Annotated in this window: 414 protein-coding genes, 9 tRNA genes, 8 pseudogenes, 1 riboswitch and 1 other annotated feature (2 of these 433 cut by a window edge); of the genes and pseudogenes, 267 read left to right on the forward strand and 164 right to left on the reverse strand. The window is 55.4% G+C overall.

All coding sequences use genetic code 11. The features are described 5' to 3' along the window. The 3 genes in view from ACWKXN_RS06555 to ACWKXN_RS06565 are tightly spaced (at most 26 nt apart) and all read left to right on the forward strand, a layout consistent with a single transcriptional unit that may run on beyond the window. On the forward strand, positions 1-129 hold the 3' portion of the coding sequence (locus ACWKXN_RS06555; protein WP_454543522.1) for a fimbrial biogenesis chaperone. The gene continues 540 nt to the left of window position 1, outside the view; 129 of the gene's 669 nt are visible here — the last part of the coding sequence; the start codon falls outside the window, past its left edge; its stop codon occupies positions 127-129. Positions 130-155: 26 nt separating this feature from the next. After that, the gene (locus ACWKXN_RS06560; RefSeq protein ID WP_454543523.1) at positions 156-2,645 is read left to right on the forward strand and encodes a fimbria/pilus outer membrane usher protein; all 2,490 of its coding nucleotides are present in this window, start codon (positions 156-158) and stop codon (positions 2,643-2,645) included. Positions 2,646-2,651: 6 nt separating this feature from the next. Beyond that, positions 2,652-3,659 (forward strand): fimbrial protein, encoded by a 1,008-nt coding sequence (locus tag ACWKXN_RS06565; RefSeq protein WP_454543524.1) that lies wholly within the window; start codon positions 2,652-2,654, stop codon positions 3,657-3,659. 42 nt (positions 3,660-3,701) lie between these two features. Here the strand turns inward: ACWKXN_RS06565 and ACWKXN_RS06570 are convergent. From ACWKXN_RS06570 to ACWKXN_RS06585, 4 genes and pseudogenes are all read right to left on the reverse strand, one after another. Continuing rightward, a pseudogene (locus ACWKXN_RS06570) lies at positions 3,702-4,675 on the reverse strand (IS4 family transposase); the annotation flags it as partial. A gap of 388 nt (positions 4,676-5,063) precedes the next feature. Next, entirely contained in the window at positions 5,064-6,254 is a 1,191-nt protein-coding gene (locus ACWKXN_RS06575) for a tyrosine-type recombinase/integrase (RefSeq protein WP_454543525.1), read from the reverse strand. A 176-nt stretch (positions 6,255-6,430) separates the two neighbouring features. Beyond that, a tRNA-Arg gene (locus ACWKXN_RS06580) sits at positions 6,431-6,505 on the reverse strand. A 75-nt stretch (positions 6,506-6,580) separates the two neighbouring features. Continuing rightward, positions 6,581-7,510, reverse strand: a complete 930-nt coding sequence (locus ACWKXN_RS06585; protein WP_029740160.1) for a formate/nitrite transporter family protein — start codon at positions 7,508-7,510, stop codon at positions 6,581-6,583. A gap of 315 nt (positions 7,511-7,825) precedes the next feature. Here ACWKXN_RS06585 and mlaA point away from each other — a divergent pair, with 315 nt between their 5' ends. Then, a complete protein-coding gene (mlaA, locus tag ACWKXN_RS06590; RefSeq protein WP_023312585.1) occupies positions 7,826-8,578 on the forward strand; it encodes a phospholipid-binding lipoprotein MlaA in 753 nt (250 codons plus the stop codon). 44 nt (positions 8,579-8,622) lie between these two features. Here mlaA and fadL read toward each other — a convergent pair whose 3' ends face one another. Next, a complete protein-coding gene (gene fadL, locus ACWKXN_RS06595; RefSeq protein ID WP_033146109.1) occupies positions 8,623-9,906 on the reverse strand; it encodes a long-chain fatty acid transporter FadL in 1,284 nt (427 codons plus the stop codon). Positions 9,907-10,278: 372 nt separating this feature from the next. On the opposite strand from fadL, the gene ACWKXN_RS06600 reads away from it, so the two are divergent. The 4 genes from ACWKXN_RS06600 (at position 10,279) to sixA (ending at position 14,953) form a co-directional block, all read left to right on the forward strand. Then, positions 10,279-10,563 (forward strand): YfcZ/YiiS family protein, encoded by a 285-nt coding sequence (locus tag ACWKXN_RS06600; protein WP_045888684.1) that lies wholly within the window; start codon positions 10,279-10,281, stop codon positions 10,561-10,563. A gap of 237 nt (positions 10,564-10,800) precedes the next feature. Then, positions 10,801-12,111 carry an acetyl-CoA C-acyltransferase FadI gene (fadI, locus tag ACWKXN_RS06605; protein ID WP_033146108.1) on the forward strand — a complete coding sequence of 437 codons (1,311 nt, stop codon included), beginning with the start codon at positions 10,801-10,803 and terminating at the stop codon, positions 12,109-12,111. After that, positions 12,111-14,258: a fatty acid oxidation complex subunit alpha FadJ gene (fadJ, locus tag ACWKXN_RS06610; RefSeq protein ID WP_454543526.1), complete on the forward strand. Its 2,148-nt coding sequence runs from the start codon at positions 12,111-12,113 to the stop codon at positions 14,256-14,258. Before fadI ends, fadJ begins: the two co-directional genes overlap by 1 nt. 209 nt (positions 14,259-14,467) lie before the next feature. After that, the gene (sixA, locus tag ACWKXN_RS06615) at positions 14,468-14,953 is read left to right on the forward strand and encodes a phosphohistidine phosphatase SixA (RefSeq protein ID WP_032659231.1); all 486 of its coding nucleotides are present in this window, start codon (positions 14,468-14,470) and stop codon (positions 14,951-14,953) included. A 46-nt stretch (positions 14,954-14,999) separates the two neighbouring features. On the opposite strand, the gene smrB is transcribed toward sixA, so the two are convergent. Then, positions 15,000-15,551 (reverse strand): endonuclease SmrB, encoded by a 552-nt coding sequence (gene smrB, locus ACWKXN_RS06620; RefSeq protein ID WP_033146105.1) that lies wholly within the window; start codon positions 15,549-15,551, stop codon positions 15,000-15,002. A 145-nt stretch (positions 15,552-15,696) separates the two neighbouring features. Between smrB and prmB the strand changes: the two genes are divergently transcribed. Genes prmB through ACWKXN_RS06650 form a run of 6 tightly spaced genes read left to right on the forward strand, consistent with a single transcriptional unit; the run spans position 15,697 to position 20,245 of the window. Then, complete coding sequence (gene prmB, locus ACWKXN_RS06625; RefSeq protein WP_039023972.1) at positions 15,697-16,629, forward strand: 50S ribosomal protein L3 N(5)-glutamine methyltransferase; 933 nt, start codon at positions 15,697-15,699, stop codon at positions 16,627-16,629. A gap of 60 nt (positions 16,630-16,689) precedes the next feature. Then, positions 16,690-17,775: a chorismate synthase gene (gene aroC, locus ACWKXN_RS06630; protein WP_029742149.1), complete on the forward strand. Its 1,086-nt coding sequence runs from the start codon at positions 16,690-16,692 to the stop codon at positions 17,773-17,775. Between the two features lie 2 nt (positions 17,776-17,777). Further along, positions 17,778-18,602 carry a penicillin-insensitive murein endopeptidase gene (gene mepA, locus ACWKXN_RS06635; RefSeq protein ID WP_454543527.1) on the forward strand — a complete coding sequence of 275 codons (825 nt, stop codon included), beginning with the start codon at positions 17,778-17,780 and terminating at the stop codon, positions 18,600-18,602. Beyond that, a complete protein-coding gene (locus ACWKXN_RS06640; protein ID WP_033146102.1) occupies positions 18,602-19,411 on the forward strand; it encodes a sulfite exporter TauE/SafE family protein in 810 nt (269 codons plus the stop codon). The genes mepA and ACWKXN_RS06640 overlap by 1 nt, the downstream gene beginning before the upstream one ends. Further along, positions 19,411-19,956, forward strand: a complete 546-nt coding sequence (locus tag ACWKXN_RS06645; RefSeq protein ID WP_033146101.1) for an elongation factor P hydroxylase — start codon at positions 19,411-19,413, stop codon at positions 19,954-19,956. The genes ACWKXN_RS06640 and ACWKXN_RS06645 overlap by 1 nt, the downstream gene beginning before the upstream one ends. A gap of 13 nt (positions 19,957-19,969) precedes the next feature. Beyond that, positions 19,970-20,245 carry a YfcL family protein gene (locus ACWKXN_RS06650; protein ID WP_033146100.1) on the forward strand — a complete coding sequence of 92 codons (276 nt, stop codon included), beginning with the start codon at positions 19,970-19,972 and terminating at the stop codon, positions 20,243-20,245. A 97-nt stretch (positions 20,246-20,342) separates the two neighbouring features. On the opposite strand, the gene mnmC is transcribed toward ACWKXN_RS06650, so the two are convergent. Next, positions 20,343-22,340, reverse strand: coding sequence for a bifunctional tRNA (5-methylaminomethyl-2-thiouridine)(34)-methyltransferase MnmD/FAD-dependent 5-carboxymethylaminomethyl-2-thiouridine(34) oxidoreductase MnmC (gene mnmC / locus ACWKXN_RS06655; protein WP_454543528.1), 1,998 nt, complete (start codon positions 22,338-22,340; stop codon positions 20,343-20,345). A 158-nt stretch (positions 22,341-22,498) separates the two neighbouring features. Between mnmC and fabB the strand changes: the two genes are divergently transcribed. Further along, the gene (fabB, locus tag ACWKXN_RS06660) at positions 22,499-23,716 is read left to right on the forward strand and encodes a beta-ketoacyl-ACP synthase I (protein WP_023336433.1); all 1,218 of its coding nucleotides are present in this window, start codon (positions 22,499-22,501) and stop codon (positions 23,714-23,716) included. A gap of 208 nt (positions 23,717-23,924) precedes the next feature. Beyond that, positions 23,925-25,140, forward strand: a pseudogene (locus ACWKXN_RS06665) (arabinose transporter). A 90-nt stretch (positions 25,141-25,230) separates the two neighbouring features. Here ACWKXN_RS06665 and flk read toward each other — a convergent pair. Beyond that, a complete protein-coding gene (flk, locus tag ACWKXN_RS06670) occupies positions 25,231-26,235 on the reverse strand; it encodes a flagella biosynthesis regulator Flk (protein ID WP_029740201.1) in 1,005 nt (334 codons plus the stop codon). Between the two features lie 113 nt (positions 26,236-26,348). On the opposite strand from flk, the gene pdxB reads away from it, so the two are divergent. From pdxB to hisP, 15 genes are all read left to right on the forward strand, one after another. Then, a complete protein-coding gene (gene pdxB, locus ACWKXN_RS06675) occupies positions 26,349-27,485 on the forward strand; it encodes a 4-phosphoerythronate dehydrogenase PdxB (RefSeq protein WP_048980060.1) in 1,137 nt (378 codons plus the stop codon). A 67-nt stretch (positions 27,486-27,552) separates the two neighbouring features. Further along, a complete protein-coding gene (locus ACWKXN_RS06680; RefSeq protein ID WP_039263237.1) occupies positions 27,553-28,566 on the forward strand; it encodes an aspartate-semialdehyde dehydrogenase in 1,014 nt (337 codons plus the stop codon). After that, positions 28,566-29,378, forward strand: coding sequence for a tRNA pseudouridine(38-40) synthase TruA (truA, locus tag ACWKXN_RS06685; protein WP_023312566.1), 813 nt, complete (start codon positions 28,566-28,568; stop codon positions 29,376-29,378). Before ACWKXN_RS06680 ends, truA begins: the two co-directional genes overlap by 1 nt. A gap of 28 nt (positions 29,379-29,406) precedes the next feature. Next, positions 29,407-30,066, forward strand: coding sequence for a DedA family protein (locus tag ACWKXN_RS06690; RefSeq protein ID WP_039263236.1), 660 nt, complete (start codon positions 29,407-29,409; stop codon positions 30,064-30,066). A gap of 154 nt (positions 30,067-30,220) precedes the next feature. Beyond that, a complete protein-coding gene (accD, locus tag ACWKXN_RS06695; protein WP_003861408.1) occupies positions 30,221-31,126 on the forward strand; it encodes an acetyl-CoA carboxylase, carboxyltransferase subunit beta in 906 nt (301 codons plus the stop codon). A gap of 70 nt (positions 31,127-31,196) precedes the next feature. Beyond that, complete coding sequence (gene folC / locus ACWKXN_RS06700) at positions 31,197-32,465, forward strand: bifunctional tetrahydrofolate synthase/dihydrofolate synthase (RefSeq protein WP_454543529.1); 1,269 nt, start codon at positions 31,197-31,199, stop codon at positions 32,463-32,465. After that, entirely contained in the window at positions 32,455-33,141 is a 687-nt protein-coding gene (gene dedD, locus ACWKXN_RS06705) for a cell division protein DedD (protein WP_039263233.1), read from the forward strand. Before folC ends, dedD begins: the two co-directional genes overlap by 11 nt. A gap of 228 nt (positions 33,142-33,369) precedes the next feature. Then, entirely contained in the window at positions 33,370-33,858 is a 489-nt protein-coding gene (gene cvpA / locus ACWKXN_RS06710; RefSeq protein WP_000262116.1) for a colicin V production protein, read from the forward strand. A 33-nt stretch (positions 33,859-33,891) separates the two neighbouring features. Beyond that, positions 33,892-35,409 carry an amidophosphoribosyltransferase gene (purF, locus tag ACWKXN_RS06715; RefSeq protein ID WP_454543530.1) on the forward strand — a complete coding sequence of 506 codons (1,518 nt, stop codon included), beginning with the start codon at positions 33,892-33,894 and terminating at the stop codon, positions 35,407-35,409. Positions 35,410-35,498: 89 nt separating this feature from the next. Beyond that, the gene (locus ACWKXN_RS06720; protein WP_029740194.1) at positions 35,499-36,068 is read left to right on the forward strand and encodes a UbiX family flavin prenyltransferase; all 570 of its coding nucleotides are present in this window, start codon (positions 35,499-35,501) and stop codon (positions 36,066-36,068) included. 291 nt (positions 36,069-36,359) lie between these two features. Beyond that, a complete protein-coding gene (argT, locus tag ACWKXN_RS06725) occupies positions 36,360-37,142 on the forward strand; it encodes a lysine/arginine/ornithine ABC transporter substrate-binding protein ArgT (protein WP_023312560.1) in 783 nt (260 codons plus the stop codon). Between the two features lie 226 nt (positions 37,143-37,368). Beyond that, positions 37,369-38,151 carry a histidine ABC transporter substrate-binding protein HisJ gene (hisJ, locus tag ACWKXN_RS06730; protein WP_023336423.1) on the forward strand — a complete coding sequence of 261 codons (783 nt, stop codon included), beginning with the start codon at positions 37,369-37,371 and terminating at the stop codon, positions 38,149-38,151. A gap of 88 nt (positions 38,152-38,239) precedes the next feature. Then, positions 38,240-38,926 carry a histidine ABC transporter permease HisQ gene (locus ACWKXN_RS06735; protein WP_023336422.1) on the forward strand — a complete coding sequence of 229 codons (687 nt, stop codon included), beginning with the start codon at positions 38,240-38,242 and terminating at the stop codon, positions 38,924-38,926. Next, positions 38,923-39,639 (forward strand): ABC transporter permease, encoded by a 717-nt coding sequence (locus ACWKXN_RS06740; RefSeq protein WP_008502590.1) that lies wholly within the window; start codon positions 38,923-38,925, stop codon positions 39,637-39,639. Before ACWKXN_RS06735 ends, ACWKXN_RS06740 begins: the two co-directional genes overlap by 4 nt. 8 nt (positions 39,640-39,647) lie before the next feature. Next, positions 39,648-40,421 carry a histidine ABC transporter ATP-binding protein HisP gene (gene hisP, locus ACWKXN_RS06745; RefSeq protein WP_454543655.1) on the forward strand — a complete coding sequence of 258 codons (774 nt, stop codon included), beginning with the start codon at positions 39,648-39,650 and terminating at the stop codon, positions 40,419-40,421. 150 nt (positions 40,422-40,571) lie between these two features. Here the strand turns inward: hisP and ACWKXN_RS06750 are convergent, their stop codons facing one another. From ACWKXN_RS06750 to yfcG, 4 genes are all read right to left on the reverse strand, one after another. Further along, entirely contained in the window at positions 40,572-41,081 is a 510-nt protein-coding gene (locus tag ACWKXN_RS06750) for a GNAT family N-acetyltransferase (RefSeq protein WP_454543531.1), read from the reverse strand. A gap of 44 nt (positions 41,082-41,125) precedes the next feature. Next, complete coding sequence (locus ACWKXN_RS06755) at positions 41,126-42,019, reverse strand: TIGR01777 family oxidoreductase (protein ID WP_033146089.1); 894 nt, start codon at positions 42,017-42,019, stop codon at positions 41,126-41,128. Between the two features lie 13 nt (positions 42,020-42,032). Then, the gene (gene folX, locus ACWKXN_RS06760; protein ID WP_023312555.1) at positions 42,033-42,401 is read right to left on the reverse strand and encodes a dihydroneopterin triphosphate 2'-epimerase; all 369 of its coding nucleotides are present in this window, start codon (positions 42,399-42,401) and stop codon (positions 42,033-42,035) included. Between the two features lie 75 nt (positions 42,402-42,476). After that, positions 42,477-43,106: a GSH-dependent disulfide bond oxidoreductase gene (yfcG, locus tag ACWKXN_RS06765; protein ID WP_033146088.1), complete on the reverse strand. Its 630-nt coding sequence runs from the start codon at positions 43,104-43,106 to the stop codon at positions 42,477-42,479. 141 nt (positions 43,107-43,247) lie between these two features. On the opposite strand from yfcG, the gene yfcF reads away from it, so the two are divergent. Genes yfcF through yfcD form a run of 3 tightly spaced genes read left to right on the forward strand, consistent with a single transcriptional unit; the run spans position 43,248 to position 45,110 of the window. Continuing rightward, positions 43,248-43,892 (forward strand): glutathione transferase, encoded by a 645-nt coding sequence (gene yfcF, locus ACWKXN_RS06770; protein ID WP_454543532.1) that lies wholly within the window; start codon positions 43,248-43,250, stop codon positions 43,890-43,892. Positions 43,893-43,948: 56 nt separating this feature from the next. Further along, positions 43,949-44,500, forward strand: a complete 552-nt coding sequence (gene yfcE / locus ACWKXN_RS06775) for a phosphodiesterase (RefSeq protein WP_032659187.1) — start codon at positions 43,949-43,951, stop codon at positions 44,498-44,500. Between the two features lie 55 nt (positions 44,501-44,555). Next, the gene (gene yfcD / locus ACWKXN_RS06780) at positions 44,556-45,110 is read left to right on the forward strand and encodes an NUDIX hydrolase YfcD (protein ID WP_023312551.1); all 555 of its coding nucleotides are present in this window, start codon (positions 44,556-44,558) and stop codon (positions 45,108-45,110) included. A 3-nt stretch (positions 45,111-45,113) separates the two neighbouring features. Here yfcD and ACWKXN_RS06785 read toward each other — a convergent pair whose 3' ends face one another. Then, the gene (locus ACWKXN_RS06785; RefSeq protein ID WP_029741925.1) at positions 45,114-46,133 is read right to left on the reverse strand and encodes a LacI family DNA-binding transcriptional regulator; all 1,020 of its coding nucleotides are present in this window, start codon (positions 46,131-46,133) and stop codon (positions 45,114-45,116) included. Between the two features lie 234 nt (positions 46,134-46,367). Here ACWKXN_RS06785 and ACWKXN_RS06790 point away from each other — a divergent pair, with 234 nt between their 5' ends. The 5 genes from ACWKXN_RS06790 to ACWKXN_RS06810 all read left to right on the forward strand — a co-directional run bounded on the left by ACWKXN_RS06790 (position 46,368) and on the right by ACWKXN_RS06810 (position 50,350). After that, positions 46,368-46,811 carry a PTS sugar transporter subunit IIA gene (locus ACWKXN_RS06790; protein ID WP_058841559.1) on the forward strand — a complete coding sequence of 148 codons (444 nt, stop codon included), beginning with the start codon at positions 46,368-46,370 and terminating at the stop codon, positions 46,809-46,811. Between the two features lie 80 nt (positions 46,812-46,891). Beyond that, positions 46,892-47,164: a PTS sugar transporter subunit IIB gene (locus tag ACWKXN_RS06795; protein ID WP_003861447.1), complete on the forward strand. Its 273-nt coding sequence runs from the start codon at positions 46,892-46,894 to the stop codon at positions 47,162-47,164. A gap of 21 nt (positions 47,165-47,185) precedes the next feature. Beyond that, positions 47,186-48,577: a PTS ascorbate transporter subunit IIC gene (locus ACWKXN_RS06800; RefSeq protein WP_023312548.1), complete on the forward strand. Its 1,392-nt coding sequence runs from the start codon at positions 47,186-47,188 to the stop codon at positions 48,575-48,577. After that, positions 48,574-49,404, forward strand: coding sequence for a transketolase (locus ACWKXN_RS06805; RefSeq protein WP_454543533.1), 831 nt, complete (start codon positions 48,574-48,576; stop codon positions 49,402-49,404). The genes ACWKXN_RS06800 and ACWKXN_RS06805 overlap by 4 nt, the downstream gene beginning before the upstream one ends. Beyond that, a complete protein-coding gene (locus ACWKXN_RS06810; RefSeq protein WP_454543534.1) occupies positions 49,397-50,350 on the forward strand; it encodes a transketolase family protein in 954 nt (317 codons plus the stop codon). Before ACWKXN_RS06805 ends, ACWKXN_RS06810 begins: the two co-directional genes overlap by 8 nt. Positions 50,351-50,424: 74 nt before the next feature. Here the strand turns inward: ACWKXN_RS06810 and pta are convergent, their stop codons facing one another. Next, the gene (gene pta, locus ACWKXN_RS06815; RefSeq protein WP_023312545.1) at positions 50,425-52,566 is read right to left on the reverse strand and encodes a phosphate acetyltransferase; all 2,142 of its coding nucleotides are present in this window, start codon (positions 52,564-52,566) and stop codon (positions 50,425-50,427) included. A 76-nt stretch (positions 52,567-52,642) separates the two neighbouring features. Continuing rightward, the gene (gene ackA / locus ACWKXN_RS06820; RefSeq protein WP_033146081.1) at positions 52,643-53,845 is read right to left on the reverse strand and encodes an acetate kinase; all 1,203 of its coding nucleotides are present in this window, start codon (positions 53,843-53,845) and stop codon (positions 52,643-52,645) included. Positions 53,846-54,182: 337 nt separating this feature from the next. Between ackA and yfbV the strand changes: the two genes are divergently transcribed. The 4 genes from yfbV to ACWKXN_RS06840 all read left to right on the forward strand — a co-directional run bounded on the left by yfbV (position 54,183) and on the right by ACWKXN_RS06840 (position 57,804). Continuing rightward, a complete protein-coding gene (gene yfbV, locus ACWKXN_RS06825; protein ID WP_454543535.1) occupies positions 54,183-54,638 on the forward strand; it encodes a terminus macrodomain insulation protein YfbV in 456 nt (151 codons plus the stop codon). A 92-nt stretch (positions 54,639-54,730) separates the two neighbouring features. Beyond that, entirely contained in the window at positions 54,731-55,225 is a 495-nt protein-coding gene (locus ACWKXN_RS06830; RefSeq protein ID WP_008502874.1) for a YfbU family protein, read from the forward strand. Positions 55,226-55,236: 11 nt separating this feature from the next. After that, a complete protein-coding gene (locus ACWKXN_RS06835) occupies positions 55,237-55,896 on the forward strand; it encodes a sugar phosphatase (RefSeq protein ID WP_454543536.1) in 660 nt (219 codons plus the stop codon). A 75-nt stretch (positions 55,897-55,971) separates the two neighbouring features. Further along, positions 55,972-57,804 (forward strand): SLC13 family permease, encoded by a 1,833-nt coding sequence (locus ACWKXN_RS06840; protein ID WP_047060609.1) that lies wholly within the window; start codon positions 55,972-55,974, stop codon positions 57,802-57,804. Positions 57,805-57,884: 80 nt separating this feature from the next. On the opposite strand, the gene yfbR is transcribed toward ACWKXN_RS06840, so the two are convergent. After that, complete coding sequence (gene yfbR / locus ACWKXN_RS06845) at positions 57,885-58,484, reverse strand: 5'-deoxynucleotidase (RefSeq protein ID WP_182931011.1); 600 nt, start codon at positions 58,482-58,484, stop codon at positions 57,885-57,887. A 94-nt stretch (positions 58,485-58,578) separates the two neighbouring features. Continuing rightward, positions 58,579-59,793 (reverse strand): alanine transaminase AlaA, encoded by a 1,215-nt coding sequence (gene alaA / locus ACWKXN_RS06850; RefSeq protein ID WP_008500204.1) that lies wholly within the window; start codon positions 59,791-59,793, stop codon positions 58,579-58,581. Between the two features lie 937 nt (positions 59,794-60,730). On the opposite strand from alaA, the gene lrhA reads away from it, so the two are divergent. From lrhA to nuoN, 14 genes are all read left to right on the forward strand, one after another. Then, positions 60,731-61,669: a transcriptional regulator LrhA gene (gene lrhA, locus ACWKXN_RS06855; protein WP_029741933.1), complete on the forward strand. Its 939-nt coding sequence runs from the start codon at positions 60,731-60,733 to the stop codon at positions 61,667-61,669. Positions 61,670-62,300: 631 nt separating this feature from the next. Beyond that, complete coding sequence (gene nuoA / locus ACWKXN_RS06860; protein ID WP_014171000.1) at positions 62,301-62,741, forward strand: NADH-quinone oxidoreductase subunit NuoA; 441 nt, start codon at positions 62,301-62,303, stop codon at positions 62,739-62,741. A 15-nt stretch (positions 62,742-62,756) separates the two neighbouring features. After that, on the forward strand, positions 62,757-63,431 hold the full coding sequence (gene nuoB, locus ACWKXN_RS06865; protein WP_003861482.1) for an NADH-quinone oxidoreductase subunit NuoB: 675 nt from the start codon (positions 62,757-62,759) through the stop codon (positions 63,429-63,431). Between the two features lie 89 nt (positions 63,432-63,520). Then, the gene (nuoC, locus tag ACWKXN_RS06870) at positions 63,521-65,323 is read left to right on the forward strand and encodes an NADH-quinone oxidoreductase subunit C/D (RefSeq protein ID WP_023312537.1); all 1,803 of its coding nucleotides are present in this window, start codon (positions 63,521-63,523) and stop codon (positions 65,321-65,323) included. Between the two features lie 2 nt (positions 65,324-65,325). Further along, positions 65,326-65,826, forward strand: coding sequence for an NADH-quinone oxidoreductase subunit NuoE (nuoE, locus tag ACWKXN_RS06875; protein WP_006176513.1), 501 nt, complete (start codon positions 65,326-65,328; stop codon positions 65,824-65,826). Continuing rightward, a complete protein-coding gene (gene nuoF / locus ACWKXN_RS06880; protein WP_023312536.1) occupies positions 65,823-67,160 on the forward strand; it encodes an NADH-quinone oxidoreductase subunit NuoF in 1,338 nt (445 codons plus the stop codon). The genes nuoE and nuoF overlap by 4 nt, the downstream gene beginning before the upstream one ends. Before the next feature lie 55 nt (positions 67,161-67,215). Beyond that, on the forward strand, positions 67,216-69,939 hold the full coding sequence (gene nuoG, locus ACWKXN_RS06885; protein ID WP_126327509.1) for an NADH-quinone oxidoreductase subunit NuoG: 2,724 nt from the start codon (positions 67,216-67,218) through the stop codon (positions 69,937-69,939). Beyond that, positions 69,936-70,913 (forward strand): NADH-quinone oxidoreductase subunit NuoH, encoded by a 978-nt coding sequence (nuoH, locus tag ACWKXN_RS06890; RefSeq protein WP_008500211.1) that lies wholly within the window; start codon positions 69,936-69,938, stop codon positions 70,911-70,913. The genes nuoG and nuoH overlap by 4 nt, the downstream gene beginning before the upstream one ends. A 13-nt stretch (positions 70,914-70,926) precedes the next feature. Continuing rightward, positions 70,927-71,469 carry an NADH-quinone oxidoreductase subunit NuoI gene (gene nuoI, locus ACWKXN_RS06895; RefSeq protein ID WP_003861491.1) on the forward strand — a complete coding sequence of 181 codons (543 nt, stop codon included), beginning with the start codon at positions 70,927-70,929 and terminating at the stop codon, positions 71,467-71,469. 10 nt (positions 71,470-71,479) lie between these two features. Further along, on the forward strand, positions 71,480-72,034 hold the full coding sequence (gene nuoJ / locus ACWKXN_RS06900) for an NADH-quinone oxidoreductase subunit J (protein ID WP_023312534.1): 555 nt from the start codon (positions 71,480-71,482) through the stop codon (positions 72,032-72,034). After that, complete coding sequence (gene nuoK, locus ACWKXN_RS06905; RefSeq protein ID WP_003861496.1) at positions 72,031-72,333, forward strand: NADH-quinone oxidoreductase subunit NuoK; 303 nt, start codon at positions 72,031-72,033, stop codon at positions 72,331-72,333. Before nuoJ ends, nuoK begins: the two co-directional genes overlap by 4 nt. Then, positions 72,330-74,171: an NADH-quinone oxidoreductase subunit L gene (gene nuoL / locus ACWKXN_RS06910; RefSeq protein WP_014884634.1), complete on the forward strand. Its 1,842-nt coding sequence runs from the start codon at positions 72,330-72,332 to the stop codon at positions 74,169-74,171. Before nuoK ends, nuoL begins: the two co-directional genes overlap by 4 nt. A gap of 76 nt (positions 74,172-74,247) precedes the next feature. Then, positions 74,248-75,777, forward strand: coding sequence for an NADH-quinone oxidoreductase subunit M (gene nuoM / locus ACWKXN_RS06915; RefSeq protein WP_023312532.1), 1,530 nt, complete (start codon positions 74,248-74,250; stop codon positions 75,775-75,777). Positions 75,778-75,783: 6 nt separating this feature from the next. Further along, complete coding sequence (gene nuoN, locus ACWKXN_RS06920) at positions 75,784-77,241, forward strand: NADH-quinone oxidoreductase subunit NuoN (protein WP_023312531.1); 1,458 nt, start codon at positions 75,784-75,786, stop codon at positions 77,239-77,241. Between the two features lie 92 nt (positions 77,242-77,333). Here nuoN and ACWKXN_RS06925 read toward each other — a convergent pair whose 3' ends face one another. Then, positions 77,334-78,338, reverse strand: a complete 1,005-nt coding sequence (locus ACWKXN_RS06925; RefSeq protein ID WP_033146077.1) for a chemotaxis protein — start codon at positions 78,336-78,338, stop codon at positions 77,334-77,336. A gap of 64 nt (positions 78,339-78,402) precedes the next feature. Then, positions 78,403-79,320, reverse strand: coding sequence for a ribonuclease BN (rbn, locus tag ACWKXN_RS06930; RefSeq protein ID WP_454543537.1), 918 nt, complete (start codon positions 79,318-79,320; stop codon positions 78,403-78,405). 71 nt (positions 79,321-79,391) lie between these two features. Between rbn and ACWKXN_RS06935 the strand changes: the two genes are divergently transcribed. From ACWKXN_RS06935 to ACWKXN_RS06980, 10 genes are all read left to right on the forward strand, one after another. Next, complete coding sequence (locus tag ACWKXN_RS06935; protein ID WP_033146075.1) at positions 79,392-79,853, forward strand: GNAT family N-acetyltransferase; 462 nt, start codon at positions 79,392-79,394, stop codon at positions 79,851-79,853. Positions 79,854-79,906: 53 nt separating this feature from the next. Then, positions 79,907-80,212: a stress response protein ElaB gene (elaB, locus tag ACWKXN_RS06940; RefSeq protein WP_008500219.1), complete on the forward strand. Its 306-nt coding sequence runs from the start codon at positions 79,907-79,909 to the stop codon at positions 80,210-80,212. Positions 80,213-80,298: 86 nt separating this feature from the next. Further along, complete coding sequence (gene menF, locus ACWKXN_RS06945) at positions 80,299-81,594, forward strand: isochorismate synthase MenF (protein ID WP_454543538.1); 1,296 nt, start codon at positions 80,299-80,301, stop codon at positions 81,592-81,594. Between the two features lie 88 nt (positions 81,595-81,682). Further along, the gene (menD, locus tag ACWKXN_RS06950; RefSeq protein WP_454543539.1) at positions 81,683-83,353 is read left to right on the forward strand and encodes a 2-succinyl-5-enolpyruvyl-6-hydroxy-3-cyclohexene-1-carboxylic-acid synthase; all 1,671 of its coding nucleotides are present in this window, start codon (positions 81,683-81,685) and stop codon (positions 83,351-83,353) included. Further along, the gene (gene menH, locus ACWKXN_RS06955; protein ID WP_240608590.1) at positions 83,350-84,126 is read left to right on the forward strand and encodes a 2-succinyl-6-hydroxy-2,4-cyclohexadiene-1-carboxylate synthase; all 777 of its coding nucleotides are present in this window, start codon (positions 83,350-83,352) and stop codon (positions 84,124-84,126) included. The genes menD and menH overlap by 4 nt, the downstream gene beginning before the upstream one ends. After that, positions 84,123-84,980, forward strand: a complete 858-nt coding sequence (gene menB, locus ACWKXN_RS06960; RefSeq protein ID WP_454543540.1) for a 1,4-dihydroxy-2-naphthoyl-CoA synthase — start codon at positions 84,123-84,125, stop codon at positions 84,978-84,980. Before menH ends, menB begins: the two co-directional genes overlap by 4 nt. Then, positions 84,980-85,945: an o-succinylbenzoate synthase gene (gene menC, locus ACWKXN_RS06965; RefSeq protein WP_454543541.1), complete on the forward strand. Its 966-nt coding sequence runs from the start codon at positions 84,980-84,982 to the stop codon at positions 85,943-85,945. The genes menB and menC overlap by 1 nt, the downstream gene beginning before the upstream one ends. Continuing rightward, positions 85,942-87,303 carry an o-succinylbenzoate--CoA ligase gene (gene menE, locus ACWKXN_RS06970; protein ID WP_048980032.1) on the forward strand — a complete coding sequence of 454 codons (1,362 nt, stop codon included), beginning with the start codon at positions 85,942-85,944 and terminating at the stop codon, positions 87,301-87,303. The genes menC and menE overlap by 4 nt, the downstream gene beginning before the upstream one ends. A 124-nt stretch (positions 87,304-87,427) precedes the next feature. Continuing rightward, positions 87,428-87,967 (forward strand): YfaZ family outer membrane protein, encoded by a 540-nt coding sequence (locus ACWKXN_RS06975; protein ID WP_045354282.1) that lies wholly within the window; start codon positions 87,428-87,430, stop codon positions 87,965-87,967. A gap of 93 nt (positions 87,968-88,060) precedes the next feature. After that, a complete protein-coding gene (locus tag ACWKXN_RS06980) occupies positions 88,061-89,260 on the forward strand; it encodes a nicotinamide mononucleotide deamidase-related protein YfaY (RefSeq protein ID WP_454543542.1) in 1,200 nt (399 codons plus the stop codon). 33 nt (positions 89,261-89,293) lie between these two features. On the opposite strand, the gene glpC is transcribed toward ACWKXN_RS06980, so the two are convergent. From glpC to glpA, 3 genes are read right to left on the reverse strand one after another with little or no spacing between them, the layout of a single operon-like run. Beyond that, positions 89,294-90,484, reverse strand: coding sequence for an anaerobic glycerol-3-phosphate dehydrogenase subunit GlpC (gene glpC / locus ACWKXN_RS06985; RefSeq protein WP_211438291.1), 1,191 nt, complete (start codon positions 90,482-90,484; stop codon positions 89,294-89,296). Next, a complete protein-coding gene (gene glpB, locus ACWKXN_RS06990) occupies positions 90,481-91,698 on the reverse strand; it encodes a glycerol-3-phosphate dehydrogenase subunit GlpB (RefSeq protein WP_182071317.1) in 1,218 nt (405 codons plus the stop codon). Before glpB ends, glpC begins: the two co-directional genes overlap by 4 nt. Further along, a complete protein-coding gene (glpA, locus tag ACWKXN_RS06995) occupies positions 91,688-93,316 on the reverse strand; it encodes an anaerobic glycerol-3-phosphate dehydrogenase subunit A (RefSeq protein WP_048980028.1) in 1,629 nt (542 codons plus the stop codon). Before glpA ends, glpB begins: the two co-directional genes overlap by 11 nt. A gap of 251 nt (positions 93,317-93,567) precedes the next feature. Here glpA and glpT point away from each other — a divergent pair, with 251 nt between their 5' ends. Together glpT and glpQ are read left to right on the forward strand one after the other, a co-directional pair. After that, on the forward strand, positions 93,568-94,920 hold the full coding sequence (glpT, locus tag ACWKXN_RS07000; RefSeq protein ID WP_045888627.1) for a glycerol-3-phosphate transporter: 1,353 nt from the start codon (positions 93,568-93,570) through the stop codon (positions 94,918-94,920). 11 nt (positions 94,921-94,931) lie between these two features. After that, a complete protein-coding gene (gene glpQ / locus ACWKXN_RS07005; protein WP_439204826.1) occupies positions 94,932-95,990 on the forward strand; it encodes a glycerophosphodiester phosphodiesterase in 1,059 nt (352 codons plus the stop codon). 105 nt (positions 95,991-96,095) lie between these two features. Here glpQ and yfaE read toward each other — a convergent pair whose 3' ends face one another. The 4 genes from yfaE to ubiG form a co-directional block, all read right to left on the reverse strand. Then, a complete protein-coding gene (gene yfaE, locus ACWKXN_RS07010; RefSeq protein WP_023294104.1) occupies positions 96,096-96,350 on the reverse strand; it encodes a class I ribonucleotide reductase maintenance protein YfaE in 255 nt (84 codons plus the stop codon). After that, positions 96,350-97,480: a class Ia ribonucleoside-diphosphate reductase subunit beta gene (gene nrdB, locus ACWKXN_RS07015; RefSeq protein WP_023312514.1), complete on the reverse strand. Its 1,131-nt coding sequence runs from the start codon at positions 97,478-97,480 to the stop codon at positions 96,350-96,352. The genes yfaE and nrdB overlap by 1 nt, the downstream gene beginning before the upstream one ends. A 49-nt stretch (positions 97,481-97,529) precedes the next feature. Continuing rightward, positions 97,530-99,815, reverse strand: a complete 2,286-nt coding sequence (nrdA, locus tag ACWKXN_RS07020) for a class 1a ribonucleoside-diphosphate reductase subunit alpha (protein WP_023312513.1) — start codon at positions 99,813-99,815, stop codon at positions 97,530-97,532. Positions 99,816-100,163: 348 nt separating this feature from the next. Next, a complete protein-coding gene (gene ubiG / locus ACWKXN_RS07025) occupies positions 100,164-100,892 on the reverse strand; it encodes a bifunctional 2-polyprenyl-6-hydroxyphenol methylase/3-demethylubiquinol 3-O-methyltransferase UbiG (RefSeq protein ID WP_454543543.1) in 729 nt (242 codons plus the stop codon). A 146-nt stretch (positions 100,893-101,038) separates the two neighbouring features. On the opposite strand from ubiG, the gene gyrA reads away from it, so the two are divergent. Beyond that, the gene (gene gyrA, locus ACWKXN_RS07030) at positions 101,039-103,675 is read left to right on the forward strand and encodes a DNA topoisomerase (ATP-hydrolyzing) subunit A (protein WP_039263204.1); all 2,637 of its coding nucleotides are present in this window, start codon (positions 101,039-101,041) and stop codon (positions 103,673-103,675) included. Positions 103,676-103,809: 134 nt separating this feature from the next. Beyond that, on the forward strand, positions 103,810-106,656 hold the full coding sequence (gene rcsC / locus ACWKXN_RS07035) for a two-component system sensor histidine kinase RcsC (RefSeq protein WP_454543544.1): 2,847 nt from the start codon (positions 103,810-103,812) through the stop codon (positions 106,654-106,656). A 90-nt stretch (positions 106,657-106,746) separates the two neighbouring features. Here rcsC and rcsB read toward each other — a convergent pair whose 3' ends face one another. Both rcsB and rcsD read right to left on the reverse strand, forming a co-directional pair. Continuing rightward, entirely contained in the window at positions 106,747-107,397 is a 651-nt protein-coding gene (gene rcsB / locus ACWKXN_RS07040) for a response regulator transcription factor RcsB (protein ID WP_003859405.1), read from the reverse strand. Positions 107,398-107,413: 16 nt separating this feature from the next. Further along, complete coding sequence (gene rcsD / locus ACWKXN_RS07045) at positions 107,414-110,086, reverse strand: phosphotransferase RcsD (protein ID WP_039263201.1); 2,673 nt, start codon at positions 110,084-110,086, stop codon at positions 107,414-107,416. Positions 110,087-110,829: 743 nt separating this feature from the next. Between rcsD and ACWKXN_RS07050 the strand changes: the two genes are divergently transcribed. The 6 genes from ACWKXN_RS07050 (at position 110,830) to mgtE (ending at position 118,197) form a co-directional block, all read left to right on the forward strand. Then, entirely contained in the window at positions 110,830-111,942 is a 1,113-nt protein-coding gene (locus ACWKXN_RS07050) for a porin OmpC (protein ID WP_047060579.1), read from the forward strand. Positions 111,943-112,056: 114 nt separating this feature from the next. Then, positions 112,057-113,112, forward strand: a complete 1,056-nt coding sequence (gene apbE / locus ACWKXN_RS07055; protein ID WP_047060576.1) for an FAD:protein FMN transferase ApbE — start codon at positions 112,057-112,059, stop codon at positions 113,110-113,112. A gap of 72 nt (positions 113,113-113,184) precedes the next feature. Then, positions 113,185-114,243, forward strand: coding sequence for a bifunctional DNA-binding transcriptional regulator/O6-methylguanine-DNA methyltransferase Ada (ada, locus tag ACWKXN_RS07060; protein WP_454543545.1), 1,059 nt, complete (start codon positions 113,185-113,187; stop codon positions 114,241-114,243). Next, positions 114,243-114,899: a DNA oxidative demethylase AlkB gene (gene alkB, locus ACWKXN_RS07065; RefSeq protein ID WP_454543546.1), complete on the forward strand. Its 657-nt coding sequence runs from the start codon at positions 114,243-114,245 to the stop codon at positions 114,897-114,899. Before ada ends, alkB begins: the two co-directional genes overlap by 1 nt. 69 nt (positions 114,900-114,968) lie before the next feature. Continuing rightward, a complete protein-coding gene (locus ACWKXN_RS07070) occupies positions 114,969-116,612 on the forward strand; it encodes a multidrug ABC transporter permease/ATP-binding protein (protein WP_454543547.1) in 1,644 nt (547 codons plus the stop codon). 148 nt (positions 116,613-116,760) lie between these two features. Beyond that, a complete protein-coding gene (mgtE, locus tag ACWKXN_RS07075) occupies positions 116,761-118,197 on the forward strand; it encodes a magnesium transporter (protein ID WP_454543548.1) in 1,437 nt (478 codons plus the stop codon). On the opposite strand, the gene ACWKXN_RS07080 is transcribed toward mgtE, so the two are convergent. Next, positions 118,160-119,449, reverse strand: coding sequence for a SulP family inorganic anion transporter (locus ACWKXN_RS07080; RefSeq protein WP_454543549.1), 1,290 nt, complete (start codon positions 119,447-119,449; stop codon positions 118,160-118,162). The two genes, mgtE and ACWKXN_RS07080, sit on opposite strands and share 38 nt — an antisense overlap. 187 nt (positions 119,450-119,636) lie before the next feature. Between ACWKXN_RS07080 and mqo the strand changes: the two genes are divergently transcribed. Next, the gene (gene mqo / locus ACWKXN_RS07085) at positions 119,637-121,286 is read left to right on the forward strand and encodes a malate dehydrogenase (quinone) (RefSeq protein WP_032646585.1); all 1,650 of its coding nucleotides are present in this window, start codon (positions 119,637-119,639) and stop codon (positions 121,284-121,286) included. Positions 121,287-121,421: 135 nt separating this feature from the next. Here the strand turns inward: mqo and eco are convergent, their stop codons facing one another. After that, the gene (eco, locus tag ACWKXN_RS07090) at positions 121,422-121,925 is read right to left on the reverse strand and encodes a serine protease inhibitor ecotin (protein WP_454543550.1); all 504 of its coding nucleotides are present in this window, start codon (positions 121,923-121,925) and stop codon (positions 121,422-121,424) included. A 209-nt stretch (positions 121,926-122,134) separates the two neighbouring features. On the opposite strand from eco, the gene ACWKXN_RS07095 reads away from it, so the two are divergent. Both ACWKXN_RS07095 and ACWKXN_RS07100 read left to right on the forward strand, forming a co-directional pair. After that, positions 122,135-122,395, forward strand: a complete 261-nt coding sequence (locus ACWKXN_RS07095; protein WP_008500962.1) for a DUF2534 family protein — start codon at positions 122,135-122,137, stop codon at positions 122,393-122,395. 138 nt (positions 122,396-122,533) lie between these two features. Continuing rightward, positions 122,534-123,721 carry an MFS transporter gene (locus ACWKXN_RS07100; RefSeq protein ID WP_454543551.1) on the forward strand — a complete coding sequence of 396 codons (1,188 nt, stop codon included), beginning with the start codon at positions 122,534-122,536 and terminating at the stop codon, positions 123,719-123,721. Positions 123,722-123,757: 36 nt separating this feature from the next. Here the strand turns inward: ACWKXN_RS07100 and ACWKXN_RS07105 are convergent. From ACWKXN_RS07105 to ACWKXN_RS07115, 3 genes are all read right to left on the reverse strand, one after another. Further along, positions 123,758-123,834 (reverse strand) — tRNA-Pro (locus tag ACWKXN_RS07105). Positions 123,835-123,906: 72 nt separating this feature from the next. Continuing rightward, positions 123,907-125,667 (reverse strand): LPS biosynthesis-modulating metalloenzyme YejM, encoded by a 1,761-nt coding sequence (gene yejM, locus ACWKXN_RS07110; RefSeq protein WP_454543552.1) that lies wholly within the window; start codon positions 125,665-125,667, stop codon positions 123,907-123,909. Positions 125,668-125,686: 19 nt separating this feature from the next. After that, a complete protein-coding gene (locus ACWKXN_RS07115; protein WP_008500958.1) occupies positions 125,687-125,914 on the reverse strand; it encodes a YejL family protein in 228 nt (75 codons plus the stop codon). Positions 125,915-126,048: 134 nt separating this feature from the next. On the opposite strand from ACWKXN_RS07115, the gene yejK reads away from it, so the two are divergent. Further along, entirely contained in the window at positions 126,049-127,056 is a 1,008-nt protein-coding gene (gene yejK / locus ACWKXN_RS07120; RefSeq protein ID WP_008500957.1) for a nucleoid-associated protein YejK, read from the forward strand. Positions 127,057-127,107: 51 nt separating this feature from the next. Here the strand turns inward: yejK and rplY are convergent, their stop codons facing one another. Both rplY and ACWKXN_RS07130 read right to left on the reverse strand, forming a co-directional pair. Further along, the gene (rplY, locus tag ACWKXN_RS07125) at positions 127,108-127,392 is read right to left on the reverse strand and encodes a 50S ribosomal protein L25 (protein ID WP_023312497.1); all 285 of its coding nucleotides are present in this window, start codon (positions 127,390-127,392) and stop codon (positions 127,108-127,110) included. A 125-nt stretch (positions 127,393-127,517) separates the two neighbouring features. Further along, positions 127,518-129,278, reverse strand: coding sequence for a DEAD/DEAH box helicase (locus tag ACWKXN_RS07130; RefSeq protein ID WP_454543553.1), 1,761 nt, complete (start codon positions 129,276-129,278; stop codon positions 127,518-127,520). Positions 129,279-129,559: 281 nt separating this feature from the next. Between ACWKXN_RS07130 and rsuA the strand changes: the two genes are divergently transcribed. The 3 genes from rsuA (at position 129,560) to ACWKXN_RS07145 (ending at position 132,103) form a co-directional block, all read left to right on the forward strand. Then, on the forward strand, positions 129,560-130,267 hold the full coding sequence (gene rsuA / locus ACWKXN_RS07135; RefSeq protein WP_045354252.1) for a 16S rRNA pseudouridine(516) synthase RsuA: 708 nt from the start codon (positions 129,560-129,562) through the stop codon (positions 130,265-130,267). A gap of 15 nt (positions 130,268-130,282) precedes the next feature. Beyond that, positions 130,283-131,479, forward strand: a complete 1,197-nt coding sequence (locus tag ACWKXN_RS07140) for a Bcr/CflA family multidrug efflux MFS transporter (RefSeq protein WP_454543554.1) — start codon at positions 130,283-130,285, stop codon at positions 131,477-131,479. Positions 131,480-131,758: 279 nt separating this feature from the next. Beyond that, entirely contained in the window at positions 131,759-132,103 is a 345-nt protein-coding gene (locus tag ACWKXN_RS07145) for a YejG family protein (protein WP_454543555.1), read from the forward strand. 3 nt (positions 132,104-132,106) lie between these two features. Here the strand turns inward: ACWKXN_RS07145 and yejF are convergent, their stop codons facing one another. From yejF to ACWKXN_RS07190, 9 genes are all read right to left on the reverse strand, one after another. Continuing rightward, positions 132,107-133,696, reverse strand: a complete 1,590-nt coding sequence (yejF, locus tag ACWKXN_RS07150; RefSeq protein ID WP_454543556.1) for a microcin C ABC transporter ATP-binding protein YejF — start codon at positions 133,694-133,696, stop codon at positions 132,107-132,109. A 1-nt stretch (position 133,697) separates the two neighbouring features. Then, a complete protein-coding gene (locus ACWKXN_RS07155) occupies positions 133,698-134,723 on the reverse strand; it encodes an ABC transporter permease (RefSeq protein WP_454543557.1) in 1,026 nt (341 codons plus the stop codon). Further along, entirely contained in the window at positions 134,723-135,817 is a 1,095-nt protein-coding gene (locus tag ACWKXN_RS07160; RefSeq protein ID WP_024908182.1) for a microcin C ABC transporter permease YejB, read from the reverse strand. Before ACWKXN_RS07160 ends, ACWKXN_RS07155 begins: the two co-directional genes overlap by 1 nt. Positions 135,818-135,826: 9 nt before the next feature. After that, on the reverse strand, positions 135,827-137,632 hold the full coding sequence (locus ACWKXN_RS07165) for an extracellular solute-binding protein (RefSeq protein WP_039263176.1): 1,806 nt from the start codon (positions 137,630-137,632) through the stop codon (positions 135,827-135,829). 74 nt (positions 137,633-137,706) lie between these two features. Then, on the reverse strand, positions 137,707-139,263 hold the full coding sequence (locus tag ACWKXN_RS07170; RefSeq protein ID WP_047060558.1) for a cyclic di-GMP phosphodiesterase: 1,557 nt from the start codon (positions 139,261-139,263) through the stop codon (positions 137,707-137,709). Positions 139,264-139,389: 126 nt separating this feature from the next. Further along, positions 139,390-139,959 (reverse strand): bifunctional murein DD-endopeptidase/murein LD-carboxypeptidase, encoded by a 570-nt coding sequence (mepS, locus tag ACWKXN_RS07175; RefSeq protein ID WP_008500946.1) that lies wholly within the window; start codon positions 139,957-139,959, stop codon positions 139,390-139,392. Between the two features lie 415 nt (positions 139,960-140,374). After that, entirely contained in the window at positions 140,375-141,088 is a 714-nt protein-coding gene (locus ACWKXN_RS07180; protein WP_166670502.1) for a phosphatase PAP2 family protein, read from the reverse strand. Positions 141,089-141,121: 33 nt separating this feature from the next. Next, complete coding sequence (locus tag ACWKXN_RS07185) at positions 141,122-142,114, reverse strand: CobW family GTP-binding protein (protein WP_454543558.1); 993 nt, start codon at positions 142,112-142,114, stop codon at positions 141,122-141,124. A 124-nt stretch (positions 142,115-142,238) separates the two neighbouring features. Then, positions 142,239-143,705, reverse strand: a complete 1,467-nt coding sequence (locus ACWKXN_RS07190; protein WP_454543559.1) for a mannitol dehydrogenase family protein — start codon at positions 143,703-143,705, stop codon at positions 142,239-142,241. Positions 143,706-143,910: 205 nt separating this feature from the next. Between ACWKXN_RS07190 and uxuA the strand changes: the two genes are divergently transcribed. Continuing rightward, complete coding sequence (gene uxuA, locus ACWKXN_RS07195) at positions 143,911-145,101, forward strand: mannonate dehydratase (protein WP_454543560.1); 1,191 nt, start codon at positions 143,911-143,913, stop codon at positions 145,099-145,101. A gap of 117 nt (positions 145,102-145,218) precedes the next feature. Here uxuA and yeiP read toward each other — a convergent pair whose 3' ends face one another. Then, the gene (gene yeiP / locus ACWKXN_RS07200) at positions 145,219-145,791 is read right to left on the reverse strand and encodes an elongation factor P-like protein YeiP (protein WP_008500940.1); all 573 of its coding nucleotides are present in this window, start codon (positions 145,789-145,791) and stop codon (positions 145,219-145,221) included. 164 nt (positions 145,792-145,955) lie between these two features. Between yeiP and ACWKXN_RS07205 the strand changes: the two genes are divergently transcribed. Beyond that, entirely contained in the window at positions 145,956-146,210 is a 255-nt protein-coding gene (locus ACWKXN_RS07205) for a YkgJ family cysteine cluster protein (RefSeq protein ID WP_023312483.1), read from the forward strand. On the opposite strand, the gene setB is transcribed toward ACWKXN_RS07205, so the two are convergent. Next, positions 146,207-147,388 (reverse strand): sugar efflux transporter SetB, encoded by a 1,182-nt coding sequence (gene setB, locus ACWKXN_RS07210; protein WP_454543561.1) that lies wholly within the window; start codon positions 147,386-147,388, stop codon positions 146,207-146,209. The genes ACWKXN_RS07205 and setB overlap by 4 nt on opposite strands. Positions 147,389-147,749: 361 nt before the next feature. On the opposite strand from setB, the gene fruB reads away from it, so the two are divergent. From fruB to fruA, 3 genes are read left to right on the forward strand one after another with little or no spacing between them, the layout of a single operon-like run. After that, a complete protein-coding gene (gene fruB / locus ACWKXN_RS07215) occupies positions 147,750-148,880 on the forward strand; it encodes a fused PTS fructose transporter subunit IIA/HPr protein (protein WP_454543562.1) in 1,131 nt (376 codons plus the stop codon). Next, positions 148,880-149,818, forward strand: coding sequence for a 1-phosphofructokinase (gene fruK, locus ACWKXN_RS07220; RefSeq protein WP_014170919.1), 939 nt, complete (start codon positions 148,880-148,882; stop codon positions 149,816-149,818). The genes fruB and fruK overlap by 1 nt, the downstream gene beginning before the upstream one ends. Positions 149,819-149,834: 16 nt before the next feature. Then, positions 149,835-151,520: a PTS fructose transporter subunit IIBC gene (fruA, locus tag ACWKXN_RS07225; RefSeq protein WP_087823036.1), complete on the forward strand. Its 1,686-nt coding sequence runs from the start codon at positions 149,835-149,837 to the stop codon at positions 151,518-151,520. Positions 151,521-151,567: 47 nt separating this feature from the next. Here the strand turns inward: fruA and nfo are convergent, their stop codons facing one another. Both nfo and ACWKXN_RS07235 read right to left on the reverse strand, forming a co-directional pair. Further along, a complete protein-coding gene (gene nfo / locus ACWKXN_RS07230) occupies positions 151,568-152,425 on the reverse strand; it encodes a deoxyribonuclease IV (RefSeq protein WP_033146036.1) in 858 nt (285 codons plus the stop codon). Between the two features lie 64 nt (positions 152,426-152,489). Continuing rightward, the gene (locus ACWKXN_RS07235; protein WP_096150816.1) at positions 152,490-153,536 is read right to left on the reverse strand and encodes a YeiH family protein; all 1,047 of its coding nucleotides are present in this window, start codon (positions 153,534-153,536) and stop codon (positions 152,490-152,492) included. Between the two features lie 97 nt (positions 153,537-153,633). Here ACWKXN_RS07235 and yieE point away from each other — a divergent pair, with 97 nt between their 5' ends. The 3 genes from yieE to cirA all read left to right on the forward strand — a co-directional run bounded on the left by yieE (position 153,634) and on the right by cirA (position 158,345). Then, complete coding sequence (gene yieE / locus ACWKXN_RS07240) at positions 153,634-154,500, forward strand: DNA-binding transcriptional regulator YeiE (RefSeq protein ID WP_023312476.1); 867 nt, start codon at positions 153,634-153,636, stop codon at positions 154,498-154,500. A gap of 180 nt (positions 154,501-154,680) precedes the next feature. Continuing rightward, complete coding sequence (locus tag ACWKXN_RS07245) at positions 154,681-156,150, forward strand: amino acid permease (RefSeq protein WP_023336352.1); 1,470 nt, start codon at positions 154,681-154,683, stop codon at positions 156,148-156,150. A 224-nt stretch (positions 156,151-156,374) separates the two neighbouring features. Next, on the forward strand, positions 156,375-158,345 hold the full coding sequence (gene cirA, locus ACWKXN_RS07250) for a catecholate siderophore receptor CirA (protein ID WP_048979998.1): 1,971 nt from the start codon (positions 156,375-156,377) through the stop codon (positions 158,343-158,345). 111 nt (positions 158,346-158,456) lie between these two features. On the opposite strand, the gene fghA is transcribed toward cirA, so the two are convergent. Then, positions 158,457-159,284 carry an S-formylglutathione hydrolase gene (fghA, locus tag ACWKXN_RS07255; protein WP_182071296.1) on the reverse strand — a complete coding sequence of 276 codons (828 nt, stop codon included), beginning with the start codon at positions 159,282-159,284 and terminating at the stop codon, positions 158,457-158,459. A gap of 138 nt (positions 159,285-159,422) precedes the next feature. Between fghA and ACWKXN_RS07260 the strand changes: the two genes are divergently transcribed. The 7 genes from ACWKXN_RS07260 to mglC all read left to right on the forward strand — a co-directional run bounded on the left by ACWKXN_RS07260 (position 159,423) and on the right by mglC (position 167,617). Continuing rightward, positions 159,423-160,571 carry a YbfB/YjiJ family MFS transporter gene (locus ACWKXN_RS07260; RefSeq protein ID WP_064672841.1) on the forward strand — a complete coding sequence of 383 codons (1,149 nt, stop codon included), beginning with the start codon at positions 159,423-159,425 and terminating at the stop codon, positions 160,569-160,571. A 102-nt stretch (positions 160,572-160,673) separates the two neighbouring features. Continuing rightward, entirely contained in the window at positions 160,674-161,342 is a 669-nt protein-coding gene (gene folE / locus ACWKXN_RS07265; RefSeq protein WP_023312471.1) for a GTP cyclohydrolase I FolE, read from the forward strand. 19 nt (positions 161,343-161,361) lie between these two features. Continuing rightward, a complete protein-coding gene (yeiB, locus tag ACWKXN_RS07270) occupies positions 161,362-162,519 on the forward strand; it encodes a DUF418 domain-containing protein YeiB (protein WP_454543563.1) in 1,158 nt (385 codons plus the stop codon). 155 nt (positions 162,520-162,674) lie between these two features. After that, positions 162,675-163,697, forward strand: coding sequence for an HTH-type transcriptional regulator GalS (galS, locus tag ACWKXN_RS07275; protein ID WP_033146029.1), 1,023 nt, complete (start codon positions 162,675-162,677; stop codon positions 163,695-163,697). A gap of 295 nt (positions 163,698-163,992) precedes the next feature. Then, positions 163,993-164,991: a galactose/glucose ABC transporter substrate-binding protein MglB gene (gene mglB, locus ACWKXN_RS07280; RefSeq protein ID WP_023312468.1), complete on the forward strand. Its 999-nt coding sequence runs from the start codon at positions 163,993-163,995 to the stop codon at positions 164,989-164,991. A gap of 79 nt (positions 164,992-165,070) precedes the next feature. Then, a complete protein-coding gene (mglA, locus tag ACWKXN_RS07285; RefSeq protein ID WP_023312467.1) occupies positions 165,071-166,591 on the forward strand; it encodes a galactose/methyl galactoside ABC transporter ATP-binding protein MglA in 1,521 nt (506 codons plus the stop codon). Between the two features lie 15 nt (positions 166,592-166,606). Continuing rightward, positions 166,607-167,617: a galactose/methyl galactoside ABC transporter permease MglC gene (gene mglC / locus ACWKXN_RS07290; protein WP_008500921.1), complete on the forward strand. Its 1,011-nt coding sequence runs from the start codon at positions 166,607-166,609 to the stop codon at positions 167,615-167,617. 49 nt (positions 167,618-167,666) lie between these two features. Here the strand turns inward: mglC and ACWKXN_RS07295 are convergent, their stop codons facing one another. From ACWKXN_RS07295 to ACWKXN_RS07320, 6 genes are all read right to left on the reverse strand, one after another. Further along, positions 167,667-169,055, reverse strand: a complete 1,389-nt coding sequence (locus tag ACWKXN_RS07295; RefSeq protein WP_454543656.1) for a glutamine synthetase family protein — start codon at positions 169,053-169,055, stop codon at positions 167,667-167,669. Between the two features lie 124 nt (positions 169,056-169,179). After that, on the reverse strand, positions 169,180-169,896 hold the full coding sequence (gene sanA / locus ACWKXN_RS07300; RefSeq protein WP_008500918.1) for an outer membrane permeability protein SanA: 717 nt from the start codon (positions 169,894-169,896) through the stop codon (positions 169,180-169,182). 126 nt (positions 169,897-170,022) lie between these two features. Further along, positions 170,023-170,907 (reverse strand): cytidine deaminase, encoded by an 885-nt coding sequence (gene cdd / locus ACWKXN_RS07305; RefSeq protein ID WP_029740399.1) that lies wholly within the window; start codon positions 170,905-170,907, stop codon positions 170,023-170,025. A 129-nt stretch (positions 170,908-171,036) separates the two neighbouring features. Then, positions 171,037-171,732: a CidB/LrgB family autolysis modulator gene (locus ACWKXN_RS07310; RefSeq protein ID WP_029740398.1), complete on the reverse strand. Its 696-nt coding sequence runs from the start codon at positions 171,730-171,732 to the stop codon at positions 171,037-171,039. Beyond that, positions 171,729-172,124: a CidA/LrgA family protein gene (locus tag ACWKXN_RS07315; protein WP_023312463.1), complete on the reverse strand. Its 396-nt coding sequence runs from the start codon at positions 172,122-172,124 to the stop codon at positions 171,729-171,731. Before ACWKXN_RS07315 ends, ACWKXN_RS07310 begins: the two co-directional genes overlap by 4 nt. A gap of 216 nt (positions 172,125-172,340) precedes the next feature. Next, complete coding sequence (locus ACWKXN_RS07320) at positions 172,341-173,051, reverse strand: type 1 glutamine amidotransferase (RefSeq protein WP_454543564.1); 711 nt, start codon at positions 173,049-173,051, stop codon at positions 172,341-172,343. A gap of 59 nt (positions 173,052-173,110) precedes the next feature. Between ACWKXN_RS07320 and ACWKXN_RS07325 the strand changes: the two genes are divergently transcribed. The 6 genes and pseudogenes from ACWKXN_RS07325 (at position 173,111) to ACWKXN_RS07350 (ending at position 180,918) form a co-directional block, all read left to right on the forward strand. Continuing rightward, a complete protein-coding gene (locus tag ACWKXN_RS07325) occupies positions 173,111-173,908 on the forward strand; it encodes an AraC family transcriptional regulator (protein ID WP_048979988.1) in 798 nt (265 codons plus the stop codon). A 41-nt stretch (positions 173,909-173,949) separates the two neighbouring features. After that, positions 173,950-174,882, forward strand: a complete 933-nt coding sequence (gene dusC, locus ACWKXN_RS07330; protein WP_063143788.1) for a tRNA dihydrouridine(16) synthase DusC — start codon at positions 173,950-173,952, stop codon at positions 174,880-174,882. A 302-nt stretch (positions 174,883-175,184) separates the two neighbouring features. Continuing rightward, the gene (locus ACWKXN_RS07335; RefSeq protein ID WP_454543565.1) at positions 175,185-176,531 is read left to right on the forward strand and encodes a carbohydrate porin; all 1,347 of its coding nucleotides are present in this window, start codon (positions 175,185-175,187) and stop codon (positions 176,529-176,531) included. A 155-nt stretch (positions 176,532-176,686) separates the two neighbouring features. Further along, complete coding sequence (licT, locus tag ACWKXN_RS07340; protein WP_454543566.1) at positions 176,687-177,520, forward strand: BglG family transcription antiterminator LicT; 834 nt, start codon at positions 176,687-176,689, stop codon at positions 177,518-177,520. Between the two features lie 24 nt (positions 177,521-177,544). Next, a pseudogene (gene bglF / locus ACWKXN_RS07345) lies at positions 177,545-179,511 on the forward strand (PTS beta-glucoside transporter subunit IIABC). A gap of 12 nt (positions 179,512-179,523) precedes the next feature. After that, positions 179,524-180,918 (forward strand): glycoside hydrolase family 1 protein, encoded by a 1,395-nt coding sequence (locus tag ACWKXN_RS07350; protein ID WP_454543567.1) that lies wholly within the window; start codon positions 179,524-179,526, stop codon positions 180,916-180,918. Between the two features lie 39 nt (positions 180,919-180,957). Here the strand turns inward: ACWKXN_RS07350 and yohP are convergent, their stop codons facing one another. Then, complete coding sequence (yohP, locus tag ACWKXN_RS07355; RefSeq protein WP_015572324.1) at positions 180,958-181,041, reverse strand: small membrane protein YohP; 84 nt, start codon at positions 181,039-181,041, stop codon at positions 180,958-180,960. 203 nt (positions 181,042-181,244) lie between these two features. On the opposite strand from yohP, the gene mdtQ reads away from it, so the two are divergent. Continuing rightward, complete coding sequence (gene mdtQ, locus ACWKXN_RS07360) at positions 181,245-182,663, forward strand: multidrug resistance outer membrane protein MdtQ (RefSeq protein WP_454543568.1); 1,419 nt, start codon at positions 181,245-181,247, stop codon at positions 182,661-182,663. 50 nt (positions 182,664-182,713) lie between these two features. Beyond that, a complete protein-coding gene (locus tag ACWKXN_RS07365; RefSeq protein ID WP_454543569.1) occupies positions 182,714-183,478 on the forward strand; it encodes an SDR family oxidoreductase in 765 nt (254 codons plus the stop codon). Positions 183,479-183,572: 94 nt separating this feature from the next. Here ACWKXN_RS07365 and ACWKXN_RS07370 read toward each other — a convergent pair whose 3' ends face one another. Then, positions 183,573-184,145, reverse strand: a complete 573-nt coding sequence (locus ACWKXN_RS07370) for a DedA family protein (protein ID WP_219939936.1) — start codon at positions 184,143-184,145, stop codon at positions 183,573-183,575. 157 nt (positions 184,146-184,302) lie between these two features. On the opposite strand from ACWKXN_RS07370, the gene ACWKXN_RS07375 reads away from it, so the two are divergent. Together ACWKXN_RS07375 and pbpG are read left to right on the forward strand one after the other, a co-directional pair. Continuing rightward, a complete protein-coding gene (locus ACWKXN_RS07375; protein ID WP_033146018.1) occupies positions 184,303-184,890 on the forward strand; it encodes a Yip1 family protein in 588 nt (195 codons plus the stop codon). A 167-nt stretch (positions 184,891-185,057) separates the two neighbouring features. Further along, positions 185,058-185,981 carry a D-alanyl-D-alanine endopeptidase gene (gene pbpG, locus ACWKXN_RS07380; RefSeq protein ID WP_023312453.1) on the forward strand — a complete coding sequence of 308 codons (924 nt, stop codon included), beginning with the start codon at positions 185,058-185,060 and terminating at the stop codon, positions 185,979-185,981. 94 nt (positions 185,982-186,075) lie between these two features. Here the strand turns inward: pbpG and ACWKXN_RS07385 are convergent, their stop codons facing one another. Both ACWKXN_RS07385 and dld read right to left on the reverse strand, forming a co-directional pair. Continuing rightward, positions 186,076-186,630 (reverse strand): N-acetyltransferase family protein, encoded by a 555-nt coding sequence (locus tag ACWKXN_RS07385; RefSeq protein ID WP_454543570.1) that lies wholly within the window; start codon positions 186,628-186,630, stop codon positions 186,076-186,078. Positions 186,631-186,742: 112 nt separating this feature from the next. Continuing rightward, positions 186,743-188,491 carry a D-lactate dehydrogenase gene (gene dld / locus ACWKXN_RS07390; RefSeq protein ID WP_454543571.1) on the reverse strand — a complete coding sequence of 583 codons (1,749 nt, stop codon included), beginning with the start codon at positions 188,489-188,491 and terminating at the stop codon, positions 186,743-186,745. Between the two features lie 189 nt (positions 188,492-188,680). On the opposite strand from dld, the gene bglX reads away from it, so the two are divergent. The 5 genes from bglX to ACWKXN_RS07415 all read left to right on the forward strand — a co-directional run bounded on the left by bglX (position 188,681) and on the right by ACWKXN_RS07415 (position 194,875). Beyond that, complete coding sequence (gene bglX / locus ACWKXN_RS07395; RefSeq protein ID WP_048975772.1) at positions 188,681-190,978, forward strand: beta-glucosidase BglX; 2,298 nt, start codon at positions 188,681-188,683, stop codon at positions 190,976-190,978. A gap of 145 nt (positions 190,979-191,123) precedes the next feature. Further along, a complete protein-coding gene (gene osmF, locus ACWKXN_RS07400) occupies positions 191,124-192,041 on the forward strand; it encodes a glycine betaine ABC transporter substrate-binding protein OsmF (RefSeq protein WP_236903146.1) in 918 nt (305 codons plus the stop codon). Positions 192,042-192,053: 12 nt separating this feature from the next. Beyond that, on the forward strand, positions 192,054-193,211 hold the full coding sequence (locus tag ACWKXN_RS07405) for an ABC transporter permease (RefSeq protein ID WP_454543572.1): 1,158 nt from the start codon (positions 192,054-192,056) through the stop codon (positions 193,209-193,211). Beyond that, positions 193,204-194,154, forward strand: coding sequence for an ABC transporter ATP-binding protein (locus tag ACWKXN_RS07410; protein ID WP_454543573.1), 951 nt, complete (start codon positions 193,204-193,206; stop codon positions 194,152-194,154). The genes ACWKXN_RS07405 and ACWKXN_RS07410 overlap by 8 nt, the downstream gene beginning before the upstream one ends. After that, a complete protein-coding gene (locus ACWKXN_RS07415; protein WP_033146011.1) occupies positions 194,138-194,875 on the forward strand; it encodes an ABC transporter permease in 738 nt (245 codons plus the stop codon). The genes ACWKXN_RS07410 and ACWKXN_RS07415 overlap by 17 nt, the downstream gene beginning before the upstream one ends. Here the strand turns inward: ACWKXN_RS07415 and ACWKXN_RS07420 are convergent. Continuing rightward, positions 194,850-194,963, reverse strand: a complete 114-nt coding sequence (locus ACWKXN_RS07420; RefSeq protein ID WP_008500895.1) for a protein YohO — start codon at positions 194,961-194,963, stop codon at positions 194,850-194,852. The two genes, ACWKXN_RS07415 and ACWKXN_RS07420, sit on opposite strands and share 26 nt — an antisense overlap. Before the next feature lie 69 nt (positions 194,964-195,032). Beyond that, positions 195,033-195,773, reverse strand: a complete 741-nt coding sequence (gene mlrA, locus ACWKXN_RS07425; protein ID WP_033146010.1) for an HTH-type transcriptional regulator MlrA — start codon at positions 195,771-195,773, stop codon at positions 195,033-195,035. 217 nt (positions 195,774-195,990) lie between these two features. On the opposite strand from mlrA, the gene ACWKXN_RS07430 reads away from it, so the two are divergent. The 3 genes from ACWKXN_RS07430 to ACWKXN_RS07440 are packed head-to-tail and all read left to right on the forward strand — an operon-like array spanning position 195,991 to position 198,906. Beyond that, positions 195,991-197,676 carry a sensor histidine kinase gene (locus ACWKXN_RS07430; RefSeq protein WP_023312444.1) on the forward strand — a complete coding sequence of 562 codons (1,686 nt, stop codon included), beginning with the start codon at positions 195,991-195,993 and terminating at the stop codon, positions 197,674-197,676. Further along, positions 197,670-198,389 (forward strand): two-component system response regulator BtsR, encoded by a 720-nt coding sequence (btsR, locus tag ACWKXN_RS07435; RefSeq protein ID WP_182930965.1) that lies wholly within the window; start codon positions 197,670-197,672, stop codon positions 198,387-198,389. The genes ACWKXN_RS07430 and btsR overlap by 7 nt, the downstream gene beginning before the upstream one ends. A gap of 46 nt (positions 198,390-198,435) precedes the next feature. Then, positions 198,436-198,906, forward strand: coding sequence for a YehS family protein (locus ACWKXN_RS07440; protein WP_045888720.1), 471 nt, complete (start codon positions 198,436-198,438; stop codon positions 198,904-198,906). A gap of 31 nt (positions 198,907-198,937) precedes the next feature. Here the strand turns inward: ACWKXN_RS07440 and metG are convergent, their stop codons facing one another. Continuing rightward, a complete protein-coding gene (gene metG, locus ACWKXN_RS07445) occupies positions 198,938-200,971 on the reverse strand; it encodes a methionine--tRNA ligase (protein ID WP_454543574.1) in 2,034 nt (677 codons plus the stop codon). A gap of 137 nt (positions 200,972-201,108) precedes the next feature. Here metG and apbC point away from each other — a divergent pair, with 137 nt between their 5' ends. Beyond that, positions 201,109-202,218: an iron-sulfur cluster carrier protein ApbC gene (gene apbC / locus ACWKXN_RS07450; RefSeq protein WP_029740176.1), complete on the forward strand. Its 1,110-nt coding sequence runs from the start codon at positions 201,109-201,111 to the stop codon at positions 202,216-202,218. A 93-nt stretch (positions 202,219-202,311) separates the two neighbouring features. Here the strand turns inward: apbC and ACWKXN_RS07455 are convergent, their stop codons facing one another. Continuing rightward, positions 202,312-202,767, reverse strand: a complete 456-nt coding sequence (locus ACWKXN_RS07455; protein ID WP_232056980.1) for a GNAT family N-acetyltransferase — start codon at positions 202,765-202,767, stop codon at positions 202,312-202,314. Further along, positions 202,742-203,074: an RcnB family protein gene (locus ACWKXN_RS07460; protein ID WP_023336316.1), complete on the reverse strand. Its 333-nt coding sequence runs from the start codon at positions 203,072-203,074 to the stop codon at positions 202,742-202,744. Before ACWKXN_RS07460 ends, ACWKXN_RS07455 begins: the two co-directional genes overlap by 26 nt. Positions 203,075-203,560: 486 nt before the next feature. On the opposite strand from ACWKXN_RS07460, the gene ACWKXN_RS07465 reads away from it, so the two are divergent. The 4 genes from ACWKXN_RS07465 (at position 203,561) to ACWKXN_RS07480 (ending at position 207,921) form a co-directional block, all read left to right on the forward strand. After that, the gene (locus tag ACWKXN_RS07465; protein ID WP_182072658.1) at positions 203,561-204,700 is read left to right on the forward strand and encodes a polysaccharide export protein; all 1,140 of its coding nucleotides are present in this window, start codon (positions 203,561-203,563) and stop codon (positions 204,698-204,700) included. Next, the gene (locus ACWKXN_RS07470) at positions 204,700-205,134 is read left to right on the forward strand and encodes an arsenate reductase/protein-tyrosine-phosphatase family protein (protein ID WP_096151270.1); all 435 of its coding nucleotides are present in this window, start codon (positions 204,700-204,702) and stop codon (positions 205,132-205,134) included. The genes ACWKXN_RS07465 and ACWKXN_RS07470 overlap by 1 nt, the downstream gene beginning before the upstream one ends. Before the next feature lie 14 nt (positions 205,135-205,148). Further along, positions 205,149-207,329, forward strand: a complete 2,181-nt coding sequence (locus tag ACWKXN_RS07475; RefSeq protein ID WP_454543575.1) for a polysaccharide biosynthesis tyrosine autokinase — start codon at positions 205,149-205,151, stop codon at positions 207,327-207,329. Positions 207,330-207,405: 76 nt separating this feature from the next. Next, positions 207,406-207,921 (forward strand): protein disulfide oxidoreductase, encoded by a 516-nt coding sequence (locus ACWKXN_RS07480; protein ID WP_048979972.1) that lies wholly within the window; start codon positions 207,406-207,408, stop codon positions 207,919-207,921. Positions 207,922-207,957: 36 nt separating this feature from the next. Here ACWKXN_RS07480 and ACWKXN_RS07485 read toward each other — a convergent pair whose 3' ends face one another. From ACWKXN_RS07485 to ACWKXN_RS07500, 4 genes are all read right to left on the reverse strand, one after another. Then, entirely contained in the window at positions 207,958-209,424 is a 1,467-nt protein-coding gene (locus ACWKXN_RS07485) for a pyridoxal phosphate-dependent decarboxylase family protein (protein WP_023312433.1), read from the reverse strand. An 18-nt stretch (positions 209,425-209,442) separates the two neighbouring features. Continuing rightward, the gene (locus ACWKXN_RS07490) at positions 209,443-210,819 is read right to left on the reverse strand and encodes a diaminobutyrate--2-oxoglutarate transaminase (protein WP_014884533.1); all 1,377 of its coding nucleotides are present in this window, start codon (positions 210,817-210,819) and stop codon (positions 209,443-209,445) included. Between the two features lie 313 nt (positions 210,820-211,132). Continuing rightward, positions 211,133-211,567, reverse strand: a complete 435-nt coding sequence (locus ACWKXN_RS07495; RefSeq protein WP_454543576.1) for a hypothetical protein — start codon at positions 211,565-211,567, stop codon at positions 211,133-211,135. Positions 211,568-211,777: 210 nt separating this feature from the next. Then, positions 211,778-212,662: a YadA C-terminal domain-containing protein gene (locus ACWKXN_RS07500; RefSeq protein WP_454543577.1), complete on the reverse strand. Its 885-nt coding sequence runs from the start codon at positions 212,660-212,662 to the stop codon at positions 211,778-211,780. A gap of 795 nt (positions 212,663-213,457) precedes the next feature. Between ACWKXN_RS07500 and ACWKXN_RS07505 the strand changes: the two genes are divergently transcribed. The 3 genes from ACWKXN_RS07505 to ACWKXN_RS07515 all read left to right on the forward strand — a co-directional run bounded on the left by ACWKXN_RS07505 (position 213,458) and on the right by ACWKXN_RS07515 (position 215,652). Then, a complete protein-coding gene (locus ACWKXN_RS07505) occupies positions 213,458-214,813 on the forward strand; it encodes an integrase (protein WP_454543578.1) in 1,356 nt (451 codons plus the stop codon). Positions 214,814-214,930: 117 nt separating this feature from the next. Then, positions 214,931-215,188 (forward strand): hypothetical protein, encoded by a 258-nt coding sequence (locus ACWKXN_RS07510; protein WP_016247354.1) that lies wholly within the window; start codon positions 214,931-214,933, stop codon positions 215,186-215,188. A 32-nt stretch (positions 215,189-215,220) separates the two neighbouring features. After that, entirely contained in the window at positions 215,221-215,652 is a 432-nt protein-coding gene (locus tag ACWKXN_RS07515) for a hypothetical protein (RefSeq protein WP_236917614.1), read from the forward strand. Positions 215,653-215,660: 8 nt separating this feature from the next. Here ACWKXN_RS07515 and ACWKXN_RS07520 read toward each other — a convergent pair whose 3' ends face one another. Then, positions 215,661-215,870, reverse strand: coding sequence for a hypothetical protein (locus ACWKXN_RS07520; RefSeq protein WP_454543579.1), 210 nt, complete (start codon positions 215,868-215,870; stop codon positions 215,661-215,663). A 180-nt stretch (positions 215,871-216,050) separates the two neighbouring features. Between ACWKXN_RS07520 and ACWKXN_RS07525 the strand changes: the two genes are divergently transcribed. Further along, positions 216,051-216,803, forward strand: coding sequence for an OB-fold protein (locus ACWKXN_RS07525; protein WP_454543580.1), 753 nt, complete (start codon positions 216,051-216,053; stop codon positions 216,801-216,803). A gap of 1,006 nt (positions 216,804-217,809) precedes the next feature. On the opposite strand, the gene ACWKXN_RS07530 is transcribed toward ACWKXN_RS07525, so the two are convergent. Next, positions 217,810-218,181, reverse strand: a complete 372-nt coding sequence (locus ACWKXN_RS07530; RefSeq protein ID WP_454543581.1) for a hypothetical protein — start codon at positions 218,179-218,181, stop codon at positions 217,810-217,812. Between the two features lie 808 nt (positions 218,182-218,989). Here ACWKXN_RS07530 and ACWKXN_RS07535 point away from each other — a divergent pair. From ACWKXN_RS07535 to ACWKXN_RS07575, 9 genes are all read left to right on the forward strand, one after another. After that, positions 218,990-219,418: a hypothetical protein gene (locus tag ACWKXN_RS07535; RefSeq protein WP_023300778.1), complete on the forward strand. Its 429-nt coding sequence runs from the start codon at positions 218,990-218,992 to the stop codon at positions 219,416-219,418. Between the two features lie 129 nt (positions 219,419-219,547). Next, entirely contained in the window at positions 219,548-219,724 is a 177-nt protein-coding gene (locus tag ACWKXN_RS07540; protein ID WP_156369706.1) for a hypothetical protein, read from the forward strand. Next, entirely contained in the window at positions 219,699-220,400 is a 702-nt protein-coding gene (locus ACWKXN_RS07545; RefSeq protein WP_454543582.1) for a hypothetical protein, read from the forward strand. The genes ACWKXN_RS07540 and ACWKXN_RS07545 overlap by 26 nt, the downstream gene beginning before the upstream one ends. After that, complete coding sequence (locus tag ACWKXN_RS07550) at positions 220,385-220,861, forward strand: hypothetical protein (protein ID WP_454543583.1); 477 nt, start codon at positions 220,385-220,387, stop codon at positions 220,859-220,861. The genes ACWKXN_RS07545 and ACWKXN_RS07550 overlap by 16 nt, the downstream gene beginning before the upstream one ends. Before the next feature lie 114 nt (positions 220,862-220,975). Further along, positions 220,976-221,359 carry a hypothetical protein gene (locus ACWKXN_RS07555; protein WP_454543584.1) on the forward strand — a complete coding sequence of 128 codons (384 nt, stop codon included), beginning with the start codon at positions 220,976-220,978 and terminating at the stop codon, positions 221,357-221,359. Then, on the forward strand, positions 221,356-223,506 hold the full coding sequence (locus ACWKXN_RS07560; protein WP_454543585.1) for a chemotaxis protein: 2,151 nt from the start codon (positions 221,356-221,358) through the stop codon (positions 223,504-223,506). Before ACWKXN_RS07555 ends, ACWKXN_RS07560 begins: the two co-directional genes overlap by 4 nt. Positions 223,507-224,173: 667 nt before the next feature. Then, positions 224,174-224,515: a hypothetical protein gene (locus ACWKXN_RS07565; protein ID WP_048971108.1), complete on the forward strand. Its 342-nt coding sequence runs from the start codon at positions 224,174-224,176 to the stop codon at positions 224,513-224,515. An 18-nt stretch (positions 224,516-224,533) separates the two neighbouring features. Beyond that, positions 224,534-225,568, forward strand: a complete 1,035-nt coding sequence (locus ACWKXN_RS07570) for a major capsid protein (protein WP_248165206.1) — start codon at positions 224,534-224,536, stop codon at positions 225,566-225,568. A gap of 68 nt (positions 225,569-225,636) precedes the next feature. After that, complete coding sequence (locus ACWKXN_RS07575; protein WP_000761602.1) at positions 225,637-225,849, forward strand: hypothetical protein; 213 nt, start codon at positions 225,637-225,639, stop codon at positions 225,847-225,849. Positions 225,850-225,873: 24 nt separating this feature from the next. Here ACWKXN_RS07575 and ACWKXN_RS07580 read toward each other — a convergent pair whose 3' ends face one another. Next, positions 225,874-226,122 (reverse strand): hypothetical protein, encoded by a 249-nt coding sequence (locus tag ACWKXN_RS07580; RefSeq protein WP_248165205.1) that lies wholly within the window; start codon positions 226,120-226,122, stop codon positions 225,874-225,876. 234 nt (positions 226,123-226,356) lie between these two features. Between ACWKXN_RS07580 and ACWKXN_RS07585 the strand changes: the two genes are divergently transcribed. The 4 genes from ACWKXN_RS07585 (at position 226,357) to ACWKXN_RS07600 (ending at position 229,223) form a co-directional block, all read left to right on the forward strand. Then, on the forward strand, positions 226,357-226,533 hold the full coding sequence (locus ACWKXN_RS07585; RefSeq protein ID WP_071579603.1) for a DUF3606 domain-containing protein: 177 nt from the start codon (positions 226,357-226,359) through the stop codon (positions 226,531-226,533). A 201-nt stretch (positions 226,534-226,734) separates the two neighbouring features. Then, positions 226,735-226,831: riboswitch (TPP riboswitch) on the forward strand. A gap of 35 nt (positions 226,832-226,866) precedes the next feature. Beyond that, positions 226,867-227,637: a hydroxyethylthiazole kinase gene (gene thiM, locus ACWKXN_RS07590; protein ID WP_048976176.1), complete on the forward strand. Its 771-nt coding sequence runs from the start codon at positions 226,867-226,869 to the stop codon at positions 227,635-227,637. Then, on the forward strand, positions 227,634-228,434 hold the full coding sequence (gene thiD / locus ACWKXN_RS07595; protein ID WP_039263125.1) for a bifunctional hydroxymethylpyrimidine kinase/phosphomethylpyrimidine kinase: 801 nt from the start codon (positions 227,634-227,636) through the stop codon (positions 228,432-228,434). The genes thiM and thiD overlap by 4 nt, the downstream gene beginning before the upstream one ends. 42 nt (positions 228,435-228,476) lie before the next feature. Beyond that, positions 228,477-229,223, forward strand: a complete 747-nt coding sequence (locus ACWKXN_RS07600) for a GntR family transcriptional regulator (protein WP_033146000.1) — start codon at positions 228,477-228,479, stop codon at positions 229,221-229,223. On the opposite strand, the gene ACWKXN_RS07605 is transcribed toward ACWKXN_RS07600, so the two are convergent. Genes ACWKXN_RS07605 through ACWKXN_RS07615 form a run of 3 tightly spaced genes read right to left on the reverse strand, consistent with a single transcriptional unit; the run spans position 229,197 to position 232,425 of the window. Continuing rightward, on the reverse strand, positions 229,197-230,150 hold the full coding sequence (locus ACWKXN_RS07605; RefSeq protein WP_033145999.1) for a PfkB family carbohydrate kinase: 954 nt from the start codon (positions 230,148-230,150) through the stop codon (positions 229,197-229,199). The genes ACWKXN_RS07600 and ACWKXN_RS07605 overlap by 27 nt on opposite strands. Further along, a complete protein-coding gene (locus tag ACWKXN_RS07610; RefSeq protein ID WP_454543586.1) occupies positions 230,147-231,151 on the reverse strand; it encodes an ADP-ribosylglycohydrolase family protein in 1,005 nt (334 codons plus the stop codon). Before ACWKXN_RS07610 ends, ACWKXN_RS07605 begins: the two co-directional genes overlap by 4 nt. Then, the gene (locus ACWKXN_RS07615; RefSeq protein ID WP_033145997.1) at positions 231,148-232,425 is read right to left on the reverse strand and encodes a nucleoside permease; all 1,278 of its coding nucleotides are present in this window, start codon (positions 232,423-232,425) and stop codon (positions 231,148-231,150) included. The genes ACWKXN_RS07610 and ACWKXN_RS07615 overlap by 4 nt, the downstream gene beginning before the upstream one ends. A gap of 250 nt (positions 232,426-232,675) precedes the next feature. Here ACWKXN_RS07615 and fbaB point away from each other — a divergent pair, with 250 nt between their 5' ends. Beyond that, the gene (fbaB, locus tag ACWKXN_RS07620; RefSeq protein WP_023312424.1) at positions 232,676-233,728 is read left to right on the forward strand and encodes a class I fructose-bisphosphate aldolase; all 1,053 of its coding nucleotides are present in this window, start codon (positions 232,676-232,678) and stop codon (positions 233,726-233,728) included. A 68-nt stretch (positions 233,729-233,796) separates the two neighbouring features. Here fbaB and yegS read toward each other — a convergent pair whose 3' ends face one another. Beyond that, positions 233,797-234,696 carry a lipid kinase YegS gene (gene yegS, locus ACWKXN_RS07625; protein ID WP_454543587.1) on the reverse strand — a complete coding sequence of 300 codons (900 nt, stop codon included), beginning with the start codon at positions 234,694-234,696 and terminating at the stop codon, positions 233,797-233,799. A gap of 141 nt (positions 234,697-234,837) precedes the next feature. Here yegS and ACWKXN_RS07630 point away from each other — a divergent pair, with 141 nt between their 5' ends. Beyond that, positions 234,838-235,338, forward strand: a complete 501-nt coding sequence (locus ACWKXN_RS07630) for a DUF523 domain-containing protein (protein WP_454543588.1) — start codon at positions 234,838-234,840, stop codon at positions 235,336-235,338. A gap of 161 nt (positions 235,339-235,499) precedes the next feature. Here ACWKXN_RS07630 and trhP read toward each other — a convergent pair whose 3' ends face one another. From trhP to yegD, 11 genes and pseudogenes are all read right to left on the reverse strand, one after another. Next, positions 235,500-236,861: a prephenate-dependent tRNA uridine(34) hydroxylase TrhP gene (gene trhP / locus ACWKXN_RS07635; protein WP_023312421.1), complete on the reverse strand. Its 1,362-nt coding sequence runs from the start codon at positions 236,859-236,861 to the stop codon at positions 235,500-235,502. A gap of 167 nt (positions 236,862-237,028) precedes the next feature. Next, positions 237,029-237,565, reverse strand: coding sequence for a hypothetical protein (locus ACWKXN_RS07640; RefSeq protein WP_454543589.1), 537 nt, complete (start codon positions 237,563-237,565; stop codon positions 237,029-237,031). A 34-nt stretch (positions 237,566-237,599) separates the two neighbouring features. Next, entirely contained in the window at positions 237,600-237,782 is a 183-nt protein-coding gene (locus tag ACWKXN_RS07645; protein ID WP_454543590.1) for a hypothetical protein, read from the reverse strand. Further along, on the reverse strand, positions 237,776-238,216 hold the full coding sequence (locus ACWKXN_RS07650; protein ID WP_096179264.1) for a RusA family crossover junction endodeoxyribonuclease: 441 nt from the start codon (positions 238,214-238,216) through the stop codon (positions 237,776-237,778). The genes ACWKXN_RS07645 and ACWKXN_RS07650 overlap by 7 nt, the downstream gene beginning before the upstream one ends. Before the next feature lie 95 nt (positions 238,217-238,311). Further along, the gene (gene baeR, locus ACWKXN_RS07655; protein ID WP_023312418.1) at positions 238,312-239,034 is read right to left on the reverse strand and encodes an envelope stress response regulator BaeR; all 723 of its coding nucleotides are present in this window, start codon (positions 239,032-239,034) and stop codon (positions 238,312-238,314) included. Further along, a complete protein-coding gene (gene baeS, locus ACWKXN_RS07660; protein ID WP_023312417.1) occupies positions 239,031-240,434 on the reverse strand; it encodes an envelope stress sensor histidine kinase BaeS in 1,404 nt (467 codons plus the stop codon). The genes baeR and baeS overlap by 4 nt, the downstream gene beginning before the upstream one ends. Beyond that, positions 240,431-241,839 (reverse strand): annotated as a pseudogene (mdtD, locus tag ACWKXN_RS07665) (multidrug transporter subunit MdtD). Before mdtD ends, baeS begins: the two are co-directional and overlap by 4 nt. Then, positions 241,840-244,917, reverse strand: a complete 3,078-nt coding sequence (gene mdtC / locus ACWKXN_RS07670) for a multidrug efflux RND transporter permease subunit MdtC (protein WP_213787858.1) — start codon at positions 244,915-244,917, stop codon at positions 241,840-241,842. It lies immediately after the preceding pseudogene. Then, positions 244,918-248,040: an MdtB/MuxB family multidrug efflux RND transporter permease subunit gene (locus tag ACWKXN_RS07675; RefSeq protein ID WP_047060482.1), complete on the reverse strand. Its 3,123-nt coding sequence runs from the start codon at positions 248,038-248,040 to the stop codon at positions 244,918-244,920. It lies immediately after the preceding gene. Further along, positions 248,040-249,242, reverse strand: a complete 1,203-nt coding sequence (locus tag ACWKXN_RS07680) for an MdtA/MuxA family multidrug efflux RND transporter periplasmic adaptor subunit (protein ID WP_096150660.1) — start codon at positions 249,240-249,242, stop codon at positions 248,040-248,042. The genes ACWKXN_RS07675 and ACWKXN_RS07680 overlap by 1 nt, the downstream gene beginning before the upstream one ends. 212 nt (positions 249,243-249,454) lie before the next feature. Beyond that, on the reverse strand, positions 249,455-250,807 hold the full coding sequence (yegD, locus tag ACWKXN_RS07685; RefSeq protein WP_454543591.1) for a molecular chaperone: 1,353 nt from the start codon (positions 250,805-250,807) through the stop codon (positions 249,455-249,457). Positions 250,808-250,937: 130 nt separating this feature from the next. Here yegD and alkA point away from each other — a divergent pair, with 130 nt between their 5' ends. Beyond that, the gene (gene alkA, locus ACWKXN_RS07690) at positions 250,938-251,810 is read left to right on the forward strand and encodes a DNA-3-methyladenine glycosylase 2 (protein ID WP_301524390.1); all 873 of its coding nucleotides are present in this window, start codon (positions 250,938-250,940) and stop codon (positions 251,808-251,810) included. On the opposite strand, the gene ACWKXN_RS07695 is transcribed toward alkA, so the two are convergent. Beyond that, positions 251,775-255,104, reverse strand: coding sequence for a diguanylate cyclase (locus tag ACWKXN_RS07695; protein WP_454543592.1), 3,330 nt, complete (start codon positions 255,102-255,104; stop codon positions 251,775-251,777). The genes alkA and ACWKXN_RS07695 overlap by 36 nt on opposite strands. A 343-nt stretch (positions 255,105-255,447) precedes the next feature. Here ACWKXN_RS07695 and udk point away from each other — a divergent pair, with 343 nt between their 5' ends. From udk to asmA, 3 genes are all read left to right on the forward strand, one after another. Continuing rightward, positions 255,448-256,089, forward strand: a complete 642-nt coding sequence (gene udk / locus ACWKXN_RS07700; protein WP_008500855.1) for a uridine kinase — start codon at positions 255,448-255,450, stop codon at positions 256,087-256,089. 91 nt (positions 256,090-256,180) lie between these two features. Beyond that, a complete protein-coding gene (dcd, locus tag ACWKXN_RS07705; protein ID WP_023312408.1) occupies positions 256,181-256,762 on the forward strand; it encodes a dCTP deaminase in 582 nt (193 codons plus the stop codon). A 22-nt stretch (positions 256,763-256,784) separates the two neighbouring features. After that, positions 256,785-258,635: an outer membrane assembly protein AsmA gene (gene asmA / locus ACWKXN_RS07710; RefSeq protein ID WP_454543593.1), complete on the forward strand. Its 1,851-nt coding sequence runs from the start codon at positions 256,785-256,787 to the stop codon at positions 258,633-258,635. Between the two features lie 109 nt (positions 258,636-258,744). Here the strand turns inward: asmA and ACWKXN_RS07715 are convergent, their stop codons facing one another. Further along, positions 258,745-260,328, reverse strand: coding sequence for a TerC family protein (locus tag ACWKXN_RS07715; protein WP_045887866.1), 1,584 nt, complete (start codon positions 260,326-260,328; stop codon positions 258,745-258,747). A 692-nt stretch (positions 260,329-261,020) separates the two neighbouring features. Here ACWKXN_RS07715 and ACWKXN_RS07720 point away from each other — a divergent pair. From ACWKXN_RS07720 to ugd, 37 genes and pseudogenes are all read left to right on the forward strand, one after another. Next, positions 261,021-262,160 (forward strand): polysaccharide export protein, encoded by a 1,140-nt coding sequence (locus ACWKXN_RS07720; RefSeq protein ID WP_014170829.1) that lies wholly within the window; start codon positions 261,021-261,023, stop codon positions 262,158-262,160. A 6-nt stretch (positions 262,161-262,166) separates the two neighbouring features. Then, positions 262,167-262,610, forward strand: coding sequence for a low molecular weight protein-tyrosine-phosphatase Wzb (wzb, locus tag ACWKXN_RS07725; RefSeq protein ID WP_335253778.1), 444 nt, complete (start codon positions 262,167-262,169; stop codon positions 262,608-262,610). A 2-nt stretch (positions 262,611-262,612) separates the two neighbouring features. Next, entirely contained in the window at positions 262,613-264,775 is a 2,163-nt protein-coding gene (gene wzc / locus ACWKXN_RS07730) for a tyrosine-protein kinase Wzc (protein WP_064672803.1), read from the forward strand. Between the two features lie 151 nt (positions 264,776-264,926). Then, on the forward strand, positions 264,927-265,769 hold the full coding sequence (wcaA, locus tag ACWKXN_RS07735) for a colanic acid biosynthesis glycosyltransferase WcaA (RefSeq protein WP_023312403.1): 843 nt from the start codon (positions 264,927-264,929) through the stop codon (positions 265,767-265,769). Beyond that, a complete protein-coding gene (wcaB, locus tag ACWKXN_RS07740) occupies positions 265,769-266,260 on the forward strand; it encodes a colanic acid biosynthesis acetyltransferase WcaB (RefSeq protein ID WP_032642828.1) in 492 nt (163 codons plus the stop codon). The genes wcaA and wcaB overlap by 1 nt, the downstream gene beginning before the upstream one ends. Then, positions 266,257-267,474 carry a colanic acid biosynthesis glycosyltransferase WcaC gene (gene wcaC, locus ACWKXN_RS07745; RefSeq protein ID WP_048980166.1) on the forward strand — a complete coding sequence of 406 codons (1,218 nt, stop codon included), beginning with the start codon at positions 266,257-266,259 and terminating at the stop codon, positions 267,472-267,474. Before wcaB ends, wcaC begins: the two co-directional genes overlap by 4 nt. Beyond that, a complete protein-coding gene (gene wcaD / locus ACWKXN_RS07750) occupies positions 267,449-268,669 on the forward strand; it encodes a colanic acid polymerase WcaD (protein WP_029742034.1) in 1,221 nt (406 codons plus the stop codon). The genes wcaC and wcaD overlap by 26 nt, the downstream gene beginning before the upstream one ends. Before the next feature lie 16 nt (positions 268,670-268,685). Continuing rightward, positions 268,686-269,432: a colanic acid biosynthesis glycosyltransferase WcaE gene (wcaE, locus tag ACWKXN_RS07755; protein ID WP_023312400.1), complete on the forward strand. Its 747-nt coding sequence runs from the start codon at positions 268,686-268,688 to the stop codon at positions 269,430-269,432. A gap of 15 nt (positions 269,433-269,447) precedes the next feature. Then, on the forward strand, positions 269,448-270,008 hold the full coding sequence (gene wcaF / locus ACWKXN_RS07760) for a colanic acid biosynthesis acetyltransferase WcaF (protein ID WP_033145979.1): 561 nt from the start codon (positions 269,448-269,450) through the stop codon (positions 270,006-270,008). A gap of 155 nt (positions 270,009-270,163) precedes the next feature. Further along, a complete protein-coding gene (gmd, locus tag ACWKXN_RS07765; protein ID WP_014884502.1) occupies positions 270,164-271,285 on the forward strand; it encodes a GDP-mannose 4,6-dehydratase in 1,122 nt (373 codons plus the stop codon). A 2-nt stretch (positions 271,286-271,287) separates the two neighbouring features. Then, the gene (gene fcl, locus ACWKXN_RS07770; protein WP_013097874.1) at positions 271,288-272,253 is read left to right on the forward strand and encodes a GDP-L-fucose synthase; all 966 of its coding nucleotides are present in this window, start codon (positions 271,288-271,290) and stop codon (positions 272,251-272,253) included. A gap of 2 nt (positions 272,254-272,255) precedes the next feature. Next, positions 272,256-272,735, forward strand: a complete 480-nt coding sequence (locus ACWKXN_RS07775) for a GDP-mannose mannosyl hydrolase (protein WP_454543594.1) — start codon at positions 272,256-272,258, stop codon at positions 272,733-272,735. Then, positions 272,732-273,955 carry a colanic acid biosynthesis fucosyltransferase WcaI gene (gene wcaI, locus ACWKXN_RS07780; RefSeq protein WP_182930942.1) on the forward strand — a complete coding sequence of 408 codons (1,224 nt, stop codon included), beginning with the start codon at positions 272,732-272,734 and terminating at the stop codon, positions 273,953-273,955. Before ACWKXN_RS07775 ends, wcaI begins: the two co-directional genes overlap by 4 nt. A gap of 3 nt (positions 273,956-273,958) precedes the next feature. Further along, positions 273,959-275,395 carry a mannose-1-phosphate guanyltransferase gene (gene cpsB / locus ACWKXN_RS07785; protein WP_033145975.1) on the forward strand — a complete coding sequence of 479 codons (1,437 nt, stop codon included), beginning with the start codon at positions 273,959-273,961 and terminating at the stop codon, positions 275,393-275,395. Between the two features lie 111 nt (positions 275,396-275,506). Continuing rightward, positions 275,507-276,877: a colanic acid biosynthesis phosphomannomutase CpsG gene (gene cpsG, locus ACWKXN_RS07790; protein ID WP_023312395.1), complete on the forward strand. Its 1,371-nt coding sequence runs from the start codon at positions 275,507-275,509 to the stop codon at positions 276,875-276,877. A 46-nt stretch (positions 276,878-276,923) separates the two neighbouring features. Further along, positions 276,924-278,318, forward strand: coding sequence for an undecaprenyl-phosphate glucose phosphotransferase (wcaJ, locus tag ACWKXN_RS07795; protein ID WP_033145973.1), 1,395 nt, complete (start codon positions 276,924-276,926; stop codon positions 278,316-278,318). A gap of 1 nt (position 278,319) precedes the next feature. After that, positions 278,320-279,798 carry a colanic acid undecaprenyl disphosphate flippase WzxC gene (wzxC, locus tag ACWKXN_RS07800; RefSeq protein ID WP_454543595.1) on the forward strand — a complete coding sequence of 493 codons (1,479 nt, stop codon included), beginning with the start codon at positions 278,320-278,322 and terminating at the stop codon, positions 279,796-279,798. Between the two features lie 17 nt (positions 279,799-279,815). Beyond that, positions 279,816-281,096 carry a colanic acid biosynthesis pyruvyl transferase WcaK gene (wcaK, locus tag ACWKXN_RS07805; RefSeq protein WP_033145972.1) on the forward strand — a complete coding sequence of 427 codons (1,281 nt, stop codon included), beginning with the start codon at positions 279,816-279,818 and terminating at the stop codon, positions 281,094-281,096. Next, on the forward strand, positions 281,093-282,313 hold the full coding sequence (gene wcaL / locus ACWKXN_RS07810) for a colanic acid biosynthesis glycosyltransferase WcaL (RefSeq protein ID WP_033145971.1): 1,221 nt from the start codon (positions 281,093-281,095) through the stop codon (positions 282,311-282,313). Before wcaK ends, wcaL begins: the two co-directional genes overlap by 4 nt. A 12-nt stretch (positions 282,314-282,325) precedes the next feature. Next, entirely contained in the window at positions 282,326-283,717 is a 1,392-nt protein-coding gene (gene wcaM / locus ACWKXN_RS07815; RefSeq protein WP_143346767.1) for a colanic acid biosynthesis protein WcaM, read from the forward strand. Positions 283,718-283,893: 176 nt separating this feature from the next. Beyond that, entirely contained in the window at positions 283,894-284,790 is an 897-nt protein-coding gene (gene galF / locus ACWKXN_RS07820; RefSeq protein ID WP_454543596.1) for a GalU regulator GalF, read from the forward strand. Positions 284,791-285,141: 351 nt separating this feature from the next. Continuing rightward, positions 285,142-286,224, forward strand: coding sequence for a dTDP-glucose 4,6-dehydratase (gene rfbB, locus ACWKXN_RS07825; RefSeq protein WP_454543597.1), 1,083 nt, complete (start codon positions 285,142-285,144; stop codon positions 286,222-286,224). 2 nt (positions 286,225-286,226) lie between these two features. Further along, a complete protein-coding gene (gene rfbD, locus ACWKXN_RS07830; protein ID WP_111965774.1) occupies positions 286,227-287,126 on the forward strand; it encodes a dTDP-4-dehydrorhamnose reductase in 900 nt (299 codons plus the stop codon). Positions 287,127-287,176: 50 nt separating this feature from the next. Then, positions 287,177-288,052: a glucose-1-phosphate thymidylyltransferase RfbA gene (rfbA, locus tag ACWKXN_RS07835; RefSeq protein ID WP_217071536.1), complete on the forward strand. Its 876-nt coding sequence runs from the start codon at positions 287,177-287,179 to the stop codon at positions 288,050-288,052. Between the two features lie 17 nt (positions 288,053-288,069). After that, positions 288,070-288,480 carry a sugar 3,4-ketoisomerase gene (locus ACWKXN_RS07840; protein WP_111965773.1) on the forward strand — a complete coding sequence of 137 codons (411 nt, stop codon included), beginning with the start codon at positions 288,070-288,072 and terminating at the stop codon, positions 288,478-288,480. Further along, positions 288,467-288,691: pseudogene (locus ACWKXN_RS07845) on the forward strand (DapH/DapD/GlmU-related protein); the annotation flags it as partial. The gene ACWKXN_RS07840 and the pseudogene ACWKXN_RS07845, both read left to right, overlap by 14 nt. 60 nt (positions 288,692-288,751) lie before the next feature. Then, positions 288,752-288,910, forward strand: a pseudogene (locus ACWKXN_RS07850) (DapH/DapD/GlmU-related protein); the annotation flags it as partial. A gap of 16 nt (positions 288,911-288,926) precedes the next feature. Next, the gene (locus ACWKXN_RS07855; RefSeq protein ID WP_111965771.1) at positions 288,927-290,033 is read left to right on the forward strand and encodes a DegT/DnrJ/EryC1/StrS family aminotransferase; all 1,107 of its coding nucleotides are present in this window, start codon (positions 288,927-288,929) and stop codon (positions 290,031-290,033) included. Further along, on the forward strand, positions 290,033-291,301 hold the full coding sequence (locus tag ACWKXN_RS07860) for an O-antigen translocase (protein WP_133294768.1): 1,269 nt from the start codon (positions 290,033-290,035) through the stop codon (positions 291,299-291,301). The genes ACWKXN_RS07855 and ACWKXN_RS07860 overlap by 1 nt, the downstream gene beginning before the upstream one ends. Before the next feature lie 10 nt (positions 291,302-291,311). Further along, a complete protein-coding gene (locus ACWKXN_RS07865) occupies positions 291,312-292,361 on the forward strand; it encodes a glycosyltransferase family 4 protein (RefSeq protein WP_217071533.1) in 1,050 nt (349 codons plus the stop codon). A gap of 25 nt (positions 292,362-292,386) precedes the next feature. After that, positions 292,387-292,944, forward strand: a complete 558-nt coding sequence (gene rfbC / locus ACWKXN_RS07870; RefSeq protein WP_217071532.1) for a dTDP-4-dehydrorhamnose 3,5-epimerase — start codon at positions 292,387-292,389, stop codon at positions 292,942-292,944. A 66-nt stretch (positions 292,945-293,010) separates the two neighbouring features. After that, a complete protein-coding gene (locus ACWKXN_RS07875) occupies positions 293,011-293,976 on the forward strand; it encodes an EpsG family protein (protein ID WP_454543598.1) in 966 nt (321 codons plus the stop codon). Next, complete coding sequence (locus ACWKXN_RS07880; protein WP_217071530.1) at positions 293,969-294,856, forward strand: glycosyltransferase family 2 protein; 888 nt, start codon at positions 293,969-293,971, stop codon at positions 294,854-294,856. The genes ACWKXN_RS07875 and ACWKXN_RS07880 overlap by 8 nt, the downstream gene beginning before the upstream one ends. Positions 294,857-294,901: 45 nt before the next feature. Beyond that, on the forward strand, positions 294,902-295,963 hold the full coding sequence (locus ACWKXN_RS07885) for a DUF1972 domain-containing protein (RefSeq protein ID WP_407057552.1): 1,062 nt from the start codon (positions 294,902-294,904) through the stop codon (positions 295,961-295,963). Positions 295,964-296,008: 45 nt separating this feature from the next. Then, positions 296,009-297,640 carry an LTA synthase family protein gene (locus ACWKXN_RS07890; RefSeq protein ID WP_454543599.1) on the forward strand — a complete coding sequence of 544 codons (1,632 nt, stop codon included), beginning with the start codon at positions 296,009-296,011 and terminating at the stop codon, positions 297,638-297,640. A 188-nt stretch (positions 297,641-297,828) separates the two neighbouring features. Beyond that, positions 297,829-299,235, forward strand: a complete 1,407-nt coding sequence (gene gndA / locus ACWKXN_RS07895) for an NADP-dependent phosphogluconate dehydrogenase (protein ID WP_028013772.1) — start codon at positions 297,829-297,831, stop codon at positions 299,233-299,235. Between the two features lie 226 nt (positions 299,236-299,461). Further along, positions 299,462-300,628 carry a UDP-glucose 6-dehydrogenase gene (ugd, locus tag ACWKXN_RS07900; protein WP_033145958.1) on the forward strand — a complete coding sequence of 389 codons (1,167 nt, stop codon included), beginning with the start codon at positions 299,462-299,464 and terminating at the stop codon, positions 300,626-300,628. 49 nt (positions 300,629-300,677) lie between these two features. Here the strand turns inward: ugd and ACWKXN_RS07905 are convergent, their stop codons facing one another. Continuing rightward, entirely contained in the window at positions 300,678-301,682 is a 1,005-nt protein-coding gene (locus tag ACWKXN_RS07905; protein WP_454543600.1) for an NAD-dependent epimerase, read from the reverse strand. A 192-nt stretch (positions 301,683-301,874) separates the two neighbouring features. Between ACWKXN_RS07905 and wzzB the strand changes: the two genes are divergently transcribed. Beyond that, the gene (gene wzzB, locus ACWKXN_RS07910; RefSeq protein WP_454543601.1) at positions 301,875-302,855 is read left to right on the forward strand and encodes an LPS O-antigen chain length determinant protein WzzB; all 981 of its coding nucleotides are present in this window, start codon (positions 301,875-301,877) and stop codon (positions 302,853-302,855) included. A gap of 40 nt (positions 302,856-302,895) precedes the next feature. Here the strand turns inward: wzzB and hisIE are convergent, their stop codons facing one another. The 9 genes from hisIE to hisL form a co-directional block, all read right to left on the reverse strand. Continuing rightward, complete coding sequence (gene hisIE / locus ACWKXN_RS07915) at positions 302,896-303,507, reverse strand: bifunctional phosphoribosyl-AMP cyclohydrolase/phosphoribosyl-ATP diphosphatase HisIE (RefSeq protein ID WP_039263829.1); 612 nt, start codon at positions 303,505-303,507, stop codon at positions 302,896-302,898. Continuing rightward, positions 303,501-304,277, reverse strand: a complete 777-nt coding sequence (gene hisF, locus ACWKXN_RS07920) for an imidazole glycerol phosphate synthase subunit HisF (protein WP_023330862.1) — start codon at positions 304,275-304,277, stop codon at positions 303,501-303,503. The genes hisIE and hisF overlap by 7 nt, the downstream gene beginning before the upstream one ends. After that, a complete protein-coding gene (gene hisA / locus ACWKXN_RS07925; RefSeq protein WP_033145952.1) occupies positions 304,259-304,996 on the reverse strand; it encodes a 1-(5-phosphoribosyl)-5-[(5-phosphoribosylamino)methylideneamino]imidazole-4-carboxamide isomerase in 738 nt (245 codons plus the stop codon). The genes hisF and hisA overlap by 19 nt, the downstream gene beginning before the upstream one ends. Further along, complete coding sequence (gene hisH, locus ACWKXN_RS07930; protein ID WP_032636077.1) at positions 304,996-305,586, reverse strand: imidazole glycerol phosphate synthase subunit HisH; 591 nt, start codon at positions 305,584-305,586, stop codon at positions 304,996-304,998. The genes hisA and hisH overlap by 1 nt, the downstream gene beginning before the upstream one ends. Then, a complete protein-coding gene (gene hisB, locus ACWKXN_RS07935) occupies positions 305,586-306,653 on the reverse strand; it encodes a bifunctional histidinol-phosphatase/imidazoleglycerol-phosphate dehydratase HisB (protein ID WP_454543602.1) in 1,068 nt (355 codons plus the stop codon). The genes hisH and hisB overlap by 1 nt, the downstream gene beginning before the upstream one ends. Beyond that, complete coding sequence (hisC, locus tag ACWKXN_RS07940; RefSeq protein ID WP_045356756.1) at positions 306,650-307,711, reverse strand: histidinol-phosphate transaminase; 1,062 nt, start codon at positions 307,709-307,711, stop codon at positions 306,650-306,652. Before hisC ends, hisB begins: the two co-directional genes overlap by 4 nt. Next, complete coding sequence (hisD, locus tag ACWKXN_RS07945) at positions 307,708-309,012, reverse strand: histidinol dehydrogenase (protein WP_331395218.1); 1,305 nt, start codon at positions 309,010-309,012, stop codon at positions 307,708-307,710. Before hisD ends, hisC begins: the two co-directional genes overlap by 4 nt. Positions 309,013-309,017: 5 nt before the next feature. Next, entirely contained in the window at positions 309,018-309,917 is a 900-nt protein-coding gene (gene hisG, locus ACWKXN_RS07950; RefSeq protein ID WP_028018500.1) for an ATP phosphoribosyltransferase, read from the reverse strand. Positions 309,918-309,962: 45 nt separating this feature from the next. Continuing rightward, positions 309,963-310,086 (reverse strand) — a sequence feature (His leader region). Beyond that, entirely contained in the window at positions 310,062-310,112 is a 51-nt protein-coding gene (hisL, locus tag ACWKXN_RS07955; RefSeq protein WP_001364200.1) for a his operon leader peptide, read from the reverse strand. (Overlaps the previous feature by 25 nt.) Before the next feature lie 175 nt (positions 310,113-310,287). Here hisL and ACWKXN_RS07960 point away from each other — a divergent pair, with 175 nt between their 5' ends. The 4 genes from ACWKXN_RS07960 to plaP all read left to right on the forward strand — a co-directional run bounded on the left by ACWKXN_RS07960 (position 310,288) and on the right by plaP (position 313,713). After that, positions 310,288-311,112, forward strand: coding sequence for an SDR family oxidoreductase (locus ACWKXN_RS07960; protein WP_024908072.1), 825 nt, complete (start codon positions 310,288-310,290; stop codon positions 311,110-311,112). Between the two features lie 41 nt (positions 311,113-311,153). Beyond that, on the forward strand, positions 311,154-312,083 hold the full coding sequence (locus ACWKXN_RS07965; protein ID WP_096151385.1) for a LysR substrate-binding domain-containing protein: 930 nt from the start codon (positions 311,154-311,156) through the stop codon (positions 312,081-312,083). A 219-nt stretch (positions 312,084-312,302) separates the two neighbouring features. Next, positions 312,303-312,365, forward strand: coding sequence for a membrane protein YoeI (yoeI, locus tag ACWKXN_RS07970; protein WP_099458931.1), 63 nt, complete (start codon positions 312,303-312,305; stop codon positions 312,363-312,365). Next, entirely contained in the window at positions 312,355-313,713 is a 1,359-nt protein-coding gene (plaP, locus tag ACWKXN_RS07975; RefSeq protein ID WP_023312362.1) for a putrescine/proton symporter PlaP, read from the forward strand. The genes yoeI and plaP overlap by 11 nt, the downstream gene beginning before the upstream one ends. Positions 313,714-313,825: 112 nt before the next feature. Here plaP and sbcB read toward each other — a convergent pair whose 3' ends face one another. Continuing rightward, a complete protein-coding gene (gene sbcB / locus ACWKXN_RS07980) occupies positions 313,826-315,262 on the reverse strand; it encodes an exodeoxyribonuclease I (RefSeq protein WP_454543657.1) in 1,437 nt (478 codons plus the stop codon). A gap of 198 nt (positions 315,263-315,460) precedes the next feature. Here sbcB and dacD point away from each other — a divergent pair, with 198 nt between their 5' ends. The 4 genes from dacD (at position 315,461) to ACWKXN_RS08000 (ending at position 318,865) form a co-directional block, all read left to right on the forward strand. Then, positions 315,461-316,627 carry a serine-type D-Ala-D-Ala carboxypeptidase DacD gene (gene dacD / locus ACWKXN_RS07985; protein WP_032658759.1) on the forward strand — a complete coding sequence of 389 codons (1,167 nt, stop codon included), beginning with the start codon at positions 315,461-315,463 and terminating at the stop codon, positions 316,625-316,627. A gap of 119 nt (positions 316,628-316,746) precedes the next feature. Continuing rightward, positions 316,747-317,220: a DNA gyrase inhibitor SbmC gene (gene sbmC / locus ACWKXN_RS07990; protein WP_048980206.1), complete on the forward strand. Its 474-nt coding sequence runs from the start codon at positions 316,747-316,749 to the stop codon at positions 317,218-317,220. Positions 317,221-317,312: 92 nt separating this feature from the next. Further along, the gene (locus ACWKXN_RS07995; RefSeq protein WP_454543603.1) at positions 317,313-318,371 is read left to right on the forward strand and encodes an FUSC family protein; all 1,059 of its coding nucleotides are present in this window, start codon (positions 317,313-317,315) and stop codon (positions 318,369-318,371) included. A gap of 158 nt (positions 318,372-318,529) precedes the next feature. Then, positions 318,530-318,865 carry a DUF496 family protein gene (locus tag ACWKXN_RS08000; RefSeq protein ID WP_008499467.1) on the forward strand — a complete coding sequence of 112 codons (336 nt, stop codon included), beginning with the start codon at positions 318,530-318,532 and terminating at the stop codon, positions 318,863-318,865. Between the two features lie 47 nt (positions 318,866-318,912). Here ACWKXN_RS08000 and ACWKXN_RS08005 read toward each other — a convergent pair whose 3' ends face one another. Both ACWKXN_RS08005 and ACWKXN_RS08010 read right to left on the reverse strand, forming a co-directional pair. Next, positions 318,913-319,248: a gamma-glutamylcyclotransferase family protein gene (locus ACWKXN_RS08005; protein WP_454543604.1), complete on the reverse strand. Its 336-nt coding sequence runs from the start codon at positions 319,246-319,248 to the stop codon at positions 318,913-318,915. A gap of 53 nt (positions 319,249-319,301) precedes the next feature. Beyond that, positions 319,302-319,377: transfer RNA gene (locus tag ACWKXN_RS08010), tRNA-Asn, on the reverse strand. Positions 319,378-319,538: 161 nt separating this feature from the next. On the opposite strand from ACWKXN_RS08010, the gene emmdR reads away from it, so the two are divergent. Together emmdR and ACWKXN_RS08020 are read left to right on the forward strand one after the other, a co-directional pair. Then, positions 319,539-320,993, forward strand: coding sequence for a multidrug efflux MATE transporter EmmdR (emmdR, locus tag ACWKXN_RS08015; protein WP_123282383.1), 1,455 nt, complete (start codon positions 319,539-319,541; stop codon positions 320,991-320,993). 103 nt (positions 320,994-321,096) lie between these two features. Beyond that, a tRNA-Asn gene (locus ACWKXN_RS08020) sits at positions 321,097-321,172 on the forward strand. Between the two features lie 144 nt (positions 321,173-321,316). Here the strand turns inward: ACWKXN_RS08020 and ACWKXN_RS08025 are convergent. The 3 genes from ACWKXN_RS08025 to shiA form a co-directional block, all read right to left on the reverse strand. Next, positions 321,317-323,089 carry an aminopeptidase P family protein gene (locus ACWKXN_RS08025; protein WP_221702115.1) on the reverse strand — a complete coding sequence of 591 codons (1,773 nt, stop codon included), beginning with the start codon at positions 323,087-323,089 and terminating at the stop codon, positions 321,317-321,319. An 18-nt stretch (positions 323,090-323,107) separates the two neighbouring features. Then, complete coding sequence (locus ACWKXN_RS08030; protein WP_023312354.1) at positions 323,108-324,562, reverse strand: AMP nucleosidase; 1,455 nt, start codon at positions 324,560-324,562, stop codon at positions 323,108-323,110. Between the two features lie 73 nt (positions 324,563-324,635). Next, positions 324,636-325,952: a shikimate transporter gene (gene shiA / locus ACWKXN_RS08035; RefSeq protein ID WP_454543605.1), complete on the reverse strand. Its 1,317-nt coding sequence runs from the start codon at positions 325,950-325,952 to the stop codon at positions 324,636-324,638. 255 nt (positions 325,953-326,207) lie between these two features. Here shiA and pagP point away from each other — a divergent pair, with 255 nt between their 5' ends. Next, positions 326,208-326,783, forward strand: a complete 576-nt coding sequence (pagP, locus tag ACWKXN_RS08040) for a lipid IV(A) palmitoyltransferase PagP (protein ID WP_224979140.1) — start codon at positions 326,208-326,210, stop codon at positions 326,781-326,783. Here the strand turns inward: pagP and ACWKXN_RS08045 are convergent. From ACWKXN_RS08045 to ACWKXN_RS08055, 3 genes are read right to left on the reverse strand one after another with little or no spacing between them, the layout of a single operon-like run. Next, positions 326,780-327,745, reverse strand: coding sequence for an acyltransferase (locus tag ACWKXN_RS08045; protein WP_167819429.1), 966 nt, complete (start codon positions 327,743-327,745; stop codon positions 326,780-326,782). The genes pagP and ACWKXN_RS08045 overlap by 4 nt on opposite strands. Beyond that, positions 327,742-330,804 (reverse strand): efflux RND transporter permease subunit, encoded by a 3,063-nt coding sequence (locus ACWKXN_RS08050; RefSeq protein ID WP_454543606.1) that lies wholly within the window; start codon positions 330,802-330,804, stop codon positions 327,742-327,744. The genes ACWKXN_RS08045 and ACWKXN_RS08050 overlap by 4 nt, the downstream gene beginning before the upstream one ends. Then, positions 330,804-331,889 (reverse strand): efflux RND transporter periplasmic adaptor subunit, encoded by a 1,086-nt coding sequence (locus tag ACWKXN_RS08055; RefSeq protein ID WP_048979811.1) that lies wholly within the window; start codon positions 331,887-331,889, stop codon positions 330,804-330,806. The genes ACWKXN_RS08050 and ACWKXN_RS08055 overlap by 1 nt, the downstream gene beginning before the upstream one ends. A gap of 396 nt (positions 331,890-332,285) precedes the next feature. Here ACWKXN_RS08055 and ACWKXN_RS08060 point away from each other — a divergent pair, with 396 nt between their 5' ends. The 3 genes from ACWKXN_RS08060 to ldtA all read left to right on the forward strand — a co-directional run bounded on the left by ACWKXN_RS08060 (position 332,286) and on the right by ldtA (position 336,416). Continuing rightward, complete coding sequence (locus ACWKXN_RS08060; RefSeq protein ID WP_023312348.1) at positions 332,286-332,717, forward strand: universal stress protein; 432 nt, start codon at positions 332,286-332,288, stop codon at positions 332,715-332,717. Between the two features lie 47 nt (positions 332,718-332,764). Continuing rightward, positions 332,765-335,458, forward strand: coding sequence for a cation-transporting P-type ATPase (locus ACWKXN_RS08065; protein ID WP_454543607.1), 2,694 nt, complete (start codon positions 332,765-332,767; stop codon positions 335,456-335,458). Between the two features lie 61 nt (positions 335,459-335,519). Continuing rightward, on the forward strand, positions 335,520-336,416 hold the full coding sequence (gene ldtA / locus ACWKXN_RS08070; RefSeq protein ID WP_454543608.1) for a L,D-transpeptidase: 897 nt from the start codon (positions 335,520-335,522) through the stop codon (positions 336,414-336,416). Between the two features lie 145 nt (positions 336,417-336,561). On the opposite strand, the gene ACWKXN_RS08075 is transcribed toward ldtA, so the two are convergent. After that, positions 336,562-336,637 (reverse strand) — tRNA-Asn (locus ACWKXN_RS08075). Positions 336,638-336,957: 320 nt separating this feature from the next. Between ACWKXN_RS08075 and nac the strand changes: the two genes are divergently transcribed. Continuing rightward, positions 336,958-337,875 (forward strand): nitrogen assimilation transcriptional regulator NAC, encoded by a 918-nt coding sequence (nac, locus tag ACWKXN_RS08080; protein WP_033145933.1) that lies wholly within the window; start codon positions 336,958-336,960, stop codon positions 337,873-337,875. 96 nt (positions 337,876-337,971) lie between these two features. Further along, positions 337,972-338,922 carry an HTH-type transcriptional regulator Cbl gene (cbl, locus tag ACWKXN_RS08085; protein WP_023336219.1) on the forward strand — a complete coding sequence of 317 codons (951 nt, stop codon included), beginning with the start codon at positions 337,972-337,974 and terminating at the stop codon, positions 338,920-338,922. Between the two features lie 43 nt (positions 338,923-338,965). On the opposite strand, the gene ACWKXN_RS08090 is transcribed toward cbl, so the two are convergent. After that, a complete protein-coding gene (locus ACWKXN_RS08090; protein ID WP_454543658.1) occupies positions 338,966-339,571 on the reverse strand; it encodes a glutathione S-transferase family protein in 606 nt (201 codons plus the stop codon). 173 nt (positions 339,572-339,744) lie between these two features. Here ACWKXN_RS08090 and ACWKXN_RS08095 point away from each other — a divergent pair, with 173 nt between their 5' ends. The 3 genes from ACWKXN_RS08095 to ACWKXN_RS08105 all read left to right on the forward strand — a co-directional run bounded on the left by ACWKXN_RS08095 (position 339,745) and on the right by ACWKXN_RS08105 (position 341,476). Then, entirely contained in the window at positions 339,745-340,638 is an 894-nt protein-coding gene (locus ACWKXN_RS08095; RefSeq protein WP_112778177.1) for a LysR substrate-binding domain-containing protein, read from the forward strand. A 177-nt stretch (positions 340,639-340,815) separates the two neighbouring features. After that, the gene (locus tag ACWKXN_RS08100) at positions 340,816-341,169 is read left to right on the forward strand and encodes a type II toxin-antitoxin system RelE/ParE family toxin (RefSeq protein ID WP_454543609.1); all 354 of its coding nucleotides are present in this window, start codon (positions 340,816-340,818) and stop codon (positions 341,167-341,169) included. A 4-nt stretch (positions 341,170-341,173) separates the two neighbouring features. Continuing rightward, the gene (locus ACWKXN_RS08105) at positions 341,174-341,476 is read left to right on the forward strand and encodes a helix-turn-helix domain-containing protein (protein WP_029741460.1); all 303 of its coding nucleotides are present in this window, start codon (positions 341,174-341,176) and stop codon (positions 341,474-341,476) included. A 75-nt stretch (positions 341,477-341,551) separates the two neighbouring features. On the opposite strand, the gene ACWKXN_RS08110 is transcribed toward ACWKXN_RS08105, so the two are convergent. Further along, positions 341,552-342,472, reverse strand: coding sequence for a LysR substrate-binding domain-containing protein (locus tag ACWKXN_RS08110; protein ID WP_454543610.1), 921 nt, complete (start codon positions 342,470-342,472; stop codon positions 341,552-341,554). Positions 342,473-342,613: 141 nt separating this feature from the next. Here ACWKXN_RS08110 and ACWKXN_RS08115 point away from each other — a divergent pair, with 141 nt between their 5' ends. The 3 genes from ACWKXN_RS08115 (at position 342,614) to ACWKXN_RS08125 (ending at position 343,885) form a co-directional block, all read left to right on the forward strand. After that, positions 342,614-343,003: a RidA family protein gene (locus tag ACWKXN_RS08115; protein WP_126787516.1), complete on the forward strand. Its 390-nt coding sequence runs from the start codon at positions 342,614-342,616 to the stop codon at positions 343,001-343,003. 291 nt (positions 343,004-343,294) lie between these two features. Continuing rightward, on the forward strand, positions 343,295-343,552 hold the full coding sequence (locus tag ACWKXN_RS08120; RefSeq protein ID WP_454543611.1) for an AbrB/MazE/SpoVT family DNA-binding domain-containing protein: 258 nt from the start codon (positions 343,295-343,297) through the stop codon (positions 343,550-343,552). Then, positions 343,553-343,885, forward strand: a complete 333-nt coding sequence (locus ACWKXN_RS08125) for a type II toxin-antitoxin system PemK/MazF family toxin (RefSeq protein ID WP_032658722.1) — start codon at positions 343,553-343,555, stop codon at positions 343,883-343,885. A gap of 54 nt (positions 343,886-343,939) precedes the next feature. On the opposite strand, the gene ACWKXN_RS08130 is transcribed toward ACWKXN_RS08125, so the two are convergent. From ACWKXN_RS08130 to ACWKXN_RS08155, 6 genes are all read right to left on the reverse strand, one after another. Further along, positions 343,940-344,015, reverse strand: a tRNA-Asn gene (locus ACWKXN_RS08130). 164 nt (positions 344,016-344,179) lie between these two features. After that, positions 344,180-346,369 (reverse strand): TonB-dependent siderophore receptor, encoded by a 2,190-nt coding sequence (locus tag ACWKXN_RS08135; RefSeq protein ID WP_454543612.1) that lies wholly within the window; start codon positions 346,367-346,369, stop codon positions 344,180-344,182. Positions 346,370-346,395: 26 nt separating this feature from the next. Beyond that, entirely contained in the window at positions 346,396-347,721 is a 1,326-nt protein-coding gene (locus tag ACWKXN_RS08140; RefSeq protein ID WP_454543613.1) for a lysine N(6)-hydroxylase/L-ornithine N(5)-oxygenase family protein, read from the reverse strand. After that, the gene (gene iucC, locus ACWKXN_RS08145) at positions 347,718-349,460 is read right to left on the reverse strand and encodes an aerobactin synthase IucC (protein WP_454543614.1); all 1,743 of its coding nucleotides are present in this window, start codon (positions 349,458-349,460) and stop codon (positions 347,718-347,720) included. The genes ACWKXN_RS08140 and iucC overlap by 4 nt, the downstream gene beginning before the upstream one ends. After that, on the reverse strand, positions 349,457-350,404 hold the full coding sequence (locus tag ACWKXN_RS08150) for a GNAT family N-acetyltransferase (RefSeq protein ID WP_454543615.1): 948 nt from the start codon (positions 350,402-350,404) through the stop codon (positions 349,457-349,459). The genes iucC and ACWKXN_RS08150 overlap by 4 nt, the downstream gene beginning before the upstream one ends. Then, a complete protein-coding gene (locus ACWKXN_RS08155; protein ID WP_454543616.1) occupies positions 350,404-352,146 on the reverse strand; it encodes an IucA/IucC family protein in 1,743 nt (580 codons plus the stop codon). The genes ACWKXN_RS08150 and ACWKXN_RS08155 overlap by 1 nt, the downstream gene beginning before the upstream one ends. A 138-nt stretch (positions 352,147-352,284) precedes the next feature. On the opposite strand from ACWKXN_RS08155, the gene ACWKXN_RS08160 reads away from it, so the two are divergent. After that, on the forward strand, positions 352,285-353,496 hold the full coding sequence (locus tag ACWKXN_RS08160; protein WP_454543617.1) for an MFS transporter: 1,212 nt from the start codon (positions 352,285-352,287) through the stop codon (positions 353,494-353,496). Here ACWKXN_RS08160 and mtfA read toward each other — a convergent pair. Next, a complete protein-coding gene (mtfA, locus tag ACWKXN_RS08165; protein ID WP_058841444.1) occupies positions 353,493-354,290 on the reverse strand; it encodes a DgsA anti-repressor MtfA in 798 nt (265 codons plus the stop codon). The genes ACWKXN_RS08160 and mtfA overlap by 4 nt on opposite strands. Positions 354,291-354,505: 215 nt before the next feature. On the opposite strand from mtfA, the gene ACWKXN_RS08170 reads away from it, so the two are divergent. The 3 genes from ACWKXN_RS08170 (at position 354,506) to ACWKXN_RS08180 (ending at position 357,170) form a co-directional block, all read left to right on the forward strand. Next, the gene (locus ACWKXN_RS08170) at positions 354,506-354,652 is read left to right on the forward strand and encodes a DUF2256 domain-containing protein (protein ID WP_071891562.1); all 147 of its coding nucleotides are present in this window, start codon (positions 354,506-354,508) and stop codon (positions 354,650-354,652) included. After that, positions 354,649-356,178: a cryptochrome/photolyase family protein gene (locus tag ACWKXN_RS08175; protein WP_192831597.1), complete on the forward strand. Its 1,530-nt coding sequence runs from the start codon at positions 354,649-354,651 to the stop codon at positions 356,176-356,178. Before ACWKXN_RS08170 ends, ACWKXN_RS08175 begins: the two co-directional genes overlap by 4 nt. A gap of 92 nt (positions 356,179-356,270) precedes the next feature. After that, positions 356,271-357,170 (forward strand): LysR family transcriptional regulator, encoded by a 900-nt coding sequence (locus ACWKXN_RS08180; protein ID WP_454543618.1) that lies wholly within the window; start codon positions 356,271-356,273, stop codon positions 357,168-357,170. Here the strand turns inward: ACWKXN_RS08180 and ACWKXN_RS08185 are convergent. From ACWKXN_RS08185 to ACWKXN_RS08200, 4 genes are all read right to left on the reverse strand, one after another. Continuing rightward, positions 357,145-357,933, reverse strand: a complete 789-nt coding sequence (locus ACWKXN_RS08185; RefSeq protein WP_454543619.1) for a substrate-binding domain-containing protein — start codon at positions 357,931-357,933, stop codon at positions 357,145-357,147. The genes ACWKXN_RS08180 and ACWKXN_RS08185 overlap by 26 nt on opposite strands. Beyond that, positions 357,930-359,243 carry an MFS transporter gene (gene tcuC, locus ACWKXN_RS08190; RefSeq protein WP_029741700.1) on the reverse strand — a complete coding sequence of 438 codons (1,314 nt, stop codon included), beginning with the start codon at positions 359,241-359,243 and terminating at the stop codon, positions 357,930-357,932. Before tcuC ends, ACWKXN_RS08185 begins: the two co-directional genes overlap by 4 nt. Positions 359,244-359,525: 282 nt before the next feature. After that, the gene (gene fumA, locus ACWKXN_RS08195) at positions 359,526-361,175 is read right to left on the reverse strand and encodes a class I fumarate hydratase FumA (protein WP_454543620.1); all 1,650 of its coding nucleotides are present in this window, start codon (positions 361,173-361,175) and stop codon (positions 359,526-359,528) included. Between the two features lie 55 nt (positions 361,176-361,230). Further along, the gene (locus tag ACWKXN_RS08200; protein ID WP_072196639.1) at positions 361,231-362,739 is read right to left on the reverse strand and encodes an anion permease; all 1,509 of its coding nucleotides are present in this window, start codon (positions 362,737-362,739) and stop codon (positions 361,231-361,233) included. Positions 362,740-363,343: 604 nt separating this feature from the next. Here ACWKXN_RS08200 and ACWKXN_RS08205 point away from each other — a divergent pair. After that, the gene (locus ACWKXN_RS08205; protein ID WP_454543621.1) at positions 363,344-366,124 is read left to right on the forward strand and encodes a flavocytochrome c; all 2,781 of its coding nucleotides are present in this window, start codon (positions 363,344-363,346) and stop codon (positions 366,122-366,124) included. Between the two features lie 94 nt (positions 366,125-366,218). Then, positions 366,219-367,181 (forward strand): FAD:protein FMN transferase, encoded by a 963-nt coding sequence (locus ACWKXN_RS08210; protein ID WP_454543622.1) that lies wholly within the window; start codon positions 366,219-366,221, stop codon positions 367,179-367,181. Here ACWKXN_RS08210 and dcuR read toward each other — a convergent pair. Together dcuR and ACWKXN_RS08220 are read right to left on the reverse strand one after the other, a co-directional pair. Next, a complete protein-coding gene (gene dcuR, locus ACWKXN_RS08215) occupies positions 367,162-367,881 on the reverse strand; it encodes a two-component system response regulator DcuR (RefSeq protein WP_045887823.1) in 720 nt (239 codons plus the stop codon). The genes ACWKXN_RS08210 and dcuR overlap by 20 nt on opposite strands. Continuing rightward, positions 367,878-369,494, reverse strand: coding sequence for a sensor histidine kinase (locus ACWKXN_RS08220; protein ID WP_454543623.1), 1,617 nt, complete (start codon positions 369,492-369,494; stop codon positions 367,878-367,880). The genes dcuR and ACWKXN_RS08220 overlap by 4 nt, the downstream gene beginning before the upstream one ends. A gap of 164 nt (positions 369,495-369,658) precedes the next feature. Here ACWKXN_RS08220 and ACWKXN_RS08225 point away from each other — a divergent pair, with 164 nt between their 5' ends. Continuing rightward, positions 369,659-370,522 (forward strand): N-acetylmuramic acid 6-phosphate etherase, encoded by an 864-nt coding sequence (locus ACWKXN_RS08225; protein ID WP_236903569.1) that lies wholly within the window; start codon positions 369,659-369,661, stop codon positions 370,520-370,522. A 52-nt stretch (positions 370,523-370,574) separates the two neighbouring features. Here the strand turns inward: ACWKXN_RS08225 and ompC are convergent, their stop codons facing one another. Continuing rightward, positions 370,575-371,741, reverse strand: coding sequence for a porin OmpC (ompC, locus tag ACWKXN_RS08230; RefSeq protein WP_454543624.1), 1,167 nt, complete (start codon positions 371,739-371,741; stop codon positions 370,575-370,577). 284 nt (positions 371,742-372,025) lie between these two features. Between ompC and ACWKXN_RS08235 the strand changes: the two genes are divergently transcribed. From ACWKXN_RS08235 to ACWKXN_RS08245, 3 genes are all read left to right on the forward strand, one after another. Then, complete coding sequence (locus ACWKXN_RS08235) at positions 372,026-372,727, forward strand: phosphohydrolase (RefSeq protein ID WP_048980988.1); 702 nt, start codon at positions 372,026-372,028, stop codon at positions 372,725-372,727. Between the two features lie 61 nt (positions 372,728-372,788). Continuing rightward, positions 372,789-374,204: a DNA cytosine methyltransferase gene (locus ACWKXN_RS08240; RefSeq protein ID WP_454543625.1), complete on the forward strand. Its 1,416-nt coding sequence runs from the start codon at positions 372,789-372,791 to the stop codon at positions 374,202-374,204. After that, positions 374,185-374,676, forward strand: coding sequence for a very short patch repair endonuclease (locus ACWKXN_RS08245; protein ID WP_039263787.1), 492 nt, complete (start codon positions 374,185-374,187; stop codon positions 374,674-374,676). Before ACWKXN_RS08240 ends, ACWKXN_RS08245 begins: the two co-directional genes overlap by 20 nt. Here the strand turns inward: ACWKXN_RS08245 and yedA are convergent. Further along, positions 374,648-375,562 (reverse strand): drug/metabolite exporter YedA, encoded by a 915-nt coding sequence (gene yedA, locus ACWKXN_RS08250; protein WP_039263786.1) that lies wholly within the window; start codon positions 375,560-375,562, stop codon positions 374,648-374,650. The two genes, ACWKXN_RS08245 and yedA, sit on opposite strands and share 29 nt — an antisense overlap. A 178-nt stretch (positions 375,563-375,740) precedes the next feature. Between yedA and ACWKXN_RS08255 the strand changes: the two genes are divergently transcribed. From ACWKXN_RS08255 to dgcQ, 3 genes are all read left to right on the forward strand, one after another. Continuing rightward, positions 375,741-376,652, forward strand: coding sequence for a DUF808 domain-containing protein (locus ACWKXN_RS08255; protein WP_032658668.1), 912 nt, complete (start codon positions 375,741-375,743; stop codon positions 376,650-376,652). 78 nt (positions 376,653-376,730) lie between these two features. Continuing rightward, positions 376,731-376,913 carry a YodC family protein gene (locus tag ACWKXN_RS08260; RefSeq protein WP_023312315.1) on the forward strand — a complete coding sequence of 61 codons (183 nt, stop codon included), beginning with the start codon at positions 376,731-376,733 and terminating at the stop codon, positions 376,911-376,913. Between the two features lie 73 nt (positions 376,914-376,986). Next, complete coding sequence (gene dgcQ, locus ACWKXN_RS08265) at positions 376,987-378,675, forward strand: cellulose biosynthesis regulator diguanylate cyclase DgcQ (protein WP_454543626.1); 1,689 nt, start codon at positions 376,987-376,989, stop codon at positions 378,673-378,675. On the opposite strand, the gene ACWKXN_RS08270 is transcribed toward dgcQ, so the two are convergent. Together ACWKXN_RS08270 and yodD are read right to left on the reverse strand one after the other, a co-directional pair. Beyond that, complete coding sequence (locus ACWKXN_RS08270) at positions 378,672-379,472, reverse strand: mannosyl-3-phosphoglycerate phosphatase-related protein (protein WP_454543627.1); 801 nt, start codon at positions 379,470-379,472, stop codon at positions 378,672-378,674. The two genes, dgcQ and ACWKXN_RS08270, sit on opposite strands and share 4 nt — an antisense overlap. 301 nt (positions 379,473-379,773) lie before the next feature. Then, complete coding sequence (gene yodD / locus ACWKXN_RS08275; RefSeq protein WP_008500310.1) at positions 379,774-380,001, reverse strand: YodD family peroxide/acid resistance protein; 228 nt, start codon at positions 379,999-380,001, stop codon at positions 379,774-379,776. Positions 380,002-380,130: 129 nt separating this feature from the next. Here yodD and dsrB point away from each other — a divergent pair, with 129 nt between their 5' ends. Continuing rightward, positions 380,131-380,319, forward strand: a complete 189-nt coding sequence (gene dsrB / locus ACWKXN_RS08280) for a protein DsrB (protein ID WP_013097741.1) — start codon at positions 380,131-380,133, stop codon at positions 380,317-380,319. Positions 380,320-380,420: 101 nt separating this feature from the next. Here dsrB and rcsA read toward each other — a convergent pair whose 3' ends face one another. The 14 genes and pseudogenes from rcsA to fliF form a co-directional block, all read right to left on the reverse strand. Beyond that, complete coding sequence (gene rcsA, locus ACWKXN_RS08285; protein WP_008500313.1) at positions 380,421-381,044, reverse strand: transcriptional regulator RcsA; 624 nt, start codon at positions 381,042-381,044, stop codon at positions 380,421-380,423. Positions 381,045-381,331: 287 nt separating this feature from the next. After that, a pseudogene (fliR, locus tag ACWKXN_RS08290) lies at positions 381,332-382,124 on the reverse strand (flagellar biosynthetic protein FliR); the annotation flags it as partial. 7 nt (positions 382,125-382,131) lie between these two features. Then, positions 382,132-382,401, reverse strand: a complete 270-nt coding sequence (gene fliQ / locus ACWKXN_RS08295) for a flagellar biosynthesis protein FliQ (RefSeq protein ID WP_008500315.1) — start codon at positions 382,399-382,401, stop codon at positions 382,132-382,134. Positions 382,402-382,410: 9 nt separating this feature from the next. Continuing rightward, a complete protein-coding gene (gene fliP / locus ACWKXN_RS08300) occupies positions 382,411-383,148 on the reverse strand; it encodes a flagellar type III secretion system pore protein FliP (RefSeq protein WP_033145903.1) in 738 nt (245 codons plus the stop codon). Beyond that, entirely contained in the window at positions 383,148-383,522 is a 375-nt protein-coding gene (gene fliO / locus ACWKXN_RS08305) for a flagellar biosynthetic protein FliO (RefSeq protein WP_023312309.1), read from the reverse strand. The genes fliP and fliO overlap by 1 nt, the downstream gene beginning before the upstream one ends. A gap of 2 nt (positions 383,523-383,524) precedes the next feature. Beyond that, complete coding sequence (gene fliN / locus ACWKXN_RS08310; protein ID WP_023312308.1) at positions 383,525-383,938, reverse strand: flagellar motor switch protein FliN; 414 nt, start codon at positions 383,936-383,938, stop codon at positions 383,525-383,527. Beyond that, positions 383,935-384,939, reverse strand: a complete 1,005-nt coding sequence (gene fliM / locus ACWKXN_RS08315; protein ID WP_023336184.1) for a flagellar motor switch protein FliM — start codon at positions 384,937-384,939, stop codon at positions 383,935-383,937. The genes fliN and fliM overlap by 4 nt, the downstream gene beginning before the upstream one ends. A gap of 4 nt (positions 384,940-384,943) precedes the next feature. Next, positions 384,944-385,414, reverse strand: a complete 471-nt coding sequence (gene fliL / locus ACWKXN_RS08320) for a flagellar basal body-associated protein FliL (protein WP_023312306.1) — start codon at positions 385,412-385,414, stop codon at positions 384,944-384,946. 106 nt (positions 385,415-385,520) lie between these two features. After that, positions 385,521-386,753: a flagellar hook length control protein FliK gene (gene fliK, locus ACWKXN_RS08325; RefSeq protein ID WP_048980994.1), complete on the reverse strand. Its 1,233-nt coding sequence runs from the start codon at positions 386,751-386,753 to the stop codon at positions 385,521-385,523. Further along, positions 386,750-387,193 (reverse strand): flagellar export protein FliJ, encoded by a 444-nt coding sequence (gene fliJ / locus ACWKXN_RS08330; protein ID WP_023312304.1) that lies wholly within the window; start codon positions 387,191-387,193, stop codon positions 386,750-386,752. Before fliJ ends, fliK begins: the two co-directional genes overlap by 4 nt. A gap of 21 nt (positions 387,194-387,214) precedes the next feature. Beyond that, positions 387,215-388,585, reverse strand: coding sequence for a flagellar protein export ATPase FliI (fliI, locus tag ACWKXN_RS08335; protein WP_023336182.1), 1,371 nt, complete (start codon positions 388,583-388,585; stop codon positions 387,215-387,217). After that, positions 388,585-389,292 carry a flagellar assembly protein FliH gene (gene fliH / locus ACWKXN_RS08340; RefSeq protein ID WP_023312302.1) on the reverse strand — a complete coding sequence of 236 codons (708 nt, stop codon included), beginning with the start codon at positions 389,290-389,292 and terminating at the stop codon, positions 388,585-388,587. The genes fliI and fliH overlap by 1 nt, the downstream gene beginning before the upstream one ends. Then, on the reverse strand, positions 389,285-390,283 hold the full coding sequence (fliG, locus tag ACWKXN_RS08345; RefSeq protein WP_023312301.1) for a flagellar motor switch protein FliG: 999 nt from the start codon (positions 390,281-390,283) through the stop codon (positions 389,285-389,287). The genes fliH and fliG overlap by 8 nt, the downstream gene beginning before the upstream one ends. Then, a complete protein-coding gene (fliF, locus tag ACWKXN_RS08350) occupies positions 390,276-391,955 on the reverse strand; it encodes a flagellar basal-body MS-ring/collar protein FliF (RefSeq protein WP_058841430.1) in 1,680 nt (559 codons plus the stop codon). The genes fliG and fliF overlap by 8 nt, the downstream gene beginning before the upstream one ends. A 228-nt stretch (positions 391,956-392,183) precedes the next feature. Between fliF and fliE the strand changes: the two genes are divergently transcribed. Together fliE and yedD are read left to right on the forward strand one after the other, a co-directional pair. Continuing rightward, positions 392,184-392,498 carry a flagellar hook-basal body complex protein FliE gene (gene fliE / locus ACWKXN_RS08355; protein ID WP_008500329.1) on the forward strand — a complete coding sequence of 105 codons (315 nt, stop codon included), beginning with the start codon at positions 392,184-392,186 and terminating at the stop codon, positions 392,496-392,498. A gap of 74 nt (positions 392,499-392,572) precedes the next feature. After that, a complete protein-coding gene (yedD, locus tag ACWKXN_RS08360; protein ID WP_096151456.1) occupies positions 392,573-392,986 on the forward strand; it encodes a lipoprotein YedD in 414 nt (137 codons plus the stop codon). Between the two features lie 102 nt (positions 392,987-393,088). Here the strand turns inward: yedD and amyA are convergent, their stop codons facing one another. From amyA to fliD, 4 genes are read right to left on the reverse strand one after another with little or no spacing between them, the layout of a single operon-like run. Further along, complete coding sequence (gene amyA, locus ACWKXN_RS08365; RefSeq protein WP_454543659.1) at positions 393,089-394,576, reverse strand: alpha-amylase; 1,488 nt, start codon at positions 394,574-394,576, stop codon at positions 393,089-393,091. Positions 394,577-394,627: 51 nt separating this feature from the next. Then, a complete protein-coding gene (gene fliT / locus ACWKXN_RS08370) occupies positions 394,628-395,002 on the reverse strand; it encodes a flagella biosynthesis regulatory protein FliT (protein WP_033145899.1) in 375 nt (124 codons plus the stop codon). 5 nt (positions 395,003-395,007) lie between these two features. After that, a complete protein-coding gene (gene fliS, locus ACWKXN_RS08375) occupies positions 395,008-395,412 on the reverse strand; it encodes a flagellar export chaperone FliS (protein ID WP_033145898.1) in 405 nt (134 codons plus the stop codon). Positions 395,413-395,433: 21 nt separating this feature from the next. Beyond that, entirely contained in the window at positions 395,434-396,858 is a 1,425-nt protein-coding gene (gene fliD, locus ACWKXN_RS08380; protein WP_033145897.1) for a flagellar filament capping protein FliD, read from the reverse strand. Between the two features lie 401 nt (positions 396,859-397,259). On the opposite strand from fliD, the gene ACWKXN_RS08385 reads away from it, so the two are divergent. From ACWKXN_RS08385 to sdiA, 9 genes are all read left to right on the forward strand, one after another. Beyond that, on the forward strand, positions 397,260-398,084 hold the full coding sequence (locus ACWKXN_RS08385) for a flagellin N-terminal helical domain-containing protein (RefSeq protein ID WP_454543628.1): 825 nt from the start codon (positions 397,260-397,262) through the stop codon (positions 398,082-398,084). A gap of 62 nt (positions 398,085-398,146) precedes the next feature. Then, on the forward strand, positions 398,147-399,352 hold the full coding sequence (gene fliB, locus ACWKXN_RS08390; protein WP_454543629.1) for a flagellin lysine-N-methylase: 1,206 nt from the start codon (positions 398,147-398,149) through the stop codon (positions 399,350-399,352). 129 nt (positions 399,353-399,481) lie between these two features. Further along, positions 399,482-400,201, forward strand: coding sequence for an RNA polymerase sigma factor FliA (locus tag ACWKXN_RS08395; RefSeq protein ID WP_039263779.1), 720 nt, complete (start codon positions 399,482-399,484; stop codon positions 400,199-400,201). A 54-nt stretch (positions 400,202-400,255) separates the two neighbouring features. After that, entirely contained in the window at positions 400,256-400,807 is a 552-nt protein-coding gene (fliZ, locus tag ACWKXN_RS08400; RefSeq protein ID WP_008500339.1) for a flagella biosynthesis regulatory protein FliZ, read from the forward strand. Between the two features lie 86 nt (positions 400,808-400,893). Beyond that, entirely contained in the window at positions 400,894-401,694 is an 801-nt protein-coding gene (gene tcyJ, locus ACWKXN_RS08405; protein ID WP_033145894.1) for a cystine ABC transporter substrate-binding protein, read from the forward strand. 106 nt (positions 401,695-401,800) lie between these two features. Continuing rightward, on the forward strand, positions 401,801-402,787 hold the full coding sequence (gene dcyD, locus ACWKXN_RS08410; protein WP_318592084.1) for a D-cysteine desulfhydrase: 987 nt from the start codon (positions 401,801-401,803) through the stop codon (positions 402,785-402,787). A gap of 21 nt (positions 402,788-402,808) precedes the next feature. Continuing rightward, the gene (tcyL, locus tag ACWKXN_RS08415) at positions 402,809-403,477 is read left to right on the forward strand and encodes a cystine ABC transporter permease (RefSeq protein ID WP_454543630.1); all 669 of its coding nucleotides are present in this window, start codon (positions 402,809-402,811) and stop codon (positions 403,475-403,477) included. Further along, positions 403,474-404,226 (forward strand): L-cystine ABC transporter ATP-binding protein TcyN, encoded by a 753-nt coding sequence (gene tcyN / locus ACWKXN_RS08420; RefSeq protein ID WP_047061118.1) that lies wholly within the window; start codon positions 403,474-403,476, stop codon positions 404,224-404,226. The genes tcyL and tcyN overlap by 4 nt, the downstream gene beginning before the upstream one ends. A gap of 221 nt (positions 404,227-404,447) precedes the next feature. Beyond that, the gene (sdiA, locus tag ACWKXN_RS08425; protein ID WP_033145891.1) at positions 404,448-405,170 is read left to right on the forward strand and encodes a transcriptional regulator SdiA; all 723 of its coding nucleotides are present in this window, start codon (positions 404,448-404,450) and stop codon (positions 405,168-405,170) included. A gap of 66 nt (positions 405,171-405,236) precedes the next feature. On the opposite strand, the gene ACWKXN_RS08430 is transcribed toward sdiA, so the two are convergent. Both ACWKXN_RS08430 and ACWKXN_RS08435 read right to left on the reverse strand, forming a co-directional pair. Then, positions 405,237-405,461: a DUF2594 family protein gene (locus ACWKXN_RS08430; RefSeq protein ID WP_008500345.1), complete on the reverse strand. Its 225-nt coding sequence runs from the start codon at positions 405,459-405,461 to the stop codon at positions 405,237-405,239. Positions 405,462-405,486: 25 nt separating this feature from the next. Next, a pseudogene (locus ACWKXN_RS08435) lies at positions 405,487-405,555 on the reverse strand (hypothetical protein); the annotation flags it as partial. 372 nt (positions 405,556-405,927) lie between these two features. On the opposite strand from ACWKXN_RS08435, the gene uvrY reads away from it, so the two are divergent. The 6 genes from uvrY to ACWKXN_RS08465 all read left to right on the forward strand — a co-directional run bounded on the left by uvrY (position 405,928) and on the right by ACWKXN_RS08465 (position 409,464). Then, positions 405,928-406,584: a UvrY/SirA/GacA family response regulator transcription factor gene (gene uvrY, locus ACWKXN_RS08440; RefSeq protein ID WP_013096026.1), complete on the forward strand. Its 657-nt coding sequence runs from the start codon at positions 405,928-405,930 to the stop codon at positions 406,582-406,584. Further along, a complete protein-coding gene (gene uvrC, locus ACWKXN_RS08445) occupies positions 406,581-408,413 on the forward strand; it encodes an excinuclease ABC subunit UvrC (RefSeq protein ID WP_032658637.1) in 1,833 nt (610 codons plus the stop codon). The genes uvrY and uvrC overlap by 4 nt, the downstream gene beginning before the upstream one ends. Positions 408,414-408,469: 56 nt before the next feature. Continuing rightward, on the forward strand, positions 408,470-409,018 hold the full coding sequence (gene pgsA / locus ACWKXN_RS08450; RefSeq protein ID WP_454543631.1) for a CDP-diacylglycerol--glycerol-3-phosphate 3-phosphatidyltransferase: 549 nt from the start codon (positions 408,470-408,472) through the stop codon (positions 409,016-409,018). 152 nt (positions 409,019-409,170) lie between these two features. Further along, positions 409,171-409,246: transfer RNA gene (locus ACWKXN_RS08455), tRNA-Gly, on the forward strand. A 46-nt stretch (positions 409,247-409,292) separates the two neighbouring features. After that, positions 409,293-409,366, forward strand: a tRNA-Cys gene (locus ACWKXN_RS08460). Positions 409,367-409,377: 11 nt separating this feature from the next. Next, a tRNA-Leu gene (locus ACWKXN_RS08465) sits at positions 409,378-409,464 on the forward strand. Positions 409,465-409,546: 82 nt separating this feature from the next. Here the strand turns inward: ACWKXN_RS08465 and ACWKXN_RS08470 are convergent. The 5 genes from ACWKXN_RS08470 to ACWKXN_RS08490 form a co-directional block, all read right to left on the reverse strand. Next, entirely contained in the window at positions 409,547-410,263 is a 717-nt protein-coding gene (locus tag ACWKXN_RS08470; protein WP_033145889.1) for an ABC transporter ATP-binding protein, read from the reverse strand. Continuing rightward, positions 410,260-411,135, reverse strand: coding sequence for an ATP-binding cassette domain-containing protein (locus ACWKXN_RS08475; RefSeq protein WP_039263773.1), 876 nt, complete (start codon positions 411,133-411,135; stop codon positions 410,260-410,262). The genes ACWKXN_RS08470 and ACWKXN_RS08475 overlap by 4 nt, the downstream gene beginning before the upstream one ends. Next, entirely contained in the window at positions 411,132-412,406 is a 1,275-nt protein-coding gene (gene livM, locus ACWKXN_RS08480) for a high-affinity branched-chain amino acid ABC transporter permease LivM (RefSeq protein ID WP_096151451.1), read from the reverse strand. Before livM ends, ACWKXN_RS08475 begins: the two co-directional genes overlap by 4 nt. 11 nt (positions 412,407-412,417) lie before the next feature. After that, the gene (locus tag ACWKXN_RS08485) at positions 412,418-413,332 is read right to left on the reverse strand and encodes an ABC transporter permease subunit (protein ID WP_023336149.1); all 915 of its coding nucleotides are present in this window, start codon (positions 413,330-413,332) and stop codon (positions 412,418-412,420) included. 99 nt (positions 413,333-413,431) lie between these two features. Continuing rightward, entirely contained in the window at positions 413,432-414,553 is a 1,122-nt protein-coding gene (locus ACWKXN_RS08490) for a branched-chain amino acid ABC transporter substrate-binding protein (protein WP_033145885.1), read from the reverse strand. Positions 414,554-414,976: 423 nt separating this feature from the next. On the opposite strand from ACWKXN_RS08490, the gene ACWKXN_RS08495 reads away from it, so the two are divergent. Further along, entirely contained in the window at positions 414,977-415,645 is a 669-nt protein-coding gene (locus ACWKXN_RS08495; RefSeq protein ID WP_029741940.1) for a YecA/YgfB family protein, read from the forward strand. Positions 415,646-415,679: 34 nt separating this feature from the next. Here ACWKXN_RS08495 and tyrP read toward each other — a convergent pair whose 3' ends face one another. Beyond that, a complete protein-coding gene (gene tyrP, locus ACWKXN_RS08500) occupies positions 415,680-416,891 on the reverse strand; it encodes a tyrosine transporter TyrP (RefSeq protein WP_454543632.1) in 1,212 nt (403 codons plus the stop codon). A gap of 229 nt (positions 416,892-417,120) precedes the next feature. Here tyrP and ACWKXN_RS08505 point away from each other — a divergent pair, with 229 nt between their 5' ends. Then, complete coding sequence (locus tag ACWKXN_RS08505; protein ID WP_039263769.1) at positions 417,121-417,462, forward strand: hypothetical protein; 342 nt, start codon at positions 417,121-417,123, stop codon at positions 417,460-417,462. A 36-nt stretch (positions 417,463-417,498) separates the two neighbouring features. Here ACWKXN_RS08505 and ftnA read toward each other — a convergent pair whose 3' ends face one another. Further along, positions 417,499-417,996 (reverse strand): non-heme ferritin, encoded by a 498-nt coding sequence (gene ftnA, locus ACWKXN_RS08510; RefSeq protein WP_023336146.1) that lies wholly within the window; start codon positions 417,994-417,996, stop codon positions 417,499-417,501. A 204-nt stretch (positions 417,997-418,200) separates the two neighbouring features. After that, the gene (gene yecR / locus ACWKXN_RS08515) at positions 418,201-418,539 is read right to left on the reverse strand and encodes a YecR family lipoprotein (RefSeq protein ID WP_023336145.1); all 339 of its coding nucleotides are present in this window, start codon (positions 418,537-418,539) and stop codon (positions 418,201-418,203) included. 234 nt (positions 418,540-418,773) lie between these two features. On the opposite strand from yecR, the gene azuC reads away from it, so the two are divergent. Then, entirely contained in the window at positions 418,774-418,857 is an 84-nt protein-coding gene (gene azuC / locus ACWKXN_RS08520; protein ID WP_014884364.1) for a stress response protein AzuC, read from the forward strand. A gap of 108 nt (positions 418,858-418,965) precedes the next feature. Further along, the gene (locus tag ACWKXN_RS08525) at positions 418,966-419,217 is read left to right on the forward strand and encodes a DUF2766 family protein (RefSeq protein ID WP_008500405.1); all 252 of its coding nucleotides are present in this window, start codon (positions 418,966-418,968) and stop codon (positions 419,215-419,217) included. Between the two features lie 42 nt (positions 419,218-419,259). Here the strand turns inward: ACWKXN_RS08525 and ACWKXN_RS08530 are convergent, their stop codons facing one another. Next, positions 419,260-420,603, reverse strand: a complete 1,344-nt coding sequence (locus ACWKXN_RS08530) for an anaerobic C4-dicarboxylate transporter (RefSeq protein WP_023312271.1) — start codon at positions 420,601-420,603, stop codon at positions 419,260-419,262. Positions 420,604-420,758: 155 nt separating this feature from the next. After that, complete coding sequence (locus ACWKXN_RS08535) at positions 420,759-421,262, reverse strand: non-heme ferritin-like protein (RefSeq protein WP_023312270.1); 504 nt, start codon at positions 421,260-421,262, stop codon at positions 420,759-420,761. A gap of 787 nt (positions 421,263-422,049) precedes the next feature. Here ACWKXN_RS08535 and araF point away from each other — a divergent pair. The 5 genes from araF (at position 422,050) to otsA (ending at position 428,005) form a co-directional block, all read left to right on the forward strand. Beyond that, positions 422,050-423,039, forward strand: coding sequence for an arabinose ABC transporter substrate-binding protein AraF (gene araF / locus ACWKXN_RS08540; protein ID WP_003859687.1), 990 nt, complete (start codon positions 422,050-422,052; stop codon positions 423,037-423,039). Positions 423,040-423,110: 71 nt separating this feature from the next. Beyond that, entirely contained in the window at positions 423,111-424,625 is a 1,515-nt protein-coding gene (araG, locus tag ACWKXN_RS08545; RefSeq protein WP_240608717.1) for an L-arabinose ABC transporter ATP-binding protein AraG, read from the forward strand. A gap of 14 nt (positions 424,626-424,639) precedes the next feature. Next, positions 424,640-425,626, forward strand: a complete 987-nt coding sequence (gene araH, locus ACWKXN_RS08550) for an L-arabinose ABC transporter permease AraH (RefSeq protein WP_029742191.1) — start codon at positions 424,640-424,642, stop codon at positions 425,624-425,626. 176 nt (positions 425,627-425,802) lie between these two features. Continuing rightward, entirely contained in the window at positions 425,803-426,606 is an 804-nt protein-coding gene (gene otsB, locus ACWKXN_RS08555) for a trehalose-phosphatase (RefSeq protein WP_033145880.1), read from the forward strand. Beyond that, on the forward strand, positions 426,581-428,005 hold the full coding sequence (otsA, locus tag ACWKXN_RS08560) for an alpha,alpha-trehalose-phosphate synthase (RefSeq protein ID WP_454543633.1): 1,425 nt from the start codon (positions 426,581-426,583) through the stop codon (positions 428,003-428,005). Before otsB ends, otsA begins: the two co-directional genes overlap by 26 nt. 15 nt (positions 428,006-428,020) lie before the next feature. On the opposite strand, the gene uspC is transcribed toward otsA, so the two are convergent. Beyond that, complete coding sequence (gene uspC, locus ACWKXN_RS08565) at positions 428,021-428,449, reverse strand: universal stress protein UspC (RefSeq protein ID WP_033145878.1); 429 nt, start codon at positions 428,447-428,449, stop codon at positions 428,021-428,023. 794 nt (positions 428,450-429,243) lie between these two features. Between uspC and flhD the strand changes: the two genes are divergently transcribed. The 6 genes from flhD (at position 429,244) to cheW (ending at position 434,676) form a co-directional block, all read left to right on the forward strand. Then, a complete protein-coding gene (flhD, locus tag ACWKXN_RS08570) occupies positions 429,244-429,594 on the forward strand; it encodes a flagellar transcriptional regulator FlhD (protein ID WP_008500415.1) in 351 nt (116 codons plus the stop codon). 2 nt (positions 429,595-429,596) lie between these two features. Next, on the forward strand, positions 429,597-430,175 hold the full coding sequence (gene flhC, locus ACWKXN_RS08575) for a flagellar transcriptional regulator FlhC (RefSeq protein WP_013096051.1): 579 nt from the start codon (positions 429,597-429,599) through the stop codon (positions 430,173-430,175). A 123-nt stretch (positions 430,176-430,298) separates the two neighbouring features. Further along, positions 430,299-431,186, forward strand: a complete 888-nt coding sequence (gene motA / locus ACWKXN_RS08580; protein WP_008500417.1) for a flagellar motor stator protein MotA — start codon at positions 430,299-430,301, stop codon at positions 431,184-431,186. Continuing rightward, entirely contained in the window at positions 431,183-432,112 is a 930-nt protein-coding gene (gene motB / locus ACWKXN_RS08585; RefSeq protein ID WP_032658606.1) for a flagellar motor protein MotB, read from the forward strand. Before motA ends, motB begins: the two co-directional genes overlap by 4 nt. 4 nt (positions 432,113-432,116) lie before the next feature. Continuing rightward, on the forward strand, positions 432,117-434,153 hold the full coding sequence (cheA, locus tag ACWKXN_RS08590; protein ID WP_454543634.1) for a chemotaxis protein CheA: 2,037 nt from the start codon (positions 432,117-432,119) through the stop codon (positions 434,151-434,153). 19 nt (positions 434,154-434,172) lie between these two features. Beyond that, positions 434,173-434,676, forward strand: coding sequence for a chemotaxis protein CheW (cheW, locus tag ACWKXN_RS08595; protein ID WP_023312262.1), 504 nt, complete (start codon positions 434,173-434,175; stop codon positions 434,674-434,676). Positions 434,677-434,780: 104 nt separating this feature from the next. On the opposite strand, the gene ACWKXN_RS08600 is transcribed toward cheW, so the two are convergent. Continuing rightward, positions 434,781-436,046, reverse strand: a complete 1,266-nt coding sequence (locus ACWKXN_RS08600; RefSeq protein ID WP_454543635.1) for a dicarboxylate/amino acid:cation symporter — start codon at positions 436,044-436,046, stop codon at positions 434,781-434,783. 428 nt (positions 436,047-436,474) lie between these two features. Here ACWKXN_RS08600 and ACWKXN_RS08605 point away from each other — a divergent pair, with 428 nt between their 5' ends. From ACWKXN_RS08605 to cheZ, 11 genes are all read left to right on the forward strand, one after another. Next, entirely contained in the window at positions 436,475-437,047 is a 573-nt protein-coding gene (locus ACWKXN_RS08605) for a Csu type fimbrial protein (protein WP_454543636.1), read from the forward strand. 12 nt (positions 437,048-437,059) lie between these two features. After that, complete coding sequence (locus ACWKXN_RS08610; RefSeq protein WP_033145874.1) at positions 437,060-437,608, forward strand: Csu type fimbrial protein; 549 nt, start codon at positions 437,060-437,062, stop codon at positions 437,606-437,608. Positions 437,609-437,624: 16 nt separating this feature from the next. Then, positions 437,625-438,380, forward strand: a complete 756-nt coding sequence (locus ACWKXN_RS08615; protein WP_033145873.1) for a fimbrial biogenesis chaperone — start codon at positions 437,625-437,627, stop codon at positions 438,378-438,380. After that, a complete protein-coding gene (locus ACWKXN_RS08620) occupies positions 438,356-440,740 on the forward strand; it encodes a fimbria/pilus outer membrane usher protein (RefSeq protein ID WP_033145872.1) in 2,385 nt (794 codons plus the stop codon). Before ACWKXN_RS08615 ends, ACWKXN_RS08620 begins: the two co-directional genes overlap by 25 nt. Then, positions 440,737-441,699: a Csu type fimbrial protein gene (locus ACWKXN_RS08625; RefSeq protein ID WP_033145871.1), complete on the forward strand. Its 963-nt coding sequence runs from the start codon at positions 440,737-440,739 to the stop codon at positions 441,697-441,699. Before ACWKXN_RS08620 ends, ACWKXN_RS08625 begins: the two co-directional genes overlap by 4 nt. 84 nt (positions 441,700-441,783) lie before the next feature. Then, positions 441,784-443,451, forward strand: a complete 1,668-nt coding sequence (gene tar, locus ACWKXN_RS08630; RefSeq protein WP_045888837.1) for a methyl-accepting chemotaxis protein II — start codon at positions 441,784-441,786, stop codon at positions 443,449-443,451. A 44-nt stretch (positions 443,452-443,495) separates the two neighbouring features. After that, the gene (gene tap / locus ACWKXN_RS08635; protein WP_454543637.1) at positions 443,496-445,076 is read left to right on the forward strand and encodes a methyl-accepting chemotaxis protein IV; all 1,581 of its coding nucleotides are present in this window, start codon (positions 443,496-443,498) and stop codon (positions 445,074-445,076) included. A gap of 40 nt (positions 445,077-445,116) precedes the next feature. Next, a complete protein-coding gene (gene cheR, locus ACWKXN_RS08640; protein ID WP_454543638.1) occupies positions 445,117-445,983 on the forward strand; it encodes a protein-glutamate O-methyltransferase CheR in 867 nt (288 codons plus the stop codon). After that, complete coding sequence (locus ACWKXN_RS08645; protein ID WP_029741783.1) at positions 445,980-447,029, forward strand: protein-glutamate methylesterase/protein-glutamine glutaminase; 1,050 nt, start codon at positions 445,980-445,982, stop codon at positions 447,027-447,029. The genes cheR and ACWKXN_RS08645 overlap by 4 nt, the downstream gene beginning before the upstream one ends. Before the next feature lie 17 nt (positions 447,030-447,046). Next, entirely contained in the window at positions 447,047-447,436 is a 390-nt protein-coding gene (cheY, locus tag ACWKXN_RS08650) for a chemotaxis response regulator CheY (protein ID WP_008500431.1), read from the forward strand. 10 nt (positions 447,437-447,446) lie between these two features. Continuing rightward, positions 447,447-448,091, forward strand: coding sequence for a protein phosphatase CheZ (gene cheZ, locus ACWKXN_RS08655; RefSeq protein WP_023312251.1), 645 nt, complete (start codon positions 447,447-447,449; stop codon positions 448,089-448,091). Positions 448,092-448,139: 48 nt separating this feature from the next. Here cheZ and ACWKXN_RS08660 read toward each other — a convergent pair whose 3' ends face one another. The 4 genes from ACWKXN_RS08660 to ACWKXN_RS08675 all read right to left on the reverse strand — a co-directional run bounded on the left by ACWKXN_RS08660 (position 448,140) and on the right by ACWKXN_RS08675 (position 453,258). Further along, positions 448,140-449,306, reverse strand: coding sequence for a fimbrial protein (locus tag ACWKXN_RS08660; protein WP_048979941.1), 1,167 nt, complete (start codon positions 449,304-449,306; stop codon positions 448,140-448,142). Positions 449,307-449,310: 4 nt separating this feature from the next. After that, positions 449,311-451,830: a fimbria/pilus outer membrane usher protein gene (locus ACWKXN_RS08665; RefSeq protein WP_454543639.1), complete on the reverse strand. Its 2,520-nt coding sequence runs from the start codon at positions 451,828-451,830 to the stop codon at positions 449,311-449,313. Between the two features lie 30 nt (positions 451,831-451,860). Continuing rightward, positions 451,861-452,553 carry a fimbrial biogenesis chaperone gene (locus tag ACWKXN_RS08670; RefSeq protein ID WP_048979937.1) on the reverse strand — a complete coding sequence of 231 codons (693 nt, stop codon included), beginning with the start codon at positions 452,551-452,553 and terminating at the stop codon, positions 451,861-451,863. 129 nt (positions 452,554-452,682) lie between these two features. Then, positions 452,683-453,258, reverse strand: a complete 576-nt coding sequence (locus ACWKXN_RS08675; protein WP_096150288.1) for a fimbrial protein — start codon at positions 453,256-453,258, stop codon at positions 452,683-452,685. Positions 453,259-453,760: 502 nt separating this feature from the next. Between ACWKXN_RS08675 and flhB the strand changes: the two genes are divergently transcribed. The 5 genes from flhB (at position 453,761) to bglB (ending at position 460,360) form a co-directional block, all read left to right on the forward strand. Next, complete coding sequence (flhB, locus tag ACWKXN_RS08680; RefSeq protein ID WP_033145863.1) at positions 453,761-454,909, forward strand: flagellar biosynthesis protein FlhB; 1,149 nt, start codon at positions 453,761-453,763, stop codon at positions 454,907-454,909. Next, the gene (gene flhA, locus ACWKXN_RS08685; RefSeq protein WP_033145862.1) at positions 454,902-456,980 is read left to right on the forward strand and encodes a flagellar biosynthesis protein FlhA; all 2,079 of its coding nucleotides are present in this window, start codon (positions 454,902-454,904) and stop codon (positions 456,978-456,980) included. The genes flhB and flhA overlap by 8 nt, the downstream gene beginning before the upstream one ends. Further along, positions 456,980-457,372, forward strand: a complete 393-nt coding sequence (gene flhE, locus ACWKXN_RS08690) for a flagellar protein FlhE (protein WP_033145861.1) — start codon at positions 456,980-456,982, stop codon at positions 457,370-457,372. The genes flhA and flhE overlap by 1 nt, the downstream gene beginning before the upstream one ends. Before the next feature lie 260 nt (positions 457,373-457,632). Beyond that, entirely contained in the window at positions 457,633-459,216 is a 1,584-nt protein-coding gene (locus ACWKXN_RS08695) for an MFS transporter (protein WP_240608925.1), read from the forward strand. Between the two features lie 4 nt (positions 459,217-459,220). Next, positions 459,221-460,360: a beta-galactosidase BglB gene (gene bglB / locus ACWKXN_RS08700; RefSeq protein WP_454543660.1), complete on the forward strand. Its 1,140-nt coding sequence runs from the start codon at positions 459,221-459,223 to the stop codon at positions 460,358-460,360. 76 nt (positions 460,361-460,436) lie between these two features. Here the strand turns inward: bglB and argS are convergent, their stop codons facing one another. Then, on the reverse strand, positions 460,437-461,373 hold the 3' portion of the coding sequence (argS, locus tag ACWKXN_RS08705) for an arginine--tRNA ligase (RefSeq protein WP_262770477.1). It continues 797 nt past the right edge of the window; the window shows 937 of its 1,734 coding nt (coding positions 798-1,734); its start codon lies beyond the right edge, outside the window; its stop codon occupies positions 460,437-460,439.

Raw genomic sequence — 461,373 nt, forward strand, 5'->3', positions numbered from 1 at the left:
AACACGCCGGGCTATATCGCTCCTTTCGCTACCCATACAATTCCGCATAGCCAGCGTCATGGTCAGCTTGAGATACAAGCAATCAATGATTACGGCGGCTTAACCCCCGCTGTAACGCTTAACTTCTAAGCATCTGCAGAATATGGACATTGAAGATGAGAGTAAAAAAGTTGGCATTCTTGCTTATCTGGAGTTATGCACCTCTGGCCGCGCATGCCGATCTATATTTTGATACCAATGCCTTAGATTTGTCTGATGAGCAAAAAAAACAGCTTAATCTTAAGTCATTCAGCGATGCTACGACCGCATCGCCGGATATCTTAAATGTCGACGTGCAGGTTAACGGCGTTTCAGTGGGCCAGCGTAGTATCGCCTTTGATGTTTGCGAGAAGACACTATGCGCGGTCTATTCGCCACGGCTACTCGCTGAACTTGGCGTGCGCATCGAGCAGTTTCCGTCACTGGCGGCGCTGGGAGCTGACCAGACACTGAGCAGTATCGATAAATATATTCCTCAAGCGACGAGCCTGTTTGACCCGGCAAAACAACAGTTGCTGATCTCGATGCCTCAGTTAGCGTTGAAACCGCAGGTACGAGGAGACGTCTCCCCCTCACTCTGGGACGACGGGCTGCCAATGCTGTTTACCAGCTACAACTTGAATGGTATGGAGTCGCGCTACAGCGAAGGTAAAGAAAGTTCGCAATATCTTAACTTGCGAAGCGGTGCCAATCTGGGAGCATGGCGTGTGCGTAACTACAGCTATTACAACCACGATAGCAATGAAGAAGATCGATGGCATAGTATGCAAACATGGATTGAGCGCGACATTCGCGCTCTGCGCTCCCACCTTAAAATTGGCGAAAGCGCGACGACGAAGTTGGTGTTCGACAGCTTTAATTTTAGCGGGCTAATGCTGGCTTCTGATGACGGTATGCTGCCGCAAAGTCAGCAGGGCTTTGCGCCAATTATCCGTGGCATCGCCATTAGCCACGCGCAGGTCGAGGTGCGCCAGAAGAATAATATTATCTATCAGTCTTGGGTTCCGCCCGGAGCGTTTGAGATAACTGATCTCTTCCCCACCTCTTCAAGTGGCGATCTTGAGGTTCTTATTCGCGAAGAGGACGGCAGCGTGCGCTCTTTTATTCAGCCGTTTTCATCCGCTCCGGAGATGGTTCGCGAAGGGCAGATGAAATATGCATTTAGTAGCGGCAAGTACCGTAGTGATAACGTGGATGCGACGCAGCAGAAATTTGTCCAAGGCGAGATCATTTACGGCCTGCTAAATTCTACAACGCTGTACGGCGGCATTATGGGCGCGGAACATTATGCTGCGACAGCGATTGGTATTGGGCAAGGGCTGGGCGAACTAGGGGCGGTTTCTGTCGACTTTACTCACGCCGAAAGTTACTTCTATGACCGCGATGTGACGAAGGGTAACTCTGTGCAGTTCCGCTACAACAAAAATATTACTGCCACCGATACAACCATGACGCTCGCAGGGTATCGCTATTCGACTTCTGGCTATTACAGCTTTGAAGAGGCCAGCGAAGCTTGGCGTGACAACGATTCGCGTCATTACGGTCAGCCGAAGCAGCGTATGCAGCTTATTCTCAACCAGAGCCTTAGCGATTGGGGCGGTCTTACGTTCTCAGCATATCAACAAAACTATTGGCAGGGCAAAGGCGGTAAAACCCGTTCAATGACATTGGGCTACAACTTTAACTTCGCCGGAGTGGGTGTATCGCTTAACTATAGCGATAACCAGACACAAGGGCGAGACGGTAATGATAGAATCGCCTCGTTGAACCTATCATTACCCTTGAGCCGTTGGTTGAGCCCAAATAATACGGCGCTGGTGAATTTCAGCCAGACGCATTCTCAAAACGGGCGTAGCCAGAGTCAGGCGACGTTTACAGGTACTGCTTTAAGCGATCATAACCTTAACTATTCCCTTTCTCAAAGCTACAGCCGCGATGAGCGGTCAGAATCTAGCAGCGGCAGTGCGGCCAGTCTCCGCTATACCGGTAGTAAAGGCGTCGCATCGGCGGGCTACTCTACAGAATACGGTGAAAATCAACGCGTTAATTACGGCCTTCAGGGGTCCGTAGTGCTGCATCCCTATGGTCTAACGTTGGCTCAGGAGCTGCCGGAAGGTGGTGCTAGCGCGCTAGTCCATGCGCCGGATGGCGGCAGCCTCAAAGTAAAAAACACCACCGGCGTCGCGATCGACAGCGTGGGCAATGCGATTGTGCCGTGGCTGACCGTCTACCAGGAAAACATCATAGCGATTGACGCACAAAGCGCGGAGGACGATGTGGAGATCGACAATACCCAGCAGCGTGTCGTGCCGAGTCGCGGCGCGCTGGTGTTGGCGGAGTTCAAACCGCAGCGCGGAAATCGCCTATACGCCCGGCTACGCTGGCAGGGTAAAAATGTCCCCTACGGCGCCATGGTCAACACTGGTGACGGGCATAGTGGGATCGTTAATGAACGCGGCGAGGTCTATCTGAGCGGGCTCAACCAACATGCGGTGCTCAGCGTCTCGTGGGGAATCGGCAAACATTGCTTAGCGTCGGTTGACTTTAGCAACGTGAAAAAGATTAATGGTATCGCCCTTATGGACGTTGAGTGCCGGGCTAATTAAGGAGTGATGATGAAACGATATGTTGTATTTGGGGCCCTGGCTACACTGTCCGTTAGCATGACAAGTGCGCTGGCCACCTGCACGCTGCAAAATGGGGCTAAAGCTGGAAGCGTCTCAATCTCTTTTAACACCGATACGTTGGATCCGGGCGTCAGCGCCGGTACGCAGAGACAGACGCAGGCAATTAGTGCTACCACCATGGCGGCTGCGATGGGCATTAGCTCATCGCAGCGTATAGCCGCATGCACCGCGGACGAGAGTTTTATGATGACGGATAGTTCCTATCCGCTACGGGCAGGGGATTCACCGGGAAATACGGGATATATTGAAACTGGTATCCCAAATCTTTATATGTATATCGTGTATACTCCCGGTACGGCAACAGGCATTCTATTTCCAACAACCGCGGGTGGCGATTACACGCGCGCAGCAAGCACCATTAACTTCGGCTTAGGACGTTGGTTGGATATTGGCAATGCCACCATCTTTTTGTACCAAGCGGGTAAAATATCGCAAGGTGGCGTCGTACCTGCGGGCATTTTAACGCGTTGGCGCACCTCAGATGGAGTAAATATGGTCGATATCATCCTCAACAGTTTTGTCGTCAACGTTAAAAGCTGCCAGTTAACCAATAACACTCCGACAGTTTCTTTAGGTGATGTACATGTTTCACATTTTAACGGTATCGGCAGCAGCGCCGGTAACACAGGTTTCACACTAGGAATGAACTGTGACTCTAGCATTAAACCAACGATTACGTTTACAGGGGTATCAACAAACCACGGAACCGTTTTGCCGTTAAACAATCTTGATGCTTTTACCACCGCTAGCGGCGTGGGCCTAGAATTACTCTACGGACAGAACAAAGTAACGTTTGGCGAGGCTCTGTCGTTGGGCGCCACCACTAATGGGCTCAATAACTACACTTTTACGGCCCGCTATGTGCAAACGGAAAGTAGCATCAAGGCCGGTGAAGCTAACGCAACGGCAAACTTTACGATCAATTATGAGTGATTATGCTGGGAAAAACACGGTCCCATCAGAAATGCCAGTTAGTTAAGCAACTGACTGGTTCTTTTTCTGGGCTTTGGGTATTTACAGTCCCGCTCCTTTCTTCCCCTCGGGAAGCCCCTTTGCCTTCTTGTCGGTAACTTTACAGGCTGTACCATACCTTTATTATCGCATACCAACTCCGGACCCGCCCCGGAGGAGCGTCCTTAAATGTTATCAACATTCACATTACCATTCCGCATGATTCTGATAAAATACGTTGGTTTTGTCAGTTTCCTTTCAGATGGTAAGTTGTTTTAATTTTATGATACATAATAGGATTGTAGCGAGTAAGCAGCCCAAAAGTTCCTGTTCAATAAGTTCCGGCTTTTTACTTACCATCGTCAGTTTGCTAAGTCGTATCGTCTGTTTTATCTCCTGTATCCCAGCATTATTTCCCTGCGATGACTGTACAGGTCTGCCATTTCTCCTCTGTAATAAATCATCGTGTCAGTCATCGACGTCAGCTGATGGCTGATTTTCCATTTACACGTAATGGTCAGCAAGCGGGCAGTCATATCATCTTCCGGAGCCGGCTTTGTCCGTACATATGGAATGTTTTTCAGCGTCACTAGATAGTTGCCTTTACCCAGATTTCTAACCTCTTCTTATGACGCTACCTTCCTGATTGGGGTAACCTAATGCTGGTGCACTCCCGCCCGGCTCAACGCATTCAGCGGTCCCTGTGAGTAATAAACTTTATTAATTAACGTCAGGGGTTATCGCCTGTTTGCTCTGTGAGTTGCTCAGTAAGTTCGTTTAAGCTGTTTTATAATTTTATCGAAAGCCGCGGCCGTCAGCAGCTTGCTGGTCAGCACCATCTGACAGTCCATTTTTACCTATGGGTAGAGAGCCTGATTTCCGCCATTTCTGGAGGGGGAACGTCTTATTGTTTTCTGGTGTGTCCAGCGCTCGTCAGAACGCACCATCACACGACCAGCAGGATCAGATCGCACCAGTGTGGGGGGCGTGGAGTTATGTCAGAACTGTACTGTTTGTGTGAATCAAAGAACTACTGGCCGTTGCCCAGAAGCCATGGCCACATATATCTACTTTCGTGTCGTAGCTTATTTGCCGCAGTGCATTATTCACCGAATTTTTCACTCATAGGCTCTCAGGGATTGTGGTCGACAGTGAAAATCAGCTCATGCTCTCCACTGATCACCAGTATTTCTTTGAGAAGTTCGACGGGCTACCAGGAAAGACTAACAATGTGCATTGGGTAAGTTTTTGAGCCCCGCAGTGAATGTTTTCCTTTTAGAACGCCTCATGCTTATATTCATTCTGTGTGATAAATATGCCAGATGGCCATAGAACAAAAAAAAAAAGAATGACATTCCCCGCTCCTTCAGGAACGGAGAACTAACACTAACTGTTTGCCGATGAACTGAGAAGCTTGTCAATATAATCAGCGTACCACTGCATCATTTCTCGTCTTCCTTCCAGATACTGTGCATGGTTGTATGTGCCGCGAATACTATTTTTATCCACGTGAGCGAGCTGCATTTCGATCCAAGCTGTATTAAACCCCTGCTCATGCAGAATGGTACTCATGGTGTGGCGAAAACCATGCCCAGTCGCTCTCTTATCGTAGCCAACCCTTTTTATAACCATATTGACGCTTGCTTCACTCATCGCTTTGTTAACATCGTTTCGTCCTGCAAAAATAAGCTGGTAGCTTCCTGTTAGTTCTTTCAATTGACGAAGAGCGCCCAAGGATTGAGCCGATAACGGGACAACATGAGGACGTTTCATTTTCATTCTAGTTTTGGGGATTTCCCAGATACGATTATCGAAGTCAATTTCACTCCATTCAGCCAGACGTAACTCTACTGTTCTCAAGCCTGTTAGCATGAGCAATCGGGTTGCGAGAAGAGTAATAATACTTCCGGAGTAGCTTGATAACTTTTGCAAAAAATCAGGCAGTTCGGTGGCGGTAAGAAATGGATAGTGCTGTTTCTCATGGCCTTGCAAAGCGCTACCAAGATCAGCTGCAGGGTTGTAATCGGCACGACCTGTAACAATCGCGTAGCGAAAAACTTCACTACAACGTTGGCGTACTTTGTTTGCAAGCTCAGGTGCTCCGCGCTTTTCCATTCGTTGTAATACGGACAAAAGCTGCAGTGGCTTTATTTCATTCACTGGCTTAGAGCCTAGATAGGGGAAGACATTATTTTTAAAAGCTCGCTTGACGTAATCAGCATAACTTTTCGACCAACCAGAAACTTTCGCACTGTACCATTCGAGGGCAATTGCTTCAAATGTGTTGGTAACTGAGAGTTTTTTGGCTAGCTGAGCGGCTTTTTTGACCTCTCCGGGATCCTTATCATTCGACAATACCTTTCTTGATTCATCTCGTTTAGTGCGAGCTTCCGCAAGTGAAATGTTCGGGTAGGTTCCGAAAGAGAGCTTTTTTTCTTTCCCAGCAAATCTATACTTCATGCGCCAGTACTTTGAACCATTAGTATTCACTAAGAGATAGAGACCTCCGCCATCAGCGAGCTTATAGGCTTTGTCTTTAGGTTTTGCAGTCTCGACTTGACGCGCATTTAAGGACATTTTTGGGGGCCTTATTTTTATTGAACAGGATAAGCCCCCACTAAGGCCCCCAAGCGTTTATTGATACACGTTGAAATGGGGAGACATCAGTTGACGTTGCATAGCCAGAATGGAGGGTTTTTAACTGATTATAAAGGGATTTTATTGAATTTGGTAGATGTCAGAAGAGGTGTGTATGGTGTCCCCTGCAGGAATCGAACCTGCAACTAGCCCTTAGGAGGGGCTCGTTATATCCATTTAACTAAGGGGACGAGGCGGCACGAGTATAGCCTTATTTACACTTTGCGTTAAGCGCATCGCCGCCTGACTGCTCAAAGAGTCACCATTCAGGTCGATTTTTTTGTCGATTTATCATCATTTTCCCGTGCCTTGAGCTCAGCTTTGCGTTTGTTCGACATGTCGTTACGAATTTGGGCATGGCTTAACAGCGCGAAGATAAACGTTCCGCCGCAAATGTTTCCCGCCAGCGTCGGAAGGGCAAACGGCCAGAAGAAATCGCTCCAGTGAAGCGTACCGTTAAAGACCAGATAGAGGATTTCAACGGTACCGACCACAATATGCGTGGTGTCCGCCAGCGCAATCAGCCAGGTCATCAATATGATCACCACAATTTTGGCGCTTCCCGCTGAAGGAAACATCCAGACCATCGTGGCGATAATCCAGCCTGAGATGATGGCGTTTGAGAACATCTCGACCGGCGTGTTTTTCATTACGTCCATGCCGATTTTCACAAACGCATCCCGGGTGGGTTCATCAAAGATCGGCATATATTCAAACGCCCATGCCGCGATGCCCGTGCCGATGATATTACCCAGCAGAACCACGCTCCAGAGCCGCATCAATAAACCGAAATTACCAAGTGTGGGGTTTTGCATCACCGGCAGAACGGCGGTCACCGTGTTTTCGGTAAACAGCTGCTGGCGGGCCATGATGACAATAATAAAGCCGAAGGTATAGCCGAGGTTTTCCAGTAAAAATCCACCGGGTACGCCTTCCAGCTGCACATGAAATATCCCTTTTGCAAGCAGAGATGCGCCCATTGATAGCCCGGCAGCGATGGCTGACCAGAAGAGGGCCATCGCGTCGCGCTCCATCTCTTTTTCACCATCCTGGCGTATATGCTCGTGGATGGCCATTGCGCGGGAGGGGAGGCGATCTTCATCAATTTCTATCTTCTCGCCGCGCGCTTTCTCCTCGCTTTCAATTTCAAGCTCCTCAGTGCTCTCGCCAATTTTTTCTTCGCCTACATCTTTCATATCTGCTCCCGGAGGTTGATCTTTCTGTTAAGCGTAGCGGCTTTTATCGGGATGCCTGTGGGGATGCTCTTAAATTGGCGGCAATGACAACAAAGGTGATACATCTCTTTCAAAGTCATTATAAAATTGCCAGCGAAACGAATTCCAAAAGCCAGGCTATGCTGAGATCAGAGTCACGGTGGTTACTGCCCGTAATTGTGCTCATAGACATCGGTAAACGTGCTGTTACAATCGCTTGCACGTTTACAGACGGAGCGTCAACGGCTCCGTTACGGATGGCAATCAACGATAGCCATACTGAACAGGGAGATATTTATGAAACTTCGGCTGTCGGCGCTTGCGCTTGGCGCGACGATGCTTGTGGGCTGCGCCAGCTCCGGTGAGCAAACGGGACGCTCCGATCCTCTCGAAGGATTTAACCGCTCAATGTATAGCTTCAACTACAACGTACTGGACCCGTATGTGGTTCGTCCGGTGGCAGTAGCATGGCGCGATTATGTTCCACAACCCGCGCGTAACGGGTTAAGTAACTTTACCAGCAACCTCGAAGAGCCTGCGGTAATGGTGAACTACTTCCTGCAGGGCGACCCGTATCAGGGGATGGTCCACTTTACCCGCTTCTTCCTGAACTCCATTCTGGGTATGGGTGGCTTTATTGATGTTGCAGGTATGGCTAACCAGAAACTGCAGCGTGAACAGCCGCACCGTTTCGGCAGCACGATGGGACACTATGGCGTCGGGTATGGTCCGTACGTGCATTTACCGTTCTATGGTAGCTTCACCCTCCGTGATGATGGCGGCGATATGGTGGATACGCTGTATCCGGTCCTTTCGTGGCTGACCTGGCCGCTGTCGGTGGGTAAATGGACGGTGGAAGGGATTGAAACACGCGCGCAACTGCTCGACTCTGATGGTCTGCTGCGCCAGTCTTCTGACCCGTACATTATGGTGCGTGAAGCGTACTTCCAGAATCATGACTTTATTGCCAACGGCGGCAAGCTGAAGCCGGAAGAGAATCCAAACGCGAAGGCGATCGAAAACGAACTAAAAGATATCGATTCGGAGTAAATAAAAAAGGTGAGCAATGCTCACCTTTTTTGATTCCAGCGCGATTAGAACGCGTAGTTGAAGTTCGTACCGAACAGCCAGGCTTTACCTTCAGAGGTAAACTCGTACGGACCTTCCTTGAACGTTACTTTCTGACCGTGCATATAAGATACGCCCGCATCGATGGATGCATTCTCGTTCAACGCATAGGTCGCACCAGCACTTAACCAGAAGCGGTCCTGATCCGGAATGGAAATGGAACGTTTGTCTGCCGGAACCGGGCTGTCGTCAAATGCGATACCGGAGCGGAAAGTCCAGTTTTTATCGTAGTAGTAGGTGGTACCCAACGCTATACGATAGGCATCATGGAAGCTTTCGTCCTTATAGAACAGCGTTTGACCATTGGTTCCGGTCGCTTTCAGCTCCTGGAACTGGCTCCAGCTGGTATAGGCCAGGCTATAGTGAATAGCCCATTGTGGTGCAACGCGGTTGTAACCGGAGACTTCCCACATTTCTGGCAAATGCAGCGACAGTGAACCCGGAACGGTCTGGTTGGACGTTCCCCAAGGAATGGTAGTGCCCGCACCTGGAACCAGATTGTTCACAGGCTTCAGGATGCCGCTCTTGTAATCGCCGTCGAAGTCAATTTTCACTTCGGAACGATAGGTCAGGCCCCAACGGTTGTTTTTGTCCAGCTCGTACAGGATACCGGCGTTCCAGCCATAGCCCCACTCATCACCTTCAAGACTGGCAATTTTATTGCTGTTTTTAGGCAGGCGAGCAGTCTGTTCCCCGGAATAACGTTCAATCTTGGCGTCGGCGTAGACGGCATCAAAGCCCAGGCCAAAACTCCAGTTATCGTTCAGGCGATACGCACCGCTCAGGTTGAGGTTCAGCGTAGTAAGATCGGTTTTACCGCCGTATTCACCAGCCGGGTAGTTGTTATTGAACTCGGTAGCCAGGCCGTAGTTAGACGTTACGGATGCACCCCAGCCAAACTGTTCGTTGATAGGCGCAACGAAGTGCAGGTTTGGGATCCATGCTGTTGGGGCAATATTGTCTGCTTTAAGGCTCGCACCCGTGTAAGGCGACTTACCAGAAACGTTGACATCAGGATCGATATAAACCGCACCGGCAGAAAAAGTCGGACGATCGAACATCATGATCAACGCGGGGTTACGACTCGCGTTACCCGCATCATCAGCGATAGCGCCTTCCCCGGAATACGCACGGCCAAGGCCAGAGGAAGAAAATTCGTTTAACTGAAAGCCCGCTGACCAGGCGGAAGTGGAGACGAGTGCCACTGCGACTGCCAGCGCAGTCTTGTTGAACAGGGTTTTCTGGCTCATGACCATAACCTCATTGAGTTATTTTTATTCAATAATTGTTACATACCGTAACAGGAGCGCGAAGTGTAGGGTCTGAGGTATGACAGACAAATCAGACCAGTGGCCAGAGTATAGGTCTGACCAGCCGGAATGTTGCAAGTTTGTTTATTAATATTTTCAAGCATGTTTCGTGAAACGAGATCTGGTTGGCAAAATTGTGACCATCACGACTCACCCAAAAGGGTGGTTTTTGTTTTAGATCATTTTTTAGTGTGATATTGGTCACTTCTCCGATTTTGCGCCATTAACGGCTGGAGAGCGCCCGCTCCGGGGCGTAAAATATCAGCATCGTGTCTATCTCGCGCGCTGCGCGAATACAGAGGAAATTGAGCTATGAGTAAATGCAGTGCTGATGAAACCCCGGTTTGCTGCTGTATGGATGTTGGGACCATCATGGACAACACCGATTGCACCGCCTCTTACAGCCGTGTATTCACCAACCGTGCCGAAGCGGAAGAGACCCTGACCGCGCTGAGCAAGCGTGCGCGTGACGTTGAATCCGATCCGTGTGAAATCAAGTCTACCTTTACCGAAGTGGAAGGCGGCGTGAAGCTGGACATCGACTTTATCTTCGCCTGCGAAGCAGAAACGCTGATTTTCCAGCTGGGCCTGCGTTAATCTCTGCGGCCTGATGCCCTCACCCCCAGCCCTCTCCCACGGGAGAGGGTGCAAACACTAAAAACGGTAACCTGTGGGTTACCGTTTTGCTTTTTCCTTGGGGGCATTTTCTTTTTCTTCTCTGTGTTTTAGCTCGCACTTTTTCGTTTCCCCGATTGGCTGAATGTAAAAAATGGTTAAGACTATTATCAGGTCAGACCACTTTATGTTTGCGAAAATTTTTTACAGGGGAGTGTTATGAGTCAGGCATTACCGCTTATTACCCGTCAGGGCGATCGCATTGCCATAGTCAGTGGATTGCGCACGCCATTTGCGCGTCAGGCAACGGCGTTTCATGGCATACCGGCCGTCGACCTGGGGAAAATGGTAGTGGGGGAGATGCTGGCTCGCAGCGAAATTCCGCCTGAGGTCATCGAACAGCTGGTATTCGGTCAGGTCGTGCAGATGCCTGAAGCCCCCAATATTGCGCGGGAAATCGTCCTCGGTACCGGGATGAACGTGCATACCGATGCCTACAGCGTCAGCCGCGCCTGCGCAACCAGCTTCCAGGCCGTGGCTAACGTCGCTGAAAGCCTGATGGCGGGCACGATTCGCGCCGGGATTGCGGGTGGAGCGGACTCCTCTTCGGTGCTGCCAATTGGGGTCAGTAAAAAGCTGGCGCGCATCCTGGTGGATGCCAATAAAGCCCGCACGACGGGTCAGAAACTCAAACTCTTCTCGCGTTTACGCCTGCGCGACCTCATGCCTGTACCACCTGCCGTCGCGGAATACTCCACCGGCCTGCGCATGGGCGATACCGCCGAGCAGATGGCGAAAACGTACGGCATTACGCGTGAACAGCAGGATGCTCTGGCGCATCGCTCGCATCAGCTTGCGGCAAAAGCCTGGTCGGAAGGCAAGCTAACCGACGAGGTCATGACCGCCTATATTCCCCCCTACCGTGAACCGCTTGTGGAAGATAACAATATTCGCGGCACCTCAACGCTGGCGGATTACGCCAAACTGCGCCCGGCGTTTGACCGCAAACACGGCTCGGTGACGGCGGCGAACAGTACGCCGCTGACGGATGGCGCCGCCGCCGTGATCCTGATGACCGAATCCCGCGCGAAGGAGCTGGGCATCACTCCCCTGGGCTATTTACGCAGCTATGCCTTCACCGCCATTGATGTCTGGCAGGACATGCTGTTAGGTCCGGCGTGGTCCACGCCGCTGGCGCTGGAGCGCGCGGGGCTGACGCTGGCTGATTTAACCCTGATTGATATGCACGAAGCGTTTGCCGCGCAAACCCTGGCAAACGTACAGCTGCTGGCAAGCGAGCGTTTCGCGCGCGATGTGCTGGGCCGCGCCCATGCCACGGGCGAAGTGGATCAGAGTAAATTCAACGTGCTGGGCGGCTCTATCGCCTACGGTCATCCGTTTGCCGCCACAGGGGCGAGGATGATCACGCAAACATTACATGAACTCCGTCGCCGCGGCGGCGGGTTTGGCCTCGTTACCGCCTGTGCGGCGGGTGGCCTTGGCGCAGCAATGGTTCTGGAGGCTGAATAATGGATATGCCATCTGCATTTAATCTGACGGTTCGCCTCGATAACGTGGCCGTTATCACTATTGATGTGCCTGATGAAAAGATGAATACCCTGAAGGCCGAATTTGGTGTTCAGGTGCGCGCGATGCTAAAGCAGATCCGCGACAACAAAGCCATTCGTGGTCTGGTGTTTATCTCTGCCAAGCCGGATAACTTTATCGCCGGCGCGGATATCAACATGATCGCCCGGGCGCAAAGCGCTCTGGAAGCCGAAGAGCTGGCGCGTCAGGGCCAGCAGGTCATGGCGGAGATCAACGGTCTGCCGATCCCGGTCATTGCCGCGATCCACGGTGCCTGCCTGGGCGGCGGGCTTGAGCTGGCGCTGGCCTGTCACAGCCGGATTTGCACCGACGATGCGAAAACGATTCTGGGTCTGCCGGAAGTGCAGCTGGGCCTGCTGCCTGGCTCCGGCGGAACGCAACGACTGCCGCGCCTGGTGGGCGTAAGCACGGCGCTGGAGATGATCTTAACCGGTAAACAGCTGCGTGCCCGCCAGGCGCTGAAAGCCGGTCTGGTCGATGACGTCGTGCCGCAGTCCATTTTGCTGGAGGCCGCCGTTGAGCTTGCGCTGAAAGGGCGTCAGGCAAAACGTCCTCTGCCGGTACGTGAGCGCGTGCTGGCCGGCCCGTTGGGAAGAACGCTCCTGTTCAACATGGTGGGCAAAAAGACCGAACAAAAAACCAAAGGCAATTACCCGGCGGCAAAGCGGAGCCTCGAAGTGATCGAGACCGGGCTGTCGCAGGGAAGCAGCAGCGGCTATGCCGCGGAGGCCAAAGCCTTTGGCGAACTGGCGATGACGCCGCAGTCGCAGGCGCTGCGCAGCATCTTCTTCGCCAGCACGGAAGTGAAAAAAGATCCGGGCAGCGAGGCGCAGCCCGCTCCGCTGCGTGCGATTGGCGTACTGGGTGGGGGGCTCATGGGTGGCGGAATTTCTTTTGTTACCGCCAGCAAAGGCAAATTGCCTGTACGAATCAAAGACATTAATCCTAAGGGGATCAATCACGCGCTACAGTACAGCTGGCAGAACCTTGATCAAAAGGTCAAGCGCCGCCATATCAAGGCAAGCGAGCGCGACAAAACCCTGGCGATGATATCCGGTACGACGGATTACAGCGGTTTTGCGCACCGCGATCTGGTGATTGAAGCCGTGTTTGAAGATCTGGCGCTTAAACAGCAGATGGTGGCAGACGTTGAGCAACATTGCGCCCCGCATACCATTTTTGCCTCCAATACGTCGTCATTACCGATTGGCGATATCGCAGCGAAAGCCGCGCGCCCGGAGCAGGTGATTGGGCTGCATTTCTTTAGCCCGGTCGAAAAAATGCCGCTGGTGGAAGTTATTCCGCACGCGACTACCAGTCCGCAAACTGTTGCCACCGTGGTGAAGCTGGCGAAAAAACAGGGCAAAACCCCGATTGTGGTAGCGGACAAAGCTGGCTTCTACGTCAACCGCATTCTGGCTCCCTACATTAATGAAGCAATGCGGTTGCTGACGGAAGGGGAGAAGATTGAGCACGTCGACGAGGCGCTGGTAAAGTTTGGTTTCCCCGTTGGCCCAATCCAACTTTTGGATGAGGTGGGAATAGACACCGGCACTAAAATTATACCAGTGCTGGAAGCTGCATATGGCGATCGTTTTAGCCCACCTGCAAACATTGTTTCTGCGATTTTGAAGGACGATCGCAAAGGCAGAAAAAATGAACGCGGTTTCTATCTTTACGGCGCGAAAGGGCGTAAAAGCAGGAAACAGGTCGACCCTTCGGTATATGGACTCATTTCGACCACAGGTCAGGGAAAACTGTCCGCCGTTCAGTGCGCTGAGCGCTGCGTGATGATGATGCTCAATGAAGCGGCGCGCTGCTTTGATGAGCAGGTGATTAAGAGTGCACGCGATGGTGACATCGGCGCGGTATTTGGCATTGGTTTCCCGCCGTTCCTTGGCGGCCCGTTCCGTTACATGGATACGCTCGGCGCGGGTGAAGTGGTTGCTATCTTGCAACGTCTGGCTTCGCAATATGGTCCACGCTTTACACCGTGTGACCAATTATTGCAGATGGCGGAACGCGGCCAGACATTTTGGCCTGCAAGGGAAACTGTCCTCGTAAGCTGAGGTCAAAGAAGGGTAAATCCTGAAGTGAATGGATCTGTTCTGGCGATTTTGTAAACAGAGATTGACTATACTTACGCCATTGAGGTAAAAAACAGCGTTTCATTCACCGAATGGATCAGGCACAATGCCCGGCCATCGGGTTTTCTACCTCTTAGCATTTATCGCGGGTAGTTAACGCCGGTGATTCTGGTTAACAAAAGCGGTGCAATATGCAAGTTTTTATCATGCGTCACGGCGACGCGGCACTCGATGCCGCCAGTGACTCAGTACGTCCTTTGACCGTCTGTGGCTGCGACGAATCTCGTCTGATGGCGACCTGGCTTAACGGTCAAAAAGTGGACATCGAACGCGTTCTGGTGAGTCCGTTCCTGCGTGCAGAACAGACGCTGGATGTGGTAGGGGAGTGTATGAACCTGCCGACCAGTGTGGATGTTCTGCCTGAACTCACCCCGTGTGGCGATGTAGGCCTTGTCAGCGCTTATCTTCAGGCGCTGTGCAATGAAGGTGTCGCTTCCGCGCTGGTCATTTCCCACCTGCCACTGGTTGGCTATCTGGTATCTGAGCTGTGCCCGGGCGAAACCCCGCCGATGTTCACGACATCCGCCATTGCCAATGTTTCTCTCGACGAAACGGGCAAAGGTGTCTTCAACTGGCAAATGAGTCCGTGCAACCTGAAGATGGCAAAAGCTATCTGACGTGACGTGCGATATGGCGGGGCGCAATGTGCTTCCCGCCATTCTGTCAGGGCAACTCTGGCGGCTGCCACTCTTCCACTTCAATCAACACCAGCAACGCGGCATCTCCGCCGTACTCTTTCGGTGCCTGATGAAAAGCCATTACGTGTGGGTGCTGAGCCAGCCACAGCGGCGTTTGTTGCTTGAGGATATGTTTACCGTGGCCGTGCATCACGCAGGCGCAAAAAACATGTTCACGGCGACAGGCGGCGATCAACGCCCCCAGCTCTTGTTTCGCCTGCATCTGCGTTAAACCGTGCAGATCGAGAAACAGCTCCGGCGAATAATCCCCGCGGCGTAATTTTTTCAGCTCAAAATGGCTGACGTCTTCGCGTACGTACTTCACAGCCCCTTGCGTGTTGAGCAGCGGCTGAAATTCATCTGAAAAATAGTGGCTGTTATCGGCCTGCTCCTGCAGAAGACGCTTGACCGGTACTTCGCTGATTTTTTTACGCAGCGGGCGATGGACGATGGTGTCCTGCGTGATTTTACGCGTCCCGGTCATCAGCTGACGGAAGAGCGCCTGATCCTCCTCGCTGAGCGATGTTTTCTTTTTCATTCGTCATTCTCATCTCGTATTTCCGACAGTGTACCCGACTAAACGCATTTTTTAACCTCAAGCACGACGCGTCATTGCTGATTTATCGCCGTCTTCATGGCAAACTAGCCGCCGAAAATTATGCGAGCATGCCCTGGAGGAAAGAGTGGATAAAATATTTGTCGATGAAGCAGTAAACGAGCTGCATACCATACAGGACATGTTGCGCTGGTCGGTTAGCCGCTTCAGCGCCGCCAATATCTGGTACGGTCACGGTACCGATAATCCGTGGGATGAAGCCGTACAGCTGGTGCTGCCGTCTCTCTACCTGCCGCTGGACATTCCGGAAGACATGCGCACCGCGCGCCTGACTTCCAGCGAAAAACACCGCATCGTTGAGCGCGTGATCCGCCGCGTGAACGAGCGCATTCCGGTCGCCTATCTGACCAACAAAGCCTGGTTCTGCGGCCACGAGTTCTATGTCGATGAACGCGTGCTGGTGCCGCGCTCGCCGATTGGCGAGCTGATCAATAACCACTTTGACGGTCTGATTGGCCATCAGCCGCAGCACATTCTGGATATGTGTACCGGCAGCGGCTGCATCGCCATCGCCTGCGCGTACGCCTTCCCGGAAGCGGAAGTGGACGCGGTAGATATCTCTACCGACGCGCTGGCCGTGACCGAGCACAACATTGAAGAGCATGGGCTCATCCATCACGTTACGCCAATTCGCTCCGACCTGTTCCGCGATCTGCCGACGCTGCAGTACGATCTGATCGTCACCAACCCGCCGTACGTCGATGCTGAAGACATGTCCGATCTGCCGAACGAATACCGTCACGAGCCGGAGCTGGGTCTGGCGTCAGGCTCTGATGGCCTGAAGCTGACCCGCCGCATTCTGGCCTGCGCGCCGGATTACCTGACCGACGACGGCGTTCTGATTTGTGAAGTGGGCAACAGCATGGTACATCTGATAGAGCAGTACCCGGATGTGCCGTTCACCTGGCTTGAGTTCGACAACGGCGGTGACGGCGTCTTTATGCTGACCAAAGCGCAGCTGCTCGACGCGCGCGAACACTTCAGCATCTATAAAGATTAATCCAGCGGGCTTCGGCCCGTTTCACAACGCTCAAACACAAACTACAACATCGGAGCCGTGATGGCAGGAAACAGTATTGGACAGTTATTCCGCGTGACCACCTTTGGCGAGTCGCACGGGCTGGCGCTGGGCTGTATCGTTGATGGCGTACCGCCAGGCATCGAACTGACCGAAGCCGATTTACAGCACGACCTCGACCGTCGTCGCCCGGGCACCTCTCGCTACACCACGCAGCGTCGCGAGCCGGACCAGGTCAAAATTCTCTCCGGCGTCTTTGAAGGGCGCACTACCGGGACCAGCATTGGCCTGCTGATCGAAAACACCGATCAGCGCTCCCAGGACTACGGCGCCATCAAAGACGTCTTCCGTCCGGGCCACGCCGACTACACCTACGAACAAAAGTACGGCTTCCGCGACTATCGCGGCGGCGGACGTTCTTCCGCGCGTGAAACCGCGATGCGCGTGGCGGCAGGGGCGATTGCTAAGAAATACCTGCAGCAGAAATTTGGCATCGTTATCCGCGGCTGTCTGACCCAGATGGGCGACATTCCGCTGGCGATCAAAGACTGGGATCAGGTTGAACAAAACCCGTTCTTCTGCGCCGATGCCGACAAGCTTGAGGCGCTGGATGAACTGATGCGTGGCCTGAAAAAAGAGGGCGACTCCATTGGCGCGAAAGTGACCGTGGTAGCTGACGGTGTCCCGGCTGGCTGGGGCGAGCCGGTATTCGACCGTCTCGACGCCGACATTGCCCATGCGCTGATGAGCATCAACGCAGTGAAGGGCGTTGAGATTGGCGACGGCTTTGACGTGGTTCAGCTTCGCGGCAGCCAGAACCGCGATGAGATTACGAAAGCGGGCTTCCAGAGCAACCATGCGGGCGGCATCCTGGGCGGTATCAGCAGCGGGCAGCAGATTGTTGCCAACATCGCGCTGAAGCCAACTTCCAGCATCACCGTGCCGGGCCACACGATTAACCGCGATGGCGAAGAAGTTGAGATGATCACCAAAGGACGTCACGATCCGTGCGTGGGGATCCGCGCGGTGCCGATCGCAGAAGCGATGCTGGCGATCGTGCTGATGGATCACTTCCTGCGCCAGCGCGCGCAGAATGCGGATGTGACGACCACCATTCCACGCTGGTAAACATGAAAAAAACCGCAATTGCTCTGCTGGCGCTGCTTGCCAGTGGAGCCAGTCTGGCCGCGACGCCATGGCAAAAAATCACCCACCCGGTGACGGGGAGCGCGCAGTCCATTGGCGCCTTTTCCAACGGCTGTATCGTCGGTGCCCAGGAGCTTCCTCTCCAGTCTGATACCTATCAGGTGATGCGCACCGATCAGCGGCGTTATTTCGGCCACCCGGACCTGGTGCTGTTCATCCAGCGTCTGGGCAATCAGGTACATAATCTGGGGCTGGGCACGATGCTGATTGGCGATATGGGGATGCCTGCCGGCGGGCGTTTTAACGGTGGACACGCCAGCCACCAGACCGGACTGGATGTCGATATCTTCCTGCAGCTGCCGAAAACGCGCTGGACCTCCGCCCAACTGCTGAAACCGCAGGCGCTGGACCTGGTGGCGAGCGACGGTAAGCGCGTTGTGCCGTCCCTGTGGACGCGGGATGTATCCAGCATGATCAAGCTGGCGGCAGAAGATAACGACGTCACGCGGATTTTCGTTAACCCGGCCATCAAGCAGCAGCTCTGCCTGGATGCAGGAACCGATCGCGACTGGCTGCGCAAAGTGCGCCCGTGGTTCCAGCATCGTGCGCATATGCACGTTCGTCTGCGCTGCCCGGCGAATAGCCTGGAATGTGAAGATCAGCCGCTACCTCCGCCAGGCGATGGCTGCGGTGCGGAACTGCAAAGCTGGTTTGAGCCGGCAAAACCTGGAACCTCTAAGCCTGAGAAGAAGACACCGCCTCCGTTGCCGCCTTCCTGCCAGGCGCTACTGGATGAGCATGTACTTTAATGGATAATTTCGTCGATCTGTTTATGGTGTCGCCGCTGCTGCTGGTGGTGTTGTTCTTTGTGGCCATGCTGGCCGGTTTTATCGACGCGCTCGCGGGCGGCGGCGGGTTGTTAACCGTGCCCGCGCTGCTGGCGGCGGGCATGAGCCCGGCGCAGGCGCTTGCCACCAACAAGCTGCAGGCCTGCGGCGGTTCGCTCTCGGCGTCGCTCTATTTTATCCGCCGCAAGGTGGTGAGCCTTGCCGATCAGAAGCTCAATATCCTGATGACCTTTATCGGCTCCACGTCGGGCGCGCTGCTGGTTCAGCACGTGCAGTCCGATATTTTGCGCCAGATCCTGCCGATTCTGGTCATCTGCATCGGGCTTTACTTCCTGCTGATGCCAAAGCTCGGTGAAGAAGATCGCCAGCGTCGCCTGTTCGGCCTGCCGTTTGCCCTGATTGCCGGGGGCAGCGTGGGTTTTTACGACGGTTTCTTCGGGCCGGGGGCGGGTTCATTTTATGCGCTGGCGTTCGTGACGCTGGCCGGGTTTAACCTCGCCAAATCCACCGCCCATGCCAAAGTGCTCAACGCGACCTCAAACGTCGGCGGCCTGCTGCTGTTTATCATCGGCGGTAAGGTTATCTGGGCAACCGGATTTGTGATGATGGCAGGGCAGTTCCTGGGCGCGCGCGCGGGCTCGCGTCTGGTATTAAGCAAAGGGCAAAAACTTATTCGCCCGATGATCGTCATCGTCTCGGCCGTAATGAGCGCCAAACTTCTTTATGACAGCCATGGACAGGAGATCCTCACCTGGTTGGGGATGCACTAATGAACAGTACGCATAAATACGAACAGCTGATTGAGATTTTCGACGGCTGTTTTGCTGACGATTTTAATACCCGTCTGATTAAAGGCGACGACGAACCGATCTATCTTCCTGCTGATGCGGAGGTTCCGTATAACCGCATCGTCTTTGCCCACGGCTTTTATGCCAGCGGCTTGCACGAGATTTCGCACTGGTGCATTGCGGGGAAAGCGCGGCGCGAGCTGGTGGACTTCGGTTACTGGTACTGCCCGGACGGACGTGATGCCGCCACTCAGGGCCAGTTTGAAGATGTGGAAGTGAAGCCGCAGGCGCTGGAATGGCTATTCTGCGTCGCGGCGGGTTTCCCGTTCAACGTCAGCTGTGACAACCTCGAAGGCGACTTCGAGCCAGACCGTATCGTCTTCCAGCGCCGCGTTCACGCGCAGGTGATGGAATATCTTGAGAAAGGCATCCCGGAACGTCCGGCACGCCTGATCGAGGCCTTACAGAATTATTACCACACGCCGGTTATCACGGCGGAATGCTTCCCTTGGCCGGAAGATCTTTAACAGAGGAAAGAAGATGATCGCAGAATTTGAATCACGCATTCTGGCGTTAATTGATGACATGGTGGAACACGCCAGTGATGATGAGCTGTTCGCCAGCGGTTATCTGCGTGGTCACCTGACGCTCGCGGTAGCCGAGCTGGAAGCGGGGGACGATCACTCTGCCGACGCCGTTCACGCTGAAGTCACTCGCAGCCTGGAAAAAGCCATTCTGGCCGGGGAGCTCTCGCCGCGCGACCAGTCTCTGGTGTTAGGCATGTGGGACACTTTATTCCAGCAGGCTAAACGCTAAGTCATCGTATTTCACCCGGTGGCGCTGCGCTTACCGGGCCTGTGAATATCCCCTCTCCTTGTGGGAGAGGGTTAGGGTGAGGGCACCAGACCGCACCCTACTTGACCTTCTTCCCCTTCAGCAGTTTCCGTACCCACAATCGATTCGGATTCAGCCCTGCAAGCGTAACCCTGTCCAGCGGCATCGGCTCGCCGCTCATTTGTGCGGCTAACACTTCTGCCAGTAGCGGTGCGGAACAGAGCCCGCGAGATCCTAATCCACCCAGCATAAACAGCTCCGGATACACCGGCGAGGCCGCCGCCGTTTCCTTGCGTTCAGCCAGATCCTGATAGGCCTCAAGCGTAGCATCGTAGTCCGGCACATTTCCCGCCATTGGCAGATGATCGCGGGTGGCGCAGCGCACGCCGCAGCGCGCGTCACCCTCGCTGACGTCAACCTCTTTCGCCCACGCCGCATCCGGGAAACAGTCAATCAGGCGCTGGCGGTTCTGGGCCTGATCCGCTTCGCTGTAGCGCATATCCGTTTCGCCACGATGATAGCTGGCCCCGATGCAGTGGTGGCCGTTAGACGGATTTTGCGGCGTCAGATAGCCGTCATAGCACAGCACCTGACGCAGTTTGTTCACTTCGGGCGCGGAAGGAATATGGCTTACCTGGCCGCCGACCGGATAAACCGGCAATGACTCTGTCTGGATAAACTGGCTGATGTTATGTCCGTTTGCCAGCACAACGCTGGCATGGCTTGCCTCTTTGCCATCAGCAAAACGCAGATTCCAGCGTTCTGTCCGGCTCAACGATTCAACCTTGTGAGCATAATGCGCCGTCAGCCCGCGCGACTGCGCCAGCGCAATGACCGCCGAGGTCAGTTCAGCCGGGCACAGCCAGCCGCCGAGCGGATACTGAATGCCCCCACACCCGGTTTCCACGCCAGCGGTGTCTGCCACCTCTTGCGCACTTACCGCGCGTGCAATCTCGTCAGGCAGGCCCAGCGACAGCATCTGCGTGATTTTTTGCTGGCTCTTTTCATCCCAGCCGAGCTGCGTCACGCCGCACCAGTCATGCTCGAACGCCACCGGCAGGGCGTCATACAGGCGACGAGCGAAGGTAAACGCCGCCGGGAAAAACTGGAACAGGGCCGGGTCGTGCGCGCTTAAAAGCGGATAGAGCGCACCCTGACGGTTGCCGGATGCGCCGCTTGCTGGCGCGTCGTCGGCACAGTAGAGCGTGACCTGCCAGCCGCGGTGGAGAAGCGCGAGAGACAGCAGAGCGCTGGCGATCCCCCCGCCGACTATCGCCACCTCGCGGGATGCGCTGGCGCCGCGTGCAAACCAGGGGGTACTTGCGGGGATGTCCAGCGTCTGCTCCATTCTGCCGACCAGCATGTCGCGCTTGCGGCCAAAACCTTTGGTTTTCTGCATGGTAAAGCCCGCCTCCTGCAGCCCGCGGCGGACAAAGCCTGCCGAGGTGAAGGTGGCAAGCGTTGCGCCCGGGCGCGCCAGCCGCGCCATCGCGCTAAACAGATGCTGGCTCCACATGTCCGGGTTTTTGGCGGGGGCAAAGCCGTCAAGGAACCACGCGTCCACCGTCTGATTCATCGAGTCATCGAGCGTATCGGTCAGGTCATTGATGTCGCCAAGCCATAAATCCAGCGTCACGCGTCCGCCGTCCAGAATCAGACGGTGACAGCCGCCAATGTGGGGTGGCCACTGCGCCTGAAGCTGCTCCGCCCAGGCTGCAAGCTCTGGCCAGCGCTGATGAGCGAGCCGCAGATCGTGCGCGGTGAGCGGGAATTTTTCGAAACTGATGAAATGTAATCTTTGTAGCGTAGCCTCAGGGTGGGCAGCGTGAAACTGGTCAAACGCCTGCCAGAGGGTCAGAAAATTGAGCCCGGTACCGAATCCGCTTTCCGCTACAACGAACAGGCTCCGCGGATGCTCCGGGAAGCGGGTGCTGAGCTGGTTTCCGTCGAGGAAAACATAGCGAGTTTCTTCGAGTCCGTTATCATTAGAAAAATAGACGTCATCAAAATCTCGGGAAACAGGTGTACCCTCAGCGTTGAATTCGAGGTTGGCGGGTTGTATAGCGTTTTGTTTCACGTAAGTTACTCGTCTGACAGGCAGTGGCACGATCTTAACGATGTGAGTCCATCGGTGCAAATTTCCGCAGAAAATGTCTGATCGGACTTGTTCGGCGTACAAGTGTACGCTATTGTGCGACTCGAAACTTACTATAGTGCGACTTACAGAGGTATTGAATGAAACGTGCAGTGATTACTGGCCTGGGCATTGTTTCCAGCATCGGTAATAACCAGCAGGAAGTCCTGGCATCTCTGCGTGAAGGACGCTCCGGGATCACTTTCTCTGAAGAGTTTAAAGATTCAGGTATGCGTAGCCACGTATGGGGTAACGTCAAACTGGACACCACCGGTTTGATTGACCGCAAAGTGGTTCGTTTCATGAACGATGCCTCTATTTATGCTTATCTCTCCATGCAGGAAGCGATCAAAGATTCCGGCCTGAGTGAAGAGGTTTATCAGAACAACCCGCGCGTGGGTCTGATCGCCGGTTCCGGCGGCTCATCAAAAGCGCAGGTATTCGGCGCTGACGCAATGCGTAGCCCGCGTGGTCTGAAAGCTGTAGGTCCGTACGTGGTCACCAAAGCTATGGGTTCTGCGGTTTCCGCGTGCCTGGCGACCCCATTCAAAATCCACGGTGTGAACTACTCCATCAGCTCCGCGTGTGCGACTTCCGCGCACTGCATCGGTAATGCTGTTGAGCAGATCCAGCTGGGTAAACAGGACATCGTATTTGCTGGCGGCGGCGAAGAGCTGGGCTGGGAAATGGCCTGTGAATTCGACGCGATGGGCGCACTGTCCACCAAGTACAATGAAACCCCGGATAAAGCCTCCCGTACCTATGATGCGCACCGTGACGGTTTCGTTATCGCTGGCGGCGGCGGTATGGTTGTGGTTGAAGAGCTGGAGCATGCCCTGGCACGTGGCGCGCACATCTACGCTGAAATCGTGGGCTACGGTGCAACGTCTGACGGCGCCGACATGGTTGCGCCATCCGGCGAAGGCGCTGTGCGCTGCATGAAGATGGCGATGCACGGCGTTGACACCCCAATCGACTACCTGAACTCCCACGGTACCTCTACTCCGGTAGGCGACGTGAAAGAGCTGGGTGCGATCCGTGAAGTCTTCGGCGACAACAGCCCGGCAATCTCCGCGACCAAAGCCATGACCGGTCACTCTCTGGGGGCGGCTGGCGTGCAGGAAGCGATCTACTCTCTGCTGATGCTGGAAAACGGCTTTATCGCGCCAAGCATCAACATCGATGAGATGGACGAGCAGGCTGCTGGCCTGAACATCGTGACCAAACCAACGGAAGCGACGCTGACCACCGTCATGTCAAACAGCTTCGGCTTCGGTGGCACCAACGCCACGCTGGTTATGCGTAAGCTGAAAGCATAAGTTTTACGTTTGATTCCGGAAGGGAGCCATAAGGCTCCCTTTTTTTATGCATTGACAAGCGGCTGATCTCACAGGCAAACTTCACCCCTCAACATTATCCTCACGATAATGCGTAAGCGTTTAACGTCAACCAACGCACCTTAATCCTGATAATCAGGTAGAGGGGGCGTGGCATTTCCCCGCCTTACTCTTCATTTCGGAGTAAAGCATGACTGCAGTAACTCAAACAGAAACAACCCCTTCAGCGAACGTCTCGCTGTTCCGTATCGCTTTTGCGGTATTTCTGACCTATATGACCGTCGGCCTGCCGCTGCCGGTGATCCCGCTGTTCGTTCATCAGGAGCTGGGCTATGGCAACACCATGGTCGGCATTGCCGTGGGCATTCAGTTTTTAGCCACGGTATTGACCCGCGGTTACGCCGGACGGCTGGCGGATCAGCACGGTGCAAAACGCTCGGCGCTACAGGGGATGTTTGCCTGTGGGCTGGCGGGCGGCGCTACAGGGGATGTTTGCCTGTGGGCTGGCGGGCGGCGCATGGCTGCTGGCTGCTCTCTTGCCCGTAGAAGCGGCGTATAAATTTGCGCTGCTGGTGCTGGGCCGCTTAATCCTGGGCTTTGGTGAAAGCCAGCTGCTGACCGGCACCCTGACCTGGGGAATGGGTCTGGTGGGGCCGGCACGCTCCGGCAAGGTGATGTCCTGGAACGGTATGGCCATCTATGGCGCGCTGGCCGCAGGCGCACCGCTTGGGCTGCTGATCAATAGCCAGTTTGGATTTGCGGTGCTGGCTGCCACCACCATGGTTTTACCCCTGCTGGCGTGGGCGTTTAACGGCTCGGTGCGTAAGGTGCCCGCGCACAAAGGCGAGCGTCCTTCCCTGTGGAGCGTGGTCGGCCAAATCTGGCAGCCGGGTCTTGGCCTGGCGCTGCAGGGCGTGGGTTTTGCGGTGATCGGTACCTTCGTCTCGCTCTATTTTATGAGCCGCGGCTGGGCGATGGCCGGTTTTACGCTCACCGCGTTTGGCGGCGCGTTTGTGCTGATGCGCGTGCTTTTCGGCTGGATGCCGGATCGCTTTGGCGGCGTGAAGGTGGCGGTGGCGTCGCTGGTGATTGAAACCATCGGTCTGCTGCTGCTGTGGAATGCACCCGTTGCATCCGTTGCGCTGCTTGGCGCGGCGCTGACCGGCTGCGGCTGTTCACTGATCTTCCCGGCGCTGGGCGTTGAAGTGGTGAAGCGCGTGGCCCCGCAGGTGCGCGGTACGGCGCTGGGCGGCTATGCGGCCTTTCAGGATATCTCATACGGGGTAACCGGACCGCTGGCCGGGGTGTTAGCCACCTCGTTTGGTTATCCGTCCGTCTTTCTGGCCGGTGCGGTTTCCGCAGTGGTGGGGATCGTGGTGACGCTGGTGGCGTTTCGCAGGACTTGAGCCGTTATTGCCGGGTGGCGGCTGTGCCTTACCCGGCCTACGGTTCGAGCCGCTTTAGGCCCGGTAAGCGCAGCGCCACCGGGCAAAATATCAGGCAACCAGCCAGAAAATCGCCAGCGCAATCAGTAGCGCAATAAACATCAACCCCGGACGCGCAGAGAGCGTTCTGAACGTCTCGACGACCGGCGCAAACAGCGGGCTGTAGATCGGCTGAATGTTTCTCACCTCCGGCACGCCGCCTTCGCGCTCGGCGCGGCGAACGAAGATTTGATTGAGCAGATCCTGCACCTGCGCGGTGGTCAGAACCGTTTGCGGCGTGGCCTGCCAGTTTTGCTGGGCGTAATCCCGAATGACTTCAAACTCGTGCGGCTCAAGCGGCTGCTTCAGTGCCGCCTGGACGGTATGCAGGGTAGGGGCATTCTGTGTGCTGAGCGTCTGGCGCGCCTGGAGCCAGGTCACCAGATGCGTAAACTGTTTGGCCGGGATCAGCTCACCCGCTTTCACGCCGGACAGCTCCAGCATGGATTGCCAGATAAGCTTCGTCGGTTCGCCGGTGGCCGCAGCCAGCTTCGTCACCATCTGCTTGAGCGTGTTGTGCTCGGCAGGCAGCAGCGGACGCTCGGTCGCCGGGCGCACCTGAGGCTGCGGGATAGACAGCTCGTTGTTCTGCAGCAGGGTCAGCACGGTTTTGAGCTGGTCGGGCGTCAGCTGGCCCAGCGCGGTCTGACCATACTGCTGGCGAATAAAATCGCTCACCGCCTGCCGGTTATTACCCTGGCCCAGCAGCTCCGTCAGCTGAGCGACAATCTGGCGCGTGGTGTGGTTCTGCTGCGCGGTATTAATACGCTGGTTCAGGTTTTGCTCGGCCGCAGGGAAATGGCGCGACTGCAGCGGTGCGTCGTTCCTCACGCCTAAATCATGCTTTACCCCGGCCCAGACTTCCGCGTTTTGCTGTGAAGTCAGCGCAATCAGGCGCGTGATCAGTCGCTCCAGCACGGTGCGCTGTTGCGTGGATAGCGGTTGTTCACCGGCAACGTTTGGCGTGACGGGGCCTTCACCCGGAGGGCGTGGCGGCGTACCTGAAATGGGCTGCATCGTCAAAAATCCTTAAAGTCAAAACTCAGCGTAAACCAGGCATACATATATGCCTGGCGGCGAGATTATGGCACACTTGGCAGGTTTTCTTCCTCTCAAACAGGTACTCAGACGTGAAAATCCTCGTTGATGAAAATATGCCTTACGCCCGTGAGCTGTTTAGCCGCCTGGGTAACGTTAAGGCTGTCCCTGGTCGCCCGATCCCGGTCAACGAACTGGATGACGCAGACGCGCTGATGGTGCGCTCGGTGACCAAAGTAAATGAGGCGTTGCTCGCCGGTAAAGCGATTAAGTTTGTCGGAACCGCAACGGCAGGGACCGATCATGTGGATGATAAATGGCTGAAGCAGGCCGGAATCGGTTTTTCCGCCGCGCCGGGCTGTAACGCCATTGCCGTTGTGGAATACGTTTTCTCCTCCCTGCTGATGCTGGCCGAGCGCGACGGGTTTGCGCTGAAGGACCGCACCGTGGGGATTGTCGGCGTGGGTAACGTCGGCGGGCGCCTGCAAAAGCGCCTTGAAGCGTTAGGGATCCGCACGCTGCTGTGCGATCCGCCGCGTAAAGATAACGGCGATGACGAGGATTTCCGCTCGCTGGATGAGCTGGTTGAACAGTGTGACGTGCTGACGTTTCACACGCCGCTGTTTAAAGAGGGGCCGTATAAGTCGCTGCATCTTGCTGACGAGGCGCTGATCCGCCGTCTGAAGGCTGGCACTATTCTGATAAATGCCTGCCGTGGTCCGGTCGTAGATAACGCCGCGCTGCTGACATGCCTGAACGAAGGACAAGACCTCAGCGTGGTGCTGGACGTCTGGGAGCCGGAGCCGGATCTCAACGTTGAGCTGCTTAACAAGGTGGACGTGGGCACGGCGCATATCGCCGGTTATACCCTCGAGGGGAAAGCGCGCGGCACGACGCAGGTCTTCGAAGCCTACAGCGCTTTTATCGGCCATCCGCAGCAGGTGGCGCTGGATACCTTACTCCCCGCGCCTGAATTTGGCCGCATTACCCTGCACGGTCCGCTCGATCAGGCAACGCTGAAAAGGCTGGTGCATTTGGTGTATGATGTGCGCCGCGATGATGCGCTGCTGCGTAAAGTGGCGGGGATCCCGGGTGAATTTGATAAGCTGCGCAAGAACTACGTTGAGCGGCGCGAGTGGTCTTCCCTGTATGTAATATGCGACGACGCCCCGGCGGCGACGCTGCTGCATAAGCTGGGGTTTAACGCCGTTCATCACCCGGCGCATTAATGTCTTCTTAATGCTCCCTGTCGGATACTCCGGCAGGGACGCTTTTTTATTTCTGGAGTAAACCACCATGTCTGAAGGCTGGAACATTGCCATTTTAGGTGCCACGGGTGCCGTGGGCGAAGCCCTGCTCGAAACCCTTGCTGAGCGTCAGTTCCCGGTGGGCGATATCTATGCGCTGGCCCGTACCGACAGCGCAGGTGAGCATCTGCGTTTTAACGGTAAATCCGTCATGGTCCAGGACGCGGCCGCGTTCGACTGGACGCAGGCGCAGCTGGCGTTTTTCGCCGCGGGCGCTGAAGCGACGGCTGCGTACGTTGAAGAGGCGACTAACGCAGGCTGCCTGGTGATCGACCTGAGCGGTCTGTTCTCAATGGAGCCGGATGTGCCGCTGGTGGTGCCGGACGTGAACCCGTTTGTGCTGGCTGACTACCGCAACCGTAACGTCATTGCGGTCCCGAACAGCCTCACCAGCCAGCTGCTGACCGCCCTGAAACCGCTGATCGACGACGGTGGCCTGTCGCGCATTACCGTCACCAGCCTGCTGTCCGCGTCCGCGAACGGCAAAAAGGCCGTTGACGCGCTGGCCGGGCAGAGCGCGAAGCTGCTGAACGGTATCCCGATTGACGAAGACGATTTCTTTGGGCGCCAGCTGGCGTTCAACATGCTGCCGCTGCTGCCGGACCGCGAGGGCTCCGTGCGCGAAGAGCGCCGTATCGTCGATGAAGTGCGTAAAATTCTGCAGGACGATGGCCTGATGATTTCCGCGAACGTCGTGCAGTCTCCAGTCTTCTACGGCCACGCGCAGATGGTTGGCTTTGAAGCCCTGCGTCCGCTGGCGGCAGAAGAGGCGCGCGACGCGTTTGGCCGCGGTGAAGACATCGTGCTCTCCGAAGAGAGCGAGTTCCCGACGCAGGTTGGCGATGCCACCGGCAGCGCGCATCTTTCCGTTGGCTGCGTGCGTAACGATTACGGCATGCCGGAACAGGTTCAGTTCTGGTCCGTTGCCGATAACGTTCGCTTCGGCGGCGCGCTGATGGCGGTCAAAATCGCTGAAAAACTGGTGCAGGAGTACCTGTACTGATGTCAGACGTGGAACAAAAGCCGGTCCATAGAATTGCCCTCGGAATTGAGTACGACGGCAGTAAATATTATGGCTGGCAGCGTCAGAACGAGGTGCGCAGTGTCCAGGAGAAGCTGGAGAAAGCGCTCTCTCAGGTGGCAAACGAGCCGATTAACGTCCTGTGCGCGGGACGTACGGACGCGGGAGTTCACGGCACGGGGCAGGTGGTGCACTTTGAAACCACCGCCGTGCGTAAGGATGCCGCCTGGACGCTGGGTGTAAATGCGAATTTGCCTGGTGACATTGCGGTGCGTTGGGTAAAAGCTGTGCCGGATGATTTTCACGCGCGCTTCAGCGCCACGGCGCGTCGCTACCGTTATGTCATCTACAACCAGCGCCTGCGTCCGGCGGTGTTAAGCCAGGGCGTGACGCATTTTTATGAACCGCTTGATGCGGAACGTATGCATCGCGCGGCGCAGTGTCTGATTGGTGAAAATGACTTTACGTCGTTTCGTGCGGTGCAGTGTCAGTCCCGCACGCCGTGGCGCAACGTCATGCACATAAACGTCAGCCGTTTTGGCGCGTATGTGGTGGTGGATATTAAAGCCAATGCCTTTGTACATCATATGGTTCGGAATATTGTAGGCAGCCTGATGGAAGTGGGTGCCGGACACCAGCCGGAGAGCTGGATTGCAGACCTGCTGGCAGCGAAGGACAGAACGCTTGCGGCAGCCACGGCGAAAGCGGAAGGATTGTATCTGGTCTCAGTAGACTATCCGGATCGATTTGACCTGCCGAAACCGCCAATGGGCCCGCTATTTTTAGCGGACTAAACAAAGGTGCAATTAGGGCTTAGACAATATGGACGTAATACGTTTTCTGATTGATTTCATCCTGCATATTGATGTTCACCTGGCGGAGCTGGTCGCGCAGTATGGCGTCTGGGTCTACGCTATTCTGTTCCTCATTCTGTTTTGTGAAACCGGACTGGTCGTTACCCCATTCCTGCCAGGGGATTCACTGCTGTTCGTTGCCGGGGCGCTCTCGGCGTTACCCACTAACGATCTGAACGTGCATCTTATGGTTGTGCTGATGGTGATTGCCGCCATTGTCGGTGATGCGGTCAACTATACGATTGGACGGGTGTTCGGTGAGCGGCTTTTCAGCAATCCTGATTCGAAAATTTTCCGTCGCAGCTATTTAGATAAAACCCATGCGTTTTATGAACGCCATGGCGGGAAAACCATTATCCTTGCGCGTTTTGTGCCTATTGTGCGCACATTTGCACCGTTTGTGGCGGGAATGGGGCATATGTCCTATCGTCATTTTGCGGCATACAACGTGGTTGGCGCGCTGCTGTGGGTACTGCTGTTTACCTACGCAGGCTATCTGTTTGGCGATCTCCCGGTGGTGCAGGAAAACCTTAAGTTACTGATTGTAGCGATTATTGTGCTTTCCGTACTGCCTGGCGTTATCGAAATCATTCGTCACAAACGTGCGGCGGCAAAACAAGCGAAGTAAATGCACACTGGCGGTTCGACCACTTTTTTATCCAAAGTTTCGGGCTGTTATGTTTTAATGTGCAACATTCATGGTCTGTTGGAGGCAAAAATGGCATTATTCGCCTCTTATAGCAAAACTGGCATACGACCAGGTTCAGGCAGAAAGGTTATCAATGAGCTGGATTGAACGAATTAAAAGCAACATTACCCCAACGCGCAAAGCGAGCATTCCTGAAGGGGTATGGACGAAGTGTGATAGCTGCGGTCAGGTTCTGTATCGCGCAGAGCTGGAGCGCAACCTTGAGGTGTGTCCGAAGTGTGACCACCATATGCGTATGTCGGCGCGCAACCGCCTGCATAGCCTGCTGGACGAAGGCTCTCTGGTAGAGCTGGGTAGCGAACTTGAGCCAAAAGACGTGCTGAAGTTCCGCGATTCCAAAAAATACAAAGATCGTCTGGCCTCTGCACAAAAAGAGACCGGCGAGAAAGACGCGCTGATCGTCATGAAAGGCACCCTGCATGAGATGCCGGTTGTCGCCGCTGCTTTTGAGTTCTCCTTTATGGGCGGCTCAATGGGCTCCGTGGTCGGTGCGCGCTTCGTGCGTGCCGTTGAGCAGGCGCTGGAAGACAACTGTCCGCTGATCTGCTTCTCAGCCTCCGGCGGTGCGCGTATGCAGGAAGCGCTGATGTCGCTGATGCAGATGGCGAAAACCTCTGCTGCGCTGGCGAAAATGCAGGAGCGCGGTCTTCCGTACATCTCCGTGCTGACCGACCCAACCATGGGCGGCGTCTCCGCGAGCTTCGCGATGCTGGGCGACCTGAACATCGCTGAGCCAAAAGCGCTGATCGGCTTTGCGGGTCCTCGCGTTATCGAGCAAACCGTTCGTGAAAAACTGCCGCCGGGCTTCCAGCGCAGTGAGTTCCTCATTGAGAAAGGCGCTATCGATATGATCGTCCGCCGTCCGGAAATGCGCCTGAAGCTGGCGAGCATTCTGGCGAAGCTGATGAATCTGCCAGCGCCGAACCCGGATGAGCCGCGCGAAGGTGTGGTGGTACCGGATCAGGAACCCGAGGCCTGATAACTGAAAAGGGCAGGGCCGGTTGGCGCTGCCCTTTTGCTTTCTAATCTGTTAATGACAACCGGGCATTATGGAAAATAAAAGCATTCCCCAAGCCACGTCGCCCCTGGCCGCGTGGCTTTCTTATCTGGAAAACCTGCACAGTAAAACCATCGATATGGGGCTTGAGCGCGTAAGCCAGGTCGCCGCGCGTCTTGATGTGCTCAAACCGGCACCTTTCGTGTTCACCGTCGCGGGCACCAACGGTAAAGGCACTACCTGCCGCACGCTGGAATCTGTCCTGATGGCCGCAGGTTACAAAGTTGGCGTGTACAGCTCTCCACACCTGGTCCGCTACACCGAGCGCGTTCGCGTGCAGAACAGCGAGCTGCCGGAATCGGCGCATACGGCGTCGTTCGCGGAAATTGAAGCCGCGCGCGGTGAGATCTCATTAACCTATTTTGAATACGGCACCCTGTCGGCTCTGTGGCTGTTCAAACAGGCGCAGCTGGATGTGGTGATTCTTGAGGTTGGCCTCGGCGGACGTCTTGATGCGACCAATATGGTGGATGCGGACGTGGCGGTGGTCACCAGCATCGCGCTGGACCATATCGACTGGCTAGGACCGGATCGTGAAAGCATTGGCCGCGAGAAGGCCGGTATTTTCCGGGCGAGTAAACCCGCCGTGGTCGGCGAGCCGGACATGCCGCACACCATTGCTGACGTGGCAAACGAGAAGGGCGCGCGTCTGCTGCGCCGCGGCGTTGACTGGCAGTATGAGGTTCAGGATAACGGCTGGCGCTTCAGCGATGCCCAGGGCGCGCTGGACAATCTGCCGCTGCCGCAGGTGCCGCAGCCGAACGCGGCCACCGCGCTGGCGGCACTGCGCGCCAGCGGATTAGCGGTCAGCGAGCAGGCAATTCGCGACGGCATTCAGAGCGCAATTCTGCCCGGGCGTTTCCAGATTGTCAGCGAGTCACCGCGCCTGATTCTGGACGTGGCGCATAACCCGCATGCGGCGGCGTATCTCGCGGGACGTCTCAAATCGTTACCAAAAACCGGGCGCGTGCTGGCGGTTATCGGTATGCTTCATGATAAAGATATCGGCGGGACGCTGGCCTGCATGGAGACTGTGGTCGATAGCTGGTATTGTGCTCCTCTGGAGGGGCCGCGCGGCGCGACGGCTGAGCAATTGATGGAACATCTCGGCAAAGGCGCAATCTATAGTAGCGTGGCTCAGGCCTGGCATGCCGCGATGGCGGATGCTAAACCAGAAGATACCGTGCTGGTGTGTGGTTCATTCCACACGGTGGCACATGTCATGGAAGTGATGGACGCGGGGAGAACCGGTGGCGAGTAAGTTTCAGAACCGTTTAACAGGAACCATTGTGCTGGTCGCGCTCGGGGTGATTATTCTCCCGGGTCTGCTCGACGGGCAGAAAAAGCATTATCAGGACGAGTTTGCCGCTATTCCGCTGGTGCCGAAACCGGGTGACCGCGATGAGCCGGATATGCTGCCAGCGGCGACGCAGGCGCTGCCTGCTCAGCCGCCGGAAGGCGCGGCGGAAGAGGTGCGTGCAGGCGATGCCGCCGCACCGTCGCTCGATCCGTCTCGTCTGGCGGCAGCGAGCAGCAGCGATATCGATCCGGTGCCGGTAGAGCAGCCTAAACCCGTTGAAAAACCGAAGCCGGTTGAGAAACCGCAGCCGAAACCGCAGCGGGATAAAGCCGCAGAGCAGCTGGCTGCCGCATCAGAAACCCCACCGCCGGCAAAACAAGACGCGGCACCGACCGGAAAAGCGTACGTTGTGCAGCTCGGCGCGCTGAAAAACGCCGACAAAGTTAACGAGGTCGTGAGCAAACTGCGCAGTGCGGGATATCGTGTTTACACTTCACCTTCCACGCCGGTGCAGGGTAAAATTACCCGTATCCTCGTGGGGCCAGAAGCGTCCAAAGATAAGCTTAAAGGTTCGCTCGGTGAGCTGAAGCAGATCTCCGGCCTGAGCGGCGTGGTGATGGGCTACAGCGCGAACTGATAAGATCTTACCCAACCTCGGAGTGGTTTGCTCCCTCTCCCTTGAGGGAGAGGGCCGGGGTGAGGGGGAGCAGACGTCCACAGAGACGTCAAATGGACCGTGGCGTTGAACATTTTTTCAGCGCCTTTTTTATTTACGCGCGGGAAGGAAATCCCTACGCAAACGTTTTCTTTTTCTGTTAGAATTCGCCCCGAACTGGATGACAGGGCGTTAAATCGTGGGACACATATGGTCTGGATTGATTACGCCATCATTGCGGTGATTGGTTTTTCCTGTCTGGTTAGCCTGATCCGTGGCTTTGTTCGTGAAGCGTTATCGCTGGTAACCTGGGGTTGTGCTTTCTTTGTTGCCAGTCATTACTACACTTACCTGTCTGTCTGGTTCACGGGCTTTGAAGATGAACTGGTCCGAAACGGAATTGCCATCGCGGTGCTGTTTATCGCAACGCTGATTGTCGGCGCTATCGTGAATTACGTGATAGGTCAGCTGGTCGAGAAAACCGGTCTGTCAGGAACGGACAGGGTGCTCGGGATCTGTTTCGGGGCGTTACGAGGCGTGCTGATTGTAGCCGCGATCCTGTTCTTCCTGGATACCTTCACCGGGTTCTCCAAAAGCGAAGACTGGCAGAAATCGCAGCTCATTCCAGAGTTCAGCTTCATCATCAGATGGTTCTTTGACTATCTGCAAAGCTCGTCGAGTTTTTTGCCCAGGGCATAAACCCTGAGATGTGGCTTAACGAGGAAAAGACGAATGTGCGGTATTGTCGGTATCGCCGGTTTCATGCCGGTAAACCAGTCGATTTATGACGCGTTAACGGTGCTTCAGCACCGTGGGCAGGATGCTGCGGGTATCATCACCATTGATGCAAACAACTGCTTCCGTTTACGCAAGGCGAATGGCCTGGTAAACGATGTGTTTGAAGCCCGCCATATGCAGCGTCTGCAAGGTAATATGGGGATCGGTCACGTTCGTTATCCTACTGCTGGCAGTTCCAGCGCCTCCGAGGCACAGCCTTTCTACGTCAACTCACCGTATGGCATCACCCTTGCTCATAACGGCAACCTGACCAACGCGCATGAGCTGCGTAAAAAGCTGTTCGAAGAGAAACGTCGCCACATTAACACCACCTCTGATTCTGAAATCCTGCTCAATGTGTTCGCCAGCGAGCTGGATAACTTCCGTCACTACCCGCTGGAAGCAGACAACATCTTTGCTGCGATTGCCGCGACCAACCGCCAGATCCGCGGCGCGTACGCCTGCGTAGCGATGATTATCGGTCACGGCATGGTCGCCTTCCGCGATCCAAACGGCATTCGTCCCCTGGTACTCGGCAAGCGCGACCTTGGCGATGGCCGTACCGAATATATGGTTGCCTCTGAGAGCGTGGCGCTGGATACCCTGGGCTTTGAATTCCTGCGTGACGTTGCGCCGGGCGAAGCGGTCTATATCACCGAGAAGGGCCAGCTGTTTACCCGCCAGTGTGCCGATAACCCGGTCAGCAACCCGTGCCTGTTTGAATACGTTTACTTCGCCCGCCCGGATTCCTTCATCGACAAGATTTCCGTCTACAGCGCGCGCGTCAACATGGGCACCAAGCTGGGCGAGAAGATTGCCCGCGAGTGGGACGATCTCGACATCGACGTGGTTATTCCTATTCCGGAAACCTCCTGCGATATCGCGCTGGAGATCGCCCGCATTCTGGACAAGCCATACCGTCAGGGCTTCGTGAAGAACCGCTACGTTGGCCGCACCTTTATCATGCCGGGCCAGCACCTGCGCCGTAAGTCCGTGCGCCGCAAGCTGAACGCCAACCGCGCGGAATTCCGCGACAAGAACGTTCTGCTGGTGGATGACTCCATCGTTCGCGGCACCACCTCTGAGCAGATTATCGAGATGGCGCGCGAAGCGGGTGCGAAGAAAGTGTACCTGGCCTCTGCCGCGCCAGAGATTCGCTTCCCGAACGTGTACGGCATCGATATGCCAACCGCCAACGAGCTGATCGCTCACGGCCGTGAAGTGGATGAAATTCGCCAGATCATCGGTGCCGACGGCCTGATTTTCCAGGATCTGAACGATCTCATCGACGCGGTGCGTGCCGAGAACCCGGAAATTCAGCAGTTTGAATGCTCCGTGTTCAACGGTATTTACGTGACCAAAGACGTTGACCAGCAGTACCTCGACTATCTTGATTCTCTGCGCAACGACGATTCGAAAGCCGTCCAGATGCAGAACGATCTTGAAAGCTTAGAGATGCACAACGAAGGTTGATGGTCCGGCAGGTGAGGGCTTATGCCCTCACTTGCAACTCCCCGCAAAATCCTGCACAGTCTGCCCTGAAATCAGTAAGGGCGAAAATCATGAAACGACTCATTGTTGGGCTCAGCGGCGCCAGCGGCGCGATTTACGGCGTACGTCTGTTACAGGTTCTGCGTAACGTGGCGGAAGTCGAGACCCATCTGGTGATGAGCCAGGCGGCGCGGCAAACCCTCTCTCTGGAAACCGATCTCTCCCTGCGCGATGTTCAGGCACTGGCGGACGTGGTTCACGATGCCCGTGATATCGCCGCCAGCATCTCCTCAGGCTCGTTTAAAACGGCCGGCATGGTTATCCTGCCCTGTTCAATTAAAACGCTCTCCGGCATTGTGAACAGCTATACCGACACCCTGGTGACGCGCGCGGCGGATGTGGTGCTGAAGGAGCGTCGTCCTCTTGTGCTCTGCGTGCGGGAAACGCCGTTGCATCTCGGTCATCTGCGTTTAATGACCCAGGCCGCCGAACTTGGCGCCATCATCATGCCACCGGTTCCGGCGTTTTATCATCGCCCGACCTCGCTGGATGACGTGATTAATCAGACCGTTAACCGCGTGCTGGATCAGTTTGACATCGACCTGCCCGAAGATCTCTTCACCCGCTGGCAAGGGGCCTGATTCTGTGCACAAACAGAGTGCATGAAAAGAGACGTTGCCCTGTTTCAGGGCAATTATGCAACGGCGATCATATCCTCGACATTTAATTCGTTTTTTCCCTTTTTCTCTTTCCGGTTCGTTCGGCAGACCTGCTATCTTTCACCATTAAGGCAATATCGCAACGTTTTATTAACATATTTAACGTCGAAGTTTTGACCAGACGGCAATGTGGCATAAGACCTGCAAGATGAAGTCTGCAACACAACACACAACACAATACATAATAAAATCACGGTACTTGAGGGTAAATGTATGAAGAAGACGGTTCTGGCTCTGTCTTTGCTCGTGGGGTTAAGTGCGGCAGCAGGTAGCTACGCAGCGCTTCCACAGACGGTTCGTATCGGTACAGACGCAACCTACGCGCCATTCTCTTCCAAGGATGCGAAAGGCGATTTCGTGGGGTTTGATATCGATCTGGGAAATGAAATGTGCAAACGCATTGCGGTGAAATGCACATGGGTGGGCAGCGACTTTGACGCGTTAATCCCGTCGCTGAAAGCCAAGAAAATCGACGCCATTATCTCTTCTCTTTCCATCACCGAAAAACGCCAGCAGGAGATTGCCTTCTCTGACAAGCTTTACGCCGCGGATTCCCGCCTGATTGCGCCAAAAGGCTCCCCGATTAAGCCCACCATCGACTCGCTGAAAGGCAAGCATGTTGGCGTGCTTCAGGGTTCGACGCAGGAAGGTTATGCCAATGCGACCTGGCGTGAGAAGGGCGTAGACGTGGTGGCTTACCAGAACCAGGATCTGATTTACTCTGACCTGGCCGCAGGCCGTCTGGATGCGGCATTCCAGGATGAAGTCGCCGCGAGCGAAGGCTTCCTGAAACAGCCTGCGGGTAAAGACTATGCGTTTGCGGGCCCGTCGGTCAAAGACAAAAAATACTTTGGTGACGGCACCGGTATTGGCCTGCGTAAGGATGATACCGAGCTGAAAGCCGCCTTCGACAAAGCCTTTGCAGAGCTGCGTAAAGACGGTACTTACGACAAACTGGCGAAGAAATACTTCGACTTCAACGTATACGGTGAATAATGCCTGACGCTAACGCACCGCAAAGGTGCGTTGCGGGAGCGGTTGACCCAATACGGTGCATTTGTTGCACCGTATTGGAACGCTTTGTGCATACTTACGCATTTATAATGCAAAAATTCCCGCCTGAAGGGCATTAGTCTTTGCCTGAAAGAGGGGATTAATGGCACATTAGCACCACCCCGTCGTCGTAAAAATCCCGTATGAAGACAGTTTGTTGAGGACAAATATGAAAAAACTCGTGTTGTCACTATCTCTGGTGCTGGCCTTTTCCAGCGCCACCGCGGCATTCGCAGCCATTCCGCAGAAAATTCGGATTGGTACCGATCCAACCTATGCGCCGTTCGAATCGAAGAATTCAAAGGGTGAACTGGTCGGTTTTGACATCGATCTGGCCAATGAGCTGTGCAAACGCATCAAAGCACAGTGTACCTACGTTGAGAACCCGCTGGATGCGCTGATCCCGTCCCTGAAAGCGAAAAAAATCGACGTAATCATGTCCTCGCTCTCCATCACCGAAAAACGCCAGCAGGAGATTGCCTTCACCGACAAACTCTACGCGGCCGATTCTCGTCTGGTGGTGGCTAAAGCTTCTGACATTCAGCCAACGCTGGAGTCCCTGAAAGGCAAACGCGTCGGCGTGCTGCAGGGCACCACGCAGGAAACCTACGGCAACGAACACTGGGCGCCGAAGGGGATTGAAATCGTCTCCTATCAGGGCCAGGAAAATATCTACGCTGACCTGACGGCAGGCCGAATTGATGCGGCATTCCAGGATGAAGTCGCGGCAAGCGAAGGCTTCCTGAAAACGCCGGTGGGTAAAGATTACAAGTTTGGCGGCCCGTCCATTAAGGACGTGAAGTTGTTTGGTGTGGGCACCGGCATGGGCCTGCGCAAAGAAGACAATGAGCTGCGTGAGGCGCTGAACAAAGCGTTTGCTGAAATGCGCGCTGACGGCACCTACGACAAGCTGGCGAAAAAGTATTTTGATTTTAATGTTTACGGCGGCTAATCGCCCCGTCAAATAACGTGCGGCCCCTCCCGATGTGGGAGGGGAAAAGACACGGTTCCACCACTCACGATACGACAGGGCTCGCGGTATGCTGTACGGATTTTCTGGCGTTATTTTACAGGGCGCGCTTGTCACCCTTGAGCTGGCTATCAGCTCCGTGGTGCTGGCGGTGCTGATAGGTCTGGCGGGCGCAGGAGCGAAGCTTTCGGCTAACAAACCGCTGGCGCTCATATTTGAAGGCTACACCACGCTTATTCGCGGCGTTCCCGATCTGGTGCTGATGCTGCTTATCTTTTACGGTCTGCAGATTGCGTTGAACAGCGTAACGGACGCGATGGGCATGGGACAAATTGATATCGACCCGATGGTGGCCGGTATTATTACCCTCGGTTTTATCTACGGTGCCTACTTCACCGAAACCTTCCGCGGTGCCTACATGGCCGTGCCGAAAGGCCACATTGAGGCGGCAACCGCATTTGGTTTTACCTCTTCACAAACGTTTCGTCGGATTATGTTCCCGGCCATGATGCGCTATGCGCTGCCGGGTATCGGCAACAACTGGCAGGTTATCCTCAAAGCGACAGCGCTGGTCTCGCTGCTCGGTCTGGAAGACGTCGTGAAAGCGACTCAGCTGGCGGGCAAGAGCACCTGGGAGCCGTTCTACTTTGCGGTGGTCTGCGGCGTGATTTATCTGGTCTTTACGACCGCCTCCAATGGTGTGCTGCTTCTGCTCGAGCGTCGCTACTCCGTGGGTGTGAAGAGGGCTGACCTGTGATTGAGATTATTCAGGAATACTGGAAATCGCTGCTGTGGACGGATGGCTACCGCTTTACCGGCGTGGCGATTACGCTCTGGCTGCTGATCTCCTCCGTGGTGATGGGCGGCATTCTGGCGGTGTTTCTTGCTATTGGCCGCGTGTCGAACAATAAATTTATCCAGTTCCCGATCTGGCTGTTTACCTACGTGTTTCGCGGTACGCCGCTGTACGTGCAGCTGCTGGTGTTCTATTCGGGGATGTATACGCTTGAGATCGTAAAAGGCACTGAGATGCTGAATGCGTTCTTCCGCAGCGGTCTGAACTGTACGGTGCTGGCGTTGACGCTCAACACCTGCGCCTACACCACCGAGATTTTCGCCGGGGCAATTCGCTCTGTCCCTTACGGTGAGATTGAAGCGGCGCGCGCATACGGCTTTTCCTCGGTGAAGCTTTATCGCTGCATTATTCTGCCGTCGGCACTGCGTATCGCGTTACCGGCGTACAGTAACGAAGTGATTTTGATGCTGCACTCCACCGCGCTCGCCTTTACCGCGACGGTGCCGGATCTGCTCAAAATCGCGCGCGATATTAACTCCGCGACCTATCAGCCGTTTACCGCGTTTGGCATTGCGGCGGTGCTCTATTTAATTATCTCTTATGTTCTGATTAGCCTGTTCCGTAAGGCTGAAAAACGCTGGTTGCAGCATATAAAACCTTCTTCGACGCACTGAGAAAGATGATGGCTGAGAACAAATTAAACGTTATTGATTTGCACAAACGCTACGGCGAACATGAAGTGCTGAAAGGGGTGTCGCTGCAGGCGAATGCGGGCGACGTGATCAGTATTATCGGCTCATCCGGCTCGGGTAAAAGTACCTTCCTGCGCTGCATTAACTTCCTCGAAAAGCCGAGCGAAGGCTCGATTGTGGTGAGCGGGCAGAATATTAACCTGGTCCGTGATAAAGACGGCCAGCTGAAGGTCGCGGATAAGCACCAGCTGCGACTGCTGCGTACGCGCCTGACGATGGTGTTCCAGCACTTCAACCTCTGGAGCCACATGACGGTGCTGGAGAACGTGATGGAAGCACCGATTCAGGTGCTGAGCCTGAGCAAGCAGGAAGCCCGCGAGCGCGCGGTGAAATACCTGGCGAAAGTGGGTATCGACGAGCGCCAGCAGATGAAATACCCGGTGCATCTCTCCGGCGGTCAGCAGCAGCGCGTCTCCATCGCGCGCGCGCTGGCGATGGAGCCCGAAGTGCTGCTGTTTGACGAACCGACTTCCGCGCTGGACCCTGAACTCGTTGGCGAAGTGCTGCGCATCATGCAGAAGCTGGCCGAAGAGGGCAAAACGATGGTGGTGGTGACGCACGAGATGGGCTTCGCCCGTAACGTCTCGAACCACGTTATCTTCCTGCATCAGGGGAAAATTGAAGAGCAGGGCCACCCGGACGAGGTGCTGGCGAACCCGCAAAGCCCGCGTCTGCAGCAGTTCCTGAAAGGGTCGTTGAAGTAGGTTTTGCCTTTCCCCCTCTCCCTGTGGGAGAGGGGCGGGGTGAGGGCATCAGACCGCAGTGCAGCCCAATCGCCCGGTGGCGCTTCGCTTACCGGGCCTACGGACTGGGTGTTCTCCCTCTCCCTGTGGGAGAGGGTTGGGGTGAGGGCATCAAGCCGCACCGCACTCCAACCGATACACCCAGTCGTCATAGCGCACGCCGTCAATTTCATACGCCTTTTCCAGCACCTGCGTACGCACAAACCCGGCTTTCTCCAGCACCCGCACCGAACCGCCGTTATCTGCCAGCACGTACGCGTTAATCGCTTTCACGCGGGTCTGGTTAAACGCGTAATCACACACCGCGCGCAGCGCCTCGCTGGCAATCCCTTTTCCCTGCGCGGCAGGCACAACCGTATAGCCAATATCGGCCTCTTCACGATTCTCAGGGCTGATTTGCAGGCCGATATCGCCCAGCGGCGTATCGTCCTCCAGAGAGCGGATCACGAAGACATGCTCCGCCATCAGGCGTGCGGCAAACACGCGGCGGGTCTCTTTTTCCGGCGCGATGGCGGCCATGTAGCGCATGATGTGGCGATCTTCACGCAGCGAGCGGAAGAAGGCCCAGTCAGTGGGTTCGAAAGGAGTGAGGTGAAGCCGGGGTGTGGTGATCGTTGCCATTGTTACGCCATATCTTCGGAACATGGCCTGTCACTGTAACATATTCACCGCACCACATCCCCCAGCGCCTCTTCTAACTCATACCAGCGAAACGCAAACCCGGCCGCTTCCAGCCGTTTTGGCAGCGCCCGCTGCCCGCCTAATACCAGCACAGACGCTTCACCCATCATCAGGCGAATCACCGTCGCAGGCACGCGCAATATCGCCGGACGGTGCAGGGCATGACCCAGCGCGTGGGCGAACTGTTCGTTACGCACCGGATACGGCGCAACCATGTTAAACGGCCCGCGCAGATCGTTATCCAGCAGCCAGAGAATACCGTTGACCATATCGTCGATATGGATCCAGGCCAGATACTGACGGCCATTACCGATGGGCCCACCGAGTCCAAGCCGGAAAGGGGGAAGCATCTTCGCCAGAATGCCGCCCTTCGGCGCAAGCACGACGCCGGTCCGCAGCAGGCAGACGCGGGTACGATCGCTCTGCGCCGCGCAGGCGATACGCTCCCACTGGGCGCAGAGCTTATGGGTAAACTCGTTATGCGGCGGCTCTTCCTCGGTCACCACCACCTCGCCGAGATCGCCGTAATAGCCCACGGCTGAACCTGAAATCAGCACCGAAGGCGGCGTGTGGCTATTGCGGATCAGCTCGACCAGCTTTTCGGTGATGTTCCACCGGCTGCTGCATAACAGCTGTTTTTGCTCTTCCGTCCAGCGCTTATCGGCGATGGGTTCCCCCGCGAGGTTAATGACGGCGTCGAAGCCGTCCAGATTTTGCTGCTCGGCCAGATTTTTCCAGATATCGATACCCGCCCCGAGCACCTGGCGCGCTTTCTCCGGGCTGCGCGTGACCACGGTAATGTCGTGATGCAAGGCCTGCAGACGCGCAATGAGGTGACGACCAATAAGGCCCGTGCCGCCGGTCAGCAAAATCTTCATACAACCTCCAGGATTACGCCTGGCGTCGCCAGCTTAGCGTCATGGAGACGGAATCGGCGTAGCGCAGGGCGTGAAGTTTATCGATCTCAACTTCAGCATAAGTGACCCAGTGATGTTCGCGTGCGATATCGAGCACATCCTGAGTTAATTTTTCCAGCAGAGAGAAGCGGTTATTCTCCACGTACTGAATGATGTTTTTGGTAATTGTGCGGTAGTTCAGCGCGTCGTTGATGTCTTCGCTGGCCCGCGCTTTGTCTGCGGGATAGTGAATTACCACGTTAATGACAATATCCTGACGGTTGGCGATCTCTTCCTCTTTGATGCCGATGAAGGTGCGCAAGCGTAAATTTTTTATGCGAATAATAGCGTCTGGCTGTGACATTGCAGGTCTTCTCCGTGTCAGTATTTCCTGCTCATCATACATGAGAGGCTCGCGGGCACCCAGCCTCATAGAGGGTTAAATCTGCTGGATTTTTTGCATCGCTCGCTCGGTGGCCGGGCGGGTTCGTATGCGCTCAAACCAGTTGTTCACCGCCGGGTAAGCGGCCAGGTCAATTCGGTGTTTTTCATGCGTATTCACCCACGGCCAGCAGGCGATGTCGGCAATACTGTAATGATCGCCCCCGAGCCACGGCGTTTTCTCCAGCCGACGGTTCAGAACGTCATAGAGCCGTTGAGTCTCAACCTGATAGCGTTCTATTGCATAAGGAATGGGCTGCGGGGCGTAAGCGGTAAAATGATGATTTTGCCCCAGCATGGGCCCCAGTCCGCTAGCCTGCCAGAAGAGCCATTGCAGGGTATGGTGACGCTCGCGCAGTTCGCCGCTCAGCAGTTTGCCGGTTTTCTCCGCCAGATAGAGCAAAATCTCACCGGACTCAAACAGGCTCAGCGGCCTGCCCCCGTCTGCCGGGTGGTTATCAATAATGGCCGGGATTTTATTATTCGGCGAGATAGCCAGAAATAGAGGGCTGAACTGATCGCCTTTGCTGATATCCACGCGAATGATTCTGTAATCCAGCTCGGCTTCTTCAAGAAAAAGGGTGATCTTATGGCCGTTTGGGGTAGGGGCGTAATAAAGGTCGATCATTCTCAACTCCTGTCCATGCGAATAGTGGTGCCATGACAAATGAGTATAGGTGGTTGTTGTAAATCGTGAGTTTTCATCAAGTGACAGCGGGGCAAAGAGATTATATGTTGAGTAAAAAACCGATCAGCCGATGAGGATGTTATGAACCAGCCCGTAATCACGTTGTGGTCCGATGCGAATTTCTTTTCTCCCTATGTCATGAGCGTATACGTTGCGCTGGCCGAAAAAGGGCTCACTTTTACGCTGAAGACCGTTGATCTTGACGGCGGTGAACATCTCAAACCGCAGTGGCAGGGCTACGACCTGACCCGACGCGTGCCGGTGCTGGAGATCGACGGTTTTGCCCTGAGCGAATCGTCGGCGATCGATGAATATCTGGAAGATCGGTTCGCGCCGCCTGAGTGGGAGCGCATTTATCCTCACGATCTGCAAAAACGCGCGCGGGCGCGGCAGATCCAGGCGTGGCTGCGGAGCGATCTGGTGCCGATTCGCGTGGAACGCTCAACTGATGTCGTGTTTGCCGGGGGCAAAAAGCCAGCGCTCAGCGCTGAAGGCCGTGAAAGCGCGCAAAAACTGATTGAAACCGCCACCTCGCTCCTCGCACACGGCAACCCGAACCTGTTCGGCGAGTGGTGCATCGCCGACGCCGATCTGGCGTTGATGCTAAACCGCCTGATCCTCAACGGCGATGAGGTGCCGCAGCTGCTGGGGGATTATGCCGCGTTTCAGTGGCAGCGCGCCTCCGTGCAGCGCTATGTGGCACTATCTGCCAGGCGCGCGGGCTGATAAGCCCTGACGCTTCAGGTATGATGGGGGCAGTCTGTTTTCCCGAGGAGTGACTGATGAAACTGATGTTTGCGTCGGATATCCATGGATCGCTGCCCGCTACCGAGCGTGTTCTTTCCCTGTTTGCACAAAGCGGCGCGCAGTGGCTGATTATTCTGGGGGATGTCCTCAACCACGGCCCGCGCAACGCGCTGCCGGAGGGCTACGCTCCGGCGCAGGTCGCGGAAAAGCTCAACCCGTACGCCTCGCGCATCATTGCCGTTCGCGGCAACTGCGACAGCGAAGTGGACCAGATGCTGCTGCATTTTCCCCTTACCGCGCCATGGCAACAGGTGCTGCTGGAACAAAGCCGCCTGTTCCTGACGCACGGGCATCTTTTTAGCCCGGATAATCTCCCGGCGCTCGCGGCTGGCGATGTCCTGGTTTACGGTCATACTCATATTCCGGTTGCTGAAAAGCGCGGTGAGATTTATCACTTCAATCCGGGTTCGGTCAGCATACCGAAAGGCGGTTATCCTGCGAGCTATGGCATGCTGGATGGAAATACCCTGAGCGTTATCGCACTTAATGATCAGCAAGTTATTGCGCAGGTAGCGATTAATCCGTAAGTTACACCTCAACTGCAAACGCGCCGAAAGAGCGCTTAGAAGAGAAGGTTTCCCGATGGTGGAGCAGAGTCATTTGGCAAGTACAGAGTGGGTTGACATTGTCAGCGAAGAGAATGAAGTGATCGCGCAGGCCAGCCGCGAACAAATGCGTGCGGAGCGTCTGCGCCACCGCGCAACGTACATCGTTGTGCACGACGGGATGGGCAAAATTCTGGTCCAGCGCCGCACGGACACCAAAGATTTTCTCCCGGGTATGCTGGATGCCACCGCAGGTGGGGTTGTCCAGGCAGATGAAGTGCTGCTGGATTCCGCACGTCGCGAAGCAGAAGAAGAGTTAGGTATCGCCGGTGTGCCGTTTGCCGAGCACGGTCAGTTCTATTTCGAAGACGAAAACTGCCGCGTCTGGGGCGGGCTGTTTAGCTGCGTCTCCCACGGTCCGTTCGCTCTCCAGGAAGAAGAGGTGAGTGAAGTCAGCTGGATGACGCCGGAAGAGATCACCGCGCGCTGCGACGAGTTCACGCCGGATTCGTTAAAAGCGCTGGCGCTGTGGATGACCCGCAACGCCAAAAACGAATCGACCAAATCAGAGAAAGAGGAAGAGGCTGAGTAAGCGTCAGCAACTCTCTCTCAGACACAGACTGGACGCGATGGGCTTTTGATCGCGCCAGTCCCCGTCATTCAGACGCTCCAGTAGCGCTTTCCCGGCTTCAATTCCAATCTTACGATGCGGCACCGCCATCGTCGTCAGCGGCGGCTGACAGACGCGGCTCACGTCGCTATCGCCAAAGCCGACCACCGCCAGATCGTCCGGCACCTTGATTCGTCTGCGCTGACACTCGTACAGCGCCCCGCAGGCCAGCTCGTCAGAGACGCATACCAGCGCATCCAGCTCCGGCCACGCCAGCAGGAATTCTGGCAGCTGTGCCGCGCCGGTCGAGAAGCTCGGCGGCATTGCCGCGTTAATGACCCGGTTCGGCGACATATGGTGGCGAAGCATGGCTTTGTACCAGCCCTGCAAATGCTGCTGGAAAATCCACTGCTCCTGGTTGGCGCACAGCAGGCCAATATTTTGATAGCCGCGCTTAATCACCATTTCCGTGAGTTCATACATGGCCGCTACGTTATCAATCCCGATATTCATATCAATCGGGTCGGCGCGCATGGCCCCCATCTCCATCACCGGAATGGAGGCGTTTTTCAGCCAGTGGCGAACGGTGTCGGTATGTTCAACGCTGAGCAGGATTGCGGCGGCAATATTCGACGCCAGCAGCGTCTCCAGCAATTTCTCCTCCTGCTCCAGGCGATGCTGGGATTCAGCCAGCATGATCTGATACCCGGCAGGCTGTAGCACCTGCTGTAGTCCGGCGAACATCTCCGAGCATCCGGCTTCGGAGAGGTTAGGCACCACCATGGCTATCGTCCATGACGACGCCGAGGCCAGCGCGCTGGCGGCAAGATTAGGCATATAGCCCAGCTCCTGCACGGCAGCTTCAATTTTTTCTCGTAGTTTATCGGAAACCTGTTCGGGCGTGCGGAGTGCACGGGACACGGTCATCGTGCCCACACCGGCAAGCTGTGCGACATCGGCGAGTGTCACTTTACCGGTACTGCGCCGTTTTCGGGTTAGAGACATACACCTTCCTGCTGACCAGACGCGTTCTTCATTTCCTTCGCTTTACGTGACAGGCAGTATACGCCTTAAATCCCTTTTTTTGCTGTGATTTAGCGCCGTGATTGCAATTTGATAGCGCTATCACATTTCTGCATGTTAACGATTGGTAGCGCTATCTTTGTGATCGCGATCGCAGTCATCCAGCGATGTGTTGAATAAAGTTTGCTCATCTTTAGCGTGTAGCGGGAGTGAAAAGTGCTCAAAAAATGGATATATGATACAACCATCACGCTGCAGGATAGCGTGGAAAACTGGCCGCAGGCGCTGGAGCTGTGCGCGAAGCCGCTTCTGGATATGCAGGTGATTGAGCCTGAATACGTCACGGCCATCATCCAGCAGCACCACACGTTAGGACCCTATTATGTGCTGGCACCAGGGCTGGCGATGCCGCATGCGCGGCCGGAGGAAGGCGCCAAAGGACTGGGGTTGTCTTTATTAAAACTAAAACAGGGCGTCTCGTTTGGTGCCGGTGAGTTTGACCCTGTCGATGTGATTATTATGCTCGCGGCACCGGATAAACATAGCCATATCGAAATGATATCCGCACTCGCAGAATTATTTTCCAGCGACGAGGATATGGAAAAACTGCATCAGGCGAATACCCTGGAGGAAATTAAAACGATTATTGACCGCTTCTGATTTAATTCTTTAATCCGATTATTCACAACATTACGCGACAGCGTGATGGGGCGTGCTCTACTCAAAATAAGGGGACAACAATGAAAATCATGGCTATTTGCGGCTCCGGCCTGGGCAGCAGTTTTATGGTCGAAATGAATATTAAAAAGGTGCTTAAAAAACTGGAGATTGAGGCTGAGGTTGAACATTCCGATCTCTCCTCGGCCACGCCGGGCGCAGCCGATCTGTTCGTGATGGCAAAAGACATTGCGGCCAGCGCCAGCGTGCCGGAAAGCCAGCTGGTGGTGATTAACAACATCATCGACATCAACGAACTTGAAGCGCAGCTGCGCGCCTGGTTCGAAAGACAATAACCCTGATAAGGCGAGGTGGATATGTTTATCCTTGAAACGCTGAATTTCGTTGTTGATATTTTAAAAGTCCCTTCGGTGCTGGTCGGCTTAATTGCGCTTATTGGTCTGGTTGCGCAGAAAAAAGCGTTTTCGGACGTGGTGAAAGGGACGATTAAAACCATTCTTGGCTTTATTGTGCTGGGCGGCGGTGCCACGGTGCTGGTGGGGTCATTAAATCCGTTGGGCGGTATGTTTGAGCACGCCTTTACGATTCAGGGCATTATTCCAAACAATGAAGCGATTGTGTCAATTGCGCTGGAAAAATACGGTGCAGCGACCGCGCTGATTATGGCCTTCGGCATGGTGGCGAATATTATCGTCGCGCGCTTTACCCGCCTGAAGTACATCTTCCTGACCGGACACCACACGTTTTACATGGCGTGCATGATTGGCGTGATCCTGACGGTAGCGGGCTTTGAGGGCGTGGGGCTGGTGTTTACCGGCTCGCTGATCCTCGGCCTGATCATGGCCTTCTTCCCGGCGATTGCCCAGCGCTACATGAAGCGCATTACCGGCAACGATGAGATTGCCTTCGGGCACTTCGGCACGCTGGGCTACGTGCTGTCCGGCTGGATTGGCAGCAAGGTTGGCAAAGGCTCCCGCTCAACCGAAGAGATGAACCTGCCGAAGAACCTGAGCTTCCTGCGCGACAGCTCGATCTCCATCTCCCTGACCATGATGATTATCTACCTGATCATGGCGGTGAGCGCCGGACGTGAGTACGTGGAGGCTACCTTCAGCGGCGGTCAGAACTACCTGGTCTACGCCATCATCATGGCGATCACCTTCGCGGCGGGCGTGTTCATCATCCTGCAGGGCGTACGCCTGATTCTGGCGGAAATCGTTCCGGCCTTTACCGGCTTCTCGGAAAAACTGGTGCCGAACGCGCGTCCTGCGCTGGACTGCCCGGTGGTGTATCCCTATGCGCCAAACGCGGTGCTGATTGGCTTCCTGTTCAGCTTCCTCGGCGGGATTGTAGGGTTGTTCATCTGCGGTCAGTTTAGCTGGGTGCTGATCCTCCCGGGCGTCGTGCCGCACTTCTTCACCGGCGCAACGGCGGGCGTGTTCGGTAACGCCACCGGCGGACGCCGCGGGGCAATGATTGGCGCCTTTGCTAACGGCCTGCTGATCACCTTCCTGCCGGTTCTGCTGCTGCCGGTGCTGGGCGCCATTGGCTTTGCCAACACTACCTTCTCGGACGCCGACTTCGGCGCGGTCGGAATTGTCCTCGGCAACCTGGCGCGCTTCCTGTCGCCGCTTGCCATCACCGGACTGGTTGTGGCGTTGTTCGCGCTGCTGGTGGCGTACAACGTCTTCGCGAAAAACAAACCTGCGGGCGGTAACGCGCAGGAAAACACCGGAGCCAAATCATGAATGAGAAAGAGATAACCGAACTCGCGCGTCAGATCCGTCTTGAGACGCTGAAATCCCTGACGCAGCTGGGATTTGGCCACTACGGCGGTAGCATGTCGGTGGTTGAAACCCTGGCCGTGCTGTACGGCGCGGTGATGAAAATCGACCCGGCGGACCCGGACTGGCCGGAGCGAGACTACTTTGTGCTGTCAAAAGGCCATGCGGGCCCGGCGCTCTACAGCACGCTGGCGATCAAGGGCTACTTCCCGGTGGAAGAGCTGATCACCCTGAACCAGAACGGCACGCGCCTGCCAAGCCACCCGGACCGTCTGAAAACGCGCGGCGTGGACGCCACCACCGGTTCGCTGGGGCAGGGGATCTCAATTGCCGGCGGTATGGCGCTCTCGCACAGGCTGGCGGGGCGACCGAACCGCGTCTTCTGCATCGTCGGTGACGGCGAGCTGAACGAGGGGCAGTGCTGGGAAGCCTTCCAGTTTATCGCTCATCATCGCCTTAACAACCTGACGGTGTTCGTGGACTGGAACAAACAGCAGCTCGACGGCGAGCTGGACGAAATCATCAGCGCGTTTGACCTGGAGGGGAAATTCCGCGCCTTTGGCTTTGACGTGGTGACGGTCAAGGGGGACGACATTCCGGCGCTGCTGGAGGTAACGTCCCGGGTGCCTGCCGCGGACGCTCGCCCGCGGGTGGTGATCCTTGACAGCATCAAAGGCCAGGGGGTGCCGTATCTGGAGCAGCTCAGCAACTCGCATCACCTGCGATTGACCGCGGAGAGTAAAGCGGCCCTCAACGAGACGATTCGCCAACTGGAGGCTTCACATGATTAAGGTTGCACCGGCAGGACAGAAAGACGCCGTTGAGATGCGTAAAGTTTACGCGGGCTTTGTGGCAAAGCAGATTGAGGCGGGAAGCGAGATTATCGCCCTGGAAGCGGATCTGATGAGCTCGATGGCGATGGACGGCGTGGCGCGCGATTATCCGCAGCACGTGATTAACTGCGGCATTATGGAGGCCAACGTCATTGGCACTGCGGCGGGGCTGTCGCTTACCGGGCGTATACCGTTCGTTCATACCTTCACCGCGTTTGCCAGCCGTCGCTGCTTCGACCAGCTGTTTATGTCCCTGGACTATCAGCGCAACAACGTGAAGGTAATTGCCTCGGATGCGGGCGTGACGGCCTGTCACAACGGCGGGACGCATATGTCGTTTGAGGATATGGGCATCGTACGCGGTCTGGCGCATTCGGTGGTGCTGGAGGTGACCGACGCGGTGATGTTTGAGGACGTGCTGCGCCAGCTTATCGACCTCGAAGGCTTCTACTGGGTACGCACCATCCGTAAGCAGGCGCCGAGCGTATATGCCCCGGGCTCAACCTTCACTATTGGCAAAGGCAACGTGCTGCGCGAAGGAACCGATATAACTCTGATTGCCAACGGCATCATGGTGGCGGAAGCGCTGGAGGCGGCGCGCCAGCTTGAGCAGGAGGGGGTCAGCGCGGCGGTCATCGACATGTTTACCCTGAAGCCCATCGACCGGATGCTGGTGAAAAACTACGCCGACAAAACCGGTCGCATCGTCACCTGTGAAAACCACAGCATTCACAACGGGCTGGGATCGGCGGTGGCGGAAGTCCTAGTGGAAACCTGCCCGGTACCGATGCGGCGGGTGGGCGTCAAGGAGCGTTACGGCCAGGTGGGGACACAGGATTTCCTGCAGAAGGAGTATGGCCTGACGGCACATGACGTTGTATCGGCGGCGCGAGAGCTGCTGTAAATAAAAAAGGCGACCCGTTAAGTGGTCGCCTTTTTGTTGCCCGGTAAGCGCTAGCGCCACCGGGCTTTTTAACATTACTGCTGCTGTGAAGACTGGATCGCGGTCAGCGCGATGGTGTAGACGATATCGTCAACCAGCGCGCCACGAGACAGGTCGTTCACAGGTTTGCGCATGCCCTGCAGCATTGGCCCGATGGAGATCAGGTCTGCTGAACGCTGCACCGCTTTATAGGTGGTGTTACCGGTGTTCAGATCCGGGAAGATGAACACGGTAGCGCGACCTGCAACCGGCGAGTTCGGCGCTTTGGATTTCGCAACGTCGGCCATTACGGCGGCGTCGTACTGCAGCGGGCCGTCGATCATCAGGTCAGGACGTTTTTCCTGCGCCAGACGGGTCGCTTCACGTACTTTCTCTACGTCGCTACCAGCACCAGAGGTACCGGTGGAGTAGGAGAGCATTGCTACGCGCGGTTCGATACCGAAGGCAATCGCGGAGTCCGCGGACTGGATAGCGATTTCTGCCAGCTGCTCTGCGGTTGGATCCGGGTTGATCGCGCAGTCGCCGTAAACGTAAACCTGTTCAGGCAGCAGCATGAAGAACACGGAAGAAACCAGAGAGCTGCCTGGCGCGGTTTTGATCAGCTGCAGCGGTGGACGGATGGTGTTCGCCGTGGTGTGAACCGCACCGGAAACCAGACCGTCAACTTCGTCCTGCTCAAGCATCAGCGTGCCCAGCACCACGTTGTCTTCCAGCTGTTCGCGCGCAACGGCTTCGGTCATACCCTTGCTCTTACGCAGCTCAACCAGACGGGCAACGTAGCTTTCGCGAACCACTTCAGGGTCAACGATTTCGATGCCAGCGCCCAGCTCAACGCCCTGAGACGCCGCAACGCGGGTGATCTCATCCGGGTTACCCAGCAGCACGCAGGTCGCGATGCCGCGCTCTGCACAGATAGCAGCTGCTTTAACGGTACGTGGTTCGTCGCCTTCTGGCAGAACAACGCGTTTGCCCGCTTTACGCGCCAGCTCGGTCAGCTGGTAACGGAATGCTGGAGGAGACAGGCGGCGGCTGCGCTCGGAGGTTGCAGTCAGGGATTCGATCCAGTCTGCGTTGATGTAGCCCGCAACGTATTCCTGAACTTTCTCGATACGCTCGTGGTCATCAACCGGCACTTCCAGGTTGAAGCTCTGCAGGCTCAGGGAGGTCTGCCAGGTGTTGGTATTCACCATGAAGACCGGCAGGCCGGTCGCAAACGCGCGTTCGCACAGCTTGCTGACGCGTGGGTCCATCTCGTAGGCACCGGTCAGCAGGATCGCACCGATTTCCACGCCGTTCATCGCGGCCAGGCAGGCGGCAACCAGCACGTCAGGACGATCTGCGGAGGTCACCAGCAGGGAACCTGCGCGGAAGTGTTCCAGCATGTGCGGAATGCTGCGCGCACAGAAGGTCACGGACTTCACGCGGCGGGTGTTGATGTCGCCTTCGTTAACGATGGTAGCGTTCAGGTGACGCGCCATATCGATTGCACGGGTTGCAATCAGATCGAAGCTCCATGGCACCGCGCCCAGTACTGGCAGAGGGCTGGATTCCTGCAGCTTAGCCGGGTCAACTTTGATGACTTTCGCTTTGGAAGAGTCGTCGAAAATCTCGGACAGGTCAGGGCGAGTACGTCCCTGCTCATCCACCGGTGCGTTCAGCTTGTTCACGATCACGCCGGTGATGTTGGTATTTTTCGCGCCGCCGAAGCTGCTGCGCGTCAGTTCGATACGCTCGTTCAGCTGCTCTGGGGTGTCGGTGCCCTGAGACATCACGAAAACGATCTCTGCGTTCAGGGTTTTCGCGATTTCAAAGTTAAGAGACTGGGCAAACTGGTGTTTGCGCGTCGGGACCAGGCCTTCAACCAGCACCACTTCCGCGTCTTGCGCGTTAGCATGGTAGTTAGCGATGATCTCTTCCATCAGCACGTCTTTCTGGTTGCTGGACAGCAGAGACTCAACGTGGCTCATCTTCAGCGGTTCAGCCGCTGGCAGATTGGAGTTCTTGCGAACGATAGTGGTGGTCTGGTCTGGCGCATCGCCACCAGCACGTGGCTGGGCGATTGGCTTAAAGACGCTCAGACGAACGCCTTTGCGTTCCATAGCACGGATAACGCCAAGGCTGACGCTGGTCAGGCCGACGCTGGTTCCGGTAGGGATCAGCATAATAGTACGGGACACGGTTTATCCTCTTTCGTTACCGCCGCAATTGGGCGGGTTACAAAACAGCACCGCCAGCATTGCTGGCGGTGTGGAATCAGGCAGTCAGGCGGTGCGCGTCTTGCGCAATGACCAGTTCTTCGTTAGTTGGGATAACGAGAGCAGGGCGGGTGCCTTCTTTGTTGATGAAGCCAGACTTGCCGAAGCGGGCAGCCAGGTTACGCTCGTGATCAACGTCGAAGCCCAGAACGCCCAGTTTGCCCAGGGACAGTTCACGAACCATTGCCGCGTTCTCACCGATACCACCGGTGAAGATAACTGCGTCCAGACGGCCGTCCATCAGCGCAGTGTAAGAGCCGATGTACTTCGCCAGACGGTGGCAGTAAACGTCCATTGCACGTTTAGCGTCTTCTTTCTCTGCGTAGTTGTCTTCAACGTAACGGCAGTCGCTGGTGACTTCGGTCAGACCCAGCAGGCCAGACTCTTTGGTCAGCATTTTGTTGATCTGGTCAACGCTCATGCCCAGGGTGTCGTGCAGGTGGAAGATGATCGCCGGGTCGATGTCACCGGAACGGGTACCCATCACCAGACCTTCCAGCGGGGTCAGACCCATGGAGGTATCAACACATTTACCGTTGCGGATAGCAGAAACAGAACCACCGTTGCCCAGGTGGCAGGTGATGATGTTCAGTTCTTCAACCGGCTTGTTCAGAACTTTTGCGGCTTCCTGAGTCACATAGAAGTGGCTGGTGCCGTGCGCGCCGTAGCGACGTACGCCGTGTTCTTTGTACAGGCTGTATGGCAGGGCATAGAGGTAAGACTCTTCCGGCATGGTCTGATGGAACGCGGTGTCGAATACGGCCACGTTTTTGTCTTTCAGATTCGGGAAGGATTTCAGCGCTTCAGCGATACCGATAAGGTGAGCCGGGTTGTGCAGCGGTGCGAAGGACGCAGAGTCCTTGATGCCCTGGATCACAGATTCGTCGATCACGACGGAGCTGGTGTATTTTTCGCCGCCGTGGACGATACGGTGACCAATCGCAGTCAGCTGAGCAGACAGTTCTGGTTTTTGTGCCAGAATAGTGTTAACGATAAAGTTCAGCGCTTCACTGTGAGCGGCGCCTGCACCTAAAGCCGCTTCTTGTTTGCTGCCGTCCATCTTCCACTTGATACGTGCTTCAGGCAGATGGAAACATTCGGCCAAACCAGAGAGGTATTCGTCACCGTTGAGCGCATCGATGATGGCGAATTTCAGTGAGGAGCTACCGCAGTTCAGAACCAGTACTAACTTACTCGACATGGAAGTACCTATTATTGATACGTGGCTAAAAAAACGTCAGTGAGTCTAACAGCGTAACGCATGAGGACTCAGACATTTATGATTAACATCATGCCAAACGAACATTGTGGCATGATGGAAGAAATAACTATGATTTTATGCCATTTTGCACAATTTTCAGCCAATGGCATAATATGCAATAATTTGACGAGTTAATGATTCTCGTCTAAGGCCCTATCAGGCTGGCACAGGATACCCGATACGGGGTAGAGATGACAAAATATTTTGAACGTTGTCATAGCTTGTTGTGGTTTTGCACGAAAATTTTAATTTTTATATGTGAAGTTGAGGTACAGCCATGTCGACATCAGAGAACCCGTCCGTAAATTTCTTTAGTCTGTTTCGTCGGGGACAGCATTACGCAAAGACGTGGCCGATGGAAAAGCGCCTTGCGCCGATGTTCATTGAGAATCGCACCATTCGCGCCACGCGCTATGCGATTCGCTTTATGCCGCCTGTCGCTGTTTTTACGCTGTGCTGGCAGATTGCGTTGGGCGGGCAGCTTGGTCCTTCAGTCGCGACGGCGCTCTTCGCCTTAAGCCTGCCGATGCAGGGCCTGTGGTGGTTAGGTAAACGGTCCATCACTCCGCTTCCCCCTTCTATTTTACACTGGTTTTATGAAGTGCGCGGAAAACTGGAGGAGGCCGGACAGGCGCTCGCCCCGGTCGAAGGCAAGCCGGACTACCAGGCGCTGGCGGACACGTTAAAGCGCGCTTTTAAGCAACTGGATAAAACATTCCTCGATGATTTGTGATTGATCATCGAAACGACGACGAAAAGAAGGCACAGTAACAATCAGTTACCGTGTCTTTTTTTTAAAGTGCAATGCGCTACAGGAGTCGAAAGATGGAAATGACCCATGCTCAACGTCTGATTTTGTCCAACCAGTACAAGATGATGACTATGCTTGATCCCGATAACGCTGCGCGCTACAGCCGCCTGCAAACCATCGTTGAACGCGGTTTTGGTTTGCAAATGCGCGAACTGGACCGCGAGTTTGGCGAGCTGAAAGAAGAAACCTGTCGCATCGTGATCGACATTATGGAGATGTATCACGCCCTGCACGTGTCCTGGACGAATCTCAAAGATCAGCAGTCCATCGACGAGCGCCGCGTGACCTTCTTAGGCTTTGATGCCGCAACGGAAGCGCGTTATCTGAGCTATGTTCGCTTTATGGTGAATACAGAAGGGCGCTATACCCATTTTGATGCGGGCACCCACGGCTTCAACGCGCAGACCCCAATGTGGGATAAGTATCAGCGAATGCTAAGCGCGTGGCACGCCTGCCCGCGCCAGTACCATTTAAGCAGCAACGAAATTCAACAAATCATTAATGCCTGACGGAGGTGCGTGTGCAGTGTAGAGGTTTTCTGTTTGATCTGGACGGTACGCTGGTGGATTCGCTGCCGGTTGTGGAGCGTTCCTGGTGCCATTGGGCTGACAGACATGGCATCGACCATCAGGACGTGCTGAATTTTATCCATGGCAAACAGGCCATCACCTCGCTACGGCACTTCCTGGCCGGACGCTCTGAGGACGAAATTCAGGCGGAGTTCAAATACCTGGAACATATTGAAGCCACGGATACGGACGGCATCACAGCCTTACCGGGCGCGCGCGAGCTGCTTGAGCATCTGAACGAAGCGCAGATCCCGTGGGCTATCGTTACCTCAGGCTCCATTCCCGTCGCCCACGCCCGTCACAAGGCGGCAGCTCTGCCGACGCCAGAAGTGTTTATCACGGCGGAGCGCGTAAAGCGCGGTAAACCGGAGCCCGACGCGTTTTTACTGGGCGCTGAACTGCTGGGCCTCGAGCCTGAAGAGTGCGTGGTGGTGGAAGACGCGGCCGCTGGCGTACTGGCCGGGCTGAACGCCGGAAGCCACGTTATCGCGGTGAATGTTCCGGCGGGATCTCCCCGCCTGGAGGAGGCAGACTTTGTGCTGGATTCACTGACGGCGCTGGCTGTTTCGAAAGCCTCTGACGGGGTTGTAACCGTCTCGCTAAAAATGTAATCACATGATATAGCCCCACATTGCTGGGGCTTTTTTATGGCAAAATTCCTCATCTCCCACTGACAAGGACATGTTGTGAACGGTGAACTGATTTGGGTCCTGAGCCTGCTTTTAATCGCCATCCTTCTTTTTGCAACGGGCAAGGTACGCATGGACGCCGTCGCCTTGTTTGTCATCGTCGCGTTTGTGCTGAGCGGTACGCTCACGCTGCCGGAAGCCTTCTCCGGGTTTAGCGATCCCAACGTTATCCTGATTGCCGCCCTGTTTATTATTGGTGATGGGCTGGTGCGTACCGGCGTGGCGACCATCATGGGGTCGTGGCTGGTGAAGGTGGCGGGCAGCAGCGAAACCAAAATGCTGATCTACCTGATGGTGACCGTCGCCGGGCTGGGAGCGTTTATGAGCTCAACGGGCGTGGTCGCCATCTTTATCCCGGTGGTGCTGAGCGTCTCCATGCGGATGCAGATCTCGCCGTCGCGCCTGATGATGCCCCTGAGTTTTGCCGGTTTGATCAGCGGCATGATGACGCTGGTGGCAACGCCGCCGAACCTGGTCGTCAACAGTGAGCTGATCCGGGAAGGATTCCAGGGCTTCAGTTTTTTCAGCGTCACCCCGCTTGGGCTGGTCATTCTGGTGTTGGGCGTGGTCTACATGCTGCTGACCCGGTTTGCCCTGAAAGGTGAAAAACAGGACAAAAATAAAGAAGGGTGGAAGCGACGCACCTTCCGCGATCTGATTAAAGAGTACCGTCTCACCGGGCGCGCGCGCCGTCTGGCTATTCGCCCCGGCTCGCCGATGGTGGGACAGCGTCTTGACGACCTGAAGCTGCGTGAGCGCTATGGCGCAAACGTGATTGGCGTAGAGCGCTGGCGTCGTTTTCGCCGGGTTATTGTCAACGTCAACGGGGTGTCGGAATTCCGCGCGCGTGATGTCCTGCTGATTGATATGTCGACCGCGGACGTGGATCTGCGCGAGTTTTGCAGCGAGCAGCTGCTGGAACCGATGGTGCTGCGCGGGGAGTATTTCTCCGATCAGGCACTGGATGTCGGCATGGCCGAAGTATCGCTGATCCCGGAATCGGAACTGCTGGGCAAAACCGTGCGGGAAATGGGGTTCCGAACCCGCTATGGCCTGAATGTCGTGGGGCTGAAGCGCGATGGCGTAGCGATGGAAGGGGCGGTGGTGGATGAGCCGATCCTGCTGGGCGATATCTTCCTTGTTGTTGGTAACTGGAAGCTAATTAGCCAGCTTGGGCAAAAAGGGCGCGATTTTGTGGTGCTCAACATGCCTGTCGAGGAGAGCGACGCCTCCCCGGCTCACAGCCAGGCGCCCCACGCGATTTTTTGTCTGGTGCTGATGGTGGCGCTGATGCTGACCGATGAAATTCCCAATCCGGTCGCGGCTATTATCGCCTGCCTTCTGATGGGCAAATTCCGCTGCATTGACGCCGAAAGCGCCTATAAAGCCATTCACTGGCCGAGCATTATCCTCATTGTCGGGATGATGCCTTTTGCCCTGGCGCTGCAAAAAACCGGCGGGGTGGATCTGATTGTTAAAGGCTTAATGGACGTTGGCGGCGGGTATGGGCCGTACATGATGCTGGTCTGTCTGTTCATCATGTGCGCCACCATCGGTCTGTTTATCTCCAATACCGCGACGGCGGTACTGATGGCGCCGATTGCGCTGGCGATGGCCAAATCCATGGGCGTGTCGCCGTATCCCTTTGCGATGATGGTCGCAATGGCGGCCTCCGCGGCATTTATGACGCCAGTCTCTTCACCGGTGAATACGCTGGTGCTGGGGCCCGGGAATTATAAGTTCAGTGATTTCGTGAAGCTGGGCGTGCCGTTCACCGTGCTGGTAATGGTAGTGTGCGTGGTGTTGATACCGGTCCTGTTCCCGTTCTGATAATTTTGCCGGGCGGCGGCTGCGCCTTACCCGGCCTGTAACCCGCAGGCCCCGCAAACGCAGCGCTGCTGGGCAACAGATTACAAAGGTGAATCCTGGCTAATCTCATCCAGCGACAGATGGAAGCTCGGCACAAACACCTGCATAAAATAGTCCATCTCTTCGCTGCGGCGAGATTCCAGCGTTTTTTCCAGACGCGTTTTCGCCAGTAGAAATTCGTTATTCCCCGCAGACAGCTCTTCCAGACACTTCAGATAGGCGCAGAGCGCGTCGGCCTGCTTGACCAGCGACTTTTCATCTTCCGTGTACTGAAGCTCATCGATGAGCGGCTCAAAAATGTCGCGCAACTCATCCGGCACCATGTCAATCAGCTTCTGCTGGGCAATTTTCTCGATGGCCTTATATTCCTGCGCAATTTGCGAGTTGAAATATTTCACCGGCGTGGGCAGGTCGCCGGTCAGCACTTCTGACGCATCGTGGTACATCGCCAGCAGGGCGATGCGCTCTGGATTGACCTGGCCGTTGAATTTGCGGTTTTTAATGGCGGCCAGCGCATGAGCAACCATGGCAACCTGCAGGCTGTGCTCTGACACGTTCTCAGTGCGCACGTTACGCATCAGCGGCCAGCGGTTGATGAGTTTCAGGCGGGAGAGGTGGGCAAAGAAATGACTCTGACTCATAGGTTACCTTTTGTCTTCACTGCGACAGGCGTTCATTGTGCGGGGAGGGGAGGGAAGATGCAAATCAGGCTACCGAAGTAGCCTGATTTTAAGATTACTGATGGTATCCGGAGAGGAAGCGCCCGAAGCGGCTGATGGCCATTTCGAGGTCATCTTCGCGCGGCAACGTCACGATGCGCACGTGATCCGGCCACGGCCAGTTAAACGCCGTCCCCTGAACCAGCAGCACTTTTTCCTGAAGCAGGAAATCGAGCACCATTTTCTGGTCGTCGTGAATATTAAAGCGCTTCGCGTCAATTTTCGGGAACATATAGAGCGCGCCATTCGGCTTCACGCAGGAGACGCCCGGGATATCGTTGATCAGCTCCCACGCGCGGTTGCGCTGTTCATACAGGCGACCACCGGGAACGATGAACTCGCTAATGCTCTGATAGCCGCCGAGCGCCGTCTGGATCGCGTGCTGCGCCGGCACGTTGGCACATAAACGCATGGAGGCCAGCATCTCCAGTCCTTCGATATAGCCTTTGGCGTGCTTTTTCGGACCGTTTAATACCATCCAGCCCTGACGGAAACCGGCCACGCGGTAGGTTTTAGACAGGCCGTTAAAGGTGACGGTCAGCAGATCCGGTGCCAGCGCAGCGATTGAGTGGTGCTGTGCCGCGTCGTACAGGATCTTGTCGTAAATTTCGTCGGCAAAGATGATCAGGTTGTGCTGGCGGGCGAGCTCGACGATCTCCATCAGCAGCTCTTTTGAGTACACTGCACCCGTCGGGTTGTTCGGGTTAATGATCACGATGCCGCGCGTGCGGGGCGTGATTTTTGCGCGAATATCATCGAGGTCCGGGAACCAGTCGGAGGACTCGTCGCACAGATAGTGCACGGCTTTCCCGCTCGACAGTGATACGGCAGCCGTCCACAGCGGATAGTCCGGCGCGGGCACCAGCATTTCGTCCCCGCTGTTCAGCAGCGCCTGCATCGCCTGCACGATCAGTTCGGAAACGCCGTTGCCGATATAGATATCTTCAACGGTAACATCACGCATACCGCGCGCCTGGTAGTGCTGCATGATGGCTTTACGTGCGGAGTAAAGTCCTTTTGAATCGCAATAGCCTTGTGCAGTTGGAAGGTTGCGGATCACATCAACCAGAATTTCATCCGGCGCTTCAAAACCAAATGGCGCAGGGTTACCAATGTTGAGTTTCAGAACCTTGTTGCCTTCCTCTTCAAGGCGTTTTGCCTCTTTCAGAACCGGGCCGCGGATGTCATAACAGACGTTATCTAGCTTGCTGGATTTTTCGATAGGGGACATGAACCTTTAACCTTTTCGCTATTATTGCCGCTCCCTGCCGTGGAAGTCAGCACGGAATAATGTACTCCCCCCTCGCTTCGTTTTGAAGGGTGTGCAGTAGAAGATTTTGTGCCGGGAGCAAAATTTTGATAAATCTTTTTCGCTGTGCGTTAGCTTTTTTACTGTCTTAAAGTTGTGCGCATGGCACGATGATAGGTTAAATGTGCTATTCATTTGTCAGAATTCTGTATATTGTGCTGGTGAAAATAAGTGGTGAACCTGACAACGGTAGCAATCACCCTGCGTGACTTTTCGTAAAACCTGAATGCTTGATACATGTTCCTGTAAAAGCATAATGTGGCTAAAAGTTACTCATGTGAAATTAATGTTAAGTGCCATTAATGAATGGTCTTAATCTAAATTAAAATTTATTTATTATTAACCTATAAAATGCAACTTTAGTTAATTTTAATAAAATTAGTTTAGAAGCTTAACATTCTTCTTTAATCCTCAATATTGCAATAAGACTTATAAATAAAGTGGATTTGGGTTAAGATGTCTTTCAGGAAAGCAGAGGACAGATGCAAAAATTTTGTATATCTGGCACTGACTTTTCGAATTAATTGATTGTTATTGTTGGAGTTATCTCTGGCTGGAATGTGTCGCACATCTCCTGCTACGTTGACAGCGCTGCGATAAAGATGGCAGAAAAGGTGTTATACCTTTAATGTAATTTACATAAACCTGCGAACATCTAAATATCCTGAACGTTTAAGAGAATAAAAATAACGTCATGAAACGTGCTTTCTGACTGTTGATATAAAGCAGCACAATAACTATCTGTCAGGCAGTCTGCCGGGCCGGGATGCGAGGGAAAACCTTCAGAGGGAATTGCTTAACTGTTACACACAGCTTCAACCCGGGCAGCTCCGCACGAGCAACCTGAAAGTGAATAGATATGATAAATGCAAATCGTCCGATAATGAATCTCGACCTCGATCTGCTGAGAACGTTTGTTGCGGTCGCCGATCTCAACACTTTTGCAGCAGCTGCTGCCGCCGTTTGCCGAACTCAGTCCGCCGTTAGCCAGCAAATGCAGCGGCTGGAGCAACTGGTTGGTAAAGAGCTTTTTGCACGTCACGGGCGTAATAAGCTCTTAACGGAACACGGTATTCAGCTACTGGGTTATGCCAGGAAAATTCTTCGCTTTAATGATGAAGCATGTATGTCATTAATGTTTAGCAACCTTCAAGGGGTGTTAACGTTAGGCGCATCTGATGAGTCAGCGGATACTATATTGCCGTTTCTTCTCAACCGTATTAGTTCGGTTTATCCGAAGCTTGCGCTGGACGTTAGCGTAAAACGTAATGCCTTTATGGTTGAGATGTTAAATGAGCATAAAGTCGACCTTGTGGTGACGACGCATCGTCCCGGGCAGTTTGATTGCCTGACGCTGCGCACATCACCTACGCACTGGTATTGCGCAGCCGAGTACGTGCTGCAAAAAGGGGAGCCGGTTCCGCTGGTCTTGCTGGATGACCCGAGCCCGTTCCGCGATATGGTGCTCACGGCGCTGAATGAGGCCAACATTCCGTGGCGTCTGGCGTATGTGGCTTCCACGCTGCCAGCGGTTCGTGCCGCCGTGAAGGCCGGTCTGGGCGTAACGGCCCGTCCGGTAGAGATGATGAGCCCCGATCTGCGCGTCCTGGGGAAATCCGACGGTCTTCCTGCGCTGCCGGATACGGAGTATCTGCTCTGCCACAATTCGTCCAGCCATAATGAGTTGGCCAAAGTGGTGTTCGAGGCGATGGAAAACTACCATAACCCGTGGCAGTTCGAGCGCGTTACCTCCGAAGGGGGGGATGACTCCCTGATCGTTGAAGGGGATTTTGAGTGATCGATAGCTCAATATTCTGGTAACAAAATGTAAGTGTAAAAAACAGCCACTCGTGTGATTTTCACATGCAGTGGCTTTTTTTACGCAATAACACCCGCTTATGGCGCAAGGGTTTTCAGGATACTCTCTTATTTATCAATAAGCTGAATACTTTTGCTTAAAACTTGTCCGTTTTCCATTCTAACTTCGCCCATATCCCTCTCATGTTAAAAAAACAGGAAATATGTTGCCGTTTTCCATGTTGAATTAACAAAAGCGTGTCGCAGATCAAGAAAATACTCCTATTTGGGGGGAGGAATCGTTGGCAAATCCTGTCAAAATAGGAGGGTTATTTTTTTTACTTCCGAAACGGACACGATTCAACAACATACATTTGACGGAAAGTCATGCACCCACCAGGGTTAAAGGGCATCAAATGTTAATGAGAATCGCTCGATGTAATTTAATGTGAAGAAACCTTTGTTAAAGTTGACAATAGGTTATAGAAAGGAGTAAAAAACCCCATCATTTTGCTGTCTACGTCTCATTTCTGACAGTTAGTGTAAGGTTATTTGTTCCTCCCCATGAATCGATGTGATGCCCATCTGCCATTAAGAGCAGTGTCGTTGGTATCACTTTTGATGAGTAAGCAATGAGTATGTCAACATCCACAGAAGTCATCGCTCATCACTGGGCATTCGCAATCTTTCTTATTGTAGCCATTGGCCTGTGCTGCCTGATGTTAGTCGGCGGCTGGTTCCTGGGCGGTCGCGCCCGTGCAAGGCACAAAAACACACCTTTCGAATCAGGTATTGATTCAGTAGGTTCCGCTCGCTTACGCCTGTCTGCCAAGTTCTATCTGGTAGCCATGTTCTTCGTCATCTTCGACGTGGAAGCGCTTTACCTTTTCGCATGGTCAACGTCCATCCGCGAAAGTGGTTGGGTGGGCTTTGTCGAGGCCGCAATTTTCATTTTAGTGCTACTGGCCGGTCTGGTTTATCTGGTGCGTATTGGCGCGCTTGACTGGACGCCTGCGCGTTCACGTCGTGAACACATCAACCCGGAAAACAGTATCTCTAATCGTCAGCAGTAACAGCGAGGCAATAAGATGGATTATACGCTCACCCGCATAGATCCTAACGGTGAGAATGACCGTTACCCCCTGCAAAAACAGGAGATCGTAACCGACCCCCTGGAGCAAGAAGTCAATAAAAGCGTGTACATGGGCAAGCTCGAACATGCCATGCACGATATGGTCAACTGGGGTCGTAAGAACTCCATCTGGCCTTACAACTTTGGTCTTTCTTGCTGCTACGTTGAAATGGTGACGTCATTCACTGCGGTGCATGACGTTGCGCGTTTTGGGGCCGAGGTACTCCGTGCTTCCCCGCGTCAGGCTGACCTGATGGTGGTTGCCGGAACGTGCTTTACCAAGATGGCACCTGTTATTCAGCGTCTGTATGACCAGATGCTGGAGCCAAAATGGGTTATCTCCATGGGCGCATGTGCAAACTCTGGCGGTATGTACGACATTTATTCCGTCGTGCAGGGCGTAGATAAATTTATCCCAGTGGATGTGTACATCCCGGGTTGTCCGCCACGTCCGGAAGCCTACATGCAGGCGCTGATGCTGCTGCAGGAATCTATTGGTAAAGAACGTCGCCCACTGTCGTGGGTTGTTGGCGATCAGGGTGTGTATCGCGCGAACATGCAGTCTGAGCGCGAGCGTAAACGTGGTGAACGTATTGCCGTCACCAATCTGCGTACGCCTGACGAAATTTAATTTGCGCCTGTAGGCCTGGAGAACACCTTCGCATATCACTACTCAAATAGCGCGAAGCCAGGCTCAACAGTCACCACGGACCATTTGCAATGGTGAACAATATGACCGACTTAACCGCGCAAGAAGCCGCCTGGCAGACCCGGGATCATCTGGATGACCCAGTCATTGGCGAACTGCGCAACCGTTTTGGGCCGGATGCCTTTACTGTTCAGGCTACCCGCACCGGGGTACCCGTTGTTTGGGTGAAGCGTGAGCAATTGCTGGAAGTTGTCGATTTCCTTAAGAAATTGCCAAAACCGTACGTCATGCTGTTTGACTTACACGGCATGGATGAACGTCTGCGTACCCACCGCCAGGGTCTCCCTGCTGCGGATTTTTCCGTTTTCTACCACCTGATCTCAATAGACCGTAATACGGATATCATGCTCAAGGTGGCATTGTCTGAAAACGACATGCATCTGCCGACGATCACCAAACTTTTCCCGAACGCGAACTGGTATGAGCGTGAAACCTGGGAAATGTTCGGCATGACCTTCGACGGCCACCCGCATCTGACGCGCATCATGATGCCGCAGACCTGGACCGGCCACCCGCTGCGTAAAGACTACCCTGCGCGTGCAACCGAATTCGATCCGTTTGAGCTGACCAAAGCCAAGCAGGATCTGGAGATGGAAGCGCTGACCTTCAAGCCGGAAGACTGGGGCATGAAGCGCGGTACCGACAACGAGGACTTCATGTTCCTCAACCTCGGTCCAAACCACCCGTCTGCGCACGGTGCATTCCGTATTATCCTTCAGCTTGATGGCGAAGAGATTGTCGACTGCGTTCCGGACATCGGCTACCACCACCGTGGCGCTGAAAAGATGGGCGAGCGTCAGTCCTGGCACAGCTACATTCCGTATACCGACCGTATCGAGTACCTCGGCGGCTGCGTCAACGAAATGCCATACGTGCTGGCCGTTGAGAAACTGGCGGGTATCGTTACGCCGGATCGCGTTAACGTGATTCGCGTTATGCTGTCAGAACTGTTCCGTATCAACAGCCACCTGCTGTACATCTCCACGTTCATTCAGGACGTCGGCGCGATGACCCCGGTCTTCTTCGCCTTTACCGACCGTCAGAAAATCTACGATCTGGTGGAAGCGATTACCGGTTTCCGTATGCACCCGGCATGGTTCCGTATCGGCGGCGTGGCACACGATCTGCCGCGCGGCTGGGACCGTCTGCTGCGTGAATTCCTCGACTGGATGCCAAAACGTCTGGCGTCATACGAGAAAGCCGCGCTGCGTAACACCATCCTGAAAGGCCGTTCCCAGGGCGTTGCTGCCTACGGCGCGAAAGAAGCGCTGGAGTGGGGTACGACAGGTGCAGGCCTGCGTGCGACCGGTATTGATTTCGACGTGCGTAAAGCCCGTCCTTACTCTGGCTACGAGAACTTCGACTTTGAAGTCCCGGTGGGCGGCGGTGTTTCCGACTGCTACACCCGCGTGATGCTGAAAGTGGAAGAGCTGCGCCAGAGTCTGCGCATCCTTGAGCAGTGCCTCAACAACATGCCGGAAGGCCCGTTCAAGGCGGATCACCCGCTGACGACGCCGCCACCGAAAGAGCGCACGCTGCAGCATATCGAAACCCTGATCACCCACTTCCTGCAGGTTTCCTGGGGTCCGGTCATGCCGGCGCAAGAATCCTTCCAGATGATTGAAGCGACCAAGGGTATTAACAGTTACTACCTGACCAGTGACGGCAGCACCATGAGCTACCGTACCCGCGTGCGTACGCCGAGCTTTGCGCACCTGCAGCAGATCCCGTCCGCCATCCGCGGCAGTCTGGTCTCCGACCTGATTGTGTATCTGGGTAGTATCGATTTTGTTATGTCAGATGTGGACCGCTAATTATGCACGAGAATCAACAACCACAAACCGAGGCTTTTGAGCTGAGTGAAGCAGAACGTGCCGCGATTGAGCACGAGATGCACCACTACGAAGACCCGCGTGCGGCGTCCATTGAAGCGCTGAAAATCGTACAGAAACAGCGTGGTTGGGTGCCGGATGGGGCGATCTATGAGATCGCGAAAGTGCTGGGTATTCCGGCAAGTGACGTAGAGGGCGTAGCCACGTTCTACAGCCAGATCTTCCGTCAGCCGGTAGGCCGCCATGTGATCCGCTACTGTGACAGCGTTGTCTGCCACATCACCGGTTATCAGGGCATTCAGGCTGCGATTGAGAAAAAGCTCAATATCAAGCCGGGCCAGACCACGTTCGATGGACGCTTTACCCTGCTGCCAACCTGCTGCCTGGGTAACTGCGACAAGGGGCCGACCATGATGATTGATGAGGACACTCACAGCCATCTGACGCCGGAAGCGATTCCTGACCTGCTGGAGCAGTACAAATGAAAACTGTAATTCGTACTGCTGAGACGCATCCGCTGACCTGGCGTCTGCGCGATGACAAACAGCCGGTATGGCTCGACGAATACCAGAGCAAAAACGGCTATGCCGGCGCGCGTAAAGCCCTTGGCGGCATGGCGCCGGACGACATTGTTAACGCGGTGAAAGACTCCGGCCTGAAAGGGCGCGGCGGTGCGGGCTTCTCCACCGGTTTGAAGTGGAGCCTGATGCCGAAAGACGAATCCATGAACATCCGTTACCTGCTGTGTAACGCCGATGAAATGGAGCCGGGCACCTATAAAGACCGCCTGCTGATGGAACAGCTGCCGCACCTGCTGGTGGAAGGCATGCTGATCTCCGCGTTTGCGCTGAAAGCCTACCGCGGCTACATCTTCCTGCGCGGTGAGTACATCGAAGCGGCGGAAAACCTGCGCCGCGCGATTGCCGAAGCCACCGAAGCGGGCCTGCTGGGTAAAAACATCCTGGGTACCGGCTTTGACTTTGAACTGTTCGTGCACACCGGCGCAGGGCGTTATATCTGCGGTGAAGAAACCGCGCTGATTAACTCCCTGGAAGGCCGCCGCGCGAACCCGCGTTCCAAGCCACCGTTCCCGGCAAGCTCCGGCGTATGGGGTAAACCGACCTGCGTAAACAACGTTGAAACCCTGTGTAACGTTCCGGCTATCCTCGCCAACGGCGTGGAGTGGTATCAGGGCATCTCCTCAAGCAAAGATGCCGGTACCAAGCTGATGGGCTTCTCTGGTCGCGTTAAAAATCCTGGCGTTTGGGAACTGCCGTTCGGTACCACCGCACGTGAAATTCTTGAAGACTACGCTGGCGGCATGCGCGATGGCCTGAAATTCAAAGCCTGGCAGCCGGGTGGGGCAGGGACAGACTTCCTGACCGAAGCCCATCTTGACCTGCCAATGGAATTCGAAAGCATTGGTAAAGCAGGCAGCCGTCTGGGTACGGCGCTGGCGATGGCCGTCGACCACGAGATCGGCATGGTCTCGCTGGTGCGTAACCTGGAAGAGTTCTTCGCCCGCGAGTCCTGCGGCTGGTGTACACCGTGCCGTGATGGTCTGCCGTGGAGCGTGAAGATCCTGCGTGCAATCGAACGTGGCGAAGGCCAGCCTGGGGATATCGAGACGCTTGAGCAACTGTGTCGATTCTTAGGCCCGGGTAAAACCTTCTGTGCCCACGCACCGGGTGCCGTCGAACCTCTGCAGAGCGCGATCAAGTATTTCCGCGACGAGTTCGAAGCAGGCATCAAGCAGCCGTTCAGCAATACCCATGCCATCAATGGGATTCAGCCGAACCTGCTTAAAGCGCGCTGGTAACGACAAGAATTTTGATTAACGCTCGGTTTCGACCGAGCCAACTGGAAGCATGCTAATGGCTACGATTCATGTAGACGGCAAAGAATACGAAGTCAACGGGGCGGACAACCTGCTGGAAGCTTGTCTGTCTCTTGGCCTCGATATTCCGTACTTTTGCTGGCATCCGGCGCTGGGCAGCGTCGGTGCTTGCCGCCAGTGTGCGGTGAAGCAATATCAAAACGCGGAAGACACGCGTGGTCGCCTGGTGATGTCCTGTATGACGCCAGCCACCGAAGGCACCTTTATTTCGATTGATGACGAAGAAGCGAAACAGTTCCGCGAAAGCGTTGTGGAATGGTTGATGACCAACCACCCGCACGACTGTCCGGTCTGTGAAGAGGGCGGTAACTGCCACCTTCAGGATATGACCGTGATGACCGGCCACAGCTTCCGTCGCTATCGCTTTACCAAGCGTACCCACCGTAACCAGGACCTGGGGCCGTTCATCTCTCACGAAATGAACCGCTGCATCGCCTGCTACCGCTGCGTGCGTTACTACAAAGACTACGCAGACGGTCAGGATCTGGGCGTATATGGCGCGCACGATAACGTCTACTTCGGTCGTCCGGAAGACGGTACGCTTGAAAGCGAATTCTCCGGTAACCTGGTAGAAATCTGCCCGACCGGCGTATTCACGGATAAAACCCATTCCGAGCGTTACAACCGCAAATGGGACATGCAGTTTGCGCCAAGCATCTGCCAGCAGTGTTCCCTCGGCTGTAACACCAGCCCGGGTGAGCGTTACGGCGAGCTGCGTCGTATCGAAAACCGTTACAACGGCACCGTTAACCACTACTTCCTCTGCGACCGCGGTCGTTTCGGCTATGGCTATGTGAACCTGAAAGACCGTCCGCGTCAGCCGGTTCAGCGCCGTGGCGACGACTTCATTACCCTGAACGCTGAGCAGGCGATGCAGGGCGCGGCAGATATTCTGCGCCAGTCGAAGAAAGTGATCGGTATCGGCTCCCCGCGTGCCAGCATCGAAAGCAACTTCGCGCTGCGCGAGCTGGTTGGCGCGGAAAACTTCTATACCGGTATCGCCCAGGGCGAACAGGAACGTCTGCAGCTGGTACTGAAAGTGCTGCGTGAAGGCGGTATTCATACCCCTGCGCTGCGCGAAATCGAATCTTATGATGCGGTCCTGGTGCTGGGTGAAGACCTGACGCAGACGGGCGCACGCGCGGCTCTGGCGGTTCGTCAGGCGGTGAAGGGGAAAGCACGTGAAATGGCAGCGGCGCAGAAAGTGGCTGACTGGCAGATTGCGGCGATCCTGAACATCGGCCAGCGCGCGAAGCATCCTCTGTTTGTGACCAACGTCGACAACACCCGTCTGGACGATATCGCGGCGTGGACCTACTGCGCGCCGGTTGAAGATCAGGCGCGCCTCGGCTTTGCGATTGCCCACGCGCTGGACAGCAGCTCGCCGGCCGTTGAACTGGATCGCGACCTGCAGAACAAGGTCGACGTGATTGTTCAGGCCCTGGCAGGTGCGAAAAAACCGCTGATTATTTCCGGTACCAACGCCGGCAGCGCGGAGATCATTCAGGCGGCAGCCAACGTTGCTAAAGCCCTGAAAGGCCGCGGTGCGGACGTCGGTGTGACCATGATTGCCCGTGCGGTGAACAGCATTGGTCTGGGCATGATCGGCGGCGGCTCGCTGGAAGCAGCGTTAAGCGAACTGGAGTCCGGTGCCGCTGACGCCGTTGTGGTGCTGGAAAACGATCTGCATCGCCACGCCTCTGCCGCTCGCGTTGACGCCGCGCTCTCCAAAGCGCCGCTGGTAATGGTCATTGACCATCAGCGCACCGCGATCATGGACAAAGCGCACCTGGTGCTCTCTGCGGCAAGCTTCGCAGAAAGCGACGGTACCGTTATCAACAACGAAGGTCGCGCCCAGCGTTTCTTCCAGGTTTACGATCCGGCGTACTACGACAGCAACACCGTGATGCTGGAAAGCTGGCGCTGGCTGCACTCCCTGCACAGCACCGTGCAGAGCCGTGAAGTGGACTGGACGCAGCTCGACCACGTTATCGACGCGGTAGTGGAAAAACTGCCTCAGCTGGCAGGCATTAAAGATGCCGCACCTGAAGCAAGCTTCCGCATTCGCGGCCAGAAACTGGCGCGTGAACCGCACCGTTACAGCGGCCGTACCGCGATGCGCGCCAATATCAGCGTGCACGAACCGCGCCAGCCGCAGGATAAAGACACCATGTTCGCCTTCTCTATGGAAGGGAACAACCAGCCGTCTGCGCCGCGTTCGCAAATCCCATTCGCATGGGCGCCGGGCTGGAACTCCCCGCAGGCATGGAACAAGTTCCAGGCTGAAGTGGGTGGCTCCCTGCGTCACGGCGATCCGGGCGTGCGTCTGATTGAAGCCTCCGAAACCGGTCTGGACTTCTTCACCGCCGTACCGGCGAGCTTCCAGGCGCAGGATGGCAGCTGGCGTATCGCGCCGTACTACCATCTGTTCGGTAGCGACGAGCTGTCCCAGCGTTCACCGGTCTTCCAGACCCGCATGCCGCAGCCTTACATCAAGCTTAACCCGGCGGATGCCGCGAAGCTTGGCGTAAACGCGGGCGCAAACATTGCCTTTAGCTATGACGGCCAGACAATCAGCCTGCCGCTGATTATCTCCGAAGGTCTGACAGCAGGGCAGGTGGGTCTGCCGATGGGTATGCCTGGCATCGCGCCGGTTCTGGCGGGTGCGCGTCTTGATAATCTGCAGGAGGCAAAAGCATGAGTTGGTTAACGCCGGATCTTATCGACATCCTGCTGAGCATTCTGAAAGCGATTGTTATTCTGCTGGTGGTGGTCACCTGCGGCGCGTTCATGAGCTTTGGTGAACGTCGTCTGCTCGGTCTGTTCCAGAACCGTTACGGACCGAACCGCGTGGGCTGGGGTGGTTCACTCCAGCTGGTCGCGGACATGATCAAGATGTTCTTTAAAGAGGACTGGATCCCGCGCTTCTCTGACCGCGTGATCTTTACTCTGGCACCGATGATCGCCTTCACCTCGCTGCTGCTGGCGTTTGCTATCGTTCCGGTCAGCCCGACCTGGGTAGTCGCTGACCTGAACATCGGCATTCTGTTCTTCCTGATGATGGCAGGCCTCGCGGTGTACGCGGTGCTGTTCGCAGGCTGGTCCAGTAACAACAAATACTCGCTGCTGGGTGCGATGCGTGCTTCCGCGCAGACGCTGAGCTACGAAGTGTTCCTGGGGCTCTCCCTGATGGGCGTGGTGGCGCAGGCCGGTTCATTCAACATGACCGACATCGTCAACAACCAGGCCGACATCTGGAACGTTATCCCGCAGTTCTTTGGGTTTATTACCTTTGCTATCGCGGGCGTGGCGGTGTGTCACCGTCACCCGTTTGACCAGCCAGAAGCCGAACAGGAACTGGCCGACGGTTACCACATCGAATATTCCGGTATGAAATTCGGTCTGTTCTTCGTGGGCGAGTACATCGGTATCGTCACCATTTCCGCGTTGATGGTAACGCTGTTCTTCGGTGGCTGGCATGGCCCGTTCTTACCGCCGTTCATCTGGTTCGCGCTGAAAACCGCGTTCTTCATGATGATGTTCATTTTGATTCGCGCAGCGTTACCGCGTCCGCGTTATGACCAGGTAATGTCCTTCGGCTGGAAAGTGTGCTTGCCGCTGACGCTCGTCAACTTGTTGGTAACGGCGGCTGTCATTCTCTGGCAGCAGCCATAAGGGGCTATAGACCATGACCTTAAAAGAATTACTGGTAGGCTTTGGTACCCAGGTACGCAGTATCTGGATGATCGGCCTGCACGCGTTTGCCAAACGCGAAACCCGGATGTACCCGGAAGAGCCGGTATATCTGCCGCCGCGCTACCGTGGCCGTATCGTGCTGACGCGCGACCCGGACGGTTCCGAGCGCTGCGTTGCCTGTAACCTGTGTGCGGTAGCGTGTCCGGTAGGCTGTATCTCTCTGCAGAAAGCAGAGACGGTAGACGGCCGCTGGTACCCTGAGTTCTTCCGCATCAACTTCTCACGCTGCATTTTCTGCGGTCTGTGTGAAGAAGCGTGCCCAACCACGGCGATTCAGCTGACTCCAGACTTCGAGCTGGGTGAGTACAAGCGTCAGGACCTGGTGTACGAGAAAGAGGATCTGCTGATTTCCGGTCCGGGCAAATACCCGGAATATAACTTCTACCGGATGGCGGGTATGGCAATCGACGGCAAAGATAAGGGCGAAGCAGAGAACGAAGCTAAGCCTATCGACGTCAAGAGCCTGTTACCGTAAGGAGAGGGCAATGGAATTCGCTTTTTATATCTGTGGCCTTATCGCCATCCTGGCTACGCTGCGAGTGATTACGCACACCAATCCGGTGCATGCGCTGCTGTACTTAATCATCTCGCTGCTGGCCATTTCCGGGGTGTTCTTCGCACTGGGCGCGCACTTCGCCGGTGCGCTGGAAATCATCGTCTACGCCGGGGCCATCATGGTGCTGTTCGTGTTCGTGGTGATGATGCTGAACCTGGGCGGCTCTGAGATTGAGCAGGAACGTCAGTGGTTAAAACCGCAGGTGTGGATTGGTCCGGCAATTTTGTCGGCCATCATGCTGGCGGTGATTGTTTACGCCATTCTGGGCGTCAACGATCAGGGCATCGACGGCACGCCGATCGGCGCGAAAGAGGTCGGTATTACCCTCTTTGGCCCATACGTTCTGGCGGTTGAACTGGCCTCAATGCTGCTGCTGGCAGGTCTGGTTGTTGCTTTCCACGTTGGCCGCGAAGAGCGTGCTGGCGAGGTGCTGAGCAACCGCACTGACGACCGCGCGAAAAGAAAAACGGAGGAGCGCGCATGATCCCCTTAACACATGGACTGATCCTCGCTGCGATTTTATTCGTTCTGGGTCTGACCGGTCTGGTTATCCGCCGCAATCTGCTGTTTATGCTGATCGGTCTGGAAATCATGATTAACGCCTCCGCGCTGGCCTTCGTGGTCGCAGGAAGCTACTGGGGCCAGACCGATGGTCAGGTGATGTACATTCTCGCCATCAGCCTTGCGGCTGCCGAAGCGAGTATTGGCCTGGCGCTGTTGCTGCAGCTCCATCGTCGCCGCCAGAACCTGAACATCGATTCAGTAAGTGAGTTGCGTGGATGAACATGCTTGCCTTAACCATTATTTTTCCGCTGATTGGCTTCGTGCTGCTGGCGTTTTCTCGCGGCCGCTGGTCTGAGAATCTGTCTGCGACCGTGGGCATTGGCTCCATCGGTCTGGCTGCGCTGGTGACGGCGTATGCGGGTATCGACTTCTTTAACAACGGGCGTCAGCCTTTCAGCGTGCCGCTGTGGACCTGGATGTCGGTCGGTGATTTCAACATCGGCTTCAACCTGGTGCTGGACGGCCTCTCGCTGACCATGCTCTCCGTGGTCACCGGCGTGGGCTTCCTGATCCACATGTTCGCCTCCTGGTATATGCGCGGTGAAGAGGGTTACTCCCGCTTCTTCGCCTACACCAACCTGTTTATCGCCAGCATGGTTGTTCTGGTGCTGGCCGATAACCTGCTGCTGATGTATCTGGGCTGGGAAGGCGTAGGTCTGTGTTCTTACCTGCTGATCGGTTTCTACTACACCGATCCGAAGAATGGCGCAGCGGCCATGAAAGCGTTCGTCGTGACCCGCGTGGGTGACGTCTTCCTCGCTTTCGCGCTGTTCATTCTTTACAACGAACTGGGCACGCTGAACTTCCGCGAAATGGTGGAACTGGCGCCGGCGCACTTCGCTGCTGGCAACAACATGCTGTGGTGGGCAACGCTGATGCTGCTGGGTGGCGCCGTGGGTAAATCCGCGCAGCTGCCGTTGCAGACCTGGCTGGCCGACGCGATGGCGGGTCCAACCCCTGTCTCCGCGCTGATCCACGCCGCGACCATGGTAACCGCCGGTGTCTACCTGATTGCGCGTACCCATGGCCTGTTCCTGATGACCCCGGAAATTCTGCATCTGGTGGGTATCGTCGGTGCGGTCACGCTGGTGCTGGCAGGCTTTGCCGCGCTGGTGCAGACCGACATCAAACGTGTTCTCGCGTATTCCACCATGAGCCAGATTGGTTACATGTTCCTGGCGCTGGGCGTTCAGGCGTGGGACGCAGCCATTTTCCACCTGATGACGCACGCGTTCTTTAAAGCGCTGCTGTTCCTCTCATCCGGTTCCGTGATCCTGGCCTGCCATCACGAGCAGAATATCTTCAAGATGGGCGGACTGCGTAAGTCCATTCCGCTGGTTTATGTCTGCTTCCTGGTGGGCGGCGCGGCGCTGGCGGCACTGCCGCTGATCACTGCGGGCTTCTTCAGTAAAGACGAAATCCTTGCGGGTGCCATGGCGAATGGTCATATCAATCTGATGGTTGCGGGTCTGGTCGGTGCGTTCATGACCTCCCTGTATACCTTCCGTATGATTTTCATCGTATTCCACGGTAAAGAACAAATTCACGCTCACGCAGGGAAGGGGATCACCCACCACCTGCCGCTGATTGTGCTGCTGGTACTGTCCACCTTCGTTGGCGCGATGATTGTGCCACCGCTGCAGGGCGTACTGCCAGACACCACCGAGCTTGAGCACGGTCGCGTTCTGACGCTTGAAATCACCTCCGGTGTGGTCGCTATCGCGGGCATCCTGATCGCTGCATGGCTGTGGCTGGGCAAACGTACGCTGGTGACTGCCGTTGCCAACAGTGCGCCGGGCCGTCTGCTGGGCACCTGGTGGTACAACGCGTGGGGCTTCGACTGGCTGTACGACATGATCTTCGTTAAGCCGTTCCTGGGCATTGCGTGGCTGCTGAAGCGCGACCCGCTGAACAGCCTGATGAATATCCCGGCGATCCTTTCCCGCTTTGCAGGTAAAGGCCTGCTGTACAGCGAGAACGGTTACCTGCGCTGGTATGTGGCGTCCATGAGCATCGGTGCGGTTGTCGTGCTGGCGCTGCTGATGGTGTTGCGTTGATCGTTAAGTGAATTTTATTCGAATTCGTTGAAAATCAGGCCCCTGCTGGGGGCCTTAAAAAGGAATGTAAATCGCCATGTTACTACCCTGGCTAATATTAATTCCCTTCATCGGCGGCTTCCTGTGCTGGCAGACTGAACGCTTTGGCGTGAAGATGCCGCGCTGGATCGCGCTGATCACCATGGGATTGACGCTCGCGCTTGGCCTGCAACTGTGGTTGCAGGGCGGTTACTCACTGACCCAGTCTGCGGGCATTCCGCAGTGGCAGTCTGAGTTCATCCTGCCGTGGATCCCGCGTTTCGGCATTACGATCCACCTGGCGATTGACGGTCTGTCGCTGCTGATGGTGGTGCTGACCGGTCTGCTCGGCGTTCTGGCGGTACTTTGCTCCTGGCGAGAAATCGAAAAATACCAGGGCTTCTTCCACCTGAACCTGATGTGGATCCTGGGCGGCGTGATCGGCGTGTTCCTTGCCATCGACATGTTCCTGTTCTTCTTCTTCTGGGAGATGATGCTGGTGCCGATGTACTTCCTGATCGCGCTGTGGGGCCACAAGGCGTCCGACGGTAAAACGCGTATCACGGCGGCAACCAAGTTCTTCATCTATACCCAGGCGAGTGGTCTGGTGATGTTGATTGCTATTCTGGCGCTGGTGTTTGTTCACCACAACGCGACCGGAACCTGGACCTTCAACTACGAAGATCTGCTGAAAACGCCAATGTCCCACGGCGTTGAATACCTGCTGATGCTGGGCTTCTTCATCGCGTTCGCGGTGAAAATGCCGGTCGTTCCGCTGCACGGCTGGCTGCCAGACGCGCACTCTCAGGCACCAACGGCGGGTTCCGTTGACCTGGCGGGCATCTTGCTGAAAACGGCGGCCTACGGTCTGCTGCGTTTCGCACTGCCGCTGTTCCCGAATGCCTCCGCTGAGTTCGCACCGATTGCCATGTGGCTGGGTGTGATCGGTATCTTCTACGGTGCCTGGATGGCCTTCACGCAGTACGACATTAAGCGTCTGATTGCCTACACATCCGTTTCCCACATGGGCTTCGTGCTGATTGCTATCTACACTGGCAGCCAGCTGGCGTACCAGGGCGCGGTGATCCAGATGATTGCGCACGGTCTGTCCGCAGCCGGCCTCTTCATCCTGTGCGGTCAGCTGTACGAACGTCTGCATACCCGCGACATGCGCATGATGGGCGGCCTGTGGAGCAAAATTAAATGGCTGCCAGCGCTGTCCATGTTCTTCGCGGTGGCTACCCTGGGGATGCCGGGTACCGGTAACTTCGTCGGCGAATTTATGATTCTGTTCGGCAGCTTCAAAGTGGTACCGGTGATTACCGTGATCTCCACCTTTGGTCTGGTGTTCGCTTCCGTGTACTCGCTGGCGATGCTGCACCGCGCTTACTTCGGTAAAGCGAAGAGCGAAATTGCTGCACAAGAACTGCCGGGGATGTCGCTGCGTGAGCTGTTCATCATCCTGCTGCTGGTCGTACTGCTGGTGCTGCTGGGCTTCTTCCCGCAGCCGATTCTGGATACCTCGCATAGCGCGATGGGTAACATCCAGCAGTGGTTTGTTAATTCTGCTTCTACTACAAGGCCGTAATTCGCCATGACAATAACTCCACAACAACTGATCGCGCTGCTACCGCTGCTGATCGTCGGATTGACGGTGGTGGTTGTGATGCTCTCCATTGCGTGGCGACGCAATCACTTCCTGAATGCCACGCTGTCGGTCATCGGCCTGAACGCCGCGTTAGTCTCTCTCTGGTTTGTTGGCCAGGGTGGGGCGATGGACGTCACCCCGCTGATGCGCGTTGACGGTTACGCCATGCTGTATACCGGTCTGGTGCTGCTGGCGAGCCTGGCAACCTGTACCTTTGCGTACCCGTGGCTCGAAGGCTACAACGACAACAAAGAAGAGTTTTACCTGCTGGTTCTGATTGCCGCGCTGGGCGGCATTCTGCTGGCGAATGCGAACCACCTGGCCGCGCTGTTCCTCGGTATTGAGCTGATCTCTCTGCCGCTGTTCGGCCTGATTGGTTACGCCTTCCGTCAGAAGCGTTCCCTGGAAGCAAGCATCAAGTACACCATTCTGTCTGCTGCTGCGTCCTCGTTCCTGCTGTTTGGTATTGCGCTGCTGTACGCACAGTCCGGTAACCTCTCTTTCATGGCGCTCGGCAAGAGCCTCGGTGACGGCATGCTGCATGAGCCGCTGCTGCTGGCGGGTCTGGGCATGATGATTGTTGGCCTCGGCTTCAAACTCTCTCTGGTGCCTTTCCACCTGTGGACGCCAGACGTATACCAGGGTGCCCCGGCTCCGGTGTCGACCTTCCTGGCGACGGCGAGCAAGATCGCTATCTTCGGTGTGGTCATGCGTCTGTTCCTGTACGCGCCGGTGGGTGACAGCGAAGCGGTTCGCGTGGTGCTGGGCATTATCGCGTTCGTCTCCATCATCTTCGGTAACCTGATGGCGCTGAGCCAGACCAACATCAAGCGTCTGCTGGGCTACTCGTCTATCTCTCATCTGGGCTACCTGATGGTGGCGCTGATTGCGCTGCAGAGCGGCGAGATGTCAATGGAAACCGTGGGCGTGTATCTGGCCGGTTACCTGTTCAGCAGTCTCGGCGCCTTCGGCGTGGTGAGCCTGATGTCCAGCCCGTACCGTGGCCCGGATGCCGATTCACTGTTCTCCTACCGTGGTCTGTTCTGGCACCGTCCGATCCTGTCCGCGGTAATGACCGTGATGATGCTCTCTCTGGCAGGTATCCCGATGACGCTTGGCTTTATCGGTAAGTTCTACGTGCTGGCCGTCGGTGTGCAGGCGCACCTGTGGTGGCTGACCGCGGGCGTGGTTATTGGCTCCGCGATTGGCCTCTACTACTACCTGCGTGTTGCCGTGAGTCTGTACCTGAGCGCGCCTCAGCAGCTCAACCGTGATGCCCCAACCAACTGGCAGTACAGCGCCGGTGGTATCGTCGTGCTTATCTCCGCACTGCTGGTGCTGATCTTCGGTATCTATCCGCAGCCGCTGATTGATATCGTGCAGCGAGCGATGCCGCTGATGTAAAAACAAAAAACCCGCCGAGGCGGGTTTTTTTATGATTTGTACCCTCGCCCTAAGGGAGAGGGCCAGGGTGAAGGCACCTGCCCGCACCGGACTTAAGCCAGCTGCTTCCGGCTAATCAACGGCCCGTCAATCTTCTTCATCGAGCGGTCCAGCACTTCCTCAATCACCGACGACAGCTCGTTCAGCTCAAACTTCGCGACGTACCCGTCCGCCTTCACCTTGCGAATATGATCTTCGTTGGCGTTGCCGGACAGGGAAGAGTGGATGACCACCGGAATGTCCTTCAATATCGGGTCGGTTTTGATTTTGCGCGTCAGCGTAAAACCGTCCATCTCCGGCATTTCGAGGTCGGTCAGCACCAGAGCGATCTTATCGGTGATGGGAACTCCTTCAGCCTGCGCCTGTGCGGCCAGCACGCCAATTTTCTCCCACGCGTCTTTGCCGGTGATATGCAGCTGCGCGGGGATCTCCATGGCCTGCAGACCTTTCTCCAGCATCGATCGCGCCACCTTGGAATCTTCCGCGACGATGGCGACAGCGCCCGGCTTGATATGGAATTTGGTGGTCTTCAGGTTCGTGGCGTGCAGATCGTGATTGGCCGGGGTGATGTCATACAGGATCTGCTCAACGTCCAGCACCATCGCCAGATCGTTGGTATCGGTCTTCTCGTCAAGACACGCAATGCTGGTGATGTAGCGACCGCTGACGGCGGTTTCCGCCGCATGCACCTGCTTCCAGTCCAGACGCATGATGTTCTCAACCGATTCCACGGCAAACGCCTGCACGCTGCGCGCATACTCGGTGATCAGCAGGATGTTCAGCCCGGTGGTTGGCTTACAGCCCGCCACGGCGGCCAGGTCAATCACCGGGATCACCTGATCGCGAATATTCACCATTCCCATCAGAGGTGACTTCATCCCGGCGGGTTTCGTGAACTCCGGCATCGGCACAATTTCACGCAGCTTAAAGACGTTAATGCCAAACAGCTCGGATTTATTTTCGTTCAGAGAGGTGCCAAGACGGAACAGCAACAGTTCAAAACGGTTCGACAGGGTCAGATTCGCCCTGTCATCAATATCTTTCTGGAAATTATCCATTCTACCCTCGAGAGAAATGCTGACCTTTTAATCGTTATCGGCATCCTGAGGGAAAAATGAAGGACTAAACGCTAACCTGAGCGAAATCTTCGGCCAGCTCACATTCCGGGAACAGCGCGTGACACTCTGCCAGCAGCTTTTCGCAGCCCCGCGCGTCGTAGCGCGAGCTGACGTGGGTGACGATGAGCCGCCCGACGCCCGCGTCGCGGGCAAGCTGTGCCGCCTGACGCGTGGAGCTATGGCCCCGGCTGTTGGCTTTCTCTTCCATCGCCGTTTCAAGCGTCGCTTCATGCACCATGACGTCCACGCCCTGGGCCAGCGTGAGCGCCGCCGGGCACGGGGCCGTATCGCCAAAAATCGCCAGTTTTTTGCCGGGCTGCGGTGCGGCGAGATAATCCTGGCCGTTGATGACGCGTCCGTCATCCAGCGTGACGGTCTCTCCGTGCTTCAGACGCTGGAACAGCGGCCCGGGTTTTACGCCGTCGGCCATCAGCGCGGCGGCATCCAGCGCGCCGGGTTTGTCATGCGCCTCAATGCGGTAGCCATAGCACTCCACAGGATGATTGAGCGGTTGAGCGGTAACCCGATAATCCCCGTCGTCGAATACCAGCCCTTCGGTAATCTCAACGACCTCCAGCGGATAATCTGTCCATGACCCGCTCAGGCGCAGCGTAGTTTCGACAAATTCACGAATACCCGCTGGCCCGTAAATCGTCAGCGGGTTGGCGTTACCGGCCATCGAGCGGCTGCACAGAAGGCCGGGAAGGCCAAACAGGTGGTCGCCATGCAGATGGGTGATAAAAATTTTATCCAGCTTGCCGGGGTGGTAAGCGGTGTGTAACAGCTGATGCTGCGTCCCTTCACCGCAGTCAAACAGCCACAGCCCGCCGCGGGTGGGATGCTTAAGATCCAGCAGGATCGCCGTCACGTTTCGTGAGCGGGTTGGCACGCCAGCGGACGTACCCAGAAAAATCAGTTCCATAACGCAATCAGCCCTATGCCGAACGGGGAGGGGTTTAGTATAACGTGATGAACCCCAGGAAGGAGACTGACATGATCCAGTGGCAAGATTTACATCATAGCGACCTCACCGTTCATTCACTTTACGCCCTGCTGAAGCTGCGCTGTGAAGTGTTTGTTGTGGAACAGACCTGCCCGTATCAGGACATCGATGGTGATGACCTTGTCGGTGAGAACCGCCATATCCTCGGCTGGCGGGATAACGAGCTGGTGGCGTATGCGAGGATTCTGAAAAGCGAAGACGATTTTGAGCCCGTCGTCATTGGCCGCGTCATCATTAGCGGCAAAGCGCGAGGGGAAAAACTGGGCTATCAGCTGATGGAAAAAACGCTGGAGGCGTGCCGGAAACAGTGGCCGGACAAGGCGTTATACCTCGGCGCGCAGGCGCATCTTCAATCCTTTTACGGGCACTTTGGCTTTGCGCCAGTGACGGAGGTATACGATGAAGATGGCATTCCGCACGTCGGCATGGCGCGAGAAGTGAAACAGGCGTAATGGCATCTCGTTGGCTATAGTTAGCGGACTGGTGTACTAACATGGAGAAAAATATGTCATTTCAATCCTGGGATACCCGTATCGACGACGACCTGGCCTTGCTGAGCGAAACGCTGGAAGAGGTGTTACGTTCCTCCGGCGACCCTGCCGATCAGAAATATATTGAGCTAAAAGCCCGTGCCGAGCAGGCGCTGCATGAAGTGAAAAACCGCGTCAGCCATGCGTCAGATACTTACTACTACCGTGCCAAAAAAGCGGTGTATCGTGCCGATGATTACGTGCATGAAAAACCGTGGCAGGGTATTGGGGTGGGTGCTGCCGTAGGGCTGGTGCTGGGGCTGCTGTTAGCCCGTCGTTAAGCCGCTTAACCACTCCCTATACGTGGGTACTGCTATTTATGGTCAGTACCCCGTATAATATGAGGTTTTAACAGGGAGAGGTTCGCGTGAATTCGATTTTCCTCGCGCTGGAGCAACTGCGTACCCAGCTATCGCAAGCGTTACCCGCAGCACCCGGTATACGTCATTTCGACGTCTCTTTCCCGTTAAACGACGCCTTCGATCCCCTCGCCTGGCTGGGCGAGCAGCAGTGTTATCCGCAGTTTTACTGGCAGCAGCGTAACGGCGATGAAGAGCTGGCCGCGCTGGGGGCGGTCAACCAATTTTCCTCTCTGGCATTAGCCTCGCAGTTTTTGCGCGAGCAAAATGCGGCGCAAGATACTCGCATCTGCGGCCTGAACGCCTTTAATCCCGAACAGGGGAGCCTCTTTTTACCGCGACTGCTCTGGCGACGTACCGCCGGCAACGCCACGCTGCGCCTGCTGCTCTGGAGCGACCGCTCGCTTGTGGAGGATGCCCGCGTCGCGCAGGATTTTTTACAGCGGCTTCGTCCTGCCAAATCTATCCGTCCGCTCTCCGTGCAGGTTGAGCACGAAACCCATCAGCCGCAGCAGGCCGAATGGCTGAAACTTATCCGCAGGGCGACGGAGACCATCGCGCGCGGTGAGTTTGAAAAAGTGGTGCTCGCCAGGGCAACCGATCTGCAGTTCACGCAGCGTGTTAACCCTGTCGCGCTGATGGCCGCCAGCCGCGCCCTGAATTTACATTGCTATCATTTCTGCATGGTATTCGACGCCAGCAACGCGTTTCTCGGCTCTACGCCCGAGCGTCTCTGGCGGCGGCGCGGCAAGCTGCTGCGCACGGAAGCGCTCGCTGGCACCGTCGCCAGCCATACCGATGATAGCCAGGCGCAGCGTCTCGGCGAGTGGCTGCTGAACGATGATAAAAACCAGCGCGAAAATATGCTGGTGGTGGAAGATATCTGCCAGCGTCTTCAGCACTCTACGCAGACCCTTGAGGTACTGCCCCCCCAGGTGGTACGCCTGCGTAAGGTGCAGCATTTACGCCGCTGTATCTGGACCGAGCTCAAACAGGCCGACGACGAGCAGTGTCTGCTGATGTTACAGCCGACCGCGGCCGTTGCCGGATTACCCCGACAGCCCGCGCGCGAGTTCATCCAGAAGGTTGAACCCTTTAACCGCGAGTGGTATGCCGGTTCGGCCGGGTACTTATCCCCCGAACAGAGTGAGTTCTGCGTGGCGCTGCGCTCCGCGCGCGTTCAGGAGGACTCCCTGCGGCTCTACGCCGGTGCCGGTATTGTCAGCGGGTCTGACCCGGAGCAGGAGTGGCAGGAGATTGAAAATAAAGCCGCCGGATTGCGCTCTCTGCTCCTAAGGGATTAATACAGATTCGCGCAATCCCGATTCATATCAAAATTCCAATTTTTTCTATTATTTATACTGTGTCGCATTCTTGATACCGGACAATCTCATGTCAGTAAGTTCTTTTAACCGACGCTGGGCGGCGGTGATCCTTGAAGCCCTGACGCGCCACGGCGTCAGGCACGTGTGTATTGCACCGGGTTCTCGCTCAACGCCGCTGACGCTGGCGGCCGCAGAAAACCGGGCGTTGATTCACCACACCCACTTTGATGAACGCGGCCTCGGGCATCTGGCGCTGGGTCTGGCGAAAGTCAGCAAAGAACCTGTGGCGGTGATCGTCACCTCCGGTACCGCCGTGGCGAACCTCTATCCGGCCCTGATAGAAGCCGGGTTAACGGGTGAAAGACTGATCTTACTGACGGCCGATCGTCCCCCTGAGCTTATCGACTGCGGCGCCAATCAGGCCATTCGCCAGCCGGGGCTCTTTTCTTCGCATCCTTCGCAGACGATTTCGTTACCGCGTCCCACCCAGGATATTCCGGCAAGCTGGCTGGTCTCCACTGTCGATCACGCCATGGAGACGTTGCGCGGCGGGGCGTTGCATATCAACTGCCCGTTTGCCGAGCCGCTCTACGGCGAGCTGGACGACACCGGTCTTGACTGGCAGCAGTCACTCGGCGACTGGTGGCAGAGTGAAAAACCGTGGCTGCGCGAGCAGACGCATCTTGAGAGCGCGAAGCAGCGCGACTGGTTCTTCTGGCGGCAGAAGCGCGGCGTGGTGATTGCCGGGCGCATGAGCGCCGCCGAAGGCAAGCTGGTCGCTGAATGGGCGCAAGCCCTTGGCTGGCCGCTGATTGGCGATGTGCTTTCCCAGACCGGCCAGCCGCTGCCGTGCGCCGACCTCTGGCTAGGGAATGCCAAAGCGGTCACCGAACTGGCGCAGGCGCAGATTGTGCTCCAGCTTGGATCGAGTTTGACCGGCAAACGGTTACTGCAGTGGCAGGCCACCTGCACGCCGGAAGAGTACTGGCTGGTGGATTCGCTGGAAGGACGGCTTGACCCGGCGCACCACCGCGGCCGTCGTCTGGTCAGCAGTATTGACGCCTGGCTGACGCTTCATCCGGCTGAGAAACGCAAGCCCTGGGCGGTGGCTATACCGGACCTTTCGCGCCAGGCGTGGGAACTGACCAAAGCGCACTGCGAAGCGTTTAGCGAAGCCGGGCTGGCGCACCGCATTCGCCAGTACCTGCCAGAACAGGGGCAATTGTTTGTCGGCAACAGCCTGGTCGTGCGGCTGATTGACGCGTTTTCGAAGCTGCCCGCGGGCTACCCGGTGTACAGCAACCGCGGTGCCAGCGGCATCGACGGGCTGATCTCTACGGCGGCGGGCGTGCAGCGCGCCAGCGCGAAATCGACGCTGGCGATCGTGGGCGATCTCTCCGCGCTCTACGATCTCAACGCGCTGGCGCTGCTGCGTCAGGCGTCAGCCCCGTTTGTGCTGATTGTGGTCAACAACAACGGCGGGCAGATTTTCTCCCTGTTGCCAACGCCGCAGAGCGAGCGCGAGCGCTTCTATCTGATGCCGCAGAACGTGCAGTTCGAACACGCCGCGGCGATGTTTAGCCTGAAATACCATCGCCCGGAAAGCTGGGAACAGCTGGACGCGGCGTTAAGCAGCGCCTGGAAACAGCCGGGCGCGACGCTGATTGAGCTGGTGGTGAACGAGGCTGACGGTGCGCAGGCCCTGCAAAGCCTGTTGGCGCAGGTGAGCCAGCTGTGATCCTCTCTGGCATGCAGCAGGCTGGCAAACCGGGCTATCCCTGGCTGGTCTTTTTGCACGGTTTTTCGGGCGACCGCCGCGAGTGGCAGAGGGTCGGTGAAGGGCTCAGCGATTATCCCCGGCTGTATCTGGATCTGCCGGGGCACGGCGGATCCCGGAATCTGGGCGTGATGGGGTTTGACGAGATGAGCACGTTGCTCACCCGAACCCTTCTTAGTTACAACATACTTAAATTCTGGCTCATCGGGTACTCCCTCGGCGGCCGCATTGCGATGTTTCATGCCTGCCAGCAGCCGAAGGGGCTGCTCGGGGTGATTGTTGAAGGTGGACATCCGGGCCTGCAGGATGCCGATGCGCGAAATGCGCGGCTGGCGTCCGACCGCCGCTGGGCAACGCGTTTTCGCACCGAACCGCTGGAGAAGGTGTTCGCTGACTGGTACCAACAGCCCGTGTTCGCCTCCCTCACGGACGCCCAGCGCGATGCGCTTATTACCCTGCGAAGCCAGAACAACGGCGCGACGCTGGCGATGATGCTTGAGACGACCTCGCTGGCCGTGCAGCCGGATTTGCGTGCCGCGCTTAGCGCACGCGATTTCTCTTTTGACTATCTCTATGGCGAACGGGATGAGAAGTTCGCGGCCCTTGCCGCGGAAGTGAACGCCGTTCGCCATGCCATTCCAGACGCCGGACACAACGCCCACCGGGAAAACCCCGATGCGGTTATCGCGAGTCTGGCTCAGATACTGCGTTATCGAATAAAGGACACTCTATGATCTACCCTGATGAAAACATGCTTTACGCCCCGGTTGAATGGCAGGACTGCTCCGAAGGCTACACCGACATTCGCTACCACAAATCCACCGACGGCATTGCCAAAATCACCATCAACCGCCCGCAGGTGCGTAACGCCTTCCGTCCGCTGACCGTGAAAGAGATGATTCAGGCTCTGGCGGATGCGCGCTACGACGATAACATCGGCGTGATTGTCCTGACCGGCGAAGGCGATAAAGCGTTCTGCTCCGGCGGCGATCAGAAAGTGCGCGGCGACTACGGCGGATACCAGGACGATGCGGGTACCCACCACCTGAACGTCCTCGATTTCCAGCGTCAGATCCGCACCTGTCCGAAACCGGTAGTGGCGATGGTAGCGGGCTACTCCATCGGTGGCGGTCACGTGCTGCACATGATGTGCGATCTGACCATCGCCGCAGAAAATGCCATCTTCGGCCAGACCGGTCCGAAAGTGGGATCCTTCGACGGCGGCTGGGGCGCCTCGTACATGGCGCGCATCGTCGGGCAGAAAAAAGCCCGCGAAATCTGGTTCCTGTGCCGTCAGTACAACGCCCAGGAAGCGCTGGATATGGGCCTGGTGAATACCGTGGTACCGATTGCCGATCTCGAAAAAGAGACCGTTCGCTGGTGCCGTGAAATGCTGCAAAACAGCCCGTTGGCGCTGCGCTGCCTGAAGGCCGCTCTCAACGCCGACTGTGACGGTCAGGCGGGTCTGCAGGAGCTGGCTGGCAACGCCACCATGCTGTTCTACATGACCGAAGAGGGTCAGGAAGGGCGCAACGCGTTTAACGAAAAACGCCAGCCGGACTTCAGCAAATACAAACGGAACCCGTAATGCGTCGTGCGCAGGTTTACCGCTGGCAGATACCGATGGACGCGGGCGTGGTGCTGCGTGAACGGCGGTTAAAAACCCGTGACGGCTTCTTCGTGCATCTGCAGCAGGACGAGCGGGAAGGCTGGGGCGAGATTTCGCCGCTGCCGGGCTTTAGCCTGGAGTCGCTGGATGACGCGCAGTCTGTATTGCTGGCGTGGTCGGACGCGTGGCGTGAGGGCGCGGATCCGGCGCTGCCGGACGTGCCTTCCGCGGCTTTTGGCATCAGCTGCGCGCTGGCGGAGCTGGACGGTAGCCTGCCTGAAGAGGCTAACTACCGTGCGGCACCGCTCTGTACGGGCGACCCTGACGAGCTGTTCGCGCTGCTCACCGCCATGCCGGGCGAGAAAGTGGCGAAAATTAAAGTCGGTCTTTACGAAGCGGTGCGCGACGGCATGGTCGCCAACCTGCTGCTGGAGGCGATCCCCGACCTTCATCTGCGTCTTGACGCTAACCGCGCCTGGACGCCGCTCAAGGCGCAGCAGTTTGCAAAGTACGTCAACCCGGCGTACCGCAGCCGCATTGCCTTCCTCGAAGAACCGTGCAAAACCCGCGACGATTCGCGCGCGTTCGCCCGCGAAACGGGGATTGCCATCGCCTGGGATGAAAGCCTGCGCGAGGACGATTTTGAATTTGTCGCCGAGCCCGGCGTCAGCGCGGTAGTGATTAAACCAACGCTGACCGGCAGCCTGGTGAGGGTGCGAGAGCAGGTCGCGGCAGCGCATGCCTCAGGGCTGACGGCGGTCATCAGCTCGTCGATTGAGTCCAGCCTTGGGCTGACCCAGCTGGCGCGCATTGCCGCCTGGCTAACGCCGGATACGATCCCTGGCCTCGACACGCTGAACCTGATGCAGGCTCAGCTTATCCGCAGGTGGCCGGACAGCGCGCTGCCGTGCCTCAACGTCGCGGCGCTGGAGCCGTTGTTATGAGTTTTACCGACTGGCCGTGGCGGCACTGGCGCGCGCAGTTTGCTGATAAACCGGCCCTCAGGCTGAACGACGAGGTGCTCAGCTGGCAACAGCTGTGCGCCCGCGTCGACCGTCTTGCGGCAGAGTTTCACCTGCAGGGCGTGGAGGAGGGCGACGGCGTGCTGCTGCTGGCCCATAATCATCCGCAAACCCTTCTGGCGTGGCTGGCGCTGCTCCAGTGCGGGGCGCGCATTCTTCCCGTCAATCCGCAGCTGCCTCGCCCGCTGCTGGACGTGTTGCTCCCGCAGATGACGCTGCGCTTTGCGCTGGCGCTGGACGGTACCTGTGACGGTCTTCCTGCCCTGAGCATGCGCGAGCGCGCCGGGGAATATCGCGTTGCGTGGCAGCCGGCGCGGCTGGCGTCGATGACGCTGACCTCCGGCTCTACCGGGCTGCCGAAAGCAGCGGTGCATACCTGCGACGCCCATCTCGCCAGCGCGCGCGGCGTGCTGGCGCTGATGCCCTACGGCGAAGACGACGACTGGCTGCTTTCGCTGCCGCTGTTTCACGTTTCCGGCCAGGGGATTTTATGGCGCTGGCTGCAGGCCGGCGCGCGGTTAACCGTGCGCGAGAAACAGCCGCTGGCGCAGGCGCTGCGCGGCTGTACGCACGCCTCGCTGGTGCCGACCCAGCTCTGGCGTCTGCTTAATACCCACCAGCCTGTTGCACTGAAAGCGGTGCTGCTGGGCGGGGCCGCCATTCCTGTGGAATTGACGCAGCAGGCGCGCGAGCAGGGTATTCACACCTTCTGCGGCTACGGCCTGACCGAGTTTGCCTCTACCGTCTGCGCGAAAGCGGCGGACGGCGAGCCGGACGTAGGCTATGCGCTGCCGGGCAGAGAGGTGCAGGTGGTTAACGGTGAGGTCTGGATCCGGGCAGAGAGTATGGCCTCAGGCTACTGGCGGGACGGTGAATTGGTTCCGCTGACCAACGCGCAGGGATGGTTCGCTACCCGCGATCGCGGTGAATGGCATGACGGCCGCCTGACGATCCTGGGCCGCATGGACAACCTCTTTTTTAGCGGCGGAGAAGGGATCCAGCCGGAAAGCCTTGAGCGCGTTATCGCCCGCCATCCGCAGATTAACCAGGTGTTTATCGTCCCGCTGGACGACGCCGAGTTTGGACAGCGTCCGGTGGCGGTGGTGGAGTGCGAGCCGGGAACGGATATCACCTGTTTACCTGACTGGGTCAGGGATAAGGTGGCGCGTTTTGAACAACCCGTCCGCTGGCTGCTGTTGCCGACCGAACTCAAAAATGGCGGCATTAAAGTTTCGCGCCGCGCGTTGCAGCAGTGGGTGAACGCTTCGCTGAAGGGATAATAGCCGTTTCAAATAATTACAATCTACTGACCTGCCGCACGCAGAGTGCTTGATCCCCGGGAGACTCCGGTTAAAATCTCGCGGTTTTGGGACTTCTTTATAATAATTGTGTGGGATCACGACAATGAAAAAAGTGGCATTCGTGGGCTTCGGCCTGATGGTTGTATCTGCGGCGGCTAACGCCATCAGCATTAACGGCTCGGCGGGTCAGGATTATACCCACCTGGGCTTTGGCATGGGTACCGAGACTTCCGGTCTGGCGATGACCGGCGGCTGGACGCATAACGATGACGACGGCGACGCGGCGAGCCTCGGCCTGGGTCTGAACGTTCCTCTTGGCCCGTTCCTGGCCACCGTCGGCGGTAAAGGTATCTACACCAACCCAAATGACGGTGACGAAGGGTACGCGGCGGCAGTGGGCGGCGGCCTGCAGTGGAAAATTGGCGACAGCTTCGGCCTGTTTGGTGAGTACTACTATTCGCCGGACTCCCTCTCAAGCGGTATCGAAAGCTATGAAGAGGCCAACGCCGGCGCGCGCTGGACCATCATGCGTCCGATTACCATCGAAGCGGGCTATCGCTATCTGAACCTGGCCGGCAAAGACGGCAACCGCGACAACGCGCTGGCCGACGGCCCGTACGTGGGCGTCAGCGCAGGCTTCTAATCACTCCGGCGCGGCGTTCTGTCGCGCCAGTTTCTCTCTTCTCCACCCCGCGTTTGCGCTATAGTGTTTTGACCAAATAAGCGGGAGAACATAATGATTAACGTGGAGATGTTATCCACCGGCGACGAAGTGCTGCATGGACAAATTATTGATACCAATGCCGCCTGGCTTGCCGATCTTTTCTTTGAGCAAGGATTACCGTTAACGCGCCGCAATACGGTGGGCGACAATCTTGAGTCGCTGGTCGCTATTCTGCGCGAGCGCAGCGAACACTGCGACGTGCTGATTGTGAATGGCGGACTCGGCCCCACCGGTGACGATCTCAGCGCGCTGGCCGCCGCGACCGCAAAAGGCGAAGGGCTGGTGCTGCACGAGGCGTGGCTTTCGCAGATGGAGCGCTTTTTCTCTGAACGTGGCCGCGTCATGGCCCCCAGCAACCGCAAACAGGCTGAAATTCCCGCCAGCGCCGAGCTGGTCGATAACCCGGTGGGTACCGCGTGCGGGTTTGCCATGCAGCTGAACCGCTGCCTGATGTTCTTCACGCCGGGCGTGCCCTCAGAATTTAAAGTGATGGTCGAGCAGCAGATCCTGCCGCGCCTTCGCGATCGTTTTACCCTGCCTGAACCGCCGCTGTGCCTGCGTCTGGCCACCTTTGGCCGCTCGGAAAGCGATCTGGCCCAGAGCCTTGACCCTCTCCCGCTGCCGCCGGGCGTCTCCATGGGCTACCGCTCCTCCATGCCGATCATTGAGCTTAAGCTGACAGGTCCGGCCGAACAGAAACAGGCGATGCTGGCCCTGTGGCCCGAGGTGCAGCGCGTGGCGGGCGAAAGCCTGATCTTTGAAGGGACGGAAGGGCTGCCCGCGCAGATTGCGACGCATCTGCAGTCGCGTCAGCTGAGCGTGACCTTAAGCGAGCAGTTCACCGGTGGCCTGCTGGCGCTGCAGCTGTCGCGCGTCAACGCGCCGCTGCTGGCCAGCGAAGTGGTGCCGTTCCAGCAGGAGTCCCTGGCGCAAACCGCCCGCTGGGCTTCCGAGAGAAGGGTGAAGCATTTTGCCGGTCTGGCGCTGTTTGTCGGGGGGCTGGACGAGGAACACCTTAACTTCGCGCTGGCGACGCCGGAAGGCACCTGGGCCCTGCGGGTAAAAATGAGCATTACCCGCCACAGCCTGGCGGTGCGTCAGGAGGTTTGCGCCATGATGGCGTTGAACATGCTGCGCCGCTGGCTGAATGGCAAAGAGGTTGCCAGCGAGCACGGCTGGATTAACGTTGTCGAGTCGCTGTTCATCGAGTAAAACCTGTGCCGGGGCGTTTCGCCCCGGCACTGTTTAGCCCAGCGCCTTCGCCAGCAGGGTGACTGGATGTTCGCAGCGCTTGCTGGTTGACATCTCAATCTGCCACCTGCAGGTTTCGCAGTCCGTTACCACGATATCCGCGCCGCTCTCTTCAATCTGACGGAACAGCGGGGCGCCAATCGCCTGTGACGTTCCGTAGTTTTCACGCTTAAAGCCGTAGGTTCCCGCAATCCCGCAGCAGCGCGAATCCAGCACCGTCAGCTCCAGGTCCGGAATTAACCGCAGCAGCTCAAGCGTATAGAGCGACCAGCCCATTTTCTCCATATGACACGGCGTGTGATACACCACTTTCAGGGGCAATTTCCCCAGCGGCAACGTCTGCCCGCTATCGAGCTTGCGCCACAGGAAGCGTGTCGCCAGCTCGATGTGCTCGCGCAGGCCGGTATTATCCACGTCCAGCAGATGCGGGTACTCATCGCGCAGGGTGAAGGTACAGGTGGACGAGGTCGCCAGCACCGGAATACCTTTATCGACAATCGCTTCGCGCAGTGACGTGACATTGCTCTGAGCCTGCCTGCGCGCTTTATCGGTAAACCCGTTGGCGATCAGCGGTACGCCGCAGCACTTCTCTTTGTTCAGCAGCTGAACGCCCGTTCCCATGGCGTTAAGCACCTTCAGCAGATCTTTGCCCAGCTGCGGGTGGTTGTAGTTCACATAGCAGCCGTGGAAAAAAGCCACCTGGTCGGCGTACTGCGCCTGCTCCGCCGCGACGGATTTGTACCAGCGGCGGAAGGTGCCGTGAGAATATTTCGGCAGGCTGCGGTGATGGTCTATCTTCAGCGTGGCATCCAGCAGCTGACGCACCGGTTTGAGGGAGGTCGCGGCATTCACCAGCGGGGCAAACGGCGTCGAGACGCTGCCCATCAGATCGGTATGGCTCAGAATAGCGTCCCGCAGCGTCGGCTTTTGCGTGCTGTAGCGCGCCCGGGCGCGCTGGATGATATCGCCGATTTTCACATCCGACGGGCAGGCGACTTCGCAGCGTTTGCAGTTAATGCAGTATTTCAGCGCCTCGTCGTACAGCTTGCCGTCCTTCAGCCGCAGACGCTCGCCGTCCGGCCCGGCCTGCTTTGGTCCGGGATAGCGTGGGTTCACGCCGCTCACCGGGCAGACGGTGGTACACACCGTGCATTTAATGCAGCTTTCAAAACGGGTGTCGTTCATTGTTCAGCCTCCGTGCGCTGGCTAATCTGCTCTGCCACATACAGCGCCGTGACGGCGCAGACCCCGCCACCGCATCCCTGGGCAATCGGATCGTACCCGCCCAGCAGCGAGCCGATGGCAAAAAGATTACTGACGGGCTTACCTGAAAGTTGCGGATGTAGCTGGTTATCGACAATCACGCCGAACTGCTGCCAGGGCTGCGGCGAGAAGAAATCACTTTGATACCAGTCCGCGCGGGAGGCACGCTGGCGAACATCCAGCCCCATAATGGCTTCCCGGATGCCCTCCCGGCTGCTCAGCAGCCCGTTGCTGAAGAAGCTGCCGCTTGCCAGCACCGTAAAGCGCGCGCGAAGCGGAATATCGTCGTGGTTGCGCGTCCAGATTTCGCTCACCGCGCCGTCGGTCAGGGTGATTTTTTTCACCTCATCACCCGCCATCCACACGCCGCCCTGCGCGACAAACTGGCGCTGGAGCTGGGTATGCAGGCGAATGCCTGGGACGGAAGGGGGCAGAGTTGGCAGCAGGCCGAGCGAGCAGGGCAGACGATCCGAGAGCCAGCGCCAGAGCCGGTTGTCGCGTAAACCAAAGCAGGCGGGCATCAGCAGGGCGTCACAGCTGTCGCTGAGCGGTCTGAGTGCGTCATACAGCAGCGGCCATTTGTCCTCGTTATCCAGAAAACGGGCGATATTCACCGCGCGAAATTCGCTCGGGTTGTCGCGCAGGACATCAAGCTCAGGCAGCTCTATCTCTGCCGTTTCGGCATTGACGCCCTGGCGACAAAGTGACGCCGCCGCGAGATGGGGCTGAAAATCCAGAAAGCCGCTAATGCCCACGACCCGCACGCGCGCGGCGTTGAAGGGAGCAACGGGCACTTCTTCCGGGCTGAGCCAGGCAGAGCGCAGGGTGCCGAGCGGCGTGACGCGCTGGTGATTGAGCCGGGCGCTTCCCTTCAGACGCGCGCCGCAGTCTGCCAGCAGCGCTTCGGTTTCCAGCGCAAAGCGGTCAATATGCTGGGCGCCAATCAGGTGATACGGGTGCTCCGGCGGCAGCTTATCGCGGTACGCTTCGTCCACCAGATCCAGCGAGCCCGACGAGAAGTGCAGGGCGCTCTGGCCCCGGGTGATAATGGCGCAGCGCAGCCCCTGCTTCGTGAGCTTGATGCCGCAGAGCAGGCCTGCCAGCCCGCCGCCGACGATTACGGTATCAAATTTCATCGCGTTGCTCCTTCTCAAGACCGCAAAGCCCCTGGTAGACCCAGCGGGTAAATTCGCTTTCGCGCAGGGCATCGCCCCAGGCGACAGGCTGAATGCCTTTCCATCGCTCGTTTAAAAACGCGCTGAGCTGATCGAGCGACTGGGTGGCGGTAGTGGTGTGAAAACGCTGCAGCAGCCCGGCGGCACGACAGGCGCACAGCTCGCCCTGACAGGTACCCATTCCCACGCGGGTGCGGCGACGAAGATCGAGCAGGCTTGTGACCGTCAGGCTCTCCACCGCATACTGCACCTCACCGGCGGTGACGGCTTCGCACTCGCATACCAGGCTGCGGCTCAGGCGTCCTTCACCGAGCCACTGCGGCGTTCTGTCGCCGTGGCGGTAGATAGCGGATCCGCGCAGCGGCGCGGGCAGGGAGATAATTTTTTGCAGCGTTTTTTCGGTGGACTGACGCGAGCCGGGCAGTGGCTGCTCTGCCGTCACGCACCGTTCGGTATTGCCCAGCTTGCGGCAGACGGCATCGGTCGCCCACTCGGCCATCAGGCGGTAGGTCATCAGCTTGCCGCCGGTGATGGTGATAAACCCGTCCATGCCGTCGCGCTCGGCGTGATCGAGCAGCACGATGCCCCGGCTGACGTTACGCCCGCTCGGATCGTTATCGCTGGCGACCAGCGGACGCACGCCCGCGTAGGCGCGCAGAATACGCGTCTGCGCCATCACCGGGGCCAGTTTTTCCCCTTCGCGCAGCAGGACGTCGACCTCTTCGGCGGTCACGCGGTTGTAGTCAATCTCGCTGTAGTCGACGTGGGTTGAGGTGGTACCGATTAACGAAATGGTGTCGCCCGGGACGAGGATATCGGCGTCGGACGGTTTGCGGCAGCGGTTGATCACGTGGTTATTGATGCGGTGGTCGAGGATCAGCAGCGAGCCTTTCGCCGGGAACATGCGTACCGACAGGTCCGCGTATTCCGCGATGCGCTGCCCCCAGATCCCCGCCGCGTTAACCACCACGGCGGCATACAGCTCGCTGTGTTCGTTATATTGCGTATCAAGGATCCGCACGCCGCAGATACGATGACCTTCACGGATAAGCCCGGTCACTTCGTGCCCGGTCAGAATGTTCGCGCCATGCTCGCGGGCGTCCAGCATATTGGCGGCGGTCAGGCGGAAGGGGTCAACGGTGCCGTCAGGCACTTTCACCGCGCCGATAAGCGCCGGGTTAACCGACGGTTCCAGCCGCCGCGCCAGCGCCGGGTCCATGGCCTCAGCCTGAATGCCCGCCGCAGTGCAGGCGGTAATAAAGGTGTCCTGAAAGGCGAGGTCATCTTCGGGAAGAGTAATAAAGAGGCCGTCGGTCGGCTCAATGCAGTGGCGGGCGATACGCTTGAGGATCTGGTTTTCAGCAATACATTCGCGTGCGGATTCACCGTCAGTAACCGCATACCGCGCGCCGCTGTGCAGCAGGCCATGGTTACGCCCGGTTGCGCCCGTTGCGATGTCGTGGCGCTCCAGCAGCGTAACGCTTAAGCCGCGAAGGGCGCAGTCGCGTGCGATCCCGGCACCGGTTGCGCCACCGCCAATGATTATCACATCGCTGTAGCGAGGATCGTGAATGGTCATTGTTTACCCTCTATGTTCGTTTTTTATCATTTAGCCATATCAATAGTGTGGTTTGTTTGATTTCGAACATAAACGCGCGAAATTCGAAAGTGGAACGTGATTTCATGTGCTTTTTTGCGCATTCTGTCATATTTCTGTAACAATCTGTGCGTTGATTCACAGTAACAATCACCGTGATTTCTTAACATCCCCGCCTCTGGAATTCAGGTGCGAGCCACCTGCCCATTCAATTCAAGGCCACGGAGGCTGTTATGCTCAGTATCTTCAAACCTGCGCCGCACAGGGCGCGTCTGCCAGAGGCAGAAATTGATCCGCTATACCGCCGTCTGCGCTGGCAAATTTTCCTGGGGATCTTCTTCGGGTACGCGGCGTACTACCTTGTACGTAAAAACTTCGCGCTCGCCATGCCGTATCTGGTGGAGCAGGGCTTCTCCCGCGGCGATCTGGGGTTCGCGCTGTCGGGGATCTCAATCGCCTACGGTTTTTCCAAATTCATCATGGGGTCGGTATCGGATCGCTCGAATCCGCGCGTGTTCCTGCCCGCCGGCCTGATCCTGGCGGCTGCGGTCATGCTGTTCATGGGCTTTGTGCCGTGGGCAACCTCCAGCATCGCCGTCATGTTCGTGCTGCTGTTCCTCTGCGGCTGGTTCCAGGGGATGGGATGGCCGCCGTGCGGACGCACCATGGTGCACTGGTGGTCGCAGAAGGAACGCGGCGGCATCGTGTCGGTGTGGAACTGCGCGCATAACGTGGGTGGCGGTATTCCGCCGCTGCTGTTCCTGCTGGGGATGGCCTGGTTCAACGACTGGCACGCTGCGCTCTATATGCCTGCCTTTGGCGCCATCGTCGTGGCGATTATCGCTTTCGCGCTGATGCGCGATACGCCTCAGTCCTGCGGCCTGCCGCCGATTGAAGAGTACAAAAACGACTATCCGGATGATTACAGCAAGGAGCACGAAGAAGAGCTGACCGCAAAACAGATCTTCATGAAGTACGTCCTGCCGAACAAGCTGCTGTGGTACATCGCGGTGGCGAACGTGTTCGTTTACCTGCTGCGCTACGGCATTCTGGACTGGTCCCCGACCTACCTGAAAGAGGTGAAGCACTTCGCGCTGGATAAGTCCTCCTGGGCCTATTTCCTGTATGAATATGCCGGGATCCCGGGCACGCTGCTTTGCGGCTGGATGTCGGACAAGGTGTTTAAAGGCAACCGCGGCGCGACGGGCGTGTTCTTTATGACCCTGGTCACCATCGCGACCGTCGTTTACTGGCTCAACCCGCCGGGCAACCCATCAGTAGACATGGCCTGCATGATCGTCATCGGCTTCCTGATTTACGGTCCGGTGATGCTGATCGGTCTGCACGCGCTGGAGCTGGCGCCGAAAAAAGCGGCAGGCACGGCGGCAGGCTTTACCGGTCTGTTCGGCTACCTGGGCGGTTCGGTCGCGGCGAGCGCCATCGTGGGCTACACCGTTGACTTCTTCGGCTGGGACGGCGGCTTTATGGTGATGATCGGCGGCAGCGTGCTGGCGGTACTGCTGCTCATTGTGGTCATGATCGGTGAGAAACGTCACCACGCGGAAGTGCTGGCGCGTCGTCAATAAGGAGCATTGCGATGAAATTGTCTTACGTAACAACCGGCCTGCTGCTTGCGGGCCTGATGACAGGCTCGGCGCTGGCGGCGGATAAAATCGTTATCGCCCACCGCGGCGCCAGCGGCTATCTGCCGGAGCATACGCTCCCGGCGAAAGCGATGGCCTATGCCCAGGGCGCGGATTATCTGGAGCAGGATCTGGTTATGACGAAGGACGACCAGCTGGTCGTCCTGCATGACCACTATCTTGACCGCGTGACGGACGTGGCGGATCGATACCCGGACCGCGCGCGCAAAGATGGCCGCTACTACGCCATTGATTTCACCCTGGCGGAGATCCGTTCCCTGAAGTTTACCGAAGGCTTCGAGATCGAAAACGGCAAGAAGGTTCAGGTCTATCCGGGACGTTTCCCGATGGGCAAATCTGACTTCCGGATCCATACCTTCCAGGAAGAGATTGAGTTTGTTCAGGGGCTGAACCACTCAACCGGTAAAAATATCGGCATCTACCCGGAGATCAAAGCGCCGTGGTTCCACCATCAGGAAGGCAAAGACATTGCCGCGAAGACGCTGGAGGTGCTGAAACAGTACGGCTACACCAGCAAGAAGGACAAAGTCTACCTGCAGTGTTTTGACGCCGCCGAGCTGAAGCGCATCAAAACCGAGCTGGAGCCGAAGATGGGGATGAACCTCAATCTGGTTCAGCTGATTGCCTATACCGACTGGAATGAAACCCAGGAGAAGCAGCCGGACGGCAAGTGGGTGAACTACAGCTACGACTGGATGTTTAAGCCGGGCGCGATGAAGCAGATTGCGCAGTACGCCGACGGCATCGGGCCGGATTACCACATGCTGGTGGCGGAAGGCTCAGCGCCGGGCCACGTGAAGCTGACGGCGATGGTGAAAGAGGCGCACGCCAGCAGGATGCAGGTGCATCCGTATACCGTTCGTGCAGACCAGCTGCCGCCGTATGCCACGGACGTGAATCAGCTTTATGAGGTGTTGTATAACCAGGCGGGCGTGGACGGACTGTTTACGGATTTCCCGGATAAAGCGGTCGAATTCATTCACCGGAAGTAGGTTTGGCAGGTCGGGTAAGGCGAAGCCGCCACCCGACAATCAGGCTCTGCGGCCTGATACCCTCACCCTAACCCTCTCCCACCGGGAGAGGGGATACGGACAACATCACATCTCGATCTCTATATCGCCTTTTGCCCGGCAGCAGCAGGGCAAAATTTCCCCTTCGTTGATAAAGGCCAGCGGCTCGGTCAGCCAGTCCACCTGGCCGGCGACCAGACGGCAGCGGCAGGAGCCGCAGTAGCCGGAACGACACTGGTACTCTACTTCTACCTGATGCGCCTCAAGCGCCACCAGCAGAGAAGGGTGCTCCTCCCGACACAGTACCTCAGTGCCGGAAAGACGTAGCGTGACGCGTGACATCAGAGCTGGAAGTTGCTCAGGTCGTCGGTGTTGACTTCAGAATCAATCTGACCGACCAGATAAGAGCTGACTTCCACTTCCTGCGGCGCAACCTGCACGTTATCGGACACCAGCCAGGTGTTGATCCACGGAATCGGGTTAGAACGTGTCTGAAACGGCAGGTCAAGGCCGACGGCCTGCATGCGGATGTTGGTGATGTACTCAACGTACTGGCACAGGATGTCTTTGTTCAGGCCAATCATGGAGCCGTCGCGGAACAGGTAGTCTGCCCACTCTTTCTCCTGCTGAGCCGCCAGCACGAACAGGTCGTAGCACTCCTGCTTGCACTCTTCGGCGATTTCCGCCATCTCCGGATCGTCCGTACCGCTGCGCAGCAGGTTCAGCATGTGCTGGGTACCGGTCAGGTGCAGGGCTTCATCGCGGGCGATCAGACGAATGATTTTGGCGTTGCCTTCCATCAGCTTGCGCTCTGCAAAGGCGAAGGAGCAGGCGAAGCTCACGTAGAAGCGGATCGCTTCCAGCGCGTTGACGCTCATCAGGCACAGGTACAGCTGTTTTTTCAGCGCGCGCAGGTTAACGGTGATGGTTTTACCGTTCACGTTGTGCGTACCTTCGCCCAGCAAATGCCAGTAGCTGGTCATCTCGATCAGCTCGTCGTAGTAATGGGCAATGCCTTCCGCGCGCTTCTGGATCTGCTCGTTGGTGACGATATCGTCAAACACCACCGCCGGATCGTTCACGATGTTGCGGATGATGTGGGTGTAAGAGCGGGAGTGGATCGTCTCGGAAAACGCCCAGGTTTCCACCCAGGTTTCCAGCTCAGGAATGGAGATCAGCGGCAGCAGCGCCACGTTCGGGCTACGACCCTGAATGGAGTCCAGCAGCGTCTGGTACTTCAGGTTGCTGATGAAGATATGTTTTTCGTGATCCGGCAGCGACTGGTAGTCAATACGGTCGCGGGAGACGTCCACTTCTTCCGGGCGCCAGAAGAAGGAGAGTTGCTTTTCAATCAGCTTTTCGAAGATGTCATATTTTTGCTGATCGTAGCGTGCCACGTTGACCGGCTGGCCGAAGAACATCGGCTCTTTGAGCTGGTCGTTTTTCGTCTGTGAAAAGGTGGTATATGCCATGAGTGTGTCCTGTCTTACGAAATAAAGGCGGGGATATCCCCGCCCTTCATTAGATCTTACATGCGCCGCTTTCGCAGCCATCGTCCTGAATTGACGGTACCATGTCGTCCTGCGCGTCTTCCGCACCGTCACGGGTGTTGTGATAGTACAGCGTTTTCACGCCAAATTTGTAGGCGGTGAGCAGGTCTTTCAGCAGCTGCTGCATCGGTACCTTGCCGGACGGGAAGCGCGTCGGGTCATAGTTGGTATTGGCAGAGATCGACTGGTCAATAAACTTCTGCATGATACCCACCAGCTGCAGGTAGCCGTCGTTGTTTGGCATTTCCCACAGCAGCTCGTAGTTATTACCCAGCGTTTCGTAATCCGGTACCACCTGACGCAGCACGCCGTCTTTCGACGCTTTGATGCTGACGTGGCCGCGCGGCGGTTCAATACCGTTGGTGGCGTTAGAGATCTGCGAAGAGGTCTCGGACGGCATCAGGGCAGAGAGCGTTGAGTTACGCAGGCCATGGGTCTTGATGGACTCGCGCAGACCCTCCCAGTCGAGATGCAGCGGTTCGCTGACGATCGCATCCAGGTCTTTCTTGTAGGTGTCGATTGGCAGAATGCCTTTCGCGTAGGTGGTTTCGTTGAACCACGGGCACGCGCCTTGCTCTTTCGCCAGCTCGTTAGAGGCTTTCATCAGGTAGTACTGAATCGCTTCGAACGTCTGGTGCGTCAGGTTGTTAGCGCTGCCGTCGGAGTAACGCTTGCCGTTTTTCGCCAGCCAGTAGGCGAAGTTGATCACGCCGATACCCAGGGTACGGCGGCCCATCGCACCGCGTTTAGCGGCCGGGATTGGGTAATCCTGGTAGTCCAGCAGAGCGTCGAGCGCGCGAACCGCCAGCACCGCCAGCTCTTCCAGCTCGTCCAGGCTCTTAATTGCGCCCAGGTTGAACGCGGACAGCGTACACAGCGCGATTTCGCCGTTTTCGTCGTTCACGTCTTCCAGCGGTTTGGTCGGCAGGGCGATCTCCAGGCACAGGTTAGACTGGCGCACTGGCGCAACTACTGGATCAAACGGGCTGTGGGTATTGCAGTGGTCCACGTTCTGGATGTAGATACGGCCGGTAGAGGCACGTTCCTGCATCATCAGGGAGAACAGGTCTACCGCCTTCACGCGCTGCTTGCGGATGCTGTCGTCTTTTTCGTATTTGGTGTACAGACGCTCGAACTCGTCCTGATCGGCAAAGAACGCGTCATACAGGCCCGGAACGTCGGACGGGCTGAACAGGGTGATGTCTTCGCCTTTCAGCAGACGGGTGTACATCAGCTTGTTGATCTGCACGCCGTAGTCCATGTGACGCACGCGGTTGCCTTCCACGCCGCGGTTGTTTTTCAGAACCAGCAGACTTTCCACTTCCAGATGCCACATCGGGTAGAACAGGGTCGCAGCACCGCCGCGCACGCCGCCCTGAGAGCAGGATTTTACTGCCGTCTGGAAGTGTTTATAGAACGGGATACAGCCGGTGTGGAACGCTTCACCGCCGCGAATCGGGCTGCCCAGCGCACGAATGCGACCGGCGTTGATGCCGATACCGGCACGCTGGGAAACGTATTTCACGATGGCGCTGGAGGTAGCGTTGATGGAGTCCAGGCTGTCACCACACTCGATCAGTACGCAGGAGCTGAACTGACGGGTTGGAGTACGCACGCCAGACATGATTGGCGTCGGCAGAGAAATCTTGAATGTGGATACCGCATCGTAGAAACGCTTCACGTATTCCAGACGGGTGTCACGCGGGTAGTTAGAGAACAGGCAGGCGGCCACCAGAATATAGAGGAACTGGGCGCTTTCGTAGATCTCACCGGTTACACGGTTCTGAACCAGGTATTTGCCTTCGAGCTGCTTCACCGCCGCGTAGGAGAAGTTCATGTCGCGCCAGTGATCGATAAACCCGTTCATCTGCTCGAACTCTTCTTCCGTATAGTCTTCCAGCAGATGCGTGTCGTATTTGCCCAGCTCAACCATTTTCACGACGTGATCGTAAAGCTTCGGCGGCTCAAACTGGCCGTAGGCTTTTTTACGCAGGTGGAAAATCGCCAGACGTGCAGCGAGGTACTGATAATCCGGTGCTTCGCGGGAGATGAGGTCTGCCGCTGCTTTAATGATAGTTTCGTGGATATCAGACGTTTTGATGCCGTCGTAGAACTGAATGTGGGAACGCAGTTCAACCTGGGAGATAGATACGTTGTTCAGTCCTTCTGCTGCCCAGTCGAGAACTCGATGGATTTTGTCCAGATTGATACGCTCGGTAGTACCGTCGCGCTTTGTCACCAGCAGACTCTGATTCATGTGGGTTTTACCTGTCCGTGAAATAAAAAAATATCCCCCGCTTATCCACAGATCCGTCTTGTGACTAACTCTGTGGATAAATACTACATGTAGGGGGTTTGCGATAAGAAAAACGCTATATGGTGAGTATTCTAGTATCGAATCTTTTCAGCACAAGGGTTGATTTTGGCGTTAAATTGAGGTTGTGAAAGGGTAAAAAAGGCTAAGTCCTCGTACCGTAAGGCCTGGAAGACATGTCAATAATTAAGAAAAAAAATTCAAAATTTGATCGAGTGCTGATTTCTTCAACGGGAGGTCAGAATTGCGCAACATGATGTCGCGCAATCTTTATAAGAATAACGAATGACGTTAGTCGTTTTTGGCGGTGGTATGCAACATATAGTTAACATCTACGCCCGGTGCGAGCTTGAATTTATCGGTCAACGGATTGTAGTGCAGGCCGGTGATGTGCTGCTCTTTGAGCCACGTCTGGTCAACCCAGCTTAACAACTCCGCAGGCTTGATGAATTTCTTCACGTCGTGCGTCCCTTTCGGCACCATGCGCAGCACATACTCCGCGCCGACAACGGCCATCAGCCAGGCTTTACCGTTGCGGTTGATGGTTGAGAAGAAGACCTGGCCGCCCGGTTTCACCAGTTTTGCACAGGCGTGCACCACCGACTGCGGATCGGGAACGTGCTCCAGCATCTCCATGCAGGTCACCACATCGTACTGATGGGCGTGTTTTGCCGCATGCTCTTCCACGGTTTCCTGCACGTATTCCACCTGTATGCCGGACTCCAGCGCGTGAAGGCGGGCCACCTGCAGCGGTTCAAAGCCCATATCCAGGCCAGTAACATTCGCCCCTTCGCGCGCCATGCTCTCAGCCAGGATGCCGCCGCCGCAGCCGACGTCGAGCACTTTCTTACCGAACAGACCGCCGGAACGCTCCGCGATATAGCCCAGACGCAGCGGGTTAATGCGATGCAGCGGTTTGAACTCACCTTCGAGATCCCACCAGCGGGACGCCACCGCTTCAAATTTGGCAATCTCTTTGTGGTCAACGTTGTGAACCACCGGGGATTTTTCGGCATTCATGGGCGCTTTTACTCCTTATTTAGCAAGACAAAGGAGTATATCAGGCAATCCCCGTGAATAAAGCGTATAGGTTTACCTCAATCACCTCGGCTGTGTTATAATTTGCGACCTTTGAATCCGGGATACAGTAGAGGGATAGCGGTTAGATGAGCGACCTTGCGAGAGAAATTACACCGGTTAACATCGAGGAAGAGCTGAAGAGCTCCTATCTGGACTATGCGATGTCGGTCATTGTTGGCCGTGCGCTGCCGGACGTCCGCGATGGCCTTAAGCCGGTACACCGTCGCGTACTATACGCCATGAACGTATTGGGCAATGACTGGAATAAAGCCTATAAAAAATCTGCCCGCGTCGTCGGTGACGTCATCGGTAAATATCACCCGCATGGTGATACCGCCGTGTATGACACCATCGTTCGTATGGCGCAGCCATTCTCCTTGCGTTACATGCTGGTAGATGGTCAGGGTAACTTTGGTTCAGTCGACGGCGACTCCGCTGCGGCGATGCGTTATACGGAAATCCGTATGTCGAAAATCGCTCATGAGCTGATGGCCGACCTGGAAAAAGAGACCGTTGATTTCGTCGATAACTACGACGGCACCGAGCGCATCCCAGATGTGATGCCAACCAAGATCCCGAACCTGCTGGTTAACGGTTCGTCCGGTATCGCGGTCGGTATGGCAACCAACATTCCGCCGCACAATATCACCGAAGTGATCAACGGCTGCCTGGCCTATATCGACGATGAAGACATCAGCATTGAAGGGCTGATGGAACACATCCCGGGCCCGGACTTCCCGACGGCGGCGATTATCAACGGTCGTCGCGGTATTGAAGAAGCGTACCGCACCGGCCGCGGCAAGATTTACATCCGTGCCCGCGCCGAAGTTGAAGCGGACGCTAAAACCGGCCGTGAAACCATCATTGTTCACGAGATCCCGTATCAGGTGAACAAAGCGCGTCTGATTGAAAAAATCGCCGAGCTGGTAAAAGAAAAACGCGTTGAAGGCATCAGCGCGCTGCGTGACGAGTCTGACAAAGACGGTATGCGCATTGTGATTGAGATCAAACGCGACGCGGTGGGTGAGGTTGTGCTGAACAACCTGTACTCCCAGACTCAGCTTCAGGTTTCCTTCGGTATCAACATGGTTGCGCTGCACCATGGTCAGCCGAAGATCATGAACCTGAAAGAGATCCTGAGCGCGTTCGTGCGTCACCGCCGTGAAGTGGTGACCCGTCGTACCATCTTCGAACTGCGCAAAGCGCGCGACCGTGCGCACATCCTTGAAGCGCTGGCGGTTGCGCTGGCCAACATCGACCCGATCATCGAACTGATCCGTCGTGCGCCAACCCCGGCGGAGGCGAAAGCCGCCCTGATTTCCCGTCCGTGGGATCTGGGTAACGTCGCCGCGATGCTGGAACGTGCGGGCGATGACGCAGCGCGTCCTGAGTGGCTGGAACCTGAGTTCGGCGTGCGTGACGGTCAGTATTACCTGACTGAACAGCAGGCTCAGGCGATTCTGGATCTGCGTCTGCAGAAACTGACCGGCCTTGAGCACGAGAAACTGCTCGACGAATACAAAGAGCTGCTGGAACAGATTGCTGAACTGCTGCATATCCTGGGCAGCGCAGAGCGTCTGATGGAAGTGATCCGTGAAGAGCTGGAGCTGGTCCGCGATCAGTTCGGCGATGCGCGCCGCACCGAAATCACCGCGAACAGCTCTGATATCAACATTGAAGATCTGATCAACCGCGAAGACGTGGTGGTCACCCTGTCTCACCAGGGCTATGTGAAGTATCAGCCGCTGACCGACTACGAAGCACAGCGTCGTGGCGGTAAAGGTAAATCTGCGGCACGCATTAAAGAAGAAGACTTTATTGACCGCCTGCTGGTGGCGAACACCCATGACACGATCCTCTGCTTCTCCAGCCGCGGTCGTCTGTACTGGATGAAAGTCTATCAGCTGCCGGAAGCGAGCCGTGGCGCGCGTGGCCGTCCAATCGTTAACCTGCTGCCGCTGGAAGCGAATGAACGTATCACCGCCATCCTGCCGGTACGCGAGTACGAAGAGGGTGTGAACGTCTTTATGGCGACCGCCAGCGGTACCGTGAAGAAAACCGCGCTGACCGAGTTCAGCCGCCCACGTTCCGCCGGGATCATCGCGGTGAACCTGAACGAAGGCGACGAGCTGATCGGTGTGGATCTGACCTCCGGTTCTGATGAGGTGATGCTGTTCTCTGCGGCCGGTAAAGTGGTGCGCTTTAAAGAGAACGCCGTTCGTGCAATGGGTCGTACCGCTACGGGCGTTCGTGGTATCAAACTGGCTGGCGAAGACAGCGTTGTTTCTCTGATTATTCCGCGCGGTGAAGGGGCTATCCTGACCGTGACGCAGAATGGTTACGGTAAACGTACGGCGGAAGGGGAATACCCAACCAAGTCTCGCGGCACGCAGGGCGTTATCTCTATCAAAGTGACCGAGCGCAACGGTTCCGTTGTGGGCGCAGTGCAGGTAGACGATGCCGATCAGATCATGATGATCACCGATGCCGGTACGCTGGTGCGTACCCGCGTCTCTGAGATCAGCGTGGTGGGGCGTAACACCCAGGGCGTGATCCTCATCCGTACAGCGGAAGATGAAAACGTGGTGGGTCTGCAGCGCGTTGCTGAGCCGGTGGATGACGAAGAGCTCGATTCCATCGACGGTAGCGTTGCGGAAGGCGATGATGATATCGCGCCGGAAGCCGACACCGACGATGACGTAGCGGATGACGCTGACGAGTAATGTCTCCTGATGCAAAAAGGGCCGGATTCCGGCCCTTTTCTTTTGCACAAGCAGATAAGTCAACGTTGCGACCTGGCGCGTTTACCGCTACCTTAACCACATTCTTTTGACCCCGACGGCGGAGCCTCGCCCCCTTGAAATACCTCGTCTCCTTTCGTACTACGCTGAAAGTTTCTCGCTATCTGTTTCGGGCGCTGGCGCTCTTGCTTTGGCTGCTGGTGGCCTTGTGCTCGGTGTTTTACATCGTTAACGCGCTACACCAGAAAGAAGCGGAGATCCGCCAGGAGTTTAACTTAAGCTCCGACCAGGCCCAGCGCTACATTCAGCGAACGTCTGACGTGATGAAGGAGCTGAAGTATATTGCCGAAAATCGTCTGACGGCGGAAAACGGCATCCTTGCGCTTCGCGGGCGTAACGACAAAACCGAAGTCCCGGACTTCCAGCCGCTGTTCCCGGATTCCGATTGCTCCACCATGAGCAATACCTGGCGCGGGTCGCTGGAATCCCTTGCCTGGTTTATGCGCTACTGGCGCGACAATTTCTCCGCCGCCTATGACCTGAACCGCGTATTCCTGATTGGCAGTGAAAATCTCTGCATGGCTGACTTTGGCCTGCGCGACGTGCCCGTTGAGCGTGACGATGCGCTGAAAAGCCTGCATGAACGTATTGTGAAATACCGCAATGCGCCGCAGGACGAGCGCGGGAATAACATCTTCTGGGTTAGCCAGGGCCCGCGCCCGGGCGTGGGCTATTTCTACGCCCTGACGCCGGTGTATCTGGGCAATCGCCTGCAGGCGCTGCTGGGGATTGAGCAGACCATTCGTATGGAAAACTTTTTCACTCCGGGCAGCCTGCCTATGGGGGTGACCATTCTGGATGAAAACGGCCATCAGCTGATCTCACTCGCCGGGCCGGATAACCGGTTAAACGTTGAACCTCACTGGATGCAGGAGCGGTCGTGGTTTGGCTATACCTCTGGCTTCCGCGAGCTGGTGCTGAAGAAGAGCCTGCCGCCTTCGTCGCTGAGTATTGTCTATTCGCTGCCGGTGGATATGGTGCTTGAGCGGATACGTATTCTCATCATGAATGCGATTCTGCTGAACCTGATCGCGGGCGGGGCGCTGTTTACCCTGGCGCGCATGTATGAGCGGAAAATCTTTATTCCGGCCGAAAGCGACGCCCAGCGGCTGGAGGAACACGAGCAGTTTAACCGGAAGATTGTCGCGTCGGCGCCGGTGGGGATCTGCATTCTGCGTACCCAGGACGGAACCAACATCCTGAGTAACGAGCTGGCGCATAACTACCTGAACATGCTGACGCACGAGGACCGCCAGAGGCTGACGCAAATTATCTGCGGTCAGCAGGTTAACTTTGTCGACGTGCTCACCAGCACGCACACCAACCTGCAGATCAGCTTTGTGCATTCCCGCTATCGCAATGAAAACGTGGCGATTTGCGTGCTGGTGGATGTCTCCGCGCGCGTGAAGATGGAAGAGTCGTTGCAGGAGATGGCGCAGGCCGCGGAGCAGGCCAGCCAGTCGAAATCCATGTTCCTTGCCACCGTCAGCCACGAGCTGCGAACGCCGCTGTACGGGATCATCGGTAACCTCGACCTGCTGCAGACCAAAGAGTTGCCGAAAGGGGTCGACAGGCTGGTGACGGCAATGAACAACTCCTCCAGCCTGCTGCTGAAAATCATCAGCGATATTCTCGACTTCTCTAAAATTGAGTCTGAGCAGCTGAAAATCGAACCGCGGGAGTTCTCGCCGCGCGAGGTGATGAACCACATCAGCGCCAACTATCTGCCGCTGGTGGTGCGTAAACAGCTGGGGCTCTACTGCTTTATTGAACCTGACGTGCCGCTGACGCTGCACGGCGATCCGATGCGCCTGCAGCAGGTCATTTCTAACCTGCTCAGCAACGCCATCAAATTCACCGACGTTGGCTGTATCGTGTTGCACGTCTGCCGGGCGGGGGATTACCTGAGCATTCGCGTGCGCGACACGGGTGTCGGCATCCCGGCGAAGGAAGTGGTTCGCCTGTTCGACCCGTTCTTCCAGGTCGGGACCGGCGTACAGCGTAACTTCCAGGGCACCGGACTGGGGCTGGCGATTTGTGAGAAGCTCGTCAGCATGATGGACGGCGATATCTCTGTGGATACCGAGCCCGGCATGGGCAGCCAGTTCACCATCCGTATTCCGCTCTATTCGGCGCAGTATCCGGCAAAAGCGACGGTGGACGGGCTGAGCGACAAGCGCTGCTGGCTGGCGGTGCATAACGCCTCGCTGAATGACTACCTGACGGCACTGCTTGCCCACAGCGGCGTGAGGGTGTGTCTCTATGAAGGTCAAACGCCGGATGTGGACGATGTGCTGATCGCCGACGAGATGCCGGAGCAGCCGTGGCAGGGGAGAGGGTCGGTGCTCTTCTGCCGTCGCCACATCGGCATTCCTGTCGAGCGTGCGCCCGGGGAATGGGTACACAGTGTTGCAACGCCGCACGAACTGTTGAGCCTGCTGGCGCGCATCTACAAAGTGGAGCTGGAAGAGCGCGACGGCGCGGGCGGATTGCCGTCACCGGAGTCTCTGGCGTCGGTGAATGACGATATGATGATTCTGGTGGTGGATGACCATCCGATTAACCGTCGCCTGCTGGCTGACCAGCTTGGATCGCTGGGCTACCAGTGCAAAACCGCCAATGACGGCGTGGATGCGCTGAATGTGCTGAGTAAAAATCATATTGATATCGTGCTTAGCGACGTCAACATGCCAAACATGGACGGCTACCGTCTGACGCAGCGCATCCGACAGCTTGGCCTGACGCTGCCGGTAGTGGGCGTAACGGCGAACGCGCTGGCGGAAGAGAAACAGCGTTGTCTGGAGTCAGGCATGGACAGCTGTCTGTCGAAACCGGTGACGCTGGACGTGCTGAAGCAGACGTTGTCGATTTACGCGGATCGCGTGAGAAAAACCAGAATATAAAAAAGGCCCGTAAGGGCCTTTTCGTTTTTTCACCCTCTCCCCGTGGGAGAGGGACGGGGTGAGGGCATCAGGCCGCACACCCGTCCGGGATCAATCCTTGTCCGTTGCGCTCAGCGTAACGGAGGAGAGATAGTTCAGCAGAGCAATATCGTTGTCCACGCCCAGCTTCATCATCGCTGATTTCTTCTGGCTGCTGATGGTTTTAATGCTGCGGTTCAGCTTCTTGGCAATCTCGGTTACCAGGAAACCTTCTGCGAACAGGCGCAGAACTTCACTCTCTTTCGGGGACAGGCGTTTGTCACCGTAGCCACCCGCGCTGATTTTTTCCAGCAGACGAGAGACGCTCTCAGGCGTGAACTTCTTGCCTTTCTGCAGCGCAGCGAGCGCTTTTGGCAGATCGGTCGGGGCGCCCTGTTTCAGCACAATCCCTTCGATGTCCAGATCCAACACCGCGCTCAGGATCGCCGGGTTGTTGTTCATGGTCAGAACAATGATCGAGATATCCGGGAAGTGACGCTTAATGTATTTGATGAGCGTGATCCCATCACCGTATTTGTCCCCAGGCATGGAGAGATCGGTAATGAGCACGTGCGCATCAAGCTTTGGGAGGTTATTGATCAGTGCTGTAGAGTCTTCAAATTCACCGACTACATTCACCCACTCGATCTGTTCAAGTGATTTGCGAATACCGAACAGTACAATCGGATGGTCATCGGCAATAATTACGTTCATATTGTTCATGTATAAGGCTACCTTGCTACAGCAAGCTTTTGACGTAGGCGTCAATGTCGCTGATGTATTTTTCAATGCCAGAGGCATCTTTCTCACGAATTAGATGTTCCAGCGTTTCACATAACTGCTTGCCGGGAACCAGATTAAGCATGGCAAACACCCCTTTAAGCCGGTGTGCTGTCTGTGCCAGCGCTGCAAAATCATTCGCAGCGGACTCAGTATACAACCGCTTAACATCATCTGGTACTGTATCAACAAAGAGTGAATAGTATCCGCTGGCGTGAAGCTCGGCATTTTCATTGCCGCCTAACGGTGACTCCGTTATCTCTTCCTGCGCCAGCTGCTCTTCTATTAGTTGTAGTACAGCTTCCTGCATCGCATTGCTTATATTAAAGTTGACGCGCAGCTGGCCAGGGCCGATTTTCCGCACGCCTGACTCATCATCGCTTAAAAGCAAGCCGGAGGCAGTAAGATTAGACGGATTATCAGTTAAAAACAGATCAAATTCTTGACTTGCAAGTCTTTCATCCGGCGTGATGCAGGCCGCTCCCCAGTTTTCTAACTGACGAACGACAATATTGCGGATCTCGTTCGAGGTCACGTCGACCATCACCACGACATCATCCAGCAGACGTTCCTCATCTTCTTCCTGCGGATTGGCCGCCATTTTCACGTGCAGAGAATAGCGGGTGCCGAGGGATTCACGTGCTTTGATGTTCAGGTGGCCGCCGAGCTTACGCGCCAGCTGATCGCACAGCCAGAAGGTCAGGGCATTGGCCTTGCCGTAGCGATCGCTCTGCGTGTCATTCAGGAACGGGAAGTGCAGATTATCAATTTCACTCGTTGTGACGCCTTCCCCGGTGTCCAGGATGCGGAACGTCAGACGGTCTTCTGCTGACTCCTCGGTGCTGACTTCAAGGGTGATCTTGCCGATCTGCGTGGTGGTCACGGCGTACTGAATAATCATCAGCAGAATGCGGCGCAGCGCTTCGCGATCGCCGTGGCGTTCGTCATTCGCAGGGAGATTGTTATTGATCAGCAGCTGCAGCCCTTTGCGCTTGATGACGGGCAGCACTTCCGGCACCACTTCATCGATCAAATCCTGAATGGAGAAGAGGGCTGGCGTTCCCTTCCAGAAATCATTCTCCAGCATGTTCGCCAGCTGGATCTCATCAACCATTCTGACCAGCGAATCGGCCTGGCAGGCAAGCTGGTGGCTTTCAGAGGTGTTTAACGCCGCCGCCTGGGTCGCCAGCGTTTTTAACGGCTGCTTGAAGGCATCGCCAATGTTCTGCATAAATGCGGCGCGCCCCTGCTGGTTTTTCTCATACAGCCTTTGCGCCTGCTTGAGCTTCTTATTGACCAGCACTTCGCGATCCTGGTCGCGAATAATGAAGATTTGCGTGCGGGGAGCCACCTGGCTGCGGAACTGACGGATCTCGTACAGTTCATTGTTGATGGTTGCCTGAATCACCCCCTGGTGTTGATCCGCCATGGTGGTGATGTTCTGCAGGTTAAGATGCGGCAGCAGATGGTCGGCAATTTTGTTGCTCATCACCGTACGATTCGCCTCCTGGTCGTGAACCAGGACCCCAAGCGGCAGCACGGAAACAATCTCTTCATTCAGTGCACGCAATACGCGCAGCTCATTGCTGGTGCCGGCCGGAACCGCAGAGGCGTCGCTCTGACGACCCGTCTGGAAACGGAAGGTGCTGTAGCCAAACAGGGCCAGCGCCAGCAGACCGATATTCAGCAGCAGAGGCAGCAGGATATTTTGCAGGGTGTCGAGCAACAGCGTGCCAAACGGTACCTGCCACACCAGGCGCATACCGGTCGAGTTCAGCGATGAGGCAATTTCGATTTTCGAGCCGTTAAAGGAGATCGATACGCTCTCTGCGGCCTCTTTGTCAGACGCCGCACGCATGTTCTGGGTGCTGGTGTCTGGCTCCAGGCGGAAGCTGTCGAGCGGCATGTCCGGCGGGATTAAATCATTAATCGGTAAATCGAAGGCCACTACCGTCGCCAGATGTCCGGGCTGGTTGAACGTGGTACGCAGGGTAAAATAATGGCCGTTTTGCCAGGCCAGACGACGCAGGGAAGAGAAACTCTCACGTTCATCAAGGGCGTTCGCCTGCTGCAGCATCTCTGCCCGGCGGGAATCGACGATGCTGCCCACGGTTGTCTCTTTAAAGCCGGACGAGAGATCTTTTAACGGCAGCGTTGAGATCAGGATCATGCTGTTATCCTGACCGTTCAGATAATACATCGACCACGGTACCGTTTCGGCACCCCAGAGGGTATCCAGGTAGGTCGAAATACGCTGCGTCATCTCAAGCGTCGCGCTGTCGTGAGAACCGAAAATAAGAGCCTCGGTCTTACGCTGCGGTTTTTCGAGATAATAGACATCCTGCTTAAGCCGCGTCTCCTGAAGTCCATCCCCGGATGAGGAGGTCGGGGCAGCCGCGATATTGTCGTAAATCTGCCAGGTGGCGTAGCGCCAGGTGTCTATGCGCTTGTGCACGGCGTGGGTGATATCAACGACCTGATAGCTCTTATCCTTCAGCCAGGCGTTAACCGCGCTTTGTACCATCACCCCCATGGTGACTAACAGCACAACGATCAAAAGAAGAAAGAAACGGGTGATGCTCCCTGGGAGGAGGGAGAATTTGCTCGGGGCGGTAGTTTCAGTCTGACTCATTGATATCTTTAACCCGTTATGGTCGTGCTCTGTGGCGATAGGGCAGTATAAAGGGTAATAACTGAATTTCCAGCGCGACTGTCCGGGAAGAGGCGACTTTTTCTCCGGACAATATCGGCGGCGGGGAGTGCAGAAAACATGTACAAACTCGCCATGCGCGTACAAATAATCGACCCACGCCGTCAATAAATAGCACGAATTAACAAGAAATTAAGTTTTGCACCAATTTATGGACTTCGGAGAATACCCGACGAGAATTTAGTTAATAGTCGTTACAATTACGGTGCGGTAGCACAAAAAAAGAGAAGTTACGTAAAGAAAGGTAAAAAAAAACCGAATGCGAAGCATCCGGTTCAATTAGGGATAAACAGACATTCAAAACTGAATGACGGTAATAAATAAAGTTAATGATGATAGCGAGAGTTATTTTAGAGATTAGCTGCGATCTTGTTTTGTCATTCAGTGCTGTAACGGATTTTATTGTAACTTACTGATGTTTATGGGGTGATTTTTTCGTTTGATTATAAGTGCTAATTTTCTAAGCTATTTGTGCTTTGTAAAAGTTCCTTGATATTTACATTTTGAAACATGTTGATAGATAAATGAAACATCTTCAAGGTTTTCGTATCATATTCGCATTGGATTATTCTGTAATTTTGAGGAGAATGAAATTGCCGACTGGTTAATGAGGGTTAACCAGTAAGCAGTGGCAATTATAAGGCATATAACAGAGGGTTAATAAAATGAAAGTTAAAGTACTGTCCCTCCTGGTACCAGCACTCCTGGTGGCAGGCGCAGCAAATGCGGCCGAAATTTATAACAAAGATGGCAACAAATTAGATCTGTACGGCAAGGTCGATGGTCTGCACTATTTCTCTGACGACAAGGGTGCTGACGGCGACCAGACCTACATGCGTCTTGGCTTCAAAGGCGAAACTCAGGTTAACGATCAGCTGACCGGTTACGGCCAGTGGGAATACCAGATCCAGGGCAACACCTCCGAAAGCGAAAACGATGCCTGGACGCGTGTGGCGTTCGCGGGTCTGAAATTCGGTGACGCGGGTTCTTTCGATTACGGTCGTAACTACGGCGTAATCTACGACGTAACCTCCTGGACTGACGTTCTGCCAGAATTTGGCGGCGATACCTACGGCGCAGACAACTTCCTGCAGTCCCGTGCTAACGGCGTAGCGACCTACCGTAACCAGGACTTCTTCGGTCTGGTGGATGGTCTGAACTTTGCCCTGCAGTATCAGGGTAAAAACGGCAGCGTAAGCGGTGAAAACGTAGGTGGCCGTAGCCTGCTGAAACAGAACGGCGACGGCTACGGTGCATCCGTGACCTATAACCTGGGTGAAGGTTTCAGCGTGGGCGGCGCAATGTCCTCCTCCAAACGTACCGCCGATCAGAACGGCGCAAGCGTTTACGGTCATGGCGATAACGCAGAAGTCTATTCTGGCGGCCTGAAATACGATGCCAACAACATCTATCTGGCAGCGCAGTACTCCCAGACCTACAACGCAACCCGTTTCGGTACCTCTAACGGCAGCAGCCCGACTACCGCTTACGGCTTCGCTAACAAAGCGCAGAACTTCGAAGTGGTTGCTCAGTACCAGTTCGACTTCGGCCTGCGTCCATCCGTGGCTTACCTGCAGTCTAAAGGGAAAGACATCGAAGGTTACGGCGATCAGGATCTGCTGAAATATGTTGATGTTGGTGCGACTTACTACTTCAACAAAAACATGTCCACCTACGTGGATTACAAAATCAACCTGGTTGATGAAAATGAATTCACCCGTCAGGCGGGTATCGGTACTGACGATATCGTCGCGCTGGGCCTGGTTTACCAGTTCTAATCGCTTCATCGTGTGACGTAAGGGGCCTGATGGCCCCTTTTTTGTGCTTCCCGGATTCTCACAACTCACCCGTTTTGGTGTACTCTTGCCGCCCTGGCATGAGGATAATAATGAATGGACATGACTTTTTTACGCGCCAGCTTTCTGGCTATGCTTTTTTTCCTGACCGCGTGTAACGATCCCACTCCCGTGGCGAAAACCGACGCACCCGCCGCGACGGTGCTCGAAGGCAAAACGATGGGCACCTTCTGGCGCGTCAGCGTGATGAACCTCGATAAAACGCGCACAGATGAACTTCGCGGCAAAATCCAGTCTCAGCTGGATGCCGACGATCAGCTGCTCTCAACCTATAAAAATGATTCGGCGTTGATGCGCTTTAATCTCTCCACCAGTACCTCCCTGTGGCCGGTGAGCGAAGCGATGGCCGATATCGTGACCGAGTCCATACGCGTGGGTTACAAAACCAACGGGGCGATGGATGTGACCGTCGGACCTCTGGTGAACCTCTGGGGATTTGGCCCTAACAAACAGCCGGTGACCACGCCTGAACAGGCGGCCATTGATGACGCCCGCGCCCGGACAGGGCTGCAGCATCTGACGGTGATCAATCAGTACGGGCAACAGTACCTGCAAAAAGATATCCCCGATCTGTTTGTCGATCTGTCGACGGTTGGGGAAGGCTATGCGGCGGATCATCTTGCTGCGCTGATGGCCCAGGAAGGCATTTCCCGCTATCTGGTCTCCGTGGGCGGCGCGTTAGTCAGCCGGGGGATGAACGCCAGCGATAAGCCGTGGCGCGTAGCGATTCAAAAACCGACCGATCGGCAAAATGCCGTGCAGGCGATAGTGGATATCAACGGTCACGGCATCAGTACTTCCGGAAGCTACCGTAACTATTACGAGCTTGACGGGAAGCGTATTTCGCATGTTATCGATCCGCAGACCGGCCGTCCCATCACGCATAATCTGGTCTCGGTGACGGTCATTGCCCCCACCGCGCTGGAAGCGGATGCCTGGGATACCGGATTAATGGTTCTCGGCCCGGAAAAAGCCAAAGAGGTGGTTCGCCAGGAAGGACTGGCGGTTTATATGATCACCAAAGAGGGCGACGGGTTCAAAACCTGGAGCTCGCCGCAGTTCAAGAGTTTCCTGGTGCACGACAAAAATTAAAAAGCAAGGTTGCGGGTTTTTTATCACTGGCGCTCAGGCACGCTCTATGTATGCTTACATGAGGAGCCGATAATGAGAAACCCGACCTTTATTACCGATGAGGATCGCTGGCAGGCCGTGCTGGCCCGCGATCCGCGCGCTGACGAGCGGTTTGTCTTCGCCGTGCAGACGACGGGAATTTTCTGCCGTCCGTCATGCCGCGCCCGCCACGCGCTGCGTAAAAACGTCCGCTTTTATCCCGATGCCCACCATGCCGTACAGGCAGGGTTTCGCCCGTGCAAGCGCTGCATGCCGGACAAACGCGATCCGCAGGAGCAGAAGCTGGCAAAAGTGGAACACGCCTGTCGTCTTCTGGAGCAGGATCCCACGCTAACCCTTGAGGGGCTGGCGCAGCAGGTCGCCATGAGTCCTTTCCATTTCCACCGTCTGTTTAAGTCCGTGACCGGCATGACGCCAAAAGCCTGGCAGCAGGCGGCGCGAGGCCAGCGCCTGCGCACCGCGCTTGCACAGGGTGACAAAATTACCGACGCCGTGCTGGCGGCGGGGTTTCCCGACAGCAGCAGCTATTATCGTAAAGCCAACGATGCGCTGGGCATGACGGCAAAGCAGTACCGCAAAGGGGATATGGCGGTGCGTTATGCCATCAGCGACTGTTCGTTAGGACGCTGTCTGGTGGCAGAAAGCGAGCGGGGGATCTGCGCGATCCTGCTGGGTGACAGCGATGAAGAATTAGCCGAAGAACTTGCCGCGCAATTTCCAAAAGCAGCACATGCGCCGCTGGAAGAGGATTTCGCGCAGCGGGTCCAGCAGGTGATTGCCAGTATTGATAATCGCGACGTACCGCTTGCGCTGCCGCTGGATATTCGCGGAACCGCGTTCCAGCAGCGCGTCTGGCAGGCCCTTCGCAACATTCCCTGCGGCGAAACGGCAAGTTACCGGCAGGTGGCGCAGGCGATTGGCCAGCCCAGTGCGGTACGCGCCGTTGCCGGAGCCTGTGCGGCAAACACGCTGGCGATTGTGATCCCCTGTCATCGCGTGGTTCGTAACGACGGCGCGCTGTCGGGTTACCGTTGGGGGATGGCGCGAAAAGCGCTATTACTGAAACGCGAGGCGAAACGCCAGGAGGGATAATGCTCGATCTTTTTGCGGATGCTGAACCCTGGCAGGAGCCGCTTGCGCCGGGAGCTGTGATCCTGCGCCGCTTTGCGCTCTCCCGTGCGGCGGCGCTGCTGGCCGGTATCGACGAGGTGACGGCGGTTTCGGCGTTTCGCCATATGGTGACGCCGGGCGGCTACACCATGTCGGTAGCCATGGCCAACTGCGGGGAACTGGGCTGGGCGACGAACGAGCGGGGCTATCTGTATGCCCCTAACGATCCCGCTACCGGCCAGCCGTGGCCCCCGATGCCCGCGGTTTTTCAGGCTCTCTGCCACGAGGCCGCCGTAGCAGCGCAGTATCCTGACTTCCGGCCGGATGCCTGCCTGATCAACCGCTACGCCGTTGGCGCGAAGCTCTCGCTGCATCAGGACAAGGATGAACCCGATCTGCGCGCGCCTATCGTCTCGGTATCGTTAGGTTTGCCTGCCGTCTTCCAGTTTGGGGGATTACGCCGCAACGACCCGCTCAAGCGCATCATGCTGGAACATGGCGATGTGGTGGTATGGGGCAGGGAGTCGCGGCTGTATTATCACGGCATTCAGCCGCTGAAACCCGGGGTTCACCCGCTCACGGGCGAGTACCGTTATAACCTGACCTTTCGTCAGGCGGGGCACAGTAAACTAAAATAAGAATTATTCTTGATGTACACGCAGGGCAGTTTACACTGCTGGCTGATTTTTATTGTCCGGATTGCCTGAATGCAACTACTTCTCCTCGTCTGGCGTCAGTATCGCTGGCCCTTCATCGCAGTAATGGCGTTAAGCCTCGCCAGCGCCGCGCTGGGTATTGGCCTGATCGCGTTTATTAACGTGCGGTTGATTGAAATGGTCGATACCTCGCTCTCCGTTCTGCCGGAGTTTCTCGGCCTGCTGCTCCTGTTGATGGCGGTTACGCTCGGTTCCCAGCTGGCGCTGACCGCGCTCGGGCACCATTTCGTATTCCGTTTGCGCAGTGAGTTTATCAAGCGGATCCTCGATACTCAGGTTGAGCGCGTTGAGCAGCTCGGCAGCGCATCCTTGCTGGCGGGGCTGACCAGCGACGTGCGCGCCATCACCATCGCGTTCGTTCGGCTGCCGGAGCTGGTGCAGGGGATCGTTCTGACCTTTGGCTCGGCTGCCTATCTCGCCTGGCTCTCCAGCAAAATGCTGGCGGTGACCGCCCTGTGGATTGCCATTACAATCTGGGGCGGCTTTATGCTGGTGTCGCGCGTCTATAAACACATGGCGGTGCTGCGCGAAACCGAAGATAAGCTCTACAACGATTACCAGACGGTGCTGGAAGGGCGCAAAGAGCTCACCCTGAACCGCGAGCGCGCCGAGCATATCTTTAATCATCTCTATATCCCGGACGCGCGCGAATACCGTCATCATATTATTCGCGCCGATACCTTCCACCTGAGCGCGGTGAACTGGTCAAACATCATGATGCTGGGTGCCATTGGCCTGGTATTCTGGATGGCGAACGGCCTGGGCTGGGCTGACACCAACGTAGCGGCAACCTACTCGCTGACGCTGCTGTTTTTACGCACGCCGCTGCTCTCGGCGGTCGGTGCGCTGCCAACCTTGCTGAGTGCGCAGGTGGCCTTTAATAAGCTCAAAAAATTCGATCTCGCGCCGTTTAAAGCCGAATTCCCGCGCCCGCAGGCCTTCCCTAACTGGCAGACGCTGGAGCTGCGTAACGTCACGTTCCGCTATCAGGACAGCGCCTTCTCCGTGGGGCCGGTCAACCTGACGATCCGCCGCGGTGAACTGCTGTTCCTCATCGGCGGCAACGGCAGCGGTAAATCTACGCTGGCGATGTTGCTGACTGGACTCTATCAGCCGCAGTCGGGCGAGATTTTGCTGGATGGCAGGGCGCTGAGCGCGGAGAAGCCCGAGGATTACCGCAAGCTTTTCTCGGCGGTGTTCACCGACGTCTGGCTGTTTGACCAACTGCTGGGGCCGGAAGGGCAACCGGCCAATCCTGCGCTGGTGGAAAAATGGCTGGCGCAGCTGCAGATGTCGCACAAGCTGGAGTTACAGGACGGGAAGATCCTCAACCTGAAGCTTTCCAAAGGGCAGAAAAAGCGCGTGGCGCTGCTGCTGGCGCTGGCGGAAGAGCGTGACATCATCCTGCTGGACGAGTGGGCTGCGGATCAGGACCCGCATTTCCGCCGCGAGTTTTATCAGGTGCTGTTGCCGCTGATGCAGGAGATGGGCAAAACCATTTTCGCCATCAGCCACGACGATCACTACTTCATTCATGCTGACCGCCTGCTGGAGATGCGTGACGGCAAGCTGAGCGAGCTGACCGGTGAAGAGCGCGATGCGGCATCGCGTGACGCGGTAGCGCGCACGGCCTGATGCCCTTACCCTGGCCCTCTCCCACAGGGAGAGGGGATAAATCGTGGCCGCGATGCCGCTTTTTTCTCCATCCCGCCGCGTTGTTTATTCTTATTTACATATCCCCGCGCTATGCTTAACCCCAACTCATTTAATGGATTTATGATTGATGTCGGTATTAAAGAAAAACAGCGCCAGACAGCGTGACCAGGAGCGCGCGCGACTCATCTGGCTTCTCACGACCGATAAAGCGGTCACTTCTACGCTTTTAGGCAAACTCACCCTGGCTGAGCAATATGATGTCGGCACCCTGGCCGACGATATTGCTGAGGTAGGTGCGCTGGTTGCTCATTTACCCCCGCCGGATCTGGCGGATACCCTTGAAGCGCTTCCCTCGGAAGAACGTCACGCCCTGTGGCGTCTGGTGCAGGATCACGAGCGCGGGCAGGTGCTGCTTGAGGCCTCCGAAAACGTCTGGGACGACCTGATCGACGAGATGAGCGACCGGGATATTCTCGACGCTCTGCAAACCCTGGATATCGACGAGCAGATTTACCTCGTTCAGCACCTGCCGCGAAACCTGACCGGCCGCCTGCTGGCGTCGCTGCCTGCCGATGAACGCGCGCGCGTGCGCCAGGTGATGCACTACGAGAAAAACAGCGTCGGCGCGATCATGGAGTTCGGCGTTATCACGGTGCGACCGGACGTGACGCTCGGTACCGTGCAGCGCTATCTGCGTCGCCTGGGCAGGATGCCGGACAACACCGATAAACTGTTTGTTACTTCCCGGGATAAAACCCTGCTTGGCGAGCTGGAGCTGAAAACCATCCTGCTCAACAGCACCCAGCGGAAGGTGAGCGAGGTGATGGAAAACGAGCCGATGGTCTTCTCCCCGGAAGACGACGCGGAGAAAGCGGCGCGTACCTTCGAGCGTGACGACCTGGTGAGTGCCGCCGTCGTGGATTCAGTCGGCAAACTGATGGGGCGTCTGACCATCGATGAGATCGTTGATGTGGTCTATGAAGAAACCGACAACGACCTGCGCGCGCTCGGGGGGATCAGCGCCGAAGATGACGTCCATGCCTCCGTCGGCAAGGCGGTGAAAACGCGCTGGGCGTGGCTGGCCATTAACCTGTGTACCGCGTTTATCGCCTCCCGCGTGATCGACGGTTTTGAACACACCATTTCTCAGCTGGTGGCGCTGGCCTCGCTGATGCCGATTGTGGCCGGAATCGGCGGCAACACCGGAAACCAGACCATCACCATGATCGTCCGCGCCCTGGCGCTGGAAAACATTCAGCCCGGTAACTTCGCCTTTCTGATCTTCAGGGAGATGGGCGTGGCGCTGATCAACGGCCTGGTGTGGGGCGGGATTATGGGCGGCATCACCTGGTGGCTGTACGACGATATGGCCCTGGGCGGCGTGATGATGCTGGCGATGGTGCTGAACCTGCTGGTGGCATCAATGATGGGGGTCATTATCCCGCTGACGATGACCAAACTGGGGCGCGACCCCGCGGTGGGGTCGAGCGTGATGATCACCGCCATCACCGATACCGGCGGTTTCTTTATTTTTCTTGGGCTGGCGACGTTTTTTCTTCTGTAGCCCGACGCTTAATGCGGGCGGGGAAGAGTGCCATGACGATAATCCCGCCCAGCACGCCAATCGCCAGATTGCCGGTTGATACCGTGGCGGCAACGGTGACCAGCATGACGACCGTTTCTGCTATCGGGGCCGTTTTCACCGTGGCTGGCTGAAGGCTGTGCCAGCTGAAGGTTTTGACGGCGACAATCGCCATAATACCTGCCAGCACCGCCATCGGGATGTTGGCCATCACGTCGCTGAGCGCCGTCACCAGGATCAGCAGCACAATGCCCGCCGCAAAGGTTGAAATGCGGCTTCGACCTTTCCCCATCTCCACGTTGACGATGGTTTGACCGATCATCGCGCAGCCTGCAATCCCGCCATAAAATCCGGCCAGAATATTGCCGACGCCTAGTCCAATGCTTTCGCGGCGTTTACCTGACGGTGTCGAGGTCAGCTCATCCACCAGCTTTGCCGTCAGCAGGGATTCCAGCAGGCCGACAAACGCGATGCTCAGCGCGCACGGCCAGATAATGCTCAGCGTCTGCACATTGAGCGGGACCAGCAGCTCGGTAAGACCCGGCAAACCGCCGCTCATGGAGCCTTCATCGCCCACGGTCGGCAGGGTTTGACCGGTTGAAACGGTGAACAAGGTAAGCACAACAATCGCAATCAGCGGGGAAGGGATGCTTTTGATATAGCGCGGCACCCACAGCACAATCAGTAGCGTCAGGACGAACAGGCCCACAATCAGCGGGCTTCGGCTCCAGAAATGCGGCACCTGAGCGAAGAAGATCAAAATGCCCAGGGCGTTAACAAATCCGGTCATGACCGACTGGGGTATAAAGCGCATCAGCCTTGCCATGCCCAGCACGCCAAACAGAATCTGAATCACGCCCGCCATCAGCACGGCGGGAAGAATGTACTGTACGCCGTGCTGATGCACCATCGGGCCAATGACCAGCGCCACGGACCCGGCCGCTGCCGTGACCATCGCCGGACGGCCCCCGAGTACAGACAGGGCAAGACACAGCACCACGGAGGCGATCAGGCTGACCTTCGGGTCAACACCCGCCACCACCGAAAATGAGATAACCTCGGGGATCAGCGCCAGGGCGGTAATCACGCCTGCCAGCGTTTCACGCGTCAGCCGCTTTGGGGAACGCAGCACGTTGGCTACGCGGTCTTCGGGGGATACAGCAGAATTGGGTAGGGACATAACAGTTCGCTGGTTAGGGCAGGCTTCCGTGCGCGCGATCGCAAAACGCAACATACTATCCAGTAAAACCGCGCTTTACCAGACGCATCGATAATTCCTCACAAACAATCCATCATTAAATTTCACAATTACAATAATTTCGTAACCTTTAAACAATATTTAAAAGTTGTTACCGTGCCCCCGCAGCTTTTTTCACCTGCAATTTCCACGCATCAAGCACTTTTACACTAAGGCATAAATTATGAAAAAAATGACTGCCATGCTCTTTTCTCTGGCCGTGGGGCTTAACACCGTCTCCATGGCGGCGAAAGCTGACGCACCAAAAGAGCAGGAAACGGACGTCCTTTTAATTGGTGGCGGTATCATGAGCGCCACGCTGGGAACCTATCTGCAAGAACTGCAGCCGGACTGGTCTATGACCATGGTCGAGCGCCTTGATGGCGTGGCGCAGGAGAGTTCAAACGGATGGAATAACGCCGGTACCGGCCATTCGGCACTCATGGAACTGAACTATACGCCGCAGAAAAAGGACGGTTCCATTAGTATCGAGAAGGCGGTAGAGATCAACGAAGCATTCCAGGTTTCTCGCCAGTTCTGGTCTCATCAGGTCAACAGCGGCGTGATGCACGACCCGCACTCCTTCATCAACACCGTGCCGCACATGAGCTTTGTGTGGGGTGAGCAGAACGTTAACTTCCTGCGCGCGCGCTACGCCGCTCTGCAGCAGAGCACGCTGTTCCGCGGGATGAAATACTCTGAAGACCACGCGCAGATTAAAGAGTGGGCTCCGCTGGTCATGGAAGGTCGTGACCCGAACCAGAAAGTGGCGGCAACCCGTACCGAAATTGGTACCGACGTTAACTACGGCGAAATTACCCGTCAGCTGGTGACGTCTCTGAAGAAAAAAGAGAACTTCAACCTGCAGCTCAGCACCGAAGTGCGCGGTTTCAAGCGCAACGCGGATAACAGCTGGAGCGTGACCGTCGCCGATCTGAAAAACAACGAAGCCGAGCACGTCATCAAGGCGAAGTTTGTCTTTATCGGTGCGGGCGGCGCGGCGCTGAAGCTGCTGCAGGAGTCCGGTATTCCGGAAGCGGACGACTACGCGGGCTTCCCGGTGGGCGGCCAGTTCCTGGTGTCCGATAACCCGGAAGTGGTGAATCGTCATCTGGCAAAAGTGTACGGCCAGGCTTCTGTTGGCGCACCGCCGATGTCTGTTCCGCATATCGACACCCGTATGCTTGACGGCAAACGCGTGGTGCTGTTTGGGCCGTTCGCGACCTTCTCCACCAAGTTCCTGAAAAATGGCTCCCTGTGGGATCTGCTCAGCGCCACGACCACCTCTAACGTCAAGCCGATGATGGACGTGGGTCTGGATAACTTCGACCTGGTGAAATACCTGATTAGCCAGGTGATGCTCTCTGACGACGACCGTTTCGAGGCGCTGAAAGAGTACTATCCGCAGGCGAAAAAAGAAGACTGGCGTCTGTGGCAGGCGGGTCAGCGCGTACAGATCATCAAGCGCGATCCGAAAGAGGGTGGCGTGCTGCGTCTGGGTACCGAAGTGGTAAGCGATAAGGATGGCACCATCGCCGCGCTGCTGGGTGCGTCGCCGGGCGCGTCTACCGCTGCGCCAATCATGCTGCACCTGATGGAAAAAGTGTTTAAAGACAAAGTCGCCAGCCCGGAATGGCAGGCGAAGCTGAAAACCATTATTCCATCCTACGGCACGAAGCTGAACGGCAACGTGAGCGCGACGGAGCAGGAGCTGGAATACACCAGCCGCGTACTGCAGCTGCAGTACATCAAGCCACAGGCTGCGGATGCGGCGCCAAAAGCGGAGCTGAAGCCTCAGCCGGAAAACAAACCGGTTGCGGATATCGCGCTGTAAGATAAAAGCAAAACGGTAACATCCGTTACCGTTTTTAGTGTTTTCTCCCTCTCCCAGTGGGAGAGGGGTGGGGTGAGGGCGCCAGAGCGCACCCTTTCCGGGTCGGGTAAGGCGAAGCCGCCACCCGACTTATTTTTAACGTACTACGGCTTGTCCGATGTTCTCATCAGCCTTCCAGATGCGATACTTCACTTCCACGTTTTCAGGCGTATAGACCACGATCGGCAGCTTGCTGTTGTAGCGCAACAGACTGTTGTCGCCCAGATACGCCGTTACAAATTTCTTCTCTTTCTTGCCGTCCGGGCAGGCCATCATGGTGGAAACCGGAGAGGTCACTTTGTCAAAGACGTAATAGTCGTAACCCCAGCCTTCCAGGGTTTTGCTTTCCAGCTGACCGCCCAGACGGTGCTGGTTGCAGTCCACTTCCAGCGTCTTGCCAATTAACAGCTCCACTTTAAAGTTCGCTTCATCCTGCTGAACCGGCAGCTGAATCACCTGACGCTTCATCCCTTTGTCTGACTGCGGGTACGGAGCCACTTTTTCCAGCGGCTGCTGTTTTGGGGTTTCGCTGGCGAAAGCGCTGCTGCTGACGCACGCGGCGGCGATGAGGGCGATGGCAAATTTAGGTGCGTTTTTCATTGTCATTCCTTTATGTCAAAACGATCTTGCGCAGGTTAACATAACAACGATGAATGATTGGTGTTATTTACTTACATTTTCACTATGGGTAGCGTTATGCGCTTTTAATTTACCTGTTTAGTGGTTGTTTATGCTGGTGTGGAGTCAGGTGCCAGTTCGTGTTATTTTAGACCCTATATATTGTTATTCATCTGTAAAAGGGAAGAGAGATGGTTCGTGCAAAACTGAAAACGCCTGAAGGCCGCAAGTTCCTCCTGGCGCTGCTGGTCGTATTTATGATTGCCGCCGCGTGCGTGGGGCGGGCAACCATTGTTGGCGTTATCGAACAATACAATATCCCCCTCTCAGCCTGGACAACTAGCATGTATGTCCTGCAGTCGGCGATGATCTTCGTCTACAGCCTCGTGTTCACCGTTCTGCTGGCCATCCCGCTGGGCATTTTCTTCCTGGGCGGACGTGAGAAGCATTAAGCGTCGACCTGCGATAACTAAGCCATCCTGCCGGATGGCTTTTTTTATGGTCTCATCCCACTCTCCTCAGGTTTTTTTAATCCGCGATATCCTATCCTGTAAGCATTCAGGCAACTGTTTTTAAAGCAGGAGCGGTAGATGCGTTCCAGATTTCCAGTGCTCAGCCAGATCCCCAAAGGCGTCTGGGTTGTAGGAGGCGTCAGTATGTTGATGGATATCTCGTCAGAGAGTATTCACAGCCTGCTGCCACTTTTTATGATGACCACCCTCGGTACGAGCGTGCTGTTTATCGGCCTGATTGAAGGGCTGGCGGAGGCCACCGCGCTTTTTATTAAGGTCTTTTCGGGGGCGATAAGCGACTACCTGGGTCAACGTAAGGGGCTGGCCCTGCTAGGGTATGGCCTGGGGGCGTTAAGCAAACCCCTTTTCGCATTAGCGTCCTCTTCCGGGATGGTTTTAGGCGCACGTCTGATAGATCGTACGGGGAAGGGGATACGGGGCGCACCGCGGGATGCACTGGTTGCAGACGTCACGCCGCCGGAAATGCGTGGTGCGGCATATGGTCTGCGTCAGTCAATGGATACCACAGGCGCATTTCTTGGCCCATTACTGGCCGTAAGCTTAATGCTATTGCTGGACAACGACTTTCGCACTGTTTTCTGGATAGCCCTTATCCCCGGTCTGCTTTCAGTTGCCTTGCTCTATTTTGGCCTTCAGGAGCCGAAAACTCCCCTCGAACATAAACGTACTAATCCCATTAAACGAGAGAATTTAAGGCGGCTGGGTAAAGCGTGCTGGTGGGTGATTGGCCTTGGTGCAGTGTTCACGCTTGCCCGGTTTAGCGAGGCTTTTCTCGTCCTTCGTGCGCAGCAGTCGGGCGTTCCTCTGGCCCTTATTCCGCTGGTGATGGTGGTCATGAACGTACTCTATTCCCTTTCCGCATACCCTTTTGGCAAACTTTCTGATGGCATGAGCCACACCCGGCTTCTGCAGTGGGGGCTAATGGTGCTGATTGGTGCAGATGTTGTTCTGGCGCTGAGCAGCCACTGGATGGGGGTCATTTTAGGCGTCGCGCTTTGGGGAATACATATGGGTATGACCCAGGGACTACTGGCGGCAATGATCGCTAAAACCGCACCGCCCGATCTGCGCGGTACGGCTTTCGGTATTTTTAGTCTGGTCAGCGGCTTAGGATTGTTAATCGCCAGCGTGGGAGCCGGCGCGATATGGGAAACGTTTGGCGCGGAATATACGTTTTATGCCGGAGCGGTGATTTGTCTGACTACGCTTGTGTATCTGCGCAAAACGCCGGACGAGGCGAAATAAAAAAACCAGCCATCAGGCTGGTTTTCAATATGTTTTTGGTCGGCACGAGAGGATTTGAACCTCCGACCCCCGACACCCCATGACGGTGCGCTACCAGGCTGCGCTACGTGCCGACGCATAAAAAGAATACTACTCGATTCCGTTTTGAATGCAAGGGAATCTGTCGCTAACTGGTTTATTATTAATCAGTTAGCGATGAAGCGCTTCTCATCCGTCAGGACCTGCAGCAGCAGGCTCAGCTGCGGTTTCTGGTTTTTCAACCGTTCGCCCTGCAGATTATACGTCTGATAATTCCCGTTGCTGTTCAGCACCAGCGTCAGCTTCGGCGTGGTCACCACCAGCGTATTATTCCCCGCCGCCGTCACCCAGCTGTGGCGGCGCGCGGCGCTGAAGAGATCCTGCCCCTGCGAATACTCGTTTGCTGGCGTGCTGACGTGCAGCAGGCGTTGCATCAGGGTGGTCATCACATCTTTATGCTCGGTGAGCATATTGATGCGCTGCGCCGGGGTGCCTGGCCAGTGGATCACCAGCGGAACCTGCAGATTCGGGCGAGACCAGCTCATACTCTTCGTCTCGTCACCTAGCGGGATGCCATGGCCCGCGGTCACGATCACCACGGTATTGTCCAGCTTGCCCGACTCGCGAAGCGCGTCAAGCACGCGGCCTATCTGCGCATCAACATCGCCAGCCGCGCGACCGTAGCGGCGCGCAAAGTCACTCTTATTGCTGTTGGCAAGCGTTGTGCCGTTAAAGGCAACCCATGAGAACCAGCGGTTATCTTCCTGGGCGTAGCGCTGCAGCCAGTTTATCCACTGGCTGGCGGTCTGCGCGTCGGACTGATTTTGTGCCGTCGGCAGTGAGAAATCGGACAGCAGCGCCTGGCGGTAGAGCGGGCTGTTAAAGCTATCGGAGGAGAACAACCCTAGCTGATAGCCTTGCTGATTCAGCCCGGTGATCAGCGCCGCAGGCGTGCGGGTAGACAGTACGCCGTCCATGTAGCCGGCTGAAATGCCATAGAAGAGGCCAAAGATGCCCGCATCGGTTGTGTTACCGGAGCTCATATGCTGAGTAAACGAGACGTTCTGACTCGCGAAAGCGGCCAGCGCAGGCATCTGCTTCTCGAAACGAGAATAGTTCAGGCCATCGACGGTGATCAGCAGGACGTTTTGCCCGCGCCCCATATCGCGGTAGTTCAGGTCGCTCAGAGGATACTGAACGCTGACAGCTTCCGGGTTGCCCTGCTCGATAAGACGGCGCTGGTACTCTTGCGCATCAAGCAGACCGTGTTTCTCGAGGAAGCGACGGGCCGTCATCGGGTACGAGAGCGGCAGGTTCGCGCGCTGCATGGTAATCGGGCGATAGAAGTTCGCATCCGCCCAGATATACATGATGTGCGAACTGATAAAGGAGACGAAAAAGAGCGCGGCGACGGGCTTCGCATAATGGCGTCGCCGGGTCAGACTGCGGAGCTTTTGCCAGCTCCAGGTGGCGAACAGCATCTCAATCAGCAGGATCACCGGGACGCTGATAAACATCAGCTGCCAGTCACGGGCCGTTTCGTTCTGGTCGGGGTTAATCACCAGTTCCCAGACGATGGGGTTGAGGTGCAGGTGGAAGCGGGTGAACACTTCACTGTCGATAAGCAGCAGCGTCATCCCCACCGTCGCAAGGATGGCGGACAAGAACCGCATCAGACGCTGCGACATGACGATAAACGTCAGGGGGAACAGGATCAGCAGATAGGTGGCGAAAACCAAAAAGCTAAAGTGACCGACAACGCTTATCCAGGAGTAGATACGCCCGGTTAGCGTTGTTGGCCAGTCTGCGACAAACAGATAACGACAGCCAATGACCGTCGCCAGCAGAATGTTGAACAGGGCAAACCAGTGCCCCCAGCTGACCATCTGGGAGACTTTTTCACGGTAGCGCTGACGATTCGTCACCATAAACTGTTGTTCGTATCCCTTAATGGGCCGGGTCGTTGCTGACGGACGACTGTAAAGCCTGGGCGAACGATTTTGCGATCGCCTGACGCTGAGCCGGAGCAACGCTGGTGTTAATCAGGTTGGTGACCATATTTCCCAAAACCATCAGGGAGAGATCGGTCGGCGTTTTATGTTTTTCCAGTACGTTGACCAGCTCACTGAGCAGTTGTTCAACGTGTTCATCACTGTAGCGGGAATGTTGTGGCATAAATCAAAATCAGTTTGTTGATGAAAGGGCAACATATTACCGTAGCAACAGCTTTTTTTCCCCTTTTTTATCTGTTGTTGCACACATGTCCTGGTGGTGGTTGAATACCGCCCGGTCTAAAAGGAGAGTTTATCATGAGTCTGGAAATCAACCAGATTGCCTTGCACCAGCTTATCAAGCGTGATGAGCAAACCCTTGAAGTGGTGCTGCGCGATTCGTTACTGGAACCCACGGCGACCGTGGTGGAGATGATGGCAGAGCTGCATCGCGTCTACAGTGCCAAAAATAAAGCCTATGGCCTGTTCAGCGAAGAGAGTGAACTGGCCGATAGCCTGCGCCTGCAGCGTCAGGGCGAAGAGGATTTCCTGGCGTTTAGCCGCGCCGCAACAGGGCGTCTGCGCGACGAGCTGGCGAAATATCCGTTCGCCGACGGCGGGATCGTGCTGTTCTGCCACTATCGCTACCTGGCGGTCGAGTATCTGCTGGTTACCGTGCTGAATAACTTAAGCAGCATGCGCGTGAACGAGCAGCTGGATATCAGCTCAACGCATTATCTGGATATCAACCATGCGGATATCGTGGCGCGTATTGATTTGACCGAATGGGAAACCAACCCGGAGTCGACCCGCTACCTGACTTTCCTGAAAGGGCGCGTGGGCCGCAAAGTGGCGGATTTCTTTATGGATTTCCTCGGTGCCAGCGAAGGTCTTAACGCCAAAGCGCAGAACAAAGGGCTGCTCCAGGCGGTTGACGACTTCACGGCTGAAGCGCAGCTCGATAAATCTGAGCGCCAGACCGTGCGCCAGCAGGTTTACAGCTACTGCAACGAACAGCTGCAGGCAGGGGAGGAGATCGAGCTGGAGTCGCTGTCAAAAGAGCTGGCGGGCGTCAGCGAAGTCAGCTTCCAGGAATTCACCGCGGAAAAAGGCTATGAGCTTGAAGAGAGCTTCCCGGCGGATCGCAGTACGCTGCGTCAGTTAACCAAGTTTGCCGGCAGCGGCGGTGGGTTAACCATCAACTTTGACGCGATGTTGCTGGGTGAACGCATCTTCTGGGATCCGGCCACCGATACGCTGACCATTAAAGGTACGCCGCCGAACCTGCGCGATCAGCTTCAGCGCCGCACCTCGGGTGGGAAATAACAGCCATAAAAAAACCCCGCAGAAGCGGGGTTTTTTTCGACGAGTTTGCGATTACGCGCGAACGAAGTCGATGTGAGTCAGTTTTGGCTTGAACGCGTGACGCTGAACAGCCTGAACTTTCACTTTTTCTTCTTTACCGCCAACAACGATGGTCAGAACTTCGCTGTAGAATTCAGCTTTGGTCTGCAGGTTCCACAGTTTGTCGTGATCCAGTTCGATTGCAACTGGAGCAGCTTCGCCACCGTAAACGATAGCCGGGAACTTGTTAGCGTTACGCAGGCGGCGGCTCGCACCCTTACCCTGCACGTTACGTACTTCTGCTTCGATAGTGAACATTGATTTCTCTCTGTATTTAAAACCCTACTACAGGCGACCCAGCAGCAGGTGAGTGTTCTGCCTCACGGATGTGAAGCGGGCGGCATTTTATACTCAAATGCCCCTCACATCAATGAAAAGTCCCGCTAACCGCGCAATTCGTTGGCGCGACGGAAGCGACCTTCGTAGTCAAAGAGCTTCTCGCGCACCTGCCAGAACTGGCCTTTCTTACGGGCGACGACAAAATCCGGATGGCGCAATAACACCTGCTGACGCACGATATCTGCTACGGTTATCCAGCGCAGGGGCACGCCCGGCGTGCGGGTATGCGGGCGGATAAACAGCTGTTCGAAGGCCATTCGCTGGGCAGGCGTCTGGACGCGGAAGCGCTCGCTGACGTCCGCCCCGTCTTCGTCGTAATAGGTGATTTTCAGCCACTCGCCTTTTTCATCGGCGCCGGGCTGCAGTGCCATGCCGGAACAGCGCAGCACCAGGGCATCTTTCAGCTTTAGCGCCGCTTTCAGCATGTCGTCCGGGTCAACCAGCACCGTGTCGCATTCCCGGCAGCGGCGGGCGGCAATATCGTTTTCGGCGTTGCACTGCGGGCAGTTTTTGAACCGGAAGCGGAAATCGCACTGCTCGCGATGCCCGTCATCATCTTCAAACCAGCCCTGACAGCGGCGGCCAAAGTGTTCGAGCAGCGTACCGTCGGCGGTGGTTTTTCCCCAGAAGGTGTTGGCAAACCCGCAGGCAGGGCAAAAGACCTGCACGGGCACGTTGTCGCTTTTCCCTTTTGGCGCGCCGACCTCAGGCGTATAGAGATCGTGCGGGTTACCGGCATAATCCAGAATCAGGCAGTCGGTTTTTCCCGGGGCCAGGCGCAGGCCGCGGCCAACAATTTGCTGATACAGACTGACCGATTCGGTCGGGCGCAAAATGGCGATCAGGTCGACGTGCGGGGCGTCAAAGCCGGTGGTCAGTACCGACACGTTTACCAGATAGTGGAACTGCTGGGCTTTAAAGGCGTCAATCAGGCCGTCGCGCTCCGGGCCGGGGGTCTCGCCGGTGATTAACGCCGCGTCGCCGGCGGGCAGTAACCCGGTGATCTCTCGCGCGTGCTCAACCGTAGCGGCAAAGATCATTACCCCTTTGCGCGTCGCGGCGAACTCCTCAATCTGGCTGATGATATGCGGCGTAATACGCTTCTGCTTTTTCAGCTCCTGGTTGAGATCCGCTTCGCTGAATAAGCCGTTGCTCTGCGCCTGCAAACGGCTGAAATCGTACTGCACCACCGGCATATCCAGCCGTTCAGGCGGCGTCAGGTAGCCGTGTTTAATCATGTAGCGCAGCGGAAGTTCGTAGATGCAGTCGCTAAACAGGGCCTTCTCATCGCCGCGCACCATGCCGTGATAATGGTAGCGATAGATCCAGCCTTTCCCCAGGCGAAACGGGGTCGCCGTCAGGCCCAGCAGGCGCAGGTGAGGGTTCACCGCTTTCAGGTGAGCCAGGATTTGCTGATACTGGCTGTCGTCGTCATCGCTGATGCGGTGACACTCGTCAACAATCAGCAGCGAAAATTCGCTGCGAAATAGCTCCAGATTGCGCGCCACCGACTGCACGCTGCCGAAGACCACTTTGCCGTGGCTCTCTTTGCGCTTTAGCCCGGCGGCGAAAATATCGGCTTCCAGCCCAAGCGCACAATACTTGGCATGGTTTTGCGCGACGAGCTCTTTGACGTGTGCCAGCACCAGCACGCGACCACGGGCCAGACGCGCCAGTTCGGCGATGACCAGGCTTTTGCCTGCGCCGGTCGGGAGCACAATCGCCGCCGGCTCGCGGTGTTTACGGAACCAGGCGAGGGTGGCGTCAACGGCTTCCTGCTGATAGGGACGAAGTGTAAAAGTCATGGGGTCTCGGTTTCGTTATTCCGCACATATACCCGTCATACTTCAAGTTGCCTGTGCGTTGGCTGCACTCGTTCACCCCGGTCACTTACTTATGTAAGCTCCCGGGGATTCACTCCTTTGCCGCCTTCATGCAACTCGAATTATTTAGGGTATAGATAGTATGCCACGAAACTTTTTCCCTTGAGTGGCGCAACCAGACCATTATACTGAACCGTTCCAGACTGCTTCTTTTTTCGGACCTGTTGTCCGACTTCCAGCACCATTAAGGCTAAAAAGATTTCATGCGACTTGATAAGTTTATCGCTCAGCAACTCGGCGTAAGCCGCGCTATTGCCGGGCGCGAAATTCGCGCCAGCCGCGTTACCGTGGATGGCGACATTGTGAGAGACAGCGCGTTCAAACTGCAACCTGACCATCAGGTGGAGTATGACGGCAATCCGCTGACCCAGCAGCACGGTCCGCGCTACTTCATGCTCAATAAGCCGGAAGGCTACGTCTGCTCAACGGACGATCCCGATCACCCGACGGTGCTCTATTTCCTCGACGAACCGGTGGCGCACAAGCTGCACGCCGCAGGCCGCCTCGACATCGACACCACGGGTCTGGTGCTGATGACCGACGACGGGCAGTGGTCGCATCGCATTACTTCCCCGCGTCACCACTGCGAGAAAACCTATCTGGTCACGCTGGAGTCGCCGGTGTCGGATGACACGGCAGAGCAATTCACGAAAGGCGTTCAGCTGCATAATGAAAAAGATCTGACCAAACCCGCCGTGCTTGAGGTGATCGCGCCGACGGAGGTCCGTCTGACCATCAGCGAAGGGCGCTACCATCAGGTGAAACGTATGTTTGCCGCAGTGGGGAACCACGTTGTTGGCCTGCATCGTGAGCGGATTGGTGCGATCGAACTCGATCCCGACCTGGCGCCAGGCGAATATCGCCCGTTAACGGAAGAAGAGATCGCCAGCGTCGGTCTGCCTTCGCACTAATTTCAGGAGAGCTCTGTGACCACCAGGCCACACTCGTCGTTCAAAATCGTCTTCATTCTTGGCCTGCTGGCCATGCTGATGCCGCTGTCTATTGATATGTACCTGCCTGCGCTGCCGGTGATTTCCGCGCAGTTTGGCGTTCCGGCGGGCAGCGCGCAGATGACGCTCAGCACCTATATTCTCGGCTTTGCCCTCGGCCAGCTGTTTTATGGCCCGATGGCGGACAGTCTTGGACGCAAGCCCGTTATTCTGGGCGGGACGCTGGTCTTTTCAGCCGCAGCGGTGGCCTGTGCGCTGGCGCAGACCATCGATCATCTGATTATCATGCGCTTCTTCCACGGTCTGGCGGCGGCTGCGGCAAGCGTGGTGATTAACGCCCTGATGCGCGATATTTACCCGAAAGAAGAGTTCTCCCGCATGATGTCGTTCGTGATGCTGGTGACGACGATTGCGCCGCTGGTGGCCCCGATGGCCGGTGGCGCGGTGCTGGTGTGGTTTAGCTGGCATGTGATTTTCTGGATCCTGGCCCTGGCCGCGCTGCTGGCCTCGGCGATGATCTTCTTCTTTATTGATGAAACGCTTCCCGTCGAGCGCCGTCAGAAATTCCACATCCGAACCACAATAGGCAACTTTGCCTCGCTGTTTCGCCACAAGCGCGTGCTCAGCTACATGCTGGCAAGCGGGTTCAGCTTCGCCGGGATGTTCTCCTTCCTGAGCGCCGGGCCGTTTGTCTACATCGAGCTGAACCACGTTTCGCCGCAGCACTTCGGCTACTATTTCGCGCTTAACATCGTCTTCCTGTTCATCATGACCATCATCAACAGCCGTTTTGTCCGGCGGGTGGGGGCGCTGAACATGTTCCGCGCCGGGCTGTGGATCCAGTTTGTGATGGCTATCTGGCTGGTGGTGAGCGCGTTTCTGGGCGTGGGCTTCTGGGCGCTGGTGGTCGGCGTAGCGGCCTTTGTCGGCTGCGTGTCGATGGTGTCATCTAATGCGATGGCGGTGATCCTGGATGAGTTTCCGCATATGGCGGGTACCGCCTCTTCCCTGGCGGGGACGTTCCGCTTCGGTATTGGCGCTATCGTTGGGGCGTTGCTTTCAATGGCCACCTTTACGACAGCATGGCCCATGCTGTGGGCGATGGCTTTTTGCGCAACCAGCTCGATACTCTTCTATCTTTACGCCAGTCGACCGCGAAAAGCGGCCCACTAAAATACAGAGAAGGCCCGACAGGGCCTTTTTTGTTGATGCATATCAACCAAACCCCCGTTCGTTTATTCCGTGTTTGTTTATTTTATGTAAAATCTATTTGTGTAAAAAGTCACATCATTGTATTCAAAAAGGTTGAGTTAGATCGCAGAAACGGGTACATATAGCGCCGACGCGAGCCTGGATATCGATAAAAAAGCGCTGAATAGTGCAGGCTGGCGATGATGTGTTACTATAAATGTAAATAAATTGTGAAGTAAATTTTGCTTCCGGGGAACGAACGTGAATACATTACAACTCTCCATTGTCCATCGCTTGCCCCAGAGCTATCGCTGGTCGGCGGGTTTTGCAGGTTCGAAAGTTGAACCGATTCCGCAAAGCGTCGCGGGCTGTGAAAACTGCCTGGTGGCACTCAAGCTGCTGAGCCCGGGCGACGAAAATGCATGGCGGGTGATGGAGCGTCTCAGTCAGGCCCTGACGGATATCGAAGTGGACAGCTCCGTGCTGGAGTGTGAAGGTGAGCCGTGCCTGTTCGTGAAGAGCCAGGACGAGTTTGCCGCCACCTGCCGTCTGAAGAATTTTGGCGTTGCCATCGCGGAGCCTTTCTCCGGCCAGTACCCGTTCTGACCGCTAGTCTGCCGACAACAGCTGGCGCGTGTAGCGCTGCGTTGGCGCGCTAAATACGCGCTGGCACTCTCCCTGCTCGACCACTTCTCCCTGTCGCAACACAATCACCTGATGGCATAGCGCCCGCACCACCTGTAGATCGTGGCTGATAAAGATATAGGCCAGCCGGTGTTTTTCCTGAAGCCCTTTCAGCAGCGCCAGGATCTGCGCCTGAACGGTTCTGTCCAGCGACGACGTCGGTTCATCCAGAATAATCAGCTCCGGCTTCAGGATCAGCGCGCGGGCAATGGCGATACGCTGGCGCTGCCCGCCGGAGAATTCAGCCGGATAGCGGTGGCGCGTCCCGGCATCTAAGCCCACTTCGGCCATCACCCGCATAACTTCCTGCTCTCGCTGCTGAGCGCTCAGGCCGGGCTGATGCACGCGCAGACCCTCCTCGATAATCTGTAACACGCTGAGCCGCGGGTTAAGCGAGGAGTTGGGATCCTGAAACACCACCTGCATGCGGGGCCGCACGGGCAGCATCTGACGGCGGTTCCAGCGGTGCAGCGGCATATCGTCAAAGAGGATCTCGCCCTGCGAGGCAATTAAGCGCAGCAGCGCCAGACCGGTGGTGCTTTTGCCCGAACCGGATTCGCCCACCAGCCCCAGGGATTCTCCCGGGCGCAGCGAGAAGCGGATGTTTTTCAGCACCGGATTCTGGTCGACGATGCGCCGCAGAATACCTTTGCGGATCGGGAACGAGACGGACAAATCCTCAACGCGCAGCAGCGGTGTGCTGTCCGTCTTGAGGGGAACCGGGTCTCCGGAGGGTTCGCTGTCGAGCAAACGCTGCGTATAGGGGTGCTGCGGCGCGCTCAGCAGCGTGGACGCGCTATTCTGTTCAACGCATCGTCCGTTTTGCATCACCGCGACGCAGTCGGCCAGCTTTCTCACAATACTCAGGTTGTGCGTGATAAACAGCAGGCTCATGTTCAGCTCGTCACGCAGTTCCCGCAGCAGCGTCAATATTTGCGCCTGTACCGTCACGTCCAGCGCCGTTGTGGGCTCGTCGGCAATCAACAGCTCGGGTCGCGTGAGCAGGGCCATAGCGATCATCACGCGCTGGCGTTCGCCGCCGGAGAGCTGATGCGGAAAATCATTCAGCCGTTTGGCCGCGTTGCGTATGCCCGTTCGTTCCAGACAATCCAGAATTTCTCCCCGCGCGGCCTCTTTGCGCATCCCCCGGTGCAGGGAGAGCACTTCATAGAGCTGTTTCTCGAGGCTGTGCAGCGGGTTGAGGGAAACCATCGGCTCCTGGAAGATCATCGCGATTTTGTTGCCGCGAATACCGCGCAGGGTATGTTCGTCGGCATGCAGCAGCGAGCTGCCGTGAAACAGAATATCCCCTTGCGGGTAGCTCACCGGCGGAGAAGGCAGCAGCCGCAGGATGGAGAGTGCTGAGACGCTCTTGCCTGAACCCGACTCGCCCACCAGGGCCAGCGTTTCACCGGGCTGGATCTGCAGCGACAGGTCGGTGACCACGGTGCGCGTCTCGTCCTGCTTAGAAAAAGCAATCGACAGGTTATCAATACTGAGAAGAGGCTGGGTCATTTTATACCGCCTTGTTCGGATCGAAGGCATCGCGCACGGCTTCGCCAATAAAAATCAGCAGCGACAGCAGCACGGCCACGGAAAGAAAGGCGGCGATGCCTAACCACGGCGCCTGCAGGTTGTTTTTGCCCTGCAGCAGCAGTTCGCCGAGCGACGGGGAACCCAGCGGTAGCCCGAAACCAAGAAAATCCAGCGAGGTGAGGGTGGTGATCGAGCTGCACAGAATAAACGGCAGGAAGGTGAGCGTTGCCACGACCGCGTTGGGCAGCATGTGGCGGAAGATGATCCCCCGGTCGCTCACGCCAAGCGCCTGCGCGGCGCGAATGTAGTCGAAATTGCGGGTGCGCAGGAACTCCGCGCGCACCACGCCCACCAGCGCCATCCAGCCGAACAGGACGGTGATGCCCAACAGCCACCAGAAGCCAGGCTGCACCACGCTGGAAAGCAGGATGATCAGAAACAGCGTTGGCATGCCTGACCAGACTTCAATAACCCGCTGACCCCACAGGTCAATTTTCCCGCCGTAGTAGCCCTGAACGGCGCCCGCCACGACGCCCATTACGCTGGAGAAGATCGTCAGCATCAGCCCAAAGAGAAGAGAAATTCGCGTGCCATTCAGGATGCGCGCCAGCACGTCCCCGCCGTTAGCATCCGTTCCCAGCCAGTTTTGCGCGGAGGGCGGGGAAGGGAAGGGCGTCGTGGTGGCGAAGTTAATGCTGTTTGCGCCAAAGCGTACCGGCGCCCAGAGCGCCCAGCCGTGCTGCTCAATCTGCTGGCGAAGCCACGGATCCTGATACTCCGCCGGTGTTGCAAACGGGCCGCCAAAGTCGCTTTCGCTGTAACTGGCGATAACCGGCACGTACCAGCGGTCGTTAAAATGCACCAGCAGCGGCTTGTCGTTGGCGATCAGCTCCGAACACATGCTTAAGGCAAACAGCACGGCAAAAATCCACAGCGACCAGTAGCCGCGGCGGTTGTGGCGAAAGCGGGCCCAGCGGGCCTGGTTGACGGGGCTTAAACGCGGCATCAGCGGCCCTCAAAATCGATTCGGGGATCGACCAGCGTATAGCTGATATCACTGATGATATTCAGCAGCAGGCCAATCAGGGTGAAAATATAGAGTGTGCCAAACATCACCGGATAATCGCGCGACACGGTAGCCTCATAGCCCAGCAGCCCCAGGCCGTTGAGCGAGAACATCACCTCTATCAGCAGCGAGCCGGTAAAAAACATGCCGATGAACGTGGCCGGAAATCCGGCGATCACCAGCAGCATGGCGTTGCGGAACACGTGTTTCCACATGATCTGTTTCTCGCTCACGCCCTTGGCGCGGGCCGTGACAACGTACTGCTTACGAATTTCATCGAGAAAGGCGTTTTTGGTCAACATGGTCAGGGCCGCAAACCCGCCAATGACCGTGGCCAGCACCGGCAGCGTGATATGCCAGAGATAGTCGGTGATTTTCTGATACCACGGCAGGGAGCTAAAATCGGCGGAGACCAGCCCCCGCAGCGGGAAGAGGTCGAAATAGCTTCCCCCGGCAAAAAAGACAATCAGCAGGACGGCAAACAGAAACGCCGGGATGGCGTAGCCGATGATGATGAACGTGCTGCTCCAGATATCAAACCGGCTGCCGTTATACACCGCTTTGCGGATCCCGAGCGGTATAGAGACCAGATAGATAATCAGCGTTCCCCACAGCCCCAGCGTTATCGACACCGGCAGGCTTTGCTTGATCAACGTTAACACTGACGCACTGCGAAACAGGCTGTCGCCAAAATCAAAGCGGATATAATCCCAGAGCATCTTGAAATAGCGCTCGTGAATCGGTTTGTCAAAGCCGTAGCGGTGGGTGATCTCGGCGATCACTTCCGGATCCAGCCCGCGTCCGCCGCGATAATGGCTTTCGCTGATATTCCCTACGCCGGTTCGCGCATGGCTCGCACCCATCCCTTCACCGCCGCCGCCGGGCATGCCGCCGCTGTTGCCAAATTCAATGGCGGCAATCGCCTGATCGACCGGGCCGCCGGGGGCGATTTGCACGATAAAAAAGTTAATCGTGATGATGGCCCACAGGGTGGGGATGACCAGCAGGAGACGACGGAGAAGATAGGCACCCATGATGATTCCTTATCGCCGCTCAGCGGGAAGTCTGGCGGCTTTGTTAACGTCATACCACCAGGTATCAAAGCCCAGGGAGTAGACAGGGCGCACGGCAGGCACGGAGAACTTGTCCCAGCGCGCCAGGCGATCTTCGCCCATATACCACATCGGCAGCATGTAGTAGTTCCAGGTTAAGACCCTGTCGAGGGCGCGCCCGAGCGGCAGGAGCTTTTCTTTATCCCCCTGCGCCGCCACTATTTTCGCAATCAGCGCGTCAATCGCCGGGCTTTTTACACCTGGCGCATTGTATGAGGAGTCAATGTAGCTGGAGGCCCAGGAGATTTGCAGGTCGGAGCTGGGCCACGGCTGCGCGGGCCACAGACGCTGCATCATGTCGTAATCACGGCTGCGCATGCGGCTGGTGATCTGCGCGTTATCGACCTGGCGAATGTTCATGGTCACGCCCAGCCGCTCAAGGTTGTGCTTAAACGGCAGTACCCACTGATCGTTGCCCCCGGACGAGAGCAGCAGCTCAAAGCTGAGAGGCTTACCCGTTTTGGCATCGACACGCTTTTGATTTTTCAGGTGCCAGCCCGCGTCATCCAGCAGTTTGCTGGCTTTCAGCAGGTTGTCGCGGTCGTAACCGTCACCGTTCGACGCGGGCGGCTGAAACACGGTGGTGAACACCTGCGGCGGCAGCTCCGCTTTCAGCGGCGCCAGCAGTGCCAGCTCGTCGGCTTTCGGGTAATCGCGCGCGGCGTATTCCGTGTTCTGGAAATAGCTGTTGGCACGGCTATAAGCCCCGTAAAACAGCGCTTTGTTCATCCACTCAAAATCAAAGGCCAGGGAAATGGCTTCGCGCACCCGGCGGTCATTGAATACCGGACGCTGAATATTAAACGCCAGCCAGCGGGTGTCCTGGGCAGACTCATTTTTGTGCTCGTCTTTGACGATGTAGCCTTTGGCGAAATTTTTGCCGATATAGCGGGTCGCCCAGTTTTTAGCGCTGCTTTCTACACGTAAATCGAAGGCGCCGGCTTTGAACGCTTCAAACGCCACGTTATCGTCGAGATAGTAATCATAGCGAAGGGTGTCGAAATTCCAGCGCCCGCGGTTTACCGGCAGGTCTGCTGCCCAGTAGTCTTTCACGCGAGAGTAAACGACATATTGCCCCATGCGCCAGTCGGTGATGCGGTATGGGCCGCCTGCCAGCGGCGGCGTGGAAAGCGGGTCGCTTAGCTTATGATTTTTCCAGAACGATTCAGGCATCACCGGCAGCGAGAACAGGCTGAGCATATTCTCTTTGTTCGGTTCGCTCAGCTCGATGCGCACGGTGAGTGGCGCGATGGCTCTGACGGAAGCCCCTTTATACACGATGCGGAACTGGGGGACGCCTTCGGTCATGAATTTATGGAAGGTGAACGCCACGTCGCTGGCCTTCACCGGCGTACCGTCGTGAAAACGCGCTCGCGGATTCAGCGAAATTTCCGCCCAGGCGAAGTTATCGGCGTAACGCACGTTCTCGGCAATCAGCGGATAATAGCTGCCGGGCTCATCATCCGAGGTGACGAAGAGCGTATCGTAAAGCGATTCCGTCCGAGCGGCCGCCACGCCGCGCAGGGCGAAGCGGTTGAAGTTGTCGAATGTTCCCGTGGCGGAAAGCGTGACCTTTCCGCCCTTCGGCGCGGCAGGGTTAACGTAATCGAAGTGCGTAAAATTGACCGCATATTTCGGCTCGCCAATCACCGCGAAGGCGATATTTTCTTTGATGGCCTGCGCCTGGCTGGACAGGCTCGTTAGTGCCAACATCAGCAACATGAAGCGCATAAGCATCTCGCGGCGGCTCCCTCTTTTACAGACCGGCTCGGTTAAGCTGAATAATAAGTGACGTCACGGGCAATGTGAAATTAATCGCCCTCGGGCGAAATATCAGGCCGCCATTCGCGGAACTGCGCCAGCGGCATCGGGCGGCTAATCCAGTATCCCTGCAGGAAATTAACGCCGTGTTCGCGCAGCCAGGCGGCCTGTTCCGGCGTTTCCACCCCTTCGGCGACGGTCGACATATTCAGTCGTCTTGCCAGCGTCAGGACGGCATCCAGCACCGGCGACGTCACGGTCTCGGTGCCAATCGCATTAACAAAACCGCGGTCAATCTTGAGGTAGTCCATGGTGAAATGCTCAAGATAAATCAGCGCGCTGTGGCCGGTGCCAAAATCATCAATAGCTATCTCAAACCCTTCGTTGTGCAGCCATTCGAAAAGGCTATTGGCTTCCCGATGATTGAGCATGTCGCGCTCGGTAATTTCCAGCACGATCTGGAAGTAATCCTGCGGCAGTAGCGCTTTGAAGGTGCGCATATCGTCTTTGAAGCTTTCCGCATGCAGATGCCCCGGCGCAATGTTGATGCCCACTTTTGCTCCCGGAGGTAACAGGGTTTGTAACACGGGGGCATCGTGAATGATAAGGTCAAACAGATGCAGCGTCAGCGGGACAATCAGCTTCTGCGCTTCGGCAAAATTGATAAACGCGTCCGGCGGAATTTCCCCCATCGTCGGGTGTTTCCAGCGCATCAGCACTTCAAGCCCGGTCATCTGGAGCGATTTAGCATCGACGACGGGCTGATAAACCACATAAAACTGACCGCGCTTAATCGCGCTTAAAATCTCTTTACCCGGGTTGAGGCGAATGCTGAGGATATAGTAGTTGAGCGATCCGGCACAAATGCCGCATACCAGCCCGAAGAACAGGGCGTAGAGAATTTCATCGCTGGTCCATGCGTCAGCATACAGGTTGATGGTCAGGGGGACGTCTTTCAGCGTCGCGGTACGGGCCGGCGTTTCATGTAAATCATGCGCAAGCACCAGCTTGCTGGACCGCGTTGACAGCGCATGGTCGCCAATAATGATGGCAATACCGGCAAATTCGTCCTGGCGCGCGGTGTAGAGCAGGTAAGGCGTCAGATTGAGATTCACCGAGGTAAACACGCCGCCGTCCTTCACTAGCGGGTTACGGTACCAGATGGCAATCGCGGGCTTGTTGGGCAACATCGGGGTGCCGGGAAGTAATGCCATATCAATCTGTTTGTCGATGTGCAGCTCGGGGATTAGCTCCTCCATGGGGACATTCATCGGCCCCGTGGCAGAAGAGCAGAACGCCATTTTGTCTCTGACCAGCAGGAATGCGCGAACGTTAACGCTAAAGGCAGCGCGCGAGGTAAGTTCCTGATTGACGTCGTGGCAGTTGTTTAACGTGAGCGGCTGGAGCACATCGATAGAATTTTTTAACTCATCGAAGTAGCTCTCCATATAGATGCTCACATCGTGGATCAGGGTGTCGAATTTGACTTCCCGCTTGTGGTAGCTCCAGAAAAATTGCAACGAACCCAGGAGCAGGGCGGCGATCAGGCCTGTGATGATGCTGAGGATCAGTATTTTGCGATTGCTGGAGAAATAGCGGGTGAACATAGACGTCGTGATTCCTGAAATGCCGCTGGATGTATTCAGTGTAACGGGCAAAAAAAACACTGCCGAAGCAGTGCTTTTTTTCATCATATCGCCAGCCAAGGGATAACCAACGATACGATAGTCATATTAACTGCGGGTCAGTACGCGGCGTGCTTCGTTGTAGCGCTTCTTCCAGTACGGTTCATTCATGCTGGAAATGGTCACACCGCTGCTGGTGGAGGCATGTACAAACTGGTCATTACCAATGTAGATGCCAACATGTCGACCTGTAGAACCGGCACGGAACAGGACTAAATCACCGGTGCGCAGTTTGGTACGTGAAATCGACTTGCCCATCTCCTGCTGTTCATAGGTTGAACGCGGAAGATCTAACCCAAATTGCTCACGGAACGTACGCTGTACAAAACCGGAACAATCAATACCTGTTTTTGTGCTGCCGCCAAGGCGATAGCGCACGCCTTTCCAGTCAGCATACTGGTCCATAATGCGGGACTTCACGTCCAGATTACGTACCATATTTTCAAATTCATCCTGAGAGGCTTGCAGTGACGAGGAATCTTCCATTCCCACAACACGCGTCTCAGGATGCATATTCTTTGCGGTGTTCGATGTACTACATGCAGACAACAGTACCGCGACTGCTATCGCCGGGATCCCCCGTAAGATATATCTCAGAAACGGTTGAGATTTGACCATTTTGTTTATTATCCCTTGAAGTCCTTAACGACAAATATCGTTATAAAAATGCCAAACGTGACGAGACTAATTATCTGTTCACATTGAGACAATTCTTTCTGGTCACATTTGTGGCACAGCGCACAAAATTATTCGCCAGTGAAATAATTATCTCTATGGGGCAAAACGAGTTCGAGATTAACCGATTGCCTGGGGTATTGCGAGAAAAAAAAGCCTTTTTTTTATAAGAAAATGTGATACAGAAAGTAAAAACATAGAATTGCTCAAAATAGCGACGGATCCGCTGCGCCAGTATGCAATTGCTTCATTTTTATCATGAATATGATGACGAGAATATGACAGTGGGGAAAGATCGCGGCGAGAACGCTATCAGGGATCATGTCGATCCCTGATAGCTCACGTTAATTTAGGTTAGTTATTTGTTTAATTGTTGTTGCGCTCTTCCGGGAAGATAGCGATCGAACAGCGCTATTATCCTGTCGCTCAGTGGGGTCATCAAACACCACGGCAGCGCAATCAGCGCCACGGAGAGCGAACCGACGGCAATATCGGTAAACCAGTGAGCGCCAATCATTACGCGCGGGAAGGCAAAAACCACAAAAATAATCAGGGCTATGGCAAAGGCTTTTCTGCCGAAATAGCGAAGCATAATTGCGGAAAAAATAAGCAGCATCATGCCGTGATCGCCGGGGAAACTGTCCTTCGACGCATCTTTTGTTGGAATATGCAGCAGTTCGCTGACGCGATAAATATCGGTGAAGAATAGCGTTGGGCTTGAACGCTTAACCGGAATAATCGCAGTTGCCAGCTGGTTAATGACAACGGCAAACAGCAGCATCACCAGACCGATAATGAGAATACGCCGACGCCCGGCTTTATCCTCTTTCAGCCAGAAAGAGAGCATCAGGCAGCCCATGGCCAGCAGCGAGAAGCCGTCGAAGGCGCGGTTGTTGGTAATTGCCACCAGCCACAGGAACGCGCTGCTCTTCACCAGCTCCTGGTTGAAGAAGTGAAAAATGGCAGAATCCAGCGGGAACCAGAAACCATGATCCGCCGGGATATACCAGGAGAAAAAAAGCGCCAGACCGGCGACATTAAGCAGTAATATCAGGGGAAATCGAGTTGTCATAACGTTCTGCATAGAGTGAAAACTGGGGCAACGTTAGCCGCCCGAACTTAAACGAATCCTCAACAGGCTGGACTGGAGGGCATTCCAGTCGGCGTTAACCGCACTAATTAACTCTATTCGGCTGTCAGGCGGCGCCACATTTTGCGTTTCAATAAAGAAATCGTCACCCTGACGGTTGATCCGCACCAGCCCGTCTGGGGTGCGCATGATCCCTTTCACGCGATCGACGGGAGCAAGTCGGGCCCACTCCAGGATCCCGATGGTGTCGAAAACGGTTTCAGCATCAAATATCCATCCGCAGGCCTGATATCCCTGGCCGCTGTTCAGGTTACGACGCCAGCGCTGATGTTCCGGCAGGCTGAGAGCGGCTAAACCCTGTTTCACCGGATGATGATGTTGATGTTGATGTTCCGCACTGGCCGGAAGTTCAGCCATGTTCAGACGAGGAAGGTCAAGCAGGGCGCTATCAATATTCCCCTGGGTGGTCTGCACCCGCGTGCGGTTGCCGCCGAAATGTTGCCACCACGCGTCCAGCGCGGCCTGGCTTTCAGCCGTGGCGCGATCTGCTTTATTCGCGACAATAACGTCAGCCGAGGCGAGCTGATCGCGGAAGTTCTCATTGGCCACCGCTTTGTCATCCAGAAGCTGACGCGGATCGAGCAGACACAGGGTGGCGCGCAGGTCGATCCACGGCTCGTAAACCGGGGCGGTCAGTAAATCGAGGATCTGCTTCGGATGGCCCAGCCCGGTGGGCTCAATCAGCAGGCGGTCGGGGTTGCCCTGACGCAGCAGCGTATTGAGCCCGACCTGCATCGGCAGGCCATTGACGCAGCACATGCACCCGCCGGGGATCTCTTTAATCATCGCGCCGCTGGATGACAGCAAGGCGCCGTCAATGCCCACTTCGCCAAATTCATTGACCAGCACGGCCCATTTCTCGGCAGGATCTTTATTCGCCAGCAGGTGGAGAATTGAGGTGGTTTTACCGCTGCCGAGAAAACCGGTGATGAGGTTGGTTTTGGTCACGTGCGCTCCAGATGAGGATTGTGATGCTATAACACTAATCTCTCTATCCTGGCGAAAAACGTGACCGGTGAGAAGGGGGAGGGCGAACGGAGGCTTCATCCGTTCGCGTTAAGCGCAATAATCGTTAAATATTTAACGTCTCGATAACAGCCTGACGCGCGCCGTGGCGGGTGATGCGCTGGTATGCCTGGCTGACAGCCTCCACAAACGCGCTGTTTTGCGCGAGATCGTGACCAAAGACCTCGCTCAGCCCCAGCAGGGCGTTAACGCGGTCGGCGTCGCTGCTGGCATTGACCATCGTGCTAATTTTATCGCTGAGGGGATCGCGAACATCAATCGCATTGCCACGGTCGTCGGTACCGCTGACGTAGCGTATCCAGCCGGCCACGCTCAGAGCCAGCAGCGACCACGGTGTTTTTCGCTCGATATGAACGCGGATCCCGTCCAGCATTCTTTGCGGAAGCTTCTGGCTACCGTCCATCGCGATTTGCCAGGTCCGATGCTGGAGTGCCGGGTTGGCAAAGCGCTCGAGCAGGCTATCGGCGTAGGCGGTGAGGTCGACATCCTTAATGCGTAATGTGGGCGCCTGCTCGTCCAGCATCAGCCGACGGGCGGCTTCGCGGAACGCAGCGTCCTCCATGCATTCATTAATATGGGCATAGCCCGCGAGGTACCCCAGATATGCCAGGAAAGAGTGGCTGCCGTTGAGCATGCGCAATTTCATCTGCTCCCACGGCAGAACATCCTGCACCATCTGAACGCCCGCGACTTCCCATTCCGGACGGCCGGCAACAAAATTATCTTCCACCACCCACTGAATAAACGGCTCGCAGCTGATGGCGCACGGATCTTCAACGCCGAGCGCGTCGGTGATTTCAGCCAGTGAGGCGTCCGTCGCGGCGGGAACAATTCTGTCAACCATCGTCCCCGGGAAGCTCACGTGGCTGTCAATCCATTCAGACAGCGCTGCGGAACGCTTTTGCGCCATGCCCAGCACCGCGTTTTTCACCACGTGCCCGTTATCAGGGATATTGTCGCAGGAGAGCACGGTAAACGCAGGCAAGCCGCGCTCGTGGCGGCGGTGAAGCGCTTCGACCAGGATCCCGGGTGCGGAATGTGGCTCTGAGGGGTTTTCAAGGTCATGGATTATTCGGGCGTTGTGCAGATCGAGTTTCCCGGTCGCGGGATCTATGCAATAGCCTTTCTCCGTGATGGTGAGCGACACAATTGCGACCTGAGGCTCGCAAAATTTCTCAATAATGGCGGGCAGAGAGTCCAGCTTTGCGTTAAGGCATTCATGGACGGCACCGACGATAATCGCCTCATTGCCTTCTGCCCCTTTCTCCAGCACGGTGAACAGGTGATCCTGCGCGCGCAGCTGGCTCATCAGCACGTCGCCGCTGAAAAGGCTAATCTCACAAATACCCCAGTCGCCGCCTTTTTCATTAAGCACCCGGTTTGTTAACAATGCCTGGTGCGCACGGTGAAACGCGCCAAAGCCAAAATGGACGATGCGGGAGCGCAGTTGCTGACGATCGTAGCGCGGCTGCTGAACCTGGGCAGGAAGGGCGGTGGAGGCAATTGTCTTCATGAGATACACACCTGATTAACCATTAATTAACAATGCCAGTGTAAAGTTATATGACAGCAAATAAAATTGGTGAGCCGTAAATATCCCCGTTCTGTGAGTTTGATCAATCAATGTGTGGCGGTATGTTGACCCTTAGCGGTAAACATGTATGGTAGTCGTCATTGCAGTAACGCATATTGGTATAACAACTTAAGAGGGTGAGGCAATGGAACAAACCTGGCGTTGGTACGGGCCGAACGATCCGGTTTCTCTTGATGATGTGCGCCAGGCAGGCGCAACGGGTGTCGTCACGGCGCTGCATCATATTCCTAACGGTCAGGTATGGCCGGCTGAAGAAATTCAACAGCGTCAGGCGCTGCTGGCGGAGAAGGGGTTAACCTGGTCTGTAGTAGAGAGCATCCCGGTTCACGAAGACATCAAAACCCATTCCGGGGACTACCAGACCTGGATTGCTAACTATCAGCAGAGCATTCGCAACCTGGCGGCCTGCGGCATTGATACGGTTTGCTATAACTTCATGCCTATCCTCGACTGGACGCGTACCGACCTTGAATATCAGATGCCGGACGGCTCGAAAGCCCTGCGTTTCGACCAGATCGCCTTCGCGGCGTTTGAGCTGCACATTCTGAAACGCCCCGGCGCCGAAGCGGATTACACCGCGGAAGAGCAGCAGCAGGCGCTTGCGTGGTTTAACGCCGCCAGTGATGCAGACATCGAAAAGCTGACCCGTAATATCATTGCGGGCCTGCCGGGCGCGGAAGAGGGGTATACCCTGGATCAGTTCCGCGCGCGCCTGGCGGAATATGGCGATATTGATAAGCAGCAGCTGCGTGAAAACATGGCGTACTTCCTGCGCGCTATCGTGCCGGTTGCTGAAGAAGCTGGTGTGCGTCTGGCGGTGCACCCGGACGATCCACCGCGTCCTATCCTCGGCCTCCCGCGCATTGTTTCCACTATTGAAGATATGCAGTGGCTGAAAGAGACGGTAAACAGCATCTATAACGGCTTCACCATGTGTACCGGCTCCTACGGCGTGCGTGCGGATAACGACCTGGTGCGGATGATTGAAACCTTTGGCGATCGCATTCACTTTACGCACTTGCGTGCGACCTGCCGCGAAGAGAACCCAAAAACCTTCCACGAGGCGGCGCACCTGGGCGGCGATGTGAACATGGTAGCGGTGGTAGACGCCATTCTGGCGGAAGAGGCGCGTCGCAAGCAGGCGGGCGATGTGCGTCCTATTCCGTTCCGTCCGGATCACGGCCACCAGATGCTGGACGATCTGCGTAAGAAAACCAACCCGGGCTATTCGGCGATTGGCCGTCTTAAAGGGATGGCGGAAGTGCGCGGCGTCGAGCTGGCGCTGAAGATGACGAAGTATCCGGAGCTTCTGTAAGCGCTGTTGCCCGGTGGCGCTACGCTTACCGGGCCTACAAAAAAACCGGCCTGAGAGCCGGTTTTTGTGTTTTTGTCGGTCGGGTAAGGCGAAGCCGCCACCCGACAAACGCCGCAATCAGTCAGCGCGACCCATATAGCGTTTTTCTTCGATATGGATGCGGATCTTCTCGCCAGCGGAGAGGTATTCCGGCACCTGCACAACCAGGCCGGTGGTCAGGGTAGCCGGTTTGTTGCGCGCGCTTGCGGATGCGCCTTTGATGCCAGGTGCGGTTTCCACGATTTCAAGATCGACGGTCTGGGGCAGTTCCAGCGCCAGCAGCACGCCGTCCCAGGTCAGGACCTGCATGTCAGGCATGCCGCCTTCAGGGATGAACAGCAGCTCTTCTTCAATCTGATCTTTGGTGAAGATGTACGGGGTGTAATCTTCTTTGTCCATGAACACGTATTCGTTGCCGTCGATGTAGGAGAAATCAACGTAGCGACGGGTCAGGGTCACGGTATCGACGATATCGTCACCTTTAAAGCGCTCTTCCACCTTCAGGCCGGTACGCACATCGGCGAAACGCATTTTATACAGCGTTGCTGCACCACGGGCGCTAGGTGCCTGAATATCGATATCTTTCACAATCAGCAGTTTGCCGTTGTAATTCAGCACCATACCTTTCTTAATTTCGTTCGCTCTTGGCATTGCAGTAATCCTGTTTACGGGAGGTAAAAAATATCGCGCCAAATTACTCGCGCGCGGCCTTTCAGGCAAGAGGAATTCGTGGCTTTTGCTATCAATACGCAAAAGGTGTTACTGTGCGCGCGATGCCCGACTGCGCGGGCGATCGTCAGCGAAAGAGAGCATTTATGGATTGCCGTCCCGATTGTGGCGCGTGCTGTACTGCACCGTCCATTTCAAGCCCCATTCCAGGAATGCCGGAGGGCAAGCCTGCCAATACCCGCTGCGTTCAGCTCTCGGAAACGAACCTGTGCATGATCTTTGGCTCACCGCTGCGCCCGAAAGTCTGCTCCGGGCTTCAGCCCACGGCAGAAATGTGTGGCAGCACGCGAGGGCAGGCGATGACGTACCTTCTTGAGCTGGAAGCGCTCACCGCGCCCTAAACGTCTTTAATCCTCGCCAGACAGCCGATCGTCAGCGTGCACATCACCAGCGCAATCCAGAACACCGTGTGATAGTTCCAGATTTCTGCAACGACACCGGCCATTGAGCCCGCGATAATCCAGCCCACGCGGGTGGTATTAGTATAAAGGGTGGTGGCAGAGCCTGCCTGGCCCGGCATCAGATCCTGGAAATAGAGCATGCCTATCCCGGCGAGAATGCCTATATAAATGGCGTTCAGCAGCTGTAAAACCAGCAACAGCCCCGGCGTATGTACCGTCAGCATACCGATATAAAACAGCAGACCGGCGATGGCGGCGATGCGCATTAAAAAACGCTTTCCGAAGCGCTTTGCGTAATAGCCCGCAATGAGCATCGTCGGGATCTCAAGCCCGGCCGCGGTGCCCATCATGATGCCCGCCAGCTTCTCCGACAGGTGCAGTTCATCAATAATAAACAGCGGCATATTGATGATATACAGGCTGTTGGTGCCCCACATCAGCGTACAGATAACAAACAGGAGCAGGGCATCGCGGCGGTTGCGGCGCGGCGCTTCCAGCACGCCCGTTGTCACTTTCGGCTCTTTGCGCATGGACGGCAGGAAGAACCACACCAGCGCGCCGCACACCACAAACGCGACGGCCGCGCTCAGGTACATCACCGTAAAGCCAAAACCCATCGCCAGCGCGTAGGCCAGCGGCGGGCCAATCACCCATGCCAGCGACACCTGAGCACGCAGGACAGAGCTGAACATCACCGCTTCACGTCCGGTATGGTCGGCGTGTTCGCGGGCAAGGGCGAACATCTGAGGGTTCGCCGTTGAGCCAAAGCTGCTCAGGAATACCCCGACGAAGAGCAGAATGAAATAGTTGCGGTTCAATGCAAACAGAACGCAGGCCATGACCCCGAGCAGACAGCAGAAAACGATCAGGCTTTTGCGATCGCCTTTTCTGTCGGAGCGTCCCGCCAGAAACTGGCTGACCAGGATGCCGATGATGGCGCTTCCGGTAAAAAAGAAGCCGACCATTGCCGGGCGGACGTGAACCTCATTTGTCAGAAATAGGCTCAATGTTGGCGTCTGTAACGCACCGGCAATGCCCGTGAAGAAGGCAACAACCAGGAACGCCGCGGAGGTCAAATCAAAGGGCTTCGGCGAGACGGCCGCAGGGGTGTTATGCATGTTTTATAATTAGCGAGTAGCAGAGAGGGGCGGAGTTTACGCCGTCAGCTAAAAAATAAACAGTGGGTGCGGTCAATGATGCCACGAAAAATCAAAATGGCATTTCAACTTCCGTCCCACCCGGCTGACCTTAGCTGAAACTGTCTTGCTGAACTTCAGCAAAATTCAGCTGAACGAAGAAGAAATGTGCTGTATCTCTAAATTCTGATATCGCAAATACGAGTTTACTTGCAAGACATTGCAGAAAGCGCAAGACTTTTTGAAACGTTTCAGCGCTATCTTGTTTTAACAAACGGAGCAGGCTAGCGCATTTTTTCTCATTAAAGCTGAAACGATTCAAGTTCAGCAGGAGTGGAGAACCATGTTCCAGTTATCTGTTCAGGATATCCACCCGGGCGCTCAGGCCGGGGATAAAGAAGAGGCTATTCGCCAGGTTGCCGCTGCGCTTGTGCAGGCGGGTAACGTCGCGGACGGCTATGTAAACGGCATGCTGGCCCGCGAGCAGCAGACCTCAACCTTCCTCGGCAATGGCATTGCCATTCCGCACGGCACAACCGACACCCGCGATCAGGTGCTGAAAACCGGCGTTCAGGTTTATCAGTTCCCGCAGGGCGTGCTCTGGGGCAACGGTCAGGTGGCGTATGTGGCTATCGGTATCGCGGCCAGCAGCGACGAACACTTAGGCCTGCTGCGTCAGCTGACGCATGTCCTGAGCGATGACGATGTGGCTGAACAGCTGAAGTCCGCGACCACAGCTGAAGAGCTGCGCGCCTTGCTGATGGGCGAAAAACAGAGCGAAGCGCTGAAGCTGGATAACGAAACGCTGACGCTGGACGTGGTTGCCTCCGATCTGGTGACGCTGCAGGCGCTGAACGCGGGTCGTCTGAAAGAAGCCGGCGCGGCGGATGCCACGTTTGTGACGCGCGTGATTAACGATAAGCCGTTGAATCTGGGTCAGGGTATCTGGCTGAATGACAGTGCTGAAGGCAACCTGCGCAGCGCTATCGCCGTGAGCCGCGCGGCTAATGCGTTTGACGTAGAAGGCGAGCGCGCGGCCATGCTGGTGACCGTGGCAATGAACGATGAGCAGCCGGTTTCCGTGCTGAAGCGTCTTGGCGATCTGCTGCTGAACAACAAAGCTGAAAAACTGCTGAACGCTGATGCCTCCACCGTGCTGGCACTGCTGACCAGTGATGATGCGCCGACCGAAGACGTGCAGACCGCGGAGTTCGTGGTACGCAACGAGCACGGCCTGCATGCCCGTCCGGGCACCATGCTGGTGAATACCATTAAACAATTCGAGAGTGAGATCACCGTGGCGAATCTTGATGGCACGGGCAAACCGGCCAACGGCCGTAGTCTGATGAAAGTGGTCGCGCTGGGCGTGAAGAAAGGCCACCGTCTGCGTTTCACCGCGCAGGGTGCTGATGCTGAACAGGCGCTGAAAGCGATTGGCGACGCCATCGCGGCAGGTCTGGGGGAGGGCGCATAATGAGCAGACGTGTTGCGACTATTACGCTGAACCCGGCTTATGACCTGGTAGGATTTTGCCCGGAAATTGAGCGCGGCGAAGTCAACCTCGTGCGTACCACTGGCCTGCATGCTGCGGGCAAAGGGATTAACGTCGCGAAAGTGCTCAAGGATCTCGGTATCGACGTCACCGTGGGTGGATTCCTCGGTAAAGATAACCAGGATGGTTTCCAGCAGCTGTTCAGCGAGCTGGGCATTGCCAACCGTTTTCAGGTTGTTCAGGGCCGCACCCGAATCAACGTCAAGCTGACGGAGAAAGACGGTGAAGTGACCGATCTGAACTTCTCTGGCTTCGAAGTGACGCCGTCTGACTGGGAGCGTTTTGTTAACGACTCTCTGACCTGGCTTGGTCAGTTTGACATGGTCTGCGTCAGCGGCAGCCTGCCGTCCGGCGTGAGCCCGGAAGCGTTTACCGACTGGATGACGCGTCTGCGCAGCCAGTGCCCGTGCATTATTTTTGACAGCAGCCGCGACGCGCTGGTTGCCGGTCTGAAAGCTTCGCCGTGGCTGGTGAAGCCGAATCGCCGCGAGCTGGAGATCTGGGCGGGTCGTAAGCTGCCGGAATTAAAAGATGTGATTGACGCTGCCCATGCGCTGCGCGAGCAGGGTATCGCTCACGTGGTTATCTCGCTTGGTGCAGAAGGAGCGTTGTGGGTTAACGCTTCTGGCGAATGGATCGCCAAACCGCCGTCGGTTGACGTTGTCAGCACCGTTGGCGCAGGGGATTCGATGGTTGGCGGCCTGATTTATGGTCTGCTGATGCGTGAATCCAGTGAACATACTTTACGTCTTGCCACTGCCGTTGCTGCCCTGGCCGTAAGCCAGAGCAATGTCGGTATTACCGATCGTACCCAGTTAGCCGCGATGATGGCGCGCGTTGACTTAAAACCTTTTAACTAACAGCAGGAGAGGAATAATGAAAACGCTGCTGATCATTGACTCCGGTCTCGGACAGGCTCGCGCCTATATGGCGAAGACCTTGCTGGGAGCGGCGGCGAACAAAGCACATCTCGAGATCATTGATAACCCGGGCGATGCCGAACTGGTCATTGTCCTGGGCGACAACATCCCGGCTGACAGTGCGCTGAACGGCAAAAAAGTGTGGCTGGGCGATATTAATCGCGCGGTGGCACATCCGGAACTGTTCCTGAGCGAAGCGAAAGGGCACGCGTCTGTCTACAGCGCGCCTGTCGCGACGGCACCGGCTGCGGCCACGGGTCCGAAACGCGTTGTTGCGGTGACGGCCTGCCCGACGGGCGTAGCTCACACCTTCATGGCGGCTGAGGCCATTGAAACCGAAGCGAAAAAACGCGGCTGGTGGGTTAAAGTTGAAACGCGCGGCTCCGTCGGTGCCGGCAACGCTATCACCCCTGAAGAAGTGGCTGAGGCCGATCTGGTGATTGTGGCGGCGGATATCGAAGTGGACCTGGCGAAATTTGCCGGTAAGCCAATGTACCGCACGTCTACCGGCCTGGCGCTGAAAAAGACCGCGCAGGAGTTTGATAAAGCGCTGGTGGAAGCGAAGCCGTATCAGGCAACCGGCGCGCGTCAAACCGCGACGGAAGGTAAGAAAGAGTCTGCAGGCGCCTATCGCCATCTGTTGACCGGTGTGTCTTACATGCTGCCGATGGTAGTTGCAGGTGGTCTGTGTATCGCCCTCTCGTTCGCATTTGGTATTACCGCGTTTAAAGAGCAAGGCACGCTGGCCGCTGCGTTAATGCAGATTGGCGGCGGTTCCGCGTTCGCACTGATGGTTCCCGTTCTGGCAGGCTTTATTGCCTTCTCCATCGCTGACCGTCCAGGCCTGACGCCGGGGCTTATCGGCGGTATGCTGGCCGTGAGCACCGGTTCTGGCTTTATCGGCGGGATTATCGCGGGCTTCCTGGCCGGTTACGTCGCGAAGCTCATCAGCTCGAAGCTCAAGCTGCCGCAGAGTATGGAAGCGCTGAAGCCGATTCTGATCATCCCGCTGATTTCCAGCCTGGTGGTCGGTCTGGCGATGATTTACCTGATTGGTAAGCCGGTTGCGGGCATCCTGGCGGGTCTGACCCACTGGCTGCAAACCATGGGCACCGCGAACGCGGTTCTGCTGGGCGCAATCCTCGGCGGCATGATGTGTACCGACATGGGTGGTCCGGTGAACAAAGCGGCGTACGCCTTTGGTGTTGGCCTGCTGAGTACCCAGACCTACGCACCGATGGCAGCGATCATGGCGGCAGGTATGGTGCCTCCTCTGGCGCTCGGCCTGGCGACGATTATTGCCCGTCGTAAGTTCGATAAAGCGCAGCAGGAAGGCGGTAAAGCCGCGCTGGTGCTGGGTCTGTGCTTCATCACCGAAGGTGCGATTCCGTTCGCGGCCCGTGACCCAATGCGTGTACTGCCGTGCTGTATCGCGGGTGGTGCAGTGACCGGGGCGATCTCCATGGCGATTGGCGCAAAACTGATGGCACCACACGGCGGTCTGTTCGTGCTGCTTATCCCTGGCGCCATCACGCCGGTGCTGGGCTACCTGCTGGCCATCGTTGCCGGTACGCTGGTGGCGGGTCTGTCATACGCGGTGCTGAAACGTCCTGAAGCGGAAGTCGTGGCGAAAGCAGCGTAAGCGATAAACCACAAAAAAGCCGGGTTGCATTATGCACCCGGCTTTTTTTATGCCGCCTGCTCAGCGGTTTGCTGTGCCTTCAGCCAGGCAATCTCTTCAGCCCAGATGTCCGGATTAATGGTTTCCAGCACCATCGGAATACCGTCGAAGCGGGCGTCCTGCATAATGAAGCGGAACGCATCGTGGCCAATGTTGCCTTCACCCAGGCTGTGGTGGCGGTCAACGCGGCTGCCAAAGGCGCTTTTCGCATCGTTTAAGTGCATTCCGCGCAGGTACTTAAAGCCAACAATGCGCTCGAACTCATCGAACGTGTTTTTCGTTGCCTCGGTGGTGCGCAGGTCATAGCCGGCGGCAAACGCGTGGCAGGTATCAATGCACACGCCAACGCGGGATTTATCCTCCACGCCGTGGATGATCGCCGCCAGATGTTCAAACTTAAAGCCGAGGTTGCTGCCCTGACCGGCGGTATTCTCTATTACCGCGGTGACGCCTTTGGTCTTGTCCAGCGTGATGTTGATGGATTCGGCAATGCGCGCCAGGCAGGCATCTTCATCGATTTGCATCAGATGGCTTCCCGGATGGAAGTTCAGCAGCGTCAGCCCAAGCTGTTCGCAGCGCTGAACTTCATCAAGGAACGCCTCGCGGGATTTTTCCAGCGCCTCTTCAACCGGGTGACCGAGGTTGATCAGGTAGCTGTCGTGGGGAAGGATCTGGCCTGGCCCGTAGTGATACTTTTCACAGGCGGCTTTGAAATCATCAATCACGTCAGCGGTGAGCGGCGCGGCGCGCCACTGGCGCTGGTTTTTGGTGAACAGGGCGAAAGCGGTCGCCTCGATTTCGGCGGCGCGAATGGCGGCATTCGCAAGGCCACCTGCAGCGCTGACGTGCGCTCCAACATATTTCATAAAAAAACTCCTGCTAACCCGAAACGCTTATGATAGCGGGTTAGCAGGAGAAGGACGAGATGGTTTATGCCATCAGGCTATGGACCGCGAGGTTAATCGCACCGCCCCCGACAATTAGCCAGATGAAGAGCACCAGTGCCATCAGCAGCGGTTTCGCACCGGCTTTTTTCAGCGCGCTGACGTGTGTGGTGACCCCCAGTGCCGCCATGGCCATCGCCAGCAGCACGGTATCCAGCGTCACCAGCATATCCACCACCGCTTTCGGCAGCAGGTGGAAGGAGTTAAAGATAGCGACCACGATGAACAGGATCGCAAACCACGGAATGGTGATTTTGCTTTTCTCGCTGCCGCCTGCCGGTGCCAGCTGCTTAACCCGCGCCGCGAGGAAAATCAGGAACGGCGCCAGCATCATTACGCGCAGCATTTTGGCAATCACCGCCGCGTTTTCGGCTTCCGGGTTAATGGCATGTCCTGCCGCCACCACCTGAGCTACTTCGTGCATGGTCGAGCCGATATAGATGCCGTAGGTTTCAGGGCTGAACCAGTGGGCCACCAGCGGATACATGGCCGGGTAGAGGAAGATCGCCAGCGTACCGAAGATCACCACCGTCGCCACCGCCACGGTTACCTTGCTGGCTTCGGCTTTAACAACGGGCTCTGTTGCCAGCACCGCCGCGGCCCCGCAGATACTGCTCCCGGCACCGATCAGCCAGCTGGTTTGCTTATCCAGGCCGAATATTTTCTGGCCAATAAAGCAGGCCAGTAAAAAGGTGCTGGTCAGGGTCAGGACGTCGATGGCAATTCCGCTCACGCCCACGTCCGCAATCTGCGAAAAGGTGAGACGGAAGCCGTAAAGGATGATCCCGAGACGCAGCAGGTGCTGTTTGGCAAAGATCACGCCGCCGTCGCAGGATTTCCAGATATGTGGGTAAACCGTATTTCCCACGACCATGCCCAGCAAAATGGCCAGCGTCAACGCGCTAAAACCTGCGCCTGCGATAGCCGGGATGCTGCCGCCCCATAGCGCTACGGCGGTCACTGCTGCGCTAAGCGCGAGGCCCGGCACGAAGTGCCACACTGTACGATGATGTTGTAGGGTGATTTCTGACATAACCTTCTCCTTTGTCTGGCTAAAGGTTACGGCGCTCTGGCTTAAAAATAAAATTGATTATATACTTATAATCAATCTATATAAGTGGTAAGTAACCATGCACATTACATTGCGTCAGCTGGAAGTGTTTGCCGAGGTGCTAAAAAGCGGCTCGACGACCCAGGCGTCACAAATGCTGGCGCTCTCGCAGTCTGCGGTCAGCGCGGCGCTGACCGATCTTGAAGGACAGCTGGGCGTGCAGCTGTTCGACAGGGTAGGGAAGCGACTGGTAGTCAACGAGCACGGCCGTCTTCTTTATCCACGCGCGCTGGCGCTGCTGGAGCAGGCTATCGAAATCGAACAGCTGTTCCGCGAAGACAACGGTGCGATCCGCGTCTACGCCAGCAGCACCATTGGGAACTACATTCTGCCGGAAGTGATTGCCCGCTACCGCCGGGATTTCCCAACCCTGCCGCTGGAGATGAGCGTGGGTAACAGCCAGGACGTTATCAACGCGGTGATCGATTTCCGCGTGGATATCGGCCTCATCGAAGGACCCTGCCATAACGTCGATATCATTGCCGAGCCCTGGCTGGAGGATGAGCTGGTGGTGTTTGCGTCCCCGGCCTCGTCGTTATTGCAGGGCGAGGTGACGCTGGAGCGCCTGGCGCAGGCGCAGTGGATCCTGCGCGAGCAGGGCTCCGGCACGCGTGAAATTGTCGATTATCTGCTGCTTTCCCATCTGCCGCATTTCCAGTTAGGGATGGAGCTTGGGAACTCTGAGGCTATCAAGCACGCGGTGCGTCATGGCCTGGGGATCAGCTGTCTTTCCCGGCGCGTCATTGCCGAACAGCTTGAGACGGGGTCGCTGGTTGAAATCCCGGTTCCGTTGCCGAAACTGGTGCGTACCCTGTGGTGCATCCATCATCGTCAGAAACACCTTTCCAGCTCTCTGCAGCGTTTTCTGCGCTACTGCGCCATTTAACGTTTCCCGGTGGCGCTTCGCTTACCGGGGCTACGCGCGCCTGTCACCCTACATTTTTATGCTTTACTTATAATCCTGGCCGAGTCATGAAGCTCTCTTATAACTGAGTATTTCTGCCGGAAGGAACGCGGATCGTCTGCTACAATCGCGCCTCATTTATTGAATGGACAGCATTTTCATATGGTTTCAGAAATTAAAACCACAGAAGCGCCCACGCTACGTCGTGAACTCAAGGCGCGTCACCTGACGATGATCGCCATTGGCGGCTCAATCGGTACAGGTCTTTTCGTTGCCTCTGGCGCAACGATTTCGGCAGCCGGCCCGGGTGGGGCACTCTTCTCTTATATCCTGATTGGCCTGATGGTGTACTTCCTGATGACCAGTCTCGGCGAACTGGCCGCGTACATGCCGGTATCCGGTTCGTTCTCGACCTACGGTCAAAAATACGTTGAAGAAGGCTTCGGCTTCGCGCTGGGCTGGAACTACTGGTACAACTGGGCGGTCACTATCGCCGTTGACCTTGTCGCCGCACAGCTGGTGATGAACTGGTGGTTCCCGGATACGCCGGGCTGGATCTGGAGCGCCCTGTTCCTCGCCGTCATCTTCCTGCTGAACTACATCTCCGTGCGCGGTTTCGGCGAAGCGGAATACTGGTTCTCTTTGATCAAAGTGGCAACCGTCATCATCTTTATCGTCGTCGGTGTGGCGATGATCGTTGGTATTTTCAAAGGCGCAGAACCTGCGGGCTGGAGTAACTGGGCGATAGGCGATGCGCCGTTTGCCGGTGGCCTTTCGGCGATGATTGGCGTGGCGATGATTGTCGGCTTCTCGTTCCAGGGTACCGAGCTGATTGGTATCGCCGCCGGTGAGTCAGAGAATCCGGAGAAAAATATTCCGCGTGCGGTCCGTCAGGTATTCTGGCGTATCCTGCTGTTCTATGTGTTCGCGATCCTGATTATCAGCCTGATCATCCCGTACACCGATCCAAGCCTGCTGCGTAATGACGTAAAAGACATTAGCGTCAGCCCGTTCACGCTGGTCTTCCAGCACGCCGGTCTGCTTTCAGCTGCGGCAGTGATGAACGCCGTTATCCTGACCGCTGTGCTTTCAGCCGGTAACTCCGGGATGTACGCGTCCACCCGTATGCTCTACACGCTGGCATGCGACGGTAAGGCGCCGCGTATCTTCGCGAAGCTGTCCCGTGGCGGTGTACCGCGTAACGCGCTTTACGCAACAACGGTGATTGCCGGTCTGTGCTTCCTGACCTCCATGTTTGGCAACCAGACGGTGTACCTGTGGCTGCTTAACACGTCCGGGATGACGGGCTTTATTGCCTGGCTGGGGATTGCTATTAGCCACTACCGTTTCCGCCGCGGTTTCGTCAAGCAGGGTCACGATATTAACTCGCTGCCGTATCGCTCCGGCTTCTTCCCACTGGGTCCTATTTTCGCCTTCATTCTGTGCCTGATCATTACGCTGGGACAGAACTATGAAGCGTTCCTGGCGGACACCATTGACTGGGGCGCCGTGACGGCGACCTACATTGGTATTCCGCTGTTCCTCGTCATCTGGTTTGGCTACAAGCTGACGAAAGGAACAAAATTCGTTCGCTACAGTGAAATGGAATTCCCGGAACGATTTAAACAATAACCGCACTTCCTCTCTTTTAACCCGCTCAATCGAGCGGGTTTTTTTATTCCCGCATTCTGATACAAAGATATATTTCTTAACAATTTAATTGATAATAATTATCGTTTGCTTTATCGTTATCAAAAATAAGCGTGTCACCGACCCACCGCAGATGTGGGCGGCAAGGAAGACGCTGTGAGCAATGATGATTTGATTTAGTTGTATTTACCTCATGGAGATATGGAATGTTTAGGTTGAATCCCTTCGTCAGGGGAGGACTTTGTGCGTCCGCAATGTCCCTGGCCCTGCCTGTTATCGCAGCGGAATCCGGCGACACAATGGTTGTAACGGCCTCCGCGACCGAGCAAAACCTGAAAGACGCCCCGGCAAGCATCAGCGTGATTACCCAGGAAGATTTGCAGCGCAAACCCGTTCAGAATCTGAAAGATGTGTTACGGGAGGTGCCGGGCGTTCAGCTCACGAGCGAAGGGGACAACCGTAAAGGGGTAAGTATTCGTGGACTGGACAGCAGTTACACGCTGATCCTGATCGACGGCAAGCGCGTTAACTCGCGTAACGCGGTTTTCCGCCATAATGATTTCGACCTCAACTGGGTTCCGGTTGACGCCATCGAACGAATCGAAGTGGTGCGCGGACCGATGTCTTCTCTGTACGGTTCCGATGCGCTGGGCGGCGTGGTGAACATTATCACCAAAAAAATCGGCCAGAAGTGGACGGGCACCCTGAGCGCCGATTCCACAATTCAGGAGCACCGCGACCGTGGAGACACCTACAACGGTCAGTTCTATACCAGCGGTCCGCTGGTGGACGGCCTGCTGGGGCTGAAAGCCTACGGTAGCCTCGCGAAGCGTGAGAAAGACGGTCAGCAGAAGTCCTCTACCACGGCGAGCGGTGAAACGCCGCGCATTGAGGGCTTCACCAGCCGCGATGCGAATGTGGAGTTCGCCTGGACACCGTCTGAAAACCACGACTTTACGGCGGGCTACGGCTTCGACCGTCAGGATCGCGACTCGGATTCCCTCGACAAAAACCGCCTTGAACGTCAGAACTACTCTCTCAGCCACAACGGCCGTTGGGGCGTCGGCAACAGCGAGCTGAAGGTTTACGGCGAAAAGGTGGATAACAAAAACCCGGGTAACAGCAATCCGATCACCTCCGAGAGCAACGCGGTGGACGGAAAATACGTGCTGCCGCTGGGTGAAATCAACCAGCTGCTGACCTTCGGTGGGGAATGGCGTCACGATAAGCTGAAAGATCCGGTCAACCTGACGGGCGGTTCCAGCAGCAGTACCTCGACAAGCCAGTATGCCCTGTTCCTTGAAGATGAGTGGCGTCTCTTTGAACCTCTGGCGCTGACCACCGGCATCCGTATGGATGACCATGATACCTACGGTGACCACTGGAGCCCGCGAGCCTATCTGGTTTACAACGCGACCGATACCGTAACGGTGAAAGGGGGCTGGGCTACCGCGTTTAAAGCGCCGTCACTGCTCCAGCTGAGCCCGGACTGGGTCACCGGCTCGTGTCGCGGTGCCTGTGAGATTGTCGGTAACCCGGATCTGAAACCGGAAACCAGCGAAAGCTTCGAATTCGGTCTGTACTACAGCGGGGAAGAGGGCTGGTTAGAGGGCGTGCAGGCCAGCGTCACAACCTTCCAGAATAACGTGGATGACCGCATCAGCATCAGCCGTACGGCCAATGCAAAACAGGCCCAGGGTTACCCTAACTACGTTGGCCTGAATGCGGACGGTGAGCCGATTTTCCGCTACTACAACGTTAACAAGGCGCGCATCCGCGGGGTGGAGACCGAGCTGAAACTCCCGCTGGCGGACGACTGGAAACTGACCCTGAACTACACCTACAACGATGGTCGCGATATCAGCAACGGCGGCAACAAGCCGTTGTCCGATCTGCCGTTCCACACCGCCAACGGTACCGTTGACTGGAAGGCGACGCAGGACTGGTCGTTCTACGTTCAGGGCAACTACACCGGTGAGAAACGCGCGCTGACCAGCAGTGCAGCAACGCCGGGTGGCTATGTCATCTGGAATACCGGCGCCGCCTGGCAGGCGACGAAAAGCGTGAAGCTACGCGCGGGCGTGCAGAACCTGCTGGATAAAGATCTGAGCCGCGACGATTACAGCTATACGGAAGATGGCCGTCGCTACTTTGTCGGTGTGGATTACAAGTTCTGATGCGGCCAGGGTAAAAGCAAAACGGCAACGTAAGTTGCCGTTTTTAGTATTTGTTCCCTCTCCCTGTGGGAGAGGGCCAGGGTGAGGGCATCAGAGCGCACACACTCGCACTTACCCAAACAAATGCTCCGCATGGAAGCGGAGATGATCCTCAATAAATGACGCGATGAAGTAATAGCTGTGGTCATACCCCGGCTGAATGCGCAGCGTCAGCGGCCAGTCCTTCTGGCGGGCCGCTTCTGCCAGCACCGCAGGCTGTAGCTGCCCGGCGAGGAACTGATCCGCATCGCCCTGATCGACAAGCACCGGGATCGCATTTGCCGAGCTGCTGGCCAGCATCAGCGCACAGCTGTCCCATTCCTGCCATTTTGCTTCATCTTCACCCAGATAGTTCGTGAAGGCTTTCTGCCCCCACGGCACCTGCATTGGGTTCACAATTGGCGCAAATGCCGACACGCTGACGTATTTTCCCGGATTTTTTAACGCCATGATCAGCGCCCCGTGACCGCCCATAGAATGTCCGCTGATGGCGCAGCGGTCGCTTACCGCAAACCCGGACTGAATCAGCGCGGGCAGCTCGTCGCGAATGTAGTCATACATGCGGTAGTGGCCTGCCCACGGCTGCTCGGTCGCATTGAGATAAAACCCGGCGCCTTTACCCAGGTCGTATCCTGCATCGTCGGCCACATCATCGCCACGCGGGCTGGTATCAGGCATCACCAGCGCAATACCCAGCTCGGCGGCAAGTCGCTGTGCGCCCGCTTTGGTGGTGAAGTTTTCGTCGTTGCAGGTCAGGCCCGAAAGCCAGAACAGAACCGGCGGATTTTCCGTCGGCGGCAGGAAAATGCTGAACGTCATCGCACAGTTCAGGACGGTGGAATCATGCCGCCAGCGCTGCTGTCGACCTTCAAAACAACGGTGCTCTTCGAGCAGTTCCATGCAGGGCTCCTTAATGAGAATGCGTATTCATAAAAACCATAATACAGCCTTTTCATTGACCTGTGAGTAACTTTCACTTTCGCCAGACGGCGAGATGCTGCATCATAAATTTACTTTTCTTTAACAATTGGAGCGGTCATGGCGCTGCGTATTGCGCTCAGTGGATTTGTCGTTCTGGTGGTGGCGATGGGGATAGGGCGCTTTGCCTTTACGCCTCAGGTGCCGCTCATGATTGCTGCCGGGCAGCTTACGCTGACCAGCGCGGGTCTGGTGGCGGCGATGAATTATCTGGGCTATCTGGTGGGCGCATGGGATGCCATGCGCGCGCACCGCTTTGTGGAAACGCGCCTCTGGCTTGGCATCACCGGCGCGGTTGCGCTGACGCTGCTCTCCGCGGCGGCGGATAACGCCGTCGTGCACGGCATGCTGCGCTTCGTGATTGGCTGCATGAGCGGCTGGTCGATGGTACTCATTGCCGCCTGGACCAACGAACGGCTGGGGCAGCTGGGTAAACCGGGCCTGAGCGCCGCCGTGTTTGCCGGGCCAGGGGCGGGCATTGCCCTGAGCGGGCTGCTCGCCGTCTATATCCAGGCGAAATCCCTTTCGGCCGGGGCGGCATGGCAAATCTACGGCGTGCTGGCGCTGGTGCTGATTGCGCTGGTGGCGCGCTACCTGCCGCGATCCGGGCAGCTCCATCGCCCCGGCACCGCGCCGGAGCCCCTGGTGCTGACGGCGGATTTAAAGCGCCTGGTCTGGAGCTACAGCCTGGCCGGGTTTGGCTATATCCTCCCGGCGACATTTCTGTCGCAAATGGCTGCGGTGCGTTTTCCCGGCAGCCTGTTCGCCCAGTTTGTCTGGCCGTTTTTTGGTATCGCCGCCGTGGTGGGCATTGCGCTCAGTATTCTTTTACGCCACACCTCAACGGCGAACCGCAGGCTGGCTATCGTGCTGTGGTTACAGGGGGCTGGCGTGCTGGCGGCCTGGCTGCTGCCGGGGATTGGCGGTTTGCTGACGGGCGGGCTGCTGGTGGGCGGCGGTTTTTTGTGTGCCGTGCAGCTCTCTCTTTTATACGGCCGCGAGCTGGCGCCAAACCATACGCGTTATATGGCAGGCCTGCTCACCACCGGGTATGCGATTGGTCAATTGATTGGCCCGATGACCTCGGCGTTATCAACCTGGCTTACCCACCGGCTGGAGCCCGCGCTGGGGCTGGCGGGCGTTGCGCTGTTCGTCGGCGGAGCGCTGGTCTGGAATCGTCACGCTGAAAGGCAACAGCAATTGCAATAATTATCGTCGTGAATACTGGATTATGTGCGCCGCCTCACGCACAATGAGCGCATACTTTTGCCACAACGAGGGCAAAAGACGCCACACCTGCAGGAGAACAAAATGTCATCACTCAGTAAAGAAGCTGCCCTGGTCCACGAAGCCCTGGTTGCGCGCGGTCTTGAAACGCCACTGCGTCCGCCCGTACAGGATTTGGACAATGAAACCCGCAAGCGTCTGATTGCCGGTCATATGACCGAGATCATGGAGCTGCTGAATCTCGATCTGAGTGACGACAGTCTGATGGAGACGCCGCACCGCATCGCGAAAATGTACGTCGACGAAATTTTTTCCGGGCTGGATTACGCCAACTTCCCGAAAATCACCGTCATTGAAAACAAGATGAAAGTGGATGAAATGGTGACGGTACGCGATATCACGCTGACCAGCACCTGCGAACACCACTTCGTGACCATCGACGGTAAAGCGACCGTGGCGTATATCCCAAAAGATACGGTGATTGGCCTGTCGAAAATCAACCGCATCGTGCAGTTCTTTGCTCAGCGTCCGCAGGTGCAGGAGCGTCTGACGCAGCAGATCCTGACCGCGCTGCAAACGCTGCTGGGCACCAATAACGTGGCCGTCTCTATCGACGCGGTTCACTACTGCGTGAAGGCGCGCGGCGTGCGTGATGCGACCAGTGCAACGACCACCACGTCGCTGGGCGGCCTGTTTAAATCGAGCCAGAATACCCGCCAGGAGTTCCTGCGCGCCGTACGTCACCACAACTAAGTCTTACAGGGCAGGAACCATGGAGCGAAACGTCACGCTCGATTTTGTTCGCGGCGTCGCCATTCTCGGTATCCTGCTGCTTAATATCAGCGCCTTCGGCCTGCCGAAGGCGGCTTATCTCAATCCTGCCTGGTATGGCGACATCACGCGCAGTGATGCCTGGACTTGGGCTGTCCTCGATCTCTTCGCGCAGGTTAAATTCCTCACGCTGTTTGCCCTGCTGTTTGGTGCAGGCCTGCAACTCCTCCTCAAACGCGGTACGCGCTGGATCCAGTCGCGCCTGACGCTGCTGGTTCTCCTCGGCTTTATCCATGGCCTGTTCTTCTGGGACGGCGATATTCTTCTCGCGTATGGGTTAGTCGGGCTCATCTGCTGGCGTCTGATTCGCGATGCGCACAGCGTAAAAAGCCTGTTTAACACCGGCGTGATGCTCTATGTCATGGGGCTTGGGGTCCTGCTGCTGCTGGGGATGATCTCCGGCGAGGCGACGAACCGTTCCTGGATCCCGGATGCCGCTAACCTGCAGTACGAACAGTACTGGAAGCTGAAAGGCGGTACGGAAGCGATAAGCAACCGCGCGGATATGCTGGGGGATAACCTCCTTGCGCTGGGCGCGCAATACGGCTGGCAGCTGGCGGGCATGATGCTGATGGGCGCGTCACTGATGCGCACCGGCTGGCTGAAAGGGGAGTTCAGCCTGCGTCACTATCGGCGAACGGGGGTCGGGCTGGTGCTGATCGGCGTGCTGATTAACCTCCCAGCGATAATCACGCAGTGGCACATCCACTGGGATTACCGCTGGTGCGCGTTCCTGCTCCAGGTGCCGCGCGAACTGAGCGCGCCGTTCCAGACCGTCGGCTACGCGGCGCTGATCTATGGCTTCTGGCCAACGCTTTCCCGCCTGTGGATCGTCAGCGCTATCGCCTGCGTGGGCCGCATGGCGCTGAGCAATTACCTCCTGCAAACGCTTCTCTGCACCACGCTTTTCTATCGATTTGGCCTGTTTATGAAATTCGACCGCCTCACGCTGCTGGCGTTTGTTATTCCGGTCTGGGTGATTAACCTGGCGTTTTCTGTTCTCTGGCTACGCTATTTCCGCCAGGGACCGCTGGAGTGGGTGTGGCGTCAGTTAACCGCACATGCTTCAGGGGTATCATTGAGGAACACATCCAGATAACGATCTGGATCACAATCATTAACAAAACGGATGTAAGCGTTTTCATGAGTGTGAGCTTCTTCACGTAGTCCCCTTTCTCTCGCTGCCAAAATAGCCACCTTGCTAAACACAGGGGGTGTCTGTGAGTTGCTGCAATCCTTTGAAGGATGGTGAATATGATCACCATTCGTGACGTCGCCCGTCAGGCGGGCGTTTCTGTGGCTACCGTCTCACGCGTGCTGAACAATAGCGCGCTGGTCAGCCCTGAAACCCGTGAAACCGTAATGAAAGCCGTGACCCAGCTCGGGTACCGGCCAAATGCCAATGCCCAGGCGCTTGCGACGCAGGTCAGCGACACCATCGGCGTGGTGGTGATGGATGTATCGGATGCCTTTTTCGGCGCGCTGGTTAAAGCGGTCGACGTGGTCGCCCAGCAGCATCAGAAATATGTCCTGATCGGCAATAGCTATCATGAGGCGGAAAAGGAGCGCCATGCCATCGAAGTGCTGATCCGCCAGCGCTGTAACGCCTTGATTGTCCACTCAAAAGCCTTGAGCGATGAAGAGCTAACCGGCTTTATGGATCAGATCCCGGGCATGGTGTTGATCAACCGCATCGTTCCCGGCTATGCCCATCGCTGCGTCGGGCTGGATAACGTCAGCGGCGCCATGATGGCGACGAAAATGCTCATCAACAACGGGCATCAGCGGATCGGTTATCTGGCCTCCAGCCATCATATTGAAGATGACGACCTGCGGCGCGAGGGGTGGCAAAGCGCTCTGAAAGAGCACGGCATTACGCCGTCAGAAAGCTGGACGGGCACCGGTACGCCGGACATGCAGGGCGGCGAGGCGGCAATGGTGGAGCTGCTGGGCCGCAACCTGCAGCTTACTGCGGTGTTTGCCTATAACGACAGCATGGCGGCAGGCGCCCTGACGGCGCTGAAGGATAACGGCATTGCGGTGCCACAGCATTTATCACTCATTGGTTTTGATGATATCCCGATTGCCCGTTACACCGACCCGCAGCTGACAACGGTGCGTTACCCCATTGCTTCTATGGCGAAACTGGCGACTGAGCTGGCGTTACAGGGGGCTGCAGGGCTGCTGGATCCGGGCGCAACGCACTGTTTCATGCCGACTTTAGTGCGTCGGCACTCCGTCGCGGCCCGGCAAATTGTGGTTCCGATCACTAACTGATTACTTGAGGTGATGTAACCGTTTTCAATCTGTGAGTAAATTCACAGTATCTTAACAAGGCGCTGACTATGATGTCAGCGTTTTAGGGGCTGAAACGCTATGTAACGGTGATTATTCACTTTCACTATAGCCAATGTGCCGCAAACAACGAATAAAACGCATTTCTGGAGCGTTACCGAACACGGAAGATAGAAATTTTATAAGTGAACTTCGGCTGTCAGTAACGTTTTATTAACACCTGCCCGCCGATCGTTATTCACAAGAACTACCCTGCATAAAAAAAACCGGAGATACCATGAATAAGAAGGTGTTGACCCTGTCTGCCGTAATGGCAAGCATGCTTTTTGGTGCAGCAGCGCACGCTGCGGATACCCGTATTGGTGTGACCATCTATAAATACGACGACAACTTCATGTCTGTTGTACGTAAAGCGATTGAGAAAGATGCGAAAGCAGCGCCAGACGTTCAGCTGCTGATGAACGACTCCCAGAACGACCAGTCCAAACAGAACGACCAGATCGACGTTCTGCTGGCGAAAGGCGTGAAAGCCCTGGCCATCAACCTGGTTGACCCGGCTGCAGCAGGCACGGTTATTGAAAAAGCGCGCGGCCAGAACGTGCCAATCGTCTTCTTCAACAAAGAACCTTCCCGTAAAGCGCTGGATAGCTACGACAAAGCGTATTACGTCGGTACCGACTCCAAAGAGTCCGGTATTATTCAGGGCGATCTGATCGCGAAACACTGGGCGGCGAACCCGAACTGGGACCTGAACAAAGACGGTCAGATTCAGTTCGTGCTGCTGAAAGGCGAACCCGGCCACCCGGATGCTGAAGCCCGTACCACCTACGTTATCAAAGAGCTGAACGACAAGGGTCTGAAAACCCAGCAGCTGGCGTTAGATACCGCGATGTGGGATACCGCTCAGGCGAAAGATAAAATGGACGCGTGGCTGTCCGGCCCTAACGCAAACAAAATCGAAGTGGTTATCGCCAACAACGATGCGATGGCAATGGGTGCGGTAGAAGCGCTGAAAGCACACAACAAATCCTCCATTCCTGTGTTCGGCGTAGATGCACTGCCAGAAGCGCTGGCGCTGGTTAAATCCGGTGCGATGGCCGGTACCGTTCTGAACGATGCCAACAACCAGGCGAAAGCGACCTTCGATTTGGCGAAAAACCTGGCCGATGGCAAAGGCGCGGCAGATGGCACCAGCTGGAAAATTGAAAACAAAATCGTTCGCGTACCTTACGTGGGCGTAGACCAGTCCAACCTGGCTGAGTTTATCGGTAAATAAGTTAGCGGTACTGTCTCCACTGGGCGCAATTCGTTGCGCCCTTTTATAACGCGATATGCGAGGCCAACAAGGTATAATTATGGTCAGCACAAATACTCAGTCATCCGGTGAATACCTGTTGGAAATGAGCGGTATCAACAAGTCATTTCCCGGCGTTAAGGCACTCGATAATGTTAATTTAAAAGTTCGTCCTCACTCTATTCATGCCCTGATGGGGGAGAACGGTGCGGGTAAATCAACATTATTAAAATGTCTTTTTGGGATCTATCAAAAAGATTCTGGCAGCATTCTTTTTCAGGGGAAAGAGATCGATTTCCATTCAGCGAAAGAAGCACTGGAAAACGGTATCTCGATGGTTCACCAGGAATTAAACCTGGTGCTGCAGCGTTCAGTCATGGATAACATGTGGTTGGGGCGTTATCCAACCAAGGGTGTCTTTGTCGATCAGGACAAAATGTATCGCGACACCAAAGCGATTTTTGATGAGCTGGATATTGATATCGATCCGCGCGCCCGCGTGGGAACATTATCCGTCTCCCAGATGCAGATGATCGAAATCGCCAAAGCGTTCTCCTATGATGCGAAAATCGTCATCATGGACGAACCGACATCGTCATTAACGGAAAAAGAGGTTAATCACCTTTTTACCATTATTCGTAAGCTAAAAGATCGCGGCTGCGGCATTGTGTATATCTCCCACAAAATGGAAGAGATCTTCCAGCTGTGCGATGAGATTACCATTCTGCGCGACGGTCAGTGGATTGCCACGCAGCCGCTGGAAGGGCTGGACATGGACAAGATCATCGCCATGATGGTCGGCCGTTCCCTTAACCAGCGCTTCCCGGACAAAGAAAACAAGCCGGGCGAAGTGATCCTGGAAGTGCGCAATCTGACCTCGTTGCGTCAGCCGTCTATTCGCGACGTCTCCTTCGACCTGCATAAGGGCGAAATCCTGGGGATTGCCGGTCTGGTCGGGGCAAAACGTACCGATATCGTGGAAACCCTGTTCGGTATCCGTGAGAAAGCCGAAGGCACTATTACGCTGCACGGTAAGAAAATTAACAACCACAACGCCAACGAAGCCATTAATAATGGTTTTGCGCTGGTGACGGAAGAGCGTCGTTCGACCGGTATTTATGCCTATCTGGATATTAACTTTAACTCGTTAATTTCTAACATTCGCAATTACAAAAACAAAGTCGGACTGCTGGATAACTCCCGCATGAAGAGCGATACCCAATGGGTTATTGACTCCATGCGCGTGAAAACGCCAGGACACCGCACCCAAATTGGTTCTCTGTCAGGCGGTAACCAGCAGAAAGTCATTATCGGACGTTGGTTATTAACCCAGCCAGAAATTCTGATGCTGGATGAACCGACCCGCGGTATTGACGTCGGCGCGAAGTTTGAAATTTATCAGCTGATTGCCGAGCTGGCGAAAAAGAATAAAGGGATCATTATTATTTCTTCCGAAATGCCGGAATTGTTAGGGATCACGGATCGTATTCTGGTTATGAGCAATGGTCTCGTTGCCGGTATTGTTGACACCAAAACGACAACGCAAAACGAAATTTTGCGTCTTGCGTCTTTGCACCTTTAAGATCAGGGGCTCCTCATGAGTGCGTTAAATAAAAAAAGTTTTCTCACTTACCTGAAAGAAGGCGGTATTTACGTTGTTCTTTTAGTACTGCTGGCTATCATCATTTTCCAGGACCCTACGTTCTTAAGCCTGCTGAACCTGAGTAACATTCTGACCCAGTCCTCCGTGCGTATTATCATTGCGCTGGGCGTGGCGGGCCTGATCGTGACCCAGGGGACGGACCTTTCTGCCGGTCGTCAGGTGGGTCTGGCGGCGGTTATCGCGGCAACCCTGCTGCAGTCGATGGAAAATGCCAACAAGGTCTTCCCGGAAATGGCCACCATGCCTATTTTCGTGGTGATCCTGATTGTCTGCGCCATCGGTGCGGTGATTGGTCTGATCAACGGTATCATCATCGCCTACCTGAACGTGACGCCGTTTATCACCACGCTGGGTACGATGATCATCGTTTACGGTATCAACTCCCTGTACTACGACTTTGTCGGTGCTTCCCCCATCTCGGGTTTTGACAGCGGCTTCTCGACCTTTACGCAAGGGTTCATCGCGCTGGGCAGCTTCCGCCTGTCGTATATCACCTTCTATGCGCTGATTGCGGTGGCCTTCGTCTGGATCCTGTGGAACAAAACGCGCTTTGGTAAAAACATCTTCGCTATCGGCGGTAACCCGGAAGCGGCGAAAGTCTCCGGCGTGAACGTTGCCCTGAACCTGCTCATCATTTATGCCCTGTCCGGCGTGTTCTACGCCTTCGGCGGGATGCTGGAAGCGGGCCGTATCGGCTCTGCAACCAACAACCTTGGCTTCATGTACGAGCTGGATGCAATCGCAGCCTGCGTGGTGGGCGGCGTCTCCTTCAGCGGCGGCGTGGGTACGGTACTGGGCGTGGTGACCGGTGTGATTATCTTCACCGTCATCAACTACGGCTTGACCTATATCGGCGTGAACCCGTACTGGCAGTACATCATCAAAGGCGCCATCATTATCTTCGCGGTTGCGCTGGATTCACTGAAGTACGCGCGTAAGAAGTAATTGCTCCTCGCGTTATCCGGCCCGCTCATCGAGCGGGCTTTTTTATGCCCTACGCCAGATGCGACTCCTCTCGGGTCACGATGCGCTCAAACCAGTCGAGTTCAGAAAACTTGCAGGCGACCCATTGTTCGGAAAAAGCGTCGCCCAGGCTGTCGGTGAGGTACTGACAGCGGGCAAAGGTCTCAATCGCCTCCTGCTGAAACAGCGGCAGCGCGGGTTCATCATGCTGCGGTTCGGGCAAATCCTCGTCGTCGGTGTTTTCCAGCCCGTACAGCATGCCGGTCAGGATAGTGGCCGCCACCAGATAGGGATTGGCATCGGCCCCGGCCAGCCGGTACTCGATACGACGGTTGTGGTCATCCGAGCAGGGAATACGCAGGGCGGCGGAGCGGGTGTTATAGCCCCAGGAGTTAAATACGGGCTCCGTCAGGTTTTTACGCAGGCGACGAAACGCGTTAACGCCCGGCGCAAGAATGGCGACAGAGGCGGGCATCAGCGCCAGCTGCCCCGCGATGCACAAACGCATCATGCTGTTAAGCGCGTTCACCGGGGAAGCAAAAACGTTTTCGCCGTGACGATTGTTCAGGCTGAAATGGAAGTGCAAACCGCTGCCGGACAGCTGGCTGAAAGGCTTCGCCATAAAGTTGGCCTGCAGGCCGTGCTTTTCGGCAACGTAACGGGTCAGGTGACGAAGCGCCAGCACGTTATCGCAGACCTCAACGACGCGATGGCTGTGCTTCAGGTTTAATTCGTACTGACCGGACTCGGCTTCCGCCACGATCCCGGACAGCGGGATGCGCTGCAGGTGCGCCAGCTGTTCCAGCTCGTCAAACAGTGCCGCATGGGCCGTCGTAGTATCCATATGAAAACAGCCCTGATTTTGCGGATCCCGATTGTCATGTCCCGTCAGATAGAACTCGATTTCCGGGGCAATCACCGGGAAGAGGCCGTGCTGGTGGAAGCGGGCCAGCACGTTCTGCAGTATCACGCGCGGCTCAAGCGGGCAGGGGGTGTCGTCGCTGTCTTTCATCGTCAGCAGGATCTGCGCGTTGTGCTGCGGATCTTGCGGGCAGGGGCGCAGGGAGCCGGCGACAGGAACGCAGAGTCGGTCCGGCTCATCATGCAGCGGGGCGGCGATTTTTCCTTTCTGATCCATCGAGTAGACCGAAAGGGGAAAATAACAGCCTTTTTCCAGGCTCAGCATGCTCTCCACCGACAGACGCTTGCCGCGCATCGTGCCGTTGATATCGTTCAGGTAAACGTCAATGTGTTTCGTCTGGGGGTAGCGTTCCAGATAATCTGCCACTTCCACTGAAATGTTGTGCTGCAGGGCGTCAATTTTTTCATCAAGCCAGAGACCGGAATTGAGTGCGCCAGGAAGTGATAAACCGGGAAAGTTAAAATACGGGCGGAGACTTTTGAGGAAAAACGCATTCATTATTGAGTTCATAGTCATTCTTCAATGAAGCCGTAGCGGCAGTGAACTCAGCTTAAAAGAGCCGACGTAAAGGGGGGATAAAAAGCGTCAGGCCCGGCGTAAAGAAAGTATAAAGGCGGTCCTGTTATTTCTCCTTTTTCTGCATATCCAGCAGCTGCTCGGGCGTGACGGCCGGGTAACCCTGCGCGTCTTCCGGCACTTCGTGCATCGCCGGAATCGGAACCAGCGGGCCTAAAAAGCGCGGTTCGCGTTTGAAGATATACAGATCGGCCAGGGCGCCAAAACGGGCGCCGAACTCGCGCACGCGCACGCTCAGCATATCTTTTGGCGACGGCACCGCGTAACACTGCGCCTGAATGCCCATATGCAGCGCGATAAACAGCGCGCGCTCGCAGTGGAAGCGCTGGGTAATGATGATGAAGTCGTTGGTATCGAAGACTTTACGCGTGCGCACGATGGAGTCCAGGGTGCGGAATCCGGCGTAGTCGAGCACGATATCGGCAGGGTCCACGCCCGCGGCAATCAGGTCCTTACGCATCGTCACCGGTTCATTGTAGCTTTGCAGCGCGTTATCGCCGCTCAGCAGCAGGTAGTTCACCTTGCCGCTGTTGTAGGCGTTCAGCGCGCCCTGAATGCGGTAACGGTAATACTGGTTGATCACGCCGGTGCGGTAATACTTGGCGGTGCCGAGCACCACGCCAACCTGACGATAGGGCAGGTCCTGCAGGTCATCAAAGATGTAGGGGGCGGTTTTCCAGCTCATCCAGCGGTCGAGACCCAGCACGATCAACAGCAGTATGCCGACCAGGACAGACAGGCTGTAAAAAACGCGCTTTAACATGGAGATGGCTCGTTCGTGGATGAAATTTAACTCAGGCTACTTTACCCGCCTGGTTAGCGCAAGAAACAGCGACTCAACTGAGGGGTTTTTCAGCAAACTGGCGGGCATTTCTGCCCGCCGGAAGGATTACGCAAGCAGTACGCGGTCAATCGTCGTGCAGCCCAGCGCTTTAAGCGTCGCGGCGGTCGCATCCCACTGAATCAGCGGCGCATCGGCAATTTCTGCCAGAATAGCGCGCTGAATGTCCGGATAGTCATAGCCGTTCAGGCTCAGCAGGTTAAGCGCGCCCTGCAGCGGAGGCAGGGTTGGGTTAAACGCGGCGTTTTCTGCATAGCTGCCGCTAAAGATCCGGCCATCGCGGCACTGCAGCGCCACGCCGCTCGGAGACTTGCTGTACGGCGTGTGGCTTTTGTTGGCCGCGCGAATGGCCGCCTGGCTCAGATCATCGCCGGACAGGGCGTAACCGTGGTCCTGCTCGTCCATCAGCAGCGTTTTGATCTCCAGATCTTTCGGGCCAAACGCGTCAGGCAGATAATCTCCCAGCGTATGCGGCGCGCGGCCCGGCAGGTTGATGCGCAGCTGCAGCCCGCTGTTCAGCTCGTTCATAAACTGACGGCAGTGGCCGCAGGGGGTATAGTTAACGGTAATGGCGCTCAGGGCTTTTTCACCGCGCAGCCAGGCGTGGCTGATGGCGCTCTGCTCGGCGTGAACCGTTTGCTGCATGGTCGCGCCCAGGAACTCCATATTGCCACCGAAGTACCAGGTTCCGCTGACGCCGCGCGCAATGGCCCCGACGTTAAAGTGGGAGAGATCGGCCCGCGCGCAGGCGGCAGCCAGGGGAAGCAGTGCGAAAGCCAGCGCGTCTTCGTCCAGTCCCGTTGCCTGTTTCAGCATCGTGACCTGCTCAGCGGTCAGCAGGGCGGGGAAGTGTGCATCTGCCAGAACGGGAGCCAGGGCTGACTGCAAATTCTCTGCAAGCTGGGCGAAAGCAGCTTGAAAACGTGGGTGCATGGCGTTTGCCTCATAAAGGTTAATGGATCGGTAGTTTACGGAGCCGTCAGGGCTTTATATGTGATCCACTTCTCATTATGTATGCAACTTATGAAATCAAAATGAAATTTGCGCGACGCATCGCAAATTTTAGCCCATCACCGCCAGAATCAGCGGGAAAATGAACGGGGCCAGCAGGGAGGTGATAATCCCGCAGATCACCAGCGCCAGGGAGCTAAACGCCCCTTCCTGATAATCCAGCTCCGCACAGCGGGCAGTGCCCAGGGCGTGGGAAGCTGTTCCCATCGACAGTCCCCGTGCCGCTTTAGTGTGAATACGCATCCCGTTCAGCAGGGTGTGACCAAACACCGCCCCGAGAATACCGACGAAAATGACGCACATCGCGCTGATGGCCGGGATCCCGCCGAGGCTGCCGCCGACCGCCATCGCGATAGGCGTGGTCACCGATTTAGGCAGGATCGATGCCGCAATCTGCGGAGAGGCCCCCATCAACAGCGCTACCGACGTGCCGGTGATCATCGCCACCAGGCTGCCCACAAAACAGATGGTAATGATGGATTTCCAGCGGGCGCGGATCTGATGGAGCTGCTCGTATAAAGGAAAGGCGAGCGCCACAACGGCAGGCTGCAGCAGGTCGTTTAAAATTTTGCTGCCGGCAAAGTAGCGTTCGTAGGGAATGCCGGTGAGAAGCAGGAACGGAATAATTACCACCATCGCCACCAGTAGCGGGTTCAGCAATGGCATTTTGAAGCGTGCGGCAAGCTTGCGCGCGGCGAAGAACACCGCCAGGGTTAACGGCAGCGACCACCAGATATTGGCCATCATTTTTTTGTTTTCTCCCCGACCACGTTACGTTCGCCATGCACCAGATGCGAACTCCAGCTCACCACAAGGAAAACCACCAGCGTACTGACCGCGCAGGAGACCACAATCGGGCCGAACTGGGCCTTGAGCAAATCAAAATACTGCATGACCCCGACGCCGATAGGCACGAAAAGCAGCGCCATATAGCGAATAAGGACGAAGCAGCCGGGATTGACCCATTTTGCGGGCAGGATTTGCAGCGCCAGCAAAACAAAGAGGATCAGCATACCGATAATGCTGCCGGGAATGACGATCGGCAGCAGCGACGCGATGAAAATCCCGGCGTACAGGCAGGCGTAAATCAGGACGAATGCGCGCAGATATTGCCAGATAATGTTCAATGATTTGCTCATGGTGATAGTCCTTGCTGAAACGCATTCATCATACAATTAAACCCAAAAATGTGCCACGGATCACATCATGAAATTTGAGCATACCAGACATTCCAGAATGGAACGTCTGGTATCACCGCACAGGGGCAGGCTACAGTTTAGAGGAAAGGGCGTGCGGTCAGGCTACAGTTTAGAGGAAAGGGCGTGCGGTGGCGAAGTGACGAGCCAGAGAATGCATCAGCGCGAGGCGGTCAGTTTATCCAGAAAAGAAAACAGCACCTGATTCATTTCGCGATAATCATGCGAGCGAAGTTTTTCCGCCGTTTCGACAAAACGAAATTCAGCCGCGCGGCGGAGATCGTTCTGCGAATGTTCAATCAGCAGCTCAACCACCTCCGGCGTCAGTTCCATATGACACTGAAAACCGTAAACCCGTTCTCCATATTGCACGATCTGACGGGGGCAGCCCTCGCTGTAAGCCAGCACGTTAGCCTGCGGCGTCAACCCTGGCATGTCGTTATGCCAGTGACCGACGTTCAGCTCGTGGCCAAAATCCTCAAACAACGGGTTCGCCTTGCCTGCCTCTGTGAGCCTGACGGGAAATTTGCCGATCTCTTTTTCCGGGCTATGGCAAAACGCTGCGCCCAGCGCTTCACCGATAAGCTGCGAGCCCAGACAAACGCCAATCACCGTTTTACCTGCCTCAATTGCGCGGCTGATGAGCCGCATTTCCGTCTGCGCGTCAAACCAGGGGCACTCCTTAAGCGTGGTGGCAGGTGACTGCGGGCCTCCCATGATGATAAGCAAGTCCGTGCTCAGCAGATCCTCAGGTAACGGATCGCCCTGATAAACTCTGGAGTAGCTCATACTACAGCCGCGATTTTTCCCCCAGGTTTCATATGCTCCTGGCGCTTCGAAATGTTCATGAATGATAAAATGAATGTGCATTGCGTCTCTCTCCGGTTACGTGTACAAGCAGCATCATAAGAGGAAGGGAGGAATGTGAAATGCCAACCGTTATCGATAAAACGCCAATTCACGACGATGCCATCGGTTGGTCCCGAGGGGCAATTAGCTATACGCGCGGCGAAGTGGATCCCCCTCACCGGCATTCACAGGGGCAGCTTTTGTTTGCCATCAAAGGGGTGATGCTGGTCGAAACCGGCAATAAGCGTTGGGTCATACCGCCACAGCGCGCGCTGTGGATCCCTCCCTTTCAGGAACACACCTACAGCGTGTTATCCGCAACGGAGCTTCGCGCGGTCTGGTTTAGCCCCGCGCTGATATCGCAATGCGGATCTTTTAAACGGAAAGAAGAGGTTCACGTGATTATGGCGACAGCGCTGTTCAAAGAGCTGATTGCCGGGCTGTTCAGTGCGCAATACCGGCCAGCCAGCCAGCGCAGCATGGCCGTTTTGCTGCTCGAAATCCTCAGCGAGGCGCAGCAGATTTCGGCGGAATTACCGATGCCCGTGGATGAGCGGTTACATCGGGTTGCCTGTGACATCATTGCCAGCAATCTCTGGGATGTTTCGATGGACAGGCTGGCGGAACAGGCCGCGATGTCTGAACGCACATTCTCACGCGCGTTTATCAAAGATACCGGGTTTAGCTTCCGGGCCTGGCGTCAGCGTGCAAGGATTTGTGCCTCGCTGGACCTGCTCGCCAACGGATACCCGGTTAAGCAGGTGGCCTGGATGCTGGGGTTTTCCGGGCAGGCGGCATTTGCGGCGGCGTTTCGCGCCATTGTGGGGGCAACGCCGGCTGACTTTCTCCCTGAACAGAAGCGCTTCCCAGCGATATAGAGAGCGGCTACTATAGCGCGTCTTTTTTCACAGGTACTGTTATGCGTGTTTTACTGGCCCCAATGGAAGGCGTGCTCGACTCCCTCGTGCGCGAGCTTCTGACCGAGGTGAACGATTACGATCTCTGCGTGACGGAGTTTCTGCGCGTGGTCGATATGCTGTTGCCGGTAAAATCTTTCTTCCGCCTGTGCCCCGAGCTGCACAACCAGAGCCGGACCTCTTCCGGCACGCTGGTGCGTATTCAGCTGCTCGGCCAGTACCCCGAATGGCTGGCGGAAAACGCCGCCCGCGCGGTTGAGCTGGGCTCTTACGGGGTGGATCTCAACTGCGGCTGCCCGTCGAAGCTGGTGAACGGCAGCGGCGGCGGGGCGACGTTGCTGAAAGATCCTGAGCTGATTTACCGCGGCGCGAAGGCCATGCGTGAGGCCGTGCCTTCGCATCTGCCGGTGACGGTGAAGGTGCGCCTGGGGTGGGACAGCGACGCGCGGCAGTTTGAAATCGCCGATGCGGTGCAGCAGGCCGGGGCCACCGAGCTGGTGGTGCATGGCCGCACCAAAGAAGATGGCTACAAGGCCGAGCGCATTAACTGGCAGGCGATCGGCGAGATCCGCAAGCGCCTCACCATTCCGGTCATCGCCAACGGTGAAATCTGGGATTACGAGAGCGCGCAGGCCTGTCTGAACGCCACCGGCTGCGATGCGGTGATGATCGGTCGCGGTGCCCTGAATGTGCCCAACCTTAGCCGGGTGGTGAAATATAACGAGCCGCGAATGCCGTGGGCAGACGTCGTCACGCTGCTGCAAAAATACAGCCGACTGGAAAAGCAGGGCGACACCGGTTTGTATCACGTCGCGCGAATTAAACAGTGGCTGAGCTATTTACGCAAAGAGTACGATGAAGCGCTGGGATTATTTCAGGAAATTCGTACATTGCAGACTTCATCTGATATTGCCCGGGTGATTCAGTCAAAATAATAAGCGTTAAATTGCTCACACTTTTTTAAATCAGAAAACCGTTCTGGTTTTCAACGTGGCGCGACGGTGTTAAGGTGCCACTGTTTTCAACGCAGGATTGTTACTGGTTAACAGGCAAAACCTAAGCGTTTCACAGCATTTTCGCTGTGGAGCGCTTAGGTTTTTTTTTGCCTCTCGTTTACGCAGGAGAGAAATTTGGCTTAGCGCTTTTTACTGATTTTAAAAAAATGAAATATCGACAGGAAATAGAAAAATTTCCTGCGGCCGGTTACGCACAAAATACTCAATCACAGGTTGTTATCATGGCATATAAAAATAAACTTTATGCACTCGCCTTATTAGCGATATCCCCGCTGTCGGTGGCGCAGGACTGGAACGGAACGGTATTAGGTTTTGAAGCTCCGCCGGAGCCTGTTCTGGGCGAAATGCTCGGCATACGTAAAATCCTCAACCATAACGGTTTTACCTATAACCTCGGATATCTGAATGAAATTGGCTGGAACGGCGGTGGCGGATATAACCACGACTCCCACGTGGCCTATATCGACCAGTTTGCGCTGACCTTCAGCCAGGAACTGGAGCGCTGGACCGGTATCCCGGATGCGCGTATCGAAGGGAACATCGTCAACCGTAACCACAATGACGACCTCACCACCAAACGCGTGCAGGACCCGCGCGTTAACTTTAACGACCTGACCCAGGAGAGCTGGGGCGGGCAGTCGATTACCCGTCTGGGCTGGCTGACCTTTGCCCGCAGCTTTGACGACCGGCGTCTGACCTGGCGCATCGGGATGATGAACAAGGTGCAGACCTTCGATCAAATCATCCCCTGTGATTTCCAGCTCCTGTCGCAGTGCGGCGGGAAGTCAGCCAACTCGCTGACGTGGAACAACTGGAACGTTCACACCTGGGGCACCACGCTTGCGTATAAATTAACGCCGACGCTGACCTTAAAAGGTGGCGTGATGGAGCAAAATCCCGAGGCCTCCAGCCGCAGCCACGCGTGGAGCTGGTCGACGAAGGGCAGCAAAGGGGTCTTACTGCCGGTTGAAATCGAAGCGCGTCCGCTGATTAACGGCCTGCCGGGCGCGTACAACCTGGGCGTGGTGTTTACCAACGCGCCGCAAACCGATCTCTTTCGCGGCAAATCCGGCGGTGCGGGCGCGACGGACCCGAACGGCTTTGATACCCACAGCCGGACCTGGTTCATGTACGCCGGGCTGAACCAGCAGCTTACGCAGCATCAGGATGACCCGAATCGCGGGTTGAGCACCTCTTTCAGCATGAGCCTTGCGGATCAGAGTACCAACTACATGCACCAGGTTTACGCCGCCTCGCTGCGCTACCGCGGGCTGTTTGACGCGCGGCCGGAAGACTGGATTGGCTTCGGGCTAACCTGGATTGATATGAGCAGTCAGTACGCCCGCAACCAGCACTATATGAACAGCCTGAGCGGCGTGTCGGACTATAACGATCCGGCGTATCACCCGGAGCCAGGCCACTCCCTGAACGGTGAGTTTTATTATCGCTTCCGTCCGGTGTCGTGGCTGGAGCTGCAGCCGGGCATTCAGTACTGGCACCATCCCGGCGGCGTATCCCGGACGCAGGATGCCTGGGTGACGGAGCTGAAAACTGTCGTGACGTTCTAGCAATGTCGATCCGCGTCACGTTTCTGACGCGTGACGCATTGAGGCTATGAATGAAACTGATAGAGTGCCAGAACTGGATTGTTACTGCTTAGGCAGGCAAAACCTGATTTTCTGGCATCTGCCGGAAGTCAGGTTTTTTTGTTTCTGGGGTTCAGATGAAAATCGCCAAGATACTCAATAATAACGTGGTGGTTGTTCAGGATGAGCGCGGGCGCGAACAGGTGGTGATGGGCCGCGGGCTGGCCTTTCAGAAGCGCGTCGGCGAAGCGCTGGATACCGCGTTGGTTGAAAAGGTGTTTGCGTTACAAAGCGATGAACTGGTGCGTCGACTCGGAGAGCTGTTGAGTCAAATTCCGCTGGAGGTGATGACCACCTGCGACCGCATCATCGGGCTGGCGGCGCAGCGGCTGGGCAAGCTGCAGGAGAGTTTGTATATCACCCTCACCGACCACTGCTACTTTGCGATTGAGCGGCAGAAGAACGGGCTGGCCATCAAAAACGTGCTGCTGTGGGATATTAAACGGCTGTATCCGAAGGAGTTCGAATTAGGGCAGGAGGCGCGGGCCATTATCGCCAGACGCCTGAACGTCGAGCTGGAGGAGGATGAGGCCGGGTTTATCGCGCTGCATCTGGTCACCGCGCAGCTGAACAGCGAAATGCCGGAAGTGATGCACGTGACGCGGGTGATGCAGGAGATCCTGCAGCTGGTGAAGTATCAGCTGCAGCTTGAGTACGATGAAGACTCGCTCAGCTATCAGCGTTTTGTCACGCATCTGAAGTTTTTTGCCCAGCGGATGCTGACCCGCACCGTGGTGGAAGATGACGATGTCTCGCTGCATACGGCAGTAAAAGACAACTACGCGAAAGCGTGGATATGCGCCGAGAAAATCGCCCAGCACCTGAACAAAAGCTATCAGCGTGAGCTGATGACCGAAGAAATTATGTTCCTCGCCATTCATATCGAGCGGGTGAGAAAAGAGGGGCGCTAAGCCTCAAAACAGGATTGTTACTGCATCACGCAGGCAAAACCTGAGCGCGGCCTTCGTCAGAAGGTCGTTCTCGGGTTTTTTTATTTTTTGTACTCAGTCAACAGGTGCCTGCAGGCATCGGATGTAAGGAAATCGAGATGGAATACCAGGCTTTAGCGAAGGATATTCTCGGCCACGTTGGCGGAAAAGAGAACATCGTCAGTCTTGTACACTGCGCGACCCGGCTTCGCTTCAAACTGAAAGAGAATCAACGGGCGGATGCGGAAGGGCTGAAGAAAAACCCGGGCGTCATCATGGTGGTCGAAAGCGGCGGCCAGTTTCAGGTAGTGATTGGCAACCACGTCCACGACGTCTGGCAGGCGGTGCGCCATGAGGCAGGCCTTACCGATGACGCGCCCGTCGTGGAAGAGAGGGGCGAAAAAGGGAATCTGCTGGGCCGCCTGATTGACATTGTCTCCGGGATCTTTACCCCGTTTATCGGCATTCTGGCCGCGTCCGGTATTCTGAAAGGGCTGCTGGCGCTGGCGGTGGTGTGCGGCTGGCTCAGCACCGAGAGCGGCACCTATAAAATCTGGTTCGCCGCCAGCGACGCGCTGTTCTTCTTCTTCCCGCTGGTGCTGGGCTACACCGCCGGGAAAAAATTCGGCGGCAACCCGTTTATTACCATGGTCATCGGCGGGGCGCTCACCCATCCGATGATGATTGCAGCGTTTAACGCCAGCCAGCAGCCGGGCGCGGTATCGGACGCTTTTTTGGGCATTCCTGTCACCTGGTTTAACTACAGCTCGTCGGTGATCCCGATTATTCTCGCCGCGTGGGTCAGCTGCTGGCTGGAAAAGCAGAGCACCAGGCTGCTGCCATCCTCGATGAAAAACTTCTTCGCGCCGCTGATCTGTCTGGGCGTGACCGTGCCGCTGACTTTCCTCGTTATCGGGCCGCTGGCGACCTGGCTGAGCCAGATGCTGGCGAACGGCTATCAGAGCATTTACGTTCTGGCACCGTGGCTGGCGGGCGCGGCGATGGGCGCGCTGTGGCAGGTCTGCGTTATTTTTGGCCTGCACTGGGGGCTAGTGCCGCTGATGATCAACAACCTGGCGGTGCTGGGGCATGACTCCATGCTGCCAATGCTGTTGCCCGCGGTGTTTGGCCAGGTGGGGGCGGCGCTGGGGATCTTCCTGCGTACCCGCGATGCCCGTCAGAAGATGCTGGCGGGTTCATCGGTAACGGCCGGGATATTTGGTATTACCGAACCGGCCGTTTATGGCGTAAACCTGCCGCTGCGCCGCCCGTTTATCTTTGGCTGCGTGGCGGGGGCAATCGGCGGGGCGATTGTCGGCTTCAGCGATACCCACGTTTACTCCTTCGGCTTCGCCAATATCTTTACCATCGCCCAGATGATTCCGCCGGGTGGGGTAAACGCCACGCTGTGGGGCGGCGTGATCGGCACCGCGGTAGCGCTGGTGCTGAGCTGCGGCATGACGCTGGTGGCGGGCATGCCGGGACGCTCAGCGCCCGAGGCGGTTGCGCCAGCGGGTGAAAACGATGTGCTGGCACCGATGACCGGGACCGTTCTGGCGCTCGACCAGGTGCCGGATACCACGTTTGCCAGCGGCCTGCTGGGCAGCGGCGCCGCCATTATTCCCTCGGATAACAAAGTGGTGGCCCCGTTTGCCGGCGTGGTGGCCTCGCTGTTTCAGACCAAACACGCCATCGGCCTGCTCAGCAACAGCGGGATTGAAGTGTTGATTCACGTGGGGATCGACACCGTGAAGCTCGACGGCAGGCCGTTTACCGCCCACGTGAAGGTGGGCGACAGGGTGCAGCCCGGCGATCTGCTGCTGGAGTTTGACCGACAGGCGATTATCGATGCCGGATACGACCTGGCGACCCCGATCATTATCAGTAACAGCGATGAGTATCGTGACGTGGTGACCGTGGCGGCAACGTCCGTCAGCGCCGGTGCGCCGTTACTCAGCGTAAGCCATCAATAACAGGAGAACGTGATGAAAACTTTCCCGGACGATTTTTTATGGGGCGGCGCGGTTGCCGCGAATCAGGTAGAAGGCGCGTATCTGGAGGAGGGGAAAGGGCTATCCACCTCGGACGTTCAGCCGCAGGGTGTCTTCGGCCCGGTGGTTGAGCGCGTGGCGGGCGACAGCGGCATCAAGGACGTCGCCATCGACTTCTATCACCGCTACCCGGAAGACATCAGACTGTTCGCTGAGATGGGCTTTAGCTGCCTGCGCGTCTCCATTGCCTGGACCCGCATTTTTCCGAACGGCGACGAGCAGCAGCCTAACGAGGCGGGGCTGGCGTTTTACGACCGGCTGTTTGACGAGCTGGCCGCGCACAGCATTACCCCGCTGGTGACGCTCTCGCATTACGAAATGCCGTGGGGGCTGGTGAAGCAGTACGGCGGGTGGGGCAGCCGCCAGACCATTGGGTTCTTCGAGCGCTACGCCCGTACCGTGTTTGCGCGCTACAAGGAGAAGGTGAAGCTCTGGCTGACCTTCAACGAGATCAATATGTCTCTGCACGCGCCGATGACCGGCGTGGGCCTGCCAGAAACCAGCAGCAAAGGTGAGGTGTACCAGGCGATCCACCACCAGCTGGTGGCCAGCGCGCTGGCCGTGAAGGCCTGCCACGAGATTATCCCGGATGCCAGAATCGGCAACATGCTGCTGGGCGGCCTGATGTACCCGCTGACCTGCAAGCCGGAAGATGTTCTGGAGACGCTGCAGGAAAACCGCGCGTGGCAATTCTTTGGCGACGTGCAGTGCCGTGGCGCCTACCCGGGCTATATGCAGCGCTTCTTCCGCGACAGCGGGATTCAGCTTGAGGTAACGGATGACGACCGCGAGGCGCTGAAATCGACCGTCGATTTTATCTCGTTCAGCTACTACATGACGGGCTGCGTCACCGCGGATGAGGCCCTCAACCAGCAGGCGCGCGGCAATATCCTGAGCATGGTGCCAAACCCGCATCTGGCAAGTTCCGAATGGGGCTGGCAGATTGACCCCATCGGCCTGCGTACCCTGCTAAACGTGCTCTGGGATCGCTATCAGAAGCCGTTGTTTATCGTGGAAAATGGCCTCGGGGCGAAGGATAAACCGGATGCGGACGGCGTAGTGCAGGATGATTATCGCATCAGCTACCTTAACGACCACCTGGTGCAGGTGCGTGAAGCCATTGACGACGGCGTTGAGGTGATGGGGTATACCAGCTGGGGGCCAATCGACCTGGTGAGCGCGTCTAAAGCTGAACTCTCCAAGCGCTACGGCTTTATTTACGTCGATCGCGATGACGGCGGTAACGGCACGCTGGCGCGCAGCCGTAAGAAAAGTTTCTACTGGTATAAAGAGGTGATTGCCACGAAAGGGGCTTCGCTGAAAGCCTGATATTAATGACGTTGCCCGGCTCTGAGCCGGGCAAATAGATCAGAAAATCATCTTGAATACGCCGGTAACCACTAAGAGCCCTATCAGAAATATAATTAAAATAACCCACAGTAATATTTTCATTCCTTTCTCCCGCTCATGTATGTCCTGAATAAGTGTAGCAGCGTATTTATATTTGGCGTGAATGCATTGAATTTAATCATTCTCTTTGGGAATAAATTTCCGGGTATTAAAATGTATGACAATTTGCGGATTGCCACGCGTTACTAAAAAAATGAACGATATCGAGCGTAACGTGCGCCTTTATTTTTTCAGTGTATGGCGTCATGAAACGTTCTCTTATTTTATCTCTGAGCGCACCCTTCGCTTTTATTCTGGCAGCCTGTGCGCCTGAACATGCCACGGTGTCTCCCGTTAAAACGCAAACCGCTGCGGCGTCGGTGAATACGGTTCTGAATCATCAGGACTGGCCGAAGAATGAGTGGTGGAAAGCGTATAACGATCCCCAGCTTAACGGGCTGATTGCGAAAGCGTTGAGCGATGCGCCGGATATGCAGATTGCCCGTCAGCGCATTACGCTTGCCGAAGCCCAGGCCAAAGCCGCAATGGCCGCTGACGGTCCGCAGATTGATTTTTCCGCCGATGCGGAACGCCAGAAAATGTCCGCCGAAGGGCTGATGGGGCCTTTCGCCCTTACCGACCCGGCTGCTGGCACCACCGGGCCGTGGTACACCAACGGCACCTTTGGGCTGACCGCAGGCTGGGATCTCGATCTGTGGGGAAAAAATCGCGCCCGGGTCGAGGCCCGGATTGGCAAAGTGAATGCGCAAAAAGCGGAGCTGGAGCAGACCCGCCAGCTGCTGGCCAGCAGCGTGGCGCGGCTCTACTGGGAGTGGCAAACTCAGGCCGCCGCGGGTGAGGTTCTCGCGCAGATCAAACATGAGCAGGACAATATTATCGGCGCCGACCGCGAACTGTATCAGCACGGGATCACCTCCTCCGTTGAAGGGGTGGAAACCGATATCGACGCCAACAAAACCGAAGAACAGCTGGCAGAAGTCAACGGGAAGATGAAAGCCGTTGAGGCGCGTCTGGTCGCGCTGACGAATTCTTCCTCCGTAACGCTTACGCAGCATGCGCTGCCGACGGTTGACGCCGCGTTACCGCCGACGCTCGGTTATGAGCTGCTGGCACGCCGTCCGGATCTTCAGGAGGCGCACTGGTATATCGAAGCCTCCATGAGCGAGGTGCAGGCCGCCAGAGCGGCTTTCTATCCTGACGTGAACCTGATGGCGTTCTTACAACAGGATGCCCTCCATCTGAGCGATCTGTTTCGCGCTTCAGCGCAGCAGATGGGCGTGACCGCCGGGCTGACGCTGCCGATCTTCGACAGCGGCAGGCTGAACGCCAGCCTGGATATCGCCCAGGCGCAGAACAATCTCTCGGTCGCGAACTACAACAAAGCGGTGGTCGAAGCGGTCAATCAGGTGGCGCGCACGGCCAGCGAAGTCGAAACGCTGACGGCGAAGAACCGCCATCAGCAGCAGGTCGAAAAAGATGCGGCGCGGGTTGTGGCGCTGGCGCAGGCGCGCTTCAGCGCGGGGATTGTTGCGGGCTCGCGGGTCAGTGAAGCCAAGATCCCGGCCCTCAGGGAAGACCTCGCCGGATTGTTGCTGAAAGGCCAGTATGTCGACGCCACGCTGCAGCTGACGTCGGCGCTGGGCGGCGGCTATCATCATGGCTAAAAATGGTCATTATCTATACTTACCTCTTTGCAGTTTTTCAGGAGGTGAGTATGACCAGAGTAGCGATAGTGACCGCATCGGATTCCGGGATTGGTAAAACCACGGCGCTGATGCTCGCAGAGCGCGGGTTTGATATTGGCGTCACCTGGCACTCGGATGAAAAAGGGGCGCTGGAAACCTGCCGCGAAGTCGAAGCGCAGGGGCAGCGCGCAGAGGCTATCCATCTTGATTTAAGCGCGCTGCCGGAAGGCGCAAAGGCTATTGAAACGCTGATTGCGCGTTTTGGTCGGCTGGACGTGCTGGTTAACAATGCCGGAGCGATGACCAAAGCGCCGTTCCTTGAGATGCTGTTTGACGACTGGCGGACTATTTTCACCGTCGACGTGGACGGCGCGTTTCTCTGTTCGCAGATTGCCGCCCGGCAGATGGTGAAGCAGGGGGAAGGGGGGCGGATTGTGAATATCACCTCAGTACACGAGCACACGCCGTTGCCGGAGGCCAGCGCCTACACGGCGGCAAAACACGCGCTCGGCGGGTTAACCAAATCCATGGCGATGGAACTGGTTAAGCACAACATTCTGGTGAACGCCGTCGCGCCGGGCGCCATTGCCACACCGATGAACGACATGGACGACAGCGAAGTGAAGGAAGGCTCAATGCCGGAAATCCCGCTGGCAAGACCGGGCCACACCAGAGAGATTGCCAGCCTGGTGGCATGGCTGTGCGACAGCGACGCCAGCTACACGACGGGGCAATCGTTTATTGTCGACGGGGGCTTTATGCTGGCGAACCCGCAGTTTAAGCCGGAGGGGTAGTTTTCCCTCACCCTAACCCTCTCCCAAAGGGAGAGGGAACTAAAAACACCCTCTCCCTTTGGAAGAGGGCCGGGGTGAGGGGAGGAGACCGCACTCACTCCTTATCCCGCGTCTTATCCCGGTGCTTCAGCCACAGCCTGACCCCGATCACCGCCGCAACCACCAGAATCAACCACGCCCAGTGCTTCAGGTGCTGGTCGAGATTATGCAGCCACGGGCCAATCACTTCGCCCCCGACGTAGCCGAGCGTCGTAAAGATCAGCGCCCAGGCAATCGCCCCAAGAACATTGAGCGGCAGGAAAATTTTTGGCGGCAGATGGCTGGCGCCAATCAGTATCGGCCCGATAATGCGAAAGCCGTACATAAAGCGCGTGCCGATGACGAACAGATAGGGATGACGTTGAATGAGCCGTTGAGCGCGGCGGATTTTCTTCTGATGCTTTGCGAAACGCTTAAGCAGCGTTGGCCCGAAGCGCAGCCCGAGAAAGTAGAGCAGCTGATCGCCAATCATTCCGCCGAGCGCGACCGCTGCGACGACCAGCGGGAATTTCAGCAATCCCTGATGCGCGGCGACGCCGCCTAACAGCGTGATGGTTTCACCTTCTGCCACGCTACCGACGACCAGCGCGGCATATCCATATTGTTCAATAAGTGCGTTAATATCCATTACGTAAATGTTATCTCCCTCAGCGTACCTCGTTTAATCATATACCCCATGAATCAACAGCGGGGAAATCAACGGAAATTTCCCACTGTACATAAAATAATCTAAAGCCTGCATTATACTTAAGGTATCGCTGACGGGCCGACAACAAGGGGGCGCTATGAACCATGTCTGGGGACTTTTCTCCCATCCCGATCGTGAGATGCATGTCATTAAAAGTGAGAACGAAACGGTCTCGCATCATTACACGCACCACGTGCTGCTGATGGCTGCGGTGCCGGTAATATGCGCTTTTATCGGAACAACACAAATCGGCTGGAACTTCGGTGACGGCACCGTGGTTCAGCTTTCCTGGTTTACCGGACTCTATCTGGCCATTGTTTTTTATGGCCTGATGCTGGCGGGTGTGGCGATAATGGGGCGCGTCATTCACTGGATGGCGCGTAACTACCCGCAACGTCCATCGCTGGCGCACTGTATGGTCTTTGCCGGATATGTCGCGACCCCGCTGTTCTTAAGCGGTATTGTTGCGCTCTATCCACTGGTCTGGCTGTGCGCGCTGATCGGTACCATTGCCCTCTTTTACACCGGGTATCTGCTGTATCTGGGGGTTCCAACCTTCCTGAATATCAATAAAGAAGAAGGCCTGAGTTTTTCCAGTTCAACACTCGCCATCGGGGTGCTGGTGCTGGAGGCGCTACTGGCGCTGACGGTTATTCTTTGGGGTTACGGATACCGTCTCTTCTGAGTTCACTGCATTGCTGGCGTAAATGCCAGCAATGCAGCATCTGTTCACGATTATCCGCTGGCGACAACGCCCGGTGACCGCTATGATGCCGAAGCCAGCCTGTGTTTATCCGTTGATACAGGCGGTGTACGTCATGACGTGCGTGAATAATTATCAGAAGTCTCACCATGCTGAAATTCCGAGTCTCTTTACTTAGCCTGGCGCTGCTGCTGGGCGCGTCCGCTGCCGTGCCGGCCGTCGCTAAAACGCCCGCGGTGACCGCTGCTGCTGCTCAGCCGCAAATTGCGTCCGGCAGCGCGATGATTGTCGATCTCAACACCAATAAGGTGATCTACGCCAGCCATCCGGACCTGGTGCGCCCGATCGCCTCGATTACCAAATTAATGACCGCGATGGTGGTGCTTGATGCACATCTGCCGCTGGACGAAAAATTGAAAGTGGATATCAGCCACACGCCGGAGATGAAGGGGATCTACTCTCGCGTGCGGCTGAACAGTGAAATCAGCCGTAAAAATATGCTGCTGCTGGCGCTGATGTCGTCTGAAAACCGTGCGGCGGCGAGCCTGGCGCACCACTATCCGGGCGGCTATGACGCCTTTATCCGCGCGATGAACGCGAAAGCCAAAGCGCTGGGGATGACCAATACGCATTATGTTGAACCGACCGGACTGTCGATCAACAACGTCTCCACGGCCCGCGATCTGACGAAACTGCTGATTGCCAGCAAACAGTATCCGCTGATTGGTCAGCTCAGCACCACCCGTGAAGAGATGGCGACCTTTGCGAACCCGGCCTATACGCTGCCGTTCCGCAACACTAACCATCTGGTATACCGCGATAACTGGAATATTCAGTTAACCAAAACCGGCTTTACCAACGCGGCAGGACACTGTCTGGTGATGCGCACCGTGTTTAACGGTAAGCCGGTGGCGCTGGTGGTGATGGATGCCTTCGGCAAATATACCCACTTCGCGGACGCGAGCCGCCTGCGTACCTGGATTGAAACCGGGAAAGTGCAGCCCGTTCCGGCCGCAGCATTGACGTATAAAAAGCAGAAAGCGGAACAGATGGCGACGGCGCAGAACGACTGAGTCGTTTGTACGCGCTGATGCCCTTACCCCGCCCCTCTCCCGCAGGGAGAGGGAAAAAACACTAAAAACGGTAACCCAGGTTACCGTTTTGCGTTTATTCCGGCAGCGTCCAGTCCCCATCGTTGAGCGGGCGCTGCATAATCACCGTATCCCGCCAGTCGCCTTTCTTATACCCCACGCTGCGCAGCTGACCGACAATATCGAAGCCGTGCTTTTTATGCAGCCGCAGCGAGCCGGCATTATTGTTGCCATCGCCTACAACGGCAATCATCTGCCGCCACGGGCCTTGCTCGCAGCGGGCGATCAGCGCATCCATTAATGCCGAACCAAAACCGCGCCCGGTAATGCTGGCATCCACGTAAATCGACTCTTCCAGGGTATAGCGGTAGGCGTGTCGCGGGCGGTAAGGCGTGGCGTAGCAGTAGCCCACCACGATGCCGCGATACAGCGCGATAAGCCACGGTAAACCGCTCTCAGCCACGCTTTTCATACGCTGACGCATTTCGTCGATGGTAGGGGGGACTTCTTCAAATGACGCGCGCCCGTGCAGCACATGCCATGCATAGATGGCGGCGATGGCATGCACATCATCGGGAAGGGCATCGCGCACTTCCAGTTCGGTCTCGGATAAAACATCAACAGCCGACATGATGTGCCTGCTCCTCGTTATAGAAAGCCGGAGAATCGTTCCTCCGGCGTCAGACGGTTACTCTATTACGATTAAGGCGCGCTAAACAATCTCTCAAATTTGGCTATAGGAATTAATCAGACGCTTGCGTTACGCGCTGCTCCGCGTCCGCGCTCTCTTTCCAGTATTTCTTCCGCGTTGTTTTACCAATGCCGGGATTCATGCTGTTTGTAGGGTCATTCTCGCGATAAAACTGCTTAAGTGCGTCAGGGGCTTTATAAAGATGCCCGACGTTATGTTCCGCAGGATATTGTGCGCCGCGTTCACGCAGCAGGGCGAGCATCTGCTCCTTCAGTTCATGCGCATCGACCCCTTTTTTGACGATGTAATCCTGATGGAAGACATAACACATAAAGTGGCCGTAATAGAGCTTATGCACCAGCTTGCTGTCGATTTCCGGCGGGAGGTGCTCAAACCACTCGGTGTCGTTACGTCGCAGGGCGATATCCAGCGCCAGAATATCTTCCACCTCTTCCGAATGCACCGCCTGATAACGGATGGCGGCGCCTGCGGCGGCAAAACGGTGCAGGAACGCTTTGCTGCCCTCTTCAGGCGTACAGGCAAAGAAATCCCCTTCGGCGGTTTTGAAGAATTCGGTCAGCCAGGACTGCGCTTCGGCAATTCCGTCTCCGGCCATTTTCAGCAGCAGGTGGTGCTCGTACTTATCGCGCCAGGTTTTCATTCGCTCCGGTAAGTGCGCCGGGAAAACGTTGCCCAGCTTCTGCATAAAGCGGTCGGTGAAGTGGGGTTTGAACAGCGACACTTTCTCCAGCATCGCGTCGGTGCGTCCCTTCATGGTGAAGAAGAACGGCATTTTGTCGGTGCCGAGCTTGTCGATCATCAGGAACGTATCTTTGCCGTAACGCTCGGCGATGTCGTAAATGTCCCGGTGCATGTACTCGCCCGCCACCGGCAGATGGGTGAATTCGCCCAGAATATGACGACGAATTTCGGTCAGAACCTCAGGCTGATTGGTACCAATGTAAAACACCTGCTGCTTTTTCTCCGCCGGGAAGGTATCCAGACGTACGGCAAACACGGCGAGCTTCCCGGCGCAGCCGGAGGATTCAAACAGGCGGTCCGGGTCGGCGTTGTAGCGCGCCGGCGTATCGGCGTCGATATCCCGCACGCGGGTCACGTAGTCGTGATCGTGCGCATGACGACCGTCGTGCTGAACGTCTTCGTCCTTCACGCGATCGTCGTCGAGCTTGCTGAGGATTTGTTCCGGCGTCGCGCCGAGATCGATTCCCAGATGGTTCACCAGCGTCAGCTTGCCGTTTTCGTCAATACGGGCAAACAGCGACATCTCGGTGTAGGCCGGGCCGCGCTGCACCAGGGAACCGCCGGAGTTGTTGCAGATCCCACCGACCACCGAGGCGCCAATGCAGGAGGAGCCAATCACCGAGTGCGGCTCACGGCCCAGCGGCTTAAGCGCTTTTTCCAGGGAGTAGAGCGTCGTGCCGGGGAACGCGAGCACCTGCTCGCCTTTGTCCAGCAGGTGCAGCTTGTCGAGGCGCAGGGTGCTGATAATCACGATGTCGCGATCGTAATCGTTGCCGTTCGGCGTGGAGCCTTCGGTCAGGCCGGTATTGGCGGCCTGCATTAAAATAATCTTGTCGGCGACGACGCAGGCGCTCAGCACGCGCCACAGCTCCAGCAGCGTGCCGGGGAAGACCACCGCCAGCGCTTCGCCCTGACCGGAGCGGAAACCTTTACGGTAGCGGGCGGTTTTGGCCGGGTCGGTAAGCAGGTGAGAGGAGCCAACCAGGCGCGACAGTTCGTTAATAAAAGTCGTGTTATCGTTTGTTCGAACAGAAGTCATCTTCCACTCCTTGTGGTGGGGCAAATTTCTCGCTGTAAAGCATAGCGCGATTAACTGTTAAGCGGTCGAGTATTCACGAGAAAAATCAGAGAATAACCCTGCAACGTTTCGAGGGTTTGTGGCACACTGCGCTTTTCGCACGGTATGGCCGAGATCGTCCGGCGGTTATTGATGAGAGAGTAAAACGACATGAAATGGCTATGTTCTGTAGGTGTCGCCGTCAGCCTGGCGCTGCAACCTGCGCTGGCAGAGGATTTGTTTGGTAATCACCCGCTCACGCCTGAAGCACGGGATGCGTTTGTCACGGAATTGCTCAAGAAAATGACGGTTGATGAGAAAATCGGCCAGCTGCGTCTTATCAGCGTCGGTCCGGATAACCCGAAAGAGGCCATCCGCGAGATGATCAAAGACGGGCAGGTAGGGGCCATCTTTAATACCGTCACCCGCGAGGATATCCGCAAGATGCAGGATCAGGTGATGGATCTCAGCCGCCTGAAAATTCCGCTGTTCTTCGCCTATGACGTGGTGCACGGCCAGCGTACCGTCTTCCCGATTAGCCTCGGTTTAGCCTCTTCCTTTAACCTCGACGCGGTGAAAACCGTCGGGCGCGTGTCGGCTTATGAAGCGGCGGACGACGGCCTGAACATGACCTGGGCGCCAATGGTGGACGTCTCGCGCGATCCGCGCTGGGGCCGCGGCTCGGAAGGCTTTGGTGAAGACACCTATTTAACCTCCACGATGGGGAAAACCATGGTGGAAGCGATGCAGGGCAAAAGCCCGGCGGATCGCTACTCGGTGATGACCAGCGTCAAACACTTCGCGGCCTATGGCGCGGTTGAAGGCGGGAAAGAGTACAACACCGTCGACATGAGCCCGCAGCGCCTGTTCAACGACTACATGCCGCCGTACAAGGCAGGGCTGGATGCGGGCAGCGGCGCGGTGATGGTAGCGCTGAACTCACTGAACGGTACGCCTGCGACGTCCGATTCATGGCTGCTGAAAGACGTCCTGCGCGACCAGTGGGGCTTTAAGGGCATCACCGTTTCCGACCACGGCGCGATTAAAGAGCTGATTAAGCACGGTACCGCCTCCGATCCGGAAGACGCGGTGCGCGTGGCGCTCAAGTCGGGCATCAACATGAGCATGAGCGACGAGTACTACAGCAAATACCTGCCGGGGCTGGTGAAGAGCGGCAAGGTCACGATGGCGGAGCTGGACGATGCCGCGCGCCACGTGCTGAACGTGAAATACGACATGGGGCTGTTTAACGATCCGTACAGCCATCTGGGGCCGAAGGATTCTGACCCGGCAGATACCAACGCCGAAAGCCGTCTGCACCGCAAAGAAGCGCGTGACGTGGCGCGCGAAAGCCTGGTGCTGCTGAAAAACCGCCTCGACACGCTGCCGCTGAAAAAATCCGGCACCATTGCCGTAGTGGGCCCGCTGGCCGACAGCAAGCGCGACGTGATGGGCAGCTGGTCTGCCGCAGGCGTAGCCGACCAGTCCGTGACCGTGCTGACCGGGATTAAGAGTGCCGTGGGTGATAACGCGAAAGTGGTGTACGCCAAAGGGGCGAACGTCACCAACGACAAAGACATCGTCACCTTCCTCAACCAGTACGAGGAAGCGGTGAAGGTCGATCCGCGCACGCCGAAGGAGATGATCGACGAGGCGGTGAATACCGCGAAACAGTCTGACGTGGTTGTCGCGGTCGTGGGCGAAGCGCAGGGTATGGCGCACGAGGCCTCCAGCCGTACCGACATCACCATTCCGCAGAGCCAGCGCGATCTGATCGCCGCCCTGAAAGCCACCGGCAAGCCGCTGGTGCTGGTGCTGATGAACGGTCGTCCGCTGGCGCTGGTGAAAGAGGACCAGCAGGCTGACGCCATTCTGGAAACCTGGTTCGCCGGTACCGAAGGCGGTAACGCCATCGCCGACGTGCTGTTTGGTGATTACAACCCGTCGGGCAAGCTGCCGATGTCCTTCCCGCGCTCCGTTGGGCAGATCCCGGTCTACTACAGTCACCTCAACACCGGTCGTCCGTACAATGCCGACAAGCCGAACAAGTACACGTCCCGTTACTTCGACGAAGCTAACGGCCCGCTGTATCCGTTTGGTTACGGTCTGAGCTACACCAGCTTCAAGGTTTCTGACGTGAAAATGTCGGCGCCGACCCTGAAGCGTGACGGCAAAGTTACCGCCAGCGTCGAGGTGACCAACACCGGCAAGCGCGAAGGGGCAACGGTGATTCAGATGTACGTTCAGGATGTCACCGCCTCGATGAGCCGTCCTGTTAAGCAGCTGCGCGGCTTCGAGAAGGTCAATCTGAAGCCTGGCGAAACCCAAACCATCAGCTTCCCGATTGACGTGGACGCGCTGAAGTTCTGGAACCAGCAGATGAAATACGATGCGGAACCGGGCAAGTTTAACGTCTTTATCGGGGTGGATTCTGCCCGCGTGAATAAAGGCGAGTTCGAGCTGCTGTAACCTTCCCTTCTTTGCATCCCCCGGCTTCCGGGGGATGCGTCTTACGTTATGCTAAAAAGGCATTTTGCCGGGTAAATCCGCTGTTTTAAGCTACGCTTTTCTCTCAAGCCTCTGAAAAAGGCGATAAAAAAATGAGGATAGCGGAATGACGATTGCAAAGGGGATGTTGGGATCTGCGGTGCTGCTGGCGGCGCTAAGCCTGCCGTTACAGGCGGCGGAGCCGGTAAAAGTGGGCTCAAAGATCGATACCGAAGGCGCGCTGCTCGGCAATATTATTTTGCAGGTGCTGGAAAGCCACGGCGTGAAAACCGTCAATAAAGTTCAGCTGGGCACCACGCCCGTCGTGCGCGGGGCGATCACCTCCGGCGAGCTGGATATCTATCCGGAATACACCGGCAACGGGGCATTCTTCTTCAAAGATGAAAACGATCCGGCATGGAAAAACGCCAAAGCCGGGTATGAGAAAGTCAAAAAACTCGACGCGGAACAGAACAAGCTGGTCTGGCTGACGCCGGCCCCGGCCAACAACACCTGGACTATCGCCGTGCGCAAGGACGTGGCGGAGAAAGGCAAGCTGACTACGCTTACGGATCTCAGTCGCTATCTGAAAGAGAAGGGCGACTTTAAGCTGGCAGCGTCCGCGGAGTTTATCGAGCGTCCTGACGCGCTCCCGGCGTTCGAAAAAGCCTACGACTTCAAGCTCGACCAGGCGCAGCTGCTCTCGCTGGCGGGTGGGGATACGGCGGTAACCATCAAGGCGGCGGCGCAGCAAACTTCCGGCGTTAACGCGGCAATGGCCTACGGCACCGACGGCCCGGTGGCGGCGCTCGGTCTGCAAACCCTGACCGATCCAAAAGGCGTACAGCCGATTTACGCCCCGACCCCGGTCGTGCGGGAGGCGGTGCTGAAAGCCTATCCGGATATTGCAGAATGGCTCAAGCCGGTCTTCGAAAAACTGGATGAAAAAACGCTGCAACAGCTGAATGCCAGCATTGCCGTCGAGGGGCTGGATGCCAAAAAAGTGGCCGCCGACTTCCTGAAACAACAAGGGCTTGTGAAGTAACGGGAAAGGGCTGTGCCAATAAAATGTCATAACCGCGTACTGCTGCTGTTGGCCTGCGTGGCCATCGCGGCAGTCGCGCTGCCGTTTGTGAATGTCGCCCCTAACCGCCTGATGTCAGGGGAGGGGCGCTCTCTCTGGGACGTCTGGTCCTTTACGCCGTGGTGGCTGACGGCGGCGCTGGCCGCGTGGGTTACTCTTTCATTCTGGCAAGGGCGCACGGCGCAGTGGCTGACGCTGCTCCTCGCTGAAGGGCTGTTTATCATCCTGTTCTGGGGGGCCGGGCAGGCGGCGACGCATATGGCGTCAGCGGAAAGTCCGCTGGCGAGAACCACGGTGGGCAGCGGCCTCTGGCTGTGGCTGGCGCTGTGTCTGCTGGCCAGCAGCGACGCCATTCGTCGACTCATCTCCAGCGCCGTCTGGCGCTGGGTGCTCAACGCGCAGATATGGTGCATTCCCTTGTTCCTGCTGTTCAGCGGTGAGCTGAACAATCTCTCGCTGCTGAAAGAGTACGCCAACCGTCAGGAGGTGTTTGATGATGCCCTGGCGCAACACCTGACGATCCTTTTTGGCACGCTGATCCCGGCTCTGCTGATCGGGATACCGCTCGGCATGTGGTGCTATCGTCATCCTTCACGCCAGGGTGGGGTCTTTGCCGTGCTCAACGTGATCCAGACCATACCTTCCGTCGCGCTGTTTGGCCTGCTGATTGCCCCGCTGGCGGGGCTGGTGAAGTCATTTCCCGTACTGGGTACGCTCGGCATAGCCGGAACGGGGTTAACGCCCGCGCTTATTGCGCTGGTGCTGTATGCGCTGCTGCCGCTGGTGCGCGGCGTTGTCGCGGGGCTGGGTCAGGTCGCGCCGGATGTGCTTGAAAGCGCCCATGCGATGGGGATGAGCGCGCGGCAGTGTTTCTGGAAAATTCAGCTGCCGCTGGCGCTGCCCCTGCTGCTGCGCAGCCTGCGGGTGGTGGCGGTACAAACCGTCGGCATGGCGGTGATTGCGGCGCTGATTGGGGCTGGAGGCTTTGGCGCGCTGGTGTTCCAGGGGCTGCTCAGCAGTGCCCTCGATCTGGTGTTACTGGGCGTGGTGCCTACGATTGCGCTGGCGGTTGTCGTCGACGCGCTGTTTGCCTTATGGCTCGCGCTGCTCAGGAGAAGAGCCAATGATTGAATTTCATGATGTCAGTAAAACCTTTGCCGATCGCCCGGCGGCGAGCCACCTGAACCTGAACTTTGCCGAGGGGGCATTTTCCGTGCTGATTGGCACCTCGGGCTCGGGAAAATCCACCACCCTGAAGATGATCAACCGCCTGGTTGAGCACGACAGCGGGCTGATCCGCTTTGCCGGGGAAGAGATCCGCAGCCTGCCGGTGCTGGAGCTGCGCCGCCGGATGGGCTATGCCATTCAGTCTATCGGCCTGTTTCCGCACTGGACGGTGGCGCAGAACATCGCCACCGTGCTGCAGCTGGAGAAATGGTCGCGGGCAAAAATCGCTGACCGGGTGGATGAACTCATGTCGCTCCTGGGGCTGGAGCCCGCGCTGCGCGATCGTTATCCGCACCAGCTTTCCGGAGGCCAGCAGCAGCGCGTGGGCGTGGCGCGCGCGCTGGCGGCTAACCCGCAGGTGCTGCTGATGGATGAACCCTTCGGCGCGCTGGATCCGGTCACGCGCGGGGCGCTGCAGGCGGAGATGACCCGCATTCACCGCATTCTCGGACGCACGATCGTTCTCGTGACGCACGATATTGATGAAGCTCTGCGCCTGGCCGACCATCTGGTGCTGATGGATCATGGCGAAGTGGTGCAGCAGGGCTCGCCGCTTGAGCTATTAACATGGCCGAGGAACGACTTTGTGCGCGAGTTTTTTGGCCGCAGCGAGCTGGGCGTGAGGCTGCTCTCCCTGCGGACGGTCAGCGACTATATGCGTCGGGAGGAGGTACCGGTGAGCGGCGAACCGCTGCAGGCGCAGATGAGCCTGCGGGATGCTCTCTCGGCGTTTGTCGCGCGCCAGTGCGAGGTATTGCCCGTCTCGGACTCGCGCGGTACGCCGTGCGGAACCTTACATTTTCGCGATCTGCTGGCCGGGGAGGTGACGCGTGAAGGCACTGCGTGATCCGCTCCTCTGGCTGGTAGCGCTCTTTGTCGCCTTACTGTTTCTGATGCCCCACAGCGCGGCGCTGTTTAACGCTCTTTTCCCGGGGCTGCCGCGGCCGGTTTATCAGCAGGAGAGCTTTATTAATCTCGCCCTGGCGCATCTCTGGCTGGTGGCGCTCTCAAGCGCCATCGCGGTTGTATTGGGGGTTGGGGCAGGCATCGCGGTCACGCGGCCTGCGGGCAAAGAATTTCGTCCGCTGGTGGAGACGATAGCGGCGATTGGCCAGACGTTTCCCCCGGTGGCGGTGCTGGCGATAGCGGTTCCGGTGATGGGCTTTGGTCAGCAGCCCGCCATTATTGCGCTGATTTTATACGGCGTATTGCCAGTGCTGCAGGGCACGCTGGCGGGCCTCGCGGCGGTACCGGCGTCAGTGCTGAGCGTGGCAGAAGGGATGGGGATGAGTCGCGGCCAGCGGCTGCGCAAGGTTGAACTGCCGCTTGCGGCACCGGTGATTATTGCCGGGATCCGTACCTCGGTGATTATTAACATCGGGACGGCGACCATTGCGTCAACGGTCGGTGCCAATACGCTGGGAACGCCGATAATTATCGGCCTGAGCGGGTTTAATACGGCTTATATCGTGCAGGGGGCGGTGCTGGTCGCGCTGGCGGCAATCGTCGTCGATCGCCTTTTTGAGCGGCTGGCGCTGTACCTCAGCCGACACCGCCGCGAACAATAAACGAGTATCCTGCCAGCATCACGCCGCCGATACCGCTCACGGCCATCAGGACAAAAAGGGTAATAATGGCCAGTTTGGTTGCCTTCATCATGTGCTCCTGTTGTTAACGGAACAATTATACGGTGAAGCGCAGCTGTTAATGAACCATTAAATGCCGTTATGGCTCATCCGGGCCAAGGGAATAAACCGGGTAACCATTCTCTCGCCATTCCGTCAGCAGCTGCTGCTGCGTGGCGGACGGCACTTCTCCACACCAGACCAGCAGGGTCTGACCGTCGAAAAACTCGGGCTTAAGCTGCGCCAGCGAGTGCGCCAGGACATCCACGCGCCAGCCCTTCTGGGTCGCAATCCACGCTTCCAGCCACAGGCGGGTGGTATCGTGCACGTTCCAGCCGACCACCAGCGCATCTTTTCCGGCCTTGTTCTTCGCTGAGGCAAGGCAGACGGCAATATAGTTGATCAGTACCCCGTCGAGCATGCTCAGCAGCGCCTGCAGGGTGGACTGCTGGCATTGCAGACGTCGACGGAGCGGAATGAAAAGATGGCTGATCAGCGTCTGTGCCGGATAGTCGCGGCCCTGCTCTTTTATCCATGCGCGCAGGCGCTGAAGATTCCCCGCCTGCAGAAGCCGCAGCAGGGTTTCCTGTTGTTCGCGCCAGAGGTGTTGCGTGTCCGGGTCATCATGGCTCAGCAGGGACTTCACTTTGCCGACCTGCACTCCGTTGTCGATCCAGCTTTTAATTTCGCGGATGCGGTCGATATCGGCCTCATTGAAAAGGCGATGCCCACCGTCGGTCCTCTGCGGTTTAAGCAATCCATACCGTCGCTGCCACGCCCGTAGGGTAACGGGATTGATATCACAAAGGAGTGCCACTTCACCTATCGTGTAAAGCGCCATATTCGCCCCCTGGCTTACGCGTTCCCAGCTTAACTGTAGACCCACTTTGGCGAACCAGGAAGGATTGATTGATTTTTGAACAAACAATGCGAAGCATGCGCGATATTCAGAAAAAGGTGTGATAACGGACACGATTTTGCGCTTTTTTGGGATGCTTCAAAGAAAGTAAACCCGCATCAGTGTATGTTACGCGTTTTTAGCGTGTGCGGTTTTGAGTATGTACGAGTTTAATCTGGTGCTGCTGTTGCTTCAGCAGATGTGCGTGTTTCTTGTCATTGCCTGGCTGATGAGCAAAACGCGCCTGTTTATCCCGCTGATGCAGGTTACCGTACGCCTGCCGCATAAGCTGCTCTGCTACGTTACCTTCTCTATTTTCTGCATTATGGGGACCTATTTTGGCCTCCATATCGAAGATTCTATTGCCAACACGCGCGCTATCGGCGCGGTGATGGGCGGGCTGCTGGGCGGTCCCGTCGTCGGTGGGCTTGTCGGCTTAACCGGGGGGCTGCATCGCTATTCCATGGGCGGAATGACGGCGCTGAGCTGTATGATCTCAACGATCGTGGAAGGGCTGCTCGGCGGCCTGGTGCACAGCTACATGATCAAACGCGGCCGCCCGGATAAAGTCTTTAGCCCGCTTACCGCCGGTGCCATTACCTTTGTGGCCGAAGTGGCGCAGATGGCGATCATTCTGCTCATTGCCCGTCCGTTTGAAGATGCGCTGCACCTGGTCAGCAGTATTGCCGCTCCGATGATGGTCACCAACACCGTGGGTGCGGCGCTGTTTATGCGCATTCTGCTCGACAAGCGCGCCATGTTTGAGAAGTACACCTCGGCTTTTTCCGCCACGGCGCTGAAGGTCGCCGCCTCGACCGAAGGGATCCTGCGCCAGGGGTTTAACGAAGAGAACAGCATGAAGGTCGCGCAGGTGCTCTACAAGGAGCTGGATATCGGCGCGGTGGCCATAACCGACCGCGAGCGGCTGCTGGCCTTTACCGGCACCGGGGACGATCACCATCTGCCGGGTAAACCGATCTCCTCAGCCTATACGCTGCGCGCCATTGAAACCGGTGAGGTGGTGTATGCCGACGGTAACGAAGTGCCTTACCGCTGTTCGCTGCATCCGCAGTGCAAGTTGGGCTCCACGCTGGTGATTCCGCTGCGCGGGGAAAATCAGCGGGTGATGGGGACCATCAAGCTGTATGAGGCCAAAAACCGTCTGTTCAGCTCCATCAACCGCACGCTGGGGGAGGGGATAGCCCAGCTGCTGTCCGCGCAAATCCTCGCCGGGCAGTATGAGCGGCAGAAAGCCCTGCTGACGCAGTCTGAAATTAAGCTGCTGCATGCTCAGGTCAACCCGCATTTCCTGTTTAATGCCCTCAACACGCTCAAAGCGGTGATCCGCCGCGACAGCGATCAGGCCGCGCAGCTGGTGCAGTTTCTGTCGACCTTTTTCCGTAAGAACCTGAAACGGCCGTCTGAGATCGTGACCCTCGCCGATGAGATTGAGCACGTGAATGCCTATCTGCAGATCGAGCAGGCGCGTTTCCAGTCGCGCCTGCAGGTGTCGCTCTCCGTTCCGGACGAGCTGGCGTATCAGCATCTCCCGGCCTTTACCCTGCAGCCTATTGTCGAAAACGCCATTAAACACGGCACGTCACAGCTTCTGGGAACGGGGGAGATCACCATTGCCGCCAGCCGTTTCAACCACCATCTGGTGCTGGATATTGAAGATAATGCCGGGCTTTATCAGCCTTCCGCCTCGGGCGGTTTAGGGATGAGCCTGGTGGATAAACGCCTGCGCGCTCATTTTGGCGACGACTGCGGCATTACCGTCGCCTGTGAGCCAGACCGATTTACCCGTATTACCGTACGACTGCCGCTGGAGGAAAACGCATGTTAAGAGTGCTGATTGTGGATGACGAGCCGCTGGCACGAGAAAACCTGCGCGTTCTGCTGCAGGAGCAGCCTGATATTGAGATTGTGGGGGAGTGCGCGAACGCCATTGAGGCCATCGGCGCGGTGCACAAGCTGCGCCCGGACGTGCTGTTCCTCGACATTCAAATGCCCCGCATCAGCGGGCTTGAGATGGTCGGCATGCTCGACCCGGCGCATCGCCCCTACATCGTGTTCCTGACGGCGTTCGACGAATATGCCGTTAAGGCCTTTGAGGAGCACGCGTTTGACTATTTACTCAAGCCGATTGAAGAGAAGCGTCTGGAAAAAACGCTCACCCGTTTACGCCAGGAGCGAACCGTACAGGACGTCACGCTGCTGCCGGAAAATCAGCAGCCGCTGAAGTTTATCCCCTGCACCGGGCACAGCCGGATTTATCTTCTGCAGATGGATGATGTGTCGTTCGTCAGCAGCCGCCTGAGCGGGGTGTTTGTCACCAGCGCCGAAGGGAACGAAGGGTTCACCGAGCTGACCCTGCGCACGCTGGAGAGCCGCACGCCACTGATCCGCTGCCACCGCCAGTATCTGGTGAACATGGCGCACCTGAAGGAGATCCGCCTGGAAGATAACGGCCAGGCCGAGCTGGTGCTGCGTGCCGGGCAAACGGTACCCGTCAGCCGTCGCTATCTCAAGAGTTTGAAAGAGGCGATTGGCCTGTAAAACTGGTACACTGCGCGCCATTGCATCATCGACATTCGAAGGCTCTATGCTAAGTAACGACATTCTTCGTAGCCTGCGCTACACCCTGAAAGCAAACAACAACGACATGGTGCGCATTCTTGCGCTGTCGGACATGGAATCCACGTCTGCCGGTTTCGATACCTGGATGACCAAAGAAGATGAAGAGGGCTTCGTTCGCTGTCCGGACATTATTCTGTCGGGTTTCCTGAACGGCCTGATTTACGATAAGCGTGGCAAGGATCCGGCCGCGCCGGAGCTGGCGCTGGAGCGTCGCGTGAACAACAATACGGTGCTGAAAAAGCTGCGCATCGCGTTCTCGCTGAAAACGGACGATATCGTGGCGATCATGACAGAGCAAAAATACCGCGTATCCGTGCCGGAAGTGACCGCCATGATGCGCGCGCCGGATCATAAAAACTACCGCGAGTGCGGCGATCAGTTTCTGCGTAATTTCCTGCGCGGGCTGACCCACCGGGTGCATCACCCTAAACCATAAAAAAAGCCGGAGATTATCTCCGGCTTTTTTGTTATTTCACCTGCTGGCCAGGCTTCGCGCCTTCATCAGGGCTTAACAGGAAGATATCTTTCCCGCCAGGGCCTGCGGCCATCACCATCCCTTCAGAGATGCCGAAGCGCATTTTGCGCGGCGCCAGGTTCGCCACCATCACGGTCTGACGACCGATCAGCACCTGCGGGTCCGGGTAGGCTGAACGGATGCCGGAGAAGACGTTACGCTTCTCGCCGCCCAGATCCAGCGTCAGGCGCAGCAGCTTGTCAGAACCTTCCACGAATTCCGCGTTTTCGATCAGCGCCACGCGCAGGTCAACTTTGGCGAAATCGTCAAAGGTAATGGTCTCCTGAATCGGATCGTCTGCCAGCGGGCCGGTCACCGGTGCCGCAGCCGCTTTAACCTCTTCTTTAGACGCTTCCACCAGGGCTTCAACCTGCTTCATCTCGATGCGGTTATACAGCGCCTTGAAGGTGTTGACCTTGTGGCCGAGCAGCGGCTGCGCCATGGCATCCCAGGTCAGTTCGGTGTTCAGGAACGCTTCAGCGCGGGATGCCAGCTGCGGCAGAACCGGCTTCAGGTAGGTCATCAGCACGCGGAAAAGGTTGATGCCCATGGAGCAGATGGCCTGCAGATCGGCATCGCGACCTTCCTGTTTCGCGACAACCCACGGTGCCTGTTCGTCCACATAGCGGTTTGCCAGGTCGGCCAGAGCCATGATTTCGCGCACGGCTTTACCGAACTCACGGGTTTCCCAGGCTTCGCCAATGGTGGCTGCCGCGTCGGTAAAGGTTTTGTACAGGGCAGGGTCGGCCAGTTCAGCCGCCATCACGCCGTCAAAACGCTTGGCGATAAAGCCCGCGTTACGGGAGGCCAGGTTTACGACCTTGTTGACGATGTCCGCGTTCACGCGCTGCACGAAATCTTCCAGGTTCAGGTCGATATCGTCGATGCGGGAAGAGAGCTTCGCGGTGTAGTAGTAGCGCAGGCTGTCCGCGTCGAAGTGGTTCAGCCAGGTGCTGGCCTTAATGAACGTCCCGCGAGACTTGGACATCTTCGCGCCGTTCACCGTCACGTAGCCGTGAACGAACAGGTTGGTTGGCTTGCGGAAGTTGCTGCCTTCCAGCATCGCCGGCCAGAACAGGCTGTGGAAATAAACGATGTCTTTACCGATGAAGTGATACAGCTCGGCCGCGGAATCTTTCTTCCAGTATTCGTCGAAGCTGACGGTGTCGCCACGCTTGTCGCACAGGTTTTTGAAGGAGCCCATGTAGCCGATTGGCGCGTCCAGCCAGACGTAGAAGTATTTGCCCGGCGCGTTCGGGATTTCAAAGCCGAAGTACGGCGCATCGCGGGAGATATCCCACTGCTGCAGGCCGGATTCGAACCACTCCTGCATTTTGTTCGCCACCTGCTCCTGCAGCGCGCCGCTGCGGGTCCACGCCTGCAGCATTTCGCTGAAGGACGGCAGGTCGAAGAAGAAGTGCTCGGAGTCACGCATGACGGGCGTGGCGCCGGAAACCACGGATTTCGGCTCGATAAGCTCGGTCGGGCTGTAGGTTGCGCCGCACACTTCGCAGTTATCGCCGTACTGGTCCGGGGATTTACATTTCGGGCAGGTGCCTTTGACGAAACGGTCTGGCAGGAACATGCCTTTTTCCGGATCGTACAGCTGAGAGATAGTGCGGTTTTTGATAAAACCGTTCTCTTTCAGACGGGTGTAGATCAGCTCCGACAGCTCGCGGTTTTCGTCGCTGTGCGTGGAGTGATAGTTGTCATAGCTGATGTCAAAGCCAGCAAAATCAGTCTGATGCTCCTGACTCATTTCGGCAATCATCTGCTCCGGGGAGATCCCCAGCTGCTGCGCTTTCAGCATGATCGGCGTGCCGTGAGCATCGTCCGCACAGATGAAGTTAACCTCGTGGCCGCGCATTCGCTGGTAACGGACCCAGACATCAGCCTGGATATGCTCCAGCATGTGCCCGAGGTGGATTGAGCCGTTGGCGTACGGCAGTGCGCACGTTACCAGAATTTTCTTCGCGACTTGAGTCATAGTAGGCATTACTTCTTTTAACTGTGAAAAGGGTTTTCGATATTACCAAAAGGGGCATTATTAAGTAAGCACAAACCACGGCCTTTCAGGTAAACTTGTTCATCTAAGGTCTTATTCACAAGAACAAAGGAGTCGGGATGAGTTCTCAATCCCAGGCCAAATCACCGGAAGCCTTACGAGCAATGGTCGCCGGGACGCTGGCTAACTTTCAGCATCCAACCCTGAAGCACAATCTCACTACGCTGAAAGCGTTACACCACGTTGCCTGGCTGGACGATACCCTGCACATTGAGCTGCAGATGCCGTTCGTCTGGACCAGCGCCTTTGACGCGCTGAAAGAGCAGACCAGCTCTGAGCTGCTGCGTATTACCGGTGCGAAGGCGATCGACTGGAAGCTGAGCCACAGCATCGCCACGCTGAAGCGCGTGAAAAACCAGCCTGGCGTGAACGGCGTGAAAAATATCATTGCCGTCAGTTCGGGCAAGGGCGGAGTAGGGAAATCCTCTACCGCCGTTAACCTGGCGCTCGCGCTGGCAGCGGAAGGGGCAAAGGTCGGTATTCTGGATGCGGATATCTACGGTCCGTCTATTCCTAACATGCTGGGCGCGGAAAACCAGCGCCCCACCTCGCCGGACGGGACCCACATGGCGCCAATTATGGCGCACGGTCTGGCGACCAACTCCATCGGTTACCTGGTGACTGACGATAACGCCATGGTCTGGCGCGGCCCGATGGCCAGCAAAGCGCTGCTGCAGATGCTGCAGGAGACGATGTGGCCTGATCTGGATTATCTGGTGCTGGACATGCCGCCGGGCACCGGTGACATTCAGCTGACGCTGGCGCAGAACATTCCGGTCACGGGGGCGGTCGTCGTGACTACGCCGCAGGATATCGCGCTGATCGACGCCAAAAAAGGCATTGTGATGTTCGAGAAGGTGGAAGTGCCGGTGCTCGGTATCGTCGAGAACATGAGCATGCACATCTGCAGCAACTGCGGTCACCACGAACCTATCTTCGGTACGGGTGGTGCAGAAAAACTGGCCGCGAAGTATCACACCCAGCTGCTGGGACAGATGCCGCTGCACATTACCCTGCGTGAAGATCTGGACAGCGGAAAGCCAACGGTGGTCAGCCGTCCGGACAGCGAATTTGCAGAAATGTATCGCCAACTGGCGGGACGCGTTGCGGCGCAGCTCTACTGGCAGGGTGAAATCATTCCAGGGGAAATCGCGTTCCGCGCGGTGTAATTCCTCAGCTCCTAATTGCCGGGTGGCTTCGCTTACCCGGCCTACAAATGGCGCCATCACGTAGGTCGGGTAAGGCGAAGCCGCCACCCGACTTTAACCCAACCGATAGTGCATCAAATAATACTCTCCGTCCGGAGAATTACCCGTCGCCTCTATGTGCCAGCCGTGTCGCTGGTAAAACGCAATAGCCCGCGCATTCTTCACCAGACACTTAAGCGAACCCGTACTGGTAAACGTCTTCTGAACGTGTTCTAGCAACTCATGCCCGACGCCCTGGCTCTGATACTGCGGATCGACAAACAGATTGTGCAGGAAATTATCGTTCGTCCAGACGGAGGCAAAACCCAGGCGATGACCGTTCTTAACAGCAACCCAAATCACTTCGTCACGGGTTGCCGCGTCAAAGTCTTCAAGCTGCCAGTCCGCGCTGTCCAGCCATGGCCAGGCTTCACGCCGGGCGTGAAGGTAGAGCGTGCGCAGGAAAGGGCGATCGCTTTCCTGCCAGGGGCGAATCAGAATTGCGTTAGCGGTGATAGAAAATATCTCCATTGTAGGCTTTGTAGATCTTGCCATCAGCATCGCCGATCAGCACGTAGTTCTCACCCATATAGGTCCAGTGGGTTCCGGCATCCGGAGCTGGCAGGTTACGCAGCTGATACTGTTTGATGGTGTACTCCGGCGTTTGGTACTGCGCCGGCGCCGTGTCGCCAATCTTGAATTTCGTAAAGTCAGCGATGAACTCTTGTTCTTCATAGGCCTTGATGCCCGATGGCGCAGCGGCCGTTTGCGGGGCAGCGAATGCGGATCCCGCCAGAGACAGTAATACACCCAGAAGCAGCAATTTACGCTTAGCCATTTTTTCTCCAGTGATATCGTTACAGATACTTTTCGTCTGCAGGTCGTGCAAAGCGGAGCAGACAGTCCATTTTAAGTATCAACGCAGGGTATGTTTGAGAAAAAATGTAACAAAAGTGGACGGTTTTGTGTAGTCGAACTGGATGATGTTTATCATTGTGGTGAATGTTATATGTGTTATGTATTTTTAATATTTATCATTTCATTGAGCAATTCTAAAAATAAATTTCCACGTCAAAATTGGACTTCTATATAGATGCTTTCTCACTGAACAACATTTAATATTGACTTCGGGTGAGGCGTGCTCACTTTCGTTTTTATAAGGCTGAGTATTCTCATTGTTTTTACTAGAAATGGGATGGATTGCATTTTATTATGCTATAACTGCATGTTTCTGAAATAAAAAAATTAAATTTCAATGGCTTAGCTTATATTTTTTTGCAAAATTAACAATGAACGCAACGGTAAAAAACCAATATTTATATAAATGAAAAATACAACTGCATTTTCTCTGTTATTTCTTACTGTTAGTCAGTTGACGGGGTGTGTTTTTTCCCCAGGTCAGAACTTAAGTGTGTCCGGGAAGAAAGTCGTTTCTGTGGAAGAGGTCAATTATCAGCTTGATAAGCGCGTGGAGATTTTTCCACTGACGCCGGGATTAATTGAAAAGCTACTTCCGACCGTGTCGAAATCTCAGGCAAATCCTAATCTGGATGAACAGATCAAAAACTGGGAATACCGTATTGGTACAGGCGACATCCTGACGGTCACCGTCTGGGATCACCCTGAATTAACGACGCCCGCAGGACAATATCGTAGTGCGAGCGATGCCGGCAATTGGGTCAATGCCGATGGTACGCTCTTTTATCCCTACGTCGGTAAGCTGCGGGTGGCGGGAAAAACGGTTTCACAGGTACGTGAAGAGATTACAACTCGACTGGATAAAGTCATTGAGACCCCGCAGGTGGACGTCAGCATTGCCGCCTTCCGTTCCCAAAAAGCCTATGTCACTGGAGAGGTCGAAAAATCAGGCCAGCAACCCATAACCAATATTCCGCTGACGGTGATGGATGCGGTTAACGCCGCTGGCGGTCTTTCTGCTGATGCAGACTGGCGCAACGTCGTGCTGACGCATGATGGTAAGGACTCCCGCCTTTCGCTCTATGCGCTTATGCAGCATGGCGATTTGACCCAAAATAAACTGCTTTATCCGGGCGATATCCTTTTTATTCCCCGGAACGACTCGCTGAAAGTGTTCGTGATGGGCGAAGTCGTCAAGCAGAGTACGCTTAAGATGGATCGTAGCGGCATGACGCTGGCCGAAGCCCTGGGCAATGCCGGGGGGCTTAACCAAAATATGGCCGATGCAACCGGCATTTTTGTTATCAGGCAGGTAACGAAAAAAGGCGACACGGACAAAATTGCCAATATCTATCAACTGAATGCCGAAGACGCGTCAGCCATGGTGTTGGGTACGGAATTCCAGCTGGAACCGTATGACATTGTCTACGTCACCACGGCACCGCTATCACGCTGGAATCGCGTGATCACCCAGCTTGTGCCTACCATCAGTGGCGTCCATGACCTGACCGAAACCGTTCGTTACATCAGATCGTGGCCGCAGTAATGTTTCAGTCAATCTTAGTAGTCTGTACCGGCAATATTTGCCGTTCACCGATTGGTGAGCGGCTGTTGCGTCAGCAATTACCCGGCAAGCAGGTAACCTCGGCAGGTATTTTTGGACTTGAAGGCCGCCCGGCGGATGCGGCTGCGCAGGCTGTCGCCTGGCGTCATGGCGTTTCGCTGGAAGGGCATGTTGCCCGCAAGGTGACGCGCAGCCTGTTGCAAAAATCCGATTTGATTCTGGTAATGGAGCCGGAACACCTCCGTTTCATTGCCACAATGGCCCCGGAGAACAGGGGAAAATCGCTGCTCTTTGGACAATGGCTGGAAGCCAGGGACATTCCCGACCCGTACCACAAAAGTCGTGAAGCCTATGAATATGTTTTTGAGCAATTGGGAAAAGCCAGTCAGGAATGGGCTCGCCGTTTGAGTCAATAAGGAATGAAGCTGTAATGTCGTCTTCTAAATCAGATAAATATAGTGCTGCGACACCGCAGAATAATGAAATCGATCTTCTTCAGTTGCTTGCTGAGATGTTTGATCATCGGGTAACGATCGCATGTATCACACTCCTGCTCACGGTATGTGCGGGGATATATGCGTTCAACGTCACGCCAGTTTACCAGGCTGATGCCCTGGTACAGGTTGAATCGAAGCAGAAAAACTCGCTGCTCAAGAACTTGACCTCGTTTGAGGCCGATCTCTCTCCAGATGTCGCGCCAGAACTTTTACTCCTTAAATCACGGATGATCCTGGGGGAGACCGTCGATCAGTTAGGGTTGACGTACAACGTCAAGCGGCGTCTGTTCCCGGTCATCGGGTCTTTATGGGAACACGTGCGGGGACGTAAATCCGATAAAATAACGATTGGCACGCTGACTATTCCTCTTCTGGAAGGTAAGCCACAAACGCTTTTACTCACCGTACAGGAGCAAGGGCGGTATCGTCTTGAGGGAAAAATGCTTGTAGCAGACGGCGTTGTGGGAAAAACGCTTGTTAAAGACGGCATATCGATTCTGGTGACATCGCTCAGCGCGGAACCTGGCACCCAGTTTACCCTCGAAACCGTCACAAGGCTTGACGCGATCAACGCTATGCAGAAGAGACTTACGGTTGTGGAGTCGGCTAAACAGAGCGGTATGATCGCATTAACGTTAACGGGTGAAGACTCCGGCAAGATCGCCATGGTGCTTAATACCATTGCTGAAAATTTTCTCAGTCAGAATATTGCGCGCCAGGAAGCGAAAGATTCCCGCAGCCTCACGTTCTTACAGGATCAATTACCTAAGATCAGCCGGGAACTGGATGAAGCCGAAGCGCGACTGAATGCCTACAGAGAGCAACGCGATTCTGTCGACTTATCTCTGGAGGCGAAGTCAGTCCTCGATCAGGTAGTTAACGTGGAAAACCAGCTTAACGAGCTGACGTTCCGCGAAGCAGAGGTTTCCCAGCTTTTCAAAAAGGACCATCCCACCTACCGTGCTTTGCGGGAGAAGAAACAAACACTTGAGCGAGAGCGCGCGCGCCTGAATAACCGCGTCTCATCCATGCCTTCCACGCAGCAGGAAATCTTACGCCTGAGTCGTGACGTTGAATCCGGGCGTACCATATACCTGCAGTTGCTGACTCGTCAGCAAGAGTTGAGTATCTCGCGCTCCAGCGCTATCGGGAACGTGCGGATCATTGACCCGGCCGTGACGCAGCCAGATCCAATCAAACCGCGCAAAGCGTTCATTATTGTACTGGGTATGCTGATGGGGTTGATGCTCTCTACAGGAACGGTTTTAGTGCGTTCAGCCTTTAAGCGGGGCATTACCTCGTCTGAACAACTGGAAGTGCAGGGGATACCGCTTCTGGCGACGCTTCCACGCTCGACGTGGCTCTGGAAAAAAACGCACCTGCGCAGAAGAAATCTGTGTGCTTCCCGATGGAAGCACAGGACGTCGAATATACCTTTTCTTCCCGTTGACCGTCCGGCAGATATGTTTGTCGAGGCGGTGCGCGGCCTGCGCACCAGTCTGCATTTTACCATGATGGATGCCAAAAACCGGATCGTCGTGGTGTCTGGCCCCACGCAGGACTGCGGAAAGACCCTGGTCAGTACTTCACTGGCATCGATTGCCGCTCAGGCCGGACAGCGAGTGCTGTTTATTGATGCGGATATGCGCAAGGGATATGTCCATAATGTTTTCAAACTGAGCAATCATCGGGGATTATCCTGCGTGCTTGGAGGAACCGTTGAGTGGCAGGAAGCAATTCAACGCGTTGAGAAAGGCGGTTTTGATGTATTGACCTGCGGACCCCAACCTCCACATCCCGTTGAGCTGCTCATGAGTGAACGCTTCCAGGCCGTAATGTCGCAGATAGACAAACTGTATGACATCGTGATTGTCGATACCCCACCCGTGCTTGCCGTAACGGATGCCTTGCTGATAGCCAGAGCAGCGGCTACCACGCTTCTGGTCGCCCGCTTTGGTAAAACCAGCGTCAAGGAGATCGAGAACTGCCTGAAGCGTCTGCAGCAAATGGGTGTGCAGGTGAATGGCGCGATCCTCAATGATATCGTGAAATCGGCTGCGCTCTATTACAACTCGGGATATAGCCATTACGACTACGGCTATACACAGGAGTAAACCTGGCGCGACACTTCTTTACAGCGTGATGGCGTTTTGCCCGTTAAGATGACCTTCGTTGAAACATGAGGTCACAATGGATAACCGCAAAATCAGTCGACTGCGCCGCTGGGCGCGGGAAGGGATCATATTCGTTCTGCTGACGCTGGCCGTAGTGTGGGGTGTTGATCGGTATCGAAAACCGACACTCCCCGCCAGTTTTAGTGCAACACCGATGCAGAGCATCGACGGCAATATTCACGATATCGCGGCACTGAGCCAGGAACGGCCGCTGCTGATTTACGTCTGGGCCACCTGGTGCAGTATATGCCGTTACACGACGCCTTCGGTCAATAAACTGGCGAAAGAGGGGGGCAACGTCGTAAGCATTGCCATGCGTTCCGGCGATAACGCAAAGCTTGCGCGCTGGGTTGAAAAGAAACAGCTGAAAATGCCGGTGATCAACGATGAAAACGCTGCGTTGTCGCAGCAGTGGCAGGTGAGCGTCACGCCGACGCTGGTCATTGTGTCGAAGGGTAATGTGGTCAGCACCACGACGGGCTGGACGAGTTACTGGGGATTAAAATTAAGGATGTGGTGGGTAGGCGTATAAAAATAACCCCTCTCCCGGCGGAAGAGAGGTGTTGTATTACTTAGCCAGAACTTCCTGCGCGGTGCGCTCAACCAGAGACAGCAGGATTTTAATATCTTCCAGCGTCACGGTTGGGTTCAGCAGCGTCAGCTTCAGGCAGGTGACGCCGTTGTGCTCGGTCACACCAACGTTCGCACGGCCGGATTCCAGCAGCGCATCACCAATTTTCTGGTTCAGCAGGGCGATGCCCGCGTCATCCATCTGCACCTGTCCGCGGAAGCGGAACAGAACGCTTGCCAGCTGTGGCTGCATAACCAGTTCCAGAGCAGGCTGCTCTTTCACGTAGGCCGCAACCTGCTGCGCCAGGGTCACGCCGTGATCGATGATCGCCGCGTATTGCTCCTGCCCCAGCGCTTCCAGGCTCATCCACAGCTTCAGCGCGTCAAAACGACGGGTGGTCTGCAGAGATTTGGACACCAGGTTAGGCACGCCCGCTTCTTCATCGAACTCAGAGTTCAGGTACGCCGCCTGATAGCGCATCAGCTCATAGTGGCGCGCTTCTTTCAGCAGGAACGCGCCGCAGCTGATGGTCTGGAAGAACTGCTTGTGGAAGTCCAGGGTGACGGAATCCACCAGCTCGATGCCGTCCAGGTAGTGACGATACTGCTCAGACATCAGCAGCGCGCCGCCCCAGGCCGCATCAACATGTACCCAGATGTTCTGCTTCGCGGCCAGCTCTGCAATCGCACGCAGCGGGTCGATAGCACCGGCATCGGTGGTACCTGCCGTTGCGACGATCGCCAGAATCTGCTCGCCGTTCGCGTTGCACTGTTCGATTTTCGCCGCCAGATCGGTCAGATCCATGCGGGAGAATTCGTCCGTTTTCACCTGCACGACGGACTGGTAGCCCAGACCCATCAGCGCCATGTTTTTCTGCACGGAGAAGTGTGCGTTTTCAGAGCACAGTACGCGAATTTTGCGCAAATCGCCGACCAGGCCGTCCTGCTGAACGGAGTGACCCTGACGCGCAAAGAACGCATCGCGAGCCAGCATCAGGCCCATCAGGTTGCTCTGGGTGCCGCCGCTGGTGAAGACACCGGCGTCGCCGGCCTGATAACCCACGCGGGTACGCAGCCACTCGATCAGTTTAATCTCGATAATGGTTGCGGACGGGCTTTGATCCCAGGAGTCCATACTCTGGTTAGTGGCGTTGATCAGCACTTCCGCCGCCTGGCTTACGACCAGGCTTGGGCAGTGCAGGTGCGCCACACACTGCGGGTGATGAACGGACAAGCTGTCTTTCAGGAAGAACTCCACGGCGCGTTCAATCGCCGCTTCGTTGCCCAGCCCTTTCGGGTTGAAATCCAGCTTAATACGGTCGCGCAGTTCCGCGACCGTTTTGCCCTGGTACATCTCAGGCTGTTTCAGCCACTGCATCACAGCCTGAGTGCTTTGTTCGATCGCCTGCTGGTAAGCTTCAATGCTCTGCGCAGAGGAGAACAAAATTGGGTTTGAATCAGACATCGTAATCAATAACTCCGGTTACGCCGGGCGAACGCCCGCAGCAAGCAGTGCCTGCTCAAATTTATCCAGGAAGATTTTCAGCTCTTCGTCGCTGATCAGCAGAGACGGCAGCAGACGCAGAACGATACCGTTACGGCCACCGCGCTCCAGAATCAGACCGGCTTCGAAGCACTTCTTCTGAATCAGAGCAGACAGCTCGCCGTCGCCCGGGAAGCAGCCCATGTGGTCAGCGGCTTCGTGTGGCTTAACGATCTCAATACCGATCATCATGCCCAGACCGCGCACGTGGCCGATAACAGGATAGCGTTTCGCCATCTCTTTCAGCTGGCCTTTCAGCCATTCGCCCTGAGCGGCAACTTTGCCCGCGATGTTCTGATCTTTCAGGATTTTCAGCGTCGTCAGACCGGTTGCCATCGCCAGCTGGTTACCGCGGAAGGTACCGGTGTGGTGGCCTGGCGCCCATGCGTCGAACTGCTTTTTGATACCGAGCACGGCCAGCGGCAGACCGCCACCTACGGCTTTAGACATCACGATAATGTCTGGCTCAATGCCCGCGTGTTCGAAGGCGAAGAATTTACCGGTACGGGCAAAGCCAGCCTGAACTTCGTCGAGGATCAGCAGAATGCCGTGTTCCTGAGTCACTTTACGGATGCGCTGCAGCCACTCAGCCGGAGCCGGGTTCACGCCGCCTTCGCCCTGAACGGCTTCCAGAATCACCGCAGCAGGTTTACGCACGCCGCTTTCAACGTCGTTGATCAGGTTATCGAAGTAGTACGTCAGCGCTTTCACGCCCGCTTCACCACCGATACCCAGCGGGCAACGGTACTCGTGCGGGTAAGGCATGAACTGCACTTCTGGCATCATACCGTCAACCGCTTCTTTCGGAGACAGGTTGCCGGTCACGGACAGCGCGCCGTGGGTCATACCGTGGTAACCACCAGAGAAGCTGATGATACCGCTACGACCGGTCACTTTTTTCGCCAGCTTCAGCGCCGCTTCAACGGCGTCAGCACCGGATGGACCGGTGAACTGCAGGCAGTACTCTTTGCCCTGACCAGGCAGCAGAGAGAGCAGGTATTCAGAAAACGCGTCTTTCAGAGGCGTAGTCAGATCCAGGGTATGTAACGGCAAGCCGCTGGTAATGACATTTTGGATGCTTTTCAGCACATCAGGATGGTTATGGCCAAGCGCAAGGGTCCCCGCGCCTGCTAAACAGTCAAGGTATTCTTTATTATCTGCATCGGTGATCCACACGCCTTCTGCTTTAGTGATGGCTAAAGGCAGTTTGCGCGGATAACTCCTGACGTTAGATTCAAACTCGGCCTGACGGGCCAGATAGGTTTCGTTGCTTTTGTGGGCATCTACGGTGTCAATACGGACTTTATCCGTCATCATATCACTCCTACAACCGCCGCTTCGTTATGAGCCACGATTGAATAAAAAGTTAAAAAACAGATGGGGGCCTGAAAAAAACGCCGCCAATATAGAGCCTTTTGCCACGGGGCTCAATGGTTAATTTGTTTACTGTTTTGTGACATGGCGCTCAGGGGAGGGGATATCCCCTTTTTAAGAAAGAAAATTGCACTTTATGGTAAAGAAAAACAGACTGTTACGTGTGTTCTGCCCTGACTGTAAATTCATAAAAAAGAGTGTGACAAATCGTGCCATTCGCTGACCGAAAAGGAGGCAGACTGCCTCCTTGTTCGCTTTATTTCTGCGACACCTGCAAAATGCCGTGGTTACGCCCCGTCGTCTTATTCCAGGACGCCGCCGTAATGCCGTTCTCATCAAGGCTTAGCGATATAACAAAACCATTACCGTGAATCTCATAGAAATGAGCATTCAGACGCTGAACGGTGGCCTTTTTGCCGTTAATGGTGGCGTTAAAAAAGCCATTTGAAATCGTGGCGTTAACCGCATCCGATGTAAAAGTGGCTTCACGCAAAGGGTCGTGGCCCGCAGCTGTTGAGTGCTGCGCCGCATTTTGGGCTTTTGTTTTGTGGATATCACAAGAGCCGTCATTCGCGTTCATCTCAGTACATCCTGAACGTTCTAATTGAGCACGATAGTGCGCGTTAATCGCGTGAGCCGGTGTTGTCGCTACCGTTAACATCAGTGCAATCCATATTAATTGAGTTTTCATGGCTAAACTTTTGTTCACCTTATAAAACGCACAGATAATAGGAGACGTACATCATGCCGATCCAAATACCGACGCCAATGAGCATCAGATACAGGGTCGCTGAAATAATGATATGTCTGAGCATGTTTTTTCTGTCATCGCTATTCTTGCCGGAGGCAAGCAGGTTATTAACTTAATGGCGTAAGTTAATAATGCTTAAGTTGTATTTCGTTAAAAGCCCATTCCGACGCCAACTGACGCTCCCATATTATTGGCGGTATCATCAGAGAAGCTCACTTTCGCGATCACATGTGAACTAAAGTTAACGGATGCCCCAACGGCAAGGGCGCTTTCACTATTGTATGTGGCTCCGCCAGCAGAGAACATAACATGCTGATTCGTTTGTACCTGCGGTAATCCTGCCATCGCCATGGCACCTGAAATGCCGGCGTTGGCTTGCTTCTTATTATTCTCTACTTCATCGTGCAGTGATTTAAATTGCTGGTTGGTATTATTATTCATTGCCTGTAACGTCTGTTTCGTTGCCAGCAGATCCTGTGCGGTGGCGGTAACTGCCTGGGTATTATTAGCCACTTTAGTTTGTGTTGCTGCGTCTACCTGCATGTGCGTCACGGTGGTCGTCACGCCATCTTTACCATCTTTGCCATCTACGCCGTTAGTGGGTTTAGGGGCATTTTCCAGGCTATCAAGACGGTTATCTTGCACTTTGTTAACGTTTTCCATATTGATAATTTCTGTGCCGTTCGTCATAACGCCCTGTAAAGCCGCATCGCTTTTTTGATTGGCGGTATCTGCAAGCGCGCCAGCAAGCAAGGCTTTTTGGTAAGCGTCATTTGTGGCTTGCTCAATAACCAAAACACCTAATTTAGTGGATTGAAGGTCGCTATCCACCTGCGTTAAGCGATTTTCAGTTGAGAGATCGCGAGCAATACTATCAACCCTGTTTTGCGTAATTTGGTCTTGATGGTCATTCACAATATCTGTGATTGATGCGTCATCCCAAACGGCAGCAGCAGCGTTGGTAATATTCATGGCGCTACCGGCGACCACCCCAAATATAAAAACAGAAATAACAGATTTATTGAAAAATTTCATTCGAAGGACTCACATCATTAACGTATTAAAAAAACAAAATTAAGCAGAACAGTTTTGGCTTTAGTGGTATGTGGATATCTGTATTTCCATATCTCAATACAGGATATTCAATGCTCGGACCTTTTTTAGTGGCGTGAATAAACTATCGATTAAACCCAAATTGATGATTTTGATCTAAATCATAAATGATATGAATAAATGAAAGGGCAGGGTGCGGTATCGAGGAGGTTTATTTAATGTATACATTAACTTATGGATTATGCGATAAATCAAGGGAAGCGTTAAGCTATTGATCAAAGTACAAATGTTTAATAGAGTTAAATAAATTAATACTTTCTTATTCTTTCATGCGAAAGAAGTTTATCTATCTTATAAAAGCGGAATGAGCGTGTAATAAAAAATAAAAATAATAGTCTCAGCAAAAGTACGTAATAAAGTTTTTCAATAACGTATTAACAATTACTGAACCAGAATTAACTAAAGCGTAATAAATATAGGTAAATGACGGGAAAGAGCGCCTGGAGATTTCCGCGGTGACAACGGCGTGATAAATCGAAACTCCTTGCGCCTGGCCTGGGGCCACGGTTACACTACATAACGTTAATGAGTTTCATAACTCAATGTTTTAAAAGTATTTTGACTCGGGGTGCCCTTCCTTGTGAAGGCTGAGAAATACCCGTATTACCTGATCTGGATAATGCCAGCGTAGTCCTGGCGATTATTCAAGATAAAATCAAAGACTTATCTGCGATTTTCGAACCGTTTTGTTTAGCCGATCACATCGAGGCTCACGAAATGGGACACCAGACCATACGCCACACCATTAAACGTAACGGGGTTTATTACGTTCGTTTTCGCCTGCCTGATAATAAGTTTTTCCGTAAGTCGCTGGAGACTGACAGCCACACCCAGGCGCAGTTGCTCATGTCTTTTGCTTCTCCTGTAATTCCTCTGGTTCAACGTGGAACCATCCAACCAGATCACTTCGGTAAGCGTCTTTCTGAGTATGGCAATAGCCTGAAGCAGCAGAACGAACAATGGCTGGCGCACCAATTTCTGAATGATGTGCGGCGCCATATTCAGCCAATGGTTGTTCAGGAATACCGCGAGGTTGTCACACCTTCGGGAGATGAGGAAGAACACACTGAAGCACAACCAGAGCACGTGTTAACATTGGCTGGCGCGTGGAATATGTACAAAAAGGAGAAAGCCCAAAACTGGACGAAGGCAATTTCACAGGCCAATGAACGCTTTATGGAAGTCATGTTCATTGTCCTTGGTGCATCAACAGATGTAATGACGATCACCAAGCAGGACATCAAGCAGGTGATGGAAGTTGTTGAAAACTTGCCTAAGCGTGTGGTGCAGCCTTATCGGTCAATGACGGTTCAGCAATTGATCGAGTGTGATGATGTGCCACCTGAAGATTTGGTTGGCGCTGAGTCTATCCACAAGCATTTAAAGATTTACAAATCATTGTTCAAAACCTTCCTGACTGACAATAAAGATATTTTGGAGAAGTCTCCGACTGATGGAGTAGTCGCCGCACCGTCGAAAGCGAGGTTTGGAGCATACAGTGCAGCAGAAATGAGAAAGTTTGTGGGATGGGCGCTCAAGCAGCCTGACGGGTGGCAGAAGTGGATCACCTTGCTGTTGGCGTACACGGGAGCCAGACGAGGGGAGATTGCCAAGCTAGAGAAATCACACATCAAATTTGATGAGGACAGCCAGCGACACTATCTCCTGATCGCGGAAGGAGGGCAGGGTAAAACTGAGAACGCTACAAGGCAGGTAGTGATCCATCCCAAACTGATCGAGTGGGGGTTCCTCGATTTTGTAAACCGCCAATGGAAAGAGAAGATTTTCTCACCTGTGTCGGGTAAGAATATGCCGAAGATCGGCAAAGTGTTAGCCGATGTCCGCGATCAGCTTGGTATTCCGTACCTTGATGATTATGGGCAGCGGCGGTTAGTTCACAGTTTCCGGCATACCATGATTTCAACCTGTTTAGCTGGTTGGGTTGGTAACCTGGCACACTTGCAACAGGTGGTAGGTCATGAGAAAAGCGGCTCTGGGATCACTAGGCGCTATCTTCATACGTTCCCGCTTTCTACAGTTTGTTATGTGATTGATGGCTTGGGTTGGTTGTAGAAGCAGAGTGATGGTTAAGTGTGAAGTGTATCAAAAAATCAGTAAGATTCGTCTTGAAAGTACATTTTGGATAACCATATAAAGCTTAAGTTAATTCCAACCAGATGAGGATGAGTAATGGCAAGATGTACAGATCAGCACCGCTATTGGGATTTTTTCGAACACTTACCCGACGACCAAGGTGGTATTGGCAGACATAAATGTTGCGGTTGTGCTTACGAAAAAGGTTATCAAGCAGGATTAATACGATCCGAAATTTTGAACATTGATCTTGATTCCTTACATGAAAGCCAAGCAGGCACTGTCCGTCATAAGAGTCCACATGCAGCCTATGCTCAAGGATATTTAGATGGTATTACAGCATCTTATCGGTAATAGCCGCCTAAAAGACAGGAGATACGCTATTTATGTCTGGAATGTTAGCAAGCACAGCGGCCGCTGTAGGAATAATTGATAAAGCTGTAGGAATTGCAAAGAAACTTGCTGATGATGGCGGTGAACTCGATAAGGCGACGCTTAAACTTGAGCTTGCAAACCTCATGACAGAGCTTGCCAGTGTTAAAATGGAAGTTATCACCACCCAGGCGCTACTTTTTGAAGCGGAACAGAAGAACAAGCAACTTGAAAACCAGTTGAAAGATAAGGAATCATTTGTTTTCAATGCCCCTCTTTATTGGAAAAATGGTGACCAAGTTCCGTTTTGCCCAAAATGTTATGAGGGTGAAGATAAGAAAGTTCATTTACGCTTAATTGTTCACAATGGTACACCGCAACTAGGACTTCCTCCTGAAAACAAATGGGCGTGTATGCATTGTCGTTTTTCGCACTCGAACATTTAGTAAATCAATCATTTTTCGTTTTCAGAAGAGTTAAACGCCTTAGAATAGGGGCAGGATTGAGAGCGAGTCATCAGGGTAAACAGGTAAACGCTGTTTTCGTAAGTGCAAAGCCTCTTCCCGCCCTGCAACTCCTGTTCGTCGGGGTTGCTCATGGTGATTTTGCTTGCCGCAGCATTAAAAGCCAGCAACATACCGCAAATCAACAGAATACCTCTCATATCTCCCCCTTGAATGAACTGCCCTCTTCAATGCTAAATTGCATCCATCGTTCAACGATTATAGTAACAAGGTTGATCAATTTTACCGATCTATTTCGTAATTTCGATCGATTAAAATAATTAAAAATGTTAAGGCACATGTCGATGGTGTACTTAATCTATTCATCTATGGAGGCTGTTTTGAAAAAGATTCTTGCATTACCTCTTATGTTCTTTTCCTTCTCGTCCTTCTCTGAAGGCGTTTCGTCTACAAATGTACAACCATACCCTGAGTACCTGGCGGCCTATGTAAAAACGTTGATTACTGCTGGATGTGAAGAAACATTGAAAGGCGGTTCTGAGGACGTATTGATCAAACGGGCAACGGAGGGAATGAAGAAGGGCACGACGGGTTACGATAATGTACACAATGCTATCGTGTTGGGGGCTGGTTTCGGTAATGGACTGAAGGAAAAAGGAAAACTTATCACAAAAGAAAAAATCGCGATTGATAGTTGTGGTGGTGCAGCGGCCTATACCATGATGCAAAAAGAATTTATAAAAACGGTCGTTGCTAGTATGACTAATCCGGAACAATCGCAGGTTGCCGATAGTAAACCCAAAGTGCCAGCTTCTGATGATGCAATTTACCGTACAAAAGCACTAGCTCTGGCTGAACTTTATAAAGCTAACGAGGTTGCAGCCGATGACAAAATTGGTGGTCGTAAGGTGGAAGTAACCGGAACTGTACATGACATAACAAAAAATTTCACGGATGATGTAGTTCTTAAACTTGAAAGCGGTAATCGCTTCATGCCAGTCAGTCTGAGTATGTCTGATTCAGAAAAGGCGAAGGCGTCGAAATTGAAAAAGGGCCAGAAGATCACCGTGACTTGCGAAAAGATGCAGTTTTTCATCGGTGCACCGTCTGGCGGAAACTGCACCTTTAACTAATCTGTCATACGGTCTGCCGGGTAAAATTCCCGGCAACTCATCCACCCACCTCATGGATGTCCCTGCTATTTGACGATCCAGCTTACATGCTCTTGCTGAAAATATCTTACGGCTCTCTGGGCCAGGTGCCTGACGTGACAGACGATCCCTCAATAATTTCTTATCTTCTTGCTGAAATATCGCAGAGCCGACAGGCCCAGTAACGTATTTCACCACTTCATCCCGTAGAGCATCACAGCAGGGAAAACTTGCCGCAATAGGGCATTCTACTGTTCGTTTTCTGGTCTATTTAACATAATGGTTCTTATAAGTACTTGACTGGAATGGTGAGGTATTGCTTTTCGGAGAGTTGATGCGAAGCGGGGTACACGATAGCGATTTCATCAACAGAAGGAAAGCATTCGGGATGATTTGAGGTTAGTTATCTTGTTCAAGGTTTTTGGATGATTTTGTCTGGTCATCCCACACCTTCAGGTTTCAGGCCTTTGATTCTGCCAGCGTATCAAACGCCATAAAAGCACATTTTTCTGTTTACCAGCAGACGCAAAGCCACTACTGCGACGTTACCACAATGGGTTGAAGGTTTGCCATCACCTAGCGAAATTCTCTCGTCCCAGCGGCCAAAGCAGCGTACCTTTTTCCACACCAGCGTATGCATTCTCACCAATCCCTTCTACGCTTCACCAGAAGCGCTACAGCGCGTCATCTCCACACAATTGTAAACTGACAGACCCATAGCACAGCGGCCCGCTGAGATGCTCTCACAGGCCCAGGAATAGAGGGTTTTCAGTTGTTTTTTCGAAGAAAATTTATTTTTTCGGTATTGAAGGGCGGATCGGTAAACTGGTTTGACACGCATTTGGTTGACGGATTTAACGCATTCAGCACTGGCGCGGCTTCGTTGTGTATCCGATACCATAACGATCATCACACCCTACAGGCGAGCCTGTGACAACAGACAGGATTTTCTATCAATTAACCGCAATTAACGGGTATTTAAACCCTATTATTTCCCGCCGAAAATCCAACCGATGATGGCACCGATTACCGCAGAGCGGGTCTCACCTGCTGCTCCTTTGAGAACGTTAATAACTGCATCGCCTGCACCAGGTGCCTGCTGTTGAAGTAAATTCAAACCACGAGGTGTTAACTTGGCGGCGGTATCCATGTCGGTTGAAGAGATTATCTCCGTGTAACCCATATCGCTGAGAGCTTGGAGTGTGTTGCAAAGCAGGTCAATCTGAGTTCTGTCTCCTCTGGGCTTCCAGCCGAAGTCTGAAAATTCGAAAGAAGAGTAAGCCGGATAGTCCGCAAACAGTTTCACCAGGATTCCGGTTGCCATCTCGTTAAAGCTGCCTTTGCCTTGGACGAATTCCATAATGTTTCCTTTTGTTCACTGATTGAACGAGGTTACTCAGTTACGGCGGGAAGTACCAGCAAGGAGATATGACGCTATGCTGTTAACCCCCGGATAAGCGGTGTCTTCTGCCAGAGGGGAGGCCATTGGTAAAGAATCTTAACTAACGTTAGTAAAGATCCTTAACCAGCCATTAGTAAAGAATCTTAACTAACCATTGGTAAAGATACTTAACCGTACTGTATCACTTACTAGATCATCTCTAGATCACTACCTATATCAGTAAAAACATTAAGGTCAAAAGCAGGAATAGACATGCGTCTATTTTGTTGGTGGGGTTGATGTTAAGTGAACGGCTCCGCCTGTTTACACTATGTGTGGAAGACAAGCCGCGAGGCGCGTCAAGTAGATGTGGATCGAGCACGGCGCAGAGGAGCTTTAAACGCGACGTAACACCCCCCTTGGGGGCGCGCTCCCCCCTCAATCTCGCAAGGCGATAACGGTCCTCTGATTCTGTGGCGATGCCATGATGCACAGCGGTCCTGTAACGCTCCCTGTCGCGTTCAGAGCGTCTTTCTCCTGTTGCTGGTGAATTTGTACCGCTTCGCTTAGGGCGTTGAATCTTAAGCGTCTGAGATCGTTTTGTAGTTATGGGGCTTGACAAAGAAAAGGTATATGTATAGAGTTGCGGGGTGTTGACATAAAACACATTCATACTATTATTTATTAAGTGAGAAATTGGTTGACAAAGAAACTAATTTATTATAAACTGTATATTATCAACTGAGATGATTTTATGACTAAACAATAACTTAAATAGGAGAGATACATGGGGAAACCTGTTCTGTTCGATTTCTCGAACGCCACTGCCTCAGAGATTGTCGCTGCAATCGATGCAAAAATTACCACAGCTCAAAACCTTCACGCCTTCCGTACTCGTATGGGTGGAGCCAAGAAAGCCGATAAGCTCTATCCAGCTACTCGCGAAGCACTGAACATCATCAAACGCCTGCGTCAGCAAGCGAAAGACGCAAAAATCATCCGGGATATTCTTAAACCATACTCAGCAGAGTTGGCAAAAGGCCGTGATGTTATGGAAATCATTGAACCAGTGCTCTCTGCCTGGCGTGTCTATTACGCCTCTCATGGCATCGGTCTGATGAATGAACAGATCCTTCTGCTTAAGATGATTGAGTCTGGCGGTGAACTCGAAGGCATTACCGGAAAACCCATTCCAGAACTGACCACAACCGAATAACCATTCTCTGCTTTACTCCGTTGGCAGCAACGCCACCAAACGAAATCGCCGCAAACACGGCCTTACCCCTGATCGCCACCATGATCGCAGGGGCGTATTTTTACATCTGACGGACAGGAGACAGGATGCATGAATATTTCATTCCCAGATGAGACCTACCGCGCATTGCTTAAAGAAGCGAACCGCCGCGACATGCCAATGGCAAAATTATGTAGTGAACTGCTGCAAACAGCGGCAAAAATCATTGAAAAGAATAAAACAGATAACCAGCGAGGATACAATGACAACCGAGACAGTAGAAACTAATCAGCCAGACGAACAGGACGGCACTTTTGATCGCACTTATACCGATTTTAAGCGACTGACTATCTTAATTTCTAAGAATGGGGTGGAAAAGGTGGGCAAGGGTAAGGATTCCAAACTTGTGCCTGTGCCTGATGGGACCGAGATAATGTTAACTCCGAGCATGAAAGACGTTTACAGCTACCTCTATACCTTCCAGACGAACAAAGACCGCAGAAACTACCCTGAGCCAATTTATCCTAATATGGAAATAATCGCGTGGGAAAATGGCATTACTAAACCCACGGCGCAAAAGGCTGTGGATGATTTGATGCGGGCGGGGGTGTTGATTAAGGACCAAATTCAGGTTGGGAGCGGGTTTAAGTCCAACAATTACGTTGTGTTGAAACCCTCGAAAGTGGTGGCGCGTGGCGTCACTCCACCGCATCCAAATGCTTCTAAATATTCAACTGCCGAGGAGAGCGGTAAGAATGAACAAAAACGTGCTGTGGTGGAACCTGCCGCGCCTGTTGCTGGAAAACCAGACGGCATACCTGTTGTGGATATTCCTGTCGATGCTGATGTACCTGCCAATGATGATGCGGTGATCGGAGACTTTAGTGATCCTTACCTTGATGCTGTAGTAAAAGAATGGCAGAAACAAAAACATAGTGGAGGATTGAATTGTGTGAACACGTAAGCGGTGAACTGACCGCAGATGAAGAACAAAAGCTATCTCGCCTTTTCTCCGTCCTGGAGAACCCGACATACAAATCCCGGTCCAAACCTTCCGACCAGGAAACTCAACGCAAAGCTCGTTTGCTATTGAATAGCGGTTTTTCACCGCAGGTTGTTGCAAATACCCTAGATCTGCCGTTCGCTGAAGTCTGGCGGCTCGCACGTCAAAAACAAGCGGTGACCTGGGCGATGATGTCACCGACAACCCGGACAGAATTTGTCCGTGAAATGTGGTCACATCGGATGCATCCGGAACAGATTCGCAAGCGTTGCGATGGTCTGTCATACGTCAGCCTTCGATATTACCTGCATAACGCCGGGATCACTGACGCTGAAATGTTGGGTTACTACCCTGACGTGTTCGCGAATATCTGCAAGCTGCCGACAGTGAAGAAGAAGCGCCCTAAGCGCAAATCCAAATAATCCCACATCGGGAGCCAATGAACTTTGAAGCAATCTTTTCTTACCTGCCCGTTGTCTGGCTGGCGTATCGCTGCGTCCGTGATGGGCTGATCCTACTTTGGAGACACCATAAAAATGACATTGAACAGCATTAAAAATGCTCTATTTGCCGCTATGCACGGCATGACACCGGAGGAATACGAACTCCAAAAAGCGCGGGACAATCTGAAGAGCGTCACCGATAACTTTCTGGATCAACATCCGGAGTTGCTCAAATCAGCCCCGGCTGAAACACCCACGGATAAACGGGGCGAAGCCCTCTCGCCAATGCGAGACACCTTTGGTGCTGAACAACGGATTAAAAAATCGTTGGGTGCTGATAGCCGTCTGGTTGTCTCACATACCGCTGACCATATCGATCCTGAAATGCTGGCGAAAGCTAAAGCAGCGGCTGCTGCACTCGCAAAATCCGATCCTGGTCGTTACGGCAATATCATCAAGCAGCAGGGGGTGCAATGAGTAGTGGAGCAACCAACAAGATAGTGACGAGCACCGTCAATATCGTAAGCTGGGAAATTTCCCGCTCTAGTTACGAAGCAGCGAAGAAGAAAATTCTGTCACTTCAGCAATTAACTACCAAACCCGCTAAAGCGCTGGAGCAAGCTCAGAAGCGAACCGCCCAGAGTGAGGGTAAATCGGCTCTTGAAGCAGCCCGTGCTCAAACACAGCGCCTTAAAATGGCTCAAAAGCTCTCGCTAGAGCAACAACGCCAGGCCCAAGCCCAAGCAAAGATCGCCAAACAGGAAGAAGCTCACGCCCGGAAAATGCAGGCTCTTAACGCCAGAGGGCAGGCTCAACAATTGGCAGATAGTGAACAGATCCGGAGACAAAACGCCCGTTTAGCCAATATATCCGCAAAAGTGCAGGCCGCAGCCAGATCACGAGCGATGACCTACAACCCCAACATGCCTGGAGTTCACTACGACCCATCTCTGGTGGCACGTCAGACTGAAGCAATGAACCGTGGTCACGGTGCTGTTGCTGCTGACATTGCAGCACAAAAGCGCGCGCTTGCCCTTGAAGAAAAGAAAGAAGCAGCACTCAAACGTGAAGTAACCTACTACAACAGCTTGAGAAAGTCGGCTCTGACTCTGGCAAACGTGAACGGCGCTGACGTTGCAACCAGGTACAAAGCCATCAGTGCAGCAAAAGAGGCACTTAAAGCCCAGAAAGAAGAGCGCTATACGGTTGAAGAAACCCGCTTCGAAATGGCTCGTATCACCACAGAATTACGCAAGCAGGCTCGTCTGCAACAGCGTATTACCCGTGAGCAGAAAGCTGCAGGTGTTCGTGCTGGTCGTGTACGCACAGATGGTCGTGGTGGGGGGGCAGGTCTTGCAGCCGCTGGTGTTATCGGTGGTGCGTCGTTAGTGGGTAGTATGGGCGTTTCTCGTGTCGGTCAGACCCTCCAGGGAAGCCTTGAGCGTTCTCGCGATGTGAAAAAACTTCGGCAGTACGGGATCAGCAAACTTGAGTTCGCTGCACTTCAGGATCTCTCGATGAGCCGTGTTGGTTACTCACTGAGTGCTGACAAGCTGGCTGACCTCAACAAGGACACAACCGAAAAGGCCGGGGAATTGTTGAACACCGGCTCTTTCAAACGTAACAAGAAAACTGGACAGGTGAATTTCAGCGGCGGTGGCGAGTTCGCAGATATCATCAATAATGTGCTGACCTCCACCAACGGCAACCAGAAGGTAGCACAGAAGGTGATCGGAGAACTGCAAAAGCTGGATTTTCCGACCTTCATCACTTACCTGAAACAGTTGCAGAAAACTTTCAAATGGACGGACAACCAGACTCGGCACCTGGCTGAGGCTGTGAATGATGGTTCGGTCTTCCTCGAAGTGTTCAATGATGAGGGGCAGGGAATTATCCAGCGTATGCATCAACTCGCTTCTGAAGGGTGGACGCTATCTGATGTACAGCAGGCCAACCTTGATAAGCTGGCAGCTTTGGGTGCTGAGTACAACCGAGTACAAACCAGCCTTGCGGATCACTTCTCAGCCTCGTTTGTTGAAGGCCTGGGGCAGTACGCTGCCAATACTGACACTCTACGTCAGAATATGACTGGACTGATCCCAATTTCCGATGCCCTCGGCGTTGCCCTTGGTGAGCTAACCACCAACATTCTCTCCTTCGCTGGTCGAGTTGGTGAAGAACTCAAGAAAGGCGCGACATTGCCGGATGCGGTTTATGCGAGCGTGGTAGATGACTCCGCAAACGGTGCTGCCGATTGGATTAAGGAAAAGACAGGCTTTGATCCACGTAGCATCGGTCAGACGCTTAAGCAGATTTACCCGTGGCTGGATAGTTCCGCTCCGAGCAATATCGGCTCAGGCACGGCGTATTACGATCCAGCGCTAGCGTTGAATGTTCCTGGCCTGAACTATCTGACACCCCAGAAACCAACATTCACGGTTCCGACAATTGATAGCATGACGCAGCGACAACCGATCCCTGTCAGTGTGACCGGACAGGCTGAGATTAAACTCTCACCGCTTGATGTTAACGTTAATGATGGTGCGATTAATGGTCTGATTGATACAAAGCTGAGGAGCTATGAGCAGGCACAGAACAACATGATCCTTGGTATTGCTCAATGATGAAACAGAGGGCGGCGAATTCGTCGCCCCTATCTCAACACCGCAATGCGCATGTATCAAATTTAGCGACAAATCAAATACTTCCCGTGAAATTTGTTGCAAATGATAATCGTTCGTGTTAAAATAATTGCATTGGGTGATGATTTAAATTGTATGTGCGTACAACAGCCGTTGTCATTCCTTCTCCTTACGAAATATAAAGCAGGCTCTGTGACAACGTTCAGAGCCTCTTTTCTAAAGTACATCCAATGACCTGCACTCTCACAGAAAGGCTACGCCATAGCCGCTGGGTGTACTCCAGAAAAGAAAGATTCGTCTTTAGTACCTGTGGACGGGTTTAAAACTTTGTTTTAAATCGCGCTGCGATGTCATAGGGCGTACAAAGTCTAGGCCTCCGGTCTGGATTTGCCATTAAATCCGGCTCTCCTCCGGTCATCAGCCATGATGCAAACTGGCTCAGGTGTTCAGCGTTTGAGGCTCCTTACCTCTTGGATGGCGCTGATCACCTCCTCATTCCTACCAGTGAAATTCACACCGGGCCTCTCTCCGTCCGGTTTTCTTTTTCATCGGAACAATTCGAAAGGCTGGCCCTGTCGCCGTTTACGGCTCAAGCAGGCGCTGGCCTTTTGTTTACATAGCTATGTGAAATTTAACGGGAGTTAATTATATGAAAATGGGAACAACTGAACGTTCTTACAATGACGTGATCGCGTATGCAGCCGATCCGAATTTTGACCGCAAGACTATTACTGTCGATCTGGCTGTAGAAGTCCAGCCGGGTAGTTGCATTACCAGCGCTGGGGCTGCTTATGTCTCTGGTGATGACTGCCTGCTGGTCCTGAGCCACCACAGGGCAGAAGATGCTGCTCATATCATCGTTGCTGATCGCGGTATTTACATCAAACAAGACACCATCATCGCTGTTATGGGCGCTACCGCTGGCGCTAATGCTATTGCCGCACTCACCAAAACGGGCGCTATCCGTACAAGCGCACCGGACGCAGAATAATAATAAGGAGAAGACAACATGGGACTATCAACCAATTTCAGTTACGCGGATTACACCAATACTTTTGTTAACATGGATGCAAAGAACACTTTGCTGTCCACGCTTAATGTTTTCAATGATCGACAGACTTCGGCTAGTCCAAAGGTGAGCCTTGATATCATTGATGAAGTCGCCCAGAAGGTGGCAAGCTCTGTAAACCGTTACGGCTCAGAGTGGTCCAGCATTCCTAAGCGTAGCGCCAGCAATCACCTGATTGAAGCTCCGCTTTATGCTTTTCAGGACCGGATTACAGCGGCAGACGTGCAACCATATCGCAAACCAGGCTCCGACCTGCAAATGTCTGTTATGGATGCGGTCACTTCTTCTGCTGTCGCAATGCACGATAAGTACATGCGTACCCGTGAGCGGATTTTTGCTGATGCGCTTTTTCGTAATACTGTCGAAGCGACCTACACCCAGCAGCCGATCATTTCCTGGGAAGATGAATTTGGATACCAACAGGCAACCGGAACGATTAAAACCAGCGTTAGCTCTGGTGACCCACTTCGCAGCCTCGATGATGCTGTAACCGCTGCTAAAGTGCGCATGGGTGGCCTTGCTGGTCAGCTTGACGGCTTTATCCTGTTTGCAGGTAGCAATGTTTATCGCGGCATTAAGTATCACCCTGATGTTCGTCAGAATGTTCAGTTCGGTGTGCTTGATCGGGATGTTCTGTTTAACAAAGAAGTGCTTCCGGCATTCTCAACATTCATTATTGAAAATGTTCGCGTGGTAGAGGTCACGGATCAGGCACTTTACGGAATTGGTCCGGATGAATCCTTCCTAGTTCCACGTTTCAGCCGCCCACTGTCCTCTGATATTGCTCTACCTTTCGGTTATGTAGCAACGGCTACCAGCCGTAATCTTGATCTGGCATTTGCTGATCCGGTTGATTTCCGTATCTGGAGCGTACAGGACAAGTTTAAGAACGTGGAGCTATTCGCGGAAAGCTCAATCTTGCCTGTGGTGTACCGTCCAGACTTTGTGACCAAACTGGCGAACGACGCAGCTTAACGATCAGTAAGCAGTTATTGGGGACGCATTGTCCCCGCTGCTGTCGAGGCAAAGAAGAGGTGATTACTATGAAATTAGCTTTGATCGGTACTGGCAACATGCCGCTGATGCAGTGGATTCTGGACGGTAAAGGCGATGATGCGATCATCAACATGTCAGCCTTAGCACGCAGGCTTGAGTGTAGTCGTTCCAGCCTTCTTGACCGCATCCATACGCATGGATTCGACAGCGCTATCAGGTACTACTTGAGCGAACAGCGACAACGAAAACTGAAAACATGAGAGCCGGGTTAATCCCGGCTTTTTTTAGCGCTTTTTATTCGATTGGGAAACAACCGAACCAGCTAAGGTTTTAGTAACCTCGCTTGAGCGTGGGTTTTTCAATGCTGCTGATGCTTTGGCTTCCATGTTTGCGCCAGTCTGATTTTTTGTTCCTGCTTGTGATAGCACCGAACCCGCTAAACTTTTCTGAATCGCGGAGGCGTTTGAGTTGTTTAGAGTCTCTGCTGCCAGATGTGCTACATCTTTCGAGGATTGCTTAACATTGTTCGCCATTTCAACACCTATTCACGGGATGGATTTTTGGATATATTGTATTTGCTATATCAATAAACACAATATGTAGTGGTTATGATAGAAACGAAGCGGCAAGCTTAGCAAGCTCGGAAAAAAGTTTTTACTGGTTTTATGACCAGTGTCAATTGTTTGATAACTGACCGTTTACGAAGCGGTAGAGAAGTCATATAGGTAGTGTGCAGGCATAAGCTTGTAATACTCAGGACAAACCAAATGGCAGATAACTTACAGCGTCGGCAGCCAGAAGATAAACGTTTCATCAGCTTGAGTGAATCTTGGGAAGTAGCATATTGGACCCAAGCGTTGGGTGTTACTGAATCTCAGCTTAGGGCTGCTGTTAGAGCTGTTGGTAATGGCACCGCTAAGGTAAGAGCACATCTAGGTAAATAGGTTTGTGAAGGCATCTTCAACTGTGCTGTTGAGGCTGGGGAAACCCGGCCTTTTTTGTGTTCGGTGTTTGGTACTGTGAGCCACAACTTGAGACACAAGCTGGGACACAGAGCATTTTTTAGGGTTGAGTCTTTGGCTTCCCGCTGGCATGATCCAGAACAGGGATTAACGGGACGTTAATCGCAAGCTTTTGATTTTATAGTACATGACTCGGGGTGCCCTTCCTTGTGAAGGCTGAGAAATACCCGTATTACCTGATCTGGATAATGCCAGCGTAGGGAAGTCAGATGCCTTCCCGGTCATCGCTTCTTCACGCAAGGCAGGAGCGAACCCATGCAGCCTGACCTGCTCGATTTACACGTTTTACACCACTTCCGAACCCGTTCTCCGCTGACCCACTGTATGACCAACGATGTCGTACAGACCTTCACGGCCAACGTTTTGCTGGCGCTTGGCGCCTCACCCGCGATGGTAATTGAGGCCGAAGAGGCTGAACAGTTTGCCGCGATTGCCGATGCGCTGCTGATTAACGTTGGCACGCTGACCTCGCCGCGCGCCCAGTCGATGCGTCGGGCAATAGAAAGTGCGGTGGCGGCAGGCAAGCCCTGGACGCTGGACCCGGTTGCTGCGGGCGCCCTGACGTTCCGCACCCGTTTTTGCCATCAAATCCTTGCTCTGAAACCGGCCGCCATTCGCGGCAATGCCTCCGAGATTCTGGCCCTTGCCGGAATGAGCGCGGGCGGGCGCGGCGTCGATACAACCGATACCGCAGCCAGCGCGGTGCCTGCTGCGCAGGCGCTGGCTCGCCAGACCAATGCCGTTGTGGTCGTCACCGGCGAGGTGGATTACATCACCGACGGACAACGCACACGCACGATAACGGGCGGCGATCCGTTGATGACGCGCGTAGTGGGAACCGGATGCGCGCTTTCTGCCGTTGTGGCGGCGAGCTGTTCGCTGCCGGGCGACCGGATGGATAACGTCGCTGCCGCCTGCGGATGGATGAAGCGGGCCGGAACGGTGGCCGTTGCGCAGTCACGCGGGCCAGGCAGTTTTGCCAGCGCGTTCCTGGATGCGCTCTATACGCTGGAGGAACAGGCATGAAGCGGATTAACGCCCTGACCATTGCCGGCACCGATCCCAGCGGCGGCGCGGGTATCCAGGCCGATCTCAAAACCTTCTCGGCCCTTGGCGCGTACGGCTGCTCGGTCATTACCGCGCTGGTGGCGCAAAACACGCGCGGCGTTCAGTCGGTCTACCGTATCGAGCCGGATTTTGTTGCCGCGCAGCTGGATTCAGTGTTCAGCGATGTGCGCATCGATACCACCAAGATCGGCATGCTGGCGGAGACGGATATTGTGGAGGCGGTGGCCGAGCGGCTTAAACGCTATCAGGTGCAAAACGTGGTGCTGGATACCGTCATGCTGGCAAAAAGCGGCGACCCGCTGCTCTCCACCTCCGCCGTGGAGACGCTGCGTACAAAGCTACTGCCGCAGGTGGCGCTTATCACGCCCAATCTGCCGGAAGCCGCCGCGCTGTTAGGCACATCGCATGCGCAAACTGAACGCGAGATGAAAGCGCAGGGAAACGCGCTGCTGGCGATGGGCTGCGGGGCGGTGCTGATGAAGGGCGGTCATCTGGATGACGCTGAAAGCCCGGACTGGCTCTTTACCCGCGACGGCGAAGTACGCTTTACCGCGCCGCGCGTGCAGACCAAAAACACCCACGGCACGGGCTGCACGCTCTCCGCCGCGCTGGCGGCGCTGCGCCCGCGGCATGAAGGCTGGGCCGATACGGTGCGCGAAGCGAAAACCTGGCTCTCGGCGGCGCTGGCAAAAGCCGATACTCTGGAAGTGGGTCACGGTATTGGGCCGGTTCATCATTTTCATGCATGGTGGTAACCCAGTATACTGGCAGGAAACACCACGCCTGAGAAAACAGAGATGGAACAAGCGCATACCCGGTTAATCGCTCAACTGAATGAACGGATCGCCGCGCCTGACAACACGCCGCTGTACCTGAAATTTGCCGAAACGGTAAAAAACGCGGTGCGCAGCGGGGTGCTGGAGCACGGGAATATTTTGCCCGGCGAGCGCGATCTGAGCCAGTTAACCGGGGTGTCGCGCATCACCGTGCGAAAGGCGATGCAGGCGCTGGAGGAAGAGGGCGTTGTCACCCGCTCCCGTGGCTATGGCACGCAAATCAACAACATCTTCGAATATTCGCTGAAAGAGGCGCGCGGTTTTTCCCAGCAGGTAGTGCTGCGCGGCCAAAAGCCTAATACGCTGTGGGTCAACAAGCGGGTGGTGAAATGCCCGGAAGAGGTCGCAAACCATCTGTCGGTCCCTCCGGACAGCGAGGTCTTTTTGCTCAAGCGCATTCGCTATGTGGATGACGATGCGGTGTCGATTGAAGAGTCCTGGGTGCCGGTTGGCCTCATTCCCGATCCCGATGCGATTGGCATTTCGCTGTACGATTACTTCCGCAGTCAGAATATTTTCCCGCAGCGCACCCGTTCACGGGTTAGCGCCCGCATGCCGGACAGCGAGTTTCAGGCGCACATTAAGATGGACGAAAAAATACCGGTGCTGGTGATCAAGCAGGTCGCGCTTGACCAACAGCACCGGCCGATTGAGTACAGCATCAGCTACTGTCGCAGCGATCTATACGTCTTTGTGTGCGAGGAGTAGCGCCTCGCGAGTCGGGGCGCAGTCCCCGCCGCGGTGGCTGACTACCCAGGACGCCACGGCATTCCCCAGCAGAACGGCGTCTGCCAGTGGCCATCCCGCCGCCAGCCCGGCAAGCGTGCCGCCCGCGTGGCTGTCGCCAGCGCCAATGGTGTCCACAACCGTCGCCGGGAACGCCGGAACAACGCCCGCATCGTCGCCGTCATACCACGCGGCACCGTCTTTATCATGACGCACAATCAGCGCGGCGCCGAAGCGCTGCTGCCACTCCGCACCCAGGTTGTCAGCCGCTACGCCCAGTCGTTCGGCTGCGATCTCTGCTTCCTGACGATTAAGCGACACGATCGGCCTGCAGGCCATAATCCGCGCCATCAGAGCGTCGGGAATATCCGCGATGCGGGGGCCGAAATCGATAAAGGCCGTCACGTCCTGTAATCCCTCCAGCCAGCGTGTCAGCAGTTCGCCGCACGGCGAGGCGAGCTGATAGCCGGATAAATAGACCAGGCTGTTCGACGGGATGTTAAGCACATCAAGCCAGCGCTGCTGCCACTGGTTCTCCACGCCGCTAAAGGACATAAAGGTGCGCTCGCCGTCTGGCTCCACCAGCGCCAGGCACCAGCCGTTGTCGCCGGTTTCGGCCTCAATGGCGCTGTGCAGATCCTGCTTCGCCATCGCGTTGCGGATAATATCCGCCCAGACGCCGTGGCCGACGGGCAGGGCGTTTTGCGACGCAATGCCGAGCCGTTTCAGGGCGATGGCAATGTTCAGCGCGCAGCCGCCGATATTCACGCCCTGCTGTTTGAGTTCGATATCGCACCCGCGCCAGGGCAGGGCGTAGGCGTCGGCGATGACGTCAATCACCGCCGCGCCCAGCACCGTCACCGGCCGCGCGGCGTGCAGAGTGTCGAGACGTTGGGCAAACGAATTCATACGCCCTCCCTTTGCTCCCGGTAGTGCAGCAGTTTCGCGCAATAGTGGCCGAAATCGAGCCGGTTAACGGCGTCGAGCTCGGCCTTCAGCGCCGGGTCAATGGCCTGGACGCCGTGGAGCGCGCCGCAGATGGCCGTCGCCATTGCGCCAATGGTGTCGGTATCGCCGCCCAGATTGGCGCATAAAATGGCGCAGCGGTTTGGGTCGGTTCCCGCCAGTTCGACCATCGCAATAGCCGCCGGAACGGACTCAATGGTGCTGGTTCCGGCCCCCACGAGCTGGTACACCTGCTCGCTGGCGGACTCAACCCCGTTGGCTTCCCGCACGGTCTTAAGCGCCAGCTCAATACGTGCCGCCAGCGATGCGCTGAACGTGGTGGTTTTCGCCTCCTGCGCATAGCGGGCGATACCCGGCAGCGCATCGACGATGTTCTGCCAGCTTTCGCCGTCGATAGCGCGGGAAACCGCCCAGGCAATCACCACCGCGCCGGCAATGGCAAGGTCCGATTTATGGGTCGGGCTGGAGGCCAGCGCCACCTGCTCAACAAAGTGTTCCAGACGCGTGGCCGGGAGCAGGCAGCCCAGCGGGGATACGCGCATCGCCGCCCCGTTGGTTACGCCGTTGTTGTCCAGTTCCCTAACCGGCTTGCCGTCGCGAATCGCGTTAAGCGCGATTTTTGAGGTCGGGCCGAGCACGTTCTTATTAAACGCGTCGAAATCGAGCGCCCAGCGCAGAATATGCTTGCCGATAACGTCCGCGTTAATCTCCCCGTCGCACTCGATGAGCGCGTCCGCCAGGCACAGCGCCATTGAGGTATCGTCGGTGAACTCTGCCTGTTTGAAATAGCAGGCCGCATTATTCTCTGCCGGGCCGGGTAAAAAGCGGTCGATCCAGCCGAAATGCGCCTTGACGCGCTTTCTCGGCCACAGCTCCGACGGCATACCCATCGCATCCCCTAACGCCTGCCCGTAAAGGGCACCGAGAACACGTTCTTGTTTCATTTAACTTCCCCTTGTGTCAGCGCGGCATCGCCATCAACCACCGCAATTGCAGCGATCTCTTTATCCGATTCGCGGAAAAACAGCATAAACAGCACGGCAATCACGGCAATCATGATCGCACCAAACGTCCACATTCCGGCCCAGTTGAAGGTCAGCCCATTCACCGGCTCTTTGTATGCGAACATTTTTTCCATCATCACGCCGCCCAGGCGGTAACCCAGCAGGCTCCCAAAGCCCTGACAGCACAGCGTAATCAGGCCCTGCGCGGCGGTGCGCATGTGCACCGGCGCTTTTTTGTCCACGTAGATGTACGCGGTGACGTAATAGAAGTCGTAGCTCACGCCGTGCAGCAGAATGCCGAGGAACAGCAGGGCGTAGGTGAAGTACTGTTCCGCTCCGCCGTAAACAAAGAACCCGTAGCGGATGGCGGCGGTAATCAGGCCCAGCAGTAAGACCTTCTTAATACCAAAGCGTTTGGTAAAGAACGGCAGGGCGAGCATAAAGAAGATTTCGGAGAACTGGCCGAGCGTCATCCAGCCGGTGGCGTTTTTCATCCCCACTTCGGTGAGATAGCCGTTGGCAAAGATGTAATAGAAGGCCAGCGGCATGGCGAACAGGAACGAGCAGAAGAAGAACACCAGGAAGTTTCTGTCGCGCAGCAGGATTAACGCGTCCAGCCCGAGCATCACTTTGAAATCCAGCTTGCCGGTACTTTTCGGCGGCGTATTCGGCAGGAACAGGGCAAAGACGCCGAGCAGGGCGGAGCTGGCTGCCGTCATCAGCAGCGGGATATTGGTATCGGAAATATCGCTGTAGCCCAGCATCTGCGGCAGGAAACCGCACGCCAGCCCGGAGGCGATCCAGCCGATGGTACCCATCACGCGGATGCGCGGGAAATCGGCCTCAACGTCGTCCACGTTGGCAAAGGCGATACTGTTGGTCAGCGCGATGGTCGGCATATAGGTCAGGGAGTAAACCAGCAGCAGCGGGAAGAAGGTGCTGAACTGGGTTTGCTGCGCGGCGAAGTACATCAGAATGGCTCCGGCGAACATCAGCACTGACAGCACTTTCTGCGCGGCGAAGAAGCGGTCCGTCAGCGAGCCGACCAGAATCGGGGAGAGGATCGCGGCAATAGCGGTACAGGCGTAAGACCAGCCGATTTCCCCGGCGGTAAAACCGCTTTTGCTCAGCCACAGCCACAGCGGCACAAACCACGCGCCCCAGATAAACCATTCAACAAACATCATGAATGACAGTTGGACTTTCGTTTTCATTTTTTAATCCTGCATGTCAGAGAGGGTACGCCTTTAACATACCACTCAATAATACCTTTTAAATACCTTTGTGGCGATTGTTTGATCAATGTAACAGTTTTGTTGTACACGAATCGAGCCAGCAGATTGTGCTGAAAAAAAAAGCAAAGAGTGGAAAATCTGTTAAGTCGGTACCAGGCTTAGTCTGCCCATAAAAGATGGGACTGGATAAACACACACCGACACGACGTCGGACTTACGGGAGTATCACATGACTGATATTGCGCAGTTGCTTGGCAAAGACGCCGACAGCCTTTTACAGCATCGTTGTATGACCATTCCAGCCGACCAGCTGTATCTGCCTGGTCACGACTACGTTGACCGCGTGATGATCGATAACAACCGTCCGCCTGCGGTCCTGCGAAATATGCAGACGCTTTACAACACCGGGCGGCTCGGCGGCACCGGGTATCTCTCTATTCTGCCGGTGGACCAGGGCGTAGAGCACTCTGCGGGCGCCTCTTTTGCGGCGAACCCGCTCTACTTCGATCCGAAGAACATTGTTGAGCTGGCGATTGAAGCGGGCTGTAACTGCGTGGCCTCTACCTACGGCGTGCTGGCCTCGGTTTCGCGTCGCTATGCCCACCGCATTCCGTTCCTTGTGAAGCTGAACCACAACGAAACCCTTAGCTATCCAACCGAATATGACCAGACCCTCTACGCCAGCGTCGAGCAGGCGTTCAACATGGGCGCGGTGGCGGTAGGGGCGACGATTTACTTCGGCTCTGAACAGTCCCGCCGTCAGATTGAAGAGATCTCCGCGGCGTTTGAGCGCGCGCACGAGCTGGGCATGGTCACCGTACTGTGGGCATATCTGCGCAACAACGCGTTCAAGAAAGACGGCGTGGATTACCACGTGTCGGCCGACCTGACCGGGCAGGCGAACCACCTGGCGGCAACCATCGGCGCGGATATCGTGAAGCAGAAAATGGCCGAGAATAACGGCGGCTACAAAGCGGTGAACTTTGGCTACACCGACGACCGCGTTTACAGCAAGCTGACCAGCGATAACCCGATCGACCTGGTGCGCTACCAGCTGGCGAACTGCTACATGGGCCGTGCGGGGCTGATCAACTCCGGCGGCGCGGCGGGCGGTGATACCGATCTGTCAGATGCGGTGCGTACGGCGGTGATCAACAAACGCGCGGGCGGCATGGGGCTGATCCTTGGCCGCAAGGCGTTTAAGAAATCGATGGCCGACGGCGTGAAGCTGATCAATGCGGTTCAGGACGTCTATCTGGACAGCAAAGTCACGATTGCCTGACGGCTCCATCTCCCTCTCCCCGGTGGGAGAGGGTTGGGTGAGGGCATCATTGCTCACCGTGTGATACATCAGCGCAAAAGCACGCAGTCCGGCGGTAGCCGGCACTGCAGCGCGCCGGGCAACACCTCAATGCGGAACTGCGTCCCGTTCAGCGGCTCTCCGTCGAGGTTAAAGGTCATCCCGTGCGGCGCATTCACTTCAAACCACGCCGATTTCCCGGCGATGATATTTGGACTCTCTTCCGGCTGCGTCAGCGTGGTAAACAGCGCGGGCAGCAGGCCGTCGCCCGTGAAAATACGCAGCTGGAGCTGACCGTCATTAATCAGCGCCTCCGGGCAGAGCTGCTGTCCGCCGCCCGCCTGACGCCCGTTGCCAATCCCAATCACCAGCGCATCACCCTGCCACTGAAAATCCTCGCCGCGAATTTCGCAGCGGTCAGGCTTGAGTGTGTCCATGCGCATCAGGCCGTGGATCAGGTACGACACGCCGCCCAGCGCCGCCTTCAGCTTCTCCGGCGTTTCGCTGGTGATGCGCGTGCCAAACCCGCCCGTCGCCATATTGATAAAGCAGGTTTTATCATTCACCTGCGCAATATCCACAGCGGTGGCCTTGCCGAGGATCGCCAGCTGGAGCGCTTTCTCCAGCTCCTCCGGGATCCCTGCGCTGGTGGCAAAATCATTGGCGGTGCCGAGCGGTAAAATACCCATCACCGGCCGGTTTGCCGGGGACAGGTCGATAAGCGCTGACGCAATCTCATTGATGGTGCCATCGCCGCCGCCGGAAATGATGGTACTGACGCCAAGCCCGAGGGCTTCATTGATATAGCGTGCCGCGTCGCCTTTTTCCCACGTCACCCTGACGTGAATGCGCGCGCCGTCTTCACGCAAACCCTGAATTGCCTGACGCAACGGATCGTTGCCTGCGCTTTTGCCATTGAGAATCAATAAACTGTCTGAATAGGTTGCCATCCGCGCTGCTCCCTTTTTTAGCGTTAGTAAGAGTGTATAGCAGAGAGGAAAAAAGCGGGTAAGAACAGGATGAAAGGAACAAAATATGCCCGAAAGCGCGTTACACTCCAGCGATGGTAGTAACGTAATCACAGGAAAGTGATGATGAATAAAATTTTGGTAAGCGCGTGCCTGATGGGCTTTAAGGTTCGTTATAACGGAAGTGAAAAAGCGCGAATGAACGAGCTGCTCGCTCGCTGGCAGCAGGAACAACGTCTGGTTATCCACTGTCCTGAGCTTGCGGCGGGGATGCCTGTCCCTCGTCCTCCGGCAGAGATTATGTCCGCTGATGGCAAAGACGTAATGCGCGGGCAAGCCAGAATTACTGAAAATACAGGGCAGGATGTGACTGAGCAGTATCAGCTTGCAGCCTGGCTCGCGCTACGCGCTGCTCAGGAGTCGGGGTGTAGCGCAGCGCTATTAACCGATGGCAGCCCCACGTGCGGCAGTCAGTTTATTTATGACGGATCTTTTCGCGGGATCCATAAAGCGGGGAGGGGTGTGGCAGCATCGTTGCTCGCAGAGCATGGTATAGCCGTGTTCTCTGAGGGGCAAATCGACGAGCTTATTGCCTGGATTGAGGAGAGAGAAGGCAAAAAATAAGCCCGCGTAAGGGAGATTACGCAGGCTAAGGAGGTGGTTCCTGGTACAGCTAGCATTTATGGGTTATGTTTTTCAGCGGGGGGATAATACCCGTATTGAACGAAGCGGTATGTGATCCGATTCTAAGAATTATCCCAGCGCGAAAAAATTTCCCTGATTAACTATTTGCCGTGTGGGTTTCGGGTGCTTTCACCGTTGAAGTTACGCATCAGCAGCGCAAACTTCAGCTCCACCTCTTCCGGAACCGGCAGCCATACGGTATGCCCGTCGCCCGGCGCCACGTCAATCGCCTCGCCTTTGCCGTTTTCCAGATGCTCCAGCGTAAAGTTCATGTTGCCCTGCGGGGTCATCAGCTCCAGGCTGTCGCCTTTGGTGAATTTGTTTTTCACCGCGACGGCCGCCAGCGCGCCTTTGCGCTCGCCGGTAAAATCACCGACAAACTGCTGGCGCTCGGAAACGGAGTAGCCGTGCTCGTAGTTCTGGTAGTCATCGTGAGTATGACGACGCAGGAAGCCCTCGGTGTAGCCGCGGTGCGCCAGGCCTTCCAGGGTTTCCAGCAGGCTGGTATCGAACGGTTTACCGGCCGCCGCATCGTCGATGGCTTTGCGGTACACCTGCGCGGTACGCGCGCAGTAGTAATAGGATTTGGTGCGGCCTTCGATCTTCAGAGAGTGCACGCCCATCTGCGTCAGACGCTCAACGTGGGCGATGGCGCGCAGATCTTTCGAGTTCATGATGTAGGTGCCGTGCTCGTCTTCAAAGGCGGTCATGTACTCGCCCGGACGTTTGGCTTCTTCAATCATAAACACGCTGTCGGTTGGCGCGCCAATGCCCAGCGTCGGCTCAACGTTGGTCACCGGGATAGGCTCGTGCTTGTGCACGATATTACCGACGTCATCCTCTTTGCCTTCCTGGACGTTATATTCCCAGCGGCAGGCGTTGGTGCAGGTGCCCTGGTTCGGGTCGCGCTTGTTGATATAGCCGGAGAGCAGGCAGCGGCCGGAGTAGGCCATGCACAGCGCGCCGTGAACGAAGATTTCGATTTCCATATCCGGCACCTGGGTGCGGATCTCTTCGATCTCTTCCAGAGACAGTTCGCGGGACAGGATGACGCGGGTCAGCCCCATCTGCTTCCAGAACTTCACCGTCGCCCAGTTGACGGCGTTAGCCTGGACGGAGAGGTGAATATCCATCTCCGGGAAGTTCTCCCGAACCAGCATGATTAAACCCGGGTCCGACATGATCAGCGCGTCCGGCCCCATATCCACCACCGGCTTCAGGTCACGGATGAACGTTTTCAGCTTGGCGTTGTGCGGCGCGATGTTCACGACCACGTAGAATTTTTTGCCCAGGGCATGCGCTTCGTTGATGCCGAGTTGCAGGTTCTCGTGGTTGAATTCGTTGTTGCGCACGCGCAGCGAGTAGCGCGGCTGGCCCGCATAAACGGCGTCGGCACCATAGGCGAAAGCGTAACGCATATTTTGCAGCGTTCCCGCCGGGGAAAGGAGTTCCGGTTTAAACATGTTTATTCTCGTTCTGATGACAGGTCAGATCCGCGTGCACCAGGTGCAGCGGTAAGGGGAGATCCCCCACTTTAAGGGCGGGCATTGTAGCGCTGCGGGGCAGGGAGGTAAAGATTGAATTATTATTTATTTTAGCCGTAAAGTTAATTACGGCTAAATTTGCATTGTTATTTATTTTTTTCTGATGTAATTATTATTTTGAGTTGCTGCTGTAGGTATTTTAGATGCCATCTCATTTCTCTGGCTTCAAGTTCTGATACTTTATTTCCTTCGATAACACTTAGCACAATTGAATATAGTGTGTAAAGGTCTCTCACTTCTGCATTAATTTGTTCCAGAGGATGTATTTCAAATTCGTAAAGTATCAGGTTAAGATAATCAAGGGTTGAATTCTTGTTTCGATGATGATTGTTTTGTGTTCTGTGAAAAGAGATCATGGAACGAATCATTCTTGCTATATAAATCCAGTCTCTAATAAATGAATTGGTTGCAGTGCTTTCATTATTAAGATAAAGTGGTGGTATTCTTTCGGAAAGAATAATAGCTATATTATTCTCAGAAAATTTCTCTTGGATCTTAGCGTTTGTTTCCGATTGCTCACTCTCTCGATTATCAATATATCTAAAGTCAACCAATATTTGAGCATCTTTATCAACATTAAAATAGTGATGTAAAAAAGGATGGGTGGTTAATTCTTCCATCATTCTTATACGCTTATGGTAATGGTCACCGTGACGCTTATTTACTATTTCTATGATTATAATTTCTTTTTTTGTCTTTGCTAATTGCAACTAAATCAAATAGAAAATTTTTATATGAAGGTGTTCTTGGTAAGTCTTCATAAACAATATACTCTTTTAAAGTATATTCTGTTTTAATTAATTCAACCTGGTAATGGTAATAATCATAGTAGTTTACCATAGCTTGCCTCCATTGCATTTATATTTTTCAAGTTTAATTAAGGTCATATATTCTGCAGGTGAGTTGTTTTCTCTTATTTCTAATATTTTAGCAATTGAGGGAGCTAGGGATAATGGAACGACAAGGGATTTCCCAGGCTCCTTCACGAATCGCTCAGCAATAATGCGCGTTATTTGCCTGTCATTCTCCATGACTACCGGAGCTAGGGCATCAATGGTAAATTTAAGTCCATTGTCTACGTCTGAATAAGAGTTGTTATGTGGGAAATAAAATATTTTAAAAGTTGTCTTATACTTAACCTGCATGCCAGTATATTCTGCGCTTGCAGAATTAAAAACTTTCGATTGCCAGATTGCCTTCAAAGATTTAGGGCCTTTCCTGTTAACCGTGGCTGGTCGGCCAAAGACGATCATTTCCAAAAGATTATCTGCCATGATATTTCCTTAAAGAAAAAAATAGAACCAGACTTCTTTTCTGTATTGTTTAAAAATATGTGACTGTACTATACATAGCTGTAAATCATCGTTAATCACATTATCCTGCACGCATCCGCTTCCCAGCGATACCCCACGCCGTACACCGCGCGGATAAACGACTGCTCGGCGTCCAGCGCCTCCAGCTTGCGGCGCAGGTTTTTGATATGGCTGTCGATGGTGCGGTCGGTCACGACGCGGTAATCGTCATACAGGTGGTTCAGCAGCTGTTCGCGGGAGAACACTTTTCCCGGCTCGTGGGAGAGGGTTTTCAGCAGGCGGAACTCCGCAGGCGTCAGGTCCAGCAGCTTGCTGCGCCAGCTCGCCTGAAAGCGACTTTCGTCGACAATCAGCGGGCTTTCGGCATCGAGCACCTGAAGCTCGCGCTGCGGCCTGCAGCGGCGCAGAATGGTTTTCACGCGGGCGACCACTTCACGCGGGCTGTAGGGCTTGCAGATGTAATCGTCCGCGCCAATTTCGAGCCCCAGCAGGCGGTCAATCTCTTCAATTTTGGCGGTGACCATGACGATCGGCACGTCGGAGAAGCGACGAATTTCCCGGCACAGGGTCAGACCGTCAACGCCCGGCAGCATCAAATCCAGCAGGATCAGATCCGGCGGGGTCTGGCGCACGTATGGCAGCACCTGGTCGCCGTGGCTTATCAGCGATGGAGCGTAGCTGGCCGCACGTAAATAGTCGATCAGCAGCTGCCCAAGCTTCGGCTCGTCTTCCACAATCAAAATGCGCGGCGTGTTTTCGTCAATCGGTAACTCGGTCATACTTCTCTCGATAAATCCCGTTCCAGAGGTAACTCTACTGTAATGCTAACCCCGCCAAAAGGCGAATGGGCGGCGCGGATCGTGCCATTATGCGCCTCGACGATGTTAACGCAAATCGCCAGCCCCAGTCCGGAACCGCCGCTGGCGCGGTTACGGGAGCCTTCGGTACGGTAGAAACGTTCAAACAGTTTTTCCAGCTGCGCGTCCTGCACGCCGGGGGCGGAGTCCGCGAAGGTGAGGGCAAAGCGCCCGTTTTCCTGCCTGCCGGAGATGTGCAGCCCGCCGCCGCTGTCGGTGTAGCGCAGGCTGTTTTCCAGCAGGTTATTGAACAGCTGCATCAGCCGGTCTTTGTCGCCAAACACCACCGCGCTGTCCGGCAGGGAAAGGTCGATTTTCAGGTTGCGGCTGGCAAACCGCTCGCGGAAGGCGCCGCTGATCACTTCCAGAATGTTAATCACGTCCACCGGCGCTTTCTGGTAGGCCAGCGCGCCTTCGTCGGACATGGAGAGCTGGTGGAGATCGTCCACCAGCTTGGTGAGCGTGCCCACCTCCGCCTGCAGAGAGGCCACCGATTCAGGCGTAAACTGGCGCACGCCGTCCTGGATGGCCTCCAGCTCGCCGCGCAGCACCGCCAGCGGCGTGCGCAGCTCGTGGGAGATATCGGCCATAAAGTCGCGGCGCATCTGCTGGTTCTTCTCCAGCGTGCTGGCGAGCTGGTTAAAATCCTGCGCCAGCTTGCCCAGTTCGTCCTGGCTGCGGGTATCGACGCGGGTGGTGAAATCCCCGGCGGCCAGCTTGTGCGTGCCTTCCACCAGCCGTTTCACCGGGGCGAGCAGACCGCGCGCCAGCGGGAAGGTGGCGAGCGCGGCGAGCAGGGTGGAGAGGGCGACAATCAGCCAGCTTGTCCGGCGCTGCTGGCGGTCAAAGTTGATGTCGGTGTTGCGCGTCAGACGCTCCACCGGGGAGGCGATAACCCAGCCGACCGTCGCATTGTTGACTTTGATTGCACGACGGGTGCCGTCCGGCGGGATCGGCGCACGCGGACCCACCAGCGTGCGCATGTCCTGGTCAATCACCCAGAACTGGGTGCGCCAGCCGTGCGGCGGCATGCCCGGCCCCGGGCGATCGTCACCGGTATCGTGCTCCAGCGAGCGCAGGATCTGGAAAATAAAGCGGTCGTTATTGCGCAGAAAACGCCAGTTGCCGTGCTGGGCGTACTGTTCACTCAGCGCATCGCTTAAGCCCTGTAAACGCTGTTCATTGCCATGCTTGATGTAATCAATAAAACCGCGCTCGAAGCTAATCCGCACCGCCCAGTGCATGGTGATCAGCAGGACGATACAGGTGGCAAATATCGCCACGAAGAGCTTGCCGGTAATGCCCGGACGCCAGAATTTCATGAGCCACTCCTTTTGCCGCGCCTAATCACGACGTTCTTGCTGGTATCATCCGGCACTCTGGCGAAGATGAAAGCGGGCAGGGCGATGATGACCGCCATGCTGAGATAGGTATACAAAAAGACCTGATGCGCCACCGGCGTGTCGACGCTGAGATGGTGCTGGCCGTACATGCCGAGCAGTAAACCCGCGATGGTCACCCCGACGCTCATTGAGAGCTGCATGATCATCGACAGCAGGCTATTGCCGCTGCTCGCCAGATCGTCCGGCAGATCCTTCAGCGTCAGGGTATTCATCGACGAGAAGCGCATGGAGTTGACGATCCCCTGGCAGAACAGCACCAGCGGCAGAACGTAGTACCAGCCCATCAGCGCCACGGCCATAAACAGCAGGCTCACCAGCGCAAGCCCCAGCGTGGCGGTCACCAGCACGTGACGATAGCCAAAGCGGTTCACCACCTGCACCACGATGCGCTTCATTCCCATGCTGCCGAGCACCATCGGGATCATCATCAGGCCCGCGTGGAACGGCGAAAATCCCATTCCGATTTGCAGGAAAACGGGCGTCATAAACGGCAGCATGCCGCTGCCGACGCGCCCGGCGAAGCTGCCAAACAGGCCAAGGCGATAGGTGGGGTTTTTCTCAGGTTGAACAGCGCCTTATCGTTACCTCTGGCATGCCGCAGATACCACAGAATGGCGGTGATGCCGATAACGACCAGCATCCCCAGCGTCAGGGGCGAAATGCCGAGCCCCTTTTGCCCGTCGAGCGCCAGGGTCAGCGTGGCCATGCCCGCCGCCAGCATGATAAAGCCGAAGAAATCAAAGCGCCGCGTCTGCATTTTGTAGTTCGGCATCAGCGTCAGGGTGGCGATGGCGCCGATGATGCCAACAGGAAGATTGATTAAGAAGATCCAGTGCCAGGAGGCGTACTCCACCAGAATGCCGCCGAGCGCCGGGCCCAGCAGCGGACCCACCTGACCGGGCAGGGTCACAAAGGTCATCGCCGCCATGTACTGCTCGCGCGGCACGATCTTCATCACCGTTAGCCGCCCGACGGGCACCATCATCGCCCCGCCGACGCCCTGCAGCACGCGTGCCATCACCAGCTGGTCGAGGGTGTTGGCCTGGGCGCAAAACAGCGAGCCGGTGGTAAACAGCACGATGGCGGTAAAGAAGATATTGCGCACGCCCACTTTGTCCGCCAGCCAGCCGCTGGCTGGCAGCATGACGGCCACCGTCAGCACGTAGGAGACAATCACCATATGCATATGCAGCGGGCTCTCCCCCAGGCTTTTCGCCATGGAGGGGAGGGCGGTGTTGACGATGGTCGTATCCAGCGACTGCATAAAGAAGCCGAAAGCGACTATCCAAAGCTGCCAGCGAACGTTAGCGGGAAGATCGGTCATTTACTCGGTCACCGTGGTTCTGTTTTTACGCGAAAAGCGCAGCCGCAGGCGGTCGAAGAACAGATAGACCACCGGCGTGGTGTACAGCGTCAGCAGCTGACTCATGACCAGGCCGCCGACGATGGTGATCCCCAGCGGCTGGCGCAGCTCTGAGCCGTCTCCGCCCGAGATAACCAGCGGCAGTGCGCCAAACAGCGCCGCCAGGGTGGTCATCATGATCGGACGAAAACGCAGCAGGCAGGCCTGGAAGATGGCCTCTTCCGGCGACAGATTGCCGTTGCGCTGGGCGTCCAGGGCGAAATCCACCATCATGATCGCGTTTTTCTTCACGATGCCGATCAACAGCATGATCCCAATGAGCGCGATCAGGCTGAACGGCGCGCCGAACAGCTCCAGCGCCAGCAGCGCCCCAACGCCCGCCGAGGGCAGCGTCGAGAGAATGGTCAGCGGGTGAACGTAGCTCTCGTACAGCACGCCCAGCACAATATAGACCGTGGCGATGGCGGCCAGAATCAAGATCACCTGCGAGTTCATCGTCTCCTGGAACACCTGCGCGGTGCCGGCAAAGCTGCCGCGCACGGTGGACGGCACGCCGAGCTGCGTCATCGCGCGGTTGATTGCGTCGCTGGCTTCTGAAAGCGACGAACCGGCGGGCAGGTTAAAGGAGATGGTCGACGCCGCCGAAAGGCCCTGATGGTTCACCGACAGCGGCGCGTTGGCAGGCTGCCAGCTGGCAAAGTAGGAGAGCGGAATCGCCTTGCCGTCGTTGTTAATCACAAACATTTTGTCCAGAGCGCTGATGTCCTGGGTGTAGCGCGGATCAACTTCCATCACCACCTTGTACTGGTTCATCGGCTGGTAGATGGTGGAGATCTCGCGCTGGCCGAAGGCGTTGTTCAGCAGGCTGTTGGCGGCTTCAACGTTAATGCCCAGCCGCGACATGGTTTCGCGGTCGTAGGTCAGGGCCATCTCGGCGCCGTTGTCCTGTTGATCGGAGTTGACGTCCGCCAGCTCCGGCAGGGCGGCCAGCGCCTTGCGGATCTTCGGCTCCCACTCGCGCAGGGCGGCTAAATCGTCCGAGAGCAACGTGTACTGATAGCTGGCGTTCGCCTGACGGCCGCCGACGCGGATATCCTGAACGGCCATCAAAAACAGGTTTGCCCCCGGCTCTTTGGCGAGCTTCACCCGCAGACGGTCAATCACCTGCTGGGCGGTTTCGTTGCGCTCGCCGCGCGGTTTCAGGGTAATAAACATCATCCCGCTGTTAACGCGTGACCCGCCGGTAAAGCCGGTGACGTTATCCACGGCTTTGTCTTCACGAATGATCTTCATAAAGTCCTGCAGCTTGCCGCGCATCGCCTGGAACGAAATGCTCTGGTCCGCCTGAATCCCTCCCATCAGCACGCCGGTGTCCTGCTCCGGGAAGAAGGTTTTCGGGATGGTGATGTACATCCAGACGTTCAGCCCAATGGTGGCGATAAGCACCAGGCCGACCAGCCGGGTATGGTTCAGCACCCACTTCAGCGATTTGCCGTAGCCTTCCTGCATCGCCATCAGGAGGCGACCAAAGCCTTTGCGGCGCGGCTGCGAATGGGGCTTGCTGCGCTTGAGCATCCAGCCGCACATCATTGGCGTCAGCGTAAGGGAGATAACCAGCGAAATCCCGATGGCGACGGAGAGGGTGACGGCGAACTCGCGCAGCAGCCGGCCCGGCAGCCCGCCCATCAGCAGCAGCGGCAGGAATACCGCCACCAGCGACAGGCTCATGGAGAGCACCGTAAAGCCCACCTCGCGCGTGCCCTGCAGCGCGGCCTGGAGCGGCTTCACGCCCGCTTCCAGGTGGCGGGAAATGTTTTCCAGCACCACGATGGCGTCATCCACCACGAAGCCCGTCGCTATCGTCAGGGCCATCAGCGACAGGTTGTTGAGGCTAAACCCGCACAGGTACATGGCGGCAAAGGTACCGATCAGCGAGACCGGCACGGCCACCGCCGGGATAAGCGTCGCGCGACCGGATCGCAGGAACAGGAAGACCACCAGGATCACCAGCGCGACGGAGATAATCAGCGTTTGCTCCACCTCTTCAAGCGAGGCGCGAATGGTCGGGGAGCGATCCTGGGCAATTTGCAGATCGATTGCTGCCGGGATGGTCTCCTGCAGGTCCGGAAGACGGGCGCGAATGCTGTTCACCGTCTCAATAATGTTCGCTTCCGGCAGCTTGCGGATCATCAGCAGAATGGCCGGCTTCGCGTTGGTCATCCCGGCGTTACGCACGTCCTGCACCGAGTCGGTGACGCTGGCAACGTCGCTTAAGCGCACCGCCGCGCCGTTGTTGTAGTGAATAATGAGCGGCTGATATTCCGCGGCGGTTTTCAGCTCGTCGTTGGTGTGGATCTGCCAGCGGTGGCTGCCGTCCTCAATCGCCCCTTGCGGCTTGCGGACGTTGGCCGTGCTGATGGCGGAGCGCACGTCATCCAGCGACACGCCCTGGTTGAACAGCGCCTGCGGGTTTAGGCCTACGCGCACGGCGGGCAGGGAGCTCCCGCCGACGCTCACGTCACCGACGCCGTTAATTTGTGAGATGGTCTGCGCCAGCTGGGTAGACGCAAAGTCGTAAAGCTGCCCCTGCGAGTACGTATCGGAGGTCAGCGTCAGGATCATGATCGGCGCATCGGACGGGTTGGCCTTGCGGTAGGTTGGGCGGCTCGGCATCCCGCTCGGCAGCAGGCTTTGTGCGGCGTTGATGGCCGCCTGCACGTCGCGCGCCGCACCGTTAATATCCCGGTCGAAGCTGAACTCCAGAATGATGCGCGTGCTGCCCAGCGAGCTGCTGGAGGTCATCTCGTTGACCCCCGCAATCCGCCCGAGCGAGCGCTCCAGCGGCGTGGCAACCGACGAGGCCATGGTCTCCGGTGACGCGCCCGGCAGCGAGGCGCTGACCATGATCACCGGAAAATCCACCTGCGGCAGCGGCGCCACCGGCAGCAGCCGGAAGCCCAGCACGCCGCAGAGAGTAATGGCGAGCGAGATTAAAATCGTCGCCACCGGGCGATAAATGAAGAGGGCGAAAAACTTCACTTATGCCTCCTCTTCACGTTTCGGGAAGCGGCTTTTGGTCCACAGCGCCAGGCGATCAAACAGCAGGTAGATAACCGGCGTAGTGAAGAGCGTTAGCACCTGGCTTACCAGCAGACCGCCGACCATGCCGATACCCAGCGGACGGCGCAGCTCCGCGCCGACGCCGGTGCTGAGCATCAGCGGCAGCGCGCCCAGCAGGGCGGCCAGCGTGGTCATCAGGATCGGACGGAAACGCAGCAGACAGGCCTGGAAGATGGCGTCGCGCGGCGACATGCCCTGCTCGCGCTCGGCGGCCAGGGCAAAGTCGATCATCATGATGGCGTTCTTCTTCACGATCCCGATAAGCAAGATAATGCCGATGATGGCAATGACGTCCAGCTCGCTGCCCGCCAGCATCAGTGCAAGCAGCGCCCCCACGCCCGCCGTCGGCAGGGTAGAGAGGATGGTGATCGGGTGGATAAAGCTTTCGTACAGCACGCCGAGCACGATGTACATCGCCACGACCGCCGCGACGATAAGCCAGATGGTGTTACCCAGCGCGGCCTGAAACGCCAGCGTGCTGCCCTGGAACTGGGTCTGAATATCGGACGGGAAGCTGAGCTCTTTTTCAGCAGCCTGAATGGCCTCCACCGCTTCGCCGAGAGAATAATTGTCCGGCACGTTGAAGGAGATGGTGGTGGACGGGAACTGATCCAGATGGTTAATCGACAGCGGGGTATAGCGTTCTTCCACCGTGGCGATAGCGCTCAGCGGCACAATGCCGCCGTCTTTGCTGGTCAGGCGCACCGAGTCCAGCCCCGCCAGTCCTGGCGTGTTCTCTGTGTTGTGCTCCAGCACCACGCGATACTGGTTGGCCTGGGTGTAGATGGTGGAGATCAGGCGCTGACCGAAGGCGTTGTATAGGGCGTTGTCCACATCCGACATGGTAATGCCCAGACGGCTGGCGGTATCGCGGTTGACGTTCACGTATGCCGCCAGCCCTTTGTCCTGCCAGTCGCTGCTGACGTCGGCGAGCTGCGGCAGGGTGTTTAGCTTATTCACCAGCTGCGGTACCCAGGTGCTGAGCGCGTCCAGCGAGGTGGCCTGCAGCGTGAACTGGTACTGCGTGCGGCTGACCTGGGTATCAATGGTCAAATCCTGAATCGGCTGCAGGTAAAGCTCAACGCCCGGCACGCGCGCGACGGCGTTTTGCAGACGCTCAATGACGGCGTTGACGCGATCGTCGCGTTCATCCAGCGGCTTGAGGTTGATCTGCAGACGCGCGCTGTTGAGCGACGGGTTGGTGCCGTCGACGCCCACGTAGGAGGTCAGACTCTCGACCGCCGGATCCTTCATGATGATTTCGGACACCTGCTGCTGGCGCTGGGCCATACTGGCGAAGGAGACCGACTGCGGGGCCTGAAGCGTGCCCTGAATAATGCCGTTGTCCTGGATCGGGAAGAAACCTTTCGGAATGAAAATCCACAGCATCACGCTGAGCGCCAGGGTTCCCAGCGCCACGCCGAGCGTGGCCCACGGATGGTTAAGGACTTTCGCCAGCAGGCGACCGTAGGCGGCAATAATCCGCTCGAACATGCGCTCGGAGGCGCGCGAGAAGCGGTTTTGCTTGCGCAGGGACTCGTGGCTCAGCATGCGGGCGCACATCATCGGCGTCAGAGTCAGCGACACCACGGCGGAGATCAAAATGGCGACCGCCAGCGTCACGGCAAACTCGCGGAACAGCCGCCCGACGATATCGCCCATAAACAGCAGCGGGATCAGCACCGCAATCAGCGAGAAGGTCAGCGAGATAATGGTAAAGCCGATTTCGCCCGCGCCCTTCAGCGCGGCCGCCAGCGGTTTTTCACCTTTCTCGATATAGCGCGAAATGTTCTCGATAACGACGATGGCGTCATCCACCACGAACCCGGTGGCGATGGTGAGCGCCATCAGCGTCAGGTTGTTAATCGAAAAATCGAGGAACACCATCACCGCAAAGGTCCCGACCAGCGAGAGCGGCACGGCGACGGCGGGAATAATGGTGGCCGGAACGTTACGCAGGAACAGATAGATGATCATGACCACCAGCGCAATCGCCAGCATCAGCTCAAACTGGGTGTCGGTGACCGACGCGCGAATGTTGGTGGTACGGTCGGAAAGCACCTTCACGCTGACCGACTTCGGCAGGCTTTCGATCAGCTGCGGCAGCATGGTGCGGATGCTGTCGGCGGTTTCGATGATGTTAGCGCCCGGCTGGCGCTGCACGTTCATCACGATCGCCTGCTGCCTGTTGGCCCAGGCGCCGAGCCAGCTGTTTTCGGCACCTTGCTCCACGGTCGCCACGTCGCCCAGACGCACCGGGGCGCCGTTCTGGTAAGCAATAATCAGCTGACGGTATTCATCGGCGGATTGCATCTGATCGTTGGCAGAGAGCGTCACGGCGCGGGTGGGACCGTCCAGCGAGCCTTTTGCCGAGTTAACGTTGGCGCTGCTGATGGCGGTGCGGATGGTTTCGCTGGTCAGCCCCAGCGCGGCAATCGCCTGCGCGTTAAGCTTCACGCGCACGGCGGGGCGCTGGCCGCCCGCCAGCGTGACGAGGCCGACGCCGGAGACCTGAGAAATTTTCTGCGCCACGCGCGTTTCGACCATGTCTTCGACCTGGGTCATCGGCATGGCGGAGGAGGTGACGGCCAGCGTCATGATCGGCGGATCCGCCGGGTTCACCTTGCTGTAGACCGGCGGGTTAGGCAGGTCGGACGGCAGCAGGTTGGTGGCGGCGTTGATGGCGGCCTGCACCTCCTGCTCGGCGACGTCCAGCGACAGCGTCAGCTGGAACTGCAGCGTCACGACGGATGCCCCGCCGGAACTCTGGGAGGACATCTGTTTTAGTCCGGACATCTGGCCGAACTGGCGCTCCAGCGGCGCGGTAATGGCGGACGTCACCACGTCCGGGCTGGCCCCTGGATAGAGTGTGACAACCTGAATCGTTGGGTAATCCACCTCCGGCAGCGCCGACACGGGCAGGAAGCGATAGCCGATAATCCCGGCGAGCAGGATCGCCACCATCAGCAGCGTGGTGGCGACAGGGCGGAGGATAAACAGGCGTGACGGCCCGCCTGTAGAGCCTGGAGGCATCACCTGCATCAGGATTTCGCTCCCTGTTTCGCAGGTTCAACCACTTCCACTTTGGCCCCTTCGGTCAGACGGTCAATGCCGTCGGTGACCACGCGGTCGCCTGCGGAAAGGCCGGCGGCGATGACCACCGTCTGGCTGTCCTGGATACCGGTTTTCACCAAGTGCTTGCTGACCTTATTGTCGCTGTTAAGTACCCAGACGAAGTTACCTTCGTTACCCATCTGCAGCGCAGCGGTAGGGATCACCACCGCGTTCTCTTCGGTGGCGACCAGCATGCGCGCGTTGACGAACTGGTTCGGGAAGAGGGCATCGTCCTGATTGTTAAAGCGCGCCTTCAGCTTGATGGTGCCGGTGGTGGTGTCGATCTGGTTATCCAGGCTGAGCAGGGAGCCTTCGCTCAATTTCTGCCTGTTGCTGCGGTCCCAGGCTTCCACCACCAGCCCCTTTCCGGCTTTTTGCGCCTGCACCACGGTCGCGATTTCGCTTTCCGGCAGGGTAAAGACTAAATCAATCGGGTGAGTCTGGGTGATCACCACGATGCCCGTGGTGTCGCCGCTGGAGATCTGGTTGCCGATATCGACCTGCTTCAGGCCCACGCGCCCGTCAATCGGCGCGGTGATGCGGCTCCAGTCCAGCTGCAGCTGTGCGCTGGCCACGGCGGCCTCGTCGGCTTTGATGGTGCCCTGCGTTTCGCTGACCAGCGACTGCTGGGTGTCCAGCTCCTGACGAGACACGAGGTTGGTTTTCACCAGCTGCTGGTAGCGGGCCAAATCGCGACGAGCGTTGGCGAGCGTGGCTTTGTCTTTCGCGAGCTGCCCCTGCGCCTGGGCGAGGGCGACCTTAAACTGGCTTGGGTCGATTTCCGCCAGCAGATCGCCAGCTTTGACCTGCTGACCTTCCTGGAAGTGAATGGCCATCAGCTGACCGTCGACGCGGCTGCGCACCGTCACGGTGTTGGCGGCGGTAATGGTCCCAAGGCCCGTTAGATAGCGAGGAACGGCTTTATTCACTGCCGTCGCCGCCTGTACCGGCGCCAGCGCGCCGCCGCGCATGCCGTGACGCCCTCCGCCTGCCGGGCGCTGTGCCTGACTATTGGCACCGGCGGGGGCTGCGGTGTTCGCGGATTGACTGTGCCAGTACCAGGCGGCGGCAAGGACCACCACAATGATGCCAGCGGCGATTGCCCAGCGGGATTTGTTACTGCCTTTCATCGTTATACGTTCTCATCCTGAAGACTTCGGGGAATGATACTAGTTTAGTCAGCTAACACAGCGGAAAAATGGAGGAAATATGGAAGACTGTCAGGAATGGTCTGAATGGAGGTAAACGCAAAACGGCAACATCCGTTGCCGTTTTTTGTGTTTTCTCCCTCTCCCTGTGGGAGAGGGCCGGGGTGAGGGCACCAGAACGCACCGCAACAATGCTAGCTAAACATCACCTGCGCCCAGCGCGCCAGCCCGGCGGTGACGGAGCCAAAGTCATCCCCACCGGCAATCGGAATGCCCGGCAGCTGTTCCGCCAGCGCTTTCTTGATCAGCGGCGAACGGGCGCTACCCCCGGTCAGGTAAATCACGTCCGGCTTCTCTTTGCCGTTCTCCAGCGCCAGCTGCACCTGCTCCAGAATACGCTGCAGCGGCTGCGCGAGCGCCGCCTCCAGCCCGTCCTGCGAAATCGCGGTGGCCAGTTCGTCGCAGATAAACGGCAAGGAGACCGCATGCTCAGCGCAGTCGGAAAGGGCAATTTTGCTCTCTTCGGCAGTCCGCACCACGCGATAGCTCAGGCGCTGACGCCACACTTTATACAGCAGGGCGACTTTTTCGGCGTCCTGCGCGTCGCGCACCAGATCGTTAAGGAAGCGGCCGTTCGCGGTGCTGTAAAAATCACTTTGCGCAGGCACATCGTTGATGGCAATCGCGTTCCACCACGGCAGGATCGGCAGGGCGATGCCTTTTTCGGTTTGCCCGCCCATGCCGAGCAGCGGCATCAGGCTTTTGAATGCCAGCGCGATATCGAGATCGTTACCGCCTACGCGGCAGCCGCTGTGCCCCAGCAGGCTATTTTCACGGTCGCGACGGTTATGCCACTGCGGCCCCATCAGCAGCAGCGAGCAGTCCGTTGTGCCCCCGCCGATATCCACGACTAACACGCGCTTCTCTTCCGTCAGCGTGGCTTCAAAATCCAGCCCCGCGGCAACCGGCTCGTACTGAAACACCACGTCGCGGAAGCCTGCCCGGTGCGCCGCGCGTTCAAGGATCCCCTGCGCCTGCTGGTTGGCCTCGTCGCCGCCCAGCCCCTGGAAGTTGATCGGGCGGCCAATGACCGCCTGGGTAATCGCATCGGAGACCTGCGTCTGTGCCTGATTGCGAATATGCAGCATCATCGCGCACACCAGGTCTTCGAACATCGCCACCTGCTGCGGCTTCAGTCCGCTGGCGCCGAGGAAGGATTTTGGCGACTTAACGAAGTAAACCTCTTCAGGATCTTCAATATAGTGCCCGAGCGAAGAGAGGCCGAACTGCACGCTGGACGGCGTAACGTCGATGTCTTCCTCGCGGTTAAAGCTGACCGCCCGGCGCAGCAGCGCCTGGGTCTCCGCCGCCGTGGCCGGAACCTGATGGTGGCGGAACAGCCATTCGCTTACCGCTTCACGCGTCGGCGCGCAGAGCATTGAGGGCAGCAGCGTGCTCTCTTTTTCCATTTTCAGGAGCTGTGGCTGCCCGTTTTGCATAATCGCAACCGAGCAGTTTGCCGTACCGTAGTCGAATCCAATAAACACGATAAATCCCCATGCCAGTGAGAAGGGGCGAGACTTTAACGAAATGTCTTCATGGCGACAACAGGAATATGAAAGCAAGGCGAAACAGGACCTTTCCGTTTATGCTGTGGAGAACCCAAAAGGAGAGACGATGTACACCCTGAACTGGCAACCCCCTTACGACTGGCAGTGGATGTTTGGCTTTCTCGGCGCGCGTGCGGTGACGGGCATTGAAACCGTCACCCACGACTACTACGAGCGCAGTTTTGCCTGCGAAGGGCATCAGGGGATATTTCGCGTAACGCCGTATATCGCCACCCATACGCTGACCGTGACGCTCAGTCCGGGATTAGTTCCGGTTGCGCAGACGTGCCTTGAACGCATCGAGCGCCTGTTCGATCTCGCGTGCAACCCGCAGCACATCGCGGATACGCTGGGGGATCTCGGTGCTGCCCGGCCGGGCTTGCGTCTGCCGGGGGCGATGGACGCGTACGAGCAGGGCGTCCGGGCGATCCTCGGGCAGCTGGTGAGCGTGGCGATGGCGGCGAAACTGACGTCGCGCGTGGTGGCGCTGTGCGGTGAGCCGATCGCGGATTGTCCGGGCTATCTCTGTTTCCCCACGCCTGACGCGCTGGCGGCAGCGGACCCGCTGGCGCTGAAAGCGTTGGGCATGCCGGTAAAACGCGCGGAGTCGTTAATTCACCTGGCGCAGTCGGTCATCGACGGGACGTTTCCGCTTTTCCCACCCGAGAATATTGAGGCCGGGATGAAGGCGCTACAGCAGCGGCCGGGGATAGGGCGCTGGACGGCAAACTACCTGGCCCTGCGCGGCTGGCAGGCGAAAGATGTCTTTCTGCCAGATGATTATCTGATTAAGCAACGCTTTGCCGGGATGACGCCCGCGCAGATTCGGCGTTATGCCGAACGCTGGCAGCCGTGGCGCTCTTACGCGCTGCTGCATATCTGGTATACCGACGGCTGGACGCCGTCAGTTGATGGCGAAATAGCTGGTGTTGAGCAGTAGATCCAGCGGCTGCGGCTCGGCGATGGTGTCGCCATAGATGAAATCAATGCCGATGCCGGAGAGCGTATCCATCATGATGGGCTGATTGCACGGGCCCGCGATGGTTTTCATCCCCAGACGCTGGGCGTGGCCCTGAACAATGGTCACCATCATCTCATCCATCAGGTTGCCATACACGTTGCTTACCACCTCTGCGTCCAGCATCAGATAGTCGGCCATATTGGCGGTCAGGTGGGTGAAGACGTTCATGTCGCGGCCCACCTGGCTGAAGATCACGCGGCAACCCGCCTGGCGAAGCTTTTGCAGACTCCGCTGCAGGTTTTTATCCGGGCTACACACCACGTCGGCAGAGATAACCAGATGCAGGAGACGACCCGGCATCGGGCTTTTATCCAGCAGGTCGAGAAGCTCATCGACCAGCGTTACGCTGGCTAAACCGGCCTCAGAAAGCGGCAGCGCCACCCCCATGCCTTTACTGGCGACCTGTGCGGCAGAGGCGCGGAAAAACTCATTAAAAATACGCCTGTCGAGGGCGTGCAAAAGCTCAGGCTCGGCCAGACCCGAGCGGAAGGCATGCTCTTCCTGGACTTCGCCCTGGCTGGTCCACAGGCGTAACGAGAGCAGCCAGAAATTACTGCTTTCCGGGATGCGCGGGGAGGCGACGCTGCGGGCAATCATCATTAGGTGATTGTCTTTAATCATGTGCCACTGTTCATCAAGCGACATCATGCTGCGCGTGTTGTGATCCCGCTCCTGCTGGGGTTCGTAAACCGTCACCATGCCGCGCCCGCTGTTTTTCGAGGCATAACAGGCTATATCCGCCTGCGACATCACCTCCGACGCCTGATGGTTATTTTCATCAATCAGCGTGATGCCTGCGCTGGCGCCGATCCGGTGCAGGCGACCTTCCCACATAAAGTGATAGTCATTGATCGTGTGGATCAGGCGCCCGGCGATATAGCGCGCGCTTTCAATATTGCAGTCCGGCAGCAGTAACCCGAACTCATCTCCGCCCAGACGCGCCAGCACGTCGCTGGAGCGGAGCATGGTCAACATCAGGGAAGAGAGTTCCCGCAGCAGGGCATCGCCCGCCGCATGGCCTGCCGTATCGTTGACGGCTTTGAAGCGATCGAGATCGATAAAGACCAGGGCATGACGCTGGCGCGTTTCGCGAACGGTCTGCAGGAGCCGTTTAAGATGATTTTCGAAGCTGACCCGGTTTGCCAGATGGGTCAGGGCATCGTGGGAGGCGCTATAGCTCAGCTGACGCAGCATTTTGCGCGACTCGGTCACGTCCTGAATCACGATAACCGAGCCAATATTCTGCCCGTCCAGCGTGCTGAGCGGCGTAATGCTGTAGTGAATATCAAAATTCCCGCCGGTCCGGCAGTTCAGCACCACGTCCTGATCGATATCGGAACGGGACATATCGCCGCTGTGAATATTCTCCATCAGCGGCCCTTTTTCACCAAAGGTGATGTGCAACACCTTGAGGATCGGCTGGCCGATAGCCTCGGTCTGCAGCCAGCCGCTCATTTTCTCGGCCACCGGGTTCATGAAGGTGACGTTCATGTTGATATCGGTGCACAGCACCGCTTCACCGATAGAATCGAGGGTGATGTGCAGACGCTCTTTTTCCTGGAAGAGGGCCTCGTTGAGCTGCTTCACCTCGGTCATGTCCATGTTGATCCCGAGCAGCCGTTCGACTTCACCCTGCTTATTGAGCACCCGGTTCGCCAGGGAGCGAATGTGGCGCACGCCTTCCTTCACGCGGATGCGGAATTCCAGCTTAAACGGCAGACGGGAAATCAGCGAGTCCCGCAGCACCTGCTCAGCGTGGGCACGATCTTCCGGCAGCATCGTGTCGTACCAGAGCTGCCAGGTAGGCTTGATGTGCGGCGGGATTTCATACAGCTCAAACATCCGCTTGTCCCAGCTGATAATATCTGGCTCCAGATCCCATTCCCATATGCCGATGCCGCCCGCTTCGTTAGCCAGCGTAATGCGCTCCATCAGGCGTTTGTTGACCCACTCGGTCTGCTTCAGGTCGTTAATGTCTTCAATCTGGGCGATAAAATAGAGCGGCGAGCCGTCGGCATGGCGCACGACGGAGACGGCAAGGAGCGCCCAGACCACTTCCCCGTCGCGGGTGTAATAGCGCTTCTCAAGGGTATAGGTATTGATGTCGCCGTTGACCAGCTGTTCGAGCTGTTCCAGGTCGGTGTGCAGATCTTCCGGCCAGGTGAGCTGCTGGAAGGTCAGCGACTGGAGCTCCGTCTGGCTGTAACCGAGGAAATTGCACAGCGCCTTGTTAGCCTGCAGCCATTTGCCCTCAATGCTGACCAGCGCCATACCGATGGCGGAATACTCCATCGCATTGCGGAAACGCTCCTCGCTTTCGGTGATGTGTTTGCGCTCGGCGCGGAAGGCATACATCACCATGGTCATCACGTTGGCAGGCAGGAGCAGCATCAGGAACGGCAGCCAGGGGGCGTTCAGCATCGCCCCGACGTGCTGGGTTGTCAGCGCCACAGGATTTCGGGCAATCATCAGCGACACAACCATCACGGTGACCAGAAACACCAGGAACGCTTCCATTCGCGGCAAGCGCACGGCGCTCCACATAAGCAAAACGATAACGCAGGTGAAAGGCCACGGCAGCCAGGTGATGGCTGCCCAGCTGAGGGCCAGCGTTACGGCCAGCGTGGTCAGGGTTTCCAGCAGCAGTCTCGGGTCACGGTGGCGCAGCAGATAATGCGGTTTAAACAACAGACCCAACGGTACCACCGCCAGCGCGCCAATGGCTTCGGACAGCACCCAGACGAAGAAATTACGCAGGGGTTCAGGGCCGGGAGCCAGCAGGGATACCAGCAAGCCGCCCACCAGCGGCGGGATCACCGCGCTGCCGATGGCCACGCGGATCCAGTCATTCAGATTCTGCAGCGGGTTGTACCACGGGAGCAATTTGCGCAGCAATAGCGCGCCGGTAAAGGCTTCAACCACGTTAATCGAGGTATAGGTGAGGCTTATCGATCCCCACGAAAAGAGCATCCAGGTGGCCAGAATATTGCCGAACGAACAGGCCAGGGCGATTCCCGGCCACATTTTTCCTGCATGGCGGTAAAACGCCACCATCATAATGGCGGTGGGGAACCAGAGCGGGGCCAGCAGGGTGCCGAACCGGGTAAGCTCCAGGGAAAATAAGGTAAAGATAAAGGTGACCAGGCCCAGACAGACAAGTCGTATTAAAGGATGTGGGGTGGTAACCAAAACCCGCTGGTATTGTTTATTCATTACCGCTTTATCCAGAGACGCCATGCCGTCAGGGAAGATGTCCGAACGCGTGAATTTGATAATTTGGTTTATGCTAGTACAAACAATTTACAATTCATATGGTGACCGCTCAGAATTTGACACCACAGACTTATTAAATAGAGGCTCTGTGAGAAAAAACGGTTAAACGCTGAAAAAACGTTCATTTAAATTTCACTCAGGGAATAAGACGTCACTTTTCGGCCAGTCTCGCAGAACCTGTGCTTTCGACTGGTATCACGCCCGCGAAATCCCTATAATTGCCGCGTTTGACGCTCCGGCGTCGTCCTTCCTTAACATCCAGGTTAATCAGGTCGCTAAATTTATGACTGATAAGTCTCATCAATGCGTCATTATAGGCATCGCCGGCGCATCGGCTTCAGGTAAAAGTCTAATTGCCAGTACGCTTTATCGCGAACTGCGTGAACAAGTAGGTGATGAGCATATCGGCGTCATTCCCGAAGACAGCTATTACAAAGATCAATCCCATCTGTCGATGGAAGAGCGCGTCAAAACCAACTATGACCACCCAAATGCAATGGATCACAGCTTGCTGTTCCAGCATTTAGAAGCGCTTAAGAGCGGCCAGGCCATTGAACTGCCCGTTTACAGTTACGTAGAACACACCCGCACGCAGGAAACCATCCGCATCGAGCCGAAAAAGGTCATTATCCTTGAAGGGATCCTGCTGCTGACCGACGCCCGCCTGCGTGAATCCATGAACTTCTCGATTTTCGTCGATACCCCGCTGGATATCTGCCTGATGCGCCGCATCAAGCGTGACGTGAATGAACGCGGCCGTTCGATGGACTCCGTCATGGCGCAATATCAGAAAACGGTCCGCCCGATGTTCCTGCAGTTTATTGAGCCATCCAAACAATACGCCGATATCATCGTGCCGCGCGGGGGTAAAAACCGCATTGCTATTGATATCTTAAAAGCGAAAATCAGCCAGTTTTTTGAATAACCCGCGTGAATTGTGTACCGTTCAGAGATAACCTGGTTTTACCCTGAGCGCTTACCGCCTCAGGGTACGATGCATGAAAGGAGAAAGTGGCATGCGTCTTTGCGATCGCGATATAGAAGCCTGGCTGGATGAAGGCCGTTTGTCTATTACCCCGCGCCCACCCGTTGAGCGTATCAATGGCGTGACCGTTGACGTCCGCCTGGGGAATAAATTCCGCACCTTTAGTGGCCACACTGCGCCGTTCATTGACCTCAGCGGGCCGAAGGACGAAGTCAGCGCCGCGCTCGATCGCGTGATGAGTGACGAAATCGTAATTGATGAAGGCGAAGCTTTTTATCTGCATCCGGGTGAACTGGCCCTGGCGGTGACGTTTGAATCCGTCACCCTGCCTCCGGACCTTGTCGGCTGGCTTGATGGCCGTTCTTCGCTGGCGCGACTGGGGCTGATGGTTCACGTGACCGCGCACCGTATCGATCCAGGCTGGTCGGGGCGTATCGTGCTGGAATTCTTCAATGCCGGTAAATTGCCGCTGGCGCTGCGCCCGGGCATGATGATCGGCGCGTTGAGCTTTGAACCGCTGTCAGGCCCGGCAGATCGTCCTTATAACCGTCGGCAGGACGCAAAATATCGCGACCAGCAGGGCGCGGTTGCCAGCCGTATTGATAAAGACTGATCGTTAGTCCATTGAGGATGCCATGAGAAGAGTTCTGACGACGCTGATGATTTTGCTGGTGGTGCTGGTGGCTGGCCTTTCGGCGTTGGTTCTGCTGGTTAACCCCAACGATTTCCGCGCTTACATGGTGCGGCAGGTCGAGGCGCGCAGTGGTTATCAACTGAAGCTTGACGGGCCGCTGCGCTGGCACGTCTGGCCGCAGCTCAGCATTCTCTCTGGCCGCATGTCGCTCACGGCACCGGGGGCGTCCCAGCCGCTGGTGTCCGCAGACAACATGCGCCTCGATGTGGCGCTGATCCCGCTCATTTCCCACCAGCTGCAGGTTAAGCAGGTGATGCTGAAAGGCGCGGTGATTCAGCTCACCCCGCAAACCGAAGCCGTGCGTGATGCCAGTGCGCCGGTTGCGCCGCGCGAAAATACTCTGCCCGATGAACCGTCCGATACCGGCTGGTCCTTTGATATCGGAAAGCTGAAAGTTGCCGACAGCGTGTTGGTTTTCCAGCATGAGCACCAGGAGCAGGTGACCATTCGCAACATTAACCTGCAGATGGAACAGGATGCTCACCATCTTGCGTCGCTGGAATTTAGCGGGCGCGTGAACCGCGATCAGCGCGATTTGACCCTGTCGCTGAATGCTAATGTGAACGCCTCGGACTACCCGCATCAGCTCACGGCCGACATCCAGCAGCTGAACTGGCAGCTGACGGGTGCCGATCTCCCCACCCAGGGAATAACCGGGCAGGGAACGCTGCAGGCCGTGTGGCGCGAAGAGCAAAAGCAGCTCGAGCTGGATAATCTCAACCTGCAGGCAAATGACAGTAGCCTGAAGGGGCAGGCGAGCGTCACGCTCGAAGAGAAGCCGAAGTGGGTGCTGAATCTGCAGTTTGACAAGCTCAATCTGGAAAACCTGCTGCCGCCTCTGCCGGCCAGCGCCACGGACAACGATGCCACCCAGACGGGGCAAAGCCAGGCACCGGCATCACGTCCGGTTATCTCGTCTAATCTCGATCAGCCTGACTATAACGCTCTGCGCGGATTCACGGCGGATATTCTGCTGAAAGCCAATAGTCTGCGCTGGCGCGGCATTGATTTTACCGACGTGAGCAGCCAGATGTTTAACCATAACGGTTTGCTGGTGATCTCCGAACTGAGCGGGAAGATGGGCGCAGGAAACCTCTCGCTGCCCGGCACGCTGGACGTCCGTAAAGACGTTGCCAGCGCCGAATTCCAGCCGCGTCTCGATAACGTTGAGATAGGCACTATCCTGAACGCGTTCAACTATCCGATATCCCTGACGGGGCAGTTGACGCTCGCGGGTGACTTCTCAGGCACGAAAATTGATGCCGATGCTTTCCGCCGCGAGTGGCAGGGGCAGGCGCATCTTGAACTGAAGAATTCCCGTATGGAAGGGCTTAACTTCCAGCAGCTGGTGCAGCAGGCGGTTGAGCGCAGCAGCGATGTGAAGGCTCAGGATAACTACGACAGTGCCACGCGCCTCGACAGCTTCACCACGGACCTGACGCTGGACAACGGACAACTCACTCTCGACGGGATGCAGGGCGCCTCTTCACTGTTATCAATGACCGGTGAAGGTAAGCTGGATCTGGTGAAAGAGACGGCGGACACGCGCTTTAACGTGCGGGTACTTTCCGGCTGGCAGGGTGAAAGCAAGCTCATCGACTTCCTGAAAGAGACGCCGGTCCCGCTGACCGTATACGGCAAATGGCAGGCCCTGAATTACAGCCTGCAGGTGGATCAGATCCTGCGCAAGCATCTGCAGGATGAAGCGAAACGTCGGCTTAGCGGCTGGGCGGATCGTAATAAAGATTCACAGGACGGTAAGGATGTGAAGAAGCTGCTGGATAAGCTTTGATGTCCGTTGCGCCGGGTGGCGTTGCGGCCTGATGCCCTCACCCCGGCCCTCTCCCACGGGAGAGGGCGCAAACACTAAAAACGGCAACCGGGTTGCCGTTTTGTTTTACCTAAACCTCAAAATCCAGCTCTTCCTCATCCCGCAGCGGAATGAGCTGAACCTTCTGCACGCGATGGTTTTCAATCTGCAGCGTTTTGAGCAGATAGTCGCCCACCTGAACCTCTTCTCCCGGCTGCGGGATACGCTGCAAATACTCCATCAGCAGGCCGGCAATGGTGTGATATTCCCGTTTTTCATCCAGCGGCAGCGGCACGTATTGCACCAGGTCTTCCAGCGGCATGTGGCCGTTAGCCGTCCAAGACCCGTCTGCGTTTTTCTGAATGTCATGGCGGGCGTCAATCTCATCCACCTCGTTAGGCAGATTACCGGCAATGGTTTCCATGACGTCGCTGAGCGTGACCAGCCCTTCCACCGAACCAAACTCATCCACCACAAAGGCAAAGTGCGTGCGCGCGTTACGGAATTGCTCAAGGGCGGAAAGCAGCGGTAGCCCCTCAGGGAAGACCAGCGGCTGGCGCACCAGAACGCGCAGGTTGAGCGCCTCGCCGTGAAGCTGCTGCTGGAGCAGGTCAATAACGTGCACCACGCCCAGCAGCTCCTCTTCCTCTTCACCGCCGGTCACCACCACGCGGGTGTGCTGGTTTTTATCCAGCAGGGCGCGAATGTGCTCTTCTGGTGCCGTCAGGTCGATATGCTCAATGTCGTGCCGCGAGGTCATGATGCTGCTGACCGTCCGCTGATTCAGATTAAGCACCCGCTCGATCATCCGTCGTTCCTGCGGGTCGAAGATCGGCCCGTCGCTGCGATCGGCCAGCATGGCGGAGGATTCTGCATCCAGCTCCGCATCCTCTTTCTTACCGCTTAGCAGGCGCATAACCGTGTCGGCCGTGCGCTGACGCAGGGTCTGATTCGCGGACAGGAAGCGGCGGCGGTTAAATATCGCCAGCTGGTTGAGCGCTTCAATCATGACGGAGAAGCCGATGGCGGCGTACAGGTAGCCTTTCGGAATATGGAAGCCAAAACCGTCAGCCACCAGGCTAAAGCCAATCATCAGCAGGAAGCTCAGGCAGAGGATCACGATAGTCGGGTGACTGTTCACAAAGCGGGTCAGCGCCTTGCTGGCCATCACCATCAGCGTTATGGCAATGATCACCGCGGCCATCATCACCGCAAGGTGGTCGACCATCCCGACGGCGGTGATCACCGAGTCGAGGGAGAAGACCGCATCCAGCACCACGATTTGCGCCACTACCGGCCAGAATTTCGCTCCGCGGCGCTGGGTTGGGTTCTCGCTGTCTTTACCCTCCAGCCGCTCGTTGAGCTCCACCGTGGCTTTGAACAGCAGGAACAACCCGCCGAAGAGCATGATCAGATCGCGGGCGCTGAAACTCAGGCCGTGAATGGAGAACAGAGGCTGAGTGAGCGTCACCAGCCAGGAGATAGAGGCCAGCAGCAGTAAACGCATCACCATCGCCAGCAGCAGACCCGTCACGCGCGCGCGGTCGCGCTGGGAAGGGGGCAGTTTTTCAGCGAGGATGGCGATAAAGACCAGATTATCAATCCCGAGCACCAGCTCGATGACGACCAGCGTAACCAGCCCGGCCCAGATTGAGGGATCGGCAATCCATTCCATAGTAATAGCAATACCTTCTGTTATATGACGAATGTCACACTTCGATCATGGATAAAGCTGGGGGAAATTGCAATGCCGGGCTGAGATTTCTCTTAATACGACGGGTAAAAAAGAGAGCATTCTCAATAGGGTGTAAATAAGCGAAATACGTATATTTAATTACAAGGAATGCATTTTAGGATATATCGCAGGTGATGATTTTTACTCTCATTTTGTCAATATAAAGAAATTCCTAAAAGGTCAAAAATTTGCTCTTAATATTAATCTTAAAAACCGATATTAGGACAGTTGTCTCCTTGCCTGCTATTAGGTTAGCTGCAACAATTCTCCCAGCATCAAATGTTAAATCTCGGTGTTGCTATTAATGTTCGGTCTTCAGGGATGGTTATTCATTATCCGTCGGGTTTCTCAAGCGACTGATATATTTCCAGAAGACCTTACTCAAGAGGGTGTCTATCCATAACACATTGTTTAGTCAGTGGATTGGTAACTGAAAGCCAAGGGCGGTAGCGTGCCTGAAAGCGTGTGAATCAGCCTCGATTATTCTGTCAATAGCCAATGGATGAATAAGCTTTTTTTAGGACTGATGCCAGTTATATTTCTATTTGATTAACTGCATGCTGAAACCCAATACGACTCGAGCTTATTTAAATTGCACAGGATAATTACTCTGCCAAAGTGATAAATAATCAATGATGAAATCCAAAATGAAATTGATGCCATTATTGGTGTCTGTGACCTTGATGAGTGGTTGCACGGTCTTTCCCGGCAGCAATATGTCAACAATGGGTAAGGATGTGATCAAGCAACAGGATGCCGATTTTGATCTCGACAAAATGGTGAATGTTTATCCACTTACGCCTCGTCTGGTCGAACAATTACGTCCACGTCCGAATGTTGCCCAGCCGAATATGTCGCTGGACCAGGAAATTGCGTCCTACCAGTACCGCGTGGGGCCGGGTGACGTGATCAACGTGACCGTCTGGGACCACCCTGAACTGACCACGCCAGCGGGCCAGTACCGTAGCTCAAGCGACACCGGTAACTGGGTGCAGTCAGATGGCACCATGTTCTATCCCTACATTGGTAAAGTCCATGTTGCAGGCAAAACGCTTGCCGAGATCCGTAGTGATATTACCGGCCGCTTAGCGCAGTACATCGCCGATCCGCAGGTGGACGTTAATATCGCCGCATTCCGCTCGCAAAAAGCCTATATCTCCGGCCAGGTGAACAAATCCGGCCAGCAGGCCATCACCAACGTTCCTCTGACCGTCCTGGATGCCATCAACGCCGCAGGCGGGTTAACCGACGGCGCCGACTGGCGCAACGTGGTGCTCACCCACAACGGGAAGGAGCAGCGTATTTCGCTGCAGGCGCTGATGCAAAACGGCGATCTGACCCAGAACCGCCTGCTCTATCCGGGCGACATTCTCTACGTGCCGCGCAATGACGATCTGAAAGTCTTCGTGATGGGTGAAGTGAAGAAACAGAGCACCCTCAAAATGGACTTCAGCGGTATGACGCTGACCGAAGCGCTGGGCAATGCTGAGGGTATCGATCTGACGACCTCTAACGCGACCGGTATCTTCGTTATTCGTCCGCTGAAAGGTGAGGGCAGTGCGAAAGGCAAGATTGCCAACATCTACCAGCTGGATATGTCCGATGCGACCTCTCTGGTGATGGCAACGGAGTTCCGTCTCCAGCCATATGATGTGGTGTATGTCACCACCGCGCCGGTTGCCCGCTGGAACCGTCTGATCAACCAGTTGCTGCCAACCATCAGTGGCGTTCGCTACATGACGGATACGGCGCGCGACATTCATACCTGGTAATCCGCGATGTTTAACAAAATTCTGGTGGTATGCGTGGGGAACATTTGCCGTTCCCCTACGGCTGAACGGTTGTTGAAACACTACCAGCCCGAACTGACCGTTGCTTCGGCAGGGCTGGGTGCACTGGTCGGTAAGGGTGCCGATGAGCGCGCAACGAGCGTGGCGCGGGATCATCACCTCTCTCTCGAGGGCCACGTGGCCCGCCAGGTCACTGGTCGCATGTGCCGGGAGTATGACCTGATCCTGACGATGGAAAAACGCCATATTCATGCGCTGTGCGATATCGCTCCGGAGATGCGCGGCAAGGTGATGCTGTTTGGTCACTGGGACAATGAACGTGAAATCCCCGATCCGTATCGCAAAAGCCATGAGGCCTTTGAGGCGGTTTACACCTTACTTGACCAGTCTGCCCAACAGTGGGCGCAGGCACTGAAAGTTCAGCAGGGATAACAATGACAGAAAAAACAAGACCTTCTGCCGCCCCGACTTCGGGCAGTGATGAAATTGATATTGGGCGCCTGGTCGGCACTGTTGTAGAGGCAAAGTGGTGGGTGCTGGGCATTACCGCCGTGTTCGCCGCGGCGGCCGTCGTCTATACGCTGTTCGCCACCCCTATCTACAGCGCCGATGCGCTGGTGCAGATCGAGCAGAATACCGGCAACTCGCTGGTGCAGGACATTGGTTCCGCGCTGGCGAACAAGCCGCCGGCATCCGACGCCGAAATTCAGCTCATCCAGTCACGCCTGGTGCTGGGTAAAACGGTTCACGACCTCGGGCTCGATATCTCCGTCACCAAAAATACCTTCCCAGTCTTTGGTGCCGGCTGGGATCGGCTGATGGGGCGCAACAACGACACGGTGAAAGTCACTGACTTCGTGCTGCCAAAAGGGGCAGGCGATCAGACGTTTACCCTGACGGTGCTAGGCCCTAAACAGTATCAGCTAACCAGTGACGCAGGTTTTAGCGCCCGCGGCGAAGTGGGGCAGATGCTGACCAAAGACGGCGTCAGCATGATGGTCAGCGCGATTAACGCCCAGGAGGGCGGCGAATTCACCGTCACCAAATTCTCCACCCTGGGGATGATCAACAATCTGCAAAACAACCTGACCGTCACCGAAAACGGTAAGGACACCGGCGTGCTGAGCATGACCTTTACCGGTGAAGATAAGGATCAAATCCGCGACATCCTGAACAGCATTACCCGCAACTACCTTGAGCAGAACGTTGAGCGTAAGTCGGCGGAAGCGGCGAAAAGCCTGGCCTTCCTCGCTAAACAGCTCCCGGAAGTGCGCGCTCATCTGGATGATGCCGAGAACAAGCTGAACGCCTATCGTCAGGATAAAGACTCCGTTGACCTGCCGCTGGAAGCGAAATCGGTCCTCGATTCGATGGTCAACATTGATGCGCAGCTCAACGAGCTGACCTTCAAAGAGGCGGAGATTTCCAAGCTTTATACCAAACGTCACCCGGCCTACCGCACGCTGCTGGAGAAACGCCGTACCCTGGAAGAGGAGAAGGCGAAGCTCAATGACCGCGTGACCGCGATGCCGAAAACGCAGCAGGAGATCGTGCGTCTGACCCGCGACGTGGAGTCAGGACAGCAGGTTTACATGCAGCTGCTGAACAAGCAGCAGGAGCTGAAAATCACCGAAGCCAGTACCGTCGGTGATGTGCGCATCGTCGACCCGGCCATTACCCAGCCTGGCGTGCTGAAGCCGAAGAAAGCGCTGATTATTCTCGGCAGCATTATTCTCGGCCTGATGCTCTCCATCGTGGGCGTGCTGCTGCGTTCGCTGTTCAACCGCGGTATCGAAAGCCCGCAGGTGCTGGAAGAGAGCGGTATCAACGTCTATGCCAGCATTCCGCTGTCCGAGTGGCAAAAATCCCGCGACAGCGTCAAAACCATCAAGGGCGTCAAGCGTTACAAACAGAGCCAGCTTCTGGCGGTGGGTAACCCGACCGACCTCGCCATCGAAGCGATCCGTAGCCTGCGTACCAGTCTGCACTTCGCCATGATGCAGGCCAAAAACAACGTCCTGATGTTAACCGGCGTGAGTCCGTCAATCGGTAAAACCTTCGTCTGCGCCAACCTGGCGGCGGTGGTCAGCCAGACCAACAAGCGCGTTCTGCTGATCGACTGCGATATGCGTAAGGGCTACACCCACGAGCTGCTGGGCACCAATAACGTGAATGGTCTGTCGGAAATCCTGCTCGGCAAAGGTGAAATCAGCCAGAGCGCGAAACCTACAACGGTGCCGAAATTTGACCTGATCCCACGCGGTCAGGTGCCGCCTAACCCGTCCGAGCTGCTGATGAGCGAACGCTTTACCGAGCTGGTGGAGTGGGCGAGCAAAAATTACGACCTGGTGCTGATCGATACGCCGCCAATTCTGGCCGTGACCGACGCCGCCGTTGTTGGCCGCCACGCTGGCACCACGCTGATGGTGGCGCGTTACGCGGTCAACACCCTGAAAGAGGTGGAAACCAGCCTGAGCCGCTTCGAGCAGAACGGGATTGAGGTGAAAGGGGTGATCCTGAACTCCATCTTCCGCCGCGCGACCGGGTACCAGGATTACGGCTATTACGAGTACGAATATAAGTCTGACAGTAAATAACAAAACACACCCCACACCCCTCACCCTAACCCTCTCCCCAAAGGGGAGAGGGGACTGTTCGGTGCTGGATGTGGGGGACGAACGTAATGATAACCACTGGCTGCCTTTCACCCTCTCCCCTTTGGGGAGAGGGCCGGGGTGAGGGGAAAAGATGACCACACAACGCCCTTTAGTTTCAATCTATATGCCGACATGGAATCGTCAGCAGCTGGCGATCCGCGCAATCAAATCCGTCCTGCGACAGGATTACGATAACTGGGAGCTGATCATCGTTGATGACTGCTCTTCCTCGTATGAACAGCTGCAAAAGTTTGTGACTGACCTCAACGACCCGCGGGTGGTCTATACGCATAACGCCATTAACTCCGGCGCGTGCGCGGTGCGTAATCAGGCGATTATGCAGGCCAAAGGGCAGTATCTGACCGGGATCGACGACGATGACGAATGGACGCCGAACCGCCTGTCTATCTTCCTGTCGCATAAAGAACAGCTGGTCACGCACGCTTTCCTGTATGCCAACGACTATGTCTGTCAGGGCGAGGTTTACTCGCAGCCCGCGAGTCTGCCGCTGTACCCGAAATCGCCGTATTCTCGCCGCCTGTTCTACAAGCGCAACATTATTGGTAACCAGGTCTTCACCTGGGCGTGGCGCTTCAAAGAGTGCCTGTTCGATACCGAACTCAAGGCCGCGCAGGATTACGATATCTTCCTGCGCATGGTGGTGGAATACGGCGAGCCGTGGAAAGTGGAAGAGGCCACCCAGATCCTGCACATCAACCACGGGGAGATGCAAATCACCTCCTCGCCGAAGAAGTTCTCCGGCTACTTCCATTTTTACCGCAAGCACAAGGACAAGTTTGACCGTGCCAGCCGTAAATATCAGCTCTTTACCCTCTATCAGATCCGCAATAAGCGCATGAACTGGCGCACGCTGCTGACGCTGCTGTCCGTGCGTAACGGCAAGCGCCTGGCTGATGGACTTCGGGGGAAATAATGTTTCTGGAAGATTGCCGCGCTAACAGCTGGAGCCTGCGTCCGTGCTGCATGGTTCTGGCGTACCGCATCGCGCATTTTTGCTCGGTGTGGCGTAAGAAAAACGTGCTGAACAATATCTGGGCGGCGCCCGTGCTGGTGCTGTACCGCATCATCACCGAATGCTTTTTTGGCTATGAAATTCAGGCCGCTGCGACCATTGGCCGCCGCTTTACCATCCATCACGGCTATGCGGTGGTGATCAACAAGTTTGTGGTCGCCGGCGATGATTTCACCATTCGTCATGCGGTCACCATTGGCAACCGCGGGCCTGACAGCCTGGCCTGCCCGGTCATCGGCAATAACGTCGAGCTGGGGGCGAACGTGGTGATCGTCGGTGACATTACGATTGGTAATAACGTCACGATTGGTGCTGGCAGCGTGGTGCTGGACAGCATTCCGGATAACGCGCTGGTGGTGGGAGAAAAAGCCCGCGTGAAGGTGATTAAATGAACATTCTGCAATTTAACGTACGCCTCGCAGAAGGCGGAGCGGCAGGCGTGGCCCTGGATCTGCACCAGCGCGCGCTGCAAAAAGGACTTCAGTCTCGGTTTATTTACGGCTACGGCAAAGGCGGCAAGAAAAGCGTCAGCCACGATAATTTCCCGCAGGTGCACAAGCACACGCCGCGTCTGACCTCGATTGCCAACATTGCGCTGTTCCGTCTGTTTAACCGCGATCTGTTTGGCAACCTGAACAATCTTTATCGCACGGTTACCCGCACCGCGGGCCCGGTTGTGCTGCATTTTCACGTTCTGCACAGCTACTGGCTGAATCTGGAAGAGGTAGTGGCGTTTTGCCAGAAGGTGCAGGCCCACAAGCCGGACACTCGCTTTGTGTGGACGCTGCACGATCACTGGAGCGTGACCGGACGCTGCGCGTTTACCGACGGCTGCGAAGGCTGGAAAGATAACTGCCAGAAGTGCCCGACGTTAAGCAACTACCCGCCGGTGAAGGTGGATCGCGCGCATCAGCTGGTGGCCGGAAAGCGTCAGCTGTTCCGCGACATGCTCTCGCTCGGCTGTACGTTTATCTCCCCGAGCCAGCACGTGGCCGATGCCTTCAACAGCCTGTACGGGGCAGGGCGCTGTCAGATTATCAACAACGGCATCGACGTGGCGACGGAAGCCATTCTTGCCGAGCTAACCCCGGTGGCGGAAACCGCGGGCAAACCGAAAATCGCTATCGTTGCGCATGACCTGCGTTACGACGGTAAAACCAACCAGCAGCTGGTGCGCGACATGATGGCGCTGGGTGACAAGATAGAGCTTCACACCTTCGGCAAGTTTTCGCCGTTCGAAGGGGCCAACGTGGTGAACCACGGGTTTGAAACCGACAAGCGCAAGCTGATGAGCGCGCTGAATGAAATGGACGCGCTGGTGTTCAGCTCCCGCGTGGATAACTACCCGCTGATCCTCTGCGAGGCGCTCTCTATCGGCGTGCCGGTGATCGCCACCCACAGCGATGCGGCGCGCGAAGTGCTGGAAAAGTCCGGCGGGAAAACCTTCACGGAGCAGGAGGTCCTGCCGCTGGTACAGCTGCCGAAGGCGCAGATTGCTGAGATCGTTTTTGGCACGGACCTGGAATCGTTCCGCAACCGCAGCCGCAAGGCCTACAGTGGACAACAGATGCTGGAGGAATATGTCTCGTTCTATCAGAATCTGTAGTTATCTGCTGCTGCCGCTGATCTACCTGCTGGTCAACGTCAAAATTGCCCAGCTCGGCGAAAGCTTCCCGATAACCATCGTAACCTTCCTGCCCGTTCTGCTTCTGCTGTATGTCGATAAAATCAACCTCAAGAAGCTGATGATTGCCCTAGGGCTGGGCACGGGCCTGACGCTGTTTAACTACATCTTTGGCCAGTCGCTGGATGCGAGTAAATACGTCACGTCGACCATGCTGTTTGTTTATATTGTCATTATTATCGGTATGGTCTGGAGTATTCGGTTTAAAACTATTTCTCCGCACAATTATCGGAAAATCCTTAGGTTCTTTTATATTGCCGTTGCGTTAATTGTTATGCTTGCCGCACTGGAGATGGCGCAAATTATTCTCACCGGCGGCAGCAGCCTGATGGAGATAATTTCGAAATATCTCATTTACAGTAACAGCTATGTATTGAACTTCATCAAGTTTGGCGGGAAGCGTACTACAGCCCTCTATTTTGAACCGGCGTTTTTCGCTCTGGCGTTAATCTCAATTTGGCTCAGCATCAAACAGTTTGGTATCAAAACGCCTAAGACCGATGCTATGATTCTTGCAGGAATTGTTCTGTCTGGATCGTTCTCAGGGGTAATGACATTTATCCTGTTTTACCTGCTGGAGTGGGCGTTCCAGTACCTGAACAAAGATGCGATTAAGAAAAAACTGCCGCTGGCGATTATCTCCCTGACGGTATTTATGGTAGGCGTGATATTTGCCTTCCCGTACATCTCAGAACGTCTGGGAGATTTGGGAACGGAAGGGTCTTCGTCCTATTATCGCATCATTGGGCCACTGGTTATGGTGGGTTATTCCTTAACCCATATTGATGGGGTAGTAAGATTCGGCTCACTTTACGAATATGTTGCATCATTCGGAATCTTTAACGGTGCGGATGTCGGTAAAACCATAGACAATGGTCTGTATCTGTTAATTATTTATTTTTCGTGGTTCGCCGTACTGTTGACCCTGTGGTATCTGTTTAAAGTTTTCAAAATGATGATTAACGCGTTTGGTGATAACCAGAACTTTCGCGTTCAGCTTTATCTGTTTACTCCGGTGTCGCTGTTTTTTACCGGGTCAATATTTAGCCCGGAATATGCTTTCTTGATTGTCTGTCCGTTTATTCTGCGCAAGGCGCTTAATATTACGAACGTATGACGAAATGAGGTGATTTATGTTTCTTAGCGTCATTACTGTCGCTTTTCGTAATTACGAAGGGGTGGTAAAAACCTGGCGCTCGCTGCGCAACCTGGCGCGCGATCCAAGCCTCACCTTTGAGTGGATTGTGGTCGACGGCGGCTCGAACGATGGCACGGCGGAGTTTCTGGAAAAACTCAACGGTGAGTTCAACTTACGCTACATCAGCGAGAAAGATAAAGGCATCTACGATGCGATGAATAAAGGCATCAGCATGGCGCAAGGCCGTTATGCCATCTTCCTGAACTCGGGCGATATTTTCCATGAAGACGTGGCGCTGTTTGCCCGTCAACTGGCTCGCCAGAAAGAGGACGCCATGTATATTGGCGATGCGCTGCTCGATTTTGGCGACGGACATAAAGTGTGCCGCAGCGCGAAGCCAGGCTGGTATATCTATCACAGCCTGCCGGCCAGCCATCAGGCCATTTTCTTCCCGGTAAAAGGTCTGAAAAAACAGCCTTACGATTTGCAGTATAAAGTGTCTTCCGATTATGCGCTGGCAGCCAGCCTGTATAAATCAGGTTACCCGTTCCGTCGAATTAAAGGGCTGGTGTCTGAATTCTCCATGGGCGGCGTGTCAACGTCTAATAATCTGGAATTGTGCCAGGATGCCAAAAACGTGCAGCGTAAAATATTACGCGTGCCGGGGTTCTGGGCGGAATTGTCATATTTATTACGCCTGCGTACCACAGGCAAAACGAAAACCTTATATAACAAAGCCTGAATATAAGGAAACGCAATGCAGGATTTAAAAGGTTTCTCCGTGCCGAAAGGTTTTCGGGGCGGGAACGGTATTAAGGTACAGCTGTGGTGGGCCGTTCAGGCAACATTATTTGCCTGGTCGCCGCAAATAATGTACCGCTGGCGAGCCTTTTTATTGCGCCTGTTTGGCGCAAAAATCGGAAAAAACGTAGTCATCCGACCTTCTGTGAAAATTACCTATCCGTGGAAATTAACGCTGGGAGATTACGCATGGGTTGGGGATGACGCGGTGTTATATACCCTGGGCGAAATTACGATTGGCGCAAATTCGGTGGTTTCACAGAAATGTTATTTGTGCACCGGCAGCCACGATTTTATGAGTCAGCATTTTGATATTACCGCTTCGCCTGTTGTGATTGGCGAAAAATGCTGGCTGGCAACGGATGTTTTTGTTGCACCGGGTGTTTCTGTTGGCGATGGCACGGTAGTCGGTGCCCGCAGCAGCGTTTTTAAATCGCTACCGGCAAATAAAATTTGCCGTGGCAACCCCGCAGTGGTGATACGCGAACGCGTTGAAACGAAGAGCCTTGTTAAGTAGGCGTAATCGTTGCAGGCAGTTTGAACGCGGACTGCGCGGAGAAACCGGAACGTACTTAGGTACGTGAGGATTTCGAGCACAGCCCACGTTCAAAATGACAAAAAAGATAGCCTACTTAACGGCTCTGATTAAATTCATAAGTAGAGGAATAAAACATGTCTAAAGTCGCTCTCATCACCGGCGTTACCGGGCAGGATGGTTCTTACCTGGCAGAGTTCCTGCTGGAAAAAGGGTATGAAGTACACGGTATTAAACGTCGTGCGTCTTCTTTCAACACCGAACGTGTGGATCATATTTATCAGGATCCTCACGCGGCGAACCCGAAATTCCATCTGCACTACGGCGACCTGACCGATACCTCCAACCTGACCCGTATCCTGCAGGAAGTACAGCCGGATGAAGTCTACAACCTGGGCGCGATGAGCCACGTAGCGGTCTCCTTCGAATCCCCGGAATACACAGCCGACGTTGATGCCATGGGTACGCTGCGTCTGCTGGAAGCAATCCGCTTCCTCGGCCTTGAGAAGAAAACTCGCTTCTACCAGGCATCCACCTCCGAGCTGTACGGCCTGGTGCAGGAAATCCCACAGAAAGAGACCACGCCGTTCTACCCGCGCTCTCCGTATGCGGTAGCAAAACTGTACGCCTACTGGATCACCGTGAACTACCGTGAATCCTACGGCATGTACGCCTGTAACGGCATCCTGTTCAACCACGAATCTCCGCGTCGCGGCGAAACCTTCGTGACCCGCAAAATCACCCGCGCTATCGCCAACATCGCGCAGGGTCTGGAGTCTTGCCTGCACCTCGGCAACATGGATTCCCTGCGTGACTGGGGCCATGCCAAAGACTACGTGAAAATGCAGTGGATGATGCTGCAGCAGGAACAGCCAGAAGACTTCGTGATTGCGACCGGCGTGCAGTACTCCGTACGTCAGTTCGTTGAAATGGCCGCGGCACAGCTGGGCATCAAGCTGCGCTTCGAAGGTACCGGCGTGGAAGAGAAAGGTATCGTGGTTTCCGTAACCGGCCACGACGCTCCGGGCGTGAAGCCAGGCGACGTGATTGTCCAGGTTGACCCGCGCTACTTCCGTCCTGCTGAAGTGGAAACCCTGCTGGGCGACCCAACCAAAGCGCACGAGAAGCTGGGCTGGAAACCAGAAATCACTCTGCAGGAAATGGTTTCCGAGATGGTAGCCAAAGATCTTGAAGCAGCGAAAAAACACTCCCTGCTCAAGTCTCATGGCTACGAGGTTGCCATCGCGCTGGAGTCCTGAGAATGACAAAACAACGTATTTTTGTCGCCGGTCATCGCGGAATGGTGGGTTCCGCGATTGTTCGCCAGCTGGAGCAGCGCGGTGACGTGGAAGTGGTTGTCCGCACGCGCGACGAGCTGAACCTGCTCGACAGCCGCGCGGTACAGGACTTCTTTGCTAACGAACGCATTGACCAGGTGTATCTGGCGGCGGCGAAGGTGGGCGGCATTGTCGCTAACAACACCTACCCGGCGGATTTCATCTACGAAAACATGATGATCGAGAGCAACATCATTCACGCGGCGCATCTGCACAACGTGAATAAGCTGCTGTTCCTCGGATCGTCCTGTATTTACCCGAAAATGGCGAAACAGCCGATCGCCGAGAGCGAACTGCTGCAGGGCACGCTTGAAGCGACCAACGAGCCGTACGCGATTGCCAAGATTGCCGGGATCAAGCTGTGCGAGTCCTACAACCGTCAGTACAACCGCGACTATCGCTCGGTGATGCCGACCAACCTGTACGGACCGCACGACAACTTCCACCCGAGCAACTCGCACGTGATCCCGGCGCTGCTGCGCCGCTTCCACGAGGCGACCGCCGAGAACGCGCCGGACGTGGTGGTGTGGGGCAGCGGTACGCCGATGCGTGAATTCCTGCACGTGGACGACATGGCTGCCGCCAGCATTCACGTGATGGAACTGGATCGCGAGGTGTGGCAGGAGAACACCGAGCCGATGCTGTCGCACATCAACGTTGGTACCGGCGTGGACTGCACCATTCGCGAGCTGGCGCAAACCATCGCGCAGGTAGTGGGCTACAAAGGCCGCGTGGTGTTTGACGCGACGAAACCGGACGGCACGCCGCGCAAGCTGCTGGACGTGACCCGTCTGCATCAGCTGGGCTGGTATCACGAGGTGTCACTGGAGCAGGGGCTGGCCAGTACCTACCAGTGGTTCCTGGAAAACCAGCACCGCTTCCGGGGGTAACGATGTTTTTAAGTCAGGAAGATTTTGCCACGGTAGTGCGTTCGACTCCGCTCATCTCAATTGATTTGATCGTGGAGAACGAACGCGGCGAGTTCTTGCTGGGGAAACGAACCAACCGTCCTGCACAGGGCTTCTGGTTCGTGCCCGGCGGGCGCGTGCAGAAGGATGAGCGGCTCAGCGATGCGTTTGAGCGTCTCACTCTGGCGGAACTGGGCCTGCAGCTGCCGTTGGCTGCGGGCCAGTTTTACGGGGTCTGGCAGCACTTCTATGACGATAACTTTTCAGGCACCGGGTTCACCACGCACTACATCGTGCTGGGGTTCCGCCTGAAGGTGAGTGAGGCAGACCTGCGTCTGCCTGATTCTCAGCATGACGACTACCGCTGGCAGACGCCAGAGGCGCTGCTTGCCAGCGACAATGTGCATGACAACAGTCGTGCCTATTTCCTGGCCGATCGTCAGTCCGGAGTGCCGGGCTTATGAAAATTTTAGTGTACGGAATCAACTACTCGCCGGAGCTAACCGGCATCGGGAAATACACCGGCGAGATGGTCGAGTGGATGGCGAGCCAGGGACATGACGTGCGGGTCATTACCGCGCCGCCGTACTACCCGGAGTGGAAAGTCGGGGAGCGCTACTCAAGCTGGCGCTACCGTCGCGAAGAGGGCGCAGCGACCGTCTGGCGCTGCCCGCTGTATGTGCCTAAGCAGCCCTCGACGCTGAAGCGGTTAATTCATCTGGGCAGCTTTGCCCTGAGCAGTTTCTTCCCGCTGATGGCGCAGCGTCGCTGGAAGCCGGATCGCATCATCGGCGTTGTGCCAACGCTGTTTTGCACGCCGGGCATGCGCCTGCTGGGCAAACTCTCCGGCGCGCGCACTCTGCTGCACATTCAGGATTATGAAGTTGACGCCATGCTGGGCCTGGGGATGGCAGGCAAAAGCAAGGGCGGCAAGGTGGCGAAGCTTGCCAGCGCGTTTGAGCGCAGCGGCCTGCACAACGTGGATTACGTCTCGACTATCTCGCGCTCGATGATGAATAAGGCGCAGGAGAAGGGCGTTCCGGCAGAGAAGGTGATCTTCTTCCCGAACTGGTCCGAAGTGGCGCGTTTTCGCGATGTAACTGAGCAAGACGCTCAGGCCCTGCGCGCGCAGCTCGGTTTGCCTGAAGATCAAAAAATCATTCTTTACTCAGGCAACATCGGCGAAAAGCAGGGGCTGGAAAGCGTGATTGAAGCGGCCCAGCTGCTGAGTGAACATCCGTGGACGTTTGTGATTGTCGGGCAGGGCGGTGGAAAGGCGCGGCTGGAAAAAATGGCCGGGGAACGTGGCCTGACCAACGTGAAATTTTTCCCGCTTCAGTCTTACGAGGCATTGCCTGCGCTGCTGAAGATGGGCGACTGCCATCTGGTGGTCCAAAAACGCGGCGCCGCGGACGCGGTGCTGCCGTCCAAGCTGACCAATATTCTGGCAGTGGGCGGTAACGCGGTGATCACGGCAGAAGCCGAAACAGAATTAGGCCAGCTGTGCGACAGCTATCCGGGTATTGCCGTGTGCGTGGAGCCGGAATCGGTCCCGGCGCTGGTAACCGGAATTGAGAAGGCACTTGCCATGCCAAAAGAGAACACGGTGGCACGTGAATATGCCGAACGCACGCTCGAGAAAGAGAACGTGCTGAGCCAATTTATTGCAGATATACGGGGATAAATCATGAGTCAAACCACTTTGTATCCGGTTGTGATGGCTGGTGGCTCTGGTAGCCGGTTGTGGCCGCTGTCCCGCGTGCTCTATCCAAAACAGTTCCTCTGCCTGAAAGGGGATCTCACCATGCTGCAGACGACGGTAAACCGTCTGCACGGCGTGGAGTGTGAAAGCCCGGTGGTGATTTGTAACGAACAGCACCGCTTTATTGTTGCCGAGCAGCTGCGCCAGCTGAATAAGCTCACCGAAAACATCATCCTGGAGCCTGCCGGACGCAATACCGCGCCCGCGATCGCCCTGGCGGCGCTGGCGGCAAAACGCAGCAGCCCGGACTGTGACCCGCTGATGCTGGTCCTGGCGGCAGACCACGTTATCCAGCAGGAAGACGCGTTCCGCGACGCGGTGCGTGCGGCGATCCCTTACGCCGAGAGCGGCAAGCTGGTGACCTTCGGCATCGTGCCGGATCTGCCGGAAACCGGCTATGGCTATATTCGTCGCGGCAGCGTGACGCCGGGTGAAGGCGACAGCGTGGCGTTTGACGTGGCGCAGTTTGTTGAAAAACCGAATCTGGAAACCGCGCAGGCGTATGTCGCCAGCGGTGAATATTACTGGAACAGCGGGATGTTCCTGTTCCGTGCCGGACGCTACCTTGAAGAGCTGCGTAAATACCGCCCGGATATTCTTGACGCCTGCGAGAAAGCCATGGCGGTGGTGGACCCGGATCTCGACTTCATCCGCGTGGATGAAGAGGCGTTCCTCGCCTGCCCGGAAGAGTCCATTGACTATGCGGTGATGGAACGTACGGCGGACGCCGTCGTGGTACCGATGGATGCGGGCTGGAGCGATGTCGGCTCCTGGTCCTCCCTGTGGGAGATCAGCGCCCATACCCCGGAGGGTAACGTCCACCACGGCGATGTTATTAGCCACAAAACGGAAAACAGCTACGTCTACGCCGAATCCGGCCTGGTGACCACGGTCGGGGTGAAGGATCTGGTGGTTGTCCAGACCAAGGACGCCGTGCTGATTGCCGACCGTAACGCCGTGCAGGACGTTAAAAAAGTGGTGGAGCAGATCAAGGCCGATGGCCGTCACGAGCACCATATTCACCGCGAAGTCTACCGTCCGTGGGGGAAATATGACTCCATTGACTCCGGTGACCGCTATCAGGTGAAACGCATCACCGTGAAGCCGGGCGAGGGGCTGTCGGTGCAGATGCACCATCACCGCGCCGAGCACTGGGTGGTGGTTGCGGGTACCGCTAAAGTCACCATCGACGGTGAAGTCAAACTGCTCGGTGAAAACGAGTCCATTTATATTCCGCTGGGGGCGACGCACTGTCTGGAGAACCCGGGGAAAATTCCTCTCGACTTAATTGAGGTGCGCTCCGGCTCGTATCTGGAAGAGGACGATATCGTGCGCTTCCAGGACCGCTACGGGCGGGTGTAGCACTCTGCATTATGCCCGGTGGCGCTGTGCTTACCGGGCCTTCGAATGACAAAAAAATCAATTTGGCCATTACGTGGTCAGGGCCGACTGTTGCCTGAAAAAGGGGTCATCATGGAAAAATTAACCTGTTTTAAAGCCTACGATATTCGCGGCAAGCTGGGCGAAGAGCTGAATGAAGACATCGCGTGGCGCATTGGCCGCGCGTACGGCGAATATTTAAAACCGCAGACCATCGTGCTGGGCGGCGATGTGCGTCTGACCAGCGAATCCCTCAAGCTGGCCCTGGCGAAAGGGCTGCAGGACGCGGGCGTGGACGTGCTGGATATCGGCCTTTCCGGGACCGAGGAAATTTACTTTGCCACCTTCCACCTGGGCGTGGACGGCGGTATCGAAGTGACGGCCAGCCACAACCCGATGGACTACAACGGGATGAAGCTGGTGCGCAAGGGCGCCCGTCCTATCAGCGGCGACACCGGCCTGCGCGACGTGCAGCGCCTGGCGGAAGCCAACGACTTCCCGCCGGTGAACGACGCGAAGCGCGGCAGCTACAAAAAAATCAACCTGCAGAAAGAGTACATCGACCACCTGCTGGGCTACATCAACGTGGCGAACCTCAAGCCGCTGAAGCTGGTCATCAACTCCGGTAACGGCGCGGCCGGCCCGGTGGTGGATGCGCTGGAAGCCCGCTTTAAGGCGCTGAACGTGCCGGTGACCTTCGTCAAGGTGCACAACACCCCGGACGGCAATTTCCCGAACGGTATTCCTAACCCGCTGCTGCCGGAGTGCCGCGACGACACCCGCAACGCGGTGATTGAGCACGGCGCGGATATGGGAATCGCCTTTGACGGCGACTTCGACCGCTGCTTCCTGTTCGACGAGAAAGGGCAGTTCATCGAGGGCTACTACATTGTCGGCCTGCTGGCGGAAGCGTTCCTTGAGAAAAACCCGGGCGCGAAAATCATTCATGACCCGCGCCTTTCCTGGAACACCGTCGACGTGGTGTCAGCGGCGGGCGGCACGCCGGTGATGTCCAAAACCGGCCACGCCTTCATCAAAGAGCGTATGCGCGAAGAAGACGCCATCTACGGCGGCGAGATGAGCGCCCACCACTACTTCCGCGATTTTGCCTACTGCGACAGCGGGATGATCCCGTGGCTGCTGGTGACCGAGCTGCTGTGCCTGAAGGGGCAGACGCTGGGCGAGCTGGTGCGCGACCGCATGGCGGCGTTCCCGGCGAGCGGGGAGATCAACAGCAAGCTGGCGCAGCCGGCCGAGGCCATTGCCCGCGTGGAGCAGCACTTTGCGATCCACGCGCTGGAAATTGACCGTACGGACGGGATCAGCATGGCGTTCCCGCAGTGGCGCTTTAACCTGCGCTCGTCCAACACCGAGCCGGTGGTGCGCCTGAACGTGGAGTCCCGTGCTGACACGGCGCTGATGGAAGCCCGAACGAAGGACATTCTGGCGCTGTTGAATCAGTAACAATTGCCCCTCCCGGCGGGAGGGGGAACCGAATACAGGAACAACGATGACGAATCTAAAAAAACGCGAACGAGCGAGAACGAATGCATCGTTAATCTCTATGGTGCAGCGTTTTTCTGATATCACCATCATGGTCGGTGGATTGTGGGCGGTGTGTCGGATCGGCGGGCTGCCGTTCTTATATATGCATCTGCTGATGGCACTCATTGCGCTGGTCGTGTTTCAGATGATTGGCGGGATGACCGATTTCTACCGCTCGTGGCGCGGCGTGAAAATGACCACCGAACTGATGCTGTTGCTGCAGAACTGGACCCTGAGCCTGATCTTCAGCGCAGGCCTGGTGGCCTTCAGCCATGATTTTGATAATCGCCTCGTCACCTATCTCTGCTGGTATTTGATCACCAGCGTCGGCATGGTGGTGTGCCGTTCCCTGATCCGCTTCGGCGCGGGCTGGCTGCGTAACCGCGGTTATAACCGTCGCTTCGTTGCGGTAGCGGGCGATCTGCCGGTTGGTAAGGTTCTGCTCGACAGCTTCCGCAAAGAGCCGTGGTTAGGGTTTGAAGTGGTCGGGATTTATCACGACGCGAAGCCGGGCGGCGTGCCGTCGGACTGGGCGGGCAATTACGAACAGCTTATTGAAGACGCGAAAGCCGGTAAAATTCACAACGTCTACATCGCCATGCAGATGAGAGACGAATCCCGCATTAAGCAACTGATGCGCGAGCTGGCGGACACCACCTGTTCGGTGATCCTGATCCCGGACGTCTTTACCTTCAACATCCTCCATTCACGCATTGAAGAAGTGAACGGCGTACCGGTGGTACCGCTGTACGACACCCCGCTGTCGGGCATTAACCGCGTGCTGAAGCGCGCGGAAGATATCGTGCTCTCTTCGCTGATTTTACTGCTCATCTCCCCGGTGCTGTGCTGCATTGCCCTCGCGGTGAAGCTGAGCTCTCCCGGCCCGGTTATCTTCCGCCAGACCCGCTACGGTATGGACGGTAAGCCGATTATGGTGTGGAAATTCCGCTCCATGAAGGTGATGGAAAACGACAAGGTGGTGACCCAGGCAACGCAGAACGATCCGCGCGTCACCCGCGTGGGGAACTTCCTGCGCCGCACCTCGCTGGATGAACTCCCGCAGTTTATCAACGTCTTCACCGGCGGCATGTCGATTGTTGGCCCGCGTCCACACGCGGTGGCGCACAACGAGCAGTACCGCTCGCTGATTGAAGGCTACATGCTGCGCCATAAGGTCAAGCCGGGCATTACCGGCTGGGCGCAGATCAACGGCTGGCGCGGCGAAACCGACACGCTGGAAAAAATGGAAAAACGTATCGAATTCGATCTGGAGTACATCCGTGAATGGAGTATCTGGTTCGATATCAAGATTGTTTTTCTGACCATCTTCAAAGGTTTCGTGAACAAAGCGGCGTACTAAGATGAGCTTACGTGAAAAAACCATCAGCGGGGCGAAGTGGTCAGCGATGGCGACCATCGTCATCATTGGCCTCGGTCTGGTGCAGATGACCGTGCTGGCGCGCATTATTGATAATCACCAGTTCGGCCTGCTGACCGTCTCGCTGGTGATTATCGCGCTGGCCGATACGCTGTCTGATTTTGGTATCGCCAACTCGATTATCCAGCGCAAAGAGATCAGCCATCTTGAGCTGACTACGCTCTACTGGCTGAACGTGGGGCTGGGAATTTTCGTGTTCGTGCTGGTGTTCCTGCTGAGCGACACCATCGCCAGCGTGCTGCACAACCCGGATCTGGCTCCGCTGATGCGCACGCTGTCGTTTGCTTTCGTGGTGATCCCGCACGGGCAGCAGTTCCGCGCGCTGATGCAGAAAGAGCTGGAGTTCAACAAGATCGGCATGATCGAGACCAGTGCCGTGCTGGCGGGCTTTACCTTCACCGTGGTGAGTGCCCTTTTCTGGCCGCTGGCGATGACCGCTATCCTCGGATACCTGGTTAACTCAGCCGTGCGCACGCTGCTGTTCGGCTACTTTGGCCGCAAGATTTACCGTCCCGGACTGCATTTCTCTCTCGCGTCAGTTTCGTCCAACCTGCGCTTTGGCGCGTGGCTGACGGCGGACAGCATCATCAACTATGTGAATACCAACCTGTCGACGCTGGTGCTGGCGCGTATTCTTGGCGCGAGCGTGGCGGGGGGCTACAACCTGGCCTACAACGTCGCGGTGGTGCCGCCGATGAAGCTGAACCCGATCATCACCCGCGTCCTGTTCCCGGCGTTCGCCAAGATTCAGGACGACACCGAGAAGCTGCGCGTTAACTTCTACAAGCTGCTTTCCGTGGTGGGGATCATCAACTTCCCGGTGCTGCTTGGGCTGATGGTGGTTTCCAGCAACTTCGTGCCGCTGGTGTTTGGCGAGAAGTGGAACGGCATCATCCCGATCCTGCAGCTGCTGTGCGTGGTGGGGCTTCTGCGCTCCGTGGGGAATCCGATTGGTTCCCTGCTGATGGCAAAAGCGCGCGTCGACATTAGCTTTAAGTTCAACGTGTTCAAAACTTTCCTGTTTATTCCGGCGATTATCGTCGGCGGGCATATGGCAGGCGCCATCGGCGTCACGCTGGGCTTCCTGCTGGTGCAGATAATCAATACCGTTCTGAGCTACTTCATCATGATCAAGCCGGTGCTGGGCTCCAGCTACCGTCAGTACATCCTGAGCCTGTGGCTGCCGTTCTATCTCTCGTTGCCGACCCTGGCGGTGAGCTACGGCCTGGGCATCATCCTCAGCGGTCACCTGCCGCTGGCCGCGCTGCTGGCGGTAAAGGTTGCCGCGGGCGCGCTGGCATTTGGCGTGATGATTGTGCTGTCACGCAATGCGCTGGTGGTGGAGATGAAGCGCCAGTTTTGCCGTAACGAAAAAATGAAAACGCTGCTTCGCGCAGGCTAGTTATTTAAGAGGCCATTATGAAATTATTAATTCTTGGCAACCATACCTGCGGCAACCGTGGCGACAGCGCCATCCTGCGCGGTTTACTGGATGCAATTAACACCCTTAAGCCTGAGACTGAAGTGGACGTGATGAGCCGTTATCCGGTCAGCTCATCCTGGTTACTGAACCGCCCGGTGATGGGCGACCCGCTCTACAGCCAGATGAAACAGCATAACAACGCCGCGGGCGTGATGGGGCGGGTGAAGAAAGTGCTGCGTCGTCGCTACCAGCACCAGGTGCTGCTTTCCCGCGTGACCGATACCGGCAAGCTGCGCAATATTGCTATCGCGCAGGGCTTTACCGATTTTGTCCGTCTGCTGTCCGGCTACGACGCCATTATCCAGGTCGGCGGTTCGTTCTTCGTCGATCTCTACGGCGTGCCGCAGTTTGAGCATGCGCTCTGCACCTTTATGGCGAAAAAGCCGCTGTTTATGATTGGCCACAGCGTCGGGCCATTCCAGGATCCGCAGTTTAACCAGCTTGCAAACTACGTGTTCGGCCACTGCGACGCGCTGATCCTGCGCGAGTCGGTCAGCCTCGATATGATGAAGCGCAGCGAAATTGACACCTCAAAAGTTGAGCACGGCGTGGACACCGCGTGGCTGGTGGATCACCAGGACGACAGCTTCCAGCCGAGCTACGCGGTGCAGCACTGGCTCGACGTGGCGGCGAAACAGAAAACCGTCGCGATTACCCTGCGCGAGCTGGCGCCCTTCGATAAGCGTTTAGGTACGACCCAGGCGGCGTATGAGAAAGCCTTCGCCGACGTGGTGAACCGCGTGCTGGACAGCGGGTACCAGGTGCTGGCGCTCTCAACCTGCACCGGCATCGACAGCTACAACAAAGACGACCGTATGGTGGCGCTGAACCTGCGCAGCCTGGTGAACGATCCGTCCCGCTATCACGTGGTGATGGACGAACTGAACGATCTGGAGATGGGCAAGCTGCTCTCCGCCTGCGACCTGACCGTCGGCACGCGCCTGCACTCCGCCATTATCTCCATGAACTTTGGCACGCCGGCCATTGCCATCAACTACGAACACAAATCAGCAGGCATCATGCAGCAGCTCGGTATGCCGGAAATGGCCGTGGATATCCGTCATCTGCTCGATGGTTCGCTCGGTGCGATGGTGGGCGACACGCTCGGCCAGCTGCCTGCGATCAATGAACGCCTGGCGGTGGCGGTGAAAGCCGAGCGCGAGAAGGGCATTGGGATGGTGAAATCGGTACTTGACCGCGTACGGGAGGGGAAATGAAGGTTGGTTTCTTCTTACTGAAATTTCCGCTGTCGTCTGAAACGTTTGTCCTGAACCAAATCACCGCGTTTATCGATATGGGATATGACGTGGAGATTATCGCCCTGCAAAAGGGCGATACCAAAAATACCCATGCGGCGTATACCCAGTATGGGCTGGAGGCGAAAACCCGCTGGCTGCAGGATGAGCCGTCCGGGAGACTGAGCAAGCTGCGGCACCGGGCCAGCCAGACCTTGCGCGGGATCCACCGCGCGTCGACCTGGCGGGCGCTGAATGTTTCCCGCTATGGGTCCGAATCCCGCAATCTGATCCTGTCGGCCATCTGCGGGCAAACCGCGCAGCCGTATCGTGCCGACGTGTTTATCGCCCACTTTGGCCCGGCGGGCGTCACCGCCGCGAAGCTGCGCGAGCTGGGCGTGATTGACGGCAAAATTGCGACCATCTTCCACGGTATCGATATCTCCAGCCGCGAAGTGCTGAACCACTACACGCCGGAGTATCAGCAGCTGTTCAGGCGCGGCGACATGATGCTGCCTATCAGCGACCTGTGGGCCGGACGCCTGAAAAACATGGGCTGCCCGGGAGAGAAAATTGCCGTTTCGCGTATGGGCGTGGACTTAACGCGCTTCACTCGCCGTCCTGTCAAGGTGCCGGGAAAACCGCTGCAGATCATCTCCGTTGCTCGCCTGACCGAGAAGAAAGGCCTGCATGTGGCCATTGAAGCCTGCCGCCAGCTGAAAGCGCGCGGGGTGGATTTCCACTATCGCATTCTCGGCATTGGGCCGTGGGAGCGTCGTCTGCGCACGCTTATCGAACAGTATCAGCTGGAAGATGTCGTAGAGATGCCAGGGTTCAAGCCGAGCCACGAGGTCAAGGCCATGCTCGACGAGGCTGATGTCTTTCTGCTGCCTTCCGTAACGGGCGCAGATGGCGATATGGAAGGCATTCCGGTGGCGCTGATGGAGGCGATGGCCGTAGGTATTCCGGTGGTATCAACCCTGCACAGCGGGATCCCGGAGCTGATTAAGTCTGACCACTCCGGCTGGCTGGTGCCGGAGAATAACGCGATGGCCCTTGCGGACCGATTAGCAGCCTTCAGCGATATTGACCAGCAGGCGCTGGAGCCCGTGCTCCAGAACGCCCGACAAAAAGTGGAAACCGATTTTAACCAGCAGGTGATTAACCGCCAGTTAGCGAGCCTGCTGCAAACGTTGTAACGCCGAGGATGTATGCTGAAAAAGATTACCCGACGCACCTTTGTCTCTTCTCTCTCCGTTCTGGCGGCCACGCCGCTGCTGTCGTCACGCATCGCGCGGGCGGCAAGCGGCAGAACGGTCTCTGTTAATCAGTACAATAACAACGACTGGATCGCCGCTTTTAAGCAGGCGTTTAATGACGGCGACACCGTCGTGGTCCCGGCCGGGCTCACCTGCGAAAACATCAATACCGGTATTTTCATTCCCGACGGTAAAACCTTGCTGATCCGCGGGGCGTTAACCGGCAACGGGCGCGGCCGCTTTGTTTTGCAGGAAGGCAGCAAAGTGATAGGCGAAGGTGCTGGCCGCACGGAGAACATTACGCTCGACGTTCGCGGCTCTGACTGCGTTATCAAAGGGCTGGCCATGAGCGGTTTTGGCCCGGTGACGCAGATCTACATCGGCGGCAAGAAACCGAGCGTGATGCGCAACCTGCTGATTGATAACATCAGCGTAAGCCAGGCCAACTACGCCATCCTGCGCCAGGGTTTCCACAACCAGGTTGACGGTGCCCGCATCACCAACAGCAAATTTAGCCATCTCCAGGGGGATGCGATCGAGTGGAACGTCGCCATCAACGATCGCAATATCCTGATCTCTGACCATGTCATCGACAACATCAACTGCACCAACGGCAAGATCAACTGGGGCATCGGCATTGGCCTCGCCGGCAGCACCTACGATAACGACTATCCGGAGAAGCAAACCGTCAAGAACTTCGTGGTGGCAAACATCACCGGCAGCAACTGTCGCCAGCTGGTGCACGTTGAAAACGGTAAACATTTTGTTATTCGCAATATCAAGGCCAAAAATATTACCCCCGATTTCAGTAAAAAGGCGGGTATAGACAACGCCACGGTGGCCATTTATGGCTGCGATAATTTCATTATTGATAATGTCGAGATGGTGAACAGTGCCGGAATGTTAATCGGCTATGGGGTGATAAAAGGCGATTATTTGTCCATCCCGCAGAACTTCAAGCTCAACAATATTCATCTCGATAATCGTCAGCTTGCGTATAAATTGCGCGGAATACAGATTTCATCCGGTAACGCCACCTCGTTTGTGGCGATAACCAACGTGGAGATGCAGCGGGCGACGCTGGAACTGCACAACAAGCCGCAGCATCTTTTCTTACGCAACATCAATGTGATGCAGGAAGCCGCTGTGGGGCCCGCCCTGAAGATTAACTTCGACCTGCGCAAGGATGTGCGGGGCAAGTTCATGGCGAAAGACGAGACGTTGCTGTCGCTGGCGAACATAAAAGCAGTGAATGAGAAGGGGCAAAGCTCGGTCGATATTGACCGGGTCGACCAGCAGGTGGTGAATGTGGAAAGGCTTAACTTTGCGCTTCCGCACAGATAATCGACAATCATCAGTTTTGAGACTATTCCTGGCATAAAAGCGCGATCTAATCAGATTACAACTACAGAAATTTGTGATGCTAAGGCGTAACATTGCCCAAGGATTACGGCAAATCATGCTGGCGAAAACAGGTTTAAGAGCTATAATTCGTCAACCATTTTAAGGTGGAAGAAATAATGATTAATTTGAAAGCAGTCATTCCGGTAGCAGGCCTGGGCATGCATATGCTGCCGGCCACAAAAGCCATTCCAAAAGATATGCTGCCGATCGTCGACAAGCCAATGATTCAGTACATTATCGACGAGATTGTTGCTGCAGGGATCAAAGAAATCGTCCTGGTTACTCACTCGTCCAAGAACGCGGTAGAAAACCACTTCGACACCTCTTACGAACTTGAAGCGCTGCTTGAGCAGCGCGTCAAACGCCAGCTGCTGGCGGAAGTGCAGTCTATTTGTCCGCCGGGTGTGACCATCATGAACGTCCGTCAGGCGCAGCCGCTGGGTCTGGGGCATTCTATCCTGTGTGCCCGTCCGGTTGTGGGTGATAACCCATTCATTGTTGTTCTTCCGGACATCATCATCGATACCGCTTCTGCCGATCCGTTGCGTTACAACCTGGCGGCAATGGTGGCGCGTTTCAATGAAACCGGCCGTAGCCAGGTGCTGGCGAAACGCATGAAGGGCGATCTCTCCGAGTACTCCGTTATCCAGACTAAAGAACCGCTGGAAACGGAAGGGCAGGTGAGCCGCATCGTTGAGTTCATCGAAAAACCGGATCAGCCACAGACGCTGGATTCGGACCTGATGGCGGTAGGTCGTTACGTTCTGAACGCCGATATCTGGGCGGAACTGGAGAAAACCGAGCCAGGCGCCTGGGATCGTATTCAACTGACCGACGCGATTGCCGAACTGGCGAAGAAGCAGTCTGTTGACGCGATGCTGATGACCGGCGACAGCTATGACTGCGGTAAGAAAATGGGGTATATGCAGGCATTCGTGAACTATGGGCTGCGTAACCTGAAGGAAGGGGCGAAGTTCAGAACCCGTATTGAGAAGTTGCTCGCAAACGACTGATATTCCTGCAACGTCTTGAACAAGCGGCAGTCATTATTTTGGTGTATTGAAATATAGCCAAAATGATGACTGCCGTTTTTTATTATTAATCCTATGATTACATAGAGTTACAGGGTCTAAATCTGGATCGCTTTGTAGCGATTTGTGCTTGTTTCTGACGTCGTTTAGGACGACAATTAACGCCAGTTTTTTGTCTGGATCCAGACAAAAAAATCATTTAATCGGAGATCGCTCAGTGCACTGGTAGCTGTTAAGCCAGGGGCGGTAGCGTGCTCAATTTCTGAAACCGTCAAAACCGATCGGATTCAGAGCGTAAATATCCAGACATTTCCAACAGACGGAACAGATAACGTGAAAATTCTTGTGACGGGCGGAGCCGGCTTTATCGGCTCAGCGGTTGTACGACATATTATTAAAAATACCCAGGACGACGTCGTCAATGTGGATAAGCTGACCTATGCCGGCAACCTTGAGTCGCTTAGTGAAGTCAGCGACAGCGATCGATATGTTTTTGAGCATGCGGATATTTGTGACAAAAATGCAATGGATCGTATCTTCGCAGAACATAAGCCTGATGCGGTTATGCACCTGGCTGCTGAAAGTCACGTCGATCGCTCTATTACCGGCCCGGCTGCGTTTATCGAAACCAATATCGTCGGCACTTATGTGCTGCTGGAAGCCGCACGAGCATATTGGTCAACGTTGGATGAGCAGGCGAAGAAAGCGTTTCGTTTCCATCATATCTCTACCGACGAAGTGTATGGTGATTTGCCACATCCTGATGAGCATCCAGCATCAGCGGATCTGCCGCTCTTCACCGAAACCACGGCTTATGCGCCCAGCAGCCCGTATTCAGCATCAAAAGCCTCAAGCGACCATCTTGTTCGTGCCTGGCTGCGTACCTATGGTTTCCCAACTATTGTCACCAACTGTTCGAATAACTACGGTCCGTACCACTTCCCGGAAAAGTTGATCCCGCTGGTAATTCTGAATGCGCTGGATGGTAAAGCGCTGCCGATTTACGGCAAAGGCGACCAAATCCGTGACTGGCTGTATGTAGAAGATCATGCGCGTGCACTCTATACCGTTGTCACTCAGGGGAAACCGGGTGAAACGTACAACATTGGCGGTCATAACGAGAAGCAGAACCTGGACGTGGTACATACGATTTGCGATCTGTTAGATGAGATTGTGCCGAAAGAGGGGTCATATCGCGATCAGATTACTTATGTGGCTGACCGACCAGGTCATGACCGTCGCTATGCGATTGATGCGCATAAAATTGGCGTTGAACTGGGCTGGAAGCCTGAGGAGACGTTCGAAAGCGGAATTCGTAAGACGGTGGAATGGTATTTGAGCAATCAGAATTGGGTTAGCAACGTTAAAAGTGGTGCTTATAAAAGTTGGATCGAGCAGAACTACGGGGAACGTTAATAATGAATATTCTTCTGTTCGGTAAAACAGGGCAGGTGGGGTGGGAACTCCAGCGTGCGCTTGCTCCATTAGGTAATTTGATAGCGGTCGATGTGCATTCTAAGGAGTATTGCGGGGACTTTAGCAATCCGGAAGGGATCGCTGAAACCGTTCGTGCCATTAAACCCGATGTCATTGTTAATGCGGCGGCACATACAGCTGTCGATAAGGCTGAATCTGAGCCGGATTTTGCCAGACTCCTCAATGCAACAAGCGTTGAAGCGATAGCCAAAGAAGCCGCTAAAATAGATGCATGGGTTGTTCACTATTCTACCGACTACGTTTTTCCTGGTGATGGCGAAACGGCATGGCGTGAAACGGATTCGACAGCACCGTTGAATGTATACGGTGAGACAAAGCTTGAAGGTGAAAAGGCATTACAGGCGCATTGTCCTAAGCATCTTATTTTCCGCACCAGTTGGGTATATGCGGGGAAGGGCAATAATTTCGCTAAGACGATGTTGCGGCTCGCAAAAGAGCGTCAGGAACTCTCCGTAATCAACGATCAATTTGGTGCCCCAACGGGCGCTGAGTTGTTAGCAGACTGTACAGCGCATGCTATTCGTGTCGCAATGATTAAGCCTGAAGTTGCTGGTCTCTACCATCTGGTCGCGTCAAATACGACCACCTGGTATGACTATGCGGCACTGGTATTTGATGAGGCCAGAAAAGCGGGTGTTGAGTTGGCTATTGAAAAACTCAATGCAGTTCCAACATCGGCTTACCCGACTCCTGCCCGTCGACCGCATAATTCACGCTTGAACACAGAGAAATTTCAGGCGAATTTTGGTCTTGTACTGCCTTCCTGGGATATTGGCGTAAAACGGATGCTCACTGAGCTTTTTACGACTCAATCAATTTAATGATTAAATGAATGCTTGAACAAAGGCATTTAAATTATAGAGAAATTATAATGGCTAAGCGTAAAGGTATTATTCTGGCTGGGGGTTCTGGCACTCGTCTTTATCCTGTAACTATGGCGGTAAGTAAGCAGCTGCTTCCCATTTATGACAAGCCAATGATCTATTATCCACTCTCCACGCTGATGTTGGCAGGGATCAGAGACATTCTCATTATCAGTACACCACAAGATACGCCGCGTTTTGAACAATTATTGGGTGACGGTAGCCAGTGGGGACTGAATCTACAATATAAAGTACAACCAAGTCCAGATGGCCTTGCACAGGCATTCATCATCGGAGAAGAGTTTATCGGCGATGACAACTGCGCTTTAGTGTTGGGAGACAATATTTTCTACGGACATGATCTGCCGAAGCAACTTGAAGCTGCAGTAAATAAAGAAGATGGTGCTACGGTGTTTGCTTACCATGTTAACGACCCCGAGCGTTATGGTGTTGTAGAGTTTGATAAAACAGGTACTGCTATTAGTCTGGAAGAGAAACCACTCCAGCCAAAAAGTAATTATGCTGTGACGGGGCTTTACTTTTATGATAACTCCGTTGTAGACATGGCAAAAAAACTAAAACCATCAGCACGTGGCGAGTTGGAAATTACCGACATTAACCGACTTTATATGGAAGAGGGGCGCATGTCCGTTGCTATGATGGGGCGTGGCTATGCCTGGCTGGATACTGGAACTCACCAGAGTCTTATCGAAGCCAGTAATTTTATCGCCACTATCGAAGAGCGACAGGGGCTGAAAGTATCTTGCCCTGAAGAAATTGCATATCGCAAAGGCTTTATTACTGCTGAGCAAGTTAAGAAATTAGCTGCGCCACTTGCTAAAAATCAATATGGTCAATACTTGCTGAAAATGATTAGCGAATAGCATCTGGGGGCTCAGTAATGGATATTCAATTAATCCCTTTGCAAAAACATGGGGATGAACGTGGCGCACTTTTTGCTCTTGAAGAACAAAGGAATATACCGTTCGAAGTCAAGCGTATTTATTATATTCTCGATACACTCACGGGCGTGAGACGAGGCTTTCATGCACATAAGGCAACGCGCCAGTTAGCCGTTGTAGCAAGAGGTTCTTGCAAATTCCATATGGATGACGGCAAGGAAACGAAGCAGGTTGAACTTAACGACCCTGCAACAGCTTTGTTGATAGAACCTTATATCTGGCATGAAATGTATGATTTTAGCGATGATTGTGTACTGATTGTTATTGCTGATGATTACTATAAAGAATCTGATTATATCCGCAAATACGATGATTTTATCAGAAGAGTAAACTCCGGTGAAAATTCATAGATTAAGTGATGTCCAGACAACCTCGATTGGCGACGGTACAACTATATGGCAATTTGTCGTTATACTCAGAAATGCGGCAATTGGTAGTAATTGTAATATTTGTGCAAATTCTCTAATAGAAAATGATGTTGTCATTGGAAATAATGTAACCATTAAAAGTGGTGTCTATATTTGGGATGGTGTCCGAATAGAGGATGACGTCTTTATAGGCCCTTGTGTAGCATTTACGAATGACAAATATCCTCGCTCAAAAGAATATCCAGAAGAATTTTTGCAAACAACTATACGCAAGGGGGCATCGATAGGTGCTAATGCAACAATCCTTCCCGGTGTTGAGATTGGTGAAAGAGCAATTATTGGTGCAGGTAGTGTCGTGACCAAAGATGTTCCGCCTTACGCAGTCGTAGTAGGTAACCCGGCGCAATTCATTAAATGGGTAGAGAAAAATGAAAAAAATTAGCTTTCTGGATCTTAATGCAATTAACCAGCGCCAACATAATGAATTGGTCTCTGCTTTTAGTAGAGTGCTAGATTCTGGCTGGTACATTATGGGAAAAGAGCTTGAACAATTCGAGCGTGAATTTGCAGAATATTGTGAAGTAGAACATTGCATTGGTGTGGCAAATGGTCTTGATGCATTGATACTCGTGTTGCGTGCATGGAAAGAACTGGGCTATCTGCAAGATGGAGATGAAGTATTGGTTCCATCAAATACTTATATTGCTTCTATTCTTGCCATAACAGAAAATAATCTTGTCCCTATCCTAGTTGAACCCGATATTGATACTTACAATATCAATCCAGCAGAACTTGAACGTCATATTACGGAAAAGACTAAAGCAATTTTACCCGTTCATTTGTACGGCTTACTTTGCAACATGCCTGAAATTTGTGCAATTGCGAAAAAATACAGTTTATTAGTTCTTGAGGATTGTGCTCAGGCACATGGCGCAATGCGTGATGGCCGGAAAGCGGGAGCATGGGGTGATGCAGCCGGATTTAGTTTCTATCCAGGGAAAAATTTGGGCGCTTTGGGTGATGCGGGGGCGATTACTACAAATAATACAGAGCTAGCTAATACTTTAAAAGCTCTACGTAATTATGGGTCACATAAAAAATATGAAAACCTTTATCAGGGATTAAATAGCCGCCTGGATGAATTACAGGCGGCTTTATTACGTGTTAAAATGTCCACATTGGCAGAAGATACTGCGATTCGTCAAAATATAGCGGAACAGTATATTCATGGAATTAAAAATCCAGCAATCACATTACCAGTAGTTGATAATAAAGAAGAACACGTCTGGCACTTGTTTGTGATCAGAACGACTAATCGTGAAAAGCTTCAGGCATATTTATTAGAGAACGGTATTCAAACTTTAATTCATTACCCACTGCCACCTCATAAGCAACAAGCATATCAGGAAATGTCAGGGCTTAATCTACCGATTTCAGAGAAAATTCATGCTGAAGTACTTTCTTTACCAATGAGTCCAGTGATGAGTGAAGAAGAAGTGAATTATGTAATTGATATAGTTAATAATTACAAATAATGAAACGATTTTTCCAGGTAACAATATTATCTGCAATTTATACATTCATCAAAATGATTGCAGGTTTTATCATCGGTAAGGTAGTAGCCATCTATACTGGCCCTACGGGAGTTGCGATGCTTGGACAGGTGCAAAGCCTGATGACCATCGTTACTGGTGTAACCACTGCTCCTGTAAGTACCGGCCTTGTTCGATATACTGCGGAAAATTGGCAAGAAGGAAAAGAGGCTTGTGCGCCATGGTGGCGTGCATGCCTCAAGATTACCTTGTTATTGTTCTTGCTGATTGTTCCTGTTTTCATACTGTTTTCCAAAAGTTTAAGTGGTTTACTCTTCAACGATAACCAGTATGCATGGTTAATTATTTTTGCATGCTGTGTATTGCCATTTACAGTTTTAAATACATTGATTGCTTCGGTTTTAAACGGTCAACAAAACTATAAGCAATATATATTGCTCGGAATGTTATCTGTATTCGTTTCCACCATATTCATGGCTTTTCTGGTTATTTCATTTGATCTTAAAGGTGCATTAATCGCTACGGCATTAAACAGTGCTATTGCAGGCGCTGTATTAATTCTGTTTTGCATCAATAAATCCTGGTTTAGGTTAAAATATTGGTGGGGTGAAACAGATAGAGACAAAGTTAGAAGTATTTTTAAATATACACTTATGGCTTTGGTTTCTGTTGCTTCAATGCCCGTTGCTTTATTGTGTGTTAGAAAAGTATTGATTGCAAATACCGGCTGGGAAGATGCTGGTCAATGGCAGGCAGTCTGGAAAATATCAGAGGTTTATCTTGGTGTAGTAACAATTGCTTTATCAACATATTTTTTACCAAGGTTAGCAATTTTAAAGTCAAGTTTACTCATAAAAAAAGAAGTAAACAGTACTATATTATATGTACTGTCAATAACGATATTCATGGCATTGAGTATCTATTTATTCCGTGACCTTATTATAACTATTTTGTTTACTGATGAATTTAGGTCTGCCCGTGAATTATTTTTTTTCCAACTAATGGGAGATGTAATAAAAATTGCCGGATTCCTTTATGCATATACACTTCAGGCTCAGGGGCATACTAAAGTTTTCATTACCTCTGAAGTGCTTTTTTCGGCCTTATTTGTCATTGCTTCTTCTTTCTTTGTCGTAATTTATGGGGTACAGGGAGCAAACATAAGTTATGTCTTAACATATGGCTTATACTTCGTGTTTGCTTTTGTTTTTACAAACTATATTAATGTACGAAAAGATAATCAAAATTAGAGGCTAAAGTTTGAAAATAATTATTCCTGTTCTAGGATTTGGAAGAGCTGGTGGTGAGAGGGTTCTTTCTAAGTTGGCAACAGAACTGATGAGTTGTGGTCATGATGTAAGTTTTATTGCTCCCGATAATAAAAACGAACCATATTATGAGACTACAGCAAGTATTATTAGAAGTGAAGTTAGGAAAAGTCGCTTTAAACTTATTAGAATCATTAGTCTATATTATAATCTTTGGCGTAAATGTATAGAATCAAAACCCGATGTGGCAATTGCAAGCTTTCATTTAATTGCTTACCTCGTGGCGATGTTACCTATTAAACGTAGTGGTAAGTTCTATTATATTCAGGCGTATGAAGTCAACTTTTCGGAGAGTAAATTAGGAAGGCTAATAGCATATTTAACCTATCATTTACCGCTCAAGAAAATACTAAATAGCCCTGGCTTATTACCTCATAAAATTGATAACTCAATAGGCATAGTTCCTGCTGGATTAGATTTGAACGTTTTTCGCCCAAAGCCAGTTGATTGTGCCAAAAATAGCCATGTTTCGATTGGCGTTATCGGTAGAAAAGAAAAGCATAAAGGTACAAGTGAGGTTGTTTCCGTATTATGCTCGTTAGGAAATAAAGAAAAGATTATAGTTAATATAGCTGTCTTTTTGGACGAGGTTGACCGAGATCGGCTAATTTCTGCTGGTTTCAAAGTTAATTTTGTTCCTATAACCTCCGATTTAGAATTGGCATCTTTTTATCGAAGCAATGATGTAATGATTGCAGTTGGATTGGTCGAAGATGGTGCTTTCCATTATCCGTGTGCTGAATCAATGGCCTGTGGATGCCTGGTCATTTCAAATTATGCACCTCTGGCTGAGACAAATAGTTCACTCAAATTAAAAAAATTTGAAGCTAACACGCTTTATGATGCGATAAATCATTGTTTAAAATTTAGTGACGAAGAGAAAAAACGAGAAATCCAGACTAATATTTCAGTGTTGGAAAAGTATGATTGGAAAATTGTAGGTGAAACTTTCAATTTTTTATTGTTAGGCATAAATAAATAAATGCCATAAGATAATGGAAAAAAGTATGAATGTTATTAAAACTGATATTCCAGATCTGATCGTTCTTGAACCAAAAGTTTTTGGTGATGAACGAGGCTTTTTTATGGAAAGTTTCAATCAAAATGCTTTTGAAAAGGCAATAGGTAAGAAAGTAGATTTTGTTCAGGACAATCATTCAAAATCGAGTAAAGGAGTTCTACGTGGATTGCATTATCAATTAGCTCCACATGCACAAGCAAAACTGGTTCGCTGTGTTGTTGGCGAGGTTTTTGATGTTGCTGTTGATCTCAGGAGAGATTCACCAACCTTCAAAAAATGGTTCGGCATAACTCTCTCAGCAGAAAATAAATGCCAATTATGGATCCCTGAAGGGTTTGCTCATGGCTTCATGGTCACTAGCGATGAAGCTGAATTTCTTTATAAAACCACGAGCTACTACGCTCCTGAACATCAAAAAGCAATCATTTATAATGATCCTACTTTAGGTATTAATTGGCCACACTGTGATGCTGCTCTTTCACTTTCGTCGAAAGATCAAGAAGCACATCTTTTTTCAGCGCTAACGGACAGTGACCTGTTCTAGTGAGTGGGCCACCTTGTCTTTATGCAAGAAAGGTGGCTATTTTATTCTTGAGTATGTTTATATATCATGATGGAAATAAATACTGAAAATAAATATAAAAAAAATCAAATAGGTTTTATTTATCTTTTTTTTATAGCAACTCTTCTTATGGGGTTTGTCTTAGCCAATAGCCAGTTTTTAGGGATTAGCAGAGACTATGATAATTACATACAAATTTTTTCAGGGGATGAGAGTGGGGGCGTCCTTGAGTTATTTTATCGTGGCTTGATGCTATTCACCGCAAATTATCTGATCATCATATTTATTATTTTATCCTGTTCTTTTTTTTTAAAAGCAAAATTTCTTGCAAAATATTCATGTAATTTATCTGGGTTGACACTATTTCTTATTTATTACGCTTGCGTTGCTCTTTGGGTTTTAGATTATACTCAATTTAGAAATGGTTTGTGTATTTCAATTTTGATGTTTTCTGTCTATTATTTGTATACAAAAAATCCAGCCTGCTTTTACTTGTCTGTTTTCTGTGCAATTGCAACACATTGGTCTGCACTTCCTTTTCTTCTATTATATCCGTTTGTTTATTCTAAAAGGATTAGATTACTCGGGTATCTGTGCATTAGTGCTCTTGTTATGGTTGCTGTGTCGGGTTATGCGGATGAGTTTATATATTTTATCAGATCATATGGCATTGGACAAAAAATAGGAAATGATGCCGGTGTTAATATAATAAATTCATTATCTCTTACCGCTTTTTCCTGGTTTGTTTTAAGCTTTGTATCGATTGATAAAAGTGAAAAAGATTTTTTAAGACTGTTTTTTAGTTATGGTGTAATGCAATATATAGTTTTTTCTCTTTTTTCACTTCCTGTTATGGCTTTCCGTATTTTGGAAATGTATTTCTTCCTCATGCTTGCCATTGGGGTTTTTATCAGACAAAAAAAATATCAGTATTTTGGCAGTGTCGTAAAAATTCTTATTCTTATATATCTAACTTATTATTATCATGTGATTTTTGGAGTGATTAATGTGTAAGGCTAAAGTATTGGCAGTAATTGTTACTTACAATCCTGAAATCGTTCGCCTGAAGGAATGTATTAATTCTTTAGCTTCACAGGTTGAGAGAATAGTTCTTGTAGATAACGGTTCAAAGGATAGTGAATCTTTAAAAGATATTTCAGTTGACAATCTTGATATCATTTTACTCACTGAGAATAAAGGGATTGCTTTTGCTCAAAACTATGGAGTTCAAAAGGGACTTGAAACGAGTGAAATCGATTTTTTATTTTTCTCCGATCAAGATACTTGTTTCCCTGGTGATGTAATCGAAAAGCTCGAAATTGCATTCGAACACAATCAAAAGCAGGGTAAAAAAGTTGCCTGCGCTTCCCCTTTCTTTAAAGATCATCGTTCAAATTATACACACCCATCCGTGAGTTTGAACCTTTTCACAAGTAATAAAGTCGTATGTAGTGAAGGTGACAATGACCTTTATCCCTCTCATGTCATTGCATCGGGGATGCTGATCTCTCGGGAGGCGTGGGATGTTGTAGGGCCATTTGATGAAAAGCTATTCATAGATTGGGTTGATACAGAGTGGTGCTGGAGAGCACTTACGAAAGATATGGTAATTGTTCAGACACCTTCAGTCATGATTTCTCATGAATTGGGCTATGGGCAGAAAAATTTTGCAGGTCGTTCTGTAACGATACATAACTCTTTCAGGAACTATTATAAAATCCGCAACGCAATATATTTAATGTTTTATTCGGATTATAATTTTAAATATCGATATCATGTTTTTTTCCACGCAGCTAAAAATATTGTCTTCGAAGTTTTATATTCAAAAACTAAACTTAATTCAGTTAAAGTTTGCATTAAAGCTGTGCGTGATGGAATGTTCAATAAATTTTAATAGACAAAGATTTTAGTATTAGGTATTCAAATGGATGCAAGTAAAATGAAGAAGGTCGCTGTTGTTGGCACAGTAGGTGTACCCGCATGTTATGGTGGGTTCGAGTCGCTGGTACAAAATTTAGTAGATTATCAGTCAGACAAAGTACAATATCAGATCTTCTGTTCCTCAAAAAAATATCATGATAAATTAAGTCATTATAAAAATGCTGAATTAATCTATTTGCCTGTTAATGCCAATGGAGCTTCCAGCATAATATATGATGTATTATGCTTGATCGTCTGTCTAGTAAAAAAACCGGATGTTACATTAATATTAGGCGTTTCAGGTTGTTTATTTTTACCAGTCTATAAAGTCTTCTCAAAATCGAAAATCATTGTGAATATAGATGGGTTGGAATGGAGAAGGAATAAATGGAGTAAATTCGCTAAGAAATTTCTAAAAAAATCTGAGCAAGTCTCAGTCAACATAGCTGATGTGGTTATTTCTGATAACCAAGCCATTGCTAATTATGTAGAAAATGAGTACAACAAAAAGAGTGAAGTCATTGCGTACGGTGGTGACCATGCGGTTAATTTGAGTACACCAATAAATAAAGAGATACAATCAGAAAATTACTATTTGGGGCTTTGTAGGATAGAGCCTGAAAATAATATAGAAATGATTCTTAACGCCTTTATAAACACATCTCTAGTTCTTAAGTTTATGGGGAACTGGGATAACAGTGATTACGGACGCAAACTTAAGGCGCAATACGCTGCCTATTCAAATATAATACTTCTTGATCCCAACTATAATATTAATGAGCTTTATAAGTTGAGAAAGAATTGTCTTGCATACATTCACGGACACTCGGCTGGAGGAACAAATCCTTCATTAGTTGAAGCGATGCATTTCTCAATTCCAGTATTTGCCTATGATTGTGATTTTAATCGCTATACAACTAATGAGTTAGCACACTATTTTCGTAATTCTGAGCAACTTAGCACATTAACAGAAAAACTGCATTCTGGGGAGCTTGCCTGTCGCGTCAATGATTTAAAAAAATATGCTGATGATATGTATCACTGGGAACATATCGCTTCTATGTATGAGGCTCTTTATTAAATCGCTCCCTTATAAAATCACATTAATTATTCCTGGTGAAAGAAATTGCCTAAGTTTAATCGTAAAAATTTTTTTACTATCTTCGTTAGTATTATGTTACTGCAATCAACTGTTATGTATTTATGTGAGAGAGCAGACCTGATACTAAGTTTTTTACTTGAATTTGTTATAGTTTTATTTACTCTCTTTTTTTTATCACAGTATTTATTGAGAAGATTTATCTGGGTTTTGTATTTTTGTATTTTAGGTATTCAAACAGCATCACTATTCTCAACAGGGCAATATCTTGTTCCCTTGGCTTTATCAAACGCTGCAGAGTTCGCAGCGTTGGGGATGACTTCATTCATTAAAACCGCTACTATTTTTATATTTTATGTGTTGCTATCGTTCTTAGTTTTTCCTGGGAGAACAGTTCCAGTAAAAAATAATAAACAGGTAGTAATATTTTTCATTGGCATTATTTTGTTATTTTTTACTCGTGGACCATTACATGAGCTTTATGTAACAAGCAAGCTTTTTTATATGCAAGCCACCTTTAAACCAAATATCAAAATTGCTGACTCAGGGAAGGAATTTCTAAAGAATACTATTTACAATAATGAAAGTAACGGTGATTTTGATTTTAAGAAGCGTAATGTTATTGTCATTTTTACTGAGGGTATGTCTCAGGAAATAATTGGTCGTGAAAATGGCCGAGATTTCTCAGTTACACCTAATATTGACAATTATATAAAGGAAGGGACTTCATTTATTAACTATTATAATCACACGGCTGCGACATTTCGTGGTCTGCGTGGGCAACTTACTTCAGGATATCAATATCGCGATGGCGTTACAAATGAAGGTACTGGTATCGACCAGTTATCTTCTCATGATATAAATGATATATATCTCAATCGTCAAGTTACGCTACCTGAAATACTTAGGGCGGAGGGCTATAAAAATTATTTTATTGCATCTACGCATAAAGATAGCCCGTTGAATACAATGCTTAAAACATTAAATTTTGATAATGTTATGGGTATGGGGAATTTCGTTGGTTATCAGCATGACCGCATGACGGATAAACAAACATTTAATGCACTTCGTGACTTTTTGAACGCCACTCCACAAGGCGAACAACCTTTCTTCATTGGAGTTTACCCATCAGGAACACATCATGGGCAGGATAGTCCAAATGTAAAATATGGCGATGGGACTAATCCATATTATAACAAATTCTATAATTTTGATCAGCAGTTGGGCCATTTTGTTGAGTATTTCAAAAAAAGTAAATACTATAAAAATAGTATTTTAATTATAACAGCCGATCATGCAACATATCCATCGCCAGAATATAAAAAAAGTTTTAACAGCAAGGCTACTTATTTCGTAAATAAAATTCCATTTATACTTATTGGTAAGGGTGTTAAGCATCAGGTAATAAATGCCCATGGAATGAATTCACTCAGTCTCGCACCGACAATATTGCAAATGCTCGGGGTGAAGTATTCGATGAATTATTTTCTGGGTTGTTCGTTAATTGATAAAGGATGTAGTAGCCCATTATCAAAATCCTCAGCAATTGGAGATGACTATTTTATTACTGGTGACGGTAATGGGGTTACTTTATTGCCCTTAACGGATGTCGGACCTGTCAAATCAGAAATAAAAAGATTCTACAACATTAGCGGGTAACATAATTATGCAGTTTTGATTGTTTCTTAAACGGTCGGCCTAAAGTATAACCGTTACGTATGCAAAACGTGTCATAATTAAATTCAGAATTATGAATTACTATTCATCAGCGCTAACCTGAGTTAACATCAAAGTCACATTTCAAGCCGCGCATAAGCCGTGGTGACCACACCTGACAGGAGTATGTAATGTCCAAGCAACAGATCGGCGTTGTCGGTATGGCAGTGATGGGGCGCAACCTGGCGCTCAACATCGAAAGCCGTGGTTATACCGTCTCCGTTTTCAACCGCTCCCGTGATAAGACCGAAGAAGTGATTGCCGAGAACCCAGGCAAGAAACTGGTTCCTTTCTATACGGTGAAAGAGTTCGTTGAATCTCTGGAAACGCCTCGTCGTATCCTGTTAATGGTGAAAGCAGGCGCAGGTACCGATGCAGCTATCGACTCCCTGAAGCCTTACCTCGAAAAAGGTGACATCATCATTGATGGCGGTAACACCTTCTTCCAGGACACCATTCGTCGTAACCGTGAGCTGTCTGCTGAAGGCTTTAACTTCATCGGTACCGGTGTATCTGGTGGTGAAGAGGGCGCACTGAAGGGCCCATCCATCATGCCTGGTGGCCAGAAAGAAGCATACGAACTGGTTGCTCCTATTCTGACTAAAATCGCTGCCGTTGCCGAAGATGGCGAGCCGTGTGTGACCTACATCGGTCCGGACGGTGCAGGTCACTATGTGAAGATGGTTCATAACGGCATCGAATACGGCGACATGCAGCTGATTGCTGAGGCTTATTCCCTGCTGAAAGGCGGTCTGAACCTTTCCAATGAAGAACTCGCGGAAACTTTCACCGAGTGGAACAAAGGCGAGCTGAACAGCTATCTGATCGACATCACCAAAGATATCTTCACGAAGAAAGATGAAGAGGGTAAATACCTGGTTGATGTGATTCTGGATGAAGCTGCGAACAAAGGTACCGGTAAATGGACCAGCCAGAGCTCTCTGGATCTGGGCGAACCGCTGTCTCTGATCACCGAATCCGTCTTCGCGCGTTACATCTCTTCCCTGAAAGAGCAGCGCGTCGCGGCATCTAAAGTGCTGTCTGGTCCGCAGGCTAAACCAGCGGGTGATAAAGCCGAATTCGTTGAAAAAGTGCGTCGTGCACTGTACCTGGGTAAAATCGTTTCTTACGCCCAGGGCTTCTCTCAGCTGCGTGCGGCGTCAGACGAGAACAACTGGGATCTGAACTACGGTGAGATCGCGAAGATCTTCCGCGCGGGTTGCATCATTCGTGCGCAGTTCCTGCAGAAAATCACCGATGCCTATGCTGAAAACGCCGGTATCGCCAACCTGCTGCTGGCACCGTACTTCAAGAAAATTGCGGATGAATATCAGCAGGCGCTGCGTGACGTGGTTGCCTACGCTGTCCAGAACGGTATCCCGGTTCCGACCTTCTCTGCTGCAGTAGCCTACTATGACAGCTACCGTGCTGCTGTGCTGCCAGCTAACCTGATTCAGGCACAGCGTGACTACTTCGGTGCGCATACTTACAAACGTACCGATAAAGAAGGCGTGTTCCATACCGAATGGATGGAATAAGTTAACTTACTCGCTGTAATCAAAACCCGGAGCATGTCTCCGGGTTTTTTTATGCAAAAAGTGTCGCCTGTTATTCGAAGTAGTCTGAATCTCGCCCCGCTCGTAGTGATTACTCCTGGTTTGCCTTGACAGTTCAGTTTGCCAGGAGGTACAAAGCCCAACAGTTATGTTTATCGCGATGGTCTGGCGGCCATCAGTACAGTTAACTCACAGAAGTCATTAGCGAATGAAAATAACAATCTCCGGAACAGGGTATGTCGGTCTTTCTAACGGCATTCTGATTGCCCAGAATCATGAAGTGGTTGCGCTGGATATCGTGCAGGCCAAAGTGGATATGCTCAATCAGAAAAAATCGCCGATTGTGGATAAAGAAATTCAGGACTATCTCAGCAATAAATCGCTGAATTTCCGCGCCACGACAGATAAAGAAGATGCATACCGCGATGCTGATTACGTCATCATTGCGACGCCTACTGACTACGATCCTAAAACCAATTACTTCAACACCTCAACTGTAGAGGCGGTGATCAAGGACGTTATCGCGATCAACCCTGATGCGGTGATGGTTATTAAATCGACCATTCCTGTTGGGTTTACCAAATCTATTAAAGAAAAGTTCGGTATTGATAATATCTTCTTCTCGCCTGAATTCCTGCGTGAGGGGAGAGCGCTTTACGATAACCTGCATCCTTCGCGTATCGTCATTGGCGAACGTTCAGAGCGCGCTGAACGCTTTGCTGCGCTGCTTCAGGAAGGCGCAGTGAAGAAAGATATTCAGGTGCTGTTCACAGACTCCACCGAAGCTGAGGCGATTAAGCTCTTCGCGAATACCTACCTGGCAATGCGAGTGGCTTATTTCAATGAGCTGGACAGCTATGCAGAGAGTCTTGGCCTGAATACCCGCCAGATTATTGAAGGTGTGTGTCTCGACCCGCGTATTGGCAACCACTACAACAACCCGTCATTTGGCTACGGCGGCTATTGCCTGCCAAAAGATACTAAACAATTGCTGGCAAACTATCAGGCTGTGCCGAACAACCTCATTTCGGCGATTGTTGACGCTAACCGTACACGTAAAGATTTCATCTCCGATTCCATCCTTGCGCGTCAACCGAAAGTGGTCGGCGTATACCGTCTGATCATGAAGAGTGGCTCCGATAATTTCCGCGCCTCTTCCATTCAGGGGATCATGAAGCGCATTAAGGCGAAAGGGGTTGAGGTTGTTATCTATGAGCCTGCCATGCCGGACGATCAGTTCTTCAATTCTCGAGTGATCCGCGACCTGGATGCATTCAAGAAAGAAGCCGATGTCATCATTTCAAACCGCATGGCTGAAGAACTGGCTGACGTAGCGGACAAAGTCTATACCCGAGATCTATTCGGTAGCGACTAATTCTCTTGCTCCATAAAAAAACCCGGCGGATAAGCCGGGTTTTTTATTTTCAGACTTTGTAAAACTCGCGGTACCAGTTAACGAAGTTTTTCACTCCATCCTTAACCGAGGTTTGCGGTTTAAATCCGATCACCTCATAAAGAGCCTGGGTATCGGCACTGGTCTCCAGAACATCCCCTGGCTGGAGAGGCAGCATGTTTTTCTCTGCTTTTGTACCCAGCGCGTCTTCCAGGGCGGTAATGTAGTCCATAAGTTCGACCGGCGAGCTGTTACCAATGTTGTAAACGCGATACGGCGCGGAGCTGGTCGCCGGGGAGCCGGTCTCAACGGTCCAGTTTGTGTCTGACTGAGGAATAACATCCTGCAGACGAATAATTGCTTCAGCGATGTCATCAATGTACGTGAAGTCGCGCTTCATTTTACCGTAGTTATAGACATCGATGCTTTTGCCTTCAATGATCGCCTTAGTAAACTTAAATAGCGCCATGTCCGGACGTCCCCACGGACCGTACACGGTGAAGAAGCGCAGGCCGGTGGTCGGCAAGTTGTACAGATGCGAATAGGTGTGCGACATCAGCTCATTGGCTTTTTTGGTCGCGGCATAGAGTGAGACCGGGTGATCCACGGAATCGTCAGTGGAGAAGGGCATCTTGCGGTTGAGGCCGTATACGGAGCTGGACGAGGCATAAAGCAGATGCTGCACGTTATTATGGCGGCAGCCTTCCAGCACGTTGAGATGGCCGATAAGGTTGGCATCTGCATACGCGTGAGGGTTTTCAAGAGAGTAGCGTACACCCGCCTGCGCGGCCAGATGAATCACACGATCAAACTTCTCACTGGCGAAAAGCGTGGCCATATCTTCCCGGTCAGCTAATTCCAGCTTGTGGAAGGTGAAACTCTCAGATTTTAACAGTTCCAGGCGCGCCAGCTTCAGGTTGACATCGTAGTATTCATTGAGGTTATCGATACCAACAACCTGATGACCAGCCTCAAGGAGGCGTTTACTGACATTCGCACCGATAAAACCTGCAGCGCCCGTGACTAAAAATTTCATAGCTTCCCTCATAAACCCTATTCTATAGATGCCGTAACGCATCACATGGCGTCTATGATAGCGCGAAGGGTGTAAGTTACATAACCCATCTTTCCGATATTACTCATCGGATTCTTATAGAAAAATCGCCAGTAATGGATAAACTATACAAACAAAATTATGTTTGCCCTTTTTTTATCAGTTAGGGATTGTATGACGCAAAATAACAATAGCCAGGTCAGCCGAGGCAATGACCCGGAACAAATTGATTTACTTGATTTAATGCTGCAGCTGTGGCGTGGGAAGTGGGTGATAGCCGCCTTTGTTGTTGTTTGTATCGCCCTGGCAATTGGATATTTATCCGTTGCTAAAGAAAAGTGGACCTCTAGTGCAATCATTGCACAACCTGACGCAGCTCAGATTGCCACCTATTCTAATGCGTTGAATATTCTGTACGGTACCGCCGCACCTACAATGACTGACAACCAAACGCGCGCTATCGGCCGTTTTAGCGCCTCATTCTCAGCATTGTCACAGGCGCTTGAAAATCAGGCTGAGCCTGAAAAACTGACGATTGAGCCCAAGGTTAAAGATCAGCCGCTCCCGTTAATTGTATCATATACCAGTACATCGGCAGAAGCCGCGCAAAAGCAGCTAGCGCAGTACATTCAGCAGGTAGATGAGCAAACGGCGAAAGAGCTTGCCGTTGACCTTAATGACAATATTAAAGAGCAGATAAAAACCCTGAATGATTCCCTTCAAAACCAGGAGAAGGTCGCTCAGGAGCAAAAAGATCTGCGTATCAAACAGATTGCTGAGGCACTGAAGAACGCTGAAGCGGCGAAAATTACCTCGCCTCAGTTGCAGCAAACCCAGGAAGTGACTCAGGAAACGATGTTCCTGCTGGGAAGTGAGGGGCTGAAATCAATGATTGACAACGAAGCTTCTCTCCCTTTGGTCTTCCCAAGAGCATATTATCAGACCAAACGAAATCTGCTGGACATCCAGAATCTCAATGTAAACCCGGATACAATCCACGTTTATCGTTATGTCATGAAGCCGGAACTCCCTGTGCGACGTGACAGCCCGAAAAAAGTGATTGTTCTGATTCTTGCCGTGCTGCTGGGCGGAATGATTGGTTCTGGGGTGGTGCTTGGCCGCCACGCATTGCGCAACTACAAACCAAAAGTCTGATTTGCAGATTAAAAAAAACCGGGGATATTCCCCGGTTTTTTTATTTGTGACGTTTGCGAAGATTCTCAATCACCGCCGTCAAATCCAGCTCCTGATCCTGCAGTAGCACCAGCAGGTGATACATCAAATCAGACGCTTCATTCGTCAGTTCCTCGCGGTCATGCACGGTTGCGGCCAGCGCCGTCTCAACGCCTTCTTCTCCTACCTTCTGTGCGATACGCTTGGTTCCGCTGGCGTACAGTTTCGCGGTATAGGAACTCTCGGGATCCGCTGTTTTACGCTCTGCCAGCAGCTGTTCCAGTTGATACAGGAACAACCACTGGTGGCTCGCCTCGCCAAAGCAGCTGCTGGTGCCCTTATGGCAGGTTGGGCCGATTGGGTTTGCCAGCACCAGCAGGGTGTCGTTATCGCAGTCAGGCGTTATGCTCACTGCATTCAGGAAATGACCCGAGGTCTCGCCTTTGGTCCACAGGCGCTGTTTCGTACGCGAGTAGAAGGTCACTTTGCCGCTGTCGATTGTTTTCGCCAGCGCGTCCTGGTTCATATACCCCAGCATCAACACTTCGCCTGAGACGGCATGCTGGACAACCACCGGCAGTAACCCGTCCGTTTTTTCCCAGTCCAGCTGCGCCTGTTGTTGCTCTGTTAACATACCCTGATCTCCACGCCCTGGTCGGCCAGGTACGTTTTTAACTCACCAATATTAATAATCTGTTTGTGGAATACGGACGCGGCCAGCGCGCCGTCCACGTTGGCGTCGCGGAAGGCTTCGAGAAAGTGTTCCATGGTGCCCGCGCCGCCGGAGGCGATCAGCGGAACGTGGCAGACCGCACGGACTTTTTTCAGCTGCTCGAGGTCATACCCGTTACGCACGCCGTCCTGGTTCATCATGTTGAGGACAATTTCGCCCGCGCCACGCTTCTGCACTTCCTGCACCCAGTCGAGCGTTTCCCACTGCGTCACGCGCGTGCGGCTTTCATCTCCGGTGTACTGGTTCACGTGGTACTTACCCGTTGCGGCGTCATACCAGGTGTCGATCCCAACCACAATACACTGCACGCCAAAACGATCGGCGAGGCGGGTGATCAGCTCCGGGTCGGCCAGGGCAGGGGAGTTAATCGAAATCTTGTCGGCGCCAAACGAGAGAATTTTGGCCGCGTCGTCAGCGGACTTAATCCCACCCGCCACGCAGAACGGAATGTCGATCACTTCCGCCACGCGTGCCACCCAGCTTTTATCGACCACGCGGCCATCGCTGGAGGCGGTGATGTCGTAAAAGACCAGCTCGTCGGCGCCTTCATCGGCATAGCGTTTTGCCAGCGGGACGATGTCTCCAATGATCTCGTGGTTGCGGAACTGCACGCCTTTCACGACCTGACCATCGCGTACGTCCAGGCAGGGGATTATCCGTTTTGCCAGCATTGAATCGCCTCCGTCACAGTAAATTTACCTTCCAGCAGGGCCCGACCCACAATCACACCCTTCACACCGGTACCGCGCAGCGCGGCCACGTCACCGATATCACCGATACCGCCCGAAGACTGGAACGCCACCTGCGGATAACGCGCACAGACCTCTTCATACAGCGAGACGTTAGAGCCCGCCAGCGTCCCGTCGCGTGAGATGTCCGTACACAACACGTGCTTCAGGCCAACGGGCAGGTAGATATCGACCAGCTCTTCAAGCGTCACACCGGAGTTTTCCTGCCAGCCGCTAACGGCCACCTGCTTATTCCCCTGTTCGTCAATACGCACGTCCAGCGCCAGCACCAGGGCATCGGCACCAAAGCGGCGGAACCAGCCTTTCACAGTCTCAGGATCTTTCACGGCGGTTGAGCCCACCACCACGCGGGCCACGCCAGCGTCCAGCAGCGCCGCGACGTCATCTTCCGTACGCACGCCGCCGCCGACCTGGACGGGCACATCAACGCCCGCAACAAGTTGTTTTAGCAGCGGGATCTGGCGTTTCGCCGGATCTTTCGCGCCCGTCAAATCCACCAGGTGCAGTACCTGCGCACCCTGGGCGGCATAATCCTGCAGACGCGGCAGCGGGTCGTTTCCGTAGTCGCGCTGCTGGCCGTAATCGCCCTGATGCAGACGGACAACCGTACCGTCAATTAAATCTAACGCGGGAATAATCATCACATCTCCAGGAAGTTTTTCAGCAGCTGCGCGCCCGCGGCGCCAGAGCGCTCCGGGTGAAACTGTACGCCGAAGAAGTTGTCTTTCTGTACGGCCGCCGTAAACGCCTCGCCGTAGGTGCACTGGGCGATCGTATTCACGTTCACCGGCATGGCGTAGCTGTGGACGAAGTAAAAATACGCGCCGTCTTCGATGCCGCGAAACAGCCGGTCGCCAGCTTTGGCGTAAACGCGGTTCCAGCCCATATGCGGCAGAGGCAGGCCGCGATCGGTCATTTTCGGCACGTCTTCATCAATAATGCCCAGCAGGTCAACGCCGTTGCTCTCTTCGCTGCGGCGGCCCAGGATCTGCATGCCCAGACAAATACCCAGTACCGGTTGGGTACAGGCTTTGATCAGGTCGACCAGCTCGCGTTCGCGAATCTGATCCATCGCCGCCTGCGCGGTGCCCACGCCCGGTAAAAAGAGTTTGTCGGCGCGCAGCACCACGTCCGGGTCACGGCTTACCACCGGCTCATAGCCGTGGCGCGCAATGGCCGATTTCACGGAGTTCAGGTTGGCGCATCCGGTATCCAGAATGACCACGTTCATTACAGCACTCCTTTCGATGAAGGTAGGGCGTCACCTTCCACGCGAATTGCCTGGCGCAGGGTACGGCCAAAGGCTTTAAAGAGACTCTCCACGCGGTGGTGGTCGTTCTTGCCCTTGGTCTTCAGGTGCAGCGTCAGGCCCATGGTGTAGGACAAGGAGCGGAAGAAGTGCTCCACCATTTCGGTGCTCAGTTCGCCCACGCGCTGGTAGGTGAAATCAGCTTTGTATTCCAGGTGCGGACGGCCGGAGATGTCCATCGCGCAGCGCGCCAGACACTCGTCCATCGGCAGGACAAAGCCGAAACGGTTAATGCCGCGCTTGTCGCCGAGCGCCAGCTTCAGGGCTTCACCCAGCGCCAGGCCGGTATCTTCCACGGTGTGGTGATCGTCTATGTAGAGATCGCCTTTTACCGTAATTTCCATGCGGAAACCGCCGTGGGTGGCAATCTGGTCCAGCATGTGATCGAAGAAACCGACGCCGGTGTGGATCTTGCTGCCGCCTTCACGGTCCAGCCAGACCTTCACATCAATCTGCGTCTCTTTGGTGTTGCGCTCTACGTGGGAATAGCGGTCGCGTTTTGTGAGCTGCTCGCCAATCTTCGCCCAGTTCAGGTTGTTGCGGTCGTAGCGCAGCCCCGCGATGCCCATATTTTCCGCCAGAGTAATATCGGTGATGCGATCGCCGATGACATAGCTGTTGGTTTTATCCAGCGCATCCTCAGCCAGGTAGCGCTCTACCAGCTTCACCTTTGGCTTACGGCAGTCGCACTCGTCGGCCGGCATGTGCGGGCAAATCAGCACTTCATCAAATACCACGCCCTGAGAGGTCAGCACCTGCATCATCAGATTATGCGGGCCGTCAAAGTCCGCCTGCGGGAAGCTGTCGGTACCCAGACCATCCTGGTTGGTGATCATCACCAGCTTAAAGCCTGCTTTTTGCAGCTTAAGCAGCACCGGGATCACGTCCGGTTCAAAAGCCAGCTTGTCGAATCGGTCGACCTGAAAATCGGCTGGTGGCTCCGAAATAAGGGTGCCGTCACGATCGATGAAAAGGATCTTCTGGGTCATACTTTCTCCGCTTTCAGGGCGTCAATCACGCGCTGGCTCTCTGCATGGGTGCCTACGGTAATGCGCAGGCAGCCGCTCAGAGAAGGTTGTTTATTCTGGTCTCGTAAGATAATGCCCTGATCCCATAAAGATTTAAATACGGCACTCGATGCGGTGAAGCGCACCAGGATGTAGTTAGTTTCCGAGTCGAATACCTGCTCCACGCAAGGGATATCCTTCAGGGCGGTCACCAGATACTGACGTTCCTCCAGAATTTGCGCCACGCGCTCGCGCATCGCGTTGATCCCCTGAGGCGTTAGCGCCTGTGCCGCAATATCGGCAACCGGCGTTGAGAGCGGGTACGGGGCGATCACTTTCAGCAGCAGGTCGATGACCTCTTTATTCGCCAGCGTAAAGCCGCAGCGCAGACCCGCAAGGGCAAAGGCTTTCGACAGCGTGCGCAGCACCACCAGGTGCGGATACTCTTCCAGCCAGCCTGCCAGCGTCGCCTGTGGGCAGAACTCGATGTAGGCTTCGTCGGCAACCACCAGCGCTTTACCGCGCGTCATCTCCAGCAGGGTGCGGATATCCTGCGGGTTGATAATCTGTCCGGTCGGATTGTTCGGGCTACAGACGAACACCACTTTTACCCCATCGAGATTGTCGGCGATCCCCTGAAGATCCAGCTGCCAGTTCTCCAGCGCCTGCACGTTGCGACACGCTACGCCGAAGGTTTCCGCGCTGACGCTGTACATGCCGTAGGTAGGCTGGCAGTACATCACCGCGTCTTTGCCAGGCTCGCAGAAGGCGCGAATCAGCAGTTCAATGCCCTCATCCGCGCCGCGGCTGACCAGCACCTGCTCCGGCTTCACGCCCGCGTACTGCGCGTAGTTTTCAATCACCGCTTTCGGCTGACATTCCGGATAGCGGTTCAGCGTTTGCTGCGACAGTTCGAACTGCACCGCCGTCGGGAATTCGTTGGCGTTCAGCCAGACATCCCCTTTACCGCCCAGACGACGCGCCGACTGGTAAGGCGTCAGGCGACGGACATTTTCGCGGGCTAACTCTTCAATGTTCATGCTTGCTCCTTCAGGGCTGCAACGCGCAGCGTAACGGCATTTTTGTGGGCGGTCAGCCGCTCGGCGGCAGCCAGGGTTTCAATAGTAGACGCCAGTGACGCAAACCCTTCGCGGGAGAGCTCCTGCACGGTCATGCGTTTCTGGAAATCCGCCAGGCCCAGGCTCGAACAGGTTGAGGTGTAGCCATACGTGGGCAGCACGTGGTTGGTGCCGGAGGCGTAATCGCCCGCGGACTCCGGTGACCAGTCGCCGAGGAACACCGAGCCCGCGCTGGTAATGCTGTCAACCAGATCGCGCGCGTTGCGGGTCTGAATGATCAGGTGCTCCGGGCCGTACTGGTTGGAGATGGTAATACACTGGTCCAGGTCGCGCGCCACAATCAGGCGGCTGGCCGCTAGCGCCTGACGTGCCGTGTCGGCGCGGGGCAGGTCGGCAAGCTGGCGCTCAACGGCTTCGCCCACGCGTTTCGCCATATCGGCATCCGGCGTCAGCAGGATGACCTGCGAGTCCGGGCCGTGTTCCGCCTGAGAAAGCAGGTCGGAGGCCACGAAGTCCGGCGTTGCGCCGCTGTCGGCAATCACCAGCACCTCAGACGGGCCGGCAGGCATATCGATGGCCGCGCCGTCCAGACGCTGGCTGACCTGGCGCTTGGCTTCGGTCACGTACGCATTGCCCGGGCCAAAAATTTTGTCGACCTTCGGAATGGATTCTGTGCCAAACGCCAGGGCCGAAATCGCCTGCGCGCCGCCCACTTTATAGACCGCCTGCACGCCGCACAGCTTCGCCGCATAAAGGATCTCGTCGGCAATTGGTGGCGGTGAGCAAAGCACCACTTTCTGACACCCGGCAATGCGCGCGGGTGTTGCCAGCATCAGTACGGTGGAGAAAAGCGGGGCAGAGCCGCCAGGGATATAGAGGCCAACGGATGCAACCGGGCGCGTGACCTGCTGACAACGCACGCCGGGCAGGGTTTCGACATCCACGGTCTGCAGCTTTTGCGCGGTGTGGAAGGTATCAATGTTTTTCACCGCGACGGCCATCGCCTGCTTGATGTCGTCACCCAGACGATTGCTGGCATCAATGATTTCCTGCTCGGTAACCTGTAATGCACCGACTTCCGTCTTGTCAAACTTCGCGCTGTATTCACGCAGCGCGTCATCGCCACGGGCTTTGACGTTATCCAGGATCTCCGCCACGGTGCGTGAGATGCTCTCAGAGGCGGAAATCGCCGGGCGCATCAGCAGCTCGCGCTGCTCTGCGTCGCTACAGGTATTCCAGTCGATGATTGTGTTAAAGCTCATGGCCATTACTCCATCATCTTCTCAATAGGTAGCACCAGGATGGAGCTTGCGCCCAGCGCCTTCAGTTTTTCCATGGTTTCCCAGAACAGGGTTTCGCTGCTCACCATGTGCATCGCCACGCGCTGCTGATCGCCCGCCAGCGGCAGGATGGTTGGGCGCTCAGCGCCCGGCAGCAGGGCAATCACTTCATCCAGACGCTCGGTTGGGGCGTGCATCATGATGTATTTGGACTCACGCGCCTGAATCACGCCCTGAATGCGGGTCAGCAGCTTGTCGATCAGCTGCTGCTTGGCGTCGGCCATGTCGCCGTCGCGCTGAATCAGGCACGCTTTAGAGCGGTAGATCACTTCCACTTCGCGCAGACCGTTGGCTTCCAGCGTCGCGCCGGTAGAGACGAGGTCACAGATGGCGTCCGCCAGACCCGCACGCGGCGCCACTTCAACGGAGCCGTTCAGCAGGCAGGATTTAAACTGCACCCCTTTCTGGTCGAGATAACGCTTTAACAGGTGAGGGTAAGAGGTGGCGATACGTTTGCCGTTCAGCGCGGCCGGGCCGTCCCACGCTTCGTCAACCGGCGTAGCCAGGGACAGGCGGCAGCCGCCGAAGTCCAGACGACGCAGGGTAAAGTAACGCGGATCTTCGCCCTGAGCGCGGCGGGTCAGCAGCTCTTCTTCCAGCACGTTTTCCCCGATAATGCCGAGGTCAACGACGCCATCCATGACCAGGCCGGGAATATCGTCATCACGCACGCGCAGAATGTCGATGGGCATGTTTTCAGCCAGAGCAATCAGGCGCTGGGTGTGCAGGTTAATTTTAATTCCGCAGCGGGCCAGCAGTTCGCGTGAATCGTCACTCAAACGGCCTGATTTTTGAATAGCTATGCGTAAGCGTGAGTTATCTAACATTCTTTATTCCTCGTTAACCTGTTTTAACCTGTCTGAATTCGGTCCAAAAAAAAGCCCCCGGAAGAAGATCTTCCGGGGGCTTTTTCATGCGTTCATGCACCACTGGAAGATCCAAACGTCTTCCAGCACACATCGCCTGAAAGACTAGTCAGGATGATGGTGATGATGGTGGTGTTTAAATTGAACGCGTGTCATGTAAATTCTCGATGAATGCTTATTCATTTGATGTCTTTTAACCTAAACCAGTTGTACGACATATTGCAAGGGCTTTTTTTGATCATTAATTCATTTCATATTGATGCTATGAATTGTGTGTTCTGCCGGGCTGGCGTAGCCTTATAAAAGACGAGTGAGAGTCAGGAGAATTCGCATGAAAAAGGTCGCGATTGTCGGTTTAGGATGGCTGGGAATGCCGCTGGCGATGTCATTAGCCGCGAAAGGCTGGCAGGTGACCGGGAGCAAAACCACGGCGGATGGGGTAGAGGCAGCGCGCATGTGCGGTATTGATGGCGTTGAGCTGCGCCTTGAACCGGAGCTGGTGTGTGATGCTGACGATCTGGACACGCTGATGAACGTCGATGCGCTGGTGATCACGCTCCCCGCGCGGCGCAGTGGCCCGGGCGAGTCGTTTTATCTGCAGGCGATGCAGGAGATCGTCGACAGCGCGCTGGCGCACCATGTTCCGCGCATCATTTTTACCAGCTCGACGTCGGTGTATGGCGAAGTTGAGGGCGTGGTGAAAGAGAGTTCCGAGCGCCGTCCCGTGACGGCGAGCGGTCAGGTTCTGAAAGAGCTGGAAGACTGGCTGCATAATCTTCCCGGCACGCAGGTCGATATTGTCCGTCTGGCGGGGCTGGTGGGCCCTGGCCGCCATCCGGGACGCTTTTTTGCCGGTAAGTCTGCGCCAGACGGCCAGCATGTCGTCAATCTTGTTCATCTTGACGATGTTGTTGCTGCGATTGAGCTACTCTTACAGGCTCCGAAAGGTGGACACATCTATAATATATGTGCACCTTCTCATCCGGCACGCAGCACGTTTTACCCGCTGATGGCACGTCAGCTGGGCCTGGCTCCGCCGGTTTTTGGTGAGGCAAAGGATGACAGCAAAGGCAAAATTGTTGATGGCAATCGCATTTGTCATGAGCTGGGGTTTGAGTATCAGTATCCCGATCCGCTGGTGATGCCCATGGAATAAGACCCGCAGCGGAGACGATCGCGCACCAGAAGGGGGCGAGCATGAAACCGCTGCTGGATGTTCTTATTATTCTGGATGCTCTGGAAAAAGAGGGGAGCTTTGCCGCTGCGTCAGCAAAGCTCTACAAAACCCCATCTGCGTTGAGCTATACCGTTCAAAAACTGGAAAGCGATCTCAATATCCAGATCCTCGATCGCACCGGGCACCGCGCACGTTTCACCCGTACCGGACAGATGCTGCTGGAAAAAGGCCGTGAAGTCCTCCATACCGTTCGTGAACTCGAAAAACAGGCCGTAAAACTTCATCAGGGTTGGGAAAACGAGCTGGTTATTGGCGTGGATGATACTTTTCCGTTTTCTCTCCTGACGCCGCTGATTGAAGCCTTCTATCAACACCACAGCGTGACCCGGCTTATCTTTATCAATGGCGTGCTGGGTGGCTCCTGGGATGCCTTAACGCAGGGCAGGGCGGATATCTTTGTCGGTGCACTCCATGAGCCTCCCCAGCTGAGTGATTTTGGTTTTGCCCGGCTGGGCGTGCTGGAGCAGGTATTTGCCGTGGCGCCCCATCACCCGCTGGCTCAGGAACCCGAGCCGCTTAACCGTCGCGTGATTAAAGGCTATCGCGCCATCGTGGTCGGGGACAGCTCTCGTCCGGAATGCTCGGTCTCCTCGCAGCTGCTTGATGAGCAGGAGGCCATTACCGTTTTCGACTTTAAAACCAAGCTGGAACTGCAAATAAGCGGCCTGGGCTGCGGCTATTTACCGCGCTATCTGGCGCAGCGGTTTATTGACAGCGGCGCGCTTGTTGAAAAACAGGTACTTGCTCAAAGCAGTAATGAATCGGTGTGGGTAGGCTGGAATGAACAAACTGCCGGGCTTGCAAGCGCCTGGTGGCGAGACGAGATTTTAGCAAATAGTGCTATCGCCGCCGTTTACTCTCAGCCCGACGTCCAGAAATCAGCCAGTTAGTAAAAAGAAAATTGTCCCATGCTTTGCAAAGTATTGCCTTTTGTATCCGATGTGGGGCAAAATGCGGCCGCTGCAACCAAATGAATAATCGACGATATAAAAGGCGTCGGTTATTTTTTTTTGCATGTACGAAACGAAACTAAAAACCAAGAGGCCGGGCTTCGTACCGGATAGATATTTACTAAAATCCGACAGTTGTTGTCGCTGAGGAAGAAAGAAATGGGGCAATTTTTCGCTTACGTGGCGGTTATCACCGTAAAGGAGAATAACTATGTCGCATAACGCAACTCCAAACACCTCTCGCGTGGAATTACGTAAAACGCTTACGTTGATTCCGGTTGTTATGATGGGCCTTGCCTATATGCAACCGATGACGCTGTTCGATACATTCGGTATCGTATCAGGCCTCACAGACGGTCATGTGCCGACGGCTTATGGCTTCGCGCTGATTGCAATCCTCTTTACCGCGCTGAGCTACGGTAAACTGGTGCGTCGCTATCCGTCTGCTGGTTCCGCCTACACCTATGCCCAGAAATCCATCAGCCCGACAGTTGGCTTTATGGTGGGCTGGTCTTCGCTGCTCGACTATCTGTTCGCGCCGATGATCAACATTCTGCTGGCAAAAATTTATTTTGAAGCGCTGGTGCCGTCGATTCCATCCTGGATGTTCGTCGTAGCGCTGGTGGCCTTTATGACCGCCTTTAACCTGCGCAGCATTAAGTCCGTTGCCAACTTTAACTCCGTGATCGTCGTCCTTCAGGTTGTCCTGATTGCCGTTATTCTTGGCATGGTGATTTACGGTGTGTTCCACGGCGAAGGCGCCGGCACTCTGGCGAGCAGCAAGCCGTTCTGGTCTGGTGATGCCCATGTGATCCCGATGATTACCGGGGCAACCATTCTGTGCTTCTCCTTTACCGGATTTGACGGCATCAGCAACCTGTCTGAAGAAACGAAAGATGCAGAGCGAGTGATCCCTCGCGCCATCTTCCTGACGGCGCTGATTGGCGGTCTGATCTTTATTTTCTCGACCTATTTCCTGCAGCTGTACTTCCCGGATATCTCCCGCTTCAAGGATCCGGATGCGTCTCAGCCGGAAATCATGCTCTATGTGGCGGGTAAAGCGTTCCAGGTTGGCGCGCTGATCTTCTCCACCATTACCGTACTGGCGTCCGGTATGGCCGCGCATGCAGGCGTTGCGCGTCTGATGTACGTGATGGGCCGCGATGGCGTATTCCCGAAAAGCTTCTTCGGCTACGTTCATCCAACCTGGCGTACTCCGGCAATGAACATCATCCTGGTCGGTGCCATTGCGCTTCTGGCGATTAACTTTGACCTGGTGATGGCAACGGCGCTGATTAACTTCGGTGCGCTGGTGGCGTTCACCTTTGTTAACCTGTCGGTTATCTCTCAGTTCTGGATCCGTGAAAAGCGTAACAAGACGCTGAAAGATCACTTCCAGTATCTGTTCCTGCCGATGTGCGGTGCCCTGACCGTGGGCGCGCTGTGGGTTAACCTGGAAGAGAGCTCTATGGTGCTTGGCCTGATTTGGGCGGGTATCGGCCTGATTTACCTGGCCTGCGTCACGAAGAGCTTCCGTAACCCGGTTCCTCAGTACGAAGACGTCGCGTAATGACTCGCCGGGTGGCGCTTGCCCGGCCTACAAAACGACACACCCGTTGGCCTGTGCCAGCGGGCAAAAAAAAGCCGGAGACATCGCCTCCGGCTTTTTTTATACCGCTCGCTCAGACAATCTCTTGAGCGTACTGGAACAGGGATTTCAACAGCGCCTGTTTCTCAGCATTCCCCTCATACTGGCCATAAAGCATTTCCAGCTCCTGGGCATAGCTATTAAGGAACTCAGGGGTAAAGACATTGCGACGATGCTGCAGCCAGCGATCCTGCTCTGCCTCGTCCAGCGTGCCGGGGAAATTACGTGCGCGGTAGTTAAACATCAGCTTTTCGATGCGTTTATCGGCGAAAGTAATATCCAGCGCCGGTAAGTTACGCGGCTCGGTTTGCAGAACGATATTCATCGCCGCGCGGTCGGCATCGCTGAAGAAGCCGTTGTAGAGCTGGGCATCCACGTTTTCAGACGGCACGAACGGCTCCGCCTCGGCAAAGATAGCAACTACTTTCTCGCGCACCTGCGGGTTATCGCGCAGCACTTTCAGGTTATCGAGGCAGCGCTGACGGTTAATGCCCAGTCTGTCCGCATCTTCCGGGCGCAGCGTATTCGCCTGCGCGAGTACCGGACATTTATTGATATGCACCAGTTTGACCGGCACCGCGGGCAGATCGCCGAGTTCATTTTTCGGGGTATAAAGCCGTTCGCGCAGGGTATCGCTGTCGAGCTCCAGCAGCGGCGAAATATCGCCAGCTAAATCCACCATGATGACCGCATTACGGTTGTCCGGATGCCAGGCCAGCGGGGCGACCCAGCTGGTATTACCGCGCCAGGCGCCAAACATGCCGGAGATATGCACCAGGGGTTTCATCTGCGGTACGTCGATAAGGGTCATGAGCTTCTGCTTGCTGCGGTGGCTCAGCAGATACTCAAACAGCCGGGGCTGCGCGTTTTTCACCAGCTTCGCCATGGCAATGGTGGCATAGACGTCCGCCATCGCGTCGTGGGCATTGCTGTGCTCGATGCCGTTGGCGCGCGTCAGGTGTTCCAGCCGGAAGCTGGTCAGCCCTTCCTCGTTTTCCGGCCAGTTAATGCCCTCAGGACGCAGGGCATAACAGGCGCGCATGATGTCGAGCAAATCCCAGCATGAGTTGCGGTTCTGCCAGCTCCAGGCATAGGGATCGTAGAAGTTGCGATAGAAGATGTTGCGCGTTACTTCGTCATCGAAGCGGATGTTGTTGTAACCGACCACGCAGGTATTGGGGACGGTAAACAGATCGTGGATGCGTCGGGCGAATTCTGCCTCGTTAACGCCTTTCTCGCGCGCTTCCTGAGGCGTGATCCCGGTGACCATGACCGCCCCGGGCTGCGGCAGGTAGTCATCAGCCGGTTTGCAGTAAAAGACCTCAGGCTCGCCAATAATGTTGAATTCGTCGTCGGTACGGATGGCGGCAAACTGCGCCGGTCGGTCCAGCGCCGGGTGTGTGCCAAAGGTTTCGTAGTCATGGAATAAAAAAGTCGGGCGAGCGGCAGAGTCAGACACCAGTAATACCATCCTGTTAAAAAATGACGTCACTATGGTAAACGATCGTGCGGTTCAGACCGAATAAAAAGCACCGCCGTCGAGCAAATTTGCGCGCCAGCTTCAGAGAAAAATCTGTGCTCTGTCACATTTTTTTGCAATTAAGCCAGGTAACGACATCAGAACTCCCGTAAAAAGGTCATCGATTTTTACTGACCTGAGGATATACCGTTGAAACGCCGTCTGTTTATTGCTGTTTCTTTACTCGCTTCGAGTGTCTCATCTGCTTTTGCGGCCGAACCACTGGATTTTTCGCCGCAGCCTCCGGCCATTCAGGCTGGCTCCTGGGTGCTGATGGACTACACGACTGGTCAGATCTTAACGGCGGGCAACGAACATCAACAACGTAATCCGGCGAGCCTGACCAAGCTGATGACGGGGTATGTGGTTGATCGGGCCATTGATAGCCATCGCATTACGCCGGACGACATTGTCACCGTCGGGCGTGACGCGTGGGCAAAGGGCAACCCGGTTTTTGACGGCTCATCGCTGATGTTCCTGAAAGAGGGCGATCGCGTCTCCGTGCGTGATTTAAGCCGCGGTCTGATTGTCGATTCCGGCAACGACGCCTGCGTGGCGCTGGCCGATCACGTGGCGGGCGGTCAGCCGCAGTTTGTGAAGATGATGAACGACTACGTGCAGAAGCTGAACCTGCGCGATACGCACTTTGAAACCGTCCACGGGCTGGACGCGCCGGGCCAGCACAGCTCGGCCTATGACCTGGCCGTACTCTCCCGGGCCATCATTCACGGCGAGCCTGAGTTTTATCATATGTACAGCGAAAAGAGCCTGACCTGGAACGGGATCACCCAGCAAAACCGTAATGGCCTGCTGTGGGATAAAACCATGAACGTGGACGGGCTTAAAACGGGGCACACTTCGGGGGCGGGCTTTAACCTGATTGCGTCCGCCGTTGACGGGCAGCGCCGTTTAATCGCGGTGGTGATGGGGGCGGACAGCCCGAAAGGCCGTGAGGACCAGGCCCGAAAACTGCTGCACTGGGGGCAGCAGAACTTCGATACGGTGCAAATCCTGCATAGCGGTAAAAAAGTGGGGACAGAGCGTATCTGGTACGGCGATAAGGAGCAGGTGAAACTGGGCACCGACCAGGACTTCTGGCTGGCCTTGCCGAAAGCGGAAGTGCCGAACATCAAAGCCAAATACGTGCTGGATAAAAAAGAGCTGGAAGCGCCGATTGCTGCGCATCAGCGGGTCGGGGAGATCCAGCTCTATGACCGTGACAAGGTGGTGGCGCACTGGCCGCTGGTGACGCTGGAAGCCGTTGATAAGGGCGGACTGTTCTCTCGCATGAGCGATTATCTCCACCACACGCTTTAACCGCTGATGGGCAGACTGGCAGGGTTGCGAGTCTGCTCACATAATAAACACTCCTCGTTTGCCGATAATAGTAATCCAGCTTTATAGTGTATAAATATACAGTAATAAATGGAGGCAGCATGGACTACAGCATCAAGCAGCAACAGAAACGTAAGATTGCCGGTTTTCATTTGGTCGGACCGTGGGAACAAACGGTTAAACAGGGCTTTGAACAGCTGGTGATGTGGGTGGACGGGCGCCACATTGAGCCGCTGGAGTGGGTTGCGGTCTACTACGATAACCCCGATGAGGTCCCGGCAGAAAAACTGCGCTGCGATACGGCCGTTACGGTGCCGGACGATTTCGTTATCCCGGAAAACAGCGAAGGCGTCATGATGACGGAAATCGCGGGCGGTGATTATGCCGTGGCGTCGGCGCGCGTGGAAAACTACGACTTCGCCACGCCGTGGTATCAGTTCTTCAACTCTCTGCTGCAGGACAATAAGTACCAGATGGCGCTTAAACCCTGCTTCGAACGCTATCTCAATGACGGCAATGCAGACGGCTACTGGGATATCGAAATGTATATCGCGGTAGAGCATAAAACGGCTTAAGCCTGCTAAATGAAGGGTTTTTCAGCCGGGAGCGATCCGCCCGGCTGAAAACACAGTACAATTGTGATTTGCCGTGTAGCTGGAGAGCGGGTGTGCGTCCCGACAAATCATTAACCCCTTTTGAAATTCGCTTGTACAAACATTACCGCGTGGTGCACGGGTGCCGCATCGCGCTGGCGTTCGTATTGACGTTTGTACTGGTCCGTTTGCTTGATGTTCCGGAAGGGACGTGGCCGCTGATTACCCTGGTGGTGGTGATGGGGCCCATCTCGTTTTGGGGGAACGTTGTTCCGCGCGCCTTTGAGCGAATTGGCGGGACGGTTTTAGGCTCGGCCCTTGGGCTTATTGCCCTGAAGCTGGAGCTCATCTCATTTCCCGTGATGCTGGCATGGTGCGGGGCCGCCATGTTCCTGTGCGGCTGGCTGGCGTTGGGCAAAAGACCGTATCAGGCCTTGCTGATTGGGATTACTCTCGCGGTGGTTGTCGGTGCGCCCGCCGAGGATATGACCACCGCGCTGTGGCGAAGCGGGGATGTCATCCTGGGGTCACTGCTGGCCATGCTCTTCACCGGTATCTGGCCGCAGCGCGCTTTTCTGCACTGGCGTATTCAGATGGCGAACTACGTCACCGCCTTTAACCGCGTCTATCAGGCCGGTTTTTCTCCGAATCTGGTCGAGCGTCCCCGGCTGGAAAAGCATCTGCAAACGATCCTCAACGACGTGGTCAAAATGCGCGGCCTGATCACGCCCGCCAGCAAAGAAACCCGTATTCAGAAATCGATTTTCGAAGCCATCCAGACGGTAAGCCGCAATCTGGTCTGCATGCTTGAACTGCAAATCAACGCCCACTGGGCCTCGCGTCCCAGCCATCTGTTGATGCTTAACGCGCAGACTCTCAAAGAGACCCAGCAGATGACGCAGCAAACGCTGTTGACCATTGCCCATGCGCTCTATGAAGGGAATCCGCAGCCGATACTGGCCAACAGCGAGCGGCTGAATGAGATCGTTGCGGAGCTGAAGCAGTTAATCAATGAACGCCAGAGCGATAACGTTGCGGAAACGCCTATTCATGGCTACGTCTGGCTGAGCATGGAACTGGCGCGGCAGCTTGAGCTGTTATCGCACCTTATTTGCCGGGCGCTGCGCAAATAAAAGGCGTATGTGACGGCTGCTGCTTCGATTCAGCAGCAATTGGGGTTATGATAGCTTTAAACGATATACTCATTGTCATTCGCAGCCGCTGTCAGTAAGGTTATTGTTACAACGGTTGCCTTAACGAATCCGAATCTCACATTATCAGGGGTGTAAAAATGGAAACTACCAAGCCTTCGTTCCAGGATGTTCTGGAATTCGTCCGCCTGTTCCGCCGCAAAAACAAGCTGCAGCGTGAAATCCAGGACGTTGAGAAGAAGATCCGTGACAACCAGAAACGTGTTCTGCTGCTCGACAACCTGAGCGACTACATCAAGCCAGGTATGAGCGTTGAAGCTATTCAGGGCATCATCGCCAGCATGAAGAGCGACTATGAAGACCGCGTTGATGACTACATCATCAAAAACGCTGAGCTGTCCAAAGAGCGTCGCGACATCTCTAAAAAGCTGAAAGTGATGGGCGAAATCAAAAACGGCGAAGCAAAAAGCGAGTAATCGCAGCGAATAATGAAAAAGGCTCTCTGGTGACAGAGAGCCTTTTTTTATGATTCAGAACGCGGCTGTAGCTGATAAATCCAGGCCTGAACCTGCTTGCCTTCAAGGGTGGTCACCGTGACCTCAACCCGATCGTAGCCGTCTTCAAATTCGTCCAGCATTTGCCAGTGTGCGGCAAGGTTATCCGAGATAAACAGATAGCCTTCGACGCGGGGGCCGCCAGGGTGGAGCACAATTCCCGGGAAGTCCGCCGCGGCGCCCCAGCCGCGTTCGTAAAACGTGCCGGATACGGAACCGGCCAGCCATTCGCCGCCGATGTCTTCAAGAATATGCGCATTAGCGTGGCCCGGGCGCAGCGTGCCGTAGACAAACAGAGCGTTCATTTTCCCTCATCCGCAAAGCAAAAAGCCTGCTTTAAAAGCAGGCTTTTTAAATTTGGCTCCTCTGACTGGACTCGAACCAGTGACATACGGATTAACAGTCCGCCGTTCTACCGACTGAACTACAGAGGAATCGTTGTGGAGGCTTATCTTAGCGGCGAAAAAACTTTTGTCAAACCTGATCTTAGGGAAAATCGACTGATTGCTGATTCTGTCGTCAGTTTGTTGTAAATCCACACATCTTTTTCTGGAAAATACTTTGCAGGATTAGCATTTGTCCCCCATCATTTGAAATGGAGTTTCAACTTTTCTCGCTAAGGTCCATTTTGAACGTCACTGCCTCCTTACGCCAGGCGATAATGCGCACGCCATGGTATGCAAAACGTAAAAGCTATCGTGTCCTGTTCTGGCGTGAAATCACCCCTCTTGCCGTGCCTATCTTCCTGGAAAATACCTGCGTTCTGTTGATGGGGGTCCTGAGCACCTTCCTGGTGAGCTGGCTGGGGAAAGAGGCGATGGCAGGGGTTGGGCTGGCGGACAGCTTTAACATGGTGGTGATCTCGTTCTTTGCCGCCATAGACCTCGGGACGACGGTGGTGGTGGCCTTTAGCCTCGGCAAGCTTGATCCCAAACGTGCACGCGAGGCGGCCCGCCAGTCGCTGATGATCATGACCATTTTTTCGATCGTTCTGGCGGCGGTGATCCACTATTTCGGTAAAGAGATTATCGATTTTGTCGCCGGGGAGGCCACTAACGAGGTTAAAGACCTGGCGCTGACCTACCTGGAAATGACCGTCTTAAGCTATCCGGCGGCGGCCATTGCGCTGATTGGCAGCGGTGCGCTGCGCGGGGCGGGCAACACCAAAATTCCGCTGCTGATCAACGGCGGGATGAATATCCTGAATATCATTATCAGCAGCGTGCTGATCTACGGCGTGTTCTCGTGGGAGGGGCTGGGGTTCGTCGGTGCCGGACTGGGGTTAACCATTTCACGCTATATCGGTGCGGCAGCCATCATCGGGGTGCTGATGGCGGGGATCACCCCCTCGCTGCGTCTGACGCTAAAAAGCTATTTCCGCCCCTTTAATTTCGCCATTATCTGGGAAGTGATGGGCATCGGCATTCCCGCGAGCATTGAATCGGTCTTGTTCAACGGCGGGAAGCTGCTCACGCAGATGTTTGTCGCCGGGATGGGCACCGACGTTATCGCCGGTAACTTTATCGCCTTCTCTATTGCCTCGCTGATTAACCTGCCGGGTAACGCGCTGGGTTCAGCATCCACCATTATTACGGGTAAGCGGCTCGGGAAAGGGCAGATAGGCCAGGCGGAGCGGCAGCTGCGGCACGTGTTCTGGCTGTCGACCATTGGGCTGACGCTGATCGCCTGGGGAACCGCGCCGTTTGCCGGGCTGATGGCCTCGTTCTATACCCACGAAGACGACGTTAAAGAGGTTGTTAAGATCCTCATCTGGCTCAACGCGGCCTTTATGCCCATCTGGGCAGCCTCATGGGTATTACCCGCCGGGCTGAAAGGGGCACGCGATGCCCGCTTTGCGATGTGGGTATCGATGCTCGGCATGTGGGGATGTCGCGTTGTCGCGGGGTATACGCTCGGGGTGATGCTCGGATGGGGTGTGGTCGGCGTCTGGCTGGGGATGTTCCTCGACTGGGCCGTGCGGGGCGCGCTGTTCTACTGGCGGATGGTCAGCGGACGCTGGCTGTGGAAATATCCGCGGAAAAATGCCTGACAATTGCGCGAAGTGGAGAATAATTCGGCAAACGATCGGAAATGTGCATTCTGCCTTTGACATCCCGGGGGAGCATCGATAATATGCGCCCCGTTCACACGATTCCTCTGTAGTTCAGTCGGTAGAACGGCGGACTGTTAATCCGTATGTCACTGGTTCGAGTCCAGTCAGAGGAGCCAAATTTGAAAAGCCTGCTTTTAAAGCAGGCTTTTTGCTTTTCTGCGCAAGGTAAACGCAAAACGGCAACCGGGTTGCCGTTTTTAGTGTGTGCACCCTCTCCCGCTGGAGAGGGCTGGGGTGAGGGCACCAGCCCGCACAATGCACTATCGACCCAAACCAATCGGCGCCGTCGCCTCAACCAGCCACTCACGCGCATCGCTATTCACCAGAGGTGAAAGCACCTCGCGAACCTGCCGGTGATACGCATCCAGCCACTGCTTTTCCTGCTCGCTCAGCAGATGCAGCTCAACCTGACTTAAGTCGATCGGGATCAGCGTCAGCGAGGCAAATTTGCAGAAACCCGGACGGCTCTCCACAATCTCCACCTGGTTTTCAATACGAATACCGTGGCTATCGCCCAGATAGTAGCCTGGCTCGATAGTCATGATATTGCCCGCCACCAGCGGCCACGGGTTAACCTTTTTGGCGATGCGATGCGGGTTCTCGTGGATCAGCAGCTGGTGCCCCACGCCGTGCCCCGTGCCGTGATCGTAATCCAGCCCCATCTCCCACAGCGGGCGACGCGCAAACGCATCCAGCTGATGCCCCTGAGTCCCGGAAGGGAACTGCAGGGTAATGAGCGACAGGAAGCCTCTCAGCACGGCAGTGTAGTGCAGGCGCTGCTGCGGATCGACGTTACCCCACGCCAGCGTGCGCGTGGCATCGGTGGTGCCATTAGCATACTGACCTCCGGAATCGTTCAGGTAAAAATGGTCATGGCCGATGGGCTTATTGCTGGCCTCGCTCGAATGGTAGTGGCACATCGCCGCATTGCTCGAAGAGGCGGAGATGGTTGCAAAACTCTGCTCGATGAACCCGGGCTGCTGTTGACGGAACGCAAGCTGCTGCGCCTGCGCGTCCAGCTCGGTGAGCGGTTGTCCTGCCGCCTCGCGCCGCGGCACTTCGCGGCTCAGCCAGGCGAGGAAGTTGACCCACGCGGCCCCGTCCCGGTGATGGCACTCGCGATAACCTGCCAGCTCGACCGGGTTTTTAGTCGCTTTCATCAGGGTGATGGGATCGGTCCGCCAGACAATTTCTCCCCGTGGTTCAACGGCGAAGCGCAGGGCAACCGGCGCGGAATCGGCATCAATCATCACCCGTTTGCCTACGGCAATCTGCTGGCAGCGTTCAATAAAGGTATCCTGCGGCGCAATGGTGAACGCATTGCGCACACCGTCAGGCAGGGCGCTGAGCTTATTGTCGTTAACAAACCACTCAACGTGACCGTCACGACCGAGAAGGGCAAAGGAGAGCGGTACCGGGCTGTAAGGGATATCCGCACCGCGGACGTTTAACAGCCAGGCGATGTTATCCGGCAGGGTGACGGCGAGATAATCCACATTGTTTGCGGCCAGCACGGCGGCGACGCGCTGACGTTTGTCCGCGCTGCGTTCGCCGCTGTGTTCAACCGGCATCTCACGGATAAGCCCCGCCGGTGCGGCAGGGCGATCGGTCCATAGCGTGTCAAACGGCGAGGCCTTCAGCGGCACCAGCTCGCACGGCGTGGCAGACAGTTGCTCAAATTCCGCGTTGGTCATCAGCAGCGCGTCAAAACCGATGCGCGTTCCTGACTCAACGTTTTCTGCCAGCCATTCCGCCAGCGGCTCGTTGTGCAGGTGGTGGATCTCAACCTCATCCGTATTGACCTGAACGCGCGCCTGAACCTGATAGCGCCCGTCGACGAACAGCAGCGCTTTGTTTTTCAGCACCAGCGCCACGCCGGCCGAACCGTCAAAGCCCGTCAGCCAGGCCAGCTTTTCGTCGTAAGGCGCGCAGTATTCGCTCTGCCAGGCATCCGCGCGCGGGACGATCATCCCGTCGAGATGGCTGGCCTCAAGCCAGTGGCGCAGGGCAGAGAGCGGTGATGTGCTGGACATTGTTTTTCCTTATCGTGATTAGCGGAACGGCGGCTCGTTGAAGGTGCGCAGCTTGCGCGAATGCAGCTTGTCGCCCTCCGCGCGAAGTAAATCAATCGCACGAATACCAATCTGCAGATGCTCAGAGATAGCCCCTTCGTAGAAACGGTTGGCCTGGCCCGGCAGCTTAATTTCACCGTGCAGCGGCTTGTCGGAGACGCACAGCAGCGTGCCGTAAGGAACGCGGAAGCGATACCCCTGCGCGGCAATGGTGGCGCTCTCCATATCGATCGCCACCGCGCGGCTCAGGTTGAACCGCAGCGCGGAGGCGGAGTAGCGCAGCTCCCAGTTGCGGTCATCCGTTGTGACGACCGTACCGGTGCGCAGGCGCTGTTTAACCTCTTCGCCCGGCATGCCGCTGACCTCCTTGGTGGCGTCATACAGCGCGCGCTGTACTTCGGCGATGCTCGGGATTGGGATATCCGGCGGCAGCACCGCATCAAGCACGTGGTCATCGCGCAGATAAGCGTGGGCCAGCACGTAGTCGCCAATCAGCTGGCTTTCACGCAGGCCGCCGCAGTGGCCAATCATCAGCCAAACGTCCGGGCGCAGCACCGCCAGATGGTCGCAGATGGTCTTGGCATTTGACGGGCCAACGCCGATGTTAATCAGCGTGATGCCCTGGCCGTCGGCGGTGATCAGGTGCCAGGCGGGCATCTGGTGCTTTTTCCACGCCAGGTCGGAAATGGCCTGCTCGGGCGCTTCGGTTTCAGCGGTGATCCAGATCCCGCCCGCGCAGGACAGCGCGATGTACGGGCTCTCCGGGTCGAGGATCTGGCTGCAGCCCCAGCGGACAAACTCATCAACGTAGCGGGTGTAGTTGGTAAAGAGCACGAACGGCTGGAAATGTTCGACTGGCGTACCGGTGTAGTGGCGCAGGCGCGCCAGAGAGAAATCGACCCGTCGGGCATCAAAGTGCGACAGGGGAGAAAATTCTGCCGGGTGATAAATCCCGTCGGCCGTCTCATCGCCAATCTGGGAAAGTTCCGTCGTCGGGAAGTGGCGGGTCAGCCCCGCGCTCATGGAGCGGTCAAGGGTTAACGCCGAACCGTCAATCACGTACGGATACGGGATCTCATGCTGTGAGGGCTCAACGGCAATGTGCGCGCCGTAATCCTGGTACAGCAGCGTAAGCTGTTCTTCCAGATACGGGCGGAACAGCGCAGGGCGGGTGACGGTGGTGCTGTAGCAGCCGGAGTGGGTAAAGCGCGCGTAGGCGCGGGTTTTGGGATTACTGCTGGCGCTGCCGTCCCAGGTCACAGAGAGCGATGGATAAACAAAAAGGCCCTCGGTTCTGGCCTTTTGGTCGGGAAGTTTCCCTGTTTCGATATATTCGCTGATGGCGCCGCGCAGCGCGTTGACGGACTGTTCATACAGCGCGTCGAGTTTTTCCAGCGCCTGAGCCGGGGTCAGGCTGGAGCCCTTATTATTCATCTCTGTCTCCTTGTTCCACAGGTGTGCGACTCTACCCGATAGTATGTCACACGCCTGTGAAACAAAAGGGAGATCAGCCGTGGCTCGTCTCTTTCATCAGCAGCGCCGTCGCCGCCGACAGCAGGCAACCGGCCAGCAGATAAATCGCCACGCTGTGCCAGTTGCCGCCGGAGAAGGTCACCAGCGCGGCGGCAATAAACGGCGTAAATCCGCCACCGACCACGCTTGCCACCTGGTAGCCCACGCCCGCGCCGCTGTAGCGGTAGCTTGCGCCAAACAGTTCGGTGAACATCGGCTGCTGCACGCAGACCACCATATCGTGAGCGATGTTGGCGAGCATGATGGCGAAGAAGACAATCCAGAAGATCGACTGCGCCTCGAGCGCCATAAAGAATGGCCAGGCGCTGAGGGTGCCAATCAGCGCCCCGGTGATGTAAACGCGACGGCGGCCAAACCTGTCCGCCAGCCAGGCGAAGCAGGGGATAGTCAGACAGCTGATCCCGCCGACCAGCAGGCCAATATTCAGGAACAGCTCGCGGGGAAGACCGAGGTTCTGCGTCGAGTAGTTCAGGGCAAAGGCGGTGACGATATACATCGTCAGCAACTCGCACAGGCGCAGGGCGATAATTTTCAGAAAAGCGCCAGGGTGCTGAACCAGCGCTTCCATCACAGGCAGACGCTTTTTGGCGAGCGGTTTTTCCAGCTGTTGTTTTTCAAACTCAGCCGACTCCTCCATCCCGTTACGGATCCACAGCGCGGCGATGACCAGCACGATGCTGAAGATGAACGGAATACGCCAGCCCCAGCTCAGGAACTGCTCGTCGGTGGTGAGATGGCTGATTAGCGATACCAGCCCGGTGGAAAGCAGCAGGCCCACGCCGTACCCGACCTGTACGCCGCTGCTGTAAAACGCTTTCTTATTTTTCGGCGCGCTCTCTACGGACAGAAGCGCCGCACCGCCCCATTCGCCGCCGACGGCGAATCCCTGGATGGCGCGCAGGGTGACCAGCAGTACCGGCGCCCACCAGCCAATGGCGGAATACGAAGGGAGAATACCAATCAGCGCGGTGGCGATCCCCATCATCCAGACGGTGAGCATCAGCATGCGCTTGCGGCCCAGGCGGTCGCCGAAGTGGCCGAAGATCACACCGCCCAGCGGGCGAAACAGAAAGCCGACCCCGAAGGTGGCAAACGCGGCGAGCGTGCCCATCGCAGGGCTGACCTGGGGAAAAAACTCGCGGTTAAACACCAGGGCGGCAGTGATGCCGTAAAGCAGAAAATCATACCAGTCGACGACGGCACCCGCGAAGCTGCCTAAGGCTGCGCGGCGGGCACGATTGAGCGAAGGTGTCTCCTCGTTGGGACGATCGGAGATGAGGGTGGAGTCCATAGTTGTCCTGTCCGTACTGATTTTTTAATTATTGGTATAAGAAAAGGTCACTCACATAGCGGCCGTCATATAAACGGAACCTATGAGACTACCGCGACAGAACGCCTGAGAAAACGTTTTTATCTTTCCGGATGGTGCTGAATAAATAAATTTCATCCCCGCCTGAGCGAGATAATTGTGTCTTCTGGCTCCGTTAAAGGCTGAATGGTTTACAGTAATAGTGACCGCTGCGTAAGTTAAGCTGAGGGAATAACGATGCAACGCACCTTTTCGGCATTCTGGATGGTCCTGTTTTTATTCGTCGCACCGCTTAACGCGGAGCCCAGCGTCTACGGTGAGCAACGCATCAGCGGCTGGTGGAATGCGCTGACGGATGATATTTCGCAAACCTGGGAAGAGCCCCAACGTTACGACCTGTACCTGCCGTTTCTGAGCTGGCATGCTCGCTTTATGTACGACAAAGAAAAAACCGACAATTACAATGAAATGCCGTGGGGCGGCGGGCTGGGCGTTTCCCGCTATAACGAAGAGGGCAACTGGAGCGCGCTGTTCGCAATGATGTTCAAGGACTCGCACAACGAATGGCAGCCCGCGATGGGCTATGGCTGGGAGAAGGGCTGGTATCTGGATGATGCCAAAGATTTCCGTCTTGGGCTCGGTGCCGCGGCGGGCATCACGGCGCGAGATGATTTTGCAAACTATGTCCCGCTACCGTTTATCTTCCCGCTGTTTTCCGCCGGGTATAAGCGCGTTACCGTCCAGTTCACCTATATTCCCGGAACCTATAACAACGGCAACGTGCTCTTTGCCTGGCTGCGCTTAGGCTTCTAAAGGGTGATCACCTTTTTTGCCACGGCGTTAGACAATACCAGCATGGAGAACAGAACTGAGGTGACGAAGGTGAGCACAATCAGCGCCAGCTTCATACCGAGAGAGGTCACCGGTATCAGCGCCGTCAGCAGATGAAACACCGAGTAGTGCACAATATACACGCCAGTCATCGTTTTGCTGATGGCGGCCAGAATGGACTCCTTAAATTCAGCATTGCGGCGAAAGCGCACGCCGTTCGCCGCAATCACCAGCGCGATGATCAAAATGTAAATCTGCGAGCCGGTGAGAATAAAGGCGTTTCTGTCCGCCTTGAACAGGGCGAAGAAAAAGTGGCGCTCGTAAAACCAGGTGAAGAGGTAGATAAACGGGATGGCGACAACCGCCGCCCTGACGACATTTTTGCGGCTAATCCACTCGGCAATTTTCGGGTCGCAAAAGAGTTGCCCCGTCAGATAAAACAGCAGCCACGTCCACAGCCGATACTGCGGTGAAAGAGAAAGGACGTGCGTTCCAGGATAGAGCGCTGACAGCAGATCGTATCCGTAGGAAAAGAGCAGCAGGGCGGCAATCGCGCCGCAGAACAGCCCTCGCCGCTGGCTGAGCCACTCCACCGCCGGGTGGAAGGTGTAAATCACCACAAACGCAAACACGAACCAGGGCTGGATTAAATACCCGCGCTGATAGGGCTCCCACAGGTAGTAGATCGTTATCCAGAACAGAAAAACAATCACCAGACTTTTAATTTTACCCAGCTGCCAGCGGGTGCCGTGCCGTGATTGTCCGTCGAGATAGCCCGCAACGACAAAAAACAGCGGTGTGGCGATGGTTGAAATAAAGGTTAAAAACCCCAGGATCCAGTGATAGTCATAATCATAATGATCCCAGGTGTTGTAGATGGTAAAGAAGGTCACCGCCGTCATACAGCCCAGCGTCTTGATAATGTTCAGCCCTGTCGCATTCATTGTTGTTTGGCTTCGTCCTTACGATGGAAACACGCATAGATCACGGGGAGTACCAGCAGCGTCAGGATTGTAGCAAACCCCAGTCCAAACATAATCACAACGGCCATGCTCTGGAAGAAAACGTCCAGCAGCAGCGGAGCCAGGCCAAGTACGGTCGTAAACGCGGTGAGCAGGATGGGGCGCAGACGCGAGGTCGCGGCGTACACGATCGCGCTGTGCTGATCCTGTTGCGTTTTCTGCTGCTCGATTTCTTCCACCAGCACGATGCCGTTGCGGATGAGCATTCCGCTCAGGCTCAGCAGACCAATCAGCGCCATAAAGCCAAAGGGAATGCCGGTAAGTAAAAATCCCGGCGTCACGCCAATCAGCGCCAGCGGTACGGTCAGCCAGATAGCGACCGCATTTTTTACCGAGCTGAACATCAGCACCGTAATGACAAACATCACCAGATACCCGAGAGGTAGCGTAGTGAATAGCCCCTGCTGCGCTTCGCTGGAGTTTTCCGCGTCGCCCCCCCACTCGATGCTGTAGCCGTGTGGCAGGGGAAGGGCATCTACCTGCGGCTTCACCCGGGCGAGAATGTCCCCGGAGGTTTGCTGGCTCAGCGGGTCCGGGTCCGTCTGCACCGTCAGCACCCGCGAGCGGTCGCGTCGAAGGATGAGCGGATCTTCCCACTCCAGCGAGAAGCGGCTGACGACGTTACTCAGCGGGATATACTGCTGCCGCGTCTGGCTCCAGACCAGCACGTTGTTCAGGTGACTGGCGTCCAGCCGTTCGCTCTCAGGCGGGCGCACCACGACCGGGAGCAGGTCACTGCCTTCCCGATACAGCCCCGCCCGGCTGCCGGAGAAGTTCATCTCCAGCGCGTTGTCGACGTCCTGCTTATCTACGCCAAGCTCGCGGCCCAGGGCGGCAACGTACTGTGGGCGGATCACCTTGCTGCGGTTTTGCCAGTCGTTCCTGACGCTGCCCGTGGCCGGATCGCGGGTGAGGATGTTGTCCACCTGGCTGGCAATCAGGCGCAGCCGGTCAGGGTCGGGGCCTTTAATGCGCACCTCAATGGCGCTGTCGCCGGAGGGGCCAAACATCACGCGTTTGGTGCTGGCGTTGACCTGCGGATAGTTTCGCGCGATGTACTCGTCCACGTGGCGCGTCAGGGCGGAGATGTTGCGCTGGTCGTCCATGCGCACCATGATCTGCGCATAGTTGCTGTACTGGCGCTGTCCGCTGTAGGTCAGAATAAAGCGCATACTTCCCTGACCAATGGTTGAGACGGTGGTCTCCACGCCAGGCTGGCCGTTAATGGTTTTTTCGATATCGCTGGTCATTTTCTCAGTCCACTTGATATCGGTACCGTAGGGTAACCACAGGTCGACAAAGAAAATGGGCGTATTAGACGACGGGAAAAAGTTTTGCCGTACGGCGCCGAAGCCCCAGACAGACGCTGCCAGCAGCGCAGCCATCACAATGAGCGTCGGTGCCTTATGGCTCAGCAGCATGTTAAGCAGGCGCTGGTAGGCGCGGTAGAGTCGTTTATCGTAAGGGTCTGACTCGTCGGTTTTATCGGGCGCGCTGTCGTTTTTAAACAACCACCACTTAATCAGCACCGGGGTGAGGGTGAGCGCCGAGAACCAGCTCAGCATCAGGGAAATCAGCAGCACCTGGAACAGGGATTTACAGTATTCCCCGGTGGAATCCTGCGACAGCCCGATAGGGGCAAACGCCAGGATGGCAATCACCGTCGCCCCCAGCAACGGCAGGGCGGAGCGGCGGATGATGTAGTTTACGGCGGTTAACAGCGGGGAGCCCTGCTGTCGGGCAATCAATACCCCTTCGACAATCACGATGGCGTTATCCACCAGCATGCTGAGGGCGATAATCAGCGCCCCAAGCGAGATGCGCTGGAGCTCAATGCCACACAGATACATAATCAGCAGCGTGCCCAGCACGTTAAGGGCGAGAGAAACCGCAATGATGATCCCGCTGCGTACGCCCATAAAAATCAGCAGCACGCCGATGACAATCGCCAGTGCCATCAGGAAGTTAATAATAAAACCGTTAACGGAATGGCCCACTTCGGCGGCCTGATCGTAAAACAGGTCTATCCGTATGCCGGCCGGTTTTTCCGCCGACATCTGGTTTAGCTTCGCCTCCAGCGCGTGGCCCACGTCGATCACGTTCACCCCGGGAATAAACGAGACGCCCATGGTGACGGCTTTTTTGCCGTTGGCATGGTAGATACTGGCTGGCGATTCGTTCAGCCCGCGCGACAGCGTGGCGATATCCCGCAGACGCGTCGCCGCCCCGGTGCCGGAAGGCGTGATGATGAGATCCGCCAGTTCATCAAGATTCCCGAACTCGCCGGTCGGGTGCAGGCGAATGGATTCGGTGCCGGAGGTGATTTCTCCTGCGCTGGAAACAACGTTAAGTCTGCTGAGCAGGGCGGAAAGCTGGTTCAGCGTAATGCCGCGCGCGGCCATTTTGCTCAGGGAGATATCAATGTTGACCTGCTGGCTAATCGCCCCACCGATGGCGACCTTCGCAACCCCCGGGACCAGAATTAACTCGCGGCGAAGCTGCTCCGCGTATCTCACCAGTTCAGGGTTGCTGAATTCATTCCCGGAAATGGCGAAGAAGAAGCCGAACACGTCGCCGAAATCGTCATTTACAAAGGGCGTGACGACGCCGGGCGGGAACTGACGCGAGGCATCGCCCACGCGGCGGCGCAGTTCATCCCAAATCTGCGGCAGCTCGTTCGAGTGATAGCGTGACGCGATGTTAACGGTGATTTGCGACAGACCGTTTGACGAGATAGAGCTGACGTTATCCAGATAAGGCAGCTGCTGCAGGGCATTCTCCAGCGGAAGCGTTACCTCCTCTTCAACCTGCTGAGCGGATGCGCCGGGGTAGTGGGTGACCACCACAGCGGTTTTGATGGTAAAGGCGGGATCTTCCAGCCTGCCGATATTCAACAGGGCGAAAATCCCCCCGATGCCCAGCAGCAGGATCGTTAGCCAGACGCGAACAGGGTTATTAATAAATTGACGAGAGATATCCATTACAGGCCCCGTTCACGCGTCCAGATACGCACCGGCTGGTTAGCATGGAGCTCCCCAACGCCCGCGGCCACCACGCGCTCGCCCGCCTTAAGCCCGCTGGTGATCACCACGCCTTCGGTGCTCACTTGCCCCACGCTGACCTTGCGGTCTTCAAGATGGAGCGCGTCGCCTTCGCCCGTTACGACCCAGACGTGCGGTTCATTGCGCGGGCTGTTGTCCGGGTTAAAAACTGCCTCAACCGGGACGACCAGCGCCTGAGCGTCCGCGCCCGCCGGGAGGTTGGTTAAATTGATGGTCACCGTACCGCTTACGCCGCCGACGGCGGGAAAATCATCTGGCCGCGGCATGGTCAGTATCACCTGCCAGGTCAGGGTATTGCTGTCGCTGCTGCCCGAGTGCTCTTTGTAGACGGCGGTAAATTCCCGATCCGGAATGGCGTTAATTCTCACTACCGGGCGATACTGCGCGTTGCGGATATCAAAGGTCTTAAACAGGTTTTCAGGGATGCTGAACACCACGTCAAGCAGGTCGGTGCGGGTTAACGTGGCAATGGGCTGTCCGGGGGACACCACCTGATGGTTTCGGACATGTACGCTGGCCACCGTCCCGCTGAAGGGGGCGACGAGCGTCATCTGATTCAGCTCTTCCCGGGCAATCTGCAGCGCCGCATTCGCCGAATCGCGGTTCGCACGCTGCACGTCCATTTCCGCTTTCGAAATCGCCTTCCGGCCCGCCAGCGTCTGGAAGCGATCGAACTGCCTCTGGGCCAGCGTCGCCGCCGTTTGTCTGTCGTTAACCCGCTGCTGGGCTTCACGGGCGTTCAGTCTGGCAAGCTGTTGCCCCTGCTTGATGGCTGCGCCCTGACGCACGTCGAGCGCTTCAATTTGACCTGCGCGCTTGAAGGAAAGGTCTGTGGCATCGCCCGATTCAATGCGGGCGGGGAAAACGCGCTGCTGGGCGTGACCGGGAACCGTCACCTCCGCCACTTTTACCATCCTGGGAAGGGGAGAGTCTTGCTTCGGTTTCGGGTCGCACGCCGTGAGCGTTAACAAAACGAACGGTAAAAGAGAGAGGTAGCGGTTCACTGTATTCCCCTAATAAATAACTGTTTTATTTATTCCATAACCTGGACAGGGGTGACACTATTCTGCCAGAACAGTGACGACCATATAGGTAAATAAACCAATCGCCGTGCTGGCGATAATGGCAAGCGCAATAAACATACCCAGACGGATCAGGCTTAAACCATACATACATTCCTCCATGAGCCGGAAGCGGTAGCTGACTATGAGCATAGTCGGCGAAAAGATAAATGTTAAATAACCATTATCAGTGGGGAAGCGCTAAACCTGATATTCCTGTGCTACGTTTAATGTTAATCATCTTTTTTTACCGTAACTGGCATTAAGGGCAACCCCCTGCATTTAATGCGTTTTTTTGCTTCATTCACTCTCGTGTTGGTTATAAAAAGGATGCTCGATATGTATAAAAACATTCTCGTTCCGGTGGATGTCTACGAGACAAGCCTTGCGGATAAAGCGTTGCAGCATGCACAGTTTCTGGCGCAAAGCGCATCGGGTGACATTCATTTGCTGCACGTCATGCCCAAATTTTCAGCCGAACTGACGCGTGGTTTTATTTCAGATGCGCGCAAGATGGATGAATATATGATTAATAATTCAAAAGAAAAGCTGTCTGACCTGGTCAAAAAAGTAAATCTGCCAGAAGAGCGTGTTCATCTCCACGTCCGTAGCGGGAATGTTCGTGATGAGGTTATTAAGCTGGCGGATGAACTTACCGTCGGCGCGATTATTGTCGGCTCGCGAAATCCAAATATTCAAACCCATTTGTTAGGATCGGAGGCGGCAAGTATTGTTCGTTACGCACATGTTCCTGTTTTCGTTATTCGTTAATTACAGAGAAGCAAGGTGATTTCTGAATAGAACCTGAGGAAGGAACGATGAAAACAGGAAAACCTGAACGTCCGTATTATCAACAAACCGTTGACGAAACCCTGTCGAATATTCACTCCACCCTTGAAGGCCTTAGCGGCACTGAGGCATCAGCCCGACTGCAGCAGCACGGTGAGAATGCGTTACCGCAAAAAAAGGGCAAACCCGCCTGGCTGCGCTTCCTGGCGCATTTTAACGACGTATTGATTTATGTTCTGCTGGTGGCCGCGTTGCTTAAGCTCTTCATGGGCCACTGGGTAGACATGTTTGTGATCCTTGGGGTTGCCATCATTAACGCGCTGATTGGCCATATCCAGGAGAGCAATGCTGAAAAATCGCTGCAGAGCATTCGCAATATGCTCTCCAGCGAAGCCGTGGTGGTACGACAGGGGAATCACGAAACGATCCCCACCACGGCGCTGGTCCCGGGAGATATCGTGGTGATCCGCGCCGGGGATCGTATCCCTGCGGACCTGCGCGTGATTGAAGCGCATAACCTTCGCGTGGAGGAGGCCATCCTGACCGGCGAATCCACCGTTGTTGAGAAAAACAGCGATGCGTTAAGCGGGGAACTGCCCTTAGGTGACCGGTATAATCTGCTCTACTCAGGCACTACCGTCAGCTCCGGCGGCGGTAAAGGCGTGGTGGTAGCAACCGGGGGCGAGACCGAGCTGGGCCACATCAATCAGATGATGTCCGACATTGAAAAACACCGCACGCCGCTGATGGTGCAGATGGATAAGCTCGGTAAGACTATCTTCATCACTATCCTGGTGATGATGGTGGCGCTGTTTGTCTTTAGCCTCCTGTTCCGGGATATGCCGGTTTCTGAACTGGTGCTGTCGCTTATTAGCCTCGCCGTTGCCGCCGTGCCGGAAGGCCTGCCGGCCATCATTTCCATCATCCTTTCGCTTGGCGTACAGGCCATGGCGCGTCGCAAGGCCATCATTCGCAAGCTGCCTACGGTGGAAACGCTGGGGGCGATGACGGTCATCTGCTCGGATAAAACCGGCACCCTGACGATGAATGAAATGACGGTCAAAGCGGTGATTACCGCTGACACGACCTATCGCGTGGAGGGCGACAGCTACGAACCGGTGGGGAATATTCACCCCGTAGAGGACCCGACGCCCGTCAGCGTGACGCAGGGTTCCCTGCTGGAACGCTACCTGCGCACCATTGATCTCTGTAATGACAGCCAGCTGATCAAAGACGAGCAGGGGCTGTGGAAAATCACCGGGGGCCCAACCGAGGGCGCGCTGAAGGTGCTGGCGGCGAAAATCCCGCTCCCACCGGTCGATACCGAAATGCGCAGTAAAATCCCGTTTGATTCACAGTATAAATACATGTCCACGCTGTACCGGCTAGGCGATGAAGAGGTGATTTTAATCACCGGCGCGCCGGACGTCCTGTTCCGCCTCTGCCAGTACCAGCAGACGAATGACGGGCTGCAGCCGTTCGATCAGCCTTATTGGGAAGGGAAGATTGAAGAGTATGCCCGTGAAGGGCTGCGCATGGTGGCTGCGGCCTGGAAACCTGCCCACGAGGGACAACGCGAGCTGGATCATCCGGACCTGCATGACGGCGTGATCCTGCTGGGTATCGCAGGAATGATGGATCCGCCGCGTCCGGAGGCCATTACCGCCATTGCCGACTGTCTGCAGGCCGGGATCCGCGTGAAAATGATCACCGGCGACCACCCGCAAACGGCAATGAGCATTGGGCAAATGCTGGGGATTGGTAACGCCGCAAGCGCTATCACCGGACGTGAGCTGGAGGCGATGGACGATCGTCAGCTGAGCGACGCCGCACAGCAGTACGATATTTTCGCCCGAACCAGCCCGGAGGATAAATTCCGCCTTGTGCAGGCTCTGCAAAGTAAACAGGAAGTCGTGGGCATGACCGGGGATGGCGTAAATGATGCCCCCGCGCTCAAGCGGGCGGATGTGGGTATCGCCATGGGGATTAAGGGGACTGAAGTGACCAAGGAAGCCGCCGACATGGTGTTAACGGATGACAACTTTGCCACCATTGCCAGCGCGGTGCACGAGGGGCGTCGGGTTTACGATAACCTGAAAAAGACCATTCTGTTCGTTATCCCCAGCAACATCGCGCAGGCTCTGCTGATTATCATCGCGCTGCTGGCGGGGAACCTGATCCCGCTGACGCCGGTCCTGATCCTGTGGATGAACATGGCGACGTCGGCAACGCTGTCGTTTGGCCTGGCGTTTGAAGCGGGTGAGAAGGACATCATGAACCGGCCACCGCGCAAGGCGAATCTCCATGTGATGGACGGCTATGCCATCTGGCGCGTGGTGTTTGTCGGTCTGATGATTGCCATCAGCGCCTTCGTGCTGGAAGCCTGGCTACAGCCGCGCGGCTACTCGGCAGAATTTATCCGCACCGTGCTGCTGCAAACCCTGGTCACTGCGCAGTGGTTCTACATGCTCAACTGCCGCGTGAATGACGGCTTCTCGCTGAGCAAAGGCCTGCTGGCGAACAAAGGGATTTGGATCGTGAGCGGCGTACTGCTGGCGCTACAGCTTCTTATCATTTACGCACCGTTCATGCAGATGCTCTTTGGCACCGAAGCGCTGCCGTTCCGCTACTGGGTCATCACCTTCCTGATTGGTTTTGTGATGTTCCTTATTGTCGAGGCGGAGAAAGTGCTGACGCGCAGGTGGCGCAAAACCGAGGCGTGATAGCGTAAACTGAGAAAGCCTGCCTGAGTCCGGGCTTTCTCTTTTGTGAGCGCAGAAAACTATGATTCGACTTACCTGGTTCGTCCTTACGCTGTGTGCCGCTGTACCCGGTGCGTTTGCCGTAAACTATACGCTCCCGCCGGAAGGCAGTCGTCTGGTGGGCACCCCGATTATCATCACCGTTCCCGAAGGCAATACGCTGCCTCTGGAAGCCTTTGCCGCGCAGCACGGGCAGGGGCTGAGCAACCTGCTGGAAGCAAACCCGGGCGTGGATCCTTTTTTGCCCAAACCCGGCACCCGGCTGGTGATACCCCAGCAGCTGATTTTGCCTGACACCGTCCGCGAGGGCATTATCGTCAATGCGGCGGAGATGCGCCTCTACTACTACCCGCCTGGCGGTAACACCGTTGAAGTGCTGCCCATCGGCATCGGTCAGGCCGGGCGTGAAACCCCGCGTAACTGGGTGACGGCCGTTGAGCGTAAGCAGGAGGGGCCAACCTGGTCTCCAACGCCGAACACGCGCCGTGCCTATGCGGCAGAAGGGAAAACGCTGCCGGCATTCGTGCCCGCCGGGCCGGATAACCCGATGGGGCTGTATGCGATTTATATCGGCAGGCTGTATGCCATTCACGGCACAAACTCGAATTTCGGCATCGGGCTGCGGGTGAGTCAGGGCTGTATTCGTCTGCGTAATAACGACATCAAGTATCTTTTCGATAACGTTCCCGTGGGAACCCGCGTGCAGCTTATCGATCGGCCTGTAAAGATGACCACGGAGCCGGACGGCAGCCGCTGGGTGGAGGTTCACGAGCCATTATCACGTAACCGCGCGGAGTTTGAATCGACCAGCAAAGTGCCTCTCCCCATTTCAGCCGCGCAGCGGACGCAGCTGATAAACGAGGGCGCGGGCGCTGAGCTGGAACGGCGGTCGGGGATGCCGGTTAAGATCGGCATGTGAAGGGATAGTGCGGGCTGGTGCCCTCACCCCAGCCCTCTCCCGCGGGAGAGGGTGCAAACACTAAAAACGGCAACCCGGTTGCCGTTTTGCATTTACCTTGCGCAGAAAAGCAAAAAGCCTGCTTTAAAAGCAGGCTTTTCAAATTTGGCTCCTCTGACTGGACTCGAACCAGTGACATACGGATTAACAGTCCGCCGTTCTACCGACTGAACTACAGAGGAATCGTGTGAACGGGGCGCATATTATCGACCTGCGTTCGCCTTGTCAAAGGGTGGATCAACGCCTTTTGATCGTTTGCTGACAAAATCGGCAAAGTGATGTTTTTGGCAGCGGAATGCACCGTCATGGTGCGGGTATACCCCTAATGGGGCAGATCATAAACTGCTGTTTCGGTAATAAAACCCCCCTCCATGATTAGGTTTCCTTATTTTCAGGCGCTTAGCGAACAATTTGGACCGCCTGGTAAAAGTGGCATTCATATTGCAAAACCTGTTCAACAACGACAGCCGGTTCCGGCACAGCATTTCGAACAGGGGGCAAAATGAACTTAAGACGACTGAAATACTTCGTAAAAATCGTCGATATCGGCAGCCTGACTCAAGCGGCAGAAGTGCTGCATATCGCGCAGCCTGCGCTGAGCCAGCAGGTGGCTACTCTGGAAGGCGAGATGGATCAGCAGCTGTTGATCCGCACCAAACGCGGCGTCACGCCAACGGAAGCAGGCAAAATCCTGTATACCCATGCGCGCACCATCCTCCGCCAGTGTGAACAGGCGCAGCTGGCGGTGAATAACGTGGGACAGACCCTGAGCGGGCACGTGTCTATCGGCCTGGCGCCGGGAACGGCCGCGTCCTCTATTACCATGCCGCTGCTGCAGGCCGTCCGCGCCGAGCTGCCAGAAGTGCTGGTGTACCTGCACGAAAACAGCGGCTCCGTGCTGAATGACAAACTGCTCAACGGCCAGCTGGATATGGCGGTCCTTTACGATCGCTCCCCGGTCGCCGGCATCACCAGCCAGCCGCTGCTGAAAGAAGATCTCTACCTCGTGGGCACCCGTGACTGTCCGGGCCAGAGCGTAGACCTTACCGCCGTGGCAGAGATGAACCTTTATCTGCCGCGCGACTACAGCGCCGTGCGCGTGCGCGTGGACGAAGCGTTCTCCCTGCGCCGCCTGACGGCCAAAATCATCGGCGAAATTGACTCAATCTCCACGCTCACCGCGGCCATTGCCAGCGGAATGGGGGTGACGGTTCTGCCGGAATCCGCAGCCCGCTCGCTGTGCAGCGCGGCAAACGGCTGGATGGCGCGGATCACCACGCCTTCGATGAGCCTGCCGCTGTCGCTGAACATGTCTGCACGCGGTTCGCTGACGCCGCAGGCGCAGGCGGTAAAAGAGATTTTGATGTCGCTGGTCAGCAAGCCGTCGCTTGAGAACCGTGAACTCCAGCTCGTGAGCTGATATTCCATAAAAGCATAAGATGCTGGTTTTTATTATTTGTTCTGCAGCGCGGCTGACTCTAACAATAGAGCTATGTCAGATGCGCCGGAGTGAACCGTGAATTTCCAGCAACTTAAAATTATCCGTGAGGCGGCCAGGCGGGACTACAACCTGACCGAGGTCGCCAATATGCTTTATACCTCTCAGTCCGGCGTCAGCCGCCACATACGCGAGCTGGAAGAGGAGCTGGGTATAGAGATCTTTATCCGTCGCGGCAAGCGGCTGCTCGGCATGACGGAGCCCGGTAAGGCTTTGCTTACCATCGCTGAGCGGATCCTCAACGAGGCAAGCAACGTGCGTCGTCTGGCGGATCTCTTTACCAATGACGCCTCGGGCGTACTCACCATTGCCACCACCCACACCCAGGCGCGCTACAGCCTGCCGCCGGTGATTAAAGCGTTCCGCGAACTTTTCCCCGACGTCCGTCTGGAGCTCATCCAGGGCACGCCGCAGGAAATTGAAGTGCTGCTGCAAAACGGTGGGGCGGATATCGGCATTGCCAGCGAACGCCTGAGCAACGACCCGCTGCTGGTGGCCTTTCCCTGGTTCCGCTGGTACCACAGCCTGTTACTCCCGGTCGATCATCCGCTGAATCAGGTTTCCCCTCTGACGCTGGAAGACGTTGCGAAATGGCCGCTGATCACCTACCGCCAGGGGATCACCGGACGCTCGCGCATAGACGAGGCCTTCAACCGCAAAGGGCTAACGCCGGACGTGGTGCTGAGCGCGCAGGATTCTGACGTGATCAAAACCTACGTCGAGCTGGGTCTGGGCATTGGTCTGGTGGCGGAACAGTCCAGCGGAGAACGCGAGGACGGGAACCTGGTGCGTCTTGATACGCGTCATCTGTTCGACGCCAACACCGTATGGCTTGGCCTGAAGCGCGGGCAGCTGCAGCGCAACTATGTGTGGCGCTTTATCGAGCTCTGCAACGCCGGGCTGTCGGTAGATGAGATTAAACGTCAGGTGATGGAGCCGGAAGAAGTGGCGATTGATTATCAGATTTAGGTGCTGATTTGCCCGGTAGCGCTGCGCTGACCGGGCTCATCGCTTAGCTGAACGGATATTTTTTAAAGACCGCCTGTGATTCAAATGATTCGGCAACCGCCTGAATCCCTCTAAAATCCGCTGCGTTAACGATGTGCGGGATCATCGACTGAATAAACGTCCAGACAACCGTGCTCGTGACGGCAACCTGATCGGGAACGGCGGAGGCCGGACGCGTCTTCAGCAAGGCATTCCATTCCCTGCAGGCCGCCAGCAGCTGGGTGGTAATGCGCTCGACCCATAAAGCGTGCTGCTTTTCCACCGGGCGCTGGTTGTGCTCATACACATTTTGCACGGCTTTCTCCGCGGCGGCGAGGATAAAGCCCAGCGTCTGAAGATCGTTTGCCAGCGCATCCGGCTCGACGGGCAGAAGTCTCCGCCCGGGTGCGGCCTGAGTCTCGAAATAATTCAATATCAATGACGAGTCTATCAAACGTATTCCGTTATCCAGAATCAGCGTCGGCGCTTTTACCGCGGGGTTGATTCGGGAGAACGCTTCGAAAGTGCTAAAGACCGACAGCGGCTGGCTTTCAAACTCAACGCCATAAAGTTCAAGGGAAATCGCCACGCGCCGTACATAAGGTGAATCCATCATGCCAACAAGCTTAATCATCGTTGCCGTTTTCCTGTCTCTGTGAAATAACGCGTCATTGAAGAGGATGAACAGACAGTACAATACAAACTTCCTGGCGAATATCTTCAGTATCTTACCGTAAAGGTTAGTATTACTGACATGTGGGCAAGTTGCCGTTATACATCCAGCGCGGATAAGGAAGTGCTTTCATGTCGGATTTTCCACCCATTGCCAGTTTGCGAAGCTTTGAAGCCGTCGCCCGTCTTGGCAGCGTGACGCTGGCGGCGAAAGAGCTCCACGTTACCCATTCCGCAATCAGCCAGCAGATCAAACTGCTGGAGGAGATGGTGGGCGTAAAGCTCTTTATCCGTCAGGGGCGCGGGGTGCAGATTAACGAAGAAGGGCGGCTCTATGCCTTACAGGTACGCGAGGCGTTGAACCATATTGCGGATGCCACCCGGCTTGTACAGGTGAAGCCGAGAAAGCAGGAGCTGACGCTGGCGATGGTTCCGTCTTTTGGATGCCACTGGCTGTTGCCGCGTCTGGAACGCTTTCGGGCGAAATATCCGCTTATCACCCTTCGGATCCAGGCCAGCCTGACGGTCACCAGCCTGCAGCAGGAAGGAACAGATATCGCGATACGAATGGGGAAGGGAAACTGGGAAGGGAGCGAAAGCCATTACCTTTTTTCCGATGAGCTTATTGTGGTGGCCGCACCCGGCTATAACGGCGGTGTGCTGCCCGCTACGCCGGCTGAGATTGCAAAAAGTCATATTATTTTTTCCATGGAGTCGTGGAAAACGTGGTGCGTAAATGCGGGGCTGGAGAAAGAGATCGTGCCTGGCGGATTATGCATTAACGACTCGAATTTAATTATCGAAGCCGTTCGGCTCGGGAAAGGCATCGCGCTGGAGCGTCGCTCTTTGGTTCAGGATGCCATCACCCGGGGCGAGCTCGTCCAGCTAACCTCAATTACCGCGCCGTATCCCTGGCCTTACTGGCTGGTGAAAGCGCAGTCAACGGAGACGAAGCCCGAGGTGGCTCTTTTTGTCGCGTGGCTGGATGAGGAAGTGGCGGCCTGGCGGCAGTTGCTGGGCTGCTGAACTTTTTCCGATTCTGCTCGTAACAAAATGAATATCCAACAAGGGATACATAGAATTACTCCGGCACGCATTCAGTATTTCCGTAACCCCACAAGATTCTGCTTTTCCATCTCAGCATAATCATCGCTATAGCTTTGCACGTATATAGCTTTTGATCTATATTGAATGGGAGGTCTTGTGTGGGCAATTAACACGACGGACAGGTTTGATCGCTGGTTCACTTCGCTTGACGATAACGAACGCGCCAGCGTACTTGCAGCACTGCTGGTTTTGCGAGAGAAGGGGCCGGGTTTATCGAGACCCTACGCTGATACGCTTAAAGGCTCTCGTCACAGCAACATGAAAGAGCTACGTATTCAGAGTAAGGGCGATCCCTTGCGGGCGTTTTTCGCCTTTGATCCAAACCGTACTGGCATCATGCTTTGTGCTGGCAATAAGGTCGGCAATGAAAGGCGATTCTACGATGAGATGCTTCTCGTTGCTGACCAGGAATTCACTCACTGGCTGGATACATTAAAAGAGAGGGAATAGCGCGATGGGAAGAACCCTTGAGCAGCTTATAGCGGATGAAAAGCCGGAGGTTGTCGCCAGCGCTCAGGCGATAGCAACGGATATTTTGCTCAACATTCATCTTGCTGAGTTACGCGAGAAAGTACAAAAAACGCAGGTAGAAATGGCGCAGGCGTTGGGTATCAGGCAACCTACCGTTGCGGTAATGGAAAAGCCCGGGCGCGATTTGAAACTCTCTTCTCTCAAGCGCTACGTTGAGGCGGCGGGCGGAAAGCTGCGGCTTGATGTGGAGCTGCCGGATGGCTCGCACTATGAGTTTGTGCTGTAGGGCAGAAAAGCAAAAAACCTGCTTCAAAACCGCCAGCATGACCGTCACTCGGCGGTGATGAACGAATAGATGCAGTTACTTATTTGTAGAAATGGGGACATGCTGCTGCATCAATTCAACGATCCAATCAATAAAAACGCGCAGTTTGGCGTTAACGTGGCGGTTCGGCGGAAAGGCCAGGTACAGGGGCATTGGGTTAATACGCCAGTCTTCAAATAGCGGAATCAAGGAGCCACAAGCCTGATGTGCTGCCGCCATATAAACGGGTAGCGCAATCACGCCTAATCCCGCGAGCCCGGCTTCGAGGTAGGCATTGCCATCATCCACTGCAAGCACGTAGCTGCCCGTGATTTCAATATGTTCGCTCTCACCGTGCAGTACCAGAGGATCAACCTTACCGGTGCGTGAGGACAAGAATCCCACTATGCGATGGTCCGTGTTTTCCAGCTCTCGCGGATGCGCAGGTGCGCCGAGGCGTTCCACATAGCTCGGTGCGACGTAAACACCGATTTGTAAATCGCCGATATGGCGTGCGATCAGAGACTGGTCATTGATTTCCCCGCCGCGCACGACGCAATCCACGTTGTCGCCGATCAGATCCACCACCCGGTCACTCACGCCCATGTCGAACTGGATATCAGGGTAGCGCGCGTGAAAAGCCGGTAGCGCGGGCACCAGCACCAGGCGGGCGAGAGGAGTGGGCACGTCCACCCGTAGTCGCCCCCGGGGCGTCATCGTCGCACTGGACAGGCTGTTTTCAGCATCTTCCATGTCCGCCAGCAGGCGGATGACACGCTCGTAGTAGACCGCGCCATCAGGAGTCACACCGAGCCTGCGGGTGGTGCGGTGGAGCAGCTTGACGCGCAGGCGCGCTTCCAGCTGCTGAATAAGCTGCGTCACCGTGGTTTTGCTCATATGAAGCGTTTGGGCAGCCTTGGTGAAACTGCCTGCCTCAACCACGCGAGCAAAGGCGCGCATCGCATCGAAACGATCCATCCGTTGTTCTCTCTTTTCACCGATTGTTTGGATATTACAAACAATGATGGACAAAGTCGCTTGTTTATCCGCCCGATCCGACACCTGTAAAGTGTCTTTATGTTCACCGGGCAGATTTCGCCCCATAACAAAGGTACTAATATGACAATACGCGAAGCCGTTTTTCCCTTCGGTCGACAGGCGCTCTACGAGCGCAACCGGTATTCACCCGCCATCAAATCTAACGGCTTCCTGTTTGTTTCGGGACAGGTTGGTAGCCGGGAGGATGGTTCGCCTGAAGAGGATCTCAACGCGCAGATCCGGCTGGCATTCGATAACCTTAATGCTGTTCTTACGGCTGCGGGCTGCACGTTCGATGACGTGGTTGACGTTACCCTCTTTGTCGTCGATCCCGAGTCAAACCTCGATGCAATCTGGAGTATCCTGCCAGAATACTGGGGGGAAGCGCCTTACCCTACGTTGACCGGGATCGGCGTGACGTGGCTGTACGGATTCCAGTTTGAGATTAAGGTGATTGCCAGGCTGCCCTAAGCGTTACGGGTCTTTTCGACGGTCAAAAGACAATACAGCGGGCGCAGCTCCGATCCGGAAGCCGCCTCGCATTTCGTTTATCCGATTCGCCATAATCCTTTGAACCGCAAAAACAGTTTTCTATTATCAGCCTTCTTAGTTCCGCGCTTCGTTCCCGCCTGCACTGTCCTTCGATGGATAAAGGCTTTATGGACACCTAAATACGAAAAGGAAATCACCATGAATCTGATGAATAATTGTGCACTTCCCGTCATGAATGTTATATTAAAATATAATATTCGGAGGTGCGCTATGTATACAACTCGTCTGAAAAAGGTCGGCGGATCCATCATGCTGGCGGTTCCTCCCGCCGTGCTGAAAACGCTGGAACTGTCGACGGACAGCGAAGTCGGCATGATCATTAATAATGGCTGCCTGATTATTGAACCCCAGAAGCGGCCTCGCTATTCGCTTGAGGAGCTGCTGGCGCAGTGCGATCCGCACGCTGAAATGAGCGAAGAGGAGCGGGAATGGATCGATGCGCCTGCGGTGGGCAGGGAGATCCTGTAAATGGACAGAGGCGAAATCTGGCTTGTTTCACTGGATCCGATTGCTGGCCACGAGCAAAGTGGAAAACGTCCGGTTCTTATCGTATCGAAGGCATCGTTTAACAAGCTGACCCGGTTACCGGTAGTGGTTCCCGTCACCAGCGGCGGAAACTTTGCACGTACAGCAGGTTTCACCGTTTCACTGGAAGGGGCGGGGACAACAACAACGGGCGTTATTCGCTGCGACCAGCCCAGAACCATTGATATGTCTGCCCGGAACGGCATGCGGCTGGAACGCATACCTGACGCGGTTGTAAATGAAGTGCTTGCAAGACTGGATGCGATTCTGAATTAACATCAGATACGCAGAAAAGCAAAAAGCCTGCTTTAAAAGCAGGCTTTTTAAATTTGGCTCCTCTGACTGGACTCGAACCAGTGACATACGGATTAACAGTCCGCCGTTCTACCGACTGAACTACAGAGGAATCGTGTGAACGGGGCGAATATTATCGACCTGCGTTCACCTTGTCAAAGGGGGAAATTAAACTTTTCGTTCGTTTGCCGACAATTTCAGCAAATCGCTGATTTTATAGCAAATTCGCGTTGAAATTACACAGCAAAATGCGCCGCCCGCAGGCGGCGCGCAGGATCAGAACAGTACGGAGTAGTTCAGACCAAACGTACGTCCGCGGCCTTTATAGGTATACAGCCCCGGTGCGCCGTAGGTTGGGCTATACAGCCCCGGCGCGCGCTGGCCCCAGGCGGTGGTGTAGTCTTTGTCCAGCAGGTTTTCCACGCTGAAGCTGACCTTACCCACCGGCAGGGCGTAGCTGCCCAGGAAGTCGACCGTGTTATAGCCATCGATCTTCTTGCCGTCGGAGTCTGACACGTCAAAGGTCTGCGTGCTCTGCACGCGCAGGGTCCAGTCGCCCGGCGCCCAGTTGACCCAAGCGCTGGCTTTCGACGGGCTGGCGCTGTCAACCGTCAGCTTCTCCCATTTGCCGTTTTCGCGCGTTTCAGACTTGATGGCGTTAAAGTTCGCACCGGTGCTCCAGTCGCTGTCGGTGAAGAAATAGTCCACCTGACCTTCCACCCCGTAGATACGACGCTTGTCGTCTTCCAGGTTGATGGTCATATCCGTCTTGTTGATGGTGATGGTTTTATCAGAGAGCGAGTAATACGCCGCGACCTGCGTGCGCAGGTTATCGCCGGTGTAGCGCCAGCCCAGCTCATAAGCGTTGACCTTGATACCGTCCAGCGTCGAGTCGTTCACGTTGACGCTGTTCAGCAGGCGATAGTGACCGTTGCTGAGCTGATAGGTGCCGGAGCCGTAGTACTTCGCCAGGTCCGGAATTTCGAAGCCCTGGGAGAAGTTAAACCACAGCTGCTGCTGTTCGGTCAGGCGACCGAGGATCCCGGCGTTAAACAGGAAGTTGTTGTAATCGGTTTTTCCGCCCGGCACCGCGTCGGCGGAGGTGGCTTTCCCGGTGGCGATGGCCTGCTGCTGGGTATAACCGACAAAGTCGTCCACCTTGTTTTCGGTGTACTGATAGCGCACGCCGCCGCTCAGGGTGATGGCGTCAATGTCGTAGCTGGCCTGCAGGAACGGGGCGAGGTTGGTGATGCTGTAGCCCGGGTAACGGCCCACGTTGTAGGCGTTATCCAGCTCCATGCCGCCGCTCGCCGCGGCCTTGCTCAGGTTGAAGAACTGCTGGTTGGCATCGAAGGTTTCGTGGTCGGCATCCACACCCCAGGTCAGCGTTAAATCGTCCACCGGCTTGCTGTTCAGCGTCAGCTTGCCGCCGTAAAAATCGGTTTTCTGCTGGGACGCGCCGATGCTGCTCACCACGCCTTTGGTCAGGGTCGGGAACGGATAATAGGTCAGGCTCTCGTCGCGATAGTAAATCTGTGCGACCAGATCCTGGCCCCAGAAATCGGTATTGGAGTACTGAAGGTTAATCAGATGGCGCTCGGTGCCCGGTACGCGGTCAGAATCGAGATTATCTTTGTTGTACGCGGTCGCATCGCCCGTTACCGCCGAGAAGTTCTTCCCGAGATACAGCCCATGCTTGCCGTCGGACTCGCTCTTGTAGTACTGCGTCGTCAGCTGCAGCTGCTGACGATCGTCAATGTTGATGGTGCCTGTGCCCATCACATCAATACGGTCGGAATACTGGAGGCCGGTCTGGGTGTTATCGATAATCACCTCGTTGCCTTTGCCGTCATACCAGCCGCCGTAGCGCTGATACGACACCGACAGACGACCGGAGGCGTTGTCGTTGCCGCCGCTTACGGCTGCCGACACGTTCTCATCGCGATCGTTGTGGCTGTTAAACCCGCTCTTTGTCCCGGTCTGGAACTCAACTTCGGTCTCCGGCTGGCCCTTTTTGGTGACGATGTTCACCAGGCCGCCGGTGCTGCCGCCACCGTAGAGCGAGGTGGCGCCGGAGATCACTTCGATACGGTCAATGTTGAACGGATCGATAGAGTCCAGCTGGCGGCTGTCGCTGCGGGACGAGTTCAGGCGAACGCCGTCCACCATCACCATCATGGAGCGGCCGCGCAGGTTCATGCCGTAGTTGGTACGGCCCTGGCTGCTGACGTCCATGCCCGGGATCAGCTGCGCCAGCACTTCTTTAATCTCTTTCCCGCCCTGAACCTGCTGCTCAATTTCAGCCCGCTCAATGACCCAGGTGGTCTGCGCCATCTCCGCCACGCTGCGGTGCGCGCGGCTGGCGGAGACAACGATATTTTCTTCCTTTTGTTCTTCCGCCCACGCAGAGGTAGAAAGCATTGCAAGCAAGCAAGGATTTAAAACCCAAAGATGAGAACGTTTCATTGTTATGTTGATCCTGATTGTGTGTGTCAGTACTCGGTGGTTTTTGCTAATGATTTAAAAACCGGGCTATTCTCCGGGCTGGTGGTGCTGCGCCAGTGGATAACGCCGGGTGTGGTGGCCAGCTCAAACGGCTCGTCGGCGTGCGCGCGATTGAGAATTCGCGCCGCGCGCCAGGCCATCAGGCTGAGCTGGGGTTCGGCAATGCCGAGACGGTGCATCCCGGCGTTCACGGCGAACAGGCGGTTGCTCTGCGGACCGTCCCATTCGAGAGTGAAATCATTGTTAATGCAGAAGGCTTCGTCCGTATCCAGATGCAGGCGGTGAGACAGCGGCGCGAGGAACGCGGGCTGCACGGCGCGGTAGCCGGTGGCGAAAATCACCACGTCGCTCTCCAGCTGCTCGCGGCCGCCGTCGAGGTGATGCTGAATGCTCAGACGATGGCCGTTTTCCTGGCGCGTCAGGGACGTCACCGAGCGGGACGGCAGGAGATGCGCCCAGGGTTTTTCACGCAGCACTTCGAAGCGGTGGTACATGGCGCGGTAAATCGCCAGCAGGGACTCGGTGGTGATACCGTCGGACGTCATCTTCTGCTCGTGCAGCATCTGACGACGGGCCTCTTCACCCAGCGTGGAGAAGCTGTCCACGTACTCCGGCGTGAAATACTCGTTGGCAAAGGCGGCTTCATCCAGTGCGTTGTAGTTATTGCGGCGCGATACCCAGTTCAGGCTCAGCGGCTGGCCCCATTCGCCGCGGAAGATATTCAGGAACAGGTCGGCGCCGCTCTGGCCGCCGCCGACGACGGTGACGCGCTTGCCCGTAAGATCCGGCGTGCGCAGCATCATCTCGCTGGCGTGGAAGCAGGTATCGTCCTGCGTTGTAACGCAGTCAGGCAGGTTGATCTGTTTGCCAATCCCCACGCAGACGTGGCGCGCCAGGAAGCGGTCGCGCTGGGTCACCACCTCAAACAGGCCGCTTTTCTCATCAAAGCTCACCTGCTGCACCTGCTGGCTGAAGGCGAGGTTGGTGAGGTTTTCCGCCGCCCAGCACAGGTAGTCCGCAAACTCTTCGCGGGAGACGGTGCGCTGCTCGGTAGTCAGGAAGCGGTAGAACTTTTTGCGCTGCACCAGGTAGTTCAGGAAGCTGTGGCGGTTGGTTGGCTCCACGGCGCTGACCAGATCCTTCAGGAAGCTGGTCTGCATGTGGCAGTCCGGCACCATCATTCCCGGGTGCCAGGAGAAGTGCGGTTTACGCTCAAGGAACAGCGAGCTAAAGCCGTCCAGCCCTTCGGCCAGAGCGGCGATGCTGAGGTTAAACGGGCCAATACCAATGCCGATGAAATCATAGGTTTTCATTGCGCTGACTCCCGGGAGGCGAGAAAAAGAGGGTTATCAAGGTCGGTGACATAGTTCGGCAGCATGCGGCTGCCGCCGTCGTGTTCGGAGAAGGTCAGTTTGACCGGGTTGAGGATCACGCGAATAATCTGCGGCTTGAAGAGATCGAATTTGGCGAAGCGTTCTGCCAGATCCGGGTGCGCCGCCATATAACCCCGTAAAACCCCGGCCAGAAGCTGGTAGAAACGCGTTTCGCTCACGCCGCATTGCAGCGTGAGGCGCGAGATAAAGCGCAGCACCGTCACAAAATTACCGGTTTGCAGGTCGTGAATAATGTAATCCGCGCTCAGGCGCGCCGTGACGGCCTTCACCTGCTCCGGCAGGCTCTGGGTCTGCGGGAAATCCTCATCCACCAGGCGCATATCGCCCTGGAAATCTTTCAGCAGGATGCGCTGCGGGACGTAATCCTTCATCACCAGCGTCACGTTCTGGCCGTGGGCGATCAGCGCCACGCCGTAGCGGCAGAGCAGGTGATAGAACGGGATCACCGTTGCCTCGAACAGCTTTTCAAGCCACGCGTCGGCGCTTAGCCCCGAGCGTTTAATCCACGCGTCGATCAGCGGGCGCCCGGCGTTATCGGTTTCCATCAGCGCTGCCATCAGCACCGCCTGTTCACCGTCTTCTACATAACAGGACGGATTCTCGCGCCAGATCACCCCCAGCATCTCCTGATAGCGGTAGGGCGCTTTCGGCAACGCGGCATAGCCCGGATGCGACAGATATCCGGCGGCGGGTTCGCCAAGCACCTGAGCACCGGAGCGGATCAGCGTGGCGTCGGTAGCGAACTGCTGCTGCAGCCAGCGCGAAGCCAGCGGCCCGGCGGCAATGTATTTGCCCGGGATGCCGCGATAGCAGGAGGTGTTGTAGATGGTCAGCGGAAGCTTGATGTCATACGGCGCGCGACGGCTGGCGTTAGTGAGCGTGCGCAGGGACTGCTGCGCCAGATACTCGTCGCCAAACTCGCCCAGCTCAACCATCTCACCGCGCGCCAGCTGCGCCAGGAAATGAACGGCGATCTTCTGCTGCCACTGCCACGGGTGCAGCGGCACCGGCAGCCAGCCGTCGTTGAGACCCAGCGCCTGCCAGCGGGCGTTGAAGCGGGCGAGCTCGGCGTTGTCCATGGCGCTGGCCAGCAGGGCGCTGATATCGCAATCGGCGTCGCTGCTCCAGACCAGATGCTCCCGCTGAACGGCGACCCAGTGCAGGCGAAAACGTCCGCGATACTCAGGCGCGTACTGACGCAGCGCGTCCAGGCCCCAGCCGCGGCGACCTTTGTTGAAAATAAACTTCGGGTGACCGCTCATCAGACACTGTAATTCGTCCGGGTCGAGGTGGATCAGCGCGTCCGCGTCCAGCGCTTCACGCGCCTGCAGCAGCTGCATGTCGCCGCGCAGCGTGGCGTAGAGATCTTCCATATGCTCTGCCGTTTGCGCGTCGCTCATCTCCAGCACTTTCGCCAGCTGCAGCAGCGCGCGTTCCGCTTCCACTGCATCGCCGCTGGCTGTAGTCAGGGTATCCGGGTCGATATGCAGCCAGCCCCAGATCCCGCGCGTGGCGCGAAACTGCCAGGACTCGTTGCCCATGGTGATGCGCCAGCCGTTCGACGAAACCGGCTCTGCGCGCAGGGTGCGTTCGTACTCCAGCTCGGCGAGGATCTTCGCCACCATCTCGCGGTTCACTTTCTGCCAGAGCGCGTTCACAGTTCCACCTCGCTGAAGAAGCGGTGGCGCTGGCTCATGATGAGGCGCGAGCGCTTGTGCGGGAAGTCGAACTCTTTCACCGTCTCGAAACCGGCGGAGGCCAGATGGCGGAACAGGCGCTGGTTGTCGAAGCGCGGCTCGGCGACAATTCGCGCGGTGTGGGGTCCATCGAGATACAGATAGTGGCTCAGGCCGCGCAGCCAGCTGCGGATGTACTGCGCGCCGCGCCAGTTCTCTTCGCCCACCAGCATGTGCAGCCCGCGGTCAAACGGCTGCCAGCGGTAGTGGCGGCCAATGCGGTCTTCTGGCGCCCAGTAGAGCTCAAAATAGCCGAACGGCTGGTCATCGAAGCAGCCGATAACCGGGTAGCAGTAGGTCGAGTCAAGCTGACGGCGCAGGTAGTTTTCCTGCTCGGCCTGCGGGCCAGCCATCTCCCAGAAGGCGTTCACGCGCGGGTTGTTCATCCAGCGCGTAAAGCGCTCGCCGTCCAGCGCCACGTCGGCCACGCGGAAGCTGAGGGTGCGCTTAATTTGCGGATCGTAACGACGGTACACTTCGCCCTGCGGGCGGTGAGGACGCAGCGGGAAGTACAGCTGACGGCTCTCATCAAACTGCATCCCGCCGCTGGCCTGCGGCCGTTCGCCTTTCAGCCACAGCGGCAGCTGCCAGAAGGTTTCGCGTGCCAGATAGTCCCCGTGGGCCAGGCTAAACAGCGCCTGCGCCTGGGGTTCATCCTGCCAGGTTGCCCAGGGCAGGGTAACGCCGGTCAGCGCGGGCGCGGCAACAAACAGCTGATCGAGTGCTTCGACCAGCCAGCCGTCCGGGATCCCATTCAGACGCTCCAGCACCGCGCTGCCGTCGAGACCCAACGTCAGCGGCAGCGCGCGATCCGTTGCGGTGCAGCGAAAGCCGTAGCCGGAATGGACGATATTCGCGATGGACATTACGCCTTCTCCTTGTAAAACGGGTTGCTAAAGTCGAAATAGATCACCGCCGGATCGACGATGGTGTTTTCATTGCGATCGTGCAGGTAGCAGAAGAAGTTGCCTTTGCAGTTCCAGGTCGGGCTGTCGAGGACGTAGTCGAGGCAGCGGGTCTGCTTCGCCGTGCGGCGCAGTTCGGCCAGCGCGTCGCGCACGCGGGACATCAGGTTCTCCTCGCTGTCAAAACCGGCGGCGGCGAGGGCGGCGGTGACGGCAAGGGTAGAGTTCAGCAGCAGGTAATAAGGGAAGTAGCGCAGCAGCTGGCTCTCACCGAAGCGGTTTTCCACCTCCGTTTCGCCCGCTGAATTCAGCCACGCGTCGGCCCCTTCGGTCCACGCGCTGCCCTGGCAGTCGCGGTAAATCAGCCCGACGGGGAAATCCTGCTGCATCTCAACGAGGATATTTTGCTGGTGCGCCAGCAGGACCAGACCGTAGTCCGCCTCGGCGCTGAACAGCGGGAGCAACACGCGGTCGCAATAGGCGTCCAGCCAGCAGCGGGCGGCCTGGGCGAGGGGTAAATCCAGACGCTGGCTCAGACGGCGCACCGCGGAGGCCAGCAGGCTGTCGCCGCCGTCCGGCGCGGCCTGGGTCAGGCTCACCAGCACGTTGGTCTGGGTGTCTGGCGTATCGAACAGCAGATTGACGCGCAGGGCCATCAGGCTCTCTTCCTGAATAACGCCGCTTTCGTCACGCAGCCCCGCCCAGCCGTCCTCCTGCATCACGCGCATGGTCGGGTAGCGGGCCTGTAATTCTTGCCAGCGTTCCGTTTTCGCCAGACGCGCCAGGCGCATTCCGCGCTTAACTTCTTTGACCGACAGCGTGCGCACGGAGTTGGTCAGGCGCACGCTGAGGGAGAACTTAATCATGTCGCTGTTGGTTTCGCTGTACAGCGAGCGGGACGAGCTGGTAGGCAGCCACTGCGCGCCCGCTTCGCCCAGGTCCTGCAATGCACCGTTTTCCGCCAGACGCTGGCACCAGTCCTGCTCCAGCAGATAGTCGGCCTGCCACGGATGCATCGGCAGCAGCCAGCGGGTGTCGGTGAAGTGGCCGAGCAGCTCAGGCGCGCTCTGGGCCGCGAAGCGCAGCAGGCGCTCGCGCAGGGAGACGTTCAGGCTGTCGCCGGCAACGAGCGCGCTCTCAACGGCAAACCAGCGCAGCGGGAAGCGGGAGGCGAAATCAGGAAGATAGCGACGCGCCTCTGTTTCGTTGAACGGCTCGTGCGACTTCGGCGCCGGGTGAAACGCGTGGCCGACCAGCAGCGCCTGTTCCGCTTCAGCAAACGTCAGCGGCTTATCGCGCAGGTTTACCCAGCCGTGGCGGAGATCGATCGCCTGCCAGGTGTGGGCATGGCTTTCGAGAACGCGCTGCTTAAAACGAGCCAGCGTATCGGCATCCAGCGAGCCTTTTACTGACGGTTTTTCAAGAATTAAATCAACAAGTTGATCAAATGTGACGGCGTCACCGTCATCACTGTTGCTCTGAAGAAGCGTGGCCGGGAAACGGTACTGATGATGCTGGGTGGGAGAGAAATAGCGTACCGGAACCCGAAGCGCCTGGGTTTGGGACAGCGGGATATGAATGTTCGGTAACGCATCCGCAGCGGTAGCGGGGAGATAGCGCCAGTCCTTCGTTTCGCGCAACAGGGCGTTCAAAAAACACTGGGCTGCAACGTCTGTACCGGCAGAGCGGGGCAGAGCACGCATAGATGTACCTCATTCCATGATTGATAATAATTCTCGTTATGATATTCATTCTGTTTACAGCCGCAACCATTTTTGCAATATTTGTTTTCATAAACTTCATGATTTCCACACATTTATTGACACTATGTTCACATTCTCATGCGCACTGACTCAGAAACATTGACCGAAAAGGTCATCTCAAAAGCCAACTGGCCCCTGGCGCTATGTGCGGGTTTATTAGGTATCGGGCAAAACGGCCTGCTGGTGATGCTCCCGCAGCTGGTGACCCTGACCGGGCTGTCGCTCTCGGTCTGGGCCGGTCTGCTGATGTTCGGATCCATGCTCTTTTTACCGGCCTCGCCCTGGTGGGGACGCCAGAGCGAGCGGCGGGGATGTAAGGCCGTGATGGTGGCCTCGCTGAGCGGCTATCTGGCCAGTTTCGCCGTCATGGCGCTGGTGGTCTGGGCGATGGCGGCCGGAAGGCTGGATACCGTCTGGGGACTGGCGGGACTGATTCTTTCACGTCTGCTTTACGGACTGACGGTCTCGGGGCTGGTGCCTGCGGCCCAGACGTGGGCTATTCAGCGTGCGGGGCTGGAGAAGAGAATGGCGGCGCTGGCGACGATAAGCTCCGGCCTCAGCTGCGGACGTTTGCTCGGCCCGCCGCTGGCGGCGCTAATGCTCAGCCTCAGCCCGGTGGCGCCGCTCTGGCTGATGGCGATCGCGCCGTTAATCGCCCTGCTGCTGATTCTTCGCGAAGCCGCAGACCCGCCGCTGCCGCCGGTGGCGCACCAGGCGACCCGCCTGCAGGCCTCGATGCTGCCGTTCCTGCTGCTGGCGCTGCTGCTGGCGGCGCTGGTCAGCCTGATGCAGCTTGGCCTGTCACCGCATCTTAGCCCTCTGCTGGAGGGCAACGCCCGGGAGACCAGCCATCATGTTGCGCTTCTGCTGAGCCTGGCCGCGCTGGCCACGCTCGCGGCGCAGTTTCTGGTGGTCCGCCCGCAGCATTTCACTCCGGTGACGTTGCTCTGCATCGCGGCGGTGTTAATGGTTGCAGGGCTTGGGCTGATGACCGTCGCCGGTTTAACGCTGTTCTACGTGGGGATTGTTATCACTTCACTCGGGGCGGCGATGGCCACGCCGGGCTACCAGCTTCTGCTGAACGACAGGCTGACCACCGGGAAAGGGGCGGGCGTCATCGCCACCAGCCACACGTTAGGCTACGGCGTCAGCGCGCTGCTGGTGCCTGTGGTGACGCGCTTTTACGGCGAGCAGTCTTTGACGGTGGCCGCATGGGGAATGGCAGTGCTGTTTTTAGCGTTGAGCATAGGGGTACGGTCAACCGAGCGGACCCCTTCCGAAAAGCCTTAATGGATCTGGCGGGAGGAATGGCCGGCAGACTCCTCATTTTGCCGCAGACGCTGGAGCGGATCCTGCTGATAAAACTGACAGAAACGCTGCCACAGCGCCGGGAAGCGGGGCGCGAAAAGCTCGGGCGCGCTGAAGAAATACTCCGAGAGCACCGCAAAGCACTCGGCCGGGTCGGTTGCCGCATAGGCGTCAATGCTGGCCGCGCTTTCGCCCACCAGGTCTATTTCATCCTGAATGTTATCCATCGCCGCGTGCAGATCGTGCTCCCAGCCCGCCACCTCGCGAAGCGGGATCAGCGGTACTCCGCTGGCGCGATCGCCGTTGCGGGTATCCAGCTTATGCGCCACTTCATGGATAACCAGATTAAAACCGGACGCATCGAACGAGTCCTGAATGTCGAGCCAGTTGAGGATAATCGGCCCCTGCTGCCAGCTTTGTCCGGACTGCACCACGCGCTGGTTGTGCACCAGCCCAATGTCATCTTCCCACTCGTCATCGACGATAAAGGGGGCCGGATAGATCAGCACTTCGTGGAAACCGTCCAGCCACTCGATACCCAATTCCAGCACCGGCAGACAGAAAAGCAGGGCGATGCGCGCGTTTTTCAGGGGATCGAGTTCGAAACCCTGCAGTGGAACCAGGCGTTTTTGCTGTAAAAAACGATCCGCCAGCTGAACCAGTTTCGCTTGTTCATCCGGCTTAAGATTAGCCAGAACAGGGATCGTCAGCGCGTCATCCCATGGCAGCGCCATATCCCGGCCAGCTTCATTCGTTTTCCAGGGCCACTTTATCATCGCTTTGCTCGCAAACTCGTCACTTGAACAAAAATGGGAAAGTCAGGTTTGGTTAAGATGCCAGAAAATCGCTCACTGCGACAATTCCAGCCTGAATAAACTATCATTCGTACGTAGCGGTGGGTAGCGGTTTACGGGCATCACCTTCATTTTGTGAAGTCTGTCGTAGCCTGCATCCACCGGTCTGGTGAAGAAATCAGTACGGTATTGAAAAGATGAGCGATTTCAAAGGTAACAAGCAGGACCTGCCCAGCCGGGCGTGTGCGCACTGCCAGCGGCCCATGACGTGGCGCAAGAAATGGGCGAAATGCTGGGATGAGGTCAAATACTGTTCCGAGCGCTGTCGAAGGAGCCACCGTTGACCGAACTGCGCCTGATCTTGGGCGATCAGCTTAATCCGCACCACAGCTGGTTTGATGCCTGTAATCCAAATATCATTTACGTGATGCTGGAGCTGCGGGCCGAAACCGCGTACGTGCTTCACCACGCTCAGAAAGTGATCGCCATTTTTGCGGCCATGCGCGCGTTTGCCTCTGCGTTAAAGGAGAAGGGGCATCGGGTGAGGTATGTCCGGCTCTCTGACGACTCAAACCGCGGCGCGCTGGAAGACAATCTCAACGCGCTTGTCGCGCATTACGGCGCCGACAGGGTGATATGGCAGGAGCCCGACGAATGGCGCCTGGACACGCAGCTGCAGGCGTGGGCGAAAGCGGCGTCCGTCGAAACGGCCTGCGTCAGCAGCGAGCATTTCTTCACCACCCGTGAACAGGTGAGCGCGTTCTTTGCGACGCGCAAAAGCTGGCGAATGGAGTACTTTTACCGGGAAATGCGTCGTCAGCACGGCGTACTGTTAACCTCAGAAGGCGAGCCGGAAGGGGGAAAATGGAATTATGATGCTGAAAATCGCAAGCGCTGGTCCGGCGAGCCGCCCGCGCCGGACGACTCGCGTCCCAGCCACGATTATTCAGCCTTATGGGCGGAGATCCAGCGCTGCGGCGTAAACACCTTCGGTGAACCGCAGGCCGGGAATTTTAGCTGGCCGCTCAACCGTTCGGAAGCCAAAGCCAGGCTGGATGAATTTATCGCTCACGTGCTCCCGCAGTTCGGCGCCTGGCAGGACGCGATGCACGCTGAGGAGCCTTTTCTGTTCCACTCGTTAATTTCGTTCGCGCTGAACACCAAAATGCTTAATCCGCGGGAAGTGGTGGCTGCCGCCCAGCAGGCATGGCGTTTGGGCCATGCGCCGCTGCCAGCCGTCGAAGGGTTTATCCGACAAATTCTCGGCTGGCGGGAGTACGTGCGTGGGATCTACTGGTCTCAGATGCCGGGCTATCGGGAGCTGAATGCCTTAGACCAGCACGCCCCGCTGCCGGACTGGTTCTGGACCGGCAGGACGCAGATGCGCTGCCTGGCGCATGCGATTGGGCAGTCCCTCACCGAGGCTTACGCCCACCATATCCAGCGCCTGATGGTCATCGGGAACTTTAGCCTGCTCAGCGGCCTGTCGCCGCAGGCGGTTCATGAATGGTATCTGGGGGTCTATATTGATGCCTTTGAATGGGTGGAGCTGCCCAATACCCTCGGAATGAGCCAGTTTGGCGATGGCGGGTTGCTGGCCAGTAAACCCTACGTCTCAAGCGCGTCGTATATTCATAAGATGAGTAACTACTGTCAGGGGTGCCGGTATCAACACAGCCAGCGTACCGGAGAGCTGGCGTGCCCCTTCAATGCACTTTACTGGGATTTCTTTGCGCGCAACCAGGCGCGTCTGGGTAACAATCCCCGCCTGGGCATCGTCTTTAAACAGCTTGCAGACATGAAGGAAGAGGAGCGGCAGGCCATTGCCGATCGCGCCGGGTATATTCGCCTGCATCTCAACGAGCTCTGACGTATTTCACCACCGCGCCGGTTGCGGTGGGTTAATAAGACGCTATTATTTTTGACTTTGTTGCGTATTCCCTGACAGGACATCCAGACGCTATGCCCGTGAATTTTGACCTTAACGATCTTTATGCTTTCAGAGCGTTAGTGGAATACGGTAACTTCCGTGTCGCTGCTGAATCTATCTGCTTATCCCAGTCGGCGCTGAGCCGCAGGATTGAAAAGCTGGAAGCCGCGCTGGGAAACCGGCTGTTTGACCGTACCACCCGCCGCGTGTCCTTAACGTTATACGGGCAAAACTTTGCTGAACGCTCCGCGCAGCTGCTCGACAACGTTGAGTCAATGCTGGCGGATGTCGATAAGGTCAGTGAAGAGCGGACGGGGCTGATCACGGTTGCCTCGGTGCCGTCCGCGGCCTGTTACTTTATGCCCGATGTGATCCGTCGTTTTCAGTCTCGCTATCCGCGGGTTCGCATTAAGCTCATCGACAGCAGCGCGGGGAATGTGATTGACGCCGTGGCCCGAAGCCAGGCTGATTTTGGTATCTGCTTCGCAGGAAACCTGCCGTCTGACATCGAATTTTTCCCGCTGGTGGAGGATGTCTATGTTGCGGCGTGCCGAAAGGATCACCCCCTGGCGCAGAAGAGTCACCTGACGTGGCAGGCCTTTTACCAGCAGGATTATATCTCCCTCGATAAAACGTCAGGTAACCGTAACCTGCTCGATCGGATGCTGGGGGATATCGTTCCCGAACGCCCCAGCGTCTGCGAAACGCGCCACGTTACCACGATGCTCGGTATGGTAGAGGCGGGGATCGGCATTGCTGCCGTTCCCGCCATGTCGATGCCGACGTCAGAGCACACGCTGCTGACGCATCTGCCGCTGGTGGCGCCGGAAGTGAAACGCACCGTGGGGCTTATCCGGCGCCGGGGGCGCATCCAGTCCTACATTGCGGCTGAACTGGAAAAGCAGATCACCGAGCAGTATCGCCGGACGTAACGGGGATCATCCCCGTCTTCTGGATGACGTCCCTGGAGGGCGGTGAGGCGAGATAGGTCAGCAGCGCTTTCCCCTCTGCGGGATGTTCTGCATGACGGGTGACCGCACCCGCGAAGCGCGTGATGTATTGTAGATTATCCGGGATTTTCCCGATAAAGGTGACGCCCTGAACCGGCAGAAGCTCGCTGACCTGCTGGAAACCGACGGCGTATTTTCCTTTCGCCACTTCTGAGGCGACCGGGATACGCTCGACCATTGTCGCTTTACCCGCCACTTCTTTTTCGATCCCCATTTTTTTGAACAACGTCTGGCTGACGTACCTGCCGCTGGCGCTGTCAGAGTAGGCGATGGAGCTGGCCCGCAGCAGCGTTTTACGCAAAGCCGCCTCGCTGCTGATATCAGGGACATCCGCACCTTTTTTCACCACCATGCCAACGGGGGAGTCCGCGAGTTCCGTTCGCGAACCCGACTGGGTCTGGCCGGCTTTTTCGAGCTTCTCCAGCGCATCGCCCACCATAATCACCACGTCGGCTTTCTCGCCGCGCGCCAGTCGGTTTGGGATCGCCTGCGGCGTAGCGCCCATTGAGGGGCCGGGGATGATCACAATTTTATCCCCGGTCCGGCGTTCATAGTCCGGGGCCAGCTTTTCCAGGGCGGCCTTGAAGCCGCCTGAAATCATGACCTTCACGTCCTGGGCACAGGCATTAACGCTCAGGAGCGTCAGCACCAGCGCGCTGGCCGTAAAGCGATAGGTACGTTTCATACTGCCCCCTGTGACTTGACGGTGTTTTGCAGCGATACCGCGCGGCGGCGGTAGAGGTAGAGCGTGGCCAGCAGGGCGCACACGGCAGCGAAACTCATCCAGTAGCCAGGCGAGGCTTTGTCACCGGTGTATTCAATCAGCGCGGTGGACATGACCGGGGTAAAGCCGCCAAAGACCGCCGTTGCCAGGCTGTAAGCCAGAGAGAACCCCGCCACGCGCACTTCAGCAGGCATAATCTCCGTCAGGGCCGGGATCATCGCGCCGTTGTACAGGCCGTAAAGGAAGGAGAGCCACAGCAGCACGCTCAGCATCATGGAGAAGCTGGGCGCGCTCGCCAGCAGCGTCAGGGCGGGGTAGCTGGTCGCCAGCGCCAGCAGGGCCATGGCAATCAGCACCGGCTTGCGCCCGAAGCGATCCGACAGCGCGCCGCCCACCGGCAGCCAGATGAAGTTAGAAATCGCCACCAGCAGCGTGACCAGCAGGCTGTCCGAGGCGCTGAGCATCAGCACCTTTTTGCCAAAGGTGGGGGCGTAGACGGTGATCAGGTAGAACGCGGTGGTGGTCATCGCCACCATCAGCATGCCTGCGACCACCACCTGCCAGTTGCCTAGCAGCGTTTTAAAGACCTGACGCATCTCCAGATGCTGGCGGCGCGCGCTGAACTCTTCCGTCTCCTCCAGCTTGCGGCGCAGGAAAAAGATAAACGGCACGATTAAGCAGCCGAACAGGAACGGGATGCGCCAGCCCCATTCGCGAATGGCGCTCTCCTCCATCAGGGCATTCAGGGCAAAGCCCATCGCCGCGGCGACCATAATGGCGACCTGCTGGCTGCCGGACTGCCAGCTGGTGTAAAACCCTTTGCGGCCCGGCGTGGCGATTTCAGCCAGATAAACCGAGACGCCTCCAAGCTCCGCTCCGGCGGAAAAGCCCTGCAGCAGACGGCCCGTCAGCACCAGCAGCGGCGCCCACAGACCGATGCTTTGATAAGAGGGGATAAGCACGATCAGGAACGTCCCCGCCGCCATGATGGAAAGCGTGACGATTAGCCCCTTTCTGCGACCTACCTTGTCGATATATGCGCCAAGCACGATGGCGCCTATTGGACGCATCAAAAAGCCCGCGCCGAAGACGGCGAAGGTCATCATCAGCGACGCAAATTCACTGCTCGCCGGGAAGAACGTGTGGGCGATGTAGGTGGCATAGAAGCCGAACAGAAAGAAATCGAACTGCTCAAGAAAGTTGCCGGACGTCACGCGGAGTATGGCGCCCGCTTTCGAGCGTACGGTTGCAGGTGAGGTTGAGGAAAACATGGTTATCTCCAGTTTATTGTTGACGTTTTACGCGTCTGTTTTTGAAAACTGGATCAGGATGAGGAAATAGATAAGCGCAAATGCCGCATCGGCTGATGCATGTTTTGCATGAATAGCCTTCGCGGGATCAATACAATTAATGACAACAATAACTTAACAATTAATTGATTTTTTATTCACCACTTTTTGCTAAGTGGCTGATATCACGGTTTTGTGACATGACGCAGGCTCATGTCTTTCTGCGACTGCCGGGCAGCGTTGCGCCACCCGGCCTGTCTCAACCTAGCGCTGTGAACAACCCGCGCACTGTTTGTTCTGGATCTGCTGGAAGAAATCGTTGCCTTTGTCATCCACCAGGATAAACGCCGGGAAGTTCTCGACTTCAATTTTCCAGATGGCTTCCATTCCCAGCTCCGGATACGCGACGCATTCCAGGCTCTTAATGCTGTTTTGCGCCAGCACCGCCGCCGGGCCGCCAATGCTGCCCAGGTAGAAGCCGCCGTGCTTATGGCAGGCGTCGGTCACCTGCTGGCTGCGGTTGCCTTTCGCCAGCATGATCATGCTCGCGCCGTGGGATTGCAGTAAGTCCACATACGAGTCCATACGGCCCGCCGTGGTCGGGCCGAGTGAGCCAGAGGCGTAGCCTTCCGGCGTTTTGGCCGGTCCTGCGTAGTAGATCGGATGGTCTTTAACGTACTGCGGCAGTTCTTCACCGTTGTCGAGCAGCTCTTTCAGCTTCGCGTGGGCAATATCGCGCGCCACGATGATGGTCCCGTTCAGCGACAGGCGGGTAGAGACCGGGTGCGCGGAAAGCTGCGCCAGGATCTCATTCATCGGCTTGTCCAGATTGATGCTCACCACGTCGCCTTCACCCTGCTGACGCAGTGTGTCAGGAATATACTGACCCGGGTTGTGTTCCAGCTTCTCAATCCAGATCCCGTCGCGGTTGATCTTCGCTTTAACGTTGCGGTCTGCGGAGCAGGAGACGCCCATGCCGATTGGGCAGGAGGCGCCGTGGCGCGGCAGGCGGATCACGCGGATATCGTGGGCGAAGTATTTACCGCCGAACTGCGCGCCGAGGCCGAGGTTCTGCGCTTCCTGAAGCAGTTCCTGTTCGAGCTGAACGTCGCGGAACGCCTGGCCGTGTTCGTTACCTTCCGTCGGCAACGCGTCGTAGTAGCGCGTGGAAGCGAGCTTCACGGTTTTCAGCGTGGCTTCCGCTGACGTACCGCCTATCACAAACGCGATATGGTAAGGCGGGCAGGCCGCAGTGCCCAGGGTGCGCATCTTCTCAACCAGGTAGTTTTTCAGCTTCGCCGGGGTGATCAGCGCTTTGGTTTCCTGATAGAGGTAGGTTTTGTTGGCAGAACCGCCGCCTTTTGCCATGCACAGGAATTTGTATTCGTCCCCGTCCACGCTGTAGAGATCGATCTGCGCGGGCAGGTTGGTGCCGGTATTCACCTCTTTATACATGTCCAGCGCCGCATTCTGCGAGTAGCGCAGGTTATCTTCAATGTAGGTGTTGTACACGCCCTGGCTCAGCGCCGCTTCGTCACCGCCGCCGGTCCAGACGCGCTGGCCTTTTTTACCCATGATGATCGCGGTGCCGGTATCCTGGCAGGTTGGCAGCACGCCTTTTGCGGCAATTTCAGAGTTACGCAGGAACTGCAGGGCAACGTATTTGTCGTTCTGGCTGGCTTCCGGGTCGTTGAGAATGGCGGCAACCTGCTTCTGGTGAGAAGGACGCAGCATAAACGCGGCATCGTGGAAGGCCTGCTGCGCCAGCAGGGTCAGGGCTTCCGGCTCCACTTTCAGCACTTCCTGACCGTCGAATTCGGCAACGGAGACGTGCTCTTTGGTCAGCAGGTAGTATTCGGTGTCGTCATGGGAAAGAGGGAAGGGGTTCTGGTAGAAAAACGGTTTATTTGACATAGCGTATTGCTCCACAAAAATAAAACCGCCGGAGGAGAAGTCCGGCGGTCAGGAATCAGAACATCATGGACATCCACGGATAACCAATCAGCAGCAGGGCCGCCAGGAAGATGGCACCGAAGATGGTGCCGAGGCGCCAGTAGTCTTTGGTTGGCAGGTAGCCGCTACCGTAGTAAATCGGGCTTGGGCCAGTACCGTACGGGGTGATGATCCCCATGACGCCCAGCGAGGTCACCATCAGCAGAACGAACACTTCCATATTCATGCCCGGGATGGTGGAGGCGATGGTCAGCATCGCTGGCAGCAGCGCCGTGGTGTGCGCGGTGGTGCTGGCAAACAGGTAGTGCAGCAGGTAGAACGCCAGCAGCAGGACGACGGTCGCCACGCCCGGAGAGATACCGCTCATCAACAGACCGCCTTCTTTACCTAACCAGCTGATAAAGCCGGTAGAGGAGAGGCCATCCGCCAGTGCCACCAGGGTGGCGAACCAGACGAAGGTGTTCCATGCGGCCTTGTTACCTGTGATATCGTTCCATTCCAGCACGCCGGTCCACAGCATCAGACCGACGATGAGCAGGGCTGCCATGGCAGGCTCAATCCATGCGGCAGCGAAGATCCACATCAGCAGCGCGCAGCATACGAACACCAGCAGCAGAATTTCATTGCGGGACAGTTTGCCGAGTTTTTCCAGCTCGCGGGTCGCCCACAGCGGCACTTCGTTATTCACTTTGACTTCAGGTGGGTAGAACCAGTAGGCCAGCAGCGGCATGGTCAGAATCAGCAGGATACCCAGCGGCAGGAAAGCGAGGAACCAGGTGCCCCAGGAGATATCAATCCCAACCGTACTTTTCACCAGTGCCAGGGCCAGCAGGTTTGGCGCGAGGGCGGAGAGGAACATTGAGCTGGTGATACAGGCTGCGGTGATCGCCACCCACATCAGGTATGAACCAATTTTACGCGCGCTTGGGTCATTAGGTTTTGAACCGTACAGCGGCGGCAGGTTAGCGATAATCGGGTAGATGGTCCCGCCGCTGCGCGCGGTGTTGGACGGGGTGAACGGTGCCAGCAGCAGGTCCGCAAACGTGATGGCGTAACCGAGCGTCAGGCTGCGACGGCCGAGATACTTCACCAGAATCAGCGCCAGACGGCGGCCGAAGCGGGTTTTGTCATAGCCAGCGGCGAACATAAAGGCACCGAAAATCAGCCAGACGGTAGAGTTACCAAACCCGCTCACCGCCCACTTAAAGGAGGCGCCCGCCAGCTTGAATTTCGGGTCAGCCAGCTGATCGGGGCTGAACAGCACCCACTGGCTGCACAGGGCGATGGCAACCACGCCGGTCAGGCCGATCACCGCACCCGGCAGCGGTTCGAAGATCAGACCGACGATCACGCCGACAAAGATGGCGAAGTAGTGCCATGCGTAAGGCGGCAAGCCTTCAGGAACGGGAACAAACAGCAGCAGTACGGCGACGATGACGGGTAGCGCCATCATCAGCAATCGTTTTGCGTTTCCATTTGATGCCTGGTTCGCCACAGGGGGCGTTACAGCAGTTTTTGTATTCATAGTTTCACGTCTTAAGTTGTCAAAAATTCGGTCACACTGAAAAAGCACTTTATTTAGTTTCTTTGCTTTTTTTAGTTATTAAAGGTGCTTTCCTGTATTTTCAGTAATAGCGATTTAACGCGTTTTTGTGTGCGTTAAATTAAAAAATGATGATGTTTTTATATTGCGCTTTTGAATGCCATAACTATTGATCGCGATCAAAAAAATAGAATTACAGCGTTATTTTTATGCTTTTATTAATAACCACTCTGGCGTATGTGGTTATTGCCTGTTTTTTGCGTTTTTTTTATCATTTCTTTAACAAGATAGATTTTGGTGTTGTTGCAACATTTTGTTTTTATTGGTTTTATATGTGTTAAGGTGAATTGGTTTTACCATTCATATTTTAACGGTTTTTAAATTATTGTGAATGACTGAATTACAATCGCTAACACCAATGTGTTATTTGTGTTATCGCAGGGATTAAATAGTTTTTTAACTAACGTAATAACTTTAGAAACTAAAAAAATCATTATATTAATATCATGACATCGGCAAATAACGACGAAATAAAAAATCAATCCGATAACGAATTCTTAATTTTTAAAAGTTTGGAGTTTCTATTATGAGCACTAACGAACGCATTCTTAGCCCCTTCACATTACCGAATGGCACTGAACTGAAAAACCGTTTGTTAATGGCCCCTATGACAACCTGTACCGGCTATTTTGACGGCACCGTCACCAGCGAGCTGGTGGAGTACTATCGGGCCCGTTCCGGCAGCATTGGCACCATCATTGTGGAGTGTTGCTTCGTCGACGATCTCGGTCTCGCCTTCCCGGGTGCCATCGGTATTGATAATGACGAGAAAATTGCCGGGCTGGCGAAAATCGCGGAGGCCATTAAATCCAAAGGATCTAAGGCGCTGCTGCAAATCTACCACGGCGGCCGCATGGTCGATCCAAAACTGATTGGTGGCCGTACCCCGGTTGGCCCGAGCGCCGTAGCCGCGCCGCGTGAAGGTGCCGCAACGCCTGTCGCCCTGACCGCAGAAGAAGTGGAAGGCATGATCGGCAAGTTTGGTGAGGCGGTGCGTCGCGCCATCCAGGCCGGTTTCGACGGCGTGGAAATCCACGGGGCGAATACCTATCTGATTCAGCAGTTCTACTCCCCGAATTCAAACCAGCGCGACGACGAGTGGGGCGGCAGCCGCGATAACCGCGCGAAGTTCCCGCTGGCGGTGCTGGACATTACCCACAAAATGGTGCGCCAGTACGCGGACGACGCGTTTATTATCGGCTACCGCTTCTCTCCTGAAGAGATGGAAGTCCCGGGCATCCGCTTTGACGACACCATGTATCTGCTGGAAAAACTGGCGGCGCGCGGCGTGGACTATCTGCACTTCTCCGTCGGCGCGACCCTGCGTCCTTCCATCGTCGACACCCAGGATCCCACCCCGCTTATCGAAAAATACTGCGCGATGCGTTCTGAAACGCTGGCGCAGGTTCCGGTCATGGGCGTGGGCGGCGTGGTGAATGCTTCCGATGTGAATGAAGCGCTGGACCACGGTTACGACCTGATTGCCGTTGGCCGCGCCACCATCGCTTATCCGGACTGGACAGACCGCATTGCGGCCGGGGAAAGCCTGGAGCTGTTTATGGACAGCACCAAACGCGAAGAGCTCAGCATTCCTGAACCGCTGTGGCGCTTCTCGCTGGTGGAAGCGATGATCCGCGACATGAGCATGGGCGAATCCAAATTCAAACCGGGTACCTTTGCTGAGAAGGTGCAGGATGACGCTAACGAACTGGTGATTAACGTCAGCCTTGAAACCGACCGCATTGCGGACATCGAACTGGCCTCCGGCCCGAGCGAAGACGTTGAGTTTGTAACCAGCTTTGAAGAGATCCGTACCCGCATTCTGGACGCCAATACCCCGCACGTGGATGCCATCACCGGCGCAACCAGCCAGAGCGAGGCGGTGAAGAAAGCGGTCTCGAAAGCGATGCTGAAATCCAGCAAAGCGCTGGCCGCGGAAGAGGGCGTTGATCCGAACGAAACCCGCAGCGTAGACGTGGTCGTTGTCGGCAGCGGCGGCGCCGGTCTGGCGGCGGCGATTCAGGCTCACGACGAAGGCGCGAGCGTGCTGATTGTCGAGAAAATGCCGACCATCGGCGGAAACACCATTAAAGCCTCTGCCGGTATGAACGCCGCCGAAACCCGCTTCCAGCGCGTGAAGGGCATTCAGGACAGCAAAGAGCTGTTCTATCAGGAAAGCCTGAAAGGCGGCGGCAACAAGAACAACCCGGAACTGCTGCGTCGCTTCGTCGAGAACGCGCCGCAGGCAATTGAGTGGCTGGCCACGCGCGGCATCATGCTGAACGACATCACCACCACCGGCGGGATGAGCATCGACCGTACTCACCGTCCAAAAGACGGTTCAGCAGTAGGCGGCTACCTGATCAGCGGCCTGGTGCGTAACGTCAACAAACGCAACATCGAGGTGATGCTGGATACCTCCGTCAGCGACATCATCTTCGAGAACGGCGAAGTGACCGGCGTACGTCTGACCACCGAAGAGAACGAAACCGTCACCGTGGCAACCAAAAGCGTGATTGTCGCCACCGGCGGCTTCAGCGCCAACAGCCAGATGGTGGTTAAATACCGTCCTGATCTGAAAGGGTTCGTTACCACCAACCACAAAGGGGCAACCGGCGGCGGCATCGCGCTGCTGGAGCGCATCGGGGCGGGTACCGTGGATATGGGCGAAATTCAGATTCACCCAACCGTAGAGCAGAAAACCTCGTACCTGATTTCCGAATCCATTCGCGGCGGCGGGGCGATTCTGGTCAATCAGAAAGGGGAACGCTTCTACAACGAAATGTCGACCCGCGATAAGGTCTCGGCGTCAATCATCGCGCTGCCGGAGAAATACGCATACATCGTCTTTGACGAGCACGTACGTGCCAAAAACAAAGCCGCTGATGAGTACATCGCGAAAGGTTTCGTGACCAGCGCCAGCTCGCCAAAAGCCCTGGCTGAAGCGCTGGGTATGGATCACCACGCTTTCCTCGCGACGCTGGAACGTTACAACGGCTTCGTTGAAAAACAGCGCGATGATGATTTTGGCCGTACCACCGCGCTGCGCGCGCCTATCAACGAAGGGCCATTCTACGCCATTCAGATTGCACCGGGCGTGCACCACACCATGGGCGGCGTGACCATCAACACCGAAACCTGCGTGCTGGACAGCAACCACAACGTGCTGCCAGGGGCGTTTGCGGCCGGTGAAGTGGTCGGCGGGATCCACGGCGGTAACCGTATCGGCGGTAACGCAGTGGCAGATATCATTATTTTTGGTACGCTTGCAGGACATCAGGCGGCTATGCGTTCGAAAAAGCAGTAAGACCCCTGTGTTGTAGGCCGGATACGCCCAGCGCTATCCGGCATTTTCCCCGGCGGCGCGGTGCTGGCCGGGGCTACATCTGAGGACTCCTGCCATGCCTGATAGCCATCGCGTTTACAGCTACTCCGCCGTCCTGATGGGCTCACCCATTCTCCTGAAACTCTTCTCCCACGACGAAGCCCTCGCGTCCCGCGTGTTTCGCCTGATCAAACAGTACGAAGATCTGCTCACCGTTAACCGCGCGCACTCGCAGGTGATGGACATCAACCATGCGGCTGGCCAGCATCCGGTTACCGTCAGCCGGCCGGTGTTTGAGCTGATCCGCTGTGCCAAAGCGGCAAGTCTGTTCAGGGACAGCGCCTTTAACCTGGCGATAGGTCCGCTGGTGAAGCGCTGGAAAATTGGCTTTCAGGGGGACAGCGTTCCGCCTGCCGATGAAATCGCGTCGCTGCTGGCGATTACCCGTCCTGAAGATGTCCTTCTTGATGAGGCCAGCAGCAGCGTGTTCCTGACCAGAGCGGGGATGGAGATCGATCTGGGGGCCATTGCCAAAGGCTATATCGCCGACAGGGTGCGTGATTACCTTCGTAAAGAGGGCGCTGAGCTGGGGCTGATCAACCTCGGCGGGAACATTCAGACGTTAGGCTCGCCGGAAGGGGGCTGGAGCGTGGGGCTGAAAAAACCGTTCGCCGGTGATGCGCTGATCGGCACGATGACCGTAGAGAACCTCTCCGTCGTGACGTCGGGAACGTACGAGCGCTACTTTGAGCAAAACGGCAAGCGCTATCACCATATTCTCGATCCGAGCACCGGGTATCCGCTGGACAACGAGCTGGACAGCGTAACGATTGTTTCGAAGGACTCCATCGACGGCGATATCTGGACCACGCTGATGTACGGCATGGGCGTAGAGAAGGGCTGTGCCGCCCTGCGCGCGCGCCCCGATATTGAAGCTATCTTTGTGACCAAAACAAAAGAAGTGGTGTTCTCTTCAGCACACCACTTCCGCTTTACCCTGCTGGATAACGACTACCGCGTTACTGACAGTATTGCTTGAGCAGGCCGGTCTGCTCCGGCTGGAGACGGTAGCGATACACCGGACGTCCGGTGGCACCGTAGTGAATGCTGGTGAACAGAATGTTGATTTGTGCGAGCCAAATCAGGTACTTGCGGCAGGATACGCGGGAGATATTGACCGCGCTTGCCAGGTCATCGGTAGAAAATTCCGTCTCCGGGTGAGCGTCAATCCACTGGCAAATCGTGCGCAGCGTTTGCGGCGTTAACCCCTTCGGCAGCTTTTTACTGTCCGCCAGTTCCGGCGCCCCGCCGTGGATCAGCCGGTCGACGTCGGCCTGCTCATAATACTGGTGCGAACCCATCAGGCTATGCTTTGCCTTCCAGCCGTTCAGCGCCTCTTCAAAGCGCGGGAACTGGAACGGCTTGATCAGATAATCCACTACGCCGTAGTGGATGGAGGTCTGGATCGTGGCGGCGTCGGCAGCCGACGAGATCATAATCACATCGATTGGGCGACCGGATGCGCGAATAACGGGCAGCAGATCCAGCCCGTTATCCTGCTGCATATAGACATCCAGCAGCACCAGATCGACAGGCTGCCCCGGGTTATTAATGATGGCCTCGGCCTGGTTTAGCGTGGAGGCGACGCCGCAGCAGCTAAAACCTTCAACACGGTTGACATACAGACGGTTGAGGTCGGCTACCATGGCGTCATCATCGACAATTAATACATTTATCACGCGATATTCCTCTCGCTATCCCAGGGGATGTGAACAAAAAATTGGGTAAATACGCCTGGCTCAGACTCGACGGTGATATCGCCGCCGAGGTTCTGGATTTGCTGGCGAGCAAGGAACAGCCCAACGCCGCGGTTTTCACCTTTTGTTGAGAAGCCCTTTGTAAAAATAGCCTCCAGCTGAGCGGGTTCAATGCCGGTGCCATCGTCGCTGACTTCGCAGCTGAGCCAGCCATTCTGATAATGCAGCAGCAGGCCGATCTCACCTTCCTGCTGTCCTTCCATCGCGTCTAGCGCGTTTTCAATGAGGTTACCCAGCACGGTGATCAGCACCGCGACCTGCTCTTCGCTCGCGGTATCCGGTATCTGGCATTCATCCGCCAGCGTCAGGGTGACGCCCGCTTCTTTCGCCCGATTGATTTTACCCAGCAGGAACCCGGCAATAACCGGGGATTTTACCTTGCTCTGTATCGTACCGATATCCGTCTGGTAATTATGCGCCGTCTGGATGATGTACTCTTCCAGCTTGTCGTAGCGCTTCATGTGCAGCAGGCCCAGGATCACGTGCAGTTTATTCATAAACTCGTGCGTATGGCTGCGCAGGGCGTCGACGTAGTTAACCATGCCATCAATACGCTGCATCAGCTGGCTGATTTCCGTTTTATCACGGAAGGTGGTGATGGCGCCGATCACCCGATCCTGGCTTTTAACGGGCACCATGTTGCACAGCAATAGACGCCCGTTACAGCTGATCTCCTGATCCTGGCGCGCGACGCCCGTCTTTGAGACTTCGCGCAGGCTGGCCAGCAGGGGGGCGCTGGCATTTTCGGTCTGCTTGCCGGAAGGGAGAAGCAATATTTCTCTGGCGGTCTGGTTGATCATCGTCACGCGCCCGTGAATATCGACGGCCAGCACCCCCTCGCGAAGCGACTGCAGCATCGCCTGACGCTGTTCGAACAAGGCGGAAATTTCGTAAGGTTCGAGCCCGAACAGGATGCGTTTCAGTACCCGCACCAGACCCCAAATCGCCATGGAGCTCATAAAAATACTGAATAAAATGGTCCAGACGGCGTTTAGCCGCCCGCGAGCGATCTGCTCTTCAACCTTTTTCAGGGAGATACCTACCGCCACCACGCCGATCTGCTCGTGCTGGCCGTCGTAGACTGGGGTGAAGACGCGAAGCGCTTCGGCGAGCGCACCCCGGTTTACCGATACGTTCTCTTTGCCTTCAAGCGCGGGAGTTAAATCGTCACCGATAAAATGCAGCCCCAGCAGCGCCTCGTTCGGGTGAGAGTAGCGGATCCCGCGCATATCGGTGACCACGGTGAACAGCAGATCGTTTCGTTTCGTCACCGCCTGGGCGATGGGCTGAATAATATTCTCCTGCGGTGCCTGCATCAGGCCGCGCTGGATCTCCGGGCTGTTGGCCAGCGTTCTGGCAATACCCAGAGCCGTATCTTTTACATCATCGCGGGTCGCCCGGGTGATTTGCACGGAGTAGAGCGCAAAGACCACCAGCAGCACAGAGGCAATAATCGCGCACACCATCAGCGTGACCAGGGTGTTCAGCTTCATGGGGCGCTTGCGCGTCGGAAGGAAAGGCTGCAAATCGCTCATCAACACTCCGCGATGATTAAGAAAGGGGTAATTATCGCCGATGACGCGCTTTTCTTAAAGCCATGTAAAGGCGTGGATTTGGTCCTCTTTTCGTGACCCTCCTCGCAGGTCATCTATATAAAACACTTTATAGTGTGTGGGTACTCATAATAAGGAGGCTGTTTATGAGCGTTATGCTTACCGGTTCGGTCAAGGAAAGACGGCACGCCAGCACGATGAATATTGATAGATTGTCCACGCTGGACATGCTGAAAGTCATTCACCAGGATGATGCACTCATTTCTGCTGCGATTACCCCCTGTTTAAATATTATTGCCCGCGCGGTGGACAACGCCGCCGCGACGCTCAGCCACGGCGGTCGCCTGATTGTCGTTGGCGCGGGGCCGTCAGGGCGTGTAGCGCAACAGATTGCCGATGAATATGCGCCGGGCAAAACCCCTGTGATGGCCGTTACGGCACAAGAAGGGGAAGGGAACTACGAGCGCGGCGTTGCCGATCTGCAGGCCATCAAGTTTGGTGAACACGATATGATGCTGGCCGTGACCGTCAGCGGAAAAACGCCGTGGGTCTGGGGGGCAATGCGACATGCGTGGTCGCTGGGTTCACCGGTCGCTATTGTTACTGGTGATGCGCAAAGCGAAGCCGCGCAGCTGGCGAGCATGGTTATCGCTCCGGAGCTGGGGGCCGACGTCGTCGCAGGCTATATCAACACCAAAGCGGGGATCGCGCAAAAAATGATCCTCTCGATGATTGCCACCGGGCTGGCCGTCCGAACCGGACGGGTTTACAGCAACCTGCGCGTGGATCTTGAGGCAAGCACGACCAAATGGGCTGAACGGCAAATCGCCATTGTGATGGAAGCGGGGGGATGCACACGGGCCGAGGCAAAAGCCGCGCTGGAGAGCTGTAACCATAACTGTAAAACGGCGGTACTGATGGTGCTGACAGGGCTGGATGCGTGGAAAGCCCATGAACTGCTGGCGCAGAATAACGGGTTTATCCGCGTGGCGCTGCAGGAAGCGCCGTAAGATCTTCAGATAGTAAAAAGGCCGCAATTGCGGCCTTTGGTATTTTGGGGAATTAGAACTGGTAGGTCATGCCTACGCCAACGATGTCATCAGTTGAGATGCCATTGGCTTCGTAGAAGCTTTCATCGTTGTCCAGCAGGTTGATTTTATAATCAACGTAAGTGGAGAAGTTTTTGTTGAAGCTGTAGGTCATACCGAGATCGATATAGTTCACCAGATCCTGATCAACATAGTCGTAATTATTACCTGGGTTGTAATCATTGCCGCCAATGTCTTTACCTTTGGAATAAACCCATGCCAGAGACGGACGCAGGCCGAAGTCGAACTGGTACTGCGCTACGGCTTCAAAGTTCTGGGTCTGGTTGGCGATACCAACATTACCATATGGCGTCATATTGCGGGTTTCCGCATACATCATGGCCAGGTAAACACCCTGCGCATCATATTTTGCCCCAATGGTCCAGGCTTCAGCGTGTTCGCCACCTGCATATGGGCTGTAGCGGTTGTAGTTACCTGCACCGTATGCAACCTGTTTGTTCGTGCGGTCGGAAGATGAATATGCCGCACCCAGGCTCAGACCGAAGTCAAAATCGTAGGTGGTAGACATACCAAAGCCGTCGCCGTTCTGGAAACGAACATTGTCATGGCCATTTTTCGTGCCTTCCTGATCTTCTGTTGCATCCTGACCTTCATTCGCACCCTGATACTGCAGCGCGAAATTCAGGCCCTCAGCCAGACCGAAGAAATCCTGGTTACGATAGGTTGCCAGACCGTTAGCACGACCGTTCATAAAGTTATCGGTCCAGGTGTAAGAGTCACCGCCAAATACAGGCAGCATATCGGTCCAGGCTTCAACGTCGTACACGACGCCGTAATTACGGCCATAATCAAATGAACCGTATTCGCCATATTTCAGGCCAGCATACGCCAGGCGGTTAAACGATTTGTCACCCGCGCCCTCGGTATTATTAGCGAAGGTTTTGTATTCCCACTGGCCGTAACCGATCAGATCGTTAGCGATCTGGGTTTCGCCTTTGAAACCAATCTGCACATAGGTTTCGTCGCCGTCGTCGCCAGGGTTGTCAGAGAAGGTATGACGCGCGTCGACTTTGCCGTACAGGTCAACTTTGTTGCCGTTTTTGTTGTACATTTCAGCCGCATTGGCTGCGCCTGCCATTAATAACGCGGGTACCACAATTGCCAGAACTTTTCTTTTCATTATATATTCCCTTCAAAGATAATTTATATGAATATATGTAATCACCCTCCGCAATTACAGGCTTGATACTATTCCAGGAAGTGTTATTTAGTTTCAAAAATAAATGTAATTAAATCCTATGAAATATTGCTAAATATTTCTATTAATCTCTTTATTTTTCTGGTGAATTAATTCATTGAATTTATATGGTGTAATTATTATTAAGTATTTCGTGGTTCTATTTTTAAAATGATTTAATTCGGCTATGTTATAATTGATTCTCTTTTAAACATCAGGATATGACGATGGAACTTGCCCGGTGGCAGCAGCGATTTGAGCGCTGGCTTGAGGAAAACCACAGCACCGACGATACCGCACATGATATTTCGCATTTTCGTCGGGTCTGGATGACGGCGCAAAAAATCATGGATTACCAGGCGGTGGAACCGCTGGTGATCCTGACCGCATGCTATTTCCACGATATTGTCAGCCTGCCGAAAAACCATCCCGAACGCAGCCAGTCGTCACGGCTCGCCGCACTTAAAACGTGTGACATTCTGCGCCGCGACTTCCCGGACTTTCCGCCAGAGCATATTGCCGCCGTTGCGCACGCGATTGAGGCGCACAGCTTCAGCGCCGGGATTGCGCCACAGAGCATGGAAGCCAAAATTGTGCAGGACGCAGACCGGCTGGAAGCGTTAGGCGCTATCGGCCTGGCGCGCGTCTTTGCCGTCTCGGGCGCGCTGGGCGTGCCGCTTTTTGATGCAGACGATCCCTTTGCCGATGCGCGTATCCTTGATGACCGTGCGTTTGCCCTCGACCATTTTCAGACCAAGCTGCTGCGATTGCCTGATACAATGCAAACGGAAATGGGCCGCGAGCTGGCACGTCACAATGCCGATTTCCTGATCCAGTTTATGGCGAAACTCAGTGCCGAATTACACGGCGACTGCATCGGGCTGGATAGCCAGGTGTTGAGCCGCTTCCGTCGCAGTTTGCGCAACTGAACTGTGGTAATCTGTTTCCAGTCTTTACTCTCCGGTTAAAAGAATGCAGGAAAATCGATCAGTGACAGAGCCCGCGCCCGAGCAGGCTGAGAAATCAACGGCAACGGTGCAGGCGTTGCTGCGCCAGCTGTTGGATATCTATGATGCTAAAACGCTGGCCAATCTGCTGGTGGCGCACGGCGAGAGCCACTGGAGCCCGGCGATCCTTAAGCGTCTGCTGACCAGCGAACGCGCAGGGCGTCGCCTGAGTGAAGGCGAGTTTCGTTATCTGCAAAACCTGCTTCCGCGTCCTCCTGCCGCGCACCCGAACTACGCCTTCCGCTTTATCGATCTGTTCGCCGGTATCGGCGGCATCCGGCACGGTTTTGAAGCTATCGGCGGACAGTGCGTGTTTACCAGCGAGTGGAACAAACATGCCGTCCGGACCTACAAGGCCAACTGGTACTGCGATCCGCACGGGCACCAGTTCAACGCGGATATCCGCGATGTCACCCTGAGCCATAAAAGCGGCGTGAGCGATGAACACGCCGCCGAGCACATTCGCCAGACGATCCCGGCGCATGACGTGCTGCTGGCCGGCTTCCCGTGTCAGCCCTTCTCGCTGGCCGGTGTCTCCAAAAAGAATGCCCTTGGACGTGCCCACGGCTTTGCCTGCGATACCCAGGGAACGCTGTTTTTTGATGTGGCGCGCATTATTGACGCCCGTCGCCCGGCCATCTTTGTGCTGGAAAACGTCAAAAATCTAAAGAGCCACGACGGCGGAAAAACCTTCCGCATTATTATGCAGACCCTGGATGAGCTGGGTTATGACGTGGCCGACTCGCAGGACATCGGCGCGGACGATCCCAAAATCATTGATGGGAAACATTTCCTGCCCCAGCATCGCGAACGTATCGTGCTGGTGGGTTTCCGCCGCGACCTCAATCTCAAGGGGGATTTCACCCTTCGTGATATTCCGTCTTTGTATCCCGAGCGTCGTCCTACCGTTGCCGATCTGCTGGAACCTGTCGTTGACGCGAAATTTATCCTTACCCCGGTGCTGTGGAAATACCTCTACCGCTATGCCAAGAAGCATCAGGCGAAGGGCAACGGCTTCGGTTTTGGGATGGTAAACCCCAACGATCCGCACAGCGTGACCCGTACGTTGTCCGCTCGCTACTATAAGGATGGGGCAGAGATCCTGATCGACAGAGGCTGGGACAAGGCGCTGGGTGAAAAAGATTTCGACGATCCGCACAACCAGCGTCACCGTCCGCGACGCTTAACGCCGCGGGAATGCGCCCGGTTGATGGGATTTGAGACCCCGCAGGGCTACCGCTTCCGCATTCCGGTTTCGGATACCCAGGCGTACCGCCAGTTTGGTAATTCGGTGGTGGTTCCCGCGTTCGCGGCCGTGGCAAAACTGCTGGCCTCGCGCATCAGACAGGCGGTGGCACTCCGTCAGGGTGAGGCCGTCAATGACGGATGTTCACGATAAGGCCACGCGCAGCAAAAATATGCGTGCCATCGGCACGCGTAACACCGCCATCGAAAAGCGCCTGGCCGGGCTGCTGACGCAGGCGGGGTTTGATTTCCGCGTGCAGGATCCCGCGCTTGCGGGTCGCCCGGATTTCGTCATCGACGCCTGGCAGTGCATCATCTTTACCCACGGCTGTTTCTGGCATCACCACGACTGCTACCTGTTTAAGGTCCCCGCGACGCGCACCGATTTCTGGCTGGATAAAATTGGCAAGAACGTCGAGCGCGACAGACGGGATCTCACCGCGCTGATTGCGCAGGGCTGGCGGGTGCTGATCGTCTGGGAGTGTGCGCTGAGAGGCAGATTAAAACTGAACGATACCGATCTGACCGAGCGGCTGGAGGAGTGGATCTGCGGCGGCGGCCAGACCGCGCAGATCGACACGCAGGGTATTCACCTGCTTACGGTTTCTCCACCTCGCAAGGCGTGACCACCGGTTTTGCGGGCAGTAAATATTTGCCCAGGGTGACCAGCACGACGGCAAAAACAATCACTCCTAATGCCAGCCATTCAACGGAAGAGAGCGTTTCTCCCCCCAATCCCGTCCCGAGCAGCACGGCCACGACCGGGTTGACGTAGGCATAGCTGGTGGCGACAGCCGGGGAGACATTGCGGATCAGGAACATATAGGCGTTAATGGCGATGATGGAACCAAACAGCGCCAGGTAGCCTACCGCCAGAAAGCCCGACAGCGGCGGCAGGGTCGTCAGCTTTTCTCCCGTCAGCGTGGAGGCGAGCAGCAGTACAATCCCGGCGGCGAGCATCTCAATCGCGCCCGCCATCATGCCGGTCGGCAGTTCGATACGCGAACCGTAGACGGAACCAAACGCCCAGCTCATCGAGCCAATCAGAATGATGATTGCGCCCCACGGATTCCCGCTCAGGTTACCGCCGCTGTTCAGCAGAATGATGCCGGCAAGGCCAATACCAATCCCCAGCCATTCCAGCTTGCGGGTGCGGATACCAAAAAGACGGCTAAAGCAGAGTGTAAACAGCGGTACGGTGGCAACGACCACGGCGGCGATCCCGGACGGTACGTTCTGGTGCTCGGCAATCGTTACAAACCCATTCCCCACCGCCAGCAGCAGCAGGCCGATCAGGGCGGCATTCAGCATCGGGCGCAGCGGGGGAAGCTTATGCCCGCGCAGCAGCAGGAAGGCCAGCAGCAGCACGCCAGCCGAGAGAAAGCGGACGCCCGCCATCATCAGTGGCGGCCAGCTTTCCACGCCGATGCGAATGACAAAGTAGGTTGAGCCCCAGATGATATACAGCGAAAAGAGTGCCCCAATGAGCGGTAGCAATTGCCGGAAACGCATAATCCCTCACGACGAAATAAAAAGGTCGCTGATAGTAAACGCGAAAACTATCTCGCTGGCGAGCCCTTTAATTGTGTGGCAGATGTGAATTTTTTGTTGACGTGAGGTGGGTGTTTCCGGGTTTGCGCTTTTGCTCCATACTATTCACCTAATTACCAAAAAATGAAGGATTAAGATTTTGGCAGGAAGTAGCTTATTAACATTGCTGGATGATATTGCGACCTTACTGGATGACATTTCAGTGATGGGGAAACTGGCGGCGAAAAAAACCGCAGGCGTGCTGGGAGATGATTTATCGCTTAACGCCCAACAGGTGAGTGGGGTAAGGGCTAACCGTGAACTGCCGGTGGTGTGGGGCGTGGCAAAAGGCTCCTTCCTGAATAAGGTGATTCTGGTCCCGCTGGCGCTGCTGATCAGCGCGTTTATTCCCTGGGCCATCACGCCGCTGCTGATGATTGGCGGGGCGTTTCTCTGCTTCGAGGGCGTAGAGAAGGTCCTGCACTCCTTTAGCGCGCGCAAGCAGAGCGATACGCCGGAGATGCGCCAGCAGCGTCTCGAAGCGCTGGCCGCTCAGGATCCGAAAACCTTCGAGCGCGATAAGGTCAAAGGCGCTATTCGGACCGACTTTATCCTGTCCGCAGAGATTGTCGCCATTACGCTGGGCATCGTGTCTGACGCGCCGCTCCTGAATCAGGTTCTGATCCTCTCCGGCATCGCCATTCTGGTCACGGTCGGCGTCTACGGCCTGGTGGGACTGATCGTCAAGCTGGATGATATCGGCTACTGGCTGGAGGAGAAATCGAGCGCGGTGGCAAGAGGCATCGGCAAAAGCCTGCTGGTGCTGGCCCCGTGGCTGATGAAGAGTTTGTCGGTGGTGGGCACGCTGGCGATGTTCCTCGTGGGCGGCGGGATCGTGGTGCACGGTATCGCGCCGCTGCACCATGCGATCGAACATTTTTCCTCGGCGCAGGGGGCCGTTGTCGCGGCGATTCTGCCCACGCTGCTGAATCTGGTGCTGGGCTTCATCATTGGCGCTATCGTGGTCGCGGCGGTGAAGCTGGTTGAAAAAATTCGCGGCACGTCGCACTAATTGTTACCCGTTATGGGATGCAAAAAGACCATTCCTCGTCTAAATTGAAACAGTTTCACCCTGATACAGGAGGCAGGTATGGTCTTTTTGGTCAGTGATGAAGTTAAGCCTAAGAAGGGCGGCCCACGTATGATTGTCACCGGGTATTCCAGCGGAATGGTGGAATGTCGGTGGCACGATGGCTATGGCATCAAGCGGGAAGCATTTCGTGAAGATGAGCTTCAGCCGGGGGACGGGCAGCACCAGCGGGACAAGGCTTAATCACATAACGCCCGGCTTTGCCGGGCGTTTTTATCTCCAGTACCGGGTGTAAGGCAGCGATCAGGGAGTGTGTGTGCAGCGCGATACCTTTGTTGTAAGACAATCTTTTTTGCAATGGCTGCATAAGCGTAGCAATCCGGGGTTGATTGTTAATCTCTGTTTTCTGGTTGTTCTGGTATTCTCGACGCTACTGACCTGGCGTGAAGTGGTGGTACTGGAAGAAGCGTACATCTCCAGCCAGCGTAATCATCTGGATACGGTCGCCAGTTCGCTGGACAGGCAGCTGCAGAACAGCGTCGACAGGATGCTGTTGTTCCGTCAGGGCATGCATGATGCGATCCAGACGCCGCTGGCATTTGATGTACTTCAGAATGCGGTGTCACGCTTTAGCTCAGTCCGCATGCTCCCCACCTGGCAGCTTGCCGTTGATAAAAAACGCACCCTTCCCATTAACGGTGTCTCGGATGCCTTCGTCGAGAAAACCACGTTTCTGAATCGTGACGCCGAACGCCTCAGCCACGAGATTTCTGCCACGCTCGAAGTGGGGTATCTGCTCAGGCTGGCGTCGTCGAGAGCACAAACGGAAGCGCGCGTGATCTACGTGTCCCGCGCCGGGTTTTTCATTTCCACCGATACGCCGGACCAGGCGGGCGACATTACCTCCCGCTATTACCATCTTGTCACGCAGTCCTGGTTTACCCAGCAGTCAGAGCGGAACAATCGCGCTCGCGCGGTGCGCTGGTTCATCTCCACCCCCTCATCCTGGACCAATGATGAACGAATGATCACCGCCAGCGTCCCCATCTATTTCGATCATTACTGGTATGGCGTCGTGGCGATGGATTTTACGTTGGGCACCATGCAGCGTCTGCTGGCCGATGCGACGGAAGACCGAACGGAAGGGGAGTATCAGCTGTACGATACCCGGCTCAACATGATTGCCACCTCTGCCCATACGGAAAACGCGGTTAACCATTTTGACGAACGCGAAACGGCGCAGATTGCGCAGGCGATTGAGCACGCCACCGGCGGCGGGATCCGCCTCGGAAGCAGTTTTGTGAGCTGGGAACGACTCGATCACTTCGACGGCGTTGTCCTGCGGATCCACACCCTGCACGAAGGGGTACAGGACGACTTCGGCAGCATCAGTATCGTGCTGGCGCTGATGTGGGCGCTCTTTACCGCCATGCTGTTGATCTCGTGGCTGGTGATCCGCCGCATGGTGAGTAACATGTACACGCTTCAGCACTCGCTCCAGTGGCAGGCCTGGCATGATCCGCTTACCCGGCTGAATAATCGCGGCGCGCTGTTCGACCGCGCAAAATTGCTGGCGGAAACCTGTCGCCAGCAGTCGCTGCCGTTCTCGGTGATTCAGATCGATCTCGACCATTTTAAAAATATCAACGACCGCTTCGGCCATCAGGCCGGGGATAAGGTGCTCTCCCACACGGCAGGGCTGATTGCCAGCGCGTTACGCAAGAATGATGTGGCAGGGCGCGTAGGCGGGGAAGAGTTTTGCGTCGTCCTGCCGGGGATCGGTCTGGAGGAGGCGAGAAGCGTCGCGGACCGTATACGTTGCCGGATCAACAGTAAGGAGATCCTGGTGAAGAAGAGCACGACCCTGCGCGTCAGCGCGTCGCTGGGGGTCAGCAGCGCGGATGAAGCGGGTAACTACGAGTTTGAACAGCTGCAGTCCGTGGCGGACGTCCGGCTGTATCAGGCCAAACAGAGCGGGCGTAACCGGGTCGTCTGGCGGGATTAAGAGAGGAAGTGATCCAGCCCCTCCTGCCAGCCCGCCGGGCCGGGCTGCCGGGTGTGATAAACCCGGGCAGGGTTATCGTCCCGTAGCGTGATGCCCTGGCGGTTAATGCCCTTAATCACCACCGCGAAGTCAACGCTGTCGAGCAGCGGCGCATCATTGGGACCGTCGCCGAGCCCCAGCGTGGTGGGTTCAATCTCTTCCAGCTCGCGGTATTGCTCAATCAGCCAGTTCACCGCAACGTCTTTGCCGCAGCGAGCGTCCAGAACATGCCAGAAGCGCGCGCCCTGCAGGCATTTCAGGCCGACATTCGCCAGCTCCTCTTCAAACTGGACCAGTTTCTCGTCGGTATCGCGCCAGATGAGCGTGACGGACGCTTCATGCTTGCGGGCAAGCGCCGAACGGTAGCGCGTCAGGCCGGTCCACTCGCTGATAACGTGCTCATCCACGTCGTCAAAGGTAGTGAATTTATAGCCCGTCTGCAGGCGAATTTGTTCGATTCGCGGGCGAATATCCCGGTGCGTCATCCCCCTTATCTGGCGCTGAACCTTATCCCAGCGCACGTCAGGCTGAATCACCGCGCCGTTCTCGGCAATAAAAGGCAAGCCTTCCAGCCCCAGATCCAGCTGGAGATCGAGCATCTCTGCCGCGGTCTTGCTGCTGCAAAGAATGACCGGAACCTGATTATCCAGCAGCCTGTTCAGCCAGGGCATGGCGGGTTGCCACTCATAGGTGTGAATATCCAGCAGTGAACCATCCAGGTCAGAGAAAATCAGCAATGTATCCCGCAGTGAAGGCATAGCGACTCCTGGTAACAGATGCGTCTCGCTCTAAGAAAATTCCTAAAAAATAATGAAGGCGAAAACCGGAGAAAAGAGGAATGCTCCTGGCAAACCCGCATTCGGCGTGTGTTATTGCTCATAACAAAAAGCATTATGTTAAAAATATTATATTCATCGTAAGAATATATGCTTGTCAGCCAAATTCGTTGGGGATAGTGTGGCATGTACATCAGATTTCCTGGTGTAACGAATTTTCAAGTGCTTCTTGCATAAGCAAGTTTTGATCCCGGTCATCCCCATGGCCGGGATTTTTTTCGCCCTACCGATTGGCTTCAGACACGCTAAAGTCGTGAATATCAAGCTCGAAGGCCTCCGCCAGCTCGCGATAGGTGTGATAATCCCTTCCGTTGACAATGACGCGGTCCGAATTGTCGTCCGACCGGCGGACTTCTGACTCACTGATCTCATTGATGGCGGCCAACAGGGCATCGACATCCACCTCGACTTCGCGCTTGATGGTGTCGCTGTACTCTTTATCGGTCTTCATTACGGGGTTCCTCTTTCAGCCGTGTCCAACGGTAAGTATAGACTGTGTATAAAAACGCCAATCACGCCGGGCGGCGATGTGCGTTTTTGCGTTTTGTTCTACACTGGCTCAAAACCAGAGGAGGAATGTATGAAGGTCAACGATCGGGTAACCGTTAAAACGGACGGTGGGCCGCGCCGCCCGGGTGTGGTGCTGGCAATTGAAGAGTTTAGCGAAGGCACAATGTACCTGGTATCGCTTGAAGACTACCCGCTCGGCATCTGGTTTTTTAACGAACTGGGGCATCCGGACGGCATTTTTGTCGAGAAGGCGGAGTAGCACGGCGTCGGGTAGCACAGCGCGTGCCCGACACCCTCTCCAGAAGCAAAAATCTCTGGCCAGGCCAGAGATCAAAGGTAGGGTGCACAGGTCTTAAGCGACTAACGCATGTTGACGAAAATCCCGTTCGTCACATTATCGGTCAGGCGTACCACGTGGTAGATCACTTGCTTATTATGCGTTTTAATTTTCCTTTTAATATTTCCTTTGTGTGACGAAACGGTTTTCGCTTTAATATTCATCTGGTCAGAGATCTGAATAGTTCCTTGTCCCGCCATCCACATTCGCAGCATACTTGATTCAGTCCTGCTTAATGATAGGGTGGGTAAGTTAACCGCTCCTACATTTTTAACTTCTTTATTCAAATAATCACCCAGAATGTCATCCAGCGACTCGGGTTTAATCGATTTAGAACTGATCAATAAATTTTTACGGACCAACAAATACTCATCGAAATGGATATTCGCGATCGCCATAAAAACAATAAACAGGGTTTTTGGATGCTGATTAATGATTTGCTTAATGTGCTGACTGTTGGCTGGATCGTGAATGAAACAGTCCTCATTAATAAACACCACGCCTGGTTTTAGTTCGTCACAAGCGGCTGCGAGTTCGTCAACGGTGTGTGCATCGTTGATGTCTCTCTTTCTTACCCCTCTGCTTGCCAGGTACCCGGTTAACCCTAGCCGGGTGTAGCTGCATAAATCCATAATGATCGTTGACATGGCATACCCTCACTCAATGCGTAACGATAATTCACCATCTGCCTGAGAGCTCAAAACAGCCATACGGGATGGAAAAAAATAATAAACCTGTGAGCATGACAAAGACTTTCAGGCGGACTCACTATCCCGTAAAGTTACGTATAATTTGCCAGGAATCTTCTTAAAGTAAAGTAAATATTAAGTATTGTGAGATGGTTAGAAACAATTAAACCGCGTCAGATATATCCTGGAAGATGTTTTACGCGTTTTATTTTAGGAATATCCTCAGAAAGACAATAGCAACAGTGAGGGCTATTATTTACGTGGCAGCTCGCTGACAATATCCGCTAACAGGTTGAATATCTCGCCGAATAAATGTTCACAGAAGGGAGCGATAAGTGGCATCAGTAATGACATTAATAAAATCCCAACCGTCAGCGTAAGCGGAAAACCAATGACAAACACCGAAAGCTGCGGCGCCATTCGGTTGAGTAAACCTAACGCCAGGTTGACGGTCAGCAGCAGGGTGATGATCGGCAGCGCCAGCATCAGCCCGTTGAGGAAAATCAGCCCCGCAGCGCGAGTAAGCGCGAGGAAAGCGTTGCTGTTCACCGGATTTTCGCCAATCGGCAGCGTATGGAACGTATCCACCAGCATGGAGATAAGCCAGAGATGGCCGTTGAACGACAGGAACAGCAGCATGGCGAGCAGATCGATAATACGCGCCAGCACGGGCATGTTGAGATGACTGCCAGGGTCAACAAACGTGGCGAACGATAGCCCCATCTGCAGACCGATCAGTTCCCCTGCGGTACGCACCGCGGCAAAGGCGAGCTGCATGGTAAAGCCGACGGCGACGCCAATCATCACCTGCTGCAGGGCCACCCACACCGCGTTCGCCGAGAAGATCGGAATATCCACGGGGGGAAGAGAGGGCGCGACGATAATGGAGATGATAATGCCCAGCCCCACCTTGACGCGCTTGGGTATCGATTTCTCACTGAGAATCGGGGCGGTGGATATCAGCGCCATGATGCGCAGCATCGGCCAAAAATAGACGCCGAGCCACTGAACCCACTGGTCGCTGGTGAAGTGCAGCATCGTCAGGTCAGCCGATGATGTACGGCAGATTGGTAAACAGGTTGCGCATATAGTCCAGCAACAGGTTCAGCATCCACGGCCCGGCCACGATAATCGCCACGAACACGGCGATGATTTTCGGGATGAACGACAGCGTCATTTCGTTAATCTGCGTGGCGGCCTGCAGGATACTGATAATCAGACCGGTAACCAGCGCGACAAGCAGCAGCGGCGCAGCAACGGCAATCGCGATTTTCATCGCTTCCGTGCCCATCATCATGACCGATTCGGGTGTCATTGCCGTTCCTTAACTGTAGAAACTCTGCGCCAGCGAACTGACCAGCAGCTGCCAGCCGTCGACCAGTACAAAGAGCATGATCTTAAAGGGCAGGGCAATGGTCGCGGGCGGCACCATCATCATCCCGAGCGCCATCAGGACGCTGGCGATCACCAGGTCGATAATCAGGAACGGAATAAAGATGGTAAAGCCAATCTGGAACGCGGTTTTCAGCTCGCTGGTGACATAGGCAGGCAGAAGAATACGCATTGGCACCGCTTCCGGTCCCTGCATCTCGCCGGTGTTGGACAGGCGGGCAAAGAGGGCCAGGTCGGCTTCGCGCGTCTGGCGCAGCATAAATTCCCGCAGCGGCTGCGCGCCTTTATCCAGCGCCTCCTGCATGGAGATTTTGTCTTCGCTGAACGGCTGATAGGCGTCGGTATAAATCTTGTCGATAACCGGCGACATAATGAAAAAGGTCAAAAACAGCGCCAGCCCCAGCAGAACCTGGTTTGGCGGCGCGGAAGGGGTTCCCAGCGCGTTTCGCAGCAGACCAAAGACGATGATGATGCGGGTGAAGCTGGTCATCATCAGCAGGATGGCCGGAATAAACGTCAGCGAGGTGATGAACACCAGCGTCTGCACCGGAAGCGACCAGCTTTGTCCGCCGCCCGCGAGAGGAGTGGAGACCAGACCGGGCAGCTGTGCATAGACCGCGGGAGCAAACAGGCCAACGCCCGCAAGCGTCAGGGATAACAAACGGCGCATCAGGATCTCCCGGAACGCTTAAGCAAACTCTTCATGACGGACTGAAAATCCGCAGGGGCGTCTGCGCGCTCGTCCACCACAACAGGGGCGGGCGGCAGCTTGTGTAATACGCTGATGTTTGAGGCCGTGACGCCCAGGACCAGGCGCGCATCGTCTACCTCGACGATGACCACGCGTTCGCGTGGCCCCAGCGTGGTGCTGGCGCTGACCTTCAGGCCGCGGGCACCGGCGGTTTTACCCGCCAGGCCAAAGCGTTTCGCCAGCCAGGCGGCGATAAGAATAAAGGCAATAATACCGAACAATGCCCCGCTCACCTGGAGCAGAGGCGAGCCGGGAACGGCAGAAGGCTGTGATATTGTTGCCTGGGTTTTCATGCTTAACGGCTCAGACGACGCATACGTTCAGACGGGGTAATGATGTCGGTGATGCGTACGCCGTATTTATCGGCAACCACCACCACTTCACCCTGGGCAATCAGATAACCGTTGATCAGAATATCCAGCGGCTCGCCGGCCAGACCGTCAAGGGCCACCACGGAACCCTGCGTCAGGCGCAGCAGCTCTTTAATGGTCATGCGGGTGCGTCCCAGCTCAACGGTCAGCTTAACCGGGATATCCATAATCAGGTCGATGTCCTGCAGCGTGCCGCTGACGTCACCGCCGCCGAGCTGCTGGAATACGGCATCCGCTGCACTTTTGGCCGGGGGTGCTTTTTGCTCGTTTAACGCGTCAGCCCACAGATCGTCCAGTGCTCCGCTGTTCTCATCGGACGGATTGTTCATGTCACTCATTTGGGCTGTTCCTCATTCAGCGAATTCAAAATCGGGTTGATCAAGTGCTCAACGCGTAACGCATACTGACCGTTAATCGTGCCGTACTGGCTTGTCAGCACGGGGACACCATCCACATGGGCAATAATGCGGTCGGGTTTTTCTATCGGCAAAACATCACCGGGTTGTAATTTCAGGATCTGAGATAACCGCAGCGGGATATCGGCGAAGCTCGCCACCAGCTCAAGCTGCGAATGCTGGACCTGGCGGACCAGGTTTTCACGCCAGTTCTGGTCTTCGTTGCGGGAGTTCTCCAGCGGCGGGTTCACCAGCAGCTCGCGCAGCGGTTCGATCATGCTGAACGGCAGGCAGATGTTGAACTCGCCGGTCAGGTTACCGATCTCCACGTGGAACGGCGTGTTAACGACGATATCGTTCGGGGAGGTGGTGATATTGGTAAATTTCACCTGCATCTCAGAACGGACGTACTCCACTTCCAGCGGGTTAATCGCTTTCCACGCGTCGCTGTAAGATTCCAGCGCCAGCTTCAGCATGCGGTTAATGACGCGCTGTTCGGTATGGGTGAATTCACGACCTTCTACTTTGGTCGGGAAACGCCCGTCGCCGCCGAACAGGTTATCCACCGCGATGAACACCAGGCTTGGCGAAAACACCACCAGACCGGTGCCGCGCAGCGGCTTCAGATGAATCAGGTTAAGGTTGGTTGGCACCGGCAGGTTGCGGGCAAACTCATGATAAGGCTGAATGCGGATCGCACCCACCGTAATATCCGGGCTACGACGCAGCAGGTTAAACAGCCCCATACGGAACTGACGTGCAAAACGTTCGTTAATGATCTCCAGCGCCTGCAGACGTTCACGTACCACGCGACGCTGGGTATTCGGGTCATAGGGACGAATATCGCTATCGCCGCCAATACCCGGTTTAGGATCATCATTGTTATCGCTGTCGCCGTTGAGCAGCGCATCGATTTCTGCCTGAGAAAGAATACTGTCGCCCATGTCGTTACCGCAGAATGAATGCTGTATACAGAACGTCAGTGACTTCCTGCTTAGGTTGGCCGTTTACCAGCGGGGTCGCCAGCGTTTGTTTAATGGCGTCGACCAGCTTTTGCTTACCCACATCGGTAGCCAGCGCCGAAGCGTCCTGACGAGAGAACAGCAGCAGAAGGCGGCTACGCACTTCAGGAAGGTAATCGTTCAGACGTGAACGGGTGGCTTCATCTTTCAGGCGCAGCGTAATGCCAACATAAAGCACGCGATCCGCATCACCCAGGTTGACGGTGAAGGTATCCAGCGGGAAGAACACTGGAGCCGGCGGAGGCGGTGCTTCAGCTTTGGCTGCAGCGGTGGTCGGTTCCTGCTGCATACGCCAGTAACTATAGCCCGCGGTAGCGCAGGCGGCGAGCGTGATCAACACCAGCAGCGGGATCCAGATGGAACGCTTACTTTTTTTGGTGATAGCGGAGTCAGTCATCTGATACGAGCTTCCTGTTTCGGTACAGCTTAATAAGGTGATTATCCCGTGTCCTGCTGTCGTCAAAGCGTGGAAAAGACGGGGATAATCACGCTACCTCTGGCGTTTAGGCGAAGATGTCTACGGCACTATTACCGCGCGCTGCGGACTGCAGGGCGGCAGGAACAGGCAGTAACTCATCGCTCTCTTCATTAAAACCGCCGGTGTTGCCGGAACGCGAAGCCTGGTGCTGCTGCTGGGACGAGGACTGCTGCTGCCCGGCGAAGCTCTCGCTGCTGACGCTGCTCTGCGCAAGCTGAATGCCGTTTTCCGCCAGTGAGGTCCGCAGTACCGGCAGCGCGGCTTCCAGTGCCGCACGAACATGGCTGTGCGCAGAGACCATCTGCAGCTGGGCCTGGTTATCATCCAGCTTAAGCGAAATTTGCACCTGACCCAGATCTTCCGGGTGCAGGCGCAGCTCTGCCGTCTGCTGGCCCTGCTTAGTGAACAGGGTGATGTGCTGGCTCAGGGACTGCTGCCATTCGTGGGTCCCCAGAGGCTGGCTTAATACCGGCGCGCTGGCGACGGTGGCGGCCGTCTGACTGGTCGCATGGCTGGACATAATCGGTGCCAGAGTAGCTGTTGGTGATGATGATGAGGACGAACTGGCGAGCTCCTGCTTCTCTGCCGCTGCGGCCACGGCCGGTGTAGCAGGCGCGTTGCTCTGCAGGGCCGGCTCGTGATTTTTCACCTGGTTCTGATAAGGCGTAGCACTCTGCGCTTTATCGTGGCTTCCCGCAGACGCGTTCAGGGACGGTTGGCCCGCGCCGTTTGAAAGCGTCGCGGAATTCAGCGTTGAGGTGGCGGAAACGCCCTCGCTGCCTGCCGCGCGAGAGGCGGTAGTTTGCTGCTGGTGCGGCAGCATCGCCATCAGGGCGCTTAATCCGGCCAGCTCTTCTTCGCTCAGCTCGCTCTTACCGTCATCTTTGCTGTTTGCCACATTGAGCGTCTTCAGCGCGTCGCCTTTAGACAGCGGCACCAGCCCGGAAACCAGCGTATCAAGCGACGTGACGGGCGACGTTTCATCGCCGTTCAGCGCGGTCTGGCGCGAGAGCAGGTCGGCAATTTTGGCCTGCAGGGTGGTATCCCCTTTGGCGTCCTCAGCCACTTTTGACAGTTTACTGCCGGCGGCTTTCAGATCAGCCAGGGTTAGCGGCGCATCTTTGCCCTTGCCCGTTGCGTCCGACAGGGCGCCCGCCAGCAGAGAGAGAAAGTCCTGTGCACCGTCGGTGCCTTTCCCCGTTTGCGTGCCGCCTGACAGGTCGCTGTCGCTCATCAGCAGTTGTTGCAGTGTGATCATTCCGGTTTCCTCATTGATGCGCGCTGGGCAAACTCATCCATTTTCTTCTGATCCAGACGGTTTTCCGCCAGGGTCGTTGCCGCGATCTGTCTGTCCTGTAAAGTCTGCCAGGCCTGCAGTCGCTGCTTCTTCTCGCGCCAGAAATTCAGCGCGGTATCGACTTTCTGGGTCCACTGGTTAAGCTGCTGGCGATGCTGATCTATCGCCTTCTCCAGCGTCTGGATAAACTGCTGATAGTTAATCCAGCGCTGGCTGCCAATGCCCTGTGTCATGTCGGTATTGAGGTTGGTGCGATATTCATGCTGATAGTCGATCAACATCTTCAACTGTTCTTCAGCCTGCTGGCACCCGCGTCGCATTGCGCCTAGCTGCAATGCGGCATCATCAACTTCTTTTTCAGCCAGATCTTTCAGCGTTGATAACGCGCTGTTTTGCGCCATGACCTTCGCCCTCCACCTGTGTTACACCTGCGGGAAAATCAGCTCCAGTGCCTGAATTGAATCTTCCCAGTCGGCGCGTTCAAAAATGCCTTGTTGCAAAAATGCCTCCAGCTGCGGCCACAGGCTAATCGCCTTGTCGAGCATCGGGTCGCTGCCTTTGGCATACGCCCCCACGCTGACCAGATCGCGGTTGCGCTGGAAGCTGGAAAGCAGTTGTTTGAAGTTACGCACGCGGGCGTAGTGCTTCTCGGTTATCAGCGCCGTCATTGCGCGGCTGATAGAGGCTTCAATATCGATGGCCGGGTAGTGCCCGGCTTCGGCCAGACGGCGCGATAGCACAATATGACCGTCAAGGATCGCGCGCGCGGAGTCGGCAATCGGGTCCTGCTGGTCATCGCCTTCCGTCAGTACCGTATAGAACGCGGTGATGGAGCCGCCGCCGCTGATACCGTTCCCCGCGCGTTCCACCAGCGCAGGGAGTTTGGCGAATACCGAAGGCGGGTAGCCTTTGGTCGCCGGTGGCTCACCGATGGCGAGCGCGATTTCACGCTGCGCCATCGCGTAACGGGTCAGGGAATCCATGATCAGCAGCACGTGCTTGCCGCGGTCACGAAAATCTTCGGCGATACGGGTGGCATACGCGGCACCCTGCATGCGCAGCAGCGGCGACACGTCTGCCGGTGCGGCGATCACCACCGAGCGGGCGCGGCCTTCCGCACCCAGAATGTTTTCAATAAAGTCTTTTACTTCACGACCACGTTCGCCGATCAGCCCCACGACGATCACGTCGGCCTGGGTATAGCGCGCCATCATGCCGAGCAGGACGGATTTACCTACGCCTGAGCCGGCGAACAGGCCCATACGTTGTCCACGTCCCACGGTCAGCAGGGCGTTAATCGGGCGCACGCCGGTATCCAGCACATGCTCAATAGGGGTACGCTGCAGGGGGTTGAACGGTTGGGTGATTAGCGCGCCGGTTTCGGTGGTGTCCGGGGAAGGCAGTCCGTCGAGCGGTTTCCCGCTGCCGTCCAGCACGCGGCCCAGCAGGGCAGGACCGAGCGGCAGCTGTTTCCCGCTTTGCAGCCCATCGCCAGAAATATTTTTGGCATACACGCGCGCGCCGGGCAGAATGCCTTCCACCTCTTCAAGCGGCATCAGGAACAGGCGCTGGCCGTTAAATCCGACCACTTCGCTTTCAACTTCACGCGTTTCCAGACCATCCTGACGCTCAATGACGCAGGTCGCGCCCAGCGGAAGCTGCAGGCCGGTGGCTTCGAGAACCAGGCCGGTGGCGCGCGTCAGTCGCCCATAACGACGAACGGATGGCAGTTGCGCCATCTTCGTCTCAAAGTTGTCGAGCGTGGTGAGCCAGCGGGTGAGGCGCGCGGTCATCAGACGACTCCCGGTGCCGCCAGGCGGCACAGTTCCTGCCAGCGGGTGGCGACGCTGGCATCCAGATCGCCTTCATCGGCAGAGACTTTGCAGCCGCCGTGATGTAGCGACGGGTCGCCGCGCAGACGCCAGCCGTGCAGGTTAAGCGTCGCGCCCAGGCTCTCTTCAACGCGCTGCAGGTCGTCCGGATGGACGCGCAGCTGAGGTTTCCCGCTGAACAGCGGCTCCTGCTGAAGCAGACCCTGAATTTGTTTGATAAGCGCGGTGTTATCCACCACGGGCGTTTGGCCGATGACCTGACGCGCGGCTTCCAGCGCCATCTGCATCAGTCGCGAGGCAATCACGCTGTCCAGCGCGTCCAGGGTGTGCTGGAACTCGCTGACCAGCTGCTGCATGCGGGCATGGATCGGCGCCTGCTGCTGGCGCGCCTGATCGATACCGTGCTCTAACCCTTTCGCCAGACCTTCCTGATACCCCTGCTCGTGGCCTTTCTGTCGGCCTTCGTTCAGACCGGCGTTATAGCCCTGCTCGTGCGCCTGCATTTGCAGCTGCGCCAGCATCTGGGCCTGCTGCTCCTCTTCGGTCAGCTCGGGCTGCTCGACGTCAGGGTCAAGCTCTTCGGTTGCGATGACGGCCGGCGTGAACTCGGAGAGGGGAGGCGCCAGATCGTCCGGCGTCCAGCGCTTCCAGGGCAGCTCATTAGACATAGGTGTCGTCTCCGCTGCCAATCACCATCTCGCCGGTTTCCGCCAGACGACGAACAATAAGCAGAATGGCTTTCTGTTCGTTTTCCACCTGAGACAGACGAACCGGGCCGCGGTTGGCAAGGTCGTCGCGCAGGATATCGGCCGCACGCTGAGACATGTTGCGCAGGAACTTCTCGCGCAGCGGCTGCTCGGCACCTTTGAGGGCGATAAGCAGCGACTCGGAATCCACTTCCTGGAGCAGGCGCTGGATGCTGCGGTCGTCCACTTCCACGAGGTTTTCGAACAGGAACATCTCGTCGATGATTTTCTGTGCCAGCTCGCCGTCGAATTCGCGAACCGCCGTAATGACAGCTTCTTCCTGCTGCGTTTTCATCAGGTTGATGATTTCCGCCGCCGTTCTCACGCCGCCCATTTTGCTGCGCTTGAGGTTCTGACCGTCGAGCAGGTTGTTCAGCACTTCGGTCAGCTCCGCCAGCGCGGCCGGCTGGACGCCGCCGAAGGTCGCGATACGCAGCATCACATCGTGACGCAGGCGCTCTTCGAACAGCGCCAGAATATCGGCCGCCTGACCACGTTTAAGGTGGACAAGGATGGTGGCGATAATCTGCGGGTGCTCGTCGCGGATAAGGTCGGCGGCGCTCTGCGGCTCCATAAAGTTGAGCGTTTCGATACCGCTGGCGGTATCGCGCGTTTCCAGAATGTCTTCCAGCAGGCTGGAGGCACGCTCTTCGCCCAGCGCCTTGACCAGCACGGAGCGCAGGTAGTCGTTGGCGTTAATGTTGAGCGCGGCAAACTGTTCGGCTTCCTGTTCAAACTCTGCCAGCACTTCGGTCAGCTGCTTGTTGGAGATCTGACGCACGTTGGCCATGGCCGCACTGAGAATTTGCACTTCTCGCTGGGAGAGGTGTTTAAACACCTCTGCCGCACGATCTTCGCCAATGGTCATCAGCAGGATGACGCTTTTATCGGTGCCCGTAAGCGTATTACTCATGTTCGTTACCCATCCACTGGCGGATGACCAGCGCCACGACGCGCGGATCGTTATCTGACATTTCGCGAATGCGCTGGCTCATGACCTCAGCGCCCATGCGCTGGTTAGCACGACGCTGCTGTATCTGTTCATCTTTGCTGAGGCGCACTTCAACCGCTTCTTCCGTTTCCTGACGCGTGTTCATCTGCTCGCGAGCCGCTTTTTCGGCTTCAGCACGGCGCTGGAGCTGCGGACGAACGCCCTTACGCCACAGCAGCCACGCGACAATCAGCACCAGCAGCCAGCGTCCTGCGGACATCAGCTGGTCGATAAACGCCTGCTGTTGCCAGAACGGCAGTTCACCGCCGGTCTCATCAACCGAGTTGAACGGTGAGTTCACCACGTTGAGGGTATCGCCGCGCTTCTCGGAGTAACCCATCGCTTCACGGGTCAGGTTTTCAATCTGCTTCATCTGCTCGGCAGTCAACGGCAGCGGTTTGCCGTCCGCCAGCGTTTTGTAGTTCACCACTACCGCAACGGAAAGACGCTGAATATCGCCCACGTTCAGTTTAGTGTGGCGAATCGTCCGATCCACTTCGTAGTTCGTGGTTTCGTTACGGCTGCTGGTGCGCGGACCGGCGTTATTGGTCGTTGAGGTGGTCTGCTGATTATTTTGCTGACCGTTCTGCTGATTGGCCGGCGGCGTAGAGATCGGTGCCGCGTTAGCCGGGGCAGGCTGGTTAGACAGCGCGCCCGGCACGCCGCCCGGGTAGGCACCACCGACCTGCTCGTTCGAATTGATCTGGCGTGAACGCATCACCGCCTGAGCCGCATCGCCGTTCGGGCTGTACTGCTCTTCAGTTTGTTCTTTGTTCGCGAAGTCGATCTGCGCGGTAACCTGCGCGTGCACGTTGCTGTTACCTACGACCGGGCCGAGGATGGCTTCAATACGGCGCTGGAGACGGTTTTCGACATCGGCGGCATATTTCAGCTGCGCGTCATTCAGATCGCGACCGGCGGTATTGGACTGCGTCAGCAGGTGACCGCTTTGGTCGACCAGCGTCACGTTACCCGGCGGCAGACCGGCGACGGCGCTGGAGACGAGGTGCGTCACCGCGCTGATTTGCCCTTCGTCCAGCGCGCGGCCGGGTTCAAGGTTCACGGTAACGGAAGCCGAAGGTGATTTCTGTTCGCGGACAAATAAAGAAGGTTTAGGCATCGCCAGGTGCACGCGGGCACTCTTCACCGGGCCTAATGTTTCAATGGTGCGGGCCAGTTCACCTTCCAGCGCACGCTGGTAGTTCACCTGCTCGCTGAACTGGCTGATACCGAATTTTTCCTGATCCAGCAGCTCAAAGCCAACGGCACCGCCCTTCGGCAGCCCCTGCTGAGCCAGACGCAGACGCAGTTCGTGCACCTTATCAGCCGGGACCTCCAGCGCACCGCCATTATCGGCAAAGCGATAAGGGATGTTCATCTGGGTAAGCTGGGTGACGATGGCGCCGCCATCCTGATCGGAAAGGTTGCTGTAGAGCGTCCGGTAATCAGGGCTTTTCGCCCAAAGGACCATCGCTACAAGGATCGCAATTGCGGCAGCGCCTGCCACGATCAACGGGATTTTAGGATTCGCGCGAAGGCGGTTCATCCACTCGAGTGATTTATTCTGCGGCGCTGTCGATGCTGTTGCACTCATTGCGCACCTCTTAAATCCTGGTGGTTTACGTTATTCGTGTAGAGAAACAAAACTGACTCCCGGGTCGGCAAACACGACAAAAGTTCCATATTGATGGCCCTGCCATTATTTGATGATTCGTGATTTTCTATGCGTCAAATAACCTGGTTTTTTCATGCTATTTACCGCCATTATCTTATTGACAAGCTGTTAGTCTTGACCGCGTAAAAAACCATCCAGGGGAGAGTCATGGCTATACAGGGCATTGAAGGGGTAATCAGTCAGTTGCAGGCAACGGCGATGACGGCCCGTAATCAGAATGTGGCAGATCAGCAGCCGAGCATCAGCTTCGCGGGGCAACTGCATGCCGCTCTTGACCGTATCAGTGATACCCAGACCGCCGCGCGCACTCAGGCAGAAAAGTTCACCCTCGGTGAGCCGGGCGTGGCGCTGAATGATGTGATGACCGATTTGCAAAAAGCCTCGGTTTCCCTGCAGATGGGGATCCAGGTGCGTAACAAGCTGGTGTCTGCGTATCAGGAAGTCATGGGGATGCAGGTTTAAGACCTCTCGATCTTCGCTGGCAGCCGCAGCGCTTTAATGCCACAATATTTTTTTCTTCGAATGCAGGAAAGATGATGAAAAAAATAGCAATTGCTGGCGCGCTGCTGGCACTGACCGGGTGCGTTCAGGTCGATAATTATAAAGACGTGATCAAGCATCCTGTCCCGGCGCATCTGGCGGGATACTGGCAGTCGAAAGGGCCGCAGAGCAATATGGTCAGCCCGAAGGCGATTGCCACGCTGGTGGTGACGGAAGAGGGCGATACGCTGGACTGCCGTCAGTGGCAGCGCGTGATTGCCGTGCCGGGTAAAATCATGCTGCGTTCAGACAGTTATTACAACGTGACGCGTAAGCTGGATATCTATCCGCTGGAGCGCGATGGCTCGACGCTGGAGTATGACGGGCTGGAGCTGCAGAAGGTCGACCGTCCAACGGCTGAGTGTGCCGATTACCTGAGTAAAAATCCGCTCGAGAGTAAACTACCCTAAGGGTAAACGCAAAACGGCAACCTCGTTGCCGTTTTTGGTGTTTGCGCCCTCTCCCTGTGGGAGAGGGACGGGGTGAGGGCATCAGGCCGCACGTTTCCCGTTCTACAACGCATCCTCTATCACCCAAACGCTGACGCTTCCCCCATTACAGGTAAACGTCCCTTCGCCATCCGCCGCCGTGGTGATGGTTTCTTCGCGATTGCCGAGAAAATCCCGCCACGTTTTGTTGCCGTAGTTTTCCCCAAGACAAATCACTTTTTCACCATCATCCCCGTTCGACATCACCACTACGCAGCCGGGATCGTCTTCCGTGCCGCTGCGGCTGAAGGCGATGCAGTTAGGATGGTCGAAAAACAGCGTCTGCACGCCGTGGGCAAAACGCTGGCGCGCGAGGATCAGCTCGTGAAGCTGCTCAATGACCGGCATATCAATATGGTACGTTTCACCGTCGCCTCCCGTGTCGTCATAGCTGGCGCCGAAAAGATCCGGATAAAAGACGCTCGGCACGCCATTTTCCCGCAGCAGGATCAGCGCGTAGGCCAGCGGCTTAAACCAGGCCTCGACCGGTGCTTCGAGCGCCTGTAAAGGCTGGGTGTCATGGTTCGCGACGAGGGTGACCGCATGAAACGGATCGGCTTCCACCAGGGTACCGGTGAAGATTTGGCTCATGTCGTAATCCCGGCCCTGACGTGACGCCTCGTGGAATTTCATCTGCAGAGGGGCGTCAAAGAGCATGGTTTTGCCTTCGACCTGGTCAATATAGGCCTGAAGTTTATCCACCTCATGGGACCAGTATTCCGCCACGATAAACAGCGGCTGCTCGGCGACTTCCTGGACGTGCTCAATCCACTCTTTGTAAAACCAGGCGGGAATATGCTTGACGGCATCCAGACGAAAACCGTCGCAGCCCGTCTGTTCCATGACCCAGCGGGCCCAGTATTTGATCTCCTCGGTCACGGCGTGATTGCGAAAGTCGATATTTTCGCCCATCAGGTAATCGAAGTTGCCCATCTCATCATCAACCTGATCGTTCCAGCCTTCGCCGGTGTAGTCGTTGACGATTTTAAAGATGCCGTCTTCATCGGGGTTTTCAATATGGTCGACGCCGCTGAAGCATTTGTAGTCCCAGATAAACTGTGAGTACTGCCCGGCCCGGGGTGGGAAGGTGTAGCGAGTCCAGGCTTCGCATTCAATGACCTCGTCATCGATTTGCGTGCGGTCCTGTTGGTTCACGCGCTGAACGCGCACGGGCTCTTTTTCATCGGCGCCCATTTTGTGGTTGACCACCACGTCCAGCAGCACGGCAATGTCGTTGCTTTTAAGGGCATCAATAGCCTCCAGCAGCTGCGCCTTGTCGCCGTATTTCGTGGCGATACTGCCTTTCTGGTCAAACTCGCCAAGATCGAACAGGTCATAGGTGTCATAGCCGACAGAATACCCGCCGGATGCCCCTTTACAGGCGGGCGGCAGCCAGATCATGTTGATGCCGATTTCGTTAAGATTGGGAGCTAACGCCGTGACCTCTCGCCACAATTCACCGCCAGCAGGGTAGTACCAGTGAAAACATTGTAACAGGGTGGGGTTTTTCATCATCCTTGCTCCAGAAGCCATTGGCAGACTTCTGGAGTATGGATGAAGAAATCATAGTTGTGTGTCGCGGGTCAAACTTTCTGGATAAAGAATATTCCCTGACAGCTTTCCATAGGTAGACGTGATGGATTGCTGTTTGCCGGTTTGATCAATCAGATTACGCAGTTCGTCCATGCGGACCTTCAGCAGTGCCTTTAGCGCATTCTCGTTTTCAAGGATCATTTCCAGCAGCGCACGCGCTTGCTCAACCTGAGCCGGAGGGCATGACATGATGGGCGTTTGAGATATCTTTTCCACCAGTTGAACATAATGCATTTCCTGCTCGATAAGCGCATCCCATTGACCAGAATGTGCGAGATTTAGCATAGCAATGCTCTGAGCATGTAACGCCTGCCAGTGGCTAAGCGCTGCGCTGGGATTATTCATCAAAATTATCCTGAAATAGAGGACGCATTGGGGCCGATTTGCTTCCACGCATCCGCAATGTTGTTTAATAAACCCTCGACTTCAACAATTGCGTCTACGTCGTTACTGACATTCGCCAGCAACAAACGTCGAACCATATATTCGTACAAGGAGGCAAGATTACCGGACAACTCGCTCTCAACCTCCATGTTCAGTCCTGCTTTTAAACCGTTGTCGATGATATTGATGGCTTTCGTTAACGCTTCGCCTTTCTCACGAATTTGTCCGGCTTCCATGAACAAACGCGCGCGAACAAGGGCGCTATGCGCCCCGTCGAACAACATGACAATCAGCTGGTGTGGACTGGCATTCATGACTGCGCTTTCGACTCCTATCTGCTGATAGGATTGAACACCAGAGGTCTTATACATATCCACTCCTGAAGGCTACGACTATTTTTGTGAGAACTGTTGGGTCAGGTAGTTGGCTGTATTGGTCATTTTGGTGACTAATACGTCCAGACTGGTGAACTGGGTTTTGTAACGCGCCATGGTGGCATCAATAGTGGCTTCCATAGCATCGTAACGCTCACCCAGCGTTTTCAGCGTTTTGTTGATCCCGTCTTTCGCGTTCTGGATCACCCCGGCGCTGCCGGTACTGGTGCTGAGCATGGTGGTCAGCGTGTTGTTCATCTGAGTGGCCATACCGGTTTTCTTGCCGTCACCGACAAAATACTGCTGTACGGCGTTCGGGTTCTCGGTCAGCGCTTTTTTCAGCTTATCGGTATCGACTTTCAGGTTACCGACGGTACCGTCAGAACCTTTTACCGGGTCCTGGGTAATTCCCAGTTGGGCCATGATCTGTACCGAGCCGCTCTGCACTTCGGTCAGCAGGCCGCGCAGCTGAGACTGGATCCCGCGCACGTTTGCATCACCAACAAGTGCCCCGTTGCTGGCTGACTGGCTGCCGGCGCCTGCATCAACCGGAACATACTTCGTCAGGCTGTTAATGGTGGACTGCAGCGAGTTATACGCCGTGACCCAGTCGGTGATCGCCTTCTGGTTCGCATCCGTTGCGCGAGTCACCTCCAATGTTTCATCTGCCTTGCTTTCTGCTTTCAGCGAGAAAGTCACGCCAGGCAGGGCATCGGTAATGGTATTCGTCTGGCGCTCAATCGAAATGCTGTTCACTACCACAATTGCGTTTTGAGCTCCGGTGTTAACCGTCAGTGCGCCCGTTTTTGTGGTGGAGTTGTAACCAATTGCGTTTTGCAGCTTATCGTCGCCAGTGACGCTGATCGTCATTTCACCATCCGTACCGGTGGTTTTAGATGACAGCATCAGGCGGTAATCACCGTCTTTCGCTTTAATGACGCTGGCGGTGACGTTGCCGTTCGCTTTATTAATGGCGCTCGCGATCCCGGCCAGAGACGTATCGCCATCCGCCAGGGTGACCTCTAAAGGCGTTTTCGTGCCCGGCTGGGTGATGGTGATTTTACGCGTCGTACCTGTCGTATCGCCCAGCAGATCCGTGTTGTTTGCATAGGAGCCGGTAGTCAGTGCCTGCGCCTTTGCAACCTGGTTGACGTTGACAACAAAGGAACCCACGGACGCGTCAGCCGTTGTCGTGGCGGTAAAGGCCGTGTTGGTGCTGCTAACGGACGTTGAGTTCCAGGTGGTTGCTTTACCCAGCGCAGCGGTCGCAGTCTGCAGCGATGTCATGGCGCTCTGCAGTTTGCCGTAAGCGCTTAACTGTGCGTTATACGTTGATTGCTGGGAAGTAATCGTCGTCAGCTTGGTTCTTTCTGCTGCATCCAACTGATTATATAAATCCCCGAGTCCTGCAGAACCTATCCCGAGGTTACTGATAGTAGCCATGCATATTTTCCTTAAAATACGAAAGTAGTTCAGGACTCTTATCGGCCTCTCAACGTAAAAGTTTACGATGGTGAGAAAAAAATAATCCAAAGAATAGGCACGTCCTGGCGGGGTAAATGAAAGGATTGCACTTTAGGGTCATTATCCGTGCATTGAAAACACGAATAAGTGTGTGCCTTTTTTGTCATCTCTTTGCGCGTTAAAAAAGCATAAATAATAACGCTCTGATGGACCTTAATTGATTTTTTAAAAATAAAATGATTAAAAATCAATGTTTTGCAATTTTTTCAAAATTGATTCTAAAGTCTTTTGGGGACCCGTCGATAACCTTGTTGACGGTGAGAGACGCTGTGAGTGTTAGGCACCGGACCTAAAACCCAATTTTTGAAGGAAACAAAATTATGGCAGTTATCAATACTAACCTGTTGTCCCTGACCACTCAGAACAACCTGAACAAATCTCAGTCTTCTCTGGGCACTGCTATCGAGCGTCTGTCCTCCGGTCTGCGTATTAACAGCGCGAAAGACGATGCTGCTGGCCAGGCGATTGCAAACCGCATGACCGCTCAGATTAAAGGCATGAACCAGGCTGCGCGTAACGCCAACGACGGTATCTCCATGGCGCAGACTGCTGAAGGTTCTCTGAACGAAATCAACAACAACTTGCAGCGCGTTCGTGAACTGGCTGTTCAGGCAAGCAACGGCACCAACAGCACCTCTGACCTGGCCTCTCTGCAGGATGAAGTTACCGCGCGTCTGAATGAAATCAACCGCGTTGCGGGCAAAACTGATTTCAACGGCATCAAACTGCTGGACGGCAGTGCAGGTACTGCTGGTGTGGTTAAAATTCAGGTTGGCGTGAACGACGGCGACACCATCGATCTGGACCTGAGCGGTGCAAAAGCTGACACCACGACTCTGGGTGTTGCTGCTATCGACCTGAAAACTATGACCGCTACCGACCTGGGCACCATCGACGCAGCTATCGCTAAAGTTGATAAAGCACGTTCTGGCCTGGGTGCTGTGCAGAACCGTTTCACTTCTGCAATCAACAACCTGAACAACACCTCAACTAACCTGTCTGCTGCTCAGTCCCGTATCCAGGACGCTGACTACGCAACTGAAGTTTCCAACATGTCCCGCGCGCAGATCCTGCAGCAGGCTGGTACTTCTGTTCTGTCTCAGGCAAACCAGGTTCCACAGACCGTTCTGTCTCTGCTGCGTTAATTTTACGCGTGAAACCCCGCTTCGGCGGGGTTTTTTTATCTCTGCTATTTGAGAATCCGCCTGTGAAACAAATCAGTGTCACTCAACCAAAACTGGTCGCAGATTTTTCATGTGTCGGTGGGGAATGCCGTGAACATTGTTGTCAGGGCTGGACCATCGCGTTTGATAAATCCTCCGTTAATCGCTATCTGAACAGTAAAAATGCCGCTATTCGTCAGACGGCGAAAACGGCGATAAAAGTCACCAAAAAAAACTATGACCACTGGGGTGAAGTGATTTTCCATACGGAAAGTAAAAACTGCCCGTTTATGGATACGGAAAAACTCTGTTCTGTTCATAGCGCCATGGGCATCCAGGCCTTAAGCCCAACCTGTACGTCGTTTCCGCGGACAAACCGGGTCTATAAAAATGAAATCGAAAAATCGCTGAACCTCTCGTGTCCGGAAGTGACCCGACTTCTGTTGAACGATCGGGAGTCTATGTCGTTGATGGAATCTGTCATTGTTCAGCAGGACGTCAATAATGCGCCGATGATTGATTTGAAGGCAAAGGTCATCAATCTCTTCTGCCAGAATATTTTCAGCGTTGAGGCCGTCAGCGTTGAAGAACAGGTTTACGCCGTGGTGAAATTCCTCATGGTGGCGGAAAAGCTCGATAATCTCGAAGAGAATATTAGCACGCTCGAAACGGTCTATTTCTCGCTGGTTAACGAACTGATGAGCGGTAAAATCAAAACGGAATTAGGCGGATTTAATCAGAACTACAGCCTGAAATTCGCGTTAATTTCGCTCATCCAGAGCTACTTCACGAAGAAAGTGACAGCCCGCGGCGGTGCGGTATTAAACCGTTATTTTACTCAGCTTTATCAACAATTTGAGTCTGTGGGTGACACCGTGCCGGCAGAGAAGGTCATGGAGAACATCGAGTCCGTCTGGCGCGATGTGGCGGGCAGTTACCTGGCGACACATGACCATTTATTCAAGAACTTTTTTAAATACAAACTCTGGGAGCAGGGCTTCCCGCAGAACAATGGCCGCAGCATGTTGAATAACCTTTATTTAATCGTTGCGGAGTTCTATTTCCTTAAAACGTTACTTGCCGGTCAGGCGATCGTGGCGGGGAAAATTGAACAAGATAATATTATTGATGTTATTTACAGCTTCCACTCCCTTAGCCAGCATAATCAGGAAGCGGGAAAGCTCTTTCATCAACATATAGATAGCGTCAAACTGGGCGACGATCTTTCATTGTTACAACTGTTAATTTAGGCAGAAAAGTTGCCCCTGTTGTGGGCAACCTCAGAATAACCTCACTTTATCCCCCTTTTTCATCCAATTGAACGCCCTGCAGAATCGGATAATCATGCCGATAACTCAACTAACGCAGGGCTGTTTATCGTGAATTCACTCTATACCGCTGAAGGTGTAATGGATAAACACTCGCTGTGGCAGCGTTATGTCCCGCTGGTGCGTCACGAAGCATTGCGCCTCCAGGTGCGCTTGCCGGCGAGCGTGGAACTCGACGATCTGCTACAGGCGGGCGGTATCGGGTTATTGAATGCAGTTGACCGATACGACGCTCTGCAAGGAACGGCATTTACGACTTACGCAGTTCAGCGTATTCGTGGTGCGATGCTGGACGAGCTGCGCAGCCGCGACTGGGTGCCGCGCAGTGTTCGCCGCAACGCGCGCGAAGTGGCGCATGCGATGGGGCAGCTGGAACAGGAACTGGGACGTAACGCAACGGAAACCGAAGTGGCGGAACGTCTTGGCATTGCTGTTGAAGAGTATCGTCAGATGTTGCTCGATACCAATAATAGCCAACTCTTCTCTTATGACGAGTGGCGCGAAGAGCATGGCGATAGCATCGAGCTGGTGACGGACGAGCACCAGCATGAAAACCCGTTACACCATTTAATGGAAGGGAATTTACGCCAGCGCGTCATGGAGGCTATTGAAGCTCTGCCTGAACGCGAACAGCTGGTATTGACCCTTTATTACCAGGAAGAGCTTAACCTCAAAGAGATTGGCGCTGTTCTGGAGGTGGGAGAGTCGCGGGTGAGCCAGCTGCACAGCCAGGCCATTAAACGCTTACGAACCAAGCTGGGTAAGTTATAGGTGATTGATTCACCTTAAAAATGCCGCACAACGTATTGACAACCAGGAGTTATCATGACGGTGCAGCAATCTAAAAGACGGCCTTTAAGCCGCTACCTGAAAGACTTTAAACACAGCCAGACGCATTGCGCCCACTGTAACAAGTTACTCGATCGTATCACGCTGGTTCGCCGGGGCGAAATCGTCAATAAGATTGCGATTTCGCGTCTCGACACGTTGATGGACGAAGCAGCATGGCTCGAAGAGCAAAAAGAGTGGGTGGCGCTTTGCCGTTTCTGTGGGGATCTCCACTGCAAAGAGCAAAGCGACTTCTTCGATATTATCGGCTTCAAGCAGTTCCTGTTTGAACAAACGGAGATGAGCCACGGCACCGTTCGCGAATATGTCGTTCGCCTGCGCCGCCTTGGGCAACATCTGACCGTAAACAATATTTCTCGCGATCTGCTGAAAACCGGTTATCTGGATGAAAATCTGGAGCCGTGGCTGCCTGCGACCAGCACCAACAACTACCGAATTGCGCTGCGCAAGTATGCTCAATACAAGGTACAAATGCCGGGTGCCATAAAGCAGAAAGCCCACGCCGGAACAACTTCTGATATATATTAAAAAAGAATAAGATGTAGCGCAGTCGCCTTTGACGTTGCAGGCGATTTCTCTACACTACGTAAAAATTCCACTATATCGGGGTATTTATGAAATTTGCACTTCTGGGTCGTCAGGCGCTGATGGGTGTTATGGCCGTTGCGCTGGTTGCGGGTATGAGCGTGAAAACGTTCGCCGCAGAAAACCTGCTGAATAAAGTAAAAGAGCGCGGTACGCTGCTGGTCGGGCTGGAAGGAACCTATCCTCCGTTCAGTTTCCAGGGCGATGACGGTAAGCTGACCGGTTTTGAAGTGGAGTTTGCTGAAGAGCTGGCGAAGCACCTCGGCGTTAAAGCGTCACTGAAACCGACCAAATGGGACGGTATGCTGGCGTCGCTGGATTCCAAACGTATTGATGTGGTGATTAATCAGGTGACCATTTCTGACGAGCGTAAGAAGAAATATGACTTCTCTACGCCGTACACCGTGTCCGGTATTCAGGCGCTGGTGAAGAAAGGCAACGAAGGCGGAATTAAAACTGCCGCGGACCTGAAAGGGAAGAAAGTCGGTGTCGGTCTGGGTACCAACTACGAAGAGTGGCTGCGCCAGAACGTGCAGGGCGTGGATATCCGCACCTATGATGATGACCCGACGAAATACCAGGATTTACGCGTAGGTCGTACCGACGTCATTCTGGTTGACCGCCTGGCCGCGCTGGATCTGGTGAAGAAAACCAACAATACCCTGGCGGTAGCGGGTGATGCGTTCTCTCGTCAGGAATCAGGCGTTGCCGTTCGTAAAGGTAACGAAGACCTGGTCAAAGCGATTGACTCCGCGATTGCTGACATGCAAAAAGACGGCAGCCTGAAGGCGCTCTCCGAGAAGTGGTTCGGTGCAGACGTCACGAAATAAGCTTCTGCCGTAAAAAAAGGCGCTTTTAAAAGCGCCTTTTTTATTTCTTTCGCGTCTGCGTGCATAATGAAAAATATCACATTTTGTCAGAGTTACCGGAGAACCCATGTCACTACAGAATTTAACGCGCTTTCCCCGCCTGGAGTTCATCGGCGCGCCGACGCCGCTGGAGTATCTGCCGCGATTTTCTGATTATTTAGGGCGCGATATTTTTATCAAGCGTGACGACGTGACGCCGATGGCGATGGGGGGCAATAAGCTGCGCAAGCTGGAGTTTCTGGCGGCTGATGCACTGCGCGAAGGCGCGGATACGCTCATTACCGCCGGGGCTGTCCAGTCCAACCACGTTCGTCAGACGGCGGCAGTGGCGGCAAAGCTCGGGCTCCACTGCGTGGCGTTGCTGGAAAACCCGATTGGCACGCGGGCAGAAAACTATCTGACCAACGGTAACCGCCTGCTGCTGGATCTGTTTAACGTGCAGGTCGAAATGGTGGATGCGTTGACCGACCCGACCGCCCAGCTCGACGAGCTGGCGACGCGTCTGGAAGCGCAGGGGTTCCGCCCCTATGTTGTCCCCGTCGGCGGTTCGAACGCGCTGGGCGCGCTGGGGTATGTGGAAAGTGCGCTGGAAATCGCGCAGCAGTGCGAGGGCGCGGTAAGCCTTTCCTCCGTGGTTGTCGCGTCCGGCAGCGCGGGCACGCACGCCGGGCTGGCGGTGGGGCTCGAACAACTGCTGCCGGACGTCGAGCTGATTGGCGTGACGGTATCCCGCAGCGTCGCGGATCAGAAGCCGAAGGTGGTCACTTTACAGCAGGCGGTAGCCGCGCAGCTGGAGCTGAAGGCCAGGGCCGATATTCTGCTCTGGGACGACTATTTTGCGCCGGGTTACGGCACGCCTAACGAAGAGGGCATGGAGGCGGTGAAGCTGCTGGCGCGCCTCGAGGGGATACTGCTCGATCCGGTCTATACCGGCAAAGCGATGGCCGGACTGATTGACGGCATTGCGCAGAAACGCTTTAAGGATGAAGGGCCGATTTTATTTGTCCATACCGGCGGGGCGCCTGCGCTGTTTGCCTACCATCCTCACGTCTAAAAATCAGGTCGAAAAATAATAATGCAAGAAAGTATTCAACTGGTTATTGATTCTCTGCCGTATCTGCTAAAAGGTGCGGTATTTACGTTACAGCTCAGTATCGGCGGGATGTTCTTCGGGCTGGTGCTGGGATTTGTGCTGGCATTAATGCGCATGTCACCCATCCTGCTGGTACGCTGGCTGGCGCGCTTTTATATCTCCGTCTTTCGCGGCACGCCGCTTATCGCCCAGCTCTTTATGATCTACTACGGCTTGCCGCAGTTTGGTATCGAGCTGGATCCGATCCCCGCAGCGATGATTGGTCTGTCGCTCAATACCGCGGCGTATACGTCAGAAACCCTGCGAGCGGCGATCTCCTCCATTGACAAAGGGCAGTGGGAGGCGGCGGCCAGTATCGGGATGACGCCATGGCAGACGCTGCGTCGAGCCATTCTGCCGCAGGCGGCGCGCGTGGCGCTTCCACCGCTCAGCAACAGCTTCATTAGCCTGGTGAAAGATACGTCCCTGGCGGCAACGATTCAGGTACCGGAGCTGTTCCGTCAGGCGCAGCTTATTACTTCGCGCACGCTTGAAGTCTTTACCATGTATCTGGCCGCCTCGCTGATTTACTGGGTGATGGCGACGGTGCTGTCTGCTCTGCAAAACTACTTCGAAAACCAGCTTAACCGCCAGGAGCGTGATCCAAAATGAGTGCTATCGACGTCAAAAACCTGGTGAAAAAATTCCACGGTCAAACGGTGCTCCACGGGATCGATCTTGAAGTCGAGCAGGGTGAAGTGGTGGCGATTATCGGACCAAGCGGTTCGGGAAAAACGACGCTGCTGCGCAGTATTAACCTGCTTGAACAGCCGGAAGGCGGCACTATTCGGGTAGGGGAGATAACAATTGATACCGGGAAATCCATTAGCCAGCAGAAAGGGTTAATTCGCCGCCTGCGCCAGCATGTCGGCTTCGTTTTCCAGAGCTTTAATCTCTTCCCGCACCGTACGGTGCTGGAGAACATTATTGAAGGACCGGTCATTGTAAAAGGTGAATCGAAAGAGGACGCGACGGCGCGCGCGCGCGAACTGCTCGCTAAAGTCGGGCTGGCGGGGAAAGAGACCAGCTATCCGCGCCGTCTGTCGGGCGGGCAACAGCAGCGCGTGGCGATAGCGCGCGCGCTGGCTATGCGCCCTGACGTGATCCTTTTTGATGAACCGACCTCTGCGCTCGATCCGGAACTGGTGGGTGAGGTGCTGAACACCATTCGCCAGCTGGCGCAGGAAAAACGGACGATGGTGATCGTGACGCATGAAATGAGCTTTGCACGCGATGTGGCTGACAGAGCCATCTTCATGGATCAGGGGCGGATTGTGGAGCAGGGGCCGGCGAAAAGCCTGTTCGCTAATCCTCAGCAGCCGCGAACCCGTCAGTTCCTTGAAAAATTCCTGATGCAGTAGCATTTTTGCACTAATTTGCTCCAGAAATTTAGGCTGGAGCAAATTATTCTCCCTTCGGGGGCAGTCGTTTGTTTTTTTATTCCATCCGGCCCTGATAAACCTTATCAATAGTAAAGTTAATTGTGCTAATGCCGATATTTTGTAGTTAGAAAAAAGTTTTATGTGTTAGGTTATATTCACCATAATAATGATTATCTTTTCAGAGGCTTCATTTAGTAAGTATGAAGGATTCAGACTTTTTCACCTGGCGACGGGATTGCTCCCTCCGGTTTCAGGAATTGACCTGTGTCGACGAGGTATATCAGGAATTACAGCGACAAACTCAGACGCTTGAATTCGATTGTTACTCGCTCTGCGTGCGCCATCCCGTGCCGTTTACCCGGCCTAAGATCTCTGTGCATACCACTTACCCAAAGCAGTGGATGGCGCAATATCAATCCGCGAACTATTTCGCTATTGATCCCGTCTTAAAACCGGAGAATTTCATTCAGGGTCATTTACCCTGGACAGACGCATTATTCGCTGACGCGCAGGAATTATGGCACAGCGCACAGGACCACGGTTTACGCGAGGGAATAACGCAGTGTCTGATGTTGCCTAATCATGCGCTCGGCTTCCTGTCTGTTTCCCGTACTAGTGTACTGGAAGGGCCGTTTGCCCGTGAGGAAATAGAACTGCGGCTGCAAATGCTGGTGCAAATGGCCTTAACTTCTCTGGTGCGTTTTGAAGATGAGATGGTCATGCCACCTGAAATGAAATTCAGCAAACGCGAGCGCGAAATTCTGAAATGGACTGCGGAAGGGAAGACGTCAGCGGAAATAGCGATCATTCTCTCTATCTCAGAGAATACCGTTAACTTCCATCAGAAAAATATGCAGAAGAAATTCAACGCGCCTAACAAAACCCAGATTGCGTGCTACGCGGCGGCAACGGGACTGATCTGACGGGATAATACGTTCTGCGTGACAGACGAGCAAACGGCTGAATGCACTGCATCCAGCCGTTTTTTGTTACTGGCGGTAGGCTTGTTTGATTTGCTTAACGGTGTTAGCAAATACCGCAGATTCAGCCTGGTCTTCCATCTCCGCGATTTGTTTTTCCATTTTAATGATCACACGACCGGCATCCGCCTGGCCCATCGCCTGCAGCATCAGCGTCAGCAGTGCTTTCAGGCAGTTTACTTCCTGTGCCAGTTCCTGGTTATTCTCCGCAGTGGCAAATTCAGGTGTGCTCATTTATTTTCCTCATTATTTAACGGCGCTAAAGCGCGACGACGAAAGTCAAGGCGGCGGAGTATACCACAAGCTGCAGCAAAAAATGCAGCGGTTGTTTTTCGTACTTTTACGTGGATGTTTAATTGCGTAAACAGAACGCACCGGTAAACTAAACCGCCGTGAAAGGCTATTAATTGTTTATGCCCGGTTCGCTTGCCGTTAATTATTGTTACAAAAATTTGAGATCTGTTTTTTTGCAGGAAAAGCCTGAAAGTTTTTTGTAACTTTTTGAATACAGATGCTTAAAAAAAGCTGCAAAAGCCCTGAATGCATGGTCTCTCTTTCCACGGACTGTACAGCCTAATTTCCAAAAACGAGAGCAAAATCGAATAGCCGGTTTTTTAACGTTTTAATCTTGCGAGGAAAACCGTTAATATAAACCAAATTATCACTCAGTAGCGTTATCCCTATTCTGGAGACATTTCCTTTGATCAACGTCCTTCTTGTTGATGACCACGAACTGGTGCGCGCAGGGATACGACGCATTCTTGAAGATATTAAAGGTATTAAAGTTGCCGGTGAGGCGTGCTGCGGCGAAGATGCGGTAAAATGGTGCCGCACAAACTCGGCCGATGTGGTACTGATGGATATGAACATGCCCGGTATCGGTGGCCTTGAAGCAACACGCAAAATCGCGCGTACCTTTGTTGATACCAAAGTCATCATGCTGACCGTGCATACCGAAAACCCACTGCCCGCGAAAGTGATGCAGGCGGGCGCAGCGGGCTACCTGAGTAAAGGTGCTGCGCCGCAGGAAGTCGTCAATGCAATCCGTTCCGTGTTTGCCGGACAGCGCTACATAGCTTCCGACATTGCCCAGCAGATGGCGCTGAGTCAGATCGAGCCCGAGAAAACCGAATCACCGTTTGCCAGTTTGTCCGAGCGTGAATTGCAGATTATGCTGATGATCACCAAAGGTCAGAAGGTGAATGAGATCTCGGAACAGCTGAATCTCAGCCCGAAAACGGTGAACAGCTATCGTTACCGGATGTTCAGTAAACTGAACATTCATGGTGACGTCGAACTGACGCACCTGGCCATCCGGCACGGTTTGTGTAATGCGGAGACGTTGTTAAGTCAGTGAGTGATGTGTTCGATTCAAAAGCATTTCTGAAAACCGTAACCAGCCAGCCTGGCGTCTATCGCATGTATGACGCTGGCGGTACGGTTATCTACGTGGGGAAGGCAAAAGATCTTAAAAAACGTCTCTCCAGCTATTTTCGCAGTAACCTGGCCTCCCGAAAGACCGAAGCGCTGGTCTCACTCATTCAGAATATTGATGTCACCGTCACGCACACCGAGACAGAAGCGCTGCTGCTTGAGCACAACTATATTAAGCTCTACCAGCCGCGCTATAACGTCCTGTTGCGTGATGATAAGTCCTACCCGTTTATTTTTCTGAGCGGCGACACCCACCCGCGCCTAGCGATGCACCGCGGTGCAAAACATGCTAAGGGAGAATACTTCGGGCCGTTCCCTAACGGCTATGCCGTGCGTGAAACGCTGGCGCTGCTGCAAAAAATCTTCCCTATCCGCCAGTGTGAAAACAGCGTTTACCGTAACCGCTCTCGCCCGTGCCTGCAGTACCAGATTGGACGCTGCCTGGGGCCTTGCGTGGAAGGGCTGGTAAGTGAAGAAGAGTATGCCCAGCAGGTGGATTATGTGCGCCTGTTCTTAGCCGGAAAAGACGATCAGGTCTTAACGCAGCTGATCGCTCGGATGGAAAAAGCCAGCGCCGCACTCGAGTTCGAAGAGGCCGCGCGTATCCGCGACCAAATCCAGGCGGTGCGCAGAGTCACTGAGAAACAGTTTGTCTCGAATACCGGTGACGATCTCGACGTCATCGGCGTAGCCTTTGACGCCGGGATGGCCTGCGTGCACGTGCTGTTTATTCGCCAGGGCAAAGTGCTCGGCAGCCGCAGCTATTTCCCGAAAGTGCCCGGCGGTACTGAACTGGGTGAAGTGGTGGAAACCTTTGTAGGCCAGTTCTACCTGCAGGGGAGCCAGATGCGCACGCTGCCTTCTGAGATCCTGCTCGATTTTAATCTTGACGATAAAACCCTGCTGGCCGATTCGCTCTCTGAACTGGCGGGTCGCCGGGTGAATGTACAAACTAAACCGCGCGGCGATCGCGCGCGTTATCTGAAGCTGGCGCGAACCAACGCGGCGACGGCACTCACCACTAAGCTGTCGCAGCAGTCGACGGTGAACCAGCGCTTAACGGCCCTGGCGACGCTGCTGAAGCTGCCGGAAGTAAAACGGATGGAGTGTTTCGACATCAGTCACACGATGGGAGAACAGACGGTGGCCTCCTGCGTGGTGTTTGATGCGAATGGCCCACTGCGCGCCGAGTATCGCCGCTACAACATCACCGGGATCACGCCGGGCGATGACTATGCGGCCATGAATCAGGTGCTGCGTCGTCGCTATGGTAAAGCCATAGAAGAGAGCAAAATTCCGGATGTGATCCTGATTGACGGTGGGAAAGGGCAGCTCGGCCAGGCGAAAGCGGTATTTGAATCGCTTGATGTCAGCTGGGATAAAAACCATCCGCTGCTGCTGGGGGTTGCAAAAGGAGCCGATCGTAAGGCCGGTCTGGAGACATTGTTCTTCGAGCCGGAAGGTGAGGGTTTCAGCCTTCCGCCGGATTCCCCGGCGCTGCACGTCATCCAGCATATTCGCGATGAATCACACGATCATGCCATCAGCGGTCACCGCAAAAAACGGGCGAAGGTGAAAAACACCAGTAGCCTGGAAACGATCGAAGGCGTGGGGCCAAAACGTCGCCAGATGCTGCTGAAATATATGGGCGGATTGCAAGGATTACTCAACGCCAGCATGGAGGAAATTGCAAAAGTGCCGGGTATTTCGCAAGGGCTGGCAGAAAAGATCTACTACTCGTTGAAACATTGAGGGCTCTGTAGCAACATAGAGCTAAATTTTACTGACAACAAACAGTTACCGTCATTATGCAATTTAATATCCCTACGTTGCTCACTCTCTTTCGTGTTGTACTCATCCCGTTCTTTGTACTGGCATTTTACATGCCGGTCGTCTGGGCACCTTTCGCCTGCGCATTGATCTTCCTTATCGCAGCGGTCACCGACTGGTTTGATGGCTATCTGGCGCGCCGCTGGAATCAAAGCACCCGTTTCGGTGCCTTCCTCGATCCGGTGGCAGACAAAGTGATGGTCGCTATCGCCATGGTGCTGGTAGCCGAGCACTATCATACCTGGTGGGTAACGCTGCCTGCGGCCACTATGATCGGTCGCGAAATCATTATCTCTGCACTGCGCGAGTGGATGGCGGAACTGGGGAAACGCAGCAGCGTGGCGGTCTCGTGGATTGGTAAAGTCAAAACGACGGCGCAGATGGCGGCGCTGGTCTGGATGCTCTGGCGTCCGAACGCCTGGGTTGAATGGGCGGGAATTGGTCTGCTGTGGGTGGCGGCAGTGCTGACGCTGTGGTCCATGCTGCAATATTTGAACGCTGCGCGCGGCGATTTGCTTGATCAGTGATCGTTTCGCCGTAATTTTCAGCAAACGATCCAGGGATGCAAAAAATAACGTTGACTCATAACGTCATATCAGTAGAATGCAACGCATCGAACGGCGGCACAGCAAGCCGGACGGTAATGAAATCAAGTGGTTAGATGTTTACTTGATGACATGCGGGAATAGCTCAGTTGGTAGAGCACGACCTTGCCAAGGTCGGGGTCGCGAGTTCGAGTCTCGTTTCCCGCTCCAGATTAAAGACATGCGCAGTAGCGGGTGTCAGTTTGAAAAGTTTTACGGCGCGTTAGCAAAGCGGTTATGTAGCGGATTGCAAATCCGTCTAGTCCGGTTCGACTCCGGAACGCGCCTCCACTTTCTTCCCTGGCCGGATGGTGGAATCGGTAGACACAAGGGATTTAAAATCCCTCGGCGTTCGCGCTGTGTGGGTTCAAGTCCCACTCCGGCTACCATGGGAAACAAAGAATAATCAAAGCAATAAGCAGTGTCGTGAAACCACCGAAAGGTGGTTTTTTTGTGCCTGAAATCCGCCAGTCACACCCCACCCAAATACGCCTTCCTCACCTCCTGATTTCCCAGCAGCTCCTCGCCGCTGCCGCTCAACCGGATCTGCCCGTTAACCATCACATACCCGCGGTCGGAAAGCTTCAGCGCGTGATGCGCATTCTGTTCCACCAGAAAGATAGTCATGCCGTTGCGGGCCAGCTCGCGCAGCGTCTGGAAGATCTGTTTCACCACAATCGGCGCCAGCCCGAGGCTCGGTTCATCCAGCAGCAGCAGCTTCGGACGGCTCATCAGCGCCCGGGCGATCGCCAGCATCTGCTGCTCTCCGCCGGACATGGTCATCGCGCGCTGCTTGCGTCGCTCCTTGAGGCGAGGGAAGAGGTCGAACATGGTTTGCATATCCTCAGCGGCAAACTGGCTGCCGATGGGGATGGTCCCCATCAGCAGGTTCTCTTCAACGGTCATATCCGGGAAAATTCGTCTGCCTTCCGGCGCCTGCGCAATGCCGCCGGACGCGACGTAGTGGGTGGATTTATGGCTGATATCTTCACCACCGAAAAGGATCTGTCCGCTGCGAATACGGGGCTGGCCAAAGATGGACATCAGCAATGTCGATTTACCCGCGCCGTTTGCGCCAATCAGCGCCACGGTTTCACCCTTATTGACCTCGAGGGAAACCTGTTTAAGCGCCTGAATGACGCCATAAAACACATCCACCTCGCGAAATGCCAGCAGCGGTTCGCTCATAGGTTGACCTCGCTTTCATCCGTACCCAGGTAGGCGGCAATGACCTTTTCATCATGCTGGATCTGCTCGGGTTTTCCCCTGGCAATAACATCCCCGTGGTCGAGCACGATAATGTCGTCCGAAATCTCCATCACCATCCCCATATCATGCTCAATCAGTAATACCGTGATGTCATGATGATCCCGCAGAAAACGAATAATGCTGCTGAGCTTATGCGTTTCAACCGGGTTAAGCCCGGCGGCGGGTTCATCCAGACAGATCATTTCCGGGCCGGTGCACATTGCTCGCGCAATTTCCAGACGCCGCTGCTGGCCGTACGACATCTCTCCCGCCAGACGATTGGCGCACTCCACCAGATCCACCACTTCCAGCCAGTAGAAGGCCCTGTCCAGGGCGTCGCTTTCCGCGCGCCGGTATGCCGGCGTATTTAAGATCCCGGCGAGCAGATTGCGGTTAACGCGCATATGCTGCGCAACCAGCAGGTTTTCCACGACCGACATCTCGCGAAAAAGACGGATATTTTGAAACGTGCGCGCCAGCCCTGCGCGGTTGACCAGATGCGTTCCGCCGAACATTTTGTAGAAAAGACGCTGCCCGAACTGCGCGGGGTTAATCCAGTCTCCCGGCTGGAATTTTTGTCCGAGCACCTGAATAACGTTGGTCGTTTTATGGCGGGTATTAAATAAAATGTTTCCGCCGGAGGCCCTGTAGAAGCCCGTCAGGCAGTTAAACACGGTTGTTTTTCCCGCCCCGTTTGGCCCAATCAGGGCGGTAATTGAGCCACGCTGTACGTCCAGGTTGACGTCGTTTAGCGCCTTAATCCCGCCGAAGTGCATCATAAGATGTTCAACGCGTAATATCGTTCCGTTCATGGTGCGACACCCTTACGCACGGCGAACCCGCTGCGGTTAATGCGGATCAAACCGCGCGGACGCCAGATCATCATCACCACCATGAGCATGCCAAACAGCAGGACGCGGTACTCGGCAAAACTGCGCAGCAGTTCCGGCGTTACGGTGAGCACAAAAGCGGCCAGCACTACGCCAAGCGTCGAGCCCATCCCGCCCAGCACCACGATGGCGAGGATCAGCGCCGATTCAAAGAAGGTAAAGGAGGTCGGGTTCACGAACCCCTGATAGGTGGCGAAGAACACCCCGGCAATGCCCGCGGTCGATGCGCCCAGCGTAAAGGCCGACAGCTTAACCAGAACATGATTTAACCCCATTGAGCGGCACGCTATTTCGTCTTCACGCAGGGCTTCCCACGCCCGACCAATCGGCATCCGCGTCAGGCGGTGCTTGATATAGAGCACCAGCATCACCACCAGGAACAGCACCGCGTAGATAAAAATAAACTTCATGTTCGGGTTGTAGGTCAGGTGGAAAAATTCGTGGAAGGGCACGCCGCCTTCTTTCGCGCGTCGTCCAAATTCCAGACCGAAAAAGGTGGGGGGAGGGGCCGACACGCCGTTTGGTCCGCCGGTGAAGGTCAGCCAGTTGTTCAGTATCAGGCGAATAATCTCCCCGAACCCGAGGGTGACGATGGCCAGATAGTCACCGTGCATGCGCAGCACCGGGAAACCGAGCAGGGCGCCTGCGGCGGCGGCCATGATTGCCGCCAGCGGCAGCATGCTCCAGAAGCCTAAGCCGAGATACTGGTATCCCAGCGCCAGACCGTACGCACCAATTGCGTAGAACGCGACATATCCCAGATCCAGCAGGCCGGCCAGACCCACGACGATATTCAGCCCCAGACCGAGAAGCACGTAGATCAGCCCGAGAATGGCGACGGTCAGCACATATTTCGTGGCGACAAACGGAAAGCAAATCGCAAGAGCAATTACCAGAGGAATAATCCAGCGCATGCGGCTTTTGTATTCCGGTGGCCGGACATATACGCCCGCGCTATCGGCTTCGAAGCGTGCCTGGAAACGGGCGCCCGCGGCGGTACCTAAAAAGGCGCTCAGCAGAAAACGCCCGAGCATGACGATGCCGACCATCCAGGCCAGCCGCTGTCCGGCGAAGTTAAAGCTGTAACCGTCCAGCACCACGCCCGCAATGGGGCCGAAAATAACCAGCGCAATCAGCCCGGAAAAAATCGCGTCCAGCATGCAGCGTTTAAGTGAAAAACCGTGTGATGTCATCATTCTCTCCCTCACACTTTGGCCACAATCGGGCGCCCAAGCAGCCCCTGGGGGCGGAAAATCAGGATCATGACCAGCAGGCCGAACGAAAAGACATCTTTATAGTCCGAGTTCACCATGCCCGAGAACTGGGCTTCCGCCACGCCCAGGATAAGGCCACCGAGCATCGCGCCAGGGAGGGAGCCGATGCCGCCGAGTACCGCCGCGGTAAAGGCTTTAATGCCGATCACGAACCCGACGTAGAAATCAAAGGTGCCGTAATTCATGGTGATCAGCACGCCTGCCAGACCGGCCATCGCCGCGCCGATCACAAAGACCAGCGAAATAATCCGGTCGGTGTTAATGCCCAGAATGGAGGCCATCTTACGATCCTGCTGTACCGCGCGGCACATCCGGCCCAGCCGGGTATGGTTGATAATCCAGGTGAGCACCAGCATGCCGGCAAACGAGGCAATCAGAATAAACACTTTGGTGTAGGTTATCTGCACGAAGCCGTCGCCCAGATGCAGGCGAATCACGCCGTCCAGCATGGTCGGCACCCCTTGCTGGCGCGGACCCTGGCTCAGCTGCGCGTAGTTTTGCAGGATAAGCGACATCCCGATGGCGGAGATCAGCGGCGCCAGGCGCGTGGAGTTGCGCAGCGGCTTGTAGGCGATACGCTCGATGGTCCAGCCGTACACCCCGGTTACCACGATGGTGAACACCAGCGTCCCGAGGATCAGCAGCGGGAACGACTGCAGGCCGAAGAACGAGAGCAGCGCCAGGCCGATGGCGCAGAGATAGGCGGAAATCATATACACTTCGCCGTGGGCGAAATTGATCATCCCGATAATGCCGTACACCATGGTGTAGCCGATGGCGATTAAACCGTAGACGGAGCCCAGCGTTAAGCCATTGATTAACTGTTGCAGGAAGAATGTACTCATCTTAGCGCGCTCGTTTTATAGGCTGCGCGATGCGCGCAGCCTGATGTTTATTACGCGCCGACGGGCAGGCCCGCCGACGTTGAGCGTGACTCCGTCCCGTTACTGCACTTCCTTATATTTGCCTTTGTCGTCCCACTGGTAAACCACGTAGTCAGACACTTTCAGATCGCCTTTGCTGTCCCAGGCTTTTTTGCCCATCACCGTGTCGACGGAATTGGCTTTAAGCCACTCGCTGGCTTTGGCGGAGTCCTTGCCGCCGGTTGCCTTGAAGGCTGCGGCAATGGCCTGTACGGAGGCATAGGAATAAAGGGTGTAACCTTCCGGCTCGAATTTACCGGCGCGGAATTTCTCGATAACCGCTTTACCGTCCGGGATAAGGCGCGGATCTTTACCGAAGGTCATGTAAATGCCGTTGGTGTATTGCGGGCCACCCGCGGCGGTCACCATCTCTTCGTTGACAATACAGTCGCCGGAGAAGAATTTCGCCTGCACGCCCTGTTCGCGCATCTGGCGAACCAGCGGACCGGCTTCCGGGTGACAGCCACCGAAGAACACGACGTCCGGTTTTTGCGCACCGATCTTGGTCACCAGCGCGTTAAAGTCTTTCTCACCGCGAGATAACCCCTCATACATCACATCCTGAACCCCGCGTTTCGCCAGCGCCGCTTTGGTGGCGTCAGCCAGACCCTGACCATAGGTGTCTTTATCGTGAATAATCACCACGCGTTTGGCTTTCAGCTTGTCGATGATGAAGTCGCTGGCAACCTGACCCTGCTGGTCATCGCGTCCGCACATGCGGAACATATCGCTCATGCCGCGTTCGGTGATCAGCGGGTTAGTTGAGCCGGGGGTAATCGCAATAATGCCCGCGTCGCTATACACCTCGGAGGCGGGCATTGTGGAAGAGGAGCAGAAATGGCCGACCACGGCGTTGACTTTATCCTGGTCAACTAAACGGTTGGCGACGGCCACGGCCTGCTTGGGCTCGCAGGCATCATCCCCCTGAACCAGTTTGATCTTCTCGCCGTTAATGCCGCCTGCGGCATTAATGTCTTCAGCGGCCTGCGTTGCGCCGTGCCAGTACTGATCGCCATAGGTGGCATTCGGACCCGTGAACGGCCCGGCCACGCCAATCACAATATCTGCCCGGGCGGAAAACGCCGTCACCAGGCAACCGGCTAACACAAGAGAAAGAGGAGTTCTGATTAATTTCAGCGACATTATTATGTTCCTTAGCAAAGAGGTTTTTGCACCACGGCGTAAACCCGAACGCCCGACGGCGCAGCCAATCCGAAACACGAGCAAGAACAAAATGCACTAAACGAACAAGATACAGACGGCATCCTGCATATTACGGCGAGATTTCCCTGCACAGAGGCGCGCGAAGAACGTTAAGCAAAAACGTTGCCAGAATGGTTAACCCATTGACGGGCATGCGACATGTTTGAGTATAGAGCGCCGCGTTATGCCGCCTTGCGGGAGGAGAAGAAATTACAGCGGAGATCACATATCGTTAACAATAAAGCCCATAAGTTGTGCAAAGGTCACGGTTTGCACGTTTTTGCAGCAATAAAGACCTAAACTTCAGCCCGGAGAGGCGTGAGATATGTGTTAGGATCGTTTCCTTTTGCAGGAGTGTCAGCGATGACTGAAGGCCCATTGAATGAAAGCGAAATGGCGTGGCTTGAAGAGACGTTAATGTCTTACGGTCATGATGACGCGTCCGTGATTGACGTGTCCGAACTGGACGGCATGCTTACCGCAGTGCTTTCCGGTCCTGTTGTCGTTGAGCCAGACGCCTGGCTGGTGGCGGTGTGGGGCGGCGAGAAGTACATTCCGCGCTGGAAAAACGATCGTGAGATGAACCGTTTTATCGATCTCTGCTTTAAGCATATGAACGATATTGCCGAGCGCCTGAGCGAGTACCCGGATCAGTTTGAACCGATGTTTGGTTATAACGACGTGGACGGTGAGAGCTATACCGTGGTGGAAGAGTGGTGCTATGGCTATATGCGCGGCGTGGCGCTGACGGACTGGTCAGCCTTGCCGGAAGCCCTGAAGGCCGATCTTGACGTGATTGCGCTGCACGGGACGGAAGAGAACAGCGAAAAGCTGGATGAACTGTCCGAAGAGGAATATATCGCCAGCATCGAAAGCATCCAGCCTGCGGCACTGCGTTTATATCAATACTGGGTAAACAACCCGCAGCAGCCGGAAGTGAAGAAGCCGACGGTGAACGGCACGAAGGTCGGGCGTAACGATCCGTGTCCTTGCGGCAGCGGGAAGAAGTTTAAGAGCTGCTGTTTGCACTGATAAAAAAAGGGGCTGATGATAGCCCCTTTTTTATTTAACCCACTTCCGGCAGCATTCCGGCTGCAATCAATACCTGCACCAGAATAATTACCACCCCACAGCCAAACACAACGCACAGCAGCGGTTTTCCTCCCGCCACGCGATACCCCTGCTGAGGATGCTGCTGGCGGCTCTTCCACGCCAGCAGGGAAGGGAGCAGCAGGGCCAGGATAGAGAGCGCCACCCCTGCGTAGCCCAGCGCCATCACAAACCCGCGTGGGTAAAACAGCGCAAAAGCGAGCGGCGGCAGGAAGGTGATGGCACCCGTCTGCAACCGTCCGGCCGCGGTATTGCGACGCTGGAACAGGTCGGCCAGATAATCAAACAGGCCGAGCGCCACGCCCAGGAACGAGGTTGCCAGCGCCAGGTCGGCAAACAGGTGTACCGCCAGCTCCACGTGCGGGGAGGTGACGACCTCGCGCAGCGCCAGCAAAAAACCGTTCAGGCCAGCATGTTGCGCCATCAGCCCAATAACGGTTGAAGAGTCAATGCTGCCCAGCGTCACCAGCTGCCAGAAGATATAGGCGATCAGCGGGATCGCGCTGCCGATAACAAAGACGCGGCGCAGCTTGCGGATATCACCGTTCATATAGCTGACGATGCTCGGCACGCTGCCGTGGAAGCCAAACGAGGTGAAAATGACCGGGATCGCGGAAAGCGCCAGCCCTTTTTCCAGCGGCAGCGTCAGCAGGTTGACCTTGTGCACGTGCGGCGCCAGCAGCACCAGCATGACGATCAGGAAGAGAATTTTGGCGCTGAACAGAAAGCGGTTAAACAGATCGACCAGCGATGTCCCCACGCAGACCACGCCGCCGCCGATGAGCGCAAAGAAGATAGCCCCCGTCGCCGGGGTGATGTCAGAGCCAAACCAGTCGTTGACGCTTGAGGCGATGAGCTCCCCGGCGCCGCTGATATAGGCGGCGGTCAGAGCGTACATCAGGAACATCATGCTAAAGCCGGTTATCCACTGGCCGTAGCGTCCCAGATAGCGCGCCGCAAGCGAACCCAGACCGGTGTCGGCGGGCACGTGCTGGTAAACCTCAAGCAGCAGCAGGGCGGTGTAGCACATCAGCGCCCAGAGCGTACCCAGCAGCAGCAGGGTCATGCCAAATCCCACGCCCGCGGCTGCCAGGGGCATTGCCAGCATTCCTGCGCCAATCGTCGTTCCGGCGACGATAAAAATACTTCCCAGGGTTCTGTTTCTCACGCTTTCCTCTACAACGATGCTTAACCGCGACAAAATCTGCGGCGCAGAGTAAGGGAAAAGCCGTAACTCGTCAAATCACCGTTACAAGTAGTGTAATGAATTATTTACGAACTACTGGCGCTCTGACCCTTTTTAGGCGCAGGCCTACTTCATAAGGGCAATGTTGCCAGGCGACATTCCGGCGTAACGTAAACAATAAATATAAATTATCAAATTAAGTGAGGGTTTTATGGCAGGGGAGAATCCCTTTACCGCGGCATGGAGCCGGGGAGGCAACCTGCTGTGCCATGGCCACTGGATAATCAGCTGGCAGAACCAGCCCCTGATACTTCCCGAGTCCCGCCGCGAAAAGGATATGGGCACCTGGGCAATCTATTCGATTATCGATCCTGAAGATGAAACCTTTGCGCAAGGCTTACAGGAAGATGAGTGGATCGTTGAGAATGTCGACTGGTTAACGGATATGTTCTTCGAGGTGGGGATTCCGCTGGAGACGTCCAGCTACCGCTATTTTTACCAGGCGGTGAATCCTCATGACTGGCGCTGCACCAGCTGCGCCGGGTGTATGTAAATTAACGCGGTGCCGGAAACCGGCACCGCGCTGAAATTAATTCTGCGTATCGAGAGTGGAAAGTTCTTTATCAATAAAGTAAAGACCTTCGCCGGATTTACCCACCAGAGATAATTTATCCAGTACGGATTTAAACAGCTTCTCTTCTTCGTGTTGCTCAGCGACGTACCACTGCAGGAAATTAAAGGTTGGGTAATCCTGGCTGGTCATTGCGGCATGAACCAGTTCGTTAATTTTCTGCGTGATCAGCTGCTCGTGCTCGTAGGTGGCGCGGAACAGTTCATCGAGAGAATTATACTCGGCAAAGGGGGACGTCACGGTTTCAATGCGCGGCAGGCTGCCCGTATCCGTAAGATAATCAAACAGACGCTGCATGTGGGTCATCTCTTCCTGAGCGTGACGACGCAGAAACGCGGCCGCACCTTCGAAGCTGTGGTAGCTGCACCAGGCGCTCATCTGCTGGTAGAGCAGGGATGAAAAAAGCTCAAGGTTCATTTGTGCGTTGAGCTTGTCGATCATTTCAGTTTTCAGCATGGTGACGCTCCGGATTATTATTTCTGGTTCACAATGAGCGACACTATAATTTGTTATTTAATTATTTGCAAAACGTAAAATTTTTATTTTATTTATTTAAAATACGAATGGGAATAAAACGCATTGGCGATTTTTATAATTTATTAATGAGAATTGTTTTTGTTCGTAATGAAATATACTGCCAGCAAGCGCTGGCAGCGTTGATTAATACCAGGGATTATTTGACTTAGGGTTAACGGCGTAACCCATACATTTATACTGGATAGTCACGCTCTCGTTCAGGCACAAAGAGCCGCTCGTCAGGGTACAGGTTTTGATGGGCTGACCATAGGCTGAAGCGGTGGCATACCCCATGCTCTGACACGCTTTTGCCGCCGTGCCGTTATTCACATACTCATCGGAATACGCATTTTGCAGCGCTGCCTGGCCGTAATCGAGGCGGACGATGCCGTTCGGCGCGTCGAGGCTGCTGACTTCAGCCTGGCGGTTGATACTACACCCCGCGAGCAGCAGGATTGTGCCGGCTACAATGACTCTTTTCATGGTTCGCTCTGAGTGGATGGAAATACCTTATCGTACCCGCAGATGCCCGTTGCAATGCCTGGAATAGCCGGACAATCTGCCCTCACTCTTCGCAACGGGTCAGAGGGGAGTGCTATCAGGCCAATCCCTCATAAAAATGTGATGAGTATCACAAAATGATTGATTTTTGTGATAATGGTCATATTATAAGCACGTTGACAATAAAGTTGTATAACAAGTTAATGGAGCATCATCGTGAAACTGCGCAAAATCCTGAAAAGCATGTGGGCCAATTACTGCCGCACGTTCAAAGACGTGCCGCCAGGCGCCATGTTCTGATTAAAAAAACCTGCTTCGGCGGGTTTTTTTGTACCTGCAGGCGACGAAGGGAAGATGTCAGGGGGCGTGTTTTGCTACTATGGCGGCCTTTAAATAAGGAGAAAACCCATGTCACAAAACCTGAGCGCCGATCAGGAACTGGTCTCTGACGTTGTCGCCTGTCAGCTGGTTATCAAACAAATCCTTGATGTTCTGGACGTGATTGCGCCGGTTGAAGTGCGCGAGAAGATGTCTACGCAGCTGAAAAACATCGATTTCGCCAGCCATCCTGCTGCCGCTGACCCGGTTACGCTTCGTGCGATCCAGAAAGCTATCGCGCTGATTGAGCTGCGATTCACGCCGCAGGGTGAGTCCCACTAAAGCAGGGGTAGGGGCGACGGCACGTGTCGCCCTTTGAAGCGGTTAAAAGAACGTCTGGACCAGCAGGTAGCTCGCCGCACACGCGCAGCTTACCCCAATCAGCCCTGGCAGAATAAAGCTGTGGTTGATGATAAATTTGCCGATGCGGGTGGTGCCTGAACGGTCAAAGCCGATGCAGGCCAAATCACTTGGATAGGTCGGCAGGACAAAATAGCCGTAGGACGCCGGGAAAAAGGCGATCAGCATTTTCGGGTCGATGCCGAGCATGAGACCCATTGGCGCAACGGCCGTCAGCGCAGCCGCCTGGCTGTTCACCAGTTTTGACACCAGAAACAGCACAATGGCATACGTCCACGGGTGGCTCTTCACCACGCCTTCCAGCGCCAGCTTTAACTCGTCGAGATGCGCCTGGAAAAAGGTATCGCTCATCCACGCCACGCCGAACACCGAGAAGATCGCGACCATACCGGCCTTAAACACCGCGCCGTTGGAAATGGCCGACGCATTAACCTTACAGGCCATCAGCATCACGGCGCCCGCAATTAACATCATCATCTGAATGACAAGGTTCATCGACAGCGCCGTCATTTTGCCTTTCACTTCAAAGGCGGGGCGCAGTTCCGGAAATGCCCCCAGCAAAACGACCACGGCAATACCGGCAAAGAAAATCCACGTGGACCAGTAGGCCTGTTTAGGGAAACGCTGATTCATTAACGTCTCGGTCCCGCCATAGATAAACTCGCGCTGCTTAGGGTCTTTCAGCTTTTCCTGAAACTCTATGTCGTCAGCCAAATCTTTCCCACGGCGTAAACTCCACAGGGCCGCAATGGCTACGCCGAAGAGCGAAGCGGGAACCGACACGGCGAGAATTTCCAGGATCCCCCACGCGTGGCCGATCCCATGCTGGGCCGCCAGGATAGACACCAGCGACACAACGGCAACGGATACGGGGGATGCCGTGATCGCCATCTGTGACGCGACCGACGCCACGGCCATGGGGCGCTCGGGGCGGATCCCTTTTTTCAGGGCGATATCCGCGATGATGGGGAACATGGTGTAGACCACATGGCCGGTGCCGCACAGAAAGGTCAGCATCCAGGTGGTGAAAGGGGCGAGCAGGGTGATGTGCTGCGGGTGTTTGCGCAGCAGACGTTCGGCAAACTGCATCATGACGTTGAGGCCGCCCGCAGTCTGCAGCGTAGCCGCACAGCCAATCACCGCAAGGATGGTCAGCATAACGTCAACCGGCGGTTTACCCGGTTGCAGACCAAAGACAAAACATAAAATAAAAAGACCAATACCGCTGATTAACCCAAGCCCCATACCGCCGAAACGCGTACCCGTCAGCAGGCAGAGGAGAATGACAACAAACTCAATGGTGATCATGATGCTCCCTCGTCAATGATTATGTAACTAAATAAATCATCACACATTGTGTGGTTAATCATTGGGAGCCAGATCTGATTTGTTAAATTTCAGCAAAAGCAGAAGGTTGGAGATGGGAGGGGGGCCTGCTCCCCGGGACGGAAGCAGGCCAAAACTCAGTGGTGCTGGACCGCCACAATGTCGAGCAGATGACGGTCGGTTTGCTCAGGACATAAACCCGCCTGCTGCGCATTATGGATCTCATCCGCCAGCGTCTTCAGCAGCATGCCATCCTGCTGCTGCTCTTTGTCCATATCGCGTAAGAATTTGAGCGTTGTAATATCCTGCTGCGCTTTGGCTTCATCGGCAAGTTTGCTGAGCGTGCTGCAGCGTTGCTCGTACTCTTCAAGCGTTTTCTGAAACAGTTCTTCCAGGCAAGAGTAGTTTTCGTTGATCCCATCAAGGGCTTTAACGACAGGATTTGCCCCTGCGGCTTTCAGGAAGTTAAAGACACGCATCATGTGGGTGACGTTACTTTGCGCCTGAGAGCGAAAGAATGTGGCAGACCCCGTAAGACTATTCTCGGCACACCACGCGCTTAAGTGAAGGTGCAGATTCGAGGCGTAGAACTCAAGGTTCATCTGCGCGTTAAGTTTTTGCATCATCGTTTGGGTAGCCATACTCATATCCTTATTGACTGTGGGACGTGATGTCCGTTGCGTAACCTGAGCGCCAGGCAAATACGAAGAGAAGAGCAGAAATAGACATTCTGCCGTGACCGAAGTCGACCGAAATTCACTTCCTGTGTTCGATATAAATAAGCATACCCTTGTATTGGGTCTAAGAAAACTCTTAATCAGACTATATTTACCATACATTACAAAGTTTAATATAGTACAGAAATACAATTAGCTCGCCATGAATTGAATGTGACTTAATGGCCTAATAATTAACGGTTTTTATCTTGAGGGCACACTATTACTCTTTCGAAAATATTAAGTTGGAATATTACTCCGGGAAAAGGAAAAATACGGATTAATCATTTCGAATATATGATGTGTCAATAAAATTGCGCTAAATCAAATTCTGCGGAATAACGTTTTTTCAGGTGCGTTGTACATTCGTGATGAAAAACATGTTGAACCCCTTAACGCCAGGTGCCGTTTTGTCCGCTGAGAGGCATCAGGGATATCTTGGCTAATCTTATGGATAATTCTGCTTAACCCTCTTCTATTTGTCTGACAAATTCTGCCTTTTTTATGTCATTTTTCGCTGAATTTATGTACGCAATTACTGTAATTCTGCGGTGTGATGGGGCTCTCTTATGGATGATTAATTTCCCGCTAAAACTATCACCAGCAATAACGCTTATGACGAGGTAAGCGCTAATGCCTTGTTTTAAGTCCGATTAAATAAGAAGCACGCACTTATTCCCTACAGAAAAGATTGCTAAAGCTGGAGTTTACCATGCACAAATTTACTAAAGCGCTGGCGGCCATCGGTCTGGCTGCCGTTATGTCACAATCCGCTATCGCTGAGAATTTAAAACTCGGTTTTTTGGTAAAACAGCCCGAAGAGCCCTGGTTCCAGACTGAGTGGAAATTCGCAGATAAAGCCGGGAAAGATTTAGGTTTTGAAGTCATTAAAATCGCCGTGCCTGACGGCGAAAAAACCCTGAACGCCATCGACAGCCTGGCGGCCAGCGGTGCAAAAGGTTTCGTTATCTGTACTCCGGATCCAAAGCTGGGGTCGGCAATCGCGGCGAAAGCGCGCGGTTACGATATGAAGGTCATCGCGGTTGACGATCAGTTCGTTAACGCCAAAGGCAAGCCGATGGACACCGTCCCGCTGGTCATGATGGCGGCGACCAAAATCGGCGAACGCCAGGGCCAGGAACTCTATAAAGAGATGCAAAAGCGCGGCTGGGATGTCAAAGAGACCGCGGTAATGGCTATCACGGCTGACGAACTGGACACCGCCCGCCGTCGTACTACCGGCTCAATGGATGCGCTGAAAGCGGCCGGCTTCCCGGAAAAACAGATCTATAAAGTCCCAACCAAATCCAACGATATCCCGGGCGCTTTCGACGCCGCGAACTCTATGCTGGTCCAGCATCCGGAGGTCAAACACTGGCTGGTGGTCGGCATGAACGACAACACCGTGCTGGGCGGGGTACGCGCGACGGAAGGTCAGGGCTTCAAAGCGCCTGACGTGATCGGGATTGGCATCAACGGCGTTGACGCCGTCAGCGAGCTGTCCAAAGCGCAGGCTACCGGCTTCTACGGTTCTCTTCTGCCGAGCCCGGACGTTCACGGCTACAAATCCAGTGAGATGCTCTACAACTGGGTAACCAAAGGGGCCGAACCGCCGAAATTTACCGAAGTGACCGACGTGGTGCTGATTACCCGCGACAACTTCAAAGAGGAGCTGGCGAAAAAAGGGCTGGGCGGTAAGTAATACGCTGTGATTGTGCCCCTCATGCATCGTGAGGGGCCAGACGTACACACTACAGGAATCACGGAGACGTTATGCGACAGTCTGATCCGTATCTCTCTTTTCGCGGCATCGGGAAAACTTTTCCCGGTGTTAACGCGCTGACCGATATCAGCTTCGACTGCTATGCCGGCCAGGTTCACGCCCTGATGGGGGAAAACGGCGCGGGGAAATCCACGCTGTTGAAGATCCTCAGCGGCAACTACGCGCCTACGACCGGCACGCTGGCCATTCGCGGCGAAGAGGTGGCGTTTGCCGATACCACGGCGGCGCTCAATGCCGGGGTGGCGATCATCTATCAGGAGCTGCACCTCATTCCTGAGATGACCGTGGCGGAAAACATCTATTTAGGACAGCTCCCGCACAAAGGCGGCGTGGTAAATCGTTCGCTACTTAATTATGAAGCGGGGCTGCAGCTTAAACACCTGGGTCTGGATGTCGATCCCCAGACGCCGCTGAAATATCTCTCCATCGGCCAGTGGCAGATGGTTGAAATTGCCAAGGCGCTGGCGCGTAACGCCAGAATTATCGCCTTCGATGAGCCCACCAGTTCGCTCTCTGCGCGTGAAATTGAAAATCTGTTCCGCGTGATCCGCGAATTGCGTCAGGAAGGCCGTACGATTTTGTATGTCTCGCACCGCATGGAAGAGATATTTGCCCTGAGCGACGCCATCACCGTCTTTAAAGACGGGCGCTATGTGCGCACCTTTACCGACATGCAGCAGGTTAACCATGACCAGCTTGTTCAGGCGATGGTTGGACGCGAGCTGGGTGATATTTATCACTGGCAGCCGCGTCAGTACGGCCCTGAACGCCTGCGTCTGGACAGCGTCAAAGCGCCGGGCGTGCGCACGCCGATTTCGTTATCCGTTCGCTGCGGCGAAATTGTCGGCCTGTTTGGTCTGGTGGGTGCGGGGCGCAGTGAATTGATGAAAGGCCTGTTCGGCGGTACCCGTATTACCGATGGGCAGGTTTCTATTGACGGCGAACGGGTGGATATCCAGAAACCGGCCCACGCAATCAGGGCGGGCATGATGCTCTGCCCGGAAGACCGTAAAGCCGAGGGGATTATTCCGGTGCATTCGGTACGCGACAACATCAATATTTCCGCCCGCCGCAAGTTTATTCGCGCAGGCTGCCTGATAAACGATGGCTGGGAGTCGAGCAATGCCGACCACCATATTCGCTCGCTGAATATCAAAACGCCGGGTCCGGAACAGCTGATCATGAATCTGTCAGGCGGAAACCAGCAGAAGGCGATTTTAGGCCGCTGGCTGTCGGAAGATATGAAGGTCATTTTGCTCGACGAGCCGACGCGCGGTATCGATGTGGGGGCAAAACACGAGATTTATAACGTGATCTATGAACTGGCAAAACGCGGCGTGGCGGTGCTCTTCGCCTCCAGCGATCTGCCGGAGGTGCTTGGCGTGGCCGACCGCATTGTGGTGATGCGTGAAGGCGAAATTGCCGGTGAATTACTTCATGAACAGGCGAATGAACAACAGGCGTTGAACCTCGCCATGCCTAAAGTCAGCCAGGCTGTCGCCTGAGTAAGGAGTTAATGATGTCCTCTGTTACTACATCCGGAGCGCCGAAGTCGAAGTCGGCGCTGAGTTTTGGACGTATCTGGGATCAGTACGGCATGCTGGTGGTCTTTGCCGCGCTGTTCCTCGCCTGCGCGATCTTTGTTCCTAACTTTGCCACCTTCATTAATATGAAGGGGCTGGGGCTGGCCATTTCCATGTCCGGGATGGTGGCCTGCGGGATGCTGTTCTGCCTGGCCTCCGGCGATTTTGACCTGTCGGTGGCGTCGGTGATTGCCTGTGCGGGCGTCACGACGGCAGTGGTAATCAACATGACGGAGAGCCTGTGGATTGGCGTTCTCGCCGGTCTGCTACTCGGCGTCATCAGCGGTCTGGTGAACGGTTTTGTTATCGCACGCCTGAAGATTAACGCCCTGATCACCACGCTTGCGACGATGCAAATTGTCCGCGGGCTGGCCTATATCATCTCCGACGGTAAAGCGGTGGGGATTGAAGACGAGCGCTTCTTTACCCTGGGTTACGCCAACTGGCTGGGGCTGCCTGCGCCAATCTGGCTGACCGTGGCCTGCCTGATCCTGTTCGGCTTCCTGCTCAACCGAACCACCTTTGGCCGCAATACCCTGGCGATTGGCGGTAACGAAGAGGCCGCCCGTCTGGCCGGGGTGCCGGTGGTGCGAACCAAGATTATTATCTTCGTGCTCTCAGGGCTGGTTTCTGCCGCCGCGGGGATTATCCTGGCTTCGCGTATGACCAGCGGCCAGCCGATGACCTCTATTGGCTACGAGCTGATCGTCATTTCGGCCTGCGTTTTAGGGGGCGTTTCCCTCAAGGGCGGCATCGGAAAAATCTCATATGTGGTGGCCGGTATCCTGATTTTAGGCACGGTGGAGAACGCCATGAACCTGCTGAACATTTCGCCGTTCTCGCAGTACGTGGTTCGTGGTCTGATCCTGCTGGCAGCGGTGATTTTCGACCGTTACAAGCAAAAAGCGAAGCGTACCCTGTAACCCTTTTTTCCGTCTTTTATTGCTCAACTTATAACCATAGTTGACCCCTTAACCGCCCCGCCAGTTTTACTGGCGGGGCGGTTGTCAAATGGCGAGCGACGTCACACTGTCTATACTTACATGGCTATGAAAGAGGTAAAGGCGTTTACCTCTCGTAAACCGTAAGGAGGAAAAGGGTGGCTGACATGTTAACCGCACCGCCTGTACTGCCCGGACACTATGCTTTCTTTTTCGATCTCGACGGCACGCTCGCCGGGATAAAACCGCACCCTGACCAGGTGTCTATTCCGGATGCGGTGTTACAGGATTTGCATCAGCTCTCGCTCATGAACGAGGGAGCACTGGCATTGATATCAGGGCGCTCAATGGCCGAGCTGGATACGCTCGCCAGTCCTTACCACTTTCCGCTGGCCGGTGTACACGGAGCGGAGCGCCGCGACATCCATGATCACACGCATATCGTTTCACTCCCTGACGCACTCACGCAAACGCTCCAGAAGCAGCTTTCTGCTGCGCTGGAAGCGCTGCCTGGCACCGAGCTGGAAGCCAAAGGCATGGCCTTTGCCCTGCATTATCGTCAGGCGCCGCAGCATGAGGAGGCCGTACTGGCGCTGGCTCAGACGGTCGCGGATGCCCATCCACAGCTGGCGTTGCAGCCCGGCAAATGCGTCGTGGAGTTAAAACCGAAAGGGATTAATAAAGGCGCGGCCATCGCCGCGTTTATGGCGTCGCCGCCTTTTAAAGGGCGAACGCCCGTTTTCATTGGGGATGACCTGACCGACGAGGCCGGGTTTCGCGTGGTGAATCAGGCCGGAGGGATCGCCGTCAAGGTGGGGCCTGGTGACACGGTTGCCGAATGGCGGCTGGCGGATGTCGCCAGCGTCTGGCAGTGGATATCTGACATCGCTAACCAGCAACAACAACAAATAGCGCAAAGCAAAGGGGGAAACCATTATGGGTCGCTTAGTCGTCGTCTCTAACCGAATCGCACCGCCGGATGATAAAAAAGCCAGCGCGGGTGGCCTGGCGGTAGGGGTGTTAGGTGCCTTAAAAGCCGCTGGCGGGCTGTGGTTTGGCTGGAGTGGAGAAATCAGTGAAGAGGAGAAACCGCTCAACAAGGTGACGCGCGGAAACATTACGTGGGCTTCATTTGCATTGAAAGAGAAAGACTATGACGAGTATTACTCGCAGTTCTCAAATGCCGTCCTGTGGCCTGCGTTCCACTATCGTCTTGACCTGGTCAAATTCCAGCGTGAATCCTTCGAAGGCTACTCGCGCGTAAATGCGCTGCTGGCGGATAAACTGCTGCCATTAATAGAGGAAGACGATATTTTATGGATCCACGATTATCACCTGTTGCCCTTCGCGAGAGAGTTGCGAAAGAGGGGGGTGAATAACCGGATTGGCTTCTTCCTGCACATCCCGTTCCCGACGCCGGAAATTTTTACCGCGCTGCCGCCGCATGAAGAGCTGCTGGAGGCGCTGTGTGATTACGATTTGCTGGGCTTCCAGACCGAAAATGACCGCCTCGCGTTCCTTGACTCCGTGTCTGGCAAAGCGCGTCTGGTAACTAAAGGCGGGAAAACCCATACGGCGTGGGGGAAAACCTTCCACACTGAGGTCTATCCTATAGGGATTGAACCTGACGAAATCGCGGAGCAGGCTTCCGGCCCGCTGCCGCCGAAGCTGGCGCAGCTTAAGAATGAACTCAAGCACGTGAAAAATATCTTCTCGGTTGAACGTCTTGATTATTCCAAAGGGCTGCCGGAACGCTTCCTGGCGTATGAAACGCTGCTGGATAAATACCCGCAGCATCACGGGAAAATTCGCTATACCCAGATTGCGCCGACGTCGCGCGGTGAGGTTCAGGCCTATCAGGATATTCGCCACCAGCTGGAGACAGAAGCAGGGCGCATTAATGGCCGCTACGGCCAGCTGGGCTGGACGCCGCTGTTTTACCTGAATCAACACTTTGACCGTAAGATCCTGATGAAGGTCTTCCGCTATGCGGACGTCGGGCTGGTCACGCCGCTGCGTGACGGGATGAACCTAGTGGCGAAAGAGTATGTGGCGGCCCAGGATCCTGCCGACCCGGGTGTTCTGGTGCTTTCCCAGTTTGCCGGGTCCGCAAATGAGCTCACGTCGGCGCTCATCGTTAACCCTTACGACAGGGATGACGTGGCTAACGCGCTGAATCGCGCCCTGACAATGCCGCTCACGGAACGTATTTCCCGCCATGCTGACATGATGGAGACGATCCGGAAGAACGATATTAACCACTGGCAGGCGCGTTTTATTCAGGATCTCCGGAATATCGCTCCGCAAAGCCATGAAGGCGATCTGCAAAAAAAGATCGCGACCTTCCCTAAACTCGCCTGATTTATTGCTGGGGGGCTAATGCCCCCCAAGCGGCACTAACAGCACATCGACCTGGCTCGACGCGACAATAGATTTCGCCGCGCAGGCTGCCCGCGATAAAAAGCTGTGGTTATGGTTCCCGCAAATCACTAAATCTATATTTTGTCTGCGACACATATCGAGAATATGGGCGTTAAGTTCCCCGGTCGCAATAACAGTTTCATAAACAGGATATTGTGCCTTTTCCACTAATTCGCGCAGAAATTGCTGCGTTTCTTCCTGCAGAACCTCGCGAATATCCTCCAGCATGGGGGCGGCCAGCTGATTATACATCTCTGGCTCTGCGGCGAGGGTGATGAGGCTGATGCGGGCATTGTGGGGTCTGGCAATGGAAACCGCCCGGGCGACGAGCTGATGGCTTTCGGGGGAAACTGCAACGGAAACAAGAAGATGGGAGTAACTCATGGCGCACTCCTTAGATGTCTGAAAGACAGCGTTTAACCACCTTTACCGCGAAATCTCCGGTTCTGCAAGAGCAGATTACGACATTAGTGTGAAGCTTATCATAATTATTCATTAATTATTCTTATAAGAAGAATAACTGAAAAATGCGCCTAAATGAAAAAAATTAACAACTTAACGTAAATCACACAAATCCACGCCTGGACTGTTAAATCGTTTTGATGCGTTACAAACTCATTTCGAATGATCACGTCCTGAAACATCTTTTTTGTGCTACCTGCATAACTATATGTTTTTTCACGGTAAGAAAAATGTTTCCAGGAGAGGGGCCTGATGTAAATGTTTCCGCGCGGCGCTTACGGTATGAAAAGCACGTTGCATGCCAGTTCGGATCACCCTTCTGCATGAGTATTCGTCAATTAAGAATACAAAACAGTACCGATTGGCTAAATATTGAACAAATTACAAGTCATACTGATGGATTTATGGGTCATATTCACTTAAATTGTGTGACGTGTATCACATTTTTTTTAAATTTGAGGGTGGCTGGATTGTATGTGTCAAAACTGACGAGTAGAGTTTGCGTCGAATTAGGAAAAATCTTAGTTATTTGTAAGAAATGATAAATCATGTAAGAGACGCATTCGCGGTTTCTCTCTTACGGTTTCAGTGAATACAAACCTAAATTCAACTATGCATTTAGCCTTTTCTTTTTTATACCGGGTGATTTCCCGGCGACATCACGGGGTGCGGTCTTTCCGCATAAAAATAATAGTTGGTTATTCGGGATGGGAACAATGCATACATCCGAGTTGCTAAAACATATCTATGACATCAATTTGTCGTATTTACTGCTCGCGCAGCGTTTGATTAGTCAGGACAAGGCGTCCGCGATGTTTCGTCTGGGTATTAACGAAGAAATGGCAACCATGCTGGGCGGCTTAACCCTCCCGCAGATGGTTAAACTGGCTGAAACGAATCAACTGGTTTGCCAGTTCCGTTTCGATGATTCACAGACAATAACGCGTCTGACGCAGGAATCCCGTGTGGACGATCTTCAACAGATCCATACCGGTATTCTTCTTTCCACTCGCTTGCTTAACGAAATCAGCCAGCCTGATGACGTAGCCCGTAAGAAAAGGGCCTAGCAATGAGCGAGAAAAGCATTGTTCAGGAAGCGCGTGACATACAGTTGGCCATGGAGCTGATTACACTGGGTGCTCGTTTACAAATGCTGGAAAGCGAGACTCAGCTGAGCCGTGGTCGTCTCATCAAACTGTACAAAGAGTTACGTGGTAGTCCCCCGCCGAAAGGCATGCTGCCGTTTTCTACCGACTGGTTTATGACGTGGGAGCAGAATATTCATGCTTCCATGTTCTGTAATGCCTGGCAGTATCTTCTCAAAACCGGTTTGTGTAGCGGCGTTGACGCCGTGATCAAAGCGTACAAACTTTACCTTGAACAATGCCCACAGCAGGAAGAAGGCCCTCTGCTGGCGCTGACCCGCGCATGGACGCTGGTGCGTTTTGTTGAGAGCGGAATGCTTGAACTGTCGCGCTGCAACTGCTGCGACGGCAATTTTATTACCCATGCTCATCAACCTGCAGGCAGCTTCGCCTGTAGTTTATGTCAGCCTCCATCCCGCGCAGTAAAAAGACGTAAACTTTCCCGGGATGCTGCCGATATTATTCCACAACTGCTGGATGAACAGATCGAACAAGCTGTTTAACCCGAACGTGTGGGAAAGATTCCAGCAGCGGTAAGCAATTACCGCTGCTTTTTTTTACCCCGCAAACGGTAAACGCTGCGAGCTGGACGTCCTTGCCATAGTCACTAGCGGAAGGATGATGTCGTGCTTATCTTATTAGGTTACCTGGTAGTTCTCGGTACAGTTTTCGGCGGTTACATGATGACCGGCGGGCACCTTGGAGCACTCTATCAACCGGCTGAACTTATTATCATCGGCGGTGCAGGGGTAGGGGCTTTTATCGTTGGTAACAACGGTAAATCGATCAAGGGCACGCTGAAAGCGATTCCGTTGCTGTTCCGTCGCTCGAAATACACCAAAAGCATGTATATGGATCTGCTGGCACTGCTCTATCGCCTGATGGCGAAGTCGCGTCAGCAGGGCATGTTTTCGCTTGAACGGGATATTGAAAATCCGAAAGAGAGCGAAATTTTTGCCAGCTATCCGCGAATTCTTGCTGATGCCATGATGCTGGATTTCATCGTCGACTATCTGCGACTCATCATCAGCGGCAACATGAACACCTTCGAAATCGAAGCGCTGATGGACGAAGAGATCGAAACCCACGAAAGCGAATCTGAAGTGCCGGCCAACAGCCTGGCGCTGGTCGGCGACTCGCTTCCGGCATTCGGTATCGTTGCCGCGGTAATGGGCGTGGTTCACGCCCTGGCCTCGGCAGACCGTCCGGCAGCCGAGCTGGGTGCGCTGATTGCCCACGCGATGGTGGGGACTTTCCTCGGTATTTTGCTGGCGTACGGCTTCATCTCTCCGCTGGCGAGCGTTCTGCGCCAGAAGAGCGCGGAAACCACCAAAATGATGCAGTGCGTGAAGATCACGCTGCTCTCTAACCTCAACGGTTACGCGCCACCGATCGCGGTTGAGTTTGGCCGTAAAACGCTTTACTCCAGCGAGCGTCCGTCGTTTATCGAGCTTGAAGAACACGTGCGTGCGGTGAAAAACCCAAACCAACAGACGACAACTGAGGACGCATGAAAAACCAGTCCCATCCGATCGTCATCGTAAAAAAACGCAAGCACAAGGGCGGCGGGCATGGCGCACACGGCTCGTGGAAAATTGCGTACGCCGACTTTATGACCGCAATGATGGCGTTCTTTCTGGTGATGTGGCTGATCTCCATCTCCAGCCCAAAAGAACTGATCCAGATTGCCGAATATTTCCGTACGCCGCTGGCAACGGCGGTGGCCGGTGGGCCGCGTATCTCTAACAGCGAAAGCCCGATCCCGGGCGGCGGCGATGATTACACCCAGCAGAAGGGTGAGGTGAAAAAAGAGCCGAACATCGACGAGCTGAAAAGAAAGATGGAGCAGGCGCGTCTGAAGAAACTGCGGGGCGATCTCGATCAGCTGATTGAAGCGGATCCGAAGCTGCGCGCGCTGCGCCCGCATCTGAAGATCGACCTGGTGCAGGAAGGGCTGCGTATTCAGATTATCGACAGCCAGAACCGCCCAATGTTTAAAACCGGGAGTGCGGAAGTCGAACCGTACATGCGCGATATTCTGCGTGCCATTGCACCGGTGCTGAACGGCATTCCTAACCGAATCAGCCTGTCAGGACACACGGATGATTTCCCGTACGCCAGTGGGGAGAAGGGATACAGCAACTGGGAGCTTTCTGCCGATCGTGCCAACGCCTCGCGTCGCGAGCTGGTGGTAGGTGGGCTTGATGATGGCAAGGTACTGCGCGTAGTCGGCATGGCCGCAACCATGCGCGTTTCCGACCGCGGGCCGGATGATGCCATCAACCGTCGTATCAGTCTTTTAGTGCTGAACCAGCAGGCGGAGCAGGCCATCCTGCATGAAAACGCCGAAAGTCAGAATGAGTCACTGGACGATTTAAAACAGCCTGGGGCCGTTCCTTCGGCTGCCGTTCCAACATCGCCACCAGCCAATCCGAGGTGATAGCGTGAGCATGGATATTAGCGATTTTTACCAGACATTCTTTGATGAAGCCGACGAATTGTTGGCCGATATGGAGCAACACTTGCTCGATTTGGTGCCCGAAGCACCGGACTCCGAGCAGCTCAATGCCATCTTCCGTGCGGCGCACTCTATTAAAGGCGGAGCCGGAACGTTTGGATTTACCATCCTGCAGGAAACGACCCATTTAATGGAAAACCTGCTTGATGAAGCACGACGCGGTGAGATGCAGCTCAATACCGACATTATCAACCTGTTTTTGGAAACCAAAGATATTATGCAGGAACAGCTCGACGCCTATAAAAGTTCGGCAGAGCCTGATGCCGCCAGCTTTGAATACATCTGCAATGCGCTGCGCCAGCTCGCCCTGGAAGCAAAAGGTGAAGTCGCTGCAGCCGTTGTCCCTGCGGCGAAACTGAGCGTTGTCGATGCGGTTGCTGCCGACGAGGCCGCGCCAGCCGCTGCACAAGCGGGCAAACTGCGCGTTGTGCTGTCACGTCTCAAAGAGAATGAAGTTAACCTGCTGGAAGAAGAGCTGGGTAACCTGGCGAAGTTAAGCAACGTGGTAAAAGGCAAAGACAGCCTTGCCGCGACGCTTGATGACGGTATTGGCCAGGACGATATCGTGGCGGTACTGTGCTTTGTGATTGAAGCTGACCAGATCGCCTTCGAAACCGAAACGGCTGCGGTTGACGCCCCTGCCGCTGCGGAAGAGGTGGCCGTTGTCGCTCAGGCCGCCGCACCGGCTGTGGCTCCTGCGGCTCCGGCGCTGAAGGCAGTGCCAAAAGAGGCCGCTGCGCCTGGCCGCGGTGAGAAACCTGCCGCGCGCTCCAGCGAGTCAACCAGCATCCGCGTTGCGGTTGAGAAGGTCGACCAGCTGATTAACCTGGTGGGCGAACTGGTGATCACCCAGTCGATGCTGGCTCAGCGTTCTAACGAACTGGACCCGGTTACGCACGGCGATCTGATCACCAGCATGGGTCAGCTGCAGCGTAACGCCCGCGACCTGCAGGAATCGGTCATGTCCATCCGTATGATGCCGATGGAATATGTCTTCAGCCGCTTCCCGCGTCTGGTGCGCGACCTTGCCAGCAAGCTGAATAAACAGATTGAACTGACCCTGATGGGCAGCTCAACCGAACTGGATAAGAGCCTGATCGAGCGCATTATCGACCCGTTAACGCACCTGGTGCGTAACAGCCTCGACCACGGTATCGAACTGCCGGAAAACCGCATCGCCGCCGGAAAATCGCCGGTCGGCAACCTGATTCTCTCTGCGGAACACCAGGGCGGGAACATCTGCATCGAAGTGACCGATGACGGCGCGGGGCTTAACCGCGAGCGCATCCTGGCAAAAGCGATTTCGCAGGGGATGGCGGTCAATGAAAACATGACCGATGAAGAAGTGGGCATGCTGATCTTTGCGCCGGGCTTCTCTACCGCGGAGCAGGTGACCGACGTGTCCGGACGCGGTGTGGGCATGGACGTGGTGAAACGTAACATCCAGGAGATGGGCGGCCACGTTGAGATCCAGTCTAAACAGGGTTCCGGCACCACCATTCGCATCCTGCTGCCGCTGACGCTGGCGATCCTCGACGGGATGTCAGTCAAAGTGGCGGACGAAGTCTTTATCCTGCCGCTAAACGCCGTAATGGAATCCCTGCAGCCGCGTGAAGAAGATCTGCATCCGCTGGCGGGCGGCGAGCGCGTCCTCGAAGTGCGCGGTGAGTACCTGCCGCTGGTTGAGCTGTGGAAAGTGTTCGAAGTGGACGGGGCGAAGACAGAGGCCACGCAGGGCATCGTTGTGATCCTGCAAAGCGCGGGCCGTCGCTACGCGCTGCTGGTCGATCAGCTGATTGGTCAGCACCAGGTGGTAGTGAAGAACCTCGAAAGCAACTACCGCAAAGTGCCGGGTATTTCTGCCGCCACCATTCTGGGTGATGGTAGCGTGGCGCTGATCGTCGATGTGTCGGCGCTTCAGGGATTAAATCGTGAACAACGTGTGGCGTACACAGCCGCCTGATTAAGTAGAAGGTAATAACATGACCGGTATGAGTAATGTAACGAAACTGGCGGGCGAGCCATCAGGGCAGGAATTCCTGGTATTCACTTTAGGCGATGAGGAGTACGGCATCGATATCCTGAAAGTGCAGGAAATCCGTGGTTACGACCAGGTTACCCGCATCGCTAACACGCCTGCTTTTATTAAAGGTGTCACCAACCTGCGTGGCGTCATTGTGCCAATCGTGGACCTGCGCGTGAAGTTCAGCCAGGGCGACGTTGACTACGACGACAACACCGTGGTGATCGTTCTGAATCTGGGGCAGCGCGTGGTAGGTATCGTGGTGGACGGCGTATCTGATGTGCTTTCCCTGACCTCTGACCAAATTCGTCCTGCGCCGGAGTTTGCGGTCACGCTGTCGACCGAATACCTGACCGGCCTGGGCGCGCTCGGCGAGCGTATGCTGATTCTGGTGAACATCGAGAAACTGCTGAACAGCGATGAGATGGCGCTGCTGGATATCGCCGCGAGTCACGTAGCGTAGGTAAATGCAAAACGGCAACCCAGGTTGCCGTTTTTTGTGTTTGCTTCCTCTCCCTGTGGGAGAGGGCAGGGGTGAGGGCATCAGGCCTCACCCTTTTTTTCACCTTACGCTTCCTGCTTTACCAGCTCAGCTTCAGCTTCCGCTTCCCGCGCGCCTTCATTCTGTGACAGCATCGCGGTCGCAATACCATTGCCCAGCACGTTAATTGCGGAACGGCCCATGTCCAGGAAGTGGTCGATCCCCATCAGCAGCAGAATACCCGCCACCGGAATATTAAAGCTCGGAATGGTTGCTGCCAGCACCACCAGTGAAGAACGCGGTACGCCGGCAATCCCTTTCGACGCCAGCATCAGGGTCAGCATCAGCACCGTCACTTCAGAGAAGCTCAGGTGAATGTTGTACGCCTGAGCGATAAACATCGAGGCGAAAGAGCAGTACACCATCGAACCCACCAGGTTGAAGGAGTAGCCAATCGGCAGAACGAAAGAGGCGATGTTGCGCGAGCAGCCGAAGCGCTCCAGCTGTTCCAGCGTTTTCGGGTAGGCGGCTTCAGAGCTGCTGGTGGTAAACGCCACCAGAACCGGATCTTTCAGCATGCTGACCAGGCGAAACACCTCTTTTTTCAGCACCATGTAGCCCACGGCCAGCAGCACCATGCAGGTAAGAAGAATGGCAACGTAGTAGCCGCCAATAAAGGAGGCGTAGTTCAGCAGAATGCCCAGACCCTGCGTGGCAATGACGGATGAAATCGCCGCGAAAATGGCCAGTGGAGCAACGTACATCACGTAACCCGTTACCTTCAGCATAATGTGGGAAACCACATCCAGCGCGGCCACCAGCGGCGCGTTGAATTTCTGCCCCAGCGACGCGCCGCCGATGCCGAAGAACATTGAGAACACCACAATCTGCAGGATCTCATTGTTCGACATCGCCCCCGCGATACTGGTCGGAATGGTGTGCGACAGGAACGCTTTCAGCGTCATGCCGCCCACGGTCAGGCCGGTATCCACCGCTTCTGTCGGAACCGTCAGGTTCAGACCGCTTCCCGGATGCTCCAGCGTGACGATGAACAGGCCAACCAGAATAGAGAGCACGGATGAGCTGATAAACCACACCATCGCTTTGCCGCCAACGCGGCCAATAGTGGAGGTTTCGCCCAGCTTCATAATGCCGACGGTGAGCGTGCTGAAGACCAAGGGTGCAATGACCATTTTGATCAGACGGAGGAAAATATCGGTCAGAAGGGTAATATTATCCGACCAGGCTTTGATGGCATCCGCAGATGCGTACTCATGAATTGCTGCCCCTGAAAGAATACCCGCCAGCATGAATATCACGATGAAGAGTGTGAGTTTGTTTGCACTTGCCACGAAAAAAGACCCTCTATGCGCTTCAGATGTAGCCGCGTCGATACATATAAATTTTTTATTACGATGCGGGAAATTATTCGGCACATAAATTGACGCAAAGTGTAGGGGGATACAACTCCTTTTTAATGTTTATTAATTTTGTTGCTAAAGCGCTGACGATATATTGTGATCGTCGTCACACTTTAATGGATATATTCTCCCCGAATAGAATAAAATCGCTGCCTGAATTAATTTAACTTTCTGTTATTTATAAGAAAATTGAGTCAATAAGACATATGCCTTATGCGTTAACGGGCTGGTGGTCGAAGCGATATCCATAAACTAAATTCTCAATAATCCCCTCAGAGGAACGTTAAGCGGGGCTAACATCTTGAACGACAAAAATAAAATGTGGCAAGGGAACGGAGACGTCTTCTGGAGGGTGGTAAATGAAAAGAAAACTTCTTTTGATCTGCGCAGGCACCTTACTGGCTGCGACAACGGCCCATCAGGCGCTGGCCGTCACCAGCAGCGGCACCATCGGTGCAACGCTGACGCTGACAAACGGGTGTCTGATAAACGGCGCGCCCGCGCAGAGTGGTATTAACTTCGGTACGCTCGATTTCGGTACCCATCCGGCAACCTTTTCCACGCTTACGACGCAGCTGAGCGGCGCCAGCGGCGGAAACACCTTCACCATTCAATGTACGACCGCCAGCTATACGGTCGCGATCACCGGTAATACCCACTCCACCGCGCCCGGCTCGGTTGTCGGTTCGCCGGGCACGCCTGAACGCTATCTGGTGAATACGGCCAACGCGGCACAGGGCGTGGCTTACAGCCTGTACAGCGACAGCGGGTTTAACACCGTGATTGCCAATAACGCCGCGCTGCCGATCGCGTCTACGGCCGGAGGGGTGGACAGTTACACCCTCTACGGACGGATTACCGGCGGCGGTAACAGCGTGACGGTCGTTCCGGGAACCTACACCGACACGATTAACGTCAGCGTCACCTACTAGTCCCGAACCGCCATGAAGGCATCTCTCACAGGTCTGCGCAAACGCGCAGAGGGACGCGTGCAGCCTTTTTTCGCGCTGATCGTCGGATTGCTCATGATGCCCACGGCGGATGCGGTGACATCCCAGTCGTTTAAGGTCAGCGCGACGATTGTCCCGGGATGCGCGGTGGCCACCGGTAGCGGAGGGCTTCTCGGTACGCTGGATTTTGGCAGCCATAACGGCGTCGAGAGCGCGCCGGTGAGCACCAGCTTTGTGCCAAACGGGGCGTTGTCTATTGCCTGTACGCCAGGCGTGGCGCTGAGCATGAGCATTAATGGCGGTCAAAATTATTCATCCGTTCGCCGCATGAAGCGCGCGAACGGCGTCGATATGGTGCCATACCGGCTCTACAGCAGCAGCTCGCTGGCCGCGAACAGCGAAATTGGCGTCAACCAGGCGATAGCGGTGACCTATACCAACAGCAATAACATCGCGCTGCCGCTTTTTGGCGTGGCGCTACTGACCGGGTTTAGCCCGGCGGGAACCTATTCCGATCAGCTCACCGTGACCTTGTCATGGTAATAAAGGGAGAGTGTTGATGAAGCCATTTTTCAGACCGGTTTGTCTGGCGGGCGCGTTGGGAATGGCGGTTGCTGGCCAGGCGCAGGCGGCGGCCACCATCCTGCTCTGGCCCATCGATCCCTGGCTTGCTGCAGACGCCAACGCCACGGAACTGTGGATCCAGAACCAGGGAAACAGCGCCACGACGATGCAGGTTCGCATCGTGCGCTGGAAGCAGGAGGACGGACACGAGCGCTATACCGCGCAGCAGGACGTGGTCGCCAGCCCGCCCATCGTCACGATTGGCACAGGCAACAAGCAGCTTATTCGCCTTATCAAACAGGCTTCGGTTCCCGCTGGGGTCGAACAGGCCTATCGCATTATCGTCGATGAAATTCCCCAGCCAGATGCCAAAGCTGAACCCGCCATCGGCCTGAAATTGCAGATGCGTTACTCCATCCCTCTGTTCGTATATGGACAGGGGATCCCGACCATCAAAGAGGGCGCGCATCACGCGCTGGCGGAGACCCAAAACCTGAGCTGGCGGGTGACGCAGGCGGAGGGGAAGCCTGCGCTGGAGGTCAAAAATCGGGGTGATGTTCACGTCAGGCTGAGCCAGGTGGCGCTGGAGCAGGGAGGTCAGAAACGCACGGTGGCGGAGGGATTGCTGGGTTACGTCCTGCCGGGCAGCACCCGCAGCTGGCCTATACCCGCTGGCGTTCGTCAGCCAGAGCGGATGAGCGCGCAGATTAATGCCAGGGACGAACAATGGCAGTCGACGCCCGTCAACTGAAGCCGGCGATGATGATACTGCTATGCGTCAGTTCAGCGACCCTGGCCGGGCCCGGCGACGACAGTTTACCGCCGCCTCCCCAGGCACAGGCGATAAATGATGAAGCGGTTTTCCAGCTGGCCATCGTGGTCAATCACTACGATACCGGCCTGGTCGTGCCCGTGACGCAGCGTAAAGGCGCTTTCTTTATCTCCAGCGCCGATTTGCTGCGCGCGGGTCTGCCCCCGGCGCACGTTCCCACCGGCGAGGTAAATCTCTCCTCGCTTGCTCAGGTTCGGGTGGAGTACGACAGCGCCGCGCAGCGCCTGCTGCTGACAGTTCCCCGCGACTGGGTGACGGCCCGCGTGACGCCTTTCAGCGCGCAAGCGGCGCAGGCCAAACCGCACTACGGGCGCGGGGCGCTGCTGAATTACGATCTCTACACCAACCACACGGAACATATCGGCGGACAGGCGTCGATCTGGCATGAGTTCCGCTACTTCAACGAGAACGGCTCGTTTTCCTCGACCGGTTACGCGCGGGAAAATTTCACCGGTAACGACGGACAGCAGGAAGGGTATGTCCGCTATGACACGACCCTGCTGTTCACCAACGAAGATGACGCGATGAGCTGGAGCGCCGGGGACGTGATCAGCGATGCCCTGAGCTGGAGCTCCAGCGTGCGGATGGGGGGGATAAGCGTCGGGCGGGATTTTTCCCTGCGTCCTGACCTGGTGACATGGCCGCTGCCCGAGTTCGCGGGGGAAGCCGCGGTACCCACTTCGGTCGATCTTTTTATCAACGGCTATCGCTCCGGCTCAACCCAGCTTCAGCCGGGCCCCTTCACCCTGACTAATCTGCCCTATATCAACGGCGCCGGGGATGCGGTGCTGGTCACGACGGATGCGCTGGGGCGCCAGGTAAGCACCACGCTACCGTTTTACGTCACCAGCGACCTGCTCAAACAAGGGCTGAGCGACGGCGCCGTGACGCTCGGCAGCCTGCGGCGTAATTACGGTATCAAGAATTTTGACTACGGTCCGGCAGCCGGCAGCGGCTCGTATCGCTACGGGATGACGGACTGGCTAACCCTCGAGGGCCACGTGGAAGGGGCGCAGGAGCTGGCGCTGGGCGGCGCGGGGACAGTGATAAAACTCGGCCAGTTTGGCGTGGTGAATACCTCTTACTCGCAAAGCCGCATGCGCGGTGATGCGGGCGGGCAAATCAACTGGGGTTACCAGTACAGTACCAGCGAGTTTAGCGTCGCCACCCAGCACACGCGTCGCGACCGAGGCTTTGGCAATTTGGCCCTTTACGATCAGCCGACGGTGTATGACGAAAACGATAAGCCCATCGCCAGCTTTAGCCGTAATACGGACCAGTATTCGCTGACCTTCAATCTGGGACGGTACGGCAATATCGGTGCGGCCTGGATAGGCGTGGAGAGTTTTGACAGCCAAAAAACCGAGCTGCTCAATCTCTCCTGGAGCCGAAACCTGTGGGGAGCGAGCAGTATTTACCTGGCCGGCAGCCGGGATCGGCAGCGGGGAGACTGGACGGTCGCGCTGTCGCTGCAGGTGCCGCTGGGGGCGCGCGACAGCGCTGCCGTCACCGTTGAAAACACCCCGGATGCAGGCAGTACCCAGCGCATTAACTACAACCACTCCATGCCTTCTGACGGTGGGTTCAGCTGGAACATGGCCTGGGCCAACCAGTCAAGATCCAGTGATTATCAACAGGGTACGCTGGGCTGGCGCAATAACAACATCGAGCTGCAGGGCGGCGGCTATGGCGAAAGGGATACCATGACCTGGTGGGGCGAGGCGATGGGCGCCGTTGTGCTGATGGACGGCGAGCTGTTCGCGGCGAATAAGATCAACGATGCGTTTGTGGTCATCAGTACCGATGGCCACCCGGACGTGCCCGTCAGCTATGAGAACCAGCCCGTCGGTAAAACCAATAACAACGGCTACCTGCTGGTCAGCGGGGTGTCGGCGTATTACCCGGCAAGCTACCGGATTGATACTTTGAATCTGCCGGCGGATACCCGTCTGAAAGAGACCGAGCGGCGGATCGCGATTCGGCGTCACAGCGGCTATCTGGTCGATTTCCCGATGGAGCAGGAGAGGGTGGCAAGCGTTATTCTGCATGACGCGCGCGGGAAGGCGTTGCCGGTGGGAAGCCAGGTTCGACGCGCCTCGCGCAGCAATGCGGTGGTGGGGTATGACGGCATCGCCTGGCTGGAAAATCTCAGCGATGTGAACCCGCTGGAGGTGATCGCACCTGACGGGAGGCGCTGTAAGACTACCCTGACCGTGGGGGCCAATCCGGAGCACAAGCTGAAAACCTACGGGCCGCTGGTTTGCCGGGAGGAGCCATGACGCGCCTGCTGCTATTCATCCTGCTGCTGTTCTCCGGCGGCGGCTGGGCGGCGTGTACCGTCAGTACGGTTAATGCGTCGTTTGGCAGCGTCACCTCGTTCGCGCTTAGCGGAACCGGAGAAGTTCAAACCACCGGCACGCTGGTAGTGGCCTGCGATGCCGTACTGAATCTGCTGACCAGCGACTCGGTAACGCTGACCTACACCGCGGCATCGGTTTCGGGCAGCAGCCGGGCCACGATGAAACGCACGGATAATGCGGCCATCACCGACGTGATCCCCACCCGGCTGTGCGGGTTATCGGGATGCGCGAGCAGCAGCGAGGTACAGATAAGTAAATCATATACCTGGAGCGGGAGTACCCTGCTGGGGTTGCTGGGGTCAAAGCAGTACAACATTCCGCTCTATTTCCGCACCGTCGCCGGGCAAAACGTCACTGCCGGGCCATATCAGGTGCAGTTAACCTTCAGCATTAACTACAGCGTCTGCTCCGTGGGCGCGCTTGGCATTTGCACAATCAATCAGACGGGAACCGCGACAACCACCATCCTGCTGGATATGACCGTTACCAACGACTGCAGCGCCATGACCACGCCAGATGTGAACTTCAACAGCGCGCCGCTGGTGCAAAGTTTCCCCACCGTCTCGCAGGCGATTGCCGTCACCTGTACCAAAGGAAGTTCGTATACCATCGGCATTAATAACGGTGCCAACGCGCTGAACAACGTGCGGCGGATGGTGAGCGGCAGCAACGCCATGAGCTACGACATCTATAAGGAAGCCACCGGTAACCGCTGGGGCGGCAGCGGCAGCGAGCGCTGGTCCAGCGCGGTATCGTCCCAGGTCAGTACCGACGGTTTACTGCGCACCTACAACTACACCGCGAAAGTCCTGACCAATCAGGCCACGCCGCCCGCCGGAACCTACACCGACACGCTGATTGTCGACGTGGCGTTTTAACCCCGCGCTTTTCCCTTTCGCAAATGTAAAGTTCCTGTGGGCTGTGCCGATAACACCGTTAATAAATCTATGAGAAGGTGTTGTATGTTGAACCGTATCCGCGTTGTCACAATGCTCATGATGGTGCTGGTCATTTTCGCACTTCTTCAGCTCATCTCCGGCGGGCTTTTTTTCTCGTCATTAAAACAGAACCAGGACAGCTTCGCGGCCTCGAACGATCTCCGCCTGCAGCAGAGTGAACTCACCTCAACGTGGGATCTGATGCTGCAAACGCGTATCAACCTGAGCCGCTCGTCCGCGCGCATGATGATGGACCCCAACAATCAGCAGAGCAGCGCGAAAACCGATCTGTTGAAAAATGCCCGTGCCACCCTCGCTGACGCCGCGAAACACTACGACGCCTTCAAAAAGATCGCCCCGCAGCCTGCTATGGAGCAGGTGAGCCAGAATATCGATGAAAAATACAATGCCTACCATACCGGCCTGACAGAGCTGATTCAGTTCCTGGAGAGCGGCAATATGGACGCCTATTTCGCGCAGCCAACGCAGGGGATGCAAAACGCACTCGGCGCGGCGCTGGGGGAATACGCGAAGGTCAGTGGCGATCTCTATCACTCGGCCTTTACGGCAAGCCAGAATGACTACCGCTTTGCAAAATGGCAGATGGCCGTGATGGCGCTGGCGCTGGTCATTGTGCTGGTCGCGGTCTGGTACGGCATTCGCCATATCCTGCTGAACCCTCTCGGCCGCGTCATTGCCCACATTCGTGAAATTGCCGGCGGTGACCTGACCAAAACGCTGACCGTTTCCGGGCGCAATGAGATCACCGAGCTGGCAAACAGCGTTGACCATATGCAGCGTTCGTTAATCGAAACCGTTGCCAACGTACGTAACGGGTCGGAGGCTATCTACACCGGCACCAGCGAAATTGCGATGGGGAATAACGACCTCTCTTCTCGTACCGAGCAGCAGGCGTCCGCCCTGGAAGAGACGGCCGCCAGCATGGAGCAGCTCACCGCGACCGTGAAGCAGAACGCCGATAACGCCCGCCAGGCGTCTCAGCTGGCGGAAAGCGCCTCCGAGACGGCGCAGCGCGGCGGCCGCGTGGTGGATGGCGTGGTGAAAACCATGCACGAAATCGCCGACAGCTCGAAGAAAATCGCCGACATCATCAGCGTTATCGACGGCATTGCCTTCCAGACCAACATTCTGGCGCTGAACGCCGCCGTGGAAGCGGCGCGCGCGGGTGAACAGGGGCGCGGGTTTGCCGTGGTGGCCGGGGAAGTACGCAACCTGGCCAGCCGCAGCGCCAACGCGGCCAAAGAGATCAAGTCTCTGATTGAAGATTCCGTCTCCCGCGTGGATACCGGCTCCGTGCTGGTGGAAAGCGCCGGGGAGACCATGAATGACATCGTGAATGCCGTCACCCGCGTGACGGACATCATGGGGGAAATCGCCTCTGCGTCCGATGAGCAGAGTCGTGGTATCGACCAGGTTGCTCTGGCGGTATCGGAAATGGATCGCGTGACACAGCAAAACGCCGCGCTGGTGCAGGAGTCCGCTGCGGCGGCTGCTGCTCTGGAAGACCAGGCGAGCCGTCTGAAGATGGCCGTCTCGGCGTTTCGTCTCGCTTCACTCGCTGGAAACACGGTCACCCCGCAGGCGACGTATCGCGCGCCAGCCGCTGAATCGGCTGCACACCGTACGCGCACCGCGACGACCGGACAAGATGAAAACTGGGAAACATTTTGACTGACAATTAAACCGCGGCTGCTTGCCGCTTGATGGGAGCGTGGATGTTAAATCGTATTCGTATCTCGACCACACTGTTTTTGATTCTGATCCTTTGCGGTGTGTTGCAGGTTGGCAGTAACGGGTTGTCTTTTTGGGCGTTTCGCGATGGCTATCAGAATTTGCAGGAAGTTGAGGCGAGTAATCAGCAGCGCTCCGCACTGGCACAAACGCGTGCCGTGCTGTTGCAGGCAAGCACTGCGCTGAACAAGGCGGGAACCTTAACCGCGCTGAGTTATCCGCCGGATGACATTAAAGCGCTGATGGCGACCGCGCGCGACAGCCTGAAGCAGGCTGACGCACAGTTTAAAGCCTTTACGGCGCAGGCCGCCGACAGTGAGAAAGAGAAAGCGCTGAAGGCCGCCATGAAGACGAACTTTGAGCAGTGGTACAGCGATCTGGACCACCAGGCGACGTGGCTTGAGAACAACCAGCTTTCGGACTTTATGACTGCACCGGTTCAGGCGTCTCAGGCGGCGTTTGACGGCAGCTTTAACGCGTGGCAGCAGGATATTAACCAGTCTGTTCAGCGTGCCGGTGACCAGAGCCGTCAAAGCTATCACATGTCGGGCGTCATCTTTGCCGTGGTGGTGATTCTGGCAGGGCTGCTGACCGGCGGGGCGCTGCTCTGGTCGCGCAGAATGATTGTGCAGCCGCTGGCGATTATCAGCAGCCACTTCGACAGCATTGCGAAAGGGGACCTGGCGCGTCCGGTGGCGGTGTTCGGCAAGAACGAAATTTCGGCGATCTTTGCCAGCCTGAAGGCGATGCAGGGATCGCTGCGGGAAACGGTGAGCGACGTGCGACAGGGCAGCTATGCCATGCACACCGGGATCTCTGAGATTGCGGCGGGGAACAACGATCTCTCGTCCCGCACCGAGCAGCAGGCGGCCTCGCTGGCGCAGACGGCGGCCAGCATGGAGCAGTTAACCGCGACGGTAGGCCAGAACGCCGATAACGCGCGTCAGGCGTCTGACCTGTCAAAACAGGCGGCGATGACGGCGAAGAAAGGCGGCGACCAGGCGTCCCATGTCGCCAGCACCATGCAGGAGATTGCCACCAGCTCGCAGAAAATTGGTGACATCATCAGCGTGATTGACGGTATCGCGTTCCAGACCAACATTCTGGCGCTGAATGCCGCCGTGGAAGCGGCGCGCGCCGGTGAGCAAGGGCGCGGGTTTGCGGTGGTGGCGGGGGAAGTACGTAACCTGGCGAGCCGCAGCGCCAACGCGGCGAAAGAGATTAAGGTGCTGATCGAAGAGTCGGTTTCGCGTGTTCAGCAGGGCTCAACGCTGGTGGATACGGCGGCGAAAACCATGCACGAGATCGTCACCTCCGTGACGCGGGTGAACGACATCATGGGCGAGATTGCCTCTGCGTCGGATGAACAGCGCCGCGGGATTGAGCAGGTTGCCCAGGCCGTCAGCCAGATGGATCAGGTGACGCAACAGAACGCCTCGTTAGTTGAGGAAGCGGCAGCGGCAACCGATCAGCTGGCCAGCCAGGCGGATCGTCTGACCGGACTGGTCGCGGTATTTAATGTGAAAGAGCACGTTGAAGCAGTAACAGAAGTCGGGCGGTCGTAGGCCGTGCCAGTTGTATCCTGAATGTAATTAAGAAGGCGCTATGACATCACCAATGCCCCCTGGGCAAACGTCATTATTGTTGCAGATGACACAGCGCCTCGCGCTGTCCGACGCGCATTTTCGTCGGATATGTCAGTTAATCTACCAGCGTGCGGGGATCGTGCTTGCGGATCATAAGCGGGACATGGTCTACAACCGTCTGGTGCGGCGCTTGCGTACGCTGGGGCTGGATGATTTTGGCCGCTATCTGAGCATGCTCGAGGCGAACCAGAACAGCGCAGAGTGGCAGGCTTTTATTAACTCGTTAACTACCAACCTGACGGCGTTTTTCCGTGAAGCTCACCACTTCCCGGTCCTGGCCGAGCACGCCCGCCGTCGCACCGGGGAGTATCGCGTATGGAGCGCGGCCGCCTCGACGGGTGAAGAGCCGTACTCGCTGGCGATCACCCTTGCTGACACCCTGGGCATGACGCCCGGACGCTGGAAAGTCTACGCCAGCGATATCGATACCGAGGTGCTGGAGAAGGCGCGTAACGGCGTGTATCGCCAGGATGAACTGAAAACGCTGTCGCCGCAGCAGCTGCAGCGTTATTTCATGCGCGGCACGGGCCCGCATGAAGGCCTGGTGCGCGTACGCCAGAAGCTGGCGAACTGCGTCGAATTCGCGCCCGTTAACCTGCTGGATAAGCAGTACAACGTGCCGGGGCCGTTCGACGCCATTTTTTGCCGTAACGTCATGATCTATTTTGATAAAACGACGCAACAGGACATTTTGCGTCGGTTTGTTCCGTTGCTCAAGCCTGACGGTTTACTGTTTGCCGGGCACTCGGAAAACTTCAGCAACCTCGCGCGTGAGTTTAGCCTGCGTGGGCAAACGGTATATGCGCTGAGTAAGGAAAAAGCATGAGTAAAATCAGGGTGTTGTCTGTCGATGATTCAGCGCTGATGCGTCAGATCATGACTGAAATTATCAATAGCCACAGCGACATGGAGATGGTGGCGACTGCGCCCGATCCTCTGGTAGCGCGGGATTTAATTAAAAAATATAACCCCGACGTGCTAACGCTGGATGTCGAGATGCCGCGCATGGATGGCATAGATTTCCTCGAAAAATTAATGCGGCTTCGGCCCATGCCGGTGGTGATGGTCTCCTCCCTGACCGGAAAAGGATCGGAAATCACCCTGCGCGCGCTGGAGCTGGGGGCGGTGGATTTTGTCACCAAACCGCAGCTCGGCATTCGCGAAGGGATGCTGGCCTACAGCGAAATGATCGCGGAGAAGATCCGCACCGCGTCGCGGGCGAAGCTTGCTGCCCATACGCCATTGGCCGCGCCTGCGACCCTGAAGGCCGGTCCCTTACTCAGCTCGGAAAAACTGCTGGTTATTGGGGCGTCAACCGGAGGAACAGAGGCAATTCGTCATGTACTCCAGCCATTGCCGCTTTCAAGTCCGGGTATTCTGATCACTCAGCATATGCCGCCAGGCTTTACCCGTTCGTTCGCCGAACGCCTGAACAAGCTGTGCCAGATCAGCGTGAAGGAGGCGGAAGACGGCGAGCGCGTGCTCCCGGGACATGCCTATATCGCCCCGGGCGACAAGCATATGGAGCTGTCGCGCAGCGGCGCTAACTATCAAATCAAAATTCATGACGGACCGCCGGTTAACCGGCACCGTCCGTCGGTGGATGTGCTGTTTCATTCGGTGGCGAAACATGCGGGGCGCAACGCCGTTGGGGTGATCCTGACGGGGATGGGCAACGATGGTGCCGCCGGAATGCTTGCAATGCACCAGGCTGGCGCCTGGACGATTGCGCAGAATGAAGCAAGTTGTGTGGTGTTCGGCATGCCGCGCGAGGCCATCAATATGGGTGGCGTGAGCGAAGTGGTCGATCTTAGCCAGGTAAGCCAGCAGATGCTGGCGAAAATCAGTGCCGGACAGGCAATACGTATTTGACTCAGGAGTATTATTTTATGGCGGATAAAGAGCTTAAGTTTTTGGTTGTGGATGACTTTTCCACCATGCGTCGCATCGTGCGCAACCTGCTGAAAGAGCTGGGCTTCAACAACGTTGAAGAAGCAGAAGACGGCGTTGATGCGCTGAACAAACTGCAGGCTGGCGGGTTTGGTTTTGTTATCTCCGACTGGAACATGCCAAACATGGACGGTCTGGAACTGCTGAAAACCATTCGTGCTGATGCCGGAATGGCGTCTATGCCGGTTCTGATGGTTACTGCAGAAGCGAAAAAAGAGAACATCATTGCCGCTGCACAGGCGGGCGCAAGCGGCTATGTGGTGAAGCCATTCACCGCGGCAACCCTGGAAGAGAAGCTCGGTAAGATCTTCGAGAAACTCGGCATGTGAGGTGATGGAAATGTTGCAACCTGCTATGAAACCCGTTGAAGAACACTCGCCGAGCGATATTATCGTCCGCATCGGCAGCCTGACGCGCATGCTGCGTGACAGCCTGCGTGAGCTGGGTCTGGATCAGGCGATTGCCGAAGCGGCGGAAGCCATTCCTGATGCCCGCGATCGTCTGGACTATGTTGTGCAGATGACCGCTCAGGCCGCGGAACGTGCGCTGAACAGCGTCGAAGCGTCACAGCCGCACCAGGATGCGATGGAAAAGGGGGCGAAAGCGCTGAGCAAACGCTGGGACGAGTGGTTTGAGAACCCTATCGAGCTGGCGGATGCCCGCGAGCTGGTGACGGATACCCGTCAGTACCTGGGGGATGTGCCGGGGCACACCAGCTTCACCAACGCCCAGCTGCTGGACATCATGATGGCGCAGGATTTCCAGGACCTGACCGGTCAGGTGATCAAGCGCATGATGGATGTTATCCAGGAGATTGAGCGTCAGCTGCTGATGGTTCTGCTGGAGAACATCCCGGAACCGGCGGCCCGTCCAAAACGCGAGAACGAAAGCCTGCTCAATGGTCCACAGCTCGACGCCAGCAAGGCGGGCGTTGTGGCAAGCCAGGATCAGGTAGACGATCTGCTCGACAGCCTCGGCTTCTGATTGTTCTGATTACCCTCAGGCTGCGGCGTCAGCCTGAGGGTAGTTCGGTTAGCGAAGATCCATCTTCACCGTCACGTTACCTTCAAAGCGGCCGGGGGCCGGGGAGGCATTCGTCGTGCTGACCGGTACAGCCTGAATTTTGACCACACCGTTTCCTTGCGCGTCCATCGTCACCGGAAACTCATAGGTCCCGTCCAGCGCGACGTTCTGACTGTTTTCATCATATACACGCACCCCGAGATCGTCCCTGTCCAGAAGTTTTGCAATGTACGGCGTACTGTTGTCTGCCACGCCCTGATCTGCGGTCAGCGTGAGCTTTATCCGGTCCGTGTTTCCCACTGCGTTATCATCGCAGTGGTAGGCAATATCAACGTTTTTGATGGCATAACGTTTTGGCGGTTGCCCCTTGATGACGAATTGCTTGCTGACGATGCTGCCGAACTCAACCTCAATGGTGCTGCCTTCGTTGATAACGCAGCTTAGCGGCGCAGATAGCGTGCCGCCAAACCAGATATCAGAGACCTGATCTGCCTGTCCAGGATCGCAGCTTCCCCCCGAGCCGAAATAAAGACAGGCATAGTTTTGCGCGACGATCGTCGAAGGGATCACCTCTTGACCCAGGATGGGTTTTTTAACGTGAAGCAGGATCGCAACGACGTTCCAGCGGAAATTACGCTTTACTGTAGCGGCGTTGCTCGGCTGGGTGCCACTACTGCAAACGTTGGCATCTCCCTCCGTTTTGGCGAGTGCATTCTCAGTCGTGTTACGCATATTACTTCTGGACGTCGGGTATTCATTGACAGCTATCGGGGTCAAAGAAGTGCCGTCCGGAGAGTTAATTGCATCAGCGTAGGCGGTGATATCGGCATCGATCTTTTCTGTCAAATAGCCGTATCCGCTTGTTCCAGGTTTGAGCGGGCTTCCAGCGAAGGTTTTTTCATAAACCATGCTCGAAGAAAATATATTTCCGGGACAGCTGCAGTTGGCCACTATCACCGGGCCATTGCCGACCAGATGATTTGGCACATCATAATCATGATTGGCGATATTTTCGCTGGACGAAAACTCATGATCGAACGTCGTGGTGTAGGCTTGCGGCGCACCGAAGCAGTCATGGAGTAAAGTCGCGGCTCCCCTGCACGGGCTGGTTGCGGTCAGGCTCAATACCGTGGCCAATGAAGCCCTGGTGACCTGTTTCTTGAGTATAGTTATCATGTGCTTATTCCTGCTGACAAAGCTCGCTAACCGAGCGAATACCGTTAGGGCTTTCGGTTTGGTTGGCTGACAGTTGCGTAATGCTGGCGCGGCACTGTTGGCCCGTGCCGTTACCCCATTTCACGGTGATCTGCGCGGTCTCTCCAATGCCTGCCAGATAGACGGTGCCGGTTTCATCGACAATGCCGCTCATCACCGGGTCGCTACTGGTCGCGATGGCGCCGAACGGAACGGGGAGACCGTTTGGACGCTTCAGGGTGACCAGCATCCGGTAGCCTGTGTGGGCGTCAAATCTGGCCAGAACTGCCGCGTTGCGCGATGGAATGACGGTGATGGCGGTATCGCTGCTGTCGACATTTTCCGGCAGGCTCGAGGTATCAATACGAATATTGTTCTCCTGGTAGGGAGTGAGCGATGGAATGACTGCGTTACCCTGCCAGTCGGTCCGAATACCCCGCTGGTTCAGGAAACGGATGCCGGAAGCGTCGTTGGCGTTCACGATAGCAAACTGGCTTCCTAAAGGTTGAGCCAGCGTGATGCCCTGAGGATGGGCTACAATAGCGCCGCCAATGCCGTAGTTAAGCTGCTGAGAGTGATCGGTGGAAGCGTAATAGCCTGCGGTCAGATTGGCGTACTGCGAGCGGTAGCTGCCATAGACGCTGCTGATAGCTTCCCCGTCGTGGTTGGAGTGGCTCTGCTGCAACGAGTAGCTCAGACGCTCATCCTCCAGAAGCGTGCCGCTGAGGCCCACGTTTTGCCGCGTATAGCCATTTTTAGTGTTGCTGATGTTATAGCTACTCCAGGCGCGTGGCAGCCATCTGGCGAGAGGAATGCTAAATCCCAAAGAGACCATCCTGTCAGACTCGTCGCCGTTGGTTTTGCTGTACGTATAGGCAATGTGATAGCTCGTGCCGGCAACAACGGTATTGAATCCCAGAGACAGGCTGCGCTCTTTTTTAGAGGTGCCCCAGTAATCCTGCTGATAACCGTTAAGATACAAACTCACCCCAGCAACGGTTTGGCTAACGCTGGCCTGAATGCGGTTGCGTTTATTGTAACGAAACTGCAGATCGTCTTCGTGAGCGTCAAGTTTTTGGTTAGCGTCGGCAAAGCTGTAATACCCGCGGCTGGAGTATCGGTAGCTGCCGAGGCTGAAGTTGGTATCGGTCGAATCCAGTTTACCGGTATAAAGCAAACGCCATGACTGGCCGGTATGCTGGCTGTTATCGTCTAGCCGGGTATCGGCCATGGTAACGTCAGCGGACAGCGAGCCCAGCGGACCGAGCGCCAGACCGGCACCGGTATTGGCTGCGTTATAGTCTTTCGAGAGCGTCAGCCCTCCAAACCAGGTGAGAAGGTTATTTAAACCGTAAATCATGCTTCCCTGGAAAAAGTCGGGTTCCTTTTGGTCGCTCCCGCTTTCAGCACGATAACGGCCTGCTGTCATTTCGTACTTCATATGCCCAGGCCGCAGCATAACCGCGATACTGGAGTAGGGCTGCGTAAAGTGATGCTCGGTGCCGTCAGCCTCTTTCACCGTAACGTCCAGATCGCCGCTGTTGGTCGTGGAGTAGAGATCGTCGATTTCGAACGCGCCCGGCGCGACATTTTGCTGATAGATGAGGTAGCCATTCTGGCGCACCGAGACTTCCGCATTTGAACTGGCGATGCCGCGTATGACAGGGGCATAGCCGCGTTGGCTGTAGGGAAGCATCTCTTCATCCGACGCAAGGTTAACGCCCCGGTACTGTAAGCTATCAAATACCTCGCCCCGCGTGTTGCTTTCTCCGGCCGTGAACTGTGCCTTGATGGCGTCAACGTCATGCTGGAGGAAGGTATTGATGTTTTCCCACAGGTTTTCATTCTCTGAATTGCTCCACGTTGAATAATTGCGCACTCGCCAGCCACCCAGGTTGGCGCCGGTGCGCAAATTCAGATACTGACTGGTGGCGCTGTTGTCGCCGCTCTCCTGATTTTTTGATCCTGAGAAAGCGTAGTCACTGAACAACACGGGAACACCGTCGTCCCACCGCGAAGGATCGATGTAATCGCGACCGGTACCCCTTAACGCGGCCTGAGGAATACTCAACGCTAATGTCATGTTTGAAAAATCAAGCCGCGCGGAGGCCTGGGGGATATAGTTGCTGATATCTTTAGGCAAAGCCTTATTGGCGGGTAACGCAAGCAAGGCGGGATACTGGTCGATAGCAACCCCCCATGCCCGCAGCATATCCGGTGTGAGCTGCGGTATCAGTGACCCTTCCGGCGAGCTGACGTAAGCGATACTGGTGGTGCTCAGGCGGTGTTCGTTCACCTGCACTCGTGAGGAATAGGTGCCGGGTAGCTGAGCATTCGACTTTGAAAAGAGTGAAAGGTCGATATCCTGCTGGGCCAGCATGTCTCCTTCAAGCGATGAGGGAGAGAAACGATACTCACGGGCCAGCGTCGAGAAGCTCGCGATGAGCAAGACACCGCCAAGGCAGCGAAGAAGCGGATTCGGTCTAAAGAGCCGCTCGTATGACATATCATTACGTCCTGTCATCATCGCGGTCTTTTAACCCTGCGCCAGGGTGGCGGTGTATTTTTCGGAAGCATTGCCGTAATCGGTTATGCAGCGCCAGGTGACGCTCGTTCCCTGAGCATTGTCAGGGAGAGGAATGTCAGCGCGGGATTTAGGGGCAACCATGTCGGCTTTCTCCACTTTGTGCGCTCCCAGCGCAAGTGAATCAAAGACGCTGTAGAACGCCCCCTCGTTGATTACAGTGAGCTGCTGACCATGACGAGCGAAGCGCAGGTTTTTGCAAGATTCAGAGGGCGTACCGCTCAGTCCAACAGGGCGCCAGAACAGTTTCAGACGCGTTTTATAGATTAACCGCAGGACGTTTTTGTCTCCCTCATCCGTAGCCGTGGCAGGAACGGTTCGTACGTTCATATAGAACAGAGACTCTTTATCGCCTGCTAAGGTTGTCCCGTTCCAGGTAATACGCAGGCTTTGCTCTTTTTGCGGATCGAGCCGAAAGAGAGGCGGTGTCACGATAAACGGTCCGTGTGTTTTACCATCACCTGTATCCGTCCATGACTGTATTAACCATGGAAGCTCTTTATCATTATTTTGTAAGGGCAGGGCAACTTCCTTTTTCGCAGCATCGTAGATTATGCGTGTGCGACCGATCTGAATACCTGCTGCGTGACAAAAGGTGCTCGCAATAACAGGAGTCCATAATAAGACCTGGAGTAAAATGCGCATGGTGAAACCTTTAATAAAGGAGGTTAAGGGGAAATGATAATAGTCCGAGTCCGGACTATTATCAGATCATGACTCCTTAAGCGTCATGACGCCTAAATATATATATTATGAATATCAGTAATACGTTTTTTATCGGTAAAGAATATTTACCGTCATATCAGCATCTGCCGGACCGGCGGTAACCGCATCTGCAAATGATTTATAGCGGGCATTAAAATCAGCTTTAATCGTATCTTCGGATTTTGTCGCCAGTTCGATATAGATCTGCCCTTCAGCGCCATCCATCGTGATGAGCTTATCATCTTTACCCGCCGGGCTGACGGCAATGCCGATACCGGTGGCCGCGGTTTCGCCCGTGGTGGTAATTTTACTGACGTCCAGCAGCGTCTTGGTCTTGGTCAGGGTCGTTGGGCCGTTAAAGGTCAGCTGAACAGCCGGAAGCCCAGCGCTTGTTAACGGGCAGTTCGCCAGCGTAATGGAGAACTCCGTAAGTGCGGTCTCCTTCCCAACGGTATTAAACAATGATGTAGGATAGGTACCCAGTGGGATAGTACTGTCTGTACCGTCGTCACCCTGAATGGTGCAGCTTGATTCGATAATTTCACCCGTGAAGTGAATAGTGCCGGCATTCATTTCTGCGGCGAAACCATGCATCGACAGTGTTGCAAGGGCTACGCCCGCAATAATATTCTTTTTGAAATCCATGTTAAATGTCCCTTTAAGTAAAAAGAAATATCTGGCATACATTTTGCTTTCTTGTGAAAGTAAATTATGTCGGTGGAATTATAACATTTAATTTTCTTCAGGTAAGGGAGTCTCAGGATTAATGTTATAAAGATTAATCCATTTTTGGATTTTGTGTGGTAATGGTTTATATGGTTTCAATTGCTCTGAATTATTGAATTTACATAATTACATCATTCCTGCAATACCAGGTAGTTAAAATCGACGGTTATGTTAATTTTCTTTCGGAATATTTTTAGAGTAGATGCTCTTTAAAACTGCGCTTAATTCATTTTGTAATATGAAACACATCACAAAAGCTGGAGAATGTTCGTTCGAACATTCCTTGCCCTTTTTTCCCTAACCCGAATTGCGGAGGGGGGCTTAAACAGGATAAAAAGACCCGGTTATAGGGTTTTTTCTGCCCATTGATGAAAGGCGGTGCTGGCATGATACCCGTGACGTAATGGGCTGAGCATGCACTGTGGCAGAAGAGAACGACGACAAAACGGAAGCCCCCACACCCCACCGACTAGAAAAAGCGCGTGAGGAAGGGCAGATCCCCCGATCCCGAGAATTGACCTCCCTGCTGATCCTTATCGTAGGGGTGTGCATTATCTGGTGGGGCGGGGAGTCGCTCGCCCGCAAGCTGGCGGGAATGTTGTCCACCGGCTTACGTTTTGACCACAGCATGGTCAACGATCCGAATCTGATCCTCAGCCAGATTATTCAGCTTATTAAAGGGGCCATGGTCGCGCTGCTGCCCCTGATAACCGGGGTCGTGCTGGTCGCGCTGGTCTCTCCGGTGATGCTCGGCGGCCTGGTTTTTAGTGCCAAATCGCTGCAACCGAAATTTTCCAAACTGAACCCGCTGCCGGGTATCGCGAAAATGTTCTCTGCGCAGACCGGGGCTGAGCTGCTCAAAGCCGTTCTCAAATCGGTGCTGATGGGCAGTTCCGCGGGATTTTACCTCTGGTACCACTGGCCGGAAATGATGCGTCTTATCAGCGAATCGCCGCTCACCGCGATGAGCAACGCGCTGAATCTGGTCGGGCTCTGCGCGCTGCTGGTGGTGCTCAGCATTATCCCGATGGTGGGTTTTGACGTGATCTTCCAGCTTTATACCCACTTCAAAAAGCTGCGCATGTCGCGTCAGGATATCCGTGACGAATATAAGCAGATGGAAGGTGACCCGCACGTGAAAGGGCGCATCCGCCAGATGCAGCGTGCCGCCGCCCGTCGCCGGATGATGGACGATGTGCCGAAGGCCGACGTCATCGTCACCAACCCGACACACTATTCCGTTGCGCTGCGCTATGACGAAAACAAAATGAGCGCGCCGAAAGTCGTTGCGAAAGGGGCGGGGCTGATCGCACTGCGTATCCGGGAAATTGGCACGGAAAACCGCGTGCCGATTCTGGAAGCCCCTCCGCTGGCGCGTGCGCTGTACCGCCATGCGGATATCGGACAACAGATCCCGGGACAACTCTACGCCGCCGTGGCGGAAGTGCTGGCCTGGGTATGGCAGTTGAAGCGCTGGCGTCTGGCTGGCGGTCAGCGGCCTGTGAAACCTGAAAACCTTCCGGTGCCTGCCGCGCTGGATTTTATGAACGAGAAGGACACTGATGGCTAATCTGGTGGCAATGTTGCGCCTGCCCGGCAACCTGAAATCGACCCAATGGCAAATCCTTGCCGGGCCGATTCTGATCCTGCTAATTCTGTCGATGATGGTACTGCCGCTTCCGGCGTTCATCCTCGATCTGCTTTTCACTTTCAATATTGCGCTGTCGATTATGGTGCTGCTGGTGGCGATGTTCACCCAGCGTACCCTGGAGTTCGCCGCATTCCCGACCATTCTGCTGTTTACCACTTTGCTCCGACTGGCGCTGAACGTGGCGTCCACGCGTATCATCCTGATGGAAGGTCACACCGGTGCGGCAGCGGCAGGTAAAGTGGTGGAGGCGTTCGGCCACTTCCTGGTGGGCGGCAATTTTGCTATCGGTATCGTGGTGTTCGTTATCCTCGTTATCATCAACTTTATGGTTATCACCAAAGGTGCAGGGCGTATCGCGGAAGTGGGCGCGCGTTTTGTGCTGGACGGGATGCCGGGCAAGCAGATGGCGATCGACGCCGACCTGAACGCCGGCCTTATTGCCGAAGATGAAGCCAAAAAACGCCGTTCGGAAGTGACGCAGGAGGCGGACTTCTACGGCTCCATGGACGGTGCGAGTAAGTTTGTGCGCGGTGACGCTATCGCAGGCATTCTGATCATGGTGATTAACGTGGTCGGCGGCCTGCTGGTCGGGGTATTGCAGCACGGGATGGACATGGGCCACGCGGCGGAAAGCTATACGCTGCTGACCATTGGTGACGGTCTGGTCGCGCAGATCCCGGCGCTGGTTATCTCCACGGCGGCGGGTGTGATTGTAACCCGCGTGAGTACCGATCAGGACGTTGGCGAGCAGATGGTGGGCCAGCTCTTCAGCAACCCGCGCGTTATGCTGCTGGCCGCTGCCGTTCTGGGTTTGCTCGGCCTGGTGCCGGGGATGCCAAACCTCGTCTTCCTGCTGTTTACGGCGGGTCTGCTGGGGCTTGCCTGGTGGATGCGTGGCCGTGAAATCAAACCGGCAGCGGAACCTGTTCAGGTAAAAATGCCGGAGAATACCCAGGCCGTCGAAGCGACCTGGAACGACGTTCAGCTGGAAGATTCCCTGGGAATGGAAGTGGGCTATCGCCTGATTCCGATGGTCGATTTCCAGCAGGATGGCGAGCTGCTTGGCCGTATCCGCAGTATCCGTAAAAAATTCGCCCAGGATATGGGCTTCCTGCCGCCGGTTGTACACATCCGCGACAATATGGACCTGCCGCCCGCGCGCTATCGCATTCTGATGAAAGGGGTCGAAATTGGCAGCGGTGATGCCTATCCGGGCCGCTGGCTGGCGATTAACCCGGGTACCGCCGCGGGCACGCTGCCGGGCGAGCAAACTATCGATCCGGCCTTTGGTCTGGCCGCTATCTGGATTGAAAGTGCCCTTAAAGAGCAGGCGCAAATCCAGGGGTATACGGTTGTTGAAGCCAGTACCGTGGTGGCGACCCATCTTAATCACCTGATCGGGCAATTCTCGGCAGAGCTGTTTGGCCGTCAGGAAGCGCAGCAGCTGCTTGACCGCGTCACGCAGGAGATGCCGAAGCTGACGGAAGATCTGGTCCCGGGCGTGGTGACTTTAACCACGCTGCACAAGGTGCTGCAAAACCTGCTCGAAGAGAAAGTGCCGATCCGCGATATGCGCACCATTCTCGAAACCCTTGCCGAGCATGCGCCGATACAAAGCGATCCGCACGAGCTGACGGCGGTGGTACGCGTGGCGCTGGGTCGTGCGATCACCCAGCAGTGGTTCCCGGGAACCGGAGAAGTGCAGGTCATTGGCCTCGATACGCCGCTTGAACGCCTGCTGCTGCAGGCCCTGCAGGGCGGGGGCGGCCTGGAGCCGGGCCTGGCGGACCGTCTGCTGGCGCAAACGCAGGAGGCGCTGGCGCGCCAGGAGATGCTGGGCGCGCCGCCGGTGCTGCTGGTGAACCATGCGCTGCGTCCGCTGCTGTCGCGCTTCCTGCGTCGTAGCCTGAACCAGCTGGTCGTGCTGTCGAATATGGAGCTGTCGGATAACCGTCACATCCGCATGACCGCGACGATCGGAGGAAAATAATGCGTAAATGGCTCTGGATTTTGTTCTTCCCGCTGGCGGCGCACGCTGCCGGGGAAGGCACCTGGCAGGCAAGCAGCATGGGAGTGACCCTCAGCAACCGGGGCGTTGCTATGTCATCTAACCCGCTGTCGCCTTCTGAAGGCGTTTCCGGTCAGATGGGCCTTGTGGTCTGGAATTACCGGCTGATTGGCCCAACGCCCGCAGGGCTGCGGGTGCGCCTCTGTTCTCAGACGCGCTGCACGGAAATCGATGGCGAAAATGGCACGACACAGGCGTTCAACGGCGTACCGGCCATTGAACCTTTGCGTTTCATCTGGGAAGTGCCGGGCGGGGGACGTTTAATCCCGGCGCTGAAAGTACAGAGTAATTCTGTCATCGTGAACTACCGCTAACACCCTGCCTTTCACCAGCCATCAGCAATTTTGATGGCTGGCTCTCAAAACTGACCTCACCTTTTGATCAAATAGAAACGCTGTTTTATAAATCAGTGACGCGCGTGACGGTACTCTTTGCATTATTGCCATTGACCCTCTTAGTGATGGCAGAAACAGAAAGGTATCAACCGGTCGATGCATTTACTGTAGCCGTCTAAAAGCTCCCGGAAGACGCTTGCTTGCAGGGAGTCTCCCAAAACTGATTAGGGGTGACGGCAATGAGAACACGTAAAATTGGGCTCGCAAATTATCTCGCTTACGGGTCAGGCGATTTCCTCGGGGCGGGTACCACCGCCCTGACGGCGGCCTGGCTTTTATATTTTTATACCACCTTCTGCGGGCTCTCACCGATCGAAGCAACGTTTATCTTTGCCGCTGCAAGGGTACTGGATGCCGTCGTTAGCCCGTTAATGGGCTTTTTAACCGATAACTTTGGGACAACCTGGCTCGGTAAGCGCTTCGGCCGTCGTAAGTTTTTTATCCTGCTGGGGATTCCGTGCGTGTTCAGCTACTCGCTGATGTGGGTTGGGGACATGAGCTTCTGGTACTACCTGCTGACCTATCTGGTGTTTGATATTGTCTACACCATGATTCTGGTGCCGTACGAAACGCTGGTACCGGAAATGACCGATGACTTTAAACAGAAAACCAAGTTCTCCGGGGCGCGTATCTCAATGGCGCAGATGTCCGCCATTCTGGCCTCCTTCCTGCCGGGGATCCTGTTAACCCACTTCGGGAAAGAAAACGCGATCTCCTTCTTCTACGCAAGCCTGGTCTTCTCCTTGCTCTGCGCCCTGATGCTAATCTTCGTCTGGTTCTTTACCTGGGAACGCCCGCGCGAAGAGTGGTCAGAAGCGGCGCTGCGTGCTGAAGAAGAGAAGAAGAAGCTGACGCTGGGGCAGAGCCTCAACCGCCTGATCGTTGAGTTAAGCTCCACGCTGCGCATCAAGATTTTCCGTCAGCATCTGGGCATGTACCTTGGCGGCTATATCGCGCAGGACGTGTTTAATGCGGTATTCACCTACTACGTGGTGTTCGTGCTGATGCAGGAAGCGTCAATGGCGTCCAATCTGCTGGGCACGATGGCTATTTTCCAGTTCTTTGCGGTTATCGCCATGATCCCGCTGTGCATCCGTTTCGGGCCTGCACCGTCCTACCGCATGGTCGTGGTGCTGTTTGGTCTGGCGTCTCTCTCTTACGCCATGCTCTATTACGCGGGCCTGAGCGACGTCTACGCTCTGCTGTTGCTGATCTCAGCGGTTGCCGGTCTCGGTCGCGGCGGTATCAACTATGTGCCGTGGAACACCTATACCTACATTGCTGACGTGGATGAAGCGATCACCGGCCAGCGCCGCGAAGGGATCTTCGCGGGCATCATGACCCTGACCCGTAAGGCGTCACAGGCCGGTGCGGTGATGCTGGTGGGTATCGTGATGCAGATGTCCGGCTTTGTCAGCGGTCAGAAAGTACAGCCTGCGGAAGTGAGCCACACCATTTTGACGATCCTGAGCGTGGGCACCATCCTGGTCCTGTTCTGCGGCTTCCTCGTTTCCCTGCGCTTCAGGCTCAATTTGCAGACCCACAGCACGCTGCGCGAGGAGACCGCGAAAATGCGTGAGTGTGGTCATGCGATGCCTGAGTCAGCGACGCCACACGCCCGCGCCACCGTCGAGATGCTGGCCGGTATGCCTTATGAGTCACTCTGGGGCAATAACAACATCGGTTATCTGAATCGCAATAAGCCAGCGGCACCCTCGCTGAAGGATCGCGCGGTACTGAATTCGACATACAACAGAGGTTAAGATGATGAAAGTTTGGCCTGTCAAACATAGCCCGTTATTACGTCAGCCAGAGCGCTTTATCGCCCGGGACGAACTGAAATCGCTGATTCAAAAGGTGACGCATAGCCTGATCAATATCCACGACAAAACGGGTGAATTTTTGCTGCGGCTGGACGACGGGCGCGTGATCGACACTAAAGGCTGGGCCGGATGGGAGTGGACGCACGGCGTTGGCCTGTACGGTATCTGGCAATATTACTGCCAGACCGGCGACAAAGGTATGCGAGACATCATCGACAGCTGGTTTGCTGACCGCTTTGCGGAAGGCGCGACCACCAAAAACGTGAATACCATGTCGCCGTTCCTGACGCTGGCTTATCGCTACGAAGAGACCAAAAATCAGGCCTGGCTGCCGTGGCTGGAAAGCTGGGCGGAATGGGCGATGGCCGAGATGCCGCGCACGCAACACGGCGGGATGCAGCACATCACCCTGGCGGAAGAAAACCATCAACAGATGTGGGATGACACGCTGATGATGACGGTGCTGCCGCTGGCGAAAATCGGCAAGCTGCTCAACAAACCGGAATACGTTGAAGAGGCGGTGTATCAGTTCCTGCTGCACGTGCAGAACCTGATGGACCGGGAGACCGGGCTGTGGTTCCACGGCTGGAGCTACGACGGCAACCATAACTTCGCCCGTGCCCGCTGGGCGCGCGGCAACAGCTGGCTCACCATCGCGATCCCGGACTTCCTTGAGCTTGTGGATCTGCCGGAAAACAGCGCCGTGCGCCGCTACCTGGTGCAGGTACTGAATGCGCAGATTGCCGCGCTGGCGAAATATCAGGACGACAGCGGGCTCTGGCATACGCTGCTCGACGATCCACATTCTTATCTTGAGGCGTCCGCCACGGCAGGGTTTGCCTACGGTATTCTGAAAGCCGTGCGCAAGCGCTACGTTGGCGCGGAGTATGCCGAAGTGGCAGAAAAAGCGATTCGCGGTATCGTCAAAAATATTTCGCCGGAAGGCGAGCTGTTGCAAACGTCGTTCGGCACGGGCATGGGCAGCGATCTTGAGTTTTATCGCCAGATCCCGCTGACGTCGATGCCGTACGGACAGGCGATGGCGATACTGTGTCTGACGGAGTATTTGCGGAAATACTTTTGAACCTGCGGATATCCCCGGTGGCGCTGCGCTTACCGGGGCTACAAAACAAAACCCGGCTTGCGCCGGGTTTTTTGTATTACATGCGTTCTACGGTTTCGATACCCAGGGTATCCAGACCCAGCTTCAGGGTCTTCGCCGTGAGCTGCGCCAGCTTCAGGCGGCTGTTGCGGACCGATTCGTTTTCCGCAGACAGAATAGGGCAGTGCTCGTAGAAGCCAGAGAACAGACCCGCCAGATCGTACAGGTAAGCACACATCACGTGCGGCGTGCCGTCACGCGCGACAACCGTCAGCGTCTCTTCAAACTGCAGCAGGCGCGCTGCCAGCTGTGCTTCACGATCTTCCGTGATGGTCACTGTCGCATTCGCCAGTACGTTTTCATCAATGTTCGCCTTACGGAACACCGAGAGCACGCGGGTGTAGGCATACTGCATGTAAGGCGCCGTGTTGCCTTCAAACGCCAGCATGTTATCCCAGTCGAAGATATAGTCGGTGGTACGGTTCTTGGAGAGATCCGCGTATTTCACCGCACCGATACCCACGGCGTTGGCCAGTTTTTCCAGCTCATCGGCAGACATGTCCGGGTTCTTTTCGGCCACCAGACGGCGAGCGCGTTCCAGCGCTTCGTCCAGCAGGTCGGACAGCTTCACGGTACCGCCCGCACGGGTTTTGAACGGCTTGCCGTCTTTACCCAGCATCATGCCGAACATGTGGTGTTCCAGCGGAACGCAATCCGGCACGTAACCGGCTTTACGCACGATGGTCCACGCCTGCATCAGGTGCTGGTGCTGACGGGAGTCGATGTAGTACAGCACGCGGTCAGCATGCAGCGTCTCGTAACGGTATTTCGCGCAGGCGATGTCTGTGGTGGTGTAGAGGTAGCCGCCATCCTTTTTCTGGATGATCACGCCCATCGGTTCACCTTCCTTGTTTTTATACTCATCAAGGAACACCACCGTTGCGCCTTCGCTCTCTACCGCCAGGTTTTTCGCTTTCAGGTCAGCCACAATGCCG

The sequence above is a fragment of the Enterobacter sp. UPMP2060 genome (assembly GCF_053709655.1).

Coding starts and splice junctions, on each gene's coding strand:
- thiM (WP_048976176.1), top strand. CDS start 226,867: ATGCAGCCTGACCTGCTCGATTTACACGTTTTACACCACTTCCGAACC.
- baeS (WP_023312417.1), bottom strand. CDS start 240,434: ATGAAATTCTGGCGTCCGGGCATTACCGGCAAGCTCTTCGTGGCGATA.
- ACWKXN_RS06925 (WP_033146077.1), bottom strand. CDS start 78,338: ATGGATAATTTCCAGAAAGATATTGATGACAGGGCGAATCTGACCCTG.
- ACWKXN_RS07695 (WP_454543592.1), bottom strand. CDS start 255,104: ATGAATAAACAATACCAGCGGGTTTTGGTTACCACCCCACATCCTTTA.
- ACWKXN_RS08030 (WP_023312354.1), bottom strand. CDS start 324,562: ATGAATAATAAGGGCTCCAGCCTGACCCCGGCTCAGGCGCTGGAAAAA.
- ACWKXN_RS07490 (WP_014884533.1), bottom strand. CDS start 210,819: ATGATGACGGATAAAGTCCGTATTGACACCGTAGATGCCCACAAAAGC.
- ACWKXN_RS07545 (WP_454543582.1), top strand. CDS start 219,699: ATGACAACCGAGACAGTAGAAACTAATCAGCCAGACGAACAGGACGGC.
- hisF (WP_023330862.1), bottom strand. CDS start 304,277: ATGCTGGCAAAACGGATAATCCCCTGCCTGGACGTACGCGATGGTCAG.
- nuoJ (WP_023312534.1), top strand. CDS start 71,480: ATGGAATTCGCTTTTTATATCTGTGGCCTTATCGCCATCCTGGCTACG.
- cvpA (WP_000262116.1), top strand. CDS start 33,370: ATGGTCTGGATTGATTACGCCATCATTGCGGTGATTGGTTTTTCCTGT.
- ACWKXN_RS08615 (WP_033145873.1), top strand. CDS start 437,625: ATGAAGCCATTTTTCAGACCGGTTTGTCTGGCGGGCGCGTTGGGAATG.
- fruK (WP_014170919.1), top strand. CDS start 148,880: ATGAGCAGACGTGTTGCGACTATTACGCTGAACCCGGCTTATGACCTG.
- yfcF (WP_454543532.1), top strand. CDS start 43,248: ATGAACCAGCCCGTAATCACGTTGTGGTCCGATGCGAATTTCTTTTCT.
- glpA (WP_048980028.1), bottom strand. CDS start 93,316: ATGACCATTCACGATCCTCGCTACAGCGATGTGATAATCATTGGCGGT.
- dcd (WP_023312408.1), top strand. CDS start 256,181: ATGCGTCTTTGCGATCGCGATATAGAAGCCTGGCTGGATGAAGGCCGT.
- araF (WP_003859687.1), top strand. CDS start 422,050: ATGCACAAATTTACTAAAGCGCTGGCGGCCATCGGTCTGGCTGCCGTT.
- ldtA (WP_454543608.1), top strand. CDS start 335,520: ATGATTCGACTTACCTGGTTCGTCCTTACGCTGTGTGCCGCTGTACCC.
- yecR (WP_023336145.1), bottom strand. CDS start 418,539: ATGAAAAGAGTCATTGTAGCCGGCACAATCCTGCTGCTCGCGGGGTGT.
- ACWKXN_RS07095 (WP_008500962.1), top strand. CDS start 122,135: ATGGTTCGTGCAAAACTGAAAACGCCTGAAGGCCGCAAGTTCCTCCTG.
- ACWKXN_RS08430 (WP_008500345.1), bottom strand. CDS start 405,461: ATGAGCACACCTGAATTTGCCACTGCGGAGAATAACCAGGAACTGGCA.
- trhP (WP_023312421.1), bottom strand. CDS start 236,861: ATGTTTAAACCGGAACTCCTTTCCCCGGCGGGAACGCTGCAAAATATG.
- wcaF (WP_033145979.1), top strand. CDS start 269,448: ATGCAGGATTTAAAAGGTTTCTCCGTGCCGAAAGGTTTTCGGGGCGGG.
- flhE (WP_033145861.1), top strand. CDS start 456,980: ATGCGTAAATGGCTCTGGATTTTGTTCTTCCCGCTGGCGGCGCACGCT.
- mtfA (WP_058841444.1), bottom strand. CDS start 354,290: ATGATAAAGTGGCCCTGGAAAACGAATGAAGCTGGCCGGGATATGGCG.
- ACWKXN_RS06645 (WP_033146101.1), top strand. CDS start 19,411: ATGAACAGTACGCATAAATACGAACAGCTGATTGAGATTTTCGACGGC.
- ACWKXN_RS07880 (WP_217071530.1), top strand. CDS start 293,969: ATGTGTAAGGCTAAAGTATTGGCAGTAATTGTTACTTACAATCCTGAA.
- yedA (WP_039263786.1), bottom strand. CDS start 375,562: ATGCGTTTCCGGCAATTGCTACCGCTCATTGGGGCACTCTTTTCGCTG.
- fliO (WP_023312309.1), bottom strand. CDS start 383,522: ATGAAAACCCAGGCAACAATATCACAGCCTTCTGCCGTTCCCGGCTCG.
- yejM (WP_454543552.1), bottom strand. CDS start 125,667: ATGGTGACGAATCGTCAGCGCTACCGTGAAAAAGTCTCCCAGATGGTC.
- ACWKXN_RS07310 (WP_029740398.1), bottom strand. CDS start 171,732: ATGATGGCCAATATCTGGTGGTCGCTGCCGTTAACCCTGGCGGTGTTC.
- nrdA (WP_023312513.1), bottom strand. CDS start 99,815: ATGAATCAGAGTCTGCTGGTGACAAAGCGCGACGGTACTACCGAGCGT.
- ACWKXN_RS07470 (WP_096151270.1), top strand. CDS start 204,700: ATGTTTCAGTCAATCTTAGTAGTCTGTACCGGCAATATTTGCCGTTCA.
- ACWKXN_RS08125 (WP_032658722.1), top strand. CDS start 343,553: ATGGACAGAGGCGAAATCTGGCTTGTTTCACTGGATCCGATTGCTGGC.
- fliI (WP_023336182.1), bottom strand. CDS start 388,585: ATGACCGCGCGCCTCACCCGCTGGCTCACCACGCTCGACAACTTTGAG.
- dsrB (WP_013097741.1), top strand. CDS start 380,131: ATGAAGGTCAACGATCGGGTAACCGTTAAAACGGACGGTGGGCCGCGC.
- sbmC (WP_048980206.1), top strand. CDS start 316,747: ATGGACTACAGCATCAAGCAGCAACAGAAACGTAAGATTGCCGGTTTT.
- ACWKXN_RS08135 (WP_454543612.1), bottom strand. CDS start 346,369: ATGAAACGTTCTCATCTTTGGGTTTTAAATCCTTGCTTGCTTGCAATG.
- rplY (WP_023312497.1), bottom strand. CDS start 127,392: ATGTTCACTATCGAAGCAGAAGTACGTAACGTGCAGGGTAAGGGTGCG.
- bglB (WP_454543660.1), top strand. CDS start 459,221: ATGAAAGTTTGGCCTGTCAAACATAGCCCGTTATTACGTCAGCCAGAG.
- fliH (WP_023312302.1), bottom strand. CDS start 389,292: ATGTCTAATGAGCTGCCCTGGAAGCGCTGGACGCCGGACGATCTGGCG.
- ACWKXN_RS08525 (WP_008500405.1), top strand. CDS start 418,966: ATGTCACAAAACCTGAGCGCCGATCAGGAACTGGTCTCTGACGTTGTC.
- ACWKXN_RS07600 (WP_033146000.1), top strand. CDS start 228,477: ATGGAACAAGCGCATACCCGGTTAATCGCTCAACTGAATGAACGGATC.
- ACWKXN_RS06800 (WP_023312548.1), top strand. CDS start 47,186: ATGTTTATCCTTGAAACGCTGAATTTCGTTGTTGATATTTTAAAAGTC.
- ACWKXN_RS08675 (WP_096150288.1), bottom strand. CDS start 453,258: ATGGATTTCAAAAAGAATATTATTGCGGGCGTAGCCCTTGCAACACTG.
- glpB (WP_182071317.1), bottom strand. CDS start 91,698: ATGAAATTTGATACCGTAATCGTCGGCGGCGGGCTGGCAGGCCTGCTC.
- tcyL (WP_454543630.1), top strand. CDS start 402,809: ATGCAAGAAAGTATTCAACTGGTTATTGATTCTCTGCCGTATCTGCTA.
- ACWKXN_RS06795 (WP_003861447.1), top strand. CDS start 46,892: ATGAAAATCATGGCTATTTGCGGCTCCGGCCTGGGCAGCAGTTTTATG.
- ACWKXN_RS07715 (WP_045887866.1), bottom strand. CDS start 260,328: ATGGAATGGATTGCCGATCCCTCAATCTGGGCCGGGCTGGTTACGCTG.
- ACWKXN_RS07615 (WP_033145997.1), bottom strand. CDS start 232,425: ATGAAAACGAAAGTCCAACTGTCATTCATGATGTTTGTTGAATGGTTT.
- tcuC (WP_029741700.1), bottom strand. CDS start 359,243: ATGTTTTCCTCAACCTCACCTGCAACCGTACGCTCGAAAGCGGGCGCC.
- rfbA (WP_217071536.1), top strand. CDS start 287,177: ATGGCTAAGCGTAAAGGTATTATTCTGGCTGGGGGTTCTGGCACTCGT.
- ACWKXN_RS07515 (WP_236917614.1), top strand. CDS start 215,221: ATGTCTGGAATGTTAGCAAGCACAGCGGCCGCTGTAGGAATAATTGAT.
- ACWKXN_RS07485 (WP_023312433.1), bottom strand. CDS start 209,424: ATGTCTGATTCAAACCCAATTTTGTTCTCCTCTGCGCAGAGCATTGAA.
- ACWKXN_RS08050 (WP_454543606.1), bottom strand. CDS start 330,804: ATGGATATCTCTCGTCAATTTATTAATAACCCTGTTCGCGTCTGGCTA.
- ACWKXN_RS07585 (WP_071579603.1), top strand. CDS start 226,357: ATGGCAGATAACTTACAGCGTCGGCAGCCAGAAGATAAACGTTTCATC.
- folC (WP_454543529.1), top strand. CDS start 31,197: ATGGAAAATAAAAGCATTCCCCAAGCCACGTCGCCCCTGGCCGCGTGG.
- ACWKXN_RS08220 (WP_454543623.1), bottom strand. CDS start 369,494: ATGAGCGATTTGCAGCCTTTCCTTCCGACGCGCAAGCGCCCCATGAAG.
- amyA (WP_454543659.1), bottom strand. CDS start 394,576: ATGAAAAACCCCACCCTGTTACAATGTTTTCACTGGTACTACCCTGCT.
- hisA (WP_033145952.1), bottom strand. CDS start 304,996: ATGATTATTCCCGCGTTAGATTTAATTGACGGTACGGTTGTCCGTCTG.
- wzxC (WP_454543595.1), top strand. CDS start 278,320: ATGAGCTTACGTGAAAAAACCATCAGCGGGGCGAAGTGGTCAGCGATG.
- yeiP (WP_008500940.1), bottom strand. CDS start 145,791: ATGCCAAGAGCGAACGAAATTAAGAAAGGTATGGTGCTGAATTACAAC.
- dld (WP_454543571.1), bottom strand. CDS start 188,491: ATGACTTCTGTTCGAACAAACGATAACACGACTTTTATTAACGAACTG.
- yodD (WP_008500310.1), bottom strand. CDS start 380,001: ATGAAGACCGATAAAGAGTACAGCGACACCATCAAGCGCGAAGTCGAG.
- mgtE (WP_454543548.1), top strand. CDS start 116,761: ATGTCGGTATTAAAGAAAAACAGCGCCAGACAGCGTGACCAGGAGCGC.
- ACWKXN_RS07475 (WP_454543575.1), top strand. CDS start 205,149: ATGTCGTCTTCTAAATCAGATAAATATAGTGCTGCGACACCGCAGAAT.
- fliM (WP_023336184.1), bottom strand. CDS start 384,939: ATGGGCGACAGTATTCTTTCTCAGGCAGAAATCGATGCGCTGCTCAAC.
- wcaL (WP_033145971.1), top strand. CDS start 281,093: ATGAAGGTTGGTTTCTTCTTACTGAAATTTCCGCTGTCGTCTGAAACG.
- ACWKXN_RS07130 (WP_454543553.1), bottom strand. CDS start 129,278: ATGACTTTTACACTTCGTCCCTATCAGCAGGAAGCCGTTGACGCCACC.
- cdd (WP_029740399.1), bottom strand. CDS start 170,907: ATGCACCCACGTTTTCAAGCTGCTTTCGCCCAGCTTGCAGAGAATTTG.
- ACWKXN_RS08665 (WP_454543639.1), bottom strand. CDS start 451,830: ATGTCATACGAGCGGCTCTTTAGACCGAATCCGCTTCTTCGCTGCCTT.
- cheY (WP_008500431.1), top strand. CDS start 447,047: ATGGCGGATAAAGAGCTTAAGTTTTTGGTTGTGGATGACTTTTCCACC.
- fadI (WP_033146108.1), top strand. CDS start 10,801: ATGAGTCAGGCATTACCGCTTATTACCCGTCAGGGCGATCGCATTGCC.
- hisD (WP_331395218.1), bottom strand. CDS start 309,012: ATGAGCTTTAACACAATCATCGACTGGAATACCTGTAGCGACGCAGAG.
- mlaA (WP_023312585.1), top strand. CDS start 7,826: ATGAAACTTCGGCTGTCGGCGCTTGCGCTTGGCGCGACGATGCTTGTG.
- ACWKXN_RS07375 (WP_033146018.1), top strand. CDS start 184,303: ATGAACCATGTCTGGGGACTTTTCTCCCATCCCGATCGTGAGATGCAT.
- ACWKXN_RS08490 (WP_033145885.1), bottom strand. CDS start 414,553: ATGTCGCTGAAATTAATCAGAACTCCTCTTTCTCTTGTGTTAGCCGGT.
- cpsG (WP_023312395.1), top strand. CDS start 275,507: ATGGAAAAATTAACCTGTTTTAAAGCCTACGATATTCGCGGCAAGCTG.
- ACWKXN_RS07905 (WP_454543600.1), bottom strand. CDS start 301,682: ATGAAATTTTTAGTCACGGGCGCTGCAGGTTTTATCGGTGCGAATGTC.
- ACWKXN_RS08105 (WP_029741460.1), top strand. CDS start 341,174: ATGGGAAGAACCCTTGAGCAGCTTATAGCGGATGAAAAGCCGGAGGTT.
- ACWKXN_RS07320 (WP_454543564.1), bottom strand. CDS start 173,051: ATGCACATTCATTTTATCATTCATGAACATTTCGAAGCGCCAGGAGCA.
- ACWKXN_RS08205 (WP_454543621.1), top strand. CDS start 363,344: ATGAGCACTAACGAACGCATTCTTAGCCCCTTCACATTACCGAATGGC.
- wzzB (WP_454543601.1), top strand. CDS start 301,875: ATGACGCAAAATAACAATAGCCAGGTCAGCCGAGGCAATGACCCGGAA.
- nuoL (WP_014884634.1), top strand. CDS start 72,330: ATGAACATGCTTGCCTTAACCATTATTTTTCCGCTGATTGGCTTCGTG.
- tar (WP_045888837.1), top strand. CDS start 441,784: ATGTTGAACCGTATCCGCGTTGTCACAATGCTCATGATGGTGCTGGTC.
- ACWKXN_RS07640 (WP_454543589.1), bottom strand. CDS start 237,565: ATGATGGAAGAATTAACCACCCATCCTTTTTTACATCACTATTTTAAT.
- hisC (WP_045356756.1), bottom strand. CDS start 307,711: ATGAACATTGAAGAGTTAGCCCGCGAAAATGTCCGTCGCCTGACGCCT.
- ACWKXN_RS07965 (WP_096151385.1), top strand. CDS start 311,154: ATGAAACCGCTGCTGGATGTTCTTATTATTCTGGATGCTCTGGAAAAA.
- ACWKXN_RS08605 (WP_454543636.1), top strand. CDS start 436,475: ATGAAAAGAAAACTTCTTTTGATCTGCGCAGGCACCTTACTGGCTGCG.
- ACWKXN_RS08625 (WP_033145871.1), top strand. CDS start 440,737: ATGACGCGCCTGCTGCTATTCATCCTGCTGCTGTTCTCCGGCGGCGGC.
- wcaM (WP_143346767.1), top strand. CDS start 282,326: ATGCTGAAAAAGATTACCCGACGCACCTTTGTCTCTTCTCTCTCCGTT.
- ACWKXN_RS06640 (WP_033146102.1), top strand. CDS start 18,602: ATGGATAATTTCGTCGATCTGTTTATGGTGTCGCCGCTGCTGCTGGTG.
- ACWKXN_RS08005 (WP_454543604.1), bottom strand. CDS start 319,248: ATGAACGCTCTGTTTGTCTACGGCACGCTGCGCCCGGGCCACGCTAAT.
- setB (WP_454543561.1), bottom strand. CDS start 147,388: ATGCATAACACCCCTGCGGCCGTCTCGCCGAAGCCCTTTGATTTGACC.
- rbn (WP_454543537.1), bottom strand. CDS start 79,320: ATGGAACTGATTTTTCTGGGTACGTCCGCTGGCGTGCCAACCCGCTCA.
- ACWKXN_RS06600 (WP_045888684.1), top strand. CDS start 10,279: ATGAGTAAATGCAGTGCTGATGAAACCCCGGTTTGCTGCTGTATGGAT.
- ACWKXN_RS07070 (WP_454543547.1), top strand. CDS start 114,969: ATGCAACTACTTCTCCTCGTCTGGCGTCAGTATCGCTGGCCCTTCATC.
- ACWKXN_RS07385 (WP_454543570.1), bottom strand. CDS start 186,630: ATGTCGGCTGTTGATGTTTTATCCGAGACCGAACTGGAAGTGCGCGAT.
- cheW (WP_023312262.1), top strand. CDS start 434,173: ATGACCGGTATGAGTAATGTAACGAAACTGGCGGGCGAGCCATCAGGG.
- ACWKXN_RS07885 (WP_407057552.1), top strand. CDS start 294,902: ATGAAGAAGGTCGCTGTTGTTGGCACAGTAGGTGTACCCGCATGTTAT.
- fliG (WP_023312301.1), bottom strand. CDS start 390,283: ATGAGTAATACGCTTACGGGCACCGATAAAAGCGTCATCCTGCTGATG.
- rcsA (WP_008500313.1), bottom strand. CDS start 381,044: ATGTCAACGATCATTATGGATTTATGCAGCTACACCCGGCTAGGGTTA.
- yedD (WP_096151456.1), top strand. CDS start 392,573: ATGAAAAAAATAGCAATTGCTGGCGCGCTGCTGGCACTGACCGGGTGC.
- hisB (WP_454543602.1), bottom strand. CDS start 306,653: ATGACCCAGAAGATCCTTTTCATCGATCGTGACGGCACCCTTATTTCG.
- cheR (WP_454543638.1), top strand. CDS start 445,117: ATGACATCACCAATGCCCCCTGGGCAAACGTCATTATTGTTGCAGATG.
- ACWKXN_RS06565 (WP_454543524.1), top strand. CDS start 2,652: ATGATGAAACGATATGTTGTATTTGGGGCCCTGGCTACACTGTCCGTT.
- tap (WP_454543637.1), top strand. CDS start 443,496: ATGTTAAATCGTATTCGTATCTCGACCACACTGTTTTTGATTCTGATC.
- apbE (WP_047060576.1), top strand. CDS start 112,057: ATGGACATGACTTTTTTACGCGCCAGCTTTCTGGCTATGCTTTTTTTC.
- ackA (WP_033146081.1), bottom strand. CDS start 53,845: ATGTCGAGTAAGTTAGTACTGGTTCTGAACTGCGGTAGCTCCTCACTG.
- tcyN (WP_047061118.1), top strand. CDS start 403,474: ATGAGTGCTATCGACGTCAAAAACCTGGTGAAAAAATTCCACGGTCAA.
- ACWKXN_RS07455 (WP_232056980.1), bottom strand. CDS start 202,767: ATGGAGATATTTTCTATCACCGCTAACGCAATTCTGATTCGCCCCTGG.
- ACWKXN_RS07855 (WP_111965771.1), top strand. CDS start 288,927: ATGAAAAAAATTAGCTTTCTGGATCTTAATGCAATTAACCAGCGCCAA.
- btsR (WP_182930965.1), top strand. CDS start 197,670: ATGTTAAGAGTGCTGATTGTGGATGACGAGCCGCTGGCACGAGAAAAC.
- fliJ (WP_023312304.1), bottom strand. CDS start 387,193: ATGGCGCAAAACAGCGCGTTATCAACGCTGAAAGATCTGGCTGAAAAA.
- hisH (WP_032636077.1), bottom strand. CDS start 305,586: ATGAACGTGGTCATTCTGGATACCGGATGCGCCAACCTGAACTCCGTG.
- argT (WP_023312560.1), top strand. CDS start 36,360: ATGAAGAAGACGGTTCTGGCTCTGTCTTTGCTCGTGGGGTTAAGTGCG.
- asmA (WP_454543593.1), top strand. CDS start 256,785: ATGAGAAGAGTTCTGACGACGCTGATGATTTTGCTGGTGGTGCTGGTG.
- ACWKXN_RS06785 (WP_029741925.1), bottom strand. CDS start 46,133: ATGTCTCTAACCCGAAAACGGCGCAGTACCGGTAAAGTGACACTCGCC.
- ACWKXN_RS07610 (WP_454543586.1), bottom strand. CDS start 231,151: ATGAAACAAGAACGTGTTCTCGGTGCCCTTTACGGGCAGGCGTTAGGG.
- ACWKXN_RS07420 (WP_008500895.1), bottom strand. CDS start 194,963: ATGAAGGCAACCAAACTGGCCATTATTACCCTTTTTGTCCTGATGGCC.
- folX (WP_023312555.1), bottom strand. CDS start 42,401: ATGTCACAGCCAGACGCTATTATTCGCATAAAAAATTTACGCTTGCGC.
- ACWKXN_RS08235 (WP_048980988.1), top strand. CDS start 372,026: ATGGAACTTGCCCGGTGGCAGCAGCGATTTGAGCGCTGGCTTGAGGAA.
- yfcE (WP_032659187.1), top strand. CDS start 43,949: ATGAAACTGATGTTTGCGTCGGATATCCATGGATCGCTGCCCGCTACC.
- ACWKXN_RS07570 (WP_248165206.1), top strand. CDS start 224,534: ATGGGACTATCAACCAATTTCAGTTACGCGGATTACACCAATACTTTT.
- hisG (WP_028018500.1), bottom strand. CDS start 309,917: ATGTTAGATAACTCACGCTTACGCATAGCTATTCAAAAATCAGGCCGT.
- ACWKXN_RS07480 (WP_048979972.1), top strand. CDS start 207,406: ATGGATAACCGCAAAATCAGTCGACTGCGCCGCTGGGCGCGGGAAGGG.
- ACWKXN_RS07650 (WP_096179264.1), bottom strand. CDS start 238,216: ATGGCAGATAATCTTTTGGAAATGATCGTCTTTGGCCGACCAGCCACG.
- wcaC (WP_048980166.1), top strand. CDS start 266,257: ATGAACATTCTGCAATTTAACGTACGCCTCGCAGAAGGCGGAGCGGCA.
- ACWKXN_RS08115 (WP_126787516.1), top strand. CDS start 342,614: ATGACAATACGCGAAGCCGTTTTTCCCTTCGGTCGACAGGCGCTCTAC.
- ACWKXN_RS07630 (WP_454543588.1), top strand. CDS start 234,838: ATGATGAATAAAATTTTGGTAAGCGCGTGCCTGATGGGCTTTAAGGTT.
- fghA (WP_182071296.1), bottom strand. CDS start 159,284: ATGGAACTGCTCGAAGAGCACCGTTGTTTTGAAGGTCGACAGCAGCGC.
- ACWKXN_RS08160 (WP_454543617.1), top strand. CDS start 352,285: ATGCGCACTGACTCAGAAACATTGACCGAAAAGGTCATCTCAAAAGCC.
- ACWKXN_RS08120 (WP_454543611.1), top strand. CDS start 343,295: ATGTATACAACTCGTCTGAAAAAGGTCGGCGGATCCATCATGCTGGCG.
- fliF (WP_058841430.1), bottom strand. CDS start 391,955: ATGAGTGCAACAGCATCGACAGCGCCGCAGAATAAATCACTCGAGTGG.
- eco (WP_454543550.1), bottom strand. CDS start 121,925: ATGAAAAACGCACCTAAATTTGCCATCGCCCTCATCGCCGCCGCGTGC.
- ACWKXN_RS07960 (WP_024908072.1), top strand. CDS start 310,288: ATGAAAAAGGTCGCGATTGTCGGTTTAGGATGGCTGGGAATGCCGCTG.
- ACWKXN_RS07875 (WP_454543598.1), top strand. CDS start 293,011: ATGATGGAAATAAATACTGAAAATAAATATAAAAAAAATCAAATAGGT.
- ACWKXN_RS06650 (WP_033146100.1), top strand. CDS start 19,970: ATGATCGCAGAATTTGAATCACGCATTCTGGCGTTAATTGATGACATG.
- ACWKXN_RS08140 (WP_454543613.1), bottom strand. CDS start 347,721: ATGAAAACCTATGATTTCATCGGCATTGGTATTGGCCCGTTTAACCTC.
- ACWKXN_RS07180 (WP_166670502.1), bottom strand. CDS start 141,088: ATGACAACTCGATTTCCCCTGATATTACTGCTTAATGTCGCCGGTCTG.
- bglX (WP_048975772.1), top strand. CDS start 188,681: ATGAAATGGCTATGTTCTGTAGGTGTCGCCGTCAGCCTGGCGCTGCAA.
- mqo (WP_032646585.1), top strand. CDS start 119,637: ATGAAAAAAATGACTGCCATGCTCTTTTCTCTGGCCGTGGGGCTTAAC.
- ACWKXN_RS07555 (WP_454543584.1), top strand. CDS start 220,976: ATGACATTGAACAGCATTAAAAATGCTCTATTTGCCGCTATGCACGGC.
- ACWKXN_RS06750 (WP_454543531.1), bottom strand. CDS start 41,081: ATGGCAACGATCACCACACCCCGGCTTCACCTCACTCCTTTCGAACCC.
- ACWKXN_RS07365 (WP_454543569.1), top strand. CDS start 182,714: ATGACCAGAGTAGCGATAGTGACCGCATCGGATTCCGGGATTGGTAAA.
- emmdR (WP_123282383.1), top strand. CDS start 319,539: ATGGAGTTTCAACTTTTCTCGCTAAGGTCCATTTTGAACGTCACTGCC.
- yieE (WP_023312476.1), top strand. CDS start 153,634: ATGCACATTACATTGCGTCAGCTGGAAGTGTTTGCCGAGGTGCTAAAA.
- baeR (WP_023312418.1), bottom strand. CDS start 239,034: ATGACCGAGTTACCGATTGACGAAAACACGCCGCGCATTTTGATTGTG.
- yfbR (WP_182931011.1), bottom strand. CDS start 58,484: ATGAGTCAGAGTCATTTCTTTGCCCACCTCTCCCGCCTGAAACTCATC.
- ACWKXN_RS08260 (WP_023312315.1), top strand. CDS start 376,731: ATGGTCTTTTTGGTCAGTGATGAAGTTAAGCCTAAGAAGGGCGGCCCA.
- ftnA (WP_023336146.1), bottom strand. CDS start 417,996: ATGCTGAAAACTGAAATGATCGACAAGCTCAACGCACAAATGAACCTT.
- rsuA (WP_045354252.1), top strand. CDS start 129,560: ATGCGACTTGATAAGTTTATCGCTCAGCAACTCGGCGTAAGCCGCGCT.
- ACWKXN_RS08610 (WP_033145874.1), top strand. CDS start 437,060: ATGAAGGCATCTCTCACAGGTCTGCGCAAACGCGCAGAGGGACGCGTG.
- mglB (WP_023312468.1), top strand. CDS start 163,993: ATGAATAAGAAGGTGTTGACCCTGTCTGCCGTAATGGCAAGCATGCTT.
- hisP (WP_454543655.1), top strand. CDS start 39,648: ATGGCTGAGAACAAATTAAACGTTATTGATTTGCACAAACGCTACGGC.
- flk (WP_029740201.1), bottom strand. CDS start 26,235: ATGCAGCCCATTTCAGGTACGCCGCCACGCCCTCCGGGTGAAGGCCCC.
- ACWKXN_RS08210 (WP_454543622.1), top strand. CDS start 366,219: ATGCCTGATAGCCATCGCGTTTACAGCTACTCCGCCGTCCTGATGGGC.
- ACWKXN_RS07495 (WP_454543576.1), bottom strand. CDS start 211,567: ATGAAAACTCAATTAATATGGATTGCACTGATGTTAACGGTAGCGACA.
- ACWKXN_RS08645 (WP_029741783.1), top strand. CDS start 445,980: ATGAGTAAAATCAGGGTGTTGTCTGTCGATGATTCAGCGCTGATGCGT.
- ACWKXN_RS08475 (WP_039263773.1), bottom strand. CDS start 411,135: ATGAACGGAACGATATTACGCGTTGAACATCTTATGATGCACTTCGGC.
- menD (WP_454543539.1), top strand. CDS start 81,683: ATGTCAGTAAGTTCTTTTAACCGACGCTGGGCGGCGGTGATCCTTGAA.
- nuoG (WP_126327509.1), top strand. CDS start 67,216: ATGGCTACGATTCATGTAGACGGCAAAGAATACGAAGTCAACGGGGCG.
- sbcB (WP_454543657.1), bottom strand. CDS start 315,262: ATGGTATTACTGGTGTCTGACTCTGCCGCTCGCCCGACTTTTTTATTC.
- ACWKXN_RS07500 (WP_454543577.1), bottom strand. CDS start 212,662: ATGAAATTTTTCAATAAATCTGTTATTTCTGTTTTTATATTTGGGGTG.
- nuoF (WP_023312536.1), top strand. CDS start 65,823: ATGAAAACTGTAATTCGTACTGCTGAGACGCATCCGCTGACCTGGCGT.
- galS (WP_033146029.1), top strand. CDS start 162,675: ATGATCACCATTCGTGACGTCGCCCGTCAGGCGGGCGTTTCTGTGGCT.
- rcsD (WP_039263201.1), bottom strand. CDS start 110,086: ATGAGTCAGACTGAAACTACCGCCCCGAGCAAATTCTCCCTCCTCCCA.
- ACWKXN_RS07605 (WP_033145999.1), bottom strand. CDS start 230,150: ATGAATTCGTTTGCCCAACGTCTCGACACTCTGCACGCCGCGCGGCCG.
- wcaB (WP_032642828.1), top strand. CDS start 265,769: ATGTTTCTGGAAGATTGCCGCGCTAACAGCTGGAGCCTGCGTCCGTGC.
- fcl (WP_013097874.1), top strand. CDS start 271,288: ATGACAAAACAACGTATTTTTGTCGCCGGTCATCGCGGAATGGTGGGT.
- wcaI (WP_182930942.1), top strand. CDS start 272,732: ATGAAAATTTTAGTGTACGGAATCAACTACTCGCCGGAGCTAACCGGC.
- fliK (WP_048980994.1), bottom strand. CDS start 386,753: ATGATCACACTGCAACAACTGCTGATGAGCGACAGCGACCTGTCAGGC.
- pagP (WP_224979140.1), top strand. CDS start 326,208: ATGCAACGCACCTTTTCGGCATTCTGGATGGTCCTGTTTTTATTCGTC.
- fliN (WP_023312308.1), bottom strand. CDS start 383,938: ATGAGTGACATGAACAATCCGTCCGATGAGAACAGCGGAGCACTGGAC.
- rfbD (WP_111965774.1), top strand. CDS start 286,227: ATGAATATTCTTCTGTTCGGTAAAACAGGGCAGGTGGGGTGGGAACTC.
- nuoM (WP_023312532.1), top strand. CDS start 74,248: ATGTTACTACCCTGGCTAATATTAATTCCCTTCATCGGCGGCTTCCTG.
- ACWKXN_RS07530 (WP_454543581.1), bottom strand. CDS start 218,181: ATGGAATTCGTCCAAGGCAAAGGCAGCTTTAACGAGATGGCAACCGGA.
- wcaJ (WP_033145973.1), top strand. CDS start 276,924: ATGACGAATCTAAAAAAACGCGAACGAGCGAGAACGAATGCATCGTTA.
- flhD (WP_008500415.1), top strand. CDS start 429,244: ATGCATACATCCGAGTTGCTAAAACATATCTATGACATCAATTTGTCG.
- fliZ (WP_008500339.1), top strand. CDS start 400,256: ATGACGGTGCAGCAATCTAAAAGACGGCCTTTAAGCCGCTACCTGAAA.
- ACWKXN_RS07080 (WP_454543549.1), bottom strand. CDS start 119,449: ATGTTGCGTTTTGCGATCGCGCGCACGGAAGCCTGCCCTAACCAGCGA.
- glpQ (WP_439204826.1), top strand. CDS start 94,932: ATGAAATTGTCTTACGTAACAACCGGCCTGCTGCTTGCGGGCCTGATG.
- rfbC (WP_217071532.1), top strand. CDS start 292,387: ATGAATGTTATTAAAACTGATATTCCAGATCTGATCGTTCTTGAACCA.
- alkB (WP_454543546.1), top strand. CDS start 114,243: ATGCTCGATCTTTTTGCGGATGCTGAACCCTGGCAGGAGCCGCTTGCG.
- wcaD (WP_029742034.1), top strand. CDS start 267,449: ATGTCTCGTTCTATCAGAATCTGTAGTTATCTGCTGCTGCCGCTGATC.
- flhA (WP_033145862.1), top strand. CDS start 454,902: ATGGCTAATCTGGTGGCAATGTTGCGCCTGCCCGGCAACCTGAAATCG.
- mepA (WP_454543527.1), top strand. CDS start 17,778: ATGAAAAAAACCGCAATTGCTCTGCTGGCGCTGCTTGCCAGTGGAGCC.
- thiD (WP_039263125.1), top strand. CDS start 227,634: ATGAAGCGGATTAACGCCCTGACCATTGCCGGCACCGATCCCAGCGGC.
- ACWKXN_RS08170 (WP_071891562.1), top strand. CDS start 354,506: ATGAGCGATTTCAAAGGTAACAAGCAGGACCTGCCCAGCCGGGCGTGT.
- ACWKXN_RS07100 (WP_454543551.1), top strand. CDS start 122,534: ATGCGTTCCAGATTTCCAGTGCTCAGCCAGATCCCCAAAGGCGTCTGG.
- ACWKXN_RS07325 (WP_048979988.1), top strand. CDS start 173,111: ATGCCAACCGTTATCGATAAAACGCCAATTCACGACGATGCCATCGGT.
- ACWKXN_RS07460 (WP_023336316.1), bottom strand. CDS start 203,074: ATGGCTAAGCGTAAATTGCTGCTTCTGGGTGTATTACTGTCTCTGGCG.
- pbpG (WP_023312453.1), top strand. CDS start 185,058: ATGCTGAAATTCCGAGTCTCTTTACTTAGCCTGGCGCTGCTGCTGGGC.
- wcaA (WP_023312403.1), top strand. CDS start 264,927: ATGACCACACAACGCCCTTTAGTTTCAATCTATATGCCGACATGGAAT.
- ACWKXN_RS07680 (WP_096150660.1), bottom strand. CDS start 249,242: ATGAAAGGCAGTAACAAATCCCGCTGGGCAATCGCCGCTGGCATCATT.
- ACWKXN_RS07535 (WP_023300778.1), top strand. CDS start 218,990: ATGGGGAAACCTGTTCTGTTCGATTTCTCGAACGCCACTGCCTCAGAG.
- ACWKXN_RS06975 (WP_045354282.1), top strand. CDS start 87,428: ATGAAAAAAGTGGCATTCGTGGGCTTCGGCCTGATGGTTGTATCTGCG.
- ACWKXN_RS08000 (WP_008499467.1), top strand. CDS start 318,530: ATGGAAACTACCAAGCCTTCGTTCCAGGATGTTCTGGAATTCGTCCGC.
- ACWKXN_RS07580 (WP_248165205.1), bottom strand. CDS start 226,122: ATGGCGAACAATGTTAAGCAATCCTCGAAAGATGTAGCACATCTGGCA.
- ACWKXN_RS06585 (WP_029740160.1), bottom strand. CDS start 7,510: ATGAAAGATGTAGGCGAAGAAAAAATTGGCGAGAGCACTGAGGAGCTT.
- accD (WP_003861408.1), top strand. CDS start 30,221: ATGAGCTGGATTGAACGAATTAAAAGCAACATTACCCCAACGCGCAAA.
- menE (WP_048980032.1), top strand. CDS start 85,942: ATGAGTTTTACCGACTGGCCGTGGCGGCACTGGCGCGCGCAGTTTGCT.
- fliL (WP_023312306.1), bottom strand. CDS start 385,414: ATGACTGACTCCGCTATCACCAAAAAAAGTAAGCGTTCCATCTGGATC.
- smrB (WP_033146105.1), bottom strand. CDS start 15,551: ATGAAAAAGAAAACATCGCTCAGCGAGGAGGATCAGGCGCTCTTCCGT.
- wzb (WP_335253778.1), top strand. CDS start 262,167: ATGTTTAACAAAATTCTGGTGGTATGCGTGGGGAACATTTGCCGTTCC.
- yegS (WP_454543587.1), bottom strand. CDS start 234,696: ATGGCAACCTATTCAGACAGTTTATTGATTCTCAATGGCAAAAGCGCA.
- ACWKXN_RS07190 (WP_454543559.1), bottom strand. CDS start 143,705: ATGAAGACAATTGCCTCCACCGCCCTTCCTGCCCAGGTTCAGCAGCCG.
- ACWKXN_RS07510 (WP_016247354.1), top strand. CDS start 214,931: ATGGCAAGATGTACAGATCAGCACCGCTATTGGGATTTTTTCGAACAC.
- fliT (WP_033145899.1), bottom strand. CDS start 395,002: ATGAATAATCCCAGCGCAGCGCTTAGCCACTGGCAGGCGTTACATGCT.
- nuoB (WP_003861482.1), top strand. CDS start 62,757: ATGGATTATACGCTCACCCGCATAGATCCTAACGGTGAGAATGACCGT.
- mdtQ (WP_454543568.1), top strand. CDS start 181,245: ATGAAACGTTCTCTTATTTTATCTCTGAGCGCACCCTTCGCTTTTATT.
- ACWKXN_RS08110 (WP_454543610.1), bottom strand. CDS start 342,472: ATGGATCGTTTCGATGCGATGCGCGCCTTTGCTCGCGTGGTTGAGGCA.
- elaB (WP_008500219.1), top strand. CDS start 79,907: ATGTCATTTCAATCCTGGGATACCCGTATCGACGACGACCTGGCCTTG.
- wzc (WP_064672803.1), top strand. CDS start 262,613: ATGACAGAAAAAACAAGACCTTCTGCCGCCCCGACTTCGGGCAGTGAT.
- ACWKXN_RS07560 (WP_454543585.1), top strand. CDS start 221,356: ATGAGTAGTGGAGCAACCAACAAGATAGTGACGAGCACCGTCAATATC.
- mglC (WP_008500921.1), top strand. CDS start 166,607: ATGAGTGCGTTAAATAAAAAAAGTTTTCTCACTTACCTGAAAGAAGGC.
- ACWKXN_RS08225 (WP_236903569.1), top strand. CDS start 369,659: ATGAGCGTTATGCTTACCGGTTCGGTCAAGGAAAGACGGCACGCCAGC.
- ACWKXN_RS07430 (WP_023312444.1), top strand. CDS start 195,991: ATGTACGAGTTTAATCTGGTGCTGCTGTTGCTTCAGCAGATGTGCGTG.
- yfbV (WP_454543535.1), top strand. CDS start 54,183: ATGTCGACATCAGAGAACCCGTCCGTAAATTTCTTTAGTCTGTTTCGT.
- ACWKXN_RS07205 (WP_023312483.1), top strand. CDS start 145,956: ATGGATTGCCGTCCCGATTGTGGCGCGTGCTGTACTGCACCGTCCATT.
- fliP (WP_033145903.1), bottom strand. CDS start 383,148: ATGCGCCGTTTGTTATCCCTGACGCTTGCGGGCGTTGGCCTGTTTGCT.
- aroC (WP_029742149.1), top strand. CDS start 16,690: ATGGCAGGAAACAGTATTGGACAGTTATTCCGCGTGACCACCTTTGGC.
- fliE (WP_008500329.1), top strand. CDS start 392,184: ATGGCTATACAGGGCATTGAAGGGGTAATCAGTCAGTTGCAGGCAACG.
- wcaE (WP_023312400.1), top strand. CDS start 268,686: ATGTTTCTTAGCGTCATTACTGTCGCTTTTCGTAATTACGAAGGGGTG.
- flhC (WP_013096051.1), top strand. CDS start 429,597: ATGAGCGAGAAAAGCATTGTTCAGGAAGCGCGTGACATACAGTTGGCC.
- sdiA (WP_033145891.1), top strand. CDS start 404,448: ATGAAGGATTCAGACTTTTTCACCTGGCGACGGGATTGCTCCCTCCGG.
- ACWKXN_RS08065 (WP_454543607.1), top strand. CDS start 332,765: ATGAAAACAGGAAAACCTGAACGTCCGTATTATCAACAAACCGTTGAC.
- galF (WP_454543596.1), top strand. CDS start 283,894: ATGATTAATTTGAAAGCAGTCATTCCGGTAGCAGGCCTGGGCATGCAT.
- ACWKXN_RS08150 (WP_454543615.1), bottom strand. CDS start 350,404: ATGTCCATCGCGAATATCGTCCATTCCGGCTACGGCTTTCGCTGCACC.
- ACWKXN_RS06560 (WP_454543523.1), top strand. CDS start 156: ATGAGAGTAAAAAAGTTGGCATTCTTGCTTATCTGGAGTTATGCACCT.
- mepS (WP_008500946.1), bottom strand. CDS start 139,959: ATGGTCAAATCTCAACCGTTTCTGAGATATATCTTACGGGGGATCCCG.
- metG (WP_454543574.1), bottom strand. CDS start 200,971: ATGACTCAAGTCGCGAAGAAAATTCTGGTAACGTGCGCACTGCCGTAC.
- dusC (WP_063143788.1), top strand. CDS start 173,950: ATGCGTGTTTTACTGGCCCCAATGGAAGGCGTGCTCGACTCCCTCGTG.
- ACWKXN_RS07370 (WP_219939936.1), bottom strand. CDS start 184,145: ATGGATATTAACGCACTTATTGAACAATATGGATATGCCGCGCTGGTC.
- nuoK (WP_003861496.1), top strand. CDS start 72,031: ATGATCCCCTTAACACATGGACTGATCCTCGCTGCGATTTTATTCGTT.
- ACWKXN_RS06810 (WP_454543534.1), top strand. CDS start 49,397: ATGATTAAGGTTGCACCGGCAGGACAGAAAGACGCCGTTGAGATGCGT.
- nfo (WP_033146036.1), bottom strand. CDS start 152,425: ATGAAATATGTTGGAGCGCACGTCAGCGCTGCAGGTGGCCTTGCGAAT.
- lrhA (WP_029741933.1), top strand. CDS start 60,731: ATGATAAATGCAAATCGTCCGATAATGAATCTCGACCTCGATCTGCTG.
- osmF (WP_236903146.1), top strand. CDS start 191,124: ATGACGATTGCAAAGGGGATGTTGGGATCTGCGGTGCTGCTGGCGGCG.
- alkA (WP_301524390.1), top strand. CDS start 250,938: ATGTACACCCTGAACTGGCAACCCCCTTACGACTGGCAGTGGATGTTT.
- ACWKXN_RS07565 (WP_048971108.1), top strand. CDS start 224,174: ATGAAAATGGGAACAACTGAACGTTCTTACAATGACGTGATCGCGTAT.
- ACWKXN_RS07155 (WP_454543557.1), bottom strand. CDS start 134,723: ATGCCGCGTTTAAGCCCCGTCAACCAGGCCCGCTGGGCCCGCTTTCGC.
- motB (WP_032658606.1), top strand. CDS start 431,183: ATGAAAAACCAGTCCCATCCGATCGTCATCGTAAAAAAACGCAAGCAC.
- gndA (WP_028013772.1), top strand. CDS start 297,829: ATGTCCAAGCAACAGATCGGCGTTGTCGGTATGGCAGTGATGGGGCGC.
- dcyD (WP_318592084.1), top strand. CDS start 401,801: ATGTCACTACAGAATTTAACGCGCTTTCCCCGCCTGGAGTTCATCGGC.
- ACWKXN_RS07520 (WP_454543579.1), bottom strand. CDS start 215,870: ATGAGAGGTATTCTGTTGATTTGCGGTATGTTGCTGGCTTTTAATGCT.
- ACWKXN_RS08155 (WP_454543616.1), bottom strand. CDS start 352,146: ATGCGTGCTCTGCCCCGCTCTGCCGGTACAGACGTTGCAGCCCAGTGT.
- uxuA (WP_454543560.1), top strand. CDS start 143,911: ATGGAACAAACCTGGCGTTGGTACGGGCCGAACGATCCGGTTTCTCTT.
- nuoE (WP_006176513.1), top strand. CDS start 65,326: ATGCACGAGAATCAACAACCACAAACCGAGGCTTTTGAGCTGAGTGAA.
- ACWKXN_RS07165 (WP_039263176.1), bottom strand. CDS start 137,632: ATGCTTATGCGCTTCATGTTGCTGATGTTGGCACTAACGAGCCTGTCC.
- ACWKXN_RS08530 (WP_023312271.1), bottom strand. CDS start 420,603: ATGATCACCATTGAGTTTGTTGTCATTCTCCTCTGCCTGCTGACGGGT.
- ACWKXN_RS08095 (WP_112778177.1), top strand. CDS start 339,745: ATGTCGGATTTTCCACCCATTGCCAGTTTGCGAAGCTTTGAAGCCGTC.
- ACWKXN_RS08270 (WP_454543627.1), bottom strand. CDS start 379,472: ATGCCTTCACTGCGGGATACATTGCTGATTTTCTCTGACCTGGATGGT.
- ACWKXN_RS08535 (WP_023312270.1), bottom strand. CDS start 421,262: ATGGCTACCCAAACGATGATGCAAAAACTTAACGCGCAGATGAACCTT.
- ACWKXN_RS07335 (WP_454543565.1), top strand. CDS start 175,185: ATGGCATATAAAAATAAACTTTATGCACTCGCCTTATTAGCGATATCC.
- yfcG (WP_033146088.1), bottom strand. CDS start 43,106: ATGATCGACCTTTATTACGCCCCTACCCCAAACGGCCATAAGATCACC.
- ACWKXN_RS06755 (WP_033146089.1), bottom strand. CDS start 42,019: ATGAAGATTTTGCTGACCGGCGGCACGGGCCTTATTGGTCGTCACCTC.
- ACWKXN_RS07465 (WP_182072658.1), top strand. CDS start 203,561: ATGAAAAATACAACTGCATTTTCTCTGTTATTTCTTACTGTTAGTCAG.
- shiA (WP_454543605.1), bottom strand. CDS start 325,952: ATGGACTCCACCCTCATCTCCGATCGTCCCAACGAGGAGACACCTTCG.
- yejF (WP_454543556.1), bottom strand. CDS start 133,696: ATGACCCAGCCTCTTCTCAGTATTGATAACCTGTCGATTGCTTTTTCT.
- ACWKXN_RS07440 (WP_045888720.1), top strand. CDS start 198,436: ATGCTAAGTAACGACATTCTTCGTAGCCTGCGCTACACCCTGAAAGCA.
- hisIE (WP_039263829.1), bottom strand. CDS start 303,507: ATGTTAACAGAGCAACAACAGGCGCAGCTGGACTGGGAAAAAACGGAC.
- otsA (WP_454543633.1), top strand. CDS start 426,581: ATGGGTCGCTTAGTCGTCGTCTCTAACCGAATCGCACCGCCGGATGAT.
- ACWKXN_RS08660 (WP_048979941.1), bottom strand. CDS start 449,306: ATGATAACTATACTCAAGAAACAGGTCACCAGGGCTTCATTGGCCACG.
- ACWKXN_RS07775 (WP_454543594.1), top strand. CDS start 272,256: ATGTTTTTAAGTCAGGAAGATTTTGCCACGGTAGTGCGTTCGACTCCG.
- sanA (WP_008500918.1), bottom strand. CDS start 169,896: ATGTTAAAGCGCGTTTTTTACAGCCTGTCTGTCCTGGTCGGCATACTG.
- ACWKXN_RS08245 (WP_039263787.1), top strand. CDS start 374,185: ATGACGGATGTTCACGATAAGGCCACGCGCAGCAAAAATATGCGTGCC.
- fbaB (WP_023312424.1), top strand. CDS start 232,676: ATGACTGATATTGCGCAGTTGCTTGGCAAAGACGCCGACAGCCTTTTA.
- ada (WP_454543545.1), top strand. CDS start 113,185: ATGAGAAACCCGACCTTTATTACCGATGAGGATCGCTGGCAGGCCGTG.
- ACWKXN_RS07540 (WP_156369706.1), top strand. CDS start 219,548: ATGAATATTTCATTCCCAGATGAGACCTACCGCGCATTGCTTAAAGAA.
- ACWKXN_RS06980 (WP_454543542.1), top strand. CDS start 88,061: ATGATTAACGTGGAGATGTTATCCACCGGCGACGAAGTGCTGCATGGA.
- ACWKXN_RS08470 (WP_033145889.1), bottom strand. CDS start 410,263: ATGAGCGAACCGCTGCTGGCATTTCGCGAGGTGGATGTGTTTTATGGC.
- nac (WP_033145933.1), top strand. CDS start 336,958: ATGAACTTAAGACGACTGAAATACTTCGTAAAAATCGTCGATATCGGC.
- alaA (WP_008500204.1), bottom strand. CDS start 59,793: ATGTCCCCTATCGAAAAATCCAGCAAGCTAGATAACGTCTGTTATGAC.
- cpsB (WP_033145975.1), top strand. CDS start 273,959: ATGAGTCAAACCACTTTGTATCCGGTTGTGATGGCTGGTGGCTCTGGT.
- apbC (WP_029740176.1), top strand. CDS start 201,109: ATGAGTTCTCAATCCCAGGCCAAATCACCGGAAGCCTTACGAGCAATG.
- araG (WP_240608717.1), top strand. CDS start 423,111: ATGCGACAGTCTGATCCGTATCTCTCTTTTCGCGGCATCGGGAAAACT.
- glpC (WP_211438291.1), bottom strand. CDS start 90,484: ATGAACGACACCCGTTTTGAAAGCTGCATTAAATGCACGGTGTGTACC.
- ACWKXN_RS07505 (WP_454543578.1), top strand. CDS start 213,458: ATGGGACACCAGACCATACGCCACACCATTAAACGTAACGGGGTTTAT.
- ACWKXN_RS08185 (WP_454543619.1), bottom strand. CDS start 357,933: ATGAAACGTACCTATCGCTTTACGGCCAGCGCGCTGGTGCTGACGCTC.
- ACWKXN_RS07295 (WP_454543656.1), bottom strand. CDS start 169,055: ATGAATGCGTTTTTCCTCAAAAGTCTCCGCCCGTATTTTAACTTTCCC.
- nuoI (WP_003861491.1), top strand. CDS start 70,927: ATGACCTTAAAAGAATTACTGGTAGGCTTTGGTACCCAGGTACGCAGT.
- rcsB (WP_003859405.1), bottom strand. CDS start 107,397: ATGAACAATATGAACGTAATTATTGCCGATGACCATCCGATTGTACTG.
- nuoA (WP_014171000.1), top strand. CDS start 62,301: ATGAGTATGTCAACATCCACAGAAGTCATCGCTCATCACTGGGCATTC.
- mglA (WP_023312467.1), top strand. CDS start 165,071: ATGGTCAGCACAAATACTCAGTCATCCGGTGAATACCTGTTGGAAATG.
- ACWKXN_RS06735 (WP_023336422.1), top strand. CDS start 38,240: ATGCTGTACGGATTTTCTGGCGTTATTTTACAGGGCGCGCTTGTCACC.
- yfaE (WP_023294104.1), bottom strand. CDS start 96,350: ATGTCACGCGTCACGCTACGTCTTTCCGGCACTGAGGTACTGTGTCGG.
- gmd (WP_014884502.1), top strand. CDS start 270,164: ATGTCTAAAGTCGCTCTCATCACCGGCGTTACCGGGCAGGATGGTTCT.
- ubiG (WP_454543543.1), bottom strand. CDS start 100,892: ATGAATGCCGAAAAATCCCCGGTGGTTCACAACGTTGACCACAAAGAG.
- licT (WP_454543566.1), top strand. CDS start 176,687: ATGAAAATCGCCAAGATACTCAATAATAACGTGGTGGTTGTTCAGGAT.
- ACWKXN_RS07235 (WP_096150816.1), bottom strand. CDS start 153,536: ATGTCAGAAATCACCCTACAACATCATCGTACAGTGTGGCACTTCGTG.
- cheZ (WP_023312251.1), top strand. CDS start 447,447: ATGTTGCAACCTGCTATGAAACCCGTTGAAGAACACTCGCCGAGCGAT.
- ACWKXN_RS07645 (WP_454543590.1), bottom strand. CDS start 237,782: ATGGTAAACTACTATGATTATTACCATTACCAGGTTGAATTAATTAAA.
- fliD (WP_033145897.1), bottom strand. CDS start 396,858: ATGGCTACTATCAGTAACCTCGGGATAGGTTCTGCAGGACTCGGGGAT.
- ACWKXN_RS07860 (WP_133294768.1), top strand. CDS start 290,033: ATGAAACGATTTTTCCAGGTAACAATATTATCTGCAATTTATACATTC.
- ACWKXN_RS08695 (WP_240608925.1), top strand. CDS start 457,633: ATGAGAACACGTAAAATTGGGCTCGCAAATTATCTCGCTTACGGGTCA.
- folE (WP_023312471.1), top strand. CDS start 160,674: ATGTCATCACTCAGTAAAGAAGCTGCCCTGGTCCACGAAGCCCTGGTT.
- ACWKXN_RS06935 (WP_033146075.1), top strand. CDS start 79,392: ATGATCCAGTGGCAAGATTTACATCATAGCGACCTCACCGTTCATTCA.
- ACWKXN_RS08385 (WP_454543628.1), top strand. CDS start 397,260: ATGGCAGTTATCAATACTAACCTGTTGTCCCTGACCACTCAGAACAAC.
- fadJ (WP_454543526.1), top strand. CDS start 12,111: ATGGATATGCCATCTGCATTTAATCTGACGGTTCGCCTCGATAACGTG.
- wcaK (WP_033145972.1), top strand. CDS start 279,816: ATGAAATTATTAATTCTTGGCAACCATACCTGCGGCAACCGTGGCGAC.
- ACWKXN_RS08670 (WP_048979937.1), bottom strand. CDS start 452,553: ATGCGCATTTTACTCCAGGTCTTATTATGGACTCCTGTTATTGCGAGC.
- ACWKXN_RS07050 (WP_047060579.1), top strand. CDS start 110,830: ATGAAAGTTAAAGTACTGTCCCTCCTGGTACCAGCACTCCTGGTGGCA.
- nuoC (WP_023312537.1), top strand. CDS start 63,521: ATGGTGAACAATATGACCGACTTAACCGCGCAAGAAGCCGCCTGGCAG.
- ACWKXN_RS07245 (WP_023336352.1), top strand. CDS start 154,681: ATGGTTTCAGAAATTAAAACCACAGAAGCGCCCACGCTACGTCGTGAA.
- yohP (WP_015572324.1), bottom strand. CDS start 181,041: ATGAAAATATTACTGTGGGTTATTTTAATTATATTTCTGATAGGGCTC.
- ACWKXN_RS06805 (WP_454543533.1), top strand. CDS start 48,574: ATGAATGAGAAAGAGATAACCGAACTCGCGCGTCAGATCCGTCTTGAG.
- menC (WP_454543541.1), top strand. CDS start 84,980: ATGCGTCGTGCGCAGGTTTACCGCTGGCAGATACCGATGGACGCGGGC.
- ACWKXN_RS06680 (WP_039263237.1), top strand. CDS start 27,553: ATGTCTGAAGGCTGGAACATTGCCATTTTAGGTGCCACGGGTGCCGTG.
- cirA (WP_048979998.1), top strand. CDS start 156,375: ATGTTTAGGTTGAATCCCTTCGTCAGGGGAGGACTTTGTGCGTCCGCA.
- sixA (WP_032659231.1), top strand. CDS start 14,468: ATGCAAGTTTTTATCATGCGTCACGGCGACGCGGCACTCGATGCCGCC.
- ompC (WP_454543624.1), bottom strand. CDS start 371,741: ATGAAAAGAAAAGTTCTGGCAATTGTGGTACCCGCGTTATTAATGGCA.
- ACWKXN_RS08200 (WP_072196639.1), bottom strand. CDS start 362,739: ATGAATACAAAAACTGCTGTAACGCCCCCTGTGGCGAACCAGGCATCA.
- tcyJ (WP_033145894.1), top strand. CDS start 400,894: ATGAAATTTGCACTTCTGGGTCGTCAGGCGCTGATGGGTGTTATGGCC.
- livM (WP_096151451.1), bottom strand. CDS start 412,406: ATGACATCACACGGTTTTTCACTTAAACGCTGCATGCTGGACGCGATT.
- ACWKXN_RS07260 (WP_064672841.1), top strand. CDS start 159,423: ATGGCGCTGCGTATTGCGCTCAGTGGATTTGTCGTTCTGGTGGTGGCG.
- nuoH (WP_008500211.1), top strand. CDS start 69,936: ATGAGTTGGTTAACGCCGGATCTTATCGACATCCTGCTGAGCATTCTG.
- gyrA (WP_039263204.1), top strand. CDS start 101,039: ATGAGCGACCTTGCGAGAGAAATTACACCGGTTAACATCGAGGAAGAG.
- ACWKXN_RS07575 (WP_000761602.1), top strand. CDS start 225,637: ATGAAATTAGCTTTGATCGGTACTGGCAACATGCCGCTGATGCAGTGG.
- ACWKXN_RS07675 (WP_047060482.1), bottom strand. CDS start 248,040: ATGCAGGTGATGCCTCCAGGCTCTACAGGCGGGCCGTCACGCCTGTTT.
- mlrA (WP_033146010.1), bottom strand. CDS start 195,773: ATGGCGCTTTACACGATAGGTGAAGTGGCACTCCTTTGTGATATCAAT.
- fliQ (WP_008500315.1), bottom strand. CDS start 382,401: ATGACACCCGAATCGGTCATGATGATGGGCACGGAAGCGATGAAAATC.
- truA (WP_023312566.1), top strand. CDS start 28,566: ATGTCAGACGTGGAACAAAAGCCGGTCCATAGAATTGCCCTCGGAATT.
- udk (WP_008500855.1), top strand. CDS start 255,448: ATGACTGATAAGTCTCATCAATGCGTCATTATAGGCATCGCCGGCGCA.
- ACWKXN_RS06690 (WP_039263236.1), top strand. CDS start 29,407: ATGGACGTAATACGTTTTCTGATTGATTTCATCCTGCATATTGATGTT.
- yejK (WP_008500957.1), top strand. CDS start 126,049: ATGAGTCTGGAAATCAACCAGATTGCCTTGCACCAGCTTATCAAGCGT.
- fruB (WP_454543562.1), top strand. CDS start 147,750: ATGTTCCAGTTATCTGTTCAGGATATCCACCCGGGCGCTCAGGCCGGG.
- ACWKXN_RS07315 (WP_023312463.1), bottom strand. CDS start 172,124: ATGAGCAAATCATTGAACATTATCTGGCAATATCTGCGCGCATTCGTC.
- hisJ (WP_023336423.1), top strand. CDS start 37,369: ATGAAAAAACTCGTGTTGTCACTATCTCTGGTGCTGGCCTTTTCCAGC.
- nuoN (WP_023312531.1), top strand. CDS start 75,784: ATGACAATAACTCCACAACAACTGATCGCGCTGCTACCGCTGCTGATC.
- purF (WP_454543530.1), top strand. CDS start 33,892: ATGTGCGGTATTGTCGGTATCGCCGGTTTCATGCCGGTAAACCAGTCG.
- fumA (WP_454543620.1), bottom strand. CDS start 361,175: ATGTCAAATAAACCGTTTTTCTACCAGAACCCCTTCCCTCTTTCCCAT.
- fruA (WP_087823036.1), top strand. CDS start 149,835: ATGAAAACGCTGCTGATCATTGACTCCGGTCTCGGACAGGCTCGCGCC.
- ACWKXN_RS07350 (WP_454543567.1), top strand. CDS start 179,524: ATGAAAACTTTCCCGGACGATTTTTTATGGGGCGGCGCGGTTGCCGCG.
- ugd (WP_033145958.1), top strand. CDS start 299,462: ATGAAAATAACAATCTCCGGAACAGGGTATGTCGGTCTTTCTAACGGC.
- ACWKXN_RS07410 (WP_454543573.1), top strand. CDS start 193,204: ATGATTGAATTTCATGATGTCAGTAAAACCTTTGCCGATCGCCCGGCG.
- uspC (WP_033145878.1), bottom strand. CDS start 428,449: ATGAGTTACTCCCATCTTCTTGTTTCCGTTGCAGTTTCCCCCGAAAGC.
- glpT (WP_045888627.1), top strand. CDS start 93,568: ATGCTCAGTATCTTCAAACCTGCGCCGCACAGGGCGCGTCTGCCAGAG.
- fliS (WP_033145898.1), bottom strand. CDS start 395,412: ATGTATAAGACCTCTGGTGTTCAATCCTATCAGCAGATAGGAGTCGAA.
- fadL (WP_033146109.1), bottom strand. CDS start 9,906: ATGAGCCAGAAAACCCTGTTCAACAAGACTGCGCTGGCAGTCGCAGTG.
- ACWKXN_RS08025 (WP_221702115.1), bottom strand. CDS start 323,089: ATGTCCAGCACATCACCGCTCTCTGCCCTGCGCCACTGGCTTGAGGCC.
- ACWKXN_RS07840 (WP_111965773.1), top strand. CDS start 288,070: ATGGATATTCAATTAATCCCTTTGCAAAAACATGGGGATGAACGTGGC.
- ACWKXN_RS06720 (WP_029740194.1), top strand. CDS start 35,499: ATGAAACGACTCATTGTTGGGCTCAGCGGCGCCAGCGGCGCGATTTAC.
- plaP (WP_023312362.1), top strand. CDS start 312,355: ATGTCGCATAACGCAACTCCAAACACCTCTCGCGTGGAATTACGTAAA.
- yfcD (WP_023312551.1), top strand. CDS start 44,556: ATGGTGGAGCAGAGTCATTTGGCAAGTACAGAGTGGGTTGACATTGTC.
- ACWKXN_RS07115 (WP_008500958.1), bottom strand. CDS start 125,914: ATGCCACAACATTCCCGCTACAGTGATGAACACGTTGAACAACTGCTC.
- ACWKXN_RS08060 (WP_023312348.1), top strand. CDS start 332,286: ATGTATAAAAACATTCTCGTTCCGGTGGATGTCTACGAGACAAGCCTT.
- pgsA (WP_454543631.1), top strand. CDS start 408,470: ATGCAATTTAATATCCCTACGTTGCTCACTCTCTTTCGTGTTGTACTC.
- ACWKXN_RS08180 (WP_454543618.1), top strand. CDS start 356,271: ATGCCCGTGAATTTTGACCTTAACGATCTTTATGCTTTCAGAGCGTTA.
- ACWKXN_RS07170 (WP_047060558.1), bottom strand. CDS start 139,263: ATGTTCACCCGCTATTTCTCCAGCAATCGCAAAATACTGATCCTCAGC.
- yeiB (WP_454543563.1), top strand. CDS start 161,362: ATGGAGCGAAACGTCACGCTCGATTTTGTTCGCGGCGTCGCCATTCTC.
- ACWKXN_RS08505 (WP_039263769.1), top strand. CDS start 417,121: ATGGCAGGGGAGAATCCCTTTACCGCGGCATGGAGCCGGGGAGGCAAC.
- menB (WP_454543540.1), top strand. CDS start 84,123: ATGATCTACCCTGATGAAAACATGCTTTACGCCCCGGTTGAATGGCAG.
- araH (WP_029742191.1), top strand. CDS start 424,640: ATGTCCTCTGTTACTACATCCGGAGCGCCGAAGTCGAAGTCGGCGCTG.
- ACWKXN_RS08485 (WP_023336149.1), bottom strand. CDS start 413,332: ATGAGTACATTCTTCCTGCAACAGTTAATCAATGGCTTAACGCTGGGC.
- ACWKXN_RS06830 (WP_008502874.1), top strand. CDS start 54,731: ATGGAAATGACCCATGCTCAACGTCTGATTTTGTCCAACCAGTACAAG.
- ACWKXN_RS08620 (WP_033145872.1), top strand. CDS start 438,356: ATGGCAGTCGACGCCCGTCAACTGAAGCCGGCGATGATGATACTGCTA.
- ACWKXN_RS07160 (WP_024908182.1), bottom strand. CDS start 135,817: ATGGGTGCCTATCTTCTCCGTCGTCTCCTGCTGGTCATCCCCACCCTG.
- fabB (WP_023336433.1), top strand. CDS start 22,499: ATGAAACGTGCAGTGATTACTGGCCTGGGCATTGTTTCCAGCATCGGT.
- ACWKXN_RS06575 (WP_454543525.1), bottom strand. CDS start 6,254: ATGTCCTTAAATGCGCGTCAAGTCGAGACTGCAAAACCTAAAGACAAA.
- ACWKXN_RS08045 (WP_167819429.1), bottom strand. CDS start 327,745: ATGAATGCGACAGGGCTGAACATTATCAAGACGCTGGGCTGTATGACG.
- ACWKXN_RS07720 (WP_014170829.1), top strand. CDS start 261,021: ATGATGAAATCCAAAATGAAATTGATGCCATTATTGGTGTCTGTGACC.
- ACWKXN_RS08495 (WP_029741940.1), top strand. CDS start 414,977: ATGACTGAAGGCCCATTGAATGAAAGCGAAATGGCGTGGCTTGAAGAG.
- nrdB (WP_023312514.1), bottom strand. CDS start 97,480: ATGGCATATACCACCTTTTCACAGACGAAAAACGACCAGCTCAAAGAG.